The sequence below is a fragment of the Telluria sp. LT2P80 genome (assembly GCF_059685955.1).
In genome coordinates, this window is record NZ_JCASIO010000005.1 from 1 (window position 1) to 362567 (window position 362567).

Sequence of the window (362567 nt, forward strand, 5' to 3'; positions counted from 1 at the left end):
CGTTACGCACAAACTAGCGCATCTGATTTACGGCGTTATCCGAACAGGCAAGCCATTCGACGCAAATTTCTTATCGAATCGGCTTGTAATTCAAGACGGTATCTGACCCCGGCTGTGACTCCGGCTGTGACTCTGGTCGCTGGGCAAGCCGTGCAGCAACTTTCATTCTCAAATATTGGAGCCAATGTGCATAAGGAATTACCCGCTAAATCTGCCAGCATCCGGGTCCATCAGGCCAGCCTCGCGGATCTTGAGCTACTCGTCCCGATGTTTGACCAATATCGCCAGTTTTACGACCGGGACAGCAATCCCGCCGCGGTGCGAACGTTCCTGACAGAGCGTTTACATTATGGTGATTCAGTCTTGTTTCTTGCGCAGGATGGCGGGGAGGCGCTTGGATTTACTCAGCTGTATCCGAGCTTTTCGTCCGTATCGATGGCCCGGACTTTTATACTCAACGATCTGTTTGTCGCAGAAAACGCTCGCCGCCGCGGTGTCGGCAAAGCGCTGATCGACGCTGCGGTACGGCATGCCAAGGCGACTGGCGCGGTCCGCTTGGGCTTGTCCACCGCAAAAGCCAATGAGGCCGCACAGGCCTTTTATCAGGAAACCGGGTGGGTACGCGAAGAAGCCTTCGCAGCGTACAACCTTAGCCTGCTCAACTGAAGGAAGCCTCAGACCTTCTGGCGTCGTGGTAGCGCTGGCTTGCAAGGCTTGACTGAGTCATGGGATAGCGAACTGCTGGACATGAAAAACCCCAAAAGTTGACATTCAACTTTTGGGGTTTTTAGTTCACGCAGCGTCGCCTCGACGACGCTCAGCTGCTACAGGCTCAGCAGCACGACGCCCGACTTCCCCCATACCGCGCCTCCTGGCGCTCACGGAAGAACTCCTCGTACGTCATCGCCGGCTCATCTGGATGCGTACGCTCCATGTGCGCCAGGTACGTGTCGTACTCGGGCAGGCCGACCATCAGGCGCAGCGACTGCCCGAGGTAATTGCCGGCCTGCTTCAGGGTGCCGAACATCAGGCCACCTGCGGTGCGGGCATGGCGACGTACGGCGACTCTTTTGCGGTCGGGCTGTTCGCCTTGCGGGCATCCATCACCGTGCGCAGACCATAGAACAGCACGGCCAGCACGACGAAGATGAAGAAGCCGGCCAGGCTGGCGTTGACGTAGTCGTTGAAGATGATCCGCTCCATGTCGAGGATCGACTTGGCCGGCGCCAAAATCGTGCCGGCATCATGCGCAGCCTGGTACTTGTTGGCGTGCGCCACGAAGCCGATACGCGGGTCGACGTGGAAGATCTTCTGGTAGCCCGCCGTCAGCGTGCAAGCCAGCAGCCACAGCGTCGGCAGTGCAGTGACCCACGCGTACTTGCCACGCTTCATCTTGAACAGTACGCAGGTGCCGAGCATCAGCGCGATACCGGCCAGCATCTGGTTGGCGATACCGAACAGTGGCCACAAGGTGTTGATGCCGCCCAGCGGATCGACCACGCCCTGGTACAGGAAGTAGCCCCAGGCCGCCACGCACAGGCCGGTGGCCAGCAGGTTGGCCGGCAGCGAGTCGGTGCGCTTGAGCGATGGTGCGAACGCGCCCAGCAGATCCTGCAGCATGAAGCGGCCGGCACGGGTGCCCGCGTCTACCGCGGTCAGGATGAACAGCGCCTCGAACAGGATCGCGAAGTGGTACCAGAACGCCATCATGGTCTGGCCGCCGACCACGTTCGACAGGATGTGGGCCATGCCCACCGCCAGCGTCGGTGCGCCGCCAGCGCGCGAGATGATGGTGTGCTCGCCAACGTCACGTGCCATCTGTTCCAGTGCTTCCGGCGTGATCACGAAGCCCATCTGCGAGACGGCAGCGGCGGCCGATTGCGCCGTGGTGCCCAGCAGGGCAGCCGGGCTGTTCATGGCGAAGTAGACGCCCGGGTCGATGGTCGACGCAGCGATCAGCGCCATGATGGCGACAAAGCTTTCCATCAGCATGCCGCCGTAGCCGATGAAGCGCGCCTGCGTTTCATTTTCCAGCATCTTCGGCGTGGTGCCCGAGGCGATGAGGGCATGGAAGCCCGACACGGCGCCGCAGGCAATCGTGATGAACAGGAACGGGAAGATGCCGCCCGACCAGACCGGACCGGTACCATCGACGAACTTCGTTACGGCTGGCATGCGCAGGTCCGGTGCGACGACCAGGATGCCAATCGCCAGCGCCAGAATGGTGCCGATCTTGAGGAAGGTCGACAGGTAGTCGCGCGGCGCCAGCAGCAGCCACACGGGAATCACGGCGGCGACAAAGCCATAGCCGATCAGCATCCAGGTCAGTTCGGTGCCGGTGAAGGTGAACATCGGGCCCCAGACTGGCGAATCGTGCACCCACTGGCCGCCGACGATGGCGAGCATCAGCAACACGAAACCAATGGCGGAAATCTCGCCGATGCGACCCACCCGCACATAGCGCGAGTAGACGCCCATGAACAGCGCGATCGGGATCGTGGCCATCACGGTGAAGGTGCCCCAGGGCGAGCCGGTCAGGGCCTTCACGACGATCAGCGCCAGCACGGCCAGGATGATCACCATGATCATGAAGGTGCCGAGCAGCGCGATCATGCCGGGGATCTCGCCCATTTCGGATTTGATCAGGTCACCCAGCGAGCGGCCGTCGCGGCGCGTCGACATGAACAGCACGATGAAATCCTGCACCGCGCCGGCAAACACGACGCCGGCCAGGATCCACATCATGCCGGGCAGGTAGCCCATCTGCGCGGCAAGCACGGGGCCGACCAGCGGACCGGCCCCGGCAATCGCCGCGAAGTGGTGACCGAACAAAACGTTCTTGTTGGTCGGCACGTAATCGAGGCCGTCATTGAACTTGTGCGCGGGTGTCTGGCGGGTGGCGTCGAGCCCCAGCACCTTGTTGGCGATGAACTTCGAGTAGAAGCGGTAAGCGATGAGATAGACGCACCCGGCGGCCGCGACGATCCAGATGGCATTGATGGTTTCACCGCGTTTGAGCGCGATGTAGCCGAGCGAAAACGCGCCCAGGATGGACAAGGCGATCCATCCGAGCATGCTCGTCATTTTCTTCATTGGTGACTCCTCCGATATGGATTGATGCTTCGTACGCCAGTACATGCCGGCGCGATTCTTTACAGCATGGCAATGAGTATCTTGCACAATTATCAGGACTGCAAGCGCAACTATTACGCAGAAGCTACGTACCACTACGTAGGACGCATGCCCGTAACGCACGTAAAATGCCTTGCTTTCCCCATCACAAGGCAGTCGGCCCATGCGGCTCAAGCAAAAAGTCATCATGCTGGCGGTCGCGCCGCTGGTCGTGGCCCTGTGCGCAATTACCCTCTACGTGCGCCAGCAGGCTGTCACTCTGGCGCAACAGCAGCGCGACACGATCGGCAGCGCCTACCTGGCCAGCAAGGAAGCCGAACTGCGCCATTACGTCGAGCTGGCCACGCGCTCGATCGCGCACCTGACCCAGAGCGGCCGCAGCGACCCGGCCACCCAGGCCGAGGCGATCCGCATCCTGTCGTCGCTGAGCTACGGCAGCGACGGTTACTTTTTCGTGTATGACACGCGCGGCAAAAATCTGGCCCATCCCCGCCAGCCGGAACTGGTCGGCAGAGACATGTGGGACTGGCGCGATTCGACCGGTTCGCTGACGATCCAGCGCCTGATCGGGCTGGCACAGGGAGGTGGTGGCTTCCTGCGCTACACGTGGGCCAAGCCGTCGAGCAAGACGGCGGCGCCCAAGCTGGGCTACGTGGTCCCGGTCGCGCACTGGGGCTGGGTCATGGGCACCGGCATCTATCTCGACGATGTTGACGCCGCTCTGGAACTGGTCGAGGCCCAGCAGTCGCGCAACAGCGATCAGACCCTGCTCTGGATGGCGGTCCTGGCCACGCTGGCGACAATCGGCGTGGCCGGTGGCGGGCTGGCGCTGAACATCAGCGAAGGGCGCTTGGCCGACGCCAAGCTGCGCGCGCTGGCCCAGCGCGTGGTGGAATCGCAGGAAGAAGAGCGGGCGCGCCTGTCGCGCGACCTGCACGACGGGATCAGCCAGGCGCTGGTGTCGGTCAAGCTGCAGCTGGAGGCGGGCATCATCCGCCTCGACGGCGACGCCGGCAAGCGCGAACAGGCGCGCGCGGGCCTGGAACGCACCGTCGACCAGGTCAACACGGTGCTGGGCGAAGTGCGCCGCATCTCGCACGACCTGCGTCCGACGCTGCTCGACGACATGGGCCTGGCGCCCGCGCTGGAATACCTGGCGCGCGAATTCGGCGAAGACGCCGGCACGCCGGTGCGTTTCCGCGCGACCGGCGCCGTGGATGCGCTGCCCGACATGGTCGGCACGGTGCTGTTTCGCATCGCGCAAGAGGCGCTGACCAATGTCGAACGCCACGCCCAGGCAAGCACCATCGAGCTCTCGCTCGAACGCGTGGCCAACCGCGTCAGCCTGTCGATTGCCGACGATGGCGTGGGCTTCGACACCGATGACGTGGCCGTGCACCCGAAGCGGGGCATCGGCTTGAGGAATATGATGGAACGGATGGAAGCGATCGGCGGACGCCTGTCGGTCGATTCGACGTCCAGCGGCACCAGCGTGGTGGCCAGCATCGACTTGAAGGAGTAGGGCAGTGAACGGTGAAACGAAAGAAGTGAAGATTCTGCTGGTGGACGACCACCCTTTGGTGCGCGACGGCCTGCGCGCGCGGCTCGAGTCGGCGCCGCACCTGAACGTCGTGGCCGAAGCCGGTTCGAGCGCCGAGGCGCTCGAACGCGCTGGCGAATACCATCCCGATTTGGTACTGATGGACGTGAACATGCGCGGCGGTAGTGGTATCGAAGCCACGTTTCAGCTCACCGCGCGTTTTCCCGGTATCGCGGTCCTGATGTTGTCAATGCACGACAAACCGGAGTACGTCAGCCAGGCGATGGGCGCCGGTGCCCGGGGTTACGTGCTCAAGGATGCGCCGGGCAAGGACATCGTGCTGGCCATCGACACCGTCATGGGCGGCGGCATTTATTACAGCGCCGCACTGGCGCGTCAGCTGGCCAATCCAGCCGTGCCGAGCGACCAGCTCACGGCGCGCGAGCACGAAGTACTGGGGCATATCGCTGCCGGCCAGTCGAACAAGCAGATCGCGCGCGACCTCGACCTGTCGGTACGCACTGTCGAAACGCACCGTTTGAATATCAAGCGCAAGCTGGGTATCGAAGGCCAGGCAGAGCTGATCCGCTTTGCGGTGCAGCGCGCCGGCGGTAACTGATGGTCAATACGGGCTGTCCAGTAGGAAACTTCGATTTGCTTTATGGCATTCGGTGCAATAAGATTGCCTGGATACCACTTTGAAACTTTCCATGGCAGAGCAGGAAACATATCCGCTGGTGGCAATCGAGCCGGTCGCGAATGCGCAAAATGAATGGGTCGCGCTCAGCCTGCGCCTGGCGCCGGGCGCCGACCTGGCGCAGCGCCTGCACACCGTGTTCGGCACGCCCGACCTGTTGGCCGCGGTCGCGCCGCTCGACTGCCTGCTGACGCTGGACGACCCCGCCCCATTGACCCCGCCGGTGCTGGCGCTGGTGCCCGCCAATCGCGTCGGATTCGTGATCGACGCAAACGCAATGGCCACCGATGGCGTGGCGCGCAAGCTCGTCGAACTGCATGCCTGCGGCTACCGCATCTGGCTGGACGGCGACATTCCTGACGGCATCACTGCGCCGCCCGCACTGCGCTCGGTCGCGCGCAACTGCCGCGTCGCCCCATTGCCGCCAGGACGCCTGGTGGCGCTGTTCGCCCCGCACATCGCCTACGGCGTCGACAGCGCGCGGCGCTTCTTCGGTTGCGAGATCGCGGGCTTCGACTGGTTCATCGGCGACTACGCGTACGACCCCGACATCGCGCCGTCGCCTGACGACGACGGCAGTTCGCGCCGCCGCATCCTCACGCTGCTCGGTCTGCTGGCGCGCGACGCCGATTCATGCGAGCTCGAAGAACAAGTCAAGCAGGATCCGGCGCTGGCCTACAACCTGCTCAAACTGGTCAATTCGGCCGCGTTCACCATCGCCACGCAAGTGACCAGTTTTGCCCAGGCGATCACGGTGCTGGGCCGGCGCCAGTTGCAGCGCTGGCTGCAACTGCTGCTGTACGCGCGCCAGCAACCGGACGGCCTGCCCAATCTGCTGCTGCCGCTGGCCGCGCGCCGCGGCGCCCAGCTCGAAGCGCTCGCGCGCCTGCAGGGCGACGACCGCGATGCGCAGGACCTGGCCTTCATGACCGGCGTGTTCTCGTTGCTCGACCGGCTGTTGCACATGCCGATGTCCGAGATCGCGGCTGAGCTCTACCTGCCCGAGGACGTCTACGGCGCGCTCGTGAACCACAGCGGCCAACTGGGCGCGTGGCTCGAACTGGTCGACGCCAATCCCACCGAGGCGGTGCTGCACGCGGCCGGCGTGAGCCTGGAGCACTGGTGGAGCAGCCAGCTGCACGCCTACCACTGGGCAATCGAGGTGGGCCGCAATGTCTGACGTGCGCGAACTGGCCCCGACCGCCTTCGTCCAGGGCACGAGCGCCGTCGGCGACGCCGTCCTGCGCCTGCGCGGCGATACGTTGGCCCAGGAGCTGGGCCGCCTGGCGCGCGCCCTGACGGGCAGCGCGCAGGGGCGCTTCGTCCCCGGCCCTGGCCTCGTCGATCCCGGTCCGCCGGGCGGGCGCGTGCTGCGCCACGTGGTGGCCGTGGGCCTTGAACAATTCGGCTGGTATGAAGTGAGCGGGTTTGACGACCATGCCGAGGCCAGCGCCCACGCGCTCGCGGCGCTCGCACAGCTGACCGCGAGCCTGATGCAGATGCATTCGCTGGCGCAGCGCTCGACCCACGCCTACGCCCAGATGGAAGCACAACTGGCGCACCAGTCGCAGATCCTCGACCAGATCCACGAGTCGGTGCTGACGATGGACCAGATGGGCTACATCACCAGCTGGAACCGGGGCGCCGAACGCCTGTTCGGCTACACATCGCTCGAAGCGGTGGGCCGCAACATCCTGTTCTTGTACGCCGACGAAGACCTGGGCGACGAGGAGGGCGGCGCGCTGCCCGACCTGTTCGCGGAGCACGGCGGGCGCATGATGGAGGTGAAGCGGCGCAAGAAGTCAGGCGACATCTTCTGGGCCAGCCTGTCGCTGTCCCCCCTGCGCGACCTGGCCGGCCGCCCGAGCGGCCTGATCGCCTACCTGACCGACATCACCGAGCGCAAGCAGGCCGAAGAGCAACTGCACCACCTGGCCTACTACGACGAGCTGACCGGTCTGCCGAACCGCACGCTGTTCGCGCGCCTGGTCGACCAGGCCCTGATGGTGGCGCAGCGCAACGAGACGGCCGGCTGCATCCTGTTCATCGACCTGAATCGCTTCAAGCGCATCAACGACACGCTGGGCCGGCGCATCGGCGACGAATTGCTCAAGCAGGTGGGCCAGCGCTTCAAGGCCACGCTGCGCGACGAAGACCTGGTGGCGCGCTTGTCGGGCGACGAATACGCGGTGGGCCTGGCCGACGTGCGCCAGCACTTCGAAGCCACCACCGTGGCGCAAAAACTGCAGGCCGCGCTGGACGCGCCGTTCATGATTGCCGGCCACGACCTGCGCGTGGGCGCCAGCATCGGCATCAGCGTCTACCCGCAGGATGGCAACGACGCCGAAACCCTGCTGTCGCTGGCCGACATCGCGATGGAGCGGGCCAAGGGCGACGACGCCAACCCGGACCGCAGCGTCGCGTTCTACAGCCAGGACATGAACAAGGGCATGCAGGAGCGCATGCGCATCGAATCCGGCCTGCGCCATGCGCTGGGCAACGGCGAGCTGGTGCTGTACTACCAGCCGAAGTTCGAAATCGCCAGCGGCCGCATGGTGGGCGCGGAAGCGCTGGTGCGCTGGATGCATCCCGAGCGCGGCATCGTGCCACCCGGCGAATTCATCCCGCTGGCTGAAACGACAGGCCTGATCGTGCAGGTGGGCGAGTGGGTGCTGGAGGAAGCGTGTGCGCAGGCGTCGATCTGGCAGCGCTCGGGCATCGCCCCATTCCGCGTCGCGGTGAATGTGTCGGCCCGCGAATTCACGCCATCGCTGCCGGAACGCGTGGCCACCACGCTGCAGCGCTATCAGCTCGATCCGTCGTGGCTGGAGCTGGAGATCACCGAGAGCACGCTGATGCACGACGTGGATCGCGTGACGGCCATCATGGACCAGATCACGGCGCTGGGCGTGTCGCTGTCGCTGGATGATTTCGGCACTGGGTTCTCGAGCCTGTCGTATCTGAAGCGCTTCCCGATTCATACTTTGAAAATCGACCGGTCGTTTACGATGGGGATACCGGCGGATGGGAGTGACTGCGCGATTGCGGGGACCATCATCAGCATGGCGCGGCAGTTGTGTTTGCGCGTGATTGCCGAGGGTGTCGAGACGCTGGATCAACTGGCGTTTCTGCGCGGGGCGGGGTGTGATGAGGTGCAGGGGTATTTGTATGCGGCGCCGTTGCCGGCGTATGCGTTTGAGAAGGCGTTAAGGGAGAATTGGGCGTTGGTGGGGTGAGGGCGCGCGCGTGATTGCTGCTGCCGCGCCGCCTTCGCATGCCGATCTCGTCAAGGTAAGGGGGCACGGAAAGTGCGGCTGGCTTAGAACTCCCTCATCCTGCCGATGATTATGTATAATGCCGTGCAACAGGAAGCGTGGCCGAGTGGTTGAAGGCAGCAGTCTTGAAAACTGCCGACGGTGTGAGCCGTTCGTGAGTTCGAATCTCACCGCTTCCGCCAGTACCTAATTAGAACCCCAGCGATGGGGTTTTTTTTCGTCCATCTGCCATAGTGGAGTGCCGAAAAAATAGTCCAGATTGATCCGAGGAAATACGGTAGAATCCGGTTATTGCATGTGGGTAGGGGTGGGGGTAGAAAAGTGGCGTTGGTGACTGAAAAATTGTCTGCGGTACGAGTACGGCTGCTGGCCAAGTCGGGATATTACGGTGACGGGGCTGGACTATGGCTCCAAGTGTCCAAGTCCGGAACGAAGAGCTGGATTTTCCGGTACACGGTTTCGGGGAAACAGCGTGAGATGGGTTTGGGGCCGTTGCACACGGTTGGCTTAGCCGATGCGAGAGTGCGAGCAAAAGACTGTCGCCTCCTACTACTCGATGGTAAAGATCCGATCGACGAGCGACGTTCGGTACAAAAAGCACAAACGTTAGCACTTGCCAAATGCATCACATTCGACGAATGCGCGGAAAAATATATTGCCGTCAAGCGCACTGACTGGAAAAATGCCAAACACGCCAGCCAGTGGGAGAACACGCTTGCCACCTATGCCTCACCAGTTATCGGTTCGTTCTCAGTTGTGGACATCGACACCGATCTGGTCGTAAAGGTACTCAGCCCTATCTGGATTACGAAAACCGAGACGGCAAGCCGCTTACGTGGACGAATCGAAAGCATTCTCGACTGGGCTACGGTTAGCAAATTTCGCCAGGGAGACAATCCAGCTCGGTGGAACGGGCACTTGGAGGTCCTGCTCGCAGACCCTAACAAAGTAGCCCCCGTTGTTCATCACCCTTCGCTTGCCTGGCAGGAGATTAGCGAGTTTATGTTGGCCTTACAGGGACGGGATGGAATTGCAGCCCGAGCTGTAGAATTCGCGATTCTGACGGCCGCTCGTTCGGGTGAGGTTCGCGGAATGGTCTGGGCCGAGGTCGATCTCGACGCTGGGGTTTGGACGATTCCGAAAGAGCGAATGAAGGCGGGGAAAGAGCATCGGGTGCCGTTGTCCACACATGCCAAGGCACTTCTGCAGGCGGTGCCGCGCGAAGGCCATATAGTATTTTGCGGTCGAAAGGCCGACACTTCCTTATCGGACATGAGTTTGACGGCGGTTCTCAAGCGTATGGGCAGGAAGGACATCACGGTTCATGGGTTCCGGTCGACTTTCCGGATGTGGTGTGCTGAGTCGGTCGGCAACTCATTTTCTCGGGAAGTGTGTGAGCACGCCCTTGCACATAAGTTGCCAGATAAGGTCGAGCAGGCGTACCAACGAGGCGATTTGTTGGCAAAGCGAGCTTTACTGATGCAGGCATGGAGCGACTTCTGTGCCGTTGTGCCGGTTTCTGCTACTGTTACCTCACTCCATCACGCAGCGGCATAGCGCATTAAATTGTTGGGTAGCGCGTTCGTGTATCGAACGCGCAGGCCCTATGGTTGCGAGTGGGCGTTCGCGGACTTCCTTAGCACATGCAGGACAAGTTCTTTAGGTCGAATAATTTTCGGCCCATTAGTCTAGATACCTCTAAAGTCAATAACGGAGTGTATCTAAAGAATGAAGACCATCTTGCGTATCAACGCTGTCAAGGAGCTGACCGGTCTCGGCCGCAGCAGCATCTACGACAAAATCAAGCGAAACGAATTCCCACCCCCAATTCTCCTCGGCCCCCGCGCCGTCGGCTGGCTCTTCAGCGACCTTGATACTTGGCTCAATGCCCAGGCCGCTTCGTCGCCTCGCCATAACGCATGGCGTGCCGCACACGCAAGCGGCGAAGGGCTGCCCGTCAAGAAGGTCGTTAAGGGTAAAGCATGAAGGTGTCGCACTCGTTGTCCATCGCGAATGCTAACCGCTTCTTGGCTTTCCTCACCTCCGAAAAGCCGAGCCACGAACCTCAAGGCTCGGAATTCGGCGTCTTGAAATTGGCACACGCGAACGAACTGCTAATCGACGAGACGACGTCGAAGCCCGTTGGCATGGCAGTCCAGTCCGGGGGGAAAGAATATTTGGTCCCCCAGCTCAACAACATCCCGCTGGCGCTCAAAGAATTGCCGCGCTGGCTCGTGTGGCATGCCGAGGCAGTGGGCGGTGCGAAACCCCGCAAAGTCCCGTATAACCCGACGTTGCTGAATTCGCGTGCCAGCTCTACGGACCTTGGCACGTGGGGTACTTTCGCCCAGGCCGAGGCTGCTTACGAGGAAGGCGGGCGTACCGGCGTCGGATTCGTATTGAACGGCGACGGCGTTGTCGGTATTGATATTGACAATTGTGTTGTCGGCGGTATGCCAAACCCTGCTGCAATGAACCTGTTCGCACAGCTGGCCTGCAAGTACGTCGAGCTCTCGCCTTCGGGAACTGGGCTGCGCGGTTTCGGCTACTCGGAGGGTTTGGTAAAAGGTTGCAAAGGAAAGTATAACGGGCTGGATGTAGAGTTGTATTCGACCAGCCGATATCTCACCATTACCGGCCATGTAGTTGTCAATGGACCGGTGGCTCCGTTGTGTGGCTTCAAGGGCTTGGCTGAAACCATTCAGCCGGGCCGCGTTATTGATCAAGAAGCAGGACAGGTCACCCAAGGTGCAGCAGACAAACGTCACGCAGAACTCGTAAGCCGTATTTTGTCTGGCGATGTTTACCACGACAGCCTGCGCGATCTGTCTGCGTCCCTCATCGCAACTGGAATGAAGGAAGGGGCAGTCGTTAACCATCTGCGCGGTTTGATGGAAAACGTGGCGACTGCACATGACGGCCGCTGGCAGGCACGCGTGGCCGACATCCCGAAGTTGGTTGGCAGCGCCGTAAAAAAGTACGCCTCGCCGACCATGGACCTCAGCCGTCTGTTGCAGAGGCATGGAATTGTGCCTGCGGAGCGCGAATCGCCTAACCGTTTCAAAATACTGACTGCGGCACAGCTCGCGCAGGCAGAGCCAATCAAGTGGATGATCCGCGGTCTGTTCCCGCAAGTCGGCCTTGCCGCGCTGTATGGCCCGAGCGGCTCGGGTAAGTCGTTCCTGACGCTGGACTTGAGCGCATCGGTGGCATCAGGGATCTCCGAGTGGTATGGGATGCGGATCACGCAGTGCCCGGTCACGTATTGCGTGCTGGAGGGCGAGGGTGGCATGGGCAAGCGTGTCGCCGCCTGGGAGCGGTACCGTGCCAAGAAAATGCCGGACTCCCTGCGGTTTATTGTCCAGCAGTTCGATATCACCATCGCCGCCGATGTCGAAGAGCTGGCATCAGCGATTCGCGCAGCAGGTGGAACGGATGGTCTGATCGTGCTAGACACGCTGAACCGCGCGTCCCCTGGCTCTGACGAAAATTCGTCGAAAGACATGGGCGTGATCATCGCGAACGCCAAAGCGTTGCAGGAATTGACGGGGGGGATGGTGCTGCTGGTGCACCACACAGGCAAAGACGAGAGCAAGGGCATGCGCGGCCACTCCAGTTTGTTTGCTGCGATGGACTGCGTTATCGGCGTCATGCGCACGGGGGGCGAGGGCTTGGGCTGGACGGTGACCAAGTCGAAAGACGATGAAACTGGGACCCAGCATGCCTTCCGCCTCGAACAGGTCGTGGTGGGCGAGGACGAAGATGGCGAGAACATCACATCGTGCGTCGCGGTTTCGATTGCGCAGCCGTTTGCGCAGAAAGGTGCGCGCAAACTCGGGCAGCATCAGCGTACCGCACGCAACGTGTTGCTCAACCTCTTCAATGAAAGTGAAGGTGACCCCCAGGTCACGTACGTCCTGGCCTACGATGCAATCGCTGCCGCAATTAGCGTCGACCCGAAACACAAGCGCGAGCGCGCCAAGCAGGCCGTTGCGGGACTCGCGGGGCACGGAATGATCGAAATGACCGATACGCACATTGTGCGATTGCCAGCCTTTGGCAATTAACAGCACGGCAGCATAATTAAATCGAACGAGCCACCTAACCACCTACCGATCACTACACCTAGCCCTTCCCGGTTTCCCCCTCCCCCTGTAGGGGAGGTGGGAAAGACCGGGTGCAGTATGGGCCACTGAAAAATCCCGTTTTAAATTAATCGGGGACAAAGTGGGACACATATTTCGGTCGAATAATTCTGGCTACTATTTAATAGCTAAATCGCACATTTCAAAGGAAACACATGAGCACCAACATTATCAAAGGCTGGACTTCGACTATCAAACGGCAGGCCGAGCACCGTGCCAACCAAGGCATCGTATGCCTGACTCCCGATGAAGCGAGGGCGCTGGTCGCAATCGACGTGGGTCTGAATGGCTATGAGGGATTCCGCCGTGATCGCGTGCTCGGTCAGGTCACGTTCAGCACCGAGCGCCAACTGGATCACCTCGACCTGATTGAGGCAATCCGCGTCGGCATCGACCGGAATACGGTGATCGACCCGTACGATCCGCTCCACGACGAAAAAAATGCTCTCCGTGCGACGCAGACTGCACTGTTCGGTTCGCTGGACAAGCCAATTGGCATCTTCGTCGGCACGATTTACATGGTGATCAAGCCTCAAGCTGTGCAGTAATACAAGAATAGTTTGACATCAAGCGAGCCGCGCATGAGGGTGCCCGGTTCGCTTTTCTTTTAGGTACCTGCGATGAAAAAAGCCAAGGCGGCCCGAGTGCCGGTCCTAGAAAATGCGTTCGAGGTGAACCTGCCGAAGTTGATGCGTGCTGTGAAGGAGACAAGCGACTGTCGTGTCGTGCTCGACGATGGGGATGTGCGAACTGTCGCTGTGCTTGCTGAGACCCGTCTGGCGGTCTTTCTGGGCGCCCGGCATTGGGTGGTGGACATCGTGTCCGTCCAGTGCCTCCAAGGCCGGTTACGCCCCCTCCTGAGGTGCCCGCGCGCGCATGAAGGGAATTTTCAGTCGCTTTATTTCCGTGGTGAAGAGCTGGCCTGCCGACACTGCCATGTGCTCCGATATCGTACAAATGTGGCGGCAACAGCGACTGAGCGGGCCCGAATCGCTCGTCGCAAGCTCCTAAGCCAGATGGGCGGGGCGTTCGACACGGATGTCCCTGATCGACGGCAAGGTCGTTGGCGTAAAAAGCATGCTCGGCTAGCTATTCAACTGGGAATTCTGACAAAGGTGCACTACGTCCAGCTCAAGGCTTATCTAACGCGAACGCGGAACGCTGGCCATGCTCCCCCAAGCTAACCCGGTGTTCTTGCAGGGTGCAATAGCAGTATGTATTGATTTAAACGCGAGAGGTTTCTTGGTGCTCGCACAGTAAAAATCTCCGTTCGTAGCTCCGCATGTATCACGCCGCCGACTATTGATATTAGTTTCCTTATCGAAAAAATAAATCGTTGCAATAACGATACTGCGAGGTTTGGTGCGAAAAAAACATGATTAAGAGATTATAATCGGTGTCACTCACTTCTTTTTCGCGAATAATCCGCGGCCTTACAGCTCGCCGGATTGCATTCTCCAGAACATTCGTTTTTGGTCACATCCTATTGTTTTGCCGTGCCAGGAGGTTGTCATGTCACAACGAATCCAGCCAACCTTTGTGCGAGTGCACGATACTTGTATTAACTCGCTAACCAGTCTGTATCGATCTCGCCGGCCGCAAGACTCCTGACTCGATAAGCGCTCCGTACCTCGGGCTGCATTCTCCGACCTTCGACCTCGCCCAGGAATACCATGAACTCACCTTTTCAGCGTGTGCGGTTTGCTTCGCCTCTACTGTGCTTCAGTCTGGCATCCTGCGCCTTCATTCCGAATGTCGAGCAACCCGCTCTCGAAAGCAAGAACCCCCAAGAACTGACCCTGCAAAAGGTCTGGACCTATAGCGCAGCGCTCGAGCAGAGCTACCGAAACAAGCTGGCCGATTATCGCACCACCAAGCATGGAACCCGGCAATTCCTGTTTGGTGCCGGCATCGTGGCTGGCCTATCCGCGATCGCCGGCGGTCCGCGCGGCCTCACTGCAGGCGCCGGAGCAGCGGCCGGGACTGGATATGCGGGCAGCACTTTGTTCGTGCCCGACTCGCTACCCGCCGTGTACCAGGCTGCAATCAATGCGACTGCATGCGTGCGCAGGGTAATTGGGCCCGCTATCTTGGCCAGTGACGCGATCAATGCACATTTGCGAACCTTTCCGAACCAACTAGCCGAGGCGCGCAGTGCACTGTCCGGACACCAGAATGCATTTACGCTTGCAAGCTTGTCACCGGAACAGAAACGCGAGCTTGCAACCGCCCGCGCGCAAGTCGACCACGACATTGAAGTTCTAGTCGAACTGCTGGCGCAAGTAGACTTGTTGGGTACAGCGCAGGCCGCGCTGGGCTTAAGTGCGCTCGATGCCCTCGATACCATCTACGGTGCCACCGATCAGCGCCTTGAGGAATTGAGCCCGACGCTCGACGCGATCCTAGACGCACCCGCGCGCGTCGTGAGCACCGGTGGCAACCTCCTTCAAGGCGTCCGAACCGCTGACTCCACGCGCCGTTCCCTCAGTGCGACTAAAGGCAAGCCGAACGGCACTACCGAAAGCACGAAGGAAGGCAACGCGATAAGTCAGGATGAATTGGCCATTTTCGAGGCCGACCTAGCTGCGCACAAGGCATTGCACCGGCGCTTGGAGCAGCGCAACAAGGAGTTGTCCGGCCTGCTGCATACTGCGTTGGCGCAAGATGCCCAAGGCGGGCCGTTGGCACCCCTTTGCACGCCCAAGTTTTCCGAACCGGGTGTTATCAGCATCTTGCCGGCAAGCGCTGTCAGGATAGCAAAGGGGGGGCGCACAACGTTGCTGGTTAGCGGAGGCTCCCCGCCGTACTCGGCCCTCTGGACCGGCGAGGCGCCGACCGAGATTTTAGTCAATCTAGTCGAGGGCCAGACCCATCGCCTCGAGATCATCGCCCGAGACGGCTTGCCGGAAAGCTTTGAATATGCCTTGCAGATCGTCGACCGTAGTGGAAGGTCGGGCCCGCTGGTTACGGTGAAGCCGATGAGCCGGCCCGGGGCAGCGCCGACTCCATCGGAATGACAGGAGAACGACATGAGTCTCTGCCTCAAACTGCGGATTCTGTGTACCGTGGGAGCATTTAGCGCCAGCGTACAGCCCGTGCTCGCCCAAGATGTAGTCCCCGTCTCGCCCCCAGAAGCAGTCATAGTAGATGCCCTACCACCAGACCGCGTGCTAGCGCCCACATTGAGCGAGGCGACGATCCAGGCGCCCAAACATGTCACGTTGCGTTTTGAAGGAGGACTGCTGGAAGATAATATTGGTGCCACGCTTGAGAAACTGTACCTGCGCCACTTGCTGCCCACCTCGGTGGTTAATGCAGCAGGCTCAACTTCTTTAACAGAAGTGATGAGAAAGTACAGAAGTTGGCCCGGGGGGACCATTTCACCTCGATTGGAAATGAATTTATGCGCAGCGAACCCACAAAGCTGCAAGTTAGAAAAGACGCGAGCCGTTTGGAATTTTCCAAGGGGCAATGCTCAAGTTCTGGTAGAGGACCAAGGTTGCGGTGCCGTTTTACCGGTTGGCTGGATCTGCGTACCGGATGTCCAGGTCAGCGAATACAAGACCATTCAGTCGCTCAGCTATTCGCCTAAGACTGAGTCCCTGGAACAAATCATCCTGCAACGCGCGCGCGGCTGCGAGTCTCTTGATAATGACTGCCTGGACGTACTACGTTTTCTAAACCGCAATGACCTAAGTGGCGCCGCCGGTTGGTTACGGATGCCAGTCAAATCATTCAGCATGCGCGTCCCGATTCGGTCAAGAGAACATGAGGCTAGCATTATGCAGGCCGTGGGCGACACCCGAGCCACGCAGCGGGATATGGGCAAGCTGTCGTCTAAGAACGCTAACATGTTCATCACACGCTCCCAAAACTACAAAGCAGAGGCGGCAATTAAGTTGCCGGCTGGAGTAGACGTCAACGATCCCAAACGCATGATGAATTTCCCGGTCGGTAGTGCCGCCTTGACCGAGTTAATGAAACTGCCCGAAGAGTATATCGGCGTCTTCGACCGCCGCGCCGATGCGAGGCATTGTGTTCTCTACCCGGTTGCGCCGCCGGGTGCCGCGACTGAAAAGGTCATCATTAGGGAAACTTACGGTGAGGACGACGATGGCATTCCAAAACCTCCAGCGCGCGACGAAGAGTGCACTCGAGTATTTTCTCAATCGCGTTCTTCACTAGAGGTTTACGATCATGCGACCCATATCATCGGCATCCTAGCAGGGCAACCGCTGGATAAGAAGCTGGGGAACGACTTGACCGGCATCAATCCCAGTGCGCGTATTTGGGTCTATGAAGTCGGCGTCAGGCGGCACAAGGGAAATGACGATCCGATCGGCTCAGTGGCACTGGAAAAGCCGAGCTTCTCGCCGCATGTGATCAATATTAGCCAGACAATGGAAGGTGTCGATTCGCGCGACTACATGCGTCGAATCATCTTCGGCGCCGACGAGAATGGTAATGGATGGGCAGGCGTAATGGTTTTCGTCATGGCGGCCGGCAAGCCACGCACTCCCGACAAGGCACGCGTCGATCAGAGCACTGCTTGTGACGTTTATCCTGCCTGCTGGGCGCTGACCGAAACGCGTCGTGACTACGGATTGCTGACCGTAGTCGGTCTTTCGGCCGACGGCAGCACCGTGCTGCGTGACAGTGCAGGCAATCCGCTCAGTCGCTTCGGACAGGCGTTTGACGTGGCAGCGGTCGGCGAGGCATGGAGCGCCTATTTCGGCAACGCTTTCGGCCCGATGCAGGGCAGTTCCGTGGCCACGCCCTATGTGGCAGGGCTCGCGTCGCTGCTCTATGCGCAAGTTAGATTGCAATCGAGAGGCAAGATTACGCCAGATACGCCAGACGTGGCAAACCGGATCCGGTACACCGCGGACCTTACTGATGCGCTCAATGAGACGGTCCGCTTTGGGCGCATTAACGCCGCACGCGCGCTCGCGTTCGATACCGACAAGATCAGCGTCAATGGCCCTGAGGAAACTGAGGAACATATGCCTGGCACCGTGGTCAGGACCACCGACGTGGTGATCGTCTCGGAAGCGGCCGAAGCAGACCTGGGGACAGGCACGATGCTGGCCCGGCGCGATTTGAAAATTCCGGTGAGCGCCATTAAGCGCATCTCGCGTAAAGCCAAGACCAGTGCCTATTGGCTGATCTACCAGGAAGACGGTGCCCTTAAACGGCTCAATGACGCCACATTCGACGAGACACAGCAGCTGCGTGTACGCGCCGGCCGGGGCTTGCCGGGCGAACGCATCAGTACTGTCAAACTCAACAGCATCAGGGAGTATGTCGCATGTTCATTCACCTGCAAACAATGAAAGCCGCCTTTGCACTGGCGCTCGGACTGCTCTTGGCTGTCGCGGTCACGGCATCAGCCAAGGGCTTTATCGAGGGCAAATTCAAGGACATCGGTACCCGCGTAGACCAGCGAGACGTACGCGACACCGGCTCGCAAATCTGGTGGAGCAGCGCGCTATATACAGAAATCGAGAGCCGTTTCCTACAATTTGAGCTGGTGTTGACGTCCGTACCACCTGACGGCATAGAAATTGTGTTTCGTGATGATGCTGACCGCCGCCTAGACAGCATGGTCATAACGGCCGCTATGGCGGGCAAGTCGCTGTGGTCGCCGGTACTGTCGACCGACCGAGCCAGGCTCAGCATCGAAGGTGACAAGGCTCCAGGCCTGTTTGCGTTGACCATTGCCCGCGTTGCTTACGAGACCGACACTGCCAACGAGATCAAGCCGCAAAGCGCAACTTTCAATTGGACCAAGGTGAGCGATCTCCAACCCAGCGAGCCTCGCAGGGGCTGGAGCAAGTCGGTGGCCAAGTTGCGCTTTCGCGACGGTACGGTATGTACTGGCTTCCTAACCGGGAGCGATGTATTCGCTACCGCCTTCCATTGCTTTGAAAACGCCAACGCGCTTCTCAATGGACAGCCCATATGCGATCAAGTCAAACTCATGTTCGACTACCTAGTGGTCAATACTAAGACAGTGCAGCCTGCCTGCGTCTCGGTGCGGCGGCCTTTAGCCGACAAGGACTTCGTGGTGCTTAAGCTCAAATGGGGGGGCGGCGAGCCCGCCCGCCCATTTCTTAGGGTGGCCGTTAACCAACCGGCAGTGAACAGCAAAGTTACTGTCCTGCATCATCCCGGCGGTTGGTTCATGGTGGTATCTGATCAGTGCGCGTCCGAAAGCAAGGACGGAAAACTACTCTATACGTGCACAACCTTCGGCGGTAGTTCTGGAGCGCCGGTGCTGGACGGGCAGGGGCGCGTGGTCGCTCTGCACACCAACGGCGCCCATGACGAAGGAATGACTTTTGAAGATATGGTAAGCCAGGGCATAGATCCAACGAGCTTGCGAAACTTTGGCATTCCCGCTCTTCCTATCCGTTCCCACCTGGAGAAATGATGGCATCCTTGTCCCCTGCTGCTGCCCTGCGCGTGGCGCGCCAAGCCTACTTGTGCAATGGCCTAGCCATGTTGCTCGCGTTCCCCATTGGCTTTGCCGGCGCGGCGCCGGCACCGGCGCTTGTAGCGAACATGACTGCCGGTACTGGCCCCGGTCAGGTCGGCGTGCTTGGAGGCGCCGAGGACGCTGGCAAATTCGGACCGCCGAGTTTTGTAGTCCTTCCCGACGAGAGCCTGGTCGTGTTGGACGCCGTCAATCTCCGCTTGAACGTAATCAGTAAGAGAGGCTTCGTCAAAGCCATTGCACTCGACACGCTGCACGCGCCGCGCGACCTGGCTTTTGCCGCCGGCAAGCTATACGTCTGGGATGACAGCGTTGTCCAGGTGGCGAAATATTCTGCGGCCGGCGGACTGATAGCCTTGCCGCGCCACAACGGACAGCAGGAGTCGTCATCGCTGGCGGTGCGCGCCGCACGCAGCGCCTTCGCAGATGCCGGGCTGGCGGGGAAGGGCGACGGCGGCAACCTCGAGTCGACGTCGGCCATGAGCGTGACCGATTCATCCGGCCGTTCCTGGAACTACCGAGTCGCACGCCAGCGAGAAGGCCTGGCCCTAAAGGTGTGGCGCGCGGATGGTGAGCCCACCACGCTGGCCCTGCCGTTAGGAGGCGTTGCGGAAGGTGCCGCGCTGATCGCGATCGACTCACAAGGCAATTTCTATGTGCGCGCCGAGCAGTTTGATAGTGCCGAAGGAGCCGTGTCGGCTAACATCTTTGTAGCCAAGTTCAACTCGGCCGGAAAACGGCTCGCCTACTTCTCCTTGCCTGACGGCGAGGGATGGGTAACCAGTGGCCGCGTTTTTTCTATTTCACCAACTGGCAGGGTTTACGTTGCCAATGATGCCGACGGTTTCGGCATCCATGAGTTGTCGGCCTCCGCCGAGCCCGCGGCTCCTCCCGTTGCCGTCAGGCCAAAGCAGGCGCTGGTTGAAGCGGCACGAAGCATTCCAGAGGAGCGCGCCGCAATCCTGGCGCGCGCCGACCTGTTCTACAAGCTGGCTTGGCCGCTGGCGCCAGCCAACTACAATGGAAAATATTCGTCAGTGTGCGACAAGAGTGCGGGCAAGTTTTGGTTACGCCCATCGCGCCTGAACGGGAAAACTGGCGAGACCATCAAAGCCGTGCCTTATGCGTGGGGCATTAAGGATACGCTGGTTGGCTTCTCTAAGAAGATTGGTGCCGGTGCTTTGGCGGGCAACGTGTGCACCTGTCGAGATCCTAAAGTCAATGACTGCGTGATAAGGGAAGTAGCGGGGATCGATTGCTCCGGGCTAGTATCGCGCGCTTGGAATATTGTCCCACTCGGCACAAGCGGCTTGGCCGCAAAAGGCCGGCAGCTTGATAGGATCGAGCAATTACTTCCAGGCGACATCTTGAACAAAGCGGGTAGTCATGTGATTTTGTTCGTTGCGTTTAACCCCACGGCAACCCCGCCGTCGGTCACGGCGTACGAATCGTCACTGCATTGCGATGGCGTTTGCCGGCGCGACATTCCGCTGCGCCAGCTACGCGGCTATAAGCTCTACTCACCAGCATTCCTGGAACGCTAACAAACGCTGCGTCAGCATTAGGACGCAGGAAACAGCTGTCATGCCGAATTAGCCGGCAGTGCGTGCTCTGTCACCCGGAGAGGCGCCGGCTAGCCGAATTGGAGCGTGCGAACCGAGTCAAAGCTAGCCCCCCTCCAGCAGGAGTTCGAAATTGATAGTGCTGCACACCTCGTTGCTGCTTAACACGATGCGATACTGGTAGCTGCGCCGAGTGCATGCGCTAACCAATGATGCTGCCTCATAGCGGGGAGGATCAGGATGGCCAGTGTTTCGGGTACGTTCAGCTCTGAACGCATGATGTTTGCCGTTAGGCTCATTTTAGCGCCTCTGGCGGCTGATGTAGATGAGCTGTTAATACTGACAGCTCGTGAAACATCACGTCGTGCCATATCTCTTTCGCCTTGTGTGCGTTGATGATAGGAAAGACACGGTCGTTACCGACACCGTACCGGGCGCGAATCGCTCAATCGAACTGCTACGCGAGATTAGAGCAGAATCCGGCGAAGCCATGGGAACGCGTCAGTCTTTTAAGTGGCGCAAACGGCATCTAAGAATGGTCGCGCGGGTCAATTACCTGAACGCTGTCCATTATCGGAACGTCCGGGGGGGCTGGATCGTTCCTGACACCCGCATAGCGCTCTGCAAGCTGAGGCGTTGCAGCTTTTTGTTGAAGCCTCTTTTCTTCATTTCACTGCCGATTCAATAGCGTACTTCTTACTTCGGTCCGGGCGGTAGACACGCGCCTCTAACGTTTTCTCGCCTGTCGACACGTAGCGCAAATCGCGAGCACTAAACATCATTTCTTTGGGTCTGCGGAGACCAGCGCCGACGTACTAACCCCTTCTCACGAAAACTTGTCTTGGTTAGCGACTTTTAGGGTACCCTTGCTTCTTTGAAACTAGCTATAGTAGGTGATTTTGATGGAAATTAAAGCACTTCAAGTCATAAATTTTAAGCGGAGCAAAGACATCGAGATCGCCACTCCAGCAATCACCATCGTTATCGGCGGAAATAATTCTGGAAAATCCTCCCTCCTTCAAGGTATACACTTTGCTATTACTGTCTTGCAATCAGCACGTCTCTCCGCTGACGGTGGAAAAGCGATCAGTACTTTAGGGTTTGATCAATTCATCTACAAGCCGACAGGTGATCTTACTGGGCTAAACCATGGCTCCCCGCTTACGTCAAAGAAAGGCCCTGATTTTGTATTTACATATAAAGATGCGGGCGATGACGAACTCAAGAAGTTCGAGTTGACATTGCGGCGCGGAAAAAATGCAAATATTTCCGTTACCTGTGATGAGAAAAGCACATTCTTCACCCGGGCGGCCGATCGCGCCCGTCCATTTTCTGTGTTCGTGCCAGGACTCGCGGGGGTGCCTCTTAGAGAAGAACTGCGCACTCCTTCAGTAGTTGCAAATGGAATTGCCCAGGGCGACTCCAACGTATATCTTAGAAACGTTCTCTATAGAATTCTCAACGATGCAGAAAAGCTAACCCGTTTCCATGAGGTAATTGGATCGATTTTTGAGGGGTTGAAGATTAGTTCGACATTTAACCCGGACATTCATCTATTTATTGATATTGCAGTTGAGCTGGACGGAACGCGAGTGCCATTAGAGATGGTTGGGACAGGGTGTCTTCAGGCGATTCAGCTTGTCGCATATGTCACCGCCTATGATCCATCATTGCTTTTACTCGACGAGCCAGATGCGCATTTGCACCCATCGAATCAGCGTTTATTAGCGGCAACTCTCTTGAGGATCAGCTCAACCGGTAAAACCAAGATCATTCTTGCATCGCATAGCCGGCATATTTTTGATGCTTTGGCTCATAATGAAGAGTCGCAAGTTGTATGGCTGCGCCATGGCGTGAAGCAGCCAGAAGGGGAGCGCACAGGGCTGTCAGTTCTCTTGGATCTTGGAGCATTAGATAGCTTCGAGCTGTTTAAAGCCGATAAGCAGAAGATCGTGTTTCTAACAGAAGATACAAAAGTAGCTCGCCTCAAGATATTGTTGCAGGCAAATGGTTTGGCGGAGGGTGACTATTTTATACAACCGTTGCACGGGGTTAATAATCTTACCGCCGCAGTCCCTATTGCCGACTTTTTTATAAAACAGGCTACGAATACCTGGGTGATAATTCATCGTGACGGTGACTGTATGACGGACAAGGAAAAAGAGTGGTGGGTAGAAAATGAAAGCAAGAAACTGCCTGAGCGGACCTTCCTTTTCGTCACTCCATTGACCGATGTAGAGCATTCGTTTTGTCAGCCTAGGCATGTGGCAAAGGTGTATGGAATGACAGAGGAGGCTGCAAATCAGAAACTTCAAGATATCCTCACAGAGAACGCTGCGAAGCTAACAGTCGAATATACCCAAAAACGGACTCATCTCAAGGATAATGCTCTTAGGAAAATGCAGAACGTGCCATCCGCGGGTGATCTGATTGGCAAGGCCATTTGTTTTAACCAAGTTAAAGGAAAGTCCCTTTTACCCTTGTTGCTAGATTCCTTAAGTGCGGATAACCATAACCCGATGCGACTTACCACTGTACCGTCTCCAATCCTCGTCGACGTAGGATTAGCAGCTCTCGTTCAGAGAGCGAAGTTACCCGGCGATGCCCAAACAGTGTTGCCTTAAGAATTTGGTTTTGAGTGTTGATACGCAGACAAGATCAGCAAGGTGCACACTGCTTAGCGGATCCAGTTCGGTGCAATGCTTAGCAAGCTGCGAAAAAAAGGACACGCTAGGGGTGGCGAAGCGAGACCGGCTGGGGCGGGACGCTCTGGACGTTGGGGCCGCAATCAAGTGCCTCGTGGCGCTGGGTCGTCTAGCGGAAGTTTGCATGGCTAATGCACTACCGCCGTCTAGGCCGTGATTAGGAGCATCGAATCGATGTAGCTAAGGGTATGATGTAGATCGCATTTGGCTCATCTTTACTTCGTAGGCTGCATTTCCGGCGAGTTTCTAAACCGTCTCTGAGGCCAATGTTACGGCCAAGTAATGTAGTCGAGAAGGCAGCTCCTGATCCCGGCGCCTTGCCATGCAGAAGCGTATAGAAGCCTCAACGGTATATTAGTAACGTTAGACGCCACGATGGTAGCGAGCTAGCTTAGTCGTCTGTTAATCGTTAGATCAGCTGTTGAACTTTGTCAGCAAGAACTGTTCAACAAAACCAATGACGCTGCCAACGTCCGGTTCGCTGATCTTCTCCCAATTAGCGTGAAGAGCATAGTTTCGGATCGTTGGCATTCTGTCTAGAAGAGCCTTTTGAGCGCCAGCGATAAGCCCCGCACTTTTTAAGGCGTTGACCACATCCGTCATCGACTTGTTGTCCGTATTCAGCTCATTGACTATAGCGTAACGCTTTAGCGCATCCTCTAATGCAGCACACGCCAGCACAGCAGCAACGTCCTTGTGCCCCTCGCTAAGTGCCGTTCTTGCCAGCCCGACGAAATCTCCGAAGACTTCGCCCGATACGCGAAGCTCAACATTGAATACATAGCCCCCCTCAAAATCTTCCTTTGCGCTGATGAAGAGATTATGAAGTGTCCGTACGGAATGTTCGCTTCCGCTGCCGTTCTTGAGAGCACTTGAGAAACTTTCGTACTGCTCGCTTGCCTCACCAAACACTGCTCTAATCAAGCTTAACGCGCTAGTGGCCCAACCTTGCCACTCCCCGTTTTTTACGATCAGGTCATCGCCGTACGGATCCTTGTGCCAAGAAGTCCGCACTCGTTTTGCCTCAAGTTCTCCAAACCGGCGATGGAACACTTAATTCATATTTCCTCCAGATAAACAGTAGTAAGAATAACATGTCCGAAAAGAAACTGTATTCACAACAGCGGTCAGATAGGGTGGTCAGCGTATAAACAGTTAGAAACTCATCAATTCAGCTCCTCCGACGCCCCAGAGTTCGCTTGTGATCATTAGGTTATTTAGGGTATACTCTATTTAACTTATCAAAACTAGCAAATGGAAGATCATGACCAAGCCCAACGCCCGGATTTATCAACGTGTCTCGACCAAGGGCCAAGACTTGACCCGTCAAGACGCTCTGCGGGTTGAAGCCGAAGCAAAGGGCTACAAGGTCGTTGCAACGTACAGCGAGAAGGAGTCTGGTACAACCGAGAAGCGCCCGGAGCTTCAGCGTATGCTGGCAGACCTGAACGAGGGCGACGTTGTAATCGCCGAGCATCTGGACCGCATAACCCGTCTACCGATGGATAAAGCGGAAGCCCTGATGACTGCGATCAGAGCAAAAGGCGCTACAGTGTCGGTTCCCGGCCTGATCGACTTGCCGAAAGCAGAAGAAGGCATGAGCGGCATCGTAATGGAATCCATGCAATCAATGCTGCTGAAGTTGGCCCTGTACCAATGCCGCCAAGACTGGGAAACCCGACGCGAGCGTCAACGTCAAGGTATCGAGCGTACACGGGCTCAAGACGCACTCAAGCCGCTGGCAGAGCGGAAGAACCAAGGCCGCAGGGAAGACACCTTCACTAACGGTAAGATCGTGGAACTGCGTAAGCTGGACTACACCATCACCAAAATTGCCACTACCTTGTGTGTAAGTGAGTCGCAGGTCAAACTAATCCTGAAGCGTAACAAAGTGCAGAGAGCAGCGCAGACCGTCGCTTGACACAGCCTGCGACGCCATGCCCTTCGTACCCGCCGTTACCGTATAGCCGATGCGACTGTAGTCCGCTATTCACCTCTGATGGCCTTCTTTTCCAACCGCTCTAGTCGCTTCAATGCCACTATCAATCGATCCGCACCGCTGACAAGAACATTTTTTTCATAACGTACGTCCACATCATTATAGTAAGCCTCCACCAACTGCAGCACCTTACGCAGCGCCTCCAGTGTGTTTTCAACGTCCTGACGACTGACCCCGCTCATTTCAAACAATGCGGGATTTATAGCGTAGCCGTGATCTTGGTGGGCAATACGTTTGTCGCGATGATCTTTGGCAAACTTAGCGAGGTGCGCAGCATCTACAAGCGCCTGCGTGACGTTCTCCTTTAGGATCGCATCAGTAATGAATACTGGAAGCGAATAAAGTGTAAGGTTCGTCCGTAACTTCTTCCCCCGACCTTGCTCCGCTGGATCGAGCATGCGGCAGATACCGAGCAACATACTGTCCCATAGCTCATCCTGTACGATCTTGAAAAACAACGCTGCTGTACGGTTCAGCACTTCGATCGTGCCACCGTCAGCGTAAAGCTCCCGGTACTGCTGCCATACCACGTGTAGCTCGACAAGTTGAGCACCAAGTATCTTTACTGAATCCTGTAAGCCTGGCTGCATAGTAAGAATTCTTCGCTCTGTGCTGTCGCTCGATTCAAGCATAACGTCCCCGTTCACAGTTATTAGATGGATGCTATCTGGCACGAATAAGCGGTCACCAGTAGTTATTAACTTTTCTAACTGTTTCATTGAGGCGAAGGATGCAAGTGCGGATAGTCAAAACGCGTAACAGGACTGTCGAGATAGACAGGAGCGCGTTGCGTGACGCAACAGGAACACGCTCGGAACCTTCCAGGTCACCAGACCACTCCGACCCCCACCCGTGACCGGGGGGGGGGCGGCGAACCCACCCCCGGCCCACGCACTTGTATCGGTCAATCCCTCAAAATTTTTCGGCGCATGGAAAAGCCAAAATTTTTTTTCGAGGCACCGTCGAATTACTCTCTATCCGGCATCATAGCGTTGTGCCCACATCACGCCCTTTCTCATGAATAATAAGATACGCCAAGTTGTCAGTCGCTCGCTGCGCCTCATGCGTGGCGCATTAATGCTTCCAGCTACCGGACTCTTCGACCGGCGCAAGTTTATCCGTGCCGATGAGTCCCAAAGCACTGCTGTTAAAAAAGCTGCCCCGCCTGCCCAGCAGGCCGTGCCGCCTATGACCGAAATGCTGCAGCGCATCAATTATCGCCTTGATGTGATCGAAGAGAAAATCGACCTTTTGCTCGTGCCAATGGAAGCGGTCAAGCACTGACAGCGGACTTCCCTTCAGAGGCTGTCCCGGAGTGCCGGTATCATCAGAAGACCAAGTCGCCTGGAGGTGCCTACCGCTTCGCTTCGATCAATTACTCTGGGTTTGGCTTGAAATTTACCTGATCCAATCAGGTCCAGTCGGCCAGGATTATTTCGCGAGTCGAAATATCCGAATAGCCTCCAGCAGCATGAAGTTCGCACATCGCGCGGGGCTGCTGAAGCATGGGTGGGTCTTCTTGGACCTGGTTCTGTCACCCTTGGCATAGAACGCTGTCAAAACTCTTCCACGAAGCGGATCATTCTGTCTTCTCCATAGGTCCGGAACGTAGCTCGAACTGAAGATGCCTTGTCCTGGCGATATGCCGAGCGGCCGGCGCTGTTGACGGTCATTTTAAAACTTGAAGCGTAGCTTGCTTAACCGATTGCACTCTGCCCTGGCGCTTTTGCTCCCTTGCGCAGGCATGAATTTTTGGGCAAGTTGTTTCATATAAAGAAGTCGCCCATTATCTAATCAACTCAAAAAAACTGCTAAACGTAAAAAGCGCGCAAACCAATAGCGCATCTAAGATTTTCTATATGTTCAGAGTTCCAAAAAGCAAGTTTATTTGCTTCCAGCCTTATTGAAACTCAACTCATATATGTCTTGTCGCAGAAGAACGCAGATTGCCAACTGTATTACAGGCCGAAGCGTTTGAAATCATTTGTGCAGTTTTGGAGTCGCTCAAACGCTGAAAGATATTCTGAAATCAAGCTTGCTAGATAATCTGGTTGTTTGAAATTAACATACCTCTGCCCATCCAGAATAGTTTCTGGAGGCCGCTGGATTGCATCCGCGCTTTGAATCAAACTGGTCATATAGTTTAGTAGTTCTTTATCCTCACAGTGGTAAGTGGTTGCCCATTCATCTTGCCAGCTGAGTCCAATTCTTCGCGTTTTAGACATTTGCAAGATTTTCCTTTCGGTGTCGTCTGGTATAGCTACGCCAGAACGAAACGGATCTGATTGCCTAAATCGTAAGTTCCATAGTGCGTCAGCCAAAGGCCTATGCGCGTTTAGAAACATCTGCGCTCCATTCAATGAGGAGGCGGTTGGACGAGCGACTTGAGCCCTCTCATCTGGGCGTGCTACAACTTGAAGTGGTTTCCCCTGATTTTGTTGCCACCATGACGTTGCATTCTCTTTCCATTGCTGTAGAGTTAATATAGAGTATTGCTGAGGCTGTAGGATGTCGACTTTCCGGTGACAGTTTGGGCAGAGCCATACTCCATTGCTTGCCAAACTACGCTCATATGGCGACAACTGGGAGTTTCCACGTGGCCCATTAGAGTTCTCCGCAACTATATGAGCCCCGTCCCCCGCTGACTTTGTCGCACCCTTTAGAAAATAACCTGTAGGAGCCCGACAATCGGGTTTTGCACAGAATCCACCTGCGTCGATAGATAATTGTGTGCGTATTGAGTCTGAAAATGACATTTTTCCTCTGTCTGAAGGGATAGAAAAACTTGAATTTCTTCTTTGAAAGGTGATGCCGGGCAGCTGCCAAATTTCCACTCGTATGCATTACCTGAAGCAAGCAAATACTTTCTTAAAACCACCCAAATCGTGATTCACTCCTACTTCATATTAATCCTAAAAAAACATTCTTAGTCGTCTATGCTGAGAACCTTGTACATCTTCGCCAGTTGCTCTAGTGATATCTCAATGCCCCGTTCTTGCAAGGCCGCATTTCTGTTTTTGAATAAAAATTTGAGATGATCAATTTTATCGGCCTGAGTACCATGGTGAAATTTTCGATGGCAGGTAGGGCAGAGTAAAACTATATTTTCTTCAACATCTAGACTGAAAGAAAAATTAGTTTGCTGACTGAATGGAACAAGGTGATGAGCCTCAACGTAATTTTTTTTTGTTTTTGCAGAGGTGAATGAGAAATGCGTTTGATCTGATTTTTCAAGGGCACATACTGAGTTCGACATTGCCAGTGCTCTTGCGACGATTTCTGCTGAGCGAACGTGTCTGACCTTGCTCCCCACGCGCCCAACGGGTGGAGGTGGCTGTGGACCGGTAGTTTTTGGCAAGCCCCAATCCTGCACTTCGAGACTTGTTGCGGCCTCAAGCATTTCTTGGTCCGTGACGGCAATGTCTAAATTGATCAATGACGTAGGGAACTGAACCGCGAGTGTCATATAGCAACGCAGCAATTCAGCTAAGTCAGCTTGAACCTCGACTTTGTTAGGTGTCGCCCCTATAGTATACGTTTTCGATAAGATCGCTCCGGCTTCATATCCTTTCCCCAGCGTCCCGTCGGTGTGTAGGTCAATCGGACCCGTGCAGAAACCAGCTGGAAGGGGAGCAAGTATGGAAAGCGCGGCGTGCGCACAATCTTGTAACTTTGGATAAGCTAATTTTGGATGAGCATACCTCTTTTCGAATGCTGTGTAGCCTTGATTTAGTGACAAACTTATCGACGACATGTCTTCCGAAAAAAGGAGAACGATATAGTAGCCTTGAGTAGCGGACTTCGAGATTGTCTTTTTGAAGACAGCGACCCATGGAACTTTAGCGAAGCTCCGGTTAGGCTCTCCCGCTGAAGCTTTGATATGAAAGTCATCAATATCGTATCCAGAGTTTTCGACCATCTTCCGCAGCAGTCCAGGTAAATCTCCTCGAAGGGCTTTGAGTGCCATACTAGTGTTCTGGCCAGGTACGAGCTTATGTTGCTTTTTTGTTAGATGGTAGTCGTTAAGGACATCTTCGAGTTCTTGCATAATTATTTAGTAATTATTGAATGGCTGAAATTTTACCACGAGCTACAGTCAACTGTAATCATCATATCGTTCCCTATAGCTCAGCCGATGCCTACAGTCGCGTATCTCGCGTACGGTAACGTTTGAATATTAAATCGGTATTTAGTAATTTAACTTAAAAGTGAACAATTTTTATATCGAATGATGAAATGGCACTTCTGGTTTCCTTTCACACATGATCGACACGCTACGGAGTTCTACTGCTGAATACCACCGCCCCATGCAGCTGACACGGGCTTGACATGGCTTACGCATAGCGGCTAAGCCGAGTGCGCACTGTCCACGAATTCCTTGTATAACTATGCTGGGCGTCACATTAATTTTAAAGCAGCGTCCAAGAAAATTATGGGTCAAACTGGTTCGCTGCGCGCGTTAACCGGCTCATCTAGCGCTTGTATATTTGACGGTATCCTAAAAACCTCTGCGTACGTACCGCGTGCTCAGTTGTTGTTATTCTCCGAGATTTCGGATGGCGCGACAAAGATTACGGACCAGTTTAAAACGCGCAATCCCGTCTAGATCGTGGAAACCGTTGTGGACATCCCCGGACATGCCAACAGTACCGCCGTGGCCAGCGGCGCGACGCTTAATGATCGCATCTACCTGATGGGGGAGGGCCCGTAGGCTGATGATGTCGAACTCGCGTTTTTGCATAAGTCCTAGCGAATTAGCTCGTCGTTTTGTGTGGGTAGAGTGGCTTGATAAGACGAGGCCGATTCCAATCTTGTAGTGACGAAACGTGCTAATTGTCGCCCGCATCCTTCAGCAGGGTGCGATGTGCCCTACTAAGCGTGATCGCCTTGACATTCTTCACCTCGCGGACAGAGCCATCCATGTACTGAACCTTAATTTTTGGTAGCTTGAATGTTTCGACGACATCGCTATGCCATAGGTATTCCCATTCGTAGGAGCCAGAATCCTCGGGCGCGATTGGACCGATTCCCTTAACCGTTATCGACGTTCCCAGACGGCCGCGGACAGGGTCGCCGACCGCGTTATAGCCCACCACAGTAAACCAAACGTATTTTATCGGCTTCGAAGCCTGATTTATTACTTCGATCGAAAAACTCGTTCCCTCGGTGTGTTCGCTGACGTCAGCGATGCCACTGGAAACAACTGTCAAGCCGGACTTCTTATGGCTGTCCAATACATTTAGCACTTCCGAGATTTCCTTTTTGCGTAGGTATATTGCAACGCCTTCCGCTTGCTTGAAAAACAGCGATTGTTGTTCTGGCGACAGCGATTTAATTGAATGTGCCTCCTGCCCGGATAACTCGAGATCGCTCTCGCGAATATAGTATTTCTGTGCACCTTTGAACACGGTATAGAAACCTTTTGGATTCGAGTAGGGCGATGTACAGCTTTCGTATCCCGCAACAACGAGCATTGTCGTCCCCTTTAGCAAGGTGTCGCTGCCGGTCTGGCACGAAGACGACAATGACTTACCGATAAAGACGTACTCCTTCGCAACGCCCGCTGCGGGCTTTGGAATTTGCACGATCTTGCTATCGCTGCTATCGCTGCTATCGCTACTCTCGCTCTTTAATTCTTGCGTCTTTAGGGTTTGTGCATTGATTTGGGTTTGAGTTAGCGTCAGCAAAAGTGCAGCGGTCAGGAATTGGCGGATATTCATGGTTGTTCTGTCGTTGCTCTGGTAAAAGGCTGTGTTATCGTTGTTGTGCTTGAAAAGGCTTGGCCCGACACGATATATCAATATGGCTGCGATGGTGGAGCACTGTTATAAGCCAAATCGCGAAAGCGCCGAGGTGCAGGATTGCAACTGTAATTTCGCTGGCGTTACGCTCGCAGAATTGGGAATATGTTGGTTCCGAATGTCCGCAGCGTAATGAGCTCGGGCGAGAAGCGGCAAGACAGGCTTGGGGTTTGCGTTGGGTGCGCGGATTAGCACGATCACGTTTTCGGCTGGTATTTTGCCGTGTCAAACCCACTGATATCAAACTCGAAAGCCGGCGAGCCGTTCTGGTAGATCTCGACCGCCACACGGACACGCTTGGCCTTCTTCAGCTGCGATACGAACCCCGTGTAGTCATCAATAAAGACATACTCGGTGCTATGGTCCGCTGCACCGCTGGCCTGGAATCGGATTGGCTTTCCTTCGTCAAACCGTACCTGCACCTGGCAGCCCTTGTAGGAGGGGCACAATATTTGGCCTTTCTCCATCCCGAAAATCACGTCCTTGCCGTATTGCGGATGGGTACGGAGCGTTAGGCTTCCTCGCTGTTCGTCATTGTAAGGAAAGCTAAGGTTGACCGTATTGGAACTGCTCACCGTCGCCGTGTATTGGGTCTTCCCAGTCATCGGCTCCTCGACAGCTTCGTAGCGCCACTGCTTTCCTGCCTTGTTTTTCACTTCAGTTGACTGGGAGGAATCTGCCGCACCTGGCGTCGTGGACACGTTTGCCGCTTGAGCACTCGGTACCCGCGGAGCTGTTTCAGCCAACTTGGTCTCGAGAGCGACGATGCGCGTATTTGCCGCCTGCAGCTTCTTGTTTGCTGCGTCCAGGTCAGCATTGTTCGAACAGCTGGCCAGCAAGGCTGCGGCGCCAAAAACAGCGCCGATAAGAGCGCTCTGGCCGCGACTTGTGGAGGTGGGAATAGTTGGCATGGACATATATGGATCGAAAAAATGATAGCGGCTTGCATATCGCACCGCACACCAATACGTTCTCCGGCAACGAAGCTTGCGCCGGGCACCGTTTCCGGTGCTGTAGACATGCGGTACTGTCCCGGTTGTTCAGCTCGAATCCGCTGCATGGACAAGGATAGGGATTGTACCGGCCGCGTAGCCTAGAAATGTCCCCAACCGTAACAATATTGTTAGGTATTGAACTATTACGAGTTCTCAATTGGGCCGCGTGTGTCCGGCGACATATGACCAAGGCTGTCCTGCTTATCAACTGAAGGCAACCGTCAGGTCTGCGTACATTGCTATAGCATCTTCCAAGGATCATCACGCTAAGGACCATGCCTTATGTGCACGAACGCCCGAGGTGCGAACGCCATAGCAATTTCATTCAGCGCGCCCAAGTACTCGACGCCGCCGATCCGCATCCTTTTTTGAAATTCTAGGTCGTCCTATCGGGCCAAGCGAAGGTATACCGAGGAATATCGTCGACTTAACCCGCAGATAGCGTTTCGTGGCCTGCGGGCAGAATCGGATCACTCAGTTGAATCGCGCCAAGTGCCCTACATAAATCCTAGCTTACAAGCGAAAGGCACATCATGCGAAGGTTATAATCATCCGCATGAAAAATTCCCTCGTCTTGACCTTATTCGCTGCGATGACTTTACCAGTGCATGCTCAACCCGTCGTGCAAGCGGTGACCGCTCAGCTTCAGCCGCAAATTAGCCGGGATGCCGACGGCTACACAGCCTGTGGTATCCGAGCCATCGTCATCGACATGCAACCGAAAGTGGTTGAGGCTTATGACTTCTCGCTGTACCTGCGCGCAGGAATGCCTGCCGGCACTATCAAGGCCGGGAAACATCAGACAATATCTGCAAAGTTCTCAAATGGGCGGTTTGACCGAAAAGTTGTGGTGCCTGGCCCTGAGAATTTTTGGATAGCGCAAGAACTGGAGGGGAAGGCACTTATTCCACTTAAAGTATTCGCTGGCGACGCGCCAGGTTACGTCCTAGGTCTAACCGATTTAGCTGGGACGCACGCGGCCATCGCCAGCATGATGGCGGGTCAACGCATGCAGTTCGCAGTTCGGTATAAAAATCAGCCCTACGATACTGTCGTGAGTTTTGCCTCGGAGCTCCCAAGCAAAGAGCTTACGCCCTTAGCGGCGTGCATGGACGGCCTCGTTGCTCGAATGAAGCGCGACGCCGCCATGCCAGGCGACTGACAGTCATGCGGATAAATGCCAAAGCGGGTTTAACCTTAGGCAGTCCTTTGAAACTGTTTCGAACTGGCATAGAAGCTAAGTGGTGGGCGCATCAAGCAGGGACACGCTGAATTGACCATTGTTGCTTTCTCTAAATTTTTCATGGGTGCTTAGTATTGTGCACAGATTTAGTCATTTTTGAACATGACGAAGCGGATCCGACCCAACAAGTTCCGTGCGACCGTTATACAGACAGGACGAATTATTTCGAAAGGTCGGAGAAAATATATTTCTTTTTGTAGCTATGAATTTAAGCACAATGAGAAAATAGCCCGTGGAAAAGGTTAATCCTACCCTCAATATTGTTATATGCGAATTAGTTCGCCTTATTCAAAGGATCCTACGCTCGTCTCGTTCGCCGAGGAAGTTTGTTTTGCGCAGAAAGCGAAGGCATTTCGTTAGAGGGGCTAGCACACTGATGTGGCTTTGGTCGTTCAGACTTTGGCCCCATTGGGGGTCCCAAGCAAAATTCGGGTTTGCTTTACGTCTTAAAGATTGCTGCTGCGTTGGGAACGACTACCGGCGATTTGATGGCAACGGCAGGGTTGTACACCGCTCGAATCATGTGGGTTGGCGTGTGGGTAGAGTTGGTGAAGTAAGGATTCTCATAGGTGTAGTGGCGGACACCGCTTCCGCCAAGTCAAGTAAGAGGCCCTAGCAATAGGGCCTCTTTTCATTAGTTCTCATAGAGCTCATTGGTTCAAACTCTATCCGCCTTCGTCCGATTGAATCGGCCTAGACCGTATTGGTAGAGGTTGGAGCAGGAACGGTGATCGTTCATAATCGATTGAAAACACGATCAGTGCCGAAGTTGAAGGAACCAGGCTGCTGCGGTAATGGCGGTGCCCTTCGGCTTCATGCTCTAAGACAGTGATTAAGAACTGAATCTCTCGATACACAATTGCGATGGGGCGGCGCGAGATAGGCCCCGGTTCGCTACTGTCGTAAGCTTCGCCGTTTGCCGCGAGAAGCTCCAAGGCGTGCAGGATGCTGCTCTTGGACGGCATCGAGCCGCATCCCGAAAATCACGGATACGCTGAATTGCTTGCTGTCACGACTGCCAAAATTACATTGTACGATTAGCGCGCAGTGCGCTACATCCAAGTCCACCGTTCCAGATGGAAAAATGCAAAGAATGCTAATCGGTGGCTAAACTCCATTGTCACCTTTGTCTCGTCCTTAACTGGAACATTTCTTTTTGTGAAAATAAGTACCGGATTGGGTGTAACAGTGTTGTCGCGGATTAGTAGAAAAAATTTGAGGCCGCGGCCCGATTGCGTGGACGTATCGAGAATATTCTTCACCGGCAGCTTTGCACAAGTGTTACTGCGGTGGAAAACCTCTACGATGATGGGCCATCTTAACTTCGCGCTAGCAAATCCGAAGAAAAGCGGGCTAATGAAAAATTACCCAGTTTTGGCGCGGGATAAGACAGGCGAATTCATGCACAGCGCAAAGCTGCGTGAAGGACTTGCTCTGCACATCAACGCAGTGAACCAGCTAAGACGCAATGCGGTAAATTCTCCCGCCTTTGCCCATTGGGGCGGCGCTGGCCTTGCGCTTGAAGCGCAGGATAAAAGCACTCCGGCAAGGAAGGAAAGCAGCCCGTAAAGCTAATTACGCATACCAGTTCACTTCCCTGCGGTTTCACCAGTTCGAGGCGTTATCCATAAGGCGTATATTCGAAGCCATTGCCGATCACTGTAGCCAACCTCGCGAAATTTTCCGCGCTCTCGCTGAAGCTCGCCAGTACTTCGGCGACCGTCAGCTTCCCCTGATCGAGCAAGCCATTCCAGTAAGCGATACCACCAGCATCACCGGCGCGGTTGAGAACATTTTCATAGAACTTGTCGACGATGGCAGCGTGCGTGGGCGCGCTGCCGTATATTTTAAGAAATTCGTCGGCCAAGATGAAATTTTCTGCCACCGTGCTCAATGCCATGCCGCGGTCCATCTGGGCAATCCAGAAACCGAGTCCAACCTGATCCGGCATGCGATCGAATGCCGCCTGGTAGATCCGGTAAGCCTGACCGCCGACCATGTCCGCACCTGTATCGAGTGCGATCGTGGTATCTGTGAACTTGATCCTGTCCGCATCCTCGATCAGGACCGCGGTATCCTTGCCGATGGAACTAAGGAAAGTCAAATCTAGCACTCTGTCGATGCTGTAGGTATCGGACTTCGCCTGAACGGCGACCATACTGCCAGGTTTTCCATCGCCAGAAAGGACGGCCTGCTGGTCACGCACCGTGTGGCCCAAGTCGCGCAGCATGCCGATGACAACCGGGTCGAGTGAAATGCGGATACCATTGAGCGGGGCCGAATAACTCATCAGACTCTCGGCACCGGTCAGCCGTCCCTCGGCAAAGCTGATTGCATCGCCAAGGTGAACGTTAGTCAGCGGGACATTGGCGCCATAAGCTGCGCGCGCGTGATCGCCGACGAAGAAGCTTCGGTCGCCCTCGAACTTGACCAAACTGTCGAAATTGCTAATGACGGGTCCCGTAAACGAGGCGCCGGTATTAGCCAGCCAGCCATTGAATCCAACGGTGTGCAAAAGTTCATGCAACATGACTCGAAAACCATCGGTCTTATCGACAGGAATATCGTTGCCAGTGCTAATCGTCTGATCAAACCAGTAGTAGCGATCGAGATTGGCAATGCCGACGTTGATGACTGCATCGGGGCTGACACTATTGGGATCGACACCTGTCCTGATTTCTGCTGCCACGCCGGACTCGTATAGTGTATAGGCTTTACCGTCTTGCGCCTTGATCTGGCCGGACGCTGCAGAGTGGATAGCACTAGCACTCATCGTAGCAATAACGGGATCGAAGCGCAGGTCAACGGAGATTGAGCCCGTGCCGCTGATGTACGTCGATAGCCACAGGCCCGCGGCGCGTGCAGTCTCGAGAATTAGCGCCTGCTTCTGTTCTTGTCCGGCCAGGCCTTCGCCTGCCAATGTGACGGTGTAATTTGTGCTCAACCAAGCTCCCTTATCTATAAAAGAAACGGCAGCATGATGGTGCTTGCCCTGTTTCTGGATTGTAGTTCATCAGCAAATGACCTGTAGCTGTAAATCCTGTTTAACCCAATATTTTTGAAAGCCATGTCGTTCTAATACATCGTATATTCGCTCTTGCCGACTGTGTTTACTCTCCTGAAGACCATTGACGCCGATTCGTACAGAGAAAGTAAATCGGTCGTAAAGTCTGGAGCGCGTCAATGCTGTGCAAAAATGCAAGTCGGGCGCCGGTCTGACAATACTTGGCCTACAAAGCGCTCGCGATGAAATTCTCAACATGGGGAATGATGAGGACACCCATGGAAACGCGTCGATCGCGCGTTTCTACCAGCATCGGCAAAGGTGCAGTCGGTCGCCGTACCCCCTCATTTGATGGTTGCTCAATCAGTGCGCGTGTCATTGATACCCGGTCTACTGCCTATTCGCTCGCCGCGTCCTGGTTCAGGCCGCTGGCGTGCTGGCTTTCCTCCCTCTCCGGGTGATTGGCGGAGGGTGCAATTCAGGGATGAGTCAAGACGCTCACTGCTTTGCACTGGCCTCTGTAATGGTCAGCCCCCAATCTGGTACTAAAACGGTAACGTTAATGAATGTACAAACAGATATGCTTCTTTCGTTTTAGCTTTCCTGTAAGAAACACAACTGTAAATATTGTCAGACGGAAAGCAAGATTTCTTTTTCGAAATCTGGCTGAAGTGCGTGGATAATCGACCCCCTCAGCGACATCGTTCGCCCCCACTTCCCATCCAACATGAAAAATTTCAGCATCAAGTACGTGATCGCCGCCGTCATCGGCTTGCTCATCCTTGCCGTCATCACCGTCGGCGCCCTCGGGTACCACGCCACGCAGCGCTCCGTTGACCTCCTCGAAAACCTTGCACTCACCACGGCCAATCAGCAGATCGGCATGTCCGACCTGAAAATGCGCATGGAAACCAACCGCAGCCACATCCTGCAGGCGCTGCAGCACAACCCTGAAAACAAGCATGCAGGGCTGCATAACCATCCGCTGACGTTCCACAGCGACTTCATCGCCAAGAACAGCGAAGAAATGCGCAAGGAGCAGCAGGAGCTGCAGGCGAGTCTGCGCTTCCCCGAAACGCGCGAGCGTTTTGCTGCGTGGATGACGGCCAGCGACAATCTCGGCATCGACATGATCGGCAATGCCATGCGCGCGATTCAATCGGGTCAGTGGGACGACGCCAACCTGATGCTCGGCAAGCAGATCAACCCGACGTACAACAAGTCGACCGAGGCATTCGCTGCATTGCAGAAGCTGATGAGCGATCGCAACATCCGCCAGGGCAAGGAACTGCACCAGGAGCTGGCCGTGCTCAACACCGTCGTGATCGCCGCCATCGTCGTGGCCATCCTGCTGAGCATCGGTGCTGCGTTCTATCTGGTCCGTGCGATCAACACGCCGCTGATGCAAGCTGTGGCCGTGGCACGCCGTGTTGCCGATGGCGACCTGAGTGTCCAGGCGCCGGTCAGTTCGACCAATGAATTCGGCCAACTGCTCGCTGCCTTGCGTGACATGACCGCATCGCTGGCCGGTATCGTCAAGGATGTGCGCAGCGAAAGTGAAGTGATCGCCACGGCATCGACGCAGATCGCCGCCGGCAATATGGACCTGTCGTCGCGTACCGAACAGCAGGCCAGCGCGATTGAAGAGACGGCCGCGTCCGTTGAAGAGCTGACCAGCACGGTGCGCCAGAATGCGGAAAATGCGCGCCAGGCCAATGAGCTGGCGGCATCGGCCACGCAGATCGCGACCCGTGGCGGTTCGGTCGTGACCGAAGTCGTGGGTACCATGGGCGAGATCAATGCGTCGGCCCGCAAGATCGTCGATATCATCGGCGTCATCGATGGCATCGCGTTCCAGACCAACATCCTGGCGCTCAATGCGGCAGTCGAAGCAGCGCGTGCCGGTGAGCAGGGCCGTGGCTTTGCCGTCGTTGCGAGCGAAGTGCGCAATCTGGCGCAGCGTTCGGCCAGTGCCGCCAAGGAAATCAAGGAACTGATCGGCGACTCGGTCAGCAAGGTCGATGCGGGCACGCGCCTGGTCGACCAGGCCGGTGCAACGATGGAAGAAATCCTGCAGAGCGTGCGCCGGGTGGCGGGCATCATGGGTGAGATCAGCGTGGCCAGCGCCGAGCAGAGCTCGGGCATCGAGCAGATCCACCAGGCGATCAGCCAGATGGATCAGGTCACGCAGCAGAATGCCGCCCTCGTCGAGGAAGCCGCCAGCGCTGCCACATCGTTGCAGGAAAGCGCTGCCGGGCTGGCCGATCGCGTCAGCGTGTTCAAGGTCGCGCCGGCCGCCGTGTCAGCCCCGGTCCAGGCCGTTACGCCGCGCCGTCCGAACGCAATTACGTTACAGGCGCAATTGGCCTGATATAGATCCGAGCGCCAGAAACTGGCGCTTCAGCGACGCTCGCCAGCCTTGGCGGGCGTCGTTTGCGCCGCATCGATGTCGGCGCCCCAGGCATCCTTGCCCATCACCGCGGTGCCGTTGGCGGTGAAGTCCATGATGGCGTCGGCCGCACGCGCATAGCGTTCCCACACCGGCAGTCCGGCCTCGTTCGGATCCCCGCGCTTCGCAAAATTCACCATATACGTACTCATCGTCTTGCCCATGCCAAGATCACGGGCCGTCGCCTGCGCGCCGTACTTGATGGCCACCGTGTCGAAGAAGAACGGGATATCCGTCGCATGCCCGGCGCCGGCCCCCGGCTTCTCGTTGGCCTGGTGCACGTACGAAAAACGGTACGCATACACGGGCGCGCCGTGCCCGGCCAGCGTGCCGGCAAGGCTGCGCGCACCGGCCACCATATACCCGGTCTTGCCACCGATATCCGCGCTGGTTGCACCGATCATCACCGGCACCTTGTGCATGCGGCCTTCGGCAAACGCGGCGCGTGAATCGATCGCCAGCTTGCCGTCGACATAAGGGCCGTGGTACGTCGGCTTGTCGCGCTGCATGAAGTTCGCCAGGTTCAAACCGTCGGCGATCGTGTCCGCCGACAGCGCCCGCAGTTTCTCCAGCGCTTTTGGATCGTCCGCCGCGATGCCCTTGCCGCTCGCGAACTGCACGCCGATTCGTTCGACGTCGGCCAGCGGCGTCGGCGCGGTCCCACCATCGCCGCCCGACATGACTACTGCCTTGGCGAACAAGCCCTTGCTCATCGGCGAGGTCAGCAGCGTATTGACCGACATGCCGCCCGCCGATTCACCGGCGATCGTGACATTGGCGGGATCGCCGCCGAACGCCGCCACATTGCGCTTGACCCATTCCAGCGCGGCGATCTGGTCCATGAAGCCATAGTTGCCAACCACGCCTTTAGCGCCGCTGGTGCCCGTCTCGCGCGTCAGCTGTGGATGGGCAAAGAAGCCAAAGCGCCCGATGCGGTAATTGAAGCTGACGACGAGCGCGCGCTGTTTTGCCAGTTCGGCGCCGGAATAGGTCGGGGGCGACGCGCCGCCATTGACGAAGCCGCCACCATAGATCCAGACGATCACGGGAAGTGGGTCCTTGGCATCGGCCGGCTTCCAGACGTTCAGGTACAGGCAGTCTTCGCTGGGCGTCGTGCCCAGTGGGGCGGCGTCGCTGGGAAAGGGCACTTGCATGCAATCTGCCGCGTAGGCGGTTGCCTGCCGTACGCCCGGCCACGGCTTGGCAGGCGCGGGCGGGCGCCAGCGCAGCATGCCCAGCGGCGGGGCAGCGAACGGGATACCTTTCCAGCTGGCGACGCCCGCATCGGTCGAGCCTGCCACCTTGCCAGTGTCGATGGTGATCACCGGTGCGTCTGGCGACGCGGTCGCGCCCGGCGCGGCCACGACGAGGGACACGGCAAACAAGGAAAGCAGAGAACGATGCGACATGGATGGGGCCTCTTGATCGGGTGGTTGAACGGTTGTTAGCAGATAGTAATCGACCTGCGACAGTGAAAGCGGTACAGACGGCTACCGGCAGAGGGGCGGGGGGCAATCTTGTCCTGGAGGTGGTCAAGCCCCGCAATCTCCGTTACAGTGTTGCAATTCATCCAAAATAGCGGATCGGAAATTGTATTTCCACGGCGCATCTGTAGTAATCCGAATTCACTACCGGTTTCGGCGCTATGATGATGAGCTATTACTCGTTTGCTAATACCGCACATGCAAGGTTTGCTCTGTAGATTTCGACTGTCCACCCTGATGACCCTGGCCGTGTGCGCCACGGTGGCACTGACGGTCGCTCTGCTGCTCGCGGTGGTCAATCATTTTGCGGTGCGCCAGGCCAATGCTGAAGCCCAGTTGCGCCTGCAACAGCTGTCATGGCAAATGCGCGATTCGCTCAATCGCGTCGTCGAGCAGGCCACGGGCGACGCCCGCCTGCTGGCCGCCTTGCCGCAAGTGCGCAATGCACGCAGTCCGGCGTCCGCGCGCATTGCGCTGGAAAGTCTGCAGCAAACGTTCCCCGATTACGCCTGGATCGGCCTGGCCGACATCAACGGCAAGGTCACTGCCTCGACCAAGGGCCTGCTTGAAGGCGCGGACGTCAGCGCCCGGCCGTGGTTCAAGTCCGGCCAGGTGGGCGTGCGCGCTACCGATTACCATCCTGCCGTCATGCTTGAAAAGCTCATGCCCCATGGTAGCGATCCATGGCGCTTCGTCGATGTCTCCACGCCCGTCTTCAGCCATGACGGCGAGATGTTCGCCGTGCTCGGCCTGCACCTGAGCTGGGACTGGGCGCGGCGCCAGGCGCGCAAGCTTCTGACCCCGGCACTGCGCGAATATGGCGCCGAGATCCTGGTCGTGCGCAATGACGGGACCGTCATGCTTGGCCCGCAAGAACTGGTCGAGAAAAAGATTTCAACGGAAAGCCTGCGCCGCGCCAGGCTGGGCGACACGGGCGCGCTGCGCGAAGCGTGGCCCGATGGGCGTACCTATCTCACCGGCTACAGCCAGACGGGCCAGATCGGCAACGAGGCGTCGCTGAACTGGGCGGTGCTGGTGCGCCAGGATGAAGACAAGGCCTTGCAGAGCGCCAAGCTGCTGCAGCACCGGATGCTGATGTGGAGCGGCTTGCTGGGCGTGGTGCTCGCTGTGGTCGCAGCCTTGCTGGCACAGCGCCTGGCGCGCCCGATGACGCGCTTGGGCGAGGCGATCGAGCGGGTGACGGAAGCGACTGCCAGCGGTCACGAGTTGCCGACGATTCCGCATATCCAGGGCTTCTACGAAGCCAATATGCTGTCGCGCACGATGCGCAATCTGGTCGAGAGCGAAGAGCAATACCGGCGCGCCCTGCAGCAGATGAATGAACATCTGGAATCGAAGGTGGCGCAGCGCACGGCGGAACTGCAGGCGCTGCTGCTGCGCGACGTGCTGACGGGATTGCCGAACCGGCGGGCGCTGCTCGAAACGCTGCCCGAGGCGATGGGCCGCGCCAGCCGGGGCGGGCGTCCGGCGGCGTTGCTGTTCATCGACATGGATGGCTTCAAGGCGGTCAATGACAACCACGGTCACGAAGAAGGCGACGAGCTGCTGCGCCAGTTCGGCGCGCGCCTTGCCGGTGCGATTCGCATGACCGATATGGTCGCGCGCCTGGCGGGTGACGAATTTGTCGTCGTGCTGGAAATGCTGACCTCGCGCACTGATGCCGAGGAAACTGCCTGGAAGCTGCTCGACCGCGTGCGCGAGCCGTATCAGCTCAGCACCACCGACGTCACCGTGGGCGCCAGCATTGGCGTCGCGGTCTTCGCGCCGGGCGACAAGCCCGATCTCGATGCCTGGCTGGCGCGCGCCGACCATGCCATGTACGCCGCCAAGCGCGGCGGCAAGAATGCGGTGGCGCTGGCTGCCGTACCAATATGAGGCGCAGGCTGGCCTTTACGCCCCAAGTTGTCCTTTGCGATTGCCAGTAGCCTTCATGAACCAAATCAGCCAGATCATCGCCACCATCAAGCGTCAGCTGAAACTGCAGGGGCTGACCTACCGTGACGTTGCCGTCGCGCTCGACTTGTCCGAGCCGAGCGTCAAGCGCCTGTTCGCCAGCGAGCAATTTACCCTCGACCGGATCGTCGAAATCTGCAGCCTGCTCGGCTTCACGCTGGCCGAGATCACGCAGGAAGCCCAGGCCGGCCAGCGCCGCCTGCGCACGCTCAGCGCCGGGCAGGAAGCCGAGCTGGTGTCGGATCCGAAGCTGTTGCTCGTCGCCGTCTGCGCGCTGAACCACTGGCGCATGCTCGACATCCTTGGCGCCTATGCCCTGACCGAAGCGCAATGCGTCCAGCACCTGCTCCATCTCGATCGCCTGCAACTGATCTCGCTCTTGCCGGGCAACCGCATCCGTGTGAACGTGGCGCGCGATTTCGACTGGCTGCCGGATGGCCCGATCCGTGCGTATTTCCGCGAGCAGGGCTTGCCCGAATTTGTGGCTGGCGCGTTCGGCGGGGTGGGCGAGTCGCTCGATTTTGCGCATGGGATGCTGACCGAAAGCGCACGCGCCAAGCTGCAGCAGGAGCTGCGCCAGTTGCGCAGCCGCTTTGCGCAATTGCACGACGAAAGCCTGGCCGCGCCGCTGGCGCAGCGGCGTGGTACCGGCTTGCTGCTTGCCCTGCGCGAATGGGAGCCAGCAGGCTTTGCGTGCCTGCGCCGGTAGAGTATGATCGGTTGCACGTGCTGCACAGTGCCGGAGCGGAAGTCGCCGCTTCTGCAAAGTAATGTGAAGTAATAGACAGATGGGTTCGCGACATTTCGCGGATAGTAGGTGTCAGGGAGATTGTGACGCCATGAAAATGTCTTTCATCGCTATGGCCGTGCTGGGTTCGAGTGCGGTATGTGCTTCGGCACAGGAGTCGGTGGCCACCGCAAGGGGCGCCGGTAATGTTGCGATCCCTGAAACCGTGTGCGCGCAAGATTGCCTCGCCCAACTCCAGCTGGGCGCGCGCGCCGATGGTGTGACTGGGTCCGCAGGCAATGCCATCTTCACCCGCGAATCTGCCGTCGAGCCCGCGCCAACCACCGGGCACGTCGGCGCCGGCACGCTGACCGTTGGCCGGCAATTCAATATCGACTACACGACGCTCAATGACGTGGGCGACCCGTTCCACGGTGGCCTGGCCGCCCAGGCTGCGCCACGTGGCGTACGCGCCGACGACAGCGTCGCCTACGAAGGCAAGCTTGCTGGCGTGTCGACCGGCGCCAAGTGGGGCAAGGGCGACGTCGACGGTTCACCCTCGGGCCGCGCCTGGGGCATGTCTGTCGGCGTCAATCTCGGGCCACTGACGATTCGCGCGGCCCACCAGAACCGCAATGTGGCCAAGGTCACGCGCTACGACCAGGTCGACATCACGATGGCCGCCAAGAATTCCATCGTTGCTGCCAATATGCGCTTTGACTGGGGCACGGCGTATGCCGCCTACAGTGCCAGCCGCGGCTGGGGCAGCTCGCCGCTGTTCAATCCCGATAATCCCTACAGCGCCGGTGTGGCCGCCACACGTTCCACCAACAGCCGCGACGTGCTCGCCGGGGTGGCGGTGCCCATGAGCCATTCGACCACGCTGCTGGCCTCCTACATCCGGCGCAACGACCGCGACCTGTCCAACCGCGATGCGCGCCAGGTCGCCGTCGGCGCCAGCTACGCCGTTTCGCGCCGCATGGATTTTTACGCAGCCTATTCGCGCATCCAGCATCTGGCTGGCGTGCATCTGGGCGTCAAACCGGGCAATGGCTCGTCGCTCAACGTCGGAATGCGGCGCGCTTTCTGACGGTTGCCCGCGTCGGCCTCGATGCAGCGCGCGCCGTCCCTGCGTTGCGACAGGAATCGGCAAAATTCAGTAATGTGTCTCCATGGTTCATTAACTATTGAGGAGACCTTATGACTGGTACCAGCACACTTGATCCGGATAACTTCCCAGAAGCACCAGACCGCAGCCTGGGCAAGGGCCATGGTGTCGACGCACTCGGCCCGAGCGACTTGTCGGATACCGGCAGCGATGTCGTGGGCGGTCCTGGCTTTGCCAGCAATATCGATCCTGAGCAGACGCTCGATTTCGACGGCGGCACCACGTCCGACCTCGAAGCCGGTCACGCGGGCGAAACGGCCGGGCCGGATGTCGGCGACGCCGATTTCTCGGGCGACAGCGATCGCAGCGGCACGGGTGAACGCGCCGCAGCTGGCCGCGACGCGGTTGTCAGGGACGGCGCCGACATCGACACCGACCGCATCGAGTCGATCCCCGATCTGCCACTGAACGAGGATGACACCGACTTCTTAACGAGTCTTCCGCCGGGTCAGGACGTAAGCCGCTAACAAGGCGCCGCTGCCCAACAGGGCAGCGTTGATATATTTCGAGCGCAGCGCTGCCGCCGTGTATTCGCTGTGCTCGATCACGTGATGTGGCGAGCCCTGGCGCTCGCGCAATTCACGCGTGTAGTCGGGCTTGTGCAGGGCGTCGCGCCGGCTTGGGTCGGTGTCGACGTCCAGCTTCTGGTTCACAAACATCGTCGCCTGCAGGAATTTGTCGAACACGCGCGGCAGCAAGCGTGCTCCCGTCGAATTCATCTTGGCCGCACCGCCGACGAACACGTCGCGCTTCGGGTGCTGGGCCGCATACAAGATCGCATCAGCAACGATTTCTGGCGCGTAGACCGGCGCCGGCAGCTTCGGTTCCTTGTCCATATAATTTTTCGCATGCACGGCAAACATCGTGTCGATCCCGGTCGGCTTGATCAGCGTGACCGACATCGGTGCGCCTTCCTTGTCCAGTTCGATGCGCAGCGCATCCGTGAAGCCCTTCACGGCGTGCTTGGACGCCGCGTACATGCCTTGTAGCGGAATCGCATGGTCTGACAGCTCGCTGCCCAGGTTGATCAGCGCGCCGCCGCCGCGCAGCTTCATGCGCTTGACCGCTTCCATCGAGCCATTGACCACGCCCCAGAAATTGGTTTGGAACAGGCGGTGGTGGTCTTCGGGCGCCACATCTTCCATCCGGCCAAAGATCGAGATACCCGCATTGTTGATCCAGGTGTCGATACGGCCGAAGCGCTCGATGGCGGCGTCGCCAATGCGCGCGACATCGTCGATATTGCCCACGTCCGCCGTGACGGTGACGACCTCGGCGCCGTTCGTGGTCAGTTCTTCAGCCAGGTGGGCGAGGGCATCGTCGGCGCGTGCCGCCAGCACCATTTTGGCGCCGCGTTCGGCAGCCATGCGCGCCGTGGTCAGGCCGATGCCGCTGGTGGCGCCCGTGATGACGATGACTTGCTCGTTGATTTTCTTCAGTTTGACTGACATGGGTGATCCTTTTTTCTTTGATTTGGTCGAGGAAGGTGTTAGTGAAATGATCACTTCGTGTTTCATAGTGATATTTCAAGAGAAAACGTGGCGCGCGGGTGACGGGGCGGCGCCGGCAGTCGCCCGCTAACGAAAAACGCCGTTCCCACACGATGCGGGAACGGCGTTTCACGAGGACTGCGCAAGCGCAGGCCTGGGCAGGCGCAAGGTTATTTCTTGGAGTAAATCTGATCGAACACACCGCCATCGGCAAAGTGGGTTTTCTGCGCCGCGGTCCAGCCGCCAAAATCGCTGATCTGGAATAGCTTGATCTGCGGAAATTGCGACGCGTATTTCTTGGCAAATTTCTCGACCGAAGGGCGGTAGTAGTTCTTGGCGATGATGTCCTGGCCCTGGTCGCCGTATAGAAACTCGACGTAAGCCTGCGCCACCGGCCGCGTGCCGCGCTTGTCGACGGTCTTGTCGACGACGGCCACTGGCGGCTCGGCCAGGATGCTGACCGACGGCGCGACGATCTCGAATTTGTCCGGGCCGAGTTCACGCAGCGCCAGTAATGCCTCGTTTTCCCAGGCCAGCAGCACGTCGCCGATGCCACGCTCGACGAACGTGGTGGTAGCGCCGCGGGCACCCGAATCGAGCACCGGCACGTTCTTGTACAGGCGCGCCAGATAGTCGCGCGCCTTGGCGTCGGTACCGCCCGGCTGGCGCAGCGCGTAGCCATAGGCGGCAAGGTGGTTCCAGCGCGCGCCGCCGGACGTCTTGGGGTTCGGCGTGATCACCGAGATGCCCGGTTTGACGAGGTCACCCCAGTCACGGATCTGCTTCGGATTGCCCTTGCGCACCAAGAACACGATGGTCGACGTGTACGGCGCGCTGCGGTATTTGAGCTTTTGTTCCCAGCCCGGATTGATCAGGCCCTTGTCGCGGATCGCGTCGATGTCGTAGGCCAGCGCGAGGGTGACGACATCGGCCTGCAGGCCGTCGATCACCGAGCGCGCCTGTTTGCCCGAGCCGCCATGCGACTGCTTGATCGTGACGTTGTCGCCGGTCTTTGCTTTCCAGTGCTTGGCAAATGCCGCATCGAACTCGTGGTACAGCTCGCGCGTCGGATCATACGATACGTTGAGCAGGCTGATGTCGGCGGCAAATGCAGGCGCGTGCGCCAGGAGGGTCAGGGCTGCCAGCGAGCTGATGAAGGTTTTGCGAAGCATCGAGTGTCTTTCTCCAGGTTAGAGACGGTAGAGTACGGTCTCGGGCTATAGAAAGAAAACGAATAAATTCAAGCAACCTTATACGATTTCTGCGCCGGCACGGGTGCGGCTCAGTTTGCCTTGGACAGGATGACCAGCCAGCGACGGAACAGCAGGATCTCAACGTGGCCGGCTTCGACGCCCGTGTCGCACTCGATAACCGGATTCACGGCGTAGAAACGCTTGCGGAAGTCGCGGGTCACCAGGATTTCGCGACGGCCAATGCGGACCATGAAAGGGGTCGGGGCGTGTTCCATACCAAAAGAGCTATTGAGCGTGGTCATGTTCGTTTCCTCGTATCGAGTGGTTATGCAGTGAAGTAAGAATACCATAACTACTGTATGAATCAACAGTTACTGTTCGGGCATACAGTAGTTTTTGTCGTGTGTGGTATTTTCGCCAAGTCAGTCATAATCGCGTCACCATGACCAAAACACTGCCACGTCTCCAGCGCTTTGCCGCCAACCGCTTCTCTGCCGAGGGCGAATACGGGCTGCACCTGACCATCGGCGTGGCCCTGCTGCTCGCTGCGATGGCCGTGTTCGCCCAGCTTGCCGGTGCCGTCGTGGCCGGCGCGCCGATCACGCAGTTCGACGCCGACATCGCCAACTGGCTGCACCTGCACGCGCGCCAGGGCGGGCTCTTGCGTGATGGGCTCCTGCTCATCACCCACATTCACAGTACGCCAGGGATCCTCATCATGGCCTTCTGCGCGGCGCTGTGGCTGTATCGCAGTGGTCACCGTTACTGGACGATGGCAGTCATCGCCAGCGTGCCGGGTGGAATGCTGCTCAACGTCGCGCTCAAGCACACGTTCGAGCGCGCCCGGCCGCACTTCGACGAGCCGATCGTCACGCTGACTACCTACAGTTTCCCCAGCGGGCACACGATGGCCGCCACCGTCCTGTATGGCGTGCTGGCCTGCTATTTCGCGCGCCACGCCCGGACATGGCCGGGCAGGGTGCTGCCGTTCGTGCTGGCAGCCCTGATGATTGGCGCCGTGGCGTTTTCGCGTATGTATCTCGGCGCGCACTATCTCACCGACATCCTCGCCGCATTGACGGAGGGCTGCGGCTGGCTCGCGATCTGCATCAGCGGCACCGCCACCCTCAATCGCCGCCGCAGGGCCCGTGAACAGCGCCAGTCCGGTGCGGCCTCACCCCAAGACATGTAAGGAATTTTTCGATGCGCACTCTCGTTCACCTGTCCGACCTGCACTTCGGTCGCGTCGACCAGGCCCTGCTGGGCCCGTTGCGCGAGCTCGTGCACAGCATCGCGGCCGACGTCGTCGTCATTTCGGGCGACCTGACCCAGCGTGCCAAGGTGGAAGAATTCGAAGAGGCGCGCGCGTTTCTCGATTCGCTGCCCGGGCCGCAGATCGTCGTGCCGGGCAACCATGATATTTCGCTGTATAACGTGCTGCGCCGTTTCGCCCGGCCACTGTCGCGCTATCGCCGCTATATCACCGATGATCTCGAGCCGGTCTTCATCGACGACGAGATCGCCGTCGTGGGTGTCAACACGGCCCGTTCGCTGACCATCAAGGACGGGCGCGTCAGCCACGAGCAGATCGCTGCGCTGCGCGCGCGCCTGAGCGGCCTGAGCCCCGATGTCACGCGTATCGTCGTCACGCACCACCCGTTCGACTTGCCCGATCACTTCGAAAAACGCGACCTGGTCGTGCGCGCGCCGCTGGCGATGGAAGTGTTTGCCGAAACCGGTGTCGATATCCTGATGGCCGGGCACATGCACGCCAGCCACGCCGGCAGCACGGCGGCGCGCTACCAGATCGATGCCTATGCGGCGCTGGTGATCCAGGCCGGCACGGCGACCTCGACGCGCGGGCGCGGCGAAGTCAATTCATTCAATGTGGTGCGGGTGGACGCGCAGCGGGTCGAGATCGACCGCTACGGCTGGGACGCGGTGGGCGGCAAGTTTGAAGTGGTCAATACCGAAAAGTTCATGCAGGCCGGCAGCGTCTGGTCGCCGCACACCGACGGCATGCTGGCAGCGGGGCTCTGAGGCCCCGCCAGGCGCGATCAGATCCAGTATTCGGTCAGGCGCGCCATCGCTTCGCGCAGGCGGTCCGACCATGGCCGCCGCTTCCAGGCGTCGAGCTTGATTTCCTTCGAATGCACGACGTCTTCCTTGAACGCCGCCTCCATCTCGCGCCCGAAGGCCGGATCCAGCACGACCACATTGACCTCGTAGTTGTGGATGAAACTGCGGCGGTCGATATTGGCCGAGCCGATGGATGACCACATGCCATCGATCACCGTGGTCTTGGCATGCAGGACGGCGACCTGCAACTGGTGGATGCGCACGCCGCCCGCGAGCAGCTCTTCGTAGAACGATTCGCCCGCATGCCGGATGAAGCCGTGGTCGGATACGCCCGGCAGCACGAGCTGCACGTCCACGCCACGCTTGGCCGCAGCGATCAGGCCGTCGACGATCTGGCGGTCCGGCACGAAGTACGCAGCCGTCAAATGGATCGATTTCTTCGATTCGCCAATGGCGACGACGAGCGACTTGTAGATGGCCGAATCGTGCTCTGGCGACGTGGCCAGCACCCGCACCACTTTGTCGCCCGCTGGCGCCAGTTGCGGGAAGTAATCGATCTGCGGCAATTCGCCGGCATCCTGGTGCACCCAGTTGTCGATGAATGCCCACTGCAGCGCGCCGACGGCGGGCCCCTGGATCTTGATGTGCGTATCGCGCCAGCCAACCTTGTCGTGGCTCACGTCGTCCGGACGCTTCTTGGACCGGAACAGCGAGCTGTTGGCGTAGGTGCTGCTGATGTTGATGCCGCCGGTAAAGGCCACAAGGCCGTCGACGATCATGATCTTGCGGTGATCGCGGTTGTTCAGCGCCCATTTGCCGGGCCGCTTGGTGGGGTCCACCGGATTGAAGACCAGCACGTTCACGCCCGCCTGGCGCAGCCGGTCGAAGAATTCCTTTGGTGTCGACAGCGTGCCGACCCCGTCGACCATGATATTGACCACCACGCCTTCGCTGCGTTTCTGCATCAGGATTTCGGCAAACTGCGCGCCAATCTCGTCATGGTCAAAGATATAGGTTTCCAGGTTGATCGATTTTTTGGCCCCGCGCGCCGCTTCCATCATCGCGCGCATTGTCGCCGGGCCGTCGAACAGCAGTGTGACCGCATTGCCGGCAATCATCGGCACCCCGGTGGCCTGTTCTTCCAGCACCGCCAGCGCCTTGAGGTCGGTCGACGCGCGCGCCCAGCGCCGCTTGAGCAGCGCTGCCGCCTGTTTCTGCTTGAGTTCGCCATGCTGCGTCGTGACCGTCGGCGTCGACTGGTCAGGCCCTCCGGTCATGGTGCTGGCATCGGGCAGTGACTTGCAGGCCGTGACCGCGCAGGCGAGAGCGGCGATGGCACACCAGGCGGCGAAGCGCTGTTTGATCATTTTGATCCTCGTACGGGTTCTGCATCAGGGGGCGCCAGTTGGCGGTGCTTGGGGCCGAGGAAGAATTCCACCGGCGAATACGCAAAGCGGCGGCCCAGTGCCTGCACCAGCAGGATGCCGCGCTTGAAGCGAATCTTGCGTGCGCGCAGCGCAACCCACAACGCCAGGCCGAAGCTGACCAAGAGGTTGACCGTGCCGATCAGCAGCACACCGGCCGTCGCGTTGATGAGCTGCGGCACGGTCATCTGGTAGTCGAGCGCCACCAGCGCAGTCGCGAAGTTGGCGGCCGAGAAAGTGATGTGACGAATGTCGATCGGCAGGCCCAGCAGGAAGCCGACCGTGCCCGTGGTGCCGAGCAAAATACCGAAGAAGAAGTTACCCATCAGGCCACCGAGGTTGTTCTCGACATACGCGCCCAGGCGCGCCAGCCGTGCCGGACCCAGCAGCGTGCGCAGGCCGCGCAATTGCTGGACACGCTGGCCCATGCGGGTGTACAGGGCCTTGTTGTCGTAGTAGCCCGATACCAGGCCGGCCACGAACAGCCAGACACCCGCCACCGCTGCATAGAACAGGGCCGGGCTGTTGACGGGATCGATCTCGTTGAGCAGGTGCAGCGCCTTGATCGGATCGACCAGATGCTCGCCCCGGTACCAGCGCACGCCCTCGGCGATGGCCCAGGCCACCGGAAACGCGACCAGCACGTTGCCGAGCACCGCCACCATCTGGGTGCGGAACACTTTATTGACGAGCTCAGCGAGCCGGTCGACGTCGAGGCCGCGCCCGGTCGCCGAGCGGTGCAGCGAGGCTGCGATGCGCTGGGCCGTCATGGCCGGCTGCTTGGTTGCGACGGTAAAGTGCAGCATGTGGATCAGCACGAAGCCGAACGAGTAATTCATGCTGAACAAGAAGGCCTGGACCAGCGGCGGCGAGTGCAGGTAGCCCAGCAGAATCTTGAGCAGCGCCATGAAGCCGACGATGAAGCCGGCGCCGGACGACGACCACAGCATCTTGCGCAAGCCCTTGCGGTCTTCGGCGATGTAGTGCTCGCCGGTGCGGCTGGCGTTTTCGGTGACATTGCGCGCCAGAAGGTCGACGTTGTCGCGCACCAGGTTCGTCACCTGGTACTTGGTATTGTGCGCTTCGATGAGTTCTTCGGCCAGCTCGATCACGGCGCGCTCGCGCGCAGTCAAAACGGGCGGCGGCGGGTCGGTGTCCGTCACGACGGCGAGATTGCCTTGGGGCGTGGGCGTGACGGCCGATGCGGCCGCGCCGGCAAGCTGCGGGGTCCCGGCTGCCATGGCGGTCAGCACGCCCTGGGTGGCGGCTTGCGCGTCAGCCGTGCCGGCGTTCGTGGCCACGTCGGGCACGTCCACCAGGAACAGCAGCTTTTGCAGACGGTCGATACTTTGCTGCAGCGCGACCAGCAGATAGGTCAGGGCGATGCTGGTGCCGCTGCTCAGCGCCAGGCGCCGGATCTTGAGCACCACGTCTTCGCACTGGTCGAGCATCACGAGCAGGTGGCGTGCGTCGTCCGGACGCGGGATGTCGCCGTTCAGGTAGCGCGCGTATTCGTCGAGGTACCGGTTGACCTCGATGTTCTGCATCAGGAACGGCGAATCGAAGTTCTCGATCTGGCTGTAGCTGTGCACCAGGCGCGGCTCCAGGCCCAGCGCGCAGACGCGGCACGATAGCGTGCGGATCGCATCGAGCAGGCCCTTGAGCGTGACCACGCGCGCGCGGCCGGGATTCGCATCGGCCGGGACCGGCGCGCTTTCGATCACATGGAACAGCGCCATCCAGTCGGTATCGGGCACCGCGCGGATCCACTCGTAATCGTCCTGGCGGTACAGCACCTGGTCGAGTGCATCGGACAGGTACAGGTCTTCCAGTGCCGGCGGCAGGAAACGGTACGTGATGCGGCTTTTCAGCTCGGTGACGAAACCATCGTTCGACAGGATGCCGATGTCACTGTACAGGCTGGTGTGGCGGCGCTTTTCAAGCAGCGTGGTGATGTAGCGGCGCAGCGCCCAGGCCTGGTCGGGATTGCCCTTGAGGAGCTGGGTCAGCGTGCGCACGGACTGGGCCGGATCGTCCACGGTTTGCCATACCCAGCGCTGGCGCGGGCGCAGATGGCACACCAACTCGACCAGCAGGTCGATGTTGTCACTGTTGGGGTCGATTCGTTCGAGCGTAGCAAGCATGAAAAAAATTGATACTGGAAAGCCTCAGTGTACGCGAGGCGCCCAGCATGGATGGTGTGGCAACGAACAATAACGTCCTGGAAATGTCCGCATGGCACTTTTAATGCCCGAACTGGCAATGGTGACGGCTGGACGAGGGCAGGGCAATCCCGCTACACTGGACTGGATTTGCAATGTTGCAGTGACGAAGGAAACCATGTACCTCACGTATTTCAACGGCCAATGGGCCGAGGGCAATGTGCCCTTGTATGGCGCGATGGACCACAGCCTGTGGCTGGGTTCGTCCGTCTTCGACGGCGCGCGTTCGCTTGCCGGCAAGCTGCCCGACCTGCGGCCGCACCTCGAGCGCGTCATCAGCTCCGCCGACAAGCTCGGCCTGGCCTGCCCGCTGAGCGTGGACGAGATGGAGGCGCTGGTGCGCGAAGGCGTCGCCAGGTTTGCGCCGGATGCCGAGCTGTATGTGCGCCCGCTCGTGTTTGGGACGGAAGGCTTCCTGATTCCGGTTGCCGAGAAAAGCCAGTTCGCGCTGACGCTGTTCGATGCGCCGCTGCCGCCGTTCGTCGGCTTTTCGGCCGGCCTGTCGACGATGCGGCGTCCCCAGCCGAGCATGGCGCCGACGGACGCCAAGGCGTCGGCCCTGTACGCCAACTCGACCCGCGCCATGCGCGAAGTGAAGGCGCGCGGCTTCGAGCAGGCGATCATGCTGGACGGCGAGGGCCATGTCGCCGAATTTGGCGCCTCGAACCTGTTCCTGGTCACAGCCGACGGCAAGGTGGTCACGCCCCGCTTGAACGGTACTTTCCTGGCCGGCATTACGCGTGCACGCGTGATGGCGCTGCTGGCCGGTGTGGGCATCGAGGTTGAAGAACGCACGGTCGAAGAGGCCGAACTGCGCACGGCGCGTGAAATCTTCAGCACCGGTAACTATGGCAAGGTCACGCCATGCACCCGCTATGAAGACCACGTGCTGGAAGCCGGGCCGGTGGCGACTCAGGCGCGCGAGCTGTATCTGGCATTCACGCAGGCCGCGTAACCGGTCCTGGTCTGTGCCAATAACAAAGGCCGGCAATTGCCGGCCTTTTGCATTGCTACCGCACGTGGCGATTAGCCGCGTGCTGGTTCCGCGACATAGATCTCGACGCGACGGTTGCGCGCCTTGCCTGCGTTGTCGTTGTTCGAGGCGATTGGCTCGCGCGAACCGCGGCCTTCGATGGTGATGCGGTTCGGGTTCACGCCGCGGCCTGCCAGGTAGTCACGGGTGCGCGATGCGCGATCGACCGACAATGGCTGGTTGATGCTGTCGCTGCCGGTGCTGTCGGTGTGGCCGATGATCACGACATTGGTGTTAGGGTTTTCTTGCAGCGTCGAAGCGAAGCGCTGCAGCACTGGCTGGAAGTTGCCCTTGATGTCCGAGCGGCCCGTGTCGAACGAGATGTCGCTCGGGATTTCCAGCTTCAGGCGGTTGTCCGAGGTCTGGGTGACTTGCACGCCGGTGCCCTGGGTCGCTTGTTCCATGGCTTGTTTTTGCTGTTCCATGCGCTTGGACCAGATATTGCCGATCACGGCGCCGGCTGCTGCGCCAATCGCTGCGCCGCCAGCCACACGGCCGCCGCCACCGCCGCTGGTCGTGCCGCCGATCAGGCCGCCCAGGCCTGCGCCGATACCGGCACCGGTTGCGGTACCGCGCTGGGTGCCGGTCATGTCTGCGCAACCGGTGGCCGTCATGACGACGATGGCAACTGCTGCGGTGGTTTTGATGAAGTTTTTGTTCATGGTGGAACTCCTTAAAAGTAAGAAATCCGTTTCGCTGTCACGCCATCAAAAGGCGCGACCGCGAAACGGATTGGATTTTACGACAAGCAGAGACTTGCCATAAAAATGCTATATACCGCGGCCGCTGATCAGGCGAACCAGGATCATGATGACGGCGACGACGAGCAGGATGTGGATGAAACCGCCGATGGTGTACGAGGTCACCAAGCCGAGCAGCCAGAGAATAACGAGGACAACAGCAATTGTGTACAGCATGATGAATCTCCTAGAAGGGGTGCGCCGGTTGCGCTGTGAGACCAGTATGTTGTTTCCTGAGAGCGACTACCGTACGATGGCGTACATTAAACGCAACTTTTTTGTTTTTGCACGCCAGGGATCCAGCCCATCATCCCGATCAGGCCGGTAAAGCCGATCAGACACGTCAACAGGCCACCAGCGATCAGGAAGACGACATCGTGGGCCTGCACCAGTTCTTGCGCAGCAGGCGCCGGGCTGGCCGACAGCAGGCCGAACAAAGTGAGTACGATTCCCCAAATAATGATGCCGATCCAGGTCAAGGTGGTCATGTGGGTCTCCCTGATTGATGCTGTTCGCCAATCGATTCAGCATGGGAACAATTGTCGCCTTAGCTCATCAATAATTCCGTGCGATGGCACACATTGCAATTAGGAAAAAAATTGGCCGGGATGCTTGCGCGATCCCGGCCAATCGTGTTGCTGCAAAAAAGCTGATTCTTGGTTATGCCACCGAGCGCAGACGGCCCTTGACGATGCGCACGCGGTCGCCGCTGCCCCATTGTGGCTGGCTGGTCTGGCGGAAGGTACGCAGCGTGCCGTCGTCCAGGCGCACCCGGATTTCATAGCTGGTCGTTGCCTTCACATTGCCCTCGACCTGGTTGCCGACCACGGCGCCGCCGATGGCGCCAGCCGCAGTGGCCAGCGTCTTGCCATTGCCGCCACCGATCTGGTTACCCAGCAAGCCGCCGAGGACCGCGCCGCCGGCTGCGCCCAGACCACTGCCTTCGGCACGTTGCTTGATTGCGCGTACCGATTCAACGTTGCCGCAGTTTTCGCACCAGTTGCTCTTTGCTGCCAACTGGGTCGGCTCGCTTTCCTTGATCTGCGTCACAGGCGCAGCTTGTTTTACAGGTGCCGGTGCAGGTACGGGAACCGGCGCAGGCGCATAGGCTTGCGCCGGCGCCTGGGCGTCGGCAGGGTAGGCATAGCCAGCTTGCGGCGCACCTTGTGGCAGGGTCGACGCGAGTGCCAGGCGATCGGCCTCGGTCAGCTGACGATTGGCCGTGCCGCCGACCGACGACGGCAGCCAGCCCATGATGGCGGCGGTGCCGACCAGCGAGAACAGCACGACAGCGGCGGCGGCCAGCAGCAGCAGCGGGTGGGTGCGGTTCTTGACCGGCATGGTTGGAGGGGTTGTCATCTTTTGTTCCTTTCGTATAGGCATTAAGCCGGATGTTCAATGATTGTCCTCAGGAACAACTAATGCTTCCGTGCGTCACCGTACATACCTGCGCACTCGGTGCGTTTAGGCTCCATCACATTGTGTGCAAATGTAACTGGTCGTAGCGGTCCCGGCTGGCCCACGTACCAACCTGTGAGGAAATAATGAATTCTGCCGTCCACCCGCCTGTCTTCGAGCCCAACAGTAATTTGTTACTCGCAGCGCTTCCCCCGCAAGATCTCGCCCAGATGCTGCCGCAGCTCGACGAGGTCAGGGTAGAAGCTGGCCAGGTCCTGTGCGAAGCGGGTGATCCCATTCTTCATATCTATTTCCCCCACGATTGCCTGGTGTCACTGCTGGGCGTGGCCGAAGGGCGCATGACGCTCGAGGTCGGCCAGGTCGGGCGTGAAGGGATGCTTGGCGCTACCACCGCGCTGGGCCACGACATCACGCAGGTGCGCGCCGTCGTGCAGCGCGCGGGTAGCGCGAGCCGGATGGAAGGCGGCCGCTTTCGCCTCGAAGTCTCGCGCAATCCTGCATTGCAGCGGGTACTGTATCGCTACACCGATTCCTTGCTGGCGCAGGCGATCCAGATCGCCGTGTGCAGCCGCTTTCACGTGCTCGAGGCGCGGCTGGCCCGGTCACTGCTCGTCACGCGCGACCGTCTGCAGTCGGATAAATTCCATCTGACGCACGAGTTTCTTGCGCATGCATTGGGTGTGCGGCGGGTGGGCGTGACCAAGGCGGCCAGCGCGTTGCAGCAGCAGGGCCTGATCAACTACAGCCGGGGCAATATCGAGATCCTCGACCCGGAACGCCTCGCGGCAGCGGCATGTACCTGCTACCAGATCGTGCGTGAAGCCGGGGCTGCGCCAGCTACCGATACCGTCTGAATTTTCAGCGCAAAAGCGCATCGTCCCAATGCAAAACGCCCGGCAAGCCGGGCGTTTTGCATTCACTGAACTGTCGCTGGCATGTTTGCCAGCGACGGGAATCAGTTGGTGGTCTTGACTTGGTTGCCGACCACGCCGCCGACAGCTGCGCCGCCAACGGTGCCGATTGCGCTGCCGCCGGTCAGGACGCCACCGAGAACAGCACCGGCGCCAGCGCCGACTGCGGTGTTACGGTCTTGCTTCGACATGTTCGAGCAGCCGACCATACCGAAAGCGGCGGTCGCCAGGGTTGCCGTCACTACCAGGTTTTTGATGAGTTTCATGAAGTTCTCCTTTAATGGGGTTATTTCAGGCGCAGGTCATTCCTGACCGATTTCACGCCGTTGACGGTTCGCGCGGCTGAAGCCGCTGCGGCGACGCTGTCGGCCGAAGAGACGAATCCCTGTAACCGGACAATGCCTTGGTACGTATTGACATCCAGATCGGACACCTTCAGGTCGGGATCGCGCCTGATGGCGCTGTGCACCCCGGCAGTAATGACATCGTCCTGGACCGCTTCGACCTTGCCGAAACCGGGTAATCCGGACGTGCATCCCGTCAGTACTCCACAGGCCAGTGCGACCAGTAAAACGGGGATGCTGCCAATACGCTTGATGCTCGATCCGTTCATGCGGGTGTTTCTTTTCTTGATGACCTGGCACTGATCATAGTCAGGATTGCCAAATTGATCTGTTCGGCAACACACAGAGCCCGTGCCAGGTTGTTACAGGTTGTATCCGTCAGGCTATTTCAACGACGCTGGCGTCGGCCCGGTGGCGGGGCACTGGGTGCTTGCCGTGCCTGGGCCAGCAGGCGTGCGCAGTCGCTGTCTTCGCCCGGCCCCGTATTGATCAAGGGGAGCAGGGCGGCCAGTGGCGCGGCCACCACGGCCAGTGCTGCGGCGCCGCCTGCCTTCATTGCCAGCACACCCTTATCGATGGCCACATCCGGCTTGCTGAACGGGCCGCGCACATACAGTGGCGCGCGCAGCGAAAAGATGCGCAGCGCCTTGGTTTCGGGCCGAATACGCAGTTCCATCTGCTCGCCCGCCAGGTTGATGGCGCCGTCAACGGTGATGATGGCTTCCTCGGTGTCGACGATGAAGCTGCGCGTGCGCGCGATACCGTCTTGGATGGCGAAGTCGGCCGCCACGCAGTTGAGCTCGACCTGCTTGTCGCCGAACAGCTTGGTGACCACGATATTCGCCACATTCAAGCCAGCCATTTCCAGCAGCATCTTGCTCACCGTGCCTTCGCTGACGAGCGCCTTGAGTTCGCCATTGGATGTGGCCAGCAGCGATGCGACCGAGTTGCCGGTGGCCGACAGCTTGGCGTCCGCATTGATCTGCCCGGCCGTCGCCTGCATCTGCTCGATTTTCGGGAACAACTGCTTGATGCCGATCTTGCGGGCCCGCACGTCCGCCATCGCCTTGATGGCGTTCTTGCCGCTGCGCCCGCTGCCATCGAGGCGAATGGTGGTGCGGACGGTACCGCCGGCCATGCCGAATTCGAGCGGGTCGAGCCGGAGCACGCCGTTGTCCATCTTGATGTGGCTGCTGAGCTTGCTGATCGGCAGCGCCTTGTCACGCACGATATTGTCCGCCGCAAAGCGCACGTCGGCATCCAGCGCTGTCCAGCGTTCGGTGTGGAATTCTTCCACTGGCAACACCTTACCGGTCGGCTGTTTCGTCTCGACGCCGCGCGCTGCCTTGCTGGCGTTCGAATCGGCGCCGACGAGGGGCGCCAGATCAGCAAACACGAGCTGGCGCGAACGTACATTGCCCGACAACACCGGGCGCGCGCCACCGGTGGCGTACTCGAGGCGCCCGCCGATGTCGCTCGCACCAACCTTGCCGGCAAAGCCGTCGTAGACCCAGCGGCTGGCATCTTTGGCCAGGCGCCCGGTCAGGCGGCCCGACGTGGAAAACGCCGGCGTTTCCGGCAGCAGCACGCCGGTAAATTGATACAGGCGCGCCATGCTGGCGCCGGCCAGTTCGAGTTGCACGTCCAGCGCGGCAAGCCGGGCCGGATTGGTAACGGTGCCGGTAATGGCGATGCGCGTCTTGCCCGATTTGAATTCGCCCTGGATCGGGTAGGGCGCGGTCTCGTCCTTCAGCGAAAACACCGAGCCGAGCTTGCCCCCGCCATCTACCTTGGCCCCGTTATACGTGCCATCCAGCGTGAAGGCCACGCCATAGATTGGATCGCGCTCGAGCGTGCGTACCCGGGCCGTGACATCGGCTTTGGTGACCGCATCCTTGATGTGAATGACGCCGTCCGTCAGCACGACGCGTTCGAGATCGAGATTCCAGCGCGACGGTTGCTCGTTGCGCTGGAAGGTCCAGTTGTTCGTGGCCGCGTCAAGGCGCAGCAGGTCGACGCGGGGCGCGTCGAAGCGCAGCAGCGGGATGCCGATGCGCTTGTCCAGCAGCGCGAGCGGATCGAGCGAGAAGGAAAACTGACCGACGCTGGCCATGTTCCCGGCTGCCATGCCGGCCGGGTTGCCAATCGTGGTGTTGCGCGCGACAAGGTAGGGCCACGGGATGTGGTCGCGCCACGCGCGCTCGGCCGGCGCCATCCGCGCAGCAGGGCGCTCCCACGAGACAGTCAGGTCGCCATGGATGGCAAACGGGCGGTCGATGGCGTCGCTCACCTTGTTGTTGATCCACGGCCGCGCGCGGTTCCAGTCGAAGGTCGCGATGACGATGATGGCGATGACGGGCAGGGCGATCAGCATGGCAAGGACCCAGAGGCCGATCTTCTTCTTGCTGCGGCGCGGCCCCGGTGGGCGCTGCGCCGCCAGCGGCGTTGGCTCGGCCATGAAAGTCCTTTATCAGTAGTGGATGTGATGCGTGCGGCGAGGGTAGCCTACGCGGGTCTGTGTCAACGTGCGATGGCGCACCCAGTGCCGGCGATAAGCGCCATATGCAGAGCGGGTGCGCATCGCTGCAGGCAATGTGCGTCACCGAACTGAGCGTATTCCATAACAGGTTTATAACGTTATCTACACCACTTCCGAGGAGAAAATGTAATGAATAAACATCAATCGATGACCGGGTTTGCCCGCCTTGGCTGCGTTGCCGCTCTGCTGGCACTGACGGCCTGCGCAAGTCCTGACAAGGCGCCTGCGACGGCGGACGTGGCAGTCTCGCGCAACGCGATCGAGAACGCCGTGTCGGCAGGTGCAGCTGACCTGGCGCCAGCGGAAATCACGGCAGCACGCGAAAAAATGGGCAAGGCCAACCAGGCCCTGGCCGCGCGCGACTACAAGCTGGCACGCGAACTGGCAGTCCAGGCCCAGGCCGACGCCAAACTGGCCCAGAGCAAGGCCGTATCGAGCAAGGCGACTGCTGCGTCGACCCGCCTGAATGAAGACTTGCGCGTGCTGCGCGAAGAAGTTGACCGCGCCAACACCAACTAAGGTCAAAAAAACTCAGCAAGCAATTGCACTGCTTCCTGTCTGATGCAGACAGGAGTTCGCGCCGACGATCCGGCGCATATGGAAAATAAAAGGAATAACAACATGAAAAACCGCAAATCCGCCGTATCGATCCTGGCCGCCGCCGTGCTGGCCGCTGCCTGCGCCAGCGCACCGATGACCACGCCAACGCTCGACCAGGCACGCGCCGACTTTGTCAGCGCCAACAACAATTCGCAAGTGTCGACCTACGCACCGCTCGAATTCAAGCAGGCCAGCGAAGCCCTCGACCAGGCCAACCAGGCTGCTGCCCGCCGCGAAAGCCTGAGCGACATCGACCGTCTGGCCTATGTCGCCAAGCAGCGCATCGCCACGGCGCAAGAAGTTGCCAAGGGCAAGGCCGCCGAAGCAAATATCGCCGACGCAACGCGTCAGCGCGACATGGTCCGCCTGGATGCCCGCACCGCCGAAGCCGATCGCGCCAAGCGCGAGGCTGAAGCCGCCCAGGCTGCTGCCCAGCAGGCCCAGGGTCAGGCACAGCAAGCCCAGATGCAGGCACAGGCAGCGCAGGCTGAAACGGCTGCGATGGCCGAACGCGCTGCCAAGCTCGAAGCGCTGCTGGTCGACCTGCAGGCCGTGAAAACCGAACGCGGCTTTGTCGTCACGATCGGCGACGTCCTGTTTGCGACCGACCAGGCCGTGCTGAATGCGAATGGCGTTTCGACGCTGCGGAAACTGGCCGACGTCATGGCCCAGAACCCGAACCGCACCGTGCTGATCGAAGGTTTCACCGACAGCACCGGCAGCGAGAGCCACAACCAGCAACTGTCCGAACGCCGCGCCGCCGCTGTCGCGACCGCGCTGGCCGGCCAGGGCGTGCCACGCGAACGTATCGCCATGCGCGCCTACGGCGAAGCCTTCCCTGTTGCATCGAATGACAGCGCAGCAAGCCGTCAGCAGAATCGTCGCGTCGAAATCGTTCTGTCGAACGAAGGCGCAGCCATTCCGCCACGCGCAGCAGCGCGTTGAACACATTTTTTGAACCGACTTTGAATTAAGGAATGACAATGGAACAAACCAACAACCTCGGCCACGGCTTTGATGTCTCGGCAATCCGCAAGGCAGCCGCCAACCTCGACGACGGCGCCGTCACCGAGGGCTATCAGGCCGACCGTGAAGCGGTCATCGCAATGCTGAACGATGCACTGGCCACCGAACTGCTGTGCGTCATGCGCTACAAGCGCCATTATTACACCGTCAGCGGTCCGGGCACCGGCCAGATCAAGGCCGAGTTCCTCGAGCACGCGCAGCAAGAGCAGGAACATGCCGACCGCATCGCCGAACGCATCGTGCAACTGAACGGTTCGCCAGATTTCAACCCGGCCACCTTCGCTGCCCGCAGCCACGCCGAATACGATGCGTCGGAGAACGCGCAGGACATGGTCCGCGCCGACCTGATCGCCGAACGTGTGGCGATCGAATCGTATCGCCAGATGATCGTAGCGATCGGCGACAAGGATCCAACCACCCGCAACATGCTGGTGGAAATCATGGCCGTCGAAGAAGAACACGCCGACGACATGCGCGACCTGATGGCCTGAGCCTGACGGTGACCCGCCCCGCGCGGCGGGTCAGTTTCAATGATTGATTAGTGACAGGAGTAGAACATGCTAGACACTTCCCGCAACAGCAACGGCAGCATGCACCCGATCAGCGGCAGCACCTATGCCACCCAGTCCGACATGAAGGCCCTGGTACGTGACGCACAGTCGATGCTGACCGCCGCCGCATCGCTCACCGGCGAGAAAGCCGAAGAGCTGCGCGAGCGCGGCATGGCGCTGCTTGACACCGTCCTGGGCGGCGCCAGCCTGGTCCCGACCCAGGCCGTGGTCAAGGGCAAGGAACTGGTTCATACCGCTGATGTCTACGTCAAGGACAATCCGTGGCGCATCGTGGCAGTAGCGGCAGGTGTCGGCGTGCTCATCGGCGTGCTACTTAGCCGCAAACATTAAGGTTGGGGGCTACGTGGATAAAGAAGAAGCAGTCGTGCATAACCCCGGCGTATTCGCCGGCATTTCCAGTCTCTTCAAGAGCCTGTTCGGTCTGGCCGTCTCGCGCGTCGAACTCGCCGCGCTGGAGTTGGCCGACATCCGCAATCACGTCATCGAGCTGGTGGCCATCTTTGCCGTGGCCGCGCTGGCGGTCTGGTTTGCCATCGCCTTCGGTGCAATGACCATCGTTGCGCTGGCATGGGAATCGATGGGCTGGACCATCCTGTTGATCATGTTCGCCGTGTTTGCACTGATCACGGCCATTCTCGTGGCCAAGGGCATGGCGCTGATCAAGCAGAACAAGCTTGGCTTTCCTGCCACGATGAAAGAACTGAAAAACGACCGCGAGATGCTGCTGTGAGCGGCGCACCCAAAGAGGCCAACATGCACAAACACGACGAGACGACCGGGTTGGCCGGTCACCAACACAGCCTGGACCCGGCAAAGCGCAAGCAAGAACTGCTGCGTGAAGGCGAGTTCTTCCGCGCTGGCGTGGCCCATGCCAAGGCCAGCATCCAGCATGGCATCAAGCCTGAGGTCATGCTGCGCTCGGCCTTTGACCACACGACCGTGGCGCTGCGCACCAGGGCCGACGCGCTGCTCAAGCCGACCGGCACCAATGTGTCGATGCTGCTGCCGTATGCCATGACCGCTGTAAACTTCGTGCGCCAGCGTCGTATGGGCAAGCAGGCAGCGGGCGCTGCAGTCGGCGTGGGCATCCTGGGCTGGTACCTGAACCGCCGGCGCACCCGCAAGGCCAAGGCAGCCAAGGAAGCATGAGTATACGTATGAACCGGTGCAGGCGCCTTCGAGCGTCGGCACACGATGTAACGATCACGAATGACGCTACAGGGTAGTACGCTGTACCGGCTTTGGTGGGGCTTGAACGGCGTTCCAATCGCAAGTTGGACGCCGTCTTTTTTTGTCCTGCCTGCGCCCGCCCATCCAGTATGCTGCACCCATCCCTTCACCACGAGAACCGCATGCATCCCTCAAATATTGTCCTGCTCGAATTCCATCCCGAACGCGATGACCTCAGTCCCGACAAGGAGTTGCGCAATGGCCTGTCGGTGGCGCTGCGCATGGGCAAGACGCTGTGGCTGGCAAACGATGAGTCCGTCAGCATCGAGCGTTTGACACTGGTGGAAGAAGACAGCCGCGGCCAGAGCAGCTTTGCGAGTGAGCACCATCAATTTGCGCTGCATGATTTCTTCGACCTGCCGCTGCCGGCCTTCGACATCGAGAAAGGCCGCATCAATGAAGCCGATGTCGAAGGCCTGGCCTGCGACGGCAAATATATGTGGGTCACCGGCTCGCACAGCCTGCGGCGCAAAAAGCCCGACCCGCTCGATGGCAACAAGCGCACGCACAAGCGCCTGGCGACGGTCAGCGCTGACGGTAACCGCTATCTGCTGGGCCGTATTCCAATGGGCGAACAGGATGGCGTGCCTACCTTGCTCAAGGAAGTCGAGCACAAGGGCAAGCGCCGCACTGCCGCGCTGCTGCGCGGCGATGCGCATGGCAACGAACTGACGGCGCAGCTCAGGCAGGACGAGCACATCGGCCCGTTTCTGGCTATTCCCGGCAAGGACAACGGCTTCGATATCGAGGGCATCGCGCTGGCGGGCAAGCATGTGCTGCTGGGCCTGCGCGGGCCGGTGCTACGGGGCTGGGCCACCATTATCGAAGTGGCCCCGGTCGACGATGAGACACCGGGTTCGCTGCGCCTGGCGCCGCTCGACGCGGATGGCAACCTGTACCGCAAGCATTTCCTCGACCTGGGCGGACTGGGCATTCGAGACCTGTGCAAGCAGGGCAGGGATCTGCTGATCCTGGCCGGGCCGACGATGGATCTGGACGGCCCCGTGACGCTGTTCCGGTGGGTCGGTGGCGCCGAGCCGGACGGCGAAACGGTCGTCTCTGCCGAGGCACTGGAGCACGTGCTGAACCTGCCGTTCGGGCAGGGCGTGGATCACCCGGAAGGCATCGCGCTGTTCGCCAGTCGCGATGGGGCCGATGAGGGTTTGCTGGTGGTGCACGATTCGGCGTCGCCGAGCCGGCAGATCGGGGAGAGTACGCTGGTGGCGGATGTGTATCCGCTACCGTCGCGCAAGAAAAAGCGCTGAGGCCAGCAGGCGCTGGCTAACTTCTGCGTCAGTTCGATGGCGCCTTGGCCAGCAGCGCGGAATCACGCTGGAACGTTGCACGTGCTTCTGCCACACAGGCCTTGCGATCGGCGGCAGGCTGTTGCTTGCAAGCGTTCTGCGCTTCCTGCAATGCCGCGCGCAGTTCCTTGCGCAGCGTCTGCTGCTCGGAATCGTTGCGGTACCAGCGCGCCGGATCGCCATTGGCAATTTCCTGGGCTTGCTGACGGGCGGCGACCTGACTGACATTGGCGTCGCCACCCGTGGCTGGCGTCGATTGCGCGGCAGCAGTCAGGCAGGTGAGGGAAGTTGCGAGCGCAAACAGGCAAGTGGTGGCGGAGCGAATGACGTGGGCCATGATGGTCTCCAGAAGCGGTGCGGAAGATGGTCGTTCTGACGAAGCGGAAGCGGAAGCAGAAGCGGAAGCGGGTGTATGCCCGATCTCCGCTCCTGCTCCGGTGGTGCCGGGTCGATCGGTAGATCAGTAACGGTACACGCGGCCGTCAACGATGCGAACGCGGTTGCCCACACGCAGATCGTAGACGCTGTCCTGCATCACGGCGCGGTATTCGCCGTTGTCCATGCGGACATTGATCTGGTATTGCTCGGGACCCTGTGCATTGCGGTTCTTTTCGACGTTGTTACCCAGCGCAGCGCCGGCAACACCGGCAGCCACGGTGGCTGCAGTACGGCCGCTGCCGCTGCCGATCTGATTGCCGGCCAGTGCACCCACCACGCCGCCCAGGATGGCGCCAGCGCCGCTGGTGCGGTTTTCACCTTGCGCGACCTGGATCGAATCGATCACGCCGTAGCCGGCCGAGGCGCTGCTGCTGGCATTGTTGTAGCCGCCGCCGAATGGCTGCTGGCTGTTGCTGGCGCAACCGGTGAGCAGGGCGCCGGTAGCAAGGACGACAGCGATAAGTTTACGGTTTGCATTCATATTGTTCTCCTGACAAAAGGTTTTACTCAGAATAGACACGCTGGAGAAGGGGGTCTGTGCGTTGCCGCACCCATCTTGTTTTGCTAACAGGTCCGACATCTGGCCACGGGGCGGTGAATATGTCCGGCAATGAGCGTTGTTTGCGTGACACAGCCCATTACTCTGCGTCTTGTGTTCGCCAGCGTACAGAAGGCTAGTGTACTGCATGTAAAGATGGCGCCAGTGTTGACAAATGGTGAACAAAAATAATGAAGACTCCGCATGTGATGTTCCTGCTCGCTGTTGCCATGGCCTGGACTACTCCGGCTCTGGCGCAAGGCGCAGGCCAGGATGCGAAGGCCGCTTATCAATACGCGATGGACACTGCCGAAGCTGGCTACGATGCGGCCAAGGCCAGGTGTGACACCATGGCCGGTGTGCCGCACGAAATCTGCATTGCCGATGCCCGTGCGGCACGGATCCGGATCGAAGAAGAGGCGACGGCAGCCCACAAGAACACGCTCGCGGCCTATACCCAGGCACGCATGCGCATCGCGACCGCGTTCCATGAACGCGACAAGACGCGCTGTGGCGCATTGGTGGGTAACGACCGCGAAGTCTGCCTGGCCCAGGCCAAGGCGACACTGGTCGCGCTCCAGGCTGATGCCCGGGCCGACCGCAAGGCGATCGAAGCGCGTCTGGATGCCTATGACGTCAAGATCGAAGCTGAATATCGCGTCGCACTGCAGAAGTGCGATGCCTTCGCCGGCGCCGTCAAGGACGGGTGCGTGAGCACCGCCCGGACGGCGTACGGCAAATAAACCTGCGGGCCGGCTTGCCGGCGCCGCGCAATCCGCCCGCAAGGGTAAGTTTTAAACATGATCATTATTAGGAGCCATCATGAAAATCGCTAAAAGCATCATCTCCGCTGCCATCTTCGCTACCGTCGCCATCACCGCTGTCGGTTGCTCGTCGACCAACAAGCAAGCCAGCACCGGCGAATACGTCGACGACGCAGTGATCACCACCAAGGTCAAGGCTGCCCTGATCAACGACCCTAACGTGAAAGCACGTGAAGTCAACGTCGAAACGTTCAAGGGCGACGTTCAGCTGTCGGGCTTTGTTGCTGATGCACGCGATGCACAGCGCGCTGTCGAGATCGCACGTGGCGTCAAAGGCGTCACCGCAGTCAAGAACGACATCCGCGTGAAATAATAGTCGGATCGCCGGGGCGGCCCGGTCTTTTGTTCAGGCACACATATGCAGCTAGCTCAATCTGATCCGGCCATGCCGGCAACCCCGCCTGATACTGCCGCCCCGGGGGCTTTGCCCCCAAGCAGCAACGGTGACGCCCTCCATCCCGAGGTGCGTTCCACCGGCGACGATCTCGCCCTTCACATCGGTGCGCTACGCGTACCACTGCACGTCAACGCCCGCGGCCTCGCGCTCGGCGTCCTTGCTACCATCGCTTTTGTCTTCGCGCTCCAATGGGCGCAAAAATTCTTCGTGCCGCTTCTGCTCGGCATTCTGATCGCGTATACCCTCAATCCTGTCGTACGCTGGCTCGAGCGCTGGCATATCCGCCGCATCGTCGGCGCTACACTGGTCACCGTCGTGATCGTGGGCGCGATGGCTGGCACCGTGTACCGGCTGCAGGGTGAATTCTTCAATATCATCGACGATCTGCCGACGTTGACATCGAAAGTCACGCGCATCCTGTCGAATACGACGGGCGAGCGTTCGACGCTGCAGCAGATGCAGGCCGCCGCCGCCGAGATCGAGCGCGCCGCCAGCAATGTCGGCTCGGACGCCCGTCGCGTGACGCAGCAGCGGCGCCAGAATGCCGGGGATGCGTCGTCGAGCTCGCCAATTCGTGTGATGGACTGGGTGCTGGCCGGCTCGATGAGCCTGGCGGCGTTCATGTCGCAGGCCACGATGGTGATCTTTCTCGTGTTCTTCCTGCTCCTAGCGGGCGACACGTTCAAGCGCAAGCTCGTCAAGCTGACGGGGCCTTCGCTGTCGCGCAAGAAAGTCACGGTCCATATCCTGGACGACATCAATACGTCGATCCAAAGCTATATGTTCATGCTGCTGGTGACCAACGTCCTGCTGGCGCTGCTGATGTGGGGCACGCTGCGCGCGATCGGTCTGGAAAACGCCGGCGCGTGGGCGGCGTTTGCCGGCGTGGCGCACCTGATGCCGTATTTTGGGCCGCTCGTGATTACGGTCGCCACTGGCATGGCCGCGTTCCTGCAGTTTGAAACCGTGGGCATGGTCACGCTGGTGGCGGGCGCATCGCTCGGCATCGCGACACTGGTCGGCATGGTCGTGGCAACCTGGATGACCGGCAAGATCGCGCGCATGAATCCGGCGGCGGTCTTCGTCAGCCTGTTGTTCTGGGGCTGGCTCTGGGGTGTCTGGGGCTTGCTGCTGGGGGTGCCGCTCGTGATGGTGCTCAAGGTCGTGGCCGAGCGCGTCGAGGGGATGGAAGTCGTATCGGAACTGCTGGGAGAATAAGGTCGGCAGCCAGGCCGCCGACCTCCAAGGTACAACGTTATTCCGCCTTCGGTTTCGGGTCCACGCCCGTTACCGACTTTGGCTTGTTACGCAAGCTACCCATCTGCAACGCATACTGGCGCGCGAATTCTGCGCCCAGGAAAAAGATCTGCGCTGAGTAATAAACCCACAGCAGCAAGGCGATCAGCGATCCGGCGGCGCCGAAGCTGTCGGTGGTACCGCTGTTGCCGATGTACAGGCCAATCCCGAACTTTCCCAGCGTGAACATTGCCGCCGTGCCAAGCGCGCCGATGGCCACGTCTTGCCACGACAGTTTCACGCGAGGGAGCAGCTTGTAGATCACACCGAACAGGGTGGCGATGACCAGGAAGCCCAGGCCCGAAGCAATCCAGCCAATGACGATCGCAGCGTCTTGCCACATACCGCTGATAAATTTCTCAGCCACCGTTGTGGCGGCGCTGATCACCAGTGACACCATCAGCAGGAAACCCAGCACCAGAATCACGCCAAATGACAGCAGGCGGGTGCGGATCAGGTTCCATATGCCGCCATTCGGTGGCGCCGGCAGGTTCCAGATTTCATCCAGGCTGTCCTTGAGTTCTGAAAACACGGTCGTCGCACCGACGATCAGCAGCAATGTGGCCACGATTGTGGCAAACATGCCCGTTTCCTTGTTTTGCGCACCGGCCAGGATGGCCTGGATGGTATCGGCGCCCTGGACACCGACAAGACCGCGCAATTCATTGAGCAATTGCCCTTGAGCCGCTTCCGCACCGTAGAAAAAACCGGCAACAGCAATCACGAGCACCAGGATCGGTGCCAGCGAAAACAACGTATAGAACGCCAGCGCAGCCCCTTTGCTGGACGCCCGGTGATCGATCCAATCCATGACTGCAGCGCGCAGTACCTGGTAGATCTGGTGCGTGTACGGGAACCATTTATTCACTGCCATAACCGCTTCTCCAAAAGAAAAGGGGGCCGAAGCCCCCTCGATCTCGCATGGTCACCACCGACATGCGGTGGTGACAGCTTCAGGTATTAACGCTGGACTGGGACTTCAACCGTGATCTGGTCGACTTCGACGCGACGGTTAGGTTCCAGGCAAGCGATCAGCTGAGCGCGGCCTTTCTGGTTGCACTCGACGACTGGGTTAGCTTCGCCCTTGCCGATAGCGCGCAGACGGTTACCGTCGATGCCTTTGCCGATCAGATACTCACGCACGGCCATGGCGCGACGCTCCGACAGCTTCTGGTTGTAGGTCTCCGAACCCAGACGGTCGGTGTAGCCGGTGATTTCGACGTTGGTGACGCTGGTGTCAGCTTGCAGGGCAGCAGCGATTTCGTCCAGCTTAGGTGCTGGGGTGATCACGACAGCCTTGTCGAAGGCGAACATCTTGGTCGCTTCGAGGGTGACTTTCTGGAAGCGTGGTGCTGGTGGTGGTGGCGGTGCGACTGGCTCAGGTGCTGGAGCTGGTGCTTCGACCACTGGTGCCGGTGCTGGCATTGGTGCTGCTGGTGGTGGGTTGAACGCGTAGTTCACGCCGACGGTCAGCATTTTGTTGTTGCTGCGCTTGAAGCCGAACAGTTCGTCATCACGCAGGAAGCCACGCACGGTGCGCAGGTCAGCTTGCAGCGACCATTGCGGGGTCAGGCTTGCCTGGAAACCGATACCAACGGTGCCGTACGGCGAGTTTTTCTCGACGTTACGCAGTGGATTGTTGACCTTGTCACGCTCAACACCCAGACCGAACAGGATGAATGGACGGAAACGCTCACGGCTCAGCATCAGCAGAGCGTCTGCGCCGAGCAGGGTCTGGCGGTATTCACTGCGACCCTGTTCGAAACGGGTCTGGCTGGCGCCGACCTGGATGTCCCAGTTCTGACTGACCGCCTTACCGAACTTCAGGCCGCCACCCGTGTCGCGGTCATCAACGCCGAAGTCTGCATCTGGCTTAACGTGGTTCACGCTAGGCTGGATATACCACGATGGGTTGATCTCTTGCGCGAGGGTGGCGCCGGATGCGCACAGCAGTGCTGCAGCCAGGGCGATTTTCTTGGTGTTGTTCACAGGTAACTCCCGTTGGTTAAAATTGATGACAAAGCATGCGTCAGCAGCTAAGTTGGATAAAGCTTAACAGTGCCAGTTCCGAATCCTCGGTGCGCTACCGCACCTAATGCAAAAACGCTGTGCGATTTTACAACAGTGATCAAATTCGCACATTTCTAAGGTGAAACTAACTGTAACGACGCTGTCATGTTGCGGATGAGGAGGGTGCGCACTGCAGAATGTCATGTTGCAGTCATGCAGGTATAGTGTTGCTTGTGCAGATGACATGATGCGGCAGCGTTGTCATGTCTTGGAGAGTTTACAAGATTGCCAAGAATTCCACCAGCGGCGCCAAAACAACATGTTTTTGTGCCCTGCACCATGGTGCTTTCAGGAATCTTGTCGAATGTTGGATGGCGCACAGACCATGGTGTCTGATGCAGGCAATCTTGAGGCTAGTTAAGCGGAACCGAGATGTTGTCAGGGTGTCACACGACACACAGCGACCCGGACCACATAGTCTCACTCTCTATTGGAGCTAATCAATATGCATGCAACGACACAGCACAACGCGGTACATAGCGAGACCGGCGCAGTGCACACCTCCGGCAATTCGGCGCTGATTGAACGCGTCCCACCACAGCCAACCGAGCGCGCACCGATTTCTTTGGCCCCGATCGAGCGCGTGCGTTCGACGTCTGCCACCCAGCGCCGCATTGAAAACATGCAAAAGCTGATCAACGAACTCTCGAGCCATGAAATGCTGGCCGATGAGATCGCGTGGTTCCTCAAGTTTTCGCCGTCCGGCGCCCGCAAGTACATCCGCGATCTGCGCGAAGCCGGCGTGATCGAGCTGGCCCGCTACATCGAAGGCACCGCTACCTATCTGGGCAAGGCCGTGTACCAGATTTCGCCAGACCCAGACCGCGTCAAGGCGTTCCTGGCAGCGATCTGCCAGCCAAAGCGCGAAGGCGTCGCCCCACGCAAGGAGCGTCCGGGCCTGCGCGAGCAGAACATGGCTGGCAGCGGTCGTCACTTCCATATCCTGGCCGATGACACCCACTATGCCATCCGCGTCAATCGCAGCCCTGTGGCACGCGATCCACTCGTAGCAGCACTGTTCGGCCCGCCACCAGGCCAACCTGCAGTCAAGTAAGGCGCCGCAGTTGCGCCCCCGGGCTGGTGCGGTCGAGACCCGCACTGGCCACGGTCCTGACGAACGCTGTCGTCCTTTGCCGCGCATGTTGCGCGGTTTTGTTTTTTGGGCCGCGTTTTTTGCATGGTGCGTGTTGAAAACAAATCAATAGTCCTCAACTGACGTGCCATGTCGCTGTATTTGCGCGATGCACAATCAACCAGATAGGAGTATCGATGTTACCGAGTGCCGAATCGCTGGAAGGCAAACCCGTACCCAAGGTGACGTTCAAGGCGCGCCCCGACGATCAGTGGCGCGATGTGACGTCCGATGAATTGTTCAAGGGCCGCACCGTGGTGGTCTTTTCGCTGCCCGGCGCATTTACGCCAACCTGTTCCTCGACCCATCTGCCGCGCTACAACGAGCTGGCGCCCGTGCTGCGCTCGCATGGTGTCGATGAGGTGCTCTGCATTTCGGTCAATGACGCCTTCGTCATGAATCAGTGGAAAGCAGGGCAGGACGCCGCCAACATCACGGTCATCCCGGACGGCAATGGTGACTTTACGACCGGCATGGGCATGCTGGTCGACAAGCGCGACCTCGGTTTCGGCAGCCGCTCGTGGCGCTATTCGATGCTCGTGCGCGACGGCGTGATCGACAAGATTTTCATCGAGGCTGACAAGGAAGGTGATCCGTTCGAGGTGTCGGACGCCGACACGATGCTTGACTACGTTGCGCCACAGGCCCAGGTGCCAGAGCCGGTGGTCATGTTTTCGCGGCCCGGTTGCCCGCATTGCGCGCGCGCACGGCAAGCATTGCAGGAACAGGACATCCATTTCACCGACATTTCCGAAGACCAGAAGATCAATTCAATCGTCTTGCGCGGCATTAGCGGCCGGATGACGTGGCCACAAATTTTCGTCGGTGGTGAATTGATCGGCGGCGCTGACGACGTGCAGGCCTGGCTCGCCAAACGGGCCTGATGATGGAAACGCTTGCTGTCGGGGTGCTGGGCGTCGTTATCCTGGCCGCCTGGCTGGTGCCCAAATGGCGCTTGCGCCGCGCGATATCCCGGCCGCTGTCGGAAGAGCATGTGGCGATCCTCGCCCGTAATGTCATGCAATACAGTCGCATGGACGATCTGCAGCGCCAACAACTGGCGCGGATGGTCCAGCATTTTCTGCATGAAAAAAAGTTTGTCGGCTGCGCCGGGCTCGAGTTGACCGACGAGATGCGCGTGACCATTGCAGGCCAGGCGTGCTTGCTGCTGCTGGGTCGTGTCGACGGCGATGCAAAACCGGTCAGTTATCCGACGCTCGAGATGGTGCTGGTCTACCCGGGAGCATTCCTGGCGCCGCGCAAGCAGATCGACGCATCCGGCGTGGTGACCGAAGAGCGGCAGGACTTGCTGGGTGAATCGTGGGGCGATGGGCGCGTCATCTTGTCGTGGGATCATGTGCGGCGCGGTGATACTCTGGATGCGCCTGGCCACAACGTCGTGTTGCACGAGTTTGCGCATCAGCTCGACAGCGAGTCCGGCAACACCAATGGTGCGCCGTATCTGGGCAGTAGCGAGCGTTACCGTAGTTGGTCCGAAGTGCTGTCGCGCGATTACACGAACTTGCGGCACGATGCCCTGTGGGGCAAGCAGGGTGTGCTCGACCATTACGGCGCCACCAATCCAGCTGAATTTTTCGCCGTCGCCACGGAAAGCTTCTTCGAGCAACCGCACCAGCTCGCCGCGCGCCATCCCGCGTTGTACGATGAATTTCTCAAGTATTACAGGATCGATCCACGTCAATGGCAAAGCACACCGCCTGCCCCGGTGGAGGAACCGCCGCAGTATGGCGTGGTCTATGGGCAGTGGCGCTGAACGCTGAAGCCGTCAGATCCAGAGCGGTCGCCTGTGACAGGGTGCGTGCGTCGCCGTACAGATGGGTCACTGCCGCGGGCGCATGCTGGTCTCTCTATCCAGGAGAACTTGCCCATGTCTATGATCATTGCAGGACGTTTCCAGCTTCAGGACGACGTCGACCGCGCGCGCAGCGCACTGGTTGACGCTGGTTTTGAAGCAGATCGCATCAGCGGCTTTTACCTGAGCCAGCCGGGTCAGCACGATATGACGCCCATCGGCGGCGACAATTTGCAGTCGCCCGGTGCAAAGGACACGCCCGAAGGCGTCGTCCAGGGCATGGCGACGGGCGGTGCGGTTGGCGTGGCAGTCGGTGCAGCGACGTCGCCGATCACCGGGCCGATTGGACCGATCGTTGGCGGGCTCGTGGGCGGGCATATCGGTTCGCTGTTCAGCTTTTCGAAGATGAAAGACCGGGGCGAACCGGAGGAGGGCGGCGAAAACGCAGTAGCGCCGCGCACGGCCGGCATGCTGGTGGCGGTCGCGTTCACCGATCCCGCGCTGGAAGCCCGCGCCGTTGACTTGCTGCGTGGACTTGGCGCACATCATATCGAGCGTGCGCAGGGCAATATCGTGGCTGGTGACTGGGCCGATTTCGATCCGTCGAGTCTGCCGGACGTGATTGCCTGAGCGGGTCAGTGGGGTTCGACAGACGCCGCTTGCGTATCTGCACCCGGCAGGATTCAGGTTTTTGTCGGCGAACTCGGCTTGAGCGTCTTGAGTGCGGCGTTGTGAAGCTGTATTTTCTCCAGCGCAGCGCCCACCTGCGAAAACTGGCCCCTGGCGATGCTGCCGATCAATAATAGAATCCCGCCAACGAGCCCAGTGACTTCGCCAATGACACCGATGCGGCGGATTTTTTCTGCCGCCTCTGCCGTCAGCGCCATTAGCCGATGTTGTGGCTGGGCCAGATCGTGGATGACGAACGTGGCGGCGTTGGCGTACAGCGCATGGGCATACTGGCGCAGCAAGAGCTCATCGTCTGTCAATGCGCGCAGCAGGGCCTTCTGCGCATCCGGCATGGTGCGACCGTTGTAACTTGCAATCTCCTGCAGAATACGTTCGTGCAGGTCATCGGCGATACAGACCACACTGTCGGCCAGGTCAACGACGTGTTCCATGTTCGATAGCGCATTGGCCCGAGCGACGCCGTCCGCATCGGGCCCGGTTGCGGCAGCATGCTGCGCCGCGGGTGGCGTACCAGGCGCCACCGTGGTGACGAATGTGTCGGGCGTCGATGGTTGGTTTGGCAGGGCCGATCCCGCCGGCTGGAGCAGATCGGTCGATGTTGGCGTGATCTCGGCGTCGGCTGCCGGGGCGGGATTGCTGTGTGAAAATGTCGCCATGATATTCCCCATTATTCGCCGCTGAGAGCGTCGCGGATCAGATTCAGGTCGTGGACATAGCCCGCCAGCATGCGGCGCGTCTCTTCGCTGCTGAGCTTATCCATGTTCTCGCGCATTTTCTGGTGGCCCAGGGCCACCTTGGTCAAACCCTGCTGTGCCAGCTTGTAACGGCGGTCGATCAGCCTGTACTCGGCTGTTTTGTTTTGCAGATGCACCTTGGCCAGCGTTACCAGCATGCGATCGGCATTGCGGTTGGCCATCGGGATTTCGGCATTGAAAAGGCCAAGCACGGTCTTCTGCTCATTTTCGTTGGCCTTTTCATAGATGCGGGTGAGGACAATCATGGCGTCGATCAGCGTCTGCACATCGGCATTCCCATCGCGCACCATCGTGTCAACGCTGCGGTTCTGGTAGCGGGATGCGATCACCCGTGTCAGCAGTCGGGTCATCCCCGTATAGGCCGCCACATGTCGCTGCTTCAAGCCCGAATCGGTCATCGCCTTGAGGCCGCTTCCCAGATCATCGACGCGCCCGGACAACTCGTACCGGCCATCGCCTGCCAGCAAACTCAGCGTTTGCATGTACAGGACGAGTGTCTTCTGAATCGCCACAAAGTCATCAAACACCGCCCGTCGCCCGGCATCGGTATCGCGCGCCACGCGCTCGGCCTGCGGCGACAGATACGGCAACTCGCGCTCATAGGTGTCCCGATACCGCCGCGACAATTCTGCATATCCGCCGAGCCTGGCCGACGCATCCGCAAACTCGCGCACCTCACCCAGGCTGACCTGCCCCGTAGAAGCACACCCGGCCACCAGCAGTCCCACCAGCACCAGCACCCTGCGCGTCATACCACCTCCCGCTCCCAAAATCCCATTCTTCCCACCCACCTGCCACACAACTTTGTGATACCTCAATATCCACCCGTTAACCCCACCAAAATAAAAATGAGGGTCAGAGTCGAATTAACTGACAACTTTAAAAGTTATCAAACAATTCGACTCTGACCCTAATTGTTAACTAATTGAATTTGAGAAAGTCGATAATGCAACAATCTTCTGGTGAGTTGATTCCCGGATGTTAATCAACAATTCGACTCTGACCCTCATTAAATACAACGCCAAAAACATCTAGGTGGAAATGAAAAGGCGCGAGCTGAGCAATCAATTTTCTAGCGAACATTGATCGGCGAAGTTTTCGCAATTTTGGGAATCAGCGGCAACAAAAAAAATGAGGGTCAGAGTCGAATTAAATGACAACCTTTAAAGTTGTCAAACAATTCGACTCTGACCCTCATTGTTGAGCAAGAGCTCTGGCGATATTAACCTTTAGGTGACATCGAATGAGCGAGTGGTGTGACAAAGTTTCTCGATAATTCGACTCTGACCCTGATTGGGTTAGCGGTCGCGGCGTACTGCTGAGGCGGGGCGCTGGCCGCTGCGTTTTGCGGCTGCGGGGGCGCCGCCGGGGGCGCGCGGCTTGTTGCCGCCGCCGCCGTTACCACCACCACCGCCGCCATTGCCACGGCCACCGCCGTTGCCGCCGCCCGGACGGCCGCCGCGGCCGGTGTGGCCTGGGGCGCCGCTGCGCAGCTGGATTGGTTGTGGCTTGGCGTTCATGTCCGGCTCGAAGCCCTCGATGACTTCACGCGGCAGCGTTTGCTTGATCAGCTTCTCGATGTCTTTCAACATCTGGTGTTCGTCAACGCAGACCAGCGACACCGCTTCACCCGTCGCGCCGGCACGGCCCGTACGGCCGATGCGGTGGACGTAGTCTTCCGGGATGTTTGGCAGGTCGTAATTCACCACGTGTGGCAACTGGTCGATGTCGATGCCGCGCGCGGCGATGTCGGTGGCGACCAGCACTTGCAGGCTGCCGTCCTTGAACTCGGCCAGCGCCTTGGTACGTGCCGACTGGCTCTTGTTGCCGTGGATCGCCATCGCGCCGATGCTGTCCTTGCCCAGCTGCTCGACCAGCTTGTTGGCGCCGTGCTTGGTGCGCGTGAACACCAGCACCTGCGTCCAGTTGTTCGCCTTGATCAGGTGCGACAGCAGCGGGTGCTTCTTGTCGCGGTCGACCGGGTGGATCTTCTGTGCGATGACTTCGACGGTCGAGTTACGGCGCGCGACTTCGATCATTTGCGGGTTGTTCAGCAGGCGATCGGCCAGCGTCTTGATCTCTTCCGAGAACGTGGCCGAGAACAGCAGGTTCTGGCGCTTGGCCGGCAGCAGCGCCAGCACTTTGCGGATGTCGTGGATGAAGCCCATGTCCAGCATGCGGTCGGCTTCGTCCAGGATCAGGATTTCGACCTTCGACAGGTCAACGGTGCCCTGGCCAGCGTGATCCAGCAGGCGGCCCGGCGTGGCGACGAGGATGTCGACGCCATGCTTGAGCAGCTTGATCTGTGGATTGATGCCGACGCCGCCGAAGATCACGGCCGAATTCAGGTTCGTGTACGTGCCATACAGGCGCACGCTTTCCTCGACCTGGGCCGCGAGCTCGCGGGTCGGGGTCAGCACCAGCGCGCGGATCACGCGTGGCGAGGTCTTGTTTTTCTGCGCTGCGCCGATCGTGTCGTTCGACAGGCGATGCAGGATCGGCAGCGTGAAGCCAGCCGTCTTGCCGGTACCGGTCTGGGCGCCGGCGAGCAGATCGCCGCCGTTCAGCACGGTTGGAATGGCCTGGCTCTGGATCGGGGTCGGGGCGGTATAGCCTTGTTCGGTTACCGCGCGCACGATCGCGTCAGAGAGACCGAGTGAAGAAAATGACATAGATTTTTCAGTAAAAAAGCGGCCCGTCGCCATGCATGGCGGCAGTCCTGGAATCGGATTGATCGATGCAGGCGCGCAAGCTAGCGGGCGCCCGGACGCTGCCGCACAGGCGGCTAGCAGGGATTATAGTGAAGTGTATTTCACTGTAGAAAGTATTTGACGCAGAACTCTGTAACGTTTTGTACAAAAGCACAGGCCACTGGCAAGCACTGCCTGCGAGTGGCCTGACTGTTACAACGTGTATTTTACGCGAAAGGCGACAACAGCGGGACAAGCGCGCCGAAAACCTTCGGACCGGCGGCGATCACGTCACCCTTGTTCAGGTAATCGGACTCGCCGCTGAATTCGCCGACGATGCCGCCAGCTTCCGTCACCAGCAGGGCGCCAGCCGCGATGTCCCAGATCTTCAGGTTTTTTTCAAAGAAGCCGTCGATGCGGCCAGCGGCCACGTTGGCCAGTTCCAGTGCTGCCGAACCGCCGCTGCGCACGCCATGGCTGCGCGAGGCGACGACTTCGTACATGCGCAGGTATTCAGCCAGCGCGCGTGGATCCGGACCGTGGCCCGACGACAGCAGGGCGCGGCCGATCCGCTCGGTGCTGCGCACGCGGATACGCTTGTCGTTCAGGTAGGCGCCGCCGCCCTTGGTGGCGGTAAACAGGTCGTTGCGGACCGGGTCGTAGACCAGGCCGTTCGTGATCACGCCGCGCTGCTTGAGCGCGATCGAGATGCAATAGTTGGGATAGCCGTGCAGGAAGTTGGTGGTGCCATCGATCGGGTCGATGATCCACACGTTTTCACTCTCGTCGTTCAGATTGGCTGATGCACCGCTTTCCTCGGCCAGGATGGCATGGCCCGGATACGCCTTGAGCAGCGTTTCGACGATTTCATGCTCCGCCGCCTGGTCGACGTCGGTGACGAAATCGTTGTGTTGCTTTTCCGAAACGACGATGCGGTCGATGTCGAAGGACGCACGGTTGATGACGGTGGCGGCGCGGCGGGCGGCCTTGATGGCCGTGTTGAGCATTGGGTGCATGGAGGCTTTTCCGTAAGAACGCGAACGCCCACTCACGCACCGATGGGGCGCCGTGAACGATCAGCTATTGAAGAGTGATTAAAGAGCAGGGTGGCGCTGGAACCCGTTACAATCCGGGGCTTGCCCCCGCTACCGTAAAACCGTCCGCACCACGCGATGGTCGCTATTGTAAATGAACCCGACCCAAACCGACACTTCTTCTTTCAGCCCGCCGCCACTGTTCGGCCGTTTGCGTTTCGTCCTCGTCGAAACGAGCCGCGCCGGCAACATCGGTTCGGTTGCGCGTGCGATGAAAACGATGGGCTTTACCGATCTGGTGCTGGTCACGCCGAAGTGTGCCGACTTCGTCAACGATCCGGAAGCGGTTGCCTTTGCCAGTGGCGCGGGGGATGTGCTGAACAACGCACGGGTCGTGCCCGATATCGGCGCGGCCCTTGACGGCTGCAACTTCGCCGCCGCCGTTTCGGCCAGATTGCGCGAATTCTCGCCCCCTGTCTGGACCCCGCGCGCGTTCGCCGAACATGCCGGCGCGGCGCCCGAGCTGCGCGCCGCCATCGTGTTCGGCAACGAGCGCGTGGGGCTGCCGAACGACATCGTCGAGCGCTGCAATGTGCTGATCAACATCCCGGCCAATCCCGATTATTCCTCGCTGAACCTGTCGCAGGCTGCCCAGGTGCTGGCCTATGAGGCGCGCATGGCCTCTGTCAGCGGCGCGCCCGCTACCCGTGGCGTCGGTTTCCAGGGCGACGCCGCCAGCGTGACGCAGATCGACGGCATGTACGCGCACCTCGAGCAGGCCCTGGTCGCCATTGGCTTTTTGAATGCCGACAACCCGAAAAAGCTCATGCCGCGCATCAAGCGCATGTTCGCGCGCGGTGGTCTGGAGCTTGAAGAAGTCAACATCCTGCGCGGCATCGCCCGCGCGATCCTGAAGGACGCGCCACCCCGTTGATGCCGTCGCTGCAGCCAGCCTATACTCGCGTCATGGACACCCACCGCATCGCTTCGCGCTCATACCGCGCCAGCCGTTCAGACAAGGTGCCGGCATGAGTTCGCGCCAGCTGCTGCGCCTCGTCCTGCTCGTGCAGGTGCTGGTTGCCTGCGCCATCGGCGCGGCCGCCGCCCGGGCCGGCGCCGGGCCGTGGCAAGCCGTTGCCATCGGCCTGGGGAGCGTGATCCTCGTGCGCCTGGCGATCAACGCGAACAATTTTGTGATGAGCCGGCGCGCTGCCAGCCCGACGCCGCCCGAACACCGGATCGGGGTGGCCCCCGCGTTGCGGATGTTCGGCGAAGAGTTTGGCGCCAGCATGCTGGCCAGTTCCTGGCACATGCCGCGCGCGCGGCCCCGCACGCGCATCCATCCTGGCAGCAGCACGCCGCCCGTCCTGCTGCTGCACGGTTACGGTTGCAACAGCGGCTATTGGATGCACCTGGCGGCGCGGCTGGACGCGGCCGGCATCAGCCATGCCACACTCGACCTGGAGCCGCTCACCGGCGACATCGACGGCTTTGCCGATGCGATCGAAGAGGGCGCAACACGGTTGCGGCGCGCGGCCGGTGCGCAGCAGGTCATCATCGTCGGCCACAGCATGGGTGGCCTGGCCGCGCGCGCCTGGCTACGCCGGCATGGCAGCGCGCAGGCGGCGCGCGTCATCACCCTCGGCACGCCGCATCACGGCACATGCCTTGCCGCGTTCGGCATCGGCATCAACGCGGCGCAGATGCGGCGGGCGGGCTCCGACGGGCCCGCCTGCGCGTGGCTGAGCGAGCTCGCCGCGCACGAAGATGCTGCCACGCGCGGGCGCATCACGTCGATCTATACGCATCACGACAATATCGTGGCGCCGCAGACATCGGGGCACCTGGAGGGTGCGCGCAACATCGACATCGGCGGTGTCGGTCACGTGGCGCTGGGCCGCAACCGGCGCGTGCTGGCGCTTGTCATGGACGAGATCCGACGCGTGCCAACGGCCTGTCCGCTGCCACCTGTTTTACACGGCGCTGCGTGAATCCACCCCGCGCCCGCGCGTGGTACAGTGATATCAATAACGCATCCTTTGGAGCACCCAGTGGCGCGCATCCTGATCATCGAAGACAACCCGGCGAACATCGAACTGATGTCGTTCCTGCTCAGCGCCTATGGCCACGCGCCATTGAGCGCGGCCGATGGCCCCCGCGGTGTGGCCGCTGCGCGCAGCGAGCGCCCCGACCTGATCGCCTGCGACGTGAATCTGCCCGGGATGGACGGGTTTGCCGTGCTCGCCGAGCTCAAAGGCGACCCGGCGCTGGCCGGCGTGCCGATCCTGGCCGTGACCGCGCTGGCAATGACGGGCGACCGTGAAAAAGTGCTGGCCGCCGGCTTCGATGGTTACATCAGCAAGCCGATCGAACCCGAAAGCTTCGTCGCGGAGCTCGAAGCTTTTCTGACCCCCACGCCGGCGTCTGCGCCGGTGCCCGCAATCGCCACGCCGCCGGCCCCGGCTCAAATCCAGTCAACGCCCGCAACCGCGTCAACCGAGGCCGCCACCACACCGGCCGCCGATGCACGCACGCTGCTGCTGGTCGACGATGACCGCTTCATGCTCGGGGTGCTCAACGACATGCTGATTGGCCAACCGTACCGGGTGCTCAGCGCCTGCTCGGGCGAAGAAGCGCTCCAGGTGCTGTCGCATGAGCCGGTCGAAGTGATCCTGTGCGACCAGGCCATGCCCGGCATGCGCGGTACCGAAGTGCTGGCCGAGGCGGCAGTGCGCTATCCGAAGACGGTACGCCTGATGCTGTCGGGCCAGCCCGACCTGACCGACATCGAAGCAGCCATCAAGAGCGGCGTGGCCGATGGCCATTACATCAAGCCGCTTGGCGCACGGGCGCTGCGCGAGCAGCTCGACGAAGCGTTCCGCCTGCAGAGCGCGCGCAGGACCGGATAACACGAATCCCCGGCCAGTCATCCGGCAGATGGCTCGATAGAACGACCGTTCGATGATATCCTTGCGGGAACAAACACGAACAGCGGCCTACATGCAACAAAAAGCACCGCGCCGGACCCGTGAACGCATCCTGGAGCTCTCGCTCAGGCTGTTCAACGAGTTCGGCGAGCCCAACATCACGACCACCGTCATTGCCGAGGAGATGAATATCTCGCCCGGCAATTTGTACTACCATTTCCGCAACAAGGACGACATCGTCAATTCGATCTTCGTCCAGTTCGAGGCGGAGATCGAGCGCATCCTGACGGTGCCGGCCGGGCGCCGCTCGAACATGGAAGACGTGTGGCTGTACCTGCACCACATGTTCAAGCTGATCTGGCGCTACCGCTTCTTCTACCGCGACCTGAACGATTTGCTGTCGCGCAACCGCAAGCTCGAACTGCACTTCAAGGCGATCCACGCGCACAAGATCAAGGTCGCGCGCCAGCTGTGCGAAGACTTGCGCAGCGAAGGCTCGCTCGACGCGTCCGACCAGCAGATCGGCGCCATGGCAACCAATATGGTGGTCGTGGCGACCTACTGGCTGTCGTTCGAGTATGTGCGCAACCCCCGCAAGTACAGCGAGCAGCAGGCGATTGCCGATGCGCTCGCGCGCGGCTGCTACCAGGTACTGTCGATGGTCGGGCCCTACCTGAATGGCGAAACGCGCGTCCTGTTCGAGAAGCTGTCTGACGACTATCTGAAAAAACTGTCGGCCGACGCCAGGCCGGGCGCCGACTTCCTTTGAAAATGCACACGATGAAAACCCTTGCTGTCTACTGCGGCGCCGCACGTGGCGTCAACCCTGCCTACGCCGATGCCGCGCGCCTGCTGGCGCGCGCCATGGTCGACCACAATATCAGCCTTGTCTACGGCGGCGGCAAGGTCGGCCTGATGGGCGTGATCGCCGATGAAGTGCTGCGCCTGGGCGGCGAAGCCACCGGCGTCATCCCCCGCGCACTGGTCGAGCGCGAAGTGGGCCACGCGGGCCTCACGCGCCTGTTCGTCGTCAAGGACATGCACGAGCGCAAAGCGATGATGGCCGATCTGTCCGAAGGCTTTATCGCCATGCCGGGCGGGATGGGCACGCTCGAAGAGCTGTTCGAGATGGTGACCTGGGCCCAGCTGGGCATCCACGCCAAGCCGATCGGCCTGTTGAACGTGAACGGTTTCTACGACGGCCTGCGTACCTTCGTGGGCCACCAGGTAGCCGAAGGGTTCGTGCGGCCCGAGCACGAAGACCTGATGATCGCCGACAGCGATCCCGACGTGCTGATCCAGCGCTTGCGCGCGGTGGTGCCGGTCGTGCTGGAGTCGAGCCTGCCAGCGGCGGCGGCCGACGAATTAAAAGGCTAGCGCTGAAAAACTAGGCGACTTCGATCCGGTCGCGTCCCGCCGCCTTGGCCCGGTACAGCGCCTTGTCGGCGCGGCTGATCGCTTCCATGAATGGTTCGCCATCGCGCCGTTCGGCCAGGCCGGCCGAAAAGCTGATCCGCCGCGCCGGCGTCACGCCGTCGATTTGCAGCGCATGCACGCGCGTGACGATGCGTTCCAGTACCTGGCGCGCTGCCTGCGGCGTGGCGTCCGGCAGCAGCAGCAGAAATTCTTCGCCGCCCCAGCGTGCCAGCGTGTCGCGCTCGCGCAGCGCGCCATGCGCTGCGCCGGCAAAGCCGCGCAGCACGGCGTCGCCCACGGCGTGCCCATACTGGTCGTTTACTTCCTTGAACAGGTCGAGGTCGAGCAGCGCCACGCAGCTGGCAGAGGACGCCGAGCGGCGTTCTTCGGCGCCCAGCAACTCGTTCATGTGGCGGCGGTTGGCCAGCGACGTCAATTCGTCGACGGTGGCAAGCGTACGGATGGTGTCGAGGGCGGCCAGCAGCTCCTGCCTGCTGGCCTTCATGCGCCGGCGCAGTTTGGTCATTTCGCTGGCCAGCAGCGTGGTCGCCAGCAATGCCGCGGCCAGGTAGCCGAAGCTCATCGCTTCGACGGCGGGCGGGTGGCCCAGGGGATCGATTGCCTGTAAATACCACATGATGCCGGCCATGCCGGCCAGCGCGGCACCGGCCAGCAGCAGTGCGCGCCGCGGGTGCATGGCGAACGTGCAGAAGGCGATGGCCACCACCAGCATGCTCAGGAGTGAGGCGCGCAGCGGGCCAGCGATCGCATAGCCCGCAATGACGCAGCCGATCGCGAACAGCGATTGCAGCGCGGCCAGCATGTCGGGCGCGATCTTCAGTCGCGTGCTGAAATGGATCAGGGCGTAGAACGCGAGCGTGCCGCATGCGGCGATGATGCTCAGCACCAGCGCGGGGCCGCGCGGTGTGTAGCCGGCCCCGACCTGCGCCGCCAGCAGGCCCATGGTCGCCACATACAGCATGGCAGTGGCGATCCAGTAGTTGCGCATGCGGCGCAGCATGAGCGCCGGATAAGCCGGCGCAGCGGTGCTATCGGTACTACTTGGCGCAGGGGTCATGCGCGTCTCCTGCGCTGCCTGCGAGCAGGCGTGCGATGTCGCTTGCCGGGAGCGGCCGGCTGAACAGGTAACCCTGCATTTCGTCGCAGTCGTTGGCGCGCAGGAAGTCGCGCTGCTGCTCGGTCTCGACGCCTTCGGCAATCACGCGCAGGTCGAGCTTGTGGCCCAGCGAGATCACGGCCATTGCGATCGCCTGGTCGTCGGGCGAGTCGGCCAGGTCGGCGACGAATGATTTGTCGATCTTGAGGCGGCTGATCGGGAACGACTTGAGCGCCGACAGGCTCGAGTAGCCGGTGCCGAAATCGTCGATCGACAGTGCCACGCCCATTGCTTCGAGCTCGCGCATCTTGTCGACCGAGCGGCCCAGGTCGCGCATGATCAGGCTTTCGGTGACCTCGACTTCGAGGCCGTCGGCCGGCAGGCCGCTGGCGCGCAGCGCCTCGGCAACGCGTTCGACGAGGCGCTTGTCTTCGAACTGGCGCGCCGAGACATTCACCGACACGCTGACCGGTGGCAGGCCAGCCGTGCGCCAGGCCTGGGCCTGGGCGCAGGCGGTACGCAGCACCCAGTCGCCGATCTGCACGATCAGGCCACTCTCTTCGGCCAGGCCGATGAAACGCAGCGGCGAGACCAGGCCCTGCTCGGGGTGGTGCCAGCGGATCAGCGCCTCGACGCCGAACAGGCAATTCGTGCGCAGGTCGACCTTGGGCTGGTACAACAGCTGGAACTGGCACGGGCCCGGATAGTCTTCGGCGCAGGTGTCGATCGCCGCGCGCAGGCCTTCGAGCAGCACGAGCTTTTCGTCGACGCTCTCGTTCATTTCGCTGACGTAGTACTGGACGTTGTTGCTGCCCAGCTCCTTGGCGCGGTACATGGCCACGTCGGCGTGCATCATGAGGGCGTTGGCGCTGGCGCCGTCGCGCGGGTAGAACGTCACGCCGACGCTGCAGCTGACCTGCACTTCCTGGCCCTCGACCAGCACCGGCTCGGTGACGGCTTCACGCACCCGCTCGAGCAGCGGCGCGATCGCCATCGGGTCGCCCGCGAGGTCCGGCAGCAGGATCACGAATTCGTCGCCGCCAAAGCGCGCCAGCGTATCGTCGCTCCGCAGGCAGCGATGCATGCGCGCGCCGACCACCTTGAGCAGTTCGTCGCCGGCGTTGTGGCCCAGCGTGTCGTTGACCAGCTTGAAGCCATCGAGGTCGATGAACGCGAGGCCGACCGCGCGGCCCGCTTCGGCGGCAGTGACGATCGCCTGGCCCAGGCGCTCGCGCAGCAGGCTGCGGTTGGGCAGGCCGGTCAGGTCGTCGTGGTGCGCCAGATGGCGGATGCGCTGCTCGCCCATCTTGCGCTCGGTGATGTCGCGCACGATCACGACGACGCCATCCTCGACCGCCACCGCCTGGCGGTGCAGCCAGACACCAGGCTGGGGCAGGGTCTGCGCCTGCCACTCCGTTTCGCGCGCAATGCCGTCGCGCGCCACCGCCGACAGGTCGTCGAAGACGGATTGACTGATCGACGGTGGCAGCAGGCCCGAGATCGGCTTGGCTGCCATCTGCTGCTTGGTCAGGCTGGTGAAGCGCTCGGCGCGGCTGTTGGTGGTGGCAACCACGAAATCACGCACGTCGCCGCGCGGACCGAATACGGTGCGCAGCACGAAGAAGGCGTCGGGACTGGCTTCGGATGCGGCGGCGTAGGTTTCCTGCGCCAGCCGTTCGCGCCGGCGCGCCTTGGCCAGCTGCCATGACCACGCGCTGACCAGGATCACGACGGCAATCAAGAGCGCACTGGCCGCGCCTGCGCCAAGCAGCCAGGCGCGCCGGCCCTGATAGAAATCGGCCATCTGTTCGGCTTCGGACAGGCCGGCCACCGCGACCAGCGGGAAGCTGTTCATCGGACGGCTGGCGACGGTGCGGGCCTCGGACTCGAGCACGGGTGCGCCGTGCGCGCTCGTGCCGGCCGCCACGCCGCCGTTTGCGCCCGACACGAAGCGCTGGCCCCACGACACCGTTTCGCCCACGCGCAACGCGCGCAGCACGCTGTCGGTGCCCGCCATGCCGAGCAGGCCACGATCGCCCTGGCGCGAGCGCTCATAGCCGCTGGTGAAATAGGCCGGGTCGAGCGCGACGACGGCCACGCCGGAGAAGCGCCCGGCCGCATCGTTGATGCGGCGCGAAAAGTGGACGGTCGGTTCCCTTGAGGCTTCGCTCAGGCTGGTCAGGCTGACGAACGGCACGTCGTCGCGGGTCTGGCGATGAAATTCGAACCACGCGGTGCGTGCCAGGTCATGCTTCTTCGACGCGGGATTGCTGGCGACGATGTGTCCGCTGGCGTCGCTGATCTCGACCTGGAACACGAGGCCGGGCGGCAGCAGGCCCTTGGCTTCGAGCGCGGGCAGGGCGCCGGTCGGGCCATTCTGTTCGACCGCGTACTTCAGCACGCGCAGGGTCTGGTCGATCGCGCTCAGGCTGCGCGCCAGTTGCGCTTCATAGGTGTCGAGCAGTTCCTGGGTTGCATCGCGCGTGGCCACGACGGCGGCGCGGCGCTCCGATTCGATCACGTGCAGGGTCCCGAACCACATTGCGCCCAGCAGCGCCAGCGCGAACAGGGGCAGCGAGATGTGTGTTTCGAGCGCCAGACCAAGCCAGCGTGCGAGCAGGCCGCGCTTGCGCCGAGCGCCTGCCGCCGGCTCGCCGTCGCTGGTGAGCGACGGCCCGCTGGAACGCGCGACCATGTTCATGGCGTGCTCACTGCAGCACCAGCACCGGGCGTACGGACGGGTCGAGCGCAGCGCGCTCGATATAGCCGATCATCGACGGGTTGTCAGCCACCATGCGGCGCACGGCGGCGTCGCTTGCGGCTTCGCGCGGCGGCTGGCCGCGGCCGGTGAACACCATCTTGGACCAGTGGGCCTTGAGCAGCGCCGGGGTCTTGCCGGTGAGCTGGCGATAGAACAGGTCGCGTTGCGCCGCGCCCAGCCCCTGGTCGATGGCGACGGCGGCTGCGCCATCCGGGAAGCGGCCCGTCTGGCCGAGGAAGATGGCGCTGACCTGTTCGGCGTTGAGCACCGGGTTCGGGTTGCGGCTCGAGACGATGACGACCAGTTCGGCCGACGCGCTCGTGGCGACGAAGCACAGCGTGCACAGGGCCAGCATGTGGCGGGAATAAGTACCGAGGCGTGTTTTCATCGGCGTCAAAAGACAAAGTCCAGCGCAATGCTGGTCACGTTAGTCGTGCGATCCGAGCGAAACGCAGGCGTGGAATTGATCAGGGTGCCGCGCGAGCCGCCGCGCGGCCGCACGCTCTCGAACTGCAGCTTGAGGGCGATGTCGGCGGCGACGTCCCAGCGCACGCCGGTGCTCCAGGTGGTCTGGATTGGAATCGTCGCGAGCAGGGTATTGAGCGCGCCGTTGATCTGTGCGGCGCCGGCGGCGACCGGCGGGGGCAGGCCTTCCAGTGACAGGCCGGGGTCGGACGTCGCCACGTCGGCGCGGATCTGCGCGTAGCCGACGTAGGGCGTGAATGCGCCCTGGCGCCAGCCGGCGCCGACATAGACTGACGTGCCGCCACCGAGCAGCGAGTCGGTACGGGTGCGTCCCGTTTCGGCGGTGACGAACCAGGCCCCAGGGTCGTAGCTCGCGCCGGCGCTGATCATCGAGACGCGCTTGTCGACGATGGCGTAGCGCTCGGCCAGCATCTGGCCGCGGGGGCCGAACATGCGCAAGCCAGCGAACAGGTCGGCGGCGATGTCGGTGTTCAGGCGGGCGCGCGCCGCCGACAGGCGCACGGTCAGGGGGCCATAGTCGATGCTGTGCGACAGGCCCAGGATGTTTTCGGCGTCGATCTGCAGACCGAAGCCCAGGTCCTGGTCGGTGCTGCCTGAAAACACCTGCGTTGCGTGACGCACGGCGCCTGCGTTCCAGCGCCAGGTCGCGTCGACCCCGTCGCTGCTTGAAATCGGCAATGCGCCATAGACTTCGACTGGCGTGCGCACCCACGGAATGGTGTAGCCAACCTTGCGCGATTCAGCGCCGAGAAAGACCGGCAGTGCGATACGGCCGACGCGCACGGCGAGGTCGGGCGTCATCTGGTACTTGATATTGGCCCATTCGATGCGCGGATGGTAGCTGCGGTCGAGGCGCTGCTCGCTGATTACCTGCAGCACGCCCGACCAGGCGCCCTGGCTGACGTCGAGCTGGGCGCCGAGGCGGCTATCGACATCCGGGCTCCACGAACCGGACACACCGGCGCCGCTGGCGCGCAGGATGGACGAGCTGAAATCGGCCTCGCGGCTGTTCGAATGGACGACGCCGAGCGTGCCGAAGCCGGACAGCTTCCACATGGGAACTGCGGCCGTGTCAGGCGCCGGGTCGGCGGCCTGTGCGTCTTCTTGTGCCTGCGCCTGTGCCTGGAGCGGCGTACAGGCGAGCACACAAGCGGCAAATGCGGCAGGCAATAGCGTGCCGGGAAAATAGTGCGAAAGCATGTGATGTGATGTTGGCGCCAAGGGCCTGTGCGGTGTCGGGTAACGCCGGACTGGAATCCGAGGACTCTAGCGAAGCGTACGCGCAAAGTCGAGCGGTGCTCAACAGGACAGACGAATAGCAAGATTTTTGTTGCGCATGTGCAACGAAAGTTGCGAATGGTAACATCAACGCGGAACTGGTGCTGGTTCGGCACTCCACAAGCGTGCGCCCGCCAGATCGAGCCAGGTCAGGTACAACCGGACGTCGAATTCCAGCTGGTGATAGGCAGGTTCCATCCAGCAGCACAGCTTGTAAAACGCCTTGTCGTGTTCTTTTTCTTTCAGGTGCGCCAGTTCGTGCACGGCGATCATGCGCAAAAATGGCAGCGGCGCATCGCGAAACAGGCTGGCGATGCGAATCTCATGCTTGGCCTTGAGGCGCCCGCCCTGGACGCGCGAGATGGCCGTGTGCAGGCCCAGTGCATGCTGGACCACCTGGATCTTGCTGTCGAAGGCGACCTTCGAGACCGGCGCGGCCTGGCGCAGGTACTCGTCCTTCAGGTCCTGGACGTAGTCGTACAGGGCGCGGTCGGTGCGGATGCCGTGCGGTGCCGGATAGCGCTGGCGCAGCGTGTCGCCAAGACGGTCTTGCGCGATGAGGCCGCTGACCTGCGTGCGCAGTTGCTCGGGATAGGCGGTCAGGTATTTCAGGGTATGCATAAGCCGGGCAATGTACCACAGGGGGTGGCGCCGTGCCTGGCGGGTAACCAGAGCTGGCACAAGTGGCCCAGGTTGCGAATATGGGCGACGCCAGACAAAAGCGTCGTTCCCGCACCGGCGGGGAACGACGCTGCCAGGGCTAGGTGTCCTTGCTGCTCTGGCGATTGCCTTTGTCGGCCATGGCCGCTGCCGCCGCGCGCTGCGCCGATTGCCGGCTTTCGCCACCCTTGCGGCCGATGTCGGCCATGTGCGCGCGGTTGCGGCTGACGGCCTCGCCGCCTTTCTGGCCGGCGCGGCGCGCTTCTTCGGAATCGAATTCGTGCGCCGTCCCTTTTTGATGCGCCGCCTGGCCGCCCTTGCTGGCGATTTCACGCTGCTGGTTCTGGTCCATCGCCGCGAAACCCCGCTTGGCCGGTTGCCCGTTTTTCTGGGCACTGCCGGTGGCCGTCTCTTTGCTGCCGTTCTCTTTGCTCGTCGCCATGTCGATCTCCTTGTGCCCGTGGGGCTGTCAGTGGAAGAGGTCGTGCCCGATGCCACGAGCGCACACAGGATGCGCTCTCGTGTTTAGAGAAACGTGGTGAGCGTTAGTTCCGCCGATTTCACACCAGGGACAGGCAGAGACAGGGATGGTGCGACTAGGCGTCGGCCACCTTCAATACCAGCTTGCCCAGATTGCGCCCTTCAAACAGCATCAGGAGCGCCTGCGGGAATTGCTCGAAGCCGTCGACCACGTGCTCGTGACTGGTGATCTCGCCGGCCGCCAGCCACGCGCCCAGTTCGGCCACCGCCTCGTGGTAGCGCGGGGCGTAGTCGAACACCACCATGCCTTCCATCCGCGCGCGGTTCACCAGCAACGCCAGGTAGTTCGCCGGTCCCTTGACGGGCGCCGTGGCGTTGTACTGCGAGATCGCCCCGCAGATCACGATCCGCGCCTTCATGTTGATGCGCGTGAGGACGGCGTCGAGGATATCGCCGCCAACATTGTCGAAATAGACGTCCACGCCCTGCGGGCAATGCTGCTTGAGCGCCGCGTGCAGGCCGCCCGCCTTGTAGTCGATGCAGGCATCAAAGCCCAGTTGCTCGACGACGAAGCGGCATTTCTCGGCGCCGCCCGCGATGCCGACCACGCGGCAGCCCATGCGCCTGGCGACCTGGCCCACGGTCATGCCGACGGCGCCGGCCGCGCCCGAGACCACTACCGTGTCGCCCGCTTTGGCCTGGCCCACGTCGCGCAGGCCGAAGTACGCCGTCATGCCCGGCATGCCCAGCAGGTTGAGCCACGCAGTAAGGTTGCCGATGCGTGGATCGATTTTGACGAATCCGGCGTTCTTGTCATCGGCGGGGCCGGACCAGTAGCGCTGTACGCCGGTGCCGCCGGCAACATGGTCGCCCACCGCAAAGCGGGGCGAGCGCGACGCCACCACGACGCCCAGTCCGCCGGCGCGCATGACTTCGCCAATGGCGACCGGCCGGATATACGATTTGCCTTCGTTCATCCAGCCACGCATGGCCGGGTCGAGCGACAGGTACAGCACCTTGACCACGATCTCGCCCTCAGCGGGCGCCGGCACCGCCTGTTCGTGCAGTTGCCAGTCGTGGGCCTGCGGCAGCCCGACCGGGCGGGCAGCGAGCAGGAATTGCTGATTGGGTGGAAAGGTGTCGGTCATGCGGGTCTCCTTGGCTAGGTTGGATGATCTCTGGCAGGAAGTCTATACCGCGCCGTCGCCCGGCGCGCGCTGCGCATGCGACAATAGCGGGTTCCTCTACCGATCAATCCGTTCAAAGCACCGCACCAATGGCTATCAAAGCGACCATCTACAAGGCTGACCTGTCGATTGCCGACATGGACCGCAACTATTACCAGGAACACAGCCTGACGATCGCCCGGCATCCGTCCGAGACCGATGAACGCGTGATGATCCGCGTGCTGGCCTACGCGCTGCACGCCGACCCGGCGCTGGCGTTCACGAAAGACCTGTTCGACGTCGACGAGCCGGCCCTGTGGCTCAAGGACCTCACCGGCGCCATCGACCTGTGGATCGAAGTGGGCCAGCCCGACGAAAAGCGCCTGCTGAAAGCGGCCGGCCGGGCCGAGAAAGTGATCGTCTACAGCTACAGCGCAACCAGCAGCATCTGGTTCAAGGGCATCGCCAACAAGATCGAGCGCGCGAAAAACGTCAGCGTGATCAACATCCCGGCCGAGATCAGCGCCCAGCTCGAAAAAATGGCGTCACGCTCGATGGCGCTGCAGTGCACGATCCAGGATGGCCAGGTGTGGCTGACCGACGGCACCGACACCGTGCTGGTCGAGCGTGAAGCCTTGCGCGGCACAGTGTAAGATTGTATTTTTCACTGACTTCAACTAGCCAAGGATTGCCATGACCCGTCATCTGATCGCCGCGCTTGCCGCGGGCCTGTTTTCCGTCTCCGCGCTGGCCCAGGTCACCGTGACCGAACCCTGGGTACGCGCCACCGTGCCGGCCCAGAAAAGCACGGGCGCCTTCATGCAGCTGCAATCGGCCACGCCTGCGCGCCTGCTCGAAGTGCGCACGCCGGTGGCCGGCCGCGCCGAGATCCACGAGATGGCGATGGAAGGCCAGGTGATGCGCATGCGTCAGGTGAAGGGCATCGATCTGCCGGCCGGCAAGCCGGTCGTGCTGGCCTCGGGCGGCTACCACGTGATGCTGCTGGACCTGAAGCGCCAGCTGAAAGAGGGCGAGAACGTCGATCTGACCCTGGTGGTGCAGGACGCCGCCGCCAAGCGCCAGGAAGTGAAAGTGTCGCTGCCGGTCATGCCGCTGACGCACAGCGGCAAGCCGGCAGCGCAGGATGCGCACGGCGCGCACGCGGGCCACGCCGGCCACTGAGCCACTGAGCCGCTGAGCCGCTGAGCGCAGCGGCTTTTGCCCCATCAGCGCGGCGCGTTTCCGATGCGCCGTACTTCTCCCGAGCCCGCCACGCTGCGGCTCACCTTCGGATCGCCGTAATAGCCGACATCGCCCGACCCGGCGATGCTCGCGCGCAGGTCATTCTTTGCCCACACCGTCGCGTCGCCCGATCCGGCGATGCTCACGCGCGCCGAATCGGCGGCGATCTTGCCCAGGTCGACATCGCCTGAACCGCCGATCGATACCGACAGTTCGCGTACCGCGCCGCCATCGGCGCGCAGGTCGCCGCTGCCGGCCACGCTGGCGGAGACCGTGTCTGCCTCGAGACGCGCGATCTGGATCTTGCCCGAGCCGCCGACGTCCAGGTCCAGGCGCTTGCCGCGCAGGACATCCGCATCGATGGTACCCGAGCCGCCCAGCGACAGGCGCTCGATCTGGCGCGCCGTCACGACGATCTTGAGGTTGCGGGTGCGCAGGTTCAGGTTGCGCTTGGCGGGACGGATGCGCAGCATGCCGTCTTCGACGCGCGTCTCGATCAGCGCCTGCAGATTGTCATCGGTCTCGACCGTGACGCTGTCGACGTTGCCAGTACGCAGTTCCAGCCGGCCCGGCAGACCCAGCGCGATGCCATTGAACGACTCGACCTTGCGCGCCTGGCGCGTGACGTTGCCATTGCCTTCGACCTGTTCGCTGCCGAATGGCCAGGCCATGGCCGCAGGGGGCGCCATGCTGCAGGCGAGGACAGCGGCGAGCATCAGGGTACGCAGGGCAGGGATGGAACAGGCGTGACGCGACATGGTGGGGCTCCTTGAAAGGCGGTGGGAATGGTGTACATCCTGGCAGGACGGCCCCGAGCTGCCGAGCCGTTTGCGACAGACTGCGCGCGGCGTGGTGTGAAATGCAACTGCGCGGATTAAGCCGCGCGCTCCGACGATCCAACACGCCCACGCAAGATGCACTAAGATAGTGCGCTTTTTGCTACGGAGTAGTGCGATGAACGTGATTTTATTGGCGATGGCCTTCTGTGTGGGCATGGCCATGTCGGTGCAGGCAGCGATCAACAGCCAGCTGGCCCATTCGATCGGGGCCAATTCGATGATGGCGGCGCTGGTGTCGTTCAGTTGCGGCACGGCGGTGTTGCTGGCGGTGGCACTGGCCAAGAGCGGCGTCGGCGGCCTGGGTGCGACGCTGGCGGCTTTGCCGTCGCAGCCCGCCTGGAAGTTTCTGGGTGGCTTTCTCGGCGCGGCGTTCGTGTTCGGGACCGTGTTCCTGGCGCCGCGCATCGGGCTGCTCAGCCTGATCGTGCTGGTGATCGCCGGTCAGCTGCTCAGCTCGATGGCGATCGACCATTTCGGTCTGATCAATATGGCGACACGCAAGGTGTCCGGCGTGCGCATTGCTGGTGCGCTGGTGGTGGTGGTCGGCGTGACAATCACGGTGTTCGGCGAGCGTGTTGTTGCTAGTATGTCACGCTAAAGATTTTTCTTTTCTGCAATATTCAGGTTCTATAATGGTCGACACTTGATCTTTTACCAGCATCGGCCAGATGGAACATCACCAGTCCTCGCAGATTCCCACCCTGTCGTATATCGAGAACGAAGACCATCCGGTATTCGAAACGCTGGTCCAGCAGATCCTGCATCTGCTGAACTCGAAGCTGGTGTTTTCCGACATCATCATCCACCAGAACAGCCCGCTGATGCTGCGCCAGCCAAAGGGCCTGGTGGCGGTGACCGATTCGCCGATCACGAAGGAAGAGCTGGAAGAATTCTTCGACGTGATCGAGCCGAACTGGCCGCAGCGCATCGCCTCGCGCGCGTTCGACCGTTCCATTGACCTGCACACGGCGCGCATCCGCGCCAACTGCTTCCGCTTCCAGGGCGGCAAGCGGATCGGCTGCGTGATCCGCCGCTTCCCGAAAGAGCCGATCCCGCTGGCCGACCTGGGCCTGTGGGACGACGAGCGCGAATTCGCAAGCCTGACCAGCGGCCTGGTCCTGATCATTGGCGATACGTGCCAGGGCAAGTCGACGACGATCGCATCGATCCTCGACGAGATCAACCGCCACCGCTCGGGCCACATCATCACCATCGAAGACCCGGTCGAAACGCTGATCCCGCAACGCCGCTGCATTATCACGCAGCGCGAAGTGGGCGAGGACGGCGATGTCGACAGCTACTACCTGGGCGCCCTCGATGCGCTGCGCGAGCGGCCGGACGTGATCGTCATCGGCGAGATCCGCGACGCCCAGACGGCGCAGGAAGCGCTGGCGCTGGCCGAATCCGGCCCGCTGGTGCTGGCGTCGCTGCATGCGCGCTCGACCGAGCTGGGCCTGCAAAAGATGCTGCGCCTGCTGGGCAACACGGACGCGCAGGCGCAAGCGCTGGCCCACGCGCTGCGCGGTGTGCTGTGCCAGGCGCTGCTGCCATCGGTGGAGGGCAACCGCTATCACCTCGCCACCGAATGCCTGACCCCGAGTCCGGCCGTCGTGCGCATGCTCGAAGCAGGGGACCTGGGCAGTATCCGCGCGCACATGAATCGCGGCATCGACGCCGGTTGCCACACGATGAATGCGTCGCTCGAAGGCTTGCTGGCGTCGCACAAGGTGCGTCTGGAAGATGCGCGCAACGCCACCACCGATCGGGTGGCGTTTGCCGACATGGTGTAAGTCCCTGGCGGGTCAGTCGAGCGACACCGCCCGATAGCGATTGACCTCGGTCGCCGTCACCGGCGCGCCAGCATTGCCCCAGCTGACCCGGATCCAGGTCAGCACCGCCGCCACCTGCGCATCATCGAGTTCATGCCCGAACGGCGGCATCCCGTACGGCCGTGGATTGCCGCGCGTGCCGGGCGGGAAGCCGCCGTTGACCGTCATCCGGATCGCGTTCACGGCCGGCGTCATCAATACGGCGCGGTTGCCGGCCAGTGGCGGGTAGGCCGGCATGCGTCCCTTGCCGTCGTCGCCATGACACGCCGCGCACTGCGCCGCATAGATCCGGCCACCTTCGGCCAGCACCTGTTCAGCCGCAGGCAGCAATGCCGGCGTGGGCTGCGCACGCACGGGCGTGGCGGCGAGCGACTTCAGGTAGCCCGCCATCGCGCCCAGATCTTCAGGTGTCAGGTACTGCAGGCTGCGCGCCACCACTTCGGCCATCGGTCCGGTCGCCGCGCCGCGCGGCGAGATGCCGGTCCCCAGCAACGCCACGATATCCGCATCAAGCCAGTCACCCAGGCCCGCCTCGTGGTTGGCGGTCAGCGACGGCGCGTACCAGCCGAGGGTCGGGATCATGCCGCCAGCCAGCCCGCCATCTGCCGCGCCCAGGCTGTTGCGGGTGCTGTGGCAGGCGCTGCAATGGCCCAGGCCTTCGACCAGGTACGCGCCCCGGTTCCAGCTGGCGCTGCGCGCCGGTTGCGCGGCATATTCGGCAGGCCGGAAGTACAGCAGGCGCCAGCCGGCCAGCAACGCCTGCTGGTCGTACGGGAAGCGGATGGCATGCGGCCGGTTTGCCTGGCGCTGCGGCGGCAGGCTGCGAAAGTACGCAAACAGTGCATCCGCATCCGCGCGCGTGACCTTCGTGTAGTTCGTGTACGGGAAGGCCGGATACAGCAGGCGGCCGCTTGGTGCGATGCCATTGTGCAGCGCGTTCCAGAAGTCGTCGGCGCTCCAGGCGCCGATGCCGGTGTCGCGGTCGGGTGTGAGGTTCGGGCCATAAAAGCGCCCGAATGGCGTATCGAGCGCGCGCCCGCCCGCATACGCTACGCCACCACGCGCCGTGTGGCAGGCGATGCAGTCGCCGGCGCGCGCCAGATACGCGCCGCGCGCGATGTTGGCGGGCGTGGATGCCCAGGCGGCGGGCGAGCTGGCCGGCACGAGATCGGCGCGTGGCCATGCCAGTGCGAGCGCGATGCAGACGGCGGCGACCACCGCCAGCAGGACGATGCGGACGGTCTTCGTCATGGCGCGCTGCCACAGAGGAGCGGCAGCGGCCGGGCGACGGCATCGGCCGGCCGTGGGTCGGGTGGCATTGGCTGCGCCGCCAGCCAGCTCGAGACGGCGGCGACATCGTCGGGCGACAGGCGCGCCGCCACCTGGCCCATGCAATCGGGCGCATGGGCGCGCCGCACGCCGTTGCGCCAGGCGCCGAACTGCGCGTTGATGTAATCGCGTGGCAGGCCAAGCAGGCCCGGGATCGCGGGCTGCACGCCGGTCAGGCGCGCGCCGTGGCAGGCGATGCAGGCCGGGATGCCGCGGGTCTGGTCACCCTCGTGTACGAGCTGATAGCCCCGTTCACGCTGCGCGGGAGGCAGGTTCATCGGCGTGGGCGGCAGCACGGTCGGTGCCTGCGCCGCAAAATGCGCGGCGATTTCGCGCAGGTAGGCGTCGGGCAGGTGCTCGGTGAGGTACGTCATCACGGGATAGTGGCGCCGGCCATCCTGAAAATTGCGCAGCTGGTGGTACAGGTAGCCGGCTGGCTTGCCGCCGATGCGCGGATAGAAACTGTCGTTGACAGGATTGCCGCGCGCATCGACGCGCGCGTGGCAGGTGGCGCAGGCGAGCAGGCGCTGGGTGAGGGTGTCGGGGACGGGTTGTGGCGCAGCGTCGGCGACGAATGTCAGCGTGCAGAAAAGCGCGGCAGCGGGCCAACGGAAGCGTCGAGATGGCATGGATTCACCGGCAGCATGGACGCTGACGATGATAGCGCGAATCCTGAACGCCGCGCGGGATTTACGCTGCTGGGGTTTCGGTCTTCCAGCGCCGGTAGATCCGCAGCGCCGCATGCGCATCGTCGGCCGCGTATTGCAGCTGCTTGTCGGACAGGTGCGGCAGCGACCAGTTGGTGGTCGTGATGCGCTTGGATTTTTGCAGGCGCTGACCGAAGAATCGCTCCACGGCGCTCCTGGCGCCCAGCGGATTCTTCTCACCGCGCCGGCGCAGCGCCGTCGACAGATCGAGCACGTTGCGCAGTTCGATGCTGAACTTGGACTTCAGCCGCTTGACGTCGTCACCCAGGCCAAAACCCACCTTGAGGATGCTGCCGGAGGCCAGCACGGGCTCCAGCACGGTGAAGGCGAGGGCGTTGCCAGCGGGCGTGGCGGTCTGGAACAGAAAAGCAAACTCGTCGGTGGCCAATTGCACCAGGTGCGGCCCGGTCGAGACTTCGCCCTTGGCGAACGTTGGCTTGGATTCGGTGTCGAAGCCGATGACGTCGGCCGCAAGCAGCGCCGCGAGCGCCAGCTGCGCGTCGGTGTCGGACCGCACCAGCCGCACATGGGCCGGGTCGATGCCGATGTAGGCAGGCAGCTCAGGTTGCAGGTCGGCTCGCGAGCCGGCTTGCATGCCTTCTGCTGCCGCATCCTTCAAGGCGTCGCCCGAATTCAAGTCTTCGAGAACTTGGACGCCAGCGCCTGCAGCTTTTCCTGGCGCTTGCGGTTGTTTTCTTCTTCGAGGGCGGCGTCGCGCTCGGCCTTCTTGCGGTCAGCTTCTTTCTTGAAGCGCTGCTGCAACTGCTCTTTTGCGTGCAGGCGGTGCGCTTCAGGCACTTCGGCGCCGGCGGTGCCGTCGAGGTCAAAGCGGACCTTGGCTTTTTCCATCGCGCGCAGGTAGCGCATCGAGCCGGTGTGGATGCCGAGGGCGGCGCGCATCGTTTTCTTGTCCAGGCCCGGCATGCGTGCCTGCAACTGCTTGTCGATACCGATCGACAGTGGCAGGCAGTCACGGAAGGCGGGATACTCCTGCTGGAGTTGCTTGAGCAGCGAGCGCGCCGACTGGCCTGATGCCGGGGCCGTGGCCGTGGCCGCAGCCGGGGCTGCTGGCGCTGCCGGCTCGGCTGGCGACTGCGTTGGCTGCTGCGCATCCGGGGTGGCTGGCGCGGCGGTGGTGTCGACGGACTCTGCAGGGGTATTGGTATTCATTGACTTCATGGTAAGAACAGGATTGCGAAGGATAGCACGGCGCTAAAAGCCGCATTGTACTAGTTCCACTAATAAATGTTGAGAAAGACGCACTGCGATGAAGCATTAAAACGCGAAATCGTGTATGATCCGCCTCTTGCCTTGAGTCCGGCTTGCGCCGGCGCAGACCAGCAAGAAGGTCATCATGCCGGGGCGATGCACCCGGTGACGCGTGCAGATCCTTCACCGGATCAAGCGATGATCACCAAAACTTGCATTGGGGCGTAATGGCCCCATCTCCTATTCTTCTAGAAAAATAGATGCAAGCCCGTGTTAGCGGGCTTTTTTTCGTTCCGACATGCACAGCACGATTTTGAACAGCGACCAACGCCACCTGCCCGCAGCCCCGATATTACGCCGGCGCGCGCACCGAAGGGCAGGTCGAGCTTGAAGTCTGGCATGTCCGCCCTAAGGTAGGGCCACTTCCGTTCCCCATTCCCAGGTCCCGTACGCGGGGCCCGCTGGATTATTGACTTCGCAGGCGCGCTACTCGCCTCGACTGGAGAGTTTTAAGCTATGAAAAACACCGCCAAGACATTGACACTGACAGCGAAAAAAGCCCCGGCCAAGGCATCGGCCCCGCTGGCAGTGCCTAAAACCGCCACTTCCTACTTCCTCGAAACGGAAGCGGCGGCCAAGGTCACGGTGGTCAAGACCCGTTCGCGCCTGGCGACGCTCAAAGCCCAGGCCGACGCGATCCTGGCCGCCGGTGGCCCCGCAGCCGACCCGGTTGCCATCCCAGCCGTCGCTGAAGCCGCACCCGCAGCAGTCGAGCCAGTGGCCGCCGCGCCAGTGGAAGCTGCCGCGCCGGTCGAGGTCAGCGAGCCTGCGCCTGCCGCGACTGCCGCCGACACCGCGCTTGACGCGCACGATCCCGCTGACGACTACATGCCAACGCAGGCCAAGCCAGCCGCGCCACCGGTCATCGTGCGCAAGCGCGGCCGTCTGGCGGCACTGAAAAACGCCGAGCCGGAAAACGACGTTGCTGCCGAAGCTGCACCAGCCGAAGCCGTGGCCGCCGCCGTTGCCGAGCCTGCCCCGGTGGCCGAAGAAGCGCCGAAAGTCGTGCGCACCCGCACCGCGCGTCGTGTCGACGCCAGCCCCGCCTCGGTGCCAGTCGCCCAGACCAATGCCGTCGGCACCGTCAGCAAGACCACCGACGCTGCCGCGCTGGCGGCGATTGACACGTCGGGCTACCTGCTGCCGCAGGTGAAGGTGCCTGGCCGCCGTGGTCGCAAGCCAAGCGAATTCGTGCCGGAAAACGACGAAGTCGCGGCGCTGAACGCCGTCGAGCGCGCCGAAATGAAGGCCGCGTCGAAAGTGCGTGAGCGCAAGGCCAAGGGCATCGCGCTGCTGAAGGAAGAAGGCTTCTCGGAAACCGAACTCGAGCGCCGTCGCCAGCAGCTCAAGAACCTGATCAACATGGGCAAGGAGCGCGGCTTCCTGACCCACGCCGAGATCAACGATCACCTGCCGGAAAACATCATCGATCCGGAAGCGATCGAAGGCATCATCGCGACCTTCAACGACATGGGCATCGCCGTCTACGAGCGCGCGCCGGAAGCTGAAATGATGCTGTTGTCGGACCAGGCCGTGACGCCGACGAGCGAAGACGAAGTGGAAGCGGCCGCCGCAACCGCGCTGTCGACCGCCGACTCGGACTTCGGCCGTACGACCGACCCGGTGCGCATGTACATGCGTGAAATGGGCGCCGTGTCGCTGCTGACGCGCGAAGGCGAAATCGAAATCGCCAAGCGCATCGAGCAGGGCCTGAAGGACATGGTCCAGGCGATCTCGGCCTGCCCGACCACGATCTCGGAAATCATCGCGCTGTCGCACAAGATCGCCAACGATGAACTGAAGATCGACGACGTGGTCGATGGCTTCGTCGACATGAACGACACGCCGGCGCCTGCTGCCTCGGTCGCCCACGCCGCTGCGATCAGCGAAGAGGACGACGAAGAAGAAGAGGAAGAAGTCGAAGAAGAAGAGGGCGACGTCAACAGCGGCGCCGCTGCCGGCTACTCGCCAGAGCAGCTCGCGCAACTGAAGAAAAGCGCGCTCGAGAAATTCGCGCTGATCGAGCAGCAGTTCGACCTGATGGGCCACGCATTCAAGAACAAGGGCTACGGTTCGCCGGCGTACGAAGATGCGCAAGCCGTCATCTCGTACGAGCTGCTGGGTATCCGCTTTACCGCCAAGGTCGTCGAGAAGCTGTGCGACACGCTGCGTGGCCAGATGGACGAAGTGCGTTCGATCGAGCGCGCCGTGCTGGACATCTGCGTGAACCGCTGCGGCATGCCGCGTGCCCACTTCATCAAGGTCTTCCCGGGCAATGAAACCGATCTGCAATGGGGCGACCGCGAAGTCGACTGCGCGTATCCGTACAGCGCGGTGCTGAGCCGTAACCTGCCAGCGATCAAGGAACTGCAACAGCGCATGATCGACCTGCAGGCGCGCGTGGCGCTGCCACTGGCCGACCTGCGCAAGATCAACAAGCAGATGGCGGCGGGCGAAAAGCGTGCACGCCAGGCCAAGCGCGAAATGACCGTGGCCAACCTGCGCCTGGTGATCTCGATTGCCAAGAAATACATCAACCGCGGCCTGCAGTTCCTGGATCTGATCCAGGAAGGCAATATCGGTCTGCTGAAAGCGGTCGACAAGTTCGAATACCGTCGCGGCTACAAGTTCTCGACGTATGCGACGTGGTGGATCCGCCAGGCGATCACGCGTTCGATCGCCGACATGGCCCGCACGATCCGCGTCCCGGTGCACATGATCGAGACGATCAACAAGATGAACCGCATCTCGCGCCAGATCATGCAGGAAACGGGCAGCGAGCCGGATCTGCCGACGCTGGCCCTGAAGATGGAAATGCCAGAGAACAAGGTTCGCGAGATCATGAAGATCGCGAAAGAGCCGATTTCGATGGAAACGCCGATGGGCGAGGACGGCGATTCGCAGCTGGGCGACTTCATCGAAGACAACGCCACGCTGGCCCCGCTGGACGCCGCACTGCACGCTTCGATGCGCAACGTGATCAAGGAAGTGCTCGATTCGCTGACCCCGCGCGAAGCAAAGGTGCTGCGCATGCGTTACGGCGTGGAGATGTCGAACGACCACACGCTGGAAGAAGTGGGCAAGCAGTTCGACGTGACCCGCGAGCGGATTCGCCAGATCGAAGCCAAGGCAATGAGCAAGCTGCGCCAGCCATCGCGCTCGGACAAGCTCAAGACGTTCCTGCACAATCAGTAAGCCGGCAGATGCCGCGTCGACGCTGTCGACATGAACAAGCCGCCCGGTTCGCACCGGGCGGCTTTTTTTCGCGTTGTCGAACCCATCTGCGGCGGCCCTGTTCTGCAGACGACCTTCCAGAATACGTCGCGGTTCTCCAAAAACCACAGTTCATTATCTTGGTTTCAAGCGCACCGTGGCTGTCAATACACACCACTTATTGAACACAAGAAATAAATGCAGACATGTGTTCTACGCCGACAAATCTTTGCAATACTCGACCTGCATTCCAGGCGCAGACCTCCTTTCCTGAAAGACCGCAACATGCCTACCTCCCCATCCCCACGCCTCACTTTTATCTGTCTTGCCAGCCTGGCGCTGCTGTCACCGCTGTCAGCCATGGCTGCCGACGACGGGATCGTTACTGACCGCCCCGATTTCGTCGAGTCCAGCAATGTAGTCGGCCGTGGCCGGTTCCAGATCGAGACCAGCGTGCTGGCCGAGCGGGACAAGACCGATGGCGTGCGCGCGCGAACCTACAGCATGCCGACGTTGCTGCGCTATGGCGTGGGCGACGTGCTTGAACTGCGGCTCGAGACCGACGGCCGTACGGTTCAGCATGCCGGTGGCGAGGGCACATCAGCCGGCTACGCCGACACCGCGCTCGGCGTGAAGTGGCATGTGCAGGACGAGGCGCCGGGCCGCCCATCGGTCGGTGTGCTGCTGCATGCCGACCTGGACAGCGGGTCGCGGGCCTGGCGCGGCCAGGGCGTGCGCCCGTCGCTGCGCGTGGCGGCTGAATGGGAATTACCGGGCGACCTGTCGCTGGGCGTGATGCCCGGCGTCGGCCGCGAGCGCACCGAGGACGGCAAGCGCTATGGCTACGGCATCCTCGGCGTGGTGCTCGGCAAGGAGCTGACGCCGACCTGGCGCACATTCGTCGAAGTGGCGGCGCCGCAGATCGCCCGCAGCGCCAACGGCGGCACCGTGGCCACGTTCGACACGGGCATGGCGTGGCTGCTGTCGGACCGCTGCCAGCTCGACACCATGCTCGCGCTGGGCCTGAACCGGCGCACGCCCGATGCCGCGCTCACGGTCGGGCTATCGTTCAAACTGTAGGAGAAATCACCATGAATCTGACCATCCGGCACCGGCTGTTTCTATCCAACCTGGCAGCGGTGTTTCTGGCCGCTGTGGTGGCCAGCATCGGCTATGGCGCGATGTTGTCGCTTGAAACGGCAATGAACGCCATCACCGACAATGGCAGCGCGCTGAAGAACCAGCTGCAGGCCGACATGGCGCACGACGCCTTGCGCGCCGACGTGCTGGCCGCGCTGATTGTCGGGCCGGACGACACAGGCAAGCAGGCCGAGGTCCGGCGCGATCATGCGCAGCACGCTGCGACACTGGCCGGCTTAATCGACACGCTGGCCAAGGAGAATACCGACGCAGCCTTGCAAAGCGCCATTCCTGCCGTGCGCGCCGACATCGACGCCTACCTCAAGAGCGTGGCGCGGATGATCGACCTGGCGTTTGCCGACCCGGTTGCAGCGCGCCAGGCGCAGGCGGACTTCATGGGGCATTTCCGCAAGCTCGAAACGAGCATGGGCGAACTGAGCGACACCATCGGGGCCAGCGCCGAGGCCACGCGCGTTGGCGGCCACGCACTGGTCGAGCGCTCCGAACGCCTGCTGCTGCTGGCGTCCCTGATTTCCGTGGGGCTGATGGTCGTGGTGGGCCAGCTGTCTGCGCGCGCCATCCGGCGCCCGCTCGAGGAAGCGGTGGCGTTCGCAGGCCGCATCGCCGACGGCGACCTGGGCGCATCGCTCGACTGCAACGCCGACGACCGGACCGAAACCGGGCGCCTGAAAGTGGCGCTGCAGCGCATGCGCGCCAATCTGCATGGGGTGGTGAGCCAGGTGCGCGGCAGTACCGACGCCATCGAAACGGCGTCCGGTGAAATCGCCAGCGGCAACCTGGACCTGTCACGCCGCACCGAACAGCAGGCCGGCGCACTCGAAGAAACGGCGGCATCGATCGAAGAGCTGGCAGCGACGGTCAAGCAGAATGCCGACAACGCCTTGCAGGCCAACACGCTGACGGCATCGGCGTCCCAGGTGGCCGTCAAGGGCGGCGAAGCGGTGGCGCGCGTGGTCGACACGATGGGCGCGATCCATACATCCTCGCGCCGCATTGTCGACATCACCGGCACGATCGAATCGATCGCGTTCCAGACCAATATCCTGGCGCTCAATGCGGCGGTGGAGGCAGCGCGCGCCGGCGAGCAGGGGCGCGGTTTTGCCGTGGTGGCGTCCGAGGTACGCAACCTGGCCCAGCGCGCCAATGCGGCGGCTGGCGAAATCAAGGTGCTCATCGACGAGTCGGTACGGCACGCCGACAACGGGATCTCCCTCGTCGCGGCGGCCGGCGGCACGATGGACGAGATCGTGGCCAGCGTGCGGCGCGTGACCGATATCGTGGCCGAGATTGCCACTGCCAGCCAGCGGCAGGGACAGGGCATCGCGCAGGTCAACAGCGCGATCGGAGAAATCGACGCCGTCACGCAGCAGAATGCTGCACTGGTCGAGCAGGCCGCAGCGGCGGCGGCCTCGATGCAGGAGCAGACCGCCAACCTCAGTGTGCTGGTCGGGAATTTCAAGCTGGGACAGGCGACGCCGGTACAACTGGCGCCCGTGAACCGGCGCCAGCAGACCGGCGTGTTGCAACTGGCCTGAACCGTCAGCCGGTATTGCGCAGGCCGGCCGCGACACCGTTGATGGACAGGTGGATGCCCCGGTGCACGCGCGCATCGACCTGGCTTGCCGGATCGAGCGCCAGCGCCCGGTGCCGGCCGATCAGCTCCACCTGCAGGTGGTTCAGCGGGTCCAGGTAGGCAAACCGGTTCTGGATCGAACGCGCCAGCAGCGGATTGCCCTGCAGGCGCTCGCCCGTGCCGGTGATGTCTTCCAGGATGGTCAGCGTGAGCGCGTGTTCGGCCGTGATGCGCTTGAAGATCCGCTCGCGCAGTTCCACGTCGGCCACCAGTTCGGCGTAGCGCCGGGCGATCGGCAGATCGGTCTTGGCCAGCACCATGTCCATGTTCGACAGCAGCGTGGCAAAGAACGGCCACTCCTGGAACATCGTGCGCAGCTCGGCCAGTTTCGCCTCGCGCTCACCTTCACCGAGCCAGCCATGGACCGCCGACGCAAAGCCGAACCAGCCCGGCAGCAGCAGGCGGCACTGGCCCCACGAGAAGCCCCACGGAATCGCGCGCAGGTCTTCAATACGGCGCGTCGACTTGCGCGAAGCAGGGCGCGAACCGAGGTTCAGCTCCGCGATCTCGGCGATCGGCGTGGCCGCGAAGAAGTAGTCGGTAAAGCCGGGCGTGTCGTAGACCAGGTCACGATAGGCCTTGTAGGCGCGGTTCGACAGCTCGGCCATCACCGACTCGAAGCGGTGCAGGCGGCCGGTCTGCGCTTCGCTGGCGGTGTTGGGCGTCAGGCTCGCTTCCAGCGTGGCCGAGACCAGCAGCTCCAGGTTGCGCCGGCCGATTTCGGCATTCGAGAACTTGGACGCGATGATCTCGCCCTGTTCGGTCAGGCGGATCTGGCCATTGACGGTGCCCGGCGGCTGGGCGCGGATCGCGTCGTAGCTCGGTCCACCGCCACGGCCGACCGTGCCGCCGCGGCCGTGGAACAGGCGCAGCTTGACCTTCTGCTGCGCGAATACCTCGACCAGTTTCAGCTCGGCCTGGTACAGCTCCCAGTTCGATGTCAGGAAACCACCGTCCTTGTTGGAGTCGGAGTAGCCCAGCATGACTTCCTGCAGGTGGCCCTGTTTTGCGATCACGTTGGCCACGAACGGCAGCGCCATCCAGGCATCCATGATGCCGGCCGCGCGTTGCAGGTCGGGGATGGTTTCGAACAGCGGGATCACCATCACTTCGCCGGTCGTGCTGCTGGCGCGCAGCAGCCCGGTCTCTTTTTGCAGCAGCAGCACTTCGAGCAGGTCGGACACCGTCTCGGTGTGCGAGATGATGTAGTTGCGGATCGCGCGCGGGCCGTAGCGCAGGCGGATCTCGCGCGCGCAGCGCAGGATAGCCAGCTCGGACGTCGTCTCTTCGCCGTAGGTGTCCCATGGCGAGATCAATGGCCGGGCGCTGTCGAGTTCGCGCAGCAGCAGCGCGACCTTGGCATCTTCGTCGAGCGCAGCGTAGTCAGCCTCGACGCCGGCGCGGGCCAGCAGTTCGGCCAGTACGCGCTCGTGGATGTCCGAGCTCTGACGCATGTCGAGCGATGCCAGGTGGAAGCCGAAGATGCGCGCCGCGCGCAGCAAGCCGGCCAGGCGTGGCATGGTCAGCATCGCGCCGTGGTTCTGGCGCAGCGAGTCGGCCAGCGTTTCCAGGTCGGCCGCAAACAGTTCAGGGTCGAGGTAGGGCGCGGCGTGGCCGACTTCCTTGCGCAGGATGTGGCCCACGCCCAGCTCGCGCGCGGTGGCGGCCAGGCGCGCATAGATGCCGATCAGCGCGCGCCGGTAAGGCTCATCGCTGCGGTGCGGCGAGGCGTCGGGCGAGTTCTGGGCCAGCAGTTCCAGCGCCGGCGTGACGTCCACCAGCAGCGTGGAGGCTGACAGTTCGGCGCCCAGCGCATGCACTTCGTCGAGATAGAAATCGAGGATCGTCGTCGACTGGCGCGTCAGCGCGTGGCGCATCGTGTCGGCGTTGACGTTCGGGTTGCCGTCACGATCGCCGCCGATCCAGCTGCCCATCTGCAGGTACGACGCGTGGGGCCGGGGTGCGCCGTCTTCTGCGCCGGCGTCAGGGCCGTATTGTTCAGCGATCTCGAACTCGATGTCGTCGTACAGTGCCGGCAGTTCGCGCAGGAAGGTGATGCGGTAGTAGGACAGGGCGTTGTCGATTTCGTCGGCCACCGTCAGTTTGGAGTAGCGCAGCATGCGCGTCTGCCACAGCGTGGCGATGCGCGCATGGAGCATCTGCTCGTTGCGCTGGCGCTCGCGCGGCGTGAGCGGCGTGTCGCGCTCGGCCAGCAGGCGGGCGATATCGTGTTCGGCGTCCAGGATACTCTTGCGCTGCACCTCGGTCGGGTGCGCCGTCAGTACGGGCGAAATCAGCGCCTCGTCGAAGAATGCCTGCACTTCGTCGCGGCCGATGCCGGCGCCAGCGAGCTTGTGCAGCGCGTAACCGATGCTGCCGGCACGCGGCGCCGAGCCACCCAGCAGGTGCGCACGGCGGCGGCGGTTGTGGTGCTGGTCTTCCGCGATGTTGGCCAGGTGCGAGAAGTATGAGAACGCGCGCACGACCGAAATGGTCTGGTCGCGCGTGAGCCCGTGCAGCATCGTCGTGAGCTCTTTGCTGGCATCGGGATCGTCGTCGCGCCTGAAGCGCACAGCGGTCTGGCGGATGGTTTCGACGAGGTCGAAGACCTCGGCGCCTTCCTGGTCGCGCAATACGTCGCCCAGCAGGCGGCCAAGCAGGCGGATGTCTTCTTTGAGCGGCGCGTCCTTGTCGGCGCCGGTGGATACGTCAGGGAGAGCAGGATTGTTCATATCGACCACAAGTAAGCGTTGTGCGAGGGCGGTTGGCCACGGTCTGCAAGAGGCCCCCATGATAAAATTTGTGATCTTATGCAGGGAGCGGTTACCGGCATCGGCCGGATCGGCCCAATGACAGTGAAAGAATTCGTGTGTTAGCAGCTATACAGCAAAGTACTTCGCAGGGAACTTCGCAGGGTACTTCGGCGTCAGCGCCGTCAAAACTCATTATCGCATCCCGCGAGAGCCGCCTGGCCATGTGGCAGGCGGAGCACGTACGCGACCGGCTCGTCGCATTATATCCACAGTGCCGCGTCGAGATTCTCGGCATGACGACACGCGGCGACCAGATTCTCGACCGCACGCTGTCGGCCGTTGGCGGCAAGGGCCTGTTCGTCAAGGAACTCGAAGTCGCGATGGCCGAAGGCCGCGCCGACCTGGCCGTGCACTCGCTCAAGGACGTGCCGATGGAGCTGCCCGAAGGCTTCGAGCTGACCGCGGTGCTCGAACGCGAAGACCCGCGCGACGCGTTCGTGTCCAACGACTACGCCAGCCTCGATGCGCTGCCGGCCGGCGCCATCGTCGGCACCAGCAGCCTGCGCCGCCAGTCGCTGATCGCGGCGCGCTATCCGCACCTGGTCATCCTGCCACTGCGCGGCAACCTCGATACGCGCCTTGGCAAGCTCGATCGCGGCGAATATGCCGCCATCATCCTGGCCGCTGCGGGCCTCAAGCGCCTCGGCCTGCCGCAGCGCATCCGCGCTTTGCTCGAACCCGAAATGAGTTTGCCGGCCGCCGGGCAGGGCGCGATGGCGATCGAGATCCTGAGCAGCGCGCGCAGCGACGGCGTCGACCTGCGCGCCGTGCTGGCGCCGCTGAACCACGACGATACGGCCAGCGCCGTGCTGGCCGAGCGCAAGGTCTCGCGCATCTTTGGCGGCAGCTGCCAGATCCCGCTGGCGGCGTTCGCCACCGTGCAGGGCGGCCAACTGCGCCTGCGCGCGATGGTCGCCACGCCCGACGGCAAGCGCAGCGCGCACGCCGAAGTGAGCGGTCCGGTCGAGCAGCCCGAGTATCTGGGCGAGCAGGTGTCCGAGTTGCTGGCCCAGCAGGATGCGAATGCGATCCTGGCGGCGTGCCGTCTCGATGCCGCGGCAAACCAGGATGCCTGACCTGCCTGAGACGGCGCGCGTCGTCGTCGTCACGCGCCCGCGCGCGCAGGCCGATGCGCTGGCGCAGGCGGTCGCCGCCAGTGGCCGGACGGCCGTGCTCTTGCCGCTGCTCGAGATCAGCCCGGTCGAGGATGCCGCGCCGCTGCGCGCGGCGCTGGCTGAACTCGACCGGTTTGCGCTGGTGGCGTTCGTGTCGCCCAATGCGATCGACGCCGCGTTTGCGCACATCGATGCCTGGCCCTTGGCCGTGCCGGTGGCGATCGTCGGCGATGGCAGCCGCGCCGCGTTGGCACGCCACGGCGTGACGGGCGACGCGTTCACGATTTTCAGCCCGGCCGACAGTGCACACAGCGATTCCGAGCATTTGCTGCAGCGCCTTGACCTGGCGGCGTACGCCGGCAAACGTGTGCTGATCGTGCGCGGCGACGGTGGCCGCGAGTTGCTGGCCGACGCCTTGCGCGCCGCCGGCGCCCGGGTCGAACCGGTGGCCGCGTATCGCCGTGCGACGCCGGTATTGACTGCGGAACTGGCCACACGATTGCGCGCCTTGCTGGCGCAGCCAAACGACTGGATAATCACGAGCTCGGAAGCCCTGCGTGGCCTGGCCGGGCTGGTGCAAACCATCGACGACAATGCGCTGATGGCGCGATTGATGCAACAGCGCCTGATCGTGCCCCATGCGCGGATTGCACAGACGGCCCGCGATCTGGGCCTGGAACACGTGCGCCTCACCGGTTCCGGCGATGCACGCCTACTAGCAGCGTTACAATCACAAGAATGAACGAATTGCCGAACAACCCAGACCAGCCTCAGGCCAGCGTGCCCGCTCCCAGCCTTGCCAAGCCGGAGGAGGCGCAGGTGCCGCCTGTTGCGCCGCGCGTGAGCGGTCCGGCCGCGCGCGGCCTGTTCGACCGCGTGGCGCAGCCGTTGCCGCTGGCCGTCATCGCACTGGCCGCAATGCTGGCCGTGCAGACCGTCTCGTCGCACAGCCGCATCAATTCGCTGCGCCAGGACATGGCGCGCAGCCTGCAGAAGGGCAATGCGGTCAATGCCGAGACGGCGGCGCTTGCGCGCGACGTGGCTGACCAGTCGAAGGAGCTGCAGATCAAGGTCGGCGTGCTGGAAAGCCGCCAGAGCGAAGCGCAGAGCCAGCAGGTCGCGCTCGAGCAGCTCTACAAGGACCTGTCGCAGAACCGCGACGAGTGGGCGTTGTCCGAAATCGAGCAGGTGCTCGCCACCGCGAGCCAGCAGCTGCAACTGGCCGGCAATGTGCAGGGCGCCCTGATCGCGCTGCAGAACGCCGACCGCGCCGTCTCGAGCTCGAACGCACCGCAATTTTTGACCATCCGCCGCGCGATCGCGGCCGACATCGACAAGCTCAAGGCCCTGCCGGCCGTCGATCTGGCCGGTGTCGCGCTGCGCCTGGACAATGTGATCGCTCAGGTCGAGACGCTGCCGATGCTGGCTGACGAAAAGCCGCTGCTGCCAGTGGCGCCGGTGCGCACGACGCGCCGGCTCGAGGCCGCGGCCGCGCCAGCCAAGAGCGCCGCACCGGCCGTCCCGCCCGAGTCGCTCGGCGTGGGCCAGCGCCTGCTGCAGACCTGGAGCATGTGGAGCCAGGAGATGTGGGACGACGTGCGCCAGCTGATCCGCGTGCGCAGCGTTGACGACCCCGAGGCGCTGATGCTGTCGCCGAGCGAGTCGTTCTTTGTCCGCGAAAACCTCAAGCTGCGCCTGCTCAATGCGCGCCTGGCCCTGTTGTCGCGTAACGAAGCCACGTTCCGCGACGACCTGACCACGGCCCAGACCATGCTGGCCAAGTACTTCGACACGCGCGCCCGCACGACGCAATCGGCCCAGGCGGCATTGCGCCAGGTGCAGGCCAATGACCTGACGATCGAATTGCCGACGCTGGCCGAGAGTCTGGGCGCGGTGCGTAACTACAAAGCGAAGCAATAACCATGCGCTTACTCATCTGGCTGGTTACGCTGATGGCCGCAGCCATCGGCATCGCGGTGACGGCGCGCTTCAATCCGGGCAATGTGGTGCTGTTCTATCCACCGCACCGGATCGACATGTCGCTCAACCTGTTCGTCGTCGTGCTGATGCTGCTGTTCGCCACGCTGTACGTGCTGGTGCGCACCTTCTACGCGACGGCGCGCATGCCGCAGCGGGTGGCGGCATACCGCCAGCGCCGCCGCGAGCGCGATGGCAACAAGGGCTTGCGCGACGCGCTCAAGGCGCTGTTCGAAGGTCGCTTCGGCCACGCCGAAAAAGCGGCGATGCGCGCTGCCGACCTGCCCGAGAACACGGGCCTGGCAGCGCTGATCGGCGCGCGCGCTGCGCACCGCATGCGCGAGCCGGCACGGCGCGACGCCTGGCTGGCCGGCATCTCGCATGACACCACGCTCAAGACGGCGCGCCTGATGACGCTGACCGAACTGCTGGTCGACGATCACCGCCCCGAGGCGGCGCTCGAAGCGGTGGCCGAACTCAATGCCAGCGGCCAGCGCCACATCCACGCGCTGCAGTGGGCAATGAAGGCCAACCAGCAGGCGCGCAACTGGCCCGAGGTGCTGCGCCTGGTGCGCATCCTCGACAAGCGCAACGCACTGCATCCGGCGCTGGCGCGGCGCCTGCGCGAAATGGCCTACGAAGCGCTGCTGGGCGGGGAAGACCACGACGCCGAATCGATCCGCTGGACCTGGGCCACGGTGCCCCCGCAAGACCGCACGGTGCCGTACGTCGCGGCGCGCGCCGCCGGCGCCTTCAATGCGCGCGGCCTGCACGACGAAGCGCGCGCGATCGCCGAAGAGTCGCTCAAGGCCAACTGGGACGAACGCGTCGTGCGCGCCTACCGCGACGCGGCCAGCCCGGCCGGCTCGCCATCGCTGCTGGCCCAGATCGAAGCGTGCGAAACGTGGCGCCGTGAACGGCCGCAGGACGCCGAACTGGCGCTCACACTTGGCACGCTGTGCCTGAAACAGAAGCTGTGGGGCAAGGCTCAGCGCTATCTGGAGCAAGCCTTGTCAGACGCCACCGAAGCGGCGATGGTGCGCGAAGCGCATCTGAAACTGGCCCAGATGCATGAAGCACTGGGGCAGGACGAGCTGGCCGCCAAGCATTACCGGCAGTGCGCACTGGCGACTGTGTTGTAACGCGTGCCTTTCGCTATAATGGCGGACTAATTTTGACTCTTTAGCAACCAAGGATCCCATCATGAGCCTGAACAACGTCCCAGCCGGCAAAGACGTGCCGAACGACTTCAACGTCATCATTGAAATCCCGATGAACTCCGATCCGGTCAAGTATGAAGTCGACAAGGACACGGGCGCGATCTTCGTCGATCGTTTCATGGGTACCGCCATGCACTACCCGTGCAACTACGGCTACGTGCCGCAAACCATCGCCGACGACGGCGACCCATGCGACGTGCTGGTCATCACCCCGTTCCCGCTGCCACCAGGCGTCGTGGTCCGTTGCCGCGCGCTGGGCGTGCTGAAGATGACCGATGACGGCGGCGGCGACGCCAAGGTCATCGCAGTGCCGATTGAAAAAGTGCTGCCGATGTACAAGAAAATCCAGTCGCTGGACGACGTGGAAGAGCTGCGCCTGAAGCAGATCCAGCACTTCTTCGAGCACTACAAGGATCTGGAAGCCGGCAAATGGGTCAAGATCGAAGGCTGGGCTGGTATCGATGAAGCCAAAGCCGAGATCGTTGCCGGCGTGGCAGCGTTCAACAAGGGCGCCCAGGCATAAGCCAGCGCGCAGGCAGTAGTTGAAAGCCGGCGGCCCGTGAGGGTTGCCGGCTTTTTTACGTCAGTGGCGCTCGTGACGGCGCAGCAGGCCGAGCACGCCCAGGCCCTCGGCCAGCAACAGCCGGCTGGTGGGTTCCGGCAGGCGCGTGACCACGCGCACCGCGTCGAGCCCGACATGGCTCAATCTTGCGGCGTCGCCCAGGTAGCGAAACGCGAAGCGGCCTGTGCCATCCACCGTCAGGTCGAGGTGCCATGGCTGCCATTGTGCGGGGAAGTCGGCGGCGCCGCCGATGCTGGCCAGCAGCGTGTCGAAGGACGCTGCGGCGGTCCCGCTGCCGTGGCCAAAACGCACTTCGAGAAGGTCGTCGAAGCCGTCGACGCGTTCGCGGCTGATGACGAACGACAATGTCGTCAAGCCGCTGAGCGTCAGCGTGGGCGTGATCAGCCAGTTGTCGACGCGGCCAATGCCCTGGGCGGCGCTGAGGCAGCTCGCAGCGGCGTACGCGTCCGGCACGCCGGCCTGGGCGGGAAAGATGTCGGGATTGCCCTGGCACCACGGCGCACCGGGCTGGATGCTGCGGTTGACGCGGGCCCAGCCGGGCGAGTCGGCCAGGTTGCCGAAATCTTCGCTGAGCATTTCGGTCCCGGCTGCCTGGGCGGTGTGAGGGGTGCAGGCGGCCGGAACCGCTGCGGCGGCGAGCATGTAGTTGAGTCGTTGCATGGTGAGGCATCGCGTCGTGGATCGAGGCTTCATCATAGAAACGGCGCGCGCTGCGGTATTGCGGTGCGTTGGGGCTGTCGGGTCACGTGCCCGGCGCCACGCAAAGGGGGAAGGGGAACCAAAAAAAGTCGCCGAGGTCGTAGGGTGGACGGGTTTCCCGTCCACGCGTTCAACCCGACGTCGCATACGACGGATGTTTGCGAATTGAATGTTCTTAGCGCAGAGAGCGCGCCGCCAGCCACGCCCGCAGCCGCAGTTTGCCAACGATCCCAACCGGGAACCAGTAAATCGACAGGATGAACAGCAGCCCCAGCCACAGCATCCAGCGGTCCGGGTGCAGGGCGGCGGCCAGTACCGGTACGCCGTCCAGCGCGGCAGCGCCGTGCGCCATCCAGTCCTTCAGGTAGTTCTGGGCCAGGATGAACAGCGTCGCGCCCACGACCGCCCCATACATCGTGCCCATGCCGCCGATCACGACGATCAGCAAAATATCGGTCATGACTTCGAAGCCAAGCGACGTCTTCGGGCCGACGTAGCGCAGCCACAGCGCCATCAGGGCGCCAGCCAGGCTTGCTGTCAGCGCCGCCAGGACATTGGCCCAGATCCGGTACACCATCGTGCGGTAGCCAAGGGCTTCGGCGCGAAACGCGTTTTCGCGGATCGCCTGCAGCACCCGCCCGAACGGCGAGTTGACCAGCCGCAGCAGGAACAGAAACAGCAGCAGGCAGCCGCAGAACACGACGTAATAGGTCAGCAGCCGGCCATCGAGGCGGCGGCCGAATACCTCGTGCTCGACCAGCCGATAGGCAGGAGAAAGCACGTGCGGCACGCGGAACGTGACGCCATCCTCGCCGCCGGTGAAGTCGGACAGTTGCGACGCCAGCACGGCAAACGACGAGGCCACGGCCAGCGTGATCATCGCGTAGAAGATGGCTTGCACACGCAGCGCGAACAGCCCGACTACCAGCGCCAGGGCCAGCGCAAGCAGCAGCGCCAGGCCAAGCCCCGCCACGGCGACGCCCCAGGTCGGCTCGTCGACGCGCGCCAGTGCCAGCCCGATGCCATACGCCCCGATTCCGTAGAACATCGTGTGGGCGAACGAGACGATGCCGGTATAGCCCAGCAGCAGGTCGTAGGACGCCACCAGCACGATGTAGACGCAGATCGTGGCCGCCGTGTTGAGTGACCGCGCGCCCGAAGTCAGGAACGGCGCCAGCGCCAGCCCGAGGAAGATCACGACCAGCAGCGCCGTCAGGATGCGGCTGCGCGGCAGGTCGCCCGATAACAGTTGCCGCAGCATGTTTACCCCCGTCCCGTCGCATACAGCCCGGCGGGCCGCCACAGCAGGACCGAAATCATCAGGACGATGCCCGACACCAGCGCGATCCCGGGCGCCAGGAAGCCGGTGTAGTTGGCCACCAGCGCCATGAGGAGCGCGCCGATGAAGCAGCCACCGACCGATCCCAGGCCGCCGATGATGATGACGATGAACAGCATCACCATGATTTCCCCGCCCATCGCCGCCGTCAGTGTTTCCTTGTACAGGCCCCACATCACGCCGCCCAGGCCCGCCAGGCCCGCGCCGGCCGCGAACACCAGCACGAACAGGCGCCGGATGCGGTAGCCGAGCGCTTCGACCATCTCGCCATGTTCAACGCCGGCGCGTACCAGCAGGCCGATCTTCGTGCGGTTCAGGATCAGGTACATGGCGACGAACACTACCAGTCCGACCGCCACCGCCACCAGCCGGTACTTGTCGATGGCCGCGTCGCCCAGCAGGAGCGCACCGCGCAGGGCCGTGGGCAGCGGCACGGCGATCGTCGCGGCGCCCCAGACAACGTGAATCAGCTGCTCGGCCACGATCATGCCGCCCATCGTGACCAGGATCTGCTTGAGATGCTGGCCGTAGACGGGCTGGATGAGCAAGCGCTCGAAGGCCCAGCCCAGCAGCGCCGTGACGAGCATCGCCACCACGATCGCCAGCGCCAGCACGGCCAAATTGACGGGCAGGGAATCCATCTCGAGCCAGCTGCGCAGCGGCAGCAGCACGAGCGTGGCGGAAAACGCGCCGACCGCGATGAACGCGCCGTGGCCAAAATTGATCACGTTCATCAGCCCGAATACGAGGGTCAGGCCACTGGCCATGATGAAGATCATCATGCCCATCGCGAGGCCCGCGACGGTGAGGGTAACCCAGGTCGACCAGCTGCCCACCAGCGGCAGCATGGCCAGCATCAGCGCCGGCACCAGCAGCAGTGGCGCAATGTCGCGGCGGGTGGCCGGCAGCTGGGCGTCGGCCGACGGGACAGCGGGAGCGAGGGACATGGGCGTTCCTAGGGTTGGATGTCGAGGGACAGGCCGAGCAGGCGCTGTTGCAGCGCGGCGTCGCCCGCCAGCACGGCCATCGGGCCGGCATGCACCACGCGGCCGCCATCCATCACACTGGCCGTGTCGCCCAGCGCGCGCACGACGTGCACGCTCTGCTCGACCAGCAGGATCGTCGCGCCTTGCGCTTTCAGCTCGCGAAACGCCGCCATCAGGCTGTGCACGATGGCGGGCGCCAGGCCCTTGGTCGGCTCATCGACCAGCAGCAGCTTGCGCGGTTCGACGATAGCGCGCGCGATCGCCACCATCTGTTTCTGGCCACCGGACAGGTTGCCGGCCGGGCGGTGCCAGAACGTGCGCAGCGCCGGGAAGAAGCCGCAGATCCAGTCGACGCGCGCGGTGTCGAGCGGGCCGTCGCGCGCGGCCAGCACCAGGTTCTCGCGCACCGTCAGGTCGGAAAACACGGCCATGTTTTCGGGCACGTACGCAATGCCGGCGCGCGCGATGTCCGATGTGGCCAGCCGGGTGATGTCGCTGCCATCGAAGTGGATGCTGCCGCTGCTGGCGCGCCACAGACCCATGATCGTGCGCAGCGTCGTCGTCTTGCCGGCCCCATTGCGGCCCAGCAAAACAGCCAGTTCGCCGCGCGCCACCTGCAGGTCGACGCCGTGCAGGATGTGGTACTGACCGATGTGCGTGTGCACGCCGGCCAGGCGCAGCAGCGGCTGGCGCGTCGCCGGATCAGGCGCGAGCATGTTCGGTGTCGGACGTTCCAAGATAAGCCTCCTGAACGATGGCGGATGCCATGACCGCGCGCGGTTCGCCATCGGCCACCAGCGCGCCGTTGTGCAGCACGACGATGCGGTCGGCCAGCTGGCGCACGACGTCCATCTTGTGCTCGACCAGCAGCACGGTGCGGGCAGCGTCGCCCTTGACTTCGCGGATCAGGTCGAGCACGACCGGCACGTCGTCGGCGCTCATGCCCGCAGTGGGTTCGTCAAACATCATCACGGACGGCTGCAGCGCCAGCAGGATCGCGACTTCGAGCTTGCGCTGGTCGCCATGCGACAGCGCGCCCACCAGCATGTCGCGCCGCGCCGCCAGCGCGACGCGCTCGAGGTAATAGTCGGCGCGTTCGATAAGATCCCGGTGGCTTGACCAGACCGACAGGAAGTCGAGGCCAATGCCGGCGCGGCTCTGGACCGCCAGGCGCACGTTCTCGATCACTGTCAGCAGCGGGAACAGGTTGGTGAGCTGGAAGGCGCGGCCGATGCCAAGACGCGTGCGGCGCGCAGCGCCCAGACGCGTAATGTCGCGGCCATGCAGGTGCAAGCTGCCGGCGCTGGCGCGCAACTGGCCCGAGATCAGGTTGAACCACGTGGTCTTGCCGGCGCCGTTGGGCCCGACGATGACGGTGAGCGTGCCCGGATAAAAGTCGGCCGTGACGGCATTGACGGCAACGTGGCCGCCGAAGCGGATCGTCAGGCCGCGCGTGGACAGTGACGGCGCAGCGCGTGCGCTGGCGGCAGCCATGTCAGCCATGTCAGCGTTTGTTCCGCACCGGCAGCGGCATCTCGTCCGCCGGGATGTCGCGCACCAGTTCGAGCAGATCCCAGTCGTTCTTTTGGTCCTTCTTGATGCGGAAGTGGTACATCGGCTGGATCGCCTGGTGGTCGTCCTTGCGAAAGACCATGGCGCCTTTTGGCGTCCCGAAGCGCATGCCTTCCATCGCGGCGGCCATCTTGTCGCCATCGCCGTCCGGCACCTTGCTCAGCGCCGCCACGACCACGCTGGCGGCGGCCATGCCACCGGCCGTGAACATGTCGGGCGGGGTCTTGTAGCGCTTCGTGTGCTCTGCCACCAGCCAGTTGTTCATCGGATTTTTCGGAAAATCGTAGTAGTAATAGATCGTGCCTTCGGTGCCGGCATGGGCCTTCCAGGTCTGCATCACGGGCAGGATATTGCCGCCCGGGGCCAGCGCGATGCCGTAGCGTTCAGGTTTCATGGCGGCGATCTTGTTCATCGGACTCGGGCCGGCCCAGACGATGGCCAGCACGCGCGGCTGCGGTTTGTCTTTCAGAGCATCGAACAGGCGCTGCGCCGATGCGGTGAAGTCGGTCGTCGCGAGCGGCGCGTATTCTTCGTGGACGACGCTGGCCTTGCTGCCGGTGGCGATCAACGCTTCCTTGCCGGCCTTGATCGCATCGCGCCCGAACGCGTAATCCTGGGTCAGGAAACCCACGCTGCCGCTTTTGAGCGTACTGGCGGCGGCCAGCGCATCCTGCATCGAACTGCGCGCCGTGCGAAAGATGTACTTGTTCCACTTGTCGCCCGTGATCGCATCGGCCACGGCCGGCTCGATGATCAGGATTTTTTTATACTCCTTCGCCACCGGCAGCATGGCCAGCGCCGAGGCGGACGAGGTGGTGCCGACCGCAATGTCGACGCGGTCGTCGCCATACGCTTCGGCCAGCAGCGTACGGCCCAGATCGGGTTTGCTCTGGTCGTCCTTGACGATGACTTTGATGGCGCGGCCATTGATGGTCATCCTGCCCCTGGTCAGGTACTCGAGGCCCAGCATGAAGCCGCTCTCGGTCTCGCGCGCATAGGTTTCCAGTGCGCCCGTCTTGCCGGCGATGAGGGCAACTTTAAAGTCCTTGCCCTGTGCACCCGCGTGGGGCGCGGCGCCCAGGGCACATGCGGCCAATGCGGCCTGAAGCAGCAGGGCGAAGGATCTGATCGAATGGCGCATGCGGTCTCCTCGTGATGTTTTTAGAAGCGCAGTTCGAGCGTCGCCGACACCGTGCGCGGATTGCCGTAGAAGGCGGTCAGCGTGCCTTCGTTGCCCAGCGTCGGGAACAGGTAGCCGGCCGTTTTATAGTGTTCGTCGCCCAGGTTCTTGCCGTGCAGGCCGGCGCGTACCTTGCCATCCGCGCGGGTCCAGACGATGCTCGCGTCCCAGATCCTGTACGAGTCCTGGTCGAGGATCGATGCGGTTTCGAACTGGCTGGTGGCGCCCTTGTATGCATAGCTGCCGATCAGCGAGACGCGTCCGTTGTGGCCCATGACCGGCAGCGGGATGTCGTAACTGGCGCGCAGGTTGGCCGAATTCTTCGGCGTGTTCTGGAACGTGCGCTGGCCGGCCACATTGACATTGGCCACGATGTATTCCCGGTAGCTGGCGTCGATGTAGCTGTACATCCCCGCGACCATGAAATTGGGCGTGATATTGGCGACCGCCTCGAGTTCGACGCCCTTGATGCGTGCCTTGCCGGCATTGGTTGTCACGCCGGCGAAGCTGTCGTCGCGCCCGTCGCCGTTGGTGTCGATGGCGATCGAGCCCGGGATCTGCACGTCCTGATAATCGCTGTGGAACACGGCCAGGTTGGTCGTGATGCGCCCGCCATTGAAGGCCGACTTGAGACCAAGTTCAGTTGTCTCGATCGTTTCCGGCGCATAGCCGGTGCGCGCGGTGGCAATCGGGAGCCGCGTGCCGACCACGTTCAGGCGCGGATCGAACCCGCCACCCTTGAAGCCTTCGGAGTACGACGCGTATAGGTTGTGGGCATCGTTCATCTTCCAGCTCAGTGCCACGCGCGGCGTGAATTTCTTGTCCTTGCGCTCGAGCAGGCCGCCGCGCAAATCGGTATCGGTGCGAAACAGGATGGCGTTCGGATTGCCCATCCGGGGCGAGCCGGCTAGGCCGAAATAAATCTGGCGCAGCACGTCGGCTTCGCGCTGGTCGACCGTGTAGCGTCCGCCCAGCGACAGGCTCAGGCCCTCGGCGAGCGTGTAGCTGCCGTCAAAGTAGGCGGCCCAGGCCTTCGTATCGATGTCGCCCAGCGTGAAGGTCGACGTGGGCACCGCGCCGGCCAGGATGGTGTCGAACTGGTTGAAGGCGTTGGCGTCCATGTAGTACACGCCGGCCACGCCCTGCAGGCGCGCGCCGCTGTAGGTCGCCTGCAGCTCCTGGCTGAACTGGCGGTTGGTGTACAGCGCCGGCACTTCCATGTCCACGACGGGCAGGGCGTCGAAGTCGATCGGCGCCCATGACTTGTCGCGGCGCGCGGCTGTGATCGATTTCAGGCGCCACGCACCGTCGACGGTGTACTCGACCGTGACCGAGCCGCCGTACGAGCGCACTTCCTGGTCGCGGCCCAGCACCTTCGTGAGATTGCCGCGCGTGTCGAACACGTCGTTCAGGATGGGCGCGCTGCTCGTACGTCCGACGAGCAGGCGATGGCCGTTCTTGGGGTTGGCATCGTCCTGCGTGAAGTCGCCGGCAAGGCGGACGAACAGGTCCTGGTTCGGCACGAGTTCAATTGAGACCCGGCCGGCGGTGACGTCCTTGTCGTAGTTGCCCTTGCCGGTGGTCAGGTTGTCGCCAAAGCCGTCGCGCGTAAAGCGCGCGAACGTGCCGCCGATGCGCGCGGTGTCGGTCAGCGGCGTGCTGGCCGTGAGCACACCGTCTCGCTGGCCGTAGTCGCCGAGCGTGGCGCGCACGCGCACGTCGCGCTGGGGGCCAAGCTTGCGCGTGACGTACTTGAGCGCGCCGCCGATCGTGTTGCGGCCGTACAGCGTGCCCTGCGGGCCGCGCAGCACCTCGATGCGCTCGACGTCGTAGATGTCAGCCACGGCCGCCTGTGGCCGGGCCAGGTAAATGTCGTCGACATAGATGCCCACGCCCGATTCGAATCCGGCCAGCGGGTCGGCCTGGCCGACGCCGCGGATGAACGCCGTGAGCGTGCTGTTGGTGGCGCGCGACGCCTTGAGCGTCGTGTTGGGCAGCGACAGCGCGAGGGCAGTCACGTCGGGCAACGCCTGCTTGGAAAGCTGGTCGGCCGAGAACGCGGTGACCGACACCGGCACGTCCTGCAGCGATTCTTCGCGCCGGCGCGCGGTGACCACCACCCGCGAGATATTGTCGTCGGTAGTCGCCGCAGCCGGGGCGGCCGTCGCTTCCTGGGCATGGACGGCGCCGATGGCGCCGCTGCACGCGGCCAGCAGGGCGCACGTGGACGGATGCAGCAGCTTCATCTTTCTGATCGGACGCATGGATGTCTCCTTATTGTTCGTCGCCACGGTGGATGTGTCGCTCAAAGGGGGAATGTGCCCGAGCGCACCATGCGTCACCTTGCGCACCAACAAGCGCTCCCATGAATACGCAGTTCGAATGGCGGCGTTGCAACAGATGGTCGAACCCATGCGCGTTGCATCACCAAGCTGTGCCGGTGCCTGGCGATTGACGACTCACGCGGGCGGTTGATGTATCCTCGTCATGTATCCATTTCACGAGGGCCCCCATGCGCAGCCAGATCAGCGACGACATCACCTTCCGCAAACTCGAGATCCTGCTGGCGTACATGGAAGGCGGCAACCTGAATGCCGCCGCGCGCATGCTCGACATCAGCGCCGTCAGCGTGCATCGCGCGCTGCATTCGCTGGAAGATGGAATGAGTTGTCAGCTGTTCAGTCTGCAGGGCCGCAACCTGATTCCCAACGATGCCGCGCAGGTGCTGGCGGACGTGAGCCGCGACGTGGTGCGGCTGATGGCGGACGGCATTGCAGCGACGCGCTCGGCCGCCGGTTATTCAGCCGATCACTTGAAAATCGGCTCGCTGTATTCGCTGACGACCGGCACCATCCCCGATGTCATCATCGGCATCAAGCTGCGCAAGCAGGAACTGGAAACGGAACTGGTGCTGGGCTCGAATGCGGACCTGCTGCACAAGCTCAAGCAGAATGCAATCGATGCAGCGCTGATGGCGGTGCCCGAACCCGATCCGGACATCGAATCGATCGCGCTGTTCGAGGACGAGATATTCTTTGCGGCGCCAGCCGGCTCGCCGTATGCGGGGATGGCCGAGGTCGATCTGCGCGCCTGCGCCGACGAAAAATTCGTCTGCCTGAAAGATGGGTTCGTGACCTTCAACGGGTTCCAGGAAGCGTTTCGCATCGCCGGGTATGCGCCGAGCATCGTCACGCGCGTGGGCGATATCTTCTCGCTGATGAATCTGGTGGGGGCGGGGATCGGCTACACGCTGCTGCCCGGCCGCGTGCGCCATGCGTTTGGCGACAAGGTTCAGCTGATCCCGTTAAAAAACGACTACCTGATGCGCCAGACGATCGGCCTGAGTTTCCTGCGCGTGCGCGAGCGGGATCCGAACCTGCTGGCGCTGGCGGCGGTGTGCCGGATGCTGAAACACCGCACGCCGGCGGGCTGAATGCGCTGGCGCTGGTGCCGGTAAGGATCAGCGCCCAGCCATCTTCACGAGCGCTTCAGCTGGTTGATCACGCTGGCGACCTTGGTGGTGATCATGTCGACCGCCGGATTGTTCGCCCCGTGCGGGATGATGACATCGGCGTTGCGCTTGGTCGGCTCGATGAATTGCTTGTGCATCGGACGCACGGTGTCCAGGTACTGGCTGATGACGCTTTCTACCGAGCGGCCCCGTTCCGTGATATCGCGCTGCATGCGGCGGATGAAGCGGATGTCGGATGCCGTATCGACGAAGATTTTCAGCGACATCATGTCGCACAAGGCCGGGTCATACAGGGCAAACAGGCCTTCGATGACGATGACCGGGGCAGGCTTGACCCGAATGGTACGGTCAGAGCGGTTGTGGAGCGTGAAGTCGTACTCGGGCATGTCGATCGACTCGCCCCGGCGCAGCGCCTGGACGTGCTGCACCAGCAGCGACCACTCAAACGCCTGCGGATGGTCGTAATTCTGCTGGGTGCGCACTTCGGGGCTGAGATGCGTCTGGTCGCAGTAATAATCGTCCTGCATCACGACCGAGACCATCTCGGTACCGAATGTGGACAGCACTTGCCTGGACACCGTGGACTTGCCACTGCCGCTACCGCCCGCGACGCCAATAATAAACGGTTGAAAAGGAAAACTGAGCATGCCGAATGATACCGGATTCGGGACCGGACCGACAGGTCACCGGCGACACGGCCGGTCGCAGATGTCGCGTCGGCGCTACCGGGAAAACACCAAAAGAATGAACGCATTTCTGTCAGAATCATCGTCATTTTGGAGATCGTCATGACTACAAGGCTGGATCGGATTCGTGGTGGTATGTATGGCTTGCTGGTAGGGGATGCCCTGGGCGTACCTTATGAATTTTCAGCGCCGCAGGATATTCCGGAACGACGCTTGATCGACATGTCTCCGCCGCCCGGCTTCGCCCGGGCACACAGCTCGGTTCCCGAGGGGACCTGGAGCGACGATGGCGCACAGGCGCTGTTGCTGCTGGCGTCGTTGGTCGAGTGTCAATCACTCGACCTGCAGCAATTTACTGAGAGCCTGATGGATTGGTACCGAAACGGCGCCATGACGCCGGACGGAAGGGTGTTCGACATCGGGATCCAGACAAGACAGGCACTTGAAAATTTTGCCCGGTACGGTAATCCCCTCACGTGTGGTCCCAACCAGGAGAGGAGTAATGGCAATGGTTCGTTAATGCGCACGCTTCCATGCGCGTTCATTGTCACATCGGACCCGGCGGATATCATCGCTCGCGCAAGACGACAAAGTTTGCCAACCCACGCCCATCCACGGTCGCAATTGGCCTGTGCTCTTTACGCGCTCATGGCCTGGCAGATGGCGGAGGGCAGGACACCGCTTGAAGCACTCGACTACGCACAAGACACCCTCCAGCAAGTTGTTGATCCTGGCGAGAAAACAGAGCTCGGCCTGATCCTGGACGGTCGCCTGGACCGGTCTCAGGGTTCAGGCTATGTCGTCAACAGCCTTTGGTCAGCAATACGGTGCGTGCTTGCGACCGACAATTATGAAGATTGTGTTCGCGAAGCGATCGCACTCGGCAATGATACGGATACCACGGCCTGTATCGCTGGCGGTCTGGCAGGTGTGTTCTATGGGGAACAAGGTATTCCAGCGCGTTGGCGACATGCTCTGAAAGGTGGATCCATCGCTGAAGATGTGCTCGCTCGACTGGCCATTTCCGAGGTCCGGGAACAACGTTGATCGAGCGACGCCTGGCCACACAGAGGAGGAATTCCAATGATTCGTTTCGCGATCCTTGCAGCTGTCGTGTTCAGCGTCTGCTCACCTGTTTCAGCACAGGATGTGATCCTGCTCGGCGAAGTGCAGCGAGTTATCGTTCAGCCGTCCGGTACCGCCGACTGCCCGCCGCCATGCCCGCCTGACACGCTGTATCCGGACGGATCGAGAAGGATCTGCATCTCGAACGGTGGGGGATGTCAAACGATGGACGTGAAAATCGAGCGTGTCTATCGTGGGAACGCCAGGGGCGAAGCGCGGCGCTTCAAGTCGCGCATCGGCGAATGGGGCCCGACGTTTTCGGTGAATGAAAAACGCATCGTTGTCAGCGAAGAGGCAGGGAAGGTGTCATGGTCGCCTGCAATCGACCAGGGTGGAAAAATTTTCATCGATCCTGGCCGTCTGCGAAGCATTGGCGGCATTCCGACATCGACCAATGATGATGGCAAGCTGGTGGAATTGGACGAGCTACTCGAGCGTACCGCCACCGCGCGCCGACATTGACCCGGCAAGCGGCCGCGCCGCCATTACTTCAGGCTGCGCAGCGCCGCTTCAAGCGCCGGATATTTGAACTCGAACCCTTCACGGGCGAACCGCAACGGCACCACGCGCTGGCCTTCCAGCAGCAAATCCGCCTGCTCGCCCAGCGCCAGGCGCATCGGCCAACCAGGCGTCGGGATCACGCATGGCCGTTTCCAGACGCGCGCGGCTGCCTGGCTGAATTCCAGCTGCGACACCGCGATCGGCGCGGTGAAATTGGTCGCACCGAACGTCGGCGCAGACGCATCGCTGAGCGCCTGCTTCCAGCGGTGCGCGATGCCACCGATCAGATCGTCGATGTGAATCCATGACAGCCACTGGCGGCCGCTGCCCAGCCGGCCACCGATGCCCAGCCGGATCGGCAGCAGCATCATCGGCAGCGCGCCTTGCTCGCCCAGCACCAGGCCGAAGCGCATGCACTCGACCTGCACGCCGTGGCGCACGGCGCCGGCCGCGGCGGCTTCCCACTCGCGGCACAGGTCCGACATGAACATCGGCTGGGGCGGCGCTGCTTCGTCGAGTTTGGCGTCGTCGCCGATCCGCTGGATACCGTAGTAGCCGATTGCAGACGCCGACAGCAACAGCCGCGGCTTGTGGCTGGCGCGGCCGATCCAGTCGACCACTTTTTCCGTCAGTGCGACGCGGCTCTGGCGCAGCGTCGCCTTGCGCGCCTCGGTCCAGCGCTGGCCCAGGATCCGGGCGCCGGCCAGGTTGACGACGATGTCGACCTGATGGTCGAGCGGAAGATCGTCCATCGAGGCGATGGTGCGCACTTGCGCGCCGAGCAGCCCGGCAGCGCGCGCCACGTCGCGGGTCAGCGCGATCACGTCGTGACCGTCTTTCAGCAGCGCGCGCACCAGGTGCTGGCCGACGAAGCCCGTGGCGCCGGTGACCAGCACGCAGCGGGCGACCGTGTCGAACACGCTCGGTGCCTTGTTGGATGTCGGTGTCGCACTCGTTGTCAACTTGTTCTCCGGTTCAGTGTTCTCAATTCTGCCAAGACAGGAATGTAACACTTCCGCTGACAGTAAACGTTAGTACCCCAGCGTAATTGATCTCGAAAGCGATCGGGTTTACCTTGGCCGCACAACCTGCATAACAAAAGAGCATGGCCGGCCCCGCAAAGCTCCCGAGACCACGGTCCGAGGAGGCGATGGCGACAGGCCATGCATTGGAGACGTATCACCAGCGACGCGCCGGGTGGAACCGGCCTTCGCACCTCGTAGGAGCCACCCTGTGTCCTCTCATGTCATTGCAATCTGCGTTCTGGCGCTCATGTTCATCGTCGCCACCGCCATGCCCATCAATATGGGCGTCATCGCGTTTGTCGGCGCATTCCTGGTCGGCACCATCGTCTTCAGCATGGAGACCAAGGCCATCATGGCCGGCTACCCGGCCGAGCTGTTCCTGACCCTGGTCGGCATCACCTTCCTGTTCGCCCAGGCCCAGAACAATGGCACCATCGACTGGCTCGTCAGACTGGCCGTGCGCGCTGTCGGCGGGCGCATCGCCGCCATTCCCTGGGTCATGTTCGCGGTGACCGCGCTCCTGACCTCGGTTGGCGCCGTCAGTCCGGCCGCGGTGGCGATCATCGCCCCGATCGCGCTGGGCTTCGCTGCCAAGTACAAGATCAATCCCCTGATGATGGGCCTGCTGGTCATCCACGGCGCGCAGGGCGGCGGCTTCTCGCCGATCAGTATCTATGGCGGCATCACCAACAAGGTCGTCATGGAAGCCGGCCTGCCGATTTCGCCGCTGACCACCGCCTTTACCAGCCTGGGCGTGAACCTGGCCGTGTCGATCATCCTGTTCTTCGTGTTTGGCGGCGCCAAGCTGATGCGCCAGGAAATGCCGAAGTCCGGCGCTGGTGTGCGTCCGATGACGCCGTTCACGCCACCGGTGGCGGTCGCAGCGCAGGGCCCGCAGATCTACGGCGATGCCGAAAATGAAACCGGCAGCGAAGAGCGCCTCACCGCGCAGCGTTCGACTGCCGCCGTCGGCGCGGTCGGCAACGGTGGCCCCGGTTCGGGCCTGGGCACCGGCGACATCGACCTGCATGCCGGGCCGACCTTCCACCAGATGTTCACCGTCGTCGGCCTGGTCGCGCTGGCCGTGCTCACGCTGCTGTACAAACTCGATATCGGCTTCGTCGCCCTCACCATCGGCCTCTTGATTTCGATCCTGTCGCCGCAGGTGCAAAAGCGCGCCATCGGCCAGGTGTCGTGGCCCGAGATCATGCTGATCGTCGGCGTGAGCACGTATGTCGGCGTGATGCAGAAGATGGGCACCATTACCTGGGTCGGCGACAGCGTCGCCAGCCTGACCTCGCCGCTGATGGTGGCCTTGCTGCTGCTGTTCGTCGGCGCCATCGTCTCGGCCTTTGCGTCGTCGACTGCGGTGCTGGGTTCGCTCATTCCGCTGGCCGTGCCATTCCTGGCGTCCGGCACCGGTGTCGACGCCATCGGCTTCATCGCTGCCATGGCCGTCGCATCGACCATCGTCGACGTCAGCCCGTTCTCGACCAATGGCGCACTCGTGCTGGCCAGTGCCCAGGGCATCGACCGCGACGTATTCCTGCGCCAGTTGATGATCTATGGCGGTATCGTGACGCTGGTCGCACCGATCGTCGTGTGGCTGCTGTTCGTGGTGTTGTAAGGCCACGCAAATTTTAGGAACTATCATGAATCATGCTGAAGGCCGCTGGACCGGCCAGCAACGTAACCGCAGCGAGCGCCTGGCCCGCGCCGGCGCCGCCCTTGGCGGGGCGCTCGACGGCAAGGTCGTCCAGGCCTCGCACATCGTCGAGCTGCTGCACGCGGTGCTCGAACCGGGCGACCGCGTCTGCCTCGAAGGCAATAACCAGAAGCAGGCCGACTTTCTCGGCAAGGCCCTGACGCGCGTCGATACGGCGCGTGTGCATGACCTGCACATGCTGCTGTCGGTGCTCTCGCTGCCCGAACATCTGGACGTGTTCGAGAAGGGGATCGCCTCCAAGCTCGACTTTTCGTTCTCGGGTCCGCAGGCCGGGCGCCTGGCCAAGCTGGCGCAGTCAGGCAAGCTCAATATCGGCGCGATCCACACCTACCTCGAGCTGTTCGCGCGCTACTTCATCGACCTGACGCCGCGCGTGGCACTGGTCGCCGCCGAAATGGCCGACCGTGACGGCAATCTGTACACCGGCCCGAACACCGAAGACACGCCGGCGATTGCCGAAGCGACGGCCTTCAAGAGCGGGATCGTGATCGCGCAGGTGAACCAGATCGTCGACAAGCTGCCCCGCATCGACATTCCTGGCGACTGGGTCGGCTACGTCGTGCAGTCGCCCACGCCGTACTACATCGAGCCGTTGTTCACGCGTGATCCGGCCCTGATCTCGGAGATCCAGGTGTTGATGGCGATGATGGCCATCAAGGGCATCTATGCCGAGTACGAGATCGAGCGCCTGAACCACGGCATCGGCTTCGACACGGCCGCCATCGAACTGCTGCTGCCAACCTACGCTGCCAGCCTGGGCCTGAAAGGCAAGATTGCCCGTCACTGGGCGCTGAACCCGCATCCGGCCCTGATCCCCGCGATCGAAGCGGGCTTCGTCGAATCGGTGCACTCGTTCGGCTCCGAACTGGGCATGGAAAACTATATCCGCGCGCGCCCCGACGTGTTCTTCGTCGGGCCGGACGGCTCGATGCGCAGCAACCGCGCCTTTTGCCAGGCAGCCGGGCACTACGCGTGCGACCTGTTCATCGGCTCGACGCTGCAGATCGACTTGCAGGGCAATTCGTCGACCGCCACGCTGGGCCGCATCGCGGGCTTTGGCGGCGCGCCGAACATGGGCGCCGATGCGCGTGGCCGGCGCCATCCGAGCAAGGCGTGGCTGAAAGCGGGCGAAGAGGCGCGCGCGGGCCGCAACGTGATCCCGCGCGGGCAGAAGCTGGTGGTGCAGATGGTCGAGACCTTCCGCGAGCACATGGCGCCGGCCTTCGTCGACAAACTCGACGCCTGGCAGCTGGCCGAGCAGGCCGGTATGGCGATTCCGCCCGTGATGATCTATGGTGACGACGTCAGTCATATCCTGACCGAGGAAGGCATCGCCAACCTGCTGCTGTGCCGCACGGACGAAGAGCGTGAACAGGCGATCCGCGGCGTGGCCGGCTACACGCCGGTGGGCATGGCGCGCGACAAGCGCATGGTCGAGAACCTGCGTGACCGGGGCATCATCCGCCGGCCGGAAGATCTCGGCATCGACAAACGCATGGCGACCCGCGACCTGCTGGCCGCCAAGAACATGAAGGGCCTGGTGCGCGCATCGGGCGGGTTGTACGACCCGCCGAAGCGCTTCAGGAACTGGTAAGGAACAACATCATGGAAACGCTGAATTATCGTTTCGAAGGCGGCCAGCGCCCATTGAGCGGCATGCCGCAACTGGTGGGCGTGGTCGGCTCGGGCAATCTCGAGATATTGATCGAACCGGCGCACCTGAAGGGCGCGTGCGAAATCGAAGTGCGCACGGCGGCCGTCGGCTTTGGCGCCACCTGGCAGGCCGTCATGGCCGACTTTCATGCGCGCTGGAGCCTGGCCGATGCGCGCGTGAGCGTCAACGACATGGGTGCCACGCCGGCCGTCGTGAGCCTGCGCCTGGACCAGGCGGTCGAATCCATTGCCGATCTGCCCGGAGGCGCGCCATGAGCAGCTACCAGGAACTCACGGCGCGCCAGCGCATTCCGGCCATGTTCGATGCCGGCAGTTTCGAAGAATTCCTGCCGCCGTCCATGCGCATCGTCAGTCCGCACCTGGCGCAGCTCGATGCGGCGGTGTCGTTCGACGATGGCGTGGTGGTCGGGCGCGGCAAGCTCGGTGGCCAGGTGGTGTTCGGCGCGGCGCAGGAAGGCGGCTTCATGGGCGGCGCGGTGGGCGAAGTCCACGGCGCCAAGCTGGTGGGCATGCTGCAGCGCGCGATCGATGAACGGGCGCACGCCGTCGTGCTGCTGCTCGAATCGGGCGGCGTGCGGCTGCATGAAGCCAATGCGGGCCTGATCGCCGTGTCGGAAGTCATGCGCGCGATGCTCGACGTGCGCGCAGCCGGCATCCCCGTGATCGCGGTGGTCGGTGGCGCCAATGGCTGCTTTGGCGGCATGGGCATCGCGGCGCGCTGCGCCAACACGGTCATCATGTCCGAAGAAGGGCGTCTCGCGATGTCCGGCCCCGAAGTCATCGAGACCGCCAACGGCGTGGAAGAATTCGATTCGCGCGACCGCGCGCTGGTGTGGCGCACGACGGGCGGCAAGCACCGCTACCTGCTGGGCGACTGCCAGGTGCTGGTAGAAGACGATACCGAGGCGCTGCGCGCTGCGGCGCTCGAAGCCATTGCGGACATTCCGGCGGGCGGCGCACCGTTGACGCTCGACGGCCTGCTGGCCGAGCAGGCGATGCTCGAACGGCGCCTGCAAGACACGCAGGGCCTCACCGAACCGATGGATATCTGGAAGGGACTGGGCATGCCAGAGCCGGCGCGGGTGCCGATGCTGGAACCCGATGCTTTCCTCACACTGGCGGCGCAGCACCGCGCCACGCCCACGCTGGGAGAACGATGATGGATTGGCAGAACGTAGCAGCACAACTGTTCCCCGGCGGGCATACCATCACCGAAGCCGACAATTTTTTAAGTGGCAGCGCGCAGGTCGATGGCAAGCCGGTGGCCGTCATCGGCACCACCGACCACACGCCGATCGGCATCGAGATCGCGCTGGCCCAGGCGCAGGCGATCCTGCGGACGGTGCGCGAGCATCCGGGGCGCCCGATCCTGATCCTCGTTGACACGCAAGGCCAGCGCCTGCGCCATCGCGACGAAATGTTGGGCATCAACAGCTACATGGCCCATCTGGGCAAATGCGTCGACCTGGCGCGGCGCGAAGGCCACACGGTCATCGGCCTCGTGTACGACCAGGCGCTGTCGGGTGGGTTCATTACCAGTGGCCTGATTGCCAGCGCCTGTTACGCGCTGCCCGAGGCGACCATCCGCGTGATGGGTCTGCCGGCGATGGCGCGCATCACGAAGGTGCCCGAGGAGCGCCTGACCGAGCTGGCCAAGGACAATCCCGTGTTCGCACCAGGTCCGGAAAACTACCTGCGCATGGGTGGCCTGCACGGCATCTGGGATGGCGATCTGGCCGGTGAACTGGTGCGCGCGCTGGCCGATGCCAAGGTCGAGGACGGGCGCATGGCGCTGGGCCTGGCGCGTGGAGGGCGCCTGATGGCGCACCCGGTGGCGCAGGCGGTCAGGGTGGGCAGCGATGTTCGCCCGGCATGACCTGGTCTGGCTGACGAGCCGCGGCTGGCAGCGCGTGCGCTCGGGCGCGCCGCAGGCCGCGCTGTCTGCGCTGGACCGCTGGCGTGACGGCGGCTGGCCGGCCGTTGTGCGGCGCACCGAGGCGGGCATGCTGCCGGGCGAAGTGGCGATCGGTTTCCCGTTGCCGCCACGGCCTGAAGACGGCGGCAAACTCAAATTCGGCTGCGCGGTGGAGATGTCCGATATCGGCCGGCGCACGCGCGCCTTGCCGCTCGTTGGCGCGCTCGACGCCGTGCCGGCGCAATGGCGCGAGGGCCTGGAAGTGCTCGAACGCCAGGCGGCCGATGCCGGCGTGAGCCTCTCCGTGTATGGCTCGGTGGCGCTGGCCGCGCTCACGGGCCAGTATTATCTGACGCCGCTGTCCGATATCGACGTGCTGCTGCAGCCGCAGACGCGGCGCCAGCTGATGATCGGGCTCGATCTGCTGTCGTGGCATGCGGGCATCCTGCCGCTCGATGGTGAAGTGGTGTTTCCCGATGGCCGCGCGGTCGCGTGGAAGGAATTGCGCGCGGCGTTTGCCGGTGCGCCGGGCACGCGCGTGCTGACGAAAGGGCTGGACCGTATCGCGCTGGTCCTGCCCGAAGCATTGATGGCCACGCTGGAGGAAGAACATGGATGACCTGAACCCAGTGCTGACGGCGCGCGCACCTGGCTGGCCCGGGCAGGGCGACGCCGGCGAGCGCGCCTTTTGCCAGCGCACCGCGCGCGTGGCCGTGCGCAGCCTGTATGCGGAACTGGTGCTGTACCCAAAGCCGGGCCTGGTCTCGAAGATCGACAACGGCAGCCATACCGACATGACGGCCGCCACCTTCGTGCGCAGCCTGTTTGCACTGCGGCGCTACTTTGGCGATATCACCCGCGCCGGCATGCTGGATGCGCCGTTCCACGTCTTGAAGCAGCTGGGGATCGATGCCGAAGCACGGATGCTGCGCGCGACCGGCGGCATCAACACGCACCGTGGCGCGATCTTTTGCCTGGGCATGCTGTGCGCGGCCATTGGCCGCTGCCAGGCGCGTGGTGAAGCCTTGACCCAGGCGCGCATCGGCGAGCTGCTGCGCGCCTGCTGGGGCCAGGCGCTGGGTGTGCACAGCGTCGTCAACGGCGAGCCGGTTTCGCACGGCGCCCGCGCCGTGCTGCGCTACGCAGCCAGCGGTGCGCGTGAAGAAGGCGCGCTTGGCTTCCCGTCGGTGTTCGACGTCGGCCTGCCGGCGCTGCGCCGTGCATTGGCAGCGGGGCGTGGCCTGCGTGAAGCCCGCATCGATGCGCTGTTCGCGCTGATGGCGCATATCAGCGACACCAATGTCTACCATCGCGGCGGCGTCGAAGGCGCCTTGACGGTGCGGCGCCAGGCGCGCGCCTTCATCGCGCGCGGTGCGACGGCTGCGCCGGACTGGGAAGCGCGTGCGCTGGCCAGCCACCGCACCTTCGTGGCAGCGCGCCTGTCGCCGGGCGGCGCGGCCGATCTGCTGGGCGCCGTGTGCCTCGTGCACGCGGTAATGACGCGCTGATGGCGGGGCGGCTGGCCATCCTGTGCCCGGGGCAGGGCGCGCAGCATCCGGCGATGTTCGACATGGCGCGCCTTGACCCCGCCGCCAGCCGGGTGCTCGAGGAATGGAGCGCCGATCCCGCACTGGGCGCAATGCTGCACGCCGGCCTGGGTGAAGAGCGCTTCACGAATCGCATCGCGCAACCGGCCATCGTCGCTGCCACGCTGGCCATGTGGCGCGCGTTGCAGGCCACGATCGCGACGCCGGCGCTGGTGGCCGGCTACAGCATCGGCGAGTTGTCAGCCTATGGCGTCGCCGGAGCGCTGGCACCGGAGGACGTGGTCAAGCTGGCCATCGGGCGGGCGCGCCTGATGGACGCTTGCGTGGTCGATGGCGCGGCGCAGGGCATGGTGGCACTGTCCGGCATGCCGTCCGGGACGGTTGATGCGTTGCTGGCGGGCGCCGGGTTTTATCCGGCCATCGTGACTGGCGACGATGCGCTGGTGGCAGGCGGTCCGGCCGCGCAGCGTGACGCGTTGGCCAGCGCCGCGATTGCCGCCGGTGGCCACGCCACCGTGCTGCCGGTCGCGGTCGCATCGCATACACCGTTGCTGGCGGACGCGGTCGCACCGTTCGCGGCTTTGCTGGCTGAAGCGCACTGGCGCGCGCCCGCGTTCCCGGTACTGTCCGGCATCTCGGCGGAATCCGTATTCGACGCGCGCAAGGCGCTGGCAGAACTGCCGCGTCAGATTGCCGAGCCGATCCGCTGGCGCGAATGCATGGATGCGATCACTGAGGCCGGCGTCACCGTGGCGCTCGAATTGGGGCCGGGTGCCGCGCTGTCGAAAATGTTGCATTCGCGCAACCCGAACATCGCCTGCCGTTCAGTCACCGAATTCCGCACGCTTGACGGGATACGCGCCTGGCTGCAGAGGCAGCTCGACTGACATTCACAAAGCTGATGTCTGATATTGCAACTCAGAATTGGAAAACACGCTGAGTCGCCTATATAACAGTGGTACACCAACTGAAATCATAGGCGTTGCCCATCTGGGCGATGCAATCGAAGGAGCTCTACGTGAAAAAGATTGTCCACGCACTGGTCGCCGCTGCCGGCAGCCGCGCCAAATATGCCCTGCGCAAGCGGGCAGAAGCCATCAAGCCAGCGAAGGTCGACTATCGCCTGAACGCCGGCGGCTGGAACTGAGAAGTACCCACCGCCGCCGCGTGGCGGTAGCAAAAGAAGGCTGGCGCCATTTGGCGAACCAGCCTTTTTTTTCGCAGAGGACGCCCGCTGCTGTGTATCAGGCCAGCTCGAACGTCGTGCTCATCGTCCCGACCAGTGCCACCATTTCGCTGGATTCCGCCAGCGCCAGCAGCACGTCGCCCCGATCGACATACCCTTGCGCGAGCAGCCCGGTCCAATCCGCCAGTTCGGTCGCTGTGGCGTCGCGCTCGAGCGTCGTGCGGTACAGCTGCGCGATGAACGCCGGATCATCCAGCCGGTCGGTGGACTCGGCGGCATCGACAAAGCTGTCGGCAATATCAGCCAGCGTCATGCCTTCTTCCGAGCGGTCGATCCAGTAATTCAGGCCCGCCAGATCCGGTTTGCGGTCATACAGCGCGTCGTACATGCGAATGAGTACGGCGATGTCGGTGGCGCCAAACGCGATCTCGGTCGACGCAACATGCGTCAATTTTTCGTCCGAATCGACGAGCGCCAGCGCCAGGCCGGCGCGGCTGATATCGCCGCTGGCCAGGGTCGCCGTCCAGTAGGCCAGGCCATCGGCGTCGGTCGCGCGGCCCAGGATCTGATCGTACAGCCAGGTGACGTAAGCGCCATTTGCCTGCGGGACGTTGCCGGCCAGCTCGGACGACGCCAGGATCGATTGCGTCACATCCTCGAGCGAGGCGGCGCCGGCCAGCGTGCGCATCCAGTAATCGAGGCTGCCGGCGTCGGGCGCGCGTTCCAGCAGCGTCTCGTACAGCCGCGTGACGCTGCCGCGCACTGTGGTGTCAGCAACAGCGTCGCCTAGAAGGAAGGCTTCGATGTTGTTTGCCTGATAGCTTATGTTCCGAAGATTGCCGGGGGTCAGGCTTAATACGGCATGACCGTCCATCGTGTCGTAAGCATAAAACGAATAATCGGCCCGGCTGTCACGTTTGAGCTGCAGCGTGTCATAGCCCTCGCCACCGTCGATCTGATAGAACGAGGCGTGTCCGATCGTGTCCTGGATGCTCTCGCCGATGATGATCCGGTCGTTGCCGCCGCCGGTGCTGACCCGGTCCTGGCCACCGTCGAGAATAATGGTCTGGCTGGCGCCGTCGGCGATGATGTTGGCTCTGCCGATCACCTGATTGAAGGTGCCGCCCCCGGTGATGAGCGTGAGGTTGAAGCCCGAGAGGGCGATTTGCGGCGCGTCACCGAGGCCATTGGTGTCGATGAGCACCGCCGTATAAAACTGTCCGTCGCTGTTCGATACCTGCATGACCGAGCGTGTTGAGTTTTCGGCTGCCATTGTCGGCGTAACCGTCGACAGCAGGAATCCGCCCGAATCGGGCATGCCTTCCCACTGCGCGGCGATGACATCGGTCATCGTCGCCCGGCTGGCCGCCGGTACATGCGCGTCGATCTGCGGCTGCAACAGCGCCGGTCCGTTCTTGAGCGGCTGCTGGTACGTCAGTGCCGTCATCCGCATGCCGTACCCGGTTGGCAGACTGACCGTCAAAGCAGGCTCGCCGTCCTCAGTCGTTGTGACCGGAATATCGGCCAGCGCGTTGCCGTTCGCGTCCTGGCGCGTGGCCGTGATCATCGGCACGACCACGGTACGCGTGGGGTTGCCGAAGCTGTCGGCGCCGGCGGTGACGTTGACGTCGACGCCATCGATCACGATGGTGGATGAAGGGGTTGCCATACGCGGTCCTCGCAAGTGAACATTGATCAGGCACCAACTATAGGCGGTTTGCCCCGCGCACGGCTTTATTCAGGCCAGAATACCCGGCACGCATATTCAGTCCCGGGCAAGCTACCCGGCGCGCTGCCGGAACGGACTGCGCTCGTTCAACTCGTCGAGATAATCGTCGATACCGCCCGCCTCACGTTGCAGGAAATTTTCCACGGCATTGGCAAACGACGGATGCGCCAGCCAGTGCGCCGACCAGGTCTTGGTTGGCAGGAAGCCGCGCGCCATCTTGTGTTCGCCCTGCGCGCCGCCTTCGAACGTGGCGATGCCCTGTTCGATGCAGAATTCCAATGGCTGGTAATACGCAGCCTCGAAATGCAGGCACGGTACGTGTTCAAGCGCGCCCCAGTAGCGGCCGTACAGCGTGTCGGCATCGTGGATGACGAGCGACGCGGCGACCGCGCGGCCTTCCAGTTCGGCGATCACCAGGAGGATTTTGTCCGGCATCGTTGCACCGATGCGCAGGAAAAAGTCCAGGTTCAGGTACGGCGTCGAGTGGTGGTCTTTGTACGTGTTGCGGTAGCAGCGGTTGAACAGCACCCAGTCCTCGCGCGTGGCATCCGCCCCGCGCACGCGCCGCATCGTGACGCCGGCATCGACCACCTTGCGCCGCTCGGCGCGGATGTTCTTGCGCTTCTTTGGCTCGAGCGTGGCCAGAAACTCGTCGAAGCTCGCATAGCCCCGGTTCAGCCAGTGAAACTGCACGCCGCTGCGCAGCAGGAAGCCGGCGTCCTTGAGCGCCTGCGCTTCGTCCTCGGGCGGGAACAGGATGTGGGTCGACGAGACTTCGGTGGCCGACTGCGTGGCCGTCAGCACGTCGATCAGCGCGGCGCGCGCAGCGGCGTCGACCGCCAGCAGGCGGGAGCCGGCCACCGGCGTGAACGGGATCGCCGACAGCAGCTTCGGGTAATAGTCGAGGCCATTGCGCGCGTAGGCATCGGCCCAGGCCCAGTCGAATACATACTCACCATACGAGTGGCCCTTGACGTACAGGGGCAGGGCGGCCGCCAGCACGTCGGCCGCGTCGTACAGCAGCAAAAATTGCGGCTGCCAGCCGCTCTCGGGCGCCGCGCTGCCCGACGCGTGCAGCGCGTGGAGGAAGGCGTACGAGAGAAACGGCGTTGGCGCCGCCTGGGCCTGGACCAGCGCGTCCCATGGCGCCTGCCCGACTTCGGACAGGCTCGAGACGATATGCGTGCGATAATCTGTCATTGCTTTCAACATTGCTTCCAATTCTACGAAGTAAGTGGCGACGGGCAGCGATTCGCCGCGTCGGCACTGCGAGAGACCCATTCATGAACAGCCGATTCTTCAATCTCTATTCGCACCATTTTGCACGCGTTGCCGTCGCGATCCCGCGTATCCGCGTGGCCGACCCGGCCTACAACGTCGAACAGACGATCAAACTGGCGCAGCATGCGGCAAGCGAAGGCGCGGCACTGGTCGCGTTTCCCGAGCTGGGCCTGTCTGCCTATACCTGCGACGACCTGTTCCACCAGCGCGCGCTGCTCGACGCCTGCCTGGGCGGCTTGCAGACCATCCTCGATGCCTCGCGCAGCCTGCCGCTGGCCATCGTCATCGGCATGCCGCTGCGGGTGAACCACATGCTGTTCAACTGCGCCGTCGCCATCGCCGATGGGCGCGTGCTGGGCGTGGTGCCGAAAAGTTATTTGCCTAATTATGGCGAGTTTTACGAATCCCGGCAGTTCACGCCCGCCGATTGCGCGCCGGTCGATCAGATCGACCTGTTTGGCGCGACCGTGCCGTTCGGCGTGAACCTGCTGTTCGAGGTCGCCAACCTGCCGCTGCTGCGCTTTCATCTCGAGATCTGCGAAGACGTCTGGGTGCCGGTACCGCCATCGTCGTTTGCGGCGCTGGCCGGGGCCACGGTGCTGGTCAACCTGTCCGCATCGAACGTCGTCGTCGGCAAGAGCGGCTACCGCCACCAGCTGGTCGGCCAGCAATCGGCGCGCTGCATGGCGGCCTATCTGTACACGTCGGCCGGGCGCGGCGAGTCGACCACCGACATGGCGTGGGATGGCCAGTCGCTGATCTACGAAAAGGGCGAACTGCTGGCCGAATCCGAACGTTTTTCCGACGAATCGCACATCATCTTCGCCGACGTCGACCTCGAGCGCCTGTCGACCGAGCGCATGAAGGCCACCACCTTCGCACAGTCGGCCCGGCGCCATGCGGCTGAAGTCGCGGCGTTTCGCGTCGTGCGCTTCGACCTCGCGCTGCCCTTGGAGCACACGATGCCGCTGGCGCGTGGCATCGAGCGCTTCCCGTACGTGCCGGCCGACCGCGCCCGGCGCGACGAGCGCTGCACCGAGGTCTACAACATCCAGGTGCAGGCCCTGATCCAGCGCCTGGCCTCGAGCGGCATCCAGAAGGTCGTCATTGGCGTCTCCGGCGGCCTCGACTCGACCCATGCGCTGCTCGTCTGCGCAAAAGTCATGGACCGCCTGAAGCTGCCGCGCACGAATATCCTGGCCTACACGATGCCGGGCTTTGCCACCAGCGAGCGCACGCTCAAGCAGGCGCGCGACCTGATGGCCGCCGTGGGCTGCAGCGCGCAAGAGATCGACATCCGCCCGAGCTGCATCCAGATGCTCAAGGATCTGGGCCACCCGTACAGCGAGGGCACGCCCGACTACGACATCACGTTCGAGAACGTGCAGGCGGGCGAGCGCACCAACCACCTGTTCCGGCTGGCGAACTTCCACAACGGGATCGTGATCGGCACGGGCGATTTGTCCGAGCTGGCGCTGGGCTGGTGCACCTACGGCGTGGGCGACCATATGTCGCACTACAACGTCAACGCCAGCGTGCCCAAAACGCTGATCTCGTACCTGGTGCGCTGGGTGGCCGAGACGGGGACCGTGTTGGCCGAGGGCCGGTCGCAGGTGCTGATCGACATTCTCGATACCGAGATCAGCCCCGAGCTGGTGCCTGGCGGTGCAGTCAGTCACGGCACCGATGCCAAGCCCGCACAAAGCACGCAGGAGCGTATCGGCCCGTACGAGTTGCAAGACTTCAACCTGTTCTACACGCTGCGCTATGGCTTCAAGCCGAGCAAGGTCGCGTTCATGGCGTATTCCGCGTGGCACGACAGCGCCGCGGGGCGCTGGCCGGACGAGACCGGCACGCGCAACCAATACGACCTGGACGCCATCAAGCGCAACCTGTCGATCTTTTTGTTCCGCTTCTTCAAGACCAGCCAGTTCAAACGCTCGTGCGTACCGAACGGACCGAAGGTCGGTAATGGCGGCTCCCTCTCGCCACGCGGCGACTGGCGCGCACCGTCCGATTCCGAGGCCACCGTCTGGCTCGACGACCTGGCGAATATCCCCGACTCATCGAAAGGACTACCACCATGAAACAGATTACCTGCGTGATCAAACCGTTCAAACTCGACGAAGTGCGTGAAGCGCTGGCCGAGGTCAATGTTACCGGCCTGACCGTCACCGAAGTGAAGGGCTTTGGCCGTCAGAAAGGGCATACCGAGCTGTATCGCGGCGCCGAATACGTCGTGGATTTCCTGCCGAAAGTGAAGATCGAAGTGGTGGTGGACGATCCGATGGCCGACAGCGTCGTCGACGCCATCATCAAGGCAGCGCGCACCGGCAAGATCGGTGACGGCAAGATCTTTGTGCAGAACATCGAGCAGGTCATCCGGATCCGTACCGGCGAGACCGGCCCGGACGCCGTCTAAGCAAGACCTCCGGGGCGGTGCGTCGTTACCGCCCCATCCGCATATCGAACTTCCACGTCAGCAGCCGCAGGCCGCTGATGAACAGGCAGCTCGACCACAGCGCAAAATCGTGCGGCACGCCGTACTTGCCCATGAGCAGGAACAGCCAGTTGCCGATGAAGGCGCAGATCGCATACGGTTTGCCGTCCCGAAACACCATCGGCACTTCGTTACAGACGATATCGCGCAGCACACCCCCGAAAATCCCGGTAATGACGCCCATCATCGAGGCGATGAAGATCGGCATGTCCGCCGCCAGCGCGGCCGACACGCCCGCGATCGAGAACAGGCCCAGGCCCACGGCATCGGCAATCACGATCAGGCGTTCCGACACGATTTGACGCAGCGTGCGGATGAGGGGAGAGGCAACCAGCGCCAGCACGAAGATCGCGATCGCATATTCCTGGTGCGTTACCCAGAACAGCGGGCGCTTGTCGAGCAGGATGTCGCGCAGCGTGCCGCCGCCGAATGCGGTAATGAACGCCACAGTGAATACCCCGACCAGGTCCATGCGCTTGCGCCGTGCCTCGATGAAGCCGGAAAATGCGCCGACCAGGATCGCCATGATTTCGATGAACTTGATGAGCGTCATGCAGCAGAGGTCAGGGAATGGTGTTGTGAGATTACCACGGGCTCAGCGCTTGCATAAGAGAATTATGCGCACCCTGCGCCATGCGCGTCGCCCGGTCTTGGAGAGGGAAGAAAACCGGAAGGTCATTGTGGCCGGGCATGCTTACAGTGGTGAGGTCCGCGCGGCGCGAGCGCTGGACAATCCCTGCAATCCAACCCAGATGAAGGAGTAGATGATGGCGAATACGTTCGAGTCCGTGAGAGTGGTCACCTTGACCGCCGGCAACTGCGGCATGCCCGGCGCCCCGATCCTGAAGATGGTGCTGATGATCGACCAGGCCGATGGCACCGTGCAGGGCAAGGGCGAGATCAGCCAGGCCCTGGCGCCCCCGTACGGCGAACTGGCGGTGTCGAACATCACCGGCCAGGTGCGCGCAATGGGGTTCGGCCCGGCGACGATGTCACTGGCGCTCAAGGGCACCATCATCACGACGCTCAAACCGCCCGCGATCGGCACGGTCGAGATTCCGTTCAGCGCGTTCTTCGTGACCGACAACGACTGGGTGGGCCGGGGCTACTTCAACTACCCGCCCAACGACGTGACCGATGTGCCGATCGCCCCGGGGCTTACCGCGCCAGCAGTGGCAGCCGCAGCGTAAAGATCACCCGCCCATCCGCATACCGGTAGGCCAGTTCACCCTGGTGCTCGCGCACGATCTGCTGCGCGATGTACAGGCCCAGGCCCATGCCGGTGCGGTTGCGCGGGTTGTTCATCGACGCGCGCTTGAATGGATTGAAGAGCGTGGCCACGGTTTCGGGCGCAATTGCCTGGCCGGCGTTGGCGACCTCGACCGATGCATCACGCTCGTTGGCGCGCAGGCACACGGTCACTGGCGTGCCGGGCTCGCCGTGGTGGCGCGCATTGCTCATCAGATTGGATAACACCTGGCCCAGCCGGCCACTGTCGGCCTTGACGGTGGCCTCGTCGTCGCAGATCAGGTCGAGCGGGATCGACGGATACGCCATGCGCGCCTCGTCCATCAGGTCGATCAGCAATTCCTTCAGGTCGACCGGCACCAGCGAGACGCCCAGGCCCATGCCGCTGTCGATGCGGCTCATGTCCAGCACCTGGCTGATCATGCGCTGCATGCGGTTGGTCGACGACTGGATGCGTTTGCCCAGCGTCGGCTGGCCATTGCCGCCACCGTTGCCGGTGCGCTCCAGGACCATGCCGGCCATATTGATCGAGTGCAGCGGATCGCGCAGGTCGTGCCCCAGCATTGCCAGCAGCTGCGCGCGGGTCGCCTCCGTCTGCGAGCGGTGCGAGTTCATGGCGCGTACCAGCTCGGCCAGTGTCAGGCGGGCATTGCCCAGCACGGTGGGTTCCCACGGGTGCGCGCGACCGCGCACCGTTTCATGCCAGGCATCGAATGAGCCGCGTGGCGTCAGGCGTTCGCCCAGCGGGCCGAAGATGGCAATTTTTTCGGGACGGCCGCCCCAGGCCACGGTTTCGATCTGCTCGACGCGCAGCAGCACGCACCAGCCCTGGCCCATCGGATCGAAGGGCAGGGCCAGCATGCCGACCCACTTTCCCAATTGTGCTTGTAGTGCCTCCGGCCATTCGTGCTTGCCTTCGCGCACCAGCAAATCGTGCTGGTTGTCCGGTAGCGACGCAATGACGGCCTTGGCCAGTTCGGGCGCGAATTCGCCATGCACGACGACCTTGCCGTGCTGGGCGACGATCATTGCCTGGGCCCCGGCAGCCGCCATCAGTGACTCGCCATGTTCGCCCAGCGTGTCGATCGGGTCGTCGTCGAGCAGCAGCGATTCGACAATGCTCGTGCGCACGCGGGCCGACTGCTCGGCCAGCGTGGCGTCGGCGCGCGCTTCGATGCTGAGGATGGTCGACGCCATCACCTGTGCCAGCACGTCGGCCGCCAGGCGCACGGCATACGGCACCAGCTTCTTCGACATGTGGTGGCAGGCGATCAGGCCCCACAGGCGGCCGTTGATGACGATGGACACGCTCATCGACGCCATCACGTGCATGTTCTTCAGGTACTCGATGTGCACCGGGGAGACGCTGCGCAGCACCGCGAAACTCATGTCCAGCGGCGGGGCGCCCGGCGCACCGCACAGCGGCACGGCCTGGTAGTCCATGTCGCCGATCATGCGCAGCGTGTTGAGCGTGTACAGCCGGCGCGCCTGGGCCGGGATGTCGCCGGCCGGGTAGCGCTGGCCAATGTACGGGACCAGATCGTCGCGGCGGCTTTCGGCCACCACGTCGCCACTGTCGTCGGCGCGGAAACGGTAGGCCATCACGCGATCGAACCCGGTGAAATCGCGCACCTGGGCCACGGCGACGCTGAGCAGCCCTTCGATGGTTTTCTGGCGGCGCAGGCGGTCGATCGAGCTGTGCGCCTTGACGGCAAACTGCGACACTTCTTCGGTCGAGGCTTCGCGCAGTTCGAATTCGGCGGTGACGCGCCCATGGGCGGCGTGCACGACGCAATCATATTCGGCCGCGCCGATGGACAGGCCGGCCACGATCGGGCCGGCGTCGTCATCGTTCAGGGTGTCGATACAGTCGGAAATGGCGTCGAAGGCAGCCACCGGCAGGGCCAGGTCCCCCAGGGCCAGGCCCAGTTGCGGGACGACACCCAGCATGGCGGGCGCGTTTTCGCTCCAGCCGGCCAGACGTGCATCTTCGGTAAAGAACAGGATTGCGCCGTGGGGCTGTATCGAGCCGGGGATATGGATCGGCTCGTCGGCGCAGGACGACAAATCGACCTGCTGCCCATGCTCCATGATGACCGCTTGCATTGCCTTCAAATCACACCACCCCTAGTCGAATGACCGGCAAAAGACCGGCCGAGAAGAATTCTACAATCAACCGGCAAAAGGCGTGGAAACTGCAAAGACGAACATTGCAATTGTTACACAACCATGTTGCATTACCCATACAGACGCGTGTTATTCCAGTAGTGCAGCGCGCAGCAGGGCGATCAGCGCGCCGTGGCCGCCGTCGGACCGGCCGGCCGCGCAAAAGGCAATCACCTCGTTCTTTTGCACCAGCCAGCTGTGCACGATCCCGCGCAGCACGGGTTCGCCACCCGGTGAGCCGTAACCGATGCCGTGGATGATGCGCACGCAGCGCACGCCGCGCCGGTTGGCGCGGTGCAAAAAGTCGGTGAGGGCGTCGCGCGCAGCGTCGCGGTTCAGGCCATGCAGGTCGAGTTCGTCCTGGATCGGCCAGTGGCGTTTGCGCAATTTGCGCACCACATCGGGGCCGACGCCGTCGCGCGAGTAGCTCAGGGCCGGGTCTTCGTCGAGCATGCCTTCGACGTCGAACTGGTCCGACAGCGATTCGCGCAGGACCGCTTCGGTTTCTTCTTCGGCAGAGAGTACGGGGCCGCGCTGGATCGGGCGGTTCGGGGCCACGTACACCGGGCGGTGCACGTAGCGATCGGATTCGGGCAGCTTGCGCACGCCCTGCATCGAGCTGCGAAATTCCACTGCCCGTTCGCGCGCCAGGCGTTCGCGTTGTTCACGCTCGGCCTGTTCGATGGCGCGCACGCGCTCGTTTTCCTTGAGCTGGTCGCGCAAGCCCTTGAGCTCAGCGAAGTCTTTCATGCCTGCCATCGAATGCGGTCCCTGGTGAGGATTTACTGTGGATCGTCTTCCAGCGCTTCGAGGTAGCGCTGTGCGTCGAGCGCGGCCATGCAGCCGGTGCCCGAGCTGGTGATCGCCTGACGATAGATATGATCCTGCACGTCGCCGGCAGCAAACACACCCGGCACGCTGGTGGCGGTGGCCATGCCTTCGAGGCCCGACTTGGTCACCAGATAGCCGCCGCTGTGCATCTCGAGCTGGCCTTCGAAGATGCCCGTGTTCGGCTTGTGACCAATGGCCACGAACAGGCCATGCACGGTCAGGTCCTTGAAGTCACCCGTCTGGGTCGATTTCAGGCGCAGGCCCGTCACGCCGCTGTTGTCGCCCAGGACTTCATCGAGCGTCTGGTTATATTCCAGCACGATCTTGCCTTCGGAGACCTTGTGCATCAGGCGGTCGACCAGGATCGGCTCGGCGCGGAAGCGGTCGCGGCGGTGGATCAGCGTGACCTTCGAGGCGATGCCGGCCAGGTACAGCGCTTCTTCGACAGCGGTATTGCCGCCGCCGATGACCGCGACTTCCTGGTTACGATAGAAGAAGCCGTCGCAGGTGGCGCAGGCCGACACGCCCTTGCCCATGAACGCCTGCTCCGATGGCAGGCCCAGGTACTGGGCCGAGGCGCCGGTGGCGATGATCAGGGCGTCGCAGGTGAAGGTGAAGCTGTCGCCCACTAGGCGGATCGGCTTTTCGTTCAGGTAGGTCGTGTGGATCTGGTCGAACACGATTTCGGTATTGAAGCGCTCGGCGTGCTGCAGCAGGCGCTGCATCAGCTCCGGACCCTGCACGCCCAGCGGATCGCCCGGCCAGTTCTCGACATCGGTGGTGGTCATCAGCTGGCCGCCTTGCTCGACGCCTGTCACCAGCATCGGCTTGAGGTTGGCGCGCGCGGCGTACACAGCGGCGCTGTAGCCGGCAGGACCGGAACCGAGAATGAGGACTTTGGCGTGTTTAGTTGTAGTCATGGCGGCGCTTCAATGATTGTTAATAGACACACGGCAATTGGGGGCACCTTGAGAAGAATCAAGGCCCACGCGGGCGCCGGTCGGGGTGTGCGAAAGAGGGCAGATTATAGACGATGCGGCGCGCGGGCATGAATCGTGGGGCCAGTGTGACCGTATATCGCTTAGAATGACCGGATCGTCGATTCGTAGTTACCACGCAGTGCCTGCAATGAGCAAGAATAGTCCAGCCGCCACCTCCGGATATACCCGCACCAAGCAAACGGCCCGCGCGCCGCTGCCAGGCCGCCTGTCGCGCCTGTTGTCCGAAGCGCGCTGGATCGCCGGCGCCGTCGCGTTCCTTTATTTCGTCCTGATCCTGCTCAGCTACAGCAAGGGGGATCCCGGCTGGTCGCACGCCAATTCGGTGCCCCGCATCGACAATCTGGGCGGTGCTGCCGGTGCCTGGCTGTCCGACCTGCTGCTGTTCATCTTCGGCTTTTCGGCCTGGTGGTGGAGCGTCATCTTCCTGCGCCAGGTCTGGCGCGGCTGGCGACGCCTGACCGACAAGCTCGGCACGGCCGCGGCCGCCGAGCCCGTGCACCACGGGGAAATCTACGTCCGCTGGATCGGCTTTGCGCTGATGTTCGCCGGCAGCGTCGGCCTGGAATACCTGCGCATGTGGTCGTGGGATGTCGAACTGCCACGCGCGCCCGGTGGCGTGCTGGGGCAACTGATCGGGCATGCCAGCCAGGTCACGTTCGGCGCCACCGGCGCTACCTTGCTGCTGTTGCTGCTGTTCGGCCTGGGCTTCTCGCTGTTCTTCCAGGTCTCGTGGCTGGCCGTGGCCGAGCGCATCGGCGGCGTGTTCGACGACGCGTTCGACTGGTTCCGCCTGCGCATGGAAGACATCGAAGACCGCAAGCAAGGCGAAGTCGCGGCCGTCAAGCGCGACGAAGTCGTCGACCATGGCCGCGCCAGGTTCACCGAAAAACATTCGAACGAGCCGATTCCGGTCGTCAAGGCCGAGCCGTCGCTCGACATGGCGCCAGCGCCTGTCTCCATGGCGAAGTCGACGGCAGCGTCGGCCTCCGGCGGCGCGTCGACTGGTGCGCCAGGCGCGCAGCCGGTGCTGCAGCCGATCAAGATCGAGCCGCAGATGGTCAGCGTGCCCAAGTCCGAGCGTGCCGAAAAAGAACGCCAGACGCCATTGTTCTCCGATCACCGGGGCGATACCGACCTGCCGCCGCTGGCGCTGCTCGATGAAGCGCCTCCGGTGACCGAAACGGTCAGCGTCGAGACGCTCGAATTCACCAGCCGTCTCATCGAAAAGAAACTGTCCGACTTCGGCGTCGACGCCAAGGTCGTGGCCGCCTATCCGGGGCCGGTCGTCACGCGCTACGAGATCGAACCGGCCACCGGCGTGAAGGGCAGCCAGATCGTCAACCTGGCGCGCGACCTGGCGCGTTCGCTGTCGCTGACGTCGATCCGCGTCGTGGAAACGATCCCCGGCAAGAATTACATGGCGCTCGAGCTGCCAAACCCGAAGCGCCAGATCGTGCGCCTGTCCGAGATCGTCGGCTCCAAGGTGTATGGCGACAGTGCGTCGAGCCTGACCGTGGCGCTGGGCAAGGACATCGCCGGCAAGCCGGTGGTGGCCGACCTGGCCAAGATGCCGCACCTGCTGGTGGCGGGTACGACGGGTTCCGGCAAGTCGGTCGGCATCAACGCCACCATCCTGTCGTTGCTGTATAAATCCGATCCGGCCGACGTGCGCCTGATCCTGATCGACCCGAAGATGCTGGAAATGTCGGTGTATGAAGGCATTCCGCACCTGCTCGCGCCGGTCGTGACCGACATGCGCCAGGCCGGCCACGCGCTGAACTGGGCCGTCAACGAGATGGAGCGCCGCTACAAGCTGATGAGCAAGCTGGGCGTGCGTAATCTGGCTGGCTACAACAACAAGATCCTCGAGGCGACCAAGCGCGAAGAGCACATCCCGAATCCGTTCTCGATCATGCCGGACAATCCGGAGCCGCTCGAGAAGCTGCCGACCATCGTCATCATCATCGACGAACTGGCCGACCTGATGATGGTCGTCGGTAAAAAGGTCGAAGAGCTGATCGCCCGTATCGCCCAGAAGGCGCGCGCGGCCGGCATTCACCTGATCCTGGCGACGCAGCGTCCATCGGTCGACGTCATCACGGGCCTGATCAAGGCGAACATCCCGACCCGCATTGCGTTCCAGGTCTCGTCGAAGATCGACTCGCGCACGATTCTCGACCAGATGGGCGCCGAGGCGCTGCTGGGCATGGGCGACATGCTGTACATGCCGCCAGGTACCGGCCTGCCGGTGCGCGTGCACGGCGCGTTCGTGTCCGACGAGGAAGTGCATCGAGTTGTAAAACATCTGCAATCGCTGGGCGAGCCGAACTATATTGAAGGCATCCTCGAAGGGGGCACGCTGGAAGAAGGCGGCGCCGCAGACGGGGCTGCGCCAGGCGAGGGCGGCGGCGAGGCCGACGCGCTGTACGATCAGGCGGTGCAGGTGGTGCTCAAGAACCGCCGCGCATCGATCTCGCTGGTCCAGCGTCATCTGCGCATCGGCTACAACCGCGCCGCACGCCTGCTGGAACAGATGGAAAACAGCGGCGTTGTCTCGCCGATGCAGTCGAACGGCAACCGCGACATCCTGGTGCCGGCGGCCAGCGCGGAATAAGCGTAGCGCCGACTGCAAGCTTTTTCTGCTGTAGGGTGGACGCGGCCGGCGAGGCGGCTCCGCCATCCACGCGTTCAACCTGCCCAGGCAGACCAAAAAACAAGAACAGGACCTCCACATGCAAGCAACCAAATTCACCATCGCCGCACTCCTGTCCACAAGCGCCTTCGCGTTCTCGACCATCGCCAGCGCCGCAGCACTCGACCAGTTCAAATCCTTCGTCGCCAGCACCAAGTCGGCCAAGGGCGAATTCACCCAGCAACAGCTGGGCAAATCGAAAAGCGGCAAGGCCAGCCCTGCGTCGAGCGGCAGCTTCGTCTTTGCCCGTCCCGGCAAATTCATCTGGACCTACCAGAAGCCGTACGAGCAAGTCCTGCAAGCCGATGGCGACCAGCTGTATATCTACGACAAGGACCTGAACCAGGTCACCGTGCGCAAACTCGGTAACGCGCTGGGTTCATCCCCGGCCGCAATCCTGTTTGGCAGCAACAAGCTGGAAGAAAACTTCACGCTCAGCGAAGCGGGTGAGCGCGACGGCATGGAGTGGCTCAACGCCGTACCGAAAGCCAAGGACACGTCATTCGAGCAGATCAGCATCGGTCTGAAGGGCGGCGTGCCGCTGGCGATGGAATTGAAAGACACGTTTGGCCAGACCTCGCGCCTGACCTTCACGAACTTCCAGCGCAACCCGGCCCTGGGCGCGCAGCAATTCAAGTTCGAGACGCCCAAGGGCGCCGACGTCGTCAACCAGTAAGCCGTACGGAGAGCGCCGTGGATGACCTGTTCAAGACCGAACCGGCGGCGCCGCTGGCCGAAGCCCTGCGCCCGCGCACCATCGACGAGGTGGTGGGGCAGAGCCATCTGCTGGGCCCCGGCAAGCCGCTGAACCTGGTCTTCAAGTCGGGCAAGCCCCATTCGATGATCCTGTGGGGCCCGCCGGGCGTGGGCAAGACCACGCTGGCGCGCCTGACCGCGTATGCGTTCGACTGCGAATTCATTGCGTTGTCGGCGGTGCTGTCGGGCGTGAAGGATATTCGCGCGTCGATCGACCAGGCCGAGCAATATCTGGCGCGCGGCAAGCACACGATCCTGTTCATCGACGAAATCCACCGTTTCAACAAATCGCAGCAGGATGCCTTGCTGCCGTTCGTCGAAAGCGGGCTGGTCACGCTGATCGGCGCAACGACCGAGAATCCGTCGTTCGAGGTGAATTCGGCGCTGCTGTCGCGCTCGCAGGTGTACACGCTCAAGGCGTTGACCGATGACGAGCTGCGCCAGTTGCTCGCGCGCGCGAAAGAATCGGTGCTGCAGCATCTCGAATTCGACGAGGTTGCCATCGACACGCTGATCGGCTACGCCGACGGCGACGCGCGCCGCTTCCTGAACCTGCTCGAGCAAACGAAGACGTCCAGCGACACGGCCGGCATCACGCACATCACGGCCGACTTCGTCGAGAATGCGCTGACGCTGAACGTGCGCCGCTTCGACAAGGGCGGCGACAATTTTTATGACCAGATATCGGCGCTGCACAAGTCGGTACGCGGCTCGCACCCGGACGCCGCACTGTACTGGCTGTGTCGCATGCTCGACGGCGGGGCCGATGCCAAGTATCTGTCGCGCCGCATCGTGCGCATGGCCTGGGAAGACATCGGCATCGCAGATCCGCGTGCAATCCAGCTGGCCAACGATGCTGCCGCCACCTACGAGCGGCTCGGCTCGCCGGAAGGGGAGCTGGCACTGGGTCAGGCAGTGATCTATCTGGCGATTGCCGCCAAGAGCAATGCTGGCTACAACGCCTTCAATGCGGCGATGGCGTTTGTGCGCAAGGACAAGTCGCGCGAAGTACCGGTCCATCTGCGCAATGCGCCGACCAAGCTCATGAAAGAACTGGGCTACGGCCACGATTACCGGTATGCCCACGACGAGCCGCATGCGTATGCGGCGGGCGAGACCTATCTGCCCTACGACATGCCCGAACCAGGCTGGTACCAGCCGGTGCCGCGCGGGATCGAAACCAAGATCGCCGAAAAAATGGCGTGGCTGCGCGGGCTGGACGACGAGGCCCGCCGCTAGCGGCCTTCTGCGGCCTTCACCAGCAGGCCTGACAATTCATCGAAGTACGCCAGCGCTGCCGGCGTGAGGTCAACCTGCTTGCGCCGGGTGTCTTCGGTGTCGGTGAGCGTGAGCCAGCCTTTCTTGCGCATCGCCGTGACCCGCGCATGGATGGTCGCGGGCGCACCGAGGTGTTCCTGCGCCATCAGGTCGCGCACGGAGAGGCGCTGGTGAGCCTGCAATGCACGGGCGACCACGGCCAGCACGCGCTCTTCGCGCGCGTCCAGCGGCCCCAGAGTGGGCAGCGTGCGCAGTGCGTCGACCAGATTCAGGAAGCGCAGGTAAATGTCGGCCGGCCGTGTCGGCGGTTTTTCTTGACTCATCGAGTTCCCATGCCCTGTTCGGGCAATGCTTGTTGCAGTGCTGCCACGCTCAGCAAATTGTTGCGTGTCGGATAACACCCGCTTGTTTATAATCCGGCGTCCTTCCGTAATCTTTGCATTGTAACCAAAGCCTCTCATCCATGCGTCATTTGCAGCTTAAATTCGCCATGGTGGCGTGCACGGCGACCCTGTTCCTGGCCACCATTATGCTGAACGAAATGCTGTTTACGCGCCTTGAGTTTGTGCCCGGCATCAACATCATCTACCTGCCTGCCGGGGTACGCCTGCTGAGCGTCTTGCTGTTCGCCGAGGCCGGTGCATTTGGCCTGTTGCTGGCATCCTGGTACATCTGCTTCTTCCACTTTTTTCCGGACGATCCGCTGCGCTCGTTCGCTGGCGGCATCCTGTCGTCGCTGGCGCCGTATCTTGCATACCGCGCGTTGCTGGCATCAGGGATCGGTGCATCGCTGCGCGGCATGAGCGGCCAGCGGTTGTTCTGCTTCGCGCTGCTGTTCTCCGTCATGAGTCCTGCCATGCACCATGCCTGGTTTGCGCTGATGGGCGGCCAGAATCTGTGGAAAGGCTTCGTCGTCATGTTCACCGGCGATCTGGCCGGCACGCTCATCGTGCTGTATGGCGCCAAGCTCGCGCTGAACGCATTCTGGCCCAAGCCTGTTTTGCGGTAGAAACAATTTCTTTACAGAAAATAATTACACGTGTAGGATATGCTCTCATAATTATAACGTTCTAACTTCTATATCAATAGGGCCTGGCATGCCAACAAGATCAAGCTTCCTGTCGACTGGCGTGCTGGTGCTGGCGATGTCGATCGCGGCAACGTTACTGACTGGCTGTGATGGTGCACGTCATAGCGTGGCGGAAGCGATTCGGCCTGCCAGTGCAGCCGAGGTGGCAGGGACGCTGCGTGAACAGATTGCCAAAGGTGACTTCAGCCGGGCCAGCACCGATGGCGCCGCCTGGCTGGCGAATCAGGCCGACCCAAGCGGCAGCGTCGCCTGGGAAACAGCAAAAGCGAGTGCGCAGGCAGGCCACGCCGACGCAGCCATTCGCTTTGCCGGGATGGCGGTGCAGGGCGGGGCGGTGGACGCGGTGCAGTTGATGACCGAGCCGATGCTCGAACCGGTACGCCTTGACGAGCGCCTGGTTGGCCTGGCTGCCGGCACCGCCGCAGCACCGGATGGCCACGTCGACAGACTGACGCCTCGCACCACGCCGGTTCCGGTGCCGGTGTCATCCAACGCTGCAGCTGCGTCCATCGGCGTCGATGGCATCAAGGCCAGCGCCGGCGATGTCTCGGTTCAGCTACCCGACTAATCTTTTCTCTCACACCTTTCTCATGATGAAGAAACATTTGCTGCCGGCGCTGCTCGCGCTGAGCTTCGCTGCGCCCGTCACGGCCGAAACTTTTCAGGCTAACGGTACCAGGGAACTGAGTATCAAGGCGAATGGAGACTTGATCAACGCTCGCCGTATCGCACGCGAGCAGGCCGAGAAGGACGCCGTGGCCAGCGTCCTCAAGATCAAGCTCAGCGCTGACCTGAACGACCCGAAAGTGCGCAATGCGCTGCCAGACCTGCACAAGCAGTTAGCCGACAAGCTGCGCACATCGTTCAGCGCCGAAGGCGACGTGCTCAGTGCGCGTAGTGTCCTGCAGGTCGAATCGAGCGAGTTCCTGGATCTGGCGCGTTCACTGGGCATCGGTTCGGGCGTGGCGGTCGCCAATGCCAGGGTGCTGTTCCTGATCGACGAGTACTACGGTGTCGGAACGCGACTCGACCCGTCGCTGCCGCTGGTCACTGAAATCGATTATTCGCACGACAAGAGCGCGATGTCGGACCAGAGTACATCGGTCGCGTCGTCGCGCAGCGCCTCGAGTTCAGCTGCCAGCGCCGCCAAGGGCAGCTTCAAGGCAGCCTCGTCAGACAAGGCCGCCTTCGCCGCCAGCTCGGCGTCGTCCGTTGCTGCGCGCGACCGCCAGACCCATAGCGGCTCTGCCAGCGGCGCGCTTGCGCTGCGCGACGGTTATGGCAATGCCGGCGCCGCGTCGGGCAGCGCCTCGTCATCCGGGGCGCGCGACACCCAGTTTGCCGGTGCCCAGAAATCGTCCGCCGCCGGCAGTGCGTCGTCGCAGGCGGCCATGAGCGCCACGTACGCAAACGCCAGCGCCAGCAAGTCGGCCAGTGCGGCCGGTTACTCGGCGCAGAACAATGATGTCCGGCGCCAGAATGACGTGGTCAACCTCAAGGTGCGCCAGGTCTTTGCCGGCATCGATAATGGCCGTCCGGTCGAGGCCAGCAGCGCCCTGATCACGCAGAAGCTGCAGCAGGTCGCGGGCGATTTCGGCCTGGCCTTTACCGACGAGCGCGATTTCCGCGTCGAAGGTGGCCAGCGCCTGACCGTCAGCGATATCGAGCGCCTGCAGAAGTTCGATGGCTATCTGGCGAAGGCAGCGGCAGGCAGCTACCGCGCCAAGTACGTCGTCTATGGACGTGCCCGCATGCAGACCGAAGGAACGAGTCCGAGCGGCCAGACCGAATGCTCCGGACAATTGCAGTTGACGTCGTCGAACGTCGACACCGGCGCCGGTTTCGTGGCCGGCACGATCGTCAAGCGCGCTACCGGCAGCAGCGACCAGAATTGCCGTGGCAACCTCTCCGAGTCGATGGCGCGTGCGCTTGCCGACACGATCGGGACCAAGGCCCAGCGCACCCTGCAGCAGGGCGCCGTCCAGGGCACGCCGTACTTTGTATCGATCTACAGCGCATTGCGTGTGCCAGGCAAGGTGCGGCGCGACTTCTCCAGCCGCCTGAAAGCAATCGAAGGCGTGGTCGAAGTCGGTGACGGCGACAACGCAACCGACGAGTTGCGCACCTGGAACGTCATGGCCAAGGGCAACTTCAGCGAGCGGATCGAGGACATGGTCGACGCGTTCAAGGAATCGGGTGATGCTGCGTACAAGGACGCCCGCTTCGAGCGCCGGGGCGACCGCCTCGTGATGTGCATCGAAGGCAAGTGCCCGGAGCGAATCTGATGGCGCGTTGTGTGCGCATGACCGGCAAGGTTGCCGTTCTGGCCATCAGTCTGGCCATCGGTGTTGCTGCCGTATTGCCGGCCGCAGCGGCATCGTTCTATCTGTTTCCCGTGCAGGAAATTGAGGGCATGTCGGTGGAGGGGCAGAAAGCACGCCGCATGCTCGATCCGGGTGTAATGGCGCGCTTGTTCGGGGACAAGGCCGGGCAGCAAGCGCAGGCTGCGCTGGTAACGCAGTTCGTCGACAAGTTGCACGGGGCCTATCCGGGCTCACTCATCCATGCGCGTCAGGTTGCCGACAACAACATCGGTCAAGGCCACCGCTTCGTCAATGACGGCAACCTGCAGTGCCGCGCGGCGCCGTCGTTCAAGGTGGCCGATACCTACGCCGTGGTGCTCGGCATCACGCGGGCATCGCTGTACAAGGTCGAACGCGGCGACAACGTCGAGGTGCTGGTGCCGGTGACGCTCAGCCTGCAGTTCGTCCGGCCGAGTCTGGCCAAGGTCGTCTACACGATGAGCGAGACAGTCTATACCCCGTTTCGCTTCAGCCGTAGCGAGTACGCATCGGGGGCGATGGATGCGACCATCCGCGCCGAAGTCCTCAAGAGCATCAGCGAACAGATCGGTACGCTGGTTGCCGGTGCCCGCGCTGCCTTTGACCCCAGGTCGACGATGGTCAAGCTGGTGGACCGCGACGGCAAGTTCCTGGTCACCGATCGTGGTGTTGAAGCCGGCTTCGTCAAAGGCGAGCAGGTCGAGGCGCGCTCTGCCGACGGACAGACCAGCATCTTCGACGTGCTCTACGCTGACAGCGGCTATGCCGTGCTGCGCAGCGCCTTGGGTTCGGCAAACGTGGGCGACAGCCTGCAATTCACGTTCGAAAGCACGGGTGACGACAGCCGCAAGCCACGCCTGATGCCTGTGGTTGCCAGCAACGATCCTGACGGTACGGCGGTCGCCGACATGTTCGGGCGCGCAATCGGCTTCAAGGCAACCTTCCAGCTCAGCCCGGTCGACGTGCATTTCGACCAGACCAGACAGCGCATCACCCGCGCTGCCAATTGTGTCGACTGGAGCAAATTGCCGAGCATGGCGCAGGCATCCGGTGAGCGGAACGATCCCCCCGATTTTTTCCTGCGCTTCACGCCTGTGAGCACGCCGTCCGTTGTCCTGAGCGGCGTCCGCGGCGCCGTCACCGAGGAACGCTTTCACACCCTCGTGACCGCACAAGTCGTCGACCGCTTCGGCAAAGTGGTGTTTTCGGAGCTGGGTGATGACGACCACCGGATCGAACGCGTCGGCGGCAACGGCCTGGGCCTGCCGGAAGCACGCGAAGTCGCCCTCAAGAATGCAACCGGCAAGCTCGCGGACAACTTCCTCGCCAATGTGCGCTTTGCCACGCGCGAACTGCGCGTGGTGAAGGTTGATGCAGAACGTCTCTGGGTCGAGGGCATGGACGGCGTGCCGACCGAACTGCCCAGCTTTGGCGTGCTTCATCCGCTTTCTGCCAAAGCGGGGAACAAGGCAGCGTTACTGGATCTGGACGTCCAGCCCGGCAGTATCAATGCCGTCGGCGATGGTGCCCTTGTTGGCCTGTCGTATTCGGCCGTCAATCCGGCATTGCCGCGTCCACAGCGTGGCGACATCGTGCGTCTGTATGGGCAGCAACTGGCCGGCGTGACGCGTGTGACCGATTGCGCGGAGCCGCCGTATGTCGGGCAGAACAATGTGGCCGAGGCGGCGTTTGCGGGGCCGCTGGTGCGCCACGCAGTCTATCGTTCGCGCAACTATGCCGGGCATGTGGGCGACCCCGCGTTTTACGACGCTGCCAACGCACTGCTGGGCACCGGCTTGTTCGACCTGCGGCTGCAGGCGCCGGCGATCGGTTTGTGCGTCCAGCCGGGATATGTCATGCGCGAAGAAGCGGCGCAGTGCGCCGGCGCCGCATGCAGTGCCACGTTGATGCTGGGCCTGCAAGCACGTTTCAAGGCAGGAGGCGAGCTGAAGCATACGGCGGCCTCGGGCTTGCGCACCGAATTCAGTGGGGTGCCGCCGCAGGGCAGGGAGGCATTCTACGGATACAAAGGACTGGGCAACGGGCTGTCAATGCAACCTGACCTGCTCAAGAAAATCGAGAACTGATCAACGTTACAACACAGGGATACAAAAAAATGAACAAGATTGCACAAGCTGTCGTCGTTGCCGCATGCCTGATGGGTGCAGGCGCGGCCCAGGCCCAGTTGGGTGGCCTGGGTGGCCTGCTGGGCGGCGCGAAGAGCAGCAGTGGCGGCGATATCGGCGCCAGCGTTGGCACGTTCGTCAACCAGAGCGCAGTGCTGGGCGCTCTGACCAGCCAGTCGCTGGTGGCGATCAATTCGGCCTTCATGAGCAAGGAAGACAGCGCCGTCATCAAGGCCGAACTGAATGCCATCAACAAGCTGACCGATCCGGGCGAAAAGAACGTGCGCACGAAACAGCTGTACGAGTCGCAGTCGGCCGAAACGAAGCGCCTGCTCGACTCGGGTGACATGAAGGGCCGCATGGCCACGCTCGACGCCGACGGGCGCAAACAGATCGGTAACGCCTTGCTCAACTTTGGTATCGGCGGCCTGCAAGCGCTTGAATTGACCAAAACCGGGCAGGCGCTGGTGGGCCAGGCCGGCGCCAATCCGATGAACCTGACGAAGATCATGCCGGTCAAGGACACCTTGCCACTGCTGGGGAAAGTCGTCAGCGATTCGGGTGGCATCATCGCTGGCGTGGTGAAACTGGCGCAGGGTGCCAAAATCGACGTGCCGAAAGTGACGGCCAGTTCCAAGCCGGTCGATCTGGCTTTTTAATCTGACATGGCGCATCGCGCCATTCAGGACGGCGTTGCCGTCGGTCGCATGGCGGCGCATTCTGCGCCGCAGTTCATGCGCTTCGTCGCAAGTCGATGGTGGTTCAGGGGATCGGTGGCTACAGTACCACCATACCGCAGCAAGTCTGCGAACCCTGAAACCACCACCGAGGAGCCATCATGAACATCCGCAAAAACTTCGAAGCCCTGTTCCTGGCCGTTGTTGCACTGGGCCTGGTTGGCAGCTACGTCACCGCAGACGAACGGCCGATCACGATCGCTGCAGCGACCGCGCCGGCGCTCGACATGGCCAGCATCCAGACCGTCGTCGTGAGCGCGCCGCGCCTGGCCGCCACGCTATAACTCACCGCCGATCGGTGGGCAGGCGAGGGCCCGGCAACGTCACTGCCAAATCTCGCAAGGAATGCCAGTCGGCTTGGTACAATTGTGGTTTCGATACACACAGCCTGGTCCAACCCGACATGATTGACATCCAACTTCTCCGCAAAGACATCGACACCGCTGCCGCCCGCCTGGCGACCCGCAAGTACCAGCTCGATGTGTCCGCCTTCAGTGCACTGGAGGCCGAACGCAAGGCCATTCAGACGCGCACCGAAGAACTGCAGGGCAAGCGCAATGCGCTGTCCAAGCAGATCGGCATGCTCAAGGGCAAAGGCGAAGACACGACGGCCGTGATGGCGGAAGTGGCGGGCCTGGCCGACGAGCTCAAGGCCAATGAAGCGGCGCTGGCGAAGGTGCAGGAAAGCATGGCGCAGTTCATGGCAGCCGTGCCGAACCTGCCGCACGAGAGCGCCCCGCAGGGCCTGGATGAAAGCGGCAACGTCGAAGTGCGCAAGGTGGGCGATGTGCCGGCATTCGACTTCGCCGTGCGCGACCACGTCGACATCGGCGAGCGCCTGGGCCTGGACTTCGAAACCGCCACCAAGATCACCGGTTCGCGCTTCTCGATGATGAAGGGTGGCATGGCGCGCCTGCACCGCGCGCTGGCGCAGTTCATGCTCGACACGCACACTGGACAGCATGGCTACACCGAGTGCTACACCCCGTACATGGTCAATGCCGATTCGCTGCGCGGCACCGGCCAGCTGCCGAAATTCGAAGCCGACCTGTTCTCGGTGAAAAAGGGCGGCGTCGAAGGCGAGGGCGAGACCTTCTACCTGATCCCGACGTCCGAAGTGTCGCTCACCAACGTCGTGCGCGATGAGATCCTCGCGCTGGACGCACTGCCGCTGAAGATGACGGCGCACACGCCATGCTTCCGTTCCGAAGCCGGCAGCTATGGCCGCGACACACGCGGCATGATCCGCCAGCACCAGTTCGACAAGGTCGAGCTGGTCCAGGTGGTGCATCCGGAGCAGTCATACGCGGTGCTGGACGAGATGGTCGGCCATGCCGAGTTCATCCTGACCTCGCTCGGCCTGCCGTACCGTGTCATGCTGCTGTGCACGGGCGACATGGGCTTCTCGGCCGCCAAGACCTTCGACATCGAAGTCTGGCTGCCGGCGCAGAACACCTATCGCGAGATTTCGTCGCTGTCGAACTGCGAAGCGTTCCAGTCGCGCCGCATGCAGGCCCGCTTCCGCAATGCCCAGGGCAAGCCCGAGCTCGTGCACACGCTCAATGGCTCGGGCCTGGCCGTGGGCCGCACGCTGGTGGCCGTGCTCGAAAACTACCAGCAGGCCGACGGCAGCGTGATCGTGCCCGAGGTGCTGCGCCCGTACATGGGTGGGCTGGAGCGCTTGACCCCGGCGGCTTGAAACAGGTGATGGAAGGGGAAATCAGCCACCGCGCATTTTCTCCCTTCCATTTCCCGATCAATCCGCTATAATGGCGGTCTCTTGCAGCTCACAGCAAGAATCGACCGAATCAGGAGAGGTGGCAGAGTGGTCGAATGTACCTGACTCGAAATCAGGCGTACGCGCGAGCGTACCGTGGGTTCGAATCCCACCCTCTCCGCCAAGTAGCATGGAACAAGCCACCGCAAGGTGGCTTTTTTCATTCCCGAACGCTGCCAGGATCCCAGTATGCTCGCCCGAATGTCATCCCGATTTCTGCCGGACCGAATGACCCTGATGCTGCTGGCCGTCGTGGCCGCCGCCAGCATCTTTCCGGCGCAGGGCGACGTTGCCGCCGTGCTGAAGGTCGTCACGATGGTGATGATCGGGGTGCTGTTCTTCCTGCATGGCGCCAAACTGTCGCGCGCTGCGATCATTGCCGGTGCGACCCACTGGCGCCTGCATCTGCTGGTGCTGCTGTGCACCTTTGCGCTGTTCCCCGTGCTGGCGCTGCTGTTCAAGCCCGGCATCCTGCTGCTGCTCACGCCCGAACTGTATCTGGGCATCCTGTTTCTGTGCCTGCTACCGTCGACCGTGCAGTCGTCGATTGCCTTCACGGCCGCGGCGCGTGGCAATGTGCCGGCCGCGGTCTGCAGCGCGTCGGTGTCGAGCCTGCTAGGCATCTTCCTTACGCCGTTGCTGGTGAGCGTGGCGATGCCGGCCTCGTCTGGCGCCGGCGCGTCGCTCGATTCGGTCCTGATGATCGTCTACCAGCTGTTGCTGCCATTCGTTGCGGGCCAGATCGCCCGGCGCTGGATCGGTGGCTGGGTCGATCGCCACAAGAGCCTGGTCAGGGGCGTGGACCAGGGCTCGATCCTGCTGGTGGTGTTTTCCGCGTTCAGCGCGGCCGTGGTGGAAGGGTTGTGGTCACGCGTGCCGCCCGCCATGCTGGGCAATCTGATCCTGGTCTGCATCGTCCTGCTGGCGGTCGTCATGCTGGTGGTGACGTGGCTGGCACGGCGCTTCGGGTTTTCGAAGCCCGATGAAATCACCATCGTGTTTTGCGGCTCGAAGAAAAGCCTGGCCACCGGCATCCCGCTGGCCCACGTGCTGATTCCTGCCGCCAGCATCAGCATGGTGGTGCTGCCGCTGATGCTGTTCCACCAGATTCAATTGATCGTCTGCGCGGTGATTGCGGGCCGCTACGCGCGCCGGCCGGTCGAGCCCGCCGATGAAATCTAGCCTGGCGTCAGGCGCATCTGCCAGTAGCCGACATCGAGCCACATCCCGAGCTTGAAGCCCACTTCTGCAAAGTGCGCGACCTTGGCAAAACCCAGGCGCTCGTGCAGGCGGACACTGCGCGCGTTCGGCTGCGCGATGCCGGCAATGACCGTGTGCAGGCCGCGTGCGCGCAACGCGTCCAGCAGCTGGGCGTACAGGCGCATGCCATGGCCCTGGCCTGCCAGGGCAGCATCGAGATAGATCGTGCTCTCGACCGCATGGCGGTAGGCGGGCCGGGCGCGCCATTTGGTAGCGTAGGCATAGCCGATGATGGTGCCGCCATCCGTCAGCACCAGCCAGGGCAGGCCGCCGTCGATGACGTCGGCGATGCGTGCGGCCATGTCGTCGGCAGTCACCGGCGCTTCCTCGAACGAGATGGTCGTGCCGTCGACGTAGTGGTTGTAGATGGCGCAGAGGCGGGCGGCGTCAAGCGGGCTTGCGGGGCGGATAGCGGTCATCGTCGGGTGCGACTCCATGTAAAGATCCATCATAAGACACGCCGGGCCCTACACCACGGCCTGCGTGAATACCCGACCAAACCGCTCAATGATTGATGCGGTGCAATATATTCCTGTTACTATCCAAACCACTAGTCAATATTTTTCGTTTCTGGTCGGTTAAGTAGAAGGAAGTTCATGCTGTTGCGCTTGCAGGCTGCGTTTCGTTATTTCAATCAGGCCGTGCCGTTTCGCCTGATTCCTGCTCTGGTCACCACTGCCGTACTGCTCACGCTGCTGGCCATTCCGCATCCCGCAGGCTTGACCTCTGGCGCATGGACGCTGGTGGCGATCTTTCTCACCACCATCGTTGCCATCATCCTGAAAGTCATGCCCATCGGCGTCATGGCGCTGATGGCGATCGTGATCGTGGCGTTGTCGCAGGTGACGTCCGGGTCATCGAAGGGCGCGATGGCCGACGCGCTGGGCAGCTTTTCCAGCCCGCTGATCTGGCTGATCGTCGTTGCCGTGCTGATCTCGCGCGGCCTGAAGAAGACGGGCCTGGGCAACCGCATCGGGCTGAACTTCATCGCGCTGCTCGGCAAGCGCACGATCGGCATCGGCTACGGGCTGGCCGTCTGCGAGCTGGTGCTGGCGCCGTTCACGCCCAGTAATACCGCGCGCGGCGGCGGCATCGTCCACCCGATCATGAAATCGATCGCCGCGTCGTTCGATTCCGACCCGGCCAAGGGCACCGAGGGCAAGGTGGGCACGTACCTGGCACTGGTCAACTACCACGCCAATCCGATCACCTCGACGATGTTCGTCACCGCCACCGCGCCCAATCCGCTGGTGGTGGACTTCGTCGCGCGCGCCAGCGGCCAGACATTTCAGCTGAGCTGGACCACGTGGGCGCTGTGCATGGTGCTGCCAGGCCTCGTGTGCCTGTTCCTGATGCCCCTGATTATCTACCTGCTGGCGCCGCCGGAACTCAAGCAGACGCCCGATGCGATCGATTTCGCGCGGGGCGAGCTCGCACGCATGGGGCCGTTGTCGGCCAGTGAACGCGTGATGCTCGGCACGTTCGGCCTGCTGCTGGCGCTGTGGGCGAACGTGCCGGCGATGCTGTTTGGCAGCGCGTTCACGCTCGACCCGACCGTGGTCGCCTTTGTCGGCCTGTTCATCCTGATCATCACGGGCACGCTCGACTGGGACGATATCCTGTCCGAGAAAAGCGCGTGGGATACCTTGATCTGGTTCGGCGCGCTCGTCATGCTGGCCGAGCAACTCAACAAGATGGGCGTGATCGCCTGGGCCTCGAACGGCATGCGCGACGCGATCGTCGCCAGCGGCATGGGGTGGGGCGCCGCAGCGAGCGTGCTGGTGCTGGCCTTCGTGTTCTCGCACTACCTGTTTGCCAGCACCACGGCCCACATCAGCGCGATGATGTTCGCGTTCCTGTCGGTGGGCGCCGCGCTGGTGCCGGGCCAGTACCTCGTACTGTTCCTGCTGATGATGACGGCGGCGTCTGGCATCATGATGACGCTGACCCACTACGCCACCGGCACCTCGCCGATCATCTTCGGCAGCGGGTATGTCACCATGGGGCTGTGGTGGAAAGTCGGCTTCATCATGTGCCTGTTCGAGCTGGTGGTGTTTGCCGTCGTCGGCGGCCTGTGGTGGAAGTTGCTCGGGTACTGGTGAGGTACCCACGTTCAAGGAGAGATTGATGACAGTAGTTGCGACGGCACATCCATACTATGACCGCCTGATCGAGGCCGGCCGCGCCAATGGCCCGGTGACGGTGGCGGTGGCGCACCCGTGCGACCGCTACGCACTCGAAGCGGCGCTCGACGCGGCCCGTATCGGCCTGATCACGCCGATTCTGGTGGGGCCGGCGGCGCGCATTCACGCCGCGGCCGATGCCGCTGGCCTGGACATCGGCGCGCTGCGCCTGGTCGACACGGCGCACAGCCACGCCTCGGCCGCGCGCGCCGTCGAACTGGTGCGCGAAGGGAAGGCCGCTGCATTGATGAAAGGCAGCCTGCACACGGATGAACTGATGGGCGCCGTGGTCGCCGCCACGACCGGCCTGCGCACGGCGCGGCGCCTGAGCCACTGCTTCGTGATGGACGTGCCGGGGCGCAGCGAACCGCTCATCATCACCGATGCCGCCATCAACATCATCCCGACGCTGGCCGAAAAACGCGACATCGTGCAGAACGCGATCGACCTGGCGCACGTGCTGCGCTTCGAGGGCGTGCGCGTGGCGATCCTGGCGGCAGTGGAAACCGTGAGCGACAAGATGCCATCGACGATCGACGCAGCGGCGCTGTGCAAGATGGCCGACCGCGGCCAGATCACCGGCGCGATCCTGGATGGCCCGCTGGCGATGGACAATGCGATCGACCCGCAGGCCGCCGCCGTCAAGGGGCTTGACTCGCCCGTGGCCGGGCGCGCCAATGTGCTCGTCGCGCCCGATCTGGAAGCCGGCAACATGCTGGCCAAGAGCCTGACCTTCATGGCCGGGGCAGCAGCGGCCGGCATCGTCCTCGGCGCGCGCGTGCCCTTGATTCTGACCAGCCGCGCCGATTCGGTCGCTGCGCGCCTCGCGTCGTGCGCCGTCGCCGTGCTGCTGGCGCGGCATCAGCTGGCCAGCGCCAGCGCCAATGCCAGCGTGGCGGGGCGCTGATGGCGACGCAGGACTGCATCGCGGTCATCAATGCCGGCTCGTCGAGCATCAAGTTTTCGCTGCATGCGCTGCCTGATCTGGCGCCGCTCTTCACGGGCAAGATCGACGGGCTGTATCGGGGCGCTGCGCGTTTCATCGCCCGCGACGCCGCCGGTCACACGGTCGGTGAACACGCCTGGACGACGCCGCTCGACCACCAGGCCGGGATGGAATACCTGATCGATTTCGCCGAGGGCCACCTGGATGGCTACCGCGTGTGCGCGGTCGGTCACCGCATCGTGCACGGCGGGGTCGACTTCAGCGGACCGGTGCAGCTGGACGACGCCGTACTCGATCGGCTGGCCGGCCTGATTCCACTGGCGCCGCTGCATCTGCCGCATAATCTGGCGCCGGTGCGCGCCTTGATGGCGCTGCGGCCCGGGCTGCTGCAGGTTGGCTGCTTCGACACCGCGTTCCATACGGCGCAGCCAGCGCTGGCGCAGGCGTTCGCGCTGCCAGAGGCGATCACCAGCCTGGGCATCCGCCGCTACGGGTTCCACGGGCTGTCCTACGAATACATCGCGGCCACGCTGCCGCAGTGCGATCCGGCGCTGGCCGGCGCGCGCGTGGTCGCCGCGCACCTGGGCAACGGCGCCAGCATGTGCGCGATGCAGGGCGGGCGCAGCATGGCCAGCACGATGGGCTTCACGGCGGTCGACGGCCTGCCGATGGGCACGCGCTGCGGCGCGCTCGATCCGGGGGTGGTCATCTACCTGATCGAGGAACTGGGCATGACGGTGGAGAGCGTGCAGCGCATGATGTACAACGAATCGGGCTTGCTGGGCGTGTCCGGCGTGTCGTCCGACATGCGCGTGCTGGAGGCGAGCAGTGACCCGCGCGCGCAACTGGCGATCGACTTGCTGGTGTACCGGATCGGCCGCGAACTCGGTTCGCTGGCGGCCACCCTGGGCGGACTGGACGCGCTGGTGTTCTCGGGTGGTATCGGCGAGAACAGCGCGCGGCTGCGCGCTGCGGTATGCCGTGACGCGGCCTGGCTCGGGGTCGAACTCGACCCTGCCGCCAACGCGGCGCCGGCCGCTGGCCCGGCCTGTATCAGCCTGGCATCGAGCCGGGTCGCCGTCTGGCTGGTGCCCGCCAACGAAGAACTGATGATCGCGCGCCATACGTATGACCTGCGTGAACTGCTCGATCCACCATTGCCTGATTCTGGAGAACACCCATGAAAGTCATCCTGTCGGGCCTGCACGCCGATGCCAGCGAAAGCGCCATCATCGACAGCTTCACCCCGTATTTTCACATCACGCAGGTGGACATGATCCGCGAAGGTTCGCCGGACAGCCCCTGGGCCGTGCTGCACATCGCCGACTCGTACGAGCACGCCTGGGCGGCCTGCAACAGCCTGCGCGGCGTCTTCCACCGTGGCAAGCGCCTGAGCGTGTACATCCCGACCCACCAGCCCGACATCTATCACGAGTTCGCGCCGCACGAGCGCCTCGATATCGCTTGAGCGTGGCGCCGCGGCGTCGCGCTCGACGCACAGCAATGCACGCACGCTGCCCCCGCTCGGGTGACATCCGGCGTGTTTACAAGCCCTGGTGACGCATCTGCGCCTGCACTGCGAATGCCATCGGCGCCGCGGGCGGGTACACCTCGTCGTACAGCGCGCGCAGTTCGGCGGCCGCATCGGGATCGCAGGTAATAGCGTCCGACACGCAACGACCGGGCCCGTAGTCGCGCGCGGCCGGCGCATGCAGGACCGTCTCGGCCAGCGTGGCATCGTCGACCCGCGCCACGTGCGCGAGAACGGCGGCGCGCTCGCTGACGTCCGGGCCTGCGCCGCCGCTGACCGCGACGAACAGCACCCGCATGGCGGGATTGAACGTGCGCGCGCCATGCAGACGCGCCAGCAGGCGGTATTGGAGGTCGAGCTCGAGCGCGCCGCCCCGCACCGGCACCACCACCAGCCGGCTCTCGGCCAGCACGCAGCGGCAGCCGTCGGTATCGCGCGTGCCGGCGTCGATCAGGATGTCGTCGAACAGCGGGCGCAACGCGGCCAGACGCATCTTGACCGCGCGGCTGCCCACCTGATGCGTTTCAATCCATGGCTGCACGCCGGCATGGCTGCGTTCCTCGGACCAGTCGCTATTGCCATTCCCGGCAGTGGTCATCAGGCACACGCGCCGGCCGCTTTGCGCGCGCAGCACCGCCAGGTTGCGCGCCACCACCGTGCGCTCCGGGCTGCTGTGTTGATTGACGATGGCGATGATCATGGGTGCGTTTCTGAAAAAAATCGATCTGCTCAGCGTAGCGACGCGCCCATAAAAATGGGGCAAAAGAGGTGGGTGCGCCCGTCAATGCCGTGTAAACGCGGCATTGAATGCCCCGCGGACGATCAGGGGACGGCGTCGCGCAGCGCGGTGGCCATGTCGATGAAGGCGCGCAGCTTCGGCTGGCCCTGCGCTTTTGCGGCGAAGTACAGGTAGAGGCCTGACGTGTTTGGCACGAACGGTGCAAGAACACGTTCGAGCTGGCCATTGGCGAGGTCGTGTGAGATCTCGATGTCGGGCAAATAGGCCAGGCCCATGCCGGAGCGGGCAAAGTCGGCGATCAGGCCCGTGTCGTTGACGACGAGCGTGTGTCCGGTCTCGACGTGGAATGCGCCGCCATCGCGCGTGAACTGCCAGCGCGCCAGCATTGTCGAGGTGTGGAAGCGGTAGCGGATCGTCGCGTGGCGCACGAGGTCTTCCGGTATGCGCGGCCGGCCGGCATCGGCGAAGTAGGCAGGGGCGCCGACGACCGACCAGCGCAGCTCAGGCGTCAGGCGCACCGCGACCATGCCTTGCGCGACCGACTGGCCAAGACGGATGCCTGCGTCGTACCCCCGCTCCAGCAAATCGACCTCACCGTCGTCGAGCGAGATATCGAGCGCCACGTCGGGATGCGCGCGCCGGAACTGCGGTGCCAGCGTCTTGAGCACCAGCGCACCCAATGCGCGCGGGACAGTCAGCCGCAAGGTGCCGGCCGGGCGGTCCCGAAAGCGCGCCAGGCTCGAAAAGGCATCGTCAATCTGGCAGGTCGCGGCCAGCAGGTCGGCATACAGCGCGCTGCCCGTCTCAGTGAGCATGACACGGCGCGTGTTGCGGGTCAGGAGAATGACGCCGTGCTGCGCTTCGAGCAGTTTCACGGCCTTGCTGACGGCGGCAGGTGTCACCCCGATGCGGATGGCGGCGGCCGTAAAACTCTTCATCTCGGCAACGGCGAGAAAGATGCGGATGGCGTCCAGGGAGGTATTTTTCATCGCCGCGATCATGAACTTGGAGTTGATAGTCTATCGGCTAACTGTGTGTATCGCGAGGTAATCAAGGCTGGCACGATGTGGACTCACATTTACCTTCAGGAGACATCATGACAATCCCCATGCCCGCCCCGGTCAGCGACTACTTCCTGCACGCGAATGCACACGATGCCGATGCGGTGGCGGTGTGCTTCAGCCAGGATGCCGAGGTACGCGACGAGGGGCATGTGTATCGTGGGCGTGACGCGATCGGCGCATGGAAGCGCGCAACCAGCGCCCGCTACGGCGCGACAGCGCATCCGGTATCGTGCGAAGTGAAACCGCCCGGTTGTATCGTCCAGGCCGAGGTCACGGGAAACTTCCCCGGCAGCCCCGCGCGCATCATCTTCGATTTCAGCCTCGACGGCCCAGCAATCACCGCCTTGGCCATTCGCGCATGAGCAAACCAGCACGCCACCTCGTCGCCATTGAAAAAAGTTGCGGCTCATCACTTGCAAGGTTCGCCAGCCTGCCGGTATAATGCGGCCTCTCGCAGCGATGTGAGACGACCGAATCTGGAGAGGTGGCAGAGTGGTCGAATGTACCTGACTCGAAATCAGGCGTACGCGCGAGCGTACCGTGGGTTCGAATCCCACCCTCTCCGCCAAGTAGCAAAAAAAAAGCCACCGCAAGGTGGCTTTTTTCATTCGTACGGCACAGCCGGGGCCACAAACAGCCGCGATAAACAGCCGGGGTCAGGTCTGACATTCGGACACGAGCTCAACGAAAAGCCGGGGTCAGGTCTGACATTCGGACACGAGCTCAACAATCGAGTAGTCAAAATTTGACATTCGGACACGATCTCAACGCTTGGGTAGTCGAAACTGGCTGGCACTGGGCCGTGCTAATACTGGTTAGGACCGCATTGGAAGCGAAGGCTGAGGTCGTGTCCGAATGTCAGACCTGACCCCCGCTTTCTTGTGTTAACCAGTACCGGCATGGTGCGGTGCCAGCTAGTTCCGACTACCCGACTGTCGAGGTCGTGTCCGAATGTCAGACCTGACCCTCGCTTTTCCTCGCTTTTCGTTCTGGCCCATATCGGGCACTAATCATTCCTGCCGGCTACACAACGGGCCTGTACAGACATTGTCCGTACAATCGCCCGATTCAATTTGCTGGCTATCCCATGTCGACAACTCACTGGTTTTTCCTGATCGGCATGCTGATGCTGGCGCGCGGGCTTGCGGCGTCCACGTTGGCGCGGTTGCCCGTCACGTCTGCGATCATCTATCTGGGCGTCGGACTCGTCCTCGGGCCGGCGGGCTTTCATGTGTTTTCGTTCGATCCCATCGGCCAATCCCATTTGCTGGAAACGCTCACCGAGATCGCCGTGCTGGTATCGTTGTTTTCGGCGGGCGTCAAGATGCCTGTGCCGGTTCGCTGGCCGCGCTGGGTGCCGGCGCTGCGGCTCGCGTGGGTGTCGATGACGATCAGTGTCGCGCTCGTGGCTGCCTTCGCGTACTACGTTCTTGGGCTGCCGATCGGGGCTGGCATTCTGCTGGGCGCCATCCTGGCCCCGACCGATCCGGTGCTGGCCACCGATGTCCAGGTCCGCCATCCCGACGACCGCGACGAATTGCGCTTCACGCTGACCTGCGAAGCGGGGATGAACGATGGTTCCGCGTTTCCGTTCGTGATGCTGGGTCTTGGCTTGCTGGGCGTGCATGAGCTTGGCGACTTCGGCCTGCACTGGTTTGCGGTGGAAGTCATCTGGGCCACGTTCGGGGCGATCCTGATCGGCGCCCTGGGTGGCTATGCCGTCGGGCGCCTGGGCTGGATGCTGCGCGGGCGGGAACCCAAGCACGAGGTGCTGGACGACCTGGTCGGTCTGGGCCTGATCGCCGTCGTGTATGCGGTGACGGTCGAGTGCATGGCGTGGGGATTCCTGGCCGTGTTCGCCGCAGGCGTGGCGCTGCGCCATACCGAACTGACGGCATCGGGCGCGCACAAGGATCGCCAGGGTCTGCTCGTGCCGGACGAGCCACCTGCCGGCCCGGCAGGCGAAGCCCAGGCGCCGCTGTCGGTCAGCTCGGAATCGCTGGTGTTCAAGGAGCACATCGAGCGCCTGTCCGAACTGACGCTGGTGCTGCTGCTGGGCGGCATGCTGACGATCCAGACGTGGACCTGGCAGACGGTGTTGACGGCGCTGTTCCTGTTCGTGGTAGCGCGGCCGTTGAGCGTCTACCTGGGGCTCCTGGGCTGCGGGCGCTCGCCGCGCGTGACGTCGATGATCGCCTGGTTCGGCGTGCGCGGCATCGGCTCGTTGTATTACCTGATGTATGCAATCAACCATGACTTGCCGTCCGGCCTGGCAAGCCAACTCAGCCAGATCACGATTGCCGTGATCATGCTGTCGATCCTGGCCCATGGCCTGAGCGTCAAACCGATTCTCGACCGCTTCTGGCGGCGGCGCAGGAACAATCCGGGCTGACGGCCTTTAGCGCTTGCGCGCCTGCAGCCACACTGCGGCAATGCGCTCGACTTCTTCGTAGCCCGGCTCGCCAAGCTGCCCGCCGAAGATGTCGGGATCGAGCTCTTCGTACGACCACGATGCGCATTCTGCATCGAGCCGTGCGCGCAGGCTCTCAAGGAAATGGTCACTGTCCCCCGTGATCGCCACGCCCGTGTACAGCAGCAGCCGCCCGCCGGAGCGCAGACGCGGCAGGCCTTCTTCGACGATGCGGCGCGACAGCTCGGCGCCACGTTCGCCGCCGCCGTGGCGGTACCGGCGCCCGTCCGGATCGACGACGAATGGCGGATTCGACACGATCAGGTCGACCTCGCCCGCCACACCATTGAACAGATCGCTCTCGCAGGCCGTGAACCTCGTCGCGTCGTTCAGCTGTGCGTTCACCCGGGCCAGTGCCAGCGCGGCCAGGTTGACATCCGCGCCGATCACGTCGGCAGCCGGGAAGGCACGCGCGATCGTCAGCGCGCCAGCACCACTGCCGCAGCCGACATCGATCGCGCGCATGGGCGCGGCGTCGGCAGTCGCGAATGCGCGCCGCATCGCGCCGATGAAGCGGTAGGTGTCCGGCCCGAAGAACACCGCATCGTCGTCCTGCGTCGGAAAGGCGGAATGAAACAGCAGCAGATCGTCCAGCGTCGAGGCGCGCACGGTCGAGCGCAGCGCGTCGCCTTCGCCAGCCAGCACGCCGGCATCCGCCATCATTTCGAGCATGCCGGGCGGCAATACGGCGGGGGCAAACGGCCGGCTCCAGCCGAACACGTCGCGCAGGTCACGCGCCTGTTCGTTGCCGGGCCTACCGTTGATGCGCCGGTGGGTCGACGGCGTGACCGTCATGAAGCGGTAACCGGCCTGGCGCAGGGTCGTGCCAAGGGTGAGCAGGGCAGTGGCTTGGGTAGATGTCATGGCGCAAGCATCGCATGAATCGCGCGGCGCCGCGCGCACGAACCGGGTCGTATGCCAATGGAATTTGATGCATTATGTGATCACTCGAACATACCGGATGACGGCGACCAACCATACTCATCAACATAGTCAAACGACAACGACCACGAGAGAGAACACGCACAATGAAAAGCTTTGACATGGACGACGTCCCGCGCGGCCGCATGGACCGCGAAATCGCCCGCGAGCGCCGCGAGCGCGCACTGAACGACGAGCAGCGTGCGGGCCTGGCGCCCGTCGACGACCTGCGCGGCAAGGACGCGCGCGAGCGCGCCGATACTTCCAACCTCAAGCGCAACAGCCGCTGAATCAACAACTGGACGACCGGGAGAACGTATGCGTTGGGATGGTGACCGTGAAAGCAGCAATGTCGAAGACCGTCGGGGCGACAGTGGCGGGGGAGGTGGTGGTGGCTTCGGCATTGGCGGGCGCTCGATCGGCATCGGCACCATCGTCATCGCACTGGTGGGTTCCTACTTTTTGGGCGTCTCGCCGGCCACGATCCTGAGCCTGCTGTCGGGTGGCGGCGCGCCGCAGGTGCAGCAATCGTCGCAACCGCGCGCGGCGCCTGCCGACGATCGCGAAAGCAAGTTCGTGCGCACCACGCTGGCCTACACCGAAGATGCATGGACCCAGATCTTCACCGAACAGAATGCGCAGTACCAGCCGGCCAAGCTCGTGCTGTTCGACGGCCGCACCAACACCTCCTGCGGTGTCGGCCAGAGTGCGACCGGGCCGTTCTACTGCCCGGCCGATGCATCGGTGTACATCGACCTCGATTTCTTCCGCACGATGCAGCAGCGCTTCAACGCTGGCGGCGAATTTGCGCAGGCGTACGTGATCGCGCACGAGGTCGGCCACCACGTCCAGAACCTGCTCGGAATTTCCGACAAGGTAAATGCGGCTCAGCAGAACGCGTCGGAAAAGCAGGGCAATATCCTGTCGGTCAAGCTCGAACTGCAAGCTGACTGCTTCGCCGGTGTCTGGGCCAAGCGCACCGATCAGCGTGCGAAGATCCTGGAGCAGGGCGATGTCGAAGCTGCCCTGAACGCCGCGAGCGCCATCGGCGACGATGCGCTGCAAAAGCAGTCACGCGGCGTGGTGGTGCCAGACTCGTTCACACACGGCACGTCGGCGCAGCGCGTTCGCTGGTTCGAACGTGGCCTGGAGAGTGGTGAAGTGGCTTCGTGCAATACTTTTGATGCCAAAAATCTATAAAAGGCGTGAGAAAGTTTCCTGTCGGGTATAAAGGCGGACGTTAATTTGGGGTAAGTGCGTAAAAATGCGTGTTCGTTACCGTGCGCGTATGGTAATTCTTGGTAACTTGACATAAGTTGGTGTCGGATCAGCACGCTATTCAAGGCGCGCCGACATCACCTTATAGAACTTGCCAAGGAGTGCTTATGCTTGCCATGAACTACCGCGGGCCCTACCGTGTCCGCGCCGACCAGAAGCCCGAGCCGGTGATTGAACACCCCGGTGACGCCATCGTGCGCGTCACCCGCGCCTGCATCTGCGGTTCCGACCTGCACCTGTACCACGGCCTCGTGCCCGATACCCGCGTGGGCCACACCTTTGGCCACGAATTCATCGGCATCGTCGAAGAAATCGGGTCGGATGTCCACAAGCTCAAGGTGGGCGACAAGGTGCTGGTGCCGTTCAACGTCTTTTGCGGCTCCTGCTTCTTTTGCCAGCACGAGCTGTACGGCAATTGCCACAACACGAATGCACAATCGACCGCCGTGGGCGCGATCTACGGTTACTCGCACACGGCGGGCGGCTACGACGGCGGCCAGGCCGAGTACGTGCGCGTGCCGATGGCCGACGTCGGCCCGATGATCATTCCTGACGACATCCATGACGATGACGCCGTGCTGCTCACCGATGCGCTGCCTACCGGCTACCAGGCGGCCGAAATGGGCGACATCAAGGAAGGCGACACGGTCGTCGTGTTTGGCGCCGGGCCGGTCGGCATCTTTGCCGCCAAATCGGCCTGGTTGATGGGCGCGGGCCGCGTGATCGTCGTCGACGAGATCGAATACCGCCTCGAATTCGTCAAGAACTACGCGCAATGCGAAGTAGTCAACTTCAAGGAAGTGCGCGACATGGCGCTGCACATCAAGAAAATGACCGACTGGATGGGCGCCGACGTCTGCATCGACGCGGTCGGCTGCGAAGCGGCGGGCAACACGATGCAGACGATCACGGGCGTCTACACGATGATGCAGGCTGGCGCCGCGACCGTACTTCACTGGTGCATCAACTCGGTGCGCAAGGGCGGCAATGTGTCGATCGTCGGCGTGTATGGACCGACTTTCAATGCGGTCCCGATCGGCAATGCGCTGAACAAGGGGCTGACACTGCGCATGAACCAGGCCAGCGTGCGCCGCCATCTGCCGCGCTTGATCGAGCACATCCGTGCCGGCCGCATCGATCCGAAAGCCATCATCACGCACCGCGTGCCGCTGGAAGAAGTATCGGATGCGTATCACATCTTCTCGAGCAAGCTCGATAACTGCATCAAGACGATCCTGATTCCGCCGCGTGCGAACGAAGTACGCGCCGTCAAGGCCAGCATCGCAGCGTAACCGGCATGCAGATCACCACGAGGACACATTATGCAGACACGTAACGACATCGTGAGCGCCAACGACCAGCACGACGGCGACCACGCACCAGGCGAACATGACAACGATGGCCACGTCGGCCACGTCCACGGCGCGATCGCGCCACGCCGGCCCACCCGCGCGCAACTGGCACACATCCAGGGCTGGGGCGCCGACCTCGACCGCAAGGACCGGCCCGGCGTGCCGATGGAACGCACGCCGCCGCGCTTCATCAATATTCCTGACGGGGATCCTGCACCGCAGGAAGAGCGCGTCGAAGTGCTCGTCTCCACCGAGCGGCCTGGCCGCACGCCGCTGTTCGGCACGGTCCAGCCGCCATCCGGGCTGTCCGGCATGATCCGGCGCCAGGCCTTCAAGCTGACCGAGAACGACGTGCGCCACTGGGTGCTGTTGCTGCTGGCCGACCGCGTGAACATGGTCGAGGGCATTGGCGAGGATCTTGCCAGCGGCAAGATTCCGAACGTGCTGGCCGAGATGGGCATCAAGGCCGAGTTCCAGCACAACAAGGCGGGTCTGGCGAAGAAGGTTGCGCTGGGTGTGGCCGTTGTTGGCACGGCGGTGTATCTGATGAAGCGCCGTAGGTAGGGGACATTGTTCTCAAGCAAATACTCGTTTATTTGCACGTCCATCATGGTCGATGACCGGCGCCACCTGGCCCGGCATACCGGATGGAGCCGAGATGATTCCTCAACCGTTGTTCAGGGCAGTTCTGCTGGGTGCCGCCATCGCGCTGGCGCCCGGCGTCCACGGCGCGCCGATGATGAGCACGCCACTGAAGTTGGACACGCAGGCGCAGGCGCAGGTCATCACCCAGCTGACGGCGCGCCGGCCGGCGATCGGCCTTGATGCCGATCATGGCTACCGCGTCGTCGCGCAGCACCCCGGCGTGCAGGGCACGCACGTGCTGCGCGCGGCGCATCTCTACAAGGGCGTGCGCATCTTCGGCTCCGAATCGGTGGTCGTGCTCGATGCGCGCCAGCAGATCGTGTCCGAAAGCGCCTCGCCCCGCCGCCTGCAGCTGGGGCGCGGCGCGGCGGGCGCGCTCAGTCCCGTCACCACCGGCTTCGACACCACGCCGGTCATCAAGCGCAAGGCGGCCATCAGCGTCGCCATCAAGGGCAGTCCGTCCCGCGCCGTCAATGTCAAGCTTCCTACTGCCGAACTCGTGATCTATCCCGTGATGCGCGACGAGCGCGCACCTGGCGCCGTGGCCAAGCCCGATAGTGAACTCAATGCACTCGACCTGGTCGAAACAGTCGACCGCTACGCGCTCGCCTGGCACGTGCGCGTGCGCATGCGCAGCGGTGAGCAGCCGATCTTCTATGACGTCATCGTCGATGCGCGCACGGGCGCCGTCATCGATCGCTGGAGCGCGCTGCAAACGGTGGAAGGCGTCGGTCGCAGCCAGTACAGCGGTAACGTGCCGCTCAGTACGTCATTCGATGGCAACGTGTACCAACTGCTCGACCCCCAGCGCGGCAAGGGCGGCACGTTCGGCGCGATGGCAATCACCAACGCCAACCACGCCACTACCAGCGGGCGCGTCTACACCAACAGCAGCAACACCTGGGGCGACGGCAAGCAGTTCGTCGAGGGCGGCAGCACGACAGGCGCCAATGGCCAGACCGCAGCCGTCAACGCCATGTGGGGCCTGATGAATACCTATGACCTGCACCTGAACGTGCTGGGCTGGCGCGCGCTCGACGGCCAGGATACGGCCTCGCACATCGCCGTGCATGTCAACCGCGGCTACGACAACGCCTACTACAGCGACACCTGCCACTGCATGTTCATCGGCGATGGCACGTTCTTCACGAACCTGGCGGCGATCGACGTGGTCGGTCATGAAATGGGGCACGGCATCACGGCAGCCACATCGAATCTGGTCTACACGGGCGAATCAGGCGGGCTGAACGAATCGAGTTCGGACATCGCAGGCGAAGTCGTCGAAGCGTATGCGCGCGCCGGCGGCAAGGGGGAGGTCGTGCCCGAGCTGGGCAATGACTGGATGCTGGGCAGCGAGATCGCCCGCGATGGCAAGCCGCTACGCTGGATGATCAAGCCAAGCAAGGATGGCAATAGTCGCGACGCCTGGAGTACAAGCCTCAAGCGGCTGGACGTGCACTACAGCAGCGGCCCGAATAACCGGATGTTCTATTTCCTGGCGCGCGGTTCAGCGGCCGACAAGACGAATGACGCGTGGAGCGAATACCTGAAGCGGCGCCCGGTGGCGATGACGGGCATTGGCATCGACAAGGCATTCCGGATCTGGTTCCGTGCGAACACGACCAAGTTCACGGCCAGCACCAATTACGCCGATGCGCGGGCGAAGATGATCGAGTCGGCGGGGGAGTTGTACGGAACGGGAAGCCGCGAAGTCGTCGCGGTCACGCGCGCCTATGCAGCAATCAATGTCGGGACCGACATCGACGAACTGGCGACCGGTCCCGGTGCCGGGCCGGCCGCCGCCGTGCTCACTACAGTCATTACTGATCGCTCATCAGTGGAAACGGATTGAGCGGCGTGCCTTTCCACCATTGCTTCTCTGGCGTCAGAGCGACGACGGCGAAGTGCAGGTGCGGTGCGTTCGGATCGGAATTGCCGGTCACGCCGACATAACCGATCAACGTGCCGCGCTTGACTTCCATGCCTTCGGCGATGCCGTCGGCGTAGCGGTCCAGGTGAGCGTAGTAATACGCGAACTGGCCGGTTGGATCGAACTGGTACACCGTCAGGCCGCCCGGCTTGCTGTGAAACAGCTTGGCGACCTTGCCGTCGGCCACGGCGACGACGGGCGTGCCGGTCGGGGCCATGATGTCGAGCGCCTCGTGCTGGCGCTGTTCACCGCGCGGCTGGTAGAAGGTATCGGTCAGCTGGGCCGACTTGATGCCTTGCACCGGCACCAGCAGCTTGCCCGGCATCGTCGTCGGGGTAGCAGCACCTGCTGCGGCAGTGGCGTCGGGCGTCGGGCGCAGTGGCAGATCGGCATCTTCCAGGTTCGGCACCACGACCGGCGCCGGCGGCAGCTGGCCCTCAATCTGCGACGCGGGAATGCCGGGTGCTGCCGGCGCCGTCGCTGCAACCTCGGTCTCCGGCTTTTCTGGCACGTCCTGCAATGCCACGAACAGGATCGCGGCGCCGACCAGCACGCCAAGGACAAACGTGATCAACCATTTCATCTTGTTCTCCATGCGGCGCCACGGGCACCGCGTGTGTGCCTGGGGCGCTCGTTATTTTTGCAGGATCACTTCGGTGCCAGCCGACACGGCAGCGCCCACTTCGGCGGCGCTCCAGTTGGTCAGGCGGATGCAGCCGTGCGATTCGGTCTTGCCCACGTGGCCCGGCACTGGCGTGCCGTGGATGCCGTAGTGCGGCTTGGACAGGTCGATCCACATCACGCCGACCGGGTTGTTCGGGCCCGGCTTGACCGGGGTTGCCTTGTCGCCCGGCTTGGCGTCCCAGAACAGTTTCGGGTTGTAGTTGTAGACCGGATTGGCGTGCACGCCCTCGATTTTCCAGGTACCGATCGGCAGCGGATCACGGCTGCTGCCGGTCGAGGCCGGATACTGGGCCAGCAGGCGGCCCGACGCATCAAACAGTTGCAGCGTCTTGGCGCCATCGCGCACGACGACCTTGGTGGCCTGGGCCAGTGGCTCCTTGCCACTCACGTTCGGCACCATGATGCGTTCGCCCGCGCGGGCAAAGGTCTTGCCTGGATTCAGGCGCTGCAGCAGTTCCGGGCTGGCGTGGAATTTTTCGCCCAGGCCTTCGAGCACGTTGGCGTAACCCAGCTGGGCCAGCTTGGCCTTTTCCATCATCGTGTCCGGTACTGGCTGGAACGGGCCTTCGACGTCTTCGGCGATCAGCGCGTACTCGGCCAGGGTGGGCGTCGTGTCGGTGGCGAGGGCATTCCAGGTCGCATCATCGAGCTTGCCGGTGACCGGCAGCTTGCGCACGGCCTGGAACGTGTTCAGGGCCTGGCGCATGTTCGAGCCATAGGCACCGTCCAGTTCGCCTGGAGACAGATAGGCGCGCTCCAGCAGCACCTGGGCGCGCAGCAGTTTTTCGAATTCTGCCTGCTCGGCGATCGCCGGGTCGTGCACGGCGCCAGGCGCAGCGGTTACCGCCGTCGACATCGTCGTGTTCTGGGCTGTCGTCGCCGGTTGGGCGGCTGGTGGCAGCGGGGCAGGCTGTTGCGCGATGGCATGGGTCAGCGTGCCTCCAAGGGCGGCGATTAGGGTCAGGGCGGTTATCTTGTTCATGCGGTCTCCGGGTTTGCTTCTGGAAAACTGTAGAGTAGTGAAATGCATCGTCCGGGTCTGTGCGTCAGCGTACTCACAACAGGTCAACTGTTTCATTGAGGCTACAATTGCACTATGGATCAGCCTGTTTACACTGTTACCGTCATGCCACTGGGCGCCAGTGTCGCCGTTGGCGCGTCCACGACCTTGCTGCATGCGCTCGAGGCCGCCGGCATCGAGCTGCCCAGCTCATGTCGCAACGGAACCTGCCGCACCTGTCTGTGCCGCCTGCGCGCCGGCAAGGTGGCGTACACGATCGAGTGGCCCGGCCTGTCGGCTGAGGAGCGGCGGGACGGCGACATATTGCCCTGCGTGGCGCTGGCGCGCGACGATCTGGTGCTGGACGTCCCGCTGGCGCGGCGCGTCGCTACCGGGCGGGATTAGCATGGTGGTACTATCCGCATGATGCCCGACGCGCTGTCCGGCACGTTCTCATGACATCCGCAGCAACCACCATGAATGGAGCACCACCATGAGCAAAAGTCAGGATGCAAAGAAGACGACCAAGAAAGAACCGGCCAAGACCATGAAGGAAAAGAAGGAAGCCAAGAAGGTCAAGAAAGAAGAAAAGTCGCGCCAGCAGTAAAGACCGCAGTAAACCAGCAGTAAAGCACACGCAATAAGCTCAGCCTGACCCTGCATTACCGCGTCGCCTCCCGGCGACGCGCACCGCCTGTCCTACGGCGTTTCTGTACTCAAGCCCAGCGCTCCCTCGATCACGTTCAGCACCGTCGGCCACGCCGGCGAACTCGTTGCCACCTCATCGTAATGGCTGGCCTCGGGCAGGATCACGACGTCTGCCACATCCCCCAGCTTGGCTGCGCGCGCCGCGTAGTCGTGCGCCACGCGCGGCGGCGAAATCGTGTCGAGCGCCCCCGTCACGAGCCAGGTGCGGCTGCCATTGGGCATCAGGTCGGCGGCATTGGTATCGACCAATACGTCGGGCCGCGCAGCGCTCGGGGTGCCGGCCAGTTGTGCGAGATCGCGGTCGCAGCTCGACTTGATCAGCGCCGCTTCGTGTCGCAGGTCGGCCAGGCCGCCAAGACTCACGATACGGTCGATCTTGAGTGGATTGGCATGGTGCAGCGGGCTGCCGGCCGGGATACGCGCGCGGCCCGCGATCCATTGCACCAGCTGGCCGCCAGCCGAGTGGCCGACGGCGACGATGCGTTCGAGGTCGAGCTTGTGCGCGGGCGCCTGCGCTGCCAGCAGGTCGAGCGCGGCATGCATGTCGAGGTACATGCCAGGGTAGCCACCACCCGGTTCATCGATGCGCCGGTATTCGACGTTCCAGACCGCGATGCCGCGAGCGGCCAGCGCGCCGGCCATATTGCGAAACTGCGTGATGCCGCCGAACTTGCTGTTCCAGCAGCCACCGTGCACGAGCACCGCCACGGGGAACGGGCCGGCGCCGGGCGGCACGAACAGTTCCGCGTATTGCGACGGCGCGGGGCCATAGGCGAGCTTGGTGGTCGGGGCAGGGCCGCGCAGGGCCAGGTAGTCGTCGAGTTTCATCGGGGCGGCGTGGGCGCTCGAGGCGGCGCCAAGCGCGAGGGCAAACAGCAGGCTGGAAAAGCGCATGGCGGGGCGGTGAACGTGGTGAAAACATCACTATAGCCGAGTCGTCACGCTGCAGCAGCATGCGGCAACAGCGAGCGGCCATTGCGGGGCAATCGTACGGCCCCGGGGTGGCAGCCATGCTAGTCTGCCCATGACTCCATCACTTACCGAAAGGCGACCATGAACCAATTCCATGCCAACGACGCCTCGCGCGAACCGGTCATTCTGCATGCGCACACGACGCCCGATCCGGATGCGCCGAACGATCCACTGGCGCCGCCGCCACAGCCACCGGTGCCGGACGACGTGCCCGATCCCGTCAATGCCCCGGTCGAAGAGCCGAGCATGCCCGAACCACCGATCCGGGCCCACTAAACCAACATGAGCTGATCAGGCGCCGGGTTTCTGGCGCTGACCTTCCTTGTCTTCTTGCTTGTCATCGCTGCCAGCCGGCGGCAGCCCCGGGATCTCGCGAATCATCTGTTCGGTGTCGTGCTGACCCGGCGAGCGTTCGCCGCTGCCAATGTCGGCTTCATCGAAGATGGCACGATCCTTGTTTTCGGGATCGACGTTGTTTGGCGTGTCATTCATGCTGGGCTCCAATAGCGTTATCAATGTTGTACGATCCTAACAGCCCCGGTACTGTCATGTCGCGCGCCAGACCGTCGTGAAAACTGTTGCTTTTTCGTCCGTCGACAGAGCACGTGTGCTTCCTGTCACAGAACCGCAACAATGCGGTTTCTATAATATCGATGACATCAAAAACAGGAGGAGATCATGGGCTCGACGTTGTACAACAAGATTTATCTGGGCCGCAGCTCGCTGCTGGGCTCACGTAACGTGCAGCTGGCGCTCGTGCTGGGCGTACTGGCCAGCGCCGGGCTCGGTTGGCTGATTCTGCGTTCGCTGCGCTGAAGGTTGCCCCGGCGCGCTGCGACGCGTACCATGCGCCCTTTGGTCAACGAAACGCGGTAATGAAAAACGAAAAGCTCACGACGGACGAATACGACGCACTCGACATGGTGCGGCGCGGCGGTAAACAAGAGATGGCCAGCGCCTGTGTCGGGCGCAATTCGAAGCGCCTGTGTGGCATCAAGCTGATGTCCTATGGTCGTGACAAGCGGCTTACGCTGACCGACAAGGGTGAAGAAGTGCTGTTCCTGCGCCGCTGCGTGACGGGCCTGCGCGCGCTCGCGGCAGATCCGCAGGTGGCACTCGACGAAGACGTCCTGCGCTTCCTGAACCGCAAGTCGCATATCGTGCCGCTCGAAGGCGGCGGTCATGGCCTGAGCGACAAGGGCCGCGAATCGCTGGCCGATATCGCCCTGAGCGAAGAGCGCCGCTGACCGCGCCGGCCGTCCATCGCGGACGGCCGCTGTATTAACTCTCAGCTATTTTCTGATTCCGCAGCTGCAGCTGGGCTGCAGCATTGCGGCTGTCTAGTGCGCGCGGCGGCGGCTGGGATACACCAGCGCCCGCACGGCAACTTCGGCCGGTACGTTCATCGTTGCGAGAAATTCCGCTGCGCGCTGCAGGCCGAGGGTCGGAATCGATGCGATCGCCTGGTTGACCAGATCGGACGTGCGGCCATCGACGCGCTGGTGGCGCGTTGTGGTCGTATTCGGTGTCATGGCCATGTCGGGCATGTCATTCATGTTCATTGTGGTGTCCAGGTTTCGGGGTTGTGCCATTGGCCCGATGATTGTACGACCAATAATGTTTATTTAGCTATATAAATGTTTTACCGGCCATGTAATGACACGGCTTCGTACCGCCACGCGTGGCGGGCCTGCAACTGACAGTACGCTAGGCGGGTAACGTCTCGGGCGCTGGCGATGGCGCCGGCAGGCAGCGGCCTTCGGCCAGCAGCGCTTCGAACTGGTCGGCCGGCACCGGCTTGCTGAAGTAGTAGCCCTGCATTTCGTCGCAGCCGTGGCTGCGCAGGTAATCGAGCTGCGCCAGTGTCTCGACGCCTTCGGCGATCACGGCCAGCTTCAGATTGTGGGCCAGCGCGATGATCGACGTGACGATGGCCGCGTCATTGGCGTCGTGCGTGATGTCGGCCACAAAGGAGCGGTCGATCTTGAGCACGTCGATCGGGAAGCGCGACAGGTACGAGAAGCTCGAATACCCGGTGCCGAAGTCGTCGATGGACAGATTGATCCCGAGCGCCTTCATCCGGTGCAGCAACTCCACCGCCGGCGTGACGTCGCTCATGAACAGGCTTTCGGTCAGCTCGATCTCCAGGCAGGCCGCATCGAGACCGGTCTCCTGCAGCGTCGCTTCCAGGCTGGCCATCAGGTTGGCCGCGCCGAACTGGCGGGCCGACAGGTTCACTGCCACCCGCAGGCGCGGGTAGCCGGCAACCTGCCAGGCCTTGTTCTGGGCACAGGCGGTGCGCATGACCCAGGCGCCGATCGGGACGATCAGCCCGGTCTCTTCGGCCACGCCGACAAAGCGCCCCGGCGGCACCATGCCCAGTTCGGGATGGTTCCAGCGGATCAGCGCTTCCATGCCGACGATCTGGCCCGTCTTCATGTCCACCTGCGGCTGGTAATGCAGCACGAATTCGTCGCGTTCCAGCGCATTGCGTAGCGCGCCTTCGATACGCACCCGTTCCATCGCCTCGTCGTTCATGCTCGGCGTGAAGAACTGGAAGTTGTTGCGCCCCAGTTTCTTAGCGCGGTACATGGCGATGTCAGCGTGCTCGATCAGGTTTTCGCTCAGCGTGCCTTCGGTCGGGAACACGGCCACGCCGACCGAGCAGGTCACGAAGAATTCCTTGTTGCCGAGCATGACCGGCTGGGCCACGGCGTCCATGATCCGCTGCACGACGGCAGGCGAGAGCGGCTCGTCGGCATGCTCGTTGAGGATCACGACGAATTCGTCGCCCGACAGGCGCGCCACGGTATCGGCATCGCGCAGCGCCGCGCGCAGGCGCGCCGCCACCGTTACCAGCAGCACGTCGCCGGCCTTGTGACCCATGCTGTCGTTGACGAACTTGAAGCGGTCCAGGTCGATCAGCATGACCCACACCGGGCGGTCGCTGCGGCTGGCAAACGCAATCGACTGGCTCAGGCGGTCCTGCAGCAGCGAGCGGTTGGGCAGGCCGGTGAGCACGTCGTGCTGGGCCACGTGGTGCACGCGCTGCTCGGTCAGCTTGCGCTCGGTGATGTCGCTGCCGGTACCGCGATAGCCTGTGAGCACGCCCGCGTCGTCGAACACCGGTTCGCCATTGACGCAGAACCAGCGCGCGTTGCCATTGTCGTCGAGCACCTGGTATTCGAGATTGTTGAACGCCTCGCGCGCCTGCATCTTGGCCAGGTGGGTGCGGCCGCTTTCGCTGTCGAGGAGGCCCGGCACGTATTCCCAGCGCGTCTTGCCAATCAGGCCCTGCACGGCGACGCCCGATTTTTCGGTGAAGCCGCCGGTGATCATCGTGAAGCGCAGCTCGGCATCCTGCTCCCAATACCAGTCCGACGACATCGACACCAGCTGGCGGAAACGCTGCTCGCTGTGCAGCAGCGCTTTTTCGGCGCGCTCGCGCGCGACCATGTCGTCGATCAGCTGGCGGTTGCTGCGGCGCAGTTCCGACGTGCGCTGGCGCACCAGTTGCTGCACCTTGCGCGCCCGCTCGCCGGCCGACTGCACGAAGGCAGCGCCCATCAGCGTGACAAGGATGCCCCCGCACAGCAGCGACAGCGAGGCAAGGTGGTCAGCCAGAAACGGCCGCGGCGCCGCAGCGACCTCGACGCGCCAGGGCCGCCCGCCCGCGTGCAGCACGGTGTTGTGCAGGCCATGGTCGGGACGCAGCCAGCCGGCAAATTCGTGGCGCGATGCGCTCGACGTGGGGCCGTTCGAGAACAGCAGGGCGGCAGGGTCGGCATGGTCGCTTGCATACACTGACACGAAGATGTCGCCACCACCGAGCAGGCCGGCGGCGGCAAGCGATTCGCGCACGAGTTCCTGGCCCCGGACGACGACGGCGGTGTTGCCGCGCATGACGCCCTGCTTGTCGAACACCGGCTGCACCAGGTCGAAGCTGGCCTTGCTCGCGGGCGTCTGGGCCAGCGCGAACACGCCGCTGGCGGCTGGCTGACCCGTGCTGCGCGCCAGCTCGAGCGCGCCCATGACGGCGGCGTTGTGGGACAGGTTCAGGCCGAAGGCCGCTTCGTTGCCGGCCATCGGTTCGACGTATTCGATGACGTGGTAGCCGGTGCGCAGCGGCGCCGGCGCCAGGCCGCTGGCTGTCATCTCGGTCAGGATCGTACCGGGACGCACGCGCTGCAGCTCGGCCTCGATCGCGGCGCGTTCACTGCCCGGCACGACGCGGTGGAAATTGAACGCCTGGATAAAACGGTGGCGCTCGAGCAGGGCGGACGTGAAGTCGGCGAACCGCTCGCGGCTCACGGGCTCGCCCCTGGAAAACAGCTGGTTGGTGACGGCCAGAACTTCGAACGCCTGGCCCATGCCCTGATGCACCGCCGCCACGCGCTGGTCGGCGCGCTGGCCGAACGCGAGCGCCATATTGTCGTATTCGAGGTGGCTGACACCGATGAACAGGCCGAACGAAGCGGCCATGCCGCCCCCGAGCGTGAGGGCTGCCGCGAGAGTCAGTGAACGAGGCAGTCGGCGCGGCATGTTATTGAAAGGTCCAGGTCAATCCGTACAAATGAGTCAGGGGCGCACGCGACGACGGTTCTTGCCGGCGAGCATGAATGCGCGCCAGTGTGTCATACAAGGGGCTGGCACCGCAAACTTATCGTATTGTGAGGGACAAAGTGCCCGCCGTGGGTAAAACCGTCCTAGCCGCGGCGCCGCGCCAGCCAGGCCACCATGCCGCGCGCGAGCAGCCGGTTGGCCCCGCCGAAACCGATGCCGCTACGGTCCTGGTCGCCCCGTGCAAGGCGTACCAACAGGCGTTCTCCGCGTAAATGCGGGGTGGCGGGGCGCACGGCAAACAGGATCCGGTTGTTGCCGGCGATCTCCCGGAACCAGATCACGCGCCCATCAAAGGCATGCCGCAACCGTTGTAAGAAAGACACATAGTCGGGGTCGTAGGTGAAGATATTGGCCACCAGCACACCGCCGGGCCGCAGCGCACGGCGGCAGGCTGCGTAGAACGCGCGGCTGGCCAGCGCCGGCGGCAAGCCACCCCGGTCGAAGCCATCCACCAGCAGCACATCGGCTTCCCCGGGCGTGCGCGCCAGGTAGTCGGCCGCGTCGCAATGCAGGACCCGCAGGCGTTCATCATCTGGCGGCAGGCAGAACAGGTCGCGCAGCGCGATCACGTCGGCGCGGATCTCGAGCACCGTGATGCGGGCCTGGGGAAAGTGGCGGTAGCAGAACTTGGCGAGCGAGCCGCCGCCCAGGCCCACCATCACGATGTGGCGCGGGCGCGGCGCGAACAGCGCAAAGCACATCATGGCGCGGGTGTAATCGAGGACGAGGGCGTCGGGCCGTGCCAGCAGCATCTCGCTTTGCACATCGCCAGGTGTGAATGCGAGGGTGCGGTGCTTGCCGTCGCTCACGACCAGGGGCGCAGCGGCGGCAGGTGGTTCAGGAAGATGTCGGGGCGCGGGCATCTGGCAAGTATATGCCGCCGCGCCCCGCCGGATTATGCAGCGCTGCCCATCAGCGGGACGACGCCGAACACCAGTGCCGCCACCAGCATGACGAGTGCGGCCGAGATCGACCAGATCAGCGTGAAGCGCTGGTGGTCGCCAAACTCCACCTTGCACATGCCAACCAGCAGATAGGTCGATGCGACCAGTGGGCTGAGCAGGTGAACCGGCTGGCCGATCACCGAGGCGCGGCCGATTTCTGCCGCCGTGATGCCATACACTTCGGCCGCCTTGGCCAGCACCGGCACGATGCCGAAGTAGAACGCGTCGTTCGAGATGAAGAACGTGAACGGGATGCTGAGCAGGCCCGTGACGACCGCCAGGTACGGACCCATCCAGTCGGGCACGCCGGCGATGACGGACAGCGCAATGGCATCGACCATCTTGGTGCCCTGCAGGATGCCGACGAAGATACCGGCTGCGAAGATCAGCGACACCACCGGGACCACGTTCGCGGCATGATGCGCAATGCGCTCTTTCTGCTCTTCGAGGCCCGGGTAGTTGATCATGATCGCGACAGCGAAGAAGATCATGAACAGCACCGGCAGTGGCAGCACGCCCTTGATCAGGAACGCCATCAACAGGGTGGTCATCACCAGGTTCACCCAGATGAGCTTTGGACGCTTGATCGCAGCGTTCGAGACGTCGTTGTCATCGCCACCGCCATGGCCGCCACCACCACCGGTGGCCAGGGCCGGTTCCGCCGACGGCGTCACCGTCGATTCGACACGGCCGCCCGCCAGCTGGTGCACATTGCCATCGTAGGCGGATGCAGCGGCGCTCGGGCTCCAGTGGCCGGTGGTGCCATTCATTTCGGCGGCGGCCACGGCCGGCTGCAGCACGGCGACATTCTGCGCCGCCTGGGCCGCTTTTTCGGCTTTTTCAGCCTGCGTCGGCAGCGTCATGATGCCCAGGCGCTTGCGCTCCTTCATGCCCAGCACGCAGGCCACGAACACGACCCAGAGGGAGGTGACGGCCATCGGCAGGATCATCGGCACGAAGATGTCGCTGACGTCCACGCCGAGGGCGGTGGCGGCGCGCGCCGTCGGGCCACCCCATGGCAGGATGTTGAAGACGCCACCGGCCAGCATGATGACGCAGGCGAGCACCAGGCGGCTCATGCCGAGCCGCACGTACAGCGGCAGCATGGCAGCAACGGTGATCATGTAGGTCGTGGCGCCATCGCCGTCGAGCGAGATGAACATCGCCAGCACGGCAGTGCCGACGACGATCTTGAACGGGTCACCGCCGACGAGCTTCAGGATGAGGCGCACGACCGGATCGAACAGGCCCGAATCGATCATGATGCCGAAGTACAGGATGGCGAACATCAGCATGACGCCGGTGGGTGCCAGGTTGCGGATCCCGTCGAGCATCATCGGGCCAAGTTGCGGGCCGAAGCCGCCGATCACGCCGAAGCCGATGGGCACCACGATCAGGGCCACGAGCGCGGGCAGGCGCTTGGTCATGATCAGGTACATGAACACGACGACCATGGAATACGCCAGGATGGTCAACATCATCATCATTCTCCTTGCCGGTGCGCTTGCCGCACGCGGTGTGTGGGCCGCTGGGGCCCGTGGGGTTGGTGCAGGTGGCGCGTGGTGTGGTGGTGCACGGCTGCTTCATGCAGGCCGATGCACGGTCGATCGCGCGCCGTTTTTTTCAGGCGCGGTTCAAACGGGGGAAAGCGCGGCCAGGGCGGCGTGCGCGGGGGCAGGGTTGTGCATGTTGTCTCCGATCGTTGTCGTTGGTGTGCTGCTGTTTGCACCAACTATAGGGGTGCGTGCCTTTCAATTGGCTTTCAGTGCACTTGACGCTTCAACGATCGCTGGTGCGGGGAATATCACGCGCACGCTCAAGCCAGGCCCATCGCCGGATGGGCCCAGCGTGATGCCGGCGCCATGCAGGTTGGCGATATCGCGCACGATGGCCAGTCCCAGCCCGGTGCCGCCCGGATTGGCTTCGAGGGTCGCCTGGGCGCGGTAGAACGGCATGAACACCTTGTCCATGTCGGCTGCTGCGATACCCGGTCCGCTGTCGCTGACGGCGAGCGATACCTGGTCGCCTTCGCGCCCGACCTGCAGCAGCACGCTGCCGCCGGCCGGCGTGTAGCGGATCGCATTGTCCACCAGGTTCGACACCATTTCGTGCAGCAGCAACCCCTGGCCGGGCACCGTGGTGAGGTCGTCGGCATCGGCTTCGAGCGCCAGGTCGATCCCTTTCTGTACGGCCGGCAGCGCCAGTTCCAGTCCGACCTGGCGCGCCACCTCTGCCAGCGAGACCGGCGCGTCTGGCGTGCTGCCGCTGCCATGCTCGATGCGGGCGAGCGTCAGCAGGCGGTTGGCCAGGTGGATCGCGCCGTCGGTAGTGCCGGCAATCGAGCCGACGATCGCGCGCATCGCAGCCGGATCGTTTTCGCGCAGGGCCAGTTCGGCCTGCGTCTTGAGCACCGCCAGCGGGGTGCGCAACTGGTGCGAGGCGTCAGCGATGAAGCGGCGCTGGCTGGCGATCAGGTCCTGCGTGCGCGCCATCGCGCCGTTCATCGCCGCCACCAGCGGCCGCACTTCCTTGTGGACGAGCGCCGGGTCGATATTCGACAGGTCGGACAGCGCGCGCGTTTCGACCTCGTTTTTAAGAAGCATCAGGGGTCGCAGTACCAGGCGCACGGCGAACCACACCATCGCCGCCACCGCCAGCACGAGCAGGGCCTGGCGCAGCAGGGTGCTGATCAGGATGTCGCGCGACAGGGCCTGGCGCGCGTCGAGCGTTTCGCCGACCTGGATCAGGGCGATGCCGCGCATTGAATCGTCGTAGACCGGTTGCAGCAGCGCCGCGATGCGCACCCGCTCCCCGTTGTAGGTGGCGTGGTAAAACCGCACCAGCGCCGGATACAGGTCGGTGCGCGGCACGTTCTTTGGCACCGGCGGCAGGTCGTCGTAGCCCGATACCGTCTCGCCGTGCAGACCCGTGACCTTGTAGTAGATGCGGCCCAGCGTATCGGTTTCAAAGCTGTCGAGCGCCACGTAGGGCACGTTGGCGACGACCTTGCCATCCTGGACCGAGACCCGCTCGGCCAGCGCGCGGGTGGACGAGAGCAGCGAGCGGTCGTAGGCGACATCGGCCGCCTCCAGGGCATCACGGTACAGCGACACCGCATTGAGCGCGACCAGCAGCACCAGCGGCAGGATCAGCCAGCGCAGCAGTTGCCCGCGCAGGCTGCCCAGTGGCCGGCCAGCGGTGATCTGGAGCAGGGAGGCGCGCAGGGTCATCGCGTGCTGCGGCTCAATCGGGCCGTTGCTGCATCAGATAGCCGATGCCCCGCAGCGTGACGATCATCGCGCGGGCATCCGGAAACTTTTCGAGCTTCTTGCGGATGCGGTGGATGTATAGCTCGATGGCGTCGAGGTTGACGTCGTCGGCCAGCGCGAACACTTCGTCGAACAGCTTTTCTTTCGACAGCGCACGGCCCGGGCGTGCAATCAGTGCTTCCAGCACGGCGTGCTCGCGTGGCGTCAGCGCGAGCGCTTCGCCGCAAATGGTAAACATGCGCGAGACGGTGTCGAAGCGCAGGCCACCGCATTCGTGCACGAGTGCTTCGTTGCCGCTGCGGCGCCGCAGCAGCGCTTTGACGCGGGCTTCGAGTTCGGCCAGCTCGAACGGCTTGGGCAGGTAGTCGTCGGCGCCCAGGTTCAGGCCCTGCACGCGGTCTTCGAGGCCGCCGCGCGCGGTCAGGATCAGCACCGGCGTGCCGCCCCGCGCGCCGCCGCGCGCGCGCAGCCGGCGCAGCACGTCCAGGCCGTCCATCTTGGGCAGCGTCAGGTCCAGGATCACCAGCGCGTAGTCCTGGGTGTGGAGCAGGGCGTCGGCATCGGCGCCGGTGGCGGCGCATTCGACGGTGAGCTTGGCGTCGCGCAGGGCCTTGGACACCCAGTGGGACAGTTCGACATGGTCTTCAACGAGCAGGATTCTCATCGCGCCAGTGTAAACGCAAAGCGGCTTTCCCGAAAAGCACCACTGAAAGCGAACTGAAAGGCGCGTGCCCCTATAGTCGGCCCACAAGCAGCGATCCAGCTGCAGCAGATCACCATAACAACGTTGGAGACACATGAAACAATCGGCCCTCGCGCTTGCCGTCCTGGCAGCGCTGTCCCTTTCCGCACCCGTCCTCGCCCAGAGCAACGTCCAGGTCTATGGCCTGATCGACGCCGGCGCGGAATTCGTCAACCATGCCGGCGAAGACGGCGGCAACGCAGTGCGCGTCATCTCGGGCGGCAAGAATACGTCGCGCTGGGGTTTTCGCGGCAGCGAAGACCTGGGCGGCGGCCTGAAAGCCGTCTTCAATCTCGAAGGCGGCATCCTGCTCGACACGGGCGCCAGCGATGGCGCGATCTTCAAGCGCCAGGCCTACGTGGGACTGGAGAACGACCTGGGCCGGATCGTCATCGGCCGTTCGTTCACCACCGTGTACGAACTGGTGATCAAGTTCGATCCGCTGGGCTTTGCGCCGAACTATTCGTGGGCCACGGGCGGCAGCGCCACCAGGCCATCGCGCTACGGCATGACGACCCAGTTCGATAACCTGATCAAGTACACGGGGCGCACGGGCGGCTTCACGTACGGCGCCACGGTCGGCCTGGGCGAACGGTCGGGCAGCTCGCGCGAAGGGCGCAAGCTGGCGCTGGGCGGCTCGTGGTTCGGCGACGGCCTGGGCGTGATGGCCTCGTGGGAGCGGATCGACGGCACGCCCATCGAGGGCACCGCCACGAATGGATTGGACGAAACGACGGCGTACCACGTGGCGGTCGACTACCGCAGCGGCCCGTGGCGCTACACGGCCGGCAAGCGTGGCTACAAGCTGGCGCAGGGCCGGACCAACCTGGCCGACCTGCGCGGCGACACCTACTGGGGCGGCATCACGCGCACGATCGACGCGGTCACGCTGACGGGCGCGGTCTATCACATCAACACGAAGAACCTGCCTGCCAACCTGGACGCCGACCCGACGATGTTCGTCGCACGCGCCATGCTGGCGCTGTCCAAGCGCACGGACCTGTATTTGTCGCTGGCGCACGCGAAGGCGGACAACGGCCAGCTGATTGGCCTCTCGCGCGACGATCCGGGGTTCGGATCGACCCAGAGCGGCATCACCGCGGGCATGCAGCACCGCTTCTGATTCCCTGCTACACCGTGCGGCGGTATCATGGGTGCCATGAAAACCTCGCACGTCTTCCTGTTGACCATGCTGGCGTTCGGCGGCCTGCCGCACGCCGGCGCCGCCGAATGCCTGATCCCGTCGAAACCCGGCGGCGGCATGGATCTCACCTGCAAGCTGGCGCAAAAAGCCCTGCACGATCAACCGGGCGCGCCTGAACTCACGCTCAGCTACCTTCCGGGCGGCGTCGGCGCCGTGGCCTGGCATTCGGTCGTCTCGCAGCGCCGCAGCGAAGCCAATACGCTCGTCACGTTTTCGGGCGGCTCGGTCCTGAATCTCGCGCTGGGCAAATTCGGCAAGGCCGACGTCGACGACGTGCGCTGGGTCGCGGCTTTCGGCGCCGACTACGGCATGGTCGCCGTGCGCGCCGATTCCCCTTACAAGACACTGTCCGACCTGCTGGGCGCGATCAAGCGCAATCCGAAGCAGGTCCTGATCGGCATGTCCGGCACGGTCGGCAGCCAGGACTGGATCAAGATGGCGCTGCTCGCGCGCATGGCGGGCGTGGACCCGCGCAAACTGCGCTTTGTGGCCCTCGAGGGGGGCGGCGAGCAATTCATCGCGATGGGGGCAGGGCATGTGCAGGCGGTGTCGGGCGACACGTCCGAGGCGCTGCTGGCAGCCAGAGCCGGCAATGTGCGCGTGCTGGCGGTGCTGTCCGAAGGGCGTTTGCCGGGTGCGCTGGCCGGCGTGCGCACGGCGCGGGAGCAAGGGTATGACGTGGTCTGGCCGGTCATTCGCGGTGTCTGGATGGGGCCGGATGTGCGCGAGGCGGATTACCGCCGCTGGGTGAAGGCGTTCGATGGCGTCGAGAGCTCGCCCGCGTTCGCGGAAATGCGCGCGCAGGCCGGGTTGTATCCGTTCGCGCTGACGGGGGATGCGCTCACGCGGTATGTCAAGCAGTCGGTGGATACGTATCACCGGCAGGCGAGGCAGTTCAAGTTGTTAAGGGAACCGTAGGACGGCGCTTGGCCTGCCTCGACCTGTTCACATATGCTGAATCATCTACTTGCAGCCTACCTGCTTATCATTTTCCCGGCGTGGAATCTCTGGCGCAGCCTGCGTCCCAAGCGTGGCAAGCCGCCGCGTTCACTACTGCGCCAGTACTGTTCGATGAGCGCGCATTCGCTCGCCTTGCTGGGCGTCTTGTGGGCCGGTTCATCGCAGGCCGGGTATACGTTGGAACAGCTCGGCTTCGACATGCCGCTGTCGAGCGCCGGCGCGTGGGGCCTGGGATGTGCAGTTCTGCTGATGTGCGGCTTGTGGGCGATCGGCAGCATGATCGAACGTCGTAAAACACCGCAGGCGCGTGCGGAGGACGAACGTAAGATGCTGGCGTCTTCGTCCATATGGCCGCGTAACCTGGTTGAAGCGTTCGCTTTCGCCGCGAGTATGCTGATCGTGACGGGCGGCTGGGAGGTGCTTTATCGCGGGTTCTTGCTGCTGGTGCTGTCGCCTGTCATTGGCCTGCCATTGGCGATTGCCGCATCCGCGCTCGCCTACGGTATCGGGCATGGCTATGCAAATCCGAAGCAGCTTATCGGCTCGATCATCTCGGCGTTCTTTTTCACCATTGCATATGCCTGGACACAGAGTCTGTGGTGGTTGATTCTCATCCACGTGTTCATACCCTTGAGTACGATTCCGGCAGTAATGCGTGCGCAGCGCCGTCAGCCTGCTCCACAGCCCGCCATCACGTCTGTCATCGGCAGCTGAAGGGTTGCTTCTGTCCCGCAGCCCGCAGTATTGACAGTACGTGACTTTTTCATAACGGCAACCTATCATGCTGGCATGAGGGCCTCGTGCGGGTCAGAAACGGGCCCACTTTCAAGGATATCCATTCATTTCAGGCCACTTGTTCATGACGCTGCCACCTGTAATTCCTCCGTCCGTTGTTTGCGAAGATCCCGGCGTGTACCGGACGCTTTTGGAATCCACCAAGGCAATTCCGTGGCGAATAGACTGGGCGACGATGCGGTTTACCTACATTGGGCCGCAGATCGAAGAACTGCTGGGATGGAGCCAGGCAAGCTGGCTCACCGTGAACGACTGGGCCGATCGCATCCATGAGGAAGATCGTCAGAGGACGGTCGAGTTCTGTGTGGCGCAATCGCAAAAAGGCGTTGATCACGAGGCTGACTACCGCGCCATCACGCATCAAGGCGACCATGTCTGGATCCGGGATGTGGTTCACGTCGTGCGTCGCCCTGACGGCAGTGTGGAGTCGTTGGTCGGCTTCATGTTTGACATCTCGGCGCGAAAAGAGGCCGAAGACAAGATCGTTCAATTGCAGCGCGAACTCGAGCTTCTGTCGTACCGCGACAGCCTCACGGGTGTTGCCAACAGACGCATGTTCGACACCTTCTATCCCGTGGCATGGGAAAAAGCGCGCGAAAGCGGTCACCCGCTGTCTCTCGTGATCATCGATATCGATCACTTCAAGCAGTACAACGATCACTATGGTCACATGCAGGGTGACGAGTGCCTGCGACGCGTGGCGCAAGTGTTCGACGCAGCGGCATCCGATCCGGACGAGCTGTGCGCCCGTCTCGGTGGCGAGGAATTCGTCCTGCTGTTGCCTGGCACGGACCGGAAGGCGGCGTGGAGCAAGGCTGAGCGCTGCCGTGAGCTGCTGGCCGCGCAGGCGATTTTGCACGCCCGCTCCGGCGTCGGCCAGCTGGTTACCGTGAGCATGGGTATCGGTACCATCGTGCCAGGCGCCCAGGATGACGCCAAGGCGTTCCTCGACCAGATTGATCGCCGTCTTTATCAGGCGAAGTCAGCAGGACGTGACCGGTTCTGCGACAACGACGTATAGTGTCGACGCGATTGTTCGCCGGCTTCACGAAAGGCGGCGATATTTTAATGAAGCAGCCAGCAAATCGATTGTCCGGAAGCGCTTGGTGTGAGATTGCGTGATATTGCGCTTCCTCAGCCCAGATAAACTCTACATTTTATAACCCTGGGAATAGCAGCCTATGTCCGAAATGCAGTTTGCTAACAACTATCATGATCTGAGCAACTCGACAGGCGTCGATGCAGGGTTCCAGTTCGAATTCTCCTGCGAGCGCTGCAGTGACCGCTGGCGCACGCACTTCAAACCGTACCGCAGCGCCCAGGCTTCGGGCTGGCTGCAAAAGGGGGCAAGCATGTTCGGTGGCCTGCTCGGCAATGCAGGCAGCGTGATCGACAGCATGGCCCAGGCGGGCTGGCATTCGGCACGCGACGAAGCCTTTACTGAGGCACTGGCCGCTGGCAAGACGCACTTCAACCGGTGCGGAAACTGTCACGACTACGTCTGCAACCAGTGCTTCGACAACGCGAACGGCCTTTGCTTCAACTGCGCACCCAATGTGAAGGTGAAGATCACGCAGGCACGTGCCCAGGGCGAAGTGTCGGCCGCGTCCGAAAAGGCAAATGCCGAGGGCCAGACGCGCGGTGGACGCCTGGACGTCACGCAGAACATGCAGCTGGTGTGTACGCAATGCCGGGCCGAAACCCATGGGGCGAAGTTCTGCCCGGAGTGTGGCCACCGGACTGCCCAGCACGTTGCTTGTCGCGCCTGCTCGACGACGCTGCAGCCAGGCACAAAGTTTTGTACCGAGTGCGGCGAGCGTCAAGCGTAAGTCTGTACCCAGCCTGTCGACGCGGCCATGATTCAACGCCGCGCCGATCATCGGCATGACGTCCTGGGTTTATATCGCATTAACACCCGGCAACCATCTCCCCATGCCGTAGACTGCATCACACACATGCAACCAGGCAACGTCCATGACCGCCATCACCACGTTTTTCAGCCACCAGCCGATGTTTGCGCTGTTCTTCACCATCGCTGCGGGCTACCTGCTGGGGGCGGTCAGCGTGAAGGGCTTGTCGCTCGGCTCCGGCGCGGTGCTGTTCGTCGGCCTGGCCGTCGGCGCGGCCGTGCCTGACCTGGTCTTGCCCGGCATGCTCGGCAACCTGGGGCTGCTGCTGTTCCTGTACGGCGTCGGCATTGCCTATGGCGCCCAGTTCTTTCGCGGCTTGACGACGCCTGACGGCATCAAGGCCAATCTGGCGGCGCTGCTGGCCGTCATCACGGCGCTGGCGCTGGCGGTTGGCGTGGCGTGGCTGTTCCCGGTCTTTGCGCTGCCTGAAGCGCTGGGCGCCTTTGCCGGCGCCGGCACCAGCACGGCGGCGCTGCAGGCGGCGCTGGCCGTGTTCGGCACGTCGGCCGCAACCGGGTATTCGGTTGCGTACCCGGTCGGCGTGGCCGTGCCGATCCTGCTGCTTGGCCTGTACAACGCTGTGTTCAAGCCGGCCAGCCCGGCGCCGGCATCGTCCGCGCTGCATCTGGAAGAAATCGACGTGGCTGAATTCTCCGTGCTGGGCATGACGCTGTTTGAGGCTGCGGCGCGCTTGCCGGACGGCGTTGCGATCGTTGCGCTGCGGCGCGGCGAGCACAATCTGGTGGCCGACAGCGCGATGCGCATCGAACCGGGCGACCGTTTGCTCGTCGCCGGCAATGACCAGACCGTGCTGCACGAGGTCGCCACGCGCTTCGGCCCGGCGCATCCGGGCGCCATGCTGCACGATCGGAGTGACCTCGACTACGACCGCTTCTTCATTTCCAGTGCCAGGATGGCCGGCCTGCCATTGAGCGCTCTGGCGCTGCCGACTGGACTCAATGCCCGCGTTCTGCACCTGCGGCGTGGGGATGCCGACCTGGTCCTGAACCCGGGGCGGCTGCTCGAAATGGGTGACCGCATCGGCGTACTCGCGCCGCGCAGCAGCTTTCCCGCGCTGCGCAAGCTGTTCGGCGACTCGGTGCGCAGCACGGGGGAGGTAAGCTATATCGGCATCGGCGTCGGCGTGACGCTGGGGCTGGCGTTCGGCGCGATCGTCTGGCCGTTGCCGCTGATCGGGCAGTTCTCGTTCGGGTTCGCGGGGCTGCTGCTGGTCGCGCTGGTGCTCGGCTGGCGCCGCCGCAGCGGGATGTTCCAGTGGGCGATGCCGATTCCGGCCAACCTGGTCTTGCGCAATTTTGGCCTGACGCTGTTCCTGGCGGTCGTGGGTATCTCGTCGGGCGCGACGTTTGCCGCCGCGATCGCCAACAATGGCTTGCTGTATCTGCTGCTGGGCAGCGCGATTGCGGCCACGCTGGTGATCGTCACGATGGTCATTGCCCTGTTCGTGTTTCGCCTGCCGTTCGACAGCGTGGTCGGGATCGTGGCCGGCACCACGGGCAATCCGGCCATCCTCGCGTTTGCCAACCGGATCGCGCCGACGGACCGCCCCGACATCGGTTACGCGATGATTTTTCCGTCGATGACGGTGCTCAAGATCGTGCTCGTACAAGTGATCGGCGTCGTGGGGCGGTGAACTTTTCACGTGTCCGCAATGCGCGCACCGTAAAATAGCGGTTTGATCGATCACGCACGGATTATTTTTATGGAACCAGCAGAGCAGCGTTATCTCGTCCGCCAGGACAAACGGTCGGACGACGGCAAGAAACCACCCGTCTTCGCGAAGGTCATGCGCAGCAAGGAAGGCAAGTTCGAGGGCGTCTCCTTCATCAAGAACAAGGAGAAAGCGACGATCATGACGATCGCGCAAGCGGACGAAGTCATCGCCTGGGCCACGACCAAGAAAGACAAAGCAGCCGAGTACGAGACCCGGATCATTTGCGTCGGCCAGTAAGCCATCCTGTTCGGCTAGCCGAACGCACCACACGACCACATCATGCACAGTGAACCACCCGTTTCCCAGCGTCTGCGCGCGCTGGTCCGCTCGATGCCGCGCACCGGCATCACCCTCAGTGAACTGATCCGTAGCGTCGGCAACGACGGCCTCTTGATCCTGGTGGCGCTCCTCACGCTGGTGTTCCTGATCCCGATTTCGATTCCGGGAGTGAGCACCGTGTTCGGCGCCGCGATCCTGCTCATCAGCGTCAGCCGCCTGTTCGGGCGCGATCTGTGGATTCCATCGAAGCTCGAACACCGTGTCATCGGCACGCGCAAGCTGCGTCCACTTCTGCGCAAGGCGCTGTCGTGGCTCAAGAAACTCGAGCGTGTCAGCAAGCCCAACCGCATCCAGTGGCTGGTGGCCGCCGGTCCGGTCGCGTTCTTTAACAACGCGGCCCTGATTCTGGGTGCGGTGCTGCTGATGATGCCGTTCGGCCTAATCCCGTTCAGCAACACGTTCCCGGCCGTGGCGATCCTGTTCCTGGCCATCGGCTTGCTGCAACGCGACGGCGTCTGCATCCTGCTGGGTCACATCAGCAATGTCGTGACCATCATCTATTTCAGCGTGCTCATTGGCGGTGGTGGCCTGGCCGTACGCGAGGTATTCAACCGCTTCGCCGGCTGAGTGGCAGGGTTGGCTTGTTGCAAGGCATCACTTTCTGATAAGCTGGCCGCCAGCCGCCCGTGCGCCTTCTGCCGGCCTCCAGGCGCGAATCAATCACCCCGCACTCCGGCCCGCCAGCCGGGTGCCGGCACCCGGAACGCCGAACATGAGTAACAACATGCCTATGCTGGATGCGTCGACGATGGTGCTGGTGCTCGCCCTGGGCAACCTGACCCTGTGCGCGCTGCTGACCTTTTTCAATCACGGTCCCGTACGCGCCCCTGCGATGACGTTCTGGAGTCTGTCGAAACAGATTCAGGGCGGCGCCTGGCTGCTGCTGGCGCTGGGTGACTCTGGTGTGGTGCCGGCCCCCATCTCGATCCCTGGCGGCTACGCGCTGCTGTTTGCCGGCGTGGCGATTGAAGCGGGCGCCTCGTGGGAAGCAGCGCGCCGCCCGGCCTGGCGCACACCGACCCTGATCCTGGTCGGCGTGGCCGTCCTCGTGTTCTTCCTGTGCTATCTGGTCGACGAAGAGGGCTTGCGCAGCGTGGCCGCATCGCTCCTGCTGGGCGCGTTCTACCTGTCCGGCGCCGTGGCGCTCGCCTGGCGCTGGCGTGATGCAAGCCTGCTGCAGCGCTTTCTGGCGCTGGCGACGGCGGCGCTGGCGCTGGTGGTGGCGGCGCGCGGCTTGTCGGTGCTGCTGCTCCCCCGTGGCTGGGGCTGGCTCTCGAATGACCTGTTGAGCCAATTCTCCAGTGGCGCCCTGTACCTGCTCCTGCTCGGCAATGCCTTCGGCGTGCTGCTCCTGACCCGCGAACGCCTGCAGGACACGCTCGAACGGCTCGAGACGGTCGATCCTCTGACCGACGCGCCGAACCGGCGTGGTTTCTTCCAGCTGCTCGCGCCGTGGCTGGCGCTGGCGCGCCGGCCCGGCCTGCCGACGGCGCTGATCGTGTTCGACCTGGATGGCTTCAAGCGCGTCAATGACAGCTACGGCCATCCGGCCGGCGACGTCGTGCTGCACCAGATGGTCGCGCTGTGCCGGCGCCAGTTGCGCGACAGCGATCAGCTGGGGCGCGTGGTGGGCGTCGAATTTGCTGTCCTGCTGCCGCGCACCAGCCTCGATGAAGCGGTGCTTGTGGCCGAACGCATCCGCGCCGCCATTGACACAACGCCGGTCAAGAGCGAGCGGGCGATGATCAAGCTCACCGCCAGTTTTGGCGTGACGACGATCCGGCCCGAAGACAGCACCACCTCGCTGTTCCAGCGCGCCGACGAGGCCATGCAGCGCGCCAAGCGGGCCGGCCGCAATCGCGTGGCGCCTGCCAGCGAAGCGGTCGCCGATATCTAGCGCGCGGGCCCGCTGCGCAGGGTCATGTAACGCGCCCGTCACGGTGGCCGCTTATGCTCATGCCCCATGCCGACCATCGATCACGAATCACCCATCTATGCCGCTGTCGAGCTTGGCTCGGACAGTTTTCGCCTGCACATCGGCCGTTTCGGTGATGGCGGGCTCGAGCTCGTCGCGACCATGTGCGAGAAGGTCGAGCTGTCAGCGTCGTTCGACGAAGACGGCATGCTCGACAGCGCAGCGCTGCGCCGCGCCCTGGCCTGCCTGGGGCAGTTCCGGGGTGCGCTCGACGCCTGGCGGCCGCACGCCGTGCGCGTCGTGGCTACTGCGGCCCTGCGCATGGCGCGCAATGCCTCTGTATTCCTGCCGGCGGCCGGGCGCGCGCTCGGTCACCCGGTCGACATCATCGCGGGCGACGAAGCCGGGCGCCTGGTCTATCTGGGCGTGGCCAATACGCTGGGCGCAGCCGACCCTGCACCGCGGCTCGTGCTCGACATCGGCAGCATCTCGACGGAGCTGGTGGTCGGGGAGGGCGCCGCGATCCGGCGCATCGAGTCGTTCGCGCTCGGGGCGGTGCGCCAGAGCCTGACGTTTTTCGCGAACGGGCAGATCGACGCGGCGGGCTTCGACGCCGCCGTGCGTTCGAGCCGCAGCCGCTTTGCCGAAGCGGGGTTCGGCGCGCGCGGCTGGGGCATGGCGTATGGGGCGTGCGGGACGGTGCGTGCGTTGGCTGGCCACGCGCACCGGGGCAGTAATGTGGACACGCCGCTGACACGGGCCGATCTCGCAGGTTTGCGCGATGCCATCATCGCCACCCGCCAGGGCGTGCATCTGGCCGGCGGGCTGGCGTTGCTGTATGGCTTGATGGAAGAACTGGACATCGCGGCAGTCACGCCGGTGGCCGCCGGCCTGCGCGTGGGCGCGCTGTGGGACCTGCATCAGCGCGCCGACGCATTCGTTGGCAGGCTAGCCGATCCGATGGACGTCGCCTGACGCATCAACGGCCGCCGGATCGACGATCAACGGTGTCACTGGCGTGCTGTCACGCAGCCAGCCGAACAGGATCGCCATCATCAACGGGCCGACAAAGAGGCCGATGACGCCCAGCGTCGATACGCCGCCCAGCAAGCCGAACAGCACTGCCAGGAATGGCAGGTTCACGCGCTTGCCGATCAGTTTTGGACGGATGAATTTATCGACCAGGAACAGCTCGACCGCGCCCCAGGTGAACAGGCCCAGCGCCTCGGCCGAGTTGCCCTGACCGAACAGCAGCAGCGAGACCATCGTGAACGACAGCGGCGCGCCGCCCGGGATCAGCGCCAGGTAGCCGGTGATCACGCCCAACAGCACCGGGGCCGGCGCGCCGGCGATCCAGTAAGCCACGCCCAGCACGATGCCTTCCAGGATGGCGATCGAGCCCAGGCCGAGCGCCGTGCCGCGTACCGACAGCGGCAGCACGCGGCGCAGCTTGGCATACTGGACAGGCGCCAGGCGCTGGCCGGCGCCGTCGATGTAATGCATCACGGCCGCGCCGTGCAGGTACAGCACGAACAACGTCAGGAGCGTCAGGAACAGGTACAGCGCATTGGCCAGGATGGTCGAGCCCCAGACCCGCGCGGTGTCGGTCAGGTGCGGCATGAAGTCGCCCAGGGTCGTGCGCACGAGTGCGTTCAGGCCGCCCGGCACCGCCAGGTGTTCGAGCCACCAGGTGACAGCCGGTTCGGCCACCAGCGGCAGGCCGGTCAGCCAGGCCGGTACCGGCACGCCGGTCTGGTTGAAGCTGATGAGCAAACGCTGCAGGCTGGCCAGTTCGCTGCTGAGCGTGTGGAACAGCAGGACGGACGGGCCCACGAAGCTGACGATCAGCAGCACGAGCATGAAGGTGGCGCTGGCCAGCGGCGGCCAGCCGCGGTGCAGCATGCGCTGGTACAGCGGCCAGGTGATCACGGCCAGAAGGCCGGCCCACGCGATCGAGCCGAGAAAGTGCTGGAGCAGCAGGGCCAGCGCGGTGGCAAACAGCACCGGCAGGATCCATTGAGTCTTGGTGCGCATACTGGCCTGGGTCGGGTTCATAAATTACTGGGGTGCGCAGGGGCCAGCGAGAAGAAGCTCGCGGCGCCGACAAGTTTACAGCAGAGTCGTCGCCTTGGCAGGATAATTCAGGTGTATCTCCTGCAAAAGAGGAGTTTGCCGAAGCTTTACTTCGAAAAAACAGAAACCTCGCTCTATGAGGCCTGTATTGTCACCCGGATTGGCTTCGGTTGCCGGCGGGATGTCCTTACCCATCCTGCATTCCTGTCCGACAGCATACTGGCAAATCGTTTATATTGTTTGCCTTCTCAACGAAGGAGCGGCTCATGCCCCGCACACCTGCCGCCAAATCAGCATCCCGCGCCGCGCCTGCGGCAGCGAAAACCACGCGCGCTGCCAAGCCCGTGAAGGCCGTCGCCAAGACTGCCAAGACTGCCAAAATCGCCAAGCCCGTCGCGCCACCAGCGGCGCCAGCCAGGCCCGCTGCAAAAACCAGTGTGAAGTCGGTGGTCAAATCGGCCGCCAAGGCGCTGGCCAGCAGCCCGGCCCGCAAACCTGTCGCGCCACGCGCCGTCGCCAAGTCACCGGTCGTGCCGATCGTCGAACGTGCGCCGGCCGTGGAAGCGCGTCCGGCACTGGTGCGCGACAGCTTCACGATGCCGGAAAACGAGTATGCGGTGCTGCTGGAAGTAAAACAGGCGTGCCTGCGCGCCGGTGTCGACGTCAAGAAAAGCGAGCTGCTGCGCATTGGCGTGGCCCTGCTGGGCCAGCTCGACGTGGCGACCTTGCAAGGCGTGCTGGCGGCGCTGCCGCAGCTCAAGACCGGGCGGCCACCGGCGCAGGAGTGACTTCGGTGCCGTCGCGCGCCGTCAGTGCAGCGCCGCGGCGCTGCTGAGTTCCTTGAGCTCGCGGATCGGGATATTCGACTTCTCGTGCATGCGCAATAGAATCGTCGCGCCGACATTGAGCTTGCGATGGCGGATCTTGCTGATGATCGGAGGCTGCACTTCGAGCACGCGGCACAGCTCCGCGTCATTCTTCAACTGCATGCGCTCGATCAGTGTGTCGAGCAGCTTGTTGGGCACGAAGCTCGACGGCTCCAGCTCGCGCGCTCGTTGCATCGCTTCGAGTAACTCCTGTTTTTTCTGGCGTACGGTCATGTCGATTCTCCCTGATGAATACATGATTCAGGACAGACCGGTTGTTCTGGATAATCCTTGCCTGTTTTGACAGCTGTTTGCGGCAGGTCGTTGCGATATTACTACGATTGCGTCGCGCACGTTTCGGGTCATTTAACTAATTTCGCGTTAATCGAGCGTTTCTTCTCGGAATTTACGCTAATTTCAGTCCGGCGTGGGTCAGCAGCAGGACCTTGTCGGCCATGGCGGCCGCGGCGTGGGAGTGGGTGACCATGATGGCGCCGGCGCCATGTGCACGCGTCTCGTCGCGCAGCAGTTGCAGGATGCTGCCGGCAGTTTCGGGGTCGAGGTTGCCGGTCGGTTCATCGGCCAGCAGAAGGGCCGGGCGGTGCACCAGTGCACGGGCGATCGCCACGCGCTGCATCTCGCCGCCCGACAGCTGGCGCGGAAAGTCGCCGCCCCGCCCATGCAGCCCGACCGCATCGAGCATTGCATCGGCGCGCTCGAGCGGCGCCTTGTTCAGCAGCAGCGGCAGGGCAACGTTCTGGCGCAGCGTCAGGTGCGGCAGCACGTGGAAGGCCTGGAAGATGAAGCCCATGCGGGTGCGGCGCAGCCGCGTGGCGGCGTCGTCGTCCAGGTTGGAGATCGGCGTGCCGTCGATGATCACGCGGCCGCCATCGGGCGTGTCCAGGCCCGCGATCAGGTTCAGCAGCGTCGACTTGCCGACGCCGGATTCGCCCATGATGGCGACGAATTCGCCGGCCTTGAACACGTGCGAGAGTTCGGCCAGCACGGTGCGGCCGCCATACGATTTGGTGAGCTGGTCGAGTTCGAGCATCGGGTGAGGTGTCCGCAAGTAAGGGTTAACGCGTCAATGCGCGGCGCAGCGCATAACTGGCGGCATCGACCAGCGCCACCAGTACCAGCATCGCAATCACGACCGTGGCGGCGCTGGGCATCTGGAACAGCGACAGGTGATACTTGAGCATCTGGCCCAGGCCCCCGGCGCCCACCACACCCAGTACTGCCGCCGCGCGGATATTGTTTTCCCAGCGGTACAGCGTGTATGACAGCATCTGCGGCAGCGCCTGGGGCAGCGTCGCGTACAAAAACGCTGCCAGCGGCCGCGCGCCGTTCGTGCGCAGGCTTTGCTCGGCGTGCGGTTCGATGTTTTCCAGCGCATCGGCAAACAGGCGCCCCAGCACGCCGGCCGTGTGCGCGGCCAGCGCCAGCGTGCCGGCCAGCGGCCCCAGACCCGCCAGCACCAGCAGCACCGCCGCCCATACCAGTTCGGGGATCGAGCGCAGCACATTGAGCACCAGGCGCGTCACGGCGCGCGCTGTGCGGCCCATGCGCCCGGCGCCGGCCAGCGCCAGCGGCATGGCGACGAGCGCCGCCAGGATGGTGCCGATGGCCGACATGGCCAGGGTTTCCCAGAACGCGACAAGCGTCTTGGCCAGGAACGCCGGGGCGGTGTCGGGCGGCGCGAAGCCGGCCAGGAATTCGGACGCCGAATCGATCGCTTCGCGTGTGAAGAATGCGCTCCACTGCAGCGGCAGCGAGGCAAAGCTGGCGACGATCAGCGCCAGCAGCCCGCCGAGAATGAGCCAGGTGCCGGCCTGGCGTGGCGGCGGGGCGGGGATCGCGGTGCGCGGGGAGTTAGCCACCTTCATCCGATCCTCCGGCGCAGCAGTTTCGAGACCAGGTCGGCGCCGGCCACCAGCAGCACGAACATGATGAGCATCGTCGCCACTTCGCCGCCGGCCATCATCTTGGTCGATTCATCCAGCCGCTGGCCCAGGCCGCCGGCGCCGACAAAGCCCATCACGGCCGAGCCGCGAATCGCGCATTCCCAGCGGTAGACGGTGTACGACACGAGTTCTGCGCTGGCATCGGGCAGGGCGCCATACAGCAGGGCGGGCAGGCGCCCGCTGCCATTGGCCAGCAGGACGTCGGTGGCATGTGCGTCGGACGATTCGAGGATTTCGGCATACACCTTGGCCAGCATGCCCGAATAGGACAGCGCGATCGCCAGCACCCCGGCCGTCGGGCCCAGGCCGACGATACGCACGAACAGCAGCGCCCACACCAGCTCGGGCACGGAGCGCAGCACCATCAGGATCCAGCGCAGCACCTGGCGCACGACGCCCGCCAGCGGACGGATGCGGCCCGTGCCCAGGCGCGAGATCGACAAGCGCTCGCTGATGACGAAGGTGGCCGGAATGGCGACGATCAGCGCCAGTGTCAGGCCCGCGGTGGCGATTGCCACGGTCTGCCAGGTTTCGCGCAGCACCATCGCCAGAAAGGCAGGATCGGTTTCGGGCGTCAGGAAATCACGCAGGAAGCCGCCGGCCGCGCGCAGGCTTTGCGCGTCGAACAGCAGCCATGGTTTGAATTCTGCCGCGACCAGCAGCGGGTACAGCAGCAGGACGAAGACGACAGCGCCCATCAGGCGCGCGCGCCAGGCCGGATCGGGATGCAGCACCGTCTTGCTCGTCATGCCTAGAAACAGGCGCCGACGGCGATTTGTGCAGGCGTGTCGTGTGGCGGGGCCACGTGCGGCTCGACGTTTTCGTTGGCGTACAGGTCGGCGATCATGGTGTCGGTGACCTGCTCGCGCGGCGCGTCGAACACGATGCGCCCGTCGCGCAGGCCCACCAGGCGACCGAACTGTTCGCGCGCCAGATCCACCTGGTGCAGGCTGCACACCAGCGTGGCGTTGCGCTGGGCGGCTTCCTGGCGCAGCGTGGCCAGCGTGTGGCGCGCGAGCGCCGGGTCGAGCGCCGAGATCGGCTCATCGACCAGCAAAGCTTGGGCATCGGACAGCAGCAGGCGCGCCAGGCCGCAGCGCTGGCGTTCGCCGCCGGATAACCGGTCGACGCGGGCATACAGCTTGTCGCCCAGCGAAAAGCGCGACAGCGCAGCGTGCGCCGCATCGGGATCGTTCGGACGCACGAGCGACTTCAAGGCCTGCCACAGCGTCCAGTGCGGCAAGCGTGCCGCCAGCACGGCCGTGACGACGCGCTGGCGCGCCGGCAGCGGCGGCGTCTGCGGCGCCAGGAACAAACGCGCACGCAGCCGGTGGCGCGCGGCGTGCGGCAGATTCCAAGGCTCCTGGCCCAGGATCTCCAGCGCACCCGCGCCCGGTTGGTGGGCGCAGGCCAGCGTGGCGAGCAGCGTGGTCTTGCCAGCCCCGGACGGGCCGATCAGGGCGACCTGTTCACCGGCGCCGATCGTGAGGTCGAGCGCGTGCAGGGCAGCCGCGCGGCTGCCCGTCAGGTGGCGCACGGTCACGCCGCGCAGGCGAAAGGTCGCCATTGTGCGATTACTTCAGCAGGCCGGCGTTTTTCGCCGCTGCTTCGATCGCGCCATAGTTGGCGGTCTTGGTGGTCACGAACTTGGTAGCGCGTTGCAGTTCGAGGATTTCCTTGCCCTGTGGGGTCGAATCGTCCAGCGCCAGGAAGGCGTCGGTGATTTTCTTTTTCAGCGCCGGGTCCATGTCGGTGCGCACGGTCCAGTTGTAGTCGAAGTAGCCAGGCGTCGTGTAGAACACGCGCACCTGCTTCGGATCGACCTTTTTCGCCTCGACCAGTTTTTCCCAGACCGAGATGTTCAGCGCGCCCGCATCGACCTTGCCGCCGGCAACAGCAGCCACGGTGGCGTCATGCGCGCCCGAGAACGCGATGCGCTTCAGGTCGGTGTCCGGATTGATCTTGGCTTGCAGCAGGAACGAGCGCGGCATCAGGTGGCCCGAGGTCGACGATTCCGAACCGAAGGCCAGCGTCTTGCCCTTCAGGTCTTCCAGCTTGGTGATGGTCGGTACGGTGGTGATGAAGACCGAGCGGAATTTTTCATCTTCCACGCGCTGCACCAGCGGGGTGACCTGGCCTTTGCTGCGCACGTTCGCCTGGACAAAGGTAAAGCCGCCGAACCAGACCATGTCGATCTTGCGGTTGACGAGGCCTTCCACCGAAGCAGCGTAGTCGGTCACCGGGGTGAACTCCACCTTCAGACCCGTGGCCTTGGCCAGGTAGTCGCCCAGCGGCTTGAACTTGCGCTGCAGTTCGGTCGGCGATTCGTCGGGGATGGCCGAAACGCGCAGCACGCCGTTGCTCTGTGCGTGGGCGGCGCCCGCGATCAGCATCGTGCCGGCAGCGGCGGCGCACAGGGTTTTGAGAACGTTGCGGCGGAAGGACAGGGTCATGGTGGCTCTTGTCTAAAAAGTAATGAAACGAGGCTGACCCGAGGGGCAGCACGCTTGGCGTGAGGCAGACTAGGCGAATCCGAGGAATCCGCTATGATAGCTAAAACAGCAATACACAGAGAAATAAATAAAGAAATACCAGAACTACGCGAAGCAAAACTCACAGGCCATCTCGCATGGTGCGTCGTGGCGGCACGAATGATAAACCCTATGCTGACATCCTGTACACCCGAAGACGTCGCGGCGCCCCGTCACAGCGCGCACGAAGCCGACGAACTGCACACCGGTCTGCAGGCGCCAGCCGCCTGGATCTCCCCCAAATACCTGTATGACGCACTTGGCTCGAAGTTATTCGAAGCGATCTGCGAACTGCCAGAGTACTACCCGACACGCACCGAAGCGTCGATCTTTGAGCGCTATGGCGCCGAAATCGCCCGTTCCGCGGGCACCGGCGCCACCCTGATCGACCTCGGCGCCGGCAACTGCGCCAAGGCGGCGGCGCTGTTCCCGCTGTTGCAGCCGGCGCAGTACGTGGCCATCGACATTTCCACCGACTTCGTGCACGACGCCCTGGCGCGCCTGCGCCAGCGGTTCCCGCAGATCGCGATGGAAGCGCTGGGGATGGATTTCTCATCGAGCTTCGAATTGCCGCCGCAGGTCAATACCGGCCGGCGCCTGTTCTTTTATCCGGGCTCGTCGATCGGCAACTTCACGCCGGACGAAGCGCAGGGTTTTCTGACGCGTCTGCGTGCACAGTGCGGCAACGATGGCGGCGTACTGATCGGCATCGACCTGGCCAAGGATGCTGCCACGCTCGACGCCGCGTACGATGACGCGCTGGGCGTCACCTCGGCCTTCAACCTGAACCTGCTGCGCCACGTGAACCGCCTGATCGACGCCAACTTCGACATCAGGGGCTGGCAGCACCGGGGCGCCTACAACGCGGCCATGGGCCGCATCGAGATGCACCTGGAGGCGCGTACGGCGCAGACCGTGCACTGGCGCGGTGGCGAGCGCCGTTTCGAAGCGGGCGAACGCATCCACACCGAGAACAGCTACAAATACCAGCAGGCCGACGCGATCGGGCTGCTCGAGCGGTCGGGTTTTGAGGCCACGCGCGTCTGGACCGATCCGCAGCGCTGGTTTGCCGTCATTCACGCCCAGGCGATCGCATCATGAACATGATGCGCGATGACAGCTTGCCACGCGCTTTTGCGCAGGTACGTACCCGTTCGCTGCAGCTGGCCGAGGGCTTGTCCGACGAAGACTGCGTCGCGCAGTCGATGCCTGACGCGAGCCCGATGAAATGGCACCTGGCGCACACGACGTGGTTTTTTGAAACCTTCATCCTCGAACCGCGCGAAGCGAATTTCGCGCCGTTTCATCCGGCGTTCCGGGTGTTCTTCAACTCGTACTACAACGGCGTGGGCAACAAGCATCCGCGCGCCCAGCGCGGGCTCCTGACGCGCCCGGGCATGAGCGTCGTTCGGGAATACCGCGCGAACGTCGACCGCCGCATCGCCGATTTGCTGGCGGGCGGCATCGACGAGACGCTGGCCACGCTGATCGAGCTGGGCCTGCAGCACGAACAGCAGCACCAGGAACTGATGCTCACCGACGTCAAGCATTTGCTGGCGCAGAATCCGCTGTACCCGGCGTATGCGACCGACGCCATGGCGCCGTCCGCACCGGCCGAGCCACTGGTCTGGCTCGATTTCGAAGGCGGCCTGGCCGAAGCTGGCTATGGCGGCAAGGGCTTTTGCTTCGACAACGAATTGCCACGCCACCGCACCTACGTGGCGCCGTTCGCACTGGCCTCGCGCCTGGTCACCAACGGCGAATACCGCGCGTTCATCGAGGCGGGCGGTTACCGCGATCCGGCACTGTGGCTGGCCGAAGGCTGGGACCGCGTCAACAGTGGCGAGATCACCCAGCCGCTGTACTGGGTAGAAGAGGCCGATGGCTGGCACGAATTCACGCTGCACGGCCTGCAACCGCTCGATCCCGAGCTGCCGGTTACGCACGTCTCGATGTACGAGGCGGATGCGTTCGCGCGCTGGTCGGGCGCGCGCCTGCCGACCGAGTTCGAATGGGAATTCGCGGCGCGTCAGGCGTGCCTGGGCAGCGGCCCGGCGCATCACCCGGACGCCGCCAGCGGCGCCGGCCTGCAACAGATGTTCGGCGCCTGCTGGCAATGGACCAGCAGCAGCTATGCACCGTATCCCGGCTTCGCACCGGCACCGGGCGCCATCGGCGAATACAACGGCAAGTTCATGATCAACCAGTATGTCTTGCGCGGCTCGTCGTGCGCCACGCCGGGCGGCCACGCCCGGCCCAGCTACCGCAACTTCTTCCCGACAGGCGCGCGCTGGCAATTTTCCGGCATTCGCCTCGCCCGATGAGTCGTCGGCGTGACTGGACGGCGCGCCTGAAGGATCAGCGCGCCAATGTCTATATCCTGAATCATCCGCTCAAGTTCACGCTGCAAGTCCTGAAAGGGTTCCGCGCCAACCAGGGCTTGCTGCTGGCGGGCGCCGTGGCCTATTACGCGCTGCTGTCGATCGTGCCGTTTTTGATGCTGGTGATGGTGGTGCTGTCGCATTTCATCAACCCAACCGAATTGCTGGAAACGCTCAGCCGCTACCTGCAACTGCTGGTGCCGGGGCAGTCGGCGCCGATCGTGGCCGAGGTGGCGCACTTTCTGGACGACCGCCAACTCATCACCTGGGTGCTGGCGGTGACGATGCTGTTCTTCAGTTCGCTTGCTTTCACGGTGCTGGAAAACGCGATGAGCGTGATTTTCGTGCACCGCGTGGCGATCCGGCGCCGGCATTACCTGGTGTCGGCCGTGCTGCCGTATTGCTACATCCTGGCGCTGGGCGTCGGCATCATGGTCGTCACGCTCGTGGCGGGCGCGCTGCAGGTCATGGGGCGCGAAAGCGTGTGGCTGTTCAACTATGAATGGTCGCTGAATGGCGTGTCGGGTGCGCTGCTGTATCTGCTGGGGCTGATCGGCGAGATTCTCGTGCTCACGTCGATCTACCTGGTGATGCCGGTGGGGCGGCTGTCGATATGGCACGCCGCCATCGGTGGCGTGACGGCGGCGCTGCTGTGGGAAGCGGCGCGCCACATTCTGGTCTGGTATTTCTCGACGCTGTCGCAGGTGAACCTGGTGTATGGCTCGATGACGACGGCCATTGTCGTCATGTTTTCGCTCGAGATTGCAGCCACGCTGCTGCTCCTGGGCGCGCAGGTGATCGCGGAGTACGAGCGGGTTGGCCTGGTGCCCGACGATGCGGCGCAAGACCCAATGACAACGGCGCCAGACGCAGCCCGGTAAGTTCCGGGTGCTGCTGGCGCCGTTGGGGGCGCTACGGGCTAACGACTAGCTTATTTGTCGTCCTTCTTGGTGATGAACACGCTGGCGATACAGCTACCGGCGATCAGCACAGCCACGACGGTCAGCGAAGCCTGCACTGGCACGTGGTACCACGGCATGATCAGCATCTTGACACCGATGAAGGTCAGGACCATCGCCAGGCCATACTTGAGCAGGTGGAAGCGGTCAGCCACGTCGACCAGCAGGAAGTACAGTGCACGCAGACCCAGGATCGCAAACATGTTCGACGTGAACACGATGAACGGATCGGTCGTGATCGCGAAGATGGCCGGGATCGAGTCGACTGCGAACACCAGATCGGTCACTTCGATCAGGATCAGCACCAGGAACAGCGGGGTGACAAAGCGCACACCGTTGATTCGCACGAAGAACTTCTCGCCGTGGTCGCCTTCGGACACTTTCAGGTGCCTGCGGGCGAACTTCAGGATCGGGTTGTTGACCACGTCCGGTTCGGCATCGACGGCCACCAGCATGCGGATACCGGTGAACAGCAGGAACGCACCGAACAGGTACAGCACCCAGCTGAATTCACTCACGACCCACGCACCGGCGCTGATCATGATGGCGCGCATGATGATCGCACCGAGCACACCGTAAATCAGGACGCGACGCTGGTACTGCTGCGGCACCTGGAATGCGGTAAAGATCAGCAGGAACACGAACACGTTATCGACCGACAGGGCTTTCTCGATCAGGTAACCGGAGAAGAACTCCAGCGCTTTCTGGTCAGCGATTTCCGAGCCGACGCTGCCTTTCAAATACCACCAGAGGCCGGCATTGAACAGCAGGGCCATGCTGACCCAGACCAGCGACCAGATACCCGCTTCCTTGACACTGACCTTGTGCGCTTTGTTACCGCCAAAGACGAACAGGTCGAGCGCCAGCATCACCAGCACGAAGCCGACGAAGCCAGCCCACATCATGGGGCTTGCAATTGTTTCCAGACCGTTCATTGGTTGCTCCCTTCATGGCGCAGCTCGTGCAGCCGGTTGTCCTGCGCCCGTGCGCAGGAATGGTGGACAGGATGTGTCATTGGTATGGCACCTATAGTTTGTGGTGAGGACTTGACTATAAGGGAGCACGAAGCATCGTACAAATCGAATATAATTTCATATAACATCGAATTTAACGATGTATTGGAGAGTGAATGTCTGCGCTGAACTACAAGCATCTGCGTTACTTCTGGATGGTGGCCAAGACCGGCAGCATCGCCAAGGCAGCCTCGCAGCTGAACCTGACGCCCCATTCGATTTCAGGGCAATTGTCCGAATTCGCCGATGCATTGGGCGTGGCGCTGTTTCGCAAGTCGGGCCGCAGCCTCGAGCTGACTGACACGGGCCGCCGCATCGTCAGCTATGCCGAAACGATCTTCAGCACTGGCGACGAATTGCTCGAACTGGTGCGTGATAAAAGCTTCGCCACGATGTCGTTCCGTATTGGCTGCGCCGATTCGGTGTCGAAGCTCATTGCCTGCCAGCTGGTGGAGCCGGCGTTGAGACTGAAGGAACCGGTGCGGCTGATCTGCCGCGAAGGGCGGCTGGATAGCCTGATCGGTGACCTCGCCGTGCACCGGCTTGACCTGGTCATTGCCGACCGGCCGATTCCCGGACATTTCAGCGTACGCGCGTACAACCACTTGCTCGGCCAGAGTCCGATGACGGCGCTGTGCACGCAGGCGCTGGCGGCGACGTTCGATCAGCCGTTTCCGGCCTGCCTGCACAATGCGCCAATGCTGTTGCCGGGAGAGGATTTTGCGATCCACCAGCGCCTGTTGCGCTGGCTGGAGCAGGCCGAGGTCCATCCGCACATCGTCGGCGAATTCGACGACAGCGCGATGATGAATGCGTTCGGCCAGTCAGGGGCCGGGGTGTTCTTCGTGCCGACCGTGATTGCGGCGCAGGTGAGCCAGCAATACCAGGTAGTGGCGCTGGGCCAGATCGATGGGGTGGTGGAGCAGGTGTATGCAATCACCACCGAGCGCCGGATGAGTCATCCGGCGACGGTGGCGATCAGTACGCTGGCGCGCGACAAGCTGTTCGTTTGATACCTGCCGTTATGGCTTGACGCTCACGCCGGGCGTGCCGGCAGCCATGCGGCCGATGATCGCGGCGTCGGCAAAGCCTTCGCGTGCAAACAGCGCCAGCACCTCGTCGGCAGCCGCAGGGTCGCAGGCCACCAGCAAGCCGCCCGAGGTCTGCGGATCGGTCAGCAGCGCGCGCTGCTCGGGCAGGATCGCCGCATCGAGCTGCACGTCCTTGCCATACGCTTCCCAGTTGCGGCCCGATGCGCCCGTGAAGTAGCCATCCTGCGCCAGTTGCAGGACGCCCGGCAGCAGCGGGATATTCGGCATGTCCAGCGTGGCATGCAGCTTCGCGCCGCGCGACAGTTCGAGCAGGTGCCCGAGGAGGCCAAAGCCGGTGACGTCGGTCAGCGCGTGCACGCCCGGCATGTCGGCCAGCAGGCGTCCGGGTTTGTTCAGTTTGGTCGTGTTGGCGATCATGGCCGCGTAGCCGTCGGCGCCCAGCTTGTCTTTCTTGAGCGCGGCCGAGAGCACGCCCACGCCCAGCGGCTTGCCGAGGATGAGCACATCGCCATCGCGGGCGTCGGCATTGCGTTTGACTTTCGACGGATGCACGAGGCCCAGTACCACCAGGCCATAGATTGGCTCGACCGAATCGATCGTGTGGCCGCCGGCAATCGGAATGCCCGCTTCGGCGCAAATGGACTCGCCGCCGCGCAGGATTTGTCCGATCGTGTCGAGCGGCAGCTTGTTGATCGGCATGCCGACCAGCGCCAGCGCCATGATCGGCGTGCCGCCCATCGCATACACGTCCGAAATCGCATTGGTGGCGGCGATGCGGCCGAAGTCGAACGGGTCGTCGACGATCGGCATGAAGAAGTCGGTGGTGGCGATCAGGGCCTGTTCATCGTTGAGCTTATAGACCGCGGCATCGTCGGCCGTCTCGATGCCAACCATCAGTTCCTTCGGCACGGGGAAGCCATGCGACGACTTCAGGATCTCGGCCAGCACGCCGGGCGCGATCTTGCAGCCGCAGCCGCCGCCGTGCGAGAACGAGGTGAGTTTGATGGGTTGGTCGCTGGTGCTCATGGGATGTCCGGTAATCGTTGATCGTCTTGGATTATCCACCATGTGGCGTGGACGTGCCAGGCAGGGTGCCAGGAATGGAGGTGGCGCCCATAAAAAAACGGCTGCCGAAGCAGCCGTTTCTTGATTCACGCAGGGTGATTACTCACCGAACGAACGACGTACGCCGTCGGCCGAACGTGGGTGGGCACCCTTGTAGCCACCTTCGCGACGGGCCGGCTGGCCTTCACGCGGGGCGCTGAAACGGTTGCCGTCACGTGGCGCGCTTGGCGCACGTGGTGCGGCGCCTGGTGCGCGTGCCGGACCGGCTTCACGCGGACCACGGTCAGCGTAACGGCTTTCCGACGGGGCGCCACGGGAACCGCTGGCAGCGCGATCGGCGTAGCCTTCACGGGCGCCGGATGGCTTCGAGAAACCGCGCGATGCCGGCTTGGCCGATGGGCTGCGGCCATCGCCTGGCTTCCAGCCGGCGCGGGCCGGTGCTGCAGCGCGCTTTGGCTCGAAACCTTCGACGACAGCGACCGGGATCGGCTGGCGCGTGAAGCGCTCGATGCGGCGCACGTTCATGCTTTCAGCGTGGTTCACCAGCGACACGGCGACACCGTTACGGCCTGCACGACCGGTACGGCCGATGCGGTGGACGTAGTCTTCCGGGAACTTCGGCAGGTCGTAGTTGACGACGTGCGTGATGCTCGGCACGTCGATGCCGCGTGCGGCGACGTCGGTCGCGACCAGCACCTTGATGCTGCCACGACGCATGCTGTCCAGCGTGCGGTTACGCGCGCCCTGGTGCATGTCGCCATGCAATGCGGCAGCAGCGAAACCGGCGATGTTCAGGCGGTCGGCGATCGTGTCGGCGTCACGCTTGGTGGCGGTGAAGACCACGGCCTGGTCCATCGATTCGTCGCGCAGCAGGTGGTCCAGCAGGCGATTCTTGTGCGACAGGTCGTCGACGAAGTGGACGCGCTGCGAGATGTTCTCGTGGCGGTTGGTCGCGCTGGCGATCTGGATCGTCATCGGATCGGTGGTGATGCGGCGTGCCATGTTGCCGACGACGCCATCCAGCGTGGCCGAGAACAGCATGGTTTGACGCGCCGACGGGGTCGCGGCAACGATTTTCTCGATGTCGTCGATGAAGCCCATGTCCAGCATGCGGTCGGCTTCGTCGAGCACGAGGATCTCGAGCTGCGAGAAGTCGATCTTGCCCGACTCCATGTGGTCGATCAGACGGCCTGGGGTAGCAACCAGGATTTCAGGGTTCTTGGCCAGCAGTTGCATCTGTTTCGGGTATGGCATGCCGCCCAGGATCGAGACGCAGCGCAGGCGGCGCATGTGCGCCGTGTACTGTTCGGTTGCAGCCGAGACTTGCAGGGCCAGTTCGCGGGTTGGGGTCAGCACCAGCATTTTTGGCTGGGCAGCCTTGAAACGGACGCGCTCGCCTTTGGCGCGGGCAGCCTGCGCTTCTTGCGCAGCGGTCTTGCCGGCTGGCGTTTCTTCGGCGTTGGCCAGCTTGTTCAGTGCTGGCAGCATGAAGGCGGCAGTCTTGCCCGAACCGGTTTGCGACGAGACCAGCAGGTCACGGCCGGCGATGGCGGCAGGAATGGCTTGCGCCTGGACTGGCGTAGGGGTGGTGTAACCGGTATCGGCAACAGCCTGGACGAGGGACGCGTGGAGGCCTAGGGCTTCAAAACTCATGTGATCTGTACTTTCGGAATAAATCAAATACGCTCGCACGGATGGCGCGAACGAAAAAATGCAACGCGAACCAACAAACGAAATGACTCAGAATGAAAGAAATTTCGGCACAAAAGCTTTGCGCCGGGACGGTGTCTGAAAGCGACACACAGGGCGGGAGGGCTTTAGAAAGGCGCTCTAATGAGCTGCCTGGGGTTTGCGGTGCTGCTTGGATGACTGCCTTGCTGCTGCCTGACCTGAATGTTTTCAGAACAGGGCGCGATGTCGCAGTGCACAAACCGAACTATACAGGTTTTTCGGCCTTCGTGCACGGACCCTTTGAAAATCGTATAACTGGCTGCGTGCGGAACGACTGCCAGCACCCCCGTGGCGGGGATGCTGGCCAGAGATCAGCGCTGCTTGCGCTTGGACGACGTATTGCGGGAAATGCGCTTGCTGTCCTTGCTCACGCCGGCCTTGGTCTTGAAGCGGCTGGTGGCGCGCTTGACGATACCACGGTCGGCTTCGAACGCCACGACGGCATTGTCGATGATGTTCTCGGCGATGTCGCTGTGGCTCGAGGTCGAGATTTTCGGCACCAGGATCGTCGAACCCACTTTCAGGAGCGACTGCGCCGGGATGTTGTTGGCCTGGCGGATGACTTCCGGCGTGGTGCCGAACTTGGAGGCAAGCGAAGCGATGCTTACGCGCGCACCGGTGATCTTGTGCGTGGTCCAGGTGGACAGCGCCTGACCCCATTGCGCGAGGTTCAGGTGGAATTTCTCGGCGTTTTCTTTCGGCAGCAGGATCTGGGTCTGGGCGCCGCCGATGATGACCGGCTTCTTGAACTGCGGATTGAGCGCCTTGAATTCGTCGAGCGACATTTCGGCCAGCTGGGCGGCGACTGCCAGATCGATGTCACTGGTCTTGTCGACCGTGGTGAAGTAGGGCTGGTTGTCGATCGCTGGCAGCACGACGCCATAGTTGCCCGGATTGGCGATCACGTTCTTGACTGCCTGCAGCTTTGGCACGTAGTTGCGTGTTTCGGCCGGCATCAGGTCGGCCAGGCTTTCGAAATCGGTTGGCTTGCCTGCGGCCTGGTTTTTCTTGATGGCGCGCTGCACATTGCCTTCGCCCCAGTTATACGCAGCCAGGGCCAGCGGCCAGTCGCCGAACATCGTGTACAGGCGCTGCAGATAGCTCAGCGCTGCATCGGTGGAGGCCACGACGCCACGGCGCTCGTCCTTGAACATGTTCTGCTTGAGGTCGAAATCCTTGCCCGTACCCGGCACGAACTGCCACAGGCCGGCGGCGTTGGCGCTCGACATGGCTTGCGGGTTGAAGGCCGATTCGATCACCGGCAGCAGCGCCAGTTCGGTGGGCATGCCGCGCTTTTCGAGCTCGGACACCACGTGGTACAGGTAAGGGGAAGCGCGGCCGGAGATGCGGGACAGCGTGGCGGGATGATTGGCGTAGGCCTGGGTATGACGGGTGACGAGCGCGTTGTTCAGATCGGGAATCGCGTAGCCGCTGCGAATGCGGCCCCACACGTCGGTTTCGCGGTATTCATCGAGTTTGGTCTGGACTTGCGACGGTGCTGCGGCGGTGCGGTTGCCGACTGCGGCAGACTGGACGGTAGGCAGTGAGGCTGCGTCCATGGCAAAACTGAGGGGTGACGCGGCCAGGAAGGCCAATGCAGCCAGTGCGAAGGTAGGACGTTTCGTGTTGTGCATAGCTTTCCAATGTTGCGTTCGGGAACGAACGGACCGAGGACCAGGAGGCAGTGTACGAAGGGATTGTCGAGCGAGTCAAGATGTATGACGCCTTCGTTACAATAAAAATGCTCTCTAGAATCGCGCGCGTTGACATCATGAAAACAGAAGATGCAATCAGGATCATCGAAATTAATGAACCGCCGGTATTTTTAGTCAGCAGCAGCGGGATTTGGCGCCGCTATCCACTGCGCATACGACGGCGTCCGGCAAACGTTACCCGTGGAGCTGAGCCGATCTATGAGCACACGCAAAGAGTGCGTACAATCCCGCTTTTGCAGTCTGCATTGCTATTGAAAGCCTTCTATGAGCACTCCCAACCTCAACGCCGACGATGATGCCATCATCGGGGCGACCCGCAACTGGCTTGAACGCGCGGTGATCGGCCTGAATCTGTGCCCGTTTGCCAAGGCCGTGTATGTCAAGGAGCAGGTGCGCTATGTCGTTGCCACCGCCACCACGCCCGAGCAATTGCTTGAAACCCTGATGGACGAGCTGCAGCACCTGTCCGATACCGATGCTGCGAAGATCGACACCACGCTGATCATTCACCCGTTCGTGCTGGGTGATTTCGAGGATTACAACGAGTTCCTGGACGTGGCCGATGCCGCGCTCGAGGACATGCAGCTCGATGGTGAGCTGCAGGTGGCCAGCTTCCATCCTTTATATCAGTTCGCCGACACCGACATCAACGATATCTCGAATTACACGAACCGCGCGCCATACCCGATCCTGCACTTGCTGCGCGAAGAGAGCATCGAGCGCGCCGTGGAAGCCTTCCCGCAGGCGGAAGATATCTTCGAAAAGAATATCGAGACGATGGAACAGCTGGGACACGACGGTTGGGACAAACTCCATGTCGGACCAGCGTGAAGCGGGCGGGGCCAGCCCCGCACGGGTGACGCCGGTAACACCCGGAACCCCGGCCGGTCGGCCGGACACGCCGTGCGTGGCGGTATGCTCGACCACGTTCGACGAAGTCTGCCGCGGCTGCGGCCGCACTGTGGCCGAGGTTGCTCACTGGGTGTCGATGAGCGCCGATGCCAAGGAGCTCGTCTGGCAGCGCATCCTGGCGCAGGGTTACCCGCGCCGGAACAAGTGACCGCTGTTAGTTAGCGTTATTAATAGCTGCCGATAAAGTCGCGCTTGCCGATCGGCACACCGTTGTGGCGCAGGATCGCGTACGCGGTCGTCACGTGGAAGCCAAACTGCGGCATCGCGAAGTGGGTCAGGTAGACCGCGCCGGTGTCGAAATGGCGTGCGCGTTCGCCGCTGCCATGGGTGATCGGGCGGGTTGCACCGGCGTCGATGTCGGCTTGTTCCAGGCTGTCCAGGAAACCGACCGTGCGTGTGATGCGCTGCTGCAGTTCGGTGAAGGTGCGCTCGCCATCTTCGTAGCGTGGCGACTCGATGCCGGCCAGGCGCGCCCCGGCGCCCTTGGCGAAATCGGTGGCGAGCTGGATCTGGCGCGCCAGCGGGAACATGTCGGGGAACAGGCGGGCTTGTAACAGGGCATCCGGTTCGATGCGCCGCTCCAGCGCATGGGCCTCGGCTTTTTCGAGCACGCCGGCCAGGGCGTCGAGCAATTGGCGAAACACTGGCACCGAAGCGGCGTACAGGGAATGACTCATCAGATTCTCCTTGATTAGAAACGCGTTCATGACAATCCATCATAGCAAGTCTGGTCGCGCGTTGCCGACCAGTAGTTATGGGCCGTTAGCTAGTGACGCTTAGCAAGCGACGGCGCATAATCGCGTTTTTTACATCAAATCAGTAAAACCAGCGCCGGCGGCGCCAACGTCCATGTCCACATCGTCATCCACCACCCCCACCATCCTGTCGCGTCTGGGCAGCCTGTATGGCCGCTCGTTGTACCGCGCCTTGTTACTGGTGGTGTTCGTCGGACTGGCGGGACCGGCCGCGGTGGGCAGTTATCTTCTGATCGGGGTCCAGGAGCGCGCGGCGGTTGCCGCGGCGCTCGACGAATCCCTGCAGCGCAATGCAGAGATCCTCGCGCTCGGCGTGCAGGAGCCGCTCTGGAATCTGGATCCGGAAACGGCGCGGCCGCTGCTCGATGCGATGCTGCGCGACCCGGCCGTCGTCATGGTCGAGCTGCATGGCCCGGAAGGCGAGGTCGCGCTGCGGGTACGCTCGCCCGCGCGGCCGCTGGGCCAGGTGCTCAGCGCCGAACGGCCGGTCGTGATGCGCGGCGAGACGATCGGCACCGTGCGTCTCGAGATGGACGACTACCTCAGCCGCCAGGAACTGCGCCGCAAGCAGCGCAATTATGCGCTGGTCGTTGTCGGGCAGGTCGCCGTTTCGCTGCTGCTGATCGCGCTGCTGTTGCGGCGCCGGTTGCTCTCGCCGCTGCGCAGCCTGATGCGGTTTTCCGACCGGCTGGCGCGCGCCGACTTCGATACGCCGCTCGCGCTGTCGGCGGCCGACGAACTGGGGCGCCTGGGCCGGCAGATGGAGCGCATGCGCCTGGCCATTCGCGATCTGTTCGCCGACATCGCGCGGCGTGAAGAACAGTTTCGCAGCATCGTGAACCAGGTCCCCGGCGCCGTGTTTCGCGTGCGCGCCGGCGGGGCCATCGAATTCGTGAGCGATGCGATCGAAGACATCACCGGCCACTCGGCAGAGCGCCTGATGCGCGCCACGACCGACGACTGGAGCGATATCGTGCATCCGGAAGACCGGCGCCGGTACAGCCACACGGTGCGCCACGCCGCGCGCGTCGGTGACGCGTATCAGATGGAATACCGGATTATCGATGCCCACGGCGTGGAGCGCTGGGTGCAGGAAAGCGGCCAGCCGCAGGGATTGTCGGGCGCGGCTGCGCTGGACGGCGCGGTGCGGATCGACGGCATCATCTCGGATATCAGTGAGCGCAAGCACAACGAGATGCGCATCGAGGCCCTGCTCACCGAACAGGGCGCGATCCTCGACAACGTGATGTTCGGCGTGCTGTTCGTGCGCCAGCGCCGCATCGTTTCGAGCAACCGGCGCGGCGAAACGCTGTTCGGCTACGACGAGGGCCAGATGGTCGGCCAGTCGACCGAGATCCTGTACCCCACGCGGGAGGATTACGAGCAGACCGCCATGACGCAATACCCGCTGCTGGCGCGGCGCATGGACCTGGGCGAGGAACACCAGCTTCGCCATCGCGACGGAAGCCTGTTCTGGTGTCTGGTGAGCGGCTCGGCGCTCGACCCGGCGTACCCGGACGAAGGCAGCATCTGGGTGTTCGCCGACATCACCGAACGCAAGCTGGCCGAAGAAAAGCTGCGCCTGTCGGCCACGGTGCTCGAACACATCGCCGATGGCGTGATGGTGCTGGACGTGACGGGCCGGATCGTCGCCATCAACCCGGCTTTCACCTGCATCACCGGCTACAGCGAAGAAGAGGCGGTGGGGCGCGAGTCGAGCATGATGCGCGGCCGGCTCCAGGACGACGCCTTCTATCACAAGCTGTGGCGCGAGCTGGACGAGACGGGCTTCTGGCGCGGCGAGATCTGGGATACGCGCCGGGATGGCGAAGCGTATCTGGAGTCACTGACCGTCACGGCGGTGCAGGGCGACGCCGGCGCGGTCACGCATTATGTGTCGGTCTTCAGCGACATCACCCGCGCGCGCGAATCGCAGAATCAGCTCGACCACCTGGCACACCACGATCCCCTGACCACGCTGCCCAACCGCCTGCTGTACCACGACCGCCTGCGCCACGCGATGACGCGCGCGCAGCGCGACGGCCAGCAGCTCGCGGTGCTGTTCATCGACCTCGATCGCTTCAAGAACGTCAACGACACACTGGGGCACCACGTCGGCGACGAACTGCTCAAGCAGGCCGCCTTCGCGCTGGCCCGGTGCCTGCGTGAAGGCGACACGCTGGCGCGCCTGGGTGGCGACGAATTCATCGTGCTGCTGGAGGATATCGGCGGCGTCGCCGGCGCGACCCGCGTGGCGGCCAAGCTGATTGCGATGTTCGAGCAGCCGTTCATGGTGTCCGGCTACGAGCTGTTCGTCACCGGCAGCGTCGGCATCAGCCTGTATCCGCAGGATGCGCAGGACATGCACATGTTGATCCGCAACGCCGACGTGGCGATGTACCAGGCCAAGGCGCGCGGGCGCAACGGCTACCAGTTCTATGCAGCGTCGATGAGCGGCGACGGCGTCGAACGCCTGCGCATGGAAGGCCTGCTGCGCCGCGCGATCGACAAGAACGAGATCTATCTGGCGTACCAGCCGCAGGTCGAGATGGACACTGGCCGCCTGACCGGCGTGGAAGCGCTGGTGCGCTGGCACAGTGCCGAGCTGGGTCAGATCGGCCCGTGCCAGTTCATCCCGCTGGCCGAAGACACCGGTTTTATCGGCCAGCTTGGCCAGTGGGTGCTGCAGGAAGCCTGTCGCCAGATGGTGGCGTGGGAAGCGCAGGGCTTGAGCATGCCGAAGATCGCCGTGAACCTGTCGGTGCGCCAGTTCGAGCGCGGCGGCATGGCGGCGATCGTGACCGAGGTGCTGGAATCGACCGGCCTCGCGCCGCACCGCCTGCAGCTGGAAGTGACCGAGTCGATCATCATGAACACGGGCGACGCGCTGCAGTACGTGAAGGACCTGCACGCGATCGGCGTGGGGCTGGCGATCGACGATTTCGGCACCGGCTATTCATCGCTGGCCTACCTGAAGCAGTTGCCGGTGCAGACGCTCAAGATCGACCGCAGCTTCATCAAGGATATCTCGCAGGGGCCGGACGACGAGGCCATCGCGGTTGCCATCATCCAGCTTGGCAAGAGCATGAACCTGTCGGTGATTGCCGAGGGTGTCGAGCGTGCGGATCAGGCGGCGTTTTTGCTGCGCCACGGGTGCAATCTGGCGCAGGGGTATCTGTATGGGAAGCCGGTGGCGGCAGGCGAGATTCTGGCGCGCTGGGGCGGGCAGGGTTAGTCCGCGCCGCCCAGCAGCAGCCGCAGATTGCAGTCGCGCTGCCATTCGCGGCGCTCAGCGCTCGATTGGGCCAGGCGCGCCAGTTCGGCCGGCGCGATTTCGGCCTGGGCCTGGATCAGCCGATCGGCCACGCCACCATCGGGCACCATTGTGCCGAAAAACGCTACAGTGTCGCCGCGCTGCACCAGCAGCGTCGGGAAGTTGTCGACATCAAGGTCGCCGACCAGGGCGGCCTGGTCTTCGATGTCGATCCAGATGAAGTGCTTGTCCGGGTGGCGCGCGGCCAGGTTCTCGAACGTGGCGCGGTAGGTCGCGCAGGTGCCGCACCAGGCGGCGCACAGGCAGGCGACCGTCCAGGCGTCGTCATGGACGGCGGCGACAGCGGCGTCGAGGGTCGAGGAATCGAGGGTCAGGCTATGCATGGAGCGCATTTTACTCCGTGTTGCGCTGCAATGTGGGGGTGAAGGCCGGCTGGCATGGATGGCGCCCGGCCAAGCGGTTAAAATACGGGATGCCTACCATTCTTGCCATTGAAACCTCGGCCGAGCTGGCGTCTTGCGCGCTCCTGGTCAACGACGCCGTCATTTCCCGTGCCACGGCCGGCGTGCGCAGCCACTCGCAATCGATCCTGCCGATGGTGCAGGAACTGCTGCGCGAAGCCGGCATTGCGCTGGCGGACTGCGATGCCATTGCCTTCGGGGCCGGTCCCGGCTCGTTCACCGGTGTGCGTACTGCCTGCGGCGTCGCGCAGGGATTGGCGTACGGCGCCAATCTGCCGGTGCTGCCGATGGTGACGCTGGCAGCGATGGCTGAAAGCTGCCGGGCGCGCTGCGGCGCGACTGAAGTATTGACCGTGCTCGACGCGCGCATGGGCGAAGTCTATTGGGCGCAGTACCGCTTCGATGGCGCATGGCGCGAAGTCGTGGCGCCCACGCTGAGCGCGCCGCAGGCCGTGGCGCCGCAGGCCGTGGCTGGTCTGCAGGCATGCGGCAACGGCTTCGAGGCGTATGCCGACGCGTTCGCCGGGCAGGCATGTGCTGCCGGCGCCATGGCGGACATCGTGCCGCATGCGCGCGAGATGGCCCTGCTTGCCGTTGACGCACTGGCGGCCGGCGAGGGCGTGCCGGCGGCGCACGCGCAGCCGATTTACCTGCGCAACAAGATCGCGTTCACCACGGCCGAGCGCCTGGTGATCAATGCCGCCAAGGCCGCCGCATGAGCGACCTGCAAGATCTTGGCTTGCAACTGGCGCCGATGACCGCGGCCGATGTGGGCGAGGTGTGCGCGCTGGAGGCGAGCGTGTTTCCGTTTCCCTGGAGTCGCGGGAACTTCATCGACTCGCTCAACAGCGGCTACGATTGCTGGACCGTGCGCGATGGCGCGGGTGCGCTGGCAGGCTACTACCTGTTGATGTACGCACTGGACGAAGCGCACCTGCTCGACGTCGCCGTGGCGGCGAGTCGCCAGCGCCAGGGACTGGGCCGGCGCTTGCTGGCCGTGCTCGCGGCGCGCGCGCGCAGTCAGGGCATGACGTCGATCCTGCTCGAGGTGCGGCCGTCGAACGAGCGCGCGCTGGACGTGTACCGGCGCCATGGCTATGTCCATATCGGGCGCCGCAAGGGCTATTATCCGGCCGGCGCCGCGGGCCGTGAAGATGCCATCGTGATGAGGCTGGATTTATGAAGACCGTGAGCGGGCGCGATGCGCTGTTCCTGAACGAGATGGGGATCGGGCCGTTGTGGCAGTTGCGGACGGCTGCGCCTTCCGCGGATGCTGCTGGTGACGATGTTGTCGCCAGCGATGTTGATACCGCTGGCGACACTGCGCCGGCGGTGGCGTCTGCTTCTGCGCCGGCGGTTGTTCCGGCTTCTGCACCGGTGCCGGTCCCCGATCCTGCTCCGCTCGCGCGCGGGATGACGCCGCTGTCGGCGCCGCCATATCGCAATCCGCCGCCCGTCGCCACTGACGCTGCGTGGGACGACGGCAGTGACGCCGCCCCGGCCGCCCCCGACGTGTCGACGCTCGACTGGGCGGGCTTGCGCCAGGCGATTGCCGGCTGCAAGGACTGCGCATGCGGAGAAGGGCGCAAGCCCGTGTATGGCAGCGGGCCGCGCCAGGCGGTCTGGCTGATCGCCGCCGGCACGCCAAGCGCGCTCGACGAGCAGGCGGGCCAGCCGCTGACGGGTGATCCGGGCAAGCTGCTGGACAATATGTTGCACGCGGTCGGCCTGTCGCGCGAGCGCGATGCGTATGTCACGCCGCTGGTGAAGTGCCGCCCGGTCAACGCCAGGGGCGGCGAGCGCGCGCCGACGCCTGACGAAATCACGGCGTGCCGGCCGTTCCTGGAGCGCGAGCTGGCGCTGACGGGCGCAACGACGGTGCTGACGATGGGGCAGGTCGCCGCCAACGGCCTGCTGGGCCGCGCGCTGAACGAGCCGCTGGCCGGCGTACGTGGTCAGGTGCATGCGCTGGGCGAAGTGCCGCTGGTCGCCACCCTCCATCCAGGCGAATTGCTTCTGCGCGGCGCCGACAAGGCGCTGGCCTGGGCCGACCTGTGCCGGGCGCGTTCCCTTGCACCCCGCACCTAGTTATCAGGCCGCGTTCCACGCGCGCTGGCGGCACCTGACGCTGCCACCGGTGCGCGCGCTGGCCTGGCTGCTCGATTCGCCCGACCTGCTCGATGGCGCCGCACCGGCATGGGCCGGGCGCGTGTCCACGCTGGGCCCGGTTACGGACGAGGTCGCCAGTTGGCTCGCGCACTTGGATGCCGACCCAGCAGACCTGAACGCCGCGCTCGGCGAGAAACCGTACACGCGACTGGGGCTGTACGCCGAAAAGCTGATGGCGTTCTACTTCGCGCAGCAGGGCCGGCTGGTGGCGCACGGCCTGCAAATCCGCGCCAACCGCAACGACACGGTCGGCGAATTCGACTTCCTGCTCGAAAATGGCCCGGATGCGCTGGAACACATCGAGTTCGCCACCAAATTCTATCTGCAGGGCGAAGGCGGCGCAGGGGGCCTCGACACATTGGTTGGCCCGAACCTGGCCGACACGCTGGGCCTGAAGATGCGCAAGATCTTCGAACGCCAGCTGGCACTCGGCCAACACCCGGCCGCGCAAGCGCAATTGCCACGTCCCGTCGACAAAGCCGGCGCTTTGGTCAAAGGCTGGCTGTTCTACCCCGCCGGCAGCTGGCCGGCAATGCAAGGCATCACCCAAGGCCATTGCCGCGGCTTCTGGTGCGCACTGAGCGAGCTGGACAATCTGCCCGACGACATCTACGTCATCCTGCCAAAACTCGAATGGCTGGCGCCACTGCGCATCGCTTCACCGACTTGGACAATGACCCGCGCACAACTGGCAGCCGAGCTGGCCGACCGCTTCGCAATATCAAACACCCCGGCGCTGATCGCGCGCGTCCGCCCACAAGACAACGCACTGGAAGAAGCCGACCGCGGCTTCATCGTCCCCAACGACTGGCGCACCCGCGCCCAAACCGCCCACCCCTAATCCTCAATGAGGGTCAGAGTCGATTTATTGAGCAATTTCCCGAATTGCCCAATAAATAGCCCCCGACCCTGCCTCGAACCCCGCCGATCAGCTCGCCAAACAAAGTAGGGTCAGAGTAGATTTAATGGGCAATTCCCCAAAGTTGTCAAACAATTCGACTCTGACCCTCATTATTTTTTTGCTTGCAGGATTCGTTTAGTTTGTCTGCAAGCATCAAATTCAGCCGATGGCTGAATCGGTTCGGAAAGCGCTGATAAATGCGTAGCGGCCAGCAAGTTCAGGCCCGCCAAACAATTAGGGTCAGAGTCGAATTATTGAGCAATTTCTCGCGAATGCGGAGAAAGTAGGGACAGAGTGGCTGTGGTGAGCTATTGCCTGCGGCATATGCCGGGCAGGGCAAGCTTCACGGAAAGGGGTCAGGCGAAACGTTGTCAAACAATTCGACACTGACCCTAGTTTAGTGTTTGCCTTCGCCGATCAGGCCGAGGGAGTCGTGTTCGCGCTGGTTCATCAGGTGGCGGCGTTGGATCAGCAGCATGATGCCGGCGACGGACAGGCCGAAGATGACGATGATGATGTTCAGGTCGAGGTTCAGCGTGATCATCACAGCGTAGGCGGCGAGCATCGTCAGGATCGACAGGTTCTCGTTGAAGTTCTGCACCGCGATGGAATGGCCGGCGCTCATCAGGACGTGGCCGCGGTGCTGCAGCAGCGCGTTCATCGGGACCACGAAGAAGCCCGACAGGAAGCCGATGAAGGCCAGCAGCGGGTAGGCCAGCGTGACCGATTTCACGAACACCATGCTGGTCACCACCAGGCCCATGATGATGCCCATCGGGATCACCGTGAGCGACTTGCGCAGCGGGATCATGCGGGCGGCCATGGCGGCGCCCAGTGCGACGCCGATCGCAACCACGCCGATCAGGTTCGTCGCCTGGTCCAGCGGCAGCCCGAGCGATGCTTCGGCCCACTTGAGCACGATGAATTGCAGCGTGGCGCCGGCGCCCCAGAACAGCGTTGTCACGGCCAGCGAAATCTGGCCCAGCTTGTCACGCCACAGCGTGGCCGAGCAATTGGCGAAGTCGGTGATGAGCTTGATCGGATTGCGTTCCTGGTGCTCGTAGCGCGCGCCGGTGTCGGGGATGCGCAGGTTGAAGATGGCGGCCAGGATATAGATTGCGACGACGACGGCCATTGCGGCCTCGGCCGGCGTGTCGATGCCCAGGCTCGGCAGCAGGTCGAACGAGAGCAAGAAGCCCGAGCCGCGCGGGCTCACCAGCGTGCCGCCCAGTACCGTGCCAAGGATGATCGACATGACCGTCAGGCCTTCGATCCAGCCATTGGCCGGCACCAGTTTTTCCGGTGGCAGCAGTTCGGTCAGGATGCCGTACTTGGCAGGCGAATACACGGCCGCGCCAAAGCCGACGACGGCGTATGAAATCAGTGGGTGCACCGTGAAGAACATCAGCGCGCAGCCGAACACCTTGATGATGTTCGCGATGAACATCACGCGGCCCTTGTTGAGCGCATCGGCGAAGGCGCCGACGAAGGCGGCCAGCAATACATAGAACAGGACGAACGACAGCTTCAGCAGCGGAGTGAGCGATGCCGGGGCGTCCATTGCGACGAGCAGGCTGATCGCGACAAACAGGAGCGCGTTATCTGCCAGCGACGAGAAAAACTGCGCCGCCATGATGGTATAAAAACCACGGTTCATTCTAAAATTCTAAAGTTCGGTCCGGGTTGCTTTATACCATGAATGGCTGGCGTGGCGAAGCCAATACGATGCACCGTGACTGCCCCGGCAACGCCCCCGGGCCTGCTCCGGTAGAATAGCCACTCCAACTTTTCGTACCGGTTTCATCCCGATCGCCGACCATGCCGCGCCCACTTTTTGCCACCATTCACCCCGACTCGATGCAGCACAATCTGTCGCAGGCCCGCACCTGCGCGCCTATGGCGAAGATCTGGGCGGTCGTCAAAGCCGATGCCTACGGCCACGGCCTGGAACGCGCGATGCACGGCTTCGCCACGGCCGACGGCCTGGCCCTGATCGAGCTCGAAAACGCCATCCGCCTGCGCGAACTCGGCTGGATCAAGCCGATCCTGTTATTAGAGGGATTCTTCGAAGCAGCCGACGTGCCCCTGCTGGCCGAACACAATATCGTCACAGCCGTGCACTCGGTCGAACAGATCAAGCTGCTCGAATACACCCAGCTCTACCGCCCGATCGACGTCTACCTGAAAATGAACACGGGGATGAACCGCCTGGGCCTGCGCCCGGACGAATACGCGGCCGCCTACAAACGGCTGCGCGCGATCCCCGACGTGCGCAACATCACGCACATGACGCACTTTGCCAACGCTGACGAGCTCGAACATCCGTTGCTGACGATCGCCGAACAGGTGCGCCGCTTCCAGACCGGCGCCGGCGACCTGCCCGGCGAGCGCAGCCTGTCCAATTCGGGCGGCGTGCTGCATCAGGCTGAGCTTGCAGAGCACCTGTCCAACGACTGGGTCCGTCCCGGCATCATGCTGTACGGCGGCACGCCGGGTGGCCGCAGCGCCAGCGATTTCGGCCTGCGCCCGACCATGACGCTGCGCTCGGAAATCATCGGCATCCAGCACATCGAGCGTGGCGACACGGTCGGCTACGGCAGCCGCTTCGTGGCCGACGGCCCGATGACGATCGGCGTCGTCGCCTGTGGCTATGCGGACGGCTACCCGCGCAGCGCGCCGCATGGCACGCCGGTGATCGTCGATGGCGTGCGCACGGGGCTGATCGGCCGCGTCTCGATGGACATGATGACGGTCGACCTCTCACCCGTACCCAATGCGCGCATCGGCAGCAAAGTCACGCTGTGGGGCGATGGCCTGCCGATCGACGACGTCGCGCAGGCCGCCGGCACGATCGGCTACGAGCTGATGTGCGCCGTCGCGCCGCGCGTGCGCATCGCCGAAGGCCGCCTGGGCACCGATGGATAACCGATAGAGAACATGGCAAAAGCAAAAACCAATTACACCTGCTCCGAATGCGGCGCAATCGCCACCCGCTGGATGGGCCAGTGCGCCGACTGCAAGGCCTGGAACACGATGGTTGAAACCGTCGTCGAGGCGCCCGGCGTGAACCGCATGTCCCAAACCCCGCACCGCGCGCTGGCGCAGACCGCGCCGGTGCTGTCGCTGGCCGATATCGAGGCAATCGACGTGCCACGCTTTGGCACCGGCATCGAGGAATTCGACCGCGTGCTGGGTGGTGGCCTGGTGGCCGGTGGCGTCGTGCTGATTGGCGGCGACCCGGGCATCGGCAAATCCACGCTGCTGCTGCAGGCGCTGGCCAGCCTGTCAAAAACGCGCTCCACGTTATATGTCAGCGGTGAAGAATCCGGCGCCCAGATCGCGCTGCGTGCGCGCCGGCTCGCGGTCGACGCGCAAGACCTGAAACTGCAGGCCGAGATCCAGCTCGAGAAAATCCTCGGTACGATCGCCGACCTCAAGCCCGAAGTGGCGGTGATCGATTCGATCCAGACCGTGTATTCGGATGCCCTGACGTCCGCGCCCGGTTCGGTGGCCCAGGTGCGCGAATGCGCGGCCCAGCTGACGCGCGTGGCCAAGCAGACCGGCGTGACGATCATCCTGGTCGGCCACGTGACGAAAGAGGGCGCGCTGGCCGGCCCGCGCGTGCTCGAACACATCGTCGACACGGTGCTGTATTTCGAGGGCGACACGCAGTCGAGCTTCCGCCTCGTGCGGGCGATCAAGAACCGCTTCGGCGCCGTCAACGAGCTGGGTGTGTTCGCGATGACCGAAAAAGGCCTGAAAGGCGTGTCGAATCCGTCCGCGCTGTTCCTGTCGCAGCACGACACCCCGGTGCCGGGCTCCTGCGTCATGGTCACGCAGGAAGGCACGCGCCCGCTGCTGGTCGAGATCCAGGCGCTGGTCGACACGAGCCACCTGCCCAATGCGCGCCGCCTGTCGGTCGGTCTCGAACAGAACCGCCTGGCGATGCTGCTGGCGGTGCTGCACCGCCATGCCGGCATCGCCGCATTCGACCAGGACGTGTTCATCAACGCAGTGGGTGGCGTCAAGATCACGGAGCCGGCGGCCGACCTGGCCGTGCTCCTAGCGATCAATTCATCGATGCGCAGCAAACCGTTGCCGCGCGGGCTCGTGGTATTCGGCGAAGTGGGCCTGGCCGGTGAAATCCGGCCGGCGCCGCGTGGCCAGGAACGCCTGCGTGAAGCGGCGAAGCTGGGCTTTTCGATTGCCGTGATCCCGAAGGCGAATGCGCCGAAGCAGAAAATCGAGGGCATGACGATCATCGCCGTCGAACGCATCGAAGAAGCGTTCAACAAATTGCGCGAACTCGACTAGGCGCATGGCAAACCGGCACGGCGCAACAATGTCGTGCCGGATCCTGTGGATGTTCCTATAATAGTGTCTCTTTTCAGGCATCATGGGAAACACGTGTTACAAGAGCAGAGGCAGTCCCCGCGCAAAGTATTGCGTACCAAAGTCTTGCTGGCCATTGACGGTCGGGCGCCATTCACCGGCAAGAGCGTCGATGTCAGCCCCAACGGCATCAGTGTCAACATCCCCGACCCGATGCCGGTCGGACTCGCCAGCCAGCTGCGTTTCGACCTGATGATCGACGGTCGCTTCACGACGATCGACACCCGTGCCAAAGCGCTGCACTGCATTTTCAGCGGCGGTGAGTACAAGGTGGGGTTTCAGTTTCAGAGCCTTGACCTGGCAGCCGTGACCGCGCTGGCGCGCTTCCTGCGCTGACAGTAATGCTGACAGCGACCCTGACATCGACGCTGACATCTACGCGCCATGCGACAAGCGGCGAGCGCCCTGAGGCCTCGCCGCTTGCTGTCTGACCCGCTGAGCGGGTTTGTCGCTATTCGTGATAGCGGTCTTCGAGTTCCCTGGCACTGCCACGTACTTCCTGGTAGATCTCGAACGCGACCAGTGCCGCCAGCCCGCCCAGGATCCCCATGACCATCATGTCCAGCATACAATCATCAACGCCGTTGGGCATTCCCTCCATGTGAAAACGACACTTCAGGTTAGCAGCTGACACGGTATTTACAAGGTTGGCGTAGGTGGAAAAATATTGGTGCACGCCCAGCCGCGCGCCGCATCCCCACCGGCAATGCCATGCTTGCGGCCGTGTCATGTTCGTGTCACATTTCAGAATATGTCATGAACTTGTCATATTCGCCCGCTAGACTGCGCTTCATCGTCAGCGGGATCGTCCCGTCGTTCTATTTTCAGAGGATCAGATATGCGCATGAAGCATCTCTTCGTTTCGATCGCCGTTGCCGCTTCGGCATTCACCGCAACCGCCCAGGCCGCCAACATCACCGGCGCAGGCGCGACGTTCCCTTATCCGATCTACGCCAAATGGGCCGAGCTGTACAAGGCAGCATCGGGCAATGGCCTGAACTACCAGTCGGTCGGTTCCGGCGCCGGCATCAAGCAGATCAAGGCCAAGACCGTCGACTTCGGCGCGTCCGACATGCCACTGGCAGCCGCTGAACTCAACGCCGCCGGCCTGTTCCAGTTCCCGGCCGTGATGGGCGGCGTCGTGCCGATCGTGAATCTGGCGGGCATCGCCCCGGGCCAGATGAAACTGAGCGGCGCCGTCATCGCCGACATCTACATGGGCAAGATCGTCAAGTGGAACGCGCCGCAGATCGCCGCGCTGAACCCTGGCGTGAAATTGCCGGACGCCGAGATCACCGTCGTGCGCCGCGCCGACAGCTCGGGCACCTCGTTCCTGTGGACCGATTTCCTGTCGAAATCGAGCCCGGAGTGGAAGACCAAGGTCGGCGCCGGCACCACCGTCAAGTGGGCAGTGGGCGTGGGCGGCAAGGGCAACGAAGGCGTGGCCGCCAACGTGCAGCGCATCAAGGGCGGCATCGGCTACGTCGAGTGGGCCTACGCCAAGAAGAACAAGATGTCGCACACCCAGCTCCAGAACAAGGATGGCGTGTTCCTGCAACCAAGCGACGACGCCTTCAAGGCCGCCGCTGCCGGCGCCAACTGGTCGGGTACCCCGGGCTTTGCGGTCATCCTGACCGACCAGCCAGGCAAGGACAGCTGGCCAGTCACGGGCGCGTCGTACATCCTCGTGCACAAGGCCCAGGACGCGGCCAAGGGCAAGGAAGTGCTGAAGTTCTTCGACTGGTCATACAAGAACGGCGCCGCCTCGGCTGCTGAACTCGACTACGTGCCAATGCCTGCGCCAGTCATCAAGCTGGTGCAGGACGCCTGGCGCACCAATCTGAAAGACACCACCGGCAAGGCGCTCTGGTAATCCACTAGTTTTCATCATCGAAGGACCGGCCCGACCGGTCCTTCTGCATGCCAGCAATATTGACAAAACGATATTGATTACGAGTCTTATAGCGAGTCTTCCACACATATGAGCGCCCACCCATCCTTGTCCGTGCAGGATCTGCCTGAAAAGGCAGCAGCCGAAGACGCCCGCCGTTACGCTGCACTGCGCACGACGATGCGCAACCAGCGCATCCAGGACTTCTTCTTCCACAAAATCACGCTGCTGTTTGCTGCCACGGTCCTGGCGGTGCTGATCGGGATCATCATCTCGCTGGCCATCGGCGCCGCGCCGGCGTTCTCGCAGTTTGGCCCGGGCTTCATCACCCGCGTCGAGTGGGATCCGGTCAACGACGAGTTTGGCGCGATGATCGCCATCTGGGGCACGCTGGCCACCTCGATCATCGCATTGGCTGTCGCGTTTCCGATCAGCTTCGGCATCGCGCTGTTCCTGACCGAAATCTGCCCGGCCTGGCTGCGCCGCCCGCTGGGCACCGCTGTCGAACTGCTCGCCGGCGTGCCGTCGATCATTTACGGCATGTGGGGTCTGTTCGTGTTCGCGCCGATGTTCGCCGACCACGTGCAGCCGCTGCTGAAGGAAACCATCGGCCAGTTGCCGGTCATCGGCGTCATCTTCCAGGGCCCGACGATGGGCATCGGCATCATGACCGCCGGCCTGATTCTGGCAATCATGATCATCCCGTTCATCGCCTCGGTGATGCGCGACGTGTTCGAGATCGTGCCGACCGTGCTGAAGGAATCGGCGTATGGCCTCGGTTGCACCCGCTGGGAAGTGGTGCGCAAGGTCGTGCTGCCATATACCCGCAACGGTGTGGTGGGTGGCGTCATGCTGGGCCTGGGCCGCGCGCTCGGCGAGACGATGGCCGTGACGTTCGTGATCGGTAACGCGCACTCGCTGTCGGCTTCGCTGTTCTCGCCGGGTAATTCGATTTCGTCGACGCTCGCCAACGAATTTGCCGAAGCGGCCAGCACGCTGCATTCGTCGTCGCTGTTTGCGCTGGCACTGATCCTGTTTGGCATCACGTTCATCGTGCTGTCGGCGGCCAAGATCATGCTGCTCGGTATGTCCCGTAACGAAGGTACGAAATAAGATGAACACTGCTACCAAGAACCCGGTGTATCGCCGTCGCCTGCTGGCGCACCGCATTGGCATCACGCTGTCGGTGTGCGCGATGGGCATCGGTCTGGCCTTCCTGGCCTGGATTCTGTTCACGCTGCTGTACAACGGCCTGGGCGGCCTGTCGGCCACGCTGTTCACGGCTGACACGCCAGCCCCGGGCACGCCTGGCGGCGGCTTACGCAATGCCATTCTCGGCAGCGTGATGATGGTCGGCCTGTCGACGCTCATCAGCACGCCGGTCGGCATCCTGGCCGGTATCTATCTGGCTGAATACGGCGAGAACAACAAGTTCGCGCAAGTCACGCGCTTCGTGACCGACATCATGCTGTCGGCCCCGTCGATCGTGATCGGCCTGTTCGTGTACGCGATCTACGTCGCCAAGGTCCAGCACTTTTCGGGCTACGCCGGTACGATCGCACTGTCGCTGATCGCCATCCCGGTCGTCGTGCGCACCACCGACAATATGCTGCGCCTGGTACCGCCGAGCCTGCTCGAAGCAGCCTATGCGCTGGGCGCGCCGCACTGGAAGGTCGCCCTGACGGTGCGCCTGCGCGCTGTCAAGGCCGGCGTCGTGACCGGCGTGCTGCTGGCTGTCGCCCGCGTCACGGGTGAAACCGCGCCGCTGCTGTTCACCGCGCTGAACAACCAGTTCTACAGCCATGACATGAATGCGCCGCTGGCGAACCTGCCGGTGGTGATCTACACCTACGCCATGAGCCCGTATGACGACTGGCGCTCGCTGGCCTGGGCCGGTGCATTGCTGGTGACCACGACCGTGTTGTTGCTGAACATTCTGTCGCGTACGCTGTTCAGCCAAAAAACCCCGAATTAATTCACTCTGATAAACGATAAAGTGATGAACCAAGCCATGCTCAATACGACTCCGACCCCGGCTGCGGCCAAAGCCAAGACGATCGAAATCGAAGGCCTGAACTTCTTTTACGGTAAAACGCAGAGTCTGAAGAATGTCAGCCTCGACATCCACGCCAAGCAGGTGACGGCCTTCATCGGCCCGTCGGGCTGCGGCAAGTCGACGCTGCTGCGCACCCTCAACCGGATGTACGACCTGTACCCGGGCCAGCGCGCCGAAGGCAAGATCATGTACCGCGGCGGCAATATTCTCGACGCAGGCGTTGACGTGAACATGCTGCGTGCCAAGGTCGGCATGGTGTTCCAGAAGCCGACCCCGTTCCCGATGTCGATCTACGACAACATCGCGTTCGGCGTGCGCCTGTACGAAAACCTGTCGAAAGGCGAGATGGACGAGCGCGTCGAGTGGGCCCTGAAAAAGGCGGCGCTGTGGGAAGAAGCCAAGGACAAGCTGTCCAAGAGCGGCCTGTCGCTGTCGGGCGGCCAGCAACAGCGCCTGTGCATCGCGCGCGGCGTGGCAGTCAAGCCCGACGTGCTGCTGCTCGATGAGCCGACCTCGGCCCTGGATCCGATCTCGACCGCCAAGATCGAAGAACTGATCAGCGAACTGAAACAGGATTACACGATCACGATCGTGACCCACAATATGCAGCAGGCCGCGCGCTGCTCCGACTACACCGCCTATATGTACCTGGGCGAGCTGGTCGAATTCGGCGAGACCGACCAGATCTTCATGAAGCCGGCGCGCAAGGAAACGCAAGACTATATTACCGGCCGTTTCGGTTGATCGAACAGGCTGAGACTTTATCGGCCGGCCCACTTGGTCCGGCTTCACAAGAATATTGACGGAGAGTTTGTATGACAGGCGAGCATTCATCCAAGCAGTACGACCAGGAACTCGAAGGGATCCGTTCCCAGGTCTTGCTGATGGGCGGCATGGTGGAAACCCAGTTCGAAGAAGCGCTGGAATGCTTCCGCATCGGCGACATCGCGCGCGCCGAGCGCGTGATGGCCGAAGACCAGGCTGTCAACCAGCTTGAAGTCGCGCTGGACGACGCCTGCAGCCACCTGATCGTGAAACGACAGCCGACCGCGAACGACCTGCGCACCGTGATGGCCACCATCAAGGTGATCACCGACCTCGAGCGCATCGGCGACGAAGCGACCAAGGTCGCGCGCACGGCGAAAAGCCTGCACGAGCGGGGCGCGACGGGCTTTGCCCATTTCGACATGATCCGCACGATCGCCAAGGCGACGTCCGAACTGCTGCACGATTCGCTCGACGCGTTCGCGCGCCTGGACGGCAAGCAGGCCTTGCAGATCATCGCGGGCGACGAAGTGGTCGACCACGAGTTCCGCGTCATCCTGCGCACGATGGTCACGTTCATGATGGAAGACCCGCGCACGATTTCGTCGGCGCTCGACACGCTGTGGGTGGCAAAGGCCATCGAGCGTATCGGCGACCATGCCAAGAACATCGCCGAGTACGTGATCTACGTGGTCGAAGGCCGCGACATCCGCCACAGCAAGCCGACGCTCGGCGAGCCGCCGGTACTGTGAGCATGGCTGACACCACCTCCGTCCTCGTGGTCGAGGACGAGCCGGCGATCGTCGAGCTGGTGACTTATTCGCTGCGCGAAGCAGGCTGGGAAATCCGCACGGCCGATACGGCGGCCGGCGCCTGGGACAGCATCAGCCGGGGCAAGCCCGACCTGCTGCTGCTGGACTGGATGCTGCCCGACCAGAGCGGCCTGCGCCTGCTGTCGCGCCTGCGCGCCGACCGCGACTTCCAGGAGCTGCCGGTCATCATGTTGACCGCCAAGAGCATGGAAGAAGACAAGCTGGCGGGCCTGAACAGCGGCGCCGACGACTACATCACCAAGCCGTTCTCGCCACGCGAGCTGCTGGCCCGTTCGCGCGCGCTGCTGCGCCGCAAGAGCCCGCACCTGGCCGAGGCGCCGCTGCGCGCCGGTAGCGTGACGCTCGATCCGAACAGCTGCACCGTGACGGTCGAGAACCAGCAGATCGACATCGGTAATGCCGAATACAAGCTGCTCAAGTACCTGCTGGCGCACCGCGAGCGCGTGTTTTCGCGCGCCCAGTTGCTCGACAAGGTGTGGGGCGACCATGCGGTGATCGAAGAGCGCACGGTCGACGTGCACGTGCTGCGGCTGCGCAAGGCGCTGAAATCGGCCGATGGCCTGATCCGCACGGTGCGCAGCGTTGGCTACATGCTGTCCGAAAAATAGTCTGTGTCGAAGGACGCGATGAATCCCAAATTGCTGTTCTGGGTCCCGGCGCTGTTGCGCCTGGGGCTGTTGTTTGCCTTTGCGGGCCTCGTCTGGTGGTGGATGGGGCTGGTGGCCGGGCTGTCGCTGGCGCTGGCCGCCACCGTCACGGCCATCATCGTCCAGCTGTCGTATCTGCAGAAGCTGGGCGAATGGCTCGAGCATCCGCAAGAGACGCGCCTGCCGGATGGCTGGGGCGCCTGGACCGAAGCGTTCGCGCGCCTGTACCACCTGCGGCGCGACGACAAGAAGCACCAGGCTGAACTCACGGAATGGCTGGCCCGCTTCCGCCAGGCGATGCACCTGCTGCCGGAAGGCGTCGCGATCATGGACGACGTGTTGTTCCTGGAATGGTGCAATCCTGCGCTCGAGCGCCATCTGGGCCTGACGATGGAACGCGACAAGGGCCTGCGCGTGACCAATCTGGTGCGCCATCCCGACTTCATCGACTACATCATTCTGGGCCGCTACGAGCAGCCGCTGACGCTGGCGTTCAGAGGCCGCAAGATCGAATGCCGCATCATCCCGTTCGAGAACCGGCGCCAGATCCTGGTCACGCACGATGCGACCGACACCGAACGGATCGAAGCGATGCGGCGCGACTTCATCGCCAACGCTTCGCACGAATTGCGCACGCCGCTGACGGTGATCGTGGGCTTCCTCGAAATCGCGATGGCCGATCCGGGCCTCGACGTGACCACGCGTACGGCGCACCTGAGCCTGATGACCGAGCAGGCGCAGCGGATGCAGCGGCTGATCCAGGACATGCTGACCCTGTCGCGGCTGGAGTCGGACGAATTTCCGCTCAAGCGCGAGCGGGTGGATATCAAGATTCTGGTCGAATCGATCGCCGCTGAAGCACGCGCGCTGTCGGGCGGCCGGCACACGATCGAGGTGGCGGTGGATGGCCCGGACGTGATGGGGAGCATGGAAGAACTGCGCAGCGCCTTCGCCAACCTGGCGTCGAACGCCGTGCGCTACTCGCCCAATGGCGGCACGATTCGCCTGGCCTGGTCACGCGGCCCCGACGCGCTGGCGTTTGCGGTAACCGACTGCGGCATCGGCATCGACCCGGAACACATCCCGCGCCTGACCGAGCGTTTCTACCGCGTCGACAAGAGCCGCTCGCGCGAAACGCAGGGCACGGGCCTGGGCCTGGCCATCGTCAAGCACGTGCTGCTGCGCCACGGCGGCAAGCTGACGATCACCTCACAACCCGGCAAAGGCAGCACCTTCGCCGCCACGCTCCCGAACACCTCGCTACCAGCGTAACCCTCCAACACCTAAAGCAATTGCCTTCCAATTGGGGTCAGAGTCGAATTGGTTGATAACTTTGTGACATGCCGGGGAGATCGTCCGGTTGATCACAAATTGTACGGAAACGTTTGTTTGGGACAATGAGGGTCAGAGTCGAATTAATGAGCAACTTCGAAAGTTGTCAAACAATTCGACTCTGACCCTAATTGTTTTTTCGGCGTTTTGGTGAGAAGAACAATTGATTTCGACTAGAACGATGGGCACGAGCAAGCAAAGCAATCGCTCAATATATGGAGGTACTTTTTTCGGCTTTTTTGACCCGAAAAACATGAGGGTCAGAGTCGAATTAATGAGCAACTTCGAAAGTTGTCAAACAATTCGACTCTGACCCTAATTGTCTTTTGGGTAAGCTGAGGCTAGGAAATTGAGGGGCGGTAAAACGTCGTCGTGCGAGTGGGAAATTGGCCAACAATTCGACTCTGACCCTAATTGTTCCTGATTGTTAGTGCAGCAGGAGGAGGGCGGTGGTCAGGGCGGCTGCCGGGATGCCGATCCAGGCGCCTTGGGCGACTTTGCGGGGGGCGTATTGGAGCATGGCGGCGACGGTCCAGGCCGCGACCGACAGGACGCCGCACCACAGCACCGGGCCGACGTGCCAGCCGCGTGCGGCGATGCAGGCGGCAAAGGAGAGTGCCAGGCCCAGCCAGGCCAGTGTGCGCATGCGCATTCTCAGCGCTGGCGCCGGCTCCTTGCCGCGGCCGTGCAGGTCGGCGTAGTGGCGGTCCATCACGATGCCTTTGGCGGCGAATGCGCTGAAGGCGAGGGAAACGCTGCTGAGAAATAGCATGCTCATACGGGCTCCATGGTCGAGGTCGATCCGGCGTCAGCCGCCGTCTGTTTTTTCGCTGCTTTCTGTTTGGCCTTGTGTCCCAGCCACCAGGCGGCCCAGCCCAGCAATGCGCCCAGCATCAGGACGACGATGTCGAACGCCGCCACTGGCCGCAGGCCCGGCCCGCCGAACAGCGACACGCCCAGGTGTGAATTGGTCGTGAACACGTTCAGCACAGGGATGCCCGCCAACAGCACCGCGCCCACCGTTAGCTGGAAACGCCACATCGCGCGTGTCGGCCGGATCTGGGCAAGGAGGGCGGCGGCGCCCCAGGCGATGAAGAACCAGTTGGCTTCGGCGCTGGCGCGCTGCGCCATGTCCACCGGCAGCAGGCGGTTAGCCCAGAAGAACGCGGCAAACGCGATCGGCAGGCCGGCAATGGCGCCGATGTTCAGTGCGTCAACCAGGCGCACGCCGAAGCCGACGCGTCCGCCGTTGGCCACGATCTTGGCGTACGACTGACGCTCCCGCACGCCCCACAACAGCGCGCCGGTGGCGACCATCGCGCTGCCGGCCAGGCCGCACACGAAGAACAGTGCGCGCAGCAGCGGATCGGCAAAGTGCGCCAGGTGCATGCCATAGATGGCGGCGCGCGTGGCCAGCGCCGTGCTCAACGGCGGCGTTGCCGACACCAGAGCGCCACTGACGCCATCGAACGTCATCGCCGGCTCGAGATTCGATAACTGCTGGCCCGATGGCCGATACAATTCCACGCGCGCGGCCGCATCGTTCGGATGGCTGATCGCCACGCGCAACGGCGTCACGCCCCATGCCCGCTCGGCCTGCTGCAGCATCGGCCCGATGTCGGCCAGCGGCGCGGCGATGTCCGCCGGCTTGCCGCGCTCGAAGTTGCCGAATACGTCGCTGAACATCGTGTTCTGCTCGTCGCCGTACAGCGCCTTGGTGGGCGCGGGCATGTAGATGAACATCAGCGTGACAATGCCCGTGTAGGTAATCATCAGGTGAAATGGCAGCGCCAGCACGGCGGTCGCGTTGTGCGCGTCCAGCCACGAACGCTGGCCCTTCTTTGGCCGGAACGTGAAGAAGTCCTTGAAGATGCGCTTGTGCGTGATCACGCCGCTGATGATCGCCACCAGCATGAACATCGCGCCAATGCCGACGATCCAGCGGCCCCAGATCGCCGGCATGTAGTGCAGATCAAAGTGCAGGCGGTACAGGAAGTCCCCGCCACGGGTATCGCGCGGTTTGGCCGTCGGCAGGCCTGTCGTCGGGTCGAGCGTGACATTCTGGTCACGCAGCGCATTGCGGCGCTCTGCGCGCGACATGTCTTTTTTCGGCGGATTCTGCCAGGCAGCCTGGATCAGCGGATTGCGCTCATCGGGAAGGTCGATCGTCCAGCGCGTCGCGCCCGGTGCGCGCTCCTGCAACGTGCGCACGGCCAGTTGCGCCGACTGCGCCGGGGAGAGCGTGGCCGGCGCAGCGGCTGCCGCGTGCAGCTCGGGCTTCATCCAGAACGTGATCTCGTGCCGGTAATACGCCGCCGTGCCGGCCATGAACACCAGCAGCAGCAGCCAGCACACGAGCAGGCCAGCCCACGTATGCACCCATGCCATCGATTGCCGCAAGCCGTCCTTCATGCCGTTCCTCCGACCAGCCACAAAATCATCCACAGCTTCGCGCACATCACAGCCACCCCGACGCAGGCGTGCAGCGCGCTGCGCGTGGCAAAGACCCACAGGATGACGCAGGGATAGATGACGAACGCCAGCAGCGTGGCGATGGTGACGGCATCGGCGCGTGGCAGCGGCAGGGCCAGCGCAATCAGTGCGCCGGCAAGCGCGGCGAGCACGTAGCCGCCGCCGATCGCGGCCACCGCGCGGGCGGTGACGCCGCCACGGTAGCGCCAGGTGGTCGTGGTCATGAAGCCGGGCCTTTCTTCAGACGACGGATGGCATCACTGGATACACGGTCAGCCGGATCAGTGATCGGCGCTTGGGGCCATGGCCGGACCAGCCGCGACGGCTGCGATGCCTTTTGGCTGCACGACGCTCAGCGACGTGGTGTAGCTCGACGTCGCGTATTGCAGGCCGGCACGCTCGCCCGCCGTCTTGTCGGTGTGCTCGGTCTCCAGCACATACAGGCCTTTCCATGGCATGTCGAACCTGACGACGCCGCTGTCATCCGACTCCGCTTCTTTCGCCCAGCCGCTCTGGACGATCGCATTGACCTTTGCTTTTGGCAACGGCTGGCCCTTGTAGAACACCTTGAATTCGCCGGCCTTGCCCGTCGGGACGAGGTCGAGCGTCAGTTTCGGCTGCTGCGCAGCGAAGCTGGTGGCCATGCGCGCGGCCGGCACCCAGATGTGGTTGAGTTTCTTGCCGTTCTCATCTGTTTCCCAGCTCGGGTAGGCATTGTCTTCGGCGACGATCGCGTCACCCGCCGCCGGCGTGGCGCCGCTGACCAGGTAACCCTTGGCCGTCTTGTCCAGCTTGAGTGTGCGTTCGCCCTTGGCGCCCAGCAGCGTCGCGCTCGGAGCGCCAAACTTGTCGAGCAGGCCCGGCGTGGTTTCACGCTGGTTCAGGGCAAACTCGCCGAACTGCAGCTTGACCGCCTTGCCGTCCTGCTCGAACCAGATTTGGTGGGCCTGTGCGGCAGGCGCTGCGACCAGCATGGCGACGAGGGAGGAGAGCAGGATATTGGTCATGGTAAGCGCTTTGTGGTTGTTGATCGGATTAGACGGGCAGTAATGCGACAGGAATTATAATGCGAATCATTCTCATTTCAAAACATTTTTGCAACTGCTCCGAGCGGACCAAATAACCAGCTTGCCGTCGTGCCCGCCCAGGCATGTCATCAAGAACGCGCCGATGTACAATCGTGCCTCGTTCTTATCGGCCTCCTCTATGCTCTCTCGACGTACTTCCCTCGTGGCCTGCGCCGCGCTGTTGCTGGCCGCCTGCGGCAGCACCCCGACCCCGGCTCCCGTCACTCCCGTTGCCGCCCCCAAGGCGGCGCCATTGCCTCCCAAGAAAATTCGTATCGGCCTGGCCCTCGGTGGCGGCGCCGCGCGCGGGTTCGCCCATATCGGCGTCATCAAGGCACTCGAAGCCCAGGGTATCTACCCGGAAATCGTCGTCGGCACCAGCGCCGGTTCCGTCGTCGGCGCGCTGTATGCGTCGGGCGTGAACGGCTTTGCGCTGCAAAAGACTGCCATGACCATGGACGAGGCCACCATCTCGGACTGGGCGCTGCCGCTGTTCAGCAAATCGACGGGCCTGCTGAAAGGCGAGGCGCTGCAGAGCTATGTGAACAAGGCCGTCAACAACGTGCCCATTGAAAAGCTGAAGCTGCGCTTTGGCGCCGTGGCCACCGACCTGAAAACGGGCCAACCGATCCTGTTCAGCCGCGGCAATACGGGCATGGCCGTGCGCGCGTCATCCAGCGTGCCGAGCGTGTTCCAGCCAGTCGTCATCGGCAACAAGAGCTACGTCGATGGTGGCCTGGTGGCACCGGTGCCGGTGCGCTACGTGCGCGACATGGGCGCCGATTTCATCATCGCGGTCAATATCTCGAGCGCGACCGAGGGCGCTGCCACGGCCAGCTCGCTCGACGTGCTGATGCAGACCTTCTCGATCATGGGCCAGCGCCTGAACCACTTCGAGCTCAAGGATGCCGACATCGTCATCACGCCGGCCCTGGGCAATATGGGCTCGAGCGATTTCGGTGGCCGCAACCTGGCCATCCTGGCGGGCGAGCAGGCCGCCGCCGCCGTCATGCCGCAAATCAAGGCCAAACTGAAACTCAAACAGCAAGTTCCCTGAGAAAGCCCACGATGAACACCAAACCTTACCTGACCCTGGCGGACGCCAAACAGATCGGCGCTGCCGCCGAAGCCGAAGCCCTTGCCAACGGCTGGGCCGTGTCGATCGCCATCGTCGATGATGGCGGCCACCTGCTGTGGCAGCAGCGCCTGGACGGCTCGCCGCCGATCTCGTCGCACATCGCACCCAGCAAGGCCAACACGGCCGCGCTCGGCCGCCGTGAGTCCAAGGTGTATGAAGACGTGATCAATGGCGGGCGCATGTCGTTTCTCAGCGCGCCGAAGCTCGAAGGCATGCTCGAGGGCGGCGTGCCCGTCATCGTCGATGGCCACGTGATCGGCGCGGTCGGCGTGTCGGGCGTGAAATCGAACGAGGATGTGCAGATCGCCAAAGCCGGTATTGCCGCCCTGGGCGCGGCGTAAATCGAGCGTACGGGCGCATGATTTTTGCATCATCGGCGCCCGTATTTGCTGCAACGCCGCATTGCCGAATGCCGTTGTACGCGCTATAATTCGGAAGTTTATCTAATTCAAACTTCGCCGTAGCGCATACCCACCAACCCTCATTCAACATGACCTCCAACACCCGGCGCAAGCAGTGCAGCGGGGTTAGCTGGATGTCGGTCTGACGTGGCGCAGCTACGGCAACTTTTACGGGAGTTGCCCTTGCCGCCATTCTTTTCCGGCCCCTCTGTTCCGGCCATTCTGGCCCTTGCCGACGGGACCATCTTCAAAGGTTATTCCATTGGCGCCGTCGGTCACACGACCGGCGAAGTGGTGTTCAACACCGCTATGACCGGCTACCAGGAAATCCTTACCGACCCGAGCTATTCGCGTCAGATCGTCACGCTGACCTACCCGCACATCGGTAACTATGGCGTCAACACGACCGACGTGGAAGCATCGAAAGTGCATGCCGCGGGCCTCATCATTCGCGATCTGCCGCTGCTGGCGTCCAACTTCCGCTCGACGCAGTCGCTCGGCGACTACCTGAAGGCCGAGAACGTCGTCGCGATTGCCGGCATCGATACCCGCAAGCTCACCCGCATCCTGCGTGAGAAGGGCGCCCAGGCCGGCGCGATCCTCACCGCTGCGCAAGGCGCCGAGCCATCGACCGCGCAAGCGCTCGAACTGGCGCGCTCGTTCCCTGGCCTGGCCGGCATGGACCTGGCCAAGGTCGTCTCGGTGAAAGCGCCATACGAGTTCACCGAAACCGAATGGAAGCTGGGCGAAGGCTTCGGCAAGCAGACCAATCCCCAGTACCACGTGGTCGCCTTCGACTATGGCGTCAAGCGCAATATCCTGCGCATGCTGGCCGAGCGCGGCTGCAAGGTCACCGTGCTGCCGGCGCAGTCCACCGCCGCCGACGCGCTGGCGCTGAACCCGGACGGTATCTTCCTGGCCAATGGCCCGGGCGACCCGGAACCATGCGACTACGCCATCGCCGCCTCGCGCGAGCTGATCGAAAAAGGTATCCCCATCTTCGGCATCTGCCTCGGTCACCAGATCATGGCGCTGGCCTCCGGCGCCAAGACCATGAAGATGAAGTTCGGCCACCACGGCGCCAACCACCCGGTGCAGGACCTCGATTCCAAGAAGGTCTTGATCACGTCGCAGAACCATGGCTTTGCGGTCGATCCGACCACCTTGCCGGCAAACTGCCGCGTCACGCATGTGTCGCTGTTCGACGGCTCGCTGCAGGGTTTCGAGCGTACCGACAAACCCGCGTTCTGCTTCCAGGGTCACCCGGAAGCCTCGCCTGGGCCGACCGACGTCGCCTACCTGTTTGACCGCTTCATCGGCCTGATGCAAGCAGCGGAGAAAAAATAATATGCCAAAACGTAGTGATATCAAAAGCATCCTGATCATCGGCGCTGGCCCGATCGTCATCGGCCAGGCCGTCGAATTCGACTACTCCGGCGCGCAAGCCTGCAAGGCCCTGCGCGAAGAGGGTTACAAGGTCATCCTGGTGAACTCGAACCCGGCCACGATCATGACCGACCCGGAAACGGCGGACGTGACGTACATCGAGCCGATCACCTGGAAGGTCGTCGAGCGCATCATCGAGAAAGAGCGTCCGGACGCGATCCTGCCAACGATGGGCGGCCAGACCGCGCTCAATTGCGCGCTCGACCTGCACCGCCATGGCGTGCTCGAGAAATACAATGTCGAGCTGATCGGCGCGACGCCGGAAGCGATCGACAAGGCCGAGGACCGCCTGAAGTTCAAGAACGCGATGACCAAGATCGGCCTGGGTTCGGCGCGCTCGGGCGTGGCGCACACGATGGAAGAATCGTGGGTCGTCCAGCGCGAGATGGGCTTCCCGACCATCATCCGTCCATCGTTCACGATGGGTGGCAGCGGCGGCGGCATCGCCTACAACGAAGAAGAATTCGAAGCGATCTGCAAGCGCGGCCTGGAAGCCTCGCCAACCTCGGAGCTCCTGATCGAAGAGTCGCTGCTCGGTTGGAAAGAGTACGAGATGGAAGTCGTGCGTGACAAAAACGACAACTGCATCATCATCTGCTCGATCGAGAACCTCGATCCGATGGGCGTGCACACGGGCGACTCGATCACCGTCGCACCGGCGCAGACTCTGACCGACAAGGAATACCAGATCCTGCGCAACGCGTCGATCGACGTGCTGCGTGAAATCGGCGTCGACACGGGCGGCTCGAACGTGCAGTTCGCGATCAACCCGAAAGACGGCCGCATGATCGTCATCGAGATGAACCCGCGCGTCTCGCGTTCGTCGGCACTGGCCTCGAAAGCCACCGGCTTCCCGATCGCCAAGGTCGCGGCCAAGCTGGCCGTCGGCTACACGCTCGACGAGCTGCGCAACGACATCACGGGCGGCGCCACGCCAGCCTCGTTCGAACCGTCGATCGACTACGTCGTCGTCAAGATCCCGCGCTTCACGTTCGAGAAATTCCCGACCGCCGACAAGCACCTGACCACGCAGATGAAATCGGTGGGCGAAGTGATGGCCATGGGCCGCACCTTCCAGGAATCGTTCCAGAAAGCGCTGCGCGGCCTCGAAGTGGGCGTCGATGGCCTGAACGAAAAAACGCGCGACCGCGAAAAGATCGAAGAAGAGCTGGGCGAGCCTGGTCCGGACCGCATCTGGTATGTGGGCGATGCGTTTGCCCAGGGCTTCACGCTCGAGGAAGTGCACAACCTGACCAAGATCGATCCGTGGTTCCTCGTGCAGATCAAGGAAATCGTCGACATCGAGCTGTGGCTCGAGACGCAGACGCTGGAAAGCCTGGACAAGCCGCTGCTGTACAAGCTCAAGCAAAAAGGTTTCGCTGACCGTCGCCTGGCCTTCCTGCTGAAGGTCAAGCCGGAAGAAGTGCGCGCGCGCCGTCATGCGCTGAACATCCGTCCGGTCTACAAGCGCGTCGACACCTGCGCGGCCGAGTTCTCGACCGACACCGCGTACATGTACTCGACGTACGACGAAGAGTGCGAGTCGAACCCGACCGACAAGAAGAAGATCATGGTGCTGGGCGGCGGTCCGAACCGCATTGGCCAGGGCATCGAGTTCGACTACTGCTGCGTCCACGCGGCTCTCGCGATGCGCGAAGACGGCTACGAGACCATCATGGTCAACTGCAACCCAGAGACGGTCTCGACCGACTACGACACGTCGGATCGCCTGTACTTCGAATCGCTGACGCTGGAAGACGTGCTGGAAATCGTCGAGCTGGAAAAGCCGGTCGGTGTCATCGTGCAATACGGCGGCCAGACCCCGTTGAAGCTGGCGCTCGACCTGGAAGCCAACGGCGTGCCGATCATCGGCACCTCGCCGGACATGATCGACGCCGCCGAAGACCGCGAGCGTTTCCAGCAGCTGCTGCAAGAGCTGGGCCTGCGCCAGCCGCCAAACCGCACCGCCCGCACCGAAGCCGATGCGCTGGCGCTGGCCGAAGAAATCGGGTATCCGCTGGTCGTGCGTCCATCGTACGTGCTGGGTGGGCGCGCGATGGAAATCGTCCACGAGCAGCGTGACCTCGAGCGCTACATGCGCGAAGCGGTCAAGGTCTCGCACGATTCGCCGGTGCTGCTCGACCGCTTCCTGAACGACGCCATCGAAGTCGACGTCGACTGCATCTCGGACGGCGAAGCCACCTTCATCGGCGGCGTGATGGAACACATCGAACAGGCTGGCGTGCACTCCGGTGACTCGGCTTGCTCGCTGCCACCATACTCGTTGACGCAAGCGACGATCGATGAACTCAAGCGCCAGACCTCGCTGATGGCCAAGGCCCTGAACGTGGTCGGCCTGATGAACGTGCAGTTCGCGATCCAGCAGAAGGAAGAAAACGGTCAAACGGTTGATACTGTTTTTGTGCTGGAAGTGAACCCGCGTGCGTCGCGCACCGTGCCGTTCGTCTCGAAAGCCACCGGCCTGCAGCTGGCGAAGATTGCCGCGCGCTGCATGGTTGGCCAGACGCTGGCGCAGCAGGGCATCACGCAGGAAGTGATCCCGCCGTTCTTCAGCGTGAAGGAAGTCGTGTTCCCGTTCGTGAAATTCCCGGGCGTCGACACCATCCTGGGCCCGGAGATGAAATCGACCGGCGAAGTGATGGGCGTTGGCATGACCTTCGGCGAAGCCTTCGTCAAGTCGCAGCTGGCAGCCGGCATCAAGCTGCCGCGCTCGGGCACCGTGTTCCTGTCGGTGAAGTCCTCCGACAAGCCACGCGCAACGAGCGTGGCACGTGACCTGGTGGCGCTGGGCTTCGACCTGGTCGCGACCAAGGGCACGGCCGCCGTGATCGCCGCCGCCGGGATTCCGGTGCGCGCCGTGAACAAGGTGCTGGAAGGCCGTCCGCACGTCGTCGACATGATCAAGAACCGCGAAATCGTCATGGTCGTCAACACGGTTGAAGAAAAGCGCAGTGCCATCGTCGACTCGCGCGCGATCCGCACGTCGGCGCTGGCCGCCCACGTGGTGACCTACACGACGATCGCCGGCGCCGAAGCGGCCATCGAAGGCATGCCGCATATCGACGAACTGCGTGTGTATGATTTACAAGGTCTGCATAAAACCTTAAACTAAGCAGACGCAGTACCCGTCACACTGGAAGTCCAGTCAACCACAGAGCTCGCGCGGCCTTGGCGCCGCGTGCCTCTGTGGTTTTCGCTTTCTTGTCGCGTTGGTACTATCCGCCCCGGCGGACCCGTCAAACAAACCAAGCAGAGAACCATGACCACACCACTGACCAAATTCGGCGCAGAACTCCTGAAAGAAGAGCTGCACCAGCTCAAGACGAAGGAACGCCGCAGCGTGATCGACGCGATCGCCGAAGCGCGTTCGCATGGCGACCTGTCCGAGAACGCCGAATACGACGCCGCCAAGGAGCGCCAGGCGTTCGTCGAAGGCCGTATCGCCGAGCTGGAAAGCAAGCTGAGCACCTCGCAGGTGATCGACCCGACCACGCTCGACGCCGAAGGCCGCGTGGTGTTCGCCGCCACCGTCGACCTGGAAGACCTCGATTCGAGCCAGAAGGTCACGTACCAGATCGTCGGCATGGACGAAGCCGACCTCAAGATGAACAAGGTCTCGATCACGTCGCCCATCGCGCGCGCGCTGATCGGCAAATACGCCGGTGACGTCGTTGAAGTGCAGGCGCCGTCCGGCCCGCGCGAATACGAAATCCTGGAAGTGCGCTACATCTGATGGACAGCGCCGCGCAGGGGCTCGCAGCAGGTCAGGCACCAGGCCGGGCGGGGCGCCTGCCGGCGGCGCGCCTGCTGGTGGCGGCGCTGTGGACCGGCAGCCTGTGGGCGCTGGGCTATATCGCCGCGCCAACAGCCTTCAAGGTGCTCGGCAGCGGGCAGGCCGGGGATCTGGTCGCCGTGCTGCTCACGCGCCAGGCGTGGTTGTCGATCGGCTGTGCGGTTGTGCTGGCGCTCTTGCTGTGGCGCTCGACCGACTTCGCCCCGCAGCGCCGGCGCTTTCTGGGCTGGCTCGTGATCGCGATGCTGGCGTGCGCGCTGGTGATTTTCGTGGGCTTGCAGCCCGGGATGGCGCATCTGCGCGTGCTGGCCGGTGAGGCCGGGGTGCGTGCGTCGCCGTACTGGACGCAGTTTGCGGTCATGCATGGCGTGTCGCAGGTGTTTCACATGATCCAGAGCGTGCTGGGAGCATGGTTGCTCGTCAAACTGCGGTGATTTTTAGAACACCGTACGCGACACCGATATAAAAAACCGGGTTGCCCCGGTTTTTTTTACTTGTTCAGCGAGCTCTTCTTGGAGCTGGTCTGACGCGGTTTGGCGCGCTTGATGTTGCCGCCTGCCGTGACGCGCTCGTTACCCTTGAGCATGACCTTGGTGACGCTCGGCTTCTTGGTGCCGCTGGCGCTGGCCTTGACGATCGTGACTTCGCGCATGCCTGGGCCTGCCTTGCTGCTGCGTTCCTTGGCCGTCTCGACCTTCGGACGGTACAGCACCAGCAGCTTGCCGATGTGCTGGACCTGGGCCGCGTCGAGGTCGGCGCTGATCTTGTCGTACATGGCAACGCGCGCTTCGCGGTCGTCACCGAACACGCGCACCTTGATCAGGCCGTGCGAGTCGAGGCTGTTGGCGACTTCCTTCATCACGGATTCGGTCAGGCCGTCGGCGCCGATCATGACAACAGGATTGAGCCCGTGGGCTTCTGCGCGCAGAGCACTGCGCTCGGCCGGAGTGAGTTTAAGCATAATAAATTTTTGATGGACCTATAAAAGCAGTATTCTACGCGAATGGCCAAGAACAAATTAAACAAAAACTGGTTACACGACCATATTAACGATCCCTATGTCAAACTCGCGCAAAAAGAGGGCTACCGCGCCCGTGCCGCCTACAAACTGAAAGAAATCGACGAGGCTGAAAAACTCATCAAGTCGGGCAATGTTGTTGTCGACCTTGGCTGCACGCCAGGCAGCTGGGCCCAGTACACACGGCGCAAGCTGGCCGGCAAGGACGGCGGCGGCATTCACGGCACCATCATCGGTCTGGATATTTTGCCAATGGATCCGGTCGCCGATGTTCAATATATCCAGGGCGACTTCCGCGAAGAAGAGGTGCTGACGCAGCTCGACGTCGTGCTGGCCGATCGCAAAGTCGACGTGGTGCTGTCGGACATGGCGCCGAACCTGTCGGGTATCGGCCACGCCGACGCGGCCCGCATGGAACATCTGATCGATCTGGCGATCGAATTCTCGCAGGCGCATCTGAAACCGGGCGGCGCGCTGCTGGTGAAGTGTTTCAAGGACATGGGTTTTACACAGATCCTGGAGAAATTCCGCCTCGAGTTTACGACCGTGAAGCAAATCAAACCGAAGGCCAGCCGCGATAAATCGTCCGAGATTTTCCTGCTGGGCAGGGGTCTGAAAAATCCGAGTGCGTAATTGGCGTGTGGTGACAGATCGCCCCTTGAAATTCAGCCGCGCGGCCACCACATCTGCCGCGTGATCCCTTGTATTGCGACTGCGTTTCGGGCAGTTGGCGATGTCGGGAATGAATAAGACAGTCATTCGATGGTATTTCGACACTACGGCTGGAGTTGCGTGGCAGCGTTGGCCTATTGCGGGTAAAATCAGAATACTGAAATCGGTAGAGATGCGTACGCATCGGAGGAGTGCTCGTGAATAATATGTTTTCCAAATCCGCCATCTGGGTGGTCGTCGCGCTGCTGTTGTTCATGCTGTTCAAGCAGTTTGACACCCACAGCGTCGCTGGCGGCAGCAAGACCATCGCTTATTCCGAGTTGCTCGATGAAGTGAAGTCGCGCCGCATCAAGGAAGTCCTGATCGAGGGCACCAACATCACCGCCACGCGCGCTGATGACACCAAGGTGCGCGCGACCGCCACTGGTCTCGACCGTGGCCTGATCGGTGACCTGCGCGAGTACGGCGTTCGCTTCGATGTCAAGCCGCCAGAAGAGCCTTCGTTCCTGCAACAGGTCTTCATCTCGTGGTTCCCGATGCTTCTGCTCATCGGCGTGTGGGTGTTCTTCATGCGTCAGATGCAGGGTGGCGGCAAGGGCGGCGCGTTCTCCTTCGGCAAGTCGAAGGCACGCATGCTCGACGAAACCAACAACACCGTGACGTTCTCGGACGTCGCCGGTTGCGATGAAGCGAAAGAAGAAGTCTCCGAGATCGTCGACTTCCTGCGCGATCCAACCAAGTTCCAGAAGCTGGGCGGTCGTATCCCGCGCGGCGTGCTGATGGTCGGTCCTCCAGGTACCGGTAAAACGCTGCTGGCCCGCGCCATCGCCGGCGAAGCCAAAGTGCCGTTCTTCTCGATCTCGGGTTCCGACTTCGTCGAGATGTTCGTCGGCGTCGGTGCAAGCCGTGTGCGCGACATGTTCGAGAACGCCAAGAAGCATTCGCCGTGCATCATCTTCATCGACGAGATCGACGCGGTCGGTCGTCACCGTGGCGCCGGCATGGGCGGCGGCAACGACGAACGTGAACAAACGCTGAACCAGTTGCTGGTCGAGATGGATGGCTTTGAAGCGCAATCGGGCGTGATCGTCATCGCTGCGACCAACCGCGCCGACGTGCTGGACAAAGCACTGCTGCGTCCGGGCCGTTTCGACCGCCAGGTGATGGTGGGCCTGCCGGACATCCGTGGCCGCGAACAGATCCTGAACGTGCACATGCGCAAAGTGCCAATTGGCACCGACGTCAAGTCCGACATCCTGGCACGTGGTACGCCTGGTTTCTCGGGCGCCGATCTGGCCAATCTGGTTAATGAAGCGGCGCTGTTCGCAGCCCGCCGCAGCAAGCGCCTGGTCGAGATGATCGATTTCGAAGATGCGAAAGACAAGATCTTCATGGGTCCGGAGCGCAAGTCGATGGTCATCCGCGAGGAAGAGCGCCGCAACACGGCCTACCACGAGTCGGGCCACGCGGTGATTGCCAAGCTGTTGCCGAAGGCCGATCCGGTGCACAAGGTCACGATCATGCCGCGTGGTTATGCGCTCGGTCTGACCTGGCAGCTGCCTGAGCACGATGCACTGTCGGGCTATAAAGACAAGATGCTTGAAGAAATTTCGATCCTGTTCGGTGGCCGTATTGCCGAAGAGATCTTTGTCGGTCAGATGTCCACCGGCGCGTCGAATGACTTCTCGCGTGCCACCAAGCTGGCGCGCTCGATGGTGACCCGCTTCGGCATGTCCGACAGCATGGGCGTCATGGTCTACGAAGACAGCGAAAACGAAGGTTTCTTCGGCGGCGCTACCAAGACCATTTCGGAAGCGACCCAGCAAAAGGTCGATGCCGAGATCCGCGCGATCCTCGATACGCAGTACGCCCTGGCGCGTCGCCTGCTGGAAGAGAATCGCGACAAGGTCGAGATGATGACGAAGGCGCTGCTCGACTGGGAAACCATCGATGCCGACCAGATCAACGACATCATGGCGGGCCAGGAACCACGCAAGCCGACGACGGTGCTGACCAAGCGCACGCCGCCAGGCGACAGCGGCCCTGGTGGTGTGGCGCCAAACGCCACCGCACCAGCCTGACGCTCGCGCTACCCCACGAAGGCACCCGCAAGGGTGCCTTTTTTCATGATGGCGTTCGCTTGTTGGTTTGACTTACTGAGCAGCCTGCAGCGCCCGTACTACTGACACCATGAACAAGACACTGCAATGCGGCCAGTTCAGCTTCGCGCTCGATGGCGCCGCGTCCCTCGAGCCCGTCGTGATGGGCATTCTGAACATCACGCCGGATTCGTTTTCCGACGGCGGCCGCTATCAGGGCCTGGAATTCGCGCTGACGCACGCCGAGGCGATGATCCGCGATGGCGCCAGGATGATCGACATCGGCGGCGAGTCGACCCGCCCTGGCTCCCCTGGCGTGCCTCTCGATGAAGAACTGCGCCGCGTGATGCCGACCCTGTACGCGCTGCGCACGCTGGACGTCGCGCTGTCGGTCGATACGACCAAACCTGAAGTGATGCGCGAGGCGCTGATTGCCGGCGCCGACATGATCAACGACGTCAACGGCTTTCGTACGCCGGGCGCGCTGGAGGCGGTGCAGGACAGCGACTGCGGTCTGTGCGTGATGCACATGCAAGCCACGCCAGCCACGATGCAGCAGGCGCCCCGGTATGATGACGTCGTGGGTGACGTGATTGCGTTCCTTAAAGCAAGGATTGACGCGATGACGGCGGCCGGCATCGAGCGCAGCCGCATCTGCGTCGACCCGGGCTTTGGCTTCGGCAAGACGGTCGAGCACAACTACGCGTTGCTGCGCGGCCTGGGCCGCATCCGCGACGAGCTTGGCTTGCCGGTGCTTGCCGGCATGTCACGCAAGTCGATGATCGGCGCCGTCACCGGGCGTCCGGTCGAGCAGCGCACCGCCGGTAGTGTCGGCGCGGCATTGGCTGCGGTAGCGCAGGGCGCTAGAATCGTGCGTGTGCATGATGTTGCGGAGACGGTCGATGCGCTGAAGGTATGGCACGCGGCCATGCATCCATAAAAATTCGTTTCAATAAGAGAAAAGAGAACTAGATGGCACGGAAATATTTCGGCACCGATGGCATTCGTGGCCTCGTGGGCGCAGCACCAATCACTCCTGATTTCGTCATGCGCCTCGGTTATGCCGCCGGCACCGTGCTGGCAAAGGGTAAAAAATCAAGCAGCGGCCGCCCTGTCGTCCTGATCGGCAAAGACACCCGCATCTCGGGCTATATGCTCGAGGCAGCGCTGGAGTCCGGCTTCTCGGCGGCCGGCGTTGACGTGATGCTGGCCGGCCCGATGCCGACCCCGGCCATCGCTTACCTGACGCGCGCACTGCGCCTGCAGGCCGGCGTCGTGATCTCGGCGTCGCACAACCCGTTCCAGGACAATGGCATCAAGTTCTTCTCTGGACATGGCACGAAGCTGCCGGACTCGGTGGAGCTGGAAATCGAAGACGCGATCGACCAGCCGATGGGCTGCGTGTCGTCGGACAAACTTGGCCGCGTATCGCGCCTGCGCGACGCTCAAGGCCGCTACATCGAGTTCTGCAAGAGCACGTTCCCGAACGAGCTCGACCTGCGCGGCCTGAAGATCGTCGTCGACAGCGCCCACGGCGCCGCCTACAACATCGCTCCGCACGTATTTCATGAACTGGGCGCCGAAGTCATTTCCATCGGTGCCCAGCCGGACGGTTTCAACATCAACGCCGGCTTTGGCGCCACCGCGCCACAGGCGCTGTCGGAAGCCGTCGTCGCCAACAAGGCCGACCTGGGCATCGCGCTCGATGGCGACGCCGACCGCCTGATCATGGTCGACGCCACCGGCCGCGTCTATAACGGCGACGAGCTGCTGTACGTGATGGTGCGCGACCGCATGAGCACCGGCCCCGTGGCCGGCGCCGTGGGCACCCTGATGACGAATATGGCGCTCGAAGTGGCGTTCAAGGAAATGGGCATCGGCTTTGCCCGCGCCAAAGTGGGCGACCGCTACGTGCTCGAAGTCATGAGGGAGCGGGGCTGGCTGTTCGGCGGAGAGGGTTCGGGCCATCTGCTGGCACTGGACAAGCACACCACCGGCGACGGCATCGTCTCGGCCCTGCAGGTGCTGTCCGCACTGGTGCGCGGCAACAAGTCACTGGCCGAATGCTGCAACGAGCTCACCTTGTTCCCGCAAACCCTGATCAACAAGAAAGTCGCGCCGGGCTTCGACTGGACGGCCGATGCGGCGATGGTCGCCGAGAAGGAAGCAGTCGAGCGCGAGCTGGGCGACAACGGTCGCGTGCTGATCCGCGCATCGGGCACCGAGCCGTTGATCCGCGTGATGGTCGAGGCGAAAGAGGCGGAACTTGCCGACAGCCTGGCACGCCGCATCGCGGCCAAGTTGTCGGCATAAATAGTGCGAGCGGTGCGCTGGAATTGAACCCACAAGGGCTGGCGCTTCGCGAATGATTGGCATATAATGTTGCCCACGGCGGAGTGTAGCGCAGCCCGGTAGCGCACCTGGTTTGGGACCAGGGGGTCCAAGGTTCGAATCCTTGTACTCCGACCAGCAAGATTCATCAGAACAGGCCGTCATCGACGGCCTGTTTTGTTTTCCGGTCTCATCGTTTTGCACCGCCCTTAGCTCAGTCGGATAGAGCAACAGCCTTCTAAGCTGTGGGTCGGGGGTTCGATTCCCTCAGGGCGGGCCAGATTTTCCTCATTATTCCAAAGCGTTAATCAGTCGCCATTGCTGGCTTTATCGCCGTGGGCGCCGCATTGACCGCCAGCCAGCTAGCCAGCCAGCAGGCCTTACTCCCGCATAGAACCCAACGCAGTAATTATTCAGCAGTGTTGAGCCGAAGACTTCGCGTTATTCATACGCCTATAGCATGCTTAACGCAACAGTGAGCATTCAGCCTGCTCGCCGCCTCGTCCAAGCTGCTCGTTTTCCCTTAGCCAGTAGGCCGGAGAGTGACGTCGAACTCTACATGACACTGAATGTCGCAAACTGCATCAGACCAATGACGATTTTCAACCGTGCGTTCAAGTCAGCATTTCGCCAGAACGACGTGAATACAACGCAGGATCACAAACCAGACTCAGTTACATAGGTGCGCCTGTGTGAATGGTAGCGCGACAGCTTGCGCTGGCGCTGTGCACATACCAAAATTTTCATCTGAGCCTGTCATCAACTATCTCGGTACTGGCCGACGAGCCAAGCATTATGGTTGGGGGAGAACTAATTATCAAAGAGCTGCGGACTCTTTAACACCGGCTGCGGCATCAGGTAACAAATTGTCTCGTCCCACGCCATTGCGCTAGCATGTACGAAGTGCCAAGTGCTAGTAAAAAGACGACTGCTAAGTACGCAGGTCCTATGAGGTAAGGATTCTCTACGATCTGCTGCAGCCAGCGTACGTGCTCTACGAAATAATAATGAGATGCATATACGCCCAGAATCAGGGGGCCAATAGCAGAAAGCGCCTTCACACGCAAGTAGCGTGTATTGGAAAGTGCAATCATGCTCATCCCCAATCCAAAAAAGTATGTTCCACCGATATAGTCGTGCAAGAGGGGAGTGCCCCATTGCCGGTGAATCCATGTCGTTTCAAAAAGTTGCAATGCAAATCCACCGGTAGCTAGCCCTATTCCGATCGGAAGTAGGGGAAGACGTTGGCCGTAGCGATGAATCGCGTAGCCGCTGGAAAACATTATCAGGCTGAAAAACGGACCATTTCTGAAGTTGAAGTTGGATGTGAATCCGTACGGCGTATCGGAATACGCACTCCCAGCCAAGCCCACAGCGAAGAGTAAAATCGCCAATACGAATAATGTGAGCTCGCGACCTTTTGATAGCAACGCGCCGCTTATCAGTGCTGCAATTGCAAGCGCTGGCAGAAACCAGAGATGATTTTTAGTGCCTTCCAGAACCGCACTGAGAAATCGAATTGAATCGAATGGATAGACAACGCTTAGCATATTTGCGAGCAAGCTGTCTAATCCTTCTTGTCTTATTACATATAAGGAAGGGCCGATTGCGTAAATGAATGACCAGAAGGAAAATATAATAAGCACACGCTTACTAACCGCCACTGAACGTGGCCAGTAGTCAGCGGCGGCGAACGAGCGGGAAGCCCAAAGGTATCCAGATATTACAAAGAAAAATGGAACGGCAAAACGCGCGAGCTGGTCGGCTATTGTTGCGACGTCCAAACTAGTGACATTGACCTTGGAGTACCATGGCGTGTGAATTTGGATCACTGCAAGCATTGCAAGCACTCGCATTGCGTCAATGCTGTCGATCCGACCATGCTTGAATCGCATGTATATTTCCAGAAAAATGTTAGTAAAGGTACATGAAAATGAAGTGTATAGGACACATTTATCGTGGATCCGTAGTCCTGTATTCTTGGCGCAACGTTGTCAGGGAAGTACGCCGATTTGGCGTCCATGGTTAAGAGGAAAAATCAGACTGCTGGTAAGGGAAGAAAGAAGACTTCCTGATGGGACTGCATTGCTGTAGAAATAGCGTGGTTTCGTCGCTGGGCTGAGACGCACACTTCCACCCGGATTAGTCGTCGATTGTGCTTTTCTCAGAACTCCTGCTGCAAACAGTGCTTGTGGATAAGCCAATGATCCAGAGGGAGTTGGACCTTCGAAATTGAACTGTCGCGCGATTTCAGCAGCAAGTCTTAATAGAGTCGACGACTTCCCATGTGGAATCAGGGAATAAATCATGCTCACCGAGACCTACGAGGTACTGTCTAGACTTCAGCAAAAATGGTTGGTGATTCCGACTTTACAGCTACGGTTGCGCGTTCGATTTTCTGAGCCCACGCTAATTTCCCAAACTTCTTCCCCCATCACGTCACAATGAACTCATACCCAGCCTGCAGCGAACCGACAACCTGCGCCTGATTTTCCGCGCTTTCACTAAATTGCACGACCAGATCTGCCTTGGTAATCGCATTGCGTTCCAGCGCGCCGAGCCAGTACGAGAAGCCGGCGGCGTCCGGCGCCCGGTCCAGCACGTTTGCGTAGAGCGCTGTAACGAGGGCGGCGTCCGTGGGCGCGGCGCCGTATTGGCTCTTGAATTCGGGCGAGTTGACGAATGCCTGCGCCACTGACCTCAACGACTGGCCCTGGCCCATTTGCCCGATCCAGTACCCCAGACCACCCGCGTCGGGCGTACGATCAAATGCAGCCTGGTACAGGCGGTAAGCCTCGGCAGGAAAGCCCTGCGTTTCATACGAGATGAAGGCGCCATCGTCGAACGACAGGCGCTCGACGCTGCGCAGGATATCGGTGCCGTCGTAGCCGACCAGGTCAGTCACGGTAATCGCGCCATCGCGCAGGCTGACGGTGTATTCGTTGCGCCGGCCTTCCAGCACGAAGGTATCGATGCCGGCGCCGCCATCGACGATGTCATTCGTGCGCGTGCCGTACAAGGTGTCGTGCGCGTCCGTGCCGATGATCCGGGTGGTTGCGGGCAAGCGGCTCTCGTACACGTTCACGCTGGCATAGGTATCGTAATAATCCTGATCCCATGAGGCATTGATGTAGTACCAGCCGGTATAGGCCGCGGTGAACGCTGCATAATCGTAGCCGTAGGCGCCACTGCCGTCATCGGCAGCAATCGCATTGCCGGCGTCGTCGTAGATGCGCAGCTGGAAGGGATCGTGGTAGCTGCCGCTTTGCACCGTGTAACCCATGCCGGCGGTGGCGTGGAACACGAAGATATCGTCCTCGCCCGCATACGGATCGGTCGTGCTGTAGCGGGCGGTGCGGCCGTAGAACTGGCCGAGTTCGGCGTCCCGCACGGGGTCGAGGTCGAGGCGCCAGGCCCAGTTCATTTCCGACCGGGTCAGGTCATCCAGAAAATCCAGCGTGGGGTAGGCGGACATGGCAGGCCTCGGGCATTGGGATGTCCGATTATAGGCTGGGCCATATCCGCCAATCCGCCGACATGGTTACGCTTTGTAAGCGCGCTGCGGTGCGGTCATCATGCCGCGGCCGGGAACGGCTCGGTGCCGTCACCCCAGGCCGCCAGCGCGCGGCGCAGCAGGCGACGCTCGCGGTGATCGATCATCTGGTCGGCCCGCACGATCTTGAGCATGCCCTTGAGCACCAGCGCGCGCAGCGCCGGATCCTGCACTTCGTCCAGCAGCGCGTCGATCGTCGCCGGTTCGATGTCGACCATGCCGGCAGCATGGTTCGTGCTGTGGGTCAGCAGATCCTGGGTCAGCTCGCCGGCGGCATCGTCAAACGTGTCTTCGCTCACGCCCAGCACCTCGAGTACGCCGCTGCGGTGCAGCGTCTTGAGCTCCTGGGGCGCCAGGCGGCCGTCGGCGATCATCGCCAGGGCCAGCAGGCGGCTCATGGCCTTGGGACTGTCGGTTGGGTAATTTCTCATTGCTTCCTCGCTTCATGTGAACTGAGTCACCAATATACGGTTGCGCAATGCTAAAGTAAAATCGAATAATCTTTAGCAATTCTCAATATTTTTGGTGGTAACGGCGAATGAATTACAAGCACCTGCAGTACTTTCATGCAGTCGCCACGGCCGGCAGCGTCGTGCGCGCGGCCGAGCAGTTGCACGTCTCGGCGCAAGCGATCAGCACGCAATTGCAGCTCCTGGAAGACCAGTTTGGCGAGGAACTTCTACGCAAGAAGGGGCGCGGGCTGGTACTGACCGAAGCCGGCAAGACCGTGCTGCGTTATACGGACCAGATATTCAGTCTCGGTAATGAACTGGAGCAGGCAGTGCGGCGTGGCCTGTTCACCGAGACCGAGACACTGCGGGTAGGCCTTTGCGACGTGATCGCCAAAACGATGGCCTTCCGGCTGCTGCAGCCGGCCCGTGATGCCGGGCTCGCCATGCACCTGGTTTGTCGGGAAGGGCGTTTTGGCGACCTGATGGAAGACCTCAGCGCACATCGACTCGACCTGTTGATCTCGGACCAGGGTTTGCCGCCTGGCGGCGCCGTGCGCGGCCACAGTCATCTGCTCGGTTCAAGCACCGTGACGGTCGTGGCGCACCCCGACGTGTGCCAGCGCTGGGCCGGCGATTTTCCGCAGCGTCTGAAAGGTGCGCCGTTCCTGATGCCGGGCCAGGGTGCGGCCCTGCACAGCCAGCTGATGGCGTGGCTCGAGGCGCAGGGCTTGCGCCCGATCGTCGTTGGCGAATTCGATGACGGGGCGCTGCTGGGCGCATTTGCCGGCGCGGGTGCAGGCTTCATGGCGGCACCGACCGTGCTCGCGGACTCGCTATGCGAACAATACTGGCTGGCGCCGGTGGGGGTGATCGACGCCATTGTCGAGCAGGTCTATGCCGTGACGGTCGAGCGCCGGGTACACCATCCGGCGCTGCGGCGGATACTGGAACGGGCGCCGCAGGTGTTCGCGTGACAGCCGGCGGCGCGTGTCAGATGCGGTCGCTTTCCTTGCGCACGACGCGGCCGATCACGATGCACTCATCGCCCTGACATAGCTTGCGGTGGTAGGTGCGCTGGTCCGGGTTGTCGGAAGTAAGCCACCACTGGGCTGCCTCGCGCGCCAGTCGCTTGACGACGGCTTCGCCCTCAACATTGAACGCGAACACGGCGCCGGCAACTGGCTTGGTGTCGAGCGTGTTGATGACGACGATGTCGCCAGCGTACAGCGATGGTTCCATGCTTTCGCCCTTGACATAGATCGCGATCAGATGCGACGGACTGTACTGGTTGCGTTCCAGCCAGGTGCGGCGCATGCCGAGTGTGCCGCCGTCGCGGGCTTCTGGCTCGGCCCGGTACCCGGTGATGCCCGCTGACAGGCGCAGCTTGACCATCGGAATGGGCACGAAGGCATCGTCATCGCCTTCGGCAACCACGCGCAGTGCGTTGGGTAACCCGGTTAGTCCAGGCAGGCCGGGCAGGGCGCCGCTGTTATTTGCCGGGCCACCACCCAGCGGCGCCAGGATCTCGGCCGGAAGGCGGCAGCCGGTGACGCGGGAGATCGCCAGCAACTGTTTCAGGTTGGGGCTGTGCTTTTCATTTTCCCAGTGCGAGATATTGGCCTTGGTATGGCCCCGGTCGGTACCGAGTTCGAGCGCGAGACGGGCGCCCAGTGCCGTGCCCGACAAGCCGGCGGCGGTGCGCGCTTCTTTCACCCAGTTAGCAATCATTGTTTGTAGGTCCATATGCGTATGGTAAAGGAAATCTATACATTGAAGTATAGCTTTTCTTTACTGCTGTGGTATAGTTTTCCTATACTTTCATCCATCGCATTGATGTGGCGCAGGGTAGGCGTGGGCTTGCCGGTGCAGGTACCGCCGCAAGCACAGGGGAGACACGATGATCATTGAAACATTGCAGCGTCTGATGGACGCGAACCTGGCCGGACTGTCCACCGACTTGACGCTGACAGATATCGGCGCGCTGATCGGCATGTTCAGCGCCTTGCTGAGCACCATCGGCAACCTGTTGTATACATGGCGCAAGGATCGGCGCGAACAGCGCGACAGCGATGCGGCATGGGCCCGGCGCCAGAAGGAACCTTGAGTATCATGCTGGTTGGCGGTCGTGGCCCGGTCCGGCGACCAGTCCGGCGCGGTAGAATAGCCATCCGCAAGCATATCGATCCCGGAGCAGTTCGCACATGGTTTTTCTCACCGTCCCCTACGCCGAAAAGGACGCCGCCAAGGCGCTCGGCGCCCGCTGGAATCCCACCCGCCGCCGCTGGTATGTGGCCGATGGCGTCGCCACCGAGCCGTTTGCCAAGTGGATCGATGCTGCTTCTGCATCTGCATCCACCTCGGCATCTGCCTCAGCCGGCGGTGCAGCCAGGCCTGGCGCCAAGGCGGGTTCCGGTCGCGTGGACAGCTACCAAGGGAAGACGGTGGTTGGCGTGAATTACGTGGCGCTTGACCACGATTGCAATCCACTTGAAGAATGCCCGAGCTGCATGCAGACACTGGAAGGCACGCCATGGTGGCAGGCACGCACCAGCCTGGCAGCACTGGTTGGCGGCATGCCGGGCACGTCCAATATTCGAACGCCCGGCAAGGCGGCGTGATCGCCATACGGCCGCGTTAACGCTAAGATGCAAGCCTGACAATACCTCCCAACGACGCTATGCATCCTGCGACCGCCAGCACGCGCCGCGCCGGCCACGCCCGCAGCAACCGGCGCCTGGTCGGTGGCATTGCCATTTCGTTGCTGCTGCATGCCTTGCTGTTGTCGCTGCAGTTCGGCGTGCCGGGCAGCGATGCCGGCGGTGGCGGACCGCTCAGCGTTGTGCTCGCGCCAGCGGCCTTGCCTGTGCCGGCGCCAACCGTCGCTGCTTTGCCGACGCCAACAGTCCCAACACCTGTCCAGCCACCGCCTGCGCTGCCCGTCGCCGCTGTCCCGCCAGCGCCGGCGCCTGCGCGTGGTTTGCGTCTGGTCGATTTGCCACCCCTACCGCCGCCACCCCCGGTTGCGCAGATTGCAGCGGCGCCGAAGCCACGTGCGCGTCGGCCGGCGCCAGTTGTGCCCAAGCGTGTTTTGCGCGACTTGGCAACGCCCGTGATTGCCATTGAAGCGAACCCGGAGTCCGAGTTTGCGGTCGCGGTGCCATTGCCCGAGGTTGACGCCGGTTCGCCGCCAACGGTTGTTGAGCAGGTCGACTCACCCGAGGAAGTGGCGGTGAGCGACATGCCAGTCACCCCGGAACCTGTCGTGGATGCCGAGGCGGAGCGCGCAGAGCGTGAGCAAGCGCTGCAGCAGGAGCTTGCCTTGCAGCGAGAGCAGGAGCAGGCGCGGCTGGCACAGGCACAGGCAGAGTCACAACGCAACGCCGCCGAGGCAAGCAGGCTCGCCGAGCAGCAGCAACAGCAAGTGCAGCAGCAGCAGCAGCAGGCGCTGCGCGACCAGGAAGCGCTGGTGCAGCGCGAACAACAGGCCGCCGCGGCGCGTGATCTGGCTGCGCAGCGTGCGGCGCAGGAAGCGGCAACGCAGGAAGCCCTGGCGCAGGCGCAGTTACAAGCACGCCAGCGCGCCGAAGATGCCGCGCGGCGCGTGGTGCAGGAAGCGGCCGAGCGCCAGCGCACCGAGGAACTGGCACAGCGCAAGCTGGCCGAGGAACAGGCGCGCCTACAAGCCGCCGAACGCCAGCGCGCCGAGGACCTGGCGCAGCGCAGGCTCGCCGAGGACCGCGCACGTCAGCAAGCGGTCGAGCAGGCGCGTGTGGACGCCGAGCGGCTGGCACGGGGCGCTGCCGAAGAAGCCGCCCGTCAGGCAGCGCAGCGCTTGCAGGCGCAGGCTTCCGGACCGGCTGCGGGGGCAGGCGCAGGACCAGCCGCTGGCGGCGCTGCCGCCGCGCGCACGGACGGCATTGGCGCTGGCGTCGGCGTGGGCAGCGGGGCGGGCATGCAACCCGGGCCGGGCGCCATGGCTGGCCTGCCAGGCAATCGCGCACGCGAGTTGCTGCGTGGGGTGACGATCCCGAATGTGGACGCCTCCGGCTTGCCGCGCGACCGGCCGGCCGGCAATCGCCGCGTGGTGGCCGACGGCGGCGAGCGCGATGCACCGCTGCGCTTGTACGTTGACAGCGTGCGCCAGAAACTCGAGCGCAACGCGGTGCTCGGCGGCGCGCGCCTGTCGCTGCGCGACGTACGCATCGATCCCCTGGTGAGCGTCTCGCTGCGCAGTGACGGCAGCATCGACGAGATCACGATCGTGCGTTCGAGCGGCCGCGCCGACATGGACGATGCCGTGCGCCGCTTCGTGCGCCTGAACGCGCGCTACGCTGCGTTTCCGCCGAATGTCGCCGCGAACTTCGATGTGATCGAGATCCGCCGTATCTGGCGCTTTGCCGAGGGGCTCAAGCTCGTCGAAGAGATGCGCTGACGCCATCTGGTCGATCGCCATGGCGTCACTCCTGCAGCTCGGCCGATTCCACCACCCGCGCTTGCAGCGGCCCTGTCGCGTGCAGCAGACACTGGACGACATGACGGACATTTGCCGCCCCCAGGTGTGGGCCGATCGGCAAGCTCAACAGGGACGATGCCATCGCGTCAGCGATGGGGCATGACGCATCGGCTCCCAGCTGAGTGTAGGCAGGTCGCCGGTGGATCGGCACCGGGTAGTGCACGGCAGTCGGGACGCCGGCATGCTCCAGAATGGCGCGCACCTGCTCGCGCTGCTCGACCAGCACGGCATATCCCGCACAGGCGCTGGTACGGTCGGACCGGCAGCCAATGACAGGCAAATGCGGCTGCAGCATCTCGTCGTATGCAGCCGCGATGCGGCGGCGCTGCCTGATGTCCCAATCGAACCGTTCCAGCCTGGCCAGCACGATCGCGCATTGGAGCGTCTCCATGCACGCGTCGTGGCCAAAACGGTGATGCGCATGGCGCCGCGCCTGACTGTGCATGCGGATGTCGCGCATCGCGCTGGCGAGCACATCGTCGTTGGTGAACAGGGCGCCGCCATCGCCATAGCAACCGAGAGGGTTGGTCGGGAAAAAGCTCGTGCAGCCGATCGTGGACAGATTGCCACTCTGGCGCCCGCGGTAGGTCGCGCCGAAACTCTGTGCGCCGTCTTCGATCACGGCCAGCCCGTTGCGGGCGGCGATGCCGTTGATGGCGTCCATGTCGGGCGGCTGGCCGTACAGCGAGACCGGGATGATCGCGCGCGTGGCCGGTGTGATCGTGCCTTCGATCAGCTGCGGATCGAGCGTGCACGTGGCGCTTTCGATGTCGGCGAACACGGGCCTGGCGCCGACCAGCACGATCGCCTTGGCTGCTGCACTGGCGGCAAACGGCGTGGTGATGACGTCGTCACCTGGCCCGACGCCAGTGGCCATCAGGGCGATCGCCAGTGCCGTGGTGCCAGACGACGCGGTGATGCAATGACGCGCGCCCGTGTAATCGGCCAGACGCTGCTCCAGTTCGGCGACTTCAGGTCCCATGTTGCGCTGGCCATGGTCGAAAACAGCCTGGATGCGGCTGTTGATCAGGCTTCGCGCCGTCTCGTCCTGCGATCGCGGGTCGATGGATTGCATGCGCTGTCCCTGGCCTCAAGCCTGCACGACGTTGGGCGAGCGGTTTGGGAACACACCGCGCGTATCCACGATCAGGCTGGCGTTCTGGCGCACGAGTTCATAGTCGAAGGCGCTGTGGCCAGTGGCCAGCAACACCACGTCATACGAGGCGAGCGAGGTCGGTGTAAGTTCGACGCTGGACAGGTCGAAGTGGTGCTCGCGCATGCGCGGGAATACCGGCACATGGGGGTCGGAATACTCAACCACGGCGCCACGCGCGCGCAGCAATTCCATCAGTGCCACCGAGGGTGACTCGCGCATGTCTTCGACGTCTTTCTTGTAGGCGATACCCAGCACCAGGATGCGGCTGCCCATGAGGGCGCGGCTGCGGCTGTTCAGCGCGTCGGCCACCTTGGCGATCACCCAGGCCGGCATGTCGCTGTTGATCTCGCCGGCCAGTTCGATGAAACGGGTGTGCAGTCCGAACTGGCGGGCCTTCCAGGTGAGATAGAACGGGTCGATCGGGATGCAGTGCCCGCCCAGGCCCGGGCCGGGATAATAGGCGGTGAAGCCGAACGGCTTGGTGGCGGCGGCCCGGATGACTTCGTGGATGTCGATGTCCATGCGGTCGGCGATGATTTTCATCTCGTTGACCAGCCCGATATTGACGGCGCGGTGAATGTTTTCGAGCAGCTTGGTCAGCTCGGCTGCGCGGGTCGAGCTGACCGGGACAACGGTGTCGATCGCCTGCCGGTACAGGGCCAGGCCGGCTTCCAGGCAAGCGTCGGTGGAGCCGCCGCAAATCTTGGGGATGGTCCGGGTGTGGTAGTCGGGGTTGCCGGGGTCTTCGCGTTCGGGCGAGAACACGAGGAACACATCGTGGCCGACGCGCAGGCCGCGCGCTTCCAGGCGCGGCCGGAGTTCTTCTTCGGTGGTGCCGGGATAGGTGGTGCTTTCAAGTGACAGCAACTGTCCGGGGCGCATATGGGGCAGCAGCGACTCGACCGTGCCAATCACGTACGACAAATCGGGTTCGCGGTAGGCGGTGAGCGGCGTGGGGACGCAGATGATCAGCGCATCGGCTTCGACCACGCGCGAAAAGTCGCTGCTGGCAACCAGCCCGGCGGCGCGCGCCGCAGCGATCGTCGGTCCCTTGATATGGGCGATATAGCTCTCGCCCCGGTTGAGCTGGTCGACCTTGGCGGCATCGATGTCGATCCCCAGTACGTGAAAGCCTTCGGCCGCATAGCGCAGCGCGAGTGGCAGCCCGACGTAGCCAAGGCCAATGATGCCAATTACGGCGTGGCGCTCACGCAGCCGGGTCAGCAGCTGCTCCAGATGAACTGATTGGATATCGTCTCGCATGGGTTCCTCGACAGTGACAGTGGCAGATACGGGTAAGAATAAAACCGGCAATTTCTTGGGCCGATGGTGCAGCAGCGTGTTATTGCACCTGTTCTGCCTGAATCAACGCCGGCATGACAGAATTTGAATCAACTGACTAATGGTGGGGGAGAATCCGAATAAAGAAATGCGAAAATAAATAACCCTACCGAAAGAAAAAAAGATTGAATTCGACACCATGTCTTCCGCGAAAGGCCACCAGGCAGTACGGCATATCGAGAAGCCATGGCAATCACTTCGTTGCTTGAAAAATCATGTGCTGCACTCTAAGAAATTGATTCAAGAAACCATCAAAAGAATGCGCGCTGATTACTCCGACATACGGATCGAATTAACATGAATTTGATTGCCGGTTATTTGCGAGTTGATTATCCGATCCTGGCTGCATGGCGGGATTGAGGTCACTCAACAGCGCTCAGGGATAGTAGCGATCGAGCGTGGTTAAAACGGTTTGGGGGAAGTAGAAATAGAATTAGGGAATTAAATTTCTAATTCCCTATATCTTGAATGAAGATTCAAGTGGAGGAGGGTAACGTTCCCGGCTCGGCAAGCCGGGAACGCAAAGCAATGTATTACGCGCCCGGCCGGCCCGGCCGCGGCTGCGGCGCCATTGGCGGCACCGTGATCGTCTCGTTCAGGCGCAGGAACTTGAAGCCGGCCAGCATCTGGCCCGGCTTGCCGGCGCGCGCGTTGTCCGCTTCGCGTCCCGCCACCCGCGCCATGTACGACGCGAACGTTTCTTCGCGCACCTTCGGCGCCGACGAATGCAGGAAGTGCCGCTCGCCGTTTGGCCCCAGCACCACCAGGCCCACGTGCGAGGCCCAGTACTCGCCGTTACGGGTCGAGATCACGTTGACGAAGTCGCCTTCCTGCAACTGGTCGAGGATGGCGCCCACGCCGTCTTTCGGCACGTAGGTCTGGCGGCTCGTTTCGACGGGGATGTCGCGCACCGTGTTGTGGCGCGTACGCAGGAAGTGCGCGCGGTCGACGCGCATGTCGTAGCCGGGGCCATTCGGGCCGGCCAGGTCGGCGCTGATGTCCGTGACCAGCCAGCGGTTGGCCACGTTCCAGTCCAGCTCGGTGTAATGGTTGCGCGTGGCCACGCCGATCACGCCGTCGCGGTAGCGGATCCGCTGCAGCATCCAGAAGAACTCTTCCCACGATTGCGACAGCGCCATCGCATACGTGTGTTCAGCAAAGACGACGCAATCGCTTTGTTCGAGACTGTACATCGGCAAGCTGTCGTGGATCTCGAACGGGAACTCGCCCAGCAGGTTCAGCGAATACGGCTGGCCGATGTTCTGGCGGCCGATCGCGGCGATGCGCTTGCGCAGGTCGGGCTGCGCGCTCTGCATGTGCGGAATGTACTGGCCGGTCTCGAACGGCGTCATCTTGTAGATCGGCTTGTCCAGCAGGGCCGCCAGCGGCGTGGGTGGCGGTGGCGCACCTGGAATCGGCGGCGTGGCGGCAGGAGGGCTGGCGCAGCCGGTCAGGACGGCGCTGGCAAGAAGCAGGCAGGCAAGGCGCATGGAGGTCATCTCGGTAGAAGGGAAAGTGTCACGCTAATCCGGCGTGTGCGTTGGGGATAATGAATTCTGCGCATCTACCCATAACCTGAGCGACCCGGCGGAAACATGCATTCCTCCCAGTTATACGAAAGCGAACACAAGTGATTATTCATGATGGCAATCCATCATCAATACTCGGCACAAGCATTTAAAAATTTGCCTTACTTTACCAAGAATCGCACCCTTCCCAGGAGAGAGATGATGTTCAAGCAGAAGCCGCTTGCCGCGGCCGTATCGATGGCCGTCTGGAGCCTTGCCACGTTGCCAGTGCTGGCGCAGGCGCAAGCGCAGGACCAGGAGACCCCAGCCGCAGTGCCGATGCAGACCGTGGAAGTGACGGGCATTCGCGCCTCGCTGGCCCGGTCGCTGGCGGTCAAGCGCGATGCGTCGGCCAACGTCGAGGTCATCACGGCTGAAGACGTCGGCAAGATGCCTGACAAAAACCTGGCCGATTCGCTGCAGCGCCTGGCCGGCGTGGCCGTGCGCACCGACTATGACGAGGCCGAAAAGGTCTCGATGCGCGGCACCAACCCGGACATGTCGCTGATCATCTTCAATGGCCACGCCGTCAGCAGCGCCGACTGGTACGTGGCCGACCAGGGCTCGAGCTCGCGCTCGACCAGCCTGTCCCTGATGCCATCGCACGTGCTGCAGCAGGCGGTCGTCTACAAGACCTCCCAGGCCAATATCGTCGATGGCGGCCTGGCCGGCACCATCAATGTCTCCACGCGCAAGCCCTTGTCGGCCAAGGAGAACCTGTCGGGTGTGATCAGCGTCGGCGCCAGCTATGCCGATCTGCCAGGCCGCTACGCGCCGGACATGAACGGCTCGGTCAACTGGAAGAACGAGGCCGGCACCTTCGGCGTTCTGGCGGCGCTGTTTGCCGAAAAGCGCTACGTGCGGCGCGATTCGGTCTCGCGGTTCGCTTACGGCACCAACAGCGGCTGGGACGTGATCAACACCAGCACCATGAAAGGCATCACCGATGCGTCGCTCGCCGGCACCGGTTACACGGCAGCAGACCTGAACGGCGTGCGCCTGCCGGGCTCGATGAGCTCGGAGTTCGTCGAATCCGTGCGCGACCGCAAGGGCGGCATGCTGTCGCTGCAATTCAAGCCGAACCGCGATCTCGACGTGACGCTCACGGGCTTTCACTCATCGATGGACGCCGACAACCACGGCCGCCTGACGTCGAGCGCCATCTACTCGATGCTGCTCGGGAAGAACGCGCCGCTGGGCAGCACCGTGGCCACCGCCGCCAACACCAGTTCGAACGGACAGCAGGTGTTCGCGCAGATCCGCAATCCGGTCATCGTCAACGAAACCACCGTGTATGGCAACCAGCTCAAGGTACTGAAGGCCGCCGACATCGTGTTCCCCGACGGGACCACGCCGCAGTATGTCGGCAACTCGGAAGGCTTCTACCGCGATGGCGCCAAGGCGGAGAGCTCGTTCCTCGACCTGGACGCCAAGTACCGTGTCAACGACGACCTCACGATCAAGACGCTGCTCTCGAGCACGCGCGGCGTGGGCACGACCGAACTCGATCAGGGCCTGACGCTGGCCCGCTACGGCACCGGCATCTCGTACGCGCTCGGCGGCCTGCATGACGCGCCGTTCGTCCAGTATCAGAACGCCGGCGGCAACCAGCCCGGCCTGAACGCCGACGGCAGCGGCTACACCATCGTCGACCGCGCCGCCTCGGGCGTGCGCACCGTCGACAAGGAATGGAGCGCACAGTTCGACGCCGAATACCGCGTCGACCGCGGCATCTTCCAGTCGCTGGAAAGCGGCGTGCGCTTCTCGGATCACAAGCGTACCAGCGCGCGCCGTGGCCCGGCCTTCCGCAACGGCATCACGCTCAACCCGGTCACGGGCCGCGTCACGTCGAATACGCCGACGCCAACCACCGGCTGGCAAGCATTCCCGGGTGACTTCGGCGATGGCCTGGATGGCCCGACCGGCTGGGACAACACCGGTTTCACCTACACGCCGGAAGCGATCAAGGAGTACATCGCGGCCAACACCAAGGTCACGAGCGACGCGTTCGAACGCCGCGTGAATTCCGAGATCGACATGCAGGAACGCCAGAGCGCGGCCTACCTGATGGCCAATCTGGAACGTGATCGCTGGTCGGGTAACGTCGGCGTGCGCTTCTCGCGCACTGAAGTAAAAGCCAATATCGCCACGCCGATTCCCGCTGGCGCCTGCCAGCGCGTCGCGCCGGGCCAGTCGCCCGTGACCTGCGCCGCCTATCCGGGCGCGATCACCGATGCCGGCGACGCCACCGCGTTCTTCGATGGCACGCCGTTCAATCCACTGGCCGGTATTCTGTATTACAAGACGCCGACCAAGCGCACCTTCGACAACTGGCTGCCAAGCCTGAACGTGCGCTACGACATGGGCAACGACATGCTGGCGCGCTTTGGCGCGAGCCGCACGATCGGGCGTCAGAACTACAACCTGCTGGGCAGCGGCTTCGGCACGCCCGGTTGCGATGCCAATGGCTGCCGCGTGACGGGCCCGAATCCCGACCTCGAACCGCAAACGGCCGACAACGTCGACCTGTCGTGGTCGTGGTACTTCGCACCGCGCTCGATCATCGCGCTGAGCGTGTTCCATTCGTCGATCGACGGCTATCCGAAAACGGGCGCCGTGGGCAGCACCACGATCGACCTGCAGGACCCGCGCGACCAGACCGTCAAGTCCTTCTTCGTCAACACCGCCTCGCAGCAGGGCGCGAAGATCAATGGCATCGAGCTGCAGTACGAGCAGCCGTTCGGCCAGACCAACTTCGGCTTCACGTCGAACGTCAGCCGCGCCAAGACGAAGGTCGACGATGGCCGGCCGATGGTGGGCGCGTCCGAATGGACCGGCAACCTGGGTCTGTACTACGAAGACCGCAAGCTGTCGGCACGCCTGGTCGCAAACTACCGCGGCGAGTACGTCAACAGCACGACCGCGCCGGCGCCAACGGCCAACAGCCAGGGCCTGACCGTAATCAACGGCGTGGCGATGCCGACCGCGCCGACCTACGCCGATGCAGTGACAACGCTGGCGCTGTCGGCCAACTACTACTTCACCGACAACCTGGAGCTCGCGTTCAGCGCGACCAACCTGACCAACGCCAAACGCGCGCAATATCGCTACAGCGAAGAAGAGCAGCAAAAGCTCGACGTCAGCGGTCGCCAGTATTATCTGAACCTGCGCTACAAGTTCTGATCGCGGCATGCGGCGAAAGAGGAGGGGGCTGCGGCCCCCTTTTTGCATGCGTCTGTCGAGCTCATCCGTATTGACGCCCAAAGTGTGCGGCATCTAACGGTGAAAGTTGGGTGCAGCCATTAAGATGCTCCTGTCTGAGTGAGGAACGCGCGAAGTAATTCGCAGCCATCCGACACCTCAACAGGTTAGCCGGTCGCCTCGAGGATCGGCACCAATTTCATGACCGGTGCGGGCCTTGTGCCTGCACCGGGCAGCAAGGAAGCGGAGGTTGCCATGTACGATGTCAAGCATCCAGCCAAGCACCTGGTGCGCGAATATCTCGCGCGCCGCTCGCGCGATCCGAAGCCGCCACCGGCGCCAGAAGAAATCCGGCGCCAGCTTGGCTGGGCGACGTTGATCCCGGCGGCGCTCAAGATCGCCCCGACCCGCAACTAGCCTTCGCACACGTTTTCGCGTCGACGTCCTGTCAAGGACGCGGCGCATAGTTCAACCAAGGAGACCGTTATGACCAAGAGAATCGGAAGCAAGCACATCGCCCAACATCGCGGCAAGGCAGAACGCATCGAGATCAAGCGTACCAATATTGCACGTGAAGCCGTACGCCAGGCTGAAGCACGCGCCAAGTACCGCAACGTGCCAAAGGGCCTGATCAAGCGCCAGGAAGCCGCCAGCGCTGCCTGATGGCACCTGCGCTGCACACTGAACCCGCCATCACGGCGGGTTTTTTTTCGCCCGTATGTTGATCAAGGGCGCTCATTCGCCATTCGCCGGTATGGATTCGCCATTCGCCGAAAACCACTTCCGCCAGCGTGCCGACCCTTGCTATCGTGATCCCTATTCGATCACAAGGAGGTCCGCACCATGCAATCCGAAGAATCCTATCGCTGGCGCAAGCAAATCGTCTGGGGCTTGCTGCTCATCGTCGTCGGCGCCGTTGTGCTGCTCGATCGCCTGTACTACATCAACGCCGAAGACTATTGGCACTACGCGCCGCTGCTGCTCGTTGCCGTGGGCATCAGCCAGACCATCGGCTACCCGAGCCCCAAGGAATTCGGCAATGGCTTGTGGACGGTGTTTGCCGGCCTGTGGTTGTTTGCGGTGCTCGAGAATGCATTCGGCCTGACGTTCCGTAACAGCTGGCCGCTGTTCATCCTGATGTGGGGCATTAAGCTGGTGCTCGACCCGTTCATCGCCCGTCGTTTTCTCAATAACCAGAAGGTGGGCCGCCATGAAAAATGATCGCTTGCCCAGGGGCGTGACGGGCCAGGTCGTACTTGGCGTGCTCGTCATCGGCATGGGCCTATTGTTCCTGCTCGATAACCTCGGCCTGGTTGACATGCACCGCGCGGTCTCGTTCTGGCCGATGCTGTTCGTGATCGTCGGCACAGTCAAGTTGTGCGACACGCGCAGCCAGGGTGGCACGCTGCTCGGCGCTGCGCTGGTTGGCGTGGGCATCCTGATGATGCTGGACCGGCTCGATATCATCAACTTCAGTGTGCGCACCATGTGGCCGCTGATCCTGATTGGCCTGGGCGGTTTCCTGGTTGCCAAGGCGCTGCGCAACCGCGGCGTGCCGGGCAGCGGCGCCGGCAGCCTGGGCGCCGGGATGCTCGATGATACGGGCAGCGGCGAGACCGTCGACATCACGGCAATCCTGGGCGGCTACGAGCGCCGCGTGGCCACACAGGATTTTCGTGGCGGTGAAATCACGGCGGTCATGGGCGGGTGCGAACTCGATATGCGCGGTGCTTCGATCCGTGGCGAGGCGGTGATCAATGTGTTCGCGTTCTGGGGCGGCGTGACCATCAAGTGTCCGCCCGACTGGACCGTGATCCTGCTCGGTACGCCGATCCTGGGCGGCTTCGAAGAAAAGACCGCCGTACCACCCGATGGCAGCAAACGCCTCGTCATTCGCGGCTACGCGATCATGGGCGGTGTGGAAATCCGCAACTGATGGGCCGGATGTTCTGGGCCGGGCGCAGCGCCGCGCTGTATCTGGCGGCCTGGCTGATGCTGGGGCTGATGCTCGCGGGCCTGCTGAACGCGGCCATCGGCGCTGGGATCGTGGCCAGCCTGCTATTCGCGCTGCCGCTGATGCTGGTGTATGCGAGCGTGTGCGGCTATTCGAGCTACTACCTGTGCCGCGCCTACCCGCTGGCAACCAAGTCGCTGCGCTCGGTGCTGGTCGTGTTCTTTGTCACGGCCGCCAGCGCTGCCTTGCTGTGGTGTGCAGCAGCGGTGGCGTGGGCGGCATTGTGGCGCTGGCTGGCGCCGTCGATGGGCGGCGTGCTGCTCTCGCCTCCCGTCGCCGCAGTGATGTTCGGCGTCGGCGTGCTGCTGTACGGGATGACGGCCTGCGCGCATTATCTGGCGCTGGAGTTCGAACGCGCGCGCCGGCTGGAAACACGCGAACTCCAATTGAAGCTGCTCGCGCAGGACGCCGAACTGCGCATGCTGCGCACGCAGATCGACCCGCACTTTTTATTCAACAGCCTCAATTCGATCAGCGCGCTCACCAGCATCAATGCCGACGCCGCGCGCGACATGACCTTGCAACTGGCCGGCTTCTTTCGCCATACGCTGGGACTCGAAGCGCACCGCAAGGTTCTGCTGTCTGACGAAGTTGAACTAACGCAGCGATTTCTGGCGATCGAGCAGGTGCGCTTCGGCCCGCGCCTGACGTTCGCGTGCGAGATGGCGGATGACGCGGCGCGCTGTCTGCTGCCACCGATGATCCTGCAGCCGCTGGTCGAGAACGCGGTCAAGCACGGCATCGGCCAGCTGCCACAGGGCGGCGTGGTGCGCGTGCAGGCAGCGCGCGCCGGCTCGCAACTGAAGCTGCGGGTCGAGAACGATGTCGATCCGGACGGCGGGCCAGCCGGCAAGGGCGGTGGCGTCGGCCTGGCAAACGTGCGCCAGCGCCTGCACGCCGTGTATGGCATCGACGCGAGCGTGCATGCGATGCGCGATGGGGCGATTTTTCGGGTGGACCTGATCCTGCCCGCAGACACGGGAGACTGACAGCATGCGGGTTCTGATCGTGGACGATGAACATCTGGCGCGCGCCGTGCTGCGCGAATACCTGACGACGCACGCCGACGTCGAGATCGTCGGCGAATGTGCCAACGGCTTCGAGGCAGTCAAGGCCATTGCGGAGCTCGACCCCGAACTGGTGTTCCTCGATATCCAGATGCCCAAGCTCGACGGCTTCGAGGTGGTCGAGCTGGCCGGCAGCAAGCCGCACTACATCTTTGCCACCGCCTACGACCAGTTTGCGCTGCGCGCGTTCGAGGTGCATGCAATCGACTACCTGCTCAAGCCGTTTTCACGCGCGCGCCTTGGCGAAGCGCTGGCGCAGGCGCGTCTGCGAAACGCCCGGCCGGCGCAGATCGAGGCGGTGGTAAAGGAGGCAGCGGCGCGCCACACGCCGCTCGAGCGCATCCTGATTCGCGACGGCGCCCGCGTACACGTGGTGCCAACAGCGAGCGTGGATTACATCGAGGCACAGGACGATTACGTCGCGGTCTGCGCGGACGGCAGGCAGTACCTCAAGCTTGGCAGCCTGGCCGAACTTGAGGCGCAGCTCGATCCCGCCGTCTTCGTGCGCATCCATCGTTCGCATATCGTCAACCTGGGTGCCATTGCGCGCATCGAACCGGTCAGCAAGGACAATCACTGCGCCGTGCTGAAAAACGGCGTGAAGCTGCCCATCAGCCGCAGCGGCTACCAGCGCATCCGCGAATTGCTGGCATAAGCGCCTAGCGCGAGTTGTGTGCGCCGAGCTCCCACCAGGCCGGCATCAGCGCGCGGATGCCCGGCTGGGCGAAGCGGTCGTCGATCAGCCAGACCACGCCACGATCCTGCTCGGTGCGGATCACGCGGCCGGCTGCCTGCACCACTTTCTGGATGCCGGGGTACAGGTACGTGTAGTCGTAGCCGGCACCAAACAGCGTCTGCATCCGCTCGCGCAGTTGCTCGTTGACGGGATTCACCTGCGGCAGGCCAAGCGTGGCGACAAACGCGCCGATCAGGCGCTCGCCCGGCAGGTCGACCCCTTCGCCGAACGCGCCGCCCAGCACCGCAAAGCCCACGCCCGCGCCACCGATGGCGAAGCGGTCGATGAAGCCCTGGCGCGCGGTCTCGCTCATGCGGCGTTCCTGGCGCCAGGCCGTCACGCCCGGGTCCAACTTCGCCAGCGCGCCGGCCACCTGGTCCATGTAGTCGAAGCTGCTGAAGAACGCCAGGTAGTTGCCGGGGCGTTCATGGAACTGGCGGGCGATCAGTTCGGCGATCGGCTGCACCGACCCAGCGCGCGCCTGGTAGCGGGTCGAGATGCCTTTGGCGACATGCACGTCCAGCTGGCTGGCCGTGAACGGCGAATCGACCTCGACCCAGGCCGTGTCGGCCGGTAGACCGAGCGTGTCGGTGCAGTATTGCCAGGTGCCGAGCGTACCGGAGAACAGCGTGCTCGAATGCGACGCGGCAAAGCGCGGTCCGAGAAACGGCGCCGGCACCACATTGCGGATGCAGATCGTCGAATCGCGCAAGGTAGGGCGGTCGGCGTCGCGCGACAGGTCCACCAGCGAGTGCGGCCCGAACGACTCAGCCAGGCGCGCAAATTGCAGCGCGTCGAAGTGGAAGCGCTGCAGGTCGGGTTCGAGCGGACCGGGGAACGCCGCCAGATGTTCGTTGATGGTGCTGGACGCATCCTGCAGCGCATCGACCAGTTTCGCCGGCATCGACTCGAGCAGCTGGTACGGTGCGGGCGCGCCCTTGTCGACATTGGTCCAGGCGCGCCCGACGCGCTCGAGCGCTTTCTTGATCGCTGGAGGTGCGACGGCGCGGGCGGCGCGCAGCAGTTCGCGGTCGATCTCGGCGCTGTACATCGAGCGTGCGCGGTTGACCAGGTTGTGCGCTTCGTCGACCAGCACGCTCGCCTTCCAGCCGTTGGCCTGCGCCAGTGCGTACAGCATCGCGCCGCCATCGAAATAATAGTTGTAGTCGCCAACGATCATGTCGACCCAGCGCGTCATCTCGCTGCCCAGGTAGTACGGGCAGACGTCGTGGTCGAGGGCGACCGTGCGGAGCGCTTCGCGGTCCAGCACCAGGACCTCGGCCGCAGCGGCGCGCGCGGCCGGCAGGCGGTCATAGAAGCCGCGCGCCAGCGGGCATGCCTCGCCATGGCACGCTTTATCCGGATGCTCGCAAGCCTTGTCGCGCGCGGTCAGTTCCAGCACGCGCAGCGGGGTTGACGTTGCCGAGCACAGTTTGGCCGCGCCATCCAGTGCCAGGCGCCGGCCCGGCGTCTTCGCGGCCAGGAAAAACACCTTGTCGATGCCCTGCTGCGGCATGGCCTTCAACGTCGGGAACAGGCTGCCGACTGTCTTGCCGATGCCGGTCGGCGCTTGCGCCAGCAGGCAGCGCCCGCTGGTGTTGGCGCGGTAGATGCTCTCGGCCAGGTGGCGCTGGCCGGGCCGGAAGTCGGCGTGCGGAAAGCGCAGGTGCGTCAACGCGTCGTTGCGCGCGGCGCGGTGCGCGCTCTCCTGCGCAGCCCAGCTCGAGAAGCGTTCGCACAGGCCCGCAAAATGGGTCTGCAGCCAGGCGCTGTCGCGCTGCTCGCGCAGCACGGTTTCGACGCCGCTGCCGATGTCGTAGTAGACCAGGGCCAGGTTGACCGCATCCAGACCGCGCTCCTGGCACAGCAAATGGCCATACACGCGCACCTGCGCCCAGTGCAGGTGGCGGTGGTTGTCGGGAATGGACTCGGGGCGGCCGCGGTGCGTTTTGATCTCTTCGATCAGGTTCTCGTTTTCGTCGTAGCCGTCGGCGCGGCCGCGCACGCGCAAGCCGTTCCATTCGCCGGACAGCGGCAGCTCGGCGCGGTAGCCGTCGCCCCGGCGCGCGGCAACGACGGCGTGGCCGGCGATGCCTTCCTGGGCGCTGGGCGAGGGCGTGAAGCGCAGGTCGAGGTCACCCGCCTTGGCGGTGAACTCGCACAGTGCGCGCACGGCGATCGTGTAGGCGGGTTGCGTGGTGCCGGTCAAATCAGGCCGCCATCTCGGGCGCCAGATCCCAGACCAGGTAGCAGACGGCCACCGGCATCGCATGCGCGGCGCAGTACTCGATCCAGCGTTGCTGGTTGTCCTGCAGGCGGTCGCCCGGGCCTTTCACTTCGATCATCGTGTAGCGGTTTTCAAGGGGGAAGAACTGGATCAGGTCGGGAAAGCCCGTGCGGTTTTCGCGCACGTCGGCCAGGATCCGCTCGCACCACTTGCGCAGGTGCGCGGCCGGGATGCAGTCCAGGGCCAGTTCAACCAGCTCGAGGCTGATGCCGTCCCAGTGCACGAACGGTGATTGCAAGCCGGCCTTGTCGCGGTAGGTCGCGCGGATGGTGTCGCGGTAGGCGCCGGAATCGAGTTCGTCGAAGCAGGCAGTAAATTCGGCCAGGCGGCGCGCGTAGAAGTCGGCGCTATACAGATCGGCCGGTCCACGGTGGAACGGGTGGAAGAAGGCGCCGGGAATGGCGGCGAAGATCGCGCGCCAGCACAGCAGGCCAAACAGCGTATTGGCCAGCGCGTTTTCGACGTAGAACACGGGCGCCTGTTCTTGCGCCAGATGGTCGCGCACCGCGCCCTCGACCCAGCGCTCGCCGTTAGGGGGCGCCAGGCACAGGTCGATGCGCTGCACCTCGGTTTTCGGGAGCCGGCCCAGGCGCGCGTGACCCAGGCGGCGCGCCAGGCGCGGCGCGATGCGGGCCAGGTGCTGGCGCTCGGCGTCGTTCTCGGGGGTGGCCTGGGCCTCAGTCAACAGGGCCCAGGCGTCGTCGAAGCGCTCGTGTTTTTCGAGGACGCGAATCGCGCGGCCCCGCGCGCCGGGGTAGCGGCAGCGGGCGTAGGCGGCAAAAGCGCCATCCCAGTCCTTTTGTTTCTCGTAGTGCTGGCCGATCTGGAACACGAGCTTTTCGCGCCGGCTGGCCAGCCAGTCGTTGTCGAACGCATGCTCGGGAAGATCGCGCACGACATCCTCGACGGCTTCGCCGGCGGCGAAGCGCTCGCGGCATGCGTGCAGCAGGATGTAGTGGTCAATGTCGGCGCGCTGGCGGAAACCGCGCGAGGCTGGCGAGATGTCGACCTGCTCGTAGCGGAAGAGGCCCAGGTCGGACAGCACGAAATCGGTCCAGCCCTGGCGCAGGTTGCCGAAGAAAACTAGCCGCAGGCGGTCGCACAGGGGCTTGACGTGGATGCGCCAGGCGACGTCGGGGCAGTCGCCGTACCAGCCGGAAAAACGGCGTGGATCGGCGCAGTCGGCCCGCAAGGCCTCGAGCAGATCGCCCTTGCGCGCGCTTTTCTGGCGCAGGTGCGGGAAGGCCTGGGCGACTTCGGGCTTGGAGAGCAGGTCGAACAGTTCGTCGAGTGAGAGTTCGGGATCGGCTTCGATCCAGCCGGTGCCCAGCAGGTGGCCGGCCGCCTCCACCGGGCAGCCGATCTCGGCGTAGCGGAGTTTACTGGCGCGAAACAGCGTGCCTTTTCGCATGACCATGCGCACGAACAGCGCGCGCGCCGCATGCGGCAGGGCAGGGAAGGCGGCCAGGAACGCATGCTCTTGCGCGTCGAGCAGGTCGGCATAGCGTTCGCCGATCCAGTCGAGAACGCGCTGGAAGTTGTCCAGATAATAAAACTCGTTTTCCAACAACCTGATCATGACCACCCGCGTTACTGTTCTTATGTACAGTATAGGCCTGCGTGGACAGGGAATCCAGCAGTTTCGGGCGCGATCGTCCCGCGCGCTGCTAGCGCGTTGGCCGTGGACGACAGGCGTCGCCGTTGCAGCGATCCGCGTTCATCTCCGGGTCGGGCAGGGCATGGCCATTGGCGTGATAGATGACGGCCGAGATCAGGGCGACATCGCTGTCGGGCGTCTCGGTTACCCGCGCCGGTCCGGCATGTTTCGTTGGCCGCGCCGCCTGGCGCGGTACGCTGGCGCGCGCCTGGAACGTCGGCACCGGGGTCTTGGCCGCGCTGCGTTCGGGCGCAGCAGCCGTGTGCGTGGGTTTGGCGGGTGCTCGCCCTCCGTTCGCCGGTCGCAACAGGCGCAGTGGTGGCACCGGCGGTGGCAGGACGTGCGCCGTGCTGGCTGCGGGCGCTGGTGCTGATACTGGCGGCAGCGCTGGAGCAGCGTCGACGATGATGGCCGCCGCCAGCGGCGCAGCAGGTTCGTCGGCCACGATTGCGCGCGCCGCGATCCCTGCGTGCGTCGGCTCGACCCTGTGCGGCGTGTCCTGCCCCGCCGCCAGCCAGGCCAGGGCGCCCGTCAACCCCAGTGCGACCAGCACGGCGCCGCCATACCAGGCCACCCTCACGCCCGTGCCGCCGGGCGCGGCACGGCGCACCGGCTCGCGTTCGAGCCTGGCGAGAATGCTGTCTTCGTTGCCGCCGTGCCGCGCCGATGACATCAGATCGGGCCGCAGATGCGGTTGCGTGGGGTTCGCTTGATGTTCGTCTGATGAACGCACGGCAGCACTCCTAAGATGGGGTTTTTCCAGTTCCGATTAGAAACAATCCTGGAGGTACCGATGCTGATCTTTATCGCGCTTCTGTACGTTTGTGGCGCATCCGGCCTGATCTGGCTGGCCGTTTTCCCGACAGGTCGCGCATTGGCAACGCGCGGCATCGGCCGCTTGCGCGCACTGGCGCGGCATGCCGGCGCCTGGGGACACGCGGGCGGGCGGGCGCTGGGCGCCGCGCGCGATGCGGCCGCGCTCACGCTGCGCAAGCGCCTGCTGCGCTTCCTGCGCCGGCATCGGGTCGTGTTCGCCATTGTCGTGCCGGTGATCCTGATTCCCTCGCTGCTGGCGCTGGCGCTGAGCAATCCCGCCATGCTGCCCGTGTATCAGGGCAGCGCCGCCATGCCAGATGAACAGGTGGCGGCGCTGCTGGCTGGCGAACAGCTCTCGCCCCCGGTGGCGCTGCCGCCCGACGTGTTTACGACCGCCGAAGTCGAGCTGATACGGCCGATGCTGGTGGGCGCGAGCCGCAACTGGGGCTTGCTGCACCCTGACTTCAGCGCGCGCCTGCTATTGGCCTTCAAGATCATGAAGGAGCAGCACGGTTACGAGATGGCGCTGCTCGAAGGCTACCGCAGCCCGGCGCGCCAGGATGCGCTGGCCGCCAGTGGCAGCAATGTCACCAACGCGCGCGCGTTCCAGAGCTGGCACCATTACGGCCTGGCGGGCGACTGCGCGTTCCTGCGCGACGGCAAACTCGTGATTTCCGAAAAAGACCCGTGGGCGATGCGCGGCTATCAGGCCTACGGCCAGGTGGCCGAGTCGCTCGGCCTGACCTGGGGCGGGCGCTGGAAGATGATGGATTTTGGCCACACCGAGCTGCGCCTGCGCGGGGTGATGCGGCGCTGACATGGTGATGATGCGGCGCTTGCCGGCAAGCGCCGGCGCTGCACCAAGTCCACCGTGTTGCGCCCGCTCAAGCGGCGGCAGCCATACGCGTGCGAGCATTTCCTGTGAGACTCTTTTTTCAACGGACCTGGGCCCCGCCATGGCGCGATTCTGGAACTTCCTGACCAGCAGCCGCATGCTGATCCTGATCGGCGTGCTCGCCATCGCGGCGCTGCTGGTGCTTGGCGCCGTGGCGCTGGACATCGCCATCGTCTGGGCCGCCATCGTCGGCCTGGCCTTGCTTGGCTGTTGGGGCGCCGGCTGGATGATCCGGCGCGCCTGGCGCGCGCGCGAAGGCGCCCGGCTGGCGTCGGCCATGGCCGAGGGCGAGGGCGGTGGTCACGCCACGGACGATGGGATGGACGACAACGGCAAGGGCGACGTCGCCGTGCTGCGCAAGAATCTGCTCGATGCGGTCAGCACCATCAAGACGTCCAAGCTGGGCCTGACACGCGGCGCGGCGGCGCTGTACGAACTACCGTGGTATATGGTGATCGGCAACCCGGCGGCGGGCAAGAGCAGCGCCATCGTGCGCTCGGGACTGACGTTTCCGATCCCCGGCAACAAGGCCGTGCAGGGCGTCGGCGGCACCCGCAATTGCGACTGGTTCTTCACCACCGACGGCATCCTGCTCGACACGGCCGGGCGCTACTCGGTGCAGGAAGACGATCGCGACGAGTGGTTCGGTTTTCTCGACCTGCTGCGCCGCCATCGCCACCGTGCGCCGGTCAACGGTATCCTGATCGCCGTCAGCGTAGCCGAACTGATGGCCGGCCCGGCCACCGCATCGCACGAACTGGCGAAGAACCTGCGCACCCGCATGCAGGAGCTGACCGAGCGCCTGGGCGTGCATCCGCCCGTGTATGTCGTGTTCACGAAGGTCGATCTGGTGGCCGGTTTCGTGGACTTTTTCCATGGCAGCGAACAGGCCGAGCGCGAGCGCATCTGGGGCGCCACGCTGCGCTACAACCGCCGCAGTGCGCCGCAGGACGTGCTGGCCTTCTTCGACGACGAGTTCGAGGCGCTCGTCGATGGCCTGAAAGAAATGAGCCTGGCCGGCATGGGCGCCAACCGCAGCACCCTGATGCGCCCCGGCGTGTTCACGTTTCCCCTCGAATTTGCGGCGATCAGAACGCCACTGCGCGCCTTCCTGGCCACGCTGTTCGACGAAAACACCTACCAGTTCAAACCCGTGTTTCGCGGCTTTTACTTCACCAGCGCGCTGCAGGAAGGCAGCGTGCAAGACCTGTCGAGCCAGCGCGTGGCCAGCCGCTTCGACCTGGCGCTGGCCAATCGTGAAGGCGCGGTGGCCGAGCCGGCCGCCGGGCAGTCCGGCTACTTTCTGCTGGACCTGTTTCGCAAGGTGATCTTCGCCGACCGCGACCTGGTCAGGCGCTACACGCATCCGGCGGCGGCGCGCTGGAAGCTGGGTGTGTTCTTCGCCGCCACGATCCTGCTGGGCTGCGCGATGGGCGGCTGGTCCTGGGCCTACATGGGCAACCGCCAGCTGGTGGCCAATGTGCAGGCCGATCTCGACAAGGTGACCAGGCTGCAGGCTGGCCGCATCGACCTGCAGTCGCGGCTCGAAGCGCTCGACATCCTGCAGGACCGCATCGAGCTGCTCGATGGCTACAGCCAGGACAAGCCGTGGGCGCTGGGCTTCGGCCTGTACCAGGGTGGGCAGCTGTCGCGCAAGCTGCGCGACGAATACTTCGCTGGCGTGCGCGCCGTGATGGTCGAACCGGTCACGGGTGCGCTCGAGACCATGCTGACGGAAGTGAACAACAATGCGGCCAGCCTCGATCCGGCGCGCCAGGCGGCTACGCCGGCGGCCCGGCCCGGCCAGCCGTATCAGGACACGTCTCCCACCAGCGTCGGCGACGCCTACAACGCGCTCAAGACCTACCTGATGCTGGGCGATAAAACCCACGCCGAGTCGGGGCATCTGAACGACCAGCTCACGCGCTACTGGCGCGGCTGGCTGGAAGCGCACCGCGGCGCGATGCCGCGCGAGCAGATGATCCGCAGCGCCGAACGGCTGCTCAGCTTCCACCTGGCCAACATCAATGACCCGGCCTGGCCGCAGATGACGCTCAAGCTGGGCCTGCTCGACACCACCCGCGAGCATCTGCGCCGCGTGGTGCGCGGCACCCCGGCGCGCGAGCGCGTGTACGCCGACATCCGCACGCGCGCCGCCACGCGCTTCCCGGCGGTGACGGTGGCGCGCATCGTAGGCGAACAGGACAGCGCGCTGGTCGCCGGCAGCCACGCGGTCAGCGGCGCATTCACCCGCGCGGCGTGGGACAAATTCGTGCTGGGCGCGATCCGCGAAGCCTCGAACCGCGAACTCAATACCGTGGACTGGGTGCTCAAGACCACGGCACGCGACGACCTGACGCTCGAGGGCAGCCCGGAGCAGATCCAGAAGGCGCTGATCGATCTGTACAAGGCCGACTATGCACGCGAGTGGGTCAAGTTCGTCCAGGGCGTGGCGATCACGGACCTGCGCGGCTTCGACGCCAGCGTGCAGGCGATGAATCGGCTGGGCGACCCGCAGACGTCGCCCATCGCCAGGCTGCTGCGCACGATCCATGAAGAGACCGCCTGGGACAATCCGGGCGGGTTGCGCCAGCCCGCGAGCAAGACCGAACGGGGCGTCGCCGAGTGGATCAAGCAGAAGATCCTGCGCCGGGCGCCGTCCGATGCACGCACGCTGGCCGACACCATCGATCCGGCCGAGTTGACCGGCGGGCTGCAAAGCGCGGGCCCGATCGGCCGCGAATTTGCCGGCGTGGCGCGCCTCGTCGGTTCCAAGGAGAAGGAGGCGTCCTTGATGACGGGCTACCTCGACGCGCTGTCGCGCCTGCGCACGCGCCTGAATACGCTGAAGAACCAGGGCGACCCGGGGCCGGGCGCCAAGCAGTTCATGCAGCAGACACTCGAAGGGACCGGCTCGGAACTGGCCGAGGCGCTGCGCTACGTCGATGAGCAGATGCTCACCGGGATGAGCGAGAGCCAGAAAAGCGCGCTGCGGCCACTGCTGGTGCGGCCGTTGACGCAGACCTTCGCGATGATCGTGCTGCCGTCCGAGGCCGAGATCAACAAGACCTGGCAGGCGCAGGTCGTCGAGCCGTTCACGCGCACGCTGGCGGCCAAGTATCCGTTCGCGCAAGGCGCAAGCATCGAGGCCACGCCCGGCGAGATCGGCCAGGTGTTCGGGCCCGACGGCGCGGTGGCCAAATTCGTGGGCACGGCCATGGGCCCGCTCGTGGTGCGGCGCGGCGACGTGCTGGCCGCGCGCACCTGGGCCGACATCGGCATCTCGCTCGCGCCGCAGGCGGTGGCCGCGTTCCCGGCCTGGATCGCGCCGCTGTCGAACAACGGCGTGGCGGCCGGCACGGCGGCGCAGACCGTGTTCCAGGTACTGCCGCTCACGGCGCCCGGCACGCTCGAATACACGCTCGAGATCGATGGCCAGCAACTCCGTTACCGCAACACCCCGGCCAGCTGGAGCAATATGGTGCATCCGGGGCCGCAGGGCGTATCGGGGGCACGCGTGTCGGCCGTGACGTTCGATGGCCGCACGGTGGAACTGTTCAACCAGCCGGGCCAGTTCGGCCTGCAGCGCCTGTTCGAGTCGGCGCAGCGCACCAAGAAGGACGACGGCGTGTTCGAGCTGCGCTGGAGCAGCAACAATGTGACGGTGGCGGTGGACCTGAAGATCGTCAGCAGTCCGCAGGCGGGCGGAGGCGGGGGCGGGCAGGCCCAGGGCCAGGGTTTTCGTGGCATGCGCCTGCCGCCGGCAATCGTTGGCCGCTTCGATGCGGCGGCGCCCGCACTGGCCAGCACGGGAGGCCAGTGATGCGCGCCGACCGGATCGGTTACTTCGGCAAGCTGCCCGCGCGCGCCGACTTCGTCAAACTGGCGCACGAACCGGCCACGATCGGGATGCTCGACGCCTGGCTGGCGCAGGTGATGACGCTGCTGCCGTCCGATGCGCGCTGGCGCGTGCATTACGACGCCATGGCGCCGGTGAGCTTCGCCCTCGTCGGTCCGGCGCGCCACCATGCGGTGGCCGGGCATCTGCTGGCCAGCCGCGACCAGTCGGGCCGGCGCTTTCCGTTTCTGGCCACGCGCACGCTGACGGTGGCCGATCCGGCCGCGTTCGTGGCGCACTGTCCCGTCGCTTTTGCCCCGCTGTGGACGTTTTTGCAGGAAATCTGCCCGAACGTGCTGGCAGATGCCGATCCCACATCGTCGCTGCAGGCGATCGCCGACAGCGCGATTGGCCTGGGGGATGTGGGCGCCTGCACGGCCTGGATCGACGCCGGCACAGTGGGTTCGCTCGACGCGCTGCTGGACGACTGCGGTGTCGCGCGGCTGGTGCTGGCGCTTGGCCTGCTGCTGCAGCCCGTGATGCGCAGCCCGCCCCGCACGCTCGACAAGAGTCTCGTGCTGCCGCTGCCGGCCGACCCGGCGGCGCGCTATCCGGTGGCGGCGTTCTGGCTCGGGCTGATCGCGCCATTCCTGCGGCGCGCCGGGTTCGACCTGGCGCTGTTCATCACGCACCAGGACGGGCGGCAGGTGCTGGTGGTGGGCTTTTGCGCCGCGCTGGCCGACACGCTGCGCGCCATGATCGATCCGCTGGTGGGCGCCGACCTGCAGGTGCGCCTGCAGCACACGGCCTGGATTGACGAGCAGCTGCAGCTCGAGCCCGACGTGCGCGCGCTGGCCAGCCAGCTGGCCCAGCCCGACCTGCCGCTGGCGCTGGCGCGCACGCTGTTCATGACAACCTTCATCGGAGCCTGACGTGATACTTCGCACACTGATCGTCATGCTGTGCCTGGCGGGCCTGCAGCACGGCGCAGCCACGGCCCAGACCCAGACCGACGCACCGGTGCTGGTGACCGGCACCGTGGCCGACGAGGCGACCAGGGCGGCGCTGCTGGAACGCCTGCGCGGCGTCTACGGCGCCGCGCGCGTGGTCGACCAGCTGTCAGTCGGCACCGTGTCGACGCCTGCCAACTGGAACACGTATGTCGGCCGACTGATTGGCCCCAACCTGCGCCTGGTGAAAGGTGGCCAGCTGCACATCGACGGCAACAGCGTCAGCCTGCGCGGCGACGTGGCCAGCGAAGAGCAGCGCCAGAAGATCGCGGGCGACATCGCGGCGAGCCTGAATCCCACTTACACCGTCAACAACGGCTTGCGGGTGCAGGTGTCGCAGCAAGTGGTGCTCGATACGGCGCTGGCTGACCGCATCATTGAATTCGAATCGGGTAAGGCGACGCTGACGCCCACCGGCATCGCCGTGCTGGACGGGATGACGGTCGCGCTGCGCAAGATCAAGGGCGTCAAGGTCGGCGTCATCGGCCACACCGACAACGCCGGTTCGCGCGCCAGCAACCTGTCACTGAGCCAGGCGCGGGCCGAAGCGGTCAAGGCATATGTGGTGGCCCAGGGCATCGGGGCCGACTCGATCGCGGTATCGGGCGAGGGGCCCGACCGGCCGGTGGCGGACAACCGCACGCCGGAAGGGAAGGCGCGCAACCGGCGCATCGAGTTCAAGGTACTCCAGTAAAGCGCCCCAGCCTTACGGCCGGGTCCATTCACGCTTTACGGCAATGTGATCGTCACGTTCGCCGCTTTCGGCGGCAGCGTCACCAGATCGTTGTAATGGGCCAGCGCATAGCCGGTGTCGTTGCCCAGCACGGTCCGGAAGCCCACGTACGCGCCCAGCCCGGCCACCGTGAACACTATCCCCAGCACCCACAGCGACAGGTCGCTGCGCACGCGGTTGACCACCTGGTCCGGCCGCCCGGCGTGCGGCGCGAAGCCCCGCGTGCGGCCGCGCATGCGGGCGATCTCGTCGCCCAGACGCGCCACCAGGTAATCGAGCTTGTCCTTGCCGTCGAGCGCATAGCGGCCCTGAAACCCCAGCAGCAGGCACATGTGGAAGACCTCGAGTGCCTCGACCTGCTGCGCCCCGCGTGCGCGCAGGTCGTCGAGCCGGTGGAAGAAATGCTCGCCCGCGAGCTGGTCGCCAAACACGCGCAGCTGCAGGGGCCGGGTTTCCCACGCGTCGCGCACGTCGAAGGTCGAGCGCAGGATGATTTCGTCGACCGCCGAGCAGAATGCGTACTTGGCGGCCAGGATGTCGTCGGCCGCGATCCCCAGTGCCTTGGCATTGCGGTCGACGTCCATCAGAAAGCTCGTCATGTTGTCGGCAAATGCGACCTTGTCCTGCGGTCCACACCCGGTCTTGAGCAGGAACAGCGCGTAGAACCCCTCGTACATGATGTCGCTGAGGCGTTGCGTGCGCATGGCTCGCTCGCCCGTATCGCCTTTGGGCGCGGCGCGGCGCTCGATGAACGCGCTCATGCCGACACCGCGATCAGTTCGAGCCGCAGTTCGCGCAGCCCGTTGGGCACGTACACCGACATCGCCTGCGACTTGAGCATGGCCTCGTACAGCGCCCCGCGCACGTCGAGGACGAAGTAGACCATGTCGGGCCGCACCGGAATCGCGCTGGGCACCTGCGGCGCGTGCAGCAGTCTGACGCCCGGCAGCGCCGACAGTACGCAGCGGTCGACGTCTTCGGGCGCGCCGACCTTGAATTGCAGCGGCACGGTTTCGACCAGGCGCAGCGCCGGCATGTCGGCGGCCACGGCGAGGTACAGCGTGGTCTGCGGGGTGATGCGGCCCGAATCGAGCGCGCCGTGGTAGTACGACGGCCGGTCGTGGTGCAGCGCGATGGTGAAGTAGCGCGACGAGATCACGGTATCGAGGAGGTCGCGGATGATGCCGTCCAGACGCGCAAACGGTGGCCCCGGATCGGCGTGGACATACGCGGGCAGGTCGTCCAGCCGGTAGCTGCGCGAATAGGTCATCAGGCCACCGGCCAGGTGCAGCAGTGCGCCATACAGGCGCTCGGGATGCAGCTCGCGGTGGTGCAGGTAATGGGCCAGCGCCGCATAGCCGGCGCTGGCCGTGTGCAGCAGCCAGAACGACGACACGTCGCCGCCGCGGATCTCGACCACGTTGCGGCTCGGTTCGCGCAGGTCGCCATACAGCGCGGTCACCTTGGCCAGCAGCTTTTCCATCAGCCGCGCCAGCGCGCCGTGCAGGCCCAGGCCCGGGCCGGCCACCGCGTCGATCGACAGGCTCGGCGGAATGAAGCCGGGATCGGGCTCGAAGCCGCCGGTGGCCACGCGGCGCAGGCGCAGCAGCGGAAAGCTCTCGTAGGCTTCGAGTGCGTCGCCGTCGGCCACCAGCCGCAGCGTCTTGCGCAGATAGGTGACCGGGGCTTCGGCGGCGCTGCTGTACAGGTCATGCGTGTCGCGCTCGTGTCGGGAAAAACGCAGCGTGTCTTCCTGCTCGTGCAAGCCGTCGCCGGTGCCGGCGCCGATCGCGCAGTTCTCGCCATGCGCGCGCAGCGCCGGCAGGGCGGCGTGGTAGGTGACGGTCTGCATCTCGGGCGGCAGGTCGGCCAGGCGCACCTGGGGCGGCAGGATGTCGCCATCGGGTGCCCGGTACACCTCGCCCTCGGGGAACAGCAGCGAGAGTTCCTCGATGCGCAGCACGTCGTTCCTGAGCGCGTCCAGGTCGATCGTCATCCTGCGCACGCCCCAGCAATACGGATGCAGCGCGCACGCGGTCTGGTTCAGGCGCGCATCGTGGTAGCGCTCCTGCTGCTGGAAATGCTGGGGCCGCAGGAACAATCCTTCGTCCCATAAGACCTTGGATGGCATGCTCACGTCGGCCTCGCTTGGTGTCCGAAAATGTTTAGCTTGCAGGAAAGTTTTCGACGTATATTGACAGCGCACAGACGCCAGCGTGCTTGTGCCACTGACGGTGCCACCGGCCACACTCATCGCACAGGCGTGCAGGCCGATGTTGACGCCGTCACGCTCTGCGTCTGCGCTGCTGACCGTCGTGCGCCAATGGCCGGCTGCGGGGTTGTGGAACAGCGCCACGATGCCGACATGGCCGGCTTCGCGCGCCACCTTTTCGGTCACTTCGTAGCGCTGCCCCGGCACCAGCATGATTTCGCGGACATCGAGCAGGTCGGCGCCGAGCCGCTCGCGTTCCTGTTGCGGGTCGAGGAAGGCGGCGTAGGGCGCTTCTTCGAAGGCGTCCTTCTGGCGCAGCTTGTAGAGGCGCACCGCGAGCGCCAGCGGCTGGCCGCGCTCGTTGACGTTCAGGCGTGTGGCTGCGTGCAGCCGCAGTGGCACGTTACGGGGCGGCTGTTGTGATTCGGGCAGCCCGGCCGGCTTGCGCAGCCCCACCGCGCCCAACGCCGCACTGGCGAACGAACCATGCGGGGTGTTGCCGCAGCCGGCCAGCGCTGCGGTGAACGTCAACGTGAGCACCAACAGTGCGCAGCGGTGGGTTGGGGGCATCTGGTTCTCCTGTGCAGTTTCTTGAAGGCCAGCGTTGGATTGAATCCGTTTCCCGCCCGCATACGCTGCGCCAGCGCAAGCGCAAGCCCGTTCGCGCACCGATCCCACACCCGTGTGCTGAATGCACGCGCTGTTGACCATGCACAACTGCACGCGGGTGCCGATGCGAATAATGGTGGCTTGTTTATCTACCGGAGCCGAACATGATTCGCCAACGACTGTTACCCATGCTGATCGGCGTTGCCGTCCTGGCCGGGTGCGCCACCGACGGTATGGGCACCAGTACGGACACCCCGCGCGCCGCCGTGTCCGGGAACATCTACGTGCAGGCCGATGCGGCGCTGGCAGCGCGCCAGCCCGAAAAAGCGATCCTGCTGCTCAAATCGGCCAGCGTGGCCCATGCCGTCGACAAGAAACCGTGGGTGCGCATGGCGCAGATCCGTTTTGACGCCAGCCAGTATGGCGAGGCAATCAGCCATGCCCAGGAAGCCCTGGCGCGCGACCCCAACGACACGCTGGCCTACAGCATCCTGGCCGTCAGCGGCCTGCGCGTGGCCAGCAAGGCGCTGGCCGACCTGACCCGCAAGAACAATCTGCAGGGGTCGGTGCGCAGCGAGGCGCAGGACCTGGCCAGGCTGCTGCGCACCAGTCTGGGCGAAGAAGTACTGGTCAGTACGCGACCGGCCGCGCGCTCACCGGTGCGCAAGCCGTCCACCCAGACGGCGGCGGCGCCGTCGCGGCCCGCACCTGCCCCAGCGGGCGGCAGCCCGTTCGACGTCCTGAAATAACGCGGCATTTCTCACCAGTGGCCGGCCATGCCGGCCATCCCATTTCCCCACTGGAGTCGACATGGCCAAGAACGAAAGCGTACAAAAACGGTTGCAGAAAGTGCGCGCGCCGCGTGTGCAGATGACGTATGACGTCGAGATCGGCGATGCAACCGAGAACAAGGAGCTGCCGTTCGTGGTCGGTGTGGTCGGTGATTTCGGAACCGATCCCCAGGTCGACAAGAAACGCCTGAAGGACCGCACATTCGTCAATGTCGATGCGAGCAATTTCGACGAGGTGCTCGGGGGCGTGGCGCCGGTGGCGAGCTTCAAGGTGGAAAACCACCTGTCGCCGGAAGGCGGCGAGTTCGGCGTGCAGCTTCAGTTTCGCGAGATGGCAGATTTTCGGCCCGAATCGGTGGTGCGCCAGGTAGCGCCGCTGGCCAGGCTGCTCGAGGCGCGCACCAAGCTGGCCGACCTGCGCAACAAGCTGGCCGGGAACGACAAGCTCGAAGACATCCTGACCGACGTGCTGGGCAACACCGAAAAGCTCGACAGCCTGCGCAAGCAGCAGGGCGACATTGGCAAGGAGGGTTGAGATGGCCGCAGTCCTCGAATCAACTGGCGCACAGCCGGGCGCCCCCGAACTGGATGCGTCGCTGCTCGACCAGATCGTCGAACAGAGCCGCGTGGCCACGTCCAGCAGCGAGCATGTGCGGGCGCGCGACCTGATCTCGGAGCTGGTCAGCCAGGTCATGCAGGGCACGATGGTGATGTCGTCGAACCTGTCGGCCACGATCGACGCCCGGCTCGCGGAGCTCGACCGCATGATCTCCGACCAGTTATCCAGCGTGATGCACGCGCCCGAATTCCAGAAGCTCGAGCGCAGCTGGACGGGCCTGCAATATCTGGTCAAGAACAGCACGACGGGCGCGAACCTGCAGATCCGCATGCTCAACGCGTCCAAGCGCGAGCTGGTGAAAGACTTCCAGTCGGCCATGGAATTCGATCAGAGCACGATGTTCAAGAAAATCTACGAAGAAGAATTCGGCACCTTCGGCGGCGCACCGTACGGCACCCTGATCGGCGACTTCGAGATCACGCGCCAGCCCGAAGACATCTATTTTCTCGAGCAAATGTCGCACGTGGCCGCTGCCAGCCACGCGCCGTTCATCACGTCCTCCAGCCCTGAACTGTTCGGCGTCGAAAGCTTCGGCGACCTGGGCAAGCCGCGCGATCTGGCCAAGGTGTTCGACACCGTCGAATACGCGAAGTGGAAGGCGTTCCGCGAATCGGAAGACGCGCGCTATGTCGGCCTGACGCTGCCGCGCTTCCTGGGCCGGCTGCCGTACCACCCGGCCGACGGCATGACCACCGAAGGCTTCAATTACGTCGAAGACGTCGACGGCAGCGACCATTCCCGCTACCTGTGGTGCAACGCGGCGTATGCGTTCGGTGCGCGCCTGACGCGTGCATTCGAGGATTACGGCTGGTGCGCGGCGATCCGCGGCGTCGAGGGCGGTGGGCTGGTCGAGAACCTGCCGACTCACACGTTCAAGACCGACGAGGGCGAGGTGGCGCTCAAGTGCCCGACCGAAGTGGCGATCACGGACCGGCGCGAAAAGGAAATGTCGGACCTGGGCTTCATCTCGCTCGTGCATTGCAAGAACACGTCGTACGCCGCGTTTTTTGGGGCGCAGTCGGCGCAGAAGGCGCGCAAGTACAACAACGAGGCGGCCAATGCGAATGCGGTGCTGTCGTCGCAACTTCAATACATCTTTGCTGTGTCGCGTATAGCGCATTACATGAAATCCATGATGCGCGACAAGATCGGCAGCTTCGCGGCAGCGTCCAATGTCGAGGATTACCTGAACCGCTGGCTCACGCAATATGTCCTGCTCGACGATAACGCGAGCCAGGACCAGAAAGCGCAGTTCCCGCTGCGCGAAGCCAGCGTGCAGGTATCCGAGGTGCCGGGCCGGCCCGGCGTGTACCGCGCCGTGTCGTTCCTGCGACCGCATTTCCAGCTCGACGAGCTGTCCGTTTCGCTCCGTTTGGTCGCGGAGTTGCCGCAATCGACCAAGAACTGACTGCTGTAACCAACTTGTTGTTCAACCGACGTTTCAATCACACTTGGAGTAGAACATGGCAATTGACGTGTACCTGCAGATCGACGGGATCAAAGGCGAGTCGCAGGATGACCGGCACAAGGACTGGATCGAGTGCACCTCGGTGAACTGGGGCGTGAGCCAGCCCCGGTCGGCCACGGCATCCACCGGCGGCGGTCACACCGCCGAACGCTGCGAGCATCAGGAAATCGCGCTGACCAAGCTCGCCGACCTGGCCTCGCCCATCCTGTTGCAAACCTGCTCGGCAGGCAAAACCATCCCCAAGGCCAAGCTGGAATTCATGCGCGCCGATGGCCAGGGCGAGCGCATCAAGTACTTCGAGATCGAGCTTGAAAACGTGCTGATCGGCGGTGTCCAGCCAAGCGTTGCCGAAGGCAGCATCATCCACGAAGCAGTGGGCCTGAAGTTCTCGAAGATCAAGTGGAAATACACCCAGCAAAAGGTGACCGGCGGCGCCGGCGGCAACACCTCGGGCGGCTGGGACCTGGCGGCCAACAAGATCGTCTGAGCGGCGCCCTCCGCTTTCCACGCGGCGGCTGCGCGCCGCCGCGTGTTCGTTGTAATTACCCCCCCTCGGAGACACCATGAAAGGCTGTACGCCTGGGCTGCTCGACCGCCTCATGGACGAGCGCCGCGATCTTGGGGCCGGCGCGCCGGCCGGCATCGAACGCGTCAAGGACAGCATCGCGCGTGACCTCGAAGCCTTGCTCAATACCCGCCTCGCGCTCGATCCCGCCCATCTCGCCAGCTACCCGCATGCGCGCGCATCCTTGCTCAATTACGGCCTGATGGACTTCGCCGGGTTTTGCCTGACCAGCAGCCTTGATCGCGACGCCGTCTGCGCGAGCATCGAAGAAGCGCTTGCCTCGCATGAGCCACGCCTGTCCGACGTGCGCGCCGCGTTTGCGCCGGACGCGGGCGACGTCAACCGCCTGCAGTTTGTCATTCATGCCCGTCTGGCGCTGGACGGCCAGGACGAGACGATCAACTTCAACGCCGTTCTGCAACCGTCGTCGCTGCACTACGACGTCAACCGTACCGTCCGGCCTGCCAAGGCCGCGACCCCACCCGACCAGGAGGCACGATGGACATCAACCTCAAGACGCTGATCTCGAAGCTCAACGACACCACGCGCGCGGCGGCCACGCGCGCCGCCAGCATCTGCGTCGGGCTGGGCCAGTACGAAGTCGACGTCGAGCATCTGTTTCTTGGCCTGATCGAGCAGCCGGGCAGCGACCTGACCGCGATCGCGCGCCACTGCGATATCAGCCTCACGGGCCTCGAAGCCGACCTGCGCCGCGAAGTGGCGCGCTTTGCCACCGGCAGCGCACGCACGCCCGTGTTTTCACGCCATCTGCCGCTGCTGTTCGAGCACGCCTGGCTGATCGCGTCGCTCGGCGCCGGCGGGCCGCCCCGGATTCGCAGCAGCCATCTGATACTGGCGCTGTTGACCGAGCCGTCGCTGGTGCAACTGGCGCAGCGTGCGTCGCCGCTGTTTGCGCGCTTTCCGCTGGACCGCCTGAAGCACGATCTCGAGCGCCTGACGCGCGGCTCGGTAGAGCAAACGGAGTTGGCGGCGGAAAGCAGCGAGCCCGGGTCGGATGCTGCATCCGAGCTGGCGCAGTCTGCGGGCCGCGCCACGCCGGCGCTCGATCAGTACACGACGTGCCTGACGGCGCGTGCGCGCGACGGCAAGGTCGACCCGGTCATCGGGCGCGACATGGAGATCCGCCAGGCCATCGACATCCTGATGCGGCGGCGCCAGAACAACCCGATCCTGACGGGCGAAGCAGGTGTCGGCAAAACGGCCGTCGTCGAGGGCCTGGCGCTGCGCATTGCACTGGGTGACGTGCCGGACGTGCTCAAGGGCGCCGAGATCCACACGCTCGACATGGGCTTGCTGCAGGCCGGCGCCAGCGTGAAGGGCGAGTTCGAAAACCGCCTCAAGAATGTCATCCACGAGATCAAGCAAAGCCCCCACGCGATCATCCTCTTCATCGACGAAGCGCACACGATGATCGGTGCCGGCGGCGCGGCCGGGCAGAACGATGCCGCAAACCTGCTCAAGCCCGCACTGGCGCGGGGCGAGCTGCGCACGATCGCCGCGACCACCTGGGGCGAATACAAGAAATACTTCGAAAAGGATGCGGCGCTCGCGCGGCGCTTCCAGGTGATCAAGGTCGAGGAGCCCGACGAAGACACGGCGGCTGCGATGCTGCGCGCGATGGCGCCGCTGATGGAGCAGCACTTCGGCGTGCGCATCTACGACGAGGCCATCACCGAGGCAGTGCGCCTGTCGCACCGCTACATCAGCGGGCGCCAGTTGCCGGATAAGGCCATCAGCGTGCTGGACACGGCGTGCGCCAGGGTGGCGCTGGGCCAGAGCGCCACGCCGGCATTGCTGGAAGATTGCGGACGCCGCATTGAGCGCTTCGACGCCCGCGTCAAAGCCCTGAGTCGCGACGCCAGCGCCAGCGCCGGTGACGATCACGCGTCCGCGCTGGCGTCGCTGGGCGAAGAACGCGCCAGTGCAGCGGCCGAGCAGGTCGCGCTGCAAAGTCGTTGGACCGACGAGCAGGTGCTGGCGGACCAGATCGGCACGCTGCGCGCAGAACTCGAAGCCGCGGGACCAAACGCAGCGGGGGACGGCAGCGCGCAACTGCGCGCGCTCGGCGAGCGCCTGCGCGGCCTGCAGGGCGACGCCCCGCTGGTGCCGGTGCAGGTCGACGGGCACACGGTTGCCGCCATCGTCGCCGCCTGGACCGGCATCCCGCTCGGGCGCATGGTCAAGGATGAAATCCGCACGGTCGTCAATCTGCAGGCGATGCTCGACGAGCGCATCCTGGGCCAGCGCCACGCGAGCAGCGTCGTGGCCCAGCGCGTGCGCACGGCGCGCGCCAATCTCGACGATCCGAACAAGCCCAAGGGCGTGTTTTTGTTCGTCGGCACCTCGGGCGTGGGCAAGACCGAAACGGCGCTGGCGCTGGCCGACATCCTGTACGGCGGCGAGCGCAAGCTCATCACGATCAATATGAGTGAATACCAGGAAGCGCACAGCGTCTCCGGCCTGAAAGGCTCGCCGCCTGGCTATGTCGGCTATGGCGAAGGCGGCGTGCTGACCGAAGCGGTGCGGCGCAATCCGTACAGCGTCGTGCTGCTCGACGAAGCCGAGAAAGCGCACCCGGACGTGCTCGAACTGTTCTACCAGGTCTTCGACAAGGGTGTGATGGACGATGCCGAAGGCCGCGTCATCGACTTTCGCAACACGATCATCATCCTGACGTCGAACGTCGGCGCCAGCCAGCTGATGGCTGCCTGTCTGAACAAGCCGGCGGCCGACCTGCCCACGCCCGACGCGCTGGCCGAGTTGCTGCGCCCAAGCCTGTTGAAGCATTTCAAGCCGGCTTTTCTGGGCCGCTTGAGCGTGGTGCCGTTCTACCCGATCGGCGACGAGGTGCTGGCCAATATCATCCGTCTGAAGCTTGCGCGCATCGGCGCGCGCGTGCTCGAGAACCACAAGGCCAGCTTCGAATACGACGAGGCCCTGGTGGCGGCAGTGCTCAGCCGCTGCACCGAAGTCGATTCCGGCGCGCGCAATATCGACAACATCCTGGGCGGCACGCTGCTGCCCGAGATCGCTGACAGCGTACTGGCACGGATGATGGAAGGCGGCGCCATCGCCCGCGTGAAAGTCGGCGCCACCCGCGCCGGCAAGTTCAAATACCTGATCGAACCGGTCCAGGCTTGATTGCAGACTTGATTCCAAGGAGACACCATGCTCGCTATCGACCTGTTGCTCACACCAATCACGCCGGACAATCCGTGCGGCGCCGACCTGGCCTTCGCGCCCGAAGTCGACGAGATCGCGCGCGCGCGCCTGGCCGACGATCCCTCGCTGGAGCAGGGCGCCTGGGTCACGGCGCTCAAGGAAGCCGACTGGAAGTTCGTCGGCAAACGCTGCGCCGCCCTGCTCGAAACGCGCAGCAAGGACTTGCAACTGGCCGCCTGGCTGGCCGAGGCCAGCACCCGTACCGGCGGCATGCGCGGCCTGGCCGATGGCCTGGGCCTAGTGGCCGCGCTGTGCGCGCGCTACTGGGACGGCGTGCATCCGCAGGCCGACGAAGACGGCGTCGAGCGGCGCATCGGCATCCTGGCCTGGCTGGCCAGCCGCGTGGCGCCGCTGGCCAAGGGGGTCGCGCTGGACGAGAGCGGCGCGCTGACGCTGCAGGCATGGGAAGTGGCGCGCGCACGAGGGCCGGACGCGGTGGCCGAACTGGAGGCGCTGCGTGCACGCAGCAAGCCGGCGTTTGTGCAGGCGTTGCTGGCTGATTGTGAGGCGGCCGTCGCGGCTCTGAGGGAACTGGAGCGCGTCGTCGACGCACAACTGGGCAACGACGGTCCCAGCTGCAGCTCGGCCCGCACGGCGCTGCGCGATGTCATCGACCTGATCTCACCAGGCTTGCCGCTAGCGGTGACAAGCGCTGCGTCATCGACGGCAGGGCAGGGCGGCGCCATCGCCGTGGCGCTGCCGGCGCATACCGACGGACCGGTCGGGCACCGCGATCAGGCGCTGGCGCAGCTGCGCCAGGTCGCCGATTTCTTCCGGCGCACGGAGCCGCACAGCCCCGTTGCGTATCTGGCGGAAAAAGCGGCGCGCTGGGGCGAGCAGCCATTGCATACCTGGCTGCGTTCGGTGATCAAGGATGAGGTGTCGCTGGCGCGGCTGGAAGATTTGCTGGGAATCGACGACCAGGCAGACCAGCGGAAGAAACACCCGGCGCCCTGAGGGACCGGGTTGTTGGCGGGGGGACTTACCTGCGCTTACTCGGGTTTGTCCTGCTTGCCGCCGCCCGGTGTGACGATGGTGCTGGCGCGTTCGAACTGCGCTTCGACTGTCTGCACCGCCTGGCGCGTGGCGGCCGTCACCTGTTCATACCCTTTGAAAGCATTGTCGATCGCCGCCTTCATGATCTGGACCGCGTTCTCGGACCCCGGCTTGACGTTCTGCGTGACGTCATAGATCAGCGCCGACAGCGTGTTCTTCGCTTCGACGGCGTGCGCATCGGCCGCGCCGCGGAACTCGTTATGCATGTCGTCGATGATGGCTTTCAACTGCGTCGTGTACTCGGCCGCGTTGGTGACGCCGGCGGCTGGCTGCATGCGCGCCGCGAGCGACTCGTACGCGGCCTTCGGATTGCCGGCCTGGGCGACGTCACGGCTCGCCTGCATCGTGCTGTCCATCGTGCTCTTGATGGCGTTCATGTTCAGGGCGACGACCTGCTCGACGCCCTTGACGGTCTTGCCGGCCAGCGCATTGAAGGTCTGCATCTGCAGGTCGAACAGGGTTTTCGTGGCGTTGGCAAACTGTTCCGGGCTGGTAAACATAAGGTGTCTCCTCAGTGGGTAAGCTGTTTTTGAAAGCTGAACAATGACAGACAAACGACGTCTGCCGGATTCATTATTTAACAACGATGGGTTTTTCGCAACGCGCGTCACGATAGGGGCCGGTCGCCTTGACCCAGCCTTCACCCAGCGGCGTCGGCGAACAGGCCAGCGCGCCCGTGAGCTTGCTGCGCCATTGGTAATACGGCGCCGGCGCAGCCAGGCTGGAAGAGATAACGACAAGGAGCGCCGTCCCGAGGACGGCAGAGCGAAGAATCTGCATGCCGCCCATGCTCGGCCGTTCCGGCGCGCAAGTCAAGCCTGCACTTGTCCTTCCCACCGTGGGAAGGCGTAAGCTGGTGCGTGAACGACAACCGGAGTGCACCGTGCAAGCTACCCCATCGAGCATGATTATCGGCGACGCCGCCCGCGCATCGGGCGTCACGGCCAAGATGATCCGCCATTACGAATCGATCGGCCTGGTGCCGGCGCCACGCCGCACCGGCGCCGGCTATCGCCTCTACAGCGAGCGCGAGGTGCGCGTGCTGCAATTCATCCATCGTGGGCGGGCGCTGGGCTTTTCGCTGGACCAGATCAGGAACCTGCTGGCGCTGTGGGAAGACAAGGGCCGGGCCAGTGCCGACGTGCGCGCGCTGGCGCAGACGCATATCGGGGAACTGGACCGCAAGATCGCGGAGATGGCGGCAATGCGCCGCACGCTTGTGAGCCTGGCAGCATCGTGCCATGGCGATGCGCGCTCGGCCTGCCCGATCCTCGATGATCTGGCGACGCACTGACGCTGCGCCAAATGGAAGGGTTAACGCAAAACGCCGTAACCCTGTTTCAAAGGCTACGGCGTTTTGCGGGACACGGGGTCCACAAACTCACTACATTTTTTGGTGCCCACGGAGGGACTCGAACCCCCACACCTTGCGGCACATGGACCTGAACCATGCGCGTCTACCAATTCCGCCACGTGGGCACTGCAACTGCTGACAACGATATTACAGACTGCTTACTACGAGATAGACTTTTGGTGCCCACGGAGGGACTCGAACCCCCACACCTTGCGGCACATGGACCTGAACCATGCGCGTCTACCAATTCCGCCACGTGGGCACTGGGACTACTCAACAACGATACTGCTTGCTACCTTGCATACTACTTGAAACCTTTGGTGCCCACGGAGGGACTCGAACCCCCACACCTTGCGGCACATGGACCTGAACCATGCGCGTCTACCAATTCCGCCACGTGGGCACTGCAACTACACGAACTTTACAACCGATGAACTTTTTGGTGCCCACGGAGGGACTCGAACCCCCACACCTCGCGGCACATGGACCTGAACCATGCGCGTCTACCAATTCCGCCACGTGGGCACTGCAAGAACATCTCTGCTACAATAGCAGGGTTTGTCATTTTCCGCCAGATCAACTATTCGTGAAACATCGCTGACCGGCGCATCAAACATCCTCTGCTACCACTGCTTTTCATCGCCCCGGCGTTGTCGCCGTTGCTGAAGAGAGCGAGATTATAGCGGATCATTTTCAATAGTCAAAGACCCAAGGTGAAGTTCTCGACAAGGACTCACGTGCAAGTACCCCGCGCAGGCTTTCCGCGCATGCATCCCGTGACGGGCGCAGGTCGTTGGCGCACATCATGTTAGGCGAATCGGATAGACCTCCGTTACACTACGCCTGTCATGGTGTCAATTAACCACGCTGCCGCCCTTATGTGATGTGCGGCGCTCTACTGGCCAAAGAAAAAAGAATCGATTTGAAGCAACCTACTCATACCATTCCAAGCCGCGAGGAAATCCTCGCTGTCTTCCGCGACGCCGCTGAATCGCTCGATGCAGCCGCCCTGGCACATGCCCTTGATGTTCAGCCCGCAGCGCAGGAAGTTCTCGGCCGCCGCCTGAACGCGATGGAGCGTGACGGCCAGATCCGTTCCGACCGCAGCGGTACCTATATGCTGGCTGATCATTCCGCCTTCGTGGCCGGCAAGGTCAGCGCGCATCGCGACGGTTTTGGCTTCGTGATTCCCGATGAACCGGGTCCCGACCTGTTCCTGTCCGACCGCGAAATGCAGAAAGTGCTGCACGGCGACCGCGTCATGGCGCGCGTGACGGGCATGGATCGCCGCGGCCGTCCGGAAGGCTCGATCGTCGAAGTCGTCCAGCGCGCGAACACGCACATCATCGGGCGCCTGCTCAATGAAGAGGGCGCATGGATCGTCTCGCCCGAAGACCAGCGCATCGCCCAGGACGTGATCGTCACCGGCCCGACCGGCAATGCCCGTGCAGGGCAGATCGTCAGTGTCGAACTGCTGGAGCAGCCAGGCCGCTTCCAGAAGCCGACCGGCCGCATCGTCGAAGTGCTCGGTGAGCTCGATGACCCGGGCATGGAAATCGAAATCGCCGTGCGCAAGTTCGGTGTCCCGCACATCTTCTCGCCGGCCGCGCTCAAGCAGGCAGGGCGCCTGCCGAACGAAGTCATCGATGCCGACCTGGCCAACCGCGTGGATCTGCGCGACGTGCCACTGGTGACGATCGACGGCGAAGACGCACGCGACTTCGACGATGCCGTCTACTGCGAACCGGTGGCGATCAAGGGCGTGAACAGTTTCCGCCTGCTGGTCGCGATTGCCGACGTCAGCCATTACGTCAAGCCGAACGAAGCGCTCGACGCTGACGCGATCGAACGCTCGACGTCCGTCTATTTCCCGCGCCGCGTGATTCCAATGCTGCCCGAGAAACTGTCGAACGGCCTGTGCTCGCTGAATCCGGCGGTCGACCGTTGCACGCTGGTGTGCGACATGGTGGTGTCGCAGGATGGCGAAGTTACTGCGTACCAGTTCTACCCGGCCGTCATGCACTCGGCTGCGCGCATGACCTATAACGAAGTGGCCGACATCCTGGCTGACGCCAATGGCGAGCAAGCCAAGAAGCGTCCGGGCATCGTGCCGCACCTGCAGCACCTGAACCAGGTGTTCCGCGCGCTGCTCAAGGCACGCCAGGAGCGCGGTGCGATCGACTTCGAAACCACCGAAACCTATATCGTCTGCAATGCGCTGGGCAAGATCGAAAAGATCATCCCGCGCACCCGCAACGATGCGCACCGCCTGATCGAAGAGTGCATGCTGTCGGCCAACGTGTGCGCCGCAGATTTCCTGCTGCGCCACAAGCACCCGGGCACGTTCCGCATTCACGCGACGCCGACCGAAGAAAAGCTGAACCAGCTTCGCACCTTCCTCAAGCAGGTCGGCCTGAACCTGGCCGGCGGCAACAAGCCGAGCGCGCGCGACTACGCTGCCGTGATGCAGCAGATCAAGGAGCGGCCGGATGCGCAACTGCTGCAGACGATGATGCTGCGCTCGATGCAGCAGGCCGTCTACAGCCCGGACAACGTCGGCCACTTCGGCCTGGCGTTCGAGGCGTACGCGCACTTCACCAGCCCGATTCGCCGCTATCCCGATCTGCTGACGCACCGCGCGATCAAGGCGATCCTGCTCGGCAAGAAGTACGAGCCGAAAGGCATCGACCTGGCCAAGCTGAACACGACGCAGTCGAACTCGGCCCGCAAGCAGGCCGCGAAAGACAAGGCGGACGGCAAGGCGCCGAAGAATGAAAAAGACCTGACCATCTGGGACGCCCTGGGCGTGCACTGCTCGGCCAATGAACGCCGCGCCGACGAAGCGTCGCGCGACGTCGAAAACTGGCTCAAGTGCTTCTTCATGCAGGACAAGATCGGCGAAGAGTACACCGGCACCATCGCTGGCGTAACCACCTTCGGCATCTTCGTGCAGCTCGATGAGCTGTTCGTCGAAGGCCTTGTGCACGTTACCGAACTGGGCGCCGATTACTTCCAGTACGACGAAGCGCGCCATGTGCTGCGCGGCGAGCGTACGGGCCAGAGCTATGGCCTGACCGACAAGGTGACCGTCAAGGTCGCACGCGTCGATCTGGAATCGCGCAAGATCGACCTGACGCTGGCGTCCGCGCCGGGCGCCGAGTCGTCGGGTGACGATGCCGGCCGCGAGCGCAATCAGGGCGGCCGCAACAAGGAACAGCGCAGCAACGAGTTACGCACGAACGATGGCCGTCAGAACAATGGCGGTGGCAACAATAATGGCGGTGGTAACGGCAACAACAACAACGGCAACGGCAATAGCAACGGCGGCAACGGTGGCAACGGCAAGCGTTCGCGCGGTGGTCGTTCGCGTGGTCCGAAGCCAGGCAACAACGGCGGCAATAACGAGCAAGGTCGTCCACAGCAGTCGCCACTCGAGATTGCACGTCCGCTTGGTCAGGATGGCATCGAGCCGCAACAGGCCAAGCCGAAATCGCGCAAAGCCCGTCAGAAGGCCAAGGCAGCCGAGCGTGCTGCGGCAGCAGCAGCGGCGCCAATGACGACAGCGACGCCGCAGGCACCAGTGCAGGCACCTAAGCCAGCGCCAGTGCAGGCGCAGAAACCAGCGCCTGCACCGGTTGCAGCACCAGCACCAGCACCGGTTGCACCAGCACCAGCACCGGTCGCGAAGCCAAAGCCTGCCGAAGCAATCGCGGCCCCAGCGCCCGCGCGCAAGCCACGTGCAGCCAAGGCCGTCGTCAACGACGTGGTCGCGGCTGCACCAGCCCCTGCGCCAGCACCGGTTGCCGATGCCAAGCCAGTGAAAGCCGCAGCAAAGAAAGCGGTCGCGAAAGCGCCAGCCGTTGCGGCTCCAGCTGTAGCTGCACCAGTCGTGGCAGCGCCAGCGGTCAAGGCGCCAGCCAAAAAAGCTGCTGCCAAGACGGCTGCCGTGAAAGCGCCAGTCGCCGCAGCAGCAGTCGACGTGCCGGCCAAAGCAGCAGCGGTCAAGGCGCCAGCGAAAAAGGCAGCAGTCAAGGCGCCAGCCAAGTCAGTCGCAGTCAAGGCGCCGGTCGAAACCGTTGCTGTCAAGGCGCCGGTCAAGGCAGCGGCAGTCAAGGCTCCGGCCAAGGCCGCAGCAGTCAAAGCGCCAGCCAAGGCAGCAGCAAGCAAGGCACCGGCCGAACCAGTCGCAGCCAAAGCACCGGCCAAGAAGGCGGCAGCTGCCCCACGCAAGCCCGCAGCCAAGGCTGTCGCTGAGGCGGCTGCGCCGAAGGCTGTCAAGGCTCCGGCCAAGACCGCAGTGAAGACCGCAGCAAAGACCGCAGCCAAAACCAGCAAGAAGTAAGTCCCTGAAAGTATTCGAAAAGTAGCAAATGAAAAATAAAATGATGTTCGGCTTCCACGCCGTGACTTCGCGACTGCGTCACGAGGCCCAGTCGGTGGAAGAAATCTTCGTCGATGCCGAGCGCAACGACGGCCGCATGAAGGACCTGATCGCCCACGCCAAGGCAGCCGGCGTGCGCGTGATGCCCGTCGAGGCAGCGCGCCTTGACAAGATCACCGGCACCCGCCGTCACCAGGGCGTGATCGCGTTTGCCAGCCAGCTCGCGCTGGCGCGCAATCTCGATGAGCTGCTGGACGCCATCGAAGGTCCGCCATTGCTGCTGATTCTGGACGGCATCACCGATCCGCACAACCTGGGCGCCTGCCTGCGCGTGGCCGACGGTGTCGGCGCGCACGCGGTCATCGTGCCGAAGGATCGTGCGGTCGGCCTGAACGCCACCGCCGCCAAGGTCGCCAGCGGCGCCGCCGAGACGGTCCCGTACATCACGGTGACCAACCTGGCGCGCACGATGCGCGAGCTCAAGGAGCGCGACATTCTCCTGATCGGCACCACGGACGACGCCGACAAGGGTCTGTACGAAGCCGACTTCTCGGGCCCGGCCGCACTGGTCATGGGTTCGGAAGGCGAGGGCATGCGCCGCCTGACGCGCGAGACCTGCGATGTGCTGGTCAGCATCCCGATGTTCGGTTCGGTCGAAAGCCTGAACGTGTCAGTGGCCTCGGGCGTCTGCCTGTATGAAGCACGCCGCCAGCGTATTGGCCGCGACAGCTGATTGTTCTTCATGCCCGGATGGCTGCGCTCGCGGCAATCCGGGCAGTTTCATCCCTCCGCAGCACCAAATCCCCACCCAGCAACGCTCTTCCCGAACCGGCGACGAAACACGCCAGGCCATCCTGCGCCAACGACGGTGGTAAACTCGCTTCGAACAACTGAACCGTTTGGCATAACAAGGAAACGCATGACGAATGAAATGGTGGCGGTACTCGATCCGGTCGAGCTGCGCGTGCTGGCTGTACTGGCCGAAAAAGAAGGCCTGACGCCCGATAATTATCCGATGTCGCTGAACGCGATCGTCAATGGCTGCAACCAGTTGTCAAGCCGCGATCCGGTCATGCAGATCAGCGAAGCGGTCGTGCTCGATACGCTGCAGCGCCTGGCCGAGCGCAAGCTCGTGAACGCCATCTCGCAGGCCGGCGCGCGCGTCGTCAAGTACGAGCACCGCATGCGCATCAAGTGGACACTCGAGCAGGATAAGCTGGCCGTGCTCACGATCCTGATGCTGCGTGGCCTGCAGACCGCCGGCGAGATCCGCACCCGCAGCGGGCGCCTGCACGAATTCAAGACGGTCGCTGATGTCGAAACAGCGCTGCAATTTTTGATCGACAAATACCCGCCGCTGGTCGTGAAACTCGAGCGCGCGCCGGGCACCAAGGAATCGCGTTATGGCCAGCTGCTGGGCGGTGAGATCACCATCGTCGCCGGCAGCGAGCAGACGTCCAGCAGCGCGAGCAACCTGACCCAGGGTGGTCGCATCGCGCAGCTCGAAGAAGAAGTCGCCGCGCTGCGCGGCGAGATGGAAGACCTCAAGGGCCAGTTCGAGGCGTTTCGCCAGCAGTTCCAGTAACCGGCTCGAACGCCAGTTCGATCAGCGCATCGTCGCTCCAGTCCGGGTCATTCAGAGCGACGCGGAAATTGCGCTCCTCGACCGGCAGATCTTTCGTGCGATCCCCTTCACGCAAGGTGGCACGCGCAAGGGTCGCTGGGGTGTCGAATTGAAAGCCCTCGCGCTCGGCATTGAAGAAGTTGCACCAGTTGGGCGTCAGCAGCACGCTGTTGACGAACAGCGTGCGCATCAGGCCGAGCTCCTCCTTGCCGATCGCGACCATCACGTGGCATTCAAGCCGCAGGTCGCCAAGGCGCCGCACGTTCTCTGGCAGGCCAGGCGATCGCACCAGCGGCGTCACACGATACATGCGTCGCTTGCGATTGAGCACCAGTTCGCTGTCCGCCGCCAGCGCGGCGCTGCTGCGCGGCACGATTGTCTCCAGCGCATCGTTCAGGGTCATTGGCAGCAAGAAGCCATCCCTCCCTTCCAGGCGCAGCGCCATTGGCGCCTCACCCGGCTTGGGCGTCTTGTCGGTCCAGGCGCGCCGCTCGACCCGGAAGCGCAAGGCCTCGGCGTTTGGTGCCATGCGGTGATGGCGCTCGAAGGCGTCCAGGCCCGCGACGATCGCCGTGTACTTGCGCACTTCCGGCTTGCGGATTGCGTTGATGTGGATGGACTCCGGGCTGTCCGGCCGCGTATCGGCCGCGCTGACGTTGACACCGACCAGCATCGCGAGCATCAGGATGGAAGGAAGCCGCATCACGTTCAACCCTCGTCACGCCAGCGGCGCAGGCGAATCGCGCCGTAGATCATGGCGCAGCCGGCGGCGGCCGCAATCCAGACACCCGGCGTGAGCAGCGTGGCATACGACGTGCCCAGCAGCAGCGGCCCATCCAGCCCGGCCTGTTGCTGCTGCGCCAGCGCCTCTCCATTGACCTCGCCGAACCAGATCCCGGGGAACACGCCCAGTAGCACCCGCGCCACGATCTCTTCGCCGAACCACTTGACGTTCATCGACACCCCGGCAAAACGCCCGGCCAGGAAATCGAACCAGGCCAGGATTGCCAGCGCCACCAGTGGCGCGCCGACAGCCCACAGGAACACGCGCGACTTTGCCCAGCTCGATACCAGCAGGAGCCAGCCGACCGTCGGCAACGCCCACAGGATGTACAGCGGCAGGAAGCTGATCAGATATACGGGCGCCAGGTAGAAGTCGACATTGGCCAGCACCGGCGCGATCAGGTTGATGCCCTTGATGGCGCCGCCCAGCAGGCCGATCACCAGCAGGATCAGCGAGGCTGCAATACCGATCGCGATGGTCGCCAGAGGCGCAACCAGCAGCGCCGTCACCGCTTTGGACAGCACGGTCTGGGCATCGGACATCGGCAGCGACTTCCAGAACAGGATGCTGCGGTCGCGCCGGTCGTCGTACAGCGCCGCCATGCAGTAGAAGAACACGACCACCGGCAGCACGAAGAACAGCGGCGCCGTGATCACCAGGTAGCTCGACGCAGCAGCAGTGGCCAGCTTGGCCAGCACCGCCGGCGGCAAACCGTTGACCGTCATGACTTGTTCGCCGCTGACCTGCATGTGGAACGACGGGTTGGCGATGATGGCGTACAGGAAGCCGCCACCGAACAGCAGCACGATCACGGCGGCCACTGCCAGCGGCGCCCAGAAGAAGGCGCCCTTGTGTTCCCACAGTTCGCGCCGGATCAGCCATTTCATGGTGCTCATTGGCGTAGTCATGCGTAGGTTCCTTTCATGGTGGCGACGAACAGGTCGGCCACGCTCGGGTTGCGGACTTCGCCGAGTGCGGCCAGCTGGGTGCGGGACAGGCCGCCGGCGCGCAGTGCGTCGAACAGCATCACGGATTTGCCGAACACCGTGCGTTCGTCGATCGGTTGCAGCGCTCTGGCCGCCGCCACCTTGTCGCTGCCCACCATGACTTCGACGTAGCGTTCACCGATCTCTTCCATCGACGCGGCCAGCGCGATCTTGCCGTCGCGGATGAACAGCAGGTCGGTCAGGATGTGCTCGACTTCCTCGACCTGGTGCGTCGTGATGACGATCGTCTTGTGCTCGTCAAAATAGTCTTCGAGCAGATTCTGGTAAAACGCCTTGCGGTAGATGATGTCCAGGCCGAGCGTCGGCTCGTCCAGCACCAGCAGCTTGGCGTCGATTGCCATCACGAGCGCTAGGTGCAGTTGCACGATCATGCCCTTGGACATTTCCTTGACCTTCATCGTCGGCGTCAGCTTGGTGTTGGCGATATAGCGCTCGGCCTTGCTGCGGTCGTAGCGCGGGTGCACGCCCGCCACGAAATCGATCGCATCCTTCACGCGCAGCCAGCGCGGCAGGATGGCGACGTCGGCGATGAAGCAGACGTCCTTCATCAGCTCGTCGCGCTGGGTGCGCGGATCGAGCCCAAGCACCGACAGTTCGCCTTCGCACTGGATCAGGCCAAGGGCCGCCTTGAGCGTCGTCGTCTTGCCCGAGCCGTTGGGGCCGATCAGGCCGACGATGCGGCCGGCGGCGATCTCGATGTCGATGTTGTCGACGGCGATCCGCTTGCCGTAGTGCTTGCTCAAGCCCCGCGCGGAAATGACGGCGCTCATGCGGCACCTCCGTGGTCCGCGTTGGTCAGCAGCTCCTTGACGTCCAGCCCCAGGCGGCGGATGCGCTCGAGCATCGCCGGCCACTCTTCACTGATGAAACGTGCGCGCTCGCTTGCCAGCAGTTTCTCGCTGGCGCCTTCGGTGACATACATGCCAATTCCCCTTCGTTTTTCCACCAGGTTCTCGTCGACCAGTTCCTGATAGGCCTTCGATACGGTGATTGGGTTGAGTTGATAGTCGGCCGCAATCTGGCGTACCGAGGGCAGGGCGTCGCCAGCCTTGAGATCGCCGTCGAGCATCATGCCGACGACGCGCTCCTTGAGCTGGCGGTAGATCGGGGTCTTATCGTTCCAGCCGACGGTCATCTAGGGCCTCCGTGGTGGTTCGGTGCGGCGTCATCGTGATGCACATGCCTGCCTCCTCATGGTGGTGTGTTGAAGTGGTGTTGTAGTTGAGTATAACAGTGGGCGCGCAAAGGTCAACATGCAGACGCGAGATCATGCGCGGCGGGTAGAGCGTGGAAGGATCTTAGAGAATGGCGCCGTCGATGTCGTGGCGCACGAGGCTGCCATCCGGGTACAACGCGATCCAGCCGCCGCGGGCGGGTACCTCGTCGAGTTCCCAGTCCGGCAGCACGTAACGCAGCTTGTCGCCGTGCGCGTGCACGGCGGGCCGGTGCGTGTGCCCGTGAATGATGACGTCGGCATCGAGCGAGGCAAACACATCGGCCACAGCCTCGGGCGTCACGTCCATCGTCTCGTACGATTTGCCCGTGTGGGCTTCGCGCGAGCCTTCACGCAGTCCGGCGATGATGCCCTTGCGCTGCGCCAGTGGCATGCCGAGGAATTGTGCCTGCCATTCCGGGGCGCGCACTTGCGCGCGGAACGCCATGTACTTTGTGTCGAGCGTGCACTGCGCGTCGCCATGCACGAGCGCAATGCGGCGCGTACCGGCTTCGATGACATGGGGTTCTTGCAGCAGGGTCAGATGGGCGGCGTGCGCAAAGCCTGCGCCGACCAGGAAGTCGCGGTTGCCCGCCATCCAGAAGACCATCACGCCGGCATCGGCGACGGCGCGGATCGCCGTGATGATGGTCTGGTGGAATGGATCGGCAACGTCATCGTCGCCGGCCCAGTATTCGAAGATATCGCCGAGCAGAAACAACTGCTCGGCATGCACCGCGCGCTCGGCCAGGAAGCGCAAAAATGCTTCCAGCGTGCGCGGGTGTGAGACCTGCAGGTGCAGGTCGGAGATGAACAGCGCGAACGGGCGCGCAGGCAGCGTCATTGGCGTACTCAAGACGACGACTGATGCTGGTGCGCGCCGCGCATTACAGGACTTCGATTTTCTCGATGATGACTGGGTCGACCGGCACGTCGGAGTGCATGCCGCCGCGGCTGGTCTTGACATTGTTCAGCGTGTCGACGATGTCCTGGCCTTCGGTGACTTTACCGAACACGGCGTAACCCCAGCCGTCCTGGCCCGGGTAGTCGAGGAAAGCATTGTTCTTGGTGTTGATGAAGAACTGGGCCGATGCCGAATGCGGATCCGAGGTACGGGCCATGGCCAGCGTGTACTTGTCGTTCTTCAGGCCGTTCTTGGCTTCGTTCTCGACGGTTGCCGGGGTCGGCTTTTGCTTCATGCCTGGCTCGAAACCGCCGCCCTGGATCATGAAGTCCTTGATCACGCGGTGGAAGATCGTGTTGCTGAAGTGGCCCTTGTTGACGTAGTCGATGAAGTTGGCAACGGTCTTCGGTGCTTTATCAGCGTCCAGTTCAGCGGTGATGTTGCCCTGGTTGGTGGTGATGAGAATCGTCGTCATGTGGTGTCCTTGTTGTTGGTTGATGGGCATGCGCGCCGGATGCAGGCGCGGCGGAACCGTTATTTTACTAGCTTGTCGCCTTTGAGCTGCGTCACGGACGTAATCTTGATCGGCACGACCGGCACGTTCTGCATGCCGCGCACGTCGTCGACCACGACGTCCTTGATCTTGTCGACCGTCTCCTGGCCCTTGACCACCTTGCCGAACACGGTATAACCCGAGCCGCCGACAAACGGAAAATCGATGCCCGAATTGTCGGCCACGTTGATGAACCATTGCGAGGTGGCGCTGTCAGGATTGTCTTCGCGTGCCATCGAAATCGTGTACGGCTGGTTCGACAGGCCATTGTTCGATTCGTTCTTGATCGGTTTGAGCGTCTTGCGGCCTTCGAACTTTTCGTTCATGCCGCCGCCCTGGATCATGAAGCCCTCGATCACGCGATGGAAGATCGTGCCGTTATAGGCGCCCAACTTGGCATAGGCCGCGAAGTTGGCCACCGTCTTGGGGGCTTTCTCCTGATCGAGTTCGACGACGATCTCGCCCATGCTGGTCTTGATCGAATACTGCGGCATGTCGGCCGCCAGCGCGCTGCCAGAGAACAGCAGGCCGCAGGCGAGGGCAGCGGTGGCGCCGGCCACGCGCACGAGGGCGAAGCGGCGGTTGAATGACGATGACATCTGGCTTCCTCTGATGGACCGCGCACTTGGCGCTGTCAAGGGTTGTCCCAAAAATAAAGCTGGTCCGTATGGGGCCAGCCGGGTTTTTATCAATGCTATACTTTCCTTGAAGCGCACAAGAGAAGCGCTTACAAACAACGTCCCATTCTATCAAATAAGAATAACACCGAGGCCCCAGGCGCACCCCACGCCGCACCCGTCCGGCTGGCGCGCATGCAATGCCGCGCCGGGATGGTCGTTGCGGTGCCGGCGAGCGTTTGCCATCCTCGTGCGAACCGAAAATTCAATGAGCCAACTCAAGATTTACAACACGCTGGCGCGTGACAAGCAGGTTTTCGTCCCGAAGGTCGCCGGCAAGGTCGGCATGTATGTCTGCGGCATGACTGTCTACGATTACTGCCACGTTGGCCACGCACGCATGATGATGGCGTTCGACGTCGTGTACCGCTGGTTGCTGGCGTCCGGCTACGAGGTCGAGTACGTGCGCAACATCACCGATATCGACGACAAGATCATCAAGCGCGCCGTCGAGAATGGCGAAACAATCGGCGCACTGACGAGCCGCTTCGTCGGGTACATGGATGAAGACACGACCGCGCTGGGCATCCTGCCGCCGACCGTCGTGCCACGCGCCACCGAGTACGTCCCTCAAATGCTGTCGATCATCGGCAAGCTCGAGCAAAAAGGCCTGGCCTATCAAACGGCCGACGGCGACGTCAATTACGCCGTGCGCGGCTTCGACGGCTACGGCAAGCTGTCGGGCAAATCGCTCGACGACCTGCGCGCCGGCGAGCGCGTCGACGTCAACACCGGCAAGCGCGATCCGCTCGATTTCGTGCTGTGGAAAGCCGCGAAAGAATCCGAGCCCGCCGAGGCCAAATGGGATTCGCAATGGGGCCAGGGCCGGCCGGGCTGGCACATCGAATGCTCGGCCATGTCGTGCGCGACGCTGGGCGAACACTTCGACATCCATGGCGGTGGCGCCGATCTGCAGTTTCCGCACCACGAAAACGAAATCGCCCAGTCCGAAGGCGCGTTCGGCGCGCCGATGGTCAACTACTGGATCCACAACGGGTTCGTGCGCGTCGATAACGAAAAGATGTCCAAGTCGCTGGGCAACTTCTTCACGATCCGCGACGTGCTCAAGAAGTACGACGCCGAAGTCGTGCGCTTCTTTATCCTGCGCGCCCATTACCGCAGCCCGCTCAATTATTCCGACGTCCATATCGACGACGCGAAGGCAGCGCTGACCCGCCTGTACACGGCGCTGAACGGCATCGAGTTGGGTAATCAGCCAGTCGCCGTCGACTGGGACGAAGCCCACGCCCGACGCGTGCGCGACGCGATGGACGACGACTTCAACACGCCGCTGGCAGTAGCAGCACTGTTCGATCTGGCCGGCGACGTCAACCGCACCCGGTCGACCGATGCGGCACGCCAGCTCAAGGCGCTTGCCGCCGTGCTCGGCCTGCTCGAACGGTCGCCGCAGGCGTTCCTGCAGGCGGGTAGCCCCGATGCGGGCGAGGGTAGCCTCGACGAAGCAGCGATCCAGGATGCGATCGCCCGCCGCGCAGCCGCCAAGGCCGCGCGCGACTTCGCTGGCGCCGACGCCATCCGCAAGGGGTTGACGGAGGCGGGCATCGTCCTGGAAGACAAGGCCGACGGAACGACCTGGCGCCGCACATAATGCCAGCGAACAAGGACAAGTCGGGCAGCGTGGCTGCATTGGCAGGCACGTCGCCGGCGCACGATGCGCTCGCCGTGCCGATCTACTGGGCCGAAGCCAAGCGCGAGCTGATGCAGCGCGACCGCATCATGAACAAGCTGATCCCGCAGTTCGGCGACCTGCACCTGCGTGGCCAGCCCGACCCGTTCACGACGCTCGCGCGCTCGATCGTCGGCCAGCAAGTCACGCCGAAGGCAGCCGATCTGGCCTGGGGCAAGCTGCTGGCCGTCTGCCCGACCCTGGCGCCGAGCCAGATCATCAAGCTGGGCGCGGTCCAGTTGTCCGGTTGCGGCCTGTCCAAACGCAAGACCGAATACATTCTCGACCTGGCCGACCATTTCAAGGCCAAGCGGGTGCACGCCGACCTGTGGTCCGAAATGGATGACGAAGCGGTCATTGCCGAGCTGATCCGGATTCGCGGCATCAGCCGCTGGACAGCCGAGATGTTTTTGATATTTAATCTGCTGCGGCCGAACGTCCTGCCACTGGACGATCCCGGCCTGATCCAGGGCATCAGCCAAAATTATTTCTCGGGCGAACCTGTTTCGCGCAGCGATGCGCGCGAGGTGTCGGCCAACTGGGAACCCTGGCGCACGGTGGCGACCTGGTATTTGTGGCGCAGCCTGGACCCGGTCGCCCCTGCGGCCTGAGCCCCCGATCCGCCCGACACGCCACCGGCTTACGGTAGAATAGCGCCCTGATCCGCCGCGCAGCCTCAGAGCACGGCCAAGACATTACCCCGGAGTGACAATGACTAAATTAACTTTCCTCGATTTCGAGCAGCCGATCGCCGAGCTCGATTCCAAGATTGAAGAGCTGCGGTTCGTACAAGATGATTCCGCTGTCGATATCTCCGAGGAGATCGATCGCCTGGACAAGAAAAGCCAGCAGCTCACCAAAGACATCTACGCCAAGCTGACTCCGTGGCAAGTGTCGAAGATTTCGCGTCACCCGCAGCGTCCGTACACAATGGACTATGTGAATTCGATCTTCACCGATTTCCATGAACTGCACGGCGACCGCACCTTCGCCGACGACCAGTCGATCATTGGCGGCCTGGCCCGTTTCAATGGCCAGCCCTGCATGGTCATCGGCCACCAGAAGGGCCGCGACACCAAAGAGCGCGCGATGCGCAACTTCGGCATGCCCAAGCCCGAAGGCTACCGCAAGGCCATGCGCCTGATGAAGCTGGCTGAAAAATTCGGCCTGCCGATTTTTACTTTTGTCGACACCCCGGGCGCATTCCCCGGCATCGAAGCGGAAGAGCGCGGCCAGTCCGAAGCCATCGGTCACAACCTGTACGTGATGGCCGAACTGAAGGTGCCGCTGATCGCCACCATCATCGGTGAAGGCGGTTCGGGCGGCGCGCTGGCCATCGCCGTTGGCGACGCCGTGCTGATCCTGCAATACGCGACCTACTCGGTGATTTCGCCGGAAGGCTGCGCATCGATCCTGTGGAAGACGTCCGAACGCGCGGCCGACGCTGCCGACGCACTGGGCCTGACTGCGCATCGCCTGAAGGCCATGGGCCTGGTCGACAAGATCGTCAACGAGCCGCTGGGTGGCGCGCACCGCGACCCGAAGCAGATGGCGCAATTGCTCAAGCGTGCACTGGCCGACACGCTGCGCCAGTTCCAGGGCATGAAGACCAAGGACCTGCTGGAAGCCCGTCACGCCAAGTTGATGGCGTATGGCAAGTTCAAGGAAACGCTGCCGCGCGAAGAGTAAGCAACAAAAGTAAGCGAGTCTCAACAGTGAGCAGAACCAATCGCGGTACCGATCCAACCGGATCGGTACCCGCAGCATGCAATGAGGCGCTCGCGCGCCTGTCCACCACCTACGCGCCCACTTCGATCGCGATCGCCTGCAGCGGCGGCCTCGATTCGATGGTCTTGCTGCACCTGGCCCACGCCTGGTGCGCGCAGCAGGGCATTCCGCTGTTTGCCTTCCATGTCCACCACGGCCTGAGCCCGAATGCCGACGCCTGGCTTGCGCACTGCGAACGCAGCTGCGCCGCGCTGGGCGTGCCATTTGACCACCGTCGTGTGACGATTCCGGTCGACGGTTCCGGCGTGGAAGCCGCTGCACGCCGCCCCCGTTATGCGGCGCTGGGCGCCATGTGCCGTGAGCATGGCGCGACGCTGCTGCTGACGGCCCACCACCTCGACGACCAGGCCGAAACCGTGCTGCTGCAATTGCTGCGCGGCTCGGGGCCTGCGGGCTTGTCCGGCATGGAAGCGGCCAATCGCTCGCCGAACCTGCTGGGCGACGACGTCACCGTGATGGCACGCCCGCTGCTGACGCAATCGCGCGCGGCGCTCGAGGCCTATGCCGCGACGCACGCTTTGCGGTGGGTCGAGGATGAATCGAACCAGGATGCGCGCTATGCACGCAACGCACTGCGCCATCAGGTAATGCCGGCGCTGGCCGCGAACTTCCCCGGCTTCCAGGCGCGCCTGGCGCGCGGCGCGGCGCACGTCGCGTCGGCCCAGCGCATGCTCGAAGAACTGGCAGCGCAGGACCTGGCCGCCTGCCTGGATGGCGATGCGGTCGACCTGGCGGTGCTCGGCGCGCTCAGCGCCGATCGTATCGACAATTGCCTGCGTCACCTGTTTGCGGTACGGGGACTGGCGATGCCGTCGACGGCGTGGCTCGCCGAGATGGTCTGGCAATTGTTCTCGGCGCGCGAGGATGCGCAGCTGAAGGTCACGCATCCCGACTGCCACATCCGCCGCCATCGCGGCAAGCTGTACCTGACGCCGCACTTGCCGGAACTGGCAGGCATGCGCGATCCTGACGACCTCGGCATCTTCGTCAAGGAAGGGCAGCGCTTCCGCTGGCAGGGCGAAGCGTCGATTGCGTTTCCGGCCTATGGCGGCGTGCTGCACTTCGTGCCGGCCGCCCGCGGTTTCGACGCCGCCTGGCTGCGCGCGCTGCCGTTGATGATCGATTTCCGCAAGGGCGGCGAGCGCCTCAAGACGGCTGCGAACCGGCCCACGCGCGGCCTGAAGGCGCATTTTCAGGCGCTGGGCGTGCCGGCCTGGGAGCGCGAGCGCCTGCCCACCGTCAGCCGTGGCCGTGAGCTGTTGTTCGCCGCCGGCATCGGGATGGATTGCGCGCATGTGCTGGAAGGCGGCGAGGACAGGATCGAATTGCGCTGGGAAGCGAACACGGCCTGACGCGTCCTGTCGGCTGCGTTGCGAAAAGCATTAGGTTATGTTCTTTTCGTATAGCTTTTCCGCCAACGAGCCTTGTGATGCCGCGCTGCACCATGCTAGAGTAAGGGTCCCTTTTTGATCCTTACCCTAGCTGGAACCCTTCCTGATATGGCTTTAATTGTCCACAAATACGGCGGGACGTCGATGGGATCGACGGACCGTATCAAGAATGTCGCGGCCCGTGTGGCCAAGTGGCACGACGCAGGTCACCAGATCGTCGTCGTGCCGTCCGCCATGTCGGGCGAAACCAATCGCCTGATCGGTCTGGCCAAGCAGATCATGGACCAGCCCGATCCACGCGAACTGGACATGATTGCCTCGACCGGCGAGCAGGTGTCCGTGGGCCTCCTGGCCATGGCGCTGCTGGCCATCGGCAAGGACGCGGTCTCGTACACTGGCTGGCAGGCAGGCATCCGCACCGACTCGTCATTCACGAAGGCGCGCATCCAGTCGATCGACGACACGCGCGTGCTGCGCGACCTGGCCAACGGCAAGATCGTCATCATCACGGGCTTCCAGGGCATGGACGAGGACGGCAATATCTCGACCCTCGGCCGTGGCGGTTCGGATACCTCGGCAGTGGCGATTGCGGCCGCGCTGAAGGCCGACGAATGCCTGATCTACACCGACGTCGACGGCGTCTACACGACCGACCCGCGCGTGGTCGACGAGGCGCGCCGCCTGTCGAAAATCACCTTCGAAGAAATGCTCGAGCTGGCGTCGCTGGGCTCGAAAGTGCTGCAAACCCGCTCGGTGGAGTTTGCAGGCAACTACCAGGTGCCGACGCGCGTGCTGTCGTCGCTGACCGATCCCCTGATGCCCCTGGCCGAAGAAGCCAGCTCCGGCACCCTGATTTCGTTTGAGGAAGAAAGCAATATGGAACAAGCCGTCATCTCCGGCATCGCCTTCAATCGCGATGAAGCAAAGATCACCGTCCTGGGCGTGCCGGACAAGCCAGGTGTCGCATTCCACATCCTGGGCCCGATCGCCGAAGCCAATATCGAAGTCGACATGATCATCCAGAACCAGTCGGTGGACGGCAAGACCGACTTCACCTTCACGGTCTCGCGCAACGACTATGTGCAGGCAATGAAGGTGCTGGAAGACCAGAAGGACATCCTGGGCGCGGCCAAGATCGTCGGCGACGCCAAGGTCTCGAAGGTCTCGGCCGTGGGCGTGGGCATGCGCAGCCACGTCGGCGTGGCCTCGGACATGTTCCGCACGCTGTCGGAAGAGGGCATCAATATCCAGATGATTTCGACGTCGGAGATCAAGATCTCTGTGCTGATCGACGAGAAGTACATGGAACTGGCCGTGCGCGCCCTGCACAAGTCGTTTAATCTCGAACAAAGTTAAGCCAGTTTGCAATTTTTTGGGTGTGTTTTCTTGACCAAATGAGCACCAACCCTTAAGATGCTTGCACTCAGCGCTGACGGAAACGTTGGTACTGATTGGAGACGTGGCCGAGTGGCCGAAGGCACATCCCTGCTAAGGATGCATACGGCTTATACCTGTATCGTGGGTTCGAATCCCACCGTCTCCGCCAGAAAAAAGCAAAAAGCTCCCGCAAGGGAGCTTTTTCCGTTAACACTTCCCGGAGACGAGGGGGCCATCTGCATGGCCCCCGCGTGGGATTCGAAGGGCTGCCCATACTTGGGCAGCCCTCTCCGAATCGTCCATCTGCTGTGCGCAACGCGCACAGCGCAGCGCGCCGTGGGCGCGCTTCCCATTCACATTTTTGCAGTAAAGCATGCGCCCCAACGCCCCAGCTCGCGCAAAGCGCGGCGCCCGCAGCCAGCTGCCCAGGCCGAGCCCGTTTCGCAACGTCAGACCAGACCCCCGCCGCTAGACCCCGCCGCTATCAGCCGCGCCTGTATGCCCCATTCACGCGGATTTGCCGACGTCTCGCGATCTGAACTCACCTCGGCAACCAAGGCTTGCGATTCGTCTCATTTGAACTATACTTCCGTATCAAAGGAGGCAAAGCATGTCGAACGCTAAAGCAGTCGCAACGCTCCCTGCAGACCACCACGCAGAGACAGTCAAACCTGCCCGCGCAGGAATGCAAAACGTGGCCATCGGCACAGAGCGGACAGCCTCACCGGCGCGGGCCGGCACCCATGTCGCCGAGGCCATTCCCCTTTACCGGTCAGATCCCCAGGCGCGCATTGCGGTCATCCGTCACGGTATTCCTGCCGCAATGATCAGCAGTCTCTCGGGCCGGATGGGCATGAGCAAGGAAACCCTGCTGTCCAGCCTGGGTCTATCGCGGGCGACGATCAGTCGCAAGGAAAAAGACGCTGCCTTGCTGTCGAAGGACGAATCCGAGCGCGTCCTGGGTGTCGAAACCCTGATCGGCATGGTGCAGGCCATGGTCGAGCAATCCGGCGATCCGGCCGGCTTCAATGCCGCGCGCTGGGTATCGGAATGGCTGACGAAGCCATTGCCGGCCCTGGCCGGCGAGACGCCTGCAAGCTATATGGATACCTTCGAGGGGCAAAAGCTGGTGGCAGAGTTGCTGGCGATGAGCCAGAGCGGGGCCTACGCTTGACGAAGCAGGTCTGGCGCATCGCCGTCGAGGCGCCTGCCTACAGCGCCAACGACTTGCGCGGAACCGGCGCGAAGATGACGGGCGGGCGCTGGAACAGCAAGGGTACGCCTATCGTCTATGCTGCTGACAGCATTGCGCTCGCGACCCTGGAAACTGTTCACTACCTGAGTAGTGGCGGGCTGCCTTTCAACCGCTATCTGGTGCGGATCGATATTCCGGATACCGTGTGGGCCGTGCGTCAGGTTCTTGATCCACTTCCAGGCGGGTGGGATGCCGTTCCGTCCAGGATGGCCTCCAGGCAGGCTGGTGATGTCTGGGTCGCGGCAGGTGCCACGGCGCTGCTGCTGGTGCCCTCGGTGATCGTGCCTGACGAATATAACGTCCTGATCAATCCACAGCACAGGGATGCCGGTGCCATTGCGGCGACGACCTTGAGGCGGTGGAACTATGACCCGCGGTTTTTCCCGTGACAAAACTGAGCGAGATCCACGATGACCTTGTCCACGCTGCACATCCGTGACGCCGGCGCCGCCGATGTGGCATTCTTCGCCAGCCTGTATCGGAGCACACGCGACGACTTGCTGGCGTTGTCGGTCGACCCTTCGGTGATCGATGGCCTGATCGCCATGCAGCACCGGCTGCAAGTGGCTGGCTACCGCAACAGCTATCCGCAGGCCGTGTATCAGGTGCTGGAACGGGATGGCGTGGCGGTGGGACGCCTGGTCACGGCGGCCGTCGATGGCGTCGTACGCGTGGTGGACATTGCCGTGTTGCCGTCTGCGCGCCGCGCGGGTGTGGCTGGCGACGCCTTGCGCTGCCTGCAGGCGCAGGCGGCGCGGGCAGAGCACGTGGTGGCGCTGTCGGTGCGCAAGGATAATGTGGCTGCGCGCCACCTGTACGAGGCGCTGGGATTCACCGTGGACAGTGAAGACGCCATGCGGCTTGAACTGCGTTGGCGCGCCCAGATCGGTGGCGGACCGTCGCCAGACAGCGGCTTGCCTGTCAGGTAGCAGGTGTGCTCAGGGCGCTGCCCGGCTCAGACCACCCACAGGCCAGCACCTGCAAACTGGGCGTCGACCACGCCGTCCTGGTTCAGCCAGGTGGCGATCAGCTCGGCCCGCGTGTGGTTCGTCAGGTAGTTCTCCCAGCTGGCCTGGCCACCAGCCGCACCTGCGCTCAGGCCCGAGTTGTCGTACAGCGCCTGGACGAAGGCAGCATCGTCGATGCTGTCGTAACGCAGTTTGAATTCGGTGGTGGCGATGAAGTCCTGCACCAGCTGCGCCCCGTCGATGTCACGCCCTAGCCACCACTGGAAGCCCCCCAGGTCGCCGGCGCGGTCCAGCACCGTCTGGTACAACAGGCCGAGTTGCTTCACCTTCGAAGGCCCGTCCTGCAGGAAGCCGAGGTCCAGCATGCCGTCGCTGAAGTCGCCGATATCGATACCGCTCAGTTGGTCGAGATTGCCGCTCGCCTTGTGCTCCACATTCAGGCGGCCATCCTCATCAATGATGAACTTGTAGTCAGCGGTCTTGCCGGCATAGACCCCGATATCGGCGCCATCGTCGACAATCCAGTCCGTCTCGCGCACGACGGCCCCTGCGCCGATTAGGTAGCCATCTGCCGTGTTCCAGGCACGCTCGTGCTCGGCGCTTTGCGCGATCGCCACCAGCACGTCGGCGCGACTGATGGCCGGGGTAGTAGCGCTGCCGGTCAGCTGGCCGAGCCAGTAGGTGAGGCCCCCGCCATCGGGCGTGCGGCCAAAGGCGCTGCCATACACGGCGTCGATGAAGCCGGCATCGGACAGGGCGCTGCCGCTGGCGGCCAGCCATTCGGGCGATGCGAGGACGCGCGCGGCCACGGTGCCGAGCAGGACGCCGTCCTGCGCCCAGTAGGCCAGGCCGCCCAGGTCGGGGGCGCGGCCCAGGGCGGCGTGGTACAGCAGCGAGATGGACGACAGCATCGGCTTGTCGGCGCCGAGAAAAGCCAGTTCCGTGGCCGAGGCGTTCAATTCGGCCAACGTCAGCCGTTCTGTCTGGCCCGGTGCGAACAGCGCCGTTTCATGGCGCGCCGTCAGGGCGCCGCCGGCCGTGAGGTAGAACTCCCATGCGCCTTGCGTGCTGCGCCCGCCCTGAAGCACGTTGTTGCCGGCGCCGCCGGCGAGGCGGTCGTTGCCGATGCCGCCTGCCAGAATGTCGTTGCCCGAACCGCCATCGAGCAGGTCATCGCCGCCCGCGCTGCCGATGATGTCGTTGCCACCGCCGCCCAGAAGCGCGTCGTCGTCTACGCCTGAAAAGATATTTTGGATGGCATCGTCGCCCGTCACGAAGTTGCGCCCGGCACCGCCCCGCACGGTGACAGCGCCGACGATGGCGGCGAAGTCGACGTTGTTCAGCTGCAGCGTGCTGCCCGCAGGCAGGCCCGTGGCGTCGATGACCAGGCCGATCGCGGTGGCGTTCTGGTCGCCTCCCACCGGCGTGGTCGAACTTCCGTTGATCAGGATGGTCGGCGGCGAGTTCAAGCCGGGCGCTGCGGACAACACGATGGTCTGGCTCTGCAGCAGCGTGCCCGGCGCCAGGCTGTCGAGGAAGCCGGCGCCGTTGCCGGTCATGCCCGACTGGGCGCTGGAACCGTCTTCGGTCTGGTTCGCGATGCGGCGGATCAGGTCCAGCAGGGCTTGCTGGCTGGTGAGCAGGCTCGACGGCCCTTCGGCCCGCATGCCGGTGCCGACCGGCAGGCTGACCATCAGTTCGGTACGTGGACCCGTACCGGTGCCCAGGCCCAGCGGGATGTCGGCCAGGTTGCCATTCGGGGTGGCCGGATCGTCGCTGCGGGTGCCGGTAATGATGGGCACCGTCAGCGCCTGGCCGGCCAGTCCGGTGACCGGATCGACCGGCAGGATGTCGGTCTGCACCGCCACCCCATCGATCGTGTCCGACGCGGGCGGGTTGGTCGGCGGAATGACCGGCGGGGTGGTCTGCACCGCGTAGTTGGGCGAGGACGCATTGCCCCCACCGGGATTGCCGGCCAGGTCGGCCACGTTGGCCAGACTGACCGCAATGACGTTGGATGCTGCGCGAATGTTGGCATCCGGCGTGAAGGTCGCGCGCCAGGTCATGCCGGCATCGAGCGTGGTGAACGTGCCCAGGGCGCCATTGGGGGCCGTGACCGCCGACGCGTTAAAGCCACCGACGATCTCGTTGAACGCAATCGTCAGTTGCGCCGTCTCGCCAGCGCGCAGGTCGACGTCCGAGAGCGTGACCGTCGCCGTCGGCGCCAGCGTGTCGACCGCGTAGTTGCTGCTGGTTGCGTTGCCGGCGCCGCTGTTGCCCACGGCGTTTTCGATCCCCGCATAGTCCAGCGTCAGCACGTTGCTGGCCGCAGTGGCGCCCGGGTTCGGGGTCAGGGTCGCGGTCCAGGTGATGCCGTCGTTTGAGCTCAGCGCCGCTAACGTCCCGTTGGGCACGGTGACGTTGGCAGCGGTGAAGCCCGTCACCGACTGGTCGAAGACGAACGTGACGGTGGCGCTGTCGCCGATCCTGAGCGCGGTGTCGTCGATGGCGATGGGCTGGGCCAGCACAGGGCCCGCAGTGTCGACTGCGTAATTGCCGCTCTGCGCGCTGCCTGCCCCGGCGTTGCCTGCCAGGTCGGTCAGGCCGGTATAGTCCAGCGTCAGGACATTGCCGGGCGCGCTCGTGCCGGCGGCGGGGATCAGGGTCGCGGTCCAGGTGACGCCGCCGTCGGTCGACGCGAGCTGTTGCAGAGCCCCATTGGGCACGGTCACGTCCGCCAGGCTGAAGCCGCTCACCGCTTCGGTGAACGTGAAGGTGACGTTGGCGGTGTTCCCGCTGGTGAGTGTCGTGTCCGAAATCGAGATGCTCGAGGCCAGCGACGGTCGCACGGTGTCGACCTCGTAGTTGCCACTGCTGGCGGTGCCGGTGCCGGTGTTGCCGGCCAGGTCCGTGAGGCCGGTATAGTCCAGCGTCAGCGTGTTGGTGGCGTCGCTGCTGGCGCTGGCAGGCGCGAGAGTTGCGGTCCACGTGATGCCACCGTCGCTGCTCGTCAATGCCGACAGCGTGCCGTTGGGGACGGTGACGTCTGCGCTGGTGAACCCGGTCACGGCCTCGTTAAAGGTGAAGGTGACGGTGGCGCTCGAGCCGATCGCGAGCGTGGTGTCGGAGATCGTGATGGCGGACGCGAGGGTTGGGCGTGCCGTGTCGACCGCGTAGTTGGTGCTGGTGGCGGTGCCAGTGCCGGCATTGCCGGCCAGGTCGCTCACGCCGGCATAGTTCAGCGTCAGCGCATTGGTGGCATCGGTGACGTTGTCGAGTGGGGTCAGCGTGGCGGTCCAGATATGGCCACCGTCGGCCGACATCAGGTTCGACAAGGCGCCGTTGGCGACCGTCACATCGGCTACGGTGATGTCCTGCACGGCTTCGCTGAAGCGGAACGTGACTGTGGCCGTGTCGCCGGCCTTGAGCGCGGTGTCGGTCAGCTCGATGGCGCCCGACAGCGTTGGCGCCGTCTGGTCGACGGTGTAGTTCTGGCCGGCGGTGTAGCCGCCCGCGATGGGCTGGCCACTGCCGCTCTGGATGCCGGTACCGCTGGCGTTGAGGTCCAGGCGCAGCACACCGTCGCCGGTGATGTCGTTGACGGTGACGGTCCAGTTCGCGCCGCTGCCGGAGACCGCACCGATGTTGGCAGTGACGCTGCCGCCTGCCACGAGCGTGAAGTCGCTTGCGTCAACGCCGGTGACGCTGTCCGAGAACGTGACCGCATACACGACGCTGGTGGCGTTGGTCAGCTCGCTACCCACGCGCACGATGCTGGTGACGGCAGGCGCAAGGGCGTCGACCAGGATGCCGGCAGTTGCCCCGACGGCGTTGAGCGTGGTGGCCGCCGCATTGCCAGCCGTGTCACGGATCGTGCCACCGTTGAACGACAGCGGCCCATTGATGGCGATACCGTCGGCGTCGGCGTTGCCCGCAACGACCGTGTAGCGGAAGGTGAGGGCAGTGCCGCCCGAACCGCTCACGTAAGCGGCCTGCACCGTGCCGCCATTGTCGAGGGCGAGGGGAAGCGACGGCGTGCCGTTGGTGGTGTCGACCGTCACCGCCTCATTGAAGTTGACGGTGAATTCCAGCGGATCGCCCGCGCCATAGGTGGCCGACGCCGGCACCAACACCGACGTGACGGCAGGGGACGTGTAGTCGAAGGTATAGCTCTGGCCACTCGTATAGCCGGGTGCGGCATTGCCGGCGCTGTCGGCGATGCCGGTGCCCGCGTTCTTCAGATCCAGGCGCAGCGTGCCGTCGCCGCTGATGTCGCTGACGGTGACGGTATAGGCAGTCCCGCTGCCGGTGACGCTGGCAACGGTGCCGGTCGCGGCGCCCGTGCCGGTCAGCTGGAAGTCGCCAGCGCCAACGCCGGTGACGCTGCTGTCGAAGGTGACGGCGTACTGCACGCTGGTGGCATTGCTGGTCGCGGTGCCGATGCGGTTGATCGAGATCACAGCGGGCGCCAGGGTGTCGAAGGTCAGCGCTGGCGTAACGCTGGCGCCGCCGCCGCTGTTGCCGGCGGTGTCGGTCCAGGCAGCGCCGGCGACGCTGATGCTGGCCGCGCCGCCGTTCGTACTGGCGGTCGGCGTGAAGGTGGCGCTACGGGTCGCGCCACTGCCCGAGATGGCGCTCAGGGTACCGCCGCTGACCTGTACGTCGCCAACGCTGCCGTCCCAGGTGAACGTTGCGCCGGGGTCTTCGCTGAAGGTGAACGTGATGGTGGCTGTTTCACCGGCCTTGAGCGCCGCGCTGCTGCTGGTGATTGCCAGCGTGGGCGCGGTACGGTCCAGCGTGATGCCGAGTCCGGCGCTGAGCGTGCTGACCAGGCCGCCGCTGGCCGACGTGACCGTGGAATACACATTGTAATTGCCGTCAGCCAGGCTGGCGACATCGATGCCGTTGACGGTCCAGACGCCATTGTTGACCGTCGCCGTCCCCGTGGCGTCGGTGCCGGCGTCGTAGGTTGCATTGCCGTTGCTGTCAACGAACACCCGCACCGTGCTGCTGCTGTCGCCCGCGGCGCTGGTGCCGCTGAAGCTCAGCATGCCGGCGTTGGTGATGTTGTCGCTCTGCGAGACGCCGGTGTCGACGGCGGCGTTGCCCGAGAGGTCGGGGGCGCCAGGCGTGGAGGGCGCGACGTTGACGGTGATGGTGCGGGTGGCCGTGGCGGCGCCGTCGCTGACCTGGATGGTGAAGGTGTCGTTGCCGGCGAAGCCGGCATTTGGCTGGTAGGTCAGGGTGCCGCCCGGCGTGATGCTGGCGCCGCCGCTCGCTTGCGTGCTGGGTGAAAAGAACAGCGTCCCGTTCACGGGGCCGCTGTTCTGGGTCCAGGTCAGCGTCTGGGCGCTGTCGGTATCGCTCACGCGCAGCAGGCTGGAGAAATCGGTGGCGCCCGCGTTCGTCGTCAGCGCCAGCGGGGTATTCGCGCCCACGAAGGATGGCGCGGTATTCGGGGGCGGCGCGGTGCTGACATTGGCCACGGTGATGCTGTTGAAGTTGAGGTTGGCCGGCTCATTGATCTGCGTATCCGGCCCGGTGGCGACGATTTTCCAGGTGATGGTGATCGATGCGACCGCATTGTCCGCAAACGAGGCCCCGCCGTTCAGGATCGAACTCGCCGAAAACACATTGGTATTGCCGGGAATGTACGATCCACTCAGGACATGGCTGCCGTTGGTCTGGCCGCCGACATCCCTGGTGATGATCGACAACGCGCTGAAGCCCTGGAAATTTTCAAAGAACGAGAACGCCAGGTCCTTGAAGGTCAATGTGCTGACGCCCGCGCTGCCGCCGACCTTGATCGTGATGCTGCCGCTGGTATCGGGCGTGATCTGGTCGGCGGCGTACATGAGGGTGCCGTCGACGCCAATGCCGTTGCTGATATCGAATTTGTCGGAGAATCTGACGAAACCGGCGCCGCCCGAATTGGGCGGGCTGTCAGCGCCGCCAAAATCGTAGGTGCCGTCAGCCAGGCCGTTGACGGCCAGAAGGCCGGAATAGTTGCTGAGCGATAGCGTCGGCAGCGGATTACCGGCAGCGATTGCGCCGCTCGAGCGCTCGAGGGTCCAGTTGCCACCCAGCGCGGTGGCGCCCGTCAGATCGGTGGACGCGGCAACGTCGGCGCCGGTGGCGCCCGCCAGTGCATCGACAAATGCGGCGCCGGCCGTGCCTGCGCCGACCGAGCAGCCATACAGCAGGATATCGGCGTCGGCATGCAGGGCCTGCCGGATCGTTGCGAGGTCATCGGCGTGGCCGGACAGGTTGTCGCGGCGCAGTTGCAGCGCGCCGAGTGAGACAGCGCCTGCCCCGCCATGCGACACGATATGGAGCGCGTCGATCCCGCTGCGGCCTTTCAGTATGGCCGCCATGCCGGCCAGACCGTCCTGTCCAGGATCGAGCACATGCACCTCGGCGCCGGGCGCCAGACCGGCCAGCAGCAACTGGTAATCGGCGACGTCGGCCTCGACGAAGACGATGACGTTGGGCGCCAGCGGCAACGCGGCGTCGGACGGGAATAGCGAGGACGCGTCTGGATGGTTCATGGCGTGGAGATGAGAAACATCGAAAGGGAATTGCTGCGGCCGGGCGCCGCCAGCCAGTGCCGAGGCTACGGTCGGGGGGGATACACGCCCACCAGCGCAATGATGCATCGCACGGGCAGATACGGTTGCATATTGTTGTGCGCTTGGCTACCGCCGGCAGCCGACAGCGCCATCGGGTGCATGGCGACGTTTGGCGTGGGCGCAAACCCCCTGGTGTCCATCGGATTGCGGCCCGCCTTCGGCGTCTTGGTCCAGACGGCGCCGGTCGGATCGCTCGACGTTCCCTGATTGTCCAGCGCCTGGGGAACGTGCGTATGCGCTGGCATCTGGGCCGCCAGCAGCGTCACGGCCGCCTCGCCACCTTGCGTGCCCAATGGCCTTGGCGTCAGACCGGGGCCGGCGCCCTGGTGCATCGGCACGCGCCCGCTCAGGTTGGGCAGGGCGAACGTCGTGCTGCCATCGCCGCCATACACCGCTCCGATCACGCTGAACAGCACGGAGTTCTGCTGGATGGTCATGAGCTGGCCGTTGCAGTCGGCCCAGCCGTCAGGGGCGTACATGCCGCTGAAAATGCGTACTTCCCCGATGTAGGGATCCATGGATGTCTCCTTATGGGCGCGGTGGGTAGATACCCTGGATCGCGATGCAGAAACTGATCGTCAGGTAGGGCTGCATATTCTCGTGTGCCTGCGAGCCGCCTGCCGTGCTCACGGCACGGGCGCCCATCGCGACGTCGGGGGCACCTGCCGCATAGGTATCGGCACCTTGAGGCCAGACATTGCCCTGTGGCGGGATCAGCGTCGCTGTCTCTCCGGATGCCTGTACCGCATGGGCATGCATGGGCATCTCGTTGACGGTGAGCGTATGGCTGGCCTCACCGGCTGCCGCGCCCAGAGGATACGTCGACGACAGGTGCAAGGGGACACGGCCGCGCAGGTCGGGCAAGCCGAACACGGTGACGCCATTGCCGCCATAGTTGACGCCGAGCAGCGAGAAAAGGGCCTGATTCTGTTGGACCGGCAACAACTGGCCCTGGCAGGCAAGCCAGCCACGGGGAATCAGGCCGAATGAAAATGACCTGATTTCGCCCAGGAAGGGTTCAGCCATGAATGATTCTCCTGTTGTGTGCTGTGACGATCAGGCCGGGGACGGGAACATCCCCTGGATCGCAATGATGAATGTCAGCGCCATACACGGCATGAGGTTATCGTGGGACTGGTTGCCGCCCGTGGAGGAAATGGTGGCGGGGGACATTGCAACGAGGGCGGCGGCGTCGGCCGGTTTCTCGAATACCTGCTTTGCTGCCCATACATTGTTGGTGGGCAGAGGCTGATTTCCTGGCGCCGACTGGGCGGCGGGAAGATGGCCATGCACCGGCATCTGCGATGCCAGCAAGGTCACGCTTTCGGCGCCGCTTTTCTGGCCCAGCATGTAATTGCTTCCACGACTATTTCCCGTGCTGATTGGCACCCGGCCGCGCATGTCGGGCACCCCGAACGTGGTCGCGCCGTCGCCGCCATACGTCGTGCCGAGCAAGCTGAACAATGCTGGGTTATCCGATATCTGCAGCAGTTGGCCATTGCACATTGCCCAACCCTGAGGCGCATAGCCCCCGGCAAACATCCGGATCTCGCCCATGTATTGATCGGACATCGTGTCTCCTTGTTGTGGAAATGAATTCGCAATACAAGAAATACTACGGCGGCGCATGCACTGCGGCGCATTCGGCTTGGCTTTGGAAAATTCTACATCAAGGTTAGTTGCCATTACGCGGTCAATTTTAATTGTTGCGTCTGCGCGAAATTATCTGTAATCGGTCATTTTTTTAATGTGCCGCAAATGGCGATTTTCAAATGGTGGTATGTCGAGATGATTGGGAATTGAATATCCATTCTCCATCCACTATAAAAAATATCGATATAGATTTAAATCAAGATTGCGTACATTTTTTAATGAAAGAGCATAATTTTTCGCTCAGCAATTTGTTATGGCCATGGCCGGTCGGCGATCGGTTTTGCAAATGACGTGCAGTTTCCGGCATCGGTGCGTACCCGGATTTCATGGCAGCGCGCAGCAGGATCGGCGTGGCGCCGTTAAAATGTTGGATGCAGCAATTGCTGGTTCAACAGTTTTAGGGAGTCCTCGCATGACCGTTTCAGCCACTCCCGCAGTGTCCGTCAACAAAATCCGCGTCGGCATCGTCGGCGCCGGTACCTGGGCCGAATATGGCCACATTCCCTCGCTTGCCTTGCTGCCCGAGTTCGAACTGACGGCCGTCTACAGCCGCAGTGCCGACAAGGCCCAAGCACTGGCCGCGCGCCATGGCATTGCCAATCCCGTCACCTCGCTGCAGGCGCTCGTCGAGCATCCCGAGGTCGACCTGGTGCTGGTGCTGAACCAGGCGCCGCAGCACGAGGCAGCCATCCGCGCCGCCATCGCGGCCGGCAAGGACGTGTATTCGGAATGGCCACTGACCACCAGCACTGCCGTCTCGGCCGAGCTGGCAGCGCTGGCCGAGCAAGCCGGTGTGCGCCACGTCGTGGGCTTGCAGCGCCGCCTGTCGCCGGGCTACCGCTACATGAGCGATCTGCTGGCCGAAGGCTATATCGGCGAATTGCGTTCGGTGCGGATGCATGTCAGCGTCGACGCGTTCGGTGCGCGCCGCATGGGGTATCTGGCCTATACGGTGCCGACCGAGAATTTCTCGGACCTGCTGCCGATCTTCGGCGGCCACTTCCTCGACATCCTGTTCAAGCATTTCGGCTTCCCGCGCACGCTGAATGCGTTGACGGCCAACCAGATCCGGCAAGTGACGATCGTCGACACAGGCGAGACACTGCCGCGCACCAATCCCGACCAGGTGCTGTTGACCGGCACCTTTGCCAACGGCGCCGTGCTGACCGTGCAGCTCGAAGCGGGCAAGCGCAATAACGCCGGCGTGCAGATCGATCTGACGGGGACCGAAGGCGACCTGCGCATCACCAATGCGACCAGCTTCGGCCCCTCGGTCAATCTGATCGAAGGCGCGCGGGGCGACGCCCAGCCGTTGCAGGCGTTGCCCGTGCCGGCGCAGTACGACTGGTTGCCGGAGCATGCTCTCGGCGGCAGCGTGGCCGAGCTCGCCCATCTGTATGCGGCCTATGCCCGTGACGTGGAGGACGGCACGCAGTTGGCGCCGACCTTCCTTGATGCCGTCAAGATGCATGCGGTGATCGACGCGATCATCGCGTCCGACTGCAGCGGCAGCCGGGTCGATCTGTCCGACTTGGCCGGCTGATCCACCAGACGCCTTTTTCACTTTCTTTTGCGTCCGCTACGGCGGTGCATGCATCACGCATGCGCTGCCGTAGCGGCGTTCGCGATTGCATCACACATGACAACAACGACTTTGCCTCACCCCGACGAACTCCGTGATCAACCTGCCGCGCCGAAGCTGCCACTGAGCTCACTGCTGGCGCTGACGATGGTCAGCTTTGTCGTCATCCTCACCGAAGTCCTGCCCGCCGGGCTGCTGCCGCAGCTTGCTGCCAGCCTCGACAGTTCGCAGTCCGTGATGGGGCAGCTGATCAGCATCTACGCGTTGGGATCGGTCCTGGCCGCGATCCCGCTGGCGGCCGCCACGCAAGGCGTTGGCCGCCGCACCTTGCTGCTTACGTCGCTGGCCGGCTTCGTGATTGCCAACACGATCACCGCGCTGTCCACCAGCCTGGTGCTGATCTTTGTCGCCCGCTTCCTGGGCGGCGTGGCGGCGGGCCTGGCCTGGGCCATGCTGGTCGGCTACGCAGCGCGCATGGTCGCGCCGCAGCACAAGGGCAGGGCGATCGCCATTGCGATGGCGGGCACGCCGCTGGCGCTGACGGTCGGCATCCCGCTCGGCACCTATGTCGGCAACCTGGTTGGCTGGCGCATCGCGTTCGGCGCACTCAGTGCGCTGGCGGCGCTGCTGATGCTGTGGATCGTGCTGCGGCTGCCGGCGCTGCGCGCCATTCCCGGCCAACAACGCCAGAGCGTGGCACAGGTGTTCGCACTGCCCGGCGTGCGCACCGTGCTGGCGGTGCTGCTGTTGTACGTCGTCACGCACAACCTGTTGTACACGTATATCGCGCCGCTCGTGACGCTGGCCGGACTGGCGCCGCGCGTGGATTTCCTGCTCGCGCTGTTCGGCGGCGCTGCGTTGCTGAGCCTGCTGCTGGTGGGGACGCTGGTCGACCGCTGGCTGCGCCAGCTGGTCATGGCCAGCACGGGGCTGTTCTTGCTGGCGTGCGTCATGCTGGCGCTGTGGCCCGGCGTGCAGGCGGTGGTGTACGTGGCGATTGCCATCTGGGGACTGGCATTCGGCGGCGCCGCGACCTTGTTCGTGACATCGCTGTCGAATGCATCGGGACCGGGCCAGGACGTGGCGCAGTCGATGATGACGACGGTCTGGAATCTCGCGATCTTCGCCGGCAGCGTGGTGGGCGGCATGTTGCTGGGCCACTTCGGCGCAGCGTCGTTCGCCTGGGCTGCCACGGCAACGCTGTGCGCAACCCTGCTGATCATCTGGCGCAGCCGTGCGCAGTGTTACTGGCGGGGCGCCGCGGCGCGCGCCCCTGGTGGGTCCCGGTAATTTCTTGCTGGCCTATTTGCCCACGCCGTTCTTGATTTCGGGATCCGTGGTGGCAATCAGCTCGAACACGGGTGAGGGCGATTTGCCGGTCGACTGCTTGCTGAACACGAGAATCACGCCGCGTGTGGTGTGGGGAGCCACCGGAATGACCATGAACCGGTTGGCGTCAAACAGGCAGGCGCTCGGCAGGGGATCGGCGCTCACCGACAGGGTGCGCGCTACGCCCGCGTACAGCGTGACACTGCGGTCAAGCCGGTCGCCCGTCAGGTGCGTGTGCTGCAGAATGGCCTCGATATCAGGCTGGAACAGCATGACGCCATTGGCGTCGCCCCCGCCACGCCTGGCGTCGAGGTCCTTGGGGGAGATCTTTTCCCAATACTGCTCGCTGCCAGCCTGCGCGTAATAGAACACGTTTTCCACGCTGCCGTCGTCGGGAATGACGGGCACCACGAAGAAGATGGGGGCACTGCCTGGCACGGATGCGGCAATGGAGACCGGCGCTGCTGTTGTCATGGTGCGATCCTGGTTAGAACTGCTTTAAGAAATGCTGGCGATTGCGGCCGGTAGCCGCCTTGCGTCAGCGTTTGCACATCGGCGCCGGTGACGGCGCCTTCCCCTGCACATGCTCGTGCCACCAGCCAGGTTTCGCGCACGAAACCCGCCTGGCCAGTGTCGATGGCCGGCTGCAAGGCGCTGCGCGCCGCCTTGCACTGCGCGGCCGGATAGGGGCTAGTCGCCTCGCCGGCCTCGGCCTGCAACAGCAGCATGACGGCCCGTGCCTGCAGCTCCCGGCCCTGCCACAGATACGGGTGTTGCGTCATCAGGCCGCGGATGTCCTGGGCCGCCGCGCTTGCCACGGCGCGCGCTTTGGCCCAGTCGCGTGCCCGCAGCGCTTGCCCGGCGAGCACGAGGCGCGCCTGCACGGCGCTCTGGCGCCACTCGCGCATGGCCTGGCTGGCCTGGTCGTGATCTGCGATGCGGCGCTCCAATGCGGCCAGCCCGGCGGCGATGGGCATGCCGGCGTCCGCCTGCGCCAGCAGCAGGGCGCTGTCGGCCAGCAGGCTCTCGGCCTGCCAGAAGGCGTTGCCGGCGCCAGCGACCAGCGCCTGGCGCATCCAGTGCGCCCCCGCCTGTCTGGCCGCGATGGCGTCAAGGGGCCGGCCCAGCGCCTGCAAGGCTTCGGCGCGCCGGCTTTCGATGACGCCCAGGTCGCGCAGCCGCACTGCTTCGCCGGGGCGTGCCTGTTGCAGTCGCTGCTGGACGCCACGGGCGGTGTCGTACAGTGCCAGCGCGCGCCGGCTGCCGCCTTTCAGATGCGCCAGCTGGCCCAGCCAGGCGCGCGCGCTGGCAACCGCGTCCTGCGCGTCGATATCGTCCGGATGGTCGGCCAGCACCGCCAGCTTGAGCGCGAGCGATTGCTCGAAGCCGTGCTGCGCATCAGCCCAGCGGCCGCGCCGCATCGCGATCGAACTCAGGCTGCCGAGCGCATAGCCGAGCTCGGCCCTGGCCTGGGGATGCGCCGGCGCGGCGGCCAGCCAGGCCTGGCTGGCCGTCCGATAGCGGTTCATCTGCATGGTGGCATCATCCAGGCGGCCGGCGTCATAGGCGATCTGGCCCAGCCAGAACGCGCTGGCACCCAGCGTCTTGTAGTACTCGCCAGGATCGATGCCCGGCGCCGGCCCCATGGCCGCGAGCAGGGCCCAGGCGCGCGCCAGCGCCGTGCCTGCCATCGCGAGCTGCTGTGTTCCCCGGCTGCTGTTGACTTCGCCGATCACGACGAGCGCTTTGGCACGCTGCAGGGTGTCGGCCGGCAGCTCGTCCCGGACATCCTGCGGATTGAGCACCTGCAAGCCTTGTTCACCGATGCTGCCGAGCAGATCGAGTTTGCCGATCGGGCGCAACTGGTCGGCAAGCTCACCCAGCATGAACGTGGCCAGGCGCCGGCTCTGGCGCTCGCGCGCGGTCACGGTGTCGGCCAGCTGTGCGTTGTGCACGGCGACCAGGGCGGCGGTCAACGCCAGCGCCAGTGCGCCGACCAGTGCAGCCACGCGCCAGCGCGCCAGCGCCGTGAGACGCGCCTGGGAGCGCGTCACGAAGTCGTGCTCGTCACGTCCGAACAGTTGCGGCGCGGCGCGCACCGCATCCCGCGATTGCCACAGCAACGGCACCCGCGGCAACAGGCATGTCCTGGCACGGCCACTGTCCAGCCAGCGGCGCACCCATGGCCCGAGCTCGGCGCGGGCGCTCAGCGTCGCCCGGTGCTGGGCAATCCAGGCAGTGACCCGTGGCCACCGGCGCAGCAAGGCTTCGTGCGCCATGCGAAAGCCGATTTCTCCGCCGCCGAGGCGGTCCGCCACCAGCAGGCGCGCCTCGATCAGCGCATCGACCAATGCCCGCTCATGCACGTCGGCCAGGCTGGCGCCGGTGACCGAGCGGCTGCTGGGCGAGGCGTCGTCGGTCGACACGGTGACCAGACGCGGCAGCAGGCGCGACAGCGCCGCTTGCTGGGCGACTGGCAAGGCCGCCAGGATCGCCTCGGCCCGGCTGCCGATGGCGCCTTCCAGGCCGCCCAGCGCATCGTAGGCGGCCCAGGTCAGTTCGTCGCCCGGCGCACGCGCCAGGTACAGGGCCTGCAGCGTGTATTGCAGCAGCGGCAAGGCGTCGCCGGCCTGCATCGCATCGGCGCACAGGCGGTCGTCGAGCCGGTTCAGGCTGCTCGCATCGCTGCCGTAGGTCAGGTTGGCCGCGCGCGCGGGCAGGCGGATCATCTGCATGATGGCCTGGGCGTCGGGCGGGGCCAGGTCCATGTGTGCGCCGTGCTCCTTGTCATGCATGAACAGGCGATGGGACGACAGGCTGGGATAGACATCGTTGCGGCACACGGCCAGCACCAGCACCAGGCTGCTGCGTACCAGCCGCTCGATACAGTCGACAAAATCCTGCAGGCCCGCTGCGATGGCCGGGCCGAACAGGCCTTCCAGGCGGTCCAGTACCAGCAGCGGCAGGCCCTGATTGCCGGCGCGCCGCGCCTGCAAACCGATCCGCAGCAGCCGCAGCACCTCGTCCGGCTCGGCGCGCAGCAACGCCGCCAGCGAGGCAATGCTGTGGCCCGACAGCAGCGCGACATTGCCGATCTCCCAATCGAGCAGGGCGCCGGCCAGCGCCTGCCAGGGACCGGTCTCGTCGAGCGCGCCCAGGTCCAGTACCGTCGCAGTACAGGCCCGCACGCGCGTATCGCCGGGCACGCAAGCGGCAAGCATGGCGGGGATGAGGCCGGCCCGTACCAGCGATGTCTTGCCGGAGCCGCTGGGACCCAGCAGCACGACCAGCGCGTGGCCCCGCGCCTGCTGCTCACCGAGACGCCGATGCAATTGCCTGATGGCGTCGTCACGGCCGAAATACACGGCCGCGTGTTCCGTGCCGAATGGTTCCAGTCCCCGAAACGGCGACGCGCCGCGCCATGCGCCGCTCAGGCTGCGCGGCCCGCCGTCGGACAATACGCGGATCGGGGCGATCATCCGGTAGCCCTGCTTGCGGATCGTTTCGATGTAGCGGGGGCTGGCGGCGGCGTCCTGCAACGCCCGGCGCAGGCCGGCAATCGCCTTGTGCACCTGGTTGTCGCCCTGCACCTGGCCAGGCCAGCAGGCATCCAGCAGGGTATCCGCTGTCACGACCTCGCCGCTCCGACGGCACAATTCTGCCAGGACGGCCATCGGCCGTGGCTCCAGTGCGACCATGTCGTCGCCGCGCACGATCCGGTGCGCCGTCACGTCGATCGTCCAGTCGCCAAGCAGGAAGCGGCCGCCGTCGATCAGTGGGTCACTCTCTCGCAGCGCACGTAATTCCGGTGGTGATGCGTGGTTCAAGATCACTCCCTGAGGGTGGGTGAAGCGCATCCCGGTCGGCCGGGGCAGGCGGGCCTGAGCCCGCCGACTTTGTAGGCCGTCAATATCTCACGTGAAAGATGGTTTTGTATACCTGACAATCTTTTAGTTGCACTGATGGCCGTTATCTGGTTGGACGCCGCAATCGCTGGCTGCGCACGCCCGGGGGGCAGCAGGTTGCTACGGACGCTTTGATCAGCAGAATCAATGACTTGCCGTATCTGAAGGCGCGGGAAGGTAAACGGAAGGCAGCCATGCCGGGGTTGGCATAGGATCGGTTGGCACAGTGCGTACAGCGCGCGCTACAGGAGAGCACGATGAATCCCCCCGCATTGTCACTCATTACCGGAGCGCCGGCCGTGGGCAATGCGCCACGGCCATGCTCCGATGACGCCGTCCGCGAGACCTTGCAGCATGTGCTGACCAGCAAGCGATTTGCCAAGGCGCGCCGCTGCACGGCGCTGCTCGCCTATCTGGTCGAGCGCGCGCTGCTGTGCGACGAAACGGCTGCGTCGCCGCCGGAACACGAGATCGGCGTTGCCGTGTTCGGCCGCGATCCCGCATCGTATTTCCCCGCAGACGATCCCATCGTCCGCGTCCAGGCGGGACGCCTGCGCCTGCGCCTGACGGCGTATTACGCGGACGAAGGCGCCGCCGATACCTTGCGCATCACGGTGCCGCAAGGCCGTTACCATGCCCGCATCGCACTGGCCGAGAACGGGGCGGCGGGTCCCTTGGGCCTCGTCCCCACGCCGCTGTTGCTGTTCAGCCCACTCATCTGCCTGTGCGCCGACGCGCAGGCCGTGCACTTCACCGCAGGCCTGAACGACGAACTGGGATTCCGGCTGTACCGTGAACTGCATTCGCTCAGCCTGGCAAGCGGGGACCGCGCGTCGCCGCCAGCCGGGCATCCCCGCGCCCTCTACCTGCTCGAGGGCGCGGTGCGTCAGGACGCTTTGCTGCTGCGGGTATCGCTGATCCTGCGACAGGGGGCAGGAGGGGCAGGAGGGGCAGTGTTGTGGTATGCGCAGTTCGACCGCGCCCATGGCAGCGACCTTGGCAGCGACAACGCCATCGGCAACCAGGAGCAGATGGCCGCGCGCTGCGTGGCCGCGCTACAGGAACACCTGCCACGCTGCCTTTCCCTTCGGGCTCTGTAAGGCAATGGCGAGGTACCGGCCCATGCTGGCCATCGTGGTCAGTCACGCGCATCTGGTGGGCAGGGCCATGGATCTGCGCTTCATTCCCAGTCTCGAGACGACGGCGCTGATGCTGCGTGAAGGCCTGCTGCTGCGCCATACGCCGGATGGCGCCGAACTATGGTGCGATGCCGCGCAGGCGTCGGCGGCAGCGCAGCGGTTCGTCGTGCTGCCGCTGGTGTTCCAGGTATTCACGCGCAACGCCCGTGTGCAATCCTGCACCCACTGGCCGGTGGCACGCCCCCTGCGCTATGTCTGCGCCGAGGGGAAGGCGCATATGCAGGCGGAGACCCTGGCTGGCTCGGGCGCGTCCCGCCGCCCCTTGCTGTCGGTCGAGATCGACCACCGTCCGGCGCGCGATGGTGCCTGCGCCATGTACCGGATCGCACTGGCGGCGAAACGGCCTGACTGAAGGCCGGTACTACCGGCGATTCTTCCATCCTGCTGACTCTGTGCGTTGCCGGCAACAGTCGATCCGACCGGCTGTCCACCGTCTTGCGTCAGACCGACTGCGACGCCAGTTCACCGATCCGGACATGATCAGCCCGTGCGCTGAAAGGCCATGCGTCGGACCGATCAAAAAAAGATATAAAAACCATATACCTGACCTATTGACCTTTTAGGATTGAGCACCTACTATTGATTCGTCGGTTTGCCCGGCACGGTGCGCAAGACGCCGTACTCCCATTCTATTTACACCAACGATGGCGCGATGACAGCGTCACTGGAGACAGTCGTGAAATCAATGAAGGCCGCTTCGGCCGCTGCAGTCCTGCTCGTTTCAACTTCCGCCCATGCCCAGACCAGCGTCACCGTCTACGGCATCATGGACGCCTGCGTCGCCGTGTCGAGCAATAATGAAGGCCCGACGACGCAAATCTCCAGCGGTTGCGGCTACGGTTCGCGCCTGGGCTTTCGGGGCCAGGAAAACCTTGGCAATGGCCTGAAAGCCGACTTCACGCTCGAAAGCGGTATCAGCCTCGATAGCGGTGCGCTGGGCCAGGGCGGGCGTCTGTTCGGCCGCAAGGCGCTGGTCGGCCTGATTGGCAGCTATGGTCAACTGCATGTCGGCCGTGATTATTCGCCCACCTTCTACCTGGTGCGTCCGGTCGATCCATGGAAGCTGGGCATGGGCACCGCCTCGTCGACGATTTCCACCGGCGCCCGCAGTGATGGCCTCGGCCGCAATGACAATGCCATCGTGTACACCAGTCCCACGATGCGTGGCTTTACCGTCAAAGGGTCGTATGCACTGGGCGAGTCGGCCACCGAGCATTCGCGCGCCCGTGACGCCAGGGGCGTGCTGGTCAGCTATACCGACGGCAAGCTGCTGGCCGGCATTGGCTTCAGCTCGAACGCCAATGCGCAGGACAATGGCAACGACAAGACGGCAACAATCGGCGCCAGCTACAAGTTCACCTCGATCGAGCCGGCGTTCCTGTACCAGGTTGGCAAGTGGGAAGGTACGCGCAGCGCGGCGGCGCCTGCGCTGCCCAATGCCTTCTTCAGCCGCGATTACGACAGCCTGATGGTCGGCTTCACGCTCCAGCCGGGCGGCCAGGGCGGGCGCTGGATCGCCAGCTACAAGCGCTATAACGACAAGACCGTGCGCGACTTCGATGCGCAGCAAGTCACGGTGGGCTACAAGTACGAGCTGTCCAAGCGTACCGAACTCTACACCGCATATTCCCGCGTCAGGAACGGCGACAACAGCCAGTACGCCGTGGTCGATGCGAATACGACCTACGGTCCGGTCAATCCGGGCATGCATCCATCGACGTTCTTCGCCGGCATCACCCACCGGTTCTGAACGGCCAATCATGTTCATCGAACAGACCCGGAGAATGTCCATGCACAATGCTTTCAGACGCGCCGTGACACTGTTGCTGGCCTGCGCCGTCGCCGGTGCGCCACTGGCGCAGGCCGCCGAACCCGATGCTGCCCGGCTTGCAGCCGCCCAGCGTGAGGGCCATCTGCTGTGGTACACGACCCTGCTCGAAGAGGCCTGGGCGCCGATCCGGCAGGGCTTCCAGCAACGCTACCCCGGCATCGACGTGCAGGTCGTGCGCGCCGCCGCGCCGGTCAATGCAAAAAAGGTCATCGACGAACACACGGCTGGCGCGGTCAAAGCCGACCTGTTTGACGGCAGCTCGACCGCCGGGCTGCTGATGGCACGTGCTCTGGTGCAGCCGTACATCTCGCCGTCCGCCAGCACGATCCCGGCGCAGTTCAAGGACCCGGACGGTCACTGGACCTCGACCGTCCTGTACTACATGACGATGGGGTACAACCCGGCCATGATCAAGCCGGCCGATGCACCGAAGACCTGGGATGACTTGCTCGACCCGAAGTGGCAGGGCAAGATGGCCTGGAGCGCCGAACTGGCGCCGACGTCGGCCCAGGGACTGGTCGGCAACGTGCTGCTGTCGATGGGCGACGAAGCGGGCATGGCTTACCTGCGCCGCCTCTCGGCCCAGCGCATCGCCAATATCCAGATCAATCCGCGCCGCATCGTGAGCATGGTCGCGCGCCAGGATTATCCGGTTGGCTTGCAAGTAATGGTGCATCACACGGTGATGGCCCAGCGTGAAGGGCAGAACGTGAACTGGGTGCGCATGGAGCCATTGACAGCGACGGGTAATGCGATCGGTATCGTCAAGGGTGGGCCGCATCCCAATGCCGCGCGCCTGATGGTCGATTTCATCCTGTCCGAATCCGGGCAGAAGCTGCTCAAGGCAGCCGACCACATTCCATCGAACCGCATCGTCGACAGCGGCTTTCCGGAGCTGGACGACGTGAAGGTCCGCTTCATTTCGCCCGTGCAGGCAGCGCAGAACAACGACAAATGGAATGCCGTACTCAAGGCGCTGTTTGTCGAACCGGTGCAGCAGTTCAAATAACAGGGGACCTGAGACAACATGAACCATTTTTTTGCAAAGACAGCGTGCCTGGGCGTGCTGACACTGACGCTGGCCGGCTGCGGTCACGCGCCGCAGGTAATGACGGACGGGGCGTCGGCCACGGTGCAGGATCACACCCTTGCGGTGGGCAACAACGTGGTTCCGTACCGCGATTCGGGCGGCGCCGGCACGCCGGTCGTGTTCCTGCACGCCGCCAGCGGCAAGAGCCAGATGTGGGTGCACCAGATACCGGCCTTTACCGCCGCCGGCTACCGTTTCATCGCGATCGACTGGCGCCAGCCCAATCCGGGTCACCGCACGGGCACCGCGTCGACGATCCTGATCGACGCCGTCATGCAACAACTGGGCGTGGACAAATTCCATCTCGTCGGCTCGGCCGCCGGCGGCGGCGCCGCATTCCAGTACGCGCTCGCGCATCCGGCCAAGGTGCGCAGCCTGGTCATCGCCAACAGCATCGGCTTTGTCACTGATCCCGACTACCTGAAGATGGGCGAGCGCACGCGCCCGGCGCCGCAGTTCAATGCGTTGCCGGTCGAATTTCGCGAACTGGGCCCGGCCTACCGCGCCGCCAATCCGGAGGGCACGGCGCGCTGGAATGCGCTGGCTTATCCGTTCGTGCCGGCTGCCCCGACCCTGACGCCGCAGGCTGCGCCAGCAACGAAAGGCGATGCGCCAGCGGCGCCAAAACCCGTGCTGGGCAACGGTTCGAACATCGAAGTCACGTTCGCCAGGCTTGAAACGCTGCGCATGCCGACGCTGCTGATCACGGGCGACGCCGACCTGTACACACCGGCGCCAGTGCTGCGCCAGTTCGGCCGCCACATCAGGCACGCAGAGATGGCCGTGTTCCCGGAAACCGGCCATTCTGCCTACTGGGAGCAGCCCGCCATGTTCAACCGGCGCGTGCTCGATTTTCTGGGCAAGCACTGAACGCCCACCCGTCCACCGCGTAAGCAACGCGCGCCGTGACCCTGTCGGGGCCCGGCGCGCGTGCGCGTTTTCATGACGCCATCCTTCATCCACCCATCATCCACTTACAGGAGAAATCCATGTCCGACGCATTCATCTGCGATGCCCAACGCACCCCATTTGGCCGCTACGGCGGCAGCCTGGCCGGCGTGCGCGCCGACGATCTTGGCGCCGTGCCGCTGCGCGCCCTGATGGTCCGCAATCCCGGCGTCGATTGGGAGGCGCTGTCCGACGTGATCTACGGCTGCGCCAATCAGGCCGGCGAGGACAACCGCAATGTGGCGCGCATGTCGGCGCTGCTGGCCGGCCTGCCGGCGGCTGTGCCGGGCGTGACGCTCAACCGTCTGTGCGGCTCGGGCCTCGATGCAGTCGGCACGGCCGCGCGCGCAATCAGGGCCGGCGAAGCGGGCTTGATCATCGCCGGCGGCGTCGAGAGCATGAGCCGCGCGCCGTTCGTCGTCGGCAAGGCCGACAGTGCCTTCTCGCGCGCCATGAAGATGGAAGACACGACCATGGGCTGGCGCTTCGTCAATCCCGCCATGAAGGCGCAGTACGGCGTCGACTCGATGCCTGAAACAGCCGAGAACGTGGCCGATGAATTCGGCATCTCGCGCGAAGACCAGGATCGCATGGCCATGACCAGCCAGCAACGCGCACTGGCGGCGCAGGCGGCCGGCATTTTTGCGGAAGAAATCACGCCAGTGCAGGTGCCGCAGAAGAAGGGCGATCCAATTGTCGTCAGCCAGGATGAACATCCGCGCGCGACGACGATGGAAGCGCTCGCGAAATTGAAACCCGTCGTACGTCCAGGCGGCAGCGTCACTGCCGGCAATGCCTCCGGCATCAACGACGGCGCCGCCGCGTTGCTGCTGGCCGACGGCGCCCATGCGTCACGCTTCGGCCTGACGCCGCGTGCCCGCGTGGTCGGGATGGCCGCCGCCGGAGTCGCCCCGCGGATCATGGGTATCGGTCCGGTGCCGGCCGTACGCAAGGTGCTGGCGCAGACCGGGTTGACACTGGCCGACATGGACGTCATCGAACTCAATGAAGCCTTCGCCGCGCAGGGCCTGGCCGTGCTGCGTGAACTGGGACTGACCGGCGCGGATCCACGGGTTAATCCGCACGGCGGCGCGATCGCCCTCGGTCACCCGCTGGGTGCGTCCGGTGCGCGTCTGGCCATGGCAGCGGTGAATGAACTGCATCGCCGCGAAGGGCGCTATGCACTGTGCACGATGTGCATCGGCGTCGGGCAGGGTATTGCCGTGGTGCTGGAACGGGTGTAACCGCCAACAGCCGACTGCCTGTGCAGGCGGCTGTTGTCAGCAGGCTTACGGTGCGCCGCAACGGAAGTTGGCCGCATCGTCGACGCTGCCGCTACCCTGGTAGCGCGCAATCTGCGGATACGGACACAGTGGCCGGACCCGTCCCGGGAAGCTTGCGCCGCGCGCCAGGATCATTTCGGGAACCTTGTCTTTTTCCACCCAGTCGTACAGCGGTGTGACCGGATCGAAGTCGTCGAGAGCCTTGCCGCCACTGCAATGGTCCATGCCCGGCACGTTGAACAGGCGCGCGAACTTGCCAGTCGCGGCCGCGCCGCCATTGGCCTGCACGAGCCGGTCATACCAGCGATTCATCCCGTTTGCATTGAGCACGGCGTCGCTCACGCCCATGAACAGGATCGTCTTGCCTTGTCGCGCCTTGAAGCCGCTGTAATCGACGCCATTGGTCGCGGTGAAGGCGGCCGAGGCGGTCATGATGGCGGGGTCGCGGTCGAAGTCGAAGCGGAAGTAGTCGAAGTCGGGCCGCGCCGGCGTCATGAAGACGTATCGGATCGACTGGTTGGTGGCGCGCCGGGCATTCGGCACGGCCGTGCCAGACGTGCCGAGCATGGCGCCGCGCCAGCCGCTCACGCTGATGTCCCACGGGATCGGTGGATACAGCTGGGCGCCAGCGCTGTTCTTTGGGCCCTGGAAGATGCGGGTCAGGGCGCCGACCTGCTGCGGTGACAGGCATACGCCGGCACTGCCCGAGGCGCCGCTACCGCACTGCAGTTCCGCCGGATCGTAGCGGCAGCTGTCGTATTGTTCGATGAGTCCATCGGCCGCGCCATCCCTGGCATCGCACTGCCGCTGCACGCCATTTGCCACCAGCTGCAACTGGGCATCGCTGAAGGCCCGGCTCAGGATGGGATTGCCGGCCGCATCGGGCGGCGCGATGGCGCGCAGCTCTTGCAGGATCTGCATCGAGCCCACTTGCGCCACGTGTTGCTCGAGGATCGGCGCGCCCGAGACGACGCCGTCAAAATGGTGCGGGAAGCGCTGGGCCATCATCATGCCCTGCCGTCCGCCGCCCGAGCAGCCGACGAAGTACGAATGCGTCGGCGCCTGGCCATAGAAGCTGGCCACGGCGAATTTGGCCAGTTGCGTGACCTGGTCCAGCGCGTTGTAACCCCAGTCGATGCGGGCCTGCGGATCGAGGCCGAAGGTGGCGTCGCGGCTGTCGGTAGCGCTGTGGCCCATGTCGCTGCTGACAACGGCCGTGCCCTGGTTCAGCGCCGGTGCGACGGCCGGGCGGTTGTTCAGCACACCGTAGGCGGGCGGCACGTTGCCGTCGGTGCCGCCGCCGCCCTGGAACTGAAAGCGTCCGTTCCAGTCGAGCGGCAGGCGCAGCTCGAAGCTGATCCCGTAGCGCACGCCGTCCACGCCGATGCGCGGATTGATTTCACCGGTGACGAGGCAGTGCGCCGGCAGCTTGATGCTGCCGGCACTGGCGGCGCCGGTCTCGATGCGTGTCGCGCTGCGGAAGGTGGTGTTCGGCCAGGTCAGCGCCTGCATCCTGGCGCAATCGGGTGCGAGGCCGGCGGAAGGTGGTGTGACGGGATCGGTCTGGTGATTGTCGCTGCCGCAGCCTGCGAGAGCGAGCATGGCAGAAGCCATGACGCCCAGCGTGAACGTGGGGGTGCCTTGCATCGGGTTGTCTCCTGATGATGTGGTACTGCGATGGGCCGGCGGCCACTCTGCGGTGGCTACGCCGGCGTTGATGGGACAGGCGCCGTCAGCGGCCCTGGAACACCGGCGTGCGTTTTTCCCTGAACGCCAGCTGCGCTTCGCGCGCATCTTCGGTCAGGCCGATGGCCGCCGTCATGTCCTGCTCGTAGCGGTAGCCGTCGCGCAGGCTCATGTCTTCGATGACGTTGAGGGTATGCTTGCCCATGCGCGTCGACACCGGGCTCTTGGCCGCGATGGCCTGGGCCAGCACCATTGCCTGCGGCAGCAGCTCGTCGTGCGGCGTGCACGCTTCGGCGATGCCCAGCCGGTACAGTTCTTCGCCCGGTACGCGATAACCGGTCAGTGCCATGCGGCGCAGGCGCGAGTGCCCGAACAGGCGCATCGCGTGGCGGCAGCCCCCCAGCAGGCCGACGTCGACTTCCGGCAGGCCGAGCGTGGCGCGTTCGGAGGCGATGATGATGTCGCTCGATGCGACCATCGCCAGGCCCGAGCCGAGCGCCGCGCCGTTGATGGCTGCGACCACGGGCTTGGCGCATTCGCGGATCGCGTGGAAGCATTCGCGGGTGCGGCGTGCGTGCGCGCCCATGTCGCCCGGTTGCCTGATGTTTTCGGCGCGGCCTTTCAAATCGGCGCCGGCGCAAAACACCTTGCCGGCGCCGGTCAGCACCACGGCGCGGATGTCGGGCGTCTCGGAAATGATGTCCAGCGCCTGGATTAACTCGTCATTGAGCACGCGGGTCAGGGCATTGACTGGCGGGCTGTCCAGCGTGAGAACGGCGACGTGGCCATCACGTTCGAAGCGCAGTTGGGAAAAGGCGATCATGCTTGGTCCTCGGTATCTGGAAAGCCGTACAGCGCGGCAGGATTGTCGACCAGGATGCGCTGGCGCAGTACAGCATCGGGCACCCAGTCGTGGAACAGGTCGAGCAGGGCGCCGGCGTCCGGTGACTTGTCGTCCATGCGCACGTACGGCCAGTCCGAACCCCACAGGAGCTGCTGCGGATTGACGCGCACCAGCGCATCGTGCAGCGCCCTCGCATCGGCGTAGTCGGGGGCCTGGGTCGAGACGCGGCACAGCGTCAGCTTGACCCACACGCCGCCGCCACGCAGCGCGGCGAGCACGGCCTGGAATGCCGGATCGCCGACGCCACGCTCGGGCTTTGCGCACGCCATGTGGTCAAGCACGACATCGACGCCGGCCGCGCGCAGTTGCGGCAGCAGCGCCGGGTAGTCATCGATCGGCGCCCACAACTGGGCATGCAGGCCAATGCGGCGCATGGCGGGCGCCATGATCAAGAGCTGGTCGACGCCGACGCTGCCGGCGTAGGGTGTCCCGTCGGGCGCGCGCAACCCGACGAAGCGCAGGCCGCGCACGCCCCCGTCGTACAAGGCCTGCAGTGCGGCCTCGGGCGTGGCGGAATCGGCCACGGCAATGCCGCGCAGGCGCCCTGCGCCGTGAGCGATGGCATGCAGCAGGGCCGACATGTCCAGCCCGTACGGCGCCGGCTGCACCAGCACGCCGCGCGCGGCGCCGACACTGGCCAGCATCGCGCGGTGCAGTGCGGCCGGGGCCAGTGGCGGGGCATAGCTCGATGCGTGCGCCAGCGGGAAGCACTCGAACGGGCCGAATACATGGGCGTGGCTGTCGCAGGCGTTGACGGGAAGCGCGTGCTGCGGTGCGCCCGGCATGCGCGGCGTGACGGTCTCGATTGGCGCGTTCATTCTTGCACCGCCGGCATCTCGGTGAGCACGTGCGCGGCATTGCTACCAACGGGCCGCAGCGGCGCCTCGGTCCCCTCGTCGGGGAGGGGAATCCGGTGCGCGTTGAGCGTCATGGCCACCATCGAGTAGTAGCCGACAATCGCCGTCAGCTCCACCGCGCCGGCTTCGCCGAACTGCCCGAGCACAGCCTGGTAGGCGGGATCGTTGACCACGCCGTGCTGCAGCAACTGCCGCGTGTATTCATACACGGCGGCGTCGCTGGCGTTGTCGAACACGGGCGGGGTGGCCACTGCGATGGCGTCGATGATCGACTGCGGCAGGCCGGCGGTCAGGCCATCGCCGGCGTGAATCAACCATTCGAGTTGGCTGTTCCAGCGCCGCGCGGTGACCAGGATCGCCAGCTCGCTCAGGCGCGGCGGAATGCTGGTGCCAAACCGAAGCAGCGTGCCCAGCTTTTGCCAGCGGTCGGCCAGTGCCGGATTGTGCAGGGCCGCGCGCAGCGGACCGACCAGGCGTGCGCGCCGGCCGCCGACGATGTCGTCGTAGACTGCGCGCTGCTCCGGGTTCATCGTCTCGGGCGTGGGAAGGGATATGCGTGGCAGGGAGGTCATCATGGACATAAGGTAGTCAATCGAAACAGGCCGTCAGATCACGCCGTCGCGCGCCCAGCGGGCGATGCATTCGTCGTCAAAGCCGAGACCGGAGAGCACTTCGTTCGTGTGTTGGCCCAGCAGCGGCGGCGCGCGGTCGAACGCGAGTTCGGCGTTCGTAAAGCGCATCGGGCTGCGGATTTGCGGCACCGAACCGGCCGCGGGATGGGGCAGGTTGATGAGCATCTTGCGGTGCCTGACCTGTTCGTCCTCGAACACTTGCGGGATCGTGTTGATCGGGCTGCACGGCACGCCGGCTTCATCGAGCTGCCTGGCCCACTCGCCCATCGGGCGTGAGCGGAACAGCTCGACCATCATCGGCAGCAGCACGTCGCGGTTGCGCACGCGGTTGCCATTGGTGGCGAAACGTTCGTCCGCCACCCATTCAGGCCGGCCCGCCACGTCGCAGAACCTGGCGAACTGGCCGTCATTGCCGACGACGAGCACGATGTGGCCGTCCGCACAGGCGAACACGTCCTGCGGCTGGATGTTCGGGTGCTTGTTGCCGTTGCGTCCCGGCGTCTTGCCCGACACCAGATAGTTCATGCCCTGGTTGGCGACCGAGCCGACCATCACGTCGAGCATGCCGATATCGATGTAGTCGCCCAGGCCCGTCTCGGTGCGGCGCGCCAGCGCGGCCAGCACTGCGACCGAGGTGTACATGCCTGTCATCAGGTCGACGATCGGCACGCCCACTTTTTGCGGACCGCCGCCGGGCAGGTCGTCGCGCTCGCCCGTCACGCTCATCAAGCCGCCCATGGCCTGGATCATGAAGTCGTACGCCGCGTTCTCGGCCTTCGGGCCGTCCTGGCCAAAGCCGGTCACCGAGCAGTAGATCAGGCCCGGATTGCTTTCTTTCAGGCTGGCGTAGTCCAGGCCATACCTGGCCAGCGTGCCGACCTTGTAGTTCTCGATCAGGATGTCCGACTGCGCCGCCAGCGCGCGCACGATCTGCTGGCCTTCTTCGGTGTTCAGGTCGACCGTCACCGAGCGCTTGCCGCGGTTGGCCGACAGGTAGTAGCCCGATTCCTTCGTGTCGTTGCCGGCGCCGTCCTTCAGGAACGGCGGCCCCCAGCTGCGGGTGTCGTCGCCGACCTGTGGGCGTTCGACCTTGACGACGTCGGCGCCCAGGTCGGCCAGCACCTGGCCCGACCACGGGCCGGCGAGGATGCGGCTCAGATCGAGCACCTTGATATGCGAGAGTGGACCTGCCATGGTTGTCTCCTGTGATGTATTCGGTGTGGTAGAGGTCAGGTCTGCGCATCGTCGGGCCGCGTGGCGACCATGGACGGGCGTTGCTCGAACGCGGCGTGCCACGCGGCCAGCGCGGGGTGGCCGGCGCGCCAGTCGAGATCGGCGAAGCGGTAATCGAGGTAAGAGAGCAGGCAGCCGATCGTCACGTGGCCGATGTCGTGGCCGTTTGCCAGGGCGGCGGCATCGGCCTCCAGGCGCGCGAGCGACGCCGCGATCTTGGTGGCGAACGCCGTGAGCCAGTCGGGCAGCTGCTGGCCTGGTGCCTTCATGCGTTCCTGGCGCCAGATCAGCAGGATTGCCAGCATGCCGTCGGCCAGCGCCTGGCGCTGCAAGGCGGCCCAGCGCGCCGGGCCCGCAGCCGGGAAATAACGCGGGCCGTCGTGCAGGGTGTCGAGGTATTCGCAGATGACGGGCGAATCGTAGAGCGCGGTGCCATCGTCCAGCACCAGGGTCGGGATCTGGCTGAGCGGATTGTCGACCATGATCGCCGCATTCGGCGTGGCGATCGCGGCGACCGAGCGCACACGTTCGACCTTGGCATCGAGACCCGTTTCGTGCAGCAGGATCGCAACCTTGCGCACGAACGGCGAGCGGGGGGACCAGTGAAGTTTCATGCCATTCCTTTTCATTGTTGAAAAGTAACGGCACGCTGGCCGCTACTTCAATTTAATATCCAGCCGTACCACGTCGCCCCGGTAGATTCCCTGGCCGATGAAGATCAGGCAACCATTGGCGTCGACCGCCGTGCGCGCCACGTGCGCTACCGGTGCGTTCAGTGGCAGTTGCAGCAATTCGGCCAGCGTCGGGTCGGCCGAGCCGAGCGTGAGCGTCTGGTGCGCTTCGATAATCTCCAGTCCCGGCAGCTCACGCAGGATCCGCATCGAGGTCTTGGTCTCGAACGATTCCGGTGCGATCCGCTCGCACAGCCGCTCGTCGATAAAGACATCGCCCAGGTAATACGGTTTGCCGTTGCGCCAGTGGCGCCGCCGCCAGTGCTGGTAGAACGGCGCCATGCTGCCGGCCATCGGATCGGGCGGATTGGGCGTGCGCCGTTCGCGGCCACGCAAAATCTCGATCGTCACGCCGTCCGGCGCAATCAGTTGCCCGGACCAGTCCGACGCGACTTCGCACCAGAACTGTTCCTGCGGCTTGCCGATCACGAACGTGCCTTTCGCGCGGTAGCGCGCGATCAGCTTTTCTTCTTCCAGCAGGTCGAGCGCCTGGCGCACCGTGGCGCGCGCGACCTGACATTCGGCGGCCAGTTCGTCCACCGTCGGTATCTGTTCTCCAACCTGCCACTGGCCGGATTCGACCCGGCGCCGGAACAGGCTGGCCAGCTGCACGTAACGCGACGCCGCACTGCGGCTGAAATCGATCGCGGTCGTGCCGGGCAATCCTGCTGTTTTCATCGACTGTTTTCCTCTTTCGTGACATACCATCTGTAGATCGTATTATCGCCGAATAAGTTGATGAACCAGCTTTTTGACCCTTGAAATCGTGGGGCTTACCTCCCCTGGTACCGTGGCGCGCGTTTCTCGAGAAATGCGCGCATTCCTTCCTTCTGGTCGGCGCTGTCGAACAGCAGCTGGAATGCCTTGCGCTCCAGCTGCAGCGCCGTCTCCAGCGGCGCATCCTGGCCCAGCTGCACCACGTCACGGATCGCGCGCACCGCCAGTGGCGGCATGGCCGCGATCGTGCGCGCCAGCGCTTGTGCGTGTTCGAGCGCGGCGCCATCCGGGCACAATTCGGAAACCAGGCCACAGGCGAATGCCTGCGGCGCGCCGATCGGCTCGCCCGTCAGCATCATGCGCAGCGCCTGGTACTTGCCCATGGTGCGCAGCAGGCGCTGCGTGCCGCCTGCGCCGGGCATGATGCCCACCTTGATCTCGGGCTGGCCGAAGCGCGCACCTTCGGCCGCGACGATCAGGTCGCAGGCCAGCGCCAGTTCGCAGCCGCCGCCCAGCGCATAGCCCTCGACGGCGGCGATGGTCGGCTTGCCACTTTGGCGCAGTGTGGTAAACGCCAGGTCGGTCGCGCCGAGCGTGTGGCTCGTTGGTGTCATCGAGGCCATTTCATCGATGTCGGTGCCGGCCACGAAGTAGCCGCCGGCGCCGGTCAGCACGATCACGCGCACGCTTGCATCGGCATTGAGTGTCAGCACCGCGTCAACCAGGCGCTGCTTCACGTCCAGGTTCAGCGCATTGCGCCGGCGCGGACGGTCGATGGTGATGACGGCCACGCCGTCGCCATGGGGTGCGCAAGTGACCGGAATGGATGCCTGATCGCTCATGCTGCAGCTCCAGTGTGGAACCGACGGCCGTTCAAGGCCCGGCGCAGCAGCAGCGGGGCGCTGCGATAGCGGTCGTCGCCATACGCGGCGGCCAGATTGGCCAGCACGCGCCCCACGGCTGCGGCGCCGATCAGGTCGGCCCAGGCCAGGGGGCCGCGCGGATAATTGACGCCATTGACCATGGCCAGGTCGGTGTCGGCCGCACTGGCCACGCCTTGCTGGACCACGTCGGCCGCTTCGTTGGCCAGCATCGCGACGGTGCGCATGACCACCATGCCGGGTACATCGTCGACGATCAGCACGCGTTTGCCCAATGCCTGGAAGAAGCCGGTGGCTGTCTGCATGGCGCCGTCCTGTGCCAGGTCTGCGGCTGCCAGCGCAATGGCGCCGCCGTTGTGGTAGTCGAACGCGAGGTCGAACACGATGCCGGCCGGGTCGCCATCGGCCAGTCGTTGCAGCGCGCTGCGGCCATCGGTCAGGGCGATGGCGACGCCGTCGATCCAAAGCAGTGCGCGACCGGCCGCGGCCTGGCTGACAGTGACTGCAAGGCCGGCGTCATGGGCAAGCTGGATCAGCGGTGCGGCCACGCCCAGGTCACCCTCGACGATCACCTGCGCCGGACGTGGTGCATCCTGTGCCACGACAGGCGCCGGTCGCACGGCGTTGTCGCCATACGCATAGAAGCCAGTGCCGCTCTTGCGCCCGAGCCAGCCGGCATCGACCAGGTCTTTTTGCAGCAGCGACGGCTTGTAGCGCGGGTCCTGGTACAGCGCGTCGTAGACTGATTTGGTGACGGCGTAATTCACGTCATGGCCGATCAGGTCCATCAATTCGAACGCGCCCATGCGAAACCCGCCAACGTCGCGCAGGATGGCGTCGATGGTGGCGGCGCTGGCGGCGCAATCGGCCAGCAGGCGCAGCGCCTCGCCGTAGAAAGGGCGCGCCACGCGGTTGACGATGAAACCAGGCGTCGAGGCGCAGCGCACCGGCACCTTGTGCCATGCCAGCGCAGTGGCGAACAGCGTGTCGGCCACCTCGGGCGCCGTGGCCTTGCCACTGACAATTTCAACCAGCGGCAACAGCGGCGCCGGATTGAAAAAGTGCAGGCCGGCGACCTGCGCCGGGCGCTTCAGGCGCGCGGCAATGGCGGTGACCGACAACGACGAGGTATTGGTCGCGATGATTGCGTGCTCGCCCAGCAGCGCTTCGACCTCGACCAGCACGCTGGCCTTGATGTCGAGGTCCTCGACGATGGCTTCGACCACTAGGGCCGCCCTGGCCAGGTCGTCGAGGGACTCGGCCGGCAGCAGGCGCGCCATGCGATCGGCGTGGGTCGCAGCGTCGATCTTGCCTTTGTCGAGCAGCCGGCGGTAGGTCGCGTCGATGGACGCCACGCCCCTGGCCAGTGCCGCCGGGGCGGCGTCGTACAGCGCGACGCGGTGGCCGGCGTTGAGTGCGACCTGGACGATGCCGCTGCCCATCGCGCCGGCACCGATCACGGCGATCAGGTCTTGTGATGACAATGCGTTCATGCTCGCTATCCTGGATGTCGGTGAATGATTACTTGCTGGTGCCCACGTCGGCCAGCGCTTGCGGCTTGATGCCGATCAGCAGTGACAGACCGCCCATGAGCATCAATCCGGCGAAGTAGTACTGGCCCATTGCCAGGCTGCCGGTGGTGGACGACAGCCAGCCGACCAGCATCGGGCTGAACACGCTGCCGATACCGGCGAAGGTGCTCAGCAGGGCGATCCCGCCGGCTGCGGCCTTACCGGTCAGGAACGACGAGGGCAGGGTCCAGAATGGTCCCGTCAGGCCCAGCGTGCCGGCGGTGGCCAGCGTCAGCATCAGCATTGACAGCGTCACATTGCCTTGCACCGACGGCAGCAAGGCCCAGCCGATGGCGGCGATGAAGGCGGGAATCGCCACGTGCCAACGGCGCTCGCCGGTCTGGTCCGAATGGCGGGCATTCATGAATTGCACCACGAGGGCGATCAGGAACGGAATCACGGACAGCGCGCCGATGGTCATCACATTGTCGATGCCGGATTGACGAATGATGGTCGGTAGCCAGAAGAACACGCCGCCGGTGCTGACCAGGACCGCCACGCCCATGCCGGAGAGCCAGTACAGCTTGGGATTGGTCAGCGCCGACAGGAACGATTGCGGACCGTGGTCGCGTTTCGTGACCGGCTGGGCCAGGTCTTCGCTGATGATCTGCTTCTGGCGCGCCGTCAGCCATGGGCTGCTTGCCGGCCCGTCGGTCAGGTAGAAATACGCGAACACGCCCAGCGCGCACGCCGGCAAGCCCTCGATAATGAACATCCATTGCCAGCCATGCATGCCGTTGACACCGTCAAATGCATGCATGATGGCGCCCGACAGCGGGCCACCGATCATGCCGGCCAGCGGGATCGAGGCGGTAAACAGGGCGTTGAAACGGGCGCGGCGATTGAGCGGGACCCAGTAGGTCAGATACAGCAGCATGCCCGGGAACATGCCTGCCTCGGCAGCGCCAAGCAGAAACCGCATCACGTAGAAATGCGTTGGCGTTTGCATGAAGGCCATGCCGGCCGAGAACAGGCCCCACAACACCATGATGCGCAGCAGCGTCTGGCGCACGCCATGCTTGTGCAGCACCATATTGCTGGGCACCTCGAACAGGATGTAACCGACATAGAAAATCCCTGCGCCGATGCCGTAGATGGCGTCATTGAAATTCAGGTCGGAGACGAAGTGCAGTTTGGCAAAGCCGATATTGGATCGGTCGATGAATGACACCACGTAGCACAGCATGAGGAACGGCATGATGCGCCACAGAACCTTGCGGTAGGCGGCGTCGGCTTCCTGCGCTCTGATAAGCGGATCGACGAAGGAGGGCGGGGGCACGCCGGCGATGGAATCGGCTACTGACATGGTGTCTCCAGAACAGGGGTCATTATTCTTGTATGCCGCCATGACATTGCATGGCCGCCGGTGCTGCCGCAACGGGCACTGCTGAACACCTGAAAATGATTATAGGTCAGTCTTATGACCTAAGCAAGCGTATCGCTGTTCGGCTTTTCAAGCAGGCAGTGAGGACGACCCACAATTCGCGCCGTGCTCAACGATGCGACAGTCAGTTGGCATAGCCGCTATAGTCTGCGTTATCAAAATTACCAATAAGGTCAACCCCATGTCTACTGTCACCACGGCCAGCGCAGGCTACGTCCGTCCGCCAGGCGTGCTCCACACGATCCTGCTTGCCGGCAGCGTGTCGCTGTTCCTCGGCGCATTGCTCAGCGATTACACCTACTACAACACCTACCAGATCCAGTGGAGCAATTTTGCTTCGTGGCTCAACGCCGGTGCCTTGCTGTTCGCCGGCCTCGCGCTCGTGTTCGCGCTGGTCAATCTGCTGCGCGCCAGGCCAATGGCCGGTCGGCCGTTGAACTACTTCGTGCTGCTGCTGCTGACCTTCGTGATCGGTCTGGTCAATGCGTTCCAGCATGCCAAGGATGCCTGGGCGCTCATGCCGACCGGCCTGTTGCTGTCGGCCATCGTCTTTATCCTGATTTGCATTACCGCTGTCGTAGGCCTTAACCCACGTTCGGGAGGACTGAAATGAATCGCTCGAGCGCACTTGCCCTGTTCAGCATGACCCTGCTGGCCAGCGCCTGCAGTAACGAAGCCAATACCAACCTGGCCAGCGGCCCGGATCCGAAACTGCCGGCGCCCGAGCGCGGCCTGTTTCCGAGCATGAAGATTGCCGAGCCTACCCCATGGGGCGATCAGAAGCCGACCGTGCCGGAGGGTTACAGCATCACGGCGATCGCGACCGACCTGAAGATCCCGCGCCAGATGCTGGTGCTGCCAAACGGCGATATCCTGGTGGCGGAAGGGCGTGGCGGCAGCGCTGCCAAGCTCAAGCCGAAAGACGTCATTGCCGGCTACATCAAGGCGCAGGGCAATACCAAGGTCAAGGGCGGCAATCGCCTGACGCTGCTGCGCGATGCGGACGGTGATGGCCAGTACGAGCTCAAGACCGTGTTCGCCGAGAACCTGAATGCCCCATACGGCCTGGCGTTTGCCAACAACAAGCTGTACGTGGCGAACCAGGATGCGGTCGTCACCTTTGATTACCAGCCGGGTCAGACCAAGGCTGCCGCAGAACCGGTGACGCTCACCCAGCTGCCCGCCGAGATCAACCACCACTGGACGAAAGCGATGACCATCAGCCCCGATGGCCGCTATGTCTACGTCGGTATCGGTTCGAACAGCAACATCACCGAGCGCGGTATGGAAGCCGAAGTCGACCGTGCAATGGTGTGGCAGATCGACGTGACGACGGGCGCCCACAAGCCGTACGCCACCGGCCTGCGCAACCCGACGGCGCTGGCGATGAACCCGGAAACGGGCCAGCTGTGGTCAGTCGTGAACGAGCGCGACGAACTGGGTCCGGACCTGGTGCCGGATTACCTGACCTCGGTGAAAGAGGGCGGTTTCTACGGCTGGCCGTACAGCTACTGGGGCCAGAACGTCGACCCGCGCGTGATGCCGCCGAACCCGAAAAAGGTGGCCGCCGCCATCAAGCCGGACTATGGCCTTGGCTCGCACGTCGCGGCGCTGGGCCTGCACTTCTCGCTGCCGACGATGGGCGCAAAATTTGCCAATGGCGCGTTCGTTGGCGAACACGGCAGCTGGAACCGCGACAATCCGGTGGGCTACAAGGTGATCTTCGTACCGTTCGCGAATGGCCGTCCGGCCGGCGCAGCGATCGACTTCGCCACGGGCTTCCGGGATGCCAACGGCAAGACACGTGGTCGTCCGGTGGGTGTCACGGTCGATCCGCGCGGCGCGCTGATCATCGCCGACGACCTGGCCAACACGGTGTGGCGCGTGGTGCCGAACCGCTGATCGCATCTGGAGCAACCGCCGCAGCGCGAATGATGCCAGGCATGGCGTCATTCGCGCTGCGGCTTTTTTTTTGCCCTCTATTTCTTCCATGCGCAGCGCGATGTTCCCATTGCGCCCATGTCTTCTTCGAACCTGATCGTCTTCCTGTCCCGGGCACGCCGATAGGTGAATTCGTTGATGAGCGCGCCTTGGGTTGCGACGGTGTACGTGCCACCGTTCTTGCCCGGTTCTTTCCAGAGCGTCGTGAACTCGAACGGTCTGCCTGGCGACATTTCCACTGAACTCGTCTTGAGCGCCCGCAGCGGGATCGGCTTGCTGCCGCGCTGGTAGCGCACGGCGGCGCGTGCGTGTTCGGACTGCGGGAAGTCGAACTGAAGCCGGATTGGCGTCGCGGCGTCGACCGAGACCAGGCAGCGAAACTCGGTGGCCTGCGCCTTCACAGGGTTGGCGAGCAAGCCGGCGAACAGCAGTGCGGTCAGATGCTTCATCGGGAGAATTGTCATGGCGGGTTGGATTGCCCCGTTGGGGCGATGATTCAGCATACCGCATACCGAACAACACCCTGCATATTGCCATCTCTACTGAGAATGGTTTATCATTATCGACTCAGCGGGTATCGCCGCTTGCGCCGTTCATGACAAGGTTTTTCTGATGACATTCAAGCTCCTTCCTGTTGCCCATGCACTTGCTCTGGCAACCCTCGGTTCGACGTTGGCCCACGCCGCCGACCCGGCGATCGTCATGGGTGAAGTGCGCGTCAGCGCCCAGCGCGATGCGGGCGCCTTGCGCTCGAGCCGCGTCCTGACATCGGTCGACGTGCTGGGTGCCGACAAGATCGAAGACAAGAACGTGACCAATAGCTGGGAGCTGGTTGGCCAGTTGCCCGGTGTGCAGCTGACCGAAACGCGGATGGGCGCCGAGTCGGGCAAGGCGAGTTTTCGGGCATTCAATGGCGAAGGCTATATCAATGGGATCAAGGTGCTGATCGACGGCATCCCGAGCAATGTCAACAGCGGCAACCAGCGCTTCATCGACATGATCTTCCCGCTCGAAGTCGACTATATCGAAGTGGTGCGCGGCACGAACGACCCGCGCTATGGCCTGCACAATATCGGCGGCAACCTGAACATCGGCACGCGTCAGGGCGGCAATTACTTTGACAGCCGGTTTACCTACGGCAGCTTCAATACGCGCGAAGTGCAGGCCGCATATGGCCGCGAAGCCGACGGCTTTGCGCAAAACTATTTCGTGGCCAGGCAATTGACTGACAGCTACCGCGCGAACGGCGACTCGAACAAATACACGGTCGGCGGCAAGTGGTTCGTCACGTCGGACGACAAGGCGGTCACGGCCGGCCTGGTCGTGCGCACCTACCAGCACACGTCGGGCGAGCCGGGTTTTCTGACCGCAGCCGAGCTGGCTGCCGACCGCCGCCAGTCGCCGCGCAAGAACGCCAACGACAAGACCGACCGCGACATGCACCATGCCAGCGCGCACCTGGACTGGCACATCACGCCGAACGCATTCCTCAGCAACAAGCTGTACTACAACGAGTACAAGGATGACCGCCGCGTCACCTTCACCAGCAATCCCGAAGGCAACGCACCGCGCCAGCGCCGTCTGTGGGATGAAGAGCAGCTCGGTTTCATGAGCACCCTGACGTGGCGTGCGAACGAGCGCGTCACGGTCGATGGCGGTGTGAATACCGAGCGCCAGGACAATGGCTACCGCCGCCTGCGCTACAACTTCGCGATCCCGACGGACTTCACGACGCCGGCCCGCATCCAGAACGATGACCGCTACAAGTTCAACAACGTCGGCGCCTATGTGCAGGCGGTGATCAAGGCAACGGACACCATCCAGCTCGTGCCGGGCTACCGGGTCGATCGCTTCACGGGCCACCAGCCGCTGGCGGGTGGCACGAGCGCAGGGCTGCAGGATTACGGCTGGATCAAGCAGCCCAAGTTCAGCATGGTCTGGAGTCCGGCGACGGACATCAGCGTGTATGGCAACTGGGGCCGCACGTTCCAGATCCTGACGGGTTCCGTGGGCCCCGCCTATCTGGTGCCGGGCCAGGCGCCGTTTGACGCGTCGGTCAATACCGGCAAGGAAGTCGGCGTCAAGCTCAAGCCGACTGCCCGCAGCGACTTGCGCCTGGCGATCTGGCGCCAGGATGCCACCGGCGAGGTGGCGAACATGCCGGCCACCGGCACCACGGTCGGGCTGGGCGAGACGCGCCGTGAAGGCCTCGACTTCCAGCTTTCGGGCAAGGTCACCGACAAGCTCGAGCTGTCGCTCTCGCATTCGTTGCAAAAAGCGGAAGTGCTCAAGGCCACGGGCGCGAATGGCGTCTCGCTGGCCGGCAAGGAAGTGTTCTCGACGCCGCGCCACATCACCAATGTGAGCCTGGACTACAAGCCTTCGGACAACTGGCGCTTCGGCCTGCAGGGCCGCTCGCAGGGCAGCTACTACATCGACAATCCGAACGAGCAGGGCAAGTTCGGCGGCTTCGTGCTGTTCGACGCCAATGTGCGCTACGCGATCTCGGCGCGCACCAGCATCGATGTCCAGATCAAGAACATTGCGGACCGCAATTACGAATACGCGTGGTACGACAACTTCTTCTGGCCGGCAAGCCAGGCACAGCCGATGTTCTCGTCCGGTAATGGCCGGGCTGCGTATATTTCACTGAACGTGAAGTTGTAGGTCGCTCAGACCAGCTGCTCCGAGGGGATGATGTGCACGCCCGGGCGCGCCTGCAGCGCGGCATCGATCAGGGCGTGCGCAATGCGCGGGGCAGGGTTGATGCGCCAGCGCCGCGGCAGTACGGGCCCGAGCAGCCCCAATACCACGCCGGACACGCGTTCACCCAGGCGTTGTTCCTGGCGCTCTCCGCCAATCAGGCCCGGTCGCACATGGGTCAGCGACGTGAATCCCAGCCCGGCCAGATCGCGTTCGAGTTCGCCCTTGACGCGGTTGTAGAAAAAGCGTGCGTCGGGATCGGCGCCGATGGCCGAGTTCAGCACATGGCACGGCGTCCCGTGCTGGCGCGCGAGGCTAGCCACCGCCAGCGGGTAATCATGGTCCACACGCCGGAACGCAGCTTGCGAACCGGCACTGCGCATCGTCGTGCCCAGCGTGCAGATGACGGCGTCGGCCTGCCACCAGGCCGCGTCCGGCGGCAAGGCGTCGAAGTCGACGACCGGTGCCTGCAGTTTCGGGTGCACTGGCAGCGGGCGCCGCGTCGGCGCCACCACCGACGTGACCTTCGGGTCGGCCAGCGCCATCTCCAGCACGTGGCTTCCAACCAGTCCGCTCGATCCAACCAGCAGCAGTTTCATGGGGTGTCCTTGGTCGCAAACGTAAACGGCGCGAGGCCGGCGTCGTGGCCGGCCTCGCGCTTGAAGCCGGGCCTGCGTGGCAGGCCCGGGCACCGGCTTATTTGGCCAGTGCTTCTTCGTAGCGGCGTTCTACTTCCGCCCAGTTGATGATGTTGAAGAAGGCCGCGATGTAGTCAGGGCGCTTGTTCTGGTATTGCAGGTAGTACGCGTGTTCCCACACGTCCAGGCCCAGGATCGGCGTGCCGCCCGACATGCCGGCGAACTGGCCCATCAGCGGGCTGTCCTGGTTGGCGCTGCTTTCGACCAGCAGCTTGCCGTCCTTGCCGACGGTCAGCCAGGCCCAGCCGCTACCGAAGCGGGTCTGCGCCGCCTTGGTGAAGGCATCCTTGAATTTCTCGTAGCCACCCAGGTCGTCTTCGATCGCCTGTGCGACCTTGCCGGTTGGCTTGCCGCCTTCCGGGGTCAGCACGGTCCAGAACAGCGAGTGGTTGGCGTGACCGCCGCCATTGTTGCGCACGGCGCCCTGGACGGCTTGCGGCAGGCTGCCGATGTCGGCGATCAGCTGCTCGACTGGCATCTCGGCAACGCCGGCTTCGCCCAGCGCGTTGTTGACGTTGGTGATGTAGGCCTGATGGTGCTTCGTGTGGTGGATTTCCATCGTGCGCGAATCGAAATGTGGCTCGAGGGCATCGTAGGCGTAAGGCAGTGGTGGCAATGCGTATGGCATGATCATTCTCCGTTCAGATGGTTGGGAACGCTGTTCCGGTATGAAGCGAGGCACCAGGGCCATGTTCGTCACGGCCCGGCGTCGTGCATGTGCTGGTCAACCTGGGATGGGCAACGCACACCCCGGGGCACCCGCCGAAACGTGTTCAGCGTGCGCCCTGACTTGTCCAGAATACCAGCATCTGCAATTGGCTGCCGCGCAGGGTGAGCGCGAAGGCAATTATCAGCGCGCCGGCCGGATCTCGGTACTCTGCATCATCGTGTTGCGCCAGCCGTCGTTCTGCAACTGCCAGACGCGGACATAGCGCCCGCGAAACTCGCGCGGACCGCTGACTGGCTGCAGATCGGCCTGCATGCGACCGCGGACGATGGCCGTGTGGCCGCTGTCGAGCAACTGGATTTCCATGCTCACGTTGCTGTACGAGCGAAACTCGTATTCATCGCGCGTCAGCACCTGCATGAATTCGCTGCGGGTGCGCACGCGGCCATTGGTTTCGACGTGATAGTAGTCGGTGGCGATCAGGTCGCGCAGGGCGTCGACATCCCGGGTGGCGACGGCCTCGGCAAGGTGCCGCTCAGCATCGCGCAGTGCAATCACCAGTGGCGACTGCGCATTGGTAACGGCAACGCCAGGCGCGGCGCCCCGCAGTGGGACGTGCGCCGTCGCTGCGCCCGTGACAAGCAGACATGACAGGAATAGAGCGGACGGCAAGGCGCGCATGATGACTGGTCCAGAGAAACTGTATGTCAGTATATAAAGTCTGCCATGCGACGAATGTAACGAAATGTTTCAATGGCGGGCCGATGTTGCACGTATTGCTGTTGTCGCGGCGACAATAAGACTACACTGACGTGCCGGCACGATCGACCGGTAACTTACCGGAGCACTTCATGACGATGGCAGGGGGCGGGGACGTCCACACGAACAATGGCGCACTGCGCGCGTCGATGGGCATTGATGCCGTGCGCGTGGCGCTGGCAACGGCGATGATTCTGCTGGTGCCGCTGGCCGGGATGCAGTTCGCGCACGGCGTCCAGTGGACGGGCTTGGATTTCGCGGTAGCCGCAGTGTTGCTGGCCAGCGCTGGCTGGACGTGTCTGCGCACGGGCCGCCGTGTCGCGCGTCTGGCCGTGTGGCAGCGCTTTGCCGTCATTGGCGCGCTGGCGCTGGTGTTTGCCGCGCTGTGGGTCGAACTCGCCGTGGGCGTGCTGTTCAACTTGGGCAGCTAACCCGGACAAACTTCGCGCGTGTGTTGACCTTCCCGTAGTGGGAAGGTTTATCCTTGTCGGATGGATGCCAACACGACCCCTCCCTTACCGCCGCCGGTCACACTGCTGATCGATGGCATGACCTGCGCCTCCTGCGTGGCACGCGTTGAAAAAGCCTTGGCACAGGTACCTGGCGTCACGGGCGCCAGTGTCAACCTGGCCACCGAAAAGGCCCGCATCGACGGCGCTGCGCCAGCGGCAGCCCTGTTGGCCGCCGTCGAAGGGGCCGGTTACGCGGCCCGCATCGAGACGGCTGACGCGCCTGCCGCACCCGTCAAGACCGGCGCCGCCACCTGGTGGCCGGTCGCCATCGGCGCGCTCTTGTCCATCCCGCTGGTGTTGCCGATGTTCCTGGCGCCGTTCGGCATCGACGCGATGCTGCCAGGCTGGGTGCAGTGGCTGCTGGCCACGCCAGTGCAATTCTGGCTCGGCGCGCGCTTCTACCGCGCCGGCTGGAGCGCGCTGCGCGCCGGCGCCGGCAATATGGACTTGCTGGTTGCGATCGGCACGAGCGCCGCCTACGGCCTGTCGCTGTACCTGCTGCTGACGCAGAGCGGGCATGCAGCGTCCCACCTGTACTTCGAGTCGTCGGCCGTCGTCATCACGCTGGTGCTGCTCGGTAAATGGCTGGAAGGCCGTGCCCGCCGCCAGACCATCGAGGCACTGGGCGCACTGGAGCAACTGCAGCCCGCCGACGCCCTCGTGCGCCGCGACGGCGCCGATGTCCGCGTGCCGTTGGCGGCCTTGCGCGTGGGTGACGACATGGTGGTCAAGCCGGGCGAGCGGGTACCCGCCGATGGCGTCGTGCTCGAGGGCCTGAGCCACGTCGACGAATCGCTGCTGACCGGTGAGAGCCTGCCGCAGGCCAAGGGCCCGCTTGATGCTGTCGTGGGCGGCGCCGTCAACGCCGACGGCCTGTTGCTGGTGCGCGCCACCGCCGTCGGCAGTGCAACGACGCTTGCGCAGATCATCCGCATGGTCGAAGACGCACAGGCTGCCAAGGCGCCAATCCAGCGCCTGGTCGACCGGGTCAGCGCCGTGTTCGTGCCGGTGGTGCTCGCCATTGCGCTCGTCACGCTGCTGGCCTGGGGTGTGGGTACGGGTGACTGGCAGGGCGCGCTGCTCAACGCGGTAGCCGTCATGGTGATTGCCTGTCCGTGCGCGCTGGGCCTGGCCACACCGACGGCGATCATGGTCGGGACCGGCGTGGCCGCGCGCCACGGCATCCTGATCAAGGACGCCGAAGCGCTGGAAACGGCGCACGCCGTCGACGTCGTCGTGTTCGACAAGACCGGCACCCTGACCGAGGGCCGCCCGCAATTGCTGGCGCTGGAAGGGCCAGACACGACGCGCCTGCTCACGCTGGCCGCCGCGGTCCAGCAAACGAGCGCCCATCCGCTGGCGCGCGCCGTGCTGGACGAAGCGGCGCGGCGCGCGTTGCCCGTGCCGGACGCGACCGATGCGCGCGCGCTGCCGGGTCGTGGCGTGCAAGCCGACGTCGCCGGCGCGACGATCCTGCTTGGCAACCGGCGCCTGATGAACGACCTTGGCGTACCGGCGGGTGGGGCAGAGGCACATGAAGCGGCCGGGCGCACCGTGTCCTGGCTGGCCGAGCGGCGCGGCGATGCCGTCACCGTGCTTGGCCTGCTCGCGTTCGGCGACCAGCTCAAGCCCGGCGCGCAGGACGCCGTCGCAAGGCTGGTCGCGCGCGGCATCACGCCGGTGCTGCTGACCGGCGACAGCGCCGGCGCCGCACAGGGCGTGGCGCGCGCGCTCGGCATCACGCGCGTGCATGCCGAGGTGCTGCCGGCCGACAAGGCCTACGTCATCGCGGCGCTGCGTCAGGCTGGCAGCACGGTCGCCATGATCGGCGACGGCATCAACGATGCGCCGGCGCTGGCCGCTGCCGACGTCGGCATGGCCATGGCAACCGGGACCGACGTCGCGATGCACAGCGCCGGCATCACGCTGATGCGGGGCGATCCGAGGCTGGTGGCCGACGCGCTCGACGTCTCGCAGCGTACCTGGCGCAAGATTCGCCAGAATCTCGGCTGGGCCTTCGTTTATAACCTGCTCGGCGTGCCGCTGGCCGCCTTCGGCCTGCTCAATCCGGTGCTGGCCGGCGCCGCGATGGCGCTCAGTTCGGTCAGCGTCGTGGCCAACGCCTTGCTGCTGCGCCGCTGGCACGCCGCACCACATGCCACTTCAACCCCCACCACCGGGGCGCCCGTGCCCGTGCCCCCAACCAAAGGAGAAATTCCCATGTACGAATTGACTGTTGCCGACATGACCTGCAAGCACTGCGTTGGCCGCGTGACCGCCGCCGTCCACGCCGTCGACCCGGGCGCCACGGTGAACATCGATCTGGCCACCGGCAAGGTCCGCATCGACAGCGCCGCCGATCTGGCCCCGCTGGCGGCGGCCATTGACGGCGCCGGCTATCCGGTGACGGCCGGCGTTTGAAGCAGGCCGGTCACACGGCCCAATGCGTTTCCTGGACGATAAGCGGATAAATACACCCCCAAACAATATTCATTTAGGCTATATTTTGTAGAAAGAACAATACCGAACACTGTGCATCTCCGACCGACCTCGTCAGCGGAATCCTCATGAGAGATGGTGTACTCGCAGAACCGATCGACCTGGTCAAGCATCCGCCCGGTGGCGCCCAGTTGCGCTGGGCCGTGCTGGTGCTGGGGGCGCTGGGGCTGCTGTTTGCGGTCCTGGTGCCGGCAGCCGGCGTGCCCTTGCCACATGCGCCGGAATTCCTGCCGATCTATCTGTCGACACTGATCGCCAGTAATTTCGTCACCGGCATCCTGCTGCTCGGTCATGTCCACACCCGGCGCTCGCTCGCGCTGGGCGTCCTTGCGCTCGGCTATCTGTTCACGGCGCTGATCGCCGGCGCCCACATGCTCACGTTTCACGGCCTGCTCGGCGACGAGGGCGTGCTCGGCGGAAATCTTCAGACCTCCGCCTGGCTGCACGCGGCCTGGCACGCGCTGTATCCGCTGTTCGTGCTCGGCTACTCGCGCAGCGCGCGCGGACGCCTGGCCGGGGCGCCGCTGCCGCCACACTTCATGCGCATCGGCGCGCTGCTGACCGCGCTGTTCGTGTCGCTGCTGGTGTTGGTGGGCACGACCGGTGCGCCGTATCTGCCCAGACTGATCGAGGGCACGCGTACCTTGCCGCTCTACCATGGCATCTCGGCGGCGATACTGGCGCTGTCGGTCTACGTGCTGTACGCCACGGTGCAAAAGCGCCCCCGTACCGTGCTCGATGTCTGGCTGACCGTGGCGATGGCGGCCTGGGTGTTCGAAGTGGGCCTGTCCTGCGTGTTCAATACTGGCCTCTACGACCTCGGTTTCTATGCCGGGCGGCTGTACGGGCTGTCCACGTCGCTGTTCGTGCTGGGCGCGCTGGCGATCGACAATATCGCGCTGCACGCGCGCCTGCACGCAACCTTCCAGGAAATGATCGAGACGCGCGCGCACGCCCAGTGGCAAAGCCTGCTCGGCACCGTGCTGCGCCAATTGCCCGACGGCGTCCTGATCGTCGACGGCCAGGGCCGCTGCGTGATGGCCAACGACCAGGCGAAGCAGATGGCGCGCCACTTCGGCGCTGACGGCGTCGGGGGCATGCTCGACCTGATCTGCGAACCGGTGGCGCGCGCGATCGGCGGCCGGGCGTTTCGCGACGCCATGATCGAGAGCGTGCAGGGCGGCGCGAGACGGGTGTACGCGGTCAGTGGCGCGCCGCTGCGCGAGAGCGCCGCCGAACTGGCCTCCGCCGTGATCGTGATCGACGACATCACCGAGCGCACCGAGGCCAGTGCGGCGCTGGCTCGGGCGCTGGACCAGATCCGCTACCTGATCGAGAACACCCCGCTGGCCGTGATCGAATGGGACCGCGACCTCGTCATCACGCTGTGGAACCGCCGCGCCGAAGAATTGTTCGGCTGGCCCGCAGGCGATGCCATCGGCCAGCGGATCGACCGCATCGGCATGATCCACGAGGGCGATGCCGACCAGGTCGACACGATGATCGCGCGCCTGATCGACTCCGGCACGCGCTACGCCAAGTCGGCCAACCGCAACCGCACCCGCGACGGGCGTGCGCTGTGCTGCGAATGGTACAACTCGGTACTGGTCGACGAGGCGGGCGAGATCCAGACCGTGTTCTCGCTGGTGCTGGACGTGTCCGAACGTGAAGCGGCGATGCACAGCCTGCGCGAAGCCGACGGGCGCAAGGATGTCTATATCGCGACACTGGCGCACGAGCTGCGCAATCCGCTCGCGCCGATCGCGAATGCGGCCTCGCTCCTGCGCAGCAAGGCGCTGGCGCCGGAACGCATCGAATGGATCGCCGCCATGGTGGGGCGCCAGACCGACCAGATGGCGCGCCTGCTCGACGACCTGCTGGACGTGTCGCGCATCAGCCGCGGCAAGATCGAACTGCGCCGCGTGCGCATCGACCTGGGCCGGTTGCTGCGCGAAACACTGCAAACGAGCATGCCGCTGATCGAGGCCGGGCGCCACCAGGTGGCGTTGCGGGTGGCCGACGAACCGCTCTGGGTCGACGCCGATCCGCTGCGCCTGACGCAGGTGTTCGCCAACCTGATCACGAATGCGGCCAAGTACACGCCGCCCGGCGGCGGTCTCGAACTGGGCTTGCGGCGCGAAGACGACCAGGCCGTGGCGTGGGTGGCCGACAGTGGCGTGGGGTTGGCACCCGACATGCTCGAACGCGTGTTCGATCCGTTCGTGCAGGCCGGCAGTGCCAGTCACCTGGCGCAGGGCGGCCTGGGGATCGGGCTGTCGCTGGCCAAGGGCTTCGTCGAGCTGCATGGCGGCAGCATCCGGGCCGACAGCGACGGACCGGGCCGCGGCGCGACCTTCCTCGTGCGCCTGCACCTGTGCGAGGAGCCGGCCATGGCGCCGGGCGACGCGCTCCCGGTGCCTGACGGCGCTGCGCTGGGCAAGCACATCCTGGTGGCCGACGACAATGTGGATGCAGCGGAATCGCTGGCCTGGCTGCTGCGTTCCGAAGGCGCGACCGTGATGGTGGCCCACGATGGCGCAGAAGCGCTTCGCCTGCACCGCGAACGGCCGGCCCGGATCGCGGTACTCGACCTGGGCATGCCACACATGGATGGGCTGGAACTGGCGGGCGTGCTGGCGCAGGATGCACCGCGCCCTTACCTGGTGGCCGTGACGGGGCGCGGCAGAAAGGAAGACCGCGCCGCCTCGCTGGCGGCCGGCTTCGACGAGCACTTCACGAAGCCGGTCGCGCCGCAGCAGCTGATTGCCCTGCTGCGCGAGGTACCTGAGGTGCCCGAGGCGCCTGCAGCCGGCTAGTGGTGCTCGTGCCCGGTCATGTCCTTCGCGCCGGGCTTGCGTGCATCCATGGCCTGGCCGGCCGGCGCCGGCGCGGGGCGGGCATCCGGCGCGCGTGGCGCTGGCGGTAGCGCCTCGGCGCCTTCGCCCGTCCATTCGCGCGCCACCGTGCCGGCCGGATGCCGGTACCAGCCAGGATCGCCGTAGTCGCCGCGCTTGAGACCTTCGCGCACCTTGAGCACCGTGAACATGCCGCCCATTTCCAGGTTGCCGAACGGGCCGTCGCCGCTCATCATCGGCAGCGTGTTGGCCGGCAGCGGCATCTTCATGTCGCCCATCGAGCCGCCCTTGTCGCCCATGACCATATAGCCGGGCACCAGCTTGTTGATCTTCTCGGCCACGCCCCGATGGTCAACGCCAATGAGCGTTGGCACGTCATGGCCCATCGCGTTCATCGTGTGGTGCGATTTGTGGCAGTGGAACGCCCAGTCGCCCGGCGCATCGGCCACGAATTCGATGGCGCGCATCTGGCCGACGGCGACGTCTGTCGTCACCTCGGGCCAGCGCGCCGACTTCGGCACCCAGCCGCCATCGGTGCCAGCGACCTCGAAGCGGTGTCCGTGCAGGTGGATCGGGTGGTTCGTCATCGTCAGGTTGCCCACCCGGATGCGCACCTTGTCGCCCAGGCGCGCGACCATCGGGTCCAGGCCCGGGAACACGCGGCTGTTGATGGTCCACAGATTGAAGTCGAGCATCGTGTTGGTGCGCGGCGTATAGCTGCCCGGTTCGATGTCGTACGACGACAGCAACATCACGTAGTCGCGATCGACGGCATGCTGGCGCGGGTTCTTCGGGTGCGTGACCCAGAAACCCATCATCCCCATCGCCATCTGCTGCATCTCGTCGGCGTGCGGGTGGTACATGAAGGTGCCCGCATGGCGCGCGACGAATTCGTAGACGAACGTTTTGCCGGGCTGGATGCCGGGCTGGGTCAGGCCCGTCACGCCATCCATCCCGCACGGCAGCAACTGGCCGTGCCAGTGCACGCTGGTGTGTTCGGGCAGCTTGTTGGTGACAAAGATGCGCACCCGGTCACCCTCGACCACTTCGATGGTCGGGCCCGGGCTCTGGCCGTTGTAGCCCCACAGGTTGGCCTGCATGCCGGGCGCGAATTCGCGCACGACCGGTTCGGCCACCAGGTGGAACTCCTTGACGCCGTCCTTCATGCGCCATGGCAGCGTCCAGCCATTGAGCGTGACGACGGGGTTGTACGGGCGCCCGCCCGTCGGGGCCAGCGGCGCGGCGGTGGCGCTCGACGTGTGGGTCGGCGCTTCCGGCAGCGACGCCGCGCCGGCACGGCTCACGAGCGAGGCGCCCAGTGCCGTGATGCCGGCGCCGGCGCCGGTCAGGAACGATCTGCGGTTGGTCATTGTGGGGTGTCCTTCTTGTCAGTGGGCGATGGCGCCGGCAGGCGCATGCCGATGGCGGTTTCCAGGTCGACCTGGGCCAGCCAGAAATCCTTCAGCGCTTCGATGGTGGCGTGCACCGCGCCAGCCTGTTCGCGCGCGTCGGCCAGCAGCTCGAACGGGCTGGCCAGCATGCCGTTGTAGCGCAGCAGCGTCTCGTCCGCGATCTGCTTGCGCAGCGGGATCACCTGGTCGCGGTAGTGGCGCGCCACGTCATAGCTGGCGCGGTAGCCGAGGTAGCCCGCGCGCGCTTCGCTGCGGGCGTTGACCGCGACGGCCGCGACCTGGCCAAGCGACTGCATGTACACCGCTTCGGCGCGCGCCACGCGGGCGCCGCCCCAGTCGAACAGCGGCAGCTCCAGGCCAATCTCGTAGCCATCGCTCTTTGGCTCGCCTGTCTCGCGCTTGTCCGCATAGCCCAGGTCGAGCACATTGACAAAGCGCGTGGTGCGCGTGAGGCCCAGGTCGGCAGCGGTGCCGCTGGCGGCGGCGCGCGCGGCTTGTACGTCCAGGCGCTGGCTCAGCGCCGTGCGCTCGATGCCGGCCAGTTCGGCGGGCGCCGCCGGCAGGTCGGGCAAGCGCTCGGGCAGCGTGTAGAGCGCCTGCGCGCCCCACAGGCCGAGCTGGCGCGTCAGATGTTCGCGCGCGGCGTTGGCCTCGCGGTCGGCGCGCAGTACACCGGCGCCGGCTTCGGCGTGGAAGGCGGACTCGCGCGCCAGGTCCAGCGCACTGGCATTGCCGGCCTGGGTCATGCGCGCCATCAGTGCGCTTGACGCGTCGGCGGCGTCGGCCACCTGACGCGCATAGGTCAGAGCCTGGCGCGCCGCCACGGCCTCGATCCAGGCGCGCCGGGTGGCGTTGACGTGGTGCTCGATGGCGGCGGCCACGCGCAGCGTTGTTTCGTCAAGGCGCCGCGCTGCCATGCGCTGGCGCAGCGGCATGGTGAGCAGGCCCGCCAGGTCGATCGAGACCGAGCGCTCGGTTTCCCGGTTGCCGCCGCCATCCATGCGCGAGAATCCGAAGCCCGGATTGCGCAGGCGCGCGGCCTGGGCCACGTCGGCCTGCGCGATGCCGGCTTCCCAGTAGGTGGCCTGCAGGCCGGGATGGTTCAGCGCGGCGATGCGTACGGCGGCATCCTGCGTCAGCGGCGCCTGCAGCAACGTGTCGATTTCGGCCTGCAAGGCCTGGCGGTCGGCATCGCTGCGCAGCAGGCGCGCATCCACGCCCGTGCGCGCCTGCGCTGCAGCGGCGCTGGCCTCGAAGGCACGCTCGGGCGTGACGCTGGCGCAGCCAGCCAGCAGCAGGCCCAGGCTTACGGCAAGTGTCGCATGCCATGAAATTGGACTTGCCATCAGTGGTGCTCCTTGTGCTCTGGCTGTGCAGGGGTATGGTGATGCGCGTGCGGATCGGGCGCCGGTTTGCCGTGCCCGGCATGCGCGTCATGGCCGGGCTGGGCCGCCACGATGCGGTTGTGTTCCTGCCAGGCGCGGTCAGGCGTGGTCGTGGTGGCGGCGCGTGCCGGTGGCACATACGCCGGCTGGTAGCGGGTTTCCGGGACGGCGGCGTGCGGGTCGGTGACGTTTGCGGCCGGCGTGGCCCCGTGGCCGCTCTGCGCTGCGGCAGGCATCAGGGCGCTGGCCAGCACGCAGGCCAGCAGCAGCTGTGGTCGGGTAAAGGTCGACATGGTTCCTCGTTCGGTGAAATGCAGTGGTGCCGCGCCAGCGTGGCGCGGTGATGTGCTGATTCAGGCGAGCGGGAAGCGGGGAGGTCGTTCGGGCAGGGCGAGGTCGACGGCCTCGGGGCGGCCGGTGGCTGCCTCGATCAGCCGGGTGGACAAGGTCTGTGGCGCGGCGGGAATCGTTGGTGCGCCCGCCATGGCGGCGCCGATGCAACAGGCGGCGCAGGCGCTGCAGCGCTCCTGGTCGTGGTCCGTCGGCGCATGGTCGGTGGCCTTGGCAACCTGCGGGCCCGCATCGTGGCAGTGACCCGCCCCGGCATCCATCTGGTGCGGCGCGGTCACGGCGGCGACGGCGCCGTGCTGCATGGCTGCATGTGTGCACGCCAGCATGCCTGCCGAAGCGATGCCCTGGAAGGGAATCGCCAGCAGCAGCAGCCACACGAGCGCGCGGCGCAGGCAGACATGGACGGTTGAATTCACGCGGTAATTCTAGCATGGCGTCCGCGCAACACTGCTGTCATGAAGGCCGCCGGAAACCTTGCCGGGCAAGGGGCGTGGCTGATAGCATGCCAGGTTGATTCAATGACAATTCAGGGACGAGGGCAAGCATGGTGTTGATCGAGCGGCTGCTCGCTCTGCGACGCAGGAAGAATCAGGAAGAAGTAGCCGGCAGGGCGGCCGAAGTCATCGCGCACGTTCTGTTCGATGTTGGTGCCGACCGGTTCCTGAACGGCAGCATGCTGCTCGATCGTCAGTTCCGCCTGCGTTTCTACGCGGTGCTGCCGCCGGCGGCCGACGACATGCTGGCGGCCATCGCGCTGTGCGACTTGCCCGAAGCGCGGCACATGCGCAATTGCATGGCCGACGTGGCCTTCGATGCCCACGTCGTCGCGTCTCATACGCAGGGCCTGGCCGATGGCTTGATGCGCGAATTGCTCGCTTGTTCGGCCGAACTGCGGGCGCTGCCCGAGCGGCGCATCGGCGGCGTGTTCGCCTTCCGCTAGCTGCGGCGCGGGAATTTGTGCGCGCTGCAGCGCGCCGTGGCGGTATGCTGGCGTTACTTGTCGCCACTGACGCAAAGGTCCCATCCATGTCGCATGCCGCCTGCTTCCTGAACCGCCCGGCCATGCCGCGCACCTCCCTGGTACTTTCATGAGCGTTCGTAACCTGCAGCACCTGTTCGCGCCGCGATCGGTAGCGCTGATCGGCGCCTCGGCGCGCCCGGGCAGCATGGGCGCCACGCTGCTGGCCAATCTGCAAGGCGGCGGCTTCAAGGGCAAGCTGTTTGCCGTCAATCCCAAATACACGCAGTTGGGCGACTTGCCGTGTTACGCCACTGTGGCCGACTTGCCCGAGGCGCCCGACCTGGCCGTCATCTGCACGCCGGCCGCCACCGTGCCGCAACTGGTGCGCCAGCTGGGCGAGCGCGGCACGCGCGCCGCCGTGGTGCTCACCAGCGGCCTGGCGCGCGGGCGCGATGCCCGCGGGCGCAGCCTGCGCCAGGCCACGCTCGACGCGGCGCACCCCTATCTGCTGCGTCTTCTGGGCGCGAACAGCGCGGGCCTGCTGGTCCCTGGCCTCGGCCTGAACGCCAGCGTGGCCCACAGCGGCGCACTGCCGGGACGGATTGCCTTCGTCTCGCAGTCGGGGTCACTGATGACGGGCGTACTCGATTGGGCGCGCACACGCGGCATCGGCTTTTCGCACTTCGTCTCGCTGGGCGACTCGGCCGACGTCGACCTGGGCGACGTGCTCGATCACCTGGCCAGCGATGGCAATGCCGGCGCGATCCTGCTGTATGTCGACCAGCTGCGCTACGCGCGCAAATTCATGTCGGCGGCGCGCGCCGCCGCGCGCAGCAAGCCGGTGATCGTGCTCAAGTCGCGCAGCGATACCGACGGCGCCCGGCCGGCGGCCAGCGAAAGCGGGGCGCTGGCCACCGAGGACGACGTGTTCGACGCCGCGATCCGGCGCGCCGGCATGCTGCGCGTGCACACGACCGAGCAGCTGTTCGCGGCGGTCGAGACGCTGGCCTACGCGCGCGTGTTGCATGGCGAGCGCCTGGCCATCCTCAGCAACGGCCTCGGACCGGGCGTGCTGGCGCGCGACGCGCTGCGCTACGGCGGCGGCGTGGCGGCGACGCTGTCGCCCGAATCGATCATGCGGCTCGACGCCGTGCTGCCGGCCGGCTGGAACAGCGCGCAGCCCGGCAATCCAGTGCGTGCCAGCCCGGTCAACCTGCTGGGCGGCGCGCCGCCCGAGCGTTACGCGGCGGCGCTCGACGTGCTGCTGGCCGACCCGCAGGTCGACGCCGTGCTGATCGTGCATTCGCCGACCGCGACCGTCGACAGCCGCGACGTGGCCAATGCGATTGCGCCGCTGGCGCGCGCCGCGTCACGCCCGATCCTGTCGTGCTGGCTGGGCGGCGCCTCGGTCGTCGCCGCGCGCGCGATTGCAGCCGAGGCGCGCATGCCCACGTACCGCACGCCCGAAGACGGCGTCAACGGCTTCCTGCAACTGGTGAACTACCGGCGCAACCAGAATCTGCTGATGGAAGTGCCGCCGTCGATGGCCGGCCATATGGCGCCCGATCGCAGCGCTGCGCGCGCGCTGGTGCGCGAGGCGATCGCCGCCAAGCGCCTGCTGCTGTCCGACCCCGAAACCAAGGCGATCCTGCGCGCGTACGGCCTGGCGCTGGTTGAAACGCGCGCCGCCAGCGACGCCGACGCGGCCGTGGTGGCGGCGCGCGCGATCGGGTTCCCGGTGGCTGTCAAGATTCTCACGCCCGACGTCATGCACAAGTCCGATGTCGGCGGCGTGACGCTTGATCTCGATTCGGAAGACGCCGTGCGCGCTGCCGCGCTGCGCATGCGCGCGCGCCTGGGCGAGCTGTTCCCGCAGGCGCGCTTCGACGGCTTTTCGGTGCAGGCCATGTGCCGCCGCACGCACGGCCACGAACTGATCGTCGGCGCCGCGCTCGACCCGGTGTTCGGGCCGGTGCTGGTGTTTGGCCAGGGCGGTGTGGCGGTCGAGGTGCTCGATGATTATTCGGTCGGCCTGCCACCGCTGAACCTGGTGCTGGCGCGCGACCTGGTCGACCGCACGCGCGTGGCGCGCCTCCTGGCCGGCTACCGCAACCGGCCGGCCGCCAATCTCGACGCCGTGCTGGCGGTGCTGATCCAGGTGTCGCGGCTGATTTCCGATATTCCCGAAATCGTCGAACTGGACATCAACCCGCTCGTGGTCGACAGCCACAGCGCGATCGTGCTCGACGCGCGCATGCGGCTGGCGCTGGCCGACCGCTCGGGCAGCACGCTCGACCGGCTGGCAATCCGGCCCTATCCGCGCGAGCTGGAAGAGACGATCGAGTGGCAGGGCGCGCCGCTGCTGCTGCGCCCGATCCGCCCCGAAGACGGCCCGGCGCATCTGGCGTTCTTCGATGCGCTCACGCCCGACGACGTACGCTACCGGATGTTCGTGCGCATCCGCGAGCTGCAGCCGTCGCAACTGGCGCGCTTCACGCAGATCGACTATGACCGCGAGATGGCCTTCATCGCCACCCGCAAGAACGCGGACGGGGTGTTCGAGACGCTGGCGGTCGCCCGTGTCGTGGCCGATCCCGACAACACGAGCGCCGAATTCGCCGTCACCGTGCGCTCGGACCTCAAAGGAATGGGGCTGGGGCGCATCATGATGGAAAAGCTGATCCGGTATTGCCGCGCGCGCGGCACCGGCGAGATCGTCGGCGAAGCGCTGCCGCAAAATTCGCGCATCGTCGCGATGGTGAAAAAACTGGGCTTCGAGGTGACGATCGATCGTGAGGACGGCACCCGAAATATGCGCCTCGCATTACGTTAATCGTTTCGCGCGCCATGTGACATTCGGAGGATTTTGGGCTCTGCTGCGGTGGTAAGGTGGCGGTGTTTGTCGCCCTGTCACGTCGTGACGATTCGTACCGCCTATTGTCAACAGGGCCCGACCCTGCTCCTGTGATGTCCCGACTCGGTTTGTTGTTGTGCGCTCCGTACGCCTTGTTCATCCTGGCCTGCGTCGGTATTGTGTCGCTCGGTGCTGGCGACGATGCGTCGCAGTTGATCTTCCTGCAGTTGCCGATTGCCGCCCAGCTGGTCGTGGTGCAGGCGCTGGGCCTTGGCCGCGCCCTGGAATTCTTGTCGTGGCCCGACGCGTATGGCCTGTTCGTCACGCCAGCCTTCGTGCTGTTGTATGCCGCCGGCGCGCTGTGTGAGCGGGGCCTGGCGCGCCGGCGCGGGCTGGCGCCCGTGCGCAGCGGCGTCTGATCCGGGCGCGGCGCAATGTCGGCTCGGAACGCGTGACAAAACCTGTTACTTCCTTTGGCGGCAACATGGTCGTACAGTGAGCTTTACCGACCGTCTGTTTTCGGCCCAGGCTGTGTAAAAACACCACTTCGTGTAAACGAAACCGGTTGAGGAAACGTTAAGCCAGTATCTCATCAATGCAGGGGCCAGATGAAACGCTTTATTGAAGGTGAAGACCGCGG

At 63.6% G+C, this 362567-nt stretch carries 330 protein-coding genes, 10 tRNA genes and 1 pseudogene; 199 read left to right on the forward strand and 142 right to left on the reverse strand.

All coding sequences use genetic code 11. The features are described 5' to 3' along the window. Positions 1-666: GNAT family N-acetyltransferase (locus AC56LW_RS14105; RefSeq protein WP_499635311.1), on the forward strand; the 666-nt coding region annotated here is incomplete at its 5' end. Between the two features lie 166 nt (positions 667-832). On the opposite strand, the gene AC56LW_RS14110 is transcribed toward AC56LW_RS14105, so the two are convergent. Together AC56LW_RS14110 and AC56LW_RS14115 are read right to left on the reverse strand one after the other, a co-directional pair. Then, positions 833-1027, reverse strand: a complete 195-nt coding sequence (locus AC56LW_RS14110) for a YbdD/YjiX family protein (RefSeq protein WP_332529846.1) — start codon at positions 1025-1027, stop codon at positions 833-835. Next, complete coding sequence (locus AC56LW_RS14115; protein WP_332529847.1) at positions 1027-3093, reverse strand: carbon starvation CstA family protein; 2067 nt, start codon at positions 3091-3093, stop codon at positions 1027-1029. Before AC56LW_RS14115 ends, AC56LW_RS14110 begins: the two co-directional genes overlap by 1 nt. Before the next feature lie 202 nt (positions 3094-3295). Between AC56LW_RS14115 and AC56LW_RS14120 the strand changes: the two genes are divergently transcribed. The 14 genes from AC56LW_RS14120 to AC56LW_RS14185 all read left to right on the forward strand — a co-directional run bounded on the left by AC56LW_RS14120 (position 3296) and on the right by AC56LW_RS14185 (position 23471). Then, the gene (locus tag AC56LW_RS14120; RefSeq protein WP_499635315.1) at positions 3296-4654 is read left to right on the forward strand and encodes a cache domain-containing protein; all 1359 of its coding nucleotides are present in this window, start codon (positions 3296-3298) and stop codon (positions 4652-4654) included. 4 nt (positions 4655-4658) lie between these two features. Beyond that, a complete protein-coding gene (locus tag AC56LW_RS14125; protein WP_183550591.1) occupies positions 4659-5291 on the forward strand; it encodes a response regulator in 633 nt (210 codons plus the stop codon). A 79-nt stretch (positions 5292-5370) separates the two neighbouring features. Continuing rightward, entirely contained in the window at positions 5371-6549 is a 1179-nt protein-coding gene (locus AC56LW_RS14130; protein ID WP_499635318.1) for an HDOD domain-containing protein, read from the forward strand. Next, positions 6542-8605 (forward strand): putative bifunctional diguanylate cyclase/phosphodiesterase, encoded by a 2064-nt coding sequence (locus AC56LW_RS14135; RefSeq protein ID WP_499635321.1) that lies wholly within the window; start codon positions 6542-6544, stop codon positions 8603-8605. Before AC56LW_RS14130 ends, AC56LW_RS14135 begins: the two co-directional genes overlap by 8 nt. Before the next feature lie 131 nt (positions 8606-8736). After that, positions 8737-8826 (forward strand) — tRNA-Ser (locus tag AC56LW_RS14140). A 148-nt stretch (positions 8827-8974) separates the two neighbouring features. After that, on the forward strand, positions 8975-10201 hold the full coding sequence (locus AC56LW_RS14145; protein ID WP_332530131.1) for a tyrosine-type recombinase/integrase: 1227 nt from the start codon (positions 8975-8977) through the stop codon (positions 10199-10201). Positions 10202-10372: 171 nt separating this feature from the next. Further along, entirely contained in the window at positions 10373-10630 is a 258-nt protein-coding gene (locus AC56LW_RS14150; RefSeq protein WP_332529851.1) for a helix-turn-helix transcriptional regulator, read from the forward strand. Beyond that, complete coding sequence (locus tag AC56LW_RS14155) at positions 10627-12711, forward strand: AAA family ATPase (RefSeq protein WP_332529852.1); 2085 nt, start codon at positions 10627-10629, stop codon at positions 12709-12711. Before AC56LW_RS14150 ends, AC56LW_RS14155 begins: the two co-directional genes overlap by 4 nt. 233 nt (positions 12712-12944) lie before the next feature. Beyond that, positions 12945-13337, forward strand: a complete 393-nt coding sequence (locus AC56LW_RS14160; protein WP_332529853.1) for a hypothetical protein — start codon at positions 12945-12947, stop codon at positions 13335-13337. A 1125-nt stretch (positions 13338-14462) separates the two neighbouring features. Further along, complete coding sequence (locus AC56LW_RS14165) at positions 14463-15806, forward strand: hypothetical protein (protein WP_499635325.1); 1344 nt, start codon at positions 14463-14465, stop codon at positions 15804-15806. A 12-nt stretch (positions 15807-15818) separates the two neighbouring features. After that, entirely contained in the window at positions 15819-18122 is a 2304-nt protein-coding gene (locus AC56LW_RS14170) for a S8 family serine peptidase (protein ID WP_332529855.1), read from the forward strand. After that, on the forward strand, positions 18098-19222 hold the full coding sequence (locus AC56LW_RS14175; RefSeq protein ID WP_332529856.1) for a trypsin-like serine peptidase: 1125 nt from the start codon (positions 18098-18100) through the stop codon (positions 19220-19222). Before AC56LW_RS14170 ends, AC56LW_RS14175 begins: the two co-directional genes overlap by 25 nt. Continuing rightward, complete coding sequence (locus tag AC56LW_RS14180) at positions 19222-20829, forward strand: hypothetical protein (RefSeq protein WP_332529857.1); 1608 nt, start codon at positions 19222-19224, stop codon at positions 20827-20829. The genes AC56LW_RS14175 and AC56LW_RS14180 overlap by 1 nt, the downstream gene beginning before the upstream one ends. Positions 20830-21749: 920 nt before the next feature. Next, positions 21750-23471, forward strand: a complete 1722-nt coding sequence (locus AC56LW_RS14185; RefSeq protein WP_332529858.1) for an ATP-dependent nuclease — start codon at positions 21750-21752, stop codon at positions 23469-23471. A 495-nt stretch (positions 23472-23966) separates the two neighbouring features. Here AC56LW_RS14185 and AC56LW_RS14190 read toward each other — a convergent pair whose 3' ends face one another. Then, positions 23967-24605: a DUF4145 domain-containing protein gene (locus AC56LW_RS14190; RefSeq protein WP_499635328.1), complete on the reverse strand. Its 639-nt coding sequence runs from the start codon at positions 24603-24605 to the stop codon at positions 23967-23969. 211 nt (positions 24606-24816) lie between these two features. Here AC56LW_RS14190 and AC56LW_RS14195 point away from each other — a divergent pair, with 211 nt between their 5' ends. Further along, the gene (locus AC56LW_RS14195; RefSeq protein WP_332529860.1) at positions 24817-25473 is read left to right on the forward strand and encodes a recombinase family protein; all 657 of its coding nucleotides are present in this window, start codon (positions 24817-24819) and stop codon (positions 25471-25473) included. A gap of 65 nt (positions 25474-25538) precedes the next feature. On the opposite strand, the gene AC56LW_RS14200 is transcribed toward AC56LW_RS14195, so the two are convergent. Further along, on the reverse strand, positions 25539-26183 hold the full coding sequence (locus AC56LW_RS14200; RefSeq protein WP_332529861.1) for an AbiU2 domain-containing protein: 645 nt from the start codon (positions 26181-26183) through the stop codon (positions 25539-25541). A 385-nt stretch (positions 26184-26568) separates the two neighbouring features. On the opposite strand from AC56LW_RS14200, the gene AC56LW_RS14205 reads away from it, so the two are divergent. Next, entirely contained in the window at positions 26569-26835 is a 267-nt protein-coding gene (locus tag AC56LW_RS14205) for a hypothetical protein (RefSeq protein ID WP_332529862.1), read from the forward strand. A gap of 674 nt (positions 26836-27509) precedes the next feature. Here the strand turns inward: AC56LW_RS14205 and AC56LW_RS14210 are convergent. The 4 genes from AC56LW_RS14210 to AC56LW_RS14225 all read right to left on the reverse strand — a co-directional run bounded on the left by AC56LW_RS14210 (position 27510) and on the right by AC56LW_RS14225 (position 32269). Beyond that, entirely contained in the window at positions 27510-28385 is an 876-nt protein-coding gene (locus tag AC56LW_RS14210) for a hypothetical protein (RefSeq protein WP_499635332.1), read from the reverse strand. Between the two features lie 92 nt (positions 28386-28477). Beyond that, positions 28478-29599 (reverse strand): MrcB family domain-containing protein, encoded by a 1122-nt coding sequence (locus tag AC56LW_RS14215; protein ID WP_499635335.1) that lies wholly within the window; start codon positions 29597-29599, stop codon positions 28478-28480. Between the two features lie 781 nt (positions 29600-30380). Continuing rightward, the gene (locus tag AC56LW_RS14220) at positions 30381-31271 is read right to left on the reverse strand and encodes a hypothetical protein (RefSeq protein ID WP_332529864.1); all 891 of its coding nucleotides are present in this window, start codon (positions 31269-31271) and stop codon (positions 30381-30383) included. A 278-nt stretch (positions 31272-31549) separates the two neighbouring features. Further along, entirely contained in the window at positions 31550-32269 is a 720-nt protein-coding gene (locus AC56LW_RS14225; RefSeq protein WP_332529865.1) for a hypothetical protein, read from the reverse strand. A 634-nt stretch (positions 32270-32903) separates the two neighbouring features. On the opposite strand from AC56LW_RS14225, the gene AC56LW_RS14230 reads away from it, so the two are divergent. Together AC56LW_RS14230 and AC56LW_RS14235 are read left to right on the forward strand one after the other, a co-directional pair. Continuing rightward, a complete protein-coding gene (locus tag AC56LW_RS14230; protein WP_332529866.1) occupies positions 32904-33509 on the forward strand; it encodes a hypothetical protein in 606 nt (201 codons plus the stop codon). Between the two features lie 1317 nt (positions 33510-34826). Continuing rightward, on the forward strand, positions 34827-35159 hold the full coding sequence (locus tag AC56LW_RS14235) for a hypothetical protein (RefSeq protein WP_499635338.1): 333 nt from the start codon (positions 34827-34829) through the stop codon (positions 35157-35159). A gap of 52 nt (positions 35160-35211) precedes the next feature. Here AC56LW_RS14235 and AC56LW_RS14240 read toward each other — a convergent pair whose 3' ends face one another. Continuing rightward, positions 35212-36534 carry a DUF4214 domain-containing protein gene (locus AC56LW_RS14240; RefSeq protein WP_499635341.1) on the reverse strand — a complete coding sequence of 441 codons (1323 nt, stop codon included), beginning with the start codon at positions 36532-36534 and terminating at the stop codon, positions 35212-35214. Positions 36535-37321: 787 nt separating this feature from the next. On the opposite strand from AC56LW_RS14240, the gene AC56LW_RS14245 reads away from it, so the two are divergent. Further along, positions 37322-38965, forward strand: a complete 1644-nt coding sequence (locus AC56LW_RS14245) for a methyl-accepting chemotaxis protein (RefSeq protein ID WP_499635344.1) — start codon at positions 37322-37324, stop codon at positions 38963-38965. 29 nt (positions 38966-38994) lie between these two features. Here the strand turns inward: AC56LW_RS14245 and AC56LW_RS14250 are convergent, their stop codons facing one another. Then, positions 38995-40452, reverse strand: coding sequence for a carboxylesterase/lipase family protein (locus tag AC56LW_RS14250; protein ID WP_499635346.1), 1458 nt, complete (start codon positions 40450-40452; stop codon positions 38995-38997). 312 nt (positions 40453-40764) lie between these two features. On the opposite strand from AC56LW_RS14250, the gene AC56LW_RS14255 reads away from it, so the two are divergent. The 4 genes from AC56LW_RS14255 to AC56LW_RS14270 all read left to right on the forward strand — a co-directional run bounded on the left by AC56LW_RS14255 (position 40765) and on the right by AC56LW_RS14270 (position 44863). Further along, positions 40765-42423, forward strand: coding sequence for a diguanylate cyclase domain-containing protein (locus AC56LW_RS14255; protein ID WP_499635348.1), 1659 nt, complete (start codon positions 40765-40767; stop codon positions 42421-42423). Positions 42424-42478: 55 nt separating this feature from the next. Next, the gene (locus AC56LW_RS14260) at positions 42479-43210 is read left to right on the forward strand and encodes a helix-turn-helix domain-containing protein (protein ID WP_332529872.1); all 732 of its coding nucleotides are present in this window, start codon (positions 42479-42481) and stop codon (positions 43208-43210) included. Between the two features lie 130 nt (positions 43211-43340). Next, entirely contained in the window at positions 43341-44318 is a 978-nt protein-coding gene (locus tag AC56LW_RS14265) for a porin (RefSeq protein ID WP_499635351.1), read from the forward strand. A gap of 110 nt (positions 44319-44428) precedes the next feature. Then, entirely contained in the window at positions 44429-44863 is a 435-nt protein-coding gene (locus AC56LW_RS14270; protein WP_332529874.1) for a hypothetical protein, read from the forward strand. On the opposite strand, the gene AC56LW_RS14275 is transcribed toward AC56LW_RS14270, so the two are convergent. The 3 genes from AC56LW_RS14275 to AC56LW_RS14285 all read right to left on the reverse strand — a co-directional run bounded on the left by AC56LW_RS14275 (position 44825) and on the right by AC56LW_RS14285 (position 47381). Next, entirely contained in the window at positions 44825-45847 is a 1023-nt protein-coding gene (locus tag AC56LW_RS14275; RefSeq protein ID WP_499635353.1) for an SDR family oxidoreductase, read from the reverse strand. The genes AC56LW_RS14270 and AC56LW_RS14275 overlap by 39 nt on opposite strands. A gap of 209 nt (positions 45848-46056) precedes the next feature. After that, positions 46057-47058 carry a sulfate ABC transporter substrate-binding protein gene (locus AC56LW_RS14280; protein ID WP_332529876.1) on the reverse strand — a complete coding sequence of 334 codons (1002 nt, stop codon included), beginning with the start codon at positions 47056-47058 and terminating at the stop codon, positions 46057-46059. A 110-nt stretch (positions 47059-47168) separates the two neighbouring features. Then, entirely contained in the window at positions 47169-47381 is a 213-nt protein-coding gene (locus AC56LW_RS14285) for a hypothetical protein (RefSeq protein ID WP_183550633.1), read from the reverse strand. 140 nt (positions 47382-47521) lie between these two features. Between AC56LW_RS14285 and AC56LW_RS14290 the strand changes: the two genes are divergently transcribed. Both AC56LW_RS14290 and AC56LW_RS14295 read left to right on the forward strand, forming a co-directional pair. Further along, on the forward strand, positions 47522-48271 hold the full coding sequence (locus AC56LW_RS14290) for a phosphatase PAP2 family protein (RefSeq protein WP_499635355.1): 750 nt from the start codon (positions 47522-47524) through the stop codon (positions 48269-48271). An 11-nt stretch (positions 48272-48282) separates the two neighbouring features. Next, entirely contained in the window at positions 48283-49119 is an 837-nt protein-coding gene (locus tag AC56LW_RS14295) for a metallophosphoesterase family protein (RefSeq protein ID WP_499635358.1), read from the forward strand. Between the two features lie 17 nt (positions 49120-49136). On the opposite strand, the gene cls is transcribed toward AC56LW_RS14295, so the two are convergent. Continuing rightward, the gene (cls, locus tag AC56LW_RS14300; RefSeq protein WP_332529879.1) at positions 49137-50525 is read right to left on the reverse strand and encodes a cardiolipin synthase; all 1389 of its coding nucleotides are present in this window, start codon (positions 50523-50525) and stop codon (positions 49137-49139) included. Then, the gene (locus AC56LW_RS14305; protein ID WP_499635361.1) at positions 50522-52726 is read right to left on the reverse strand and encodes a site-specific recombinase; all 2205 of its coding nucleotides are present in this window, start codon (positions 52724-52726) and stop codon (positions 50522-50524) included. Before AC56LW_RS14305 ends, cls begins: the two co-directional genes overlap by 4 nt. 196 nt (positions 52727-52922) lie before the next feature. Here AC56LW_RS14305 and AC56LW_RS14310 point away from each other — a divergent pair, with 196 nt between their 5' ends. After that, a complete protein-coding gene (locus AC56LW_RS14310; protein WP_499635869.1) occupies positions 52923-53759 on the forward strand; it encodes a branched-chain amino acid aminotransferase in 837 nt (278 codons plus the stop codon). A gap of 71 nt (positions 53760-53830) precedes the next feature. Here the strand turns inward: AC56LW_RS14310 and AC56LW_RS14315 are convergent, their stop codons facing one another. The 4 genes from AC56LW_RS14315 to AC56LW_RS14330 all read right to left on the reverse strand — a co-directional run bounded on the left by AC56LW_RS14315 (position 53831) and on the right by AC56LW_RS14330 (position 55936). Next, positions 53831-54499, reverse strand: a complete 669-nt coding sequence (locus AC56LW_RS14315; protein WP_183550648.1) for a YiaD family glycine zipper/OmpA-like lipoprotein — start codon at positions 54497-54499, stop codon at positions 53831-53833. A 108-nt stretch (positions 54500-54607) separates the two neighbouring features. Continuing rightward, on the reverse strand, positions 54608-54754 hold the full coding sequence (locus AC56LW_RS14320) for a lmo0937 family membrane protein (RefSeq protein WP_005671362.1): 147 nt from the start codon (positions 54752-54754) through the stop codon (positions 54608-54610). A gap of 86 nt (positions 54755-54840) precedes the next feature. Next, positions 54841-55065, reverse strand: coding sequence for a hypothetical protein (locus AC56LW_RS14325; protein ID WP_332529881.1), 225 nt, complete (start codon positions 55063-55065; stop codon positions 54841-54843). Between the two features lie 172 nt (positions 55066-55237). After that, the gene (locus AC56LW_RS14330; RefSeq protein WP_499635365.1) at positions 55238-55936 is read right to left on the reverse strand and encodes a glycine zipper 2TM domain-containing protein; all 699 of its coding nucleotides are present in this window, start codon (positions 55934-55936) and stop codon (positions 55238-55240) included. 185 nt (positions 55937-56121) lie between these two features. Between AC56LW_RS14330 and AC56LW_RS14335 the strand changes: the two genes are divergently transcribed. Further along, positions 56122-56850 (forward strand): Crp/Fnr family transcriptional regulator, encoded by a 729-nt coding sequence (locus AC56LW_RS14335; protein WP_332529883.1) that lies wholly within the window; start codon positions 56122-56124, stop codon positions 56848-56850. Between the two features lie 101 nt (positions 56851-56951). On the opposite strand, the gene AC56LW_RS14340 is transcribed toward AC56LW_RS14335, so the two are convergent. The 3 genes from AC56LW_RS14340 to AC56LW_RS14350 form a co-directional block, all read right to left on the reverse strand. Continuing rightward, a complete protein-coding gene (locus AC56LW_RS14340; protein ID WP_332529884.1) occupies positions 56952-57173 on the reverse strand; it encodes a YMGG-like glycine zipper-containing protein in 222 nt (73 codons plus the stop codon). A gap of 20 nt (positions 57174-57193) precedes the next feature. Beyond that, positions 57194-57520, reverse strand: a complete 327-nt coding sequence (locus AC56LW_RS14345; RefSeq protein WP_499635368.1) for a BON domain-containing protein — start codon at positions 57518-57520, stop codon at positions 57194-57196. Between the two features lie 119 nt (positions 57521-57639). Beyond that, the gene (locus tag AC56LW_RS14350; protein ID WP_499635371.1) at positions 57640-59709 is read right to left on the reverse strand and encodes an AsmA family protein; all 2070 of its coding nucleotides are present in this window, start codon (positions 59707-59709) and stop codon (positions 57640-57642) included. Positions 59710-59919: 210 nt separating this feature from the next. Between AC56LW_RS14350 and AC56LW_RS14355 the strand changes: the two genes are divergently transcribed. The 7 genes from AC56LW_RS14355 (at position 59920) to AC56LW_RS14385 (ending at position 64483) form a co-directional block, all read left to right on the forward strand. Beyond that, the gene (locus AC56LW_RS14355) at positions 59920-60309 is read left to right on the forward strand and encodes a DUF4398 domain-containing protein (protein ID WP_332529887.1); all 390 of its coding nucleotides are present in this window, start codon (positions 59920-59922) and stop codon (positions 60307-60309) included. 102 nt (positions 60310-60411) lie between these two features. Continuing rightward, positions 60412-61335, forward strand: coding sequence for an OmpA family protein (locus tag AC56LW_RS14360; protein ID WP_332529888.1), 924 nt, complete (start codon positions 60412-60414; stop codon positions 61333-61335). 38 nt (positions 61336-61373) lie between these two features. Beyond that, entirely contained in the window at positions 61374-61907 is a 534-nt protein-coding gene (locus AC56LW_RS14365; RefSeq protein WP_183550672.1) for a ferritin-like domain-containing protein, read from the forward strand. A 66-nt stretch (positions 61908-61973) separates the two neighbouring features. Beyond that, positions 61974-62318, forward strand: a complete 345-nt coding sequence (locus AC56LW_RS14370; protein ID WP_332529889.1) for an ElaB/YgaM/YqjD family protein — start codon at positions 61974-61976, stop codon at positions 62316-62318. Positions 62319-62352: 34 nt separating this feature from the next. Then, the gene (locus AC56LW_RS14375; RefSeq protein WP_499635375.1) at positions 62353-62718 is read left to right on the forward strand and encodes a phage holin family protein; all 366 of its coding nucleotides are present in this window, start codon (positions 62353-62355) and stop codon (positions 62716-62718) included. A 23-nt stretch (positions 62719-62741) separates the two neighbouring features. Further along, complete coding sequence (locus AC56LW_RS14380; protein ID WP_332529891.1) at positions 62742-63137, forward strand: hypothetical protein; 396 nt, start codon at positions 62742-62744, stop codon at positions 63135-63137. Positions 63138-63340: 203 nt separating this feature from the next. Further along, entirely contained in the window at positions 63341-64483 is a 1143-nt protein-coding gene (locus tag AC56LW_RS14385) for a DUF3616 domain-containing protein (RefSeq protein ID WP_499635379.1), read from the forward strand. 28 nt (positions 64484-64511) lie between these two features. Here the strand turns inward: AC56LW_RS14385 and AC56LW_RS14390 are convergent, their stop codons facing one another. Further along, positions 64512-64859 (reverse strand): hypothetical protein, encoded by a 348-nt coding sequence (locus AC56LW_RS14390; protein WP_499635381.1) that lies wholly within the window; start codon positions 64857-64859, stop codon positions 64512-64514. A 123-nt stretch (positions 64860-64982) separates the two neighbouring features. Next, a complete protein-coding gene (locus AC56LW_RS14395; protein ID WP_332529894.1) occupies positions 64983-65441 on the reverse strand; it encodes an outer membrane lipoprotein in 459 nt (152 codons plus the stop codon). A gap of 248 nt (positions 65442-65689) precedes the next feature. On the opposite strand from AC56LW_RS14395, the gene AC56LW_RS14400 reads away from it, so the two are divergent. From AC56LW_RS14400 to AC56LW_RS14410, 3 genes are all read left to right on the forward strand, one after another. Further along, positions 65690-66241 carry a hypothetical protein gene (locus tag AC56LW_RS14400; RefSeq protein ID WP_499635386.1) on the forward strand — a complete coding sequence of 184 codons (552 nt, stop codon included), beginning with the start codon at positions 65690-65692 and terminating at the stop codon, positions 66239-66241. Between the two features lie 79 nt (positions 66242-66320). Further along, a complete protein-coding gene (locus tag AC56LW_RS14405; protein WP_183550710.1) occupies positions 66321-66635 on the forward strand; it encodes a BON domain-containing protein in 315 nt (104 codons plus the stop codon). Positions 66636-66680: 45 nt separating this feature from the next. After that, entirely contained in the window at positions 66681-67937 is a 1257-nt protein-coding gene (locus AC56LW_RS14410; protein ID WP_332529896.1) for an AI-2E family transporter, read from the forward strand. A 37-nt stretch (positions 67938-67974) separates the two neighbouring features. Here the strand turns inward: AC56LW_RS14410 and AC56LW_RS14415 are convergent, their stop codons facing one another. Together AC56LW_RS14415 and AC56LW_RS14420 are read right to left on the reverse strand one after the other, a co-directional pair. Continuing rightward, the gene (locus AC56LW_RS14415) at positions 67975-68889 is read right to left on the reverse strand and encodes a YihY/virulence factor BrkB family protein (protein ID WP_332529897.1); all 915 of its coding nucleotides are present in this window, start codon (positions 68887-68889) and stop codon (positions 67975-67977) included. 86 nt (positions 68890-68975) lie between these two features. Then, positions 68976-70004 (reverse strand): OmpA family protein, encoded by a 1029-nt coding sequence (locus AC56LW_RS14420; protein WP_499452995.1) that lies wholly within the window; start codon positions 70002-70004, stop codon positions 68976-68978. Positions 70005-70530: 526 nt separating this feature from the next. Between AC56LW_RS14420 and AC56LW_RS14425 the strand changes: the two genes are divergently transcribed. The 4 genes from AC56LW_RS14425 to AC56LW_RS14440 all read left to right on the forward strand — a co-directional run bounded on the left by AC56LW_RS14425 (position 70531) and on the right by AC56LW_RS14440 (position 73660). After that, positions 70531-71139 (forward strand): winged helix-turn-helix domain-containing protein, encoded by a 609-nt coding sequence (locus AC56LW_RS14425; protein ID WP_332529899.1) that lies wholly within the window; start codon positions 70531-70533, stop codon positions 71137-71139. A gap of 215 nt (positions 71140-71354) precedes the next feature. Beyond that, on the forward strand, positions 71355-72101 hold the full coding sequence (locus tag AC56LW_RS14430; RefSeq protein ID WP_499635390.1) for a glutathione peroxidase: 747 nt from the start codon (positions 71355-71357) through the stop codon (positions 72099-72101). Positions 72102-72103: 2 nt separating this feature from the next. Beyond that, positions 72104-72991: a M90 family metallopeptidase gene (locus AC56LW_RS14435; protein ID WP_499635872.1), complete on the forward strand. Its 888-nt coding sequence runs from the start codon at positions 72104-72106 to the stop codon at positions 72989-72991. Positions 72992-73105: 114 nt separating this feature from the next. Further along, positions 73106-73660 carry a hypothetical protein gene (locus AC56LW_RS14440; protein ID WP_332529902.1) on the forward strand — a complete coding sequence of 185 codons (555 nt, stop codon included), beginning with the start codon at positions 73106-73108 and terminating at the stop codon, positions 73658-73660. Positions 73661-73713: 53 nt separating this feature from the next. Here the strand turns inward: AC56LW_RS14440 and AC56LW_RS14445 are convergent, their stop codons facing one another. The 4 genes from AC56LW_RS14445 to AC56LW_RS14460 form a co-directional block, all read right to left on the reverse strand. Further along, positions 73714-74376, reverse strand: coding sequence for a hypothetical protein (locus AC56LW_RS14445; protein ID WP_499635393.1), 663 nt, complete (start codon positions 74374-74376; stop codon positions 73714-73716). 11 nt (positions 74377-74387) lie between these two features. After that, positions 74388-75227 carry a hypothetical protein gene (locus AC56LW_RS14450; RefSeq protein ID WP_499635395.1) on the reverse strand — a complete coding sequence of 280 codons (840 nt, stop codon included), beginning with the start codon at positions 75225-75227 and terminating at the stop codon, positions 74388-74390. Between the two features lie 546 nt (positions 75228-75773). After that, positions 75774-77147, reverse strand: coding sequence for a DEAD/DEAH box helicase (locus tag AC56LW_RS14455; RefSeq protein ID WP_499635398.1), 1374 nt, complete (start codon positions 77145-77147; stop codon positions 75774-75776). Between the two features lie 245 nt (positions 77148-77392). Continuing rightward, positions 77393-78172, reverse strand: a complete 780-nt coding sequence (locus AC56LW_RS14460; protein WP_183553544.1) for an inositol monophosphatase family protein — start codon at positions 78170-78172, stop codon at positions 77393-77395. A 181-nt stretch (positions 78173-78353) separates the two neighbouring features. On the opposite strand from AC56LW_RS14460, the gene AC56LW_RS14465 reads away from it, so the two are divergent. From AC56LW_RS14465 to AC56LW_RS14485, 5 genes are all read left to right on the forward strand, one after another. Beyond that, positions 78354-79133, forward strand: a complete 780-nt coding sequence (locus AC56LW_RS14465; protein ID WP_499635401.1) for an RNA methyltransferase — start codon at positions 78354-78356, stop codon at positions 79131-79133. A gap of 94 nt (positions 79134-79227) precedes the next feature. Beyond that, positions 79228-80190 (forward strand): alpha/beta hydrolase, encoded by a 963-nt coding sequence (locus AC56LW_RS14470; protein ID WP_499635403.1) that lies wholly within the window; start codon positions 79228-79230, stop codon positions 80188-80190. A 60-nt stretch (positions 80191-80250) separates the two neighbouring features. Beyond that, positions 80251-81108 (forward strand): response regulator, encoded by an 858-nt coding sequence (locus tag AC56LW_RS14475; protein ID WP_499635406.1) that lies wholly within the window; start codon positions 80251-80253, stop codon positions 81106-81108. A gap of 91 nt (positions 81109-81199) precedes the next feature. Next, a complete protein-coding gene (locus AC56LW_RS14480) occupies positions 81200-81895 on the forward strand; it encodes a TetR/AcrR family transcriptional regulator (protein ID WP_183550752.1) in 696 nt (231 codons plus the stop codon). A gap of 11 nt (positions 81896-81906) precedes the next feature. After that, positions 81907-82503 carry an LOG family protein gene (locus AC56LW_RS14485; protein ID WP_499635409.1) on the forward strand — a complete coding sequence of 199 codons (597 nt, stop codon included), beginning with the start codon at positions 81907-81909 and terminating at the stop codon, positions 82501-82503. Positions 82504-82513: 10 nt separating this feature from the next. Here the strand turns inward: AC56LW_RS14485 and AC56LW_RS14490 are convergent, their stop codons facing one another. From AC56LW_RS14490 to AC56LW_RS14520, 7 genes are all read right to left on the reverse strand, one after another. Beyond that, the gene (locus AC56LW_RS14490) at positions 82514-83620 is read right to left on the reverse strand and encodes a diguanylate cyclase domain-containing protein (RefSeq protein WP_499635412.1); all 1107 of its coding nucleotides are present in this window, start codon (positions 83618-83620) and stop codon (positions 82514-82516) included. Next, positions 83601-86360 (reverse strand): bifunctional diguanylate cyclase/phosphodiesterase, encoded by a 2760-nt coding sequence (locus AC56LW_RS14495; protein ID WP_499635415.1) that lies wholly within the window; start codon positions 86358-86360, stop codon positions 83601-83603. Before AC56LW_RS14495 ends, AC56LW_RS14490 begins: the two co-directional genes overlap by 20 nt. Positions 86361-86367: 7 nt before the next feature. Continuing rightward, on the reverse strand, positions 86368-86808 hold the full coding sequence (locus tag AC56LW_RS14500; RefSeq protein WP_332529913.1) for a phosphate ABC transporter substrate-binding protein: 441 nt from the start codon (positions 86806-86808) through the stop codon (positions 86368-86370). A 5-nt stretch (positions 86809-86813) separates the two neighbouring features. Next, positions 86814-88106: a hypothetical protein gene (locus AC56LW_RS14505; RefSeq protein WP_499635418.1), complete on the reverse strand. Its 1293-nt coding sequence runs from the start codon at positions 88104-88106 to the stop codon at positions 86814-86816. A gap of 165 nt (positions 88107-88271) precedes the next feature. Next, positions 88272-88805, reverse strand: a complete 534-nt coding sequence (locus AC56LW_RS14510) for a YgjP-like metallopeptidase domain-containing protein (RefSeq protein ID WP_499635420.1) — start codon at positions 88803-88805, stop codon at positions 88272-88274. Between the two features lie 139 nt (positions 88806-88944). Beyond that, positions 88945-89286: a KGG domain-containing protein gene (locus tag AC56LW_RS14515; RefSeq protein WP_499501678.1), complete on the reverse strand. Its 342-nt coding sequence runs from the start codon at positions 89284-89286 to the stop codon at positions 88945-88947. A 154-nt stretch (positions 89287-89440) separates the two neighbouring features. Then, positions 89441-90472: an NADP-dependent oxidoreductase gene (locus AC56LW_RS14520; protein WP_499635423.1), complete on the reverse strand. Its 1032-nt coding sequence runs from the start codon at positions 90470-90472 to the stop codon at positions 89441-89443. Positions 90473-90600: 128 nt separating this feature from the next. On the opposite strand from AC56LW_RS14520, the gene AC56LW_RS14525 reads away from it, so the two are divergent. Together AC56LW_RS14525 and AC56LW_RS14530 are read left to right on the forward strand one after the other, a co-directional pair. Further along, positions 90601-91143 carry a YaeQ family protein gene (locus AC56LW_RS14525; protein ID WP_332529918.1) on the forward strand — a complete coding sequence of 181 codons (543 nt, stop codon included), beginning with the start codon at positions 90601-90603 and terminating at the stop codon, positions 91141-91143. 40 nt (positions 91144-91183) lie between these two features. Then, positions 91184-91672, forward strand: a complete 489-nt coding sequence (locus AC56LW_RS14530) for a copper chaperone PCu(A)C (RefSeq protein ID WP_499635426.1) — start codon at positions 91184-91186, stop codon at positions 91670-91672. 44 nt (positions 91673-91716) lie between these two features. Here AC56LW_RS14530 and AC56LW_RS14535 read toward each other — a convergent pair whose 3' ends face one another. Next, positions 91717-92490, reverse strand: coding sequence for a head GIN domain-containing protein (locus AC56LW_RS14535; protein ID WP_499635429.1), 774 nt, complete (start codon positions 92488-92490; stop codon positions 91717-91719). A gap of 196 nt (positions 92491-92686) precedes the next feature. Here AC56LW_RS14535 and AC56LW_RS14540 point away from each other — a divergent pair, with 196 nt between their 5' ends. Beyond that, a complete protein-coding gene (locus AC56LW_RS14540) occupies positions 92687-93169 on the forward strand; it encodes a DMT family transporter (protein ID WP_499635432.1) in 483 nt (160 codons plus the stop codon). 70 nt (positions 93170-93239) lie between these two features. Next, a complete protein-coding gene (locus tag AC56LW_RS14545; RefSeq protein ID WP_332529922.1) occupies positions 93240-94361 on the forward strand; it encodes a type IV pilus twitching motility protein PilT in 1122 nt (373 codons plus the stop codon). 12 nt (positions 94362-94373) lie between these two features. On the opposite strand, the gene AC56LW_RS14550 is transcribed toward AC56LW_RS14545, so the two are convergent. The 4 genes from AC56LW_RS14550 to AC56LW_RS14565 form a co-directional block, all read right to left on the reverse strand. Then, positions 94374-95651: a cytochrome c gene (locus tag AC56LW_RS14550; protein WP_499635434.1), complete on the reverse strand. Its 1278-nt coding sequence runs from the start codon at positions 95649-95651 to the stop codon at positions 94374-94376. Further along, complete coding sequence (locus tag AC56LW_RS14555) at positions 95648-96358, reverse strand: c-type cytochrome (RefSeq protein WP_499635437.1); 711 nt, start codon at positions 96356-96358, stop codon at positions 95648-95650. Before AC56LW_RS14555 ends, AC56LW_RS14550 begins: the two co-directional genes overlap by 4 nt. Before the next feature lie 61 nt (positions 96359-96419). Beyond that, positions 96420-97031, reverse strand: a complete 612-nt coding sequence (locus AC56LW_RS14560) for a 3'-5' exonuclease (protein WP_499635440.1) — start codon at positions 97029-97031, stop codon at positions 96420-96422. A 38-nt stretch (positions 97032-97069) separates the two neighbouring features. Continuing rightward, positions 97070-97606, reverse strand: a complete 537-nt coding sequence (locus AC56LW_RS14565) for a ProQ/FINO family protein (protein ID WP_499635443.1) — start codon at positions 97604-97606, stop codon at positions 97070-97072. A gap of 555 nt (positions 97607-98161) precedes the next feature. On the opposite strand from AC56LW_RS14565, the gene rpoD reads away from it, so the two are divergent. From rpoD to AC56LW_RS14580, 3 genes are all read left to right on the forward strand, one after another. Then, on the forward strand, positions 98162-100900 hold the full coding sequence (gene rpoD / locus AC56LW_RS14570; RefSeq protein ID WP_499635445.1) for an RNA polymerase sigma factor RpoD: 2739 nt from the start codon (positions 98162-98164) through the stop codon (positions 100898-100900). A 303-nt stretch (positions 100901-101203) separates the two neighbouring features. Further along, positions 101204-101998 (forward strand): transporter, encoded by a 795-nt coding sequence (locus tag AC56LW_RS14575; protein ID WP_499635447.1) that lies wholly within the window; start codon positions 101204-101206, stop codon positions 101996-101998. Positions 101999-102009: 11 nt separating this feature from the next. Next, positions 102010-103614 (forward strand): methyl-accepting chemotaxis protein, encoded by a 1605-nt coding sequence (locus AC56LW_RS14580; protein ID WP_499635450.1) that lies wholly within the window; start codon positions 102010-102012, stop codon positions 103612-103614. A gap of 4 nt (positions 103615-103618) precedes the next feature. On the opposite strand, the gene ppc is transcribed toward AC56LW_RS14580, so the two are convergent. Further along, complete coding sequence (gene ppc / locus AC56LW_RS14585; protein ID WP_499635452.1) at positions 103619-106444, reverse strand: phosphoenolpyruvate carboxylase; 2826 nt, start codon at positions 106442-106444, stop codon at positions 103619-103621. 149 nt (positions 106445-106593) lie between these two features. On the opposite strand from ppc, the gene hemC reads away from it, so the two are divergent. From hemC to ppa, 5 genes are all read left to right on the forward strand, one after another. Next, on the forward strand, positions 106594-107601 hold the full coding sequence (hemC, locus tag AC56LW_RS14590; RefSeq protein ID WP_499635875.1) for a hydroxymethylbilane synthase: 1008 nt from the start codon (positions 106594-106596) through the stop codon (positions 107599-107601). Then, positions 107594-108382 carry a uroporphyrinogen-III synthase gene (locus AC56LW_RS14595; protein WP_499635456.1) on the forward strand — a complete coding sequence of 263 codons (789 nt, stop codon included), beginning with the start codon at positions 107594-107596 and terminating at the stop codon, positions 108380-108382. The genes hemC and AC56LW_RS14595 overlap by 8 nt, the downstream gene beginning before the upstream one ends. Beyond that, a complete protein-coding gene (locus AC56LW_RS14600) occupies positions 108379-109560 on the forward strand; it encodes a uroporphyrinogen-III C-methyltransferase (RefSeq protein ID WP_499635459.1) in 1182 nt (393 codons plus the stop codon). Before AC56LW_RS14595 ends, AC56LW_RS14600 begins: the two co-directional genes overlap by 4 nt. A gap of 2 nt (positions 109561-109562) precedes the next feature. After that, the gene (locus tag AC56LW_RS14605) at positions 109563-110759 is read left to right on the forward strand and encodes a heme biosynthesis protein HemY (protein ID WP_183550809.1); all 1197 of its coding nucleotides are present in this window, start codon (positions 109563-109565) and stop codon (positions 110757-110759) included. A gap of 61 nt (positions 110760-110820) precedes the next feature. Continuing rightward, complete coding sequence (ppa, locus tag AC56LW_RS14610; RefSeq protein WP_258837489.1) at positions 110821-111360, forward strand: inorganic diphosphatase; 540 nt, start codon at positions 110821-110823, stop codon at positions 111358-111360. Positions 111361-111420: 60 nt separating this feature from the next. Here ppa and AC56LW_RS14615 read toward each other — a convergent pair whose 3' ends face one another. The 7 genes from AC56LW_RS14615 to AC56LW_RS14645 all read right to left on the reverse strand — a co-directional run bounded on the left by AC56LW_RS14615 (position 111421) and on the right by AC56LW_RS14645 (position 119460). Further along, positions 111421-112080 carry a choice-of-anchor J domain-containing protein gene (locus AC56LW_RS14615; RefSeq protein WP_499635462.1) on the reverse strand — a complete coding sequence of 220 codons (660 nt, stop codon included), beginning with the start codon at positions 112078-112080 and terminating at the stop codon, positions 111421-111423. 214 nt (positions 112081-112294) lie between these two features. Then, complete coding sequence (locus AC56LW_RS14620; protein ID WP_499635465.1) at positions 112295-113380, reverse strand: branched-chain amino acid ABC transporter permease; 1086 nt, start codon at positions 113378-113380, stop codon at positions 112295-112297. A gap of 2 nt (positions 113381-113382) precedes the next feature. Continuing rightward, positions 113383-114405: a branched-chain amino acid ABC transporter permease gene (locus AC56LW_RS14625; RefSeq protein WP_499635468.1), complete on the reverse strand. Its 1023-nt coding sequence runs from the start codon at positions 114403-114405 to the stop codon at positions 113383-113385. A gap of 8 nt (positions 114406-114413) precedes the next feature. Next, complete coding sequence (locus AC56LW_RS14630) at positions 114414-115160, reverse strand: ABC transporter ATP-binding protein (RefSeq protein WP_499635878.1); 747 nt, start codon at positions 115158-115160, stop codon at positions 114414-114416. Further along, positions 115147-115947: an ABC transporter ATP-binding protein gene (locus AC56LW_RS14635; protein WP_499635471.1), complete on the reverse strand. Its 801-nt coding sequence runs from the start codon at positions 115945-115947 to the stop codon at positions 115147-115149. The genes AC56LW_RS14630 and AC56LW_RS14635 overlap by 14 nt, the downstream gene beginning before the upstream one ends. Position 115948: 1 nt before the next feature. After that, a complete protein-coding gene (locus tag AC56LW_RS14640) occupies positions 115949-117157 on the reverse strand; it encodes a substrate-binding domain-containing protein (protein WP_499635474.1) in 1209 nt (402 codons plus the stop codon). Positions 117158-117177: 20 nt separating this feature from the next. Further along, the gene (locus tag AC56LW_RS14645; RefSeq protein WP_499635477.1) at positions 117178-119460 is read right to left on the reverse strand and encodes a TonB-dependent receptor; all 2283 of its coding nucleotides are present in this window, start codon (positions 119458-119460) and stop codon (positions 117178-117180) included. Between the two features lie 248 nt (positions 119461-119708). Here AC56LW_RS14645 and AC56LW_RS14650 point away from each other — a divergent pair, with 248 nt between their 5' ends. Continuing rightward, positions 119709-120629: a LysR family transcriptional regulator gene (locus AC56LW_RS14650; protein ID WP_183550833.1), complete on the forward strand. Its 921-nt coding sequence runs from the start codon at positions 119709-119711 to the stop codon at positions 120627-120629. A gap of 44 nt (positions 120630-120673) precedes the next feature. On the opposite strand, the gene udk is transcribed toward AC56LW_RS14650, so the two are convergent. Next, complete coding sequence (udk, locus tag AC56LW_RS14655; RefSeq protein WP_183550835.1) at positions 120674-121315, reverse strand: uridine kinase; 642 nt, start codon at positions 121313-121315, stop codon at positions 120674-120676. A gap of 141 nt (positions 121316-121456) precedes the next feature. On the opposite strand from udk, the gene AC56LW_RS14660 reads away from it, so the two are divergent. Next, positions 121457-122401 carry an ADP-ribosylglycohydrolase family protein gene (locus tag AC56LW_RS14660; protein ID WP_499635481.1) on the forward strand — a complete coding sequence of 315 codons (945 nt, stop codon included), beginning with the start codon at positions 121457-121459 and terminating at the stop codon, positions 122399-122401. A gap of 36 nt (positions 122402-122437) precedes the next feature. Further along, positions 122438-122941, forward strand: coding sequence for a hypothetical protein (locus tag AC56LW_RS14665; protein WP_499635484.1), 504 nt, complete (start codon positions 122438-122440; stop codon positions 122939-122941). Between the two features lie 23 nt (positions 122942-122964). Here the strand turns inward: AC56LW_RS14665 and AC56LW_RS14670 are convergent, their stop codons facing one another. Then, a complete protein-coding gene (locus tag AC56LW_RS14670; RefSeq protein ID WP_499635486.1) occupies positions 122965-123942 on the reverse strand; it encodes a TIGR01777 family oxidoreductase in 978 nt (325 codons plus the stop codon). A 271-nt stretch (positions 123943-124213) separates the two neighbouring features. On the opposite strand from AC56LW_RS14670, the gene AC56LW_RS14675 reads away from it, so the two are divergent. The 9 genes from AC56LW_RS14675 (at position 124214) to AC56LW_RS14715 (ending at position 132014) form a co-directional block, all read left to right on the forward strand. Then, positions 124214-125632: an SLC13 family permease gene (locus AC56LW_RS14675; RefSeq protein ID WP_499635489.1), complete on the forward strand. Its 1419-nt coding sequence runs from the start codon at positions 124214-124216 to the stop codon at positions 125630-125632. Between the two features lie 25 nt (positions 125633-125657). Next, positions 125658-127325, forward strand: a complete 1668-nt coding sequence (mdcA, locus tag AC56LW_RS14680) for a malonate decarboxylase subunit alpha (protein ID WP_482898242.1) — start codon at positions 125658-125660, stop codon at positions 127323-127325. 11 nt (positions 127326-127336) lie between these two features. After that, the gene (mdcC, locus tag AC56LW_RS14685; RefSeq protein ID WP_482898243.1) at positions 127337-127660 is read left to right on the forward strand and encodes a malonate decarboxylase acyl carrier protein; all 324 of its coding nucleotides are present in this window, start codon (positions 127337-127339) and stop codon (positions 127658-127660) included. Next, positions 127657-128565, forward strand: a complete 909-nt coding sequence (locus tag AC56LW_RS14690) for a biotin-independent malonate decarboxylase subunit beta (RefSeq protein WP_499635492.1) — start codon at positions 127657-127659, stop codon at positions 128563-128565. The genes mdcC and AC56LW_RS14690 overlap by 4 nt, the downstream gene beginning before the upstream one ends. Then, positions 128565-129281: a biotin-independent malonate decarboxylase subunit gamma gene (gene mdcE / locus AC56LW_RS14695; RefSeq protein ID WP_332529945.1), complete on the forward strand. Its 717-nt coding sequence runs from the start codon at positions 128565-128567 to the stop codon at positions 129279-129281. The genes AC56LW_RS14690 and mdcE overlap by 1 nt, the downstream gene beginning before the upstream one ends. Next, complete coding sequence (gene mdcG / locus AC56LW_RS14700) at positions 129265-129939, forward strand: malonate decarboxylase holo-[acyl-carrier-protein] synthase (RefSeq protein ID WP_332529946.1); 675 nt, start codon at positions 129265-129267, stop codon at positions 129937-129939. Before mdcE ends, mdcG begins: the two co-directional genes overlap by 17 nt. After that, positions 129932-130828, forward strand: coding sequence for a triphosphoribosyl-dephospho-CoA synthase MdcB (gene mdcB / locus AC56LW_RS14705; protein WP_499635495.1), 897 nt, complete (start codon positions 129932-129934; stop codon positions 130826-130828). The genes mdcG and mdcB overlap by 8 nt, the downstream gene beginning before the upstream one ends. Beyond that, complete coding sequence (locus tag AC56LW_RS14710) at positions 130798-131754, forward strand: ACP S-malonyltransferase (RefSeq protein WP_499635497.1); 957 nt, start codon at positions 130798-130800, stop codon at positions 131752-131754. Before mdcB ends, AC56LW_RS14710 begins: the two co-directional genes overlap by 31 nt. A 131-nt stretch (positions 131755-131885) precedes the next feature. Continuing rightward, the gene (locus tag AC56LW_RS14715) at positions 131886-132014 is read left to right on the forward strand and encodes a hypothetical protein (protein ID WP_332529949.1); all 129 of its coding nucleotides are present in this window, start codon (positions 131886-131888) and stop codon (positions 132012-132014) included. A 97-nt stretch (positions 132015-132111) separates the two neighbouring features. On the opposite strand, the gene AC56LW_RS14720 is transcribed toward AC56LW_RS14715, so the two are convergent. Continuing rightward, entirely contained in the window at positions 132112-133722 is a 1611-nt protein-coding gene (locus tag AC56LW_RS14720) for a DUF4214 domain-containing protein (protein WP_499635500.1), read from the reverse strand. A 111-nt stretch (positions 133723-133833) separates the two neighbouring features. Continuing rightward, the gene (locus AC56LW_RS14725) at positions 133834-134982 is read right to left on the reverse strand and encodes a GNAT family N-acetyltransferase (RefSeq protein ID WP_499635502.1); all 1149 of its coding nucleotides are present in this window, start codon (positions 134980-134982) and stop codon (positions 133834-133836) included. Positions 134983-135065: 83 nt separating this feature from the next. Between AC56LW_RS14725 and AC56LW_RS14730 the strand changes: the two genes are divergently transcribed. Further along, positions 135066-137150 carry an NAD(+) synthase gene (locus tag AC56LW_RS14730; RefSeq protein ID WP_499635504.1) on the forward strand — a complete coding sequence of 695 codons (2085 nt, stop codon included), beginning with the start codon at positions 135066-135068 and terminating at the stop codon, positions 137148-137150. Further along, positions 137147-137485 carry a P-II family nitrogen regulator gene (locus AC56LW_RS14735; protein ID WP_183550870.1) on the forward strand — a complete coding sequence of 113 codons (339 nt, stop codon included), beginning with the start codon at positions 137147-137149 and terminating at the stop codon, positions 137483-137485. Before AC56LW_RS14730 ends, AC56LW_RS14735 begins: the two co-directional genes overlap by 4 nt. Positions 137486-137510: 25 nt before the next feature. On the opposite strand, the gene AC56LW_RS14740 is transcribed toward AC56LW_RS14735, so the two are convergent. Continuing rightward, positions 137511-138116, reverse strand: coding sequence for a trimeric intracellular cation channel family protein (locus AC56LW_RS14740; protein WP_499501712.1), 606 nt, complete (start codon positions 138114-138116; stop codon positions 137511-137513). A 211-nt stretch (positions 138117-138327) separates the two neighbouring features. Here AC56LW_RS14740 and AC56LW_RS14745 point away from each other — a divergent pair, with 211 nt between their 5' ends. Further along, on the forward strand, positions 138328-138753 hold the full coding sequence (locus AC56LW_RS14745) for a DUF1842 domain-containing protein (protein ID WP_499635507.1): 426 nt from the start codon (positions 138328-138330) through the stop codon (positions 138751-138753). Here AC56LW_RS14745 and AC56LW_RS14750 read toward each other — a convergent pair. From AC56LW_RS14750 to trxB, 3 genes are all read right to left on the reverse strand, one after another. Then, positions 138722-140917 carry an ATP-binding protein gene (locus AC56LW_RS14750; RefSeq protein WP_332529955.1) on the reverse strand — a complete coding sequence of 732 codons (2196 nt, stop codon included), beginning with the start codon at positions 140915-140917 and terminating at the stop codon, positions 138722-138724. The two genes, AC56LW_RS14745 and AC56LW_RS14750, sit on opposite strands and share 32 nt — an antisense overlap. A 150-nt stretch (positions 140918-141067) precedes the next feature. Continuing rightward, positions 141068-141736 carry a Smr/MutS family protein gene (locus tag AC56LW_RS14755; RefSeq protein WP_332529956.1) on the reverse strand — a complete coding sequence of 223 codons (669 nt, stop codon included), beginning with the start codon at positions 141734-141736 and terminating at the stop codon, positions 141068-141070. 23 nt (positions 141737-141759) lie between these two features. Continuing rightward, a complete protein-coding gene (gene trxB, locus AC56LW_RS14760) occupies positions 141760-142728 on the reverse strand; it encodes a thioredoxin-disulfide reductase (protein WP_183550884.1) in 969 nt (322 codons plus the stop codon). Positions 142729-142936: 208 nt separating this feature from the next. On the opposite strand from trxB, the gene AC56LW_RS14765 reads away from it, so the two are divergent. From AC56LW_RS14765 to AC56LW_RS14775, 3 genes are all read left to right on the forward strand, one after another. After that, positions 142937-145423, forward strand: a complete 2487-nt coding sequence (locus tag AC56LW_RS14765; RefSeq protein WP_332529957.1) for a DNA translocase FtsK — start codon at positions 142937-142939, stop codon at positions 145421-145423. A gap of 118 nt (positions 145424-145541) precedes the next feature. Continuing rightward, positions 145542-146177, forward strand: a complete 636-nt coding sequence (gene lolA / locus AC56LW_RS14770) for an outer membrane lipoprotein chaperone LolA (RefSeq protein WP_499635512.1) — start codon at positions 145542-145544, stop codon at positions 146175-146177. A gap of 17 nt (positions 146178-146194) precedes the next feature. Next, complete coding sequence (locus tag AC56LW_RS14775; protein ID WP_332529958.1) at positions 146195-147496, forward strand: replication-associated recombination protein A; 1302 nt, start codon at positions 146195-146197, stop codon at positions 147494-147496. Here AC56LW_RS14775 and AC56LW_RS14780 read toward each other — a convergent pair. After that, the gene (locus AC56LW_RS14780; protein WP_332529959.1) at positions 147493-147858 is read right to left on the reverse strand and encodes a winged helix-turn-helix domain-containing protein; all 366 of its coding nucleotides are present in this window, start codon (positions 147856-147858) and stop codon (positions 147493-147495) included. The two genes, AC56LW_RS14775 and AC56LW_RS14780, sit on opposite strands and share 4 nt — an antisense overlap. A gap of 140 nt (positions 147859-147998) precedes the next feature. Between AC56LW_RS14780 and AC56LW_RS14785 the strand changes: the two genes are divergently transcribed. From AC56LW_RS14785 to AC56LW_RS14825, 9 genes are all read left to right on the forward strand, one after another. Next, complete coding sequence (locus tag AC56LW_RS14785) at positions 147999-148544, forward strand: hypothetical protein (RefSeq protein ID WP_332529960.1); 546 nt, start codon at positions 147999-148001, stop codon at positions 148542-148544. Between the two features lie 88 nt (positions 148545-148632). Beyond that, on the forward strand, positions 148633-149193 hold the full coding sequence (locus AC56LW_RS14790) for a hypothetical protein (RefSeq protein ID WP_499635515.1): 561 nt from the start codon (positions 148633-148635) through the stop codon (positions 149191-149193). A 22-nt stretch (positions 149194-149215) separates the two neighbouring features. Continuing rightward, positions 149216-150910, forward strand: a complete 1695-nt coding sequence (locus AC56LW_RS14795) for a hypothetical protein (RefSeq protein WP_499635518.1) — start codon at positions 149216-149218, stop codon at positions 150908-150910. Further along, positions 150910-153054: a hypothetical protein gene (locus tag AC56LW_RS14800; protein ID WP_499635521.1), complete on the forward strand. Its 2145-nt coding sequence runs from the start codon at positions 150910-150912 to the stop codon at positions 153052-153054. Before AC56LW_RS14795 ends, AC56LW_RS14800 begins: the two co-directional genes overlap by 1 nt. 29 nt (positions 153055-153083) lie before the next feature. Beyond that, positions 153084-153752, forward strand: a complete 669-nt coding sequence (locus tag AC56LW_RS14805) for a hypothetical protein (protein ID WP_499635524.1) — start codon at positions 153084-153086, stop codon at positions 153750-153752. Between the two features lie 179 nt (positions 153753-153931). Continuing rightward, the gene (locus AC56LW_RS14810) at positions 153932-154114 is read left to right on the forward strand and encodes a hypothetical protein (RefSeq protein WP_332529965.1); all 183 of its coding nucleotides are present in this window, start codon (positions 153932-153934) and stop codon (positions 154112-154114) included. Between the two features lie 119 nt (positions 154115-154233). Beyond that, positions 154234-155529 carry a serine--tRNA ligase gene (gene serS / locus AC56LW_RS14815; protein WP_499635528.1) on the forward strand — a complete coding sequence of 432 codons (1296 nt, stop codon included), beginning with the start codon at positions 154234-154236 and terminating at the stop codon, positions 155527-155529. A gap of 112 nt (positions 155530-155641) precedes the next feature. Continuing rightward, a tRNA-Ser gene (locus tag AC56LW_RS14820) sits at positions 155642-155731 on the forward strand. Between the two features lie 104 nt (positions 155732-155835). Next, positions 155836-156789 carry a bile acid:sodium symporter family protein gene (locus tag AC56LW_RS14825; RefSeq protein WP_499635530.1) on the forward strand — a complete coding sequence of 318 codons (954 nt, stop codon included), beginning with the start codon at positions 155836-155838 and terminating at the stop codon, positions 156787-156789. Here AC56LW_RS14825 and AC56LW_RS14830 read toward each other — a convergent pair. Beyond that, the gene (locus tag AC56LW_RS14830) at positions 156786-157319 is read right to left on the reverse strand and encodes an arsinothricin resistance N-acetyltransferase ArsN1 family B (protein WP_499635531.1); all 534 of its coding nucleotides are present in this window, start codon (positions 157317-157319) and stop codon (positions 156786-156788) included. The two genes, AC56LW_RS14825 and AC56LW_RS14830, sit on opposite strands and share 4 nt — an antisense overlap. A gap of 144 nt (positions 157320-157463) precedes the next feature. On the opposite strand from AC56LW_RS14830, the gene AC56LW_RS14835 reads away from it, so the two are divergent. From AC56LW_RS14835 to AC56LW_RS14850, 4 genes are read left to right on the forward strand one after another with little or no spacing between them, the layout of a single operon-like run. After that, positions 157464-158969, forward strand: coding sequence for a DASS family sodium-coupled anion symporter (locus tag AC56LW_RS14835; RefSeq protein WP_499635533.1), 1506 nt, complete (start codon positions 157464-157466; stop codon positions 158967-158969). A gap of 25 nt (positions 158970-158994) precedes the next feature. Next, entirely contained in the window at positions 158995-159957 is a 963-nt protein-coding gene (locus tag AC56LW_RS14840) for a phosphate acetyltransferase (RefSeq protein WP_332529970.1), read from the forward strand. Beyond that, a complete protein-coding gene (locus AC56LW_RS14845; RefSeq protein ID WP_499635535.1) occupies positions 159957-161180 on the forward strand; it encodes an acetate/propionate family kinase in 1224 nt (407 codons plus the stop codon). The genes AC56LW_RS14840 and AC56LW_RS14845 overlap by 1 nt, the downstream gene beginning before the upstream one ends. Then, complete coding sequence (locus tag AC56LW_RS14850) at positions 161177-161464, forward strand: RNA recognition motif domain-containing protein (protein ID WP_332529972.1); 288 nt, start codon at positions 161177-161179, stop codon at positions 161462-161464. The genes AC56LW_RS14845 and AC56LW_RS14850 overlap by 4 nt, the downstream gene beginning before the upstream one ends. Before the next feature lie 76 nt (positions 161465-161540). Here the strand turns inward: AC56LW_RS14850 and AC56LW_RS14855 are convergent, their stop codons facing one another. Together AC56LW_RS14855 and AC56LW_RS14860 are read right to left on the reverse strand one after the other, a co-directional pair. Beyond that, a complete protein-coding gene (locus AC56LW_RS14855; protein ID WP_499635538.1) occupies positions 161541-162227 on the reverse strand; it encodes a hypothetical protein in 687 nt (228 codons plus the stop codon). 122 nt (positions 162228-162349) lie between these two features. After that, a complete protein-coding gene (locus tag AC56LW_RS14860) occupies positions 162350-163255 on the reverse strand; it encodes a LysR family transcriptional regulator (protein WP_499635540.1) in 906 nt (301 codons plus the stop codon). Positions 163256-163362: 107 nt separating this feature from the next. Here AC56LW_RS14860 and AC56LW_RS14865 point away from each other — a divergent pair, with 107 nt between their 5' ends. From AC56LW_RS14865 to AC56LW_RS14875, 3 genes are all read left to right on the forward strand, one after another. After that, positions 163363-163692: a nuclear transport factor 2 family protein gene (locus AC56LW_RS14865; RefSeq protein ID WP_499635543.1), complete on the forward strand. Its 330-nt coding sequence runs from the start codon at positions 163363-163365 to the stop codon at positions 163690-163692. A 116-nt stretch (positions 163693-163808) separates the two neighbouring features. Continuing rightward, positions 163809-163898: transfer RNA gene (locus tag AC56LW_RS14870), tRNA-Ser, on the forward strand. Between the two features lie 519 nt (positions 163899-164417). Beyond that, positions 164418-165722 (forward strand): cation:proton antiporter, encoded by a 1305-nt coding sequence (locus AC56LW_RS14875; protein ID WP_499635546.1) that lies wholly within the window; start codon positions 164418-164420, stop codon positions 165720-165722. 6 nt (positions 165723-165728) lie between these two features. On the opposite strand, the gene AC56LW_RS14880 is transcribed toward AC56LW_RS14875, so the two are convergent. After that, positions 165729-166664, reverse strand: coding sequence for a methyltransferase (locus tag AC56LW_RS14880; protein ID WP_499635548.1), 936 nt, complete (start codon positions 166662-166664; stop codon positions 165729-165731). 164 nt (positions 166665-166828) lie between these two features. On the opposite strand from AC56LW_RS14880, the gene AC56LW_RS14885 reads away from it, so the two are divergent. The 5 genes from AC56LW_RS14885 to AC56LW_RS14905 all read left to right on the forward strand — a co-directional run bounded on the left by AC56LW_RS14885 (position 166829) and on the right by AC56LW_RS14905 (position 171848). After that, positions 166829-167011, forward strand: a complete 183-nt coding sequence (locus tag AC56LW_RS14885; RefSeq protein ID WP_332529978.1) for a hypothetical protein — start codon at positions 166829-166831, stop codon at positions 167009-167011. 28 nt (positions 167012-167039) lie between these two features. Continuing rightward, positions 167040-167921, forward strand: a complete 882-nt coding sequence (gene ypfJ, locus AC56LW_RS14890) for a KPN_02809 family neutral zinc metallopeptidase (RefSeq protein WP_499635551.1) — start codon at positions 167040-167042, stop codon at positions 167919-167921. 185 nt (positions 167922-168106) lie between these two features. Beyond that, complete coding sequence (locus AC56LW_RS14895; protein WP_499635553.1) at positions 168107-169291, forward strand: zinc-dependent alcohol dehydrogenase; 1185 nt, start codon at positions 168107-168109, stop codon at positions 169289-169291. Positions 169292-169321: 30 nt separating this feature from the next. Continuing rightward, on the forward strand, positions 169322-169915 hold the full coding sequence (locus AC56LW_RS14900; protein ID WP_499635556.1) for a hypothetical protein: 594 nt from the start codon (positions 169322-169324) through the stop codon (positions 169913-169915). Between the two features lie 94 nt (positions 169916-170009). After that, positions 170010-171848 (forward strand): M4 family metallopeptidase, encoded by a 1839-nt coding sequence (locus tag AC56LW_RS14905; RefSeq protein ID WP_499635559.1) that lies wholly within the window; start codon positions 170010-170012, stop codon positions 171846-171848. Here AC56LW_RS14905 and AC56LW_RS14910 read toward each other — a convergent pair. Further along, complete coding sequence (locus AC56LW_RS14910; RefSeq protein ID WP_499635562.1) at positions 171817-172509, reverse strand: M23 family metallopeptidase; 693 nt, start codon at positions 172507-172509, stop codon at positions 171817-171819. The genes AC56LW_RS14905 and AC56LW_RS14910 overlap by 32 nt on opposite strands. Positions 172510-172560: 51 nt before the next feature. After that, positions 172561-173592: a L,D-transpeptidase family protein gene (locus tag AC56LW_RS14915; RefSeq protein ID WP_499635565.1), complete on the reverse strand. Its 1032-nt coding sequence runs from the start codon at positions 173590-173592 to the stop codon at positions 172561-172563. Positions 173593-173706: 114 nt separating this feature from the next. Between AC56LW_RS14915 and AC56LW_RS14920 the strand changes: the two genes are divergently transcribed. After that, positions 173707-174015, forward strand: coding sequence for a 2Fe-2S iron-sulfur cluster-binding protein (locus AC56LW_RS14920; RefSeq protein WP_499635568.1), 309 nt, complete (start codon positions 173707-173709; stop codon positions 174013-174015). Between the two features lie 294 nt (positions 174016-174309). On the opposite strand, the gene AC56LW_RS14925 is transcribed toward AC56LW_RS14920, so the two are convergent. Further along, positions 174310-175212 (reverse strand): alpha/beta hydrolase, encoded by a 903-nt coding sequence (locus AC56LW_RS14925; RefSeq protein WP_499635571.1) that lies wholly within the window; start codon positions 175210-175212, stop codon positions 174310-174312. A 159-nt stretch (positions 175213-175371) separates the two neighbouring features. Here AC56LW_RS14925 and AC56LW_RS14930 point away from each other — a divergent pair, with 159 nt between their 5' ends. After that, the gene (locus AC56LW_RS14930) at positions 175372-175566 is read left to right on the forward strand and encodes a hypothetical protein (protein WP_499635575.1); all 195 of its coding nucleotides are present in this window, start codon (positions 175372-175374) and stop codon (positions 175564-175566) included. Positions 175567-175581: 15 nt separating this feature from the next. On the opposite strand, the gene AC56LW_RS14935 is transcribed toward AC56LW_RS14930, so the two are convergent. After that, entirely contained in the window at positions 175582-175782 is a 201-nt protein-coding gene (locus AC56LW_RS14935; RefSeq protein ID WP_332529988.1) for a hypothetical protein, read from the reverse strand. 186 nt (positions 175783-175968) lie between these two features. Between AC56LW_RS14935 and AC56LW_RS14940 the strand changes: the two genes are divergently transcribed. Then, complete coding sequence (locus tag AC56LW_RS14940) at positions 175969-176106, forward strand: hypothetical protein (RefSeq protein ID WP_332529989.1); 138 nt, start codon at positions 175969-175971, stop codon at positions 176104-176106. Between the two features lie 59 nt (positions 176107-176165). Further along, positions 176166-176537, forward strand: a complete 372-nt coding sequence (locus AC56LW_RS14945; protein ID WP_332529990.1) for a hypothetical protein — start codon at positions 176166-176168, stop codon at positions 176535-176537. 93 nt (positions 176538-176630) lie between these two features. Here AC56LW_RS14945 and AC56LW_RS14950 read toward each other — a convergent pair whose 3' ends face one another. The 6 genes from AC56LW_RS14950 to AC56LW_RS14975 form a co-directional block, all read right to left on the reverse strand. Further along, positions 176631-176852: a hypothetical protein gene (locus tag AC56LW_RS14950; protein WP_332529991.1), complete on the reverse strand. Its 222-nt coding sequence runs from the start codon at positions 176850-176852 to the stop codon at positions 176631-176633. 145 nt (positions 176853-176997) lie between these two features. After that, positions 176998-179832: a bifunctional diguanylate cyclase/phosphodiesterase gene (locus AC56LW_RS14955; protein WP_499635579.1), complete on the reverse strand. Its 2835-nt coding sequence runs from the start codon at positions 179830-179832 to the stop codon at positions 176998-177000. A 164-nt stretch (positions 179833-179996) separates the two neighbouring features. Continuing rightward, the gene (locus AC56LW_RS14960) at positions 179997-180776 is read right to left on the reverse strand and encodes a fused MFS/spermidine synthase (RefSeq protein ID WP_499635582.1); all 780 of its coding nucleotides are present in this window, start codon (positions 180774-180776) and stop codon (positions 179997-179999) included. Between the two features lie 32 nt (positions 180777-180808). Continuing rightward, positions 180809-182335, reverse strand: a complete 1527-nt coding sequence (locus AC56LW_RS14965) for a CitMHS family transporter (protein WP_499635882.1) — start codon at positions 182333-182335, stop codon at positions 180809-180811. A gap of 273 nt (positions 182336-182608) precedes the next feature. Then, positions 182609-184087 carry a sensor histidine kinase gene (locus tag AC56LW_RS14970; RefSeq protein WP_499635585.1) on the reverse strand — a complete coding sequence of 493 codons (1479 nt, stop codon included), beginning with the start codon at positions 184085-184087 and terminating at the stop codon, positions 182609-182611. Positions 184088-184100: 13 nt separating this feature from the next. Further along, positions 184101-184790 (reverse strand): response regulator, encoded by a 690-nt coding sequence (locus AC56LW_RS14975; RefSeq protein ID WP_332529995.1) that lies wholly within the window; start codon positions 184788-184790, stop codon positions 184101-184103. Positions 184791-184923: 133 nt separating this feature from the next. Here AC56LW_RS14975 and AC56LW_RS14980 point away from each other — a divergent pair, with 133 nt between their 5' ends. From AC56LW_RS14980 to AC56LW_RS15025, 10 genes are all read left to right on the forward strand, one after another. Then, entirely contained in the window at positions 184924-185991 is a 1068-nt protein-coding gene (locus AC56LW_RS14980) for a porin (protein WP_332529996.1), read from the forward strand. Positions 185992-186027: 36 nt separating this feature from the next. Continuing rightward, a complete protein-coding gene (locus AC56LW_RS14985) occupies positions 186028-186990 on the forward strand; it encodes a tripartite tricarboxylate transporter substrate binding protein (RefSeq protein ID WP_499635588.1) in 963 nt (320 codons plus the stop codon). 33 nt (positions 186991-187023) lie between these two features. Beyond that, positions 187024-187746: a CPBP family intramembrane glutamic endopeptidase gene (locus AC56LW_RS14990; RefSeq protein WP_499635591.1), complete on the forward strand. Its 723-nt coding sequence runs from the start codon at positions 187024-187026 to the stop codon at positions 187744-187746. A gap of 145 nt (positions 187747-187891) precedes the next feature. Continuing rightward, complete coding sequence (locus tag AC56LW_RS14995) at positions 187892-188848, forward strand: GGDEF domain-containing protein (RefSeq protein WP_499635594.1); 957 nt, start codon at positions 187892-187894, stop codon at positions 188846-188848. Between the two features lie 160 nt (positions 188849-189008). Further along, on the forward strand, positions 189009-189656 hold the full coding sequence (locus AC56LW_RS15000) for a double zinc ribbon domain-containing protein (RefSeq protein WP_499635597.1): 648 nt from the start codon (positions 189009-189011) through the stop codon (positions 189654-189656). A 145-nt stretch (positions 189657-189801) separates the two neighbouring features. Further along, complete coding sequence (locus AC56LW_RS15005; RefSeq protein WP_499635600.1) at positions 189802-191391, forward strand: aspartate-alanine antiporter-like transporter; 1590 nt, start codon at positions 189802-189804, stop codon at positions 191389-191391. 69 nt (positions 191392-191460) lie between these two features. Then, on the forward strand, positions 191461-191709 hold the full coding sequence (locus tag AC56LW_RS15010; RefSeq protein WP_183551000.1) for a hypothetical protein: 249 nt from the start codon (positions 191461-191463) through the stop codon (positions 191707-191709). Positions 191710-191751: 42 nt separating this feature from the next. Continuing rightward, positions 191752-192378 (forward strand): exopolysaccharide biosynthesis protein, encoded by a 627-nt coding sequence (locus tag AC56LW_RS15015; protein ID WP_499501752.1) that lies wholly within the window; start codon positions 191752-191754, stop codon positions 192376-192378. A 145-nt stretch (positions 192379-192523) separates the two neighbouring features. Beyond that, on the forward strand, positions 192524-193708 hold the full coding sequence (locus AC56LW_RS15020; RefSeq protein ID WP_499635603.1) for a GGDEF domain-containing protein: 1185 nt from the start codon (positions 192524-192526) through the stop codon (positions 193706-193708). 66 nt (positions 193709-193774) lie between these two features. After that, positions 193775-194701 (forward strand): Ppx/GppA phosphatase family protein, encoded by a 927-nt coding sequence (locus tag AC56LW_RS15025; RefSeq protein ID WP_499635606.1) that lies wholly within the window; start codon positions 193775-193777, stop codon positions 194699-194701. Here the strand turns inward: AC56LW_RS15025 and AC56LW_RS15030 are convergent. Then, a complete protein-coding gene (locus AC56LW_RS15030; RefSeq protein ID WP_499635609.1) occupies positions 194675-195760 on the reverse strand; it encodes an AI-2E family transporter in 1086 nt (361 codons plus the stop codon). The two genes, AC56LW_RS15025 and AC56LW_RS15030, sit on opposite strands and share 27 nt — an antisense overlap. A gap of 75 nt (positions 195761-195835) precedes the next feature. Next, positions 195836-195994, reverse strand: a complete 159-nt coding sequence (locus tag AC56LW_RS15035; protein ID WP_499635612.1) for a hypothetical protein — start codon at positions 195992-195994, stop codon at positions 195836-195838. A 71-nt stretch (positions 195995-196065) separates the two neighbouring features. Between AC56LW_RS15035 and AC56LW_RS15040 the strand changes: the two genes are divergently transcribed. Beyond that, positions 196066-196587 (forward strand): hypothetical protein, encoded by a 522-nt coding sequence (locus AC56LW_RS15040; protein ID WP_499635615.1) that lies wholly within the window; start codon positions 196066-196068, stop codon positions 196585-196587. 21 nt (positions 196588-196608) lie between these two features. Here AC56LW_RS15040 and AC56LW_RS15045 read toward each other — a convergent pair whose 3' ends face one another. The 6 genes from AC56LW_RS15045 to AC56LW_RS15070 all read right to left on the reverse strand — a co-directional run bounded on the left by AC56LW_RS15045 (position 196609) and on the right by AC56LW_RS15070 (position 201082). Further along, positions 196609-196899, reverse strand: a complete 291-nt coding sequence (locus AC56LW_RS15045; protein ID WP_332530008.1) for a hypothetical protein — start codon at positions 196897-196899, stop codon at positions 196609-196611. Positions 196900-197071: 172 nt separating this feature from the next. Further along, positions 197072-197716, reverse strand: a complete 645-nt coding sequence (locus tag AC56LW_RS15050) for an ABC transporter ATP-binding protein (RefSeq protein ID WP_499635618.1) — start codon at positions 197714-197716, stop codon at positions 197072-197074. Between the two features lie 25 nt (positions 197717-197741). After that, positions 197742-198551, reverse strand: coding sequence for a phosphonate ABC transporter, permease protein PhnE (gene phnE, locus AC56LW_RS15055; RefSeq protein WP_499635620.1), 810 nt, complete (start codon positions 198549-198551; stop codon positions 197742-197744). Beyond that, positions 198548-199378 (reverse strand): PhnE/PtxC family ABC transporter permease, encoded by an 831-nt coding sequence (locus AC56LW_RS15060; RefSeq protein ID WP_183551024.1) that lies wholly within the window; start codon positions 199376-199378, stop codon positions 198548-198550. The genes phnE and AC56LW_RS15060 overlap by 4 nt, the downstream gene beginning before the upstream one ends. Before the next feature lie 2 nt (positions 199379-199380). After that, entirely contained in the window at positions 199381-200196 is an 816-nt protein-coding gene (locus tag AC56LW_RS15065) for a phosphonate ABC transporter ATP-binding protein (protein WP_332530011.1), read from the reverse strand. Positions 200197-200203: 7 nt separating this feature from the next. Further along, on the reverse strand, positions 200204-201082 hold the full coding sequence (locus AC56LW_RS15070) for a putative selenate ABC transporter substrate-binding protein (protein WP_499635624.1): 879 nt from the start codon (positions 201080-201082) through the stop codon (positions 200204-200206). Between the two features lie 210 nt (positions 201083-201292). On the opposite strand from AC56LW_RS15070, the gene egtD reads away from it, so the two are divergent. The 3 genes from egtD to AC56LW_RS15085 are packed head-to-tail and all read left to right on the forward strand — an operon-like array spanning position 201293 to position 204422. Then, positions 201293-202261, forward strand: coding sequence for an L-histidine N(alpha)-methyltransferase (egtD, locus tag AC56LW_RS15075; protein ID WP_499635627.1), 969 nt, complete (start codon positions 201293-201295; stop codon positions 202259-202261). After that, on the forward strand, positions 202258-203484 hold the full coding sequence (egtB, locus tag AC56LW_RS15080; protein ID WP_499635629.1) for an ergothioneine biosynthesis protein EgtB: 1227 nt from the start codon (positions 202258-202260) through the stop codon (positions 203482-203484). The genes egtD and egtB overlap by 4 nt, the downstream gene beginning before the upstream one ends. Continuing rightward, positions 203481-204422, forward strand: coding sequence for a YihY/virulence factor BrkB family protein (locus AC56LW_RS15085; protein ID WP_183551034.1), 942 nt, complete (start codon positions 203481-203483; stop codon positions 204420-204422). The genes egtB and AC56LW_RS15085 overlap by 4 nt, the downstream gene beginning before the upstream one ends. A 50-nt stretch (positions 204423-204472) precedes the next feature. On the opposite strand, the gene AC56LW_RS15090 is transcribed toward AC56LW_RS15085, so the two are convergent. Next, on the reverse strand, positions 204473-205435 hold the full coding sequence (locus AC56LW_RS15090) for a TerC family protein (RefSeq protein WP_308638126.1): 963 nt from the start codon (positions 205433-205435) through the stop codon (positions 204473-204475). Between the two features lie 194 nt (positions 205436-205629). On the opposite strand from AC56LW_RS15090, the gene nhaR reads away from it, so the two are divergent. Continuing rightward, positions 205630-206526 (forward strand): transcriptional activator NhaR, encoded by an 897-nt coding sequence (gene nhaR / locus AC56LW_RS15095; protein WP_499635632.1) that lies wholly within the window; start codon positions 205630-205632, stop codon positions 206524-206526. Between the two features lie 9 nt (positions 206527-206535). Here nhaR and selD read toward each other — a convergent pair whose 3' ends face one another. The 3 genes from selD to AC56LW_RS15110 form a co-directional block, all read right to left on the reverse strand. Further along, positions 206536-207591, reverse strand: coding sequence for a selenide, water dikinase SelD (gene selD / locus AC56LW_RS15100; RefSeq protein WP_332530017.1), 1056 nt, complete (start codon positions 207589-207591; stop codon positions 206536-206538). A gap of 138 nt (positions 207592-207729) precedes the next feature. Then, entirely contained in the window at positions 207730-209283 is a 1554-nt protein-coding gene (locus AC56LW_RS15105; protein WP_343027716.1) for a DEAD/DEAH box helicase, read from the reverse strand. Between the two features lie 389 nt (positions 209284-209672). Then, on the reverse strand, positions 209673-210995 hold the full coding sequence (locus tag AC56LW_RS15110; protein WP_499635637.1) for a transglycosylase SLT domain-containing protein: 1323 nt from the start codon (positions 210993-210995) through the stop codon (positions 209673-209675). 80 nt (positions 210996-211075) lie between these two features. On the opposite strand from AC56LW_RS15110, the gene AC56LW_RS15115 reads away from it, so the two are divergent. The 3 genes from AC56LW_RS15115 to AC56LW_RS15125 are packed head-to-tail and all read left to right on the forward strand — an operon-like array spanning position 211076 to position 212136. Next, positions 211076-211372 carry a hypothetical protein gene (locus tag AC56LW_RS15115; RefSeq protein WP_499635639.1) on the forward strand — a complete coding sequence of 99 codons (297 nt, stop codon included), beginning with the start codon at positions 211076-211078 and terminating at the stop codon, positions 211370-211372. Further along, positions 211341-211907 carry a DUF1415 domain-containing protein gene (locus AC56LW_RS15120; protein ID WP_499635642.1) on the forward strand — a complete coding sequence of 189 codons (567 nt, stop codon included), beginning with the start codon at positions 211341-211343 and terminating at the stop codon, positions 211905-211907. The genes AC56LW_RS15115 and AC56LW_RS15120 overlap by 32 nt, the downstream gene beginning before the upstream one ends. Beyond that, on the forward strand, positions 211891-212136 hold the full coding sequence (locus AC56LW_RS15125; protein WP_499501771.1) for a DUF1289 domain-containing protein: 246 nt from the start codon (positions 211891-211893) through the stop codon (positions 212134-212136). The genes AC56LW_RS15120 and AC56LW_RS15125 overlap by 17 nt, the downstream gene beginning before the upstream one ends. A gap of 19 nt (positions 212137-212155) precedes the next feature. On the opposite strand, the gene AC56LW_RS15130 is transcribed toward AC56LW_RS15125, so the two are convergent. Continuing rightward, positions 212156-212665, reverse strand: coding sequence for a DUF1993 domain-containing protein (locus AC56LW_RS15130; RefSeq protein ID WP_332530021.1), 510 nt, complete (start codon positions 212663-212665; stop codon positions 212156-212158). A 172-nt stretch (positions 212666-212837) separates the two neighbouring features. Between AC56LW_RS15130 and AC56LW_RS15135 the strand changes: the two genes are divergently transcribed. After that, on the forward strand, positions 212838-215978 hold the full coding sequence (locus tag AC56LW_RS15135) for an EAL domain-containing protein (RefSeq protein ID WP_499635646.1): 3141 nt from the start codon (positions 212838-212840) through the stop codon (positions 215976-215978). Here the strand turns inward: AC56LW_RS15135 and AC56LW_RS15140 are convergent. Next, entirely contained in the window at positions 215975-216400 is a 426-nt protein-coding gene (locus AC56LW_RS15140) for a thioredoxin family protein (RefSeq protein WP_499635885.1), read from the reverse strand. The genes AC56LW_RS15135 and AC56LW_RS15140 overlap by 4 nt on opposite strands. An 89-nt stretch (positions 216401-216489) precedes the next feature. On the opposite strand from AC56LW_RS15140, the gene tsaB reads away from it, so the two are divergent. The 4 genes from tsaB to AC56LW_RS15160 are packed head-to-tail and all read left to right on the forward strand — an operon-like array spanning position 216490 to position 219488. Continuing rightward, the gene (gene tsaB, locus AC56LW_RS15145) at positions 216490-217197 is read left to right on the forward strand and encodes a tRNA (adenosine(37)-N6)-threonylcarbamoyltransferase complex dimerization subunit type 1 TsaB (RefSeq protein ID WP_499635649.1); all 708 of its coding nucleotides are present in this window, start codon (positions 216490-216492) and stop codon (positions 217195-217197) included. Further along, positions 217194-217661: a ribosomal protein S18-alanine N-acetyltransferase gene (gene rimI / locus AC56LW_RS15150; protein WP_332530024.1), complete on the forward strand. Its 468-nt coding sequence runs from the start codon at positions 217194-217196 to the stop codon at positions 217659-217661. Before tsaB ends, rimI begins: the two co-directional genes overlap by 4 nt. After that, positions 217658-218566: a uracil-DNA glycosylase gene (locus AC56LW_RS15155; protein ID WP_499635652.1), complete on the forward strand. Its 909-nt coding sequence runs from the start codon at positions 217658-217660 to the stop codon at positions 218564-218566. The genes rimI and AC56LW_RS15155 overlap by 4 nt, the downstream gene beginning before the upstream one ends. After that, positions 218550-219488 (forward strand): DUF1853 family protein, encoded by a 939-nt coding sequence (locus AC56LW_RS15160; protein ID WP_499635655.1) that lies wholly within the window; start codon positions 218550-218552, stop codon positions 219486-219488. The genes AC56LW_RS15155 and AC56LW_RS15160 overlap by 17 nt, the downstream gene beginning before the upstream one ends. A gap of 457 nt (positions 219489-219945) precedes the next feature. On the opposite strand, the gene lplT is transcribed toward AC56LW_RS15160, so the two are convergent. Beyond that, complete coding sequence (gene lplT / locus AC56LW_RS15165; RefSeq protein WP_499635658.1) at positions 219946-221205, reverse strand: lysophospholipid transporter LplT; 1260 nt, start codon at positions 221203-221205, stop codon at positions 219946-219948. Positions 221206-221366: 161 nt separating this feature from the next. On the opposite strand from lplT, the gene alr reads away from it, so the two are divergent. From alr to phoR, 10 genes are all read left to right on the forward strand, one after another. Beyond that, the gene (gene alr, locus AC56LW_RS15170) at positions 221367-222473 is read left to right on the forward strand and encodes an alanine racemase (protein ID WP_332530028.1); all 1107 of its coding nucleotides are present in this window, start codon (positions 221367-221369) and stop codon (positions 222471-222473) included. A gap of 12 nt (positions 222474-222485) precedes the next feature. Continuing rightward, on the forward strand, positions 222486-223862 hold the full coding sequence (radA, locus tag AC56LW_RS15175) for a DNA repair protein RadA (protein ID WP_183551078.1): 1377 nt from the start codon (positions 222486-222488) through the stop codon (positions 223860-223862). Between the two features lie 93 nt (positions 223863-223955). Next, positions 223956-224276, forward strand: coding sequence for a PilZ domain-containing protein (locus tag AC56LW_RS15180; RefSeq protein WP_332530029.1), 321 nt, complete (start codon positions 223956-223958; stop codon positions 224274-224276). Between the two features lie 502 nt (positions 224277-224778). Further along, positions 224779-225813 carry a phosphate ABC transporter substrate-binding protein PstS gene (gene pstS, locus AC56LW_RS15185; protein WP_332530030.1) on the forward strand — a complete coding sequence of 345 codons (1035 nt, stop codon included), beginning with the start codon at positions 224779-224781 and terminating at the stop codon, positions 225811-225813. 108 nt (positions 225814-225921) lie between these two features. Beyond that, the gene (gene pstC / locus AC56LW_RS15190) at positions 225922-226944 is read left to right on the forward strand and encodes a phosphate ABC transporter permease subunit PstC (protein WP_332530031.1); all 1023 of its coding nucleotides are present in this window, start codon (positions 225922-225924) and stop codon (positions 226942-226944) included. Between the two features lies 1 nt (position 226945). Then, entirely contained in the window at positions 226946-227806 is an 861-nt protein-coding gene (gene pstA, locus AC56LW_RS15195) for a phosphate ABC transporter permease PstA (protein WP_183551089.1), read from the forward strand. A 36-nt stretch (positions 227807-227842) separates the two neighbouring features. Next, a complete protein-coding gene (pstB, locus tag AC56LW_RS15200; RefSeq protein WP_258837575.1) occupies positions 227843-228631 on the forward strand; it encodes a phosphate ABC transporter ATP-binding protein PstB in 789 nt (262 codons plus the stop codon). Between the two features lie 71 nt (positions 228632-228702). Further along, positions 228703-229404, forward strand: coding sequence for a phosphate signaling complex protein PhoU (gene phoU, locus AC56LW_RS15205; RefSeq protein WP_183551093.1), 702 nt, complete (start codon positions 228703-228705; stop codon positions 229402-229404). A 2-nt stretch (positions 229405-229406) separates the two neighbouring features. After that, positions 229407-230093, forward strand: coding sequence for a response regulator (locus AC56LW_RS15210; RefSeq protein WP_183551095.1), 687 nt, complete (start codon positions 229407-229409; stop codon positions 230091-230093). Between the two features lie 18 nt (positions 230094-230111). Further along, complete coding sequence (gene phoR, locus AC56LW_RS15215; protein WP_332530032.1) at positions 230112-231404, forward strand: phosphate regulon sensor histidine kinase PhoR; 1293 nt, start codon at positions 230112-230114, stop codon at positions 231402-231404. Positions 231405-231891: 487 nt separating this feature from the next. Here the strand turns inward: phoR and AC56LW_RS15220 are convergent, their stop codons facing one another. Genes AC56LW_RS15220 through AC56LW_RS15235 form a run of 4 tightly spaced genes read right to left on the reverse strand, consistent with a single transcriptional unit; the run spans position 231892 to position 234943 of the window. Continuing rightward, positions 231892-232242: a DUF3325 domain-containing protein gene (locus tag AC56LW_RS15220; RefSeq protein WP_499635663.1), complete on the reverse strand. Its 351-nt coding sequence runs from the start codon at positions 232240-232242 to the stop codon at positions 231892-231894. Further along, positions 232239-233876 carry a PepSY-associated TM helix domain-containing protein gene (locus tag AC56LW_RS15225; protein ID WP_499635666.1) on the reverse strand — a complete coding sequence of 546 codons (1638 nt, stop codon included), beginning with the start codon at positions 233874-233876 and terminating at the stop codon, positions 232239-232241. The genes AC56LW_RS15220 and AC56LW_RS15225 overlap by 4 nt, the downstream gene beginning before the upstream one ends. Next, positions 233873-234160 carry a DUF3649 domain-containing protein gene (locus AC56LW_RS15230; RefSeq protein WP_332530035.1) on the reverse strand — a complete coding sequence of 96 codons (288 nt, stop codon included), beginning with the start codon at positions 234158-234160 and terminating at the stop codon, positions 233873-233875. Before AC56LW_RS15230 ends, AC56LW_RS15225 begins: the two co-directional genes overlap by 4 nt. Positions 234161-234217: 57 nt before the next feature. Continuing rightward, entirely contained in the window at positions 234218-234943 is a 726-nt protein-coding gene (locus AC56LW_RS15235) for a DUF4198 domain-containing protein (protein WP_499635669.1), read from the reverse strand. Between the two features lie 199 nt (positions 234944-235142). On the opposite strand from AC56LW_RS15235, the gene AC56LW_RS15240 reads away from it, so the two are divergent. The 6 genes from AC56LW_RS15240 (at position 235143) to AC56LW_RS15265 (ending at position 242236) form a co-directional block, all read left to right on the forward strand. Next, on the forward strand, positions 235143-236060 hold the full coding sequence (locus tag AC56LW_RS15240) for a patatin-like phospholipase family protein (RefSeq protein WP_499635672.1): 918 nt from the start codon (positions 235143-235145) through the stop codon (positions 236058-236060). An 11-nt stretch (positions 236061-236071) separates the two neighbouring features. After that, complete coding sequence (locus AC56LW_RS15245; protein ID WP_499635675.1) at positions 236072-236482, forward strand: GlcG/HbpS family heme-binding protein; 411 nt, start codon at positions 236072-236074, stop codon at positions 236480-236482. 243 nt (positions 236483-236725) lie between these two features. Beyond that, a complete protein-coding gene (carA, locus tag AC56LW_RS15250) occupies positions 236726-237889 on the forward strand; it encodes a glutamine-hydrolyzing carbamoyl-phosphate synthase small subunit (RefSeq protein WP_499635678.1) in 1164 nt (387 codons plus the stop codon). A 1-nt stretch (position 237890) separates the two neighbouring features. After that, a complete protein-coding gene (gene carB / locus AC56LW_RS15255) occupies positions 237891-241121 on the forward strand; it encodes a carbamoyl-phosphate synthase large subunit (RefSeq protein ID WP_332530039.1) in 3231 nt (1076 codons plus the stop codon). A 147-nt stretch (positions 241122-241268) separates the two neighbouring features. Next, complete coding sequence (gene greA, locus AC56LW_RS15260; RefSeq protein WP_183551119.1) at positions 241269-241742, forward strand: transcription elongation factor GreA; 474 nt, start codon at positions 241269-241271, stop codon at positions 241740-241742. Next, positions 241742-242236, forward strand: coding sequence for a DUF4149 domain-containing protein (locus tag AC56LW_RS15265; RefSeq protein WP_332530040.1), 495 nt, complete (start codon positions 241742-241744; stop codon positions 242234-242236). The genes greA and AC56LW_RS15265 overlap by 1 nt, the downstream gene beginning before the upstream one ends. 56 nt (positions 242237-242292) lie before the next feature. On the opposite strand, the gene yhbY is transcribed toward AC56LW_RS15265, so the two are convergent. Continuing rightward, positions 242293-242763 carry a ribosome assembly RNA-binding protein YhbY gene (gene yhbY / locus AC56LW_RS15270; protein ID WP_183551125.1) on the reverse strand — a complete coding sequence of 157 codons (471 nt, stop codon included), beginning with the start codon at positions 242761-242763 and terminating at the stop codon, positions 242293-242295. Between the two features lie 42 nt (positions 242764-242805). Here yhbY and AC56LW_RS15275 point away from each other — a divergent pair, with 42 nt between their 5' ends. The 6 genes from AC56LW_RS15275 to AC56LW_RS15300 all read left to right on the forward strand — a co-directional run bounded on the left by AC56LW_RS15275 (position 242806) and on the right by AC56LW_RS15300 (position 248202). After that, entirely contained in the window at positions 242806-243453 is a 648-nt protein-coding gene (locus AC56LW_RS15275; RefSeq protein ID WP_332530042.1) for an RlmE family RNA methyltransferase, read from the forward strand. 236 nt (positions 243454-243689) lie between these two features. Next, the gene (gene ftsH / locus AC56LW_RS15280; protein ID WP_258837589.1) at positions 243690-245573 is read left to right on the forward strand and encodes an ATP-dependent zinc metalloprotease FtsH; all 1884 of its coding nucleotides are present in this window, start codon (positions 243690-243692) and stop codon (positions 245571-245573) included. Positions 245574-245682: 109 nt separating this feature from the next. Next, positions 245683-246531 carry a dihydropteroate synthase gene (gene folP, locus AC56LW_RS15285; RefSeq protein ID WP_499635682.1) on the forward strand — a complete coding sequence of 283 codons (849 nt, stop codon included), beginning with the start codon at positions 245683-245685 and terminating at the stop codon, positions 246529-246531. 32 nt (positions 246532-246563) lie between these two features. Continuing rightward, on the forward strand, positions 246564-247904 hold the full coding sequence (gene glmM, locus AC56LW_RS15290) for a phosphoglucosamine mutase (protein ID WP_499635685.1): 1341 nt from the start codon (positions 246564-246566) through the stop codon (positions 247902-247904). Positions 247905-247983: 79 nt separating this feature from the next. Continuing rightward, a tRNA-Pro gene (locus AC56LW_RS15295) sits at positions 247984-248060 on the forward strand. A 65-nt stretch (positions 248061-248125) separates the two neighbouring features. Next, a tRNA-Arg gene (locus tag AC56LW_RS15300) sits at positions 248126-248202 on the forward strand. A 574-nt stretch (positions 248203-248776) separates the two neighbouring features. Here AC56LW_RS15300 and AC56LW_RS15305 read toward each other — a convergent pair. The 3 genes from AC56LW_RS15305 to AC56LW_RS15315 all read right to left on the reverse strand — a co-directional run bounded on the left by AC56LW_RS15305 (position 248777) and on the right by AC56LW_RS15315 (position 251906). Beyond that, entirely contained in the window at positions 248777-249817 is a 1041-nt protein-coding gene (locus tag AC56LW_RS15305; RefSeq protein WP_499635688.1) for an acyltransferase, read from the reverse strand. A 539-nt stretch (positions 249818-250356) separates the two neighbouring features. Continuing rightward, positions 250357-251397, reverse strand: a complete 1041-nt coding sequence (locus tag AC56LW_RS15310; RefSeq protein WP_499635691.1) for a DUF4214 domain-containing protein — start codon at positions 251395-251397, stop codon at positions 250357-250359. Positions 251398-251495: 98 nt separating this feature from the next. Then, entirely contained in the window at positions 251496-251906 is a 411-nt protein-coding gene (locus AC56LW_RS15315) for a tellurite resistance TerB family protein (RefSeq protein ID WP_499635693.1), read from the reverse strand. A 107-nt stretch (positions 251907-252013) separates the two neighbouring features. On the opposite strand from AC56LW_RS15315, the gene AC56LW_RS15320 reads away from it, so the two are divergent. After that, the gene (locus tag AC56LW_RS15320) at positions 252014-252901 is read left to right on the forward strand and encodes a LysR family transcriptional regulator (RefSeq protein ID WP_499635696.1); all 888 of its coding nucleotides are present in this window, start codon (positions 252014-252016) and stop codon (positions 252899-252901) included. A 16-nt stretch (positions 252902-252917) separates the two neighbouring features. On the opposite strand, the gene AC56LW_RS15325 is transcribed toward AC56LW_RS15320, so the two are convergent. Further along, positions 252918-253655: a S24 family peptidase gene (locus AC56LW_RS15325; RefSeq protein ID WP_332530048.1), complete on the reverse strand. Its 738-nt coding sequence runs from the start codon at positions 253653-253655 to the stop codon at positions 252918-252920. 169 nt (positions 253656-253824) lie between these two features. On the opposite strand from AC56LW_RS15325, the gene AC56LW_RS15330 reads away from it, so the two are divergent. The 3 genes from AC56LW_RS15330 (at position 253825) to AC56LW_RS15340 (ending at position 256359) form a co-directional block, all read left to right on the forward strand. Next, on the forward strand, positions 253825-254031 hold the full coding sequence (locus AC56LW_RS15330) for a hypothetical protein (protein WP_499635699.1): 207 nt from the start codon (positions 253825-253827) through the stop codon (positions 254029-254031). Positions 254032-254128: 97 nt separating this feature from the next. Further along, positions 254129-254545 (forward strand): DUF5710 domain-containing protein, encoded by a 417-nt coding sequence (locus AC56LW_RS15335; protein WP_499635702.1) that lies wholly within the window; start codon positions 254129-254131, stop codon positions 254543-254545. 59 nt (positions 254546-254604) lie between these two features. Continuing rightward, positions 254605-256359: an energy transducer TonB gene (locus tag AC56LW_RS15340; RefSeq protein WP_499635705.1), complete on the forward strand. Its 1755-nt coding sequence runs from the start codon at positions 254605-254607 to the stop codon at positions 256357-256359. 25 nt (positions 256360-256384) lie between these two features. Here the strand turns inward: AC56LW_RS15340 and AC56LW_RS15345 are convergent, their stop codons facing one another. The 3 genes from AC56LW_RS15345 to AC56LW_RS15355 all read right to left on the reverse strand — a co-directional run bounded on the left by AC56LW_RS15345 (position 256385) and on the right by AC56LW_RS15355 (position 260427). Beyond that, a complete protein-coding gene (locus AC56LW_RS15345) occupies positions 256385-257515 on the reverse strand; it encodes a DegT/DnrJ/EryC1/StrS family aminotransferase (protein ID WP_499635708.1) in 1131 nt (376 codons plus the stop codon). Between the two features lie 15 nt (positions 257516-257530). Beyond that, entirely contained in the window at positions 257531-258859 is a 1329-nt protein-coding gene (locus tag AC56LW_RS15350; RefSeq protein WP_499635711.1) for a nucleotide sugar dehydrogenase, read from the reverse strand. Positions 258860-259470: 611 nt separating this feature from the next. After that, a complete protein-coding gene (locus AC56LW_RS15355) occupies positions 259471-260427 on the reverse strand; it encodes an N-acetylmuramoyl-L-alanine amidase-like domain-containing protein (RefSeq protein ID WP_332530054.1) in 957 nt (318 codons plus the stop codon). Between the two features lie 237 nt (positions 260428-260664). On the opposite strand from AC56LW_RS15355, the gene AC56LW_RS15360 reads away from it, so the two are divergent. The 7 genes from AC56LW_RS15360 (at position 260665) to AC56LW_RS15390 (ending at position 267442) form a co-directional block, all read left to right on the forward strand. Beyond that, positions 260665-263688, forward strand: a complete 3024-nt coding sequence (locus AC56LW_RS15360) for a TonB-dependent receptor (RefSeq protein WP_499635714.1) — start codon at positions 260665-260667, stop codon at positions 263686-263688. A gap of 273 nt (positions 263689-263961) precedes the next feature. Next, complete coding sequence (locus tag AC56LW_RS15365) at positions 263962-264123, forward strand: hypothetical protein (RefSeq protein ID WP_332530056.1); 162 nt, start codon at positions 263962-263964, stop codon at positions 264121-264123. Between the two features lie 69 nt (positions 264124-264192). Continuing rightward, entirely contained in the window at positions 264193-264369 is a 177-nt protein-coding gene (locus tag AC56LW_RS15370; protein WP_258837666.1) for a hypothetical protein, read from the forward strand. A gap of 180 nt (positions 264370-264549) precedes the next feature. Next, positions 264550-264927, forward strand: coding sequence for a LiaI-LiaF-like domain-containing protein (locus tag AC56LW_RS15375; protein WP_332530057.1), 378 nt, complete (start codon positions 264550-264552; stop codon positions 264925-264927). After that, positions 264917-265642, forward strand: coding sequence for a LiaI-LiaF-like domain-containing protein (locus AC56LW_RS15380; RefSeq protein WP_332530058.1), 726 nt, complete (start codon positions 264917-264919; stop codon positions 265640-265642). The genes AC56LW_RS15375 and AC56LW_RS15380 overlap by 11 nt, the downstream gene beginning before the upstream one ends. Continuing rightward, positions 265642-266709 (forward strand): sensor histidine kinase, encoded by a 1068-nt coding sequence (locus AC56LW_RS15385; protein ID WP_499635718.1) that lies wholly within the window; start codon positions 265642-265644, stop codon positions 266707-266709. The genes AC56LW_RS15380 and AC56LW_RS15385 overlap by 1 nt, the downstream gene beginning before the upstream one ends. Before the next feature lie 4 nt (positions 266710-266713). Then, complete coding sequence (locus AC56LW_RS15390) at positions 266714-267442, forward strand: LytR/AlgR family response regulator transcription factor (RefSeq protein WP_332530060.1); 729 nt, start codon at positions 266714-266716, stop codon at positions 267440-267442. Between the two features lie 4 nt (positions 267443-267446). Here the strand turns inward: AC56LW_RS15390 and AC56LW_RS15395 are convergent, their stop codons facing one another. The 3 genes from AC56LW_RS15395 to AC56LW_RS15405 all read right to left on the reverse strand — a co-directional run bounded on the left by AC56LW_RS15395 (position 267447) and on the right by AC56LW_RS15405 (position 272200). Next, the gene (locus AC56LW_RS15395) at positions 267447-269795 is read right to left on the reverse strand and encodes an ATP-dependent DNA helicase (protein WP_499635721.1); all 2349 of its coding nucleotides are present in this window, start codon (positions 269793-269795) and stop codon (positions 267447-267449) included. Continuing rightward, on the reverse strand, positions 269734-271389 hold the full coding sequence (locus AC56LW_RS15400) for a VRR-NUC domain-containing protein (protein WP_332530062.1): 1656 nt from the start codon (positions 271387-271389) through the stop codon (positions 269734-269736). Before AC56LW_RS15400 ends, AC56LW_RS15395 begins: the two co-directional genes overlap by 62 nt. A gap of 88 nt (positions 271390-271477) precedes the next feature. Then, complete coding sequence (locus tag AC56LW_RS15405; protein ID WP_499635724.1) at positions 271478-272200, reverse strand: hypothetical protein; 723 nt, start codon at positions 272198-272200, stop codon at positions 271478-271480. 60 nt (positions 272201-272260) lie between these two features. Here AC56LW_RS15405 and AC56LW_RS15410 point away from each other — a divergent pair, with 60 nt between their 5' ends. From AC56LW_RS15410 to AC56LW_RS15425, 4 genes are all read left to right on the forward strand, one after another. Continuing rightward, positions 272261-273100, forward strand: coding sequence for a M15 family metallopeptidase (locus tag AC56LW_RS15410; protein WP_499635727.1), 840 nt, complete (start codon positions 272261-272263; stop codon positions 273098-273100). A gap of 139 nt (positions 273101-273239) precedes the next feature. Further along, positions 273240-277001, forward strand: coding sequence for a type VI secretion system membrane subunit TssM (gene tssM, locus AC56LW_RS15415; protein ID WP_499635728.1), 3762 nt, complete (start codon positions 273240-273242; stop codon positions 276999-277001). Continuing rightward, positions 277001-277948, forward strand: a complete 948-nt coding sequence (gene tagF / locus AC56LW_RS15420; RefSeq protein WP_499635731.1) for a type VI secretion system-associated protein TagF — start codon at positions 277001-277003, stop codon at positions 277946-277948. Before tssM ends, tagF begins: the two co-directional genes overlap by 1 nt. Before the next feature lie 25 nt (positions 277949-277973). Further along, a complete protein-coding gene (locus tag AC56LW_RS15425) occupies positions 277974-278720 on the forward strand; it encodes an OmpA family protein (RefSeq protein WP_499635888.1) in 747 nt (248 codons plus the stop codon). 35 nt (positions 278721-278755) lie between these two features. Here the strand turns inward: AC56LW_RS15425 and icmH are convergent, their stop codons facing one another. Together icmH and tssK are read right to left on the reverse strand one after the other, a co-directional pair. Further along, complete coding sequence (gene icmH, locus AC56LW_RS15430) at positions 278756-279520, reverse strand: type IVB secretion system protein IcmH/DotU (RefSeq protein WP_499635733.1); 765 nt, start codon at positions 279518-279520, stop codon at positions 278756-278758. Then, entirely contained in the window at positions 279517-281541 is a 2025-nt protein-coding gene (gene tssK / locus AC56LW_RS15435; protein ID WP_499635734.1) for a type VI secretion system baseplate subunit TssK, read from the reverse strand. Before tssK ends, icmH begins: the two co-directional genes overlap by 4 nt. 203 nt (positions 281542-281744) lie before the next feature. Between tssK and AC56LW_RS15440 the strand changes: the two genes are divergently transcribed. The 7 genes from AC56LW_RS15440 to tssA all read left to right on the forward strand — a co-directional run bounded on the left by AC56LW_RS15440 (position 281745) and on the right by tssA (position 289223). Continuing rightward, positions 281745-282329, forward strand: a complete 585-nt coding sequence (locus AC56LW_RS15440) for a tetratricopeptide repeat protein (protein ID WP_499635736.1) — start codon at positions 281745-281747, stop codon at positions 282327-282329. Between the two features lie 61 nt (positions 282330-282390). Beyond that, entirely contained in the window at positions 282391-282906 is a 516-nt protein-coding gene (tssB, locus tag AC56LW_RS15445; protein WP_499635738.1) for a type VI secretion system contractile sheath small subunit, read from the forward strand. Position 282907: 1 nt separating this feature from the next. Next, positions 282908-284398: a type VI secretion system contractile sheath large subunit gene (gene tssC / locus AC56LW_RS15450; RefSeq protein ID WP_499635740.1), complete on the forward strand. Its 1491-nt coding sequence runs from the start codon at positions 282908-282910 to the stop codon at positions 284396-284398. 55 nt (positions 284399-284453) lie between these two features. Next, entirely contained in the window at positions 284454-284945 is a 492-nt protein-coding gene (locus AC56LW_RS15455) for an Hcp family type VI secretion system effector (protein ID WP_183551309.1), read from the forward strand. A gap of 76 nt (positions 284946-285021) precedes the next feature. Next, positions 285022-285546, forward strand: coding sequence for a type VI secretion system baseplate subunit TssE (gene tssE, locus AC56LW_RS15460; RefSeq protein WP_332530073.1), 525 nt, complete (start codon positions 285022-285024; stop codon positions 285544-285546). Further along, complete coding sequence (gene tssH / locus AC56LW_RS15465; RefSeq protein ID WP_499635742.1) at positions 285522-288185, forward strand: type VI secretion system ATPase TssH; 2664 nt, start codon at positions 285522-285524, stop codon at positions 288183-288185. The genes tssE and tssH overlap by 25 nt, the downstream gene beginning before the upstream one ends. A gap of 27 nt (positions 288186-288212) precedes the next feature. Then, the gene (gene tssA / locus AC56LW_RS15470; RefSeq protein ID WP_499635744.1) at positions 288213-289223 is read left to right on the forward strand and encodes a type VI secretion system protein TssA; all 1011 of its coding nucleotides are present in this window, start codon (positions 288213-288215) and stop codon (positions 289221-289223) included. A 35-nt stretch (positions 289224-289258) separates the two neighbouring features. Here tssA and phaP read toward each other — a convergent pair whose 3' ends face one another. Continuing rightward, positions 289259-289822, reverse strand: coding sequence for a TIGR01841 family phasin (gene phaP, locus AC56LW_RS15475; RefSeq protein WP_258837687.1), 564 nt, complete (start codon positions 289820-289822; stop codon positions 289259-289261). A gap of 73 nt (positions 289823-289895) precedes the next feature. After that, a complete protein-coding gene (locus tag AC56LW_RS15480) occupies positions 289896-290111 on the reverse strand; it encodes a hypothetical protein (RefSeq protein ID WP_499635746.1) in 216 nt (71 codons plus the stop codon). A 115-nt stretch (positions 290112-290226) separates the two neighbouring features. Here AC56LW_RS15480 and cueR point away from each other — a divergent pair, with 115 nt between their 5' ends. Next, the gene (gene cueR / locus AC56LW_RS15485; RefSeq protein WP_499635891.1) at positions 290227-290616 is read left to right on the forward strand and encodes a Cu(I)-responsive transcriptional regulator; all 390 of its coding nucleotides are present in this window, start codon (positions 290227-290229) and stop codon (positions 290614-290616) included. 100 nt (positions 290617-290716) lie between these two features. On the opposite strand, the gene AC56LW_RS15490 is transcribed toward cueR, so the two are convergent. From AC56LW_RS15490 to AC56LW_RS15505, 4 genes are all read right to left on the reverse strand, one after another. Continuing rightward, a tRNA-Leu gene (locus AC56LW_RS15490) sits at positions 290717-290801 on the reverse strand. A 52-nt stretch (positions 290802-290853) separates the two neighbouring features. Beyond that, positions 290854-290938 (reverse strand) — tRNA-Leu (locus tag AC56LW_RS15495). Positions 290939-290994: 56 nt separating this feature from the next. Then, positions 290995-291079, reverse strand: a tRNA-Leu gene (locus tag AC56LW_RS15500). 37 nt (positions 291080-291116) lie between these two features. Then, positions 291117-291201 (reverse strand) — tRNA-Leu (locus AC56LW_RS15505). Positions 291202-291598: 397 nt separating this feature from the next. Here AC56LW_RS15505 and rnr point away from each other — a divergent pair. The 3 genes and pseudogenes from rnr to AC56LW_RS15520 form a co-directional block, all read left to right on the forward strand. After that, positions 291599-293899 (forward strand): annotated as a pseudogene (rnr, locus tag AC56LW_RS15510) (ribonuclease R); the annotation flags it as partial. Between the two features lie 1147 nt (positions 293900-295046). Next, on the forward strand, positions 295047-295790 hold the full coding sequence (gene rlmB / locus AC56LW_RS15515; protein WP_332530077.1) for a 23S rRNA (guanosine(2251)-2'-O)-methyltransferase RlmB: 744 nt from the start codon (positions 295047-295049) through the stop codon (positions 295788-295790). A gap of 186 nt (positions 295791-295976) precedes the next feature. Beyond that, a complete protein-coding gene (locus AC56LW_RS15520; RefSeq protein ID WP_258837690.1) occupies positions 295977-296642 on the forward strand; it encodes a YceH family protein in 666 nt (221 codons plus the stop codon). Here AC56LW_RS15520 and AC56LW_RS15525 read toward each other — a convergent pair. The 7 genes from AC56LW_RS15525 to AC56LW_RS15555 all read right to left on the reverse strand — a co-directional run bounded on the left by AC56LW_RS15525 (position 296602) and on the right by AC56LW_RS15555 (position 301741). Then, positions 296602-297384, reverse strand: a complete 783-nt coding sequence (locus AC56LW_RS15525; protein ID WP_499635748.1) for a hypothetical protein — start codon at positions 297382-297384, stop codon at positions 296602-296604. The genes AC56LW_RS15520 and AC56LW_RS15525 overlap by 41 nt on opposite strands. A 5-nt stretch (positions 297385-297389) precedes the next feature. Then, positions 297390-298373, reverse strand: coding sequence for a hypothetical protein (locus AC56LW_RS15530; protein ID WP_499635749.1), 984 nt, complete (start codon positions 298371-298373; stop codon positions 297390-297392). Next, positions 298370-299242: an ABC transporter ATP-binding protein gene (locus AC56LW_RS15535; protein WP_499635752.1), complete on the reverse strand. Its 873-nt coding sequence runs from the start codon at positions 299240-299242 to the stop codon at positions 298370-298372. Before AC56LW_RS15535 ends, AC56LW_RS15530 begins: the two co-directional genes overlap by 4 nt. Beyond that, entirely contained in the window at positions 299239-299607 is a 369-nt protein-coding gene (locus AC56LW_RS15540) for a GntR family transcriptional regulator (protein ID WP_332530081.1), read from the reverse strand. Before AC56LW_RS15540 ends, AC56LW_RS15535 begins: the two co-directional genes overlap by 4 nt. Positions 299608-299770: 163 nt before the next feature. Continuing rightward, positions 299771-300529, reverse strand: coding sequence for a UDP-2,3-diacylglucosamine diphosphatase (locus AC56LW_RS15545; RefSeq protein WP_499635754.1), 759 nt, complete (start codon positions 300527-300529; stop codon positions 299771-299773). 43 nt (positions 300530-300572) lie between these two features. After that, positions 300573-301064 (reverse strand): peptidylprolyl isomerase, encoded by a 492-nt coding sequence (locus AC56LW_RS15550; RefSeq protein ID WP_499635757.1) that lies wholly within the window; start codon positions 301062-301064, stop codon positions 300573-300575. A gap of 59 nt (positions 301065-301123) precedes the next feature. Continuing rightward, entirely contained in the window at positions 301124-301741 is a 618-nt protein-coding gene (locus tag AC56LW_RS15555; protein ID WP_499635759.1) for a peptidylprolyl isomerase, read from the reverse strand. Positions 301742-302027: 286 nt separating this feature from the next. Between AC56LW_RS15555 and cysS the strand changes: the two genes are divergently transcribed. From cysS to AC56LW_RS15600, 9 genes are all read left to right on the forward strand, one after another. After that, positions 302028-303428 carry a cysteine--tRNA ligase gene (gene cysS, locus AC56LW_RS15560; RefSeq protein WP_499635761.1) on the forward strand — a complete coding sequence of 467 codons (1401 nt, stop codon included), beginning with the start codon at positions 302028-302030 and terminating at the stop codon, positions 303426-303428. Then, complete coding sequence (locus tag AC56LW_RS15565; protein ID WP_499635764.1) at positions 303428-304117, forward strand: DNA-3-methyladenine glycosylase family protein; 690 nt, start codon at positions 303428-303430, stop codon at positions 304115-304117. Before cysS ends, AC56LW_RS15565 begins: the two co-directional genes overlap by 1 nt. 100 nt (positions 304118-304217) lie before the next feature. Then, positions 304218-305195 (forward strand): acetyl-CoA carboxylase carboxyltransferase subunit alpha, encoded by a 978-nt coding sequence (locus tag AC56LW_RS15570; RefSeq protein ID WP_482898391.1) that lies wholly within the window; start codon positions 304218-304220, stop codon positions 305193-305195. 26 nt (positions 305196-305221) lie between these two features. Further along, the gene (tilS, locus tag AC56LW_RS15575; protein WP_499635767.1) at positions 305222-306646 is read left to right on the forward strand and encodes a tRNA lysidine(34) synthetase TilS; all 1425 of its coding nucleotides are present in this window, start codon (positions 305222-305224) and stop codon (positions 306644-306646) included. A gap of 147 nt (positions 306647-306793) precedes the next feature. Next, entirely contained in the window at positions 306794-308041 is a 1248-nt protein-coding gene (locus AC56LW_RS15580; RefSeq protein ID WP_183551359.1) for an aspartate kinase, read from the forward strand. Between the two features lie 97 nt (positions 308042-308138). Continuing rightward, a tRNA-Ser gene (locus tag AC56LW_RS15585) sits at positions 308139-308231 on the forward strand. A gap of 441 nt (positions 308232-308672) precedes the next feature. Further along, complete coding sequence (locus tag AC56LW_RS15590) at positions 308673-309236, forward strand: Xre family toxin-antitoxin system antitoxin (RefSeq protein WP_499635770.1); 564 nt, start codon at positions 308673-308675, stop codon at positions 309234-309236. Continuing rightward, positions 309233-309706: an RES family NAD+ phosphorylase gene (locus tag AC56LW_RS15595; protein WP_499635773.1), complete on the forward strand. Its 474-nt coding sequence runs from the start codon at positions 309233-309235 to the stop codon at positions 309704-309706. Before AC56LW_RS15590 ends, AC56LW_RS15595 begins: the two co-directional genes overlap by 4 nt. A 21-nt stretch (positions 309707-309727) precedes the next feature. Continuing rightward, positions 309728-310246, forward strand: a complete 519-nt coding sequence (locus AC56LW_RS15600; RefSeq protein WP_499635776.1) for a GNAT family N-acetyltransferase — start codon at positions 309728-309730, stop codon at positions 310244-310246. A gap of 26 nt (positions 310247-310272) precedes the next feature. Here the strand turns inward: AC56LW_RS15600 and AC56LW_RS15605 are convergent, their stop codons facing one another. From AC56LW_RS15605 to AC56LW_RS15620, 4 genes are all read right to left on the reverse strand, one after another. Then, positions 310273-316833, reverse strand: coding sequence for an Ig-like domain-containing protein (locus tag AC56LW_RS15605; protein ID WP_499635779.1), 6561 nt, complete (start codon positions 316831-316833; stop codon positions 310273-310275). A gap of 65 nt (positions 316834-316898) precedes the next feature. After that, positions 316899-317432 (reverse strand): phage tail protein, encoded by a 534-nt coding sequence (locus AC56LW_RS15610; RefSeq protein WP_499635782.1) that lies wholly within the window; start codon positions 317430-317432, stop codon positions 316899-316901. A gap of 10 nt (positions 317433-317442) precedes the next feature. After that, positions 317443-317940, reverse strand: a complete 498-nt coding sequence (locus AC56LW_RS15615; protein ID WP_499635784.1) for a phage tail protein — start codon at positions 317938-317940, stop codon at positions 317443-317445. A 30-nt stretch (positions 317941-317970) separates the two neighbouring features. Next, positions 317971-318600: a phage tail protein gene (locus tag AC56LW_RS15620; RefSeq protein WP_499635786.1), complete on the reverse strand. Its 630-nt coding sequence runs from the start codon at positions 318598-318600 to the stop codon at positions 317971-317973. Positions 318601-318979: 379 nt separating this feature from the next. On the opposite strand from AC56LW_RS15620, the gene AC56LW_RS15625 reads away from it, so the two are divergent. Further along, positions 318980-320110 carry a Gfo/Idh/MocA family protein gene (locus AC56LW_RS15625; RefSeq protein WP_499635789.1) on the forward strand — a complete coding sequence of 377 codons (1131 nt, stop codon included), beginning with the start codon at positions 318980-318982 and terminating at the stop codon, positions 320108-320110. A gap of 96 nt (positions 320111-320206) precedes the next feature. Next, positions 320207-321439, forward strand: coding sequence for an MFS transporter (locus AC56LW_RS15630; RefSeq protein ID WP_332530095.1), 1233 nt, complete (start codon positions 320207-320209; stop codon positions 321437-321439). A gap of 12 nt (positions 321440-321451) precedes the next feature. On the opposite strand, the gene AC56LW_RS15635 is transcribed toward AC56LW_RS15630, so the two are convergent. Then, on the reverse strand, positions 321452-321952 hold the full coding sequence (locus AC56LW_RS15635) for a hypothetical protein (protein WP_332530096.1): 501 nt from the start codon (positions 321950-321952) through the stop codon (positions 321452-321454). Further along, positions 321949-325305, reverse strand: coding sequence for an nSTAND1 domain-containing NTPase (locus AC56LW_RS15640; protein WP_499635793.1), 3357 nt, complete (start codon positions 325303-325305; stop codon positions 321949-321951). The genes AC56LW_RS15635 and AC56LW_RS15640 overlap by 4 nt, the downstream gene beginning before the upstream one ends. Positions 325306-325640: 335 nt before the next feature. On the opposite strand from AC56LW_RS15640, the gene AC56LW_RS15645 reads away from it, so the two are divergent. The 6 genes from AC56LW_RS15645 (at position 325641) to pcaF (ending at position 331695) form a co-directional block, all read left to right on the forward strand. After that, entirely contained in the window at positions 325641-326483 is an 843-nt protein-coding gene (locus AC56LW_RS15645; protein ID WP_499635796.1) for a hypothetical protein, read from the forward strand. Between the two features lie 67 nt (positions 326484-326550). Continuing rightward, positions 326551-326934 carry a hypothetical protein gene (locus AC56LW_RS15650; protein ID WP_499635799.1) on the forward strand — a complete coding sequence of 128 codons (384 nt, stop codon included), beginning with the start codon at positions 326551-326553 and terminating at the stop codon, positions 326932-326934. A 333-nt stretch (positions 326935-327267) separates the two neighbouring features. Next, positions 327268-328332 carry a porin gene (locus AC56LW_RS15655; protein WP_332530141.1) on the forward strand — a complete coding sequence of 355 codons (1065 nt, stop codon included), beginning with the start codon at positions 327268-327270 and terminating at the stop codon, positions 328330-328332. A 40-nt stretch (positions 328333-328372) separates the two neighbouring features. Beyond that, positions 328373-329422, forward strand: coding sequence for an ABC transporter substrate-binding protein (locus AC56LW_RS15660; RefSeq protein ID WP_499635802.1), 1050 nt, complete (start codon positions 328373-328375; stop codon positions 329420-329422). A gap of 18 nt (positions 329423-329440) precedes the next feature. Next, the gene (locus AC56LW_RS15665) at positions 329441-330373 is read left to right on the forward strand and encodes an alpha/beta fold hydrolase (RefSeq protein ID WP_499635805.1); all 933 of its coding nucleotides are present in this window, start codon (positions 329441-329443) and stop codon (positions 330371-330373) included. A 119-nt stretch (positions 330374-330492) separates the two neighbouring features. Further along, positions 330493-331695 carry a 3-oxoadipyl-CoA thiolase gene (gene pcaF, locus AC56LW_RS15670; RefSeq protein ID WP_499635807.1) on the forward strand — a complete coding sequence of 401 codons (1203 nt, stop codon included), beginning with the start codon at positions 330493-330495 and terminating at the stop codon, positions 331693-331695. A 45-nt stretch (positions 331696-331740) separates the two neighbouring features. Here pcaF and AC56LW_RS15675 read toward each other — a convergent pair whose 3' ends face one another. The 10 genes from AC56LW_RS15675 to AC56LW_RS15720 all read right to left on the reverse strand — a co-directional run bounded on the left by AC56LW_RS15675 (position 331741) and on the right by AC56LW_RS15720 (position 342252). Next, positions 331741-333381: a tannase/feruloyl esterase family alpha/beta hydrolase gene (locus AC56LW_RS15675; protein ID WP_499635809.1), complete on the reverse strand. Its 1641-nt coding sequence runs from the start codon at positions 333379-333381 to the stop codon at positions 331741-331743. Positions 333382-333466: 85 nt separating this feature from the next. Next, entirely contained in the window at positions 333467-334243 is a 777-nt protein-coding gene (locus AC56LW_RS15680; RefSeq protein ID WP_499635812.1) for an enoyl-CoA hydratase/isomerase family protein, read from the reverse strand. Then, a complete protein-coding gene (locus tag AC56LW_RS15685) occupies positions 334240-335142 on the reverse strand; it encodes an amidohydrolase family protein (RefSeq protein ID WP_499635815.1) in 903 nt (300 codons plus the stop codon). Before AC56LW_RS15685 ends, AC56LW_RS15680 begins: the two co-directional genes overlap by 4 nt. Continuing rightward, a complete protein-coding gene (locus AC56LW_RS15690) occupies positions 335139-335762 on the reverse strand; it encodes a carboxymuconolactone decarboxylase family protein (RefSeq protein WP_499635818.1) in 624 nt (207 codons plus the stop codon). Before AC56LW_RS15690 ends, AC56LW_RS15685 begins: the two co-directional genes overlap by 4 nt. 24 nt (positions 335763-335786) lie before the next feature. Next, positions 335787-337007 (reverse strand): CaiB/BaiF CoA transferase family protein, encoded by a 1221-nt coding sequence (locus tag AC56LW_RS15695; protein WP_332530107.1) that lies wholly within the window; start codon positions 337005-337007, stop codon positions 335787-335789. A 35-nt stretch (positions 337008-337042) separates the two neighbouring features. Further along, the gene (locus tag AC56LW_RS15700) at positions 337043-337660 is read right to left on the reverse strand and encodes a glutathione S-transferase family protein (RefSeq protein ID WP_499635821.1); all 618 of its coding nucleotides are present in this window, start codon (positions 337658-337660) and stop codon (positions 337043-337045) included. 42 nt (positions 337661-337702) lie between these two features. Further along, a complete protein-coding gene (locus AC56LW_RS15705; RefSeq protein ID WP_499635824.1) occupies positions 337703-338455 on the reverse strand; it encodes a GntR family transcriptional regulator in 753 nt (250 codons plus the stop codon). A gap of 95 nt (positions 338456-338550) precedes the next feature. After that, positions 338551-339336, reverse strand: coding sequence for an enoyl-CoA hydratase-related protein (locus AC56LW_RS15710; RefSeq protein WP_499635827.1), 786 nt, complete (start codon positions 339334-339336; stop codon positions 338551-338553). Then, positions 339333-340868: a 3-hydroxyacyl-CoA dehydrogenase gene (locus AC56LW_RS15715; RefSeq protein WP_499635830.1), complete on the reverse strand. Its 1536-nt coding sequence runs from the start codon at positions 340866-340868 to the stop codon at positions 339333-339335. Before AC56LW_RS15715 ends, AC56LW_RS15710 begins: the two co-directional genes overlap by 4 nt. Before the next feature lie 28 nt (positions 340869-340896). After that, complete coding sequence (locus AC56LW_RS15720) at positions 340897-342252, reverse strand: MFS transporter (protein ID WP_332530112.1); 1356 nt, start codon at positions 342250-342252, stop codon at positions 340897-340899. A gap of 259 nt (positions 342253-342511) precedes the next feature. Here AC56LW_RS15720 and AC56LW_RS15725 point away from each other — a divergent pair, with 259 nt between their 5' ends. Together AC56LW_RS15725 and AC56LW_RS15730 are read left to right on the forward strand one after the other, a co-directional pair. Beyond that, positions 342512-342943 (forward strand): DUF2231 domain-containing protein, encoded by a 432-nt coding sequence (locus tag AC56LW_RS15725; RefSeq protein WP_499635832.1) that lies wholly within the window; start codon positions 342512-342514, stop codon positions 342941-342943. A gap of 29 nt (positions 342944-342972) precedes the next feature. Further along, positions 342973-344232, forward strand: a complete 1260-nt coding sequence (locus AC56LW_RS15730; RefSeq protein WP_499635894.1) for a PQQ-dependent sugar dehydrogenase — start codon at positions 342973-342975, stop codon at positions 344230-344232. A 77-nt stretch (positions 344233-344309) separates the two neighbouring features. On the opposite strand, the gene AC56LW_RS15735 is transcribed toward AC56LW_RS15730, so the two are convergent. Beyond that, positions 344310-344735 carry a hypothetical protein gene (locus AC56LW_RS15735; RefSeq protein ID WP_499635835.1) on the reverse strand — a complete coding sequence of 142 codons (426 nt, stop codon included), beginning with the start codon at positions 344733-344735 and terminating at the stop codon, positions 344310-344312. Between the two features lie 148 nt (positions 344736-344883). On the opposite strand from AC56LW_RS15735, the gene AC56LW_RS15740 reads away from it, so the two are divergent. Next, positions 344884-346938, forward strand: coding sequence for a TonB-dependent receptor (locus tag AC56LW_RS15740; RefSeq protein WP_499635838.1), 2055 nt, complete (start codon positions 344884-344886; stop codon positions 346936-346938). A gap of 5 nt (positions 346939-346943) precedes the next feature. Here the strand turns inward: AC56LW_RS15740 and AC56LW_RS15745 are convergent, their stop codons facing one another. The 3 genes from AC56LW_RS15745 to AC56LW_RS15755 form a co-directional block, all read right to left on the reverse strand. Then, positions 346944-347573: a Rossmann-fold NAD(P)-binding domain-containing protein gene (locus AC56LW_RS15745; RefSeq protein ID WP_499635841.1), complete on the reverse strand. Its 630-nt coding sequence runs from the start codon at positions 347571-347573 to the stop codon at positions 346944-346946. A gap of 97 nt (positions 347574-347670) precedes the next feature. Beyond that, positions 347671-348300, reverse strand: coding sequence for a superoxide dismutase (locus AC56LW_RS15750; protein WP_332530118.1), 630 nt, complete (start codon positions 348298-348300; stop codon positions 347671-347673). Between the two features lie 222 nt (positions 348301-348522). After that, entirely contained in the window at positions 348523-349020 is a 498-nt protein-coding gene (locus AC56LW_RS15755; protein ID WP_499635844.1) for a nuclear transport factor 2 family protein, read from the reverse strand. Between the two features lie 170 nt (positions 349021-349190). Between AC56LW_RS15755 and AC56LW_RS15760 the strand changes: the two genes are divergently transcribed. The 3 genes from AC56LW_RS15760 to AC56LW_RS15770 all read left to right on the forward strand — a co-directional run bounded on the left by AC56LW_RS15760 (position 349191) and on the right by AC56LW_RS15770 (position 354925). Then, on the forward strand, positions 349191-349529 hold the full coding sequence (locus tag AC56LW_RS15760) for a hypothetical protein (RefSeq protein WP_332530120.1): 339 nt from the start codon (positions 349191-349193) through the stop codon (positions 349527-349529). Between the two features lie 60 nt (positions 349530-349589). Beyond that, complete coding sequence (locus AC56LW_RS15765; protein ID WP_499635846.1) at positions 349590-352031, forward strand: heavy metal translocating P-type ATPase; 2442 nt, start codon at positions 349590-349592, stop codon at positions 352029-352031. 146 nt (positions 352032-352177) lie between these two features. Next, entirely contained in the window at positions 352178-354925 is a 2748-nt protein-coding gene (locus AC56LW_RS15770; RefSeq protein WP_499635849.1) for an ATP-binding protein, read from the forward strand. Here the strand turns inward: AC56LW_RS15770 and AC56LW_RS15775 are convergent. The 4 genes from AC56LW_RS15775 to AC56LW_RS15790 are packed head-to-tail and all read right to left on the reverse strand — an operon-like array spanning position 354922 to position 358528. Then, complete coding sequence (locus AC56LW_RS15775) at positions 354922-356334, reverse strand: multicopper oxidase family protein (RefSeq protein ID WP_499635853.1); 1413 nt, start codon at positions 356332-356334, stop codon at positions 354922-354924. The two genes, AC56LW_RS15770 and AC56LW_RS15775, sit on opposite strands and share 4 nt — an antisense overlap. Next, positions 356331-357722 (reverse strand): TolC family protein, encoded by a 1392-nt coding sequence (locus tag AC56LW_RS15780; protein ID WP_499635857.1) that lies wholly within the window; start codon positions 357720-357722, stop codon positions 356331-356333. The genes AC56LW_RS15775 and AC56LW_RS15780 overlap by 4 nt, the downstream gene beginning before the upstream one ends. Continuing rightward, a complete protein-coding gene (locus tag AC56LW_RS15785; protein WP_499635859.1) occupies positions 357722-358054 on the reverse strand; it encodes a hypothetical protein in 333 nt (110 codons plus the stop codon). Before AC56LW_RS15785 ends, AC56LW_RS15780 begins: the two co-directional genes overlap by 1 nt. A gap of 60 nt (positions 358055-358114) precedes the next feature. Beyond that, complete coding sequence (locus tag AC56LW_RS15790; RefSeq protein WP_499635861.1) at positions 358115-358528, reverse strand: hypothetical protein; 414 nt, start codon at positions 358526-358528, stop codon at positions 358115-358117. 128 nt (positions 358529-358656) lie between these two features. Here AC56LW_RS15790 and AC56LW_RS15795 point away from each other — a divergent pair, with 128 nt between their 5' ends. The 3 genes from AC56LW_RS15795 to AC56LW_RS15805 all read left to right on the forward strand — a co-directional run bounded on the left by AC56LW_RS15795 (position 358657) and on the right by AC56LW_RS15805 (position 362346). After that, positions 358657-359052 (forward strand): hypothetical protein, encoded by a 396-nt coding sequence (locus AC56LW_RS15795; protein WP_499635863.1) that lies wholly within the window; start codon positions 358657-358659, stop codon positions 359050-359052. A 148-nt stretch (positions 359053-359200) separates the two neighbouring features. Next, positions 359201-361906, forward strand: coding sequence for a bifunctional acetate--CoA ligase family protein/GNAT family N-acetyltransferase (locus AC56LW_RS15800; protein WP_499635866.1), 2706 nt, complete (start codon positions 359201-359203; stop codon positions 361904-361906). Positions 361907-362040: 134 nt separating this feature from the next. Further along, a complete protein-coding gene (locus AC56LW_RS15805; RefSeq protein WP_332530129.1) occupies positions 362041-362346 on the forward strand; it encodes a hypothetical protein in 306 nt (101 codons plus the stop codon). Positions 362347-362567: the final 221 nt, after the last annotated feature.

Excerpts from the sequence above, each read along its gene's own strand:
- AC56LW_RS14110 (WP_332529846.1), bottom strand. The coding sequence starts at position 1,027 with ATGTTCGGCACCCTGAAGCAGGCCGGCAATTACCTCGGGCAGTCGCTG.
- AC56LW_RS14115 (WP_332529847.1), bottom strand. The coding sequence starts at position 3,093 with ATGAAGAAAATGACGAGCATGCTCGGATGGATCGCCTTGTCCATCCTG.
- AC56LW_RS14120 (WP_499635315.1), top strand. The coding sequence starts at position 3,296 with ATGCGGCTCAAGCAAAAAGTCATCATGCTGGCGGTCGCGCCGCTGGTC.
- AC56LW_RS14135 (WP_499635321.1), top strand. The coding sequence starts at position 6,542 with ATGTCTGACGTGCGCGAACTGGCCCCGACCGCCTTCGTCCAGGGCACG.
- AC56LW_RS14150 (WP_332529851.1), top strand. The coding sequence starts at position 10,373 with ATGAAGACCATCTTGCGTATCAACGCTGTCAAGGAGCTGACCGGTCTC.
- AC56LW_RS14155 (WP_332529852.1), top strand. The coding sequence starts at position 10,627 with ATGAAGGTGTCGCACTCGTTGTCCATCGCGAATGCTAACCGCTTCTTG.
- AC56LW_RS14160 (WP_332529853.1), top strand. The coding sequence starts at position 12,945 with ATGAGCACCAACATTATCAAAGGCTGGACTTCGACTATCAAACGGCAG.
- AC56LW_RS14165 (WP_499635325.1), top strand. The coding sequence starts at position 14,463 with ATGAACTCACCTTTTCAGCGTGTGCGGTTTGCTTCGCCTCTACTGTGC.
- AC56LW_RS14170 (WP_332529855.1), top strand. The coding sequence starts at position 15,819 with ATGAGTCTCTGCCTCAAACTGCGGATTCTGTGTACCGTGGGAGCATTT.
- AC56LW_RS14175 (WP_332529856.1), top strand. The coding sequence starts at position 18,098 with ATGTTCATTCACCTGCAAACAATGAAAGCCGCCTTTGCACTGGCGCTC.
- AC56LW_RS14180 (WP_332529857.1), top strand. The coding sequence starts at position 19,222 with ATGGCATCCTTGTCCCCTGCTGCTGCCCTGCGCGTGGCGCGCCAAGCC.
- AC56LW_RS14185 (WP_332529858.1), top strand. The coding sequence starts at position 21,750 with ATGGAAATTAAAGCACTTCAAGTCATAAATTTTAAGCGGAGCAAAGAC.
- AC56LW_RS14195 (WP_332529860.1), top strand. The coding sequence starts at position 24,817 with ATGACCAAGCCCAACGCCCGGATTTATCAACGTGTCTCGACCAAGGGC.
- AC56LW_RS14200 (WP_332529861.1), bottom strand. The coding sequence starts at position 26,183 with ATGCTTGAATCGAGCGACAGCACAGAGCGAAGAATTCTTACTATGCAG.
- AC56LW_RS14205 (WP_332529862.1), top strand. The coding sequence starts at position 26,569 with ATGAATAATAAGATACGCCAAGTTGTCAGTCGCTCGCTGCGCCTCATG.
- AC56LW_RS14215 (WP_499635335.1), bottom strand. The coding sequence starts at position 29,599 with ATGCAAGAACTCGAAGATGTCCTTAACGACTACCATCTAACAAAAAAG.
- AC56LW_RS14220 (WP_332529864.1), bottom strand. The coding sequence starts at position 31,271 with ATGAATATCCGCCAATTCCTGACCGCTGCACTTTTGCTGACGCTAACT.
- AC56LW_RS14225 (WP_332529865.1), bottom strand. The coding sequence starts at position 32,269 with ATGTCCATGCCAACTATTCCCACCTCCACAAGTCGCGGCCAGAGCGCT.
- AC56LW_RS14230 (WP_332529866.1), top strand. The coding sequence starts at position 32,904 with ATGAAAAATTCCCTCGTCTTGACCTTATTCGCTGCGATGACTTTACCA.
- AC56LW_RS14245 (WP_499635344.1), top strand. The coding sequence starts at position 37,322 with ATGAAAAATTTCAGCATCAAGTACGTGATCGCCGCCGTCATCGGCTTG.
- AC56LW_RS14250 (WP_499635346.1), bottom strand. The coding sequence starts at position 40,452 with ATGTCGCATCGTTCTCTGCTTTCCTTGTTTGCCGTGTCCCTCGTCGTG.
- AC56LW_RS14255 (WP_499635348.1), top strand. The coding sequence starts at position 40,765 with ATGACCCTGGCCGTGTGCGCCACGGTGGCACTGACGGTCGCTCTGCTG.
- AC56LW_RS14260 (WP_332529872.1), top strand. The coding sequence starts at position 42,479 with ATGAACCAAATCAGCCAGATCATCGCCACCATCAAGCGTCAGCTGAAA.
- AC56LW_RS14265 (WP_499635351.1), top strand. The coding sequence starts at position 43,341 with ATGAAAATGTCTTTCATCGCTATGGCCGTGCTGGGTTCGAGTGCGGTA.
- AC56LW_RS14270 (WP_332529874.1), top strand. The coding sequence starts at position 44,429 with ATGACTGGTACCAGCACACTTGATCCGGATAACTTCCCAGAAGCACCA.
- AC56LW_RS14275 (WP_499635353.1), bottom strand. The coding sequence starts at position 45,847 with ATGTCAGTCAAACTGAAGAAAATCAACGAGCAAGTCATCGTCATCACG.
- AC56LW_RS14280 (WP_332529876.1), bottom strand. The coding sequence starts at position 47,058 with ATGCTTCGCAAAACCTTCATCAGCTCGCTGGCAGCCCTGACCCTCCTG.
- AC56LW_RS14285 (WP_183550633.1), bottom strand. The coding sequence starts at position 47,381 with ATGACCACGCTCAATAGCTCTTTTGGTATGGAACACGCCCCGACCCCT.
- AC56LW_RS14290 (WP_499635355.1), top strand. The coding sequence starts at position 47,522 with ATGACCAAAACACTGCCACGTCTCCAGCGCTTTGCCGCCAACCGCTTC.
- AC56LW_RS14295 (WP_499635358.1), top strand. The coding sequence starts at position 48,283 with ATGCGCACTCTCGTTCACCTGTCCGACCTGCACTTCGGTCGCGTCGAC.
- cls (WP_332529879.1), bottom strand. The coding sequence starts at position 50,525 with ATGATCAAACAGCGCTTCGCCGCCTGGTGTGCCATCGCCGCTCTCGCC.
- AC56LW_RS14305 (WP_499635361.1), bottom strand. The coding sequence starts at position 52,726 with ATGCTTGCTACGCTCGAACGAATCGACCCCAACAGTGACAACATCGAC.
- AC56LW_RS14310 (WP_499635869.1), top strand. The coding sequence starts at position 52,923 with ATGTACCTCACGTATTTCAACGGCCAATGGGCCGAGGGCAATGTGCCC.
- AC56LW_RS14315 (WP_183550648.1), bottom strand. The coding sequence starts at position 54,499 with ATGAACAAAAACTTCATCAAAACCACCGCAGCAGTTGCCATCGTCGTC.
- AC56LW_RS14320 (WP_005671362.1), bottom strand. The coding sequence starts at position 54,754 with ATGCTGTACACAATTGCTGTTGTCCTCGTTATTCTCTGGCTGCTCGGC.
- AC56LW_RS14325 (WP_332529881.1), bottom strand. The coding sequence starts at position 55,065 with ATGACCACCTTGACCTGGATCGGCATCATTATTTGGGGAATCGTACTC.
- AC56LW_RS14330 (WP_499635365.1), bottom strand. The coding sequence starts at position 55,936 with ATGACAACCCCTCCAACCATGCCGGTCAAGAACCGCACCCACCCGCTG.
- AC56LW_RS14335 (WP_332529883.1), top strand. The coding sequence starts at position 56,122 with ATGAATTCTGCCGTCCACCCGCCTGTCTTCGAGCCCAACAGTAATTTG.
- AC56LW_RS14340 (WP_332529884.1), bottom strand. The coding sequence starts at position 57,173 with ATGAAACTCATCAAAAACCTGGTAGTGACGGCAACCCTGGCGACCGCC.
- AC56LW_RS14345 (WP_499635368.1), bottom strand. The coding sequence starts at position 57,520 with ATGAACGGATCGAGCATCAAGCGTATTGGCAGCATCCCCGTTTTACTG.
- AC56LW_RS14350 (WP_499635371.1), bottom strand. The coding sequence starts at position 59,709 with ATGGCCGAGCCAACGCCGCTGGCGGCGCAGCGCCCACCGGGGCCGCGC.
- AC56LW_RS14355 (WP_332529887.1), top strand. The coding sequence starts at position 59,920 with ATGAATAAACATCAATCGATGACCGGGTTTGCCCGCCTTGGCTGCGTT.
- AC56LW_RS14360 (WP_332529888.1), top strand. The coding sequence starts at position 60,412 with ATGAAAAACCGCAAATCCGCCGTATCGATCCTGGCCGCCGCCGTGCTG.
- AC56LW_RS14365 (WP_183550672.1), top strand. The coding sequence starts at position 61,374 with ATGGAACAAACCAACAACCTCGGCCACGGCTTTGATGTCTCGGCAATC.
- AC56LW_RS14370 (WP_332529889.1), top strand. The coding sequence starts at position 61,974 with ATGCTAGACACTTCCCGCAACAGCAACGGCAGCATGCACCCGATCAGC.
- AC56LW_RS14380 (WP_332529891.1), top strand. The coding sequence starts at position 62,742 with ATGCACAAACACGACGAGACGACCGGGTTGGCCGGTCACCAACACAGC.
- AC56LW_RS14385 (WP_499635379.1), top strand. The coding sequence starts at position 63,341 with ATGCATCCCTCAAATATTGTCCTGCTCGAATTCCATCCCGAACGCGAT.
- AC56LW_RS14390 (WP_499635381.1), bottom strand. The coding sequence starts at position 64,859 with ATGGCCCACGTCATTCGCTCCGCCACCACTTGCCTGTTTGCGCTCGCA.
- AC56LW_RS14395 (WP_332529894.1), bottom strand. The coding sequence starts at position 65,441 with ATGAATGCAAACCGTAAACTTATCGCTGTCGTCCTTGCTACCGGCGCC.
- AC56LW_RS14400 (WP_499635386.1), top strand. The coding sequence starts at position 65,690 with ATGAAGACTCCGCATGTGATGTTCCTGCTCGCTGTTGCCATGGCCTGG.
- AC56LW_RS14405 (WP_183550710.1), top strand. The coding sequence starts at position 66,321 with ATGAAAATCGCTAAAAGCATCATCTCCGCTGCCATCTTCGCTACCGTC.
- AC56LW_RS14410 (WP_332529896.1), top strand. The coding sequence starts at position 66,681 with ATGCAGCTAGCTCAATCTGATCCGGCCATGCCGGCAACCCCGCCTGAT.
- AC56LW_RS14415 (WP_332529897.1), bottom strand. The coding sequence starts at position 68,889 with ATGGCAGTGAATAAATGGTTCCCGTACACGCACCAGATCTACCAGGTA.
- AC56LW_RS14425 (WP_332529899.1), top strand. The coding sequence starts at position 70,531 with ATGCATGCAACGACACAGCACAACGCGGTACATAGCGAGACCGGCGCA.
- AC56LW_RS14430 (WP_499635390.1), top strand. The coding sequence starts at position 71,355 with ATGTTACCGAGTGCCGAATCGCTGGAAGGCAAACCCGTACCCAAGGTG.
- AC56LW_RS14435 (WP_499635872.1), top strand. The coding sequence starts at position 72,104 with ATGGAAACGCTTGCTGTCGGGGTGCTGGGCGTCGTTATCCTGGCCGCC.
- AC56LW_RS14440 (WP_332529902.1), top strand. The coding sequence starts at position 73,106 with ATGTCTATGATCATTGCAGGACGTTTCCAGCTTCAGGACGACGTCGAC.
- AC56LW_RS14445 (WP_499635393.1), bottom strand. The coding sequence starts at position 74,376 with ATGGCGACATTTTCACACAGCAATCCCGCCCCGGCAGCCGACGCCGAG.
- AC56LW_RS14450 (WP_499635395.1), bottom strand. The coding sequence starts at position 75,227 with ATGACGCGCAGGGTGCTGGTGCTGGTGGGACTGCTGGTGGCCGGGTGT.
- AC56LW_RS14455 (WP_499635398.1), bottom strand. The coding sequence starts at position 77,147 with ATGTCATTTTCTTCACTCGGTCTCTCTGACGCGATCGTGCGCGCGGTA.
- AC56LW_RS14460 (WP_183553544.1), bottom strand. The coding sequence starts at position 78,172 with ATGCTCAACACGGCCATCAAGGCCGCCCGCCGCGCCGCCACCGTCATC.
- AC56LW_RS14465 (WP_499635401.1), top strand. The coding sequence starts at position 78,354 with ATGAACCCGACCCAAACCGACACTTCTTCTTTCAGCCCGCCGCCACTG.
- AC56LW_RS14470 (WP_499635403.1), top strand. The coding sequence starts at position 79,228 with ATGAGTTCGCGCCAGCTGCTGCGCCTCGTCCTGCTCGTGCAGGTGCTG.
- AC56LW_RS14480 (WP_183550752.1), top strand. The coding sequence starts at position 81,200 with ATGCAACAAAAAGCACCGCGCCGGACCCGTGAACGCATCCTGGAGCTC.
- AC56LW_RS14485 (WP_499635409.1), top strand. The coding sequence starts at position 81,907 with ATGAAAACCCTTGCTGTCTACTGCGGCGCCGCACGTGGCGTCAACCCT.
- AC56LW_RS14490 (WP_499635412.1), bottom strand. The coding sequence starts at position 83,620 with ATGACCCCTGCGCCAAGTAGTACCGATAGCACCGCTGCGCCGGCTTAT.
- AC56LW_RS14495 (WP_499635415.1), bottom strand. The coding sequence starts at position 86,360 with ATGAACATGGTCGCGCGTTCCAGCGGGCCGTCGCTCACCAGCGACGGC.
- AC56LW_RS14500 (WP_332529913.1), bottom strand. The coding sequence starts at position 86,808 with ATGAAAACACGCCTCGGTACTTATTCCCGCCACATGCTGGCCCTGTGC.
- AC56LW_RS14505 (WP_499635418.1), bottom strand. The coding sequence starts at position 88,106 with ATGCTTTCGCACTATTTTCCCGGCACGCTATTGCCTGCCGCATTTGCC.
- AC56LW_RS14510 (WP_499635420.1), bottom strand. The coding sequence starts at position 88,805 with ATGCATACCCTGAAATACCTGACCGCCTATCCCGAGCAACTGCGCACG.
- AC56LW_RS14515 (WP_499501678.1), bottom strand. The coding sequence starts at position 89,286 with ATGGCGACGAGCAAAGAGAACGGCAGCAAAGAGACGGCCACCGGCAGT.
- AC56LW_RS14520 (WP_499635423.1), bottom strand. The coding sequence starts at position 90,472 with ATGACCGACACCTTTCCACCCAATCAGCAATTCCTGCTCGCTGCCCGC.
- AC56LW_RS14525 (WP_332529918.1), top strand. The coding sequence starts at position 90,601 with ATGGCTATCAAAGCGACCATCTACAAGGCTGACCTGTCGATTGCCGAC.
- AC56LW_RS14530 (WP_499635426.1), top strand. The coding sequence starts at position 91,184 with ATGACCCGTCATCTGATCGCCGCGCTTGCCGCGGGCCTGTTTTCCGTC.
- AC56LW_RS14535 (WP_499635429.1), bottom strand. The coding sequence starts at position 92,490 with ATGTCGCGTCACGCCTGTTCCATCCCTGCCCTGCGTACCCTGATGCTC.
- AC56LW_RS14540 (WP_499635432.1), top strand. The coding sequence starts at position 92,687 with ATGAACGTGATTTTATTGGCGATGGCCTTCTGTGTGGGCATGGCCATG.
- AC56LW_RS14545 (WP_332529922.1), top strand. The coding sequence starts at position 93,240 with ATGGAACATCACCAGTCCTCGCAGATTCCCACCCTGTCGTATATCGAG.
- AC56LW_RS14550 (WP_499635434.1), bottom strand. The coding sequence starts at position 95,651 with ATGACGAAGACCGTCCGCATCGTCCTGCTGGCGGTGGTCGCCGCCGTC.
- AC56LW_RS14555 (WP_499635437.1), bottom strand. The coding sequence starts at position 96,358 with ATGCCATCTCGACGCTTCCGTTGGCCCGCTGCCGCGCTTTTCTGCACG.
- AC56LW_RS14560 (WP_499635440.1), bottom strand. The coding sequence starts at position 97,031 with ATGCAAGCCGGCTCGCGAGCCGACCTGCAACCTGAGCTGCCTGCCTAC.
- AC56LW_RS14565 (WP_499635443.1), bottom strand. The coding sequence starts at position 97,606 with ATGAATACCAATACCCCTGCAGAGTCCGTCGACACCACCGCCGCGCCA.
- rpoD (WP_499635445.1), top strand. The coding sequence starts at position 98,162 with ATGAAAAACACCGCCAAGACATTGACACTGACAGCGAAAAAAGCCCCG.
- AC56LW_RS14575 (WP_499635447.1), top strand. The coding sequence starts at position 101,204 with ATGCCTACCTCCCCATCCCCACGCCTCACTTTTATCTGTCTTGCCAGC.
- AC56LW_RS14580 (WP_499635450.1), top strand. The coding sequence starts at position 102,010 with ATGAATCTGACCATCCGGCACCGGCTGTTTCTATCCAACCTGGCAGCG.
- ppc (WP_499635452.1), bottom strand. The coding sequence starts at position 106,444 with ATGAACAATCCTGCTCTCCCTGACGTATCCACCGGCGCCGACAAGGAC.
- AC56LW_RS14595 (WP_499635456.1), top strand. The coding sequence starts at position 107,594 with ATGCCTGACCTGCCTGAGACGGCGCGCGTCGTCGTCGTCACGCGCCCG.
- AC56LW_RS14600 (WP_499635459.1), top strand. The coding sequence starts at position 108,379 with ATGAACGAATTGCCGAACAACCCAGACCAGCCTCAGGCCAGCGTGCCC.
- AC56LW_RS14605 (WP_183550809.1), top strand. The coding sequence starts at position 109,563 with ATGCGCTTACTCATCTGGCTGGTTACGCTGATGGCCGCAGCCATCGGC.
- ppa (WP_258837489.1), top strand. The coding sequence starts at position 110,821 with ATGAGCCTGAACAACGTCCCAGCCGGCAAAGACGTGCCGAACGACTTC.
- AC56LW_RS14615 (WP_499635462.1), bottom strand. The coding sequence starts at position 112,080 with ATGCAACGACTCAACTACATGCTCGCCGCCGCAGCGGTTCCGGCCGCC.
- AC56LW_RS14620 (WP_499635465.1), bottom strand. The coding sequence starts at position 113,380 with ATGCTGCGGCAACTGTTATCGGGCGACCTGCCGCGCAGCCGCATCCTG.
- AC56LW_RS14625 (WP_499635468.1), bottom strand. The coding sequence starts at position 114,405 with ATGTCCCTCGCTCCCGCTGTCCCGTCGGCCGACGCCCAGCTGCCGGCC.
- AC56LW_RS14630 (WP_499635878.1), bottom strand. The coding sequence starts at position 115,160 with ATGCTCGCGCCTGATCCGGCGACGCGCCAGCCGCTGCTGCGCCTGGCC.
- AC56LW_RS14635 (WP_499635471.1), bottom strand. The coding sequence starts at position 115,947 with ATGGCTGACATGGCTGCCGCCAGCGCACGCGCTGCGCCGTCACTGTCC.
- AC56LW_RS14640 (WP_499635474.1), bottom strand. The coding sequence starts at position 117,157 with ATGCGCCATTCGATCAGATCCTTCGCCCTGCTGCTTCAGGCCGCATTG.
- AC56LW_RS14645 (WP_499635477.1), bottom strand. The coding sequence starts at position 119,460 with ATGCGTCCGATCAGAAAGATGAAGCTGCTGCATCCGTCCACGTGCGCC.
- AC56LW_RS14650 (WP_183550833.1), top strand. The coding sequence starts at position 119,709 with ATGCGCAGCCAGATCAGCGACGACATCACCTTCCGCAAACTCGAGATC.
- udk (WP_183550835.1), bottom strand. The coding sequence starts at position 121,315 with ATGCTCAGTTTTCCTTTTCAACCGTTTATTATTGGCGTCGCGGGCGGT.
- AC56LW_RS14660 (WP_499635481.1), top strand. The coding sequence starts at position 121,457 with ATGACTACAAGGCTGGATCGGATTCGTGGTGGTATGTATGGCTTGCTG.
- AC56LW_RS14665 (WP_499635484.1), top strand. The coding sequence starts at position 122,438 with ATGATTCGTTTCGCGATCCTTGCAGCTGTCGTGTTCAGCGTCTGCTCA.
- mdcA (WP_482898242.1), top strand. The coding sequence starts at position 125,658 with ATGAATCATGCTGAAGGCCGCTGGACCGGCCAGCAACGTAACCGCAGC.
- mdcC (WP_482898243.1), top strand. The coding sequence starts at position 127,337 with ATGGAAACGCTGAATTATCGTTTCGAAGGCGGCCAGCGCCCATTGAGC.
- AC56LW_RS14690 (WP_499635492.1), top strand. The coding sequence starts at position 127,657 with ATGAGCAGCTACCAGGAACTCACGGCGCGCCAGCGCATTCCGGCCATG.
- mdcE (WP_332529945.1), top strand. The coding sequence starts at position 128,565 with ATGGATTGGCAGAACGTAGCAGCACAACTGTTCCCCGGCGGGCATACC.
- mdcG (WP_332529946.1), top strand. The coding sequence starts at position 129,265 with ATGTTCGCCCGGCATGACCTGGTCTGGCTGACGAGCCGCGGCTGGCAG.
- mdcB (WP_499635495.1), top strand. The coding sequence starts at position 129,932 with ATGGATGACCTGAACCCAGTGCTGACGGCGCGCGCACCTGGCTGGCCC.
- AC56LW_RS14720 (WP_499635500.1), bottom strand. The coding sequence starts at position 133,722 with ATGGCAACCCCTTCATCCACCATCGTGATCGATGGCGTCGACGTCAAC.
- AC56LW_RS14725 (WP_499635502.1), bottom strand. The coding sequence starts at position 134,982 with ATGACAGATTATCGCACGCATATCGTCTCGAGCCTGTCCGAAGTCGGG.
- AC56LW_RS14730 (WP_499635504.1), top strand. The coding sequence starts at position 135,066 with ATGAACAGCCGATTCTTCAATCTCTATTCGCACCATTTTGCACGCGTT.
- AC56LW_RS14735 (WP_183550870.1), top strand. The coding sequence starts at position 137,147 with ATGAAACAGATTACCTGCGTGATCAAACCGTTCAAACTCGACGAAGTG.
- AC56LW_RS14740 (WP_499501712.1), bottom strand. The coding sequence starts at position 138,116 with ATGACGCTCATCAAGTTCATCGAAATCATGGCGATCCTGGTCGGCGCA.
- AC56LW_RS14745 (WP_499635507.1), top strand. The coding sequence starts at position 138,328 with ATGATGGCGAATACGTTCGAGTCCGTGAGAGTGGTCACCTTGACCGCC.
- AC56LW_RS14750 (WP_332529955.1), bottom strand. The coding sequence starts at position 140,917 with ATGCAAGCGGTCATCATGGAGCATGGGCAGCAGGTCGATTTGTCGTCC.
- AC56LW_RS14755 (WP_332529956.1), bottom strand. The coding sequence starts at position 141,736 with ATGGCAGGCATGAAAGACTTCGCTGAGCTCAAGGGCTTGCGCGACCAG.
- trxB (WP_183550884.1), bottom strand. The coding sequence starts at position 142,728 with ATGACTACAACTAAACACGCCAAAGTCCTCATTCTCGGTTCCGGTCCT.
- AC56LW_RS14765 (WP_332529957.1), top strand. The coding sequence starts at position 142,937 with ATGAGCAAGAATAGTCCAGCCGCCACCTCCGGATATACCCGCACCAAG.
- lolA (WP_499635512.1), top strand. The coding sequence starts at position 145,542 with ATGCAAGCAACCAAATTCACCATCGCCGCACTCCTGTCCACAAGCGCC.
- AC56LW_RS14780 (WP_332529959.1), bottom strand. The coding sequence starts at position 147,858 with ATGAGTCAAGAAAAACCGCCGACACGGCCGGCCGACATTTACCTGCGC.
- AC56LW_RS14785 (WP_332529960.1), top strand. The coding sequence starts at position 147,999 with ATGCGTCATTTGCAGCTTAAATTCGCCATGGTGGCGTGCACGGCGACC.
- AC56LW_RS14790 (WP_499635515.1), top strand. The coding sequence starts at position 148,633 with ATGCCAACAAGATCAAGCTTCCTGTCGACTGGCGTGCTGGTGCTGGCG.
- AC56LW_RS14795 (WP_499635518.1), top strand. The coding sequence starts at position 149,216 with ATGATGAAGAAACATTTGCTGCCGGCGCTGCTCGCGCTGAGCTTCGCT.
- AC56LW_RS14800 (WP_499635521.1), top strand. The coding sequence starts at position 150,910 with ATGGCGCGTTGTGTGCGCATGACCGGCAAGGTTGCCGTTCTGGCCATC.
- AC56LW_RS14805 (WP_499635524.1), top strand. The coding sequence starts at position 153,084 with ATGAACAAGATTGCACAAGCTGTCGTCGTTGCCGCATGCCTGATGGGT.
- AC56LW_RS14810 (WP_332529965.1), top strand. The coding sequence starts at position 153,932 with ATGAACATCCGCAAAAACTTCGAAGCCCTGTTCCTGGCCGTTGTTGCA.
- serS (WP_499635528.1), top strand. The coding sequence starts at position 154,234 with ATGATTGACATCCAACTTCTCCGCAAAGACATCGACACCGCTGCCGCC.
- AC56LW_RS14825 (WP_499635530.1), top strand. The coding sequence starts at position 155,836 with ATGACCCTGATGCTGCTGGCCGTCGTGGCCGCCGCCAGCATCTTTCCG.
- AC56LW_RS14830 (WP_499635531.1), bottom strand. The coding sequence starts at position 157,319 with ATGATGGATCTTTACATGGAGTCGCACCCGACGATGACCGCTATCCGC.
- AC56LW_RS14835 (WP_499635533.1), top strand. The coding sequence starts at position 157,464 with ATGCTGTTGCGCTTGCAGGCTGCGTTTCGTTATTTCAATCAGGCCGTG.
- AC56LW_RS14840 (WP_332529970.1), top strand. The coding sequence starts at position 158,995 with ATGACAGTAGTTGCGACGGCACATCCATACTATGACCGCCTGATCGAG.
- AC56LW_RS14845 (WP_499635535.1), top strand. The coding sequence starts at position 159,957 with ATGGCGACGCAGGACTGCATCGCGGTCATCAATGCCGGCTCGTCGAGC.
- AC56LW_RS14850 (WP_332529972.1), top strand. The coding sequence starts at position 161,177 with ATGAAAGTCATCCTGTCGGGCCTGCACGCCGATGCCAGCGAAAGCGCC.
- AC56LW_RS14855 (WP_499635538.1), bottom strand. The coding sequence starts at position 162,227 with ATGATCATCGCCATCGTCAATCAACACAGCAGCCCGGAGCGCACGGTG.
- AC56LW_RS14860 (WP_499635540.1), bottom strand. The coding sequence starts at position 163,255 with ATGAAAAATACCTCCCTGGACGCCATCCGCATCTTTCTCGCCGTTGCC.
- AC56LW_RS14865 (WP_499635543.1), top strand. The coding sequence starts at position 163,363 with ATGACAATCCCCATGCCCGCCCCGGTCAGCGACTACTTCCTGCACGCG.
- AC56LW_RS14875 (WP_499635546.1), top strand. The coding sequence starts at position 164,418 with ATGTCGACAACTCACTGGTTTTTCCTGATCGGCATGCTGATGCTGGCG.
- AC56LW_RS14880 (WP_499635548.1), bottom strand. The coding sequence starts at position 166,664 with ATGACATCTACCCAAGCCACTGCCCTGCTCACCCTTGGCACGACCCTG.
- AC56LW_RS14885 (WP_332529978.1), top strand. The coding sequence starts at position 166,829 with ATGAAAAGCTTTGACATGGACGACGTCCCGCGCGGCCGCATGGACCGC.
- ypfJ (WP_499635551.1), top strand. The coding sequence starts at position 167,040 with ATGCGTTGGGATGGTGACCGTGAAAGCAGCAATGTCGAAGACCGTCGG.
- AC56LW_RS14895 (WP_499635553.1), top strand. The coding sequence starts at position 168,107 with ATGCTTGCCATGAACTACCGCGGGCCCTACCGTGTCCGCGCCGACCAG.
- AC56LW_RS14900 (WP_499635556.1), top strand. The coding sequence starts at position 169,322 with ATGCAGACACGTAACGACATCGTGAGCGCCAACGACCAGCACGACGGC.
- AC56LW_RS14905 (WP_499635559.1), top strand. The coding sequence starts at position 170,010 with ATGATTCCTCAACCGTTGTTCAGGGCAGTTCTGCTGGGTGCCGCCATC.
- AC56LW_RS14910 (WP_499635562.1), bottom strand. The coding sequence starts at position 172,509 with ATGAAATGGTTGATCACGTTTGTCCTTGGCGTGCTGGTCGGCGCCGCG.
- AC56LW_RS14915 (WP_499635565.1), bottom strand. The coding sequence starts at position 173,592 with ATGAACAAGATAACCGCCCTGACCCTAATCGCCGCCCTTGGAGGCACG.
- AC56LW_RS14920 (WP_499635568.1), top strand. The coding sequence starts at position 173,707 with ATGGATCAGCCTGTTTACACTGTTACCGTCATGCCACTGGGCGCCAGT.
- AC56LW_RS14925 (WP_499635571.1), bottom strand. The coding sequence starts at position 175,212 with ATGCGCTTTTCCAGCCTGCTGTTTGCCCTCGCGCTTGGCGCCGCCTCG.
- AC56LW_RS14930 (WP_499635575.1), top strand. The coding sequence starts at position 175,372 with ATGAACCAATTCCATGCCAACGACGCCTCGCGCGAACCGGTCATTCTG.
- AC56LW_RS14935 (WP_332529988.1), bottom strand. The coding sequence starts at position 175,782 with ATGAATGACACGCCAAACAACGTCGATCCCGAAAACAAGGATCGTGCC.
- AC56LW_RS14940 (WP_332529989.1), top strand. The coding sequence starts at position 175,969 with ATGGGCTCGACGTTGTACAACAAGATTTATCTGGGCCGCAGCTCGCTG.
- AC56LW_RS14945 (WP_332529990.1), top strand. The coding sequence starts at position 176,166 with ATGAAAAACGAAAAGCTCACGACGGACGAATACGACGCACTCGACATG.
- AC56LW_RS14950 (WP_332529991.1), bottom strand. The coding sequence starts at position 176,852 with ATGAACATGAATGACATGCCCGACATGGCCATGACACCGAATACGACC.
- AC56LW_RS14955 (WP_499635579.1), bottom strand. The coding sequence starts at position 179,832 with ATGCCGCGCCGACTGCCTCGTTCACTGACTCTCGCGGCAGCCCTCACG.
- AC56LW_RS14960 (WP_499635582.1), bottom strand. The coding sequence starts at position 180,776 with ATGCCCGCGCCCCGACATCTTCCTGAACCACCTGCCGCCGCTGCGCCC.
- AC56LW_RS14965 (WP_499635882.1), bottom strand. The coding sequence starts at position 182,335 with ATGTTGACCATCCTGGCGTATTCCATGGTCGTCGTGTTCATGTACCTG.
- AC56LW_RS14970 (WP_499635585.1), bottom strand. The coding sequence starts at position 184,087 with ATGACCCTGCGCGCCTCCCTGCTCCAGATCACCGCTGGCCGGCCACTG.
- AC56LW_RS14975 (WP_332529995.1), bottom strand. The coding sequence starts at position 184,790 with ATGAGAATCCTGCTCGTTGAAGACCATGTCGAACTGTCCCACTGGGTG.
- AC56LW_RS14980 (WP_332529996.1), top strand. The coding sequence starts at position 184,924 with ATGAAACAATCGGCCCTCGCGCTTGCCGTCCTGGCAGCGCTGTCCCTT.
- AC56LW_RS14985 (WP_499635588.1), top strand. The coding sequence starts at position 186,028 with ATGAAAACCTCGCACGTCTTCCTGTTGACCATGCTGGCGTTCGGCGGC.
- AC56LW_RS14990 (WP_499635591.1), top strand. The coding sequence starts at position 187,024 with ATGCTGAATCATCTACTTGCAGCCTACCTGCTTATCATTTTCCCGGCG.
- AC56LW_RS14995 (WP_499635594.1), top strand. The coding sequence starts at position 187,892 with ATGACGCTGCCACCTGTAATTCCTCCGTCCGTTGTTTGCGAAGATCCC.
- AC56LW_RS15000 (WP_499635597.1), top strand. The coding sequence starts at position 189,009 with ATGTCCGAAATGCAGTTTGCTAACAACTATCATGATCTGAGCAACTCG.
- AC56LW_RS15005 (WP_499635600.1), top strand. The coding sequence starts at position 189,802 with ATGACCGCCATCACCACGTTTTTCAGCCACCAGCCGATGTTTGCGCTG.
- AC56LW_RS15010 (WP_183551000.1), top strand. The coding sequence starts at position 191,461 with ATGGAACCAGCAGAGCAGCGTTATCTCGTCCGCCAGGACAAACGGTCG.
- AC56LW_RS15015 (WP_499501752.1), top strand. The coding sequence starts at position 191,752 with ATGCACAGTGAACCACCCGTTTCCCAGCGTCTGCGCGCGCTGGTCCGC.
- AC56LW_RS15020 (WP_499635603.1), top strand. The coding sequence starts at position 192,524 with ATGAGTAACAACATGCCTATGCTGGATGCGTCGACGATGGTGCTGGTG.
- AC56LW_RS15025 (WP_499635606.1), top strand. The coding sequence starts at position 193,775 with ATGCCGACCATCGATCACGAATCACCCATCTATGCCGCTGTCGAGCTT.
- AC56LW_RS15030 (WP_499635609.1), bottom strand. The coding sequence starts at position 195,760 with ATGCGCACCAAGACTCAATGGATCCTGCCGGTGCTGTTTGCCACCGCG.
- AC56LW_RS15035 (WP_499635612.1), bottom strand. The coding sequence starts at position 195,994 with ATGGGTAAGGACATCCCGCCGGCAACCGAAGCCAATCCGGGTGACAAT.
- AC56LW_RS15040 (WP_499635615.1), top strand. The coding sequence starts at position 196,066 with ATGCCCCGCACACCTGCCGCCAAATCAGCATCCCGCGCCGCGCCTGCG.
- AC56LW_RS15045 (WP_332530008.1), bottom strand. The coding sequence starts at position 196,899 with ATGACCGTACGCCAGAAAAAACAGGAGTTACTCGAAGCGATGCAACGA.
- AC56LW_RS15050 (WP_499635618.1), bottom strand. The coding sequence starts at position 197,716 with ATGCTCGAACTCGACCAGCTCACCAAATCGTATGGCGGCCGCACCGTG.
- phnE (WP_499635620.1), bottom strand. The coding sequence starts at position 198,551 with ATGAAGGTGGCTAACTCCCCGCGCACCGCGATCCCCGCCCCGCCGCCA.
- AC56LW_RS15060 (WP_183551024.1), bottom strand. The coding sequence starts at position 199,378 with ATGACGAGCAAGACGGTGCTGCATCCCGATCCGGCCTGGCGCGCGCGC.
- AC56LW_RS15065 (WP_332530011.1), bottom strand. The coding sequence starts at position 200,196 with ATGGCGACCTTTCGCCTGCGCGGCGTGACCGTGCGCCACCTGACGGGC.
- AC56LW_RS15070 (WP_499635624.1), bottom strand. The coding sequence starts at position 201,082 with ATGACCCTGTCCTTCCGCCGCAACGTTCTCAAAACCCTGTGCGCCGCC.
- egtD (WP_499635627.1), top strand. The coding sequence starts at position 201,293 with ATGCTGACATCCTGTACACCCGAAGACGTCGCGGCGCCCCGTCACAGC.
- egtB (WP_499635629.1), top strand. The coding sequence starts at position 202,258 with ATGAACATGATGCGCGATGACAGCTTGCCACGCGCTTTTGCGCAGGTA.
- AC56LW_RS15085 (WP_183551034.1), top strand. The coding sequence starts at position 203,481 with ATGAGTCGTCGGCGTGACTGGACGGCGCGCCTGAAGGATCAGCGCGCC.
- AC56LW_RS15090 (WP_308638126.1), bottom strand. The coding sequence starts at position 205,435 with ATGAACGGTCTGGAAACAATTGCAAGCCCCATGATGTGGGCTGGCTTC.
- nhaR (WP_499635632.1), top strand. The coding sequence starts at position 205,630 with ATGTCTGCGCTGAACTACAAGCATCTGCGTTACTTCTGGATGGTGGCC.
- selD (WP_332530017.1), bottom strand. The coding sequence starts at position 207,591 with ATGAGCACCAGCGACCAACCCATCAAACTCACCTCGTTCTCGCACGGC.
- AC56LW_RS15105 (WP_343027716.1), bottom strand. The coding sequence starts at position 209,283 with ATGAGTTTTGAAGCCCTAGGCCTCCACGCGTCCCTCGTCCAGGCTGTT.
- AC56LW_RS15110 (WP_499635637.1), bottom strand. The coding sequence starts at position 210,995 with ATGCACAACACGAAACGTCCTACCTTCGCACTGGCTGCATTGGCCTTC.
- AC56LW_RS15115 (WP_499635639.1), top strand. The coding sequence starts at position 211,076 with ATGTATGACGCCTTCGTTACAATAAAAATGCTCTCTAGAATCGCGCGC.
- AC56LW_RS15120 (WP_499635642.1), top strand. The coding sequence starts at position 211,341 with ATGAGCACTCCCAACCTCAACGCCGACGATGATGCCATCATCGGGGCG.
- AC56LW_RS15125 (WP_499501771.1), top strand. The coding sequence starts at position 211,891 with ATGTCGGACCAGCGTGAAGCGGGCGGGGCCAGCCCCGCACGGGTGACG.
- AC56LW_RS15130 (WP_332530021.1), bottom strand. The coding sequence starts at position 212,665 with ATGAGTCATTCCCTGTACGCCGCTTCGGTGCCAGTGTTTCGCCAATTG.
- AC56LW_RS15135 (WP_499635646.1), top strand. The coding sequence starts at position 212,838 with ATGTCCACATCGTCATCCACCACCCCCACCATCCTGTCGCGTCTGGGC.
- AC56LW_RS15140 (WP_499635885.1), bottom strand. The coding sequence starts at position 216,400 with ATGCATAGCCTGACCCTCGATTCCTCGACCCTCGACGCCGCTGTCGCC.
- tsaB (WP_499635649.1), top strand. The coding sequence starts at position 216,490 with ATGCCTACCATTCTTGCCATTGAAACCTCGGCCGAGCTGGCGTCTTGC.
- rimI (WP_332530024.1), top strand. The coding sequence starts at position 217,194 with ATGAGCGACCTGCAAGATCTTGGCTTGCAACTGGCGCCGATGACCGCG.
- AC56LW_RS15155 (WP_499635652.1), top strand. The coding sequence starts at position 217,658 with ATGAAGACCGTGAGCGGGCGCGATGCGCTGTTCCTGAACGAGATGGGG.
- lplT (WP_499635658.1), bottom strand. The coding sequence starts at position 221,205 with ATGAACCGTGGTTTTTATACCATCATGGCGGCGCAGTTTTTCTCGTCG.
- alr (WP_332530028.1), top strand. The coding sequence starts at position 221,367 with ATGCCGCGCCCACTTTTTGCCACCATTCACCCCGACTCGATGCAGCAC.
- radA (WP_183551078.1), top strand. The coding sequence starts at position 222,486 with ATGGCAAAAGCAAAAACCAATTACACCTGCTCCGAATGCGGCGCAATC.
- pstS (WP_332530030.1), top strand. The coding sequence starts at position 224,779 with ATGCGCATGAAGCATCTCTTCGTTTCGATCGCCGTTGCCGCTTCGGCA.
- pstC (WP_332530031.1), top strand. The coding sequence starts at position 225,922 with ATGAGCGCCCACCCATCCTTGTCCGTGCAGGATCTGCCTGAAAAGGCA.
- pstA (WP_183551089.1), top strand. The coding sequence starts at position 226,946 with ATGAACACTGCTACCAAGAACCCGGTGTATCGCCGTCGCCTGCTGGCG.
- pstB (WP_258837575.1), top strand. The coding sequence starts at position 227,843 with ATGCTCAATACGACTCCGACCCCGGCTGCGGCCAAAGCCAAGACGATC.
- phoU (WP_183551093.1), top strand. The coding sequence starts at position 228,703 with ATGACAGGCGAGCATTCATCCAAGCAGTACGACCAGGAACTCGAAGGG.
- AC56LW_RS15210 (WP_183551095.1), top strand. The coding sequence starts at position 229,407 with ATGGCTGACACCACCTCCGTCCTCGTGGTCGAGGACGAGCCGGCGATC.
- phoR (WP_332530032.1), top strand. The coding sequence starts at position 230,112 with ATGAATCCCAAATTGCTGTTCTGGGTCCCGGCGCTGTTGCGCCTGGGG.
- AC56LW_RS15220 (WP_499635663.1), bottom strand. The coding sequence starts at position 232,242 with ATGAGCATGCTATTTCTCAGCAGCGTTTCCCTCGCCTTCAGCGCATTC.
- AC56LW_RS15225 (WP_499635666.1), bottom strand. The coding sequence starts at position 233,876 with ATGAAGGACGGCTTGCGGCAATCGATGGCATGGGTGCATACGTGGGCT.
- AC56LW_RS15230 (WP_332530035.1), bottom strand. The coding sequence starts at position 234,160 with ATGACCACGACCACCTGGCGCTACCGTGGCGGCGTCACCGCCCGCGCG.
- AC56LW_RS15235 (WP_499635669.1), bottom strand. The coding sequence starts at position 234,943 with ATGACCAATATCCTGCTCTCCTCCCTCGTCGCCATGCTGGTCGCAGCG.
- AC56LW_RS15240 (WP_499635672.1), top strand. The coding sequence starts at position 235,143 with ATGCTCTCTCGACGTACTTCCCTCGTGGCCTGCGCCGCGCTGTTGCTG.
- AC56LW_RS15245 (WP_499635675.1), top strand. The coding sequence starts at position 236,072 with ATGAACACCAAACCTTACCTGACCCTGGCGGACGCCAAACAGATCGGC.
- carB (WP_332530039.1), top strand. The coding sequence starts at position 237,891 with ATGCCAAAACGTAGTGATATCAAAAGCATCCTGATCATCGGCGCTGGC.
- greA (WP_183551119.1), top strand. The coding sequence starts at position 241,269 with ATGACCACACCACTGACCAAATTCGGCGCAGAACTCCTGAAAGAAGAG.
- AC56LW_RS15265 (WP_332530040.1), top strand. The coding sequence starts at position 241,742 with ATGGACAGCGCCGCGCAGGGGCTCGCAGCAGGTCAGGCACCAGGCCGG.
- yhbY (WP_183551125.1), bottom strand. The coding sequence starts at position 242,763 with ATGCTTAAACTCACTCCGGCCGAGCGCAGTGCTCTGCGCGCAGAAGCC.
- AC56LW_RS15275 (WP_332530042.1), top strand. The coding sequence starts at position 242,806 with ATGGCCAAGAACAAATTAAACAAAAACTGGTTACACGACCATATTAAC.
- folP (WP_499635682.1), top strand. The coding sequence starts at position 245,683 with ATGAACAAGACACTGCAATGCGGCCAGTTCAGCTTCGCGCTCGATGGC.
- glmM (WP_499635685.1), top strand. The coding sequence starts at position 246,564 with ATGGCACGGAAATATTTCGGCACCGATGGCATTCGTGGCCTCGTGGGC.
- AC56LW_RS15305 (WP_499635688.1), bottom strand. The coding sequence starts at position 249,817 with ATGCGATTCAAGCATGGTCGGATCGACAGCATTGACGCAATGCGAGTG.
- AC56LW_RS15310 (WP_499635691.1), bottom strand. The coding sequence starts at position 251,397 with ATGTCCGCCTACCCCACGCTGGATTTTCTGGATGACCTGACCCGGTCG.
- AC56LW_RS15315 (WP_499635693.1), bottom strand. The coding sequence starts at position 251,906 with ATGAGAAATTACCCAACCGACAGTCCCAAGGCCATGAGCCGCCTGCTG.
- AC56LW_RS15320 (WP_499635696.1), top strand. The coding sequence starts at position 252,014 with ATGAATTACAAGCACCTGCAGTACTTTCATGCAGTCGCCACGGCCGGC.
- AC56LW_RS15325 (WP_332530048.1), bottom strand. The coding sequence starts at position 253,655 with ATGATTGCTAACTGGGTGAAAGAAGCGCGCACCGCCGCCGGCTTGTCG.
- AC56LW_RS15330 (WP_499635699.1), top strand. The coding sequence starts at position 253,825 with ATGATCATTGAAACATTGCAGCGTCTGATGGACGCGAACCTGGCCGGA.
- AC56LW_RS15335 (WP_499635702.1), top strand. The coding sequence starts at position 254,129 with ATGGTTTTTCTCACCGTCCCCTACGCCGAAAAGGACGCCGCCAAGGCG.
- AC56LW_RS15340 (WP_499635705.1), top strand. The coding sequence starts at position 254,605 with ATGCATCCTGCGACCGCCAGCACGCGCCGCGCCGGCCACGCCCGCAGC.
- AC56LW_RS15345 (WP_499635708.1), bottom strand. The coding sequence starts at position 257,515 with ATGCAATCCATCGACCCGCGATCGCAGGACGAGACGGCGCGAAGCCTG.
- AC56LW_RS15350 (WP_499635711.1), bottom strand. The coding sequence starts at position 258,859 with ATGCGAGACGATATCCAATCAGTTCATCTGGAGCAGCTGCTGACCCGG.
- AC56LW_RS15355 (WP_332530054.1), bottom strand. The coding sequence starts at position 260,427 with ATGCGCCTTGCCTGCCTGCTTCTTGCCAGCGCCGTCCTGACCGGCTGC.
- AC56LW_RS15360 (WP_499635714.1), top strand. The coding sequence starts at position 260,665 with ATGATGTTCAAGCAGAAGCCGCTTGCCGCGGCCGTATCGATGGCCGTC.
- AC56LW_RS15365 (WP_332530056.1), top strand. The coding sequence starts at position 263,962 with ATGTACGATGTCAAGCATCCAGCCAAGCACCTGGTGCGCGAATATCTC.
- AC56LW_RS15370 (WP_258837666.1), top strand. The coding sequence starts at position 264,193 with ATGACCAAGAGAATCGGAAGCAAGCACATCGCCCAACATCGCGGCAAG.
- AC56LW_RS15375 (WP_332530057.1), top strand. The coding sequence starts at position 264,550 with ATGCAATCCGAAGAATCCTATCGCTGGCGCAAGCAAATCGTCTGGGGC.
- AC56LW_RS15380 (WP_332530058.1), top strand. The coding sequence starts at position 264,917 with ATGAAAAATGATCGCTTGCCCAGGGGCGTGACGGGCCAGGTCGTACTT.
- AC56LW_RS15385 (WP_499635718.1), top strand. The coding sequence starts at position 265,642 with ATGGGCCGGATGTTCTGGGCCGGGCGCAGCGCCGCGCTGTATCTGGCG.
- AC56LW_RS15390 (WP_332530060.1), top strand. The coding sequence starts at position 266,714 with ATGCGGGTTCTGATCGTGGACGATGAACATCTGGCGCGCGCCGTGCTG.
- AC56LW_RS15395 (WP_499635721.1), bottom strand. The coding sequence starts at position 269,795 with ATGCGATGCCGGTGGCCGTCTGCTACCTGGTCTGGGATCTGGCGCCCG.
- AC56LW_RS15400 (WP_332530062.1), bottom strand. The coding sequence starts at position 271,389 with ATGATCAGGTTGTTGGAAAACGAGTTTTATTATCTGGACAACTTCCAG.
- AC56LW_RS15410 (WP_499635727.1), top strand. The coding sequence starts at position 272,261 with ATGCTGATCTTTATCGCGCTTCTGTACGTTTGTGGCGCATCCGGCCTG.
- tssM (WP_499635728.1), top strand. The coding sequence starts at position 273,240 with ATGGCGCGATTCTGGAACTTCCTGACCAGCAGCCGCATGCTGATCCTG.
- tagF (WP_499635731.1), top strand. The coding sequence starts at position 277,001 with ATGCGCGCCGACCGGATCGGTTACTTCGGCAAGCTGCCCGCGCGCGCC.
- AC56LW_RS15425 (WP_499635888.1), top strand. The coding sequence starts at position 277,974 with ATGCTGTGCCTGGCGGGCCTGCAGCACGGCGCAGCCACGGCCCAGACC.
- icmH (WP_499635733.1), bottom strand. The coding sequence starts at position 279,520 with ATGAGCGCGTTCATCGAGCGCCGCGCCGCGCCCAAAGGCGATACGGGC.
- tssK (WP_499635734.1), bottom strand. The coding sequence starts at position 281,541 with ATGCCCCCAACCCACCGCTGCGCACTGTTGGTGCTCACGTTGACGTTC.
- AC56LW_RS15440 (WP_499635736.1), top strand. The coding sequence starts at position 281,745 with ATGATTCGCCAACGACTGTTACCCATGCTGATCGGCGTTGCCGTCCTG.
- tssB (WP_499635738.1), top strand. The coding sequence starts at position 282,391 with ATGGCCAAGAACGAAAGCGTACAAAAACGGTTGCAGAAAGTGCGCGCG.
- tssC (WP_499635740.1), top strand. The coding sequence starts at position 282,908 with ATGGCCGCAGTCCTCGAATCAACTGGCGCACAGCCGGGCGCCCCCGAA.
- AC56LW_RS15455 (WP_183551309.1), top strand. The coding sequence starts at position 284,454 with ATGGCAATTGACGTGTACCTGCAGATCGACGGGATCAAAGGCGAGTCG.
- tssE (WP_332530073.1), top strand. The coding sequence starts at position 285,022 with ATGAAAGGCTGTACGCCTGGGCTGCTCGACCGCCTCATGGACGAGCGC.
- tssH (WP_499635742.1), top strand. The coding sequence starts at position 285,522 with ATGGACATCAACCTCAAGACGCTGATCTCGAAGCTCAACGACACCACG.
- tssA (WP_499635744.1), top strand. The coding sequence starts at position 288,213 with ATGCTCGCTATCGACCTGTTGCTCACACCAATCACGCCGGACAATCCG.
- phaP (WP_258837687.1), bottom strand. The coding sequence starts at position 289,822 with ATGTTTACCAGCCCGGAACAGTTTGCCAACGCCACGAAAACCCTGTTC.
- AC56LW_RS15480 (WP_499635746.1), bottom strand. The coding sequence starts at position 290,111 with ATGGGCGGCATGCAGATTCTTCGCTCTGCCGTCCTCGGGACGGCGCTC.
- cueR (WP_499635891.1), top strand. The coding sequence starts at position 290,227 with ATGATTATCGGCGACGCCGCCCGCGCATCGGGCGTCACGGCCAAGATG.
- rlmB (WP_332530077.1), top strand. The coding sequence starts at position 295,047 with ATGAAAAATAAAATGATGTTCGGCTTCCACGCCGTGACTTCGCGACTG.
- AC56LW_RS15520 (WP_258837690.1), top strand. The coding sequence starts at position 295,977 with ATGACGAATGAAATGGTGGCGGTACTCGATCCGGTCGAGCTGCGCGTG.
- AC56LW_RS15525 (WP_499635748.1), bottom strand. The coding sequence starts at position 297,384 with ATGCGGCTTCCTTCCATCCTGATGCTCGCGATGCTGGTCGGTGTCAAC.
- AC56LW_RS15530 (WP_499635749.1), bottom strand. The coding sequence starts at position 298,373 with ATGACTACGCCAATGAGCACCATGAAATGGCTGATCCGGCGCGAACTG.
- AC56LW_RS15535 (WP_499635752.1), bottom strand. The coding sequence starts at position 299,242 with ATGAGCGCCGTCATTTCCGCGCGGGGCTTGAGCAAGCACTACGGCAAG.
- AC56LW_RS15540 (WP_332530081.1), bottom strand. The coding sequence starts at position 299,607 with ATGACCGTCGGCTGGAACGATAAGACCCCGATCTACCGCCAGCTCAAG.
- AC56LW_RS15545 (WP_499635754.1), bottom strand. The coding sequence starts at position 300,529 with ATGACGCTGCCTGCGCGCCCGTTCGCGCTGTTCATCTCCGACCTGCAC.
- AC56LW_RS15550 (WP_499635757.1), bottom strand. The coding sequence starts at position 301,064 with ATGACGACGATTCTCATCACCACCAACCAGGGCAACATCACCGCTGAA.
- AC56LW_RS15555 (WP_499635759.1), bottom strand. The coding sequence starts at position 301,741 with ATGTCATCGTCATTCAACCGCCGCTTCGCCCTCGTGCGCGTGGCCGGC.
- cysS (WP_499635761.1), top strand. The coding sequence starts at position 302,028 with ATGAGCCAACTCAAGATTTACAACACGCTGGCGCGTGACAAGCAGGTT.
- AC56LW_RS15565 (WP_499635764.1), top strand. The coding sequence starts at position 303,428 with ATGCCAGCGAACAAGGACAAGTCGGGCAGCGTGGCTGCATTGGCAGGC.
- AC56LW_RS15570 (WP_482898391.1), top strand. The coding sequence starts at position 304,218 with ATGACTAAATTAACTTTCCTCGATTTCGAGCAGCCGATCGCCGAGCTC.
- AC56LW_RS15580 (WP_183551359.1), top strand. The coding sequence starts at position 306,794 with ATGGCTTTAATTGTCCACAAATACGGCGGGACGTCGATGGGATCGACG.
- AC56LW_RS15590 (WP_499635770.1), top strand. The coding sequence starts at position 308,673 with ATGTCGAACGCTAAAGCAGTCGCAACGCTCCCTGCAGACCACCACGCA.
- AC56LW_RS15600 (WP_499635776.1), top strand. The coding sequence starts at position 309,728 with ATGACCTTGTCCACGCTGCACATCCGTGACGCCGGCGCCGCCGATGTG.
- AC56LW_RS15605 (WP_499635779.1), bottom strand. The coding sequence starts at position 316,833 with ATGAACCATCCAGACGCGTCCTCGCTATTCCCGTCCGACGCCGCGTTG.
- AC56LW_RS15610 (WP_499635782.1), bottom strand. The coding sequence starts at position 317,432 with ATGGATCCCTACATCGGGGAAGTACGCATTTTCAGCGGCATGTACGCC.
- AC56LW_RS15615 (WP_499635784.1), bottom strand. The coding sequence starts at position 317,940 with ATGGCTGAACCCTTCCTGGGCGAAATCAGGTCATTTTCATTCGGCCTG.
- AC56LW_RS15620 (WP_499635786.1), bottom strand. The coding sequence starts at position 318,600 with ATGGCAACTAACCTTGATGTAGAATTTTCCAAAGCCAAGCCGAATGCG.
- AC56LW_RS15625 (WP_499635789.1), top strand. The coding sequence starts at position 318,980 with ATGACCGTTTCAGCCACTCCCGCAGTGTCCGTCAACAAAATCCGCGTC.
- AC56LW_RS15630 (WP_332530095.1), top strand. The coding sequence starts at position 320,207 with ATGACAACAACGACTTTGCCTCACCCCGACGAACTCCGTGATCAACCT.
- AC56LW_RS15635 (WP_332530096.1), bottom strand. The coding sequence starts at position 321,952 with ATGACAACAGCAGCGCCGGTCTCCATTGCCGCATCCGTGCCAGGCAGT.
- AC56LW_RS15645 (WP_499635796.1), top strand. The coding sequence starts at position 325,641 with ATGAATCCCCCCGCATTGTCACTCATTACCGGAGCGCCGGCCGTGGGC.
- AC56LW_RS15650 (WP_499635799.1), top strand. The coding sequence starts at position 326,551 with ATGGATCTGCGCTTCATTCCCAGTCTCGAGACGACGGCGCTGATGCTG.
- AC56LW_RS15655 (WP_332530141.1), top strand. The coding sequence starts at position 327,268 with ATGAAGGCCGCTTCGGCCGCTGCAGTCCTGCTCGTTTCAACTTCCGCC.
- AC56LW_RS15660 (WP_499635802.1), top strand. The coding sequence starts at position 328,373 with ATGCACAATGCTTTCAGACGCGCCGTGACACTGTTGCTGGCCTGCGCC.
- AC56LW_RS15665 (WP_499635805.1), top strand. The coding sequence starts at position 329,441 with ATGAACCATTTTTTTGCAAAGACAGCGTGCCTGGGCGTGCTGACACTG.
- pcaF (WP_499635807.1), top strand. The coding sequence starts at position 330,493 with ATGTCCGACGCATTCATCTGCGATGCCCAACGCACCCCATTTGGCCGC.
- AC56LW_RS15675 (WP_499635809.1), bottom strand. The coding sequence starts at position 333,381 with ATGCAAGGCACCCCCACGTTCACGCTGGGCGTCATGGCTTCTGCCATG.
- AC56LW_RS15680 (WP_499635812.1), bottom strand. The coding sequence starts at position 334,243 with ATGATCGCCTTTTCCCAACTGCGCTTCGAACGTGATGGCCACGTCGCC.
- AC56LW_RS15685 (WP_499635815.1), bottom strand. The coding sequence starts at position 335,142 with ATGAACGCGCCAATCGAGACCGTCACGCCGCGCATGCCGGGCGCACCG.
- AC56LW_RS15690 (WP_499635818.1), bottom strand. The coding sequence starts at position 335,762 with ATGTCCATGATGACCTCCCTGCCACGCATATCCCTTCCCACGCCCGAG.
- AC56LW_RS15695 (WP_332530107.1), bottom strand. The coding sequence starts at position 337,007 with ATGGCAGGTCCACTCTCGCATATCAAGGTGCTCGATCTGAGCCGCATC.
- AC56LW_RS15700 (WP_499635821.1), bottom strand. The coding sequence starts at position 337,660 with ATGAAACTTCACTGGTCCCCCCGCTCGCCGTTCGTGCGCAAGGTTGCG.
- AC56LW_RS15705 (WP_499635824.1), bottom strand. The coding sequence starts at position 338,455 with ATGAAAACAGCAGGATTGCCCGGCACGACCGCGATCGATTTCAGCCGC.
- AC56LW_RS15710 (WP_499635827.1), bottom strand. The coding sequence starts at position 339,336 with ATGAGCGATCAGGCATCCATTCCGGTCACTTGCGCACCCCATGGCGAC.
- AC56LW_RS15715 (WP_499635830.1), bottom strand. The coding sequence starts at position 340,868 with ATGAACGCATTGTCATCACAAGACCTGATCGCCGTGATCGGTGCCGGC.
- AC56LW_RS15720 (WP_332530112.1), bottom strand. The coding sequence starts at position 342,252 with ATGTCAGTAGCCGATTCCATCGCCGGCGTGCCCCCGCCCTCCTTCGTC.
- AC56LW_RS15725 (WP_499635832.1), top strand. The coding sequence starts at position 342,512 with ATGTCTACTGTCACCACGGCCAGCGCAGGCTACGTCCGTCCGCCAGGC.
- AC56LW_RS15730 (WP_499635894.1), top strand. The coding sequence starts at position 342,973 with ATGACCCTGCTGGCCAGCGCCTGCAGTAACGAAGCCAATACCAACCTG.
- AC56LW_RS15735 (WP_499635835.1), bottom strand. The coding sequence starts at position 344,735 with ATGACAATTCTCCCGATGAAGCATCTGACCGCACTGCTGTTCGCCGGC.
- AC56LW_RS15740 (WP_499635838.1), top strand. The coding sequence starts at position 344,884 with ATGACATTCAAGCTCCTTCCTGTTGCCCATGCACTTGCTCTGGCAACC.
- AC56LW_RS15745 (WP_499635841.1), bottom strand. The coding sequence starts at position 347,573 with ATGAAACTGCTGCTGGTTGGATCGAGCGGACTGGTTGGAAGCCACGTG.
- AC56LW_RS15750 (WP_332530118.1), bottom strand. The coding sequence starts at position 348,300 with ATGCCATACGCATTGCCACCACTGCCTTACGCCTACGATGCCCTCGAG.
- AC56LW_RS15755 (WP_499635844.1), bottom strand. The coding sequence starts at position 349,020 with ATGCGCGCCTTGCCGTCCGCTCTATTCCTGTCATGTCTGCTTGTCACG.
- AC56LW_RS15760 (WP_332530120.1), top strand. The coding sequence starts at position 349,191 with ATGACGATGGCAGGGGGCGGGGACGTCCACACGAACAATGGCGCACTG.
- AC56LW_RS15765 (WP_499635846.1), top strand. The coding sequence starts at position 349,590 with ATGGATGCCAACACGACCCCTCCCTTACCGCCGCCGGTCACACTGCTG.
- AC56LW_RS15770 (WP_499635849.1), top strand. The coding sequence starts at position 352,178 with ATGAGAGATGGTGTACTCGCAGAACCGATCGACCTGGTCAAGCATCCG.
- AC56LW_RS15775 (WP_499635853.1), bottom strand. The coding sequence starts at position 356,334 with ATGACCAACCGCAGATCGTTCCTGACCGGCGCCGGCGCCGGCATCACG.
- AC56LW_RS15780 (WP_499635857.1), bottom strand. The coding sequence starts at position 357,722 with ATGGCAAGTCCAATTTCATGGCATGCGACACTTGCCGTAAGCCTGGGC.
- AC56LW_RS15785 (WP_499635859.1), bottom strand. The coding sequence starts at position 358,054 with ATGTCGACCTTTACCCGACCACAGCTGCTGCTGGCCTGCGTGCTGGCC.
- AC56LW_RS15795 (WP_499635863.1), top strand. The coding sequence starts at position 358,657 with ATGGTGTTGATCGAGCGGCTGCTCGCTCTGCGACGCAGGAAGAATCAG.
- AC56LW_RS15800 (WP_499635866.1), top strand. The coding sequence starts at position 359,201 with ATGAGCGTTCGTAACCTGCAGCACCTGTTCGCGCCGCGATCGGTAGCG.
- AC56LW_RS15805 (WP_332530129.1), top strand. The coding sequence starts at position 362,041 with ATGTCCCGACTCGGTTTGTTGTTGTGCGCTCCGTACGCCTTGTTCATC.